Source organism: Bacillus sp. FSL R5-0286, assembly GCF_038593245.1.
Taxonomy (GTDB): Bacteria; Bacillota; Bacilli; order Bacillales; family Bacillaceae; genus Bacillus; species Bacillus altitudinis.
In genome coordinates, this window is sequence record NZ_CP151977.1 from 2,870,815 (window position 1) to 3,332,187 (window position 461,373).

Here is a 461,373-nt window from a genome sequence, read left to right on the forward strand (position 1 = left end):
GATGTTTCTTTGTCATCCGCATAATCCTTCAGGGAGAGCTTGGTCAAAAGAGGAATTAAAGCGTGTAGGAGATCTATGTGTACAGTACGGTGTCACCGTCGTGTCAGATGAAATTCATTCCGATCTGATGCTTTACGGGCAGCCGCATGTGCCTTTTGCCAGCCTTTCTGATGAGATAGCTAACATCACGGTAACGTGTATTGCACCGAGTAAAACATTTAATTTAGCTGGTCTTCAGGCATCTGCCATTATCATTTCTGATGAAGAAAAAAGAACCCTTTTCACCAATGAATTGCAAAGAAATGGATTGTCTAAACTGAATGCCTTTGCGATTCCTGCCATGGAGGCGGCCTATCGCCACGGAGATGAGTGGCTTGATTCACTTGTTCTTTATCTCGAAAATAACATGAAGATCGCAATGGATTATATTGATGAATATCTGCCGAGCATGCGTTATATGAAACCAGATGCTTCTTATCTATTATGGCTGGATATTCGTGATTATGAGCTCACTCAAGCAGAATTAAAACGTAATCTGCTGAAAAAGGGCAAGGTCATACTAGAGCTCGGAAACGTATATGGGCACGAAGGAGACGGCTTTATTCGAATGAATCTAGGCTGTCCTGCCGGAACAGTGAAAGAAGGTCTGAAGCGCCTTCATCAAGCATTCACTCTATCATCCGAATAAAACCATTTCTATCAAAAGAACATCCTAGCGGGTGTTCTTTTTAAAGAAAAAAACCCTCCTATTATCATATCTACTTTGTACATGAAATGATATAATGAGAGGAATTACAATTATTTACGAGGAGAGCATTTAAATGGAAATGTTCAAGGATTTTCTGCTCCATGTATCTTTTATTCTATTTCCAATCTTTTTATATCATGCACTATGGCTAAGCCGGACCCCTGCTCATTTCCCTAAAACGAATAAACTACTCATCACCATATTTGCATCCATTTCATCAGCACTATGTATTATGTATCCAGTTGGTTCGATTTTAGATTTGCAGACTGGGCTTCAATCGATTCCCCTTGTACTGGCTATTTTATACGGGGGATATACCGCCGGAATCGTCGCTATCTTGGTTAGTTCAACCGTAAAGTTCGTGATGTATGGCTCTTTTTTATGGGTTGGATTGATTGTTGTACCGATTTACTTTTTCATTCCTTTCCTGCTTTACCGGAAATGGCGCCAATATTCTAAGCAGAGAAAACTGTTATACGGAGTCATGATTGCGTTATCAAAAGGGATGTTTATTTACATTGGACTGCTTGTGGTCAGCTTAATAGAGTACAGCCCTGCATTCATTATGCAACAAAAGTTGCTCGAATTATTTTTCTCAACTCTTTACTACATATTCTTTCTTGTGCTGAGTATTTATTCCATTGAGTTTGTGAAAGAGAATGCGCAAATGAGAACACAGCTTGTCCAATCAGAGAAACTGACGATTGTGAGTGAACTTGCAGCAAGTGTCGCCCATGAAGTCCGCAATCCACTGACGGTGGTGAGAGGATTTATCCAACTGCTCTTTTCAAGTGACAATACGAAAGAGCCGTCAACCAATAAAGATTATAAAAATCTCGTTTTATCTGAACTTGACCGTGCGCAGGATATTATTACGAGCTATCTTGATATTGCGAAACAAAATTATTATCAAATTGAGTCTCTCAATTTATCTAAATTACTTGAAGAATGTGCATCGCTGATGACATCCTATGCGAATTTTAAGTCGGTCACGATTCATCAATCGATTGAACCAGACTTATACATCCAAGGTGATGAAACGAAAATCAAACAAGTCATGATTAATTTAATCAAAAATGCAATCGAAGCAGCGCCCGAACACGAAGGTAAAATCGAACTATTTGCTTCAAAAGAAAATCATCGAATCTGCCTTTATTTCGTTGATAACGGTGTAGGCATGTCAGAAAGTCAAATGAAAAAGCTTGGTGAACCCTATTACACATTGAAAAATAAAGGAACAGGGCTTGGATTGACAGTGACATTTTCCATCATTGAAAATCATCATGGAACCATTCGTTTCAAAAGCTCATTGCAGTCTGGTACAACAGTCACCGTGAAGTTTCCTGAAGATACAAGAAGAAAATGATCAATCCATTTTTTTTGTCCTTTTTTCATCGATCTGCTCCTGCTTCTTAGAAGCACGAACGATCAGACGAAAGCAAATAAATGCAGCAGCAAAGAAAAGCACCGTCGTGATTGCCGCAGGGATATACTCCCTTTTATCTTCAGGAAAATACAGTAGAAAGAATATGATGAACGACATGTTCCGCTCTTCCCCCTTTTGCTCGTTTACTTCACTATATTGGCTAAAAGAAAGGAAATACCTTCTTATGCGAAGGAAATGGAGGAATTTCATATGACAGACATTCAGATTGGACAATTCGTGAAAGGTTTTTACAAAACAGGTGTTTACATTGGGGAAGTGACAGCCGTTAAACCATCTACTTATCTCGTTCAAGTAAAAGCGGTTTTAACACACCCCACTCAAGGTGACCTGCATCATCCAAAAGAAGCGGACGTACCTTTTTTTCAGGAAAGACGGGCTTTGGCCTTTAGGGAACAGACGAACATCCCTCATCATATGGTCAAGCCTTATGATGGCGACATCCCTGATTATCAAGTATCACTGAAAGACGCCGTAGACAAATTGAAAAAAGGGCTCAGTTCGGATGATTCCAAGTGGGCTGAAAAATCAAGAGCGTGCCTCTCTTCTCTTGAAAAAGATTATTTTCCAGAAGACGCCCGCTAATCTGCCGAATCAAAAAAGTGAGAGAAGTCAATGAGTTCACCAATTTTGGTTGTTTGCGGATTTTCCACATAGGATCGATCTTTTTCAAAAAGGGTGAACAGCTGATAAGTGGTCATGGCATCATCAAGTGCTTTATGATGCTTACCAGCTCCTTCACTGCCGTACTCCTTAGCTGCTTTCCGAAGTCCTGTGAGTGTTCTATCCCCAAAAAAGGTTTTATATTCAAAAGCCAGATCCCTTTGATTCCCCTTAAAAGGAAAACCAATATGATTGAGCATACAGTTTTGCTTCAGTACCTTCATGTCCATATTTCCCCATGTGATAATCTCACAGTCTTCTCCCCCATCGAGTGACACGAGCTTCTCGATAAACGCCTCAAAAGAAATCCCGCTTTCTACATCCTGCTGCGTAATGCCAAGGAACGATTTACAGCGCTTTGTCAGCTTCGGGAACTTTTTCGGTTTGACATAGCTTGAGAATGTGTCTATGATCGTTTCATTTGATGCTTTGACGACACCGGCTTCAATGATTTCCGGGAAAAAATTTTGCGGATGATATTTCCCATCAGGCATCGTAAATTCAAAATCGACCACAAGCAGCGTCTTCTGTTCCATCAGTCTCACCCCACTTTCTCGTCTGTTTTCCATCCTGCTACTATTATATTAAGACGGACTTTGAAATCACTTCATTTTCGTGAAAATAATGCAGATTCACTATGCCCAACCTATTCATCAGATGAAAGATCGTTTATTTTCCTTTATAATTATTAAGGAACACGAAATAAATAAAGAAGGTGGTCTTTATCACAAACAGGAAGAAAAACTTGTACATCATGTGGTTTGTGAACTTTTTTGTATCTGCCAGCATTACAATGATCGTCCCTTTTTTATCACTTTACATAGAGTCTCTTGATAGCAGTTATTCGAATGAATTTGTTCAAAGATGGAGCGGCTATGTCTTTGGGGTTACGTTTTTAACAGCCTTTCTCATTTCTCCAATTTGGGGACGGATTGGTGACCGGCATGGCTATAAAAAGATTTTGCTCATTAACGGCATTGGGATTGCAACAAGCATTTTATTAATGGGGCTTGTTCAAACCGTTTATCAACTATTTGCGTTAAGGCTTTTCATGGGGCTTGTGACAGGCTTTATTTCGACTTCGATGGCACTGATTTCTGCACAGACCGAAAAGGCAACAGCCGGTAAGACCCTTGGTACAATGCAGATGAGTAATGTCGCCGGAGGGTTATTCGGTCCATTAATGGGTGGATTTATGGCAGACAGTGTCGGATTCATTTATACATTTTTCTTAACAGCTGCTGTCATATATGTATCAGCGATTGTCATTATCTTCGGTGTGAAAGAACAGCCGATCCGTTCAAAAGAAGCAAAACGAGTTTCTTACTCACGGAAGGACGTCCTTGTCCATATTTTCAAACAGCCTTTGCTTGTGGTCACCATGCTGCTCACATTTATTACGCAAGTCGGGAACTTTAGTATTCAGCCGCTTTTAGCCTTGTACATTCATGATTTACACGGCCCAGTCAACCTTGCCTTTTATGCAGGACTGGCGTTTTCTGCAACGGGGCTTGGCAATTTGCTGTTTACACGGAAATGGGGAGACCTTGGAGATCGAATTGGTCACGATAAGGTGCTGCTAGCCCTTCTCATCCTCTCCTCCATTTTATTTATCCCGCAAGCGATGGCGGATTCCTACGGGATGTTAGTGATCTTCCGTTTCTTATACGGGATGGCACTAGGCGGCATCATTCCTTGTACGACGGCCTATATTCGCATCAAAGCGCCTGCCTCTATGCAAGGGGAAGTGCTTGGTTACAATGTCAGCTTCCGCTTTCTTGGAAATGTCGTCGGACCCGTTATAGGCGGCATTGTGGCGAGTCATTACGGAATTCCAGCTGTCTTTTATGTCACCGCCGGCATTTTCCTTTTCGGGGCATTATTTTTATGGGCGGTCCGCTCACAATCAAAGACAAAAGAGAGGAGTGTCTGATCCATCATCAGATACTCTTTTCTTCTGTCTAAATGCCTTGTTTACTAGACTTCACGTCTATTCTTTTCTAAAAATAACCTTCTCGTAATCGCAAAAGAATGGTACGATATGGCTAGAAATCCGAAGAAAGTGAGTGACCTCATGTTTCGTGCAATCATTGGTTGGTTATTACTTGCTGCCCTCATCCCATTATTTGTTCTGACTTTTTATCTATCAAAGGAAGAAGCCGCAAGTGTAAAACCTGTTAACGAAGTGCTTGATCAAAAAATCAAGCTGGAAAAGGTAGACTTTTCCCAAAACAGTTATATGTATGATCGAGATGGTTCTCTTATCTCTGAGATCGTATCAAACGATGAGAACCGTGTTTTCGTGAAGTACGATAAAATTCCTGATTCCGTCAAGGAGCTGTTCCTCCGATCAGAGGACCGCAACTTTTATGACCATAAAGGCATTGACTTTATGGGCGTGATTCGTGCCCTTGCCGCAAATGTGAAAAACCATGGCATTAGCCAAGGCGCTAGCACCATCACACAACAGTTATCCCGTAATTTATATTTAAGTCATGAACGTTCATTCAGCCGAAAGTTTACAGAACTGCTCTATTCCTATGAGCTCGAGCGAAAATTTACAAAAGAGGAAATTCTCGAAAGCTATTTAAATACGATTTATTTCAGTAACGGGGTTTACGGTGTCGGTTCTGCGGCTAATTACTATTTTGATAAGCCGCTTAGTTCTTTGACGCTTGCACAGATGGCATTTATTTCTGCGATTCCTAACAACCCTACGCTGTATGACCCATTGAAACAATTCAAACATACAAAGAAACGCCAGGAACGGCTGCTTGGTATTTTAGAAAAAGATGGTGTCATTACTAAGAAGCAATACAAAAAAGCAGTGAAAGAAAAAATCAGCTTGTCCTTAAGTGAAAAGAAAAATCTTTACCCTGACTATGTGACATACGCCAATGAAGAATTTACCGATCTGGTGTCTGATCAGGAAGGCTTTACAAAACGATTGAAAAAAGCCAAAACAGCTGGCGCAAAAAAGGCAATTCAAAAAGAATTATCAGAAAAGGTCAGTGCATTGCTTCAAGATGGTGTGAAGATTTATACAGCACTAGACCCTTCCTTACAACAAAGAGCGGTCTATCAGCTCAATGCACAATTACCTTATCAAGGTGTGGAAGGCGGTTCAGCAGTCATTAACCACCAAACCCATCAAATCGTCGCACTTGCTGGCGGGAAGAATTATAAAAAATTTGATTTCAACTACGCCTATCAAGCGCAAAGACAACCAGGTTCCGCCATTAAGCCGCTGTTAGATTATGGCCCTTATATTGATCAAACCGGTGCCACGGCATCAAGCAAAATCAGTGCCGGCAAGTTTTGCAGTAGCGGATATTGCCCGCAAAACTATAATCATAAAACGTATGGAACTGTAACACTTGAAACAGCCTTTAAGAACTCTTACAATACACCAGCGATTCGTATGCTTGATACAGTCGGTGTCAAAAAAGGCTTCAGCTATTTAGAAAAGTTTTCATTCGAACATATTGTCGCAGATGATTACCGCCTCCCTTCTGCACTTGGAGGATTTACAAAAGGCTTCTCGCCGCTAGAAATAACCGATGCATATACCGTGTTTGGCAATCAAGGTGCCTATACGCGAAACCACTCCATTACAAAGGTCACAGACTTAAACGGCAAAACCCTTTACAAGTGGAAAGAGTCGCCGAAGCAAATCTATTCTCAGCGTACAAATGAAACAATGCGCAAGCTACTTGCCTCTGTTGTGAAAAGTGGAACAGGGAAAAAGGCGAATTTCAATTCTCCTTACATTGGGGGAAAAACAGGGACATCCAATGACTACAAAGACATTTGGTTTGTTGGCCTGACAGATCAATACACAATGGGTGTATGGGTAGGAAGAGATAGAGGAACCGTTGAATCTATTTATAGTTCAAGCCCGCACTTACGTATTTGGAAACAAACCATGCAATACGCTAGATAAACAGGAGGTTTGATTGCGATGCATTCAACACAACCCTCTCACTTCATTTTATTTGACGGTGTCTGCAACGTGTGCAGTGGTGCTGTTCAGTTTATCATCAAGCGCGACCCGAATGAGCGGATGATGTTTGCTTCTTTACAATCAGATACAGGGCAGCGTATTTTAAAAGAAAACGGCTTGCCTTTAGATGAGTTCAATTCATTCATTTATATTGAAAATGGGACCCTTTATATGAAGTCAACAGGCATCTTAAAAGCGGCGCGGCATTTAAAAGGGATATACAGATGGAGCTATTTACTCCTCGCGATCCCTCGACCAATCCGTGACTGGTTTTATCAACTCATTGCAAAGAATCGCTACAAATGGTTTGGTCAAAAAACATCCTGTATGATGCCTACACCTGATATTCAGAAGCGGTTTCTTCCATAAAAAAAGCATCCTCCATCATCGGAGGATGCTTTCTTTCGTCTGATTAAGCTGGCAGACTCGCCATCACACTGTTATAAAGCTTAATAAATAAGTACAAAATGCCGATCAAAAACGTGGCCCAAAACAGCAGATTAAACATCATAAACCCAATTAAATTCAGCATGGAAAGTGATTGATAAATGCGTACCACAACCCAGATAAAATAGACGAGACTTGCTAAAACAAAAAGCCCAACAAGCAAAATGAGCTGCTGCGTCAATAGAAATGCAAGTAAGCTGGCAAACAAATAGACAACCGATGCAATCCGAATTTTCTTTAAGTTCTCCCCTTCAGGGTCCTTTGCAAAAAAGAGCAGCGCCAACTCTAACACCGTATCTGCAATGAGTTTTAAAGCAGATAAAATCATAAAATAAACAAGTGCAAATGCGGCAAATAAAGCAAGACGAATGCCCTGTTCAGAGAAAAATTCCAGCATTCCTTTTAAAATCCCTGCTTGGGTCAAGAAGTCAGTCGTGATACCTACTGTAAAAATAGAAAAGGCAGAGCTGAATAGCAAAATTGAAATCAGCGGAAAATATCCAGTCAAATATGTATTTTTCATAAATAGATCCTTTCTCATAAGCTCATTTTTATTATGGCTCACTTAAAACGGATTGACAAGATGCTTTCCAAGTAAACTGGAATCTAAATCAAATTTGTGATTTTGCACGTACATTCCTTCACAAACTTACATTTTCCCGTTAAAGTATTACTATTACGAAAAAATTGCGCGTTAGGGGTATACTCGTGAAAAAAACTTTAAGACTGCAAACACGACTGACGATCTTTGTCTGTATTGTTGTCCTGATCTCCCTCTGTATCACATTCTTTACGATCTGGTCAGAAACAGCCAAAAATATTCATCAGCAGGAACGTGATATCGCCCTCTCCACTGCCAAAATGGTGGCAGAGGCTCCGATCACAGCAAAATCATTGGAAAAAGATCAATCATATACAGCACTGCGAAAATATACAACAAGTGTTCAGCGTATTACCAAAACCGAATTCGTTGTCGTCATGGATATGAACGGTATCCGCAAAACACATCCGAATCCGCAAAAGATTGGGAAGCGGTTTGCTGGCGGTGATGAAAAACCGGCATTACAGGGTAAAGAACATATTAGTACCGCATCTGGAACACTTGGCAAGTCCATGCGTGCCTTTGTTCCTGTTTACAACCAAGATGGCAAGCAGCTCGGGGCTGTGGCAGTTGGGATTACATTAAAGGAAATTGATTTAATTATTCATCAAAGCCTGCTCCCGCTCTACTTTGTCACATCGCTTAGCCTTTTATCTGGCATTATCGGCGCACTCATTGTGGCACGTAAAGTAAAGAAGATTATGTTTGGACTAGAGCCAGATGAAATTGCCACATTATTAAAAGAACGAAGCGCTATGCTAGAATCAACAAAAGAAGGCATTCTTGCCGTTGATCAGCACGGTAAAATCAAGCTGGCAAATGCAGAAGCTAAACGTCTTTTTCATAATATGGGCATTATGGTTGACCCTAGAGAACAAGATGTACAGGCTCTTCTTCCTTCAAGCGGCTTAAAGCAAGTAATCGAAACACGGAAACCGCTGCTTGATCGCGATGTCAGAATGAACGGACTGGAGCTTGTCTTTAATGAGGTGCCGATTACGGTAAAAGGGGAAATTGTCGGAGCGATCGCAACCTTCCGTGACAAAACAGAAGTCAAACACCTGGCTGAACAGCTGAGCGGGGTGAAGATGTATGCCAATGCACTTCGTGCCCAGTCACACGAATTTATGAACAAGCTCCATGTCATTTTAGGATTGGTCCAGCTAAAGAACTATGATGACCTTGGCACCTATATTAAAGATATTGCAATTTATCAGCAGACAGAAACAAATGAAATCATCAACCATGTGAAAAACTCAGTCTTAGCCGGGTTTTTACTAGGAAAACAAAGCTACATCAGAGAACAAGGCGCAGCTTTAGAAGTCAATTGCAGTACACAGGTACCAAACTCGGAGGACCCAGCAGTCACACATGACCTTATTACGGTCATCGGTAATCTGTTAAATAACGCACTCGATGCCGTTTCCCATACAGAGAACAAAAATATCTCCATCTCATTCAGATATGTCCAAGAGCAGCTTCATATTGAAATTACAGACACAGGGGTCGGTCTGACAAAAGAAGAACAGGACATTATGTTTGATCAAGGCTTTTCAACAAAAGGAGAAGACAGAGGATTTGGCCTTTACTTTGTTGACCAAAGCATCAAAAAACTGAACGGACATATGATCGTCACAAGCGAAAAAGGAGAAGGAACGACCTTTAGTCTCCGTATTCCATATAAACAAAAGGAGGATTCACATGATTAATGTGTTGATCGTAGAAGATGACCCAATGGTCGGGGAGCTGAATAAACGCTACTTGACCCAAATAGAAGGGTTTGAATTAAAAGGGATTGCCACCTCATTTCAGAAGGCACTAGACATCTTAAAATCAGAAATCATTCACCTTGTATTGCTTGATATTTATATGCCTGGACAAAATGGGCTCGCCCTATTATCAGAAATTCGTGAGAAAAATCATTCCGTTGACGTCATCGTCATTTCAGCTGCAAATGAAGTGGATGTCGTACAGCAAACGATGCGAAACGGAGCTGTCGACTATTTAATCAAACCTTTTGAGTTTGAACGCTTCCAATCAGCACTGGCAGAATATAAAAGAAAACATGCCCTATACCAAACGATGAACAGCATCTCTCAAAATGATTTAGACGCGAAGCTTTTTCATAAAAAAGCAGAGGCGGAAAAAGTCCTGCTGCCAAAAGGCCTGACGAAGAGCACACTCAAACTCATCTGGACAAGCATTCAATCATTCGGTCAGCAGGCTTTCACGACCGAAGACCTAGCCAATCATACTGAAATCTCCCAAGTTTCGATTAGAAAATATTTGAAATTTCTTGAGGATATCGAAGTGGTTGATGTGGAGATGGCATACGGGACAATCGGCCGCCCTGTTTTCCAATATAAACTGAATACAAGCAACATGAATTTGATTCAGCAATATCTTTAATTTGACACATCTGACCTTTCACAAAGGCCAGATGTTTTTTTATGGCATACGATGTCACAAACCCCTTGATATCAGTGGTTCCACTGTAGTAGAGCACATCATAAAAGCGGCATTATATCATATTTGAGCACATAAAAAGACATCGAATTTAGCCTTTTAACATTTTTTTAAAAATAAAACAAATTTCTATTTATTTATTCGATGGGAAATGATAAATTATGATTGATTAGTTCAACGAGATATAAGTCTGATGTCTTACATCTTCTCTCCTGTTTCCATCAATTTTAAAAGAATGCAGGATAAAATACCCTTTTCACAAGGATAGGAGAAGGCAAGAGCCGGTCTTTTTTCGCGAGACTTTTCTGAAACTTTTAAATTTTATAGGGGGTTATGTTTTGAAGAAGCGCAAAATTGGACTTGCATTGTCCTTAGTCGTAGCAGCAGGAACCATCCTTGGAGCATGCGGCAACTCTGGCTCAAACAGCGGTGAAAACAAAAAAGATAAAGATCAATTCACTGTTGCAATGGTAACTGATGTCGGTGGTGTCGATGACAAATCGTTTAACCAATCAGCTTGGGAAGGTTTACAAGCATTTGGGAAAGACAACAATTTAACAAAAGGTAAAAACGGCTTTGATTACTTACAATCCAAAACGGATGCAGATTATCCAACAAATTTAAATACACTTGTTAGACAAAAATTTAACCTGATTTATGGTATCGGCTATAAAATGGAGAGTGCCATTTCTAAAATAGCTGATCAGCGAAAAGATTCCAAATTTGCAATTGTGGATGCAGTTGTTGATAAGAAGAACGTAGCTAGTATTACATTTAACGAAAACGAAGGGTCATTCCTTGTAGGTGTTGCAGCGGCTCTTTCTACAAAATCAAACAAAATTGGTTTTGTTGGCGGCGTTGATTCTGAATTAATCAGAAAATTCGAAGTTGGTTTCCGTGCAGGCGTTGAAGCAGCTAATCCAAAAGCAAAAGTTGAAGTGAAATATGCTGGTGCATTTGATAAAGCAGACATCGGTAAAGCAACAGCTGAAAGTATGTACAAATCTGGCGTTGACATTATTTATCATGCAGCTGGAGGTACTGGAACGGGTGTCTTTACAGAAGCAACCAATTTAAAAAAGGCAGATCCAAATCGAAATGTTTGGGTCATTGGTGTTGATAAAGACCAGTATGACGAAGGTAAAGTACCTGGAACAAAACAAAGTGTCACTCTTACTTCTATGATTAAGAAAGTAGACACAGCGGTACAAGACTTAACAACAAAAGCAAAAGAAGGTAAATTCCCTGGTGGCGAAGTCATCACGTACGGTCTGAAAGAAGGCGGCGTTGACATCTCTCCATCTCAAGAGAATCTTGATAAAGATGTATTGAAGAAAATCGAAGAATGGAAACAAAAAATCATCAAGGGTGAAGTGAAAATCCCTGCAACACGTGATGAACTAAAAGATTTTAAAGCTTAATTTGTGCATCGGGATAAGCGCGTCTTATCCCCTTGCCTCTCCTTTACCTCCTCTTTATCCGTAAAAGGTGGTAAAAGAAAAGCTGCAGCCTTGTTTTGCAGCTTTTCTTTTGCTAGTTTTTATCTTCATCAGCACCCTAAAAAAGGAGCGGTTAAACCTGTGGATTATGTCATTGAAATGTTGAATATACGCAAAGAATTCCCTGGCATTGTAGCAAATGATAACATTACGCTACAGCTAAAAAAGGGCGAAATTCATGCGCTGCTTGGTGAAAACGGCGCTGGAAAATCAACGCTTATGAACGTGCTTTTCGGACTGTATCAGCCTGAAAAAGGTGAAATCAAGGTACACGGAAAAACGGTTACAATCTCAAGTCCAAATGATGCAAGTGATTTAGGCATTGGAATGGTCCATCAGCATTTTATGCTAGTTGATACATTTACTGTGGCTGAAAACATCATTTTAGGAAAAGAGCCAAAGAAATTTGGAAAGATTGACAAAGAACAAGCCATTCAGCAAGTGCAGGAACTTTCTGACCGTTATGGACTGAAAATAGATCCTGCCGCTAAAGTATCTGACATCTCAGTCGGTATGCAGCAGCGAGCAGAAATCTTAAAAACACTATACCGCGGCGCTGACATCTTGATCTTCGACGAACCAACAGCCGTCTTAACACCTCAAGAAATAAAAGAACTCATACAAATTATGAAAAACTTAATCAATGAAGGCAAATCCATTATTTTAATTACCCACAAGCTAAAAGAAATTATGGATGCCTGTCATCGCGTGACCATTATCCGAAAAGGGCAAGGTATTCGTACACTTGATGTGGAACACACAAACAAAGACGAGCTTGCCAGCTTAATGGTCGGCCGCGAAGTCTCATTTAAAACAGACAAAAAAGCAGCCTCCCCTGCTGAAGAAGTCTTGCAAATTCAAGATCTCACTGTCAAAGATACGCGAGGAATTGAAGCCGTGAAACAACTCAATTTATCAGTGAAAGCCGGTGAGATTGTCGGAATTGCGGGTGTAGACGGAAATGGTCAATCTGAATTAATTGAAGCCATTACAGGTCTGAAAAAATCCGAATCTGGCACGATCATGCTAAACGGGAAAGCCATTCAAAATCTCCCGCCTCGTAAGGTCACAGAATCTGGTATCGGACACATTCCTCAAGACCGTCATAAGCACGGACTTGTCCTTGATTTTTCAATTGGAGAAAATATTTCCTTACAAACGTATTATCAGCGTCCATATTCGAAGTTTGGCTTGATGAATATGAAAAATATTTATCAAAAAGCAAAACAAATCATTGCTGAATACGACGTACGGACACCTAGTGAATATACAGAAGCACGTGCGCTATCAGGGGGTAACCAGCAAAAAGCCATTATTGGCCGTGAAGTGGACCGAAATCCTGATTTATTAATTGCCGCACAGCCGACACGCGGACTTGACGTCGGAGCCATTGAGTTTGTTCATAAACGTCTGATTGAACAAAGGGATGCAGGCAAAGCCGTTCTGCTCATCTCCTTTGAGCTTGATGAAATTATCAATGTCAGTGATAAGATTGCCGTTATTTTCGAGGGCAGCATTATTGCCATTGTTGATCCAAAAGAAACAACAGAGCAAGAACTCGGTCTGTTAATGGCTGGAAGTACGCAACAGGAAGTGGGGAAAGAAGCAAATGTCTAATCGCTTAACAAATCTGCTGATTCCGCTTATAGCCATTGTACTTGGTCTTTTCGTTGGGGCCATCATTATGCTGGCAAGCGGTTATAGTGTCATCGAAGGTTATAGCGCCCTTTGGAATGGCGTCTTCGGTGAAACCTATTATATGGGAGAAACCATCCGACAAGTCACGCCTTATATTTTATCAGGACTTGCTGTTGCCTTTGCATTTCGGACAGGCCTCTTTAATATCGGGGTAGAAGGTCAACTTCTCATTGGCTGGATTGCATCTGTATGGATAGGAACAACCGTCCATGCACCTGCGTATATCCACCTGCCTCTTGCACTGATCACTGCAGCTGCTGCTGGTGCATTATGGGGCTTTATTCCTGGGTTTTTAAAAGCACGTTTTTATGTTCATGAAGTGATTGTCACTATTATGATGAACTACATTGCACTTCATGTGACTAATTTTATTATTACAAATGTTCTTACAGATCATAAAGATAAAACAGATAATATTAATTCGACTGCCTCATTACACTCTGATTTTTTTGAAAAAATCACTGATTTTTCAAGCATGCATAACGGAATCATTGTAGCTGTCCTATCTGCCGTTATTATGTGGATCATTATCCAAAAAACCTCTAAAGGGTTTGAATTGCGTGCTGTTGGTATGAATCAACACGCATCCCAATATGCTGGAATGAATGTGAGAAAAAACATTATATATTCCATGCTCATTTCTGGTGCCTTTGCAGGGCTTGCAGGTGCGATGGAAGGGCTCGGAACATTTGAATATGCATCAATAAAAGATGCCTTCACTGGCGTTGGTTTTGATGGAATCGCTGTTGCCTTATTAGGCGGAAATACAGCTATTGGTGTCGTCTTAGCGGCATTATTGCTTGGTGGATTGAAAGTCGGTGCTTTAAACATGCCGCTTGAATCTGGCGTACCGACTGAGGTCGTTGATATTGTGATTGCGATCATTATTCTTTTCGTTGCCTCAAGCTATATCATCCGTCTTGTCATTCAACAATTGAAGAAAAAGGGGGGAAAATAAGTGGGATTTCTGCAAATTCTTGAAATCATCGTCCCGGCTACACTTGTATATGCTGCACCACTTATTTTAACCGCTCTTGGAGGCGTCTTTTCAGAAAGATCAGGTGTCGTCAATATCGGTCTTGAAGGTTTGATGGTCGTCGGAGCATTTTCTAGTATTATCTTTAACTTAATGTTTGCTGATACGTTTGGTGCCTTGACCCCGTGGCTCGGTCTACTTGTTGGTATGGCCATTGGCGGCGTGTTCTCACTCATTCACGCTGTTGCCACTATTACGTTCAGAGCAGATCAAACGGTCAGTGGTGTTGCGATTAACATGCTTGCCCTTGGTGCTACGCTGTTTGTTGTCAAACTGATTTATGGAAAAGCACAAACGGATAAAATTACAGAACCTTTCTATAAAGGAGATATTCCCCTTTTAAGTGACATTCCGATCATTGGTGATATTTTCTTTAAAGATGTGTATTATACGTCCATTCTCGCATTAGTTCTTGCGGTTGTCGCTTGGTTTGTTTTATTTAAAATGCCGTTTGGCTTGCGACTTCGTGCAGTCGGAGAGCATCCAATGGCAGCTGATACAATGGGAATCAAGGTATACCGAATGCGCTATATCGGCGTCTTCATTAGTGGTCTATTTGGCGGTCTTGGCGGAGCTGTGTATGCATCGACCATCGCTCTTGATTTCTCACACGCCACCATTACAGGACAAGGCTTCATTGCGCTAGCCGCCCTTGTTTTCGGGAAATGGCACCCATTTGGCGCTATGGGCGCTGCTCTATTCTTTGGATTTGCACAAAGCTTAAGCATCATTGGCTCTCTGCTTCCGCTGTTTCAAGATATCCCGAATGTGTACATGCTCATTGCACCATATGTGCTGACGATCCTAGCTCTTACTGGCTTCATTGGACGAGCAGACGCACCAAAAGCACTTGGTACCCCTTATTTAAAAGGAAAACGATAAATAAATACCATGTATGATCAATCCCCTGAAGGACAAACTATCTTCAGGGGATTTTTGTATGATAAAAACGACAAAACCCCCGTTTATTTTACTTTTATTACACTTAATTTAGTTTAATAAATAGATGAGTGTCACAGAATCTTCTACAATTGAGACAAATAGCATTTGGGGGTGTTTATGTGGCTAATACACAACAATTGAAATCGATTACAAACGATTCTGACAATAATAAAAGCGTTTTCCGAAAAATTCTTTCTTGGAAAATTGGTGTTATTGATCTACCTGTGTATATAGTACTTGCAGCGATTATTTTAACTGCCGCTTATTTTAATAAAATTCCAGCAAATATGCTTGGTGGTTTCGCTGTTATTATGATTTTGGGGATTTTCCTAGGAGATGTAGGACAACGTATTCCAATCTTAAAAGATATTGGTGGACCGGCGATTCTTTCTTTATTCGTACCATCGTTCCTGGTCTTTTTTCATGTTCTGAATCCAAACTCGTTGGAAGCGGTTACGTCTCTGATGAAAACGTCGAACTTCCTATACTTCTATATATCTGCTCTTGTAGTAGGTAGTATTCTTGGGATGCAACGAACTGTTTTAGTACAAGGCCTTATTCGTATGTTTGTTCCTCTTGTTGCAGGTACAATTACAGCTGTAGCTGCTGGAATTCTAGTGGGTCTTCTAGTTGGTTACACACCGCATCATTCGTTCTTCTTTATCATTGTACCGATTATTGCCGGTGGTGTCGGTGAAGGAATATTGCCATTATCAATTGCTTATTCACAAATTCTTGGTGTATCAGCAGAGTCATTAATTTCTCAATTGATTCCGGCTGCTGTCATTGGGAACGTCATTGCCATCATTTGTGCTGGCGCAATGAAAAAGCTTGGTGAAAAACGTCCTGAACTAAACGGGAATGGACGACTTGTTAAATCAAAAGAAGCAAATGAAATCTTTGAACAGCCTGACATGGATACTAAAGTTGACTTCAGCTTAATGGGTGCAGGTGTACTTGTTGCTTGTACAACCTTTATCTTTGGCGGCTTATTAGAAAGTTTTGTTCATATTCCAGGTCCAATCTTAATGATTGTTCTTGCTGCATTAATCAAATACTTAAACGTGATGCCTCAGCATTTGCAAAACGGCTCACAGCAGTTCTACAAGTTTGTATCGAAAAGCTTTACATGGCCTCTAATGGTTGGTTTAGGAATTCTATACATTCCACTTGATGATGTGGCCACTGTTATTTCGATTCCTTTCGTATGTGTATGTATTGCTGTTGTTCTAGGCATGGTTGGTTCTGGTTACTTTGTTGGTAAATTCATGAACATGTATCCAGTTGAATCTGCCATTGTGACTGGCTGTCACAGTGGATTAGGCGGTACTGGTGATGTTGCGATTCTTTCAGCTTCTGGAAGAATGGGCCTTATGCCTTTCGCTCAAGTCTCTACACGTCTTGGCGGAGCAGCAACCGTTATTTGCGCAACAATCTTACTCAGAATGTTTACTTAAAAAAGAAACAAAAAGCATGTCCTTTTCATAAGGGTCATGCTCAGATAATTGACAAAGGGCTAAAATGTACTTTATTTTAGCCCTTTGTCTTCTTTTCAGCGTGATAGAAAACCTTTGCAGTCTAGGAAGGACGAGCACCGGAGCAGAGCGAATTTGACATTCGTGAGCACCGGAGCGCAGGACTGACAAAGAATGCGAGGGTTTGTCTACACGCTGAGCATGTCCTTTTCGTAAGGGACATGCTTTTTTTTATATTTCTTTTCTCCCATACATCCTCATTCATCAGCTAATACAATTCGAATATACTCCCGAGGCTGAAAAGGATACTGTTTCGCCTGCGGATAGGTCATATGGAGGAGTTGCTCAGAAAATAGCGGCCATTCACTCCCGCCCTGCCACCTTTTTTGATCATTTCGTTCAATCAAGAATGCTCCTCCTAAAATCGTGCAGAATATGCTTAAGCTGATGGCGATCTTTCGTTTCATTTGATCAGCTCCTTTAAGAAAAGCATGTACGAAATACAAAACAATATACAACGAGTTTCATTTTTGATAAAATATTTTTTGTGGTCAAAAGAACTCAAAACAAATTCAATTTGTCGTAAATCAGTTCAAACCAATGCACTATGTCTGTATTTACGCTATAATTTTAATTACCAGTTCTTTAGAACGTGAATTTATATTGATCAAAGGAGGTTCATTTTCTTGCAGCTTATTCACTTCGCCATCCTATCACCTTTTTTACTTGCCTTTGTCGTCCCTTTTCTCTTTAAATACGTAAGGCGTATACATACAGGATGGTTTGTTCTCATCTTGCCTATTCTTTTATTTACCTATTTCATCCAAATGCTCCAGATCACCTCGAATGGACGAACGTTGTTCTCACAAGCTGAATGGATTCCCTCTCTAGGGATGAATTTCACTGTGTATGTAGATGGTCTCAGCCTGTTATTTGCTTTACTCATCACAGGTATTGGTGCACTTGTGGTACTGTACAGTATTTTCTACTTATCAAAGGAAAAAGAACAGCTTGGCTCTTTCTATACGTATTTATTAATGTTTATGACCGCTATGCTCGGTGTTGTCCTCTCTGATAACATGGTCGTACTTTATTTGTTCTGGGAGCTAACAAGTATCTCTTCCTTCCTCTTAATTGGGTATTGGTATAAGCGTGAGCGTTCTCGTTACGGAGCAACCAAATCACTGCTTATTACTGTGTTTGGCGGATTAGCTATGCTTGGCGGCTTCATCCTCATTTACCTGATCACTGATTCATTCAGTATTCGCGAAGCAGTCAATCAGCTTCAGCTCATCATGGCATCACCTTATTTCATCCCTGCGATGGTTCTCATTTTACTAGGGGCCTTCACGAAATCAGCGCAGTTCCCATTTTATATTTGGCTGCCTGATGCCATGGAAGCACCAACCCCTGTAAGCAGTTATCTGCATTCTGCAACTATGGTCAAAGCCGGTATTTATCTGGTTGCCCGCTTTAGTCCGATTTTTGCTATATCAGAAGTTTGGTTTTGGACCATTTCGATTGTCGGACTTATCACATTATTCTGGGGATCTTTTCACGCCGTTCGGCAAAATGATTTGAAAGCCATTCTGGCCTTCTCGACAGTAAGTCAACTCGGTATGATTATGCTCATGCTAGGAGTAGGCGCAGCTGCCATTCATGAAAACAACCCTGCCTTTTTTGGCGCAGCCGTTCTTGCTGCTATTTTTCATCTCATTAACCACGCGACCTTTAAAGGAAGTCTCTTTATGGCTGCAGGGATTATCGATCACGAAACAGGTACACGTGATATTCGCAAATTAGGTGGATTAATGACCATCATGCCAATTACCTTTACGATTACGTTAATTGGTACATTCTCGATGGCTGGACTCCCGCCTTTTAATGGATTTTTAAGTAAAGAGCTATTTTTCACAAGTATGATCCGGATTTCTGACATCAGCTTTACGGATGTGTCAACATGGGGGGCTATCTTCCCTGCTATCGCTTGGCTCGCTAGTGTGTTTACGTTCATCTACAGTATGATGATCGTCTTCAAAACATTTAGAGGCCGTCTGAATGTCGATCAATTGGAGAAAAAACCGCATGAAGCACCGATTGGTATGCTGATCCCGCCAATTATTTTAGCTGCACTTGTGGTCACATTCTTCTTTTTCCCTAATATTCTCGCCTATTCAGTCATTGAACCTGCCATGCAAGCGATCATTCCTGAAGCCATTCAAACAGGAAGCCGCTTTGCCGTAAAAATTGAAGCGTGGCATGGATTCCAGCCAGAGCTTTACATGACAATTGGTGTAGTTGCGCTCGGTACCATTGGCTATTTAACGCTGTCAAAATGGCGCCCAATGTACAACATATTTAAGGAAAAATGGTCATTTAACGCTTTGTATGATCGTTCACTTATAGGTGTAGAAAAAGGGTCATACCGCCTAACAAACAGCTATATGACAGGATTCCTTCGTGACTATCTTGTCTATGTATTTGGTTTTATGATTATCGTGCTGGGCAGCGTGATGTTCTACAAGCAAGCCTTCTCATTTCAAACTGAGCACGCTGCATCAATCGGCACGTACGAAGCCATCCTTTCACTTGTGATGGTCGCAGCGACAGTCACGACTGTATTTGCTCGTTCACGCTTAACAGCTATTATTGCGCTAGGTGTTATGGGCTACACGCTGTCATTGTTCTTCGTGATTTTCAGAGCACCTGACCTTGCGCTGACACAGCTCATTATTGAAACCATTTCTGTCGCGCTGTTTTTACTTTGCTTCTATCATTTGCCAAAGCTGAGTCTGAAGCAAAAAACACGAAGATTTAAATTAACAAATTTGATCATCTCATTAGGTGTTGGAGTCGTTGTCACCTGTCTTGCTTTCGCTTCAACAAGCCAGCAGTCTCTTGACACGATTTCAACGTACTTCATTGAAAACAGCTACAAACTGGCTGGCGGAGACAATATTGTCAATGTCATTCTTGTCGATTTCAGAGGCTTTGATACACTCTTTGAGATTACAGTGCTGGCCATTGCGGCACTTGGTATTTATGGATTATTGAAGGTAAAAGCACAAGGAAAACGGAAGAGAGGCGTACGGCGATGAGAAAGATTGATACGAATGATATGCTCTTACAAGTCACTACTAAAATTACAGCATTCATCATCTTGCTTTTCTCACTTCACCTATTTCTTGCAGGACATAACAATCCTGGCGGAGGATTCATTGGCGGTTTGATGAGTGCTGGTGCTGTCGTCCTTCTGCTTTTAGCCTATGACCTTAAAACAGTGAGACGCATTTTACCATTTGACTTTATTTATGTGGCTGGTGTCGGTTTGCTCGTTGCCATCCTAACAGGTATGGGATCTTTTCTGTTCGGAGCACCTTTCCTATCCCATGCATTTGATTATTTCCAACTGCCGTTTCTAGGGAAAACAGAACTGGCGACAGCGGTCCTGTTTGATATCGGTGTGTATTTAGTTGTTGTTGGTGTCACCATGACCATTATTCAAACGATTGGAGAGAAGGAATAATGGAATTTCTAATGTCTATTATCGTCGGAATCATTTTTATGGCAGCGACCTATTTAATGCTTTCAAAAAGCCTTCTGCGGGTCATCGTCGGTACTGCCGTTTTAAGTCACGGCGTCCATTTGCTTCTATTAACAATGGGCGGCTTAAAAAAGGGAGCACCTCCTATTTTGAAAGAGGGGCTCACATCCTATGTAGATCCATTGCCACAAGCATTAATTTTAACAGCCATTGTCATTGCTTTTGGTGTAACATCCTTTTTGCTCGTGATGGCCTTCCGTGCCTTCCAAGAGCTGAGAACAGATGACATGGATCAAATGAGAGGAAATGATCAGCATGAATAATCTCGTGATCCTGCCTATATTAATACCATTACTAGCTGCTACATTATTGATTTTTATGAATAAAAACACCATGCTGTCGAGAGGCTTTAGTGTGTTTGCATCTCTTTTAGCCATTATCTGTAATGTCTATTTGGTCCAAACGATTTTCACAAACGGCATACAAACCCTTTACCTAGGCGGCTGGAAAGCACCGTTTGGCATTGCCCTTGTGGCCGATCAGTTTGCTGCACTTCTTGTTTTGACCGCTTCCATTGTTGGACTTGTCACGGTTCTTTTTTCCTTTCAAACGATTGGGAAAGAAAGAGAGCGGCTGTTCTATTATTCTGGTGTCCAATTCTTGTTAGCTGGCGTCAGTGGTGCCTTTTTAACGGGAGATATTTTCAACCTGTTTGTCTTCTTTGAATTGTTGCTGATGGCATCTTATATGCTCATTGTTCTGGGTGGTTCAAAGCCTCAGCTTCGTGAATCACTGAAATACATTGTGTTTAATATTATCTCATCGGCATTATTTATTGTTGGCGTAGCGTGTTTATATGCAGTCACAGGCACACTGAACATGGCTGATTTAAGTGTGAAAATAGCTGAATCTGGGCAAACAGGGTTAATCACCGTGATTGCCATTCTGTTCCTGATTGTATTTGGCTTAAAAGCTGGGGTCTTCCCGCTTTATTTCTGGCTGCCAGGTTCTTATCATGCACCGCCGGCAGCGATTTCAGCTTTGTTTGGCGCACTGCTGACAAAGGTCGGGCTATATGCGATTGCCAGAGTCTTTACGCTCATCTTTATACATGATACAGGTTTTACACATACAATTATGGCTTGGCTAGCCGCTCTAACGGTTATATTCGGTGTCATTGGCTCTATCGCCTATTCTGATGTGCAAAAAATTGTGATTTATAACATTGTCACAGCTGTTGGTGTCATTTTGTTTGGGATTGCGGCCAATACACCGGCATCACTTCAAGGCGCCATTTATTACCTCATTCACGATATGGTGATCAAAGGAGCTCTATTTATGCTCGCAGGGGCACTGTTTGTGTATGCTGGAACCAATCATCTGAAAAAAATGGGTGGGCTGATTCAATCCCAGCCTCTACTCGGCTGGATGTTCTTCATATCGGCTTTATCACTTGCGGGTATTCCTCCGCTTAGTGGATTTGTTGGCAAGCTGAAAATTGTTGAAGGTGGGTTTTCTGCTGGGTACATGACGTTCTCTATCCTTATTTTACTGTCCAGTCTTCTTGTCCTTTATTCTGTTATGAGGATTTTCATGCTCGCGTTTTGGGGAGAGGATCAGGATATGCGAAGAAGAAAGCCATCCATTAGAGGAATGGTGTATCCTGGGGTACTGCTTGTTATCTTATCGCTTGCGATTGGATTAGGCACAGAATTCATTGCACCTTATATCAATCAAGCTGCGGAAATGCTTTCAACACCAGAAAAATATATTCAAGCTGTGCTGAAGGAGTAGATGAACATGGCCTTTCAAATATTATTAAACGCTCTCCTCGCCTTTACATGGATGTTTATGAATGATACATACAGAGCTGCAGACTTTGTATCAGGCTTTGCACTAGGGATGATCGCCATTTTTATGCTACGGCGATTCTTCCCGCAACGTTTTTACGGTTATGCCCTTTATGCGATTTTCAAGCTCGTCATCATTTTTATCAGAGAGCTGCTTCTTGCCAATTTGAGTGTACTCAAGACGGTGTTATCTCCAAAGCTGAAAATCAAGCCTGGTATTTTCGCCTTTCGTACAGATTTAAAAACAGATTGGGAAATCACCATACTGGCCAATATGATTACATTAACACCTGGTACACTGGTCATCGATATTTCGGATGATCGTTCGATTTTATATATTCATGCGATGGATATTGAAGATGCTGAAAAAGCCATCCACGATATTCGGGTATCATTTGAAAAAGCGATTCAGGAGGTGAGCGGTAAGTAATGGAACTGATCTTGCAAATGTCACTTGGAATTCTTGCGCTGTCTACTTTGCTTTTTGTCATACGGGTCATCAAAGGACCTTCTATCCCTGATCGCGTTAGTGCGCTTGATGCGATAGGAATCAATTTAATTGGGATGACAGCCATCGTGTCTATCTTACTGAAAACCACTACGTTCTTTGAAATTATTTTACTGCTCGGTATTCTTGCCTTTATCGGCACTGTCGCTTTTTCCAAATTCCTTGAGAAAGGGGAAGTGATTGAAAATGATCGTCATCGCTAAAGCGATCGTGATTTTCTTTATTCTGCTTGGCGCCATCCTCTGTTTGATTTCAGCCATTGGTGTCCTTCGCCTGCCGGATGTTTACACACGTATGCATGCTGCATCAAAAGCATCGACACTTGGTGTTGTTCTCATTTTAGTTGGTGTATTCTTTCATGAATGGTTTCTTGCAGGGATCATCTCTGCGAAAATCCTGCTTGGGATTGTCTTTATCTTTCTGACCGCACCAGTCGGCGCTCATTTGATCGGAAGAGCCGCTTATAACACTGGTGTGAAAATGGACAAACGAAGTGTCCAAGATGATTATGGCGGTTTCCGTAACTTCGTCATTAAACGAAAAGAAGACTCTTATTTATAAATGAAGAACCTGATATTCAGGTCCTATTCACTTTACCTGCATGTTCATAAAAGGGTATTAAAAAAAGCTTCCGCTGCACCGGGAGCTTTTTTATATGCGATCAATGACAGCGAGTGTACATCTTGACGTACAGATATGACGGTCTCGATCATCTTTTATATCGATTTGGAATACCATTGTACGCCGTCCAACATGTACAGGAACAGCTGTAGCTGTCACCACTCCATCACGTACAGATTTTAAATGATTGGCATTGATTTCAATACCTGAACAAACCTGCTTCGTTAAATCCAAATGAGCAGCGGCACCCATGCTTGCCACTGTTTCTGCTAGAGCAGCTGATGCTCCTCCGTGCAGTAATCCAAATGGCTGTTTTGTTCGGTGATCGACTGGCATTGTCGCCACGCATCGTGACGTATTGCATTCCACAATCTCAATCCCCAGTGCCTCAAGCAGTGTATTTGAACCACTCACATCCATCAAGGCCCTCTCCCTTCACACGTTTACAGCACACTTTCCGATTTTGCAATTAACACCGCTTCTGTTCGAGATCCAACATTCAGCTTATTAAAGATGGAGGTCAAACTGTATTCAATCGAGCGTTTGCTCAAATGAAGCACATCGGCGATCTCTTGGTTTGTGTACCCTTTTTCCACTTCTCTTAAGATTAAACATTCACGCTCTGTTAACAGCTCATGATCCGTCTGCTGCGCCTGTTCTGGCTTCTCTTGCTGCTGTGAAATTAATTTCTTTAAATAGGATAGCTGAATGACAACTTCTCCTTGCAATGTGCGGTGTATGTATTCAATGATTTTGTCTTTTGTCTCTGTTTTACTTATTGCACCATGCAATCCAGCTCGAATGGCCTCTTCGAAATAATCATCTACTTCATATCCTGTATAAATGATAATTTTCACTTGTTGATTCGTTTCTAGAATTTGTTTGGCAATGTCCATTCCATTGATATCCCCGAGATTTAAATCCATCAAGATCACATCATAGATGGAAAAGTCATGCGTCTTTAAAAAGGCGCCTTCTGCATCAGGACTTAAACAATCGACTGATAGCTGCTGATCTGATTCTAATATGCTTTTTGTCCCTTCCATGACAGCCGGATGATCATCAATGACCAATATCTTCTTCATGTCTTCCTCCCTTTAAATCACTCACTTCCATTTTATATAAAAGACTTGGCAGATGCCAAGTCTTATTCCTTAAGAAATCGTTACAATTCCATTTCAATTTTCACCTTGAGCCCTTTTTCAGGTGCTGTGTGAATTTGAAGCTTTCCATTTAGAGCTTTGACTCGTTCCCTTATGCCAGAAAGACCCATGCTCATCGTGTGCTGATCAAGCTGGCTTGCATCAAATCCGACTCCATCGTCCTCATAATGGAGAACAACTTGATCTTTAATACAAATGAGCATCACTAAGACTTGGCTGGCCTTAGAATGCTTCAACGCATTGGATAACAGCTCCTGCACAATCCGGTAAATATTCAGCTGTGAGTCAATATCAATGTCCAGTTCTTTATCAAAGCGGGTTGTATTCAGCCTAATATGAAATGGCGCTTCCTCTTGAATTTGCGAAGTCAGCTTCGAAATTGCCTTCACTAACCCCAAATCATAGAGGAGCTGCGGCCGAAGTTCATGACATGTTTCTCTCGTGGTTTGAATCACCTTAGACATTTGTTCATTCCATGAGATCAATGAATTTTCAATAGATGTTGGGCATTGGTTGTTTTGGAAATTGGTTAAGAACATCTCGGACTGTCTCTTCAGTGAAATCAAATCCTGCAGCACAGAATCATGAAGATCCCTCGCTAAATCTGAGCGCTGCTTCTCTTCCATGGCGAACATGACTTTCTTCAGCCAGGCGGGATTGGCTTCCCGCTGTTTCAAATCCTCAAGATGCTCCATCAGTTCTTCGATCTTGACGACATTTTCTAAACTGACACTTGTGTAAAATGCCAATGTTTTCAGCCATGAAATTTCATCGCGGGTTAGCTTAGGTGTCCGTAAATTAGATAAACAGCAAATCACAAACGAGTGACCGCCCCGCTCACCAATTTTCATCATGAATCCTTTATCCAACCCGATGATTTTACCAACTTCACCTAAAATATCTTGAAATTGATCCACATACTCTTTCCATAGCTGGCTTTCTTCTATTGATTCATCAATTTCAACAATTTGTCCATCTGCCTTCACTTCAAGCACAAAGGCTTTGTTCACAACAAGTACTTCTAAGATGGTGTATTTTAAATGATACAACACTTGATGAAGTGATGACGCCTCACGAATAAGCTGTGTAAATTTAAAAACGCTGTCCTGGTAATTATGCTTTTCCGAAAAACGCTTCAGGCGAAAACGGAAATCGATGATTTCTTTGAAGTAGAAGACGGTGAGCATAAGAATGTACGTGATAATCGTAAATTTCACTGTATAGAAATTTGCATTTGGCTTTTGAATAAAATCAAAAATAACAACCACTAGTATTGTTGGTGTAATCGCTAAAAAACCGTAGTATTTAATCCTCCCCATAAAGAAATCAACATTATACAGTTTATTTGACATAAATTGGTATACTAAGAAAAAAGGAATTAACAGAACAAACGATGCAACAACATAAGGTGAAATAAAATATATACCAAAAAAATAAGGAATGATAAAAAATAGCATGAATGGACTGAATGCTGAGATTAAAATGAGTGCAAATGCTCGAAGTACATTGCTGACTTCATTGTCTTTCAATTTTTTAGCAGCCCTTATAGTGATAATAATCGAAAGGAAAGCCAGAACAAAAAATGAAAGTAAATTGACATATGCTAATAGATCTACTGGTCCTGCTTTATTTTTATAGAATAAAACTAATAAAACGTTAGTAACTGGAACTAGATACAAATAAAAAAGAACTCGACGACGAATAATCTCTGTTCCTAATTCTTTTAAATATTGATACATAAAGTGCATATATAGTGGCGGTACAATATTCATTGTAACGATTACAAGAATACGACTGATAGCCTCTCCTTTTCCAGAACCACCAGAACTTACATAACCTATAGACACCGCCAAAAGAAATAAAGCTAAAATATAAGCTGACTCTTTTTGGTTTGCTTTATTCATTTTTAAAATCATAAATATACAAAATAGACAGATGGAATAAAGAATGACTGGTATTAGATAAATAAACAGATTCGCTTGACTCAATAACCTTACATTCTCTAAATCAATTTTATCACCATGTCTATCAACGACTAAACTTTTAACATTAGCTAAAAAACCTCTTTTAACTTCTTCAACTGGTTTTTTATTCCCATTCACTTCAAGTATGATATCGCCTTTCCTAACTCCAGCTAGATAGCTATCTGTAAAATTATCGACATCCACTACCTCAAGTTGACCGTGACTATTTTCCTTAACAGCTGCTCCAACAAAAATATTAAATACGTTGATATAAGAGATGTAAATCACATAGATGAAGCTAAGGATAACTAATATAACTGTTAACTTAGAGTAAAACTTTCTCATAATATTTATCTACTCAAGCAGTTGCCCATATGATTGCTTTAATAACGTCTTCTTTCTGGAATCCGTCAACAATAATACTTGCAGTTTCTTGATCAACGTGAAGCAATGATGCGTTCCCATTAGCGATTTGATTTAATGTTGAAGGATTCTCCACTAAATAACTAACCAATTCCTGAATTTTCATCTTCTCCATCTCCATTTAAAAAAAGTATCAGTTTTTTCTTTTTTGAAGCCTCTAAATGTAGTTTCTTGAATGCTTCTTTAAACTTATTTCTGAGAAGGTTTCTCATAATAAATACATATTGTTGAGCACCAGATTTTTTTAATTTATCCTTTAATTCTTCAGAGCCGGCACTCTTATCCTTTGATTGAAAATAACTGAGCAAGTCTGAACTAGATGGATTAAACTCATTTTTCAAGTAAACTAGCGGTAATGTTTGCATTCTTTTAAAGTCAATATTATCTTTATTAAAAAGACCTAGATAGTCATTTTCAAGCTGTTCCGCCATTCCTAGGTAATAAGCATATTCTTCTACCTTCTTTTCAAAAGAACCTGTTGCCAAAACAACACCTAACACACAAGGTAATACAAACAGTGACCCTGCTTTTAACTTCATGATATTTAAACAATCCTGCTCATTCTCTGGCTCCAGTGTCATATCTATATGCTGCCCTTGCATTGACTGAATGGAATAAGAATATACATTGTTTAAAAGCTTCGCTCCATGATCAAGCTTTGAAAACACATCAAAACTCAATGCAAAGAGAACATTCGCCGCATTAATCGCAATTCCGCTCTGACATTTCATCCAAGGATACGAATCATTATCCTGATCTTCAATATCATCTAATATATCGGCAGATAAGATGAGAAGTTCAATCCCTGCTGCCAGTTTTGTAATCGCTTGCTTGTCTTGTCCGCCAAATGCCTCATAATGTTGGTAAGCCAATTGCCCAAAAGGAAATTCATTCTTTATATCTGTAAATTCGAGAAGCAGCTTTTGTAAATCATTTTGCCTGACTGCATGTTGAATAAAATCAGACATTTTCTGCTTGATTTTTGTATTCTCTAGATAGTTTAGCATACTCGATCTTGATCCTCACCCTCTCGCCTCTTATTTTACTAAAAAGAAATAAGCAAATGTCCACTGACATCACTATTTAACAATTATATAATAATATATCCTTTTTTTGTATGTATTTGGATAAAAAAAAGACTTGATGGTTATCAAGTCTTTAAGAAATTTTCACATATTCATATTTGTCGTATTGATCAATGCTTTTGTTAATGTTATGAAGAGAAGCCGTTGTTTCTCTAATTTCGTTTTCAAGTTTCCATAATAGTTGTTTAAGTTCTTCGATTTCATACTTTTCCATCGATTCCACTCTCCTTTTTTGGAAGATCAATGTATTTGTGTATGTTGATTGGGTCATAAGTATTTGATCTGTTACTAACAGTGTAAATGCTATTGAGTATTTTTTCACCGAAAAGTATGCACAAAATGTGTGCGTGATACCGCAAAATTCAATAGGTCTTTTTTCATCATTTTCAGACTTTTCAAATGATACTTTTATCTCAATTTCAAAGGAAATACGTCATTTTTGCGACATGAACAGGCATCATTCGTCACAATTCTCACGAGACAGAACGTACGATCCCCTCTGTTTCCTCGGTTTTTCATGTTATAGGTCAGACGACAGGCTCTACTGTAGACACCGCAATTTTTTGGCGACATTCACCGAAATTGACCGCAAAAGTACCTATTTTTATGATGAATATGCAAAGATAGAAAGATCATTTTGATTCTTTATTCGGATTTTCTTCATACATTTAGAACAGATATCCGTCCAAATTCACTTCAATGAGAGAAGAGGTGACCATGTGTTTTACTATGTTCCTTATCCGCCTTTGCAGGTTCCCGCAATAGGGAACGCATACCCGCGAACACCCATGACTTTTCCTCCAGTAGATGCTCATGCGTTTCAAAAGGCTGCAAAGGAATCAATCCGTCTCGTGGCTGATGCATCCCTCATTACACAGCAGATTTCCGGTTCGCTTTCGTTTGGACAGCGAATCATGGAAGCTGCTGAACGTGCTGACACCGCAAGTGTGATTCGAATGCTGAAGCAGATTGGGGTGAAAAGCAATATCGATATCCGCTTTAGTCCAGAAGGCATCCGCATCTACTTATCCCTCTCTTCCAGCAGGCTTTTTCTACTTTTACAGTGGGGATAACAAAGAAAGAAGCCGCTCTAGTGTGAGCGGCTTTTCTTAAGATTCAAACATTTTATGACACCATTCAATGGCTTCTATATAACAGCCGTAGGCTTCCTGCTTAGGGAGACTTCCACCTAACATCTCATCATCCCATTCATTTCGTTCAATACGTTTGGCAACGTCTAACACAAGGAAATAGTCATTTTCATAGCCAAGCAGTGCCTCACCTACTTCATCCGAAAGAGGCAGTTCTTTCACAAGTTCAGTAATGTCCGCCCTGACAAGCGTATCAATGAGTGAAAACATACCTGTTAGCATATAAGAAGCGGGATGCTCTCGTTCAGTCCGACTAGCAATGAGTTCACACGTTTTGGCACGAATGAACGACATTTTGATGATTTCCTTTTGGCTTGAGTTGGCTTGGACATTCAGTTCTTTAAATGAAAGGATAAAGATCCATCGCCGTATTTCATTAAACCCAAGCAGAATAATCGCCTGACGAATGCTCTTGATTTGATAAAGACGTCTCATGCCGCCAGAATTCAGCATTTTTAATAATTGATATGAAAGGGAAAGATCACTTTCTATAAAGTGCGTCACGGTCTGAATATTCGGCTGCTCCTTGCTCAGCTCATTCAATAGCTGATGGTATGCGTGGAAGCTAGTCGATAAGGCTCGTCCCGAAATGACGTGCGGCTCACTAAAGAAATATCCTTGAAACAAATGGAAGCCAGCTTCTAACGCTTCTTCATATTCTTTTCGCGTTTCTACCTTTTCAGCAAGGAATCGAAGTCGATACTTTTTATATGTATGTAAAATGTCTCTTCGTTCTTCACATGTTGTTTTCAGAAAATCAATTTTTAAAATATCAATGCAATAGAGGAGTTCATCGAGTAACTTGTCATGAAAATGTGTTCCGCTCAGAAAGAAATCATCGAGCGCAATCGTGTATCCCCACTTTTTTAATTGCTTACATCTCATAATAAGTGCCGGGGTAATCGGTACATTTTCTAATATTTCGATCACAAGCTGATGTGGATCAAAATAAGTGAGCAGATCAGACGAAAGCAAGCTTTCGGTGAAATTGATGTAGCATCGTTTTCCTTCTGTCAGTGTTTCGATGCCAATGTTTAAAAAACTATTGATAATGAGGTCCGTTGTCGCTTGATCACCATCTTCAGCGCTATATGTATTGGTTTCACTATCTCTATAAAGCAGCTCGTATGATACGACTTGTTCTTTTCTGTTAAAAATAGGCTGCCTTGCAACAAACACCCTCAACTGCTCCATTCCTCCTTTATGCAATGACAAACAAGATGTGCTTTCAGTATACCAAATGATTGCCCATAAGGTTCATTTTGAATCGTCCAACATGAAAAAAAAGAGACCATCTGGCTTGATGATCTCCTTTCCCGGGGTAATCAGCTTTCATAAAGCTCTTTTTTGATTTTATTTTTCACATCATGGATAAACTGCATCTTATTATCCCAGCATTTTTGACTCAAATCGACTGGGTATTCTTCTGGTTTGCTGATTCGTTTGTATTCCTCCCAGAAGAGTCCGAGACTGTCCTGCACATATGCTTGAATCGTTTGGATATCTGGATTATCATACACCAGCTTCCCTTGTTCAAAAATTGGGACATGAAGGTCCTTTGCCACAAAATTTGTCACAAATTTGCTGATAAATGTATGAACTGGATGGAACATTTTCAGCTTATCTTCACTTTGAACATCTTCTTCTTCAAGGGCAATGTAGTCTCCCTCAGAGTGATGATTCAATTGATTGATAATGCGATACACTCGTTTACGGCCTGGTGTTGTCACTTTCTCTGGGTTAGAAGAAATTTTGATCGTGTCATTCATCTGACCGTTTTCTTCAATCGATACAAGCTTATATACAGCACCAAGAGCTGGCTGATCGAATGCGGTAATCAGTTTCGTTCCAACACCCCATACATCAATTTTTGCACCTTGTGCTTTTAAGTTCATAATGGTGTGTTCATCAAGATCGCTTGATGCAATGACTTTGGCGTCATGGAATCCAGCTTCATCCAGCATCGTTCTCGCCTTTTTAGACAAGTAGGCAAGGTCTCCGCTATCAAGTCTGACCCCAATAAAGTTGATTTTATCACCGAATTCTTTCGCTACCTTAATCGCATTTGGAATGCCTGATCTGACCGTATCATATGTATCCACTAAAAAGACACAGTCTGTATGTGTTTCGGCATATTTTCTAAATGCAGTATATTCGTCGCGATATGCTTGTACAAGTGCATGGGCATGTGTGCCTGATACGGGAATATTGAAGCGTTTACCTGCACGGACATTACTTGTTGCCTGAAATCCGCCGATCAGTGCTGCTCTTGCTCCCCACATGGCTGCATCCATTTCATGCGCACGTCTTGTTCCGAATTCTAATGCTGTCTCATCTTCAATGATTCCTTTAATACGAGCCGCCTTTGTTGCAATTAGCGTCTGGAAGTTCACGATGTTGAGCAGTGCCGTTTCAATTAGCTGCGCTTCAACAAGTGTTGCCTCGATGCGCATAATAGGTTCATTCGCAAAGACAATTTCTCCTTCTCGCATTGAATGAAGTGTCCCTGTAAAAGACAATCCGCTTAAGTATTCAATGAAATCGCTTTTATAACCGAGTTCATCTTTTAAATATGCAAGGTCGCTCTCGGTGAAGGAGAAGTCCGATAAATATTCAATCGCTTTCTCTAAACCAGCAAATACAGCGAAGCCGTTGTCAAATGGAAGCTTTCTAAAGAAGAGTTCGAAGACTGCCTTCTTCTCATGAATGCCGTCTCTCCAATACGTTTCTGCCATGTTAATTTGATAAAGATCTGTATGTAGTGATAAACTGTCGTCAATAAACCGATGCTCCAACTTCCATTCTCCTTCCCTTACTTAACCACTTTCGCACCAAGCGTATGCTCAAAGTGAGAAAGTGCCCACTCGTGCCCCGCTTCATTAAAACTCGCTACGGCATTCTCATGAATCACAAGTTCAAAGCCTTTATTGTACGCATCAACAGCTGTATGAAGTACACAAATATCGGTACACACGCCGGCTAGGTGAAGTTCAGTGATGCCACGCTCGCGCAGTTTCATTTCTAATTGAGTGCCTGCAAAAGCAGAGTATCTTGTTTTTTCCATATAATAGACATGATTTAAATGTGTTGACGTGTGAAATAGTGAACTTAGTTTTCCGTAAAGTTCAATTCCTTCTGTCCCGCGAATATTATGGGGCGGAAATAACTTTGTCTCTGGATGATATGGATCTTGCTCTTCATGATGATCGACGGCAAAAACAACAAAGTGTCCTTCATCAATAAATGAAGAAGTGATCTCTGTGATCTTCGACTCAATCGCCTGTCCAGGCTTTCCGCACGTCAGTTTTCCATCGTCTGCCACAAAATCAACTGTATAATCAATACAAATCAATGCTTTGCCCATCCGCATCTCTCCCATATGCTCTTTTGAATCATTATAGCTTATTCATTTCACTAGGGAAACCTATTCAACAGATTCACGAGAAAAAGCTTTTTGAAAAAGCTCATCTTCTATATAGATATGCTCTTGATTGATCGCATGCGGCACCTCTATCACAAGCCCAAAAGGTGAATGTGACTCGTGATGGTTGACCACTTTAAAAGAACAACCAGCGGCATTTGCCATTTTGACATATGGAGAATAAGAAGCATATGACAATTCACCATTTAAAAGAACAGTGGCCTCTCGGTTTGCCTTCAATACTTGCTCTACCTCTTGATACGATTTATGTCTCGATACTTGCCCTTTTGTCAGAGCGAGAAGAGCACGTTCTCTTAATGAGCCGAGAAACATTCTTCGTTCATCTGGTTTTGTTTCAGCATGTCCAAATATCCCTTGCTGCAAATAAAAGTCTACGGATTCTTCTTTCATTGCTGTGTTCACTCCTGGTTTCTGAATTTACATTTCTGTGACCCAGTGCACAATTTTTTGTGCAAGTTCACGGGCTTCGTCTATTTCTACTCTTTTGTTTAAAGATTGTTCTAGTGCTTGCTCAAGCTGCGTTTTTTCGTCTTCATACGCGATAGAAATACTCCATTCCATATCAGGTACAGCGACAAGCGTTTTATATTCTTTTTTATTTTCATGTAAATATACATTGTAGGTTGTTGGTTGCCCGCTTGTCAGATGCGCTTTTCTTATTTTCATTTGATGTGTTTTACCCCCCTTTTTCTTCTTCCTTCTTCTATCCATTGTACCATAAAAAAAGACAGCTTCTGAAAAGGAGACCCTTTCAAAGCTGGCTATGCGTTAAAGCTCTTTTGCTGGCTGATCAGGTTTGAATCCCAAACAAATGTGACGTTCGGATTGTTGAAGAATTGAACAAAGTCTCCTGCATTATAGGTGCCTGAACCACCAGCGGAATGATCCACACTTTTTGGCGAAATGGCAAACACATCGCCGAAATGTGCAGAACCGTTTCCTATGACACGGTCAATATGAATGGGTCCAACAATTGCTGGCATCTTTCCACCACCTTTACTACCCTCATCATATGCCTAGCGGAACAATACGTGTCTATCCAACATAAAAAAGACAGCTGATATGTCCTATGATCAGCTGTCTTTTATGCATTAAATGATTGAGGCTGGCCAAACAGTGTAAAGTCCCAAAGCATGGTGGCATTCGGATCGCTTGTCAGGGACATATAATCACCTGAATTAAAAGCTCCCGCTCCACCGGTCGAGTGATCTACAGCCAAAGGGGCAATGGCGAGAACGTCACCAAAAGTAGCCGAGCCGTTTCCGCCTAAAGACTCAATATGGATGGGTCCAACAATCGCAGGCATCTTCCTTCTCCTCCCTATTCGCTTATGTGAGTTATGTTATGCAAAAAGGGAAAAGTTGTGCATCTGCCCTAAACGTTTAAATGCTGTTCTTTTCGAGAGCGCTGACGCAGCTGAACCAATCTGACAATATTGAGTGTGATGGCTTTCAGCAGCGCATAGACAGGGACGGCAAAAATCATGCCAAGGATTCCGCCAAAACTCCCTGCCCCAATTAATAGCAAGATAATTGTTAACGGATGTGTGTTGAGACGTTTTCCAATGATCAATGGAGAAATGACGTTTCCATCGATCTGCTGAACAACAAGAATGACAATAACAGTCACAACCGCTTTTCCAGGCGAATCAAGAAAAGCAATGAGCACAGCTGGTGCCGCACCAAGATATGGCCCAAGATATGGAATGACGTTTGTCACCGCAATAATGATGCCGAGAATGAGCGCATATTTCACACCAATTAATAAGTATCCGATAAAACAAGCAACTCCGACAAATAAACAAACAACGATTTGCCCTTGTATGTAAGCAGCAAGCGTATCGTTTAATTCTTTAAAAATCTTCAATCCTTCCTTACGGTAAGGCATTGGCAAAAATTGAACGAGCTTGTCCGGAAACTTATGCCCGTCTTTTAGCATGTAAAATAAAATGAATGGAACGGTAATGACAGCAAGGGCAATATTCGCAATCACGCCAAACACCGCCGACATACTTGAAGCAATATTTTCCGGTAAATCTTTTAATGTCGAAACGATCGACTGTTCAAACTTCGAAACAGACACATAATCTTGGTTCATCATCCACGTAAATGTTTTAGAATGCGAGAAGTCGTTGATAAATTTCTGCATGTCCGTGACATACCCCGGGAAGCTTTTGACAAGTCCACCCACCTGCGTGACAATGACAGGTCCAGCAGCATTGACAACAAACGTGATAAGCCCGATGAATAGAAGATAAATAATCAGAATGGCGAGCGTCCTAGGTATCTTCTTCGACAAAAATCGAACAATCGGATTAAAGATGAAAAAGAGAATACCAGCCAGTAAAATAGGAACAAACAACGTTGAAGCAAATAAAATGATCGGCTGAAATAAAAACGAAACTTTTGTTGATACGTACACAATCAGTAAAACCAGTAATATTTGGAATGTCCAAAAATGAACTTTAGATTTTAACAAAGATGCTCCTCCTGTTACGTATTGACCTTATTAAAAAACTACTATTCAACCCACCTTCTGTCAACTGCTTCTTGTTTTAGAACCATATTTTTTGAAAAAAAAAGAACAATTGGTATATCATGCACTTTTTCCAGATATACATTCTGTAAGCATTGAAAAAAGCAGACACCTGTGCGTCTGCTTGTTACACTCTTTCACTGTGATCAGGCATCACCGACACGATTTGCTGGATCCGCACATAAAACACTGATTTTGCCCCCGCCTCAATCACAATATGATCCGGCATCACTTCCTTCAACTTTCCACGTACTGTATCTTTCACTGTTTGAACAATCAATCTCATACCGACTACTTTCTGCAATGTTTGATAAACATATGGATCAACTAATGAAACAAGCTGTGGACTTCCTTGTTGTGCCATGCTACCTGCCCCTTTACTTGTGTATTTACCCACAGCGTATGCAATGACCCATGTGAGTGTCACTCAGCAAACCCACAACATTATTACCGTATTTTTACATTCTGTATTTTTTTACAATTTTTAGAAGTATAATAGATTGGTGCTGCCAACATCTTAAATTATTTGAAGAGGTGAATGATCTTGAAAAAATTAATCTGTATCGTTGCTGTCATGCTCTTACTATCCTCTGCAAGTTATGCGCACGCAGGCACAATTGGAGATGCACCTGGTACACCAGGGAAGTGGTTTAAAGGAGAAGAACCGGTACAAAAAGACCTGTCAAAACCCCCACTTGTTTTTGTACATGGCATAAACAGTTCTTCCTCCACATGGTCTGATCGAAACGATATGGCAAAACAAGCTGTTCTGAACGGATACGAAAGCGCGTTCATAGATTTATATCCAGATCAGGACATGAAAAAGAATGGGAAACTATTAGCAGAAAAGTTAAAAGAAATCTATGAATTTTTCGGCAGAAAACTGATCATAATCGGTCATAGTAAAGGCGGAGTGGATACGCAGGCTGCACTCGTGTATTACAACGCTCATCCATATGTAGAGAAAGTCATCACACTTGGCTCTCCACATTATGGGACGCCGCTTGCGGATTTAGCCTATAGCAAAGGCGGAAGCTGGCTTGCGCAAATCCTTGGACAAAAGAGCGATGCGCTATATTCTCTGCAAACCGGGATGATGGCAGCTTTTCGAAGTGAAACCGACCGGTTGGAGACGTTTCCTCATAAATATGTGACCTATTCTGGTTCAGAATGGGGAACCTTTGGCGGAGTGCTTTATTTAGGCGGCATGTATTTAAAAAGCTTTGGTGCAAACGATGGCGCTGTGACGGTCAGCAGCACAAAGCTAGCATATGCAAACAATATTTTAACAGGAAAGTGGGATCACTTTTCGATCAAAAACGGCACAAGCATGTTCCCCGTATTTCAGGCACAGCTGCGTGCAAATACCGCAAGCGCTGAAAGCGATGACGAACAAGAGCAAGAACCAGTCTCTTCGGAGCTAAATACAAACGTTTATGTGAAAGGTGGAGAAAGTGAAAAGGATAAAACAGAAGCGTTCTATGTAGAGGAAGGAACGAATGGCCTATCGATTCAGTGGTTAAATGAAAGACAGGAAGCCAATCCGGAAATCGTTGCGCCAAATGGAGATGTCTTAACCAATTTGACGACATCCGAAGCATCATTCCCATATGAAGGCGCCTATTCACACCATGTGCAAATCAATAAACCCGTTCCAGGAAAATGGACGATTCGATCAAATTCAGGAAAAAAGGATCCTTATTTGCTACTTGTATCCTTTGATTCACCATTGAATGAAGAAATCAAAATCGCTGCAGCGAAATCAGGAGATGCATCGACACATTCAAGCAAGCTGATTAAACGATTAAGCAAAACTGTAGAGACCATTTATTTTAAAGATGCCGAGAAGGATCATCCACTGAAAACGAGCTCTTCATCAGCCGTTCAATTGAAAAAAGAAGGTGCTTATTCCGTCACGGTTCATTACACAGGTCTCACTGCGTCAGGGACATCGGCATTTAACCGTACTGTGATTCGCACATTGTATGTGGATCAGCACGGAACGATTCATGGAGATATTCCATATTAAACTGAGCGTTTCATGGGCTGAAGCGCCTGCTGCACCTTCTCATCCAAATCAGCAATTTTTTTGAGCGCAAGTGATTCATCTATTTGTCTGTAATGATGGTGTCCACCAGGCTCTTCGTCCATTTCATCTGCTTTCTTCACAATTTGCTGGAGTGTGTCCTTATCCAGGTCGCCCTCTGGCAAATATGAATCTGTGTGAAGCAAAATCGCAAGGGCAATCTCTTTGGCTGCTTTTGGTTCCTCGCCGAGCCGTATGAGCAGTTTATGTGCCCGCTCTGCCCCTTTAATGGCATGAATATCATTCCGTCTATATGTCTCGTAATCCCATTCTCCGCCTGCTGTATACCATTCATAGTGGCCGATGTCATGCAAGAGTGCTGCTTTCACAGCAAGATCCGGGTTAATCCCCGCCTGCATCGCCAGTTTGAATGCGTGATAAGCACAAGCAATGGCGTGGGCTTTTCCTGAACGATTTAAATATTTTTGAGCGACTGGATGGGTGTAAACATCCATTAATGTAACCTTTCTCATGGAAACCCCTCCTTATCTATATTTTTAGCATCCTAACATATTCTGAAAAGAAACTCAAATGTTCTGTCATATTTCCGATGAGTCTCAAGATTAGCTTATGCTCAATAAGCTGTCTTTGCTTGTACAATACGAAAAAAGCAGCCGTTATGACTGCTTTTTTCCATACTCACGGGCATCGTATACACAACCGCCAGCTGGGTCATCTGCTAGAAGGTCGAGTAAAATACCGGCCACTTCATCTGGGCTCTTTAGCGTACCTGTTTCATGTAATTGCTGAAACCGCTCAATTTGTTCAAAGTCCTGTTTGGAGGATTTCCGAATCTCTCCCTGCATATCCGTATCAATCGTACCGGGTGAAAAGGAAAACGTGGTGACAGGATATGCTTCGTCCTGCTGTTCCTCATTTAAAGTCCTCATAAACATATCAAGCCCTGCTTTTGAACTGCAATAGGCACTCCATCCTTTGTACGGATTTTTAGCTGCTCCAGAAGAAAGATGCACGATGGTTTTCTTCCCTTCAAGAGATTGTGTCTCCCTCACAAACACATGACTGAGCAAAACAGGGATGACAAGGTTCAGCGTATAATGCTGATGAAGCGTATCCTCTTCGCCTTGCCCTGCACGTTTGATAGGAGTGACCATTCCTGCATTATTGACAAGCAAGACGTCATCAGCGTCTGCGAGAGTTTGCGAGGACAAGATGCCCTGAAGCCACTTTGCAGCCGATTCCTCATCAGTGAGATCGACCTGTGAATGCATGAGGTGTGGATGGGATAGTGGCGACTCACTTCTTGCAGCGGTATACACGTTATCCCCGCGTGAAAGTAGCTGTTTGACAAGTGCTAAACCAAATCCTTTTGATCCGCCTGTGACGATTGAAATTCGAATGACAATCTCCTCCCTTGATAACACTATTTTAAATAGTGAATCGGTCTCACATCAAGCAATCTGCATCTGCATAAAGAAAAGCCTGCCCTTTTCAAAAGGCAGGCTATTTCTTTTCCGTCTTCACATTCACCTTTGGAATGAGAATGATCATGACCATGATGCCAAAGGCAATCAAGATGCCAAAAATGATTGGTAGAAGCGCCGATCTCTGCTTTTCATGATCATCGCCAGAAGGCGTTGATACAGCCGAATCGCTGAAAGAGATATCCATCTCTTTCATCATACGAGCTGGCGTTTTAGGCGGATTTTCTTTCAGATCACTAAAAAGCTGCGGCGAAAGTTGACCACCAGAGGTCTTAGGCGGGTCAGCAAAGTGAATGTCCGTTTTGACTTTAGATGTTGTTTTGCTTTGTTCGTATTTCGTTTGATCCCTCAATATACTCGAATTAATATTGAGGTTCTTTTCTTGATATTCATTCGGCTTGACATTCGTATCCGTATCTTCACCTGTAGCAGCAAAAGCAGCAGGACTGAGGAGAAAAAGGGATATGACACCAAGTGCCATCCCTTTGACGAATAGATTAAGCCTCATGAGTGACATCACGTTCCTCTGTTTTGTCTTTCCATAGCTTCTTCACTAGTGGAATGACCATGAACAATATCGTTAAAATCAGTAGCCCTGTGATGCCCATACCGAAGTTGTCTCCATTTCCATATTGGATGGACAGATACACGTCTGTCACTGGATTTGTAAAATGGAAGTTTGGCATGACCAAATCAATTAACGGTGCAACAAAGAAGAAAATAAGCGCCGTTGCTGCCATCCATCCGGCAATTGAACCGAAAAGGAAAGCTGTGCGAATAAAGGCAGAGCACGCCACTAGCAGCAAAATCGTAAAGATCGACCATTGAATGGCTTGGTCATCAGCTAGTTTGTAAATGTTGAGTCCAAACAGGCTGATCATGAGCCCGACTAGCAGATTTAAAATACCAAAGAGTGCACCTTTGACCAGCATTGGCGCTGACGCATAGTACGAGCTAAAAAAGCCAATCAACAAACTGCTGATCATCACAATAACCAAAATGACTACTGGCGGTACAGTCTGCGTTTTTTCTTCTGGCACATCGCCGCTAATTTTCAGCGGATTGGCTAAATGGTTATACACATAGTTGCTGTTGCCTTGATCGTCTAAAGTGTTGCCTAAAATACCCTTTAAATCTTGTTGAACAAGCTTCGTAGAATTGACATTCTTGCTCCAGTTTTCGTTCAGCGTATCTGCTTTTTCTTGGACGGTTGTGACACTTTCTTCAATATTATTCGTATAATCGGCCACCCCTTTTTGGCGGTCGGTTAACGAGCTCATATTTTCAGAAAGACGAAGCACTTCCTGACCAATTGAATCCTGTGCACTCACAACAATCGAACTGCCCGCAAGGTCTGCTGTATACACCGCATCTCCTTGATCAGCCATTTGTTCAGCTACTGTGTCCGCACTTTCAGAAATGGCATTTAACTCCTGTTCCATACTTGCCTGCTGAGTCGAAATGTATTCTGCGTAGCCATCTGAGAATTTTTGCATCTCATCAATAAAGGTAGACACATCATCATTTGACGTCAGCATCTGATTTTTGAGTGTATCCCAGTTTTCCGTTTCTTCTTTTTTGATGGAAAGGATGGACTGGATTTCATCTCCTTTTGTGTCGACCAAAGAAGAAGGATCCTTCTTTGGATAGAAGCTGTTAAGTAATGCTTCATACTGTGCTAATTCATTTGAATACTTTAATAATTCTGATGCATTTTCTGAATTTGTATCAAAACCCCCAATTTTATCCATTTTTGATGTATATTGATTTAATGGAGATTGAGTTGTTTCTATTCGTTCTAATTTTCTTGTAATAGAAGATTCTTGTTTGATAATGGATTTCTTTATATCACTTATGTTTTTATTGTTACTAGTTTCTATTCTTATTATTTTTTCTTCTAGTTTGTCTATTTTATCTGTTAAAGATTTTAATTCTTTACTCAAAAGATCGACTTTTCCTTGTAATTGATCATTATGAGCTTTGGTTTTCTCCTCGATATTCTTTTTCACTTCTTCTAATTTTAGAGACAGTGCTTTTAGTTGCTCTTTTGATTGAACTGACGTTGATTTGGTTTCCCCAGTTTGGTCTGGATTTTCTCCACCATTTTCTGGAGTAGGTGTCGTTTCTTCATTTCCTGACAACTCATCTGCCACTTGATTTATTTCTGTTGAGATTTCAGTTAATTTCTTCGTCTCTTCTTCAAGATCGATTTTCAAATCGTCTGACGAATCTTTTTGGTCTTCATCTTGATTATTCGAATCCTCATTCGGATCCTCTTTCGGTTTCTCTGCTTCAAGCAATGCCTTTCTTGAAGCTTTCAATTGCTCTTGCAACAGAGTTATTTTATCCCCTATATATGCAAGATATTGAGCTTCATAATTACTAATCAGTTCTTCCTGAGACGTCTTCACAAGTTCCTTTAATCCCGTCGATTGCTTAGGAATAGCTTCTTCCCTCGACTTTTGAACAGATTGAATTGCGCTGTCCGTTGTTTTAAGCTGACTTTGGACCCCATTGATATCGGTTTTGAGTCCTCCCATTTGATCGCTAAAGCTGCGGGCATTTTGGTTTTGAATCTCCGCAAGCTGTTTGAGTCCTTGCTGGATTTGTTTTTTACTTGTCGATTGCGCTTTGATCAAGAGATCCTTTTGTTTGTCTTGATACTGCTGATATTGATCGACTACTTTTACGAAATCCTTCAGCTGACTTTTCGCTTCTTCTGTTGTACTTAAACCGTCTTTATACTGTTTTTGAGAATCGGCCATCGCATTTTTTAGTTCTTCTATTTGTTTCTTCTGCTGCTGGACGGCATCAGATAGTTTGTTTGAATTTGGCTTATAGAAGTTGTACATCGTGTTTTGGAATTCGACCTCTTTGCCAACAATATGCTCAAACTCTTCTCTCACATTGCCGATTTCCTGTGATACAAAACTCCAATATAAAGTCGACATTTGTTCATTCATTTTCTTTTGAGCATTTTCTAGCTCTCTTTGTACTTTTTCTTTATTCACTGCATTGAGCTGATCTTGGATTGAGAATTGGATAGATGCCTTCTCAGGATGATCCTTATCATAGCTCAGCACATTTTTAGAGAAGTCAGATGGAATATAGAGAACTGCATCGTACTTTCTATTTTTCAGTCCATTTTCTGCCGCACTTCGATTGACGACTGTCCATGTGTAATCTGGACGCTCTGATAATGCCGCCACCACATCCTGTCCGAAACGAGCGGTATTTTCACTTTCGCTCGCCCCCATATCCTCATTGACCACTGCAATGTTACGTGTGGCATTCTTTTTCTGTTTTGCCGGATCATCCCCAATGAGATGGAAAAATAGAACCGGCAAGACGAGAATCAGTATCATGGTCGACACGATTTTGATGGAGCTTTTTTGCTGCTCTGTCATTGAACACTCTTCCTTTCTACCGCACATAAAGGAACTTGGATTTTCTTCTCTTTCCCGTTTTCAACCAAATATCCGAAACCTGGCTGAATATCTGGTTCTTGTCTTGCATACGGAAGCGGTATGATGTTTTGTTCTGATTTTTTCATGAGTAACATGGCATGACGAACTTGTTTGATTTCGTTTGTGAGTGCATCATAGCCTTTGCTAAATTCGGTATGATTCCCTGATGCGATCAGGCTGAAGCCTAAGTGTGCATATGACTTCATGAAATCAGCCAATTGATCTTGAAGACGCGGGTCGATTGTCTGCTGAAAACGCGTAATGCCATCAATCACAAGCACAATTTGAGAGAACGACAACTGATCAGTCTCTCCACGGCGCACAGCTTCGACGTACACCTCTTCACGTCCCTTGAATAAGCGGTCTATTTCCTCTGCCCATTCGGTGATATCATCCTTTGTTTCAAGGTAATCAATGTTCTCTTCTTTTGCGTAATGAGAGAGACCCCGATCTATCGAATCAAAGACGGCTAGCTTCTCAGGTTTTGCTACTAATAGCTGATCAAGCATTAGTTTGGTCACATTTGTTTTCCCTCGCTGCGTTTGACCAATGATGAGGCAATGTTTATTCTTCTTCAAGTCAAAGTAAACAGGTGCAACAGATTCCTCATCTAGTCCGACTGGAATGTCATACGGCTGTTTTTGTTCTTCTAAGCGACTCTCTAGCTCCCAAATGGTCAGTTTTTCAGGAAGCATTGGTACAGGTTTTGGTTTTTCAGCTGATTCAAAGCGAGCATCTAGAAGCTGGATCTCTTGTTTTAAATGCTCAAACAATTCGAGATCGTTCTCTCCTTCAACTGGCAGGAACATTTGGGCAAAGTAAAGCTCTTCTTTGTTGATAATGACTCGTCCTGGAATCGGCTCTAAGCTGAATTTCGGTCTGCCAATAATGGAGTATGCCTCTCCTTGATCCATTAAGTAATGGACAATCTTTGTTTTCAAGTTGTTCATAAGAGATTGACGGACTGCGTTGACACGAGTCGCTGTGATTAAGAAATAAATGCCTAACGATTGTCCATCACGGCTTAACTGAATAAATTCAGATTCGAGTTCATGCATTTCGTCTTTCACAATGTCAAAGTTGTCAATCACGATAAATATGAATGGAAGCTTTTTCTCATTCAGCGCATTGTACATTTTGATATGACTCATTTCCTGCTGTCTAAATAAACGCTTGCGATATTCAACCTCTTCACGAAGACGCTTCATCGACTTTTGAATCTTTCTCATTTGATCCATTAAGAAATAATCAGCCGTATGCGGAAGTTTGGCAAGCGGTAGCAAGGTGCCGTTACCGAAGTCATAAATATATGCATGCCATTCTTCAGGTGAATATCTTTCTGCGAAGCTCATAAGCAGTGTGGTTGCAGCAAGTGATTTGCCGTAGCCGGATGAACCGAAGATGCCAATATTTCCATCCTCCATCATTTGATAAGAAAGTGGATGCTGGCTTTGCTGATCTGGCTCATCGACAAGAGCGAAATGGAAGACGTGCTCTTCACTTGATGCATAACGTGTTTTTGGAATCCGTTCTTCAAGCGGTGGAAGCCATGGACTCGGAAGCTTTTCAATTCCAAGCTCCTGCTGCATACGTTCAATTTCATCCACAACAGCGGAAATTTCCGTCACTGTCTCTTTTTTCACAGCCGGCTCTGTACTTACCCCTGATAATGGGATCAGTCCAGTGTCCGTTACAATGGCGATGTCATCTTCTGATCCGTAGCCATCTTCCATATACGGTGCACCGCTCCAAGCCGACTGGAATAATTCATAGATTTCATTGTTCCCCACTTGTAAATATCCACGACCTGTCACGGTAATCGACGCTGCATCACTATTTTTCAAAATTTCCTTACTGTCTGATGCATCTTGTACCTTTAATGCGACTTTAAAGCGGGAGTTACTCCAAATTTGATCATCAATGACCCCGCCGGGCTTTTGTGTCGCCAAAATGAGATGGACACCGAGACTTCGTCCAATCCGCGCGGCACTGACAAGCTCTCTAATAAAATCTGGCTCTTCACTTTTTAATTCAGCAAACTCATCAGAGATTAAGAACAAATGAGGCATCGCCTGTTCCGCCTTTTTCTCTTTATAGAGTTTCGTATAGTCATTGATATGATTCACATGATACTGATCAAACAAGCGCTGTCTTTTCTTCAGTTCACTTTTAATAGAGGCAAGCGCTCTTTCACTAAAGTTTTTGCTGCCTTCAATGTTTGTGATCGTACCAAGTAAGTGCGGAATATTTCGGAACGGCTGCGCCATTCCGCCTCCTTTGTAATCAATGAGCAAGAACGCCACTTCATGCGGGTGAAAGTGTACAGCCAAGGATAAAATATACGTCTGTAAAAACTCACTTTTTCCTGATCCCGTTGTTCCCGCTAATAGACCATGTGGGCCATGTGCTTTTTCATGCAGATTCAGATCGACAATATCGTTTTTTCCTTTATAACCGATAGGCACAGATAATGACTTTGCTGTTTCAGATGTCAGCCATTTTTCACGAATGCCAATGTCATCTACCTGTTTGGCATGAAACAGATCAAGGAAGGAAACCGTTTCTGGAATCGAGTTGGTCATCCCGACTTGATGATCTAATGTTCTTAAGGTTCTGGCAAACAACTCATTGTCCGCTCGCTCATGTGCATCCAGCTGAAATGGAATTCGTACGGCCTTCTTATGCTGAATGAGAATATCTCCTTCTTCTTCGTTAATGTAACGAACAAGCGTTGAAATATTTTCAGCCAAGCTTTCCTTTGTTTCTGCCGCAAAGATAATTGAGATGCCTAAATCCGTCCGGCTGCCTTCTAGGTATTCTAAAATCACATGTTCCGCAATGAGTTCATGGTTTGTCACGATAAACACAAAGTGAGGCGTAAAGATTTTTTTCTCTTTTTCCTCTTCCAGATCACGCTCTCGTAAAATTTCATAAATAGAAGACAAGAGCTGATCACGTGTTTGTTCGTTATATATAAACCCTTTCCCGTATGTATGAGGAAGTTGGAAGTGCGGCAGCCATTTCATCCATTCCCAGTTCTCATACTCCTGTTCATTAAAGATAAAAACAAATCTCAAATCATGATAGCTGTGCGAGAAAGCAAGCTGGCCGACAAGCTGGTGAAGCTCATTTTTGACAATTGCCGGTTTTCCTATTAATCCGGTTGGACCGTCCGCAAGACCGAACGTAATCGGTACATCTTTTACCTCGCGATAGACGTTTTGCATATGCTGGGTTTGTTCCATTAAGTCATCGATGTCACGATTGGCCATATCGCCGCCGCTCGTCGATAATTCATAACTTGAAGGAACTGCACCTGTCCCTAGACGCAGCTGTAAAAAATCATCACTGACAAGCGTCTTTTCCCAAATACGCCCGCTGATTTCTGACGTCAAATATTTCATTTGTTCAAAGGACGGATAATGATACGTTAAAATAAATTGTTGACGGTCATACAGCTCTTGCAGCTCTTTCCGCTTATTTTCTAAGTAAAGCGAGTAAACGCGTTGCCGCTTCTCTTCTCGTCTTTTGCGCTGTGATTTCTCTTTAAAATATTGAACGGACGAAGTAATTAACGTCATAATAAACATCGCCATTGACACGACAATAAAGATGCCTCGCGGCTGTACAAGGGCCACGATCCCCATGACAATCAGCATGACAAGCGGCGGAAGAACTACGAGCCAAAGTCCTCTGCCATTATTTTCACTCTCCTGTGAAGGAAAGCTGAAAGACACCCGGTCATCTGGCAGATCGTAAATCAAACGTGGTGTTCGTCTATATAAAGGATATTTTTGTTTCGTTTCGGTACTCGGCGGCCTTGTTTTTTCTAAACGTGTTTGAAATGGTTCAAATGCTGTTACTTGCAATAAATCATCATCTTTCAATGACAGCGTCAAAAAGTTCCAAAACAGCTCATCTCCAGCAAGAAGCTGCTGTGGACCATGCAACTGTTTCCCGTTCACATAGATCGTTTCATCTTGGGGAATGACATACCAAGTGCCTTCTATTTTTTCCAACGTGAAGGATTTGGCATCTTGAAACATTGAATGGGCTTGTTCTTTCCACACATCCGCTTCATCTATTTCTTCACTTGAAATAGTCACTTCGACTCTATTTCCTAGGTAATAAATGGATTGATCATGATGTGAATCCATCAACATGAGTGTGAGTGAACCAACCTGATATGGTTCATGTGGAAGTAAGTGACCTTTCTTTTTTTCGCCCTGATAAAGAGAAAAGCCGTCATTCGTTTCATCTGGAGATAAACGAATCAACCCTTCATCAAACGAAAGGGAAGGAATCGTTACTGTATGCTCTATTTCAGATCCAATCACAGCTTCTCGGTTGAACTGCTCATCTAAACGGACGGTTTGATAATCTTCCTCATAAAAAACCCATAGAAGACTCAAACGCTCCACCTCCTCATCGGACAGCACCAACTGTCAGTTGTATCGAAAGAATTATTTTTTCTCATCTTTTTTCGTCTGAGAGGTTTTCTTTTTTGCATCAGATTCTTTCTCTTTTTTCTCCTGATCGGCTTTTGACTGCTCTTTTTGTTCAGCTGTTTCATCTGTTTGGCTTGCATCTGAGGAGTCATTGGTGCTCGTCTCCGTTGTTTCTTTTTCTTCATACTTCGCCATTTCCTTAATGATTGGATCTAGCTGTTTTTGTTTTTCTTCAGCAGATAGGCTGTCGTCATTTTGAATTTCATTGCGGTAGGCGACGAGTGCTGTGAATATGTATCGGTCGTCCCCTAGCACCCTTGCAATATCCAGAGCTTCCTTGCTATTGCCTTGTCCAATATGAATCCAGAACAGGAAGTATTGCGGGTCTGTCTGCAATGTGTACGTATCCGTGATTTCTTTTTTGTGCTGGTCAAGCAATAGATTCCCTTGATTCGTTTGCACATACGAAATGGCCAGTTCATATTGAAGAGAGACTGGCATTTGATCGGCTTTGTATTTTTCGAGCGTATCCACCACTTGGCTGTACTGTTTGTTGAGATAATACTTGTTCGCTTCCACATACGCTTCTTGTTTCGGCATGGCGAAAAAGAACGTGTAAATGGTATACACCAATGCAGGAATCAAAAGAACAAGGAGACCAAGTCCAATGTATCGTTCGATCTTCCATTTCTTTTTTGGAATGGTTAAGAGCGTCTTTTCTTTTGCTTCGATGGCTTCTATTTTTTGTTGAATCAAAGCAGACAATTCTTCCAGTGACTGTGTATCACTTATTTCCTTTGCCAGCTCAGATAATTTCAACGTATCATGATAAGCCAAATATTCTTGAAACTGATATTCATGGTCCACCACTCGAAGAATGACGGCTTTGACCTCTTTTAACAGACGATGTTGGTCGGTTTCATATGGCGGGATGCTTTCTTTAACCCCGTAATGCAAAAATGCAGGCGCTAAGCCTTGATGAAAAACAATGTTTTCAGGAGAAACAATAGGATGCAGCCGCTTCACGTCGTGTTTGCACACTGCATCGACAAGCTGGTATGAAAAAATCCATTTGCTTTTTTCATCCTTTGCATGGATGAAACGAAATTCCTGATAGGCAGGAGGCGGTTGAATCGAAATGATGACCTCACCTTCGGTTAATTGGATCTCTTTTTTAAATGAAGGATTGATGTCTTTAATCGGTGCCGCTTCTAAACCGTCTAAGAGTTTAATTGTCTCTCTTTGAAAAATGAAGGTGTAAGTGCCTTCCTCTTTTTTCATGACTGCTTCTAATTGTTCTTCTAAATAGGAACTCTTTTTATCTGCCATTTACAAAAGTCCTTTCATAGTATTTCCAGCCTGTCTCCTGTGGTGATTCCACAGTCTGACAGCTTATATTCGCCTGAAAACACAGCTTTCTTATTGACTACACGCACCCATCCGCCATCTCGTTTAGGTAGTGAGATTTGTTTTGCCTGCCAGGCGATATGGATGACTTGTTTAATATGTAAATAATTTGATAGTCTCAAATCAAACACACTGCCATCATAGTTTTTTAAGTCGATGGTAATATCGATATACACAAATTTCCACCTCACAAAATAGAAAGAGCGCCGGCATCAACTGACAGACTCGGCGCTTTTTCTGCTTTTCACACTTAGAAAGGAAATCCCTTTGATTAGCCGCGGATTTGGCTAGCGATGTCTTGGTCAGTGCTTTCAAGTGTATTTGCAGTTTGATCAAGCTGATTGCTGACATCTGTTAATAGATCAGACATTTTGATGAATGAAGGTTTAAGCTGTTCGTATTGATCAGCGAATGCTTCACTAGAAGCACCTTCCCACATTCCTTTTAGGTCAGAGATCATTCTATTTAGACGATCAACTTGGTTTAACACTTCTTGACTTTCAACACCATATTGCTTAGCGGTCGCTCTTAGTTCTTCTGGGGTTACGCGAATAATTCCTGACATATTCCTCATTACCTCCCGTGCATAGCCGCCATATAATGGGCTAATCCACTTATTTTTTGACGTTATTATTATAAAAACAGAAATGATACACAGTCAAACAAATCTGTTTTTATTTTACAAAATGAGTCTATGGAATTACTGTTTTTTCGCTCTTTATCTAGTATTTAACAGTTTTTTGGTCATATATTCTTAATAAAAGGGCGTGCACTTCCATGAATCTTTCCGCCTATTGATTTTTTACTACATTATTATTGTACTATTTCTTTTTGTGATCAACGCATGACCAATGTGCTCATTTCTCAAGCTTTTTGTTTTTTTAATGATTATGGCATTTTTTTGTTGATTTACGTACCTGATTCTCTTCATAATGTAAGTACGTGAAATATTCGAAAAAGCAGGGGTTTTTTATGACAAAAAAGACAGATCCATTTAAGTATAGCCTTGATCGTTTAGAGGATGTGGCAGACCAAATTAGTGATGTGCTCAATTGCCCTATTACTATAGAAGATACTCATCATCGATTATTAGCCTATAGCACACATAATGATTTCACTGATCCCGCCAGAACTTCAACCATTATCTCCCGCCGTGTACCGGAAAAAGTCATTAATCGGCTTTGGAAAGACGGTATCATTCCTACACTCCTTAAAACAGATGAACCGCTTCGCGTACCTCAAATTGCAGAAGTCGGTCTATCCAGCAGGGTTGCCATTTCCATATGGAAAGACAAAGAGGTGCTCGGCTTTATCTGGGCAATTGAATCCACGCAGCCTTTTTCAGATGAAGAAATGGACCTTCTCAAGATGGCAGCACATGCCGTGAAAAACAAATTACTCAATTTACAAATTCGAAAAACGAAAACAGAAGAACGCAATCAGGAGCTATTTTGGAAGATGCTCACAGGACATATTCATGAAAAGGATGAGATGCTTGATCTCTTCTTGAGACTTGGAATGAGGTGTCCAGACACGTATGCGATTATTATTTTTCGCCTTCGTGATGAACTCACTGAAGATACGGAAAAGAAGCTCTCCTATCTGCTTGAAACAACGCAGCAAGTGCAGGTGCTGTTAACGACTGTTGATTTTAACGAATTCATTATTCTTGTCTCACCAAAAACAGAACATCCGCTTCAAGATATTAAACAATTCACAAGCGGCATGCTAAAGCAGTTGTCTGATCGGTATCAGCTCCATGACGTTCAAGCGGCCATTGGTGGAATTTACGATCACATTACTCATATTCAGCCATCCTATAAAGAAGCACTGGCCGTCTTAAAAACAAAAGAACGCTTTCCTGTGGAAACAGAACAATTAAACAGCTTTTCTGAACTGGGTATTTATCAATACTTAGATGTGCTTGCTGAAAAACGAAAGGGATCGTCTTATTCCAGTTACTCTTTATCAAAGCTTGAGGATTACGATCTCAGGCATCATTCCAACCTCGTCGAGACCCTTGAACGGTTTATTGATTGTGACAGCAACGCCAATATCGCCGCAAAGCAGTTAAATATTCATATCAACACATTGAATTACAGACTGAAGCGGATTACGGACATTGCAGAAATTGATTTAAAAAACATGAATGAGAAAATGACCATTTATCTTGATATGAAGCTAAAAAACGTCCCTTTGTGAAATTTCACAAAGAGGCGTTTTTTAATTTTTTCATTCAACCGAAGAATTTTCTAAACTTTCAGGATACACTAGACATACAATATCAATAGATAAGCATAGGAGGAATTGATATGATCATCGGCATTCCGAAAGAGATTAAGAACAATGAAAACCGGGTCGCATTAACACCAGGAGCAGCATCTCAATTGCTTTCAGCTGGACACCAGATTTTAATTGAAACGAACGCTGGTTTTGGAAGCGGTTTCACTGATGACGATTATGTATCTGTTGGTGCAGAGATTCTTGATCAAGCGAAAGATGTGTGGGCATCTTCTGATATGATTATGAAGGTAAAAGAACCATTACCTGAAGAATATGCTTATTTCAGAGAAGGTCTGATCTTATTTACGTACTTGCACCTTGCAGCAGAGCCCTCCTTGGCTGAAGCATTAAAACAAAAAGGTGTAACAGCCATTGCTTATGAAACGGTAACGGACGGAAAATCACTCCCTCTATTAACGCCAATGTCTGAAGTAGCAGGTAGAATGGCTGCTCAGATTGGTGCTCAATTTTTAGAAAAGCCAAAAGGCGGAAAAGGCATTTTGCTCGCCGGCGTGCCAGGAGTATCGAGAGGGAAAGTCACCATTATTGGCGGCGGCGTCGTTGGAACAAATGCAGCGAAAATGGCGATCGGACTTGGCGCAGATGTCACCCTTATTGATGTAAATGCGGAACGATTACGTCAGCTGGACGATCAGTTTGGTCATCAAATGAAAACGTTAATGTCTAATCCTGTTAACATTGCAGATTCAGTGAGCGAGGCAGACCTGCTCATTTGTGCGGTTCTCATCCCAGGTGCTAAAGCTCCAACCCTTGTCACAGAAGAAATGGTGAAACAAATGAAGCCTGGTTCTGTCATTGTCGATGTAGCCATTGACCAAGGCGGGATTGTGGAAACAATCGATCATATCACAACACATGATCAGCCTACTTATGAAAAGCACGGCATTTTACATTATGCTGTTGCCAATATGCCAGGAGCGGTTCCGAGAACATCGACAGTTGCTTTAACAAATGTCACGGTCCCATACGCACTGCAGATTGCAAATAAAGGCGCTGCAAAAGCGATCAAAGAAAACAAGGCGATTGCTGAAGGCGTCAATGTGATGAACGGATATATCACCTATGAAGCTGTCGCTCGTGATCTCGGCTATGATTATGTGCCTGTTAGTAAAGCCCTTGAAACCTCTTCCATGACCGAAGCTTAATATTTAGCCCGCCCTTTTCAGGGGCGGGTTTTATTGTTAACCTAAAATAAAAATGAGTTGACAAAAGAATCTCTTCCCCTTAATCTATTTGTACAGATAAGACAGGGGGAAATATCATGCAAAAGAAGACAAGAACAGCTGACTTTGTGCTCGTCGGGATGTTTGCTGCACTCATGGCTATCGGAGCCAATATCACATCCATTGTGCCATTTTTACAGGTCGGCGGAATCCCACTTACGATGCAGCCGTTTTTTTGTGTGCTTGCTGGTCTTTTGCTGGGCAGACGACTTGGCGCATTGGCCATGATTGTCTATGCTCTTGTTGGGATCGCTGGTGCACCTGTATTCGCACAGTTCTCGGCGGGTCTAGGCGTTATTTTAGGAAAAAGCGGTGGCTTTGTGTTATCATACATTCCTGCTGCATGGCTTGCCGGATTCATTCTTGAAAAAAGACAAAACCCTGGTTTTAGCCGCTTTTTATTTGCAGCCATTGCAGGAACGACCGTGATGTATGTGATCGGGACAACTTATACGTACATCGCATTAAATGTATGGCTGAACGCACCAATCTCTTATCAAACCACATGGTTCTTCATGATGTGGTTTATGGTAAAAGACTACGCGCTGACCATCCTCCTTGCGATGCTGGCACCTAAAATTTATCGATCGGTTTCAAAAGCCACATCCTTTCGAAAAGAACAAACAGCTTCCTAATATCAGAAAAGGTTCCTTTACTCTATGAGTAAGGAACCTTTTTTCATTTATAGCATAATTGCCGCAAGCCAGCCGAACAAGACGAGCGGGATATTATAAAAGGCGAATGTTGGGACACATGTACCCCAAATGTGGTGATGCTGTCCATCCATATTCAGTCCAGATGTTGGTCCGAGTGTACTGTCGCTTGCAGGTGAACCTGCATCTCCTACCGCCGCAGCTGAACCAATAATCGCAATAGTCGCCATCGGGCTGAATCCTAAGTGTAAACAAAGCGGGACAAAGATCGTCGTAATAATCGGAATCGTTGCAAATGATGAGCCAATGCCCATTGTCACTAGCAGACCCACCAATAGCATTAAAATAGCCGCTAAGCTTTGGCTGTTTCCGATAAATTGAGAAGACGCCTTGACGAGAGATTCAATATCTCCTGTTTTCGTTAAAACATTGGCAAATCCAGCTGCAACAAGCATGACAAATCCGATAAATGCCATCATGTTCATGCCAGATGTAATCAGCGCATCTGCTTCATCACGTTTCATCATTCCAGTTACAAACAAGACAAGCAAGCCTGCAAGCGCACCGAAGATCATCCCTTCGACTCCAAGGCTTTGAGAGAGATATAACTGAACAATAAGTGATACAAGGATCGCAAGTCCAGCAAAGAATAAGCTCTTTTTTGTATATGCTGATTTTTCTACATCCGTAATGTCACGATTCTCATATGTTTTTGGCTTACGATAGACAAAAAGTGAAACGATCAAGCCAACAACCATGCCGCCTACAGGAATCAGCATCGCATACGGAATGTCTGCTAAATTCACTGTTAAACCTGCATCTTTCATGTTGTCACGAAGCATTCCGTGAAAAATCTGTCCAAAACCGACCGGAAGTAAAATATATGGTGCAGTAAGTCCGAAAGTCATCACACATGCTAGCAGTCTGCGGTCAATTTGAAGCTCGTTAAACACCTTTAATAATGGCGGGATTAAGACCGGAATAAAGGCAATATGAACAGGAACAACGTTTTGAGAAAAACAAGATACAATCAAAATGACCAGAATAATGAGCACTTTTGATAATGTTTTTCTTCTTGAATCGCCTTCTTTTCCAAGAAGCTTCACAGCTCCTTCGACCATGGCATCAGGAAGACCCGTTTTCGTCAGGGCGGCTGCGAATGCACCTAATAGTGCGTAACTAATCGCCACTGTCGCATTTCCGCCAAGACCGTCAGTGAACGCTTGAACTGTTCCCCCTAGACCTAATCCACCTGCAAGTCCGCCCGCTAAAGCGCCAAGTGCCAGCGCAATCACGACATTGACCCGCAGCAAGCTTAATATCAACATTAAAACAACCGCTAAAACAACTGCATTCATGGTGAAACCTCCGAAATCCTTTAGTTTACTAATGTAGTAGATAATTAAAGTACCAACGTATGTTACCATAGAAAATTTACTTCGTCAAATGGCGTATGTCCTACATAAAAAGCTCTGCCAACTGGCAGAGCTTCTGTCTTTATTTCTTCGGTTCAAATCGTTCCACAAATGTTGCTAATGATCTGACCATCACACCTGTTGCTCCTGTTGGCCCGAAGCATGAAGGTTTTTCTGTCGTGGCTGTTCCTGCAATATCTAAGTGCACCCAAGGGGTGTCTTCAGCGAATTCCCCAATGAATGCACCTGCCATGATCGCATGACCATCACGGCCTGGTGAGTTATTCAGATCAGCCATTTTGCTGTTTCTTACTCGTTTTTTATCTTTTTCGGTGATTGGCAGCTGCCAAATCATTTCCCCACATTCTTCTGATGCCTCTTTAAACTGGGCATACAGTTCATCGTTATTTGTCATCACGCCTGTTGTCTCATTCCCAAGTGCCACAATGACACCGCCTGTTAATGTCGCAACATCCACAAGCACAGAGGCACCATGCTGCTTCGCATAGGTCACACCATCTGCTAAAACAAGCCGACCTTCTGCATCCGTGTTAAGCACTTCAATTGTTTTGCCGCTTAGTGAGACAATGACGTCATCTGGCTTCATCGCATCTGCTGAGACCATATTATCTGTTGAGGCGATGACCGCAATTACATTCTGCTCTGGACGAAGTTCACCGATGATTTCCATTGCGCCTAAAACAGAGGCTGAGCCACCCATATCAGTTTTCATCCCTACCATACTTGCTCTTGGCTTTAAGGAATACCCACCTGTATCATACGTAATGCCTTTACCGACAAGGCCGATGACGTCTGTCCATTCTTCCTTGCCTTGATATTTCAATACAATCAGCTTCGGTGGTTCTGTTGAGCCTCTATTAACGGCTAGAATACCGCCCATTCCGAGCTCTTCCATTTGTTCTTTATCTAAAATTTCAATCTCGAATTCATATTTATAAGCAAGCTCTGCCGCATAGGATGCAAGATCAGAGGACGTAAGCATGTTCGGCGGCATATTCACAAGTGTACGAGCCGAATTGACCGATTGTCCGTAGACTTCGCCCACTTTCAAACTTGCCTGAATTTCGGCAGCATCATGATCCGTTGTTGCATAAACAAATTCGATAAAGCGATCCGGTTCATTCGTTTTATGTTTAAAATCTTGTAATTCATATGTAGCTAAAAGGCAGCTTTCAGAAAGGGCATGGGCTGCATCTTGAACAGGCAGATCCTTTCCTGTGAATGTATCAAGCAAAACCGAAACTGCTTGCTTTTTATCTTGATGAAGCTTTTTAAATAAATGCGCAAACACTTCCTTTGCCTCTTCAAACGTGTAATCTGACTCCTTCCCAAGCCCGACAAAATAAATACGTTTAATGCCGGTTTCAGGAGATGGGAAAAATTTCGAAAGCTGATTTCGCTTGGACGAAATATCGCCTTCTTTTAATAATTCAGTGATTCTTCCTCCATGTAACTCATCCATTTCTTTTGCTTTTCCTGATAATTGGCTCTTTTGAAAAAGTCCGATGGCCAGTGTATCTTTATGTTGCAACTCATTTGTCGAGAAAAACATATTTATCACACGCTCCTTCAATGAACTCCATATTTCACATTGGAACTTCTATTATATCAAAATTTATGTGCTGATACGATCATTGCCAGCCTGTCTTCCCTTGAAGAACATTTATATTTTGGCACGCGGAAGGGCATCATGAAAAAGCGGCAGCGATCAATAGCAACCTGTCCATGGTCTCCTCGTTCCACATCTACTTTCTTTAATGTTATAATGAACATGGACTTGGCAACAGTTCTTACTGCCATCATTTTTTTATCTTACTAGGGTAAATACTTTATCATTTCGCACGTTATTTTTTCTTAAAGAGAGGATGTTTCTTGTTCATGAGCGTACTGACGAATTTTCCGCTGCTTGCCAGCCTTGCAGCCATCTTTTTTGCACAATTTGTAAAAGTACCGATTCAATTTATCATTTCTAGACGACTAGATTGGTCGCTCATTACAAGCACAGGCGGAATGCCAAGTTCACACTCCGCAGCAGTAACAGCACTCTCAACAGCAGTTGCTTTAGAGCACGGGCTAGGAACATCTATTTTTGCCATTTCCGCCATCTTTGCCATTATTACAATGTTTGATGCGACAGGTGTTCGCAGACAGGCAGGAGAACAGGCAACTGTCCTGAACAAACTGGTCACAGATTTTAACCGGTTTGTTGCCGAGGCAAAGAACTTCCCAAGTGCGGAAGAAAAAGAGAAGCAAAAGAAATTGAAAGAGCTTCTTGGGCATAAGCCGATTGAAGTCTTCTTCGGCGGCTTAACAGGAATTTTGCTCACACTCATCTTAGATTATTACTTCATGTAGAAACGAAAAAGCTTTGGACCTTTCGAGATCCAAAGCTTTTTTATTCTTTATTGGCTTGAAACTGCTGCCGGAACACTTGCATCGATTCCGCTTCATTCAACTGATTTAAGTCTTTTTCTGTCAGCGTTCCTTCACCCTTTTTAATCACATAAACGTCCAGCACTTTTTTACCCCATTCTCTATACACATCATCAACCGTTTCATAATATAAATCAAGCTTATGACCTTTAATCGCTTTCCCAGTATCTGCGACTACACCATAGCCATAATTGGGGATAAACAGGACAGTTCCTATCGGAAAGACAGATGGGTCCGCTGCCACGGTTGAATATAAATCACGTTTTACTTTGACGCCTGAATATGTAATGCCATATGCATGATGTTCTTTCGTCTTACCTGTTGATTCTACACCTGCTGTATAACCTGTGGCGACAACCTTTTGCTTCGGATAATCGTTCCAATTAAATGCTTCTTCGAGAGAAACAGCTCGCAAATCGTCACTTTTCACCGCCATCGTCTGCCTTTTTGGATGCTTTAAAAAAGAAGATACGTGCTTACCGGCATCGGTCTCTTTCACCCATGCAGCTAAATCACTTGGTTCTACGCCAGATATGCCCGTAAAGCTTGTCATCAAGGCAAGCATAAACAGAACTGTCATGAACAATCGTTTCATCCATGTTTTCATTTCTATTTGTCACTCCTCTACCCATCTATTTGTTTCCAAACAAAATGGAAACTATGCAAAGGAGAAACAAAAAAACCCACTTGCGTGTAGACAAGTGAGTTAAAACATTTGATAGCCTCTTTTACGAAGGGCATTGATGACAAAACCTGAGGCAATGGCACCAATTAGACCACTTAATAAAATAATGATATCTGCCGCAGCAAGAGAAACGATGCGGTCTCCTATCCCGGAAAAAGCAATGCCTGGTTCTCTTACATAAGCAATCATCTTTTGATTATTGATAATGAAAAGGCATACAATTGGATATAAAATTGCCATAATCCATGACATTCTCAGCAGCATATTCAGCAAAAAGCCAATGCCGAAGAATAACACGAAAAATAAAATAACTGAAATGATAACGACTGGTAAACTGATCACTTCATCTCCACCCCCAAATATCCCATCATTAGTTTAACTTGGAAATAGAGATGAAGTCAATCAATGGAAAAAGCCGTAAGATTAATGCTTCTTTCCTGTCCCTTTACATTCCTCACATGTTTCTGATCCGCCGAGCAATAACTGAAAATATCCTTTTCCTGAACAATACTGACAAGTTGACTTTTTTTCTTTCGTTTGTGCATTCATATTGCTCACTCCTTAATCTAAATTTTCTGATAATTCATCATAACATATTTTTCTGTCCAGTACCAAGTGAGAAAATATTCCATAAAACATTAAAAAACGTGTACCACAAGGATACACGTTTTTGTCTATATCGGTTTAGAAGAACTTGAATTTTCCTTTTTTCAGAACAAGTCCTGGTCCGCCAACCATGAATAATGAACGGTTGTCGATGATTTTTTTCATTGCAGAAGCTTTTGTTCCTTGAAGTTTTTTACCAAACGCAACACCTACAGCGTCGTGTTCACCAAGAGAAGCAACTGTTCCTTTGATGTCTGGCTTAAAGCTTTCAAGCGTGCCACCTTTTACTAGTGCTGCAAGGTTTTTCGCTACTGTTTCACCTTGCTGCATCGCAATTTGTGCAGTAGGTGGGTATGGACGATTAATTTCTTCATTGATGATTAATGAGCAGTCACCGATGATGAATACATCTTCATTTTCTGGTACACGAAGATCTGGAGACACTTTTACGCGGCCGCGCATGTTTTCAAATCCAGCTTCTTCAACGATTGGGTTACCACGTACACCAGCAGCCCAAACAACAGTTTCAGCTTTGATTTCTTCTGTATCATCGTCTTTTCCAACAATGATGCCTTCAGGCGTACATTCTTTGATCGCTGTACCGATTTTGAACTCAACACCTTTACCTTGAAGGTAGTTCATCGCATAGTCGATCAATTCAGGATCAAATCCTGGAAGAGCTGTTGGTGCAGCTTCTACACAGATAATACGCACGTCTTTTTGATCAATATCATACTCTTTGCAAAGCTCAGGTACACGGTTTCCAAGCTCACCAAGGAACTCAATACCTGTGAAGCCTGCACCGCCGACAACGATTGTCAGACGCTCTGGACGCTTTTCAGCTTCCGTATTATATGTCGCAAATTGAAGTTCAATGTGCTCACGAAGCTGACGAGCAGAGTTGATGTTAGAGATTGAGAATGCATATTCTTTCAGTCCTGCAATACCAAATGTTTCAGGAACAGCACCAAGCGCAACAACAAGGTAGTCATAAGAAAGTTCGCCATCTGATGTCACAACTTTCTTCTCTTCCTTATTAATGCTTTCAACTGTTGCTTGTACAAAGTTGACACGGGAACTGTTAATCACATCTTTGATTTGATAACGACAACGGTCATGATGAAGAGTACCTGCACTTGCTTCATGTAACCATGTTGTTTCGTAATGATAATTATGCTTGTTCACAAGAGTAATGTCCGCATCATTTGTGCCAAGCTGTTTTGTTAATCTTGTTACAGTCATTAATCCGCCATAACCTGCACCTAATACAACGATTTTCGGTTTATTCACTGGAATCACATCCACCTTTTTAAAATTTGCTGTAAAACGGATAAAGAATTACATATCGTTATTCTCAACCGCTTTGCGGCATTTTATGAAATTTAAACAAAAAAATAAGTATGTGAAAATCTGAACTTTCACCTACAAAAAACGAAAGCATTTGACCGTATCCGACAAAAATTCATAAAAAATTAATATTTAGTTCCCTTAACAATAATAGCGAGTTCTGCTCCTTTTTTCAAGGCTTTAAACTGAAAATCCTTAGGATAAACGGTCTTTCTCTCTTTTTTCCCCTTTTCACAGCATCGGCATCAAAAAACGACAAGTTTTTCAAAACAAGTCAAACGACGATATGTGGTATGATATGATATAGTGATAACAATTTTCATTTGGGAGGATTAAGGAATGCAAGAAGATTCTAAGGTATATGACATTACCGTTATCGGGGGCGGCCCAGTCGGATTGTTTACTGCGTTTTACGGAGGCATGAGACAGGCAAGTGTGAAAATCATTGAAAGCCTTCCTCAGCTCGGCGGTCAACTATCCGCTCTTTACCCTGAAAAATACATTTATGATGTGGCTGGTTTCCCAAAAATCCGCGCACAAGAATTAATTGATAATTTAAAGGAACAAATGGATAAATTTGATCAAACCATTTGCTTAGAGCAAGCTGTGGAAACGGTTGAAAAACAAGCAGACGGTATCTTCAAACTCGTTACGAATCAAGAGGTTCATTATTCAAAAACGATCATCATTACAGCTGGTAACGGTGCATTCCAACCGAGAAAGCTTGAGCTAGATACAGCAGAATCATTTGAAGGAAGCAACCTGCATTACTTCATCAATGACTTGAACCAATTCGCTGGCAGACGTGTTGCTGTTCTTGGCGGTGGAGACTCTGCGGTTGACTGGGCACTGATGCTTGAGCCAATCGCAAAAGAAGTATCGATTATTCACCGTCGTGATAAATTCCGTGCACATGAGCACAGTGTAGAAAACTTGCACAACTCGAAAGTCAATGTGCTGACACCATTTGTGCCAACTGAGCTCATTGGGGAAGACCGCATTGAACAAATTGTGCTTGAAGAAGTCAAAGGCGATAAAAAACAAGTACTAGATGTGGACGACGTGATCGTCAACTTCGGTTTTGTTTCCTCCCTTGGCCCAATCAAACAATGGGGCCTTGAAATCGAAAAGAACTCTATCGTGGTCAAATCCACGATGGAAACAAACATCGAAGGCTTCTATGCGGCGGGAGACATCTGTACGTATGAAGGAAAAGTCAAATTAATCGCAAGCGGATTTGGTGAAGCACCAACTGCTGTGAACAACGCCAAAGCTTACATGGACCCGAAAGCTCGTGTACAGCCGCTTCATTCCACAAGCTTATTTGAAAATAAATAAGAACGGATCAAAAAAAGGAGTTCCATCTGCGGAACTCCTTTTTTGTTTATTTAAAAATCCCAATATAGGCATTCGCCATTCCAAGTACCATTGCAGCAAGCAGCACCACAACAATTCCTGCCACAACCAAAATCACCCGATCCTTCACACGTTCCTTTTTCGGAAGCGGCTTGTCTATCCCGCAAGATGGACATGTTTTTGAACGATACGGAATCAGTTCATGACAGTTCCTGCAATTGATTTGTTCACTCAAACCTCAGCAACCTCTTTTCTGATGACAGTTTATGTTTGGTTCTCATGATACTCTTTTCGAGTGGAAATAGCCAGTTGTGAGGACAAGCTGTAACAAAATTGAGCGATTTACAAATTGTTTAAGAAGGAATGGAATCAATGAAAGTTTGATTGGTTCAACCGATATAAGAAGGAGAAGATCGTCATGAAGGATAGGTGGAAAGATGATAAAGCGTTTCATGATTAGTTTGAGTTTGTTACTGATAATTGGCGGCTCAGTAGAAGTGTTTGCAAAAGACTATAACAAACACTATGCTCAATTCGCTGCCGGATTGAATATGGATGTTGATCAGCTAGAACCTTTTTTAACACATGTGTCTACTTCGATTTTAGATGCTGGTTTGAGTGATCAAGAAATCAAACAGATACTCACCAACGTTCAAAAAATGAATAAAAACAATGAAACAAAAAGAATGGGCATCTTTGAAGTGGTGTACCATGAAAAACCAGCAAAGATTAAAATTGAAATTGAAGTCCACGTGGAAGATGGCAATAAAGAAGTCGTGATCTATATGTTTAGCACCCAAGAGTTGGTGGATGTCTTGGATAAAGAACTTTTGAAAATAGAAGAAGCAATATAAAAAGAGATGCGGAATGAGTGTCTTTTTTGGTCACCTTTCCTCTTCAAACAAAAAGCCTCCTCATTCGTGTTGTTTACAAGAACAAACGAACAAGGAGGCTTATTATTATCCATGATAAGTTGTTAACACTCTTCCGGCGTACCGGTATTCGTGGCTGTTCTGAACGAAGAACCGCATCCGCATGAAGCAATCGCGTTCGGATTGTCAATCGTGAAACCGCCGCCCATTAGTGATTGTTTAGGAATGTTGATATATTAAGGTTTATAAGTGTTTTGAGTGATTATGAATTGCAAGCATGGTTGTTAATTGCAAGCCTTCACGATTGTTAATGTCGTTAACTGAATTATACCCAAAAATTTATATTCAAACAAGCAAAACCCCATCTTCCATAAAGAGATGGGATGGACTAATGTTATAAAATTTACAAGTTACCAATTCATTCATTACTTACAACTGCTCAGTTGTTAGCAACATAGCTGCAGCACTTCATGAGTTTTGAAGATCTGAACAAGTTACTTTTGAAGCTAAGTTTGACTATCGTCATCTCTGACCTTTATCTTTTATAATCCAGAAAACATCACCGATCTAAAATAAATATCAATTCAGCATTAAATTGCTTAAAGTTTTAAATGCCTTCAAATGGGTTTGACTTAAACCGTTAAATTGCTTTAAATTCTTTTCAACATCTTCATCATAGTGTGCGGGTGGAAGTAAGTCTTTTCGTTTTGAGACATATCCATTACTTATGTAAAAATTGCTTGTCATAAAGATACATTCTTTTCTTAAAACATACTCTATTACCTTAAGCAATTTATCGATATTCCTAGTCAGCATTTTAAAGCAATCAGTGTAGAATACTGGTTGTAATTCAAGCGATATTCGCATCAAAATCTCTAACAGTCCTTTGTCTAACTTTTCATCGATTCCGCTTTGTATTTCTACAACTCTCATTTTCTCTTTTTGGTTAATTGGAGTCAGTGTCTGTTGTAATTCTGCTATTTCTAATGGTGTGTATTTAAGGCTATCAAAAACTTGTGCTTTATTAGACCATTTACCTAATTCTGATATGGCTTTCCATGCTACGGGATATCTCTCTTTTAGATCACGGTATAGATCTTTACTGTCATCAATTGTTAAATCATTACATTCCTTTTCAAAATCTATGCACTTGAAATGTTTTATTGCTTCCTGTGTAAAAGTCTTAACATCAGTTTCAGGTATAGGCGATTTTTTCAATCCTAATGCCAATGCAGCCTTTCGATTACTAACAAGATTTTCGAATAAGCTATTTCTAATAGCAACCACAACAAAACACCTTAATTCTAAATTCTCATTTGGTTCATAAAAAGTTGCTTCTTCTAGTCCAGTCGTCAACAAGACTCTTCTAAATTCAATATCAGTCCAACGAATCAAAAGAGAATAAATACGAGTTTCTATATCTTTATTAACAACTTCAATAACATTATTTGGTATATTGTATCTCTTAAAAAATGAAGGCAGTACATCTTTAACATAGTCATTTATAAGGTTACTCATCTTTCCTCTTTCCTCCTATTAGATATTGATGGGCAAGTGATCTAACTTTAGAATGCTTCCTTAGTATCCCCACTCTACGCCCAAAATGTAACTACGAACCCCTAATAAAATCGATATTTCATTAATAAATCTACATCATAAATTTCCGTACTGTATGTACTCACGCTAAAGTAACGCACTATTACACCGACTTCAAAAAAATCCAAAGCAGTTTGATCTAAATGTGCCGCTTTTTGTTTTGTAGGTTTGAATATTACAGAGGAGTATTCCCTTTCCTCATCCTCTCCACCATTTGTTTCGCTTGTTCTCTAAAGTGTTTGAAGTTTATTGGGCTTACACACTAGTTTAATCTTCAAGTGTCTTTACCTATAAAAGCATTTAGTTTTTCAAGCAACCAAATAGACCTCCCACATGTTGAGTGAGAGGCCATTTTTTATTTGAATCGTTTATTTTCGTCTTTAGGTTTAATATCACTATACCCATTTCCCAAATCAATAATAACCATATTGTCTCTAAGATCAATTGATTTATTAGATTTAAGACGCTCTATAAAGGATTTACCTTGATGTGGATTCGCTAAATATTTCCTAGATAACTCATTAGCTTCCCGAAACATCATAACTAACCTCCTTTATGAGTATTGTGATAAAACTGTTTCTAAATGAGCCAACGCTTCTAACAAGGTATCATTTCCCTTATTATGTCTAGGCTGATTTTGAGTGTTTCCACTATTCTTAACATATTTTTTAACAGAAGTCAAGTATTTTCCTTCATTTTCTTCAACCCTTACGGTAACAATTGAACTAGCGTTATCCAGCGACCACACAAACTCACGTTCCTCTTCTATGATAACATATCTCCAATCCATTTTCTCATCTATTTTACTTAAATCATTAATAATGGATAGGACATCTTTATATCGTTTATCTATATCTGTATGTAACATCTTGTTAATTATTCTACGAAGTTTAACTGGAATTTGAGGAAGATAAGACTTCCTATTTGGAAATTCGCCTCTTTGTATCTTTTTTATGAATTCCTCATCACTATTGCAACTTGTTTTTAGTAAATCAAATTGTGTTTTGAAATCAGAATTCCCGTTACACATTCGATATAAAGTTAGCCCTGCTTGATATATATCATCTTGAACTGTTTTATCTGTAGTAACATACGCTTCAGGTGATCTATGTGCTACATACTGTCTCCTTTGATTTGCAAATCCATTTTCATTTAAATGTTTTGATAACCCAAAGTCCGTTAATAAAGCCTTGTTAGTATCATCTATTATTACATTAGTAGGCTTAATATCTAGATGAATAAGTCCCTTTATGTGTATGAACAATAACCCAGAAAGAAAATCCAGTGAGTATCTTATAATTTCTCTAGTGGTCAAAAAACGTTCATTTAACACTGAGTTTAAAGATCCGTTTGCATAGTAAGGCATTGTAATATATACATTTTCATCATTTTCTGCAGAGTAGTAAATGGGCATTACATGCGGATGTTTTGATGTATTCAATATTTTTGCTTCAGCAAAATAGTCCTCAACAGATTGTTGATCAAGAGACTCCTTAGTTATCTTCTTTAGTATAAGTACTTGTTCTAATTGTGTATCCCTTGCAATCCAAACCTCTGAATTTTTCCCCTCAACATCACCAATTCTTTTCCATTTATCAAGAGAGAGGTGAGGTTTAACATGATTGATTTTTATCATTACTCCCCGCCTCCAATCTGATAATTGGTAGCTGCTAATGCAGAGAAGATACATTCTCTTTGCTTTTGATTTAAATTGCCCCAATTATCAATACCTAAGATGTTGTTTTCACCCTTACAGCTTTCTTTAATGGTTGTGCTACTATTGTTTACTCTTGCTGCAATGGAAGTGTATGTACCCGCAAAATAAGTTTTAATTGTACTATCTGCAAATAACTCTTGAATAACCCCTTCAATATTCATTCTAAAAACACTCGGGGTTTGAGCTAAACCTTCAGTCGTTTTTAAGCCAGCATACTGAATATCGTATTCACAAATTATCGAGAATAATGTATTACGAATAAATGAAAGCTGTTTCGGAATATCATCATTTAAAGCTTTCGGTAGAACTAATTTTTGTGTTAAAAAACGAAAGTTTCCTCCATCTTCAAGTTCTAAAATTACATAATATATTTCAGATGGTTCAACCCTTATACCAATAGATTTCATATTTGAATTCCCCTCCTGGTTTCCCTACATTTTACCATATTACAAGAATGATAGGAGGAAAGTAATGCATTTTTTATTTTATGTATCTTTTGACAAAGACAAGCATTCTCCCTACCTCTCAAATGTCCATTGATAATTTAATAGATTGTCGAGCCTTATCGATTTAATACTGTTCAAGCGTTTCGTGAATGAAAAGCGTAAACAACAAATGTATGATATGTTACAAAACGTATCGGTTCAAGATCGTTTCATGGTGTGTGGATGAACCGACTGTTGGTATATCCCACCAATACCCCTAATGAAAATGTGGAAATATACCCCTATACCCTCGATACTAGAAAGAGACTCCACGAGGAGTCCCTTATTAACTTACTTTTTGATTCTCTTTGATTAACTTATCTAATGTTGGTCTTGATATGCCCAATTCTTTAGCAAGCTGAGACTTAGATACTTCTCGATTCATATACCGTTTATAATGCTGATGGAAGTCTAGGATTGATACCTTTTTTCTCCCTTTATACTTTCCTTCTGCTTTAGCTATTGCGATGCCTTCACGCTGTCTTTCAAGCATATTCTCACGTTCAAAATCGTTAATAGCACTAATCATCTTTAACATTAGTCTGCCTGTTGCCGTTGAAGTGTCAATTTTTTCTATAATTGACACAAGTTATACTCCTTTTAATTCTAATAGTTCAACTAATTCCAACAAGTCTTTTGTTGATCGTGCTAATCTTGAGAAGTCTGCAACATAGATTGTATCTCCTTCTCTTGCAAACTCCAACATCTCTTGTAATTTTGGTCTTTCTGTATTCTTTGCGGATACCTTCTCTTGATACACTTTATCTATTTTGTACTGTTTCATTGCTTTGACTTGTCTTGCTTCGTTCTGTTCAACTGATGATACTCTGATATATGCTTAAGTAATTAATGTAATCCCTAAAAACCTGAGGCGATAGTTCATCAATTGTTTCAATTTCATAATTCTTTTGTAGCCAATTAACAAAGTACCCTCAATCTTTTTTATAATCCCTCAAAGTTCTTTCTCTTAGTCCTTCTGCACTCTTACCAGAGATAACAAGATCTATTGCTTGCTCCATGGTTATCTTCGGATATTCCTTTTGATTTGACAATTTACCAACTGGTTTCTTCCTAATTCTCTTGTTTAAAGACATAAAAAAGCCTCCTCAAATAGTAATGTAATTCAACATTAACTTTCGAGAAGGCATGTAATTTACAACCCTAAACTGACATATTTGGGATTGTTAATACACATTTTCTGGCTTGTGTACACTCATAAATATAGTGTAATTCATAATCCCTGCCAATAAACTTTTAACCCTTAAATCATTAACAATCTTCAGGCGTTCCCGTATTCGTAGCTGTTCTAAACGAAGAACCGCATCCGCATGACGCAATCGCGTTCGGATTGTCAATCGTGAAACCGCCGCCCATTAGTGATTGTTTGAAATCAATGATGGTTCCGTTCATGATGTCAAGGCTTTCGGAGTCGACAAGAACCTTGATGCCCTGCTGTTCAAACTGCGTGTCTTTTTCTGAAACTTCATGGTCAAAGCCCATCCCGTATGAAAGACCGCTGCAGCCGCCGCCTTTTACGCCCACTCGTAGGAACGCATTTTCTTCTTCATGTTCTTTCATCATATCTTTAATCTGCAATGCAGCAGCTTCTGTAATCGTTACTGGTGTACTCACGATCATCCCTCCTTTTGACTGGATGTTTCTTTTCAATTATAAACGTGATGTTGCCTTTTCTCAAATAAATGGTTTAGAGATAGAATGTGCCGTCACAAATTGTTTCAGCAGGTCCTGTCATCAGCACATGGTCATTGTCTTTCCAGCGAATGATGAGGTCTCCGCCAGCTAGATGAACGGTCATATCCGTTTCTTTTTTCGCATGTCCATTCACAATCGTTGATACAGCCGCAGCACATGCTCCTGTTCCGCACGCTTGCGTAATCCCTGATCCTCTTTCCCACACGCGGAAATGCAGTTCCGTTTCACTGACGCGTTCAACAAATTCTACATTGACGCCTTCTGGAAACATGTCATGCTTTTCAATGATTGGCCCAAGCGAATCGAGCGGCGCCTGTTCAATGTCTTCTAAATAGAAAACGATATGGGGATTCCCCATTGAAACAGCTGTTCCATTTAAGGTCGTCGTGCCAAAATCAAGCGGTTCATTAATCGTTGTACTGGCCGGTTCACCAAGCATTGGCATCGCTTCTTTTTCAAAACGAGGTTTACCCATATCTACTGTCACTAACTGAACGTGACCATCCTGCACATGAACGGTCGCCTCAACGAGTCCTGACAATGTCTCAATCTGGAACGTTGTGTCTGTTACGATTTGATGCTCATATACATATTTAGCAACGCAACGCAGACCGTTACCGCAGTTTTTCCCCTCTGATCCATCATTGTTGAAAATGCGCATCTTCACAGGCGCAACATCTGATGGGCAAATGAGGATCATTCCGTCTGAACCGATACCTGTATAAACAGAAGAAACGCGGATCGCTATCTCTGACAGCTGCTCTTCTGGAAGCTGTTCCTTCATCTGATTGACGTATATATAATTGTTTCCTAGTCCGTGCATTTTCGTGAATTGAAATGATGTCATGAGCGTCCTCCAAAAATGTTGTTTCTTTATAGTATAAAAGGAGTCGATTCAGGAGACAATCTTATCATCCCCCGTTTTTCATACATAGAAGCTCTTTGCTGCCATGGCAAAGGGCTTTTATTATGCATATGCCTCTTTTTCTCTCGTGTGATGCTTCATTTTGATGATATTTTATTAGCATAACATATTGGATGCGCTTTCTACATTTTCTCCTGAAAAATGGAAACTGAATATATGAAAAAAATGCACCTCATGACCCATGTGGTGCATTTAAAACATGTCGTTTTCCTCTATAAAAGCATAAATACGCTCAACTAGCTGCTCTGCATTTTCTCCAGAAACAAATTCTCCATTCACAAGGGCAAATGGGGAGTCCATACATTTGCCGCAGTAGCTTAAACAACCGTATTCCATTACATCTAAGTTTGGGTCTTTTTCAAGTTTCTCTTTTGCTTCTTGAGACCCTTGTGCAAGATTACTTACACAAAATTCGATCAGTGGAAACACTGTGCTTCACCTCACATTTGCCTTACTATCCTACCGAAATTCCTTCTATTAGTCAAAACATGAGCTTCAATAAATCGTTACGCCTATTCCCCGTAAAATGTTTTACTATTTAGGACTAAGTAATGAATATGTAGGTTATTTTGAAACAATTATTGTGGTTTCACAGTAAATTCGATATAATTTTATTTGGTATTTTAACTTAAAGTTTTTTAGTATAAGTGTTTTTCAATGTCTAGGGGGAAAAGGAGAATCGTCATGAAAAATTTAGTCTTGATCGGCGGAGGTTACGGGAATATGCGGGTTCTCCACCGCTTATTGCCAAATCAATTACCTGATGATGTTACTATCACATTAATTGATCGAAATCCTTACCACTGTTTAAAAACAGAATATTATGCACTTGCTGCTGGAACGATCTCTGATCATCACATTCGAGTATCTTTTCCAGAGCATCCGAAGCTGGATATTCAATACGGGGAAGTAGAAAAAATTGATATTGAAAACAAACAGATCTTATTTAGCGACCGTGAACCGCTTCCATATGATGATACGGTAATCGGACTCGGCTGTGAGGACAAGTATCACAATGTCCCTGGTGCGAAAGAACATACATACAGCATTCAAACCATTGATCAGTCAAGACATACGTATAACAAATTAAACAATTTGAGTGCAGGTGCAACGGTTGGTATCGTCGGTGCTGGACTTAGCGGGGTAGAGCTGGCCAGTGAACTGCGTGAAAGCCGTTCTGATTTAAACATCATTCTTTTTGACCGCGGAGAACTGATTCTTTCCAGTTTCCCAAAAAGATTAAGTTTATATGTACAAAAATGGTTTGAAGAAAATGATGTGAAGATCATTAACTGCGCCAATATTACGAAGGTTGAAGAAGGAGTTGTGTACAACCATGACGATGCCATTGAAGCAGATGTCATCGTGTGGACAGCAGGAATTCAGCCAAGTAAAGTCGTGCGAGATATGGATGTTGAAAAAGACGCCCAAGGCCGTGTCGTCTTAACTCCTCATCACAATCTCCCTGGAGATGAGCATGTCTATGTCGTAGGTGACTGCGCAAGCTTGCCGCACGCACCAAGTGCACAGCTTGCCGAGGCACAGGCAGAGCAAATTGTGCAATCTCTACAGAAACGCTGGAAGAACGAGCCGCTTCCTGAGACTTACCCGCAGTTTAAGTTAAAAGGCGTACTTGGCTCTTTAGGGAAAAAAGCCGGCTTTGGTTTAGTGGCGGATCGTCCGCTTGTTGGTCGTGTTCCAAGACTCTTAAAATCTGGACTTCTTTGGATGTACAAGCACCACAATGGATAAAATGATGTGAATTTCTTCTCAAAGCTCCTTCTAATGAAGGAGCTTTTATTATGAAACGGCATGTGCCGATGGATGGTTCACTTTGATAGGAGCAAGCGCAAGGATGCAGTCTTTACGAAACGTTCTGATCGTCTTCTTCGATAAACAATACGCTTGTATGAACTGTTCAGTTTGACGATGTACAATGATTTTTCGTTTCGAGCACTCTCCATTTTTCTTCATATAAATCATATCAATCGGTATTTGTTGATGAAGAGATTGTTTTAGTAAATAATTCATGATGCTCACGCTCCTTTCATCTCATTATATACGAACAAACGTTCTAAATCAACCTAAAAGGAACGTTTGTTCGATTTATTTTTCTAAAAAAAGAACAGCTCATTCACTGCTCTCTTCGTACCCGTATTTCTCCATTTCTTGATAAATATCTTTTAATTTCGGATTGCCCTCTCCTACAATTTGATCCTCAACAAGGACAAGCGGATAAAAGAATTCATCATCAAGAATTCGTTCAGATAATTCTTTTTGGCGTTCGTTTTCAGGCGGGTGCTCAATATCGATATATGTGATGCGAAACGGCTGATTTGGATATTTTCGTTTTAATGCTGCATCTAGCCACTCAAATGTATCTTTTGAAGAAGGCAGATTCACGCAACTAGCGCACAGGACATCTCTTCCATATACATAAAGGTCAACGGTTTTGTTCATTTGACAAGCCCCCCATTCTTTCTTTATTTTAGCTGAATTTTCTGTATGAAAAAAGTCAAAATCACTTTTTGTTTCAAGATGAGATTGTGCTATAATGAGAAGGAAACTTTGAAACCAATCAATAGATTTTTATCGTCCAGATGAATATAATGGTGATATGTTGTGAAAGGAGCGATTATATCTAATGACTGAAGTCGAAATGAAAGACCAAGTACAGGAAGTACTGGACAAACTTCGTCCATTTCTATTACGTGATGGTGGAGACTGTGAGCTTGTAGACATTGAAGATGGCATTGTGAAATTACGCCTTCTTGGCGCATGCGGCAGCTGCCCAAGTTCAACCATTACATTGAAAGCCGGTATTGAGCGCGCATTATTAGAAGAAGTACCTGGCGTTGTAGAAGTTGAACAGGTTTTCTAATTCATATATGACATGAAAACGACCCTTACTGGGTCGTTTCAGACCGTAGACAAACCCCACCTTTATTTCAAGTAAAAGTGGGGTTTTCACTTATTTTGATAAAATTGATAAGTTACTTTACGCTGGGCACGGCTCTTTCCATGTCCAGTTTGCTAATTTCTTAAGATTCATGGCAGCGAAAGTAAGCATCGCCTGCATCGAAACTTTTTTCAGTCCTCGAAGTTTCGTCCATCGCATTCCATGCTTTTCTTTTGCATCCGCAAAAACGCGTTCGATCGTTTCTTTCCGTTTTGCATAGATGTTCTTATTCATTTTAGTGAGTCTCAGATGGTCTGCTTCGTCTAGGTAGTCCTGCCAAATATGTCGGTGAATCTGTTTGATGTGATTTTGACTTTGTGTACAGTTATCTAAAAACGAGCAGGATTTACATACCTCTGAATCAGACGCATATTGCTTATATCCCTCTCTAGTTGTTGTACGATAAGAGAGAATTTGCCCGTTGGGGCAAATGTAACAATCAAAATGTGCGTCATATACGTATTCATTCTTTTTCAAGTAACCAACTTTTGTTTTCGGGCGAGTGTAAGGCATGACAGGTCTTATCTTTTGATCCATTAAAAACTTGGCGATATAAGGTGTTTTATATCCAGCATCTACTGCGACTACATTGGGTTTTCCGACTTTCTTTGTCACCTTTGATACGAGTGAATCTAACATACGACTATCATGAACATTTCCACCAGTGACCAGTGTTCCTAAAATAAATCCTTTTGAATCACAAGCCGTATGAAATGAATAAGCAAATAACTTTTCACGTTCATCCTTTACATAGTAGCCACTCTCTGGGTCAGTTGTACTGACCTTGATTTCTTTTTTCTCTTCTTTATTCTGTAGGGGTAACGGCTTTTTTCCATGTTCCTCACGATCAACATTGATCTCCTCATGAAGCAGATTTTGATAACTTCTCGTTTCTACTCGAACAATTTTCTTTTCAAGTTTTTTCTTATTGGCGTTCGCTTTTACATGAGTTGAATCAATGAAAGCAATAGAGGGATCAACAAGGCCTTTTTTCATCGCTTCTCTTAAGATTCGATAAAAAATTTGTTCGAATAAATCTGTATCATGAAAGCGTCTCACGTAGTTCTTACCGAAGGTAGAAAAGTGCGGAATTTTCTCAGAAAATCCATACCCAATAAACCAACGATAAGCAACATTGGTTTCAATTTCTTTAATGGTTTGACGCATAGAGCGGATGCCGAATAGGTATTGGATCAAAACCATTTTAATAAGAACAACGGGATCCACACTTGGTCTGCCGTTATCAGAACTATAATGATCTTTGACAAGATCATAAACGAAATCAAAATCGATCGCTTGATCAATTTTTCGTACGAGATGATCTTCAGGCACTAATTCATCTAAGGCCACGACTTCTAATTGATTTCTTCTTTCTTCTTCACGATTCGATAACATATTTATCCCCCACAGAAATGTGTTATTACCCTTATTATACAAAAAAGCTTGTAGACTTTGTCTACAAGCTGAAACGACCCTTACTGGGTCGTTTTTTAATTAGGATAACTTCTCTCTAAACCATTCTTGAATAAAGGTCAGTCTTTGAATACGCTGCCCAGGGTGGCCGCTTCTCGATAAATCATGAGAAGCCTTCGGGAATTTGACTAATCTCGTGTCTTTTCCAAGCTCCTTTAATGCCACAAAAAGCTGTTCTCCTTGATCGACTGGGCAGCGGTAGTCTTCATCACTGTGCAGGATGAGAAGCGGTGTATTCACCTGTTTTACATACTTTAGCGGCGAACGATCCCATAGCTTATCAACAGAGTCATAAATATCCCCATCAATCTGCCATTTTGTAAAGAAATAACCGATATCACTGATGCCATAAAAGCTAATCCAGTTCGAGATGGAACGCTGTGTAACAGCTGCACGGAAACGGTCTGTCTGTCCGACAATCCAGTTGGTCATAAAACCGCCATAGCTGCCGCCTGTTACGCCAAGCCTTGTTTCATCAAGAAAGTCATAGGCTTCGAGCACATGATCAACAGCCAGCATGACATCCTCATAATCAACGTCACCATAGCTGCCTCTTACCCGGTCTGTAAACATCTGTCCGTATCCATGACTGCCATGAGGATTGATGTACACAATCGCATACCCTTCAGCGGCGAGCATTTGAAATTCATGAAAATATGTATGACCGTACATCGCATGCGGCCCGCCATGAATTTCTAAGATTAGTGGATATGTCTTCCCCTCTTCCATCTGAGCAGGCTTCATAAACCAGCCATGTACAACGTCTCCTTCTTTTGACTGGAAAGAAATTGGTTCAGGTTCGGATATGACATGTTCCTTTAGAAAGTCATCATGCTCAAACGTGATTTGCTTGAGTGAGGATTCCCCTAAAGTCAGCTCATACAGCTCACTAGGCGAGACAGGTGAAAGACGGCTGATCAGCATTTTTGATTCGTCTGGATGAAGACTGAAATTCGTCACATGTTCTGCCTCTAAACGAACGGGATAGGCTAAGCCTTCAATAGAGAAATAATAAATTCCGGTACTCCCTTGATCAGAAACAAGCGCATAAAACCCCTGACTATCCTTTGTCCATTGTGGAAGCTGATTGGCCTCACCCATAACACTATCCCCTGCCATACAGTTTCCTACATACATATCGAGCATTTCTGACAATTGAACGGTCCTTTTTTCCTTCAGGTCATGCAGCCACAATGACAGGATGGTCGCATTTTCAAATTCACGTTCGTGTCCAATGTACAAAAGGCTTTCTCCATTTGGAGAAAATGATACAGTCGTGTAAGCGCCTGTTGATTGGGTGATTTTCTTGGATGTACCGTCCTCTAAGGAAAGGAGACAGATATCACTTATGTAAAACGTCTGAGGATTTGATTGAATATACGCAAGCCACTTCCCGCAAGGAGAGATGACATGATTCACATGATGATGCGGCTCACTCGTAACCATCTCTACCTCGCCGGAACGGACATCGATTTTTACAATTTGCGTCAGACGTCCATCTAAAAAGCCTCTGCCGTCTGCTTTATAAGTCAAATCATCATATACGGCCGGAGCAAAGTCATCGCACTCTTCCTTTTTTTCATCATGAACAGATTCTTCTTGTTTTAATGAGACCGCTGCATAAATGAACGCTCCATCCGGTGAAAATACAGGATGAGAGACGCCGTAAGGAATATTCGTTAAGGTACGTATGCCACCACCATCGCTTTGAATGAGTGCGAGCTGGGGGACTTCCTTTGGCTGCTGCAAAATAAACGCAAGCTGCTTTCCGTCTTTTGACCATGCTGGCTGATGATGCTTCCCATCATCAAATGTCCATTGAGACAGCTCCCCTGTCTCTTCATCTCGAACCCATAAATGAATATTGTAATCATCCTTTTTTTCATTCACCGTTACTTTTGTAAAAACAGCCTTTTTTCCATCTGGTGAATAAATTGGATGAGAAACAGACACGATTTGCGTTAAATCCTCTGCTGTTATCAATTTCTTCATCAATAGATCTCCCCCTTTTATGTATCAAAATAGTTCGCTTCTCTAAATAATAATCCCTGCTTTTGTTATGAAAAACAAGGATAAAAAAAGAACGTGCGTCTTCACAGCACGTTCTTTACTTGATTCACAGAATGATGCTCGACGACGACACCTTCTACCGGCACCGTCAGCACATCCACTTCACAATGCGGGAAATTTTGAGCAAGCTGCTTTTTCAGCGCTTCTCCCTTCCCTTTTTCCACTAAGGTCAAAATAGTCGGCCCAGCACCGCTTAATGCCGTTCCATACGCGCCTTTTAATGAAGCAACGTGCTCCACCTTGGACAGCTCTGGGACAAGCATCGTGCGGTATGGCTGATGAAATAAATCTTTATTCATCATTTCCCCTACAAGCGGCCAGTTCTGCGTCATTAAGGCGGCGACAAGGACGTTACTCACTGCACTCGCACTCACGGCCTGTTTATAGGAAAAATCCTCTGGCAGGACATCACGGGCATCCTTTGTGAGCACTTCATAAAAAGGAATCACGACGACGACATCTACATCCACATGCTGTACTTTAACGGCATGTGTCTTGTCTTCTTCATGAAGACCGATGAGTAAACCACCGAATAAAGAGGCACCCGCATTATCTGGATGACCTTCTACCTCACTTGCAAAAAAGAGCTTCTGATCATCGGTCATCTTTAATTTAAGCAACTGATTGGCGAGCTCAATAGCGGCGACAATAGCAGCAGCGCTGCTGCCCAGCCCCCTTGCTAATGGAATATCACTCCACACTTTGACATGAACAGGCGGGAGTGTTTTTCCAAAGTCATCTGCGACCTTTTTAGCTGTTTGGTAGATCAGGTTATCGGTGCCTGATGGAATACCAGACACGACATCTGTTTCTGCTTCAAACAGCCAGCTATCATGGTCATAGACCGATAGCTTTAAATAGCGGCTGAGCGCCATTCCGACTGAGTCAAAGCCTGGTCCTAAGTTGGCAGTGCTTCCCGGTACTGTGATTGAAAAAAGCATGGAGGCGTTACTCATACGCGTGCGGCCTTTTCTAAATGTTCCAGAATTTGATCTTCATCTGCATCCAGCGTGACCGGTTTGATGTGTGAAATATCAATCGCCGTATTCGGATCTTTTAATCCGTTTCCTGTCAGTACAGCGACGACTTTACTGCCTGGCTTAATTTCTCCAGATTTCACTTGTTTGAGTACACCTGCAATTGATGCACAAGAGCCTGGCTCTGCAAACACACCTTCTTCACGTGCGATCAATTGATAGGCATGAAGAATTTCTTCATCTGTCACTTCATCAATTTTCCCGTTTGACTCATCTGCCGCTGCTACAGCTTGCTTCCAGCTTGCAGGGTTTCCGATGCGAATGGCTGTTGCGACTGTTTCTGGCTGCTCAATGACTTCATTTCTAACGATGGCTGCAGCTCCTTCTGCTTCAAAACCACGCATGACTGGCAGTCCCGTGCCTTTTTTCTCATGATATTCTTTGAAGCCTTTCCAGTACGCTGTAATATTCCCCGCATTTCCAACAGGAATCGCCAGTACGTCCGGCGCAGCGCCGCCTAGCTGCTCACAGATTTCAAATGCCGCTGTTTTTTGTCCTTCAATTCGGTATGGATTGACGGAGTTAACAAGTGCAATCGGTGCTTTTTCACAGATGCTGCGGACAATTTTCAGCGCATCATCAAAGTTGCCGTCAATGGCAATGATCTCTGCTCCGTACATGACAGCCTGTGCCAGCTTACCGAAGGCAATTTTTCCATCTGGAATGATGACAATACATTTCATATCAGCGCGCGCCGCATAAGCTGCTGCTGCTGCAGACGTATTCCCTGTCGATGCACACATGATCGTATCATTGCCTTCTTCTTTTGCCTTTGCGACGGCCATGACCATCCCGCGATCCTTAAAAGAACCTGTAGGGTTGACGCCTTCTGTTTTCACATGAAGTTCAATCCCAAGCTTTTCAGATAGCTTTGCGAGATGAATCAGCGGTGTGTTTCCTTCATTTAATGTTAGTTTAGGTGTTTGTTCGTTTACTGGTAAGAATTCTTGAAATTCTTCAATGAGTCCATTCCACTTCATCAGCTTAAACCGTTCCCTTCTACTCGATACGTGCTCTTCACTTGAACCACCACGTCGAGATCGTTTAATGTTTGCAGGATATTTGAGAAATCTTCTTCTGATGTCTGATGTGTAATAATCACAATTTCAGCCAGCTCATCATGCCCTTTGACAGGAAGCTGAAGGATCTTTTCAAAACTGATGCCTCTTTCAGAAAAAATCGATGTAATGCGGGAGAAAGCCCCGACTTGATCTCTCACATGTATTCTTAAAAATTGCTGAGCAAATACTTCGGATGATGATTTAATTTTCTTCTCAAATTGCGGTGCAATAAATCCACTGCCATTCACACCAAGACGCATGTTTTTCATAACAGCGACTAAATCAGAGACTACAGCTGTTGCTGTTGGCAGGCTGCCTGCTCCAGGTCCGTAAAACATCGTTTCTCCGACAGCACTTCCGTAAACATAGACAGCATTAAATTCATTGTTGACGGAAGATAACGGGTGATGATCAGGAAGTAAAGTTGGCTGTACGCTGACCTCTACTTTCTCTCCGTCCCGCTGGGCAATTCCAATCAACTTCATTGTATAGCCAAAACGTTTACTGAAATTAATGTCCTCGTCCGAGATGTCAGAGATGCCTTTCACTTTCACATCCTCTAAGTCTACATTCATGGAAAAGCCGAGTCTTGCCAGGATGGCCATCTTTCTTGCCGCATCCAGTCCTTCTACATCCGCCGTCGGATCTGCTTCTGCAAAGCCAAGATCCTGCGCTTCTTTTAATACATCTTCATACGCGCTTTTATCGACATTCATTTTTGTTAAAATAAAGTTCGTTGTCCCGTTCACGATTCCCATCATTTTTGTGATGCGGTCAGAGGCTAAACCTTCCTCTAGTGTACGCAAAATTGGAATCCCACCTGCGACACTTGCTTCATAGTAAAGGTCACAGCCGTTTTCTTTTGCTACATGTAAAAGCTCTGTGCCATATAGCGCCATTAAATCCTTATTGGCTGTAATGACATGCTTCTTCTCATTTAGTGCATCTATTAAATATTGTTTTGTCTCTTCAATGCCGCCCATCACTTCAATAATGACGTCGATCTCTGGATCTCGAATCACATCGTATACTTCAGTTGTGAAGACCTCTCTTGCCACATCCACATCTCTTTTTTTATCGGGATTGCTCACAAGCACTTTTTGTATTAATACCGGACAGCCGATCTGGTGCATTAATTTATCCTGATGATCTTGAATAATCTTAACGACACCGCTCCCCACTGTTCCTAATCCTAGTAGTCCAACTCGAATTGCCTTCACCTGAAATTCCACCTTTCTCCGTAAATGTCCTCTCTAAAAAGACATTTGTTAACCTAACACAGACATTCAATGTACACACATTATAAAGGGGTATCCTCATTTTGACAAGGTAATAAAATAAGAGAATATGAGAATGAAACCGCTTAACAGCTATTTATATCAAGATTCTATATTTTCAAAATATTTTTGTGAGAAAAGCTCCCGAAGCCGGGAAGCTTGAGATTACGCCTGAACTGGCGTTTTGGCTTGCTGATTTTGCAGGACAAGCGCAATATTTTCAGCACATAAATGCATCATGTTTTTTCTCGTTTCAACACTTGCACTTCCGATATGAGGAAGCACTGTCACATTTGGTAATGTCGTTAACGGGTGATCTGGGCTGACTGGCTCCTTGCTAAATACATCCAGACCTGCTCCTGCAATTTTTCCTGTCGTGACAGCATCATATAAAGCATCTTCGTCTACCGTCTGCCCTCTGGAAACGTTGATGAAGTAAGCCGTATTCTTCATCTGCTCAAATGCTTTCTTATTAAACATTTCTTTCGTTTCAGGCGTTAAAGGCGTCAAACAAACGATGAAATCAGACTGCGTAAGCAGCTCATCAAATGCGGCATAGGTCACACCTAGTTGCGCTTCTGCTTCTGGCTTTCTTGAACGATTATGATACAGAACATTCATCTCAAAACCTTTTGCCCGCTTGGCCAGTGCGGTTCCAATACTGCCCATTCCGACAATCCCTAACGTTTTATGATGCACATCAGCACCAGCTAGAAGAAGCGGTCCCCAGCCTGTCCAGTTCCCATCCTTAATCCAATCACTCGCTTCGACAATTCGTCTTGCTGACGCCATCAAAAGCGCAAAGGCTAAATCAGCCGTCGATTCTGTTAAGACGTCCGGTGTATGACATACCGTGATCCCGTGCTTTTTAGCTGCCTTTAGATCAATATTGTCATAGCCGACCGCGAGATTCGCGACCACTTTTAGATTTGGAGCATTTGATAAAAGTGCCTCATCTACTTGATCTGACAGCATCGTGAGCAGCCCATCTGCTTGAGCCGCTTTTTTTTCTAACTCTTCTCTTGGACACGGCTCATCCTCGCTCGTCCACATATCAATATGAGCGACTTCTTTTAATGGTGTAAGTGTTGTTTCATCAAGCTTTCTTGTGATATAAACATAAGGTTTCGTCAAGAAGAACACTCCTTTGGTTGATTTCTTTAAGCATAACGAAAAACGCCTCAAGAGAAAAGAGACGTTTCGTCTGTTCACTGAAACTTCAAATCAGCGGATTGATGAATCCATCCAACAGGAGGAATGAGATGCCCACCGCTGCGCATGGCACTCAATTCTTGAAACACCTTGAGAAAATATTCGTAGCGGTTCGCATCATTTAAAACGTAATCTAATCGTTCTTCATAATAAGATTTTTCATTTTCTCCTGACATATAATAACCTTCGACAATTTCAAAATAATGAAGCGGAAACAGAAGACGGCTGTACAGCAGACGCTTTGAAAATGATGAAAGAGGCGTAACCTGCTCATATTGCTGCAAAAAGGAAAATCCCTCTTCAATTAAATCCTCCTTATGCTGGACAAAGGTTTCTCTTAAATATTCTGCGATATCTCTTGTTGGATGGTCAAATACCCAGTCAACAGGTAAACGAAGCGGCTGCTCATGTGGCCAGGTCATACGTGAAAAGCGCTGATGACAAACAGTACCTGAATCACATTCTTTCGGTTCATCATCAAGCTCTGTATCCACTAAATATTGAATGGCATTTTCCGTTAATCCGAGATAATACGGAAAGGATTCAATGAATTTCTTTTCAAATCGTTCAAGTGGTTTTTGATGCATTTGCTGCATCCAAAAGCCTTCCAGCTGGTCTAACCGTTTTGCCCATAATTCCTTCCAAGCTCCGACACGTTTTGTTTCAGACACCTCATAAGGAAACCCTCTCCCCTTGACATGAAAGGCCGCCAGCTCTGATGCGTGCTGAAATGAGCGGCTTGTAACCCGCGGTGCTGCCTTTAATAGAGCGTACAGTTCTTTTCCATGGGTAAAAGTCGGTTTCTCTTCGTTTGTTAATTCAAACACGGCAACGTATGGGTCACCGTCATTCAGTAAATACTGACTGATATGATAAAGCTCTGTGAGTTCTTCTTCTCGCAAATGAGACACGGGAACAATGATGAAGAGAGCTTTCGCCGTTTGAAAGCTCTGATAACTGCCATATGGCATAAATTGACGCACATCAATACCAAATGTGTGATAAATGGTTTCTTTCATGATTTCACCTGCGTTCATAAAATCAGTCTCTTATCATATCGTAGTCGCAGGTTGAGGGATTTATGAATACTATTTACTATCCGAAGCTTTTTCACACGTTGTGGACAAATTACGAGGATTGGGTGAGGAACATGCCGCATCATCATGAGATGAACGAAGTAGAAAAAACAGCAAGACGCCGTTTACAAGAACGAGGCGTAACCATTCAAGATATAGCAGACCTTGTCTTCTTTTTACAGGAAAAATATCATCCTGGCTTAGACATGACAGAGTGCATCCACAATGTGGAACGTGTCATCGCAAAACGTGAAGTCCAAAATGCCATCTTAACAGGCGTTGAACTAGATGTTCTCGCTGAGCAAAAAAAGCTGACAGAACCGCTGCAATCCATTCTTGAAACAGATGAAAGTCTATATGGTGTGGATGAAATTTTATCCTTTGCCATCGTTAATATTTATGGCTCCATCGGCTTTACGAATTACGGATATATCGATAAAGAAAAACCAGGGATTCTTGGGAAACTCAACGATAAATCCTCAGGCGAATGCCACACCTTTTTAGATGACATTGTCGGTGCTATTGCTGCGGCAGCATCAAGTAGACTGGCACATAGTGCGAGAAATGCAGAATAAAACACAAAAGAGGACGTGCGTCTGACGCTTGTCCTCTTTTCATTAAGATAATCGTTCAATCCACTCAGATAATGAATCAATGACATAGGTTGGCTGTTTGTCATATTTCTGAAGCAGCTCTTTTGTCGTGACGCCTGTATGGACAAGCAGTGTATCCATCCCTGCATTCATCCCTGCCATAATATCGGTATCATAGTTATCGCCCACCATGAGCGTCTCTGACACATCTGTCCCGAGCACCCGCATGGCCTGTTCCATAATGATAGACTCTGGCTTCCCGATAAATGTTGGCTGCACTGTTGTCGTAACCGTCAGCACAAATGTTAACGATCCATTTCCAGGTAACAGCCCTCTTTCTGTCGGAATGGCAATATCTCCATTTGTTGAAACAAATTGTGCGCCTTGACGGATCGCAATGGCTCCTACCGCTAGTTTTTCATATGTAATACCGCGGTCTATTCCAACGACAACGAAATCAGCGTCTTCTTGACCAAACGACAGTCCTTTTTCTTCGATGGCCTGCTGAATGCCTTCTTCTCCGATCACATACACCGAGGCATCTTTCTTTTGTTCTGCGATATAGTTTGCCGTCGCCATACTGGTTGTAAAGACTTGTTCTTCCGTTGCTGGAATATCGAATGAAACCAGTTTTTCTGCTACTTGCTTCGGCGTGCGTGAAGAGTTATTCGTGACAAACAAATAAGGGATGTTCAACTCATTTAACTTGTGAACAAATTGCCCCGCCTCTTCGATCTTTTCTGTTCCTTTATACATCGTCCCGTCTAAATCAATTAAATAGCCTTTGTATTTCATGCTGCTTACAACTCCAATGGTTTATTTAAACGCTGATACTGGTCCAAGCTCCTGCTCCAAGTAAGTGCGAATTCGATTCGGGAAGACTTGCAGCGCCTGTTCTACCTCACTGATGACCTGCAACAAATCGTGATGAACCACTTCTTGGTATTGCTGAACAAGTGTTTTACGGCACGAGACCAGTTTTTTCAGGTGAGTGCCTTCTTCTGTTGGTACAACCTTTTCGTCCACAAGAATATCCATGATGTCGTCATAGCTTCCTGGGTCCCGCATGATAAAGCCGTCAATCATATCATTTCCTGTATCAAGAATACATTCGACGAGCAAATGAACAATTCGTTCCAGCGCTTTTTTTTCTAAAGGGCTTGACCATGTTTGATGACTGCGCATCAAATTATATTGCTCCTCAAAAAAACGTAATGTCTCTTCAATCTTCTTTCTGTCTACGAAATACATCATGACGCTCCCCTTTGCGTTATTTTCTAATCCGCTTTAAGACAAAATAGGCACAGCCAAAATTACAGTATTCATAAATGTATTCATCGAGTGTACTTATTTTTGTATCGAATGTGGCCTTTTGGTTTTGGTCATCAAAAAACCCCTTCAGCCTAAGCTGGTTATAGCCCCAATCCCCCACAATATAATCATACTTATTTAAAATATCTGAGTACCTTGCTTTAAACGCTTCCTCATCAAAGCCGTCTTTGATTTCTCTGACAAGATCAAAGGTAGCATTCTGAATGACGATCATCTTCTCACCTCTTTTTAAACGATCCACCTTTAATGATAATTCATTGGAACAACTCCATCAATTGCTAAAGCATGTTTTTTCCGATTTAGCCGAAGCTAAAGAAAAAAGGAGGTCACATTTATGATGAAACAACTGACAGCCACTATTCTCCTATGCATGCTTTTAGGCGGGTGCGGCTTTCAATCCGGCATGAACCGGCAAGTGGATGAAGATTCTTCCAGTAAGACAATTCGCCTGTCTGATCGTCATGAAGGAAATAATTCCAACATGCCAGAAGCAGATACGAATCGAGCAGGCTATGTTCGTTATCAGCGCCAGCAAGTAACCGATCAGAAGGAAAAAACCCCTGCTTTAAATCGTGAGCACCTTGCCCACGTGATTACAAGTTTAGCCATTCAGCTGCCAAATATAAAGGATGCAGCAACACTTGTCACAGACGAGGATGCCCTCATTGTGTATCGAACAGGCAACAAAAACCGAGATGAATCAGCCGATCAAGTGAAAAAAACAGCGGTTTCTGTTCTCCCTCGTTATTATCATGTGTACGTCTCTGATAACCCAGAGCACTTTCAATCCATTGCCAATTTTTCACGTCTTCAAACCAATTCACGTGATTTTGATCAAATTTTAACGAAAACGATTCAACAAATGAAATACTCTCCTCAAGGCGGAGATATTTCAACGAAAGAAGATGCCAATGGCATGACGAATTCCGATCGGACCATGAGACGAAACGCACCTTACGGCCAAAATTAATACGAGAAAAAACGCCAGAGAGCTCTGGCGTTTTCTTTGTTATGCTTGCGCCTGACGCTTCTTAGACGCTTCGTTTACTTGTTCGTCTGCATGATAAGAAGAACGGACAAGCGGTCCAGCTTCACAGTGGCTAAAGCCTTTTGACATGGCAATTTCCTTCAGCTCTGCAAACTCATCTGGATGGTAGTATTTTTGCACTTTCAAATGCTTTTTCGAAGGTTGTAAATACTGACCAATTGCCATGATGTCGACGTTATTGGCAAGAAGATCATCCATGACTTCAATGATTTCTTCCTTCGTTTCACCGAGTCCAATCATAATGCTTGATTTCGTTGGAATGTCAGGCTGCATTTCTTTTGCACGACGCAAGAATTCCAATGAACGATCGTATGTAGCTCGTGCACGAACTCTTGGTGTTAATCTGCGTACTGTTTCAATATTGTGATTTAAAATATCAGGGCGTGTATCCATTAACGTTTTCAAATTATCATAATTGCCACCCATGTCTGAAGGGAGAACTTCAATTGTTGTGAATGGACTTTTTCTTCTAATGGCACGAACAGTTTCAGCAAATACGCCTGCTCCGCCATCTTTTTGGTCATCCCTTGCAACCGCTGTTATAACAGCGTGCTTTAAATTCATCAAAGCCACTGAATCTGCCACGCGTTCTGGCTCTTGCAAGTCTAACTCAGTAGGAAGTCCGGTTTTCACCGCACAGAAACGGCATGCGCGCGTACAAACAGATCCGAGGATCATAAATGTAGCAGTTCTTCTCACTGCCCAGCATTCGTGAATATTCGGACATTTCGCTTCCTCACAAACGGTATGCAGGTTGTTTTCCCGCATCATTTTTTTCAAACCGGTATAGTTTTCATTCGTATTCAGCTTAATTTTAAGCCAGTCCGGTTTTCTTACGTGCTCTTCCTTCTTTGCCAATTCCATCATCTCCATATGAATTCGTTAAAGGTGCATATACAATCATCTTCCTGCTATATACGATGGATGCAGCTGTTGCCGCAAAAAATTGAATCTTCGGCCTAAGGCCTTTTCTTTAGACACTTTAACATAGTACAGATTGAACAACAAGGGAATGAGCTGCAAAAATACCCAAAAGACTCCTAAAATAACAGAAGAAAATTACTAACATTTTCTTCTTATGAAATAACGTGATCAAACCACACTAAACGGTAGAAGGTATGTTCGAAGAAAGGAGATGGACGTTTGTGAAAGTGGTTTTAGCGATCATCATCGCTCTTTCAATGATTCCCGCATCAGTCCATGCACAAGGGGCAAACAAACAGCCCGATGAATTAAAACAGCGAATGGCACTGTATGAAAAGATCGCCATCACCACACAGGTCCCGTGGTATGTACTTGCTGCGGTTGACCAGTATGAACACAATATACGCAAAAGCAGAAGAGATTTACCAAAACAAACGGGTGTGATTGGCATCTACATTCCCCGGGAAATGTGGATGGGACCAGAAAATCCCAATAAGCAGGATACCTCTCCATTAAGCATTAAAGTGTTCGACGGTATTGGACTTGATGGCAATGGGGATGGAAAAGCGGAAATCGATAACGATGAAGATGTCCTGTTCACGTTTGCTCAATACTTGCTCCATTACGGCAGCAGCATCGATCAATTAAAAATCGCGCTGTGGGATTATTACGGACGTGATCAAACCGTTGGAATCATTTCATCTTTTATGAAGCTCTATAAGCATTACGGCCATCTTGACCTCGGAAAGCATGCATTTCCTCTTCCGGTTGGCGCTGACTACAGCTACAGGAGTACATGGGGTGATGCGAGAGGCTTTGGAGGCAGAAGAATTCATGAGGGCACTGATCTTTTTGCTCATTACGGTCTTCCTGTTCGTGCGACATCGTACGGCGTAATTGAAATGAAAGGCTGGAACCGCTTTGGCGGCTGGCGGATCGGCATTCGAGATATTCATAATCATTATCATTATTTTGCCCACTTAAATGGCTTTGCAAAAGGACTCAAAGCTGGGCAGATTGTAGAACCTGGTCAAGTCATCGGATCAGTCGGAAGCTCCGGTTACGGTCCACCTGGCACAGCAGGAAAATTCCCGCCACACCTTCATTATGGCATGTATAAAGACAATGGACGAACTGAATGGTCGTTTGATCCTTACCCTCATTTAAGGGCATGGGAAAGAGCCGAGCGGAAACGTCGATAAATAAAAGGAGAAGTTTAGCGATACCGCTTGCTTCTCCTTTTGATATGTATCAACATTTCCCCGGTCATCACTTGTCTACTGTTACTGCTTATGCTTTTCTTTCAATCCTAAAACTAAAAAAAGAATACCCATGATGAAAAAAAGGAGATACACAACTGTTACTTCGAGTGGAATCATGTCAAACATCCCTCTAAATAAGTCGACACTCAAACTGTCACTCCCAGCTAATAATATCGATGCTGACATATATTTAGCACTAAATACAATGGCAAATACCAAAAAACAAAACCCGCTTACATGAATTTTCCTCATATCAATCAAATCCCCCTCTCACTTTCATAACAGACGATCGTGAAAATCAGTCTTCAGGATAGCTTCCACTATTCAGAAAAGGAAAACAATGAACATTTATCATGGCACGTGATCCGTATGGAATCAAGTGGTTAATTAGGATAAGATGAACAGATCACATGAAAAAAAGTCTAAGCATGGCAGCCAATGAAAGATTACTTCACAAAGAGTTAGGGGGTTGTTTTTTGAAAAGAGGAATGACCTTTACCATTCCAAATGAATACGGAGTCTTCCTTGGAGAAGTGCTAAAACCGATCGACATCACCAAATTCAGTTGGCGAATCGATACCGAAGACTCGAATATACTAGTGGATGGCGAAAAAGATGAAGAACTTTTTCCTGAAGGGAAAACAAAAATGGACGGTATAGAACTCAAACACCTCATTGAAAACAAGACGTATTATATGATTTTCGCCGATTTACAAGCATATCCAAAAGGGACATTGTCTCATATTAAGACCTATGAAGAATTTATTGAAAGCCAATGCGAGCTTGTTCTTTTAGTGGCCGATTGCTCCTATGTCACGATCTATTGCAAAAATAAGGGAACACTCGAATGGCTATACAAGAATGCAGTTGAATGTGGATTTGAAGACGTGACCTATATCACCGATGAAAATGATGCAAGGACAAGACTGTCTGTTTCGTAACAACAAAACGTTCATCACAAAAACACTATATGCAATCACAGTGTATGAAAAAAACAGCCCAATCCGTCCATTGGGCTGTTATTCTTTCTTCTCCTTTTTTTCTGGCAGAACAATCGATGGAGCGCCTGAATTTGTTCCGCTGCCATTATAATAATCTGGGACATCTCCTTGAACGGCTTGAATGGAGACAGGCACGGAGTTTTTGACGACGATGGTTTCTGAGGCGAATGGGATGATGACTCTCACCTTCACCTCAATGAGCACACTAATATCAATCAAGGCATTGTTGATGCCATATGGCTTAATGTTTTTTTCAACGTCCGTATGCGGGTCACCAATGACACTGAATCGTACAGGCACTTTTGGTCCTAGGTTGGCGATAAGTGCATTTCCGGACGCTTGCCCAAGCGGAATGTTATATATAATGCCGTCATGTCCATCTGTTTGATCCTTTAATGCTTCTTTTGCCTCTTTTTGAAAATTCCCCTTTTCAATGTCCTCTAGATTTTTTTGAAGGTGACGTGACAGGTCAGCCATTGCTTTCGATGTTGCTTGCGCATTGAAGTCGATAGTTGTCACTTTTCCGTTCTCACTTGTATTCATCACAACCATATCCTTCATATTCTCCTGATCATCTGCAAAATCCTGAACAGAATATTGGATGAGATGATTGGCGATTCGTTCTGTTTCTAGTTCAGCAATGTGAATCAACGTTGGTTTAATGGAACGATTGATGAAGAATAGGCTAATGACAGTTGAGAGCACAAAAAATAATATGGCAAGCAGCATGACATAACGAAATGGCAGAGGGCCCTTTTTATAGGGGCGATAACGGCGGTTCAATCTCAATAAAAAATCCCCCCTTCTCCATTACAAGTGTATGCAGACAGGCGGGGGGATAGGAATCATCTGTTCATTTTATTTCACCATTTTTAATAATGCATCTCTTCCAATTGTGCCAGCATGAATGCCGAGCGACTCAGCGGCATATGTCACAGATTCTAAAGGTGCATCCAGCAATTGCTCGATGGTTCTTACACCGACTGCTCTTCCTGCGATGATTCCTCTATCTGCAAGCTTTTCATTTAGGAGCCCGACATCAAGTGCACCGCACATAATATAACCATGCTCATTTGTCACTGCCATGAAATTGGTCTTTGGCAGTTTGACGGTGACGGCTGTAAAGGAATGGCCATCAATTGTAATAGGTGTTAAATTCACCATATCCCTTCACTCCCTTCAACACAATCTATGTGAAGGGAGGGCAAGTGTTGTTAGGCTGGAGCGGATTTCACTTTGCGTCCTTCAATCGCCAGCTCAGGACATCACGTAAAAATTCCGGCATGAAATATTCAATGTGTTCATGGTCACGTATATGAGGAAAAAGAGAACCAAGTGTATACATATCTACTGTGCCAACTGTATAGGACACGTCCTCTTGGATCAGCTCGCCGTTTACATAAACCTCTTTTACTCGTTTGGCTTCGCCCTCTTCTAATGAATAAGTCAAACCGCTGTATAGCATTTTCCCCATTAATTCTCCTCTGAACCCAAAGCCTTTGATGCGTAGCTGTTCCATTTTTTCTTCACAGCCACGAGACACTGTTTCGACCAATTGCTTCCCAGTAAGTGTCACCCTGATTGGATTAATGGGATGCGGGCATATCCGGTGAATGTCTTCTCTTGTGACGATGCCAGCCTCTAATGAATCAAGCACCATCCCAGCATTCATCATGCCGATATCTGCCTCGCACCATTCTTTAATGGCATCTGTTAAAAGTTGCGGAAGCTGGGAATCATCAAACCACTTTGTTTCGAGCTTTGATTTAATGGATGTCACTTTTTCCTGCATGAGTGACTTCGCTCGTCTTTCTGCTTTCTGTAAAGTCGTGATCGCTTCATCGGATTCACTGATCAGCTGGTCCACTGATTGCACCGTCGCTTTTTTCTCGATGAGCTCGCTACTCGCTGTGTCAATGGTCAGCTCGACACAGCCAATATAATGCCCATACTTTTCAGCACATGCAAGAAGAACGCCATTATCCATCTCGCCCTGTTCTAAAAGATGATGCGTATGTGAGCCTAAGATGATGTCGATTTCCGGGAAGTCATGGGCTACCTCTCGATCATGGATGATGCCTAGATGGGAAAGAAGAACAATGACATCGGCTTGTCCTTTCACTTCTTGTAGCATCTCCCGTATGCTCTCAAATGGGTCTGTAATGTCCCAGCCCAGCTTTTCATAGACAGGTGTATACGCAATGGTCACCCCTAAGACGGCGATCTTCAGTCCATTGTTCAACGTGATCACTTCATAAGGCTTTGCCCACGATGGTCTTTTGCCTTTTTCAAATAAATTAGATAAAATCACCGGGAATTGCGCGTCTTTGTACAATTGGTCGAGCTGCTCATGAGGCAACGTAATGCCTTCATTATTACCAATTGTGACTCCATCATAGCCAAGCTGATTGAGAAGTTTGACATTCACTTTTCCATAATCCGCTTCTGATACAAGGTTTACTCGATCCATATGATCGCCAATATCAAATAAGAGCATCTGATCGTGAACTTGACGCTTTTCTTCAATATAAGCTGCGATTTTTGGCCAGTTTTCAAAGTGGCTGTGCAAGTCGTTTGTATGATATAACCATAGCTTCTGCAGCATGTTGATCTCTCCCTCAAGTTGTCACTGAACCGTATCGTTCAAATTGAAAGCCACAGCTCTCGTTTAACTAAATAAATCTAACTGCTTCGGGGATAAGCTTGAATACGTCAAATCCAGCAAATCAATCATTTGCTGGCCATTCGCTGCCGCATCTCCGCCTGAGTTATTATTAAATACGACATATACATCTTTCGATTGTTGATGCAGGATGTCGATGTTCTTTTTCCATTCCTTTAGTTCAGCTTCATTATATAAATATAAGTAACGAACTTCACGCCAGTTCTCATGATCTGCCGGGTGAAGCCAGCCTTGTTTATTTCTTCCGTGGAAACGGACCAATGTTTTGTCACGGTGTGTGGCTTTTATGACTGGCGGTATAGACCCTTCTCCGACTTGCGGTTCATCACAGACGGAATGAATCCACCCTTCTTTCTCCATAAAGGATAAGGTTTGTTCATAAAACTCGTCTGAAAACCAAGTTCGATTTCGGAATTCGAGTGCACAAGGAATGTTCCCCATCTTCTCCTTACACCATCTTAAATAGTGGACGTGCTCCTTTTTGCAATCAAACCATGGTGGAAATTGAAACAGAACCATCGCCAGTTTCCCTGCTCGAATGAGAGGAGTCAGTGAAAGAATAAAGGCGTCAAACATTTCTTCCTTTGAAGCAAACGGGATCTCGCCTCTTTGATGCCCGGTCATTCCTTGATATGCTTTCACAACAAATTGAAAGGCGTCTGGCGTATCTTTTATCCATTTTTCATGGTTCCGCTCAGGCTGAACAGCATAAAAGCTTGCATCCAGTTCCACAATGGGAAACGTTGATGCGTAGTGAAACAGCTTTTGAGAGCTGCCGATTCTCGGCGGGTACAGACTGTCATGATCGCCCCAGCCAGTTAATCCGATATAAATCATCTATCTCACCTCTTGCCACTTGCTTGTCTAAACGGATTTTCCCATTGAAAGTCTTTGTTTCTTGGGATACCCATCTTTCTGAAAGAAATTCTTCTGTCTACAACATATCATATTTACCCATTTTTCTGAATGAAGATGACTGATGTGACGTGATTTTGCCCTGCCATCTTTTTTGTGATATTACATCACAACTTTCTATCTAAATTGAATGGAGCTGATAACATAAAATTGATATCAGAGACTTTGACAGCGATTGTCCATTTTTTTATTCATCTTCACCAAAGGCTTCAGCTCTAAAAAAAGGAGAATGAGTGGATATGAACATTGTCGATCATTATGTTGAAGCATTGCAAAAAGTGGCCCAAAGAATTCATCAGCCTGTCTATTTGATCAATCAGTATGGACGTATTCTTTTCACCTCACCCCAAGGTATGACAAATCCAGATTGGATACAAATGCTCCGCTTGTTTCACAGTACGCAGCAGCATTATTTTTCTATGGTTCATTCAAAAGAAAGCGTTTCTGTTTTTCCTATCTATATAAACGAACAAGCTTATGATTATTTAGTCGTTCCAGCCTTCATTCACCCTCAAGACGACATGGGGCTACATTTGACAATTGTACAAGCTGTAAATGCCATGTCCATTTTGCGCATCAAACAACATGCCATCAAGCAATCCACAGAGCGAGCCAAAAATGAATGGTTTCGCAAATGGATGGAGGGGACGATTTCCTCAGAGCAAGATGTTGCCTGTCTGGCACGCATGTTTGGATTAAACACAATGATTCCCTATCTATGTATCGTCTGTCAGCTTGATCAGAGCAGTCATTTCTCTTGTTTCCTTAAGCAGCAAACCCTTGTAGATGATGTGTTTGCTTTACTTGAAAGCACCCTTTCGCACTGTCCATATCCCGCCTTTCTTTTTGTCAAAGGAGATATCGGCATCTTCCTTATAGAAGAGACTGGCGGCTGGCTGGCAATGAACAAATCGATCTGCTCTTTTTTAAAACAAATGCAGATCCTTATTAAACAGCATGTGAATACCACCATTTCCTTTGGTGTAAGCTTAAGCGGTTATCTCATCACCGATCTGCCAAAAGGATTCAGTGAAGCTGCCCATGCTCTGCAATCAGGCCAGCTCTCATTACGAGCTGAATATATTCAGTTCTATCAAGCAAAAGATGTGTCAGATTTACTGAAGCTCATCCCACCAAAAGATTTAACAACATTCTATGAGCGGTACCTCCACCCATTATATGAACAATCACAAGTCGATCCAAACCTTCTCCACACCTTATCTGTTTATGTCGAAACACATTGCCATATTTCAGAAACAGCCAAACGTTTATCTGTTCATCGCAACACCGTGATATATCGACTGGAGAAATGTGAAGAACTGCTCCAGATCAGCCTAAAAGATCCTGATGCAACATTGCGCTTGCGATTAGCTTTGCGGATTCAAAAGCACCTTTCATCCGATTCCAATTGAATCTTTTTTTCTTACGCCTCATATATTTTGGAGGAGAAATGTGAATGACAAGGAGTGGTGTCAAATGGATGAGGAGATTCGTCACATCCCGCAACCGATTCGAGACGATGGGGCCGGCGCAACCGATTTAGGCCCGCGAGACGTTCTGCGCGATATGGAGAACCCAGATATGTTCGTTCCCCCTAAAACGGATGCGGGGACGATTCCTAATTTAAAATTTTCATATTCTGATACACATATGCACTTGAATCATGGCGGCTGGTCGAGGGAAATTACCGAGCGAGAGCTGCCTGTTTCAACAACGATTGCTGGTGTAAACATGCGGCTTACGCGCGGAGGTGTTCGTGAGCTTCATTGGCATAAGCAGGCGGAATGGGCATATATGATTTTAGGCAAAGCCCGGATCACATCTGTAGATGCAGAAGGACGGAATATGATCGCTGATGTAGAAGAAGGAGACTTGTGGTATTTCCCGCCCGGTATTCCGCACTCCATTCAAGGTCTTGAGAATGGCTGTGAGTTTCTCCTTGTGTTTGATGATGGTGCTTTTTCTGAATTTGATACGTTCACCATCACAGACTGGTTTGCTCATACACCAAAAGACATTCTTTCTGCTAATTTCGGCGTGTCAATCAAGCTGTTTGATCACATTCCACATAAACAGCGCTATATGTTTCAAGGCTCTTCACCGGCATCCATTGAAAGCCAAACCGTCTCTGATCCATACGGCGGCATCAAACCGCCATTTACCCACCAGCTCCTTCGTCAAAAACCAATCGTGACCTCTGGGGGAACAGTGCGAATCGTCGACTCACGCAATTTTCCAGTATCTAAAACCATTGCTGCTGCACTTGTGGAGGTAAAACCTGGCGGGATGAGAGAAATGCACTGGCACCCGAATAATGATGAGTGGCAATACTATTTAACCGGTACAGCCAAAATGACGGTTTTTGGAGCAGGCGGGACAGCTCGCACCTTTAATTACAGAGCAGGTGATGTTGGTTATGTTCCTTTCGGGATGGGGCATTACATACAAAATATCGGGCAAACGAGCCTTTGGTTTCTAGAAATGTTTAAAAGCGATCGATTTGCTGATATTTCATTGAACCAATGGATGGCCTTAACCCCTCCTCAATTAGTGAAGGAGCATTTGCATGTAGACGATGCATTGATTCATGCGCTGCATAAAGAAAAATCACCAGTCGTGAAGTATGAGCGATGACGAAAAAAACCGATCCATTTGTGCTGATCGGTTTTTTCTATGCTGTCTTTACGATACGGCATGGGAATGTTGCTGCGCTTTTTTCGCCCATAAAATAGAAGCAATGAAACTCATACAAAGCACCAGCGTTCCAAACATAAATGGCAGCTCAATATTCACATCAAATAAAATACCCGCAAGACTTGGCCCGACGATATTCGCAAGGCTCATAAAGGAGGTATTGAGGCCGCCTGCTACCCCCTGCTGATTCCCTGCCATTTTAGAAAGTAATGTATTGAGAGCTGGACGAACAAACGAGGTGGCCGATAAAAATAAAATGGAGCCCGTAAAAATTAGCCAAAAGGAAGGGGCAAAGCGGCAGGCGATCAGCATAAACGCCGCAGCTAAAAGGGCATACCGGACGACACGCATTTCGCCAAATCGTTTCACAAAGGTATTCACTAAAGCACCTTGAACGATGACACCCGCAAGTCCAGCTACCGTAATGACAAATGCAATATCCTTCGGTGTAAAGCCATGTTTTTGGTCCACATATAAGCCAAAGATCGATTCAAAATGAATGATTCCGAAATTCAAAACAAAGGCCAAGATAAACAAAAAACCGTATGGTGTTTTTAAAGCCTGAATCATCTGCGTAAAAGGATTGAAATGAAGCTCTTTATTCAATCGTGCTTCTTCCTGCTTTTCCTTTGTTAAAGTTTCAGGTAAGAACAAGAAAGACAACAGCGTCGACAGGGCTGCAAAGGAACCAGCGATGAGGAAAGGAAAAGCAATCCCAAACTCAACCAAATAGCCGCCTACGCCTGGTCCAATGACAAAGCCTAACGTCATTGCTGCACTAAATAGCCCCATTCCTTTCCCTCGATCCTTCTCACTTGTGATATCAGCGATGTATGCAAACATGGCGGGCATGAGTAAAGCTCCGGCAGCACCACCAAAAAACCGAGACACAAACAGCATCCAAAGCTGATCAGCAAATGCAAAAATAAACTGGGCAATCGTAAAGCCGGCAATCCCGGCAATAATCAATTTTCTGCGTCCAAATCGATCAGTCAGCGCTCCAGCGACGGGTGATAAAGCAAATTGTGTGAGGCCAGTTGCAGCAACGAGGAAACCAAGTGTTTTCCCAGTTGCGCCAAAGGCTTCAATATAACTTGGCATGACAGGAACGATCAGACCAAATCCAAGCATGGCAATAAAAATATTGAGCATCAAAATGTACAATCTGCCCATTTTTTTCATATTAAAACCTCTTTCTTCAAAATAAATGAAAATGATGACAAAAATGATAAGAACTTCTTCAGTATAGCGATATCGCTCTCTATAAGTCTAGTTTTTCAAAAAACAGCGTTTTTTCCCAAATAAAAAATACCCGCTGGTGGCGAGTATTTTGAGAATCCCTTTTTTATTCAGCTTGTTCATAGATGGAAAGAGCCGCCTGTAACCCAGCGCCACAATTGATGGCTGCTCCGTACTTCATCAAGATGGCTTCAAGGCCTGCTAAAACAAATAGAATATTTTCCTTTCGGCAGCTATAGCCCATTGAGCCAATTCTCCATATCCGTCCTGCAAGAGGCCCAAATGAACTCGCAATTTCAATTCCAAAATGATGAAGAAGATCAGCCCGGACCGTTTCTCCGTCGATATCACTTGGAATGACGATACACGTCACGACCGGCATTTTGCAGTCTGGATCACCAAATAATTCAAGCCCCATCGCTTCAAGTCCTGCCATTAAAGCCTTTTCATGAAACAAGTGGCGCTGAAAACGTTCCTCCAGACCTTCCTCTAGCACAAGTCGAACCCCTTCTCTCAGTGCATAAAGCATCGTTGTCGCTTCTGTATGATGATTTAACCGCCTCGGGCTCCAATAATCTTGCAGCTGGCTTAGATCAAAGTAATTGCTTTTGATTGGAGAAATGTCTACCTGTTTTTGCAGTTCGTCCTGTGTTGCAATCCCTTTTTCTACTTTCTTTCTCGATTGTACGACGTCAGCCACTCGTTCATTATATGTGATCGGTGACATCCCTGATGGAACAGACAAGCATTTCTGCGAGCCCCCAATTGCCGCATCGATTTTCCATTCGTCTACCTTGACCTCGACACCACCAATTGTCGCCACAGCGTCTACAATAAAAAGCGCATCAAGCGCTCGGCATGCTTCACCAATTTTCTCAAGCGGCTGTAATCTTCCGGTAGATGTTTCACCATGAACCATCGCAACAATTTTCGGCTTGACTTGATGCATCTCTGCGATGATGTCGTCTTGCTTAAAAACCGTTCCCCATTCACATTCCATTGTATGTACCTCAGCACCATAGCGCTGTCCAATTTCAATCAGCAAATGACCGAAGCGTCCAAAGACCGGAACGAGCATCACATCTCCGGGCTCGATCACACTGGCAAGCACAGCTTCAAGTCCTGAGCGGGACGTCCCATCAATTGGATAAGCCCATTCATTTTCTGTTTGAAAAAGTGATCGTAATAAGGTCATCGTTTCATTCATGATCTCTGTAAATGCAGGATCAAATTGACCAAGAATTGGTGTACTCATCACTCGAAGGACTCTCGGATCTACTTCGACAGGTCCTGGTGTCATAATGGTTCTAGTAGGTGTGTGTAGTTCTTTCACGTTATCCATCCTCTCCCTTGCTGTGTCCATCCTTATATGCCCACTTATACAGCAATGCTGATAAAATAGCAATCTCTTTTCTTACGAATTGGTTACATAAAATTTACGATACATCCATTTATTTCTTTATGGCAATATGATAGAACTAAAGAGTATACATTCCCTATGAAGGAGGAAATAGAATGAAAAGATCTTTATTTGGAACTGTGGCTGCCGGAATCATGATTTTCGGTACATTTGCCGCTCCGCTGCCTCCCGCTGCAAATGCTCAAGGCTTTACTCTGAATGAACCGAGTCAAACCATCACCTTTTCCCCGTTACAGCTACAAACCGAAACATCTGCTCAACATGCGAAAACAACTGCTTCAAGTCAAATTGATTCCTATTACCAATCTGCTGCTGGCAAATCTGGGCCTGCTCTTAAGAAAGCATTACACGATATTATTGATGATCATGCGCAGCTATCCTACAGCCAGGTTTGGGATGCATTAAAGAAAACGGATGAAGATCCAAAAAATCCAAGCAATGTGCTCTTGCTCTATAGCGGTATCTCCAGGTCAAAGCAAGCAAATGGAGGAAACGTGGGACAGTGGAACCGGGAGCATGTGTGGGCTAAATCTCACGGCAATTTTGGGACGAGCCAGGGACCTGGTACAGATCTCCATCACCTTCGGGCAACAGACGTACAAACGAATAGCACACGAGGAAATTTAGATTTTGATATAGGCGGAAATGAATACAAGGGAGCGCCGGGCAACTTCTATGACAGCGACTCATTTGAACCTCATAGCCGGGTGAAAGGAGATGTAGCAAGAATGCTCTTTTATATGGCTGTCCGATATGAAGGTGATGACCGTTTCCCAGATTTAGAATTGAACAACAAAGTGAATAATGGAAGCGCCCCTCTTCACGGCAAAATGTCTGTCCTATTGAAATGGCACAAGCAAGATCCAGTCGATCAAATCGAACGGAATCGTAACGAAATCATCTATCAAACGTACCAGCACAATCGCAATCCTTTTATTGATCACCCTGAATGGGTAAGCGATATTTGGGAATAAAAAAGAGAGGCACTGCTATGAACAAGCAGTGCCTTTCTTTTTTTCAAGCGGACAGACGAGACAATAATCAAGGCTCTCTGATTTTTTCTCAAGCTTATAATACATACAGCAAGTCTTTCGATTTGATGTGTCTAGCAAACTTTCATCTAAATTTAAGCTGTGCTGAAAAGGATTTTGCTTCACTCCGAAAAGATCACCCGATGCCTTCTTCAGAAACAAATAATCCTCCCGTACGCGCTCTTTCATTTTAGGCTCTTCCGTTTCTCGCATCATGCTACGGTAAAGAGAATTGATACGTACCGCTACATTTTCCCATAAAATCGAATACGGAAGTCTTGAAGTACGTTTCAATACATCTAAAAGAGGTGTGACACACTGCGTAAATAGCATGCGGACGACCTGTTCTCTCCACTCATGACGATCTCCTTCTAACTGAACAAATGAACAGAGCGTTTCATCTAGCTCAATTTTACGATCTTCTCTAAAGACACACGCCTCTGGTGAAAACCGGTAGACAGCATCATACATTGTCATCAAGTACAAAGTAGAACTAACAGCTAAATAGGCATAGCGTTTTGAAAACATGGACGCCGCCACTGCTATATTCGGTGCATGCATCGCTTCCTTTTCAGCTTCTAATAAACGTCTGATAGATGCTTCTGAAAAAAGCGCAGCCAGTGTGCGATCAGATGTCATTGGTCCATTTGTGATGTGTACCCCGAAATCAAGTAATTCTCTCTCAACCCACTCTGGCTTCATATCAAAACCCCCATCTTTCGTTTAACGATTTCGCTGTTGATATAACAAATAAATAAAGAACGGTGCACCAATTGCCGCCGTAAAAACACCTGCCGGGACATCTAACGGGAGAAAAGCCGTTCTCGCAACTAAGTCTGCCAGCATCACGAGAATACTTCCAACAAGCGCAGATGCTGGAACAAGCGCAATAAAGGAACGACCGATGATCATCCTTGCCACATGTGGCGCCATCAGTCCGACAAATTCAATACCACCTGCGAATGCAACGGCAATACCGGCTAATGTCACACTCATCAGTAGAAAGAATAACCGCTTCGCCTGAACCTTGACCCCGAGACCTGTTGCAAGATCATCTCCAAGCTCCTTCACATTCATCGTTCTTGCCAGCACCATGACAATCGGTAAAATAATCAATACCCAAGGAAGCATTGCGATGACGTCCTTCATTGTAGAACCATATAAACTGCCCGTCAGCCAGATGTATGACTTGGTCGTGGTCATCGTATCGCTGAGCACAAGAGTAAACGTCACACACGCCTTCATAATGGCGGAAATCCCAATCCCCATCAAGACGAGCGTGATCGGCTTGACGCCTTTTTTCCATGAAAGCAAATAAATGAGGCATGATACCGCAAAAGCGCCTGCAATGGCCCACAACGACTGATAAGCAATAGGCACAGTGCCCATCCAAAAGACGATGAACATAATGGCGCCAAACGACGCACCGCTCGTAATTCCTATGATGTCAGGCGATGCAAGCGGATTTCGAATGAGACCTTGTAAAATAAGCCCCGATACCGCAAGTGCCGCTCCCACTAAAACCGCAAGCAGGGTCCTTGGAATCCTCAACGTATTTAATACAAACGTATTTCCCTCGCCTTGTCCGAAGATATGCAGCAGCACATCAGTAGGCGGAATAAAGCGGCTGCCCATACAAAGGCTCAGAATAAATAAACCAAAGGCAACGCCTGTCAATAATAGTAAAATCAAAAACGTCCGCTTTGAAAATTGAAATGAAATGCGCCCGCCCTTTGAACGCACTGTATATGTTTTAGCCACCTGTCTTCAACCCCTTGCGCACGAGATAAACAAATAGAGGCGCTCCTGCAATTGCCGTCATGACACCAATCGGTACTTCCTGCGGCATGATCAGAAAACGAGCGGCAAGATCTGCGACAAGTAAAAGCGACGCCCCTACAACGGCACAATACGGCAGTACCCAGCGGTGGTCAGGTCCAACAAGCTTTTTCACAATATGCGGCACAAGAAAACCAACAAATCCAATGGATCCTGCGACAGCGACGGAACCTCCTGCTAAAAAGACGACAAGTACCCCCATCGTCATCTTCAAAAGCAACGTACGCTGGCCAAGCCCTTTCGCAATATCATCACCCGATAAAAGGACATTGATCGAGCGGCCAAGAAGCAGCGCCACCACAGTCGCCCCAAGAATATAAGGCAGCACAGGCAGCAGCATATCTATACTTCTTCCTGACACTGAACCAGCCATCCAGAACAGGATGCTTTGAATGGACTGTTCATTCACGATTAAAAGTCCTTGAGTAAAGGACGCAAACAGAGCAGATATCGCAGCACCTGCGAGTACAATTTTGACCGGTGTCAGTCCGTCTCTTCCAATGGAGCCTAGAAGAAAGACAAGCATACCTGCAATGGCAGCGCCTAAAAAGGCCGTCCACATATAACCTGTTAACGACTCGGTAGAAAAGAAAACAATCGAAATCACAATAAAAAAGAGTCCACCTGCATTAATACCTAAAAGATCTGGTGCAGCCAGCGGATTTCTCGTCAATGCCTGCATGAGTGCACCTGAAATCGCTAGACTTGATCCAACAACCGTCGCAATTAAAGCTCTTGATAATCTGGATGTCATGACAATCACACTGTTTGGATCTGACTCATCAAACTGAAGAAACGCATGGATGGTGGCTTTGAGGGAAATTGAGGTTTGCCCAAGAGAAATACTGAGCATAAAAAAGACCAACATCAACACGATGAATCCAGCAAATAGCAGTGCCTTGCTCGAATCCTTTTTTAATAAACTTCTCATCTGATTCCCGCTTTCAATCTGTTATGGAAAAAGGAGAAAATGGTTTTTCACATTTTCTCCTCTGCTACACTTATTTATCAAGCCCTAGACGATCATAAATATCATCAAGCATCATGTTTGCAGCGGTGATACCGCCAGCCATGTTCCAAGTGATTTCATCAACTTTATGCACTTGTTTCGCTTTCACTGCATCAAGCTGCTTCCATAAAGGATGACTTGTCCACTCTTTATATGCTTTTTCAACTGCTTTATCCTGATCATCCATGAAGTAATAGATCACATCTGCATCCATTTGTGGAATGCTCTCTTTGTCTGTAAGTGTAATGATATCTTGCTTTTTATCTTTGACATTTTTAGGACCTTCAAAGCCTAGCTCTGTTAAAATTGAACCTGCAAACCCAGTTTGATAGATTCTTGCATGATCTGCACGGAAGTTCACCACAGACACACTCATTGGCCAGTTTTTAATGTCTTTCTTTGCTTTTTCTTTGAAGTCAGCGACGCGGTCATCCCACTTCGTCAGCAATTCTTTTGATTTGTCTTGCTTGTTTAACGCTTCACCCATTAAATTCACTGTGTCTTTAAAAGTGAACACTGTTTCTGTTGCAACAGTTGGAGCGATTTCTTTCAGCTGATCAAAAATTTGCTCGTGACGGATTTTTGATGCAATGATCAAATCTGGCTTCAGCTTTTCAATTTCTTCTAAGTTTGGTTGTGTTTCCTGCCCAACAATTTTGACACCCTTTAAATCATCTCTTAAATATTTATACGTAGGTGCTTCAAGCCAAGATTCTACAACACCCACTGGTTTAATGCCCATAGCGACGGCTGCATCAGTTGCTCCTTGATACAACGTCACTACACGTTTAGGCGATCCTTTAATTTCAGTTGAACCGATAGCGCTTTCAACGGTTCTTGTTTTCTCATTACTATCTGACTTGCCTTCGCTGCTATTACTGCCACAAGCCGCAAGTAATACGATGGAGAGCACAACTAGTAGCGACCAAAAAGATTTTTTGAACATGTACCTCACCTATCCATTCTATATGTAGTCATATCATTTGATAACGATTCTCATTATCACACTATGATTTTATCATAGAAAAGGATGGTGTCAATGTAAATTTTTAAGAAAAAGGTAGAGTGTTGACTAGTTGTTCAGGTTAAATGGAACTTTTCCACATTTGGATGGTACGCCCAATCTTTTTTCCCGATTCTAGTAAAATGGACAAATGAGTATGGTTTTCTATCACTTGGTAAACAGATTGATTTTTCACCTGCTGATTTGGAAGCGCCAGATATGGATGAAATTTGTCTACGTCGTATAACTCATCCTCGCTTCCAACAAACATGCCATAAGGCTGGTCCAGCCTTGCAAATTGTTTTTGAGGTGCAGATGGCGTTAAGGCAAGAGACATATTGATGGTAATGCCTGTTAAAAGAAGTGGATCTTGTGCAATCACCCATGCTGGGTAGTGAAATCGTACAGCTTCTGAATGCCCCATCAGCCTTCCTTTTGTCATCGCAGATAGCACGAATTTCCAAACTTGAACTGTGGCAAAAGGGACTTGATTAGACTTCGCTGTGTCAGATTTGTAGCCAAATTCAGGAGCAATAAAAAAGTAACCGTCTACTTTTCTTTTTTCATCCCAAGATAGATATTGAAGCAGCAATCCAGCTCCAGAGGAATGACCACAAAGATAAAGTGCTCCTTCGTGCTGCTGTTTGATGACATCCACAACTTGCGAAATATCTTGCCACACGTCAGTGACTTTGGGTGTATCCCCCTTCTTTCCTTCAGAATATCCGTGGCCTCTCAAATCCAGCAAAAACACATTCACGTGAAAATCATGTTGCAATGTATAGGCGATATGCTCATAACCAGCCAAGCTGTGAGCGCCTCCGCCATGAATGATGATCACATTGGTCTGCGTGTTTGTTTCTGATAAAAACGGATAATAAGCAAGACGTATGCCGTCATGTGATTGAATGAACTGTCTTTCTGGAATAGCTACAGGAGCTACTTCCTGCATACTTGTAAATGAAAACGGTTCTGTTTCGTTCATAATTAACTTTTGATCCTCCAATTAGAAACGAGAATGGCTAGAGCATTGCTGGCCATCCTCATGTTCGCATCCTATTTTGTCATATCCCTCAAAGGGAACGTCTTACTCTCAATAATAGCGACAATTTGTTTTAACGCTTGGTTCGCTTCGGGAATAGGGAAGACAGGAAAGACGTGATTCATTTTTGGGTATTCGATATAGTTGATGGGAACACCCTGCTTGTCCGCCATCTCTTTGAATTTCCGGGCATCTGGGAGAAAGAATTCATGAGTGCCAATAAAAACAGAAATTCGTCCTAACGATTTGATTTCTCCATAGATTGGACTGATCAAATGATGTGTTTCATCTGTATTACCTGCATAGGCTTTGCCCGATTCGATTAGTAAATCTAGGTTGAGCATTGGCTCTTTTGGAACCATTTTAGCGATATCAGGATTACTTAATGTCACATCAAGCCATGGTGATAATAGAATCAAGTTTCCAGGCTGCGGAAGACCTTTTTTTGCTAAGTATTGAGCAAAGGCCAACGATAAACCGCCGCCAGCAGAATCACCCATGATGACGATTTTTTCTGGTGTTCCTTTTTCTAAAAGAGCTTGGTAAACTGGGAGAACACTCTCGATTGCATCCATATATTGATGATTCGGTGCTTTTGGATAAACTGGCACATACACCGTACTATTTAATTGCTTCGTCAATCGATCCAAGAAACGCCAATGCCATACGAGCGGCTGCTCAATATAGCCTCCTCCATGTAAAAATAGCACCTGATGATCATCTGGCTGCACATCTGATTTCAACATGTACGTATCGACTGAAAACGCGCTGCTTTTGGTGATGTGATATTTCTTTTTCAACTTCTCAGGCAGCACATAAGGTAATTGATTCGCCATTCTTCGTTCTTCTAAATACCCCTCAACATTCAGTTTCTTCTTTGTAAGTACAAGTAACCATTCAACAAACAAACTTTGAATACTTCGCATACGATCGACCCCTATAGATAGAATGATGACAATCAATGTCTAGGAAAAGAATGGTTTCTCTTTTTCTAAAGCATAACATAAGAACTTGTGAATCCGTTAACTGCTTTGGACAGAATACTTTTTCTATACATCTATTCATTTATGAACACCTGTCTATTTATATTATATTTTCTAGATCCATCATCATCAATTGTCAATCTTTCAATCATTGTTCATTAATCAACACATATTCAAAAACTGTTCATTTAAACACAAAAAAGACGAGTGTTGACCACTCGTCCTTCTTCTTCCTCACTTCACTTCCTCATGCTCATGAGCAGTATCTCTTTTGCTCGCGATAAAGAGTGCACAGGTCATCGCAAGAATGGCCAGTGCCCACCAGAATGTCGATACGGCCTGTTCATGATCAATGATAATCAAACGGATGACAGCTGTGATGCCAATATAAATAAAATAACGTAGCGGAAAATGAAAGTTGGATTTAAAGTATTTAATAATTAAGGCAATAAACTCAAAATACATAAAGAAGATCAGCAGCTCGCCAAGCATTCCATAATAGCTTTCTCCTTTGTTAAACAATGTTTTATAGACGAATTGCACGATGTACCATGTTTCACTAATTAAGAGTACGCTTAGCGCAATCGCTAGAAAGAACAGGCAGATATTCAGAAGGGCTTGCAGAAGATCAGGTACCTTTTGGAAATTGTTGAATCGTTTCATCAGATTGTTTCCCCATTCCATGATGTTGTTTTTGCTCTCTACATTTTGGTATTCCAAAATCGCAGCACGATGTAGTAGGTATCGTTCTTTTCTACACTTTCAAACTGTCCATGCATTCGGGACATCATCCGCTTGATGCTTCGTTCCCCGAGTCCATTGCTTTCCGGTATGATGTCTGTCTTTTTTATCGCATTGCTCACATGGATTTCAAAGACATTTTGGTCGGATAAAAAAGTGATCTGAATGTCCTTTTCAGGATCTGCGTATTTACGTAAATTTGACATCACATTATCAAACACTCTGCCAAGTTCCTCGACGTTTACGTTAAAATAGCTATCCGGCATTTCGCCTACAATAAGGACCGTGAAATTCTCCTGATGCAGCAGGGCGACCTGATCTGATAGAAGATCATAAATCACTTCTTTCACTGCAACGGTTTCAAGCTCTGACTCGTGCTCTTTATCCAGCAGGAAATAGGCAAATAGATTGTCAGACAGATTCTTTAATTGCAGGGCTTTTCCATACGCACTCGCTATATATTGCTCCTTGCGGGTATCCGCTAGAGCCTCCTCTTTTTTCGCAAATTCCAGATTCATGATGAGTGATGTCAGCGGGGTCCTCATATCATGCGACATTTCGGTCACTAAACTGCGGCTCTCTTCCTGCAGATCATCAATGGCCTGAAGCTTGTCCAAAAAGGCTGTTCTTAAATCCTCAATGCTCTTTGCAATCATGGCCAACTCATCATGCCCCTTCACTGTCATCTCATAATCGAGCTCACCGCCTTCAAGAATATGAATCTCTTCACGGATCGTTTGCAAGTAACGTAGGCTTCGGCGAATGCCAACAAGCACAATCAGGAGAAAAATGAGTGTTGCACCAAGCAGTTCTAGTGTAAAGGCGAGATCGTGATATCGAGAGGAGTAAAACCCGTCTACCATAACCCTACCTTCTCCATCGCTAAATTGAACCGGGTAAGAATGACGCTTTGCGTAGTCGGTCACCTTTTCTTTCCCATAGGCCGATTCGTCAGCGGCAGAGTAAATCGAGTCATATTGAAGCACTTCATCCTTGTAAACAGTGAGATTAATATAATCTTCTTTTTTCACCCACTCACCGAATGCTTTTCGATCCGTTGAAGTCAGCTCATGTTCTGAAACGTAGCGGCTGAATGTTTGAATGTATCTGGCTGACTCTGCCTGATCATACTCATCTGAACTCAAATATCCTTCGATCAGGTGATCGGTGATCTTTTGCAGTGTCAAAAAGACAACACCACTTACGATAGCAGCGACCAAAATGAGCAGTGACAGCTTTTTGGTCAGCGTATATTTACGATGTGCCAAACCGGTATCCTCTCCCCCATTCTGTTTTGATATACACGGGACGAGCCGGGTCATCTTCAATTTTGGCACGCAGCTTTCGGATATGCACCATGACCGTATTGTTTGAACAATAAAAATAAGGCTGGCCCCACACGCTTTCATAAATATTTTGAGCAGAGAATATTTTGTTTCGTTTGTTCATGAGCAGTTTTAATATCCGATATTCTAAATCAGATAACTTGATTTGCTGCCCATTTTTCCACACTTCATTAAATTCTTCACTCACCTTCAGGCTACCGCCAACTAAATAGGTTTCTTCCTGTTCCTTTTTTTCCTGATAGATGGTATATCTGCGCAATTGCGCCATGACCCTAGCGTGAAGCTCCTCTTCTGAAAAAGGTTTTGTCATATAATCATCTCCGCCAGCGAGTAGTCCTTCGGTTTTATCCCATGTACTAGATCTGGCGGTCAAAAATAAAATTGGCACATTTGAGGTGGCTCTTATTTGCTGGCACGTTTCGATCCCAGAGATACCCGGCATCATAACATCCAAAATCACCAAATCAAGCGAATCATCTACAACATACAATGCCTGCTTGCCATTCATGGCTCTCAGCACCTCATACCCTGCACGTGTCAGAGATTCCTGCAAAAGATCACCGATCTCCTGATCATCCTCTACAACTAATATTCGATGGGTCATGTCTCAATCACCTCATCCTTCATGATGTTCATTTTTATATGTTATTACTATATATCATCTAGCTATGTGAAAAGATACACCATAAATCTTAAGTGTTTATGAATATGATCAATTGCCATCAAGTTGTCACATTTATTTTCAAAAAATTGGATCTTCATAAATGATTAAGAATTGACCTGTATATTGATTCATTGAAGGATTTATCTTTAGATCCAATACACGAAAAGGAGCATTGATATGAATGTAAGCAAGGTAGAACACGGACAACCAATGAGTCTCAAAGAACGGGTGCATTTTTTGGACATTGTACGAGGATTCGCCTTAATGGGGATTATTTTGGTCAACTATTTTTTGATTGTAGATTCGGTCAAGGGATTTGAGATGGAGTCTAATGATGGTTTTCACCACATTGTGAATTGGTTTGCCTCGGGGAAATTCATTACGTTATTTTCTTTTCTATTCGGGGTTGGTTTTATGATATTTATGGATCGAGCCGCTCAAAAGGTGGACAGCCCGAACAAGTTGTTTGCTCGCAGATTAACCATTCTCTTAGGGATCGGTCTTCTGCATGTCACGTTTGTATGGATTGGAGATATTTTAACCTATTATGCTGTCGCGGGCTTTTTACTGCTTTTCTTTTACAAACGCACAGCCAAAACCATCCAGTACTGGCTCATCACACTCTTTGTGATTCAATTGCTCACGCCTCTTTTCACCATGCTGCTCAATACCATCAGTACAGGATCATCAGGCAAGCCTGATTTTGCCGATTTTGAATTGACCAGTCACAACAGTCTGACTTATTTAGCATCGATAGGTGACCGGTGGACGGATATGTTCACGATGGCTTCGAGCTCATTTTCCACCGTCTATTCCATGTTCTTCATGTTTTTACTTGGTGTGTATTTTGTGAAAATGTCGTTTTTCAAAAACATGGAGACGAAAAAAGCGATTTGGAATCGTATTTGGATGATTTGTACAATTGCTTTTCTTATCACACTAGCCAGTACGATTATGACGGCGGTCAACTCTTTTGGACATACGCCATGGATGAACATTGTCTCTGCACTTGAGCAAAACGGCGGATTGACTGGCAGTATGTTTTATATGAGTTCACTTGCGATGCTGTTTCTGCACATTCCTCAGCTGCGAGGTGCTTTAATGGTGTTCACCAAAGTCGGCCGAATGTCCCTGACCTGTTATTTGCTACACTCCATTATTGGAACAATGCTATTTCTCAAGTACGGAGCTGGACTTGCCGATCATCTTTCACCGGCTGGCACGTTCTTCATGGCTATTGGCGTGTATGCCTTCCTTGTCCTTTTCAGTACGTTATGGTTAAAGCGGTTTAAGTCTGGACCGATGGAATTTATCTGGCGTCAGCTGACGTATGGAAAGGTCAATGACCAATCGAAAACAAATACATTTCAGGCGGCGAAGTAGAAGTAATAGAAAAAGGGCGAATTACGACAGTTCGCCTTTTTTCATGAGTTGAGTTTTTGTGATTCAGATACAATCCGTTCATTTTATATATTGATCCATCATTTCTTGCAATTGATTCAAATAATTTTCTTTCAATTCATCTGGGTATTCAATTTTCACATGTTTCCCAAATGAGATCAAATAGTGAGTCATATACGATAATTCTTCTTGGTTGTACCCACCCACTATATAAGGCGTATCATCAATGGTCTCCAATCTCATATTCGGATAATGATTCTTCAAAAACTTCTCTTTCCCTTGTTCCGTTAATCGACATTTAAAAGAGATATCATGATAAGTTTTTTCGTACTCGAGCTGCAGTGCTTTTAATGCTTCTTTCGTAAAAGTGTCTTTCGTTTCTTCTTCGATCATCATGTCCGTCATACAATCACATCTGTAGATGCCCCACTTTTTATTCTGAACATCATATGCTTCGGTAAACCAAATCCCATTTCGATAAAACAACTCAAGAAATTGTAGCCTGATCCTTTTATGTTCATATTGAGTGTATGTCATCTTCACGATTTGATCTTCCATCATTGCCTGCAATATCAAATCCAAATGATTTTGTTCACTTACTGGCGCGACATGATAGTAATGAATCACATCCAAAATCTCCGTGATCCGATGTTTTCTCTCATCAGACATTGTAGCAAACAGTTTTTGGCGAATCTGTGAGTAAGACTTTTTAAATGGTGTTGCTGACAACAGATCTAAGGCTTTAAGAGCGAAAAAAATGGCTTGAACTTCATCTATTTGAAAATAGATCGGAACCAATGGAGATTGATTCACGATCCGATATCCTCCATGTCTGCCATTTTCAACATAAAAAGCTAAGCCCATTGACTCTAGCTCTTCTATATCTCTTAAAGCCGTACGTTTAGAAATGCCAAATTCAGTTTCTAAATCTTTTAATTGAAATGAATATTTATCACTTGAAAAAATAAGCTCTTGGTTTAAGCGTTCTGATTTTTTCATTTGATTTTCCTTCTGAAAAAGGTGACATGTATTGTCACCTTTATATTTTATACTCAGTTTATCAAAAGAAAAGGAGCATGCATATGAAAACATTCATTATTAACGCGCACCCTGATTTCACTGATCGAGAAAGTTATTCAAGCAAACTGCAAACACTATTTTTAGAACAGTTTAAAGAAAGATTCCCTCATGAGGAGCCTACCATTTTACATTTATATGGAACTGAAATTCCTCGTATCGAAAAAGACCAGCTGCTACGTATTTGGGATAAGCAAACATCTGAACAAACATTAACAGCTGCGGAGGAAAAAATCGCCGCTTCTTCTGCTGCTTTATTGGCTCAATTCAAAGCACATCATCGAATCGTGATTGTATCACCTGTTCATAATTTCAATGTGACGTCACGTATGAAAGATTATATAGATAATATCTTCATTGCTAGAGAAACGTTCAAATATACAGAAAATGGTTCAGTTGGTCTGATGACTGACGATTATCGTGTACTTTTGCTTCAAGCAAGTGGCTCAATTTTCACAAATAACGATCGGTACACACCACTGGAATTTTCATATTATTATCTAAAGGAAATATTCCAAAACTTGATGGGGTTTCAACAATTTCATATTGTCCGGGCACAAGGAACAGCGATTTTAGATCAAAAAACTATCTTACAATCTGCATCTGATGATATGACGAAAACCTTAGATGCGTTTTATGCACCTCGTTAACTTCTATTTTTTCAAGACCCAGAACGAAAAATTTTGCTCACTTGTCATCAATCTTATTTTTTCGTTTTGGGGTGACTCCTATCTGCTAGTACAAATATTATTGATGACTAATGCTGCCGTTTCACTCGGATGGCTAAGAGGGAAATGGTGGCCATACGGAACAAAATCAACCTTCCCAAGATGCGATGGCGCAGAATAGCCTCTATCATACTCCCCCCAAATCATGTGTAGGTTATCCTTTGTGACTTCTTTAAAGTCACCTTGATCGGTTTTCAGTAGTAAATGGTTAAGCTGAACCGTCGTATTTAAAATTCTAGGAGAAGTAAAGCTGTTTCTGATTTTTTCAATATAATGTTTAGGGATGCTCTCCGTGCTTTCAAACAAACCATTTCTTAATACATAACGCTCTATCATTTTAGGAGTTGCTAATTTTAATGACCATTTGTTCATCCATTGTGGAACATTTAGCGATTTAGCATTTTTTTTAGAAACAGGCGGCTGAAGTAAAGTGGATGAATACTTCTTATCTATGTAGCCTTGTCCCAATGCTTTCAATAGAATAAACGCACCGAATGAATGGCCAATGAGATGTGCACCATTAGCCGCTTTCTCCAATAACTTTTTCACTACATTCAAATAGATATCTAGAAGATGTTTCTCTCGTTTAAATGGAGAACGCCCCAAACCAGGAAGGTCCAAAATCCATACAGGTTGACCTGTTTTCTCATGAAGCTCTTGTGCTAAAGGAAATAAATCTTCTCCATCACTCAATAAACCATGTAATAAAATAAACGGCTTCCCTTCTCCTTGTAATTGGTAAAGGGTGTTATTATCGCATAATGTTCGTTTAAATAAATGTTGGTGCTCACCATTTTGAGCCATCATTCGATAATCTAGATCAGCTACTACAGCAGGGAAAATGTCATGACACTCGTCTTCTTAAACCAATCTTCTCCCATTATTTTTTTCACTGAAACATTTAAGAACGTTCGTTTTGTCATAAAATTCAATCCGTCAGAAGGAATGTTTGTGAGTTTACTTACACCACTATTCATGATAGCTTTCATCAGTGGCATTGGGACAGAGATGTTTGGCGTCCTCATATTCATACTTTCTGACATCATACTTAATAGTCCAGCAACGTTCTGATCGTGCTCTTTGTCTTCAACAAGTGTATATGTTTGAATAGCCGGCTGCTCCAACTTGAAAACCTGTACAATAAACTTCGCAAACTCATCGTTTGAAATAAGTGGTAACCGATAGTCCTTACCTCCAGGAATCACCGGCATGAGCCCTCTTCGCATACTCTTTACAAGCAAACCCAATCCTGCAATTTGCTCTGTACTCCCTGTTTGACTACTACCAACGACAGTTGGCGGATTAATGACAGAAAGAGGATAACCTACTGAAGATGCCTGTTGACGAATATAAAGATCTGCTAAAAACTTTGTTCTCTCATAAGGATTTTTTATTTTCAAGTAATCGTTTCCTTCTTCAAACACGTCGATGGCAATCTTGCTATTTTGATCATCAAAGGGACTCATATAACCGACAACATGGATAAATTGCTGTAAACCCTTCAATTGATGAATACTTTTAGCTAATTCACCAATATATTTGGCGCCATTTAAAAAGACGGAAGCTGCCTCTTTACTTGTCGCTTGAATATCCATAGGGCCTCCTGCGTGAATGATCACATCCGTTTTCAATACCCTCTCCTGATCTTCAGGACTTAGACCCAAATCGACTTTCGTCAAATCACCTTCAACAAAGTGCATCACTGCCTCTTTTAAAATGCCTCTTTCTTGAAAAATGCGTGTCGCTTTACTTTTCGACCTCACTAAAAGAAGAATGTTCACATCTTCTTTGACTAATTCTTTCACTAATTGCTTTCCGATAAAGCCTGTTCCACCCGTTAAAAATACTGTTTTCATGTGAAATCTCCTTTTTAGTACTATATAGTACTAATTTGATGTAAAAAAAATGCTTCTTTTATCGAAGCAAGTTAAATAAATGATCTGCTGTTTTTGTGATGACAGTGGCATCCTTCAATGTTTCTGAAACAAATAACGCGCCTTCAAGATTTGTAATAAAAAGTGATGCCACCTCATCAATCTGAATCGAATCTCTGAATTCCCCGTTCTCTACCCCTTGTTTCAGTAACAGAGAAACTTTCTCTTGTAATCCTGTGAAAAAAAGACCTATTTTTTCTTTTATTTGTGTGGCCTGTGCAGGACTTTGAATATAAAGAGTAATAAATGGACAGCCGCCCTTATACTCTCTCGACTGAACGCCTTGTGATAATTGCTTTAAAAACATTTGGGTACGATCTTCAACTGAAAATTGGGTCTGAGAAATTACGTCGTCTATTGCAGCTTGATACATATCAATCCAATAATCAACGACCCCTTCTAATAATTCCTCCTTATTAGAAAAGTGATAATACACATTAGACTTTGATACTTTGCTAACACGAACTAATTCGTCCATACTCGTATAAGCAAACCCTTTTTCCAAAAATAATGTTGCAGCTACTTCAAGTACACGTTTTTGATTCATTAATTTTACCTTTGTCATATTTAGAACTATACAGTACTAATTTGAATGTGGCAAGTATTTATTTTGAATAAAGTTGATCTGAACCTCGAAGTTGTTAGCGGCCTTAAAGGTAAAATCATTTCTCCTTTAAAAGGTTCAAAACAAATGTTGTGAGAAAGTATTTCAGAGAAGTTTATAAAAGACATGCATTGAGCATAGCCATGCTGTAAACGTTTTGAATAAGAACTATGTATGGGAAAGGTTAAGACATTCTAGTATAAAAAACAACCGCAGACACGTATCTCCATGTCACCCAAAAATTGAGGACCAAAGGAATTGTATCTGCGGTATGTTCAATAATTAAATTTTGTGGGCGCTTTGTGGGTGCTTAATATAAATATAACGTCTAAACACCTTTAATCCCCTCTATATCAACGGTTAACCAATCGAACCTTCCATCTCGACCATATTGAAACGAAAGAAATACCTAATGGCGCAAGAAACGCAGTAATATGAAGGGTTATGCAAACCCTTCTTTTTTTTATTTTTTATATTATTTTGAGTTTTTGGTATCACATTCGGTATCACGAAAACAGGAAGCACATCATCTCACCTTCACGGTATTTACAAAGATTAATTACTTCCTTTAACCTGAACATTTTCAACAATCCATCCACCTTTTTGTTTTTTCAATTCTGTTTGAATAATTAAGGTCTGCTGAGTGGTAACAGCATTCACCGTAAGCGCGATTTTTGCTTCATTAAGGTATAATTCGTGCTTTTCATCAACTTTCTTTGAATAGCTTTCTAAAGAAAGTAAATCCCCCTGCATGGTTACACTATGTTTCTTTGGAGCCTTAGAGGGGAACGCATAACTCATTGCTTTATCGGTCGCCAACTTTCGAACAGCCTTCTCACGACCGTCAGCATCTTCATACTGAAAGAACGCTTCAAAAAATTTCTGATTCACTTTAGTAGCTTCTGATTCTTTCAACTGGCTCATTTGATTCTCTACTCTTTGGCGGTCTTTAATAGCTTGATTTTTTTCAGCACTTAACTTGCTGTATGTCATGTAATAACTCGAAATCCCTAAAATCAAGACCACACCACCCAATATCCAAAATACTTTCTTCATGAAATACCCCCTATTTTTTTATACGACCAAATGAAACCAAGTGGTCTCGCCAATATCCCTTTTTAAGATCAGAGTATTGGACGCCACTATCGTTACTATTATACATTCTTCCATCTCCTACATAAATTCCCACATGTGTGATGAATTTTCCTTGATACGTTCCAGTAAAAAAGACTAAATCCCCCGCAACTGCTTCACTTTCAGCAATCTTTTTTGTTGCGCCATACTGTTCTTGTGCCGTCCTAGGCAATGAAATACCCGCTTTTCTGTAAGCCCATTGCACAAGGCCCGAACAATCAAAACCTGTTTTAGGAGTTGAACCAGCCCATTGATATGGATTACCTTCATATTTAAGAGCTTCATTCATTACAATTTCATATCCTTCCATTGCACCGTTGACTGGCTTTACAGTGCCACCACCTTTTAGATAACGAAAGACGTTATCAACATAATTGGGATCACCATAGCTTCGCCAGCCTAATTTCAAGGCTTGAAATTTGCTAAATTCTAGTGCAAGAGCTTTAGTATACTTCCCTCCACGTTTTTTCACGAAGTCAATAAATCCACCACCATAATTGTAAGACTGTAATGTAAGACGCACGTCTCCACCTGCTTTTTTATAGACCGCCGCAAAATGCTTTATACCAACTTGTATCGAATATTCTGGATTTGTTATCGTATTAGGCGGTAAACCTATTGACTCACTAGACTGCATAATATCAAGATAGCGTCCTCCACTCTCCTGCATTGTTAGTGCCATAATGATATTCAATTGATCGTAAACCCCTTCTTTCCTTGCGTACTTCTCGAAAATATGACGGAGTCTTTCAATCTCCGGCGCAATGCCATTCGTTATATACTCATCATCCCCAACGTCAATTTCTTCTTGTTGATTACTCCCACCAAAAATTAATACAACAACAAGCAGCATTCCCCCAAAAAAGATAATTGGGAGTGAAATAAAAAAAGCCGTCAATAGCTTTTTCATGTTCGATTACCTCGATCACTTTTGCTTTGACGACTTTCTATCTGATCCAATTCTATTTTCACGTGTTTTGGTTGTTGTTGAATAACTCTTTTAGTTTTTGGTTGTGCATCAGATTCCTTAACTGTTTCATTTCCACTTTTTTGAACAGGTGTATTTACTTTTTCTTCTGATTGTATATGTTCATTTAAGACTTGATCATTTCTTGCTACGTTAGCATAAGGAACTGTATTCAAAGGCTTTTGATTACTCACCTTTTCCTCTGTTAACGTTTTTTCATTAATGCCTTGATCACTTCTTTCAACATCAATCTCATGAATTGATGTTGAACCCTTCGGACTATTGGTCTTTTCTTCTTCGGCAATATGTTGATCACTTCTCTCTACATCAACTTTAGGAATAACGTTAGAAGCACTTGTATTACTGTCACCTTCTTCTTTCAGTTGATCTTTAGCAAGCTGTTCACTTCTTTCAACATCCACTTTCGGCATGACATTCGAAGCACTTGTATTACTGTCGCCTTCCTCTTTCAGTTGATCTTTAGCAAGCTGTTCACTTCTTTCAACATCCACTTTCGGCATGACATTCGAAGCACTTGTATTACTGTCGCCTTCCTCTTTCAGTTGATCTTTAGCAAGCTGTTCACTTCTCTCTACATCAACTTTAGACATAGCATTTGAAGTATCTGTATTATCCTTGTTCTCCTCCGCCAATTGATTAGAGGCTGCTAATTGACGCTTTCTTTCAACTTCTTTTTTCGCAGCTAAATCCCCCTTATTAAAATTATCCTGTGAAGTTCTATCAAATTTAGAATTGCCAGTAGTTGATTGATTTTGTGGCGCACTTCGTCTTTCCGCTGAATACTGTTGTTCCTCTTCTGCCTTTTTCCTTTCTTCAGCAGCTTTTTTGGCGTCATGTCTCTTTTTCCATTCGCCAATACTGCTACCAACTTTATTTACACCTTCCCATGAAGGTTGAACGACAGACTTTCTAGTATTCTCTAATAAATTTGCATCCACAGATTGAACTTTCCCAGCCGTAACAAACTTGATGATCTTGTCACGTTTCAAGAAAGAAACAATAAGGATTGCTGATATAGCTGCCACATTTAAAAAGTACATCCCTAAATTTGTTGGAGGAATGGTTTTATTTGTAATGACACAAATTGCATAAACAAATATCAAAACAAATGTGAGCATAGCTTTCATCACAAATAAAGCAAGCATTCTTCCTAGCGACACGAACCCGCTATAAGCAAACTGGGGAACGTAAGAAAGAATGAACGCCATTGGAAGAAACAAAGCAATCGCAAGTACAATAATTTGAATCAAGAAATTAAGAAAAGGAATTAGAAAGAATGGTACGCCTAGTGAAATAGCAGCAAGCAAACCTATAAATGAATAGCCTAACTGTGCGTAAATACTTCCCTCTGCTATACTCTGATTTTTATACTCTTTGACTTCCTTATCGTTGATAAATTTCTTTTTCGCACTTTGACCCTCACTAGTAAGTTTAAAAGAAAGCAGCGTATCTATTCGATCAAGACCACCTTCTCCATCACCTTTTTTCAAGATTGTTTTTTCATTTGGTGTACCGTAATTAGTAACCAAATATGGACTTTTCAAAGCTGCGTCAAAATAAAAGTTTCTCAATACGGCGGTTGTTCCTTTTAACTCCTGTCCTTTTTTCACATCTTCCATACTCAAGGAAGAATCGGTTTTCCCTGAAAAGGAATCAACCAATTTATTTCCAACATTTATAAGTTTGCCTTGCCCCTCAATTGACAAGGCATTAAGAGATTCGACCCAATATCCAGCTTTGTTTACCCATAAGCCTGCCACAATCATGACAAGAAAAAACAAAGCGAAACGTCTCATACCCTCCTTAAAATTTCCTCTTATAAAGAATAGATAGACTAGGAAGGCTATCAGAAACACAAAGATTATTTCTCCAAAACTTTTCTTCAAAACATTGTACATATCCTTGGAGACGCTCGTAATAGCGTCGCTAAAGTTATTTATCGGTTCAGCACTCATAAACAAATCCATTGCCTTATCAACGACAAGAACAATTATTTGTGTCGTACCTAGCATTACATTGGACAGAGAAACAATAGTTCCTTTTATCATTCCATCTTCCGCTTGATTGTGAGCTTGATAATGCTCCAACGGAAAACGACTTATTTCAAGATCAACCCCTCCAACCTTTTCAATCTTGGGTTTAACCGTCTTGTCTCCCTCCTTATCATCTGCAAAAACCAAAGTTACAGAAGAAACCAACATCACAAGAGCTAGGAAAGTTATTATTAATTTTCTCTTCTTCATTTCAACCTCCTAATTTCCCCCAATAAAAAAAGCCGCTCATTTATGAACGACTACATTTTTAAAACTATTATTTTATACAATCAAATTCATTTTTGTGGCTATTAATTTCCCTTTCCCCTTAACCAAACTCGCATTTTGTTAAACAAAATTGTAATTATAACTCGATGGCAAAGTCTCATCGTACGTCAAATGATAAAGAACTTATCCGATGGGACCAGGACTATGCTAAAATAAAAGGTAGAGACAGAAAAAAACGGTCCACTCCCCATGCAGCTCGTGATCTCAAAAAAGGGGAAAAGAGCACGTTTTTTTGGTTTCAACAAAAGCAGAAACAAGGTAGAATAGAAAAAGGAATACACGCTATTGCAGTAGCATGTATTCCCACGTCCCAAAAGAGGGAGGTGAACTTTAATGCTGGAACTGGTTAATGCGTATTTGAGTATGATTAATTCCGTAGCATCAATTGCATATATTGCATTGTCTACATACATCATACTAAAACGCGAGAAGCATAAAGTTCAGTAATTTTCACGAGACCCGATTATCGGGTCTTTCTTTATTTCCTCCGTCTACTTCAAGTAGACATCATCAGAAGTGTAAGAGAGATTAAATTATTTATTGCTCTTAATATCTCAATGTAACAGTTATTGAATTATTTGTTGCGGTTCAATTTTTTAAAAAAAGAGTCACTCATCAGATGCACCTTAATTGCAATACTTTTGTTTAATGAGTTGCAAAGGTGTGCTTCGTTGTCGTTGTGCTCTTGCGCTTCAATTGCAATTGTTTTGTTTAATAAAGTTCAAAAGTGTACCTTAGTGTACTTCCGTGTACTTCCGTGTACTTCCGTGTACTTCTGTGTACGATTATAACACATCTCCATAGACATGCCCACATGGATATGCAAACATGAATTCTTAATAGTAGACTTTATAAATAATTTTCTTCCGCATATGCCACTTCACTTTTATGGATGGTCTCGAAAGCCCCCATCCACTCTTCAAACAGGCATTCAATCGAAATCTTTGCCGTACGTCCGTAGATGTCTTTAAACAGGCATTGACCTTGAAACATTGATCCAAGCATCTTTTGATTTTCTTCACTTGGCTCAAGATTCATCCATTTCAAAACATCTTCCCTTTCACTCGGTTCGTCAAATGCAAAAGCGACACCAAAGTTTCCTTTGCCATCGTCATGTAAAGCATCCTTTGTTGATTGCGAGATGAAGAATTCAGCATTATTATAAGAACGTCCAATTCTTCGCATTTGACGCTCAACTTTTCGACCTTGAGGACTAGCTGTAAATATCCATGCTTCGTCTATGAACTCAGCTGTTTTTTCATCTGCATTCATCCCGAACAATTCGCAAAACTTACCGACTGCAAACATGACCGCACTAGACTTCATTTGTGACTTCGTGAAATTCTCAATTCTTTCACCGAATTCCGGCAAGTCCATGTTCTCAATTTCTAAAATCGTCATTCTCTCTGTTAATGATAAGGAAGGATTCGAACCGTCGTGAATAAGTAATTTCATGATTGAGTCTTTAACAGATTCAAAAAGATTGTCTCCTGCTTCTCTCACAATCTCATTTTTGTGCTGCTGCATTTCATAAATGATGTGGAGTGACCCAACTTGCTCACCACGTTCTTTTCTCTCAAGAACATTTGAGATCGCTCTTAAAAAAGCCGTACTTATAGTATCCTTGTCTTTAAAATTATAAATTTGTTCAAAAATGACTTCTATTAAATCTTTGGCTTTACTTGCTGGCATAAATGATACAGGGTCTAATGCACCCCAGTTTTCTTTTTTCTCGTGATCAAGCGTTATAAAGTGGTACTTCTCCAGATGATTGATATAGAGTGGAAAGTCTTTACGTGTCTGTGGATCGTTAATAATTTTTGTGATCCACTTCCTCATTTCTTTTTTAGGATCAATATATAACGCTTTAACATCCATAAACGAGATATATTGATACAGTAGCTTCGCAAGGAAAGACTTTCCGTTCCCCGTATCACCTGTGATTAAACAATGCGGCGATCGGGTTTTAGAGCCTTTAATTTGTTGGTTCGCTAAGAACGGATGATAAAGAACAAAATCACGACTTGATCGGATAGCGCTTTCTAAGTCAGTATGTTTATCAAATCTGTCTCCCCATCCTAAAAAGAAGCCAATCTTTGAACCAACAAAAGAATCAACACCTAATAAACATTCAGCTAACCCATTTTGTGTCGTTTTTTGAATCCAGTTTTTGTCCATAAGATCAAGCTTTTGAGCAGGAAGCATTTTATAAAATAGAGACAGTTGATCAGCAATAGGAATCCTGCATTTAATTCCTGCTCCTTTTAGGTGTCTGACAACCACCCGTGCCTTTTCGGTACATTCCTTTTTGCTTTTTCCATCAACAACCACAACCGCAAGCCAGTTGATCAAAGACACTTCCTCTTTTTTGATTTTGTTTTGTAAGTCCTTTACGAGAAATGCACTTGTCATTGTTGACTGATCACTTTCGTCACCGAGACTATGCTTTTCATTTTGCTCTTCCTTTAGTTGTTGATGTTTGATATTTAAAGCAGCCTTTGTCATTCCTTTGCCTTCAACTTTTGCTTTTATATCAACTTCTACAGGAAAAGGTAGAGACTGAACTTCAAAAAACAAGTCACTGTTGACCATATTATCAAAATACTCATCAACAACAACAAAAGATATATATCCTTCATCTTGATCACTCATGAGTTTTAACGCACCTGGAATTGTTGGATCAATGACTGTATTCGTTATAGATTGTATGTCTCCACTTTCACTTTCCTCGGCAGCATCATGATAGAGACCCCTAACAAAATGATAGCGATTAATATATTTCAGTTCACTTTCCTTCAATCTCTCACCAAATACTGATGTAACTGTACTTGCCAAGTCATCTTCAATTTCTAAATATTTCTTAAAAAACTCAGAGGAAATATCTTGTTCCCACCCCAACATATTGACTACTGTATCAGTAGCAGTATTAAACATTGACATTAGATTGTCTTTCATATCTGCATCCATACTAAGAAGTGTTTTGTTTAACTTAATACCAATTATGAAATCTGGTTTGGTCAATCTCCCTAAACGCTGATCCATTACACTGACTGTTTCTTGCATATAATATGAAGCCACGTCAAAAGCATCTTCATGTATATCCTTTTTCAGTACATTCAGACGCCCTTCAAGATCGAATTCATTCGGGTACATCATCAGGTGAAAATCTTCATACTCTGTAATATCTTCATAAAACGAAGTCCATTTATCCTTGTATTCTTCTATTTTACTTTGATTTTGTGAGGGAATGGAACTGCTCTTGATCCGGTAATATGCCCAAACATCACCGGATCTCGTCAAGATCAAATTGTTGAATATACTCTTCATTGGTGTTTCCAGATTCAAAATTCTGCACCTCCCTTAATGGTTTAAATCGTATTTCTTTTTGGTTAATAAATGGAACTTCACGATCATTACAAAATTTCTTTTTTGGGAACTTAATCATAATCAAATATTTAAAAACCCCCCAGAAGTACAAATAAATATTTTTCCCCTCTGGTTTAACCTTGCTAACAAAAATAGTTAAAGCTAAAGGTATTCCAAAAATTACGATTAAAAATGTATTTTCAAAGGCGCTAGGAAATATCTTCCTAACACCTAAGAAAAAACCGAAACTAATTGCGACAAAAATAAAGTAGTTGATCATAGGAATCAACTCTATTGCGAAAGGCAAACTGAAATTATCAGTAATCTTTTGTATTTTCTTTGGTTCGCGCATTGCCTTTCTGTAATTAAAGACCATTCTAGTCATTCTTTCACCTCTTATAAGAGTTTAAGTAATGCTCCACCCCATCCAGTAACCATAGACCAGTTTCGAACGGCAAAAACTAAGGCACTTGCAAGCGCAATAATGCCAACGATTTTCCCAATACTCATCTTGATTAGAAATTTACAAACAACAAAGATGGTAACAATATAAATAGCCTGTTCCACAACCTGCTTTGCCCAGCTTTTTAAGTCACCTAATGTCGGTAAATCTGACCCTGCTTTTGCACCTAACACAAGAAAGTCTAAAAATTCCATAAATACCACTCCTATTGATGTTTTAGTTGATTCACATAATATTGACCGCTGTTTTTCACTACGGATAATGTAAAACGTTCTTTTACTGGCAAATTCGTTTCTTTCTCTTTAAAAACAGCAACGGACGACACCTCAAATCCATCACCTTTTTTATAAATTTGGATATTTTCAACATCACCAAATACCAGATGACCGTTTAAAGTCTCTGGTGTTTTCATGACATACGACATGTCATCTTTTGATTCTTCCGCATATTTTCGGAAGAATGTATTTAGAAATTCTTTTATGGCTGCTGTTTGATCTCCGTCATATTCTTCATGTTCCTCTGAAGAACTAGGAATATCACCTTTAAGATCATATATTTCTGAAAGATATGGCGTACCACTCACAGCAAATTCGTCACCTTTATGTTTCACAGGGATATTTAATAATGCTGATTTATCAACCTTGTGTTCTTTCTTTTTAATCTTTACTACATTCGCATAATTCACCTTATATTGAAAAAGTGAATCTCCATCCCCTCTTTTGACATTGTAGAGGACATAATCATTTAATACTCGATCCCCCTGTGCACCAGATGTATCAAACCATGTTTCTTGGTCTATCTCATCATCAGCAACAAGATATTTCATCAAGGTATTTTGACGCTGTTCAGCAGCAGCCCTTTCATTTTTCACATTGATGTACTGCTCAATGAATCCAGATAAGAAGCGTTCTCCTGCCACAATTGAAACTTCCTCTTTCTGCTTACTGTTTTGTTCTTGTTGTCTCGCAAGATCGTTCAAAGCTGACCTATTGCTAATAGACAGTAAGACAGACAAGAAAGCAAAAAAGACAAGCGTTCCAATCATCGTCCATACTCCGACAGCAATCATTTTTGAACGATCTTTTGGAATTGATTTAGGTTTCTTTTCTGGCTTTTTAACAGCTTTCAACTTCTTCTTAAAAGCTGAAAGCATTGGATTGTTTTCAGTAGCCATCTTACTGTCATTCTTTTTCTTTTTCATTTTCCCCCTCCTTTGCATTGATTGACCACTTTAGCAAACGGATGCAGCAGTAAAGAGCTAGTAATATCAAGGCAAACCCCAAAGAATTAACAGAAATGTGACGTATAACAATAGATTCATGAGTAAACAATCTATATAGAGAACCACCAGATGCAATAAGTATTATGAAAAACAATAAAGCAATTAAAAAATACCTAGCAATGCTGGCGATCCGCTTCGGAAAAGACATAATAACCCACCTTTCTTTTAAGAAATCTCTTTCCTTTCAATAAATAAGAGCAAGCCCCGAAAGACTCGCCCTAGAAAATTACTTCTTAAAAATTCCGAGAAGTTGTGATTTCATTCCGTTTAAAATCTCTGGAATCAAATCTGGAAAGAATGCATTTACTGCCACTCCCATAAGTGCAATTACACCAGCTCCAATAATTCCCCAACCAACTTCGGTAATATTTTGTCCTGTCATTTTTTCATTCTCCTTTAGTTATCTTTTTTTAATACATGCCTTCTGTAATGCTTTCAACAAATAATTGAACCCCTGTTATAAAATCAGGGTAATGACTTTTAAATATATAAACACACGTTCCTAAAACAACAGCCCAACAGGATAACATTCCTATCCTAATGATATGACCGCTCATTCACCTCCCTCCTCACCTAATTAGAGACAGCGCCCCTCCCTTTACTTCGATCACTTCTTTATGACCACCAAGCTGAAAGTTATAAGTTGTGGTAATTTTATAAGAGACCTCGCTACCATATGGTAAAGTCTTGTTTAAAGAGGCGCTGTGAACTTGAAAACTGCCCCCATACGCTTCTTTGTTCTTCTTCTCAATTTCCGCAAGTGCATTTTTATTCAACCCTCCATTTCTTTCTATCTGATAATTCACTTGTTGCTTAAAATCGTTGGTCTGATTCAATCGAATACAATATCCTGTCACATCAACAATTAAAGAGATTGACAGAAGAACAATATAGATTTTTAAAAACGTCATTTGAATGCCGTCTAACATTTAACCGCCCCCAAATTGGATAGCTTTTAGGCTATCCACTAGAAGAGAAATGAAAAAGACAAGCACCACAGCAACTACAGGCATTGTTATTTTCATTGGAAAATTCAAAAACTTTCCATGTTTGTATTCAATAATGTCATCCACCACTAAGAATAATTGTTCGCTAGTCATCTTCCCAAGCTGATAGATAATCGAATCATCCTTTGAATTTTGATAATGCTCAAAGAGCGTTATCATAAAGAGCTTTGACCTATCGCTGCCACTCGTTCTATTGGCAAAATCTATAAACGGCTTAACATCATCGGGACGTTCATGTAAGTCTATTAGCAAATCCTGCAAAGCATCTTTTAGAACACCATCTTTCTCCCTTTCTTTCATTTTTTGAAATGCAGAATAGATTGTTGTCTTGTTTTCCAATAAATAAATATAAATTTCTTTGGAAAACTCCAAGAATACTAGCTCCTTTTGAAAGCGAGCTGCATTGAATTTTGACTTAACTCGCAGATACTCATAGAAATAAAAAGCAACAGCAAGTCCTAAAAACACTAATGAAATCATGGGTTTCAGAAAGAATATGGGAATACCCATCAGTAAAAACAAACCAGCCTTAAAGAAACGCTGCTTTTGAAAACTGTTCACATTAGTTTCATTTAAGTAATGGATCATGTTTTCCAAGTCACTTTCGGCGATCTTCTCCAAAAAAGAAAAGACCGTCATAGATTGACCGTCTAAATCTGTTTTCTTTTTATTTTTCACGACTTAAATCTTCACCTCCGTTATGGTGTCATCGAAGAACTTTTTATTAAAAGAGTGGTACAGCCCAAATATAGTAAGCAGGTACAAGGAACTCGTAATCATTCCCACCATAGTATGCGCATAGATGTTGATGAATTTTGGAATGGTGAAGGAAAACATCAAAGCCCCAATAAATGCTACTGAATAAAAAATCATCGTATTAAAATCACGTCTTCGAGCTTTTTTCATTTGAATAAATTTTTCCTGCTTCACTAGAATTTGATTGTGAAAATTTTTAGTGTCTCGTAATGAATCAATAGATGTGTGCCCTTCGATTAACATAATCGCCAGTTGCTCCATGAACTGATCAAATTGCACATCACTTTTATAAAAATCTCTCAACACACGAAACGCTTCAATTACTTCTTTTTCAGTTCCATCAACCAAGACAGCTCTTAAATCAATGAGTTTTTCTTTTAACTCCCCTTCTGCATAACCAGTACAGGTAGAGAAGGTTTCCAATAAAGTCATATTCTCATTGGTCAGCATCTGCGTCATATTGTTCAAGAACCTGTGTCTTTCTTCAAGGGCTGCTCTTTCATAGTCGTTCTTGACCTGTCTTTGCATGAGAAAGAACCACCCGTATAAGCTCCCTATAAATCCACCAGCCAAAGCCATCCACCAATAATGAAAAAGGAGATATGAAAACCCACCAAAGCAAAGAAAAGGGACTACAGCGAATTTAACATATGCCTTCTTTTTTAATGGTTGCCCAAATGCTTGAGCCATCGCATGAATTTCATTTAACCTATAGAGTTTCCTCTTACGTATTAACTTCATGCATAGTCAACCTTTCAGCAAGTTTTTCTTGCAATTCAATCGGGACAAGTTTTTCCATCATTCTTTTGACAAAGTTGCTGCTTATCTTTCCACCATCATATTTGAAACCATCATTTGTTAGATCACACCTAAAAACCGTCAAGACTTCACCATCTGGTAAAAACTCCACGATCTCTTTTAGATACCTAATTACTTTTCCATCTTCCCCTGTAATCTTTTCAAGATGTACTCCAAAATCTAAATAACTGTGAAGGTCTTCTTTCATTGATTCCTCATCAATTACATACCCCATCTTCATCATATTGATAAGTCTCGATACGATAAATCGGGGACCTGGTGTATGAATTCCAGCAATTAATCTATGACCAGACAAGGCAGCCTGTATCATTTCATAGGCTTCTTTACTTCTAACTTCCGCAGGAATTATCCAAACTGGATTATTTCTTAGTCCAGCTTTCACTAAATCTTCAATGCCTGTAGAGGCATTCGTAATCCATGATTTAATATCCTTATCAGGAAATAGAGTTTTTACATGGCTCTCTGGTGTATCTTCGATCATGATAATATGATCTTTGTAGTCAATCATGGAAATCAATAATTTTTGTAATTCTGTTTTACCAGTGCCAGTTTCTCCACTGATAATGACATTTGATTTTGACGCAATAATTGCTTCAAAGATTGCATAGACATATTCTGGCGCAAAAGCAGCAAAATTTTCTTTAGTAAGCGCCAATCTGGGTCGTACAATGCGCAAGGCCATTGTAGTTCCATATTGAGCAATATTTTTGTGAACTGCATTTAAGCGCAAATTTCCATAGGTTGCATCTATAATTGGAGAATTGGGTGTAAACTCTTTTTTGCATGCATTTCCAAATTTTTTAATGATCTTCACAATATATTCTTCATCAATTTTCCCATATCGAATTTTTCCTGTGTTTGTTACAACATCAAGGTGCGTACCATTGAAGGAAATATCAGTAACGTCTTTATATTGCTCCATAATTTCTTCAATTACTCCGAAGCCTATGATCTCCCTCATGGAAAATTCCAATTCTTCATCACTCAAATGGGGGAAATCTTTTTTAAGTGTTTCTTTCATCTTCTGTCTCTTTTGTGAATCAACGTAAGCATTCAACAAGTCAGAAGGATAGTGTCGTTTTAAATGCGCCCGAACCTTCTCTATCAATTGCTTTCGTTCATTAAGCGTAGCATTCGCAGCATTATTCATTTACGTTCCCCTTTCGGCTTATCGACGACTAATGTCGTCCGATAGGTTTTCTTTTTTTCGTCAGTCAAAGCAATTTTGACAGCTTTCATTTTCCCATCTGTGTCTTTTAAATAATGATATTTGAAAGATGCTTTCCCAAGATTTACGTTGGATTTTTCCTTAAAAGAGCTTTCGAAATTCAATTCAAAAGCCCTTTCGGATAATTCAACCTTTCCTTCTTCTGTGCGGATGCTGTTGTCCACGTTTCTCATACTGGCTATACGAGCCGATTCATTCATAGTGTTGATAATGCTATGTTGCTTGTAATCAGTCGTATAGTAATAGACAAGTATACTGACAACAAATATCACAAACGCCAGTAAGATCATTTTTAAGGGTAATTCCTTCAAATCCCCTCCCTCCCTTCAAGGAAATTTTTTCACCAATCAACTTCCGAGACATTGACACGTTCAAAAGACATTTGACATACCCCATCGTCATTCATATGAGCATTGAAAGAAACAGTCACAAGGCTTAATTTGTAATTACCTTCATTGTCCTTATCACCTAAAGTGATGTTTCCTGTAAGATCAATAGCTCCAGTTTCTCCACCTTTTATACGTTCGACAAATTGAATATACAAATCATCTGCTAAGGAAGAACAGCCGATTTCAGACATTTGTTTTTGATAAGCACCGTAATTGATAAAGTTATGCTGCATAATCGTTAATCTCCTTTCTAGCTCCCTCACTCTCTTTTTTCTAACCAAAGACAATCAAATCGGCAAACTGGCAAAGCAGCTATAGGTGTTTGACCATCTTCGTTCGGGCCATCAATTGTAAAGAAGACTCGCAAAATATAAGAGTCTTCTCCTTCCTCCAAATTGCCCTCAACCTCAAATGATTCAGCCCCACTTGCAACATTCTCACGTAAAGCTCTCAAAAAAGAGCCACTAGGCGATTGAGAACCAACCCTTTGCAGCTCTTTTTGAAAAGTAGATATGTTTTCAAAAACAAATGACATTATTTATAATCTCCTTTCATTAGATCACTATTGGACTTCATACCCTGTATATATAACAGGTCGAATTATTTCACCATCGTCAGTCTTTTGCGGAAAATGCGCTTCAAAAGCAACTTTTAATATACATTCTTTTTCATCCATCACAATTTTCTTATGAACAGCAACTTTTTCCATTGATGCAGTTCTTAACTGGTCAGCAACTTCCAACCAAATGTTTTCCCAAGCAATTTTAGCCTTTCTTTCAATTTCTTCTAACTCCTCTGCCAAATCCATACCGTTAATTAAATGTAATTTCATTGTTATTCCTCCTTTTTTTTAGAGACAAAAAGGACAGTCTTTTGACTATCCTTAAAAAACTCTTTATCAAATTAAATGCCCTCACCTCGGAGGTGCATCATGAGACCTTAAAATTTCTAATTCTACATTAACTGTATCTGTTTCATCGTCTTCCCTTTCAAGAACGATAAACACAGCAGACAAATAACGTTTAATTTCATTTGTTATAAAGGTGCTAATTTCAATTAAAATTCTTTCACCCTGTCCATAGTAATGAACAGTTCCCTTTAACATTTCTATAAAATCCTCAGCCAACTGTAATAAACTGACATCTTTTAAATCACTTTCTAAATACTTTCTATTCAATAAACTCGCCTCTTCCAATTCACTATCCAAAAATGCCTTATTCACCAGATTTACATTTAACATGAGAACAAACCTCTTTCGTATATTCTAGGGCTTTGCCCAATCCCACCAACGGAAGCCCGTTGGATCGCAAATATCCATCCCCCTATTCCCCCAATCATGGGGGACTCCCTCGCCGGTAGGCAGCTCAAAAGGTGTGGTAACCTTTTGAGACATTAAAAGGGTTTGGGGGCGCTGATTGTTTCAACTCCTTAATGCTCCCTACGGTGCGCTTACCGTTGACACAAACGATATACGCATCACCTGTGTTTAATAGTGGTTAGAGTTTAACGAGACATAACCCAATCTAAATCCTTTTTAGTCCATCCTTCTGGCAGACCATTAGGAAATGGATTGTCAGCATATACAGGTTTCAGCAGCACTTCATCCTGATCTATCGTCTTTGAATCCATGTGAGCATACATGGACGCATACAGCTCCAATTGTTCGGTGACTTCTGCTTTTATTAAATTGACACCCATTGGCTTCGACTTGATTTTCGTTTCATAATTCCCCAATTCTGCCCAAATAGGAGAATAGAATTTACGTCCACCATCTAAAAGATCATACGAAATTCTTTTGTCTTTACTTTCTACTTGTTCATCACTAAACAGGCTGCCTGTGTGTCGTTCCACATTGATATGAGGAAGCTCATACACAAGGTCATGGACTGACGTTTCACCCTGTTTATTGTTAGACACTTTCGTTTGATCCATAGTAATCATGGAGTTATCGCCGCTTTTTTTATACGACAAATAACTATCGACTAAGCGAGTAGGAACTTCAAAATCAAATGATGGCTTAATACTCCCGCCAATTTCATTTTCATAATGAAGATTCACCTTTCGCTCAAATCCATAGCCCGTTTTCTTCTTTTCAATTTTCACTAACGGGAAAGTAAGTGTTTCATAATAAACCTTTCCCGTTGATGGCGTTTTTTCAGTCATCACAACGCCTTTGTATGACAATTCTTTTTGCTTTTCAGAAGTTGCCTTGATCGTTTTTTCGCTTGCTGCATATCCATCCGTACTTAATTCGGATGCAGCAGCATCAATTTTGAAATCACTTTTGTCGAAGTCTGTGAATTTCACAGTGTAAAGAGCCTTGTCATTCACTTTTAAATACTTCGCAGGAACCGTCATTTCAATCTTCTTAGGCAAATCTTTTGTGGTATACGTTTTTGACGTGACCTTTGTCGTGCCACGATATAGCCCCACTGTGATTTTTTTGTCAGCCATATCTTTCAAACTAGACTTGTAATTCAATTCCTTTGATAAATACACTTTGACAGGAAGACCCTTTTCCCATTGCGCTGTATATATTTGCAGTTTTTCAAAGCCTAATTTTGCAAGTGGCTTATCATAATAATAATTAATCGTGATGTTTTTTGCCCCCACTGTTCCACTTTCTTTATCTCCAGCAGTCTTTACATAACGATACGTGTATTCACCATCCTTAATTGTAGGATGCTTTTCTGAATACTTTTCCCCACGCACTTTTGTATATTTCTTAGATGCTTTGATCTTATCGCCTGTACGGTTGTCATAATAATTGACCGTTACATTACGCTCCAAATTATAGTAAAACTTGATCGTCACATCTTCGTTGCCTAATGTGCCTGTTTTCTTCTTCTGATCAACAGGAATGAATTTTTCCACACCTTTTGAAATGGACGGTTTAGGCTCAAATGAATAAGAGGAACCTATGTTTCTTGTATAGCTTTCTTCCTCAAGAAGCTTACCCGAATACTTATCAATGTGCTGCACATTAATTTTCTTCTGGCGCACTTTAAATACAGCACTAAAAGATGTTGTATTATTAGGATCAGTAAACCAATCCCCATAACCCAATACCTGTGTATTTCCTCCACTTGGCTTCGTTATTAGAGGTTGAAATATCTTCATATTGCTGCCTAATTCACCAGTAGTAAAATTATAGTTTTTATCAAGATCAGCTTCTAGATGTACTTTCTGTTCCCCATAAATATTCATCTTACCCGAAACTACTTTCTTACCACTCGTTTCATTAACTAATGTTATACCGTTAGGAACTGAAACTGTAACATAATTTTCTTTATCGGCATTGAGTTTCGTTGACTCCGAAACTTGCTTATTACCTTTTACATTTACAGACAGTTCAGTATCTGTAAATCTAACTTTTCTGTTTAAATCTTTACCATTCAAGACTAAATCCCATAACTTTTCGTAGCCTGGAAGGCTCTTGCCCGAATCGCCATTAGAATACAACCTATCGAGAATCAAAGAAGTAATTACAATGCCTTGTTTTCTATCAGTAAAGATATTCCCTTGACCACCCCAACCATAGTACAAAGCTCTTTGTACCCTTTCATTTTCGTAAGGAACTGATTCTTTATACTTTGATCCTGTAGGGGGAGACGCTTTGGAATGCTGAAAACAAAATGCTTGTTTACCATCTACTCTAAAATCTCCTACTACTGAACCACGATAATTGATAGCACCTTTATATTCAATTTTGGGCGCTGCTGCCTTTGCTTCACCAGAAGCAAAAAAAGAGAAGATAAAAGATAAAAGTCCTTTATCATTCTCTTCAATATCGCTTTTTAATAATAGTACTTGATTTCTGTCACCCTTCTTAATTAAACCATCTAACGTCGCTTTTTCACGTTTTCCATCCACCGACATATATAGAACTTCACCATTCATTTCTAAATAGCCATCATAATTTATACCAAAGGTTTTCAGCCCACCTTTAGTCGCTTCCATTTTCGGAAAAACAGAAAACATAATCACAATCATGAGTAAGACTATTCTTCCAAAAAACTTTCTACTAATCATTAAAGATTTTTCACCCCCTAAAAATTAAAAAGGTGTTCAATTTTTGAACACCTTCAAACTAATTACTTATTTAATTCATCCCACGGAACACCATTTAAATCATTGGCATCAAACGTACCTGTTTCATAAGTTGAATCAGAATTTTTTATTTTCCCTCCACCAGTTTTTTCACCTGTAGTAGATGTTCCACCAGAAGAACTAGGGGACTTTTTAGGAACAGAAGTAGATTTTTTAGGCGTACTGGATTTACTTTGGTTTGAGCCGCCATTACTCACGTATTTCTTTTTTGGCTGAACATGTTTTTTTGAAGGACTGGAAGAACCAGTTGTATTTCTATAAACCTTCGATTGTTCTTTCTTTACTACTGGTGCTTTACTAACTCTGCTATTGTCAGCCTTTTTCGTTTCACCAGAAGCAACAATTCTTTCTTTTTGTTGCGGCTGCTCACTAACGACCTGTTTTTGCTGTTTTACGACTTCCTTTACCTTTTTAGGTTTCGCTTTCTTAACTTCTTTTACTTCTTTTACTTCTTTTACTTCCTTCTTCTTTACCTTTTCTTTTGTTTCAGCCTTTGTTTCTTTTACAATAGCTGTTTTTGGTTGCTCTTTATCTTGTGTCTCCTGCTTTGCGTTAGCAGCAGATAACCCCCAAATAGAAACACCGATCAATGCGCCCGCCAACCCTAGACTAATTACAACTTTTTTCGCTTTCATAGTCTCCCCAACCTTTCTCTTTTCGTTTTATTCTTAATACAATTATACCATTTTTTGTTCTTTTTTTACATCGAAATTTTGTGTTTTTTCCAAATAATTGATGTAATTTACTACCTTGCTATATACTTGCCGAACACTGCTTTTATCAAGAAATATCTTGGTACTGGTCATTCGTCCGTCATCCATAAATTTCGTTTTATAAAATGAATAACGATATTCTGAATAGCCTTTTATTCGCTCTCCCTCAACCACTAAAAACCATTCTCTACTTATCTGCCTTACATAAACCTTAGAAGGAACACCTATCATAAAACCCAAATTAAATAGTCTATGATCTAACCCTTTCCATTGGCTCATGATGACTCACCTATTCCACCAATCAACAACAAAAGCAATTCCATTATGCAGGAGTAAAAAAACTAATAGAAACATGCCAACGATATAGAAGAAAGACATGTCTAAATCGCACATTTTCCTAATTAATCTTTTAAGCAAACTATCTTTTTTCACATAGTGATATATATGCGTAAAGATCACACATAAAGGACCAAACACAAAAATAGTTATTCCTAATGCATTCATCAAATCACTTTGTTGAACATAAAGAAAAGACGCTAAAACAGCCATTAAAAGATAAAAATTCAACAACAAAGAAAGTATCGGAACTAATACTGAAAAGCAAATAAAAGCGAATTTTTGATAACCTTCATACTTCATACGGCTTCATCCTTATCAACAGGAGGTAGTATTTTTAATTCATGAAATCCTTCCTTCAAGAAAACCTCCCCTTTCTTATCCAAAGAAAAAAGGACAGTCATTTGACTATCCTTTTAAATCTTTTTTCAAATACCTCTCTTCGATTGAAACAACAAAAGTAAAATTGCTGTAATTCCGCCAAGCATGAACATCAGCACTTCCAAAAACAGCACCCCGTCAAGATTAAAAACTCACCCCCCTATTCCCCCAATCATGGGGGACTCCCTCGCCGGTAGGCAGCTCAAAAGGTGTGATGACCTTTTGAGACATTAAAAGGGTTTGGGGGCGCTGATTGTTTCAACTCCTTATCCTCACTTCGTTCCGGTACCGTTGACACAAGCCACATACGCACCACCTGTGTTTAATAGCATTAGCAATATGTTTTAAACCACCATGTCAGCAATATCAGCCAAGTAAACATCAAGCATATTTTCATGTTTTTTTGCCATTTCAGCATTAATAACCATATCCGAAAGATCGTTTGACCCTATGGCTTTATCAACTTCTAACACCATCCTCATTGTAGGGGCGCATGAATTTTTTAACCAATTTCGAGATTTTTCATAAAAGTCTGTTTCGGGCTTTGTATACAGTTGAAGTTTTTCAACATCACCTATAAATTTCTCCCAAAACTTACTTGTCTTCCAACTTTCCCTGTTGTTTTCTTCATGAGCATCTACAAAACGAATGTAATTGGCAATTACCCTCAATGCAATATACGTCATGTTTCTTTCATGAATTAGTGCATCCACAGCACTTTTTGCCCTATCGTTCTTCAAACGAATTTCATATCTATTCCAATTCTCTATTTCATCATCTGGAATATTGAATCTTGCTGCTTGTTCATACCCTTTTTGATAGAAACACAGATAAGCATCTGACTTCTTCGACCCAAAATACATGGTCGTTCCTCCTATCCGCCCATCTATCAAATCAAAAGAACCGTTGTAATCTGATTTACGAAACCTTGATACACAAAGACCTTTTTGCGCCTTACGCAACAGATGAGGGATAGAGAAGTATGTTTTTTTATCGTCTATTGCAATATCTAGTCTCGTGAAATTGCCATTTCGATCAAGGCATTCTTGAAAGAAGTCAAACCATGTCTTTTTTCGACATTCTAAGAAGGACTCGAACTGTCTGCATCCTTTACCAGACAGTTCTATTAAAGTCCCTCTATCATCACCTTCGGCGCTGTAAAAGACTTTAATCATGTCCATTTCCCAAGTACCAACGTAACCATAGAAGCCGGTTTGTTTCTCCGTCATAAAATCCCTGTTAATGTGCAGGATATTCTCGATTATGTCATCAACATCATGTGTTTTAAAACTAACCCTTATGTAGTCAACCATTGACACTAAAGGGTTTTCAACGTTGTTTGTTTTCATTTTAGTCGATTACTACCCCCCTGTTAGCGTGGGGGGGTTTCACTTTCCCCGTCATTCGCTTCGCTCATTCCTTCCTCCCAGTTCACTTGGGCGCTATCGCTGCCGCTTGCGGCTGTCGCCGCCTGCGCGCCCTGCGTTCCTTTGGCAGCCAGTCGGATTTCCTCTATAAAATCGTAACCGTTGGGTATTAAAGGGCTATAAAATTCCATTATGTTTCCTGTACCTGCATAGGCATACCCTCTGCCTTTAATACCTTTATCTACAAATGACTTCTCAGTATCACCAAACAACATACCGTAGCCTGTTTCACTCATTTGACCCAACGAGACCCTAAAATTAAACTGATCCCGTATTCCGTCCGCAAAATACTTCGCATCTGGACGTTGAGCACCTGCAATGAGAAAAAAGCCCATCTGTCTGCCAAGCATGATAATTTGTTTAATATCCTGTATTGCAGTTTCTCGCTCCTGAAAAGTAAGCATATCCATAAACGCCACATACTCATCAAATATGATAAAAACAGGCTCATATCCCAAATAGGAATAGTTTTCACCAGTTCTATAATTCGGATGATTTTTCATATCATCCATTCTTTGCATCATGTCCTCAACAGACTTCCGTAAAGTCATCATGATGCCATTTTTTCTTGAATACACTTTTCCCTTCAAAACTTCTTCAAGATCAGCTAAATCAGCATTTTTGGGGTCTAATATACGCACATCTGCCCCAGATGCAACCAGAGACTTTACAAGAGTAAGAATGAAGTATGTTTTTCCTCCACCTGTACCACCACTAATGAGCATATGTGGCAGTTTATCAAACCCCCATTTAATATGTTTCATTAAAGTCATAGACCCTTTTTCAACTAATGCTTCATTGATCCCTATTCGGTTTCGCCCTGCATCATAAAGCAGTTTGTAGGTAAAAAAACCATCTTCCATATCAGTTGATACCAAATCACAAAATAAGCCGTTTTCAAACTCCCTACCTAATTCCATAAATCTTTGTTGAAAACGACTCATATCCATAGCAATTTTGATGATGATATGATTGTCTTTTACTCGATAATAGAATTTTGGGAAATACGATATTTTTTGAACATTTTTTTCTGTAATCTTACTCCTAACACTTTTTGATTCGTAAAATTTATTGGAAAATATCATACGTGCTATTTTCTGTCTGTGATAAATCTTTTTGTAACTTTGATGAAAAATGAAATACCAAACTAATATCAAAGCAATAGGCACTATGATTGAAACCAATAAACTTGTAACGATTAAAAGAACATTAAAAGTGAAGTGTTGAAATGTATTTTCTATCCCTTTTTCATACAAGCTCCAAAGGTGATCTTTCCAAAACAGTATCATGAGCAACAAAAAAACAGGCACACTTATTAATGCACCTGTCTTCAAAACGTTTCTTTTATGTCTTGGTTTTATCCTAATCCCTTTATATTTCCACAACATTTTAGGTTACCCACTTAAAAATCATTTCTAAAACCCCTCCAATTAAAAAACAGGCACACTATTAATGTACCTGTTCTATTGGCTTAATAAAATCCCACAACAAGGACACTCGAACGACTCAATAAAGGATTTATTACCTTCTTCATCAACATAATAATCAAGAGTTGTTTCAATTTCCTTAAAAATAATCGGATTATTACAATGAGGACATTTATACTTCTCATGTAATTCCATCATAGTATTACTTCTTCTCGTTATTTGCTGTTACAGCAGCTTTTGATGATGAACCTTTCAATACAATATCAGCAGCTTCCACTTTCCAAGTAACACTAGCAAAGTTGCCTGAACTCATCGCCATTGCTGTGATCTTAGGTTCAACAAGATCAACTTCAACAAAATCAGTAAAATCTTTAGGCTCAATGTGACCAGGTAACGTTACCTCAACTTGACCACCCTGCACGCTAGAAGCAATATTGTACACTCTTGATTCAATGGTATCAGTTCTTTTTCCATCAACGTAAGTATAGCGCTCACGGTTTAATCCCATGAATCTTAATTTTCCAAAAGTCATTTCTTCATTAGGTACGATAAAATTAAATTTCATTATATAAGTCTCCTCATTTTACGTGTTCATCACGATTTTTTATTTTTAAAAAAAGAATCGCTCCGACCTCGTCATCATGGCGCTTATTAGTCGCTCACAGCATAGCCAGTCATGGCAACCTAGTAGACCATTTATGATCATCAAGCTGCATACAGCTATTTCGCACGCTTCTTCTAGCCTGCTACAGTATTTGAAACATGATTACTGTTAATCGTCAAATACTCACGCATGACATTTCATTCAAGAAGCCTTATAATAAAATTGTCTAGGTTTTATTATCGGCGTTCTTGATTCAGTCAAGGGCGCTTTTTTTGTCTATATGTATTTTTCAAAGATCGTCATTCCCTTCTAGCAGCCCCCACCTATGTAAGGACCATTAAGCAACAGAACTCTAGGCGTCTCCCCATAAATTAAAGGCGATTCATCAACCATCGGCATTCTAAAATAGAACAATGGATTTCCTTTTACATCGTAATATTTTTTTCTAAACCATTCGTGAAATTCCTCAAATTCTTCGTTCAATCCGTCATCAATTTTCTTTTGAATGACAACGGCTAAAGAAAGTGTAATAGGTTCTTTTTCATCTTCAAATCTCTTTAGAGATTGATTGAAAAGTTCCAAAAGACTCATTCCACTTCACTACCTTTCATTTCTCTACCTCTCATATAGTGGTGTAAACTCACACTATTCATTTTGCGAGAAGAGAAGAAATTTCATCCATGCCAACTTTAAAATGCTTTTTAATCCTGCGGAATGAAATTCCTTTTAATAGAAGCTTTTCAATAACCTCTTTTGTTAACGGCTGCGATAAATAATGGTCTATGTACACTTCATTTAGTGCCATCTTCATTCTTACAGACCAGTTACCTTCAAGGTTTTTGGCTAATGATACAGCCTTTTTCATCACAAAATTTGTGTCTTTTAAAACCATTTCATCAAACCCTTTCACCCTGTCTTATTAATGAAGGGATATTTTTCATGGAAATATTTTATAGGGATTTTCCCCTTCTCCACCCAATAACCCAATGAACTTAGTTCTTCATTCATCTTTTGAACTCTTAACTGTGCCGTTCTTAAAGATTTTAAACTCAATAATTCTTTTACATCATTAGAATTATAAAAATGTTTCATATTCCCACCACCAAAACTTGATATATATGACGATTTTTATTTAAAAAAATTTTGAAGTGGTACGCTAAACTCCTTAGATAATATTTTCAAGAATTTTAAACTAGGGTTAACCTTATTTCTTTCAATTTTGCTAATATAGGAGTTAGAAACGCCCAGCCTTATTGAAAATTGTTCTTGAGTTAGAAAATATTCTTTTCTGACTTTCTTAACAAAAGCCCCAACGTTCAATCATTTCCCCCCTTCCACAAACTTGACATATATGACGATAAATAAAGTATATCACCTTTAGTTTTATCTTACAAGGCTTTTTGACACTTTTTTTAAACTATATGTCAAGTCTTCATGATATAATACATTGTGTGATGCTAACCCTTTAGCGAGTAGGTGAAATGTAAGTGGATAACTTAGTCGGACAAAAAATAAAGAAACTAAGAAAACAAAAAAAGTATACTCAAAAATATGTTGCCGAGAATTTAGGTATTACAGACAGTTATTTATCTAAACTTGAAAAAGGACAACCACCTTCAATTACATTACTCAAAAAAATGGCTGACTTTTTTGATGTAGATCAATCTTATTTCTTTATCAAAGATGATGAATTAAAAAATTTCAATGAGACCGAAAAAGAATTGATATTTGAAAAAGATTTATCATTAGAAAACATAAAAAATAAATTCAATATCTTAAAAGTAGATGATCAAGAAATTTCTGATGATGAATTGAAACTCATGCTCGAAGTCTTAAAAGCCTATCGGGTTTCGAAAAATGATATTGATTCTTAGAATTGTTACTTTCACCTGAAAGTAACTTTTTTAATTCTTCTATAAAATTTTCATAAATAATATTCTCCTTCTTCATTTGACACCCTCCCAGACATTCAGTGTTTCCTATTTCTTTGTTTATAGGATTTGGGAAACACCTGTAAAAATAACGAAAGACGCTGCCTAAAAAGGCGACGTCTCTTTTTTTAATAATACTTTGGATTTTTTATACTCATACCAATTGCCGGATCAGCAGCTTGATTTGTATTGTTTAGCTGCCATATATGATTCAATGCTGATACTAAAACCGCAGCTGATAAAAATAATGTAATTTTTAATTTCACACATATTCACCTCCTTCATTATTATTAAATTGGATTCCCAGTCTCTCAAGCAAATACCTTGGAATACTGGCTCTAAAATTATCTTTTTGAGTATAGAAATAGTGCATTGCTAACAACAGTTTTTCTTTATTTTGCTTTCTTTTTCCTTCAAACAAAAGAATTAAAGGGACATATTTACTTTCACTACTGAACTGGTCAATATTTTTTAGACTAGCTAAAGCTCTTACAAAACGGCTACTTTTTTCGGTGTTTAGAGGTTTCTCCCAAAAAATTTGCAATAAGCCTAATTGTTCACATGTTTCCTCGAATGTAGAATTACGTCCTATTTTCTTGCTAATCTCTATGACCTTTTCAAAACAATGGCTCGCCATTTCATAGGATTCTAGAAAAAAAGAAAGACCTTTGACAAAGTATCCAGTTATTAAATAATTAGGCCCAAGATTTTCTTCAATCAATTCATCGGCTATTTTTCTTGCATTTAGAATATCGTTATCCTTTTTCAAGAAAATGTATGCACTTGCTTCATTCAGTCTACATTTAAATGATTTTGTAATAAAGGGATCTTGAATATTTAATATTAAATCATTTATATTTCTGACATAGTAAGCAGCCAATTCATATCTCTTTTTAAAAAAGTGACAATACATTTCTAAAATCATGAGTAGTGTTTTCATTTCTAAAGTTTTTGGCGTTAATGCTTTCAAATTTTTCAAATAACTTTCTTCATCATAGTAAACCATTCTTTTAGATTGAAGCTGCCACTTATAAATAAATCCCCACTCTTCATTCTCTTGATTGCTATCTAAAGAACATCTTTGAATTAATATATCGGTCAGTTCTCTATAATTTTTACTATGTGAATATTCTAGAGAAGCACGTATATTTTCATTTCTTTTTATTATATCTATGAAGCCTTTCATCAATTCTTGTTCATTTTCAGAGTCTAAAAAACAGACCAACTCATAAACCATCCAAAAAGCAATTTCTTGTTTTTTATTAATAAATTTACTTATGTAACCTGAACTAACCCCCAATTTCTTTGCAATTTCATTTTGACTTAAAGGATTAATGTCGATTAGTTTCTTTAGCTGATCTCTTACATCAACTGATTTCAATTCAAATCACCATTTTCCTTAAAATTTAACATACCTATTTTAAAGATATTGTCGATTTATGACGAAATTATTCAATAAATTCAAGAAATTCTAATTCTTCTTTATTATACCATGTGAATTGAATTATATGACGTTTTTGGTCATTTGTCTAGTTTAAATCATAAAAAACGTACTATTAGTCAAGTTTTGTGGTATAGTGAAGTTAAATTTTAGCATTAGAGGTGACTGCTTTGCCACAATATAAAGATGAAGCTAGAGGAACTTGGTACTTTAAAACTTGGTACAAGGATTCCTTCGGAAGGAGCAAACAAAAATTAATACGTGGATTCAAAACTAAAAGAGAAGCGAAAGAAGCAGAAGCAAATTTTATAAGTCAGAAAAAAGATAAATTTAGCACTGAGGCTACATTTGATACTGTTTTTACTCATTACATTCGTTATAAAGCACTTGCTAAAAAAACAATAAGAAGAAAAACCAACGAATATAGAAATCATATAGAGCCTTTCTTCGGTAAATTAAAAATAAAAGATATAAAACCACAACAGGTTTTAGAGTTTAAAGAATATTTAGAAGATCACTTTGATTCTTTAAACAGCGCAAGAACTGCATACTCAAATTTCAAAGCAACCATTAATCATGCAATTGCATATTTTAAACTTACTGACGACCCAACAACCTTAGTACCAGCAATCAAAAGGGAAAAACCTAAAACAAATTTTATTAAGAAAGACTTTTTTGAGAAAAAAGTTAAGAATATAAACCATCTATACTACAAAGAATTAGCAATCCTCATGTTCTATACAGGATTGCGTGTGGGAGAAGCTATGGCATTACAATGGAGAAATATTCACTTAGAAGAAGCTCAATTATACGTTGAATTCTCACTCGATATAGTCAATCGCACATTAGGAAACACAAAAACATTAGGAAGCCAAGCCTATGTTCCTTTTCATGTTTCCATTAAGGAAATGCTCTCTCAAATGAAACATGAATCCCAAGAAAAATATTATGGTTTTAATGAGAATTATTATGTTTTTGGAGGGATGGAACCATATCATTATTCACACTTTTACAAAAAGTTCAAAGAAGTTTTCCCAGAACTTAGAATACACGATCTAAGACATAGTTACGCTTCTTTCTTAATTAATAAAGGCGTCGACATATATTTAGTTAAAGAATTGATGAGACATGATAGCATCCAACAGACTGCTAACACATATGGTCACCTTTATAACGAAAGAAAACACAACGCAATGAAGGCATTTGATTAACAAGTGGTATCATAACGGTATCACTCGAAATCAAATGCCTTCAAAAAGCGTTGTGTATCAATGTTTTTTATTAACCAATAGAACCTTCCATCTCAAACTTAATCAAACGGTTCATTTCAACGGCGTATTCCATTGGTAGTTCTTTTGTGAATGGCTCGATGAAGCCCATGACGATCATTTCTGTTGCTTCTTCTTCCGAAATTCCGCGGCTCATCAAGTAGAATAGCTGTTCTTCTGATACTTTTGATACCTTCGCTTCGTGCTCTAATGAAATGTTGTCGTTTAAGATTTCATTGTAAGGAATCGTATCAGATGTTGATTTGTTATCCATGATGAGTGTGTCACACTCGATGTTTGAGCGTGCACCCTCTGCTTTGCGTCCGAAGTGTACGATTCCACGGTATGTGACTTTACCGCCTTGTTTGGAAATCGATTTCGATACGATCGTTGAAGATGTGTTTGGTGCAAGGTGAATCATTTTCGCACCTGCATCTTGGTGCTGACCTTTACCTGCTAGGGCAATACTTAATGTCATACCACGAGCGCCTTCACCTTTTAGGATAACCGCTGGGTATTTCATTGTCAGCTTAGAACCGATGTTTCCATCAATCCATTCCATTGTTGCATTTTCTTCACATACTGTACGTTTCGTCACAAGGTTGAAGACGTTGTTTGCCCAGTTTTGAATCGTTGTATAACGGCAGTAGCCGCCTTTTTTCACGATAATTTCAACAACCGCACTATGAAGTGAGTTTGTTGTGTAAACTGGAGCTGTACAACCTTCTACGTAATGCACGTGTGCGCCTTCATCAACGATGATCAGTGTACGTTCGAACTGACCCATGTTCTCAGAGTTGATTCGGAAGTATGCTTGAAGTGGTGTATCTACTTTTACGCCTTTTGGTACGTAGATGAATGAACCACCAGACCATACAGCCGAGTTAAGCGCAGCAAATTTGTTGTCAGTCGGAGGAATGACTTTTGCCCAGTGCTCACGGAAGATGTCTTCGTTCTCTTTTAATGCACTGTCTGTATCTTTAAACACAATGCCTAAATCTTCAAGATCTTGCTTCATGTTGTGATACACAACTTCAGATTCATACTGAGCAGATACACCTGCTAAGTACTTTTGCTCTGCTTCAGGGATTCCAAGCTTATCAAAGGTTTGTTTGATTTCTTCTGGTACTTCATCCCAAGAACGCTCAGAGCGTTCTGATGGTTTTACGTAGTACGTAATTTCATCAAAGTTTAATGCATTTAAATCTCCGCCCCATTGTGGCATCGGCATGTTGTAAAAGTGCTCAAGAGATTTCAAACGGAAGTCGAGCATCCACTGAGGCTCTTCTTTCATACGAGAAATTTCTTCAACGATCTCTTTTGTCAGTCCGCGCTCTGAACGGAAAATGGAAACGTCTTTATCAGAAAAGCCGTATTTATATTCACCAACATCTGGCATTTTTTTAGCCATCCATTTTCACTCCAATCTTATGATTTGCCGTTATCTTCGGCAGATGCGCCTTTTTCAAGCGCCTTCCAGGATAATGTTGCACATTTGATGCGCGCTGGGAATTTTGCGACTCCCTGCAGCGCCTCAATGTCACCAAGATCAATGGAATCGTCGTATTCTTTTCCTAGCATCATATCGGAGAAAATCTGAGACATTTTCAAAGCTGTTTCAATATCTTTCCCTTTAATAGCCTGCGTCATCATAGAGGCAGATGCCATCGAAATCGAGCATCCTTCTCCTTCAAATTTCGCATCGATGACTTTTTCGTCTTCGATTTTCATCGTGAGACGAATGCGGTCACCACACGTAGGGTTGTTCATATCGACGACAATGCTGTCGTTTAACACACCTTTGTTTCTCGGATTTTTATAATGATCCATAATCACTTGTCTGTACAGTGTGTCTAAGTTTACATTAAAAGACATTCGTAAAATACTCCTTTGTCTTACGGAGCGCTGCCATGAGCTCGTCAATCTCCTCTTCTGTATTGTACAGATAGAAGCTTGCTCTTGCAGTCGCTGATACACCAAGCCATTTCATGAGCGGCTGTGCACAGTGATGTCCAGCACGAATGGCGACACCTTCCGTATCTAGAACAGTTGAGGCATCATGAGGATGGACGTCGTCTAAGTTAAACGTCACAAGTCCAGCTCGGTGCTGCGGTCCGTAAACCGTGGCACCTTCAAGCTCCTTAAAGCGCTCAAGTGCATAAGTCGCAAGCTGATGCTCGTAACGGCTGACTTCCTCCATTCCGATGTCATTTAAGAAATCAATCGCTTTTCCGAGCCCAATTGCTCCTGCAATAATCGGTGTTCCCGCTTCAAATTTCCACGGCAGCTCTTTCCATGTAGAATCATATAGATCCACAAAGTCGATCATTTCACCGCCAAACTCAGCAGGCTCCATATTATTCAAAAGGTCCTTCTTCCCGTAAAGAACACCAATGCCAGTCGGTCCACACATTTTATGCCCAGAGAAGGCGAAAAAGTCGCAATCCAAGTCCTGAACATCAATTTGCATGTGAGGGGTGCTCTGGGCACCATCGACGACGATAATTGCACCGTGATCGTGAGCAATCTTTGCGATGTCTTTAATTGGGTTGATGGTTCCTAATACGTTTGAGACATGTGTGACAGCAACGATTTTCGTTTGATGTGTGATGGTTTGCTTCACATCTTCAAGCGACAGCGTGCCGTCTTCCTGTAACGGAATATATTTCAATGTGGCGCCAGTTGCTTTTGCTGCCTGCTGCCAAGGGATGATATTCGCATGGTGCTCCATATGCGTAATGACGATCTCATCGCCTTCTTTGAGGTTTGCTCTTGCATAGCTGATTGCCACTGTGTTCAGTGCTGTTGTTGTACCTCTAGTAAAAATAATCTCCTGGACAGAAGAAGCGCCAATGAATGCTCGAACTTTTTCTCTTGCACCCTCGTATGCGTCCGTTGCTCTTGTGCCAAGGGTATGAACACCCCGGTGGACGTTCGAGTTGTAAGACCGGTAATACTCATTCATTGCATCAATGACAACTCGTGGTTTTTGAGATGTCGCTGCACTGTCCAAATACACCAAATCATGTCCGTTCACTTGCTGATGAAGGATTGGAAACTGCTCACGAACGTCTTTGATATTCATTATTTTACTTTCCTTTCAATCACAGAAACGAGCTGCTTTTTAACTCCTTCAATCGGCAGTTCTTTGACGACTGGATTTAAGAAGCCATAAATGACAAGTCTTTCTGCATCTTCTTTGGAAATCCCACGGCTCATGAGGTAATAAAGTTGAATTGGATCAACACGCCCAACAGAAGCAGCGTGCCCTGCTGTTACATCATCTTCATCGATTAAAAGAATTGGGTTAGCGTCACCGCGTGCTTTCTCACTCAGCATGAGAACACGAGATTCTTGCTCTGCATTTGACTTCGTTGCGCCATGCTCGATTTTACCAATCCCGTTAAAGATAGAAGATGCTTGATCCTTCATGACACCATGCTTCAAGATATACCCTTCAGAGTTTTTACCAAAGTGGATGATGCTTGTTGTGAAGTTTTCCGTTTGATTCCCGCGGCCAACAACAACTGATTTTGTATCACCGAATGTACCGTCGCCCATAAGCTTCGTGATGTTTTCAGACACGACATCTCCATCATTCATCAGACCAAGCGCCCATTCGATTTTACTGTCACGGCCATTTGCCATACCACGTCTATTCACATAGACTGTCACACCTTCTGCAAGGTTATCCACTGCACCGTAAGTGACGCGGGCATTTGCACCCGTGAAGACTTCAGACACGATATTGAAGATCGCTTCTTCTGGTGTTGCCGTACTGATGTAGTTTTCGACATATGTCACAGCACTATGATCGTCTGCTACAACGATGACATGGTTGAACAACGTTGTTTCGTCATTTTCATGAAGATAAACGGCTTGAATTGGTGCTTCAAGCTCTACGTTTTTCGGTACATAGAGGAAAGCTCCGCCATTCACTAAAGCAGCATGTAGAGCTGTTAGTTTGTGCTCATCCACTTTCACTGCATCTGTCATGAAATATTTCTTCACTAGGTCTCCATGTTCGCGAATCGCTGTATGGATATCAGTGAAGATCACGCCTTTGTCTTTTGCTTCCGTAGAAAGAGACAAGTATGCTGGCGTTTGATCACGCTGAATGTAGACTGTCTTATCTGTGTCCTCTAAATCAATAAGAGACTTCACTTCTTCAGGAAGCTCTTCTAAAGATCCAAATGGCGCACTTTCGACTGTATGCTGTTTGAAATTGGTTAAATTCCATTTAGAAATATTCGTTTTGTCAGGCTTTGGCATTGGAAGGTCTTCTGCTTTTTCAAGAGCCTGTAAGCGAAGGGAACTCATCCATGCCGGTTCCTGATGCTTCTCGGAGAAGCTTTTGACATAATCTTGATCTACTGATAATTTCGTTTCTAATGTCATCAATAATCCTCCTAACGCTTACGCTTCTTGACCAACAGTTTCGTCTTCAATTCCTAACTCTTTTTTAATCCAGTCATAACCTTCTGCTTCTAGACGCTGCGCGAGTTCTGGTCCGCCAGATTTCACAATACGTCCTTGCATCATGACATGAACGTGATCTGGTGTGATGTAGTTCAATAAACGCTGATAGTGAGTGATCATTAAGCAGCCGAAGCTTTCGCCGCGCATTTTATTAATTCCTTTAGAAACAACTTTCAGCGCATCGATATCAAGACCAGAATCGATTTCGTCAAGAATGGCGATTTTTGGTTCAATCATCATTAATTGAAGAATTTCGTTGCGTTTTTTCTCCCCGCCTGAGAAACCTTCGTTTAGGTAGCGCTGTGCCATATCTGGGTCCATTTCAAGGAATTCCATGTTTTCGTCCATTTTGCGGATGAATTTCATGAGAGAGATTTCATCGCCTTCTTCTCTGCGTGCGTTAATAGCCGAACGAAGGAAGTCTGCATTTGTCACACCACTAATTTCAGATGGATATTGCATTGCAAGGAAAAGACCCGCTTGAGCGCGCTCATCTACTTCCATTTCAAGAACATCTTCGCCATCAAGCAAGATGCTGCCTTTTGTCACTTCATACTTAGGGTGGCCCATGATAGCAGCAGATAAAGTAGATTTACCTGTTCCGTTTGGTCCCATTACTGCGTGGAATTCTCCACCTTTTATTTCTAGGTTTACACCTTTTAAGATTTCTTTCCCTTCAATCTCAACGTGCAAGTCCTTAATTGTTAATGTCGAAGCAGTCATATATCGATACCTCCAAAATAATCATTATTCTCAATTTATTCTCATTCTAATTTTATAACAAATTAAAAGTGAATACAACACATTCACGACAAGCGTGAGAGGATGCTCTCAAAATTCTAACAAAAAATACAGGTAGATAAAAGGATTTATGTCGAAAAGACAGTTTTCATAAAGAAAGGACGGGAAACTATTCTCCCCGTCCCTTAGCTATTTAATAGCCTTGTATATTCATTTTTGCGAGCTGCCTTTTCTCATCTCGATAGGACTGCTCTCGTTTATATTCCACTTTCATCCTTAAGTCATGGTCTCTTTCGTACTCTGCATAGCTCATGCCATGAGCTTTATGCATGGCCTTTTCCATCTCGGCGGTATAATCCAATCCCAGTGTACTATGGTCCGAACAAATAATAAACCATTCCCTTCTTTGAGTGTAGCTTCATTGTATCAAAGGCACGCTGCTTCACTCAAAAGGGATATAACACGCTATGCTGGCATATTTTCTCACACAACCGGCTGAGAACGACTCAACTCCCTGAGATGGATAAATACCATCTTATCCTTCCCTTAATGCGTCTGTCCTCCAAATTCATCAATACATTGCTGAACAACTGTGATGCCTTGACTTAGCGCAGCACCGCCGCCAAACGCTGCCGCCACACTGACGACCTCTAGCAAATTCTCTTCTGTTGCGCCTTGATCGAGCGCTCCCTTTGTATGATAGATCATGCAATATTCATCCTGTGCATGAATGCTGATGCCGAGGGCAATCATTTGTTTTTCTTTTTGTGTTAAGGAATCACTCTGAAAGCACTGCTCCGTAAATTCATTGAATTTCTTGCCAAACACCGGCATTTTCTTCTGAAATTCACCCATTGCCGTTTTATAATCCGTCAGTGATTGCTGCATCGATCCGCTCATATGTTGTTCATTCATCTTCATTCCATCCCTTCAGGTCATTTGTTCGTTTTTATTATGAGCGAGATTTGAAAAAATACACAAAAAAACCTCGCTTTCATGAAAGCGAGGTTGCAGATGATTGACAAAGGGCTAAAATGATCTTTATTTTAGCCCTTTGTCTTCTTTTTTCAGCGTGATAGAAAACCTTTGCAGTCTAGGAAGGGCGAGTACCGGAGCAGAGCGAATTTGACATTCGTGAGCACCGGAGCGCAGACCTGACAACGAATGCGAGGGTTTGTCTACACGTTGAAACCTCGCTTTGATGAAAGCGAGGTTTACAAGTTGTTATTCAGATACAGGCAATACTGCACCATCATACTTTTTGTCGATGAATTCTTTGATTTTATCAGAGTGAAGAACTTCCATTAATACCTTGATCTTCTCTGATTTTTCGTCACCTTTGCGAACAGCGACGATGTTTGCATACGGGTTATTTTTCGTTTGCTCAAGTTCAATTGAATCTTTTTTCGGATTCAATTTATTTTGGATCGCATAGTTAACGTTAATAAATACTGCATCGCCTTCACTGTTTTCATAAGCTTTCGCTGTTAGTTCAGGAGCGATTTTTTTGAATTTTAGGTTCTTCGGGTTTTCTTTGATGTTTTTGACTGTTGCGTTGATTGTATCTACTTTTGGATCAAGCTTGATCACACCAGCATTTTGTAATAGGGCAAGCATACGTCCTTGCTCAGCTACGTTGTTTGTCATGATGATCGTGCCGCCGTTTGGAATATCTTTTACTGATTTGTATTTCTTAGAGTAGATACCGAAAGGCTCAAGGTGAACGGCACCAGCACTCACTAAGTTGTAATCTTTGTTTGATTTATTTTCTTCGTTCAAGTAAGGGATATGTTGGAAAAAGTTCGCATCCACTTCTTTTTCAGCTAATGCTTTGTTGTACATTTTATAATCGCTCAGTACTTTCACTTTTAGATCGTACCCTTTTTCTTTTAGAAGTGGTTTTGCTTCTTCAAGAATCTCGGCATGTGGTGTTTTTGAAGCGGCAACCGTGATGGTTTTGTTATCGCTTGCGTTATTTGATGAACCGCACGCAGCTAAAATACCTGCAAATGCTAGAAATAGTGCACTTAAAATCAATTTCTTCATGAATAATTCCTCCCTTAACGTTTATCAATTTTATTTGTAATCAAATCACCGATTATTTGAATGATAAAGACGATGATCAGAATAAACACAGTGGCTACAAGTGTGACATCTGTATTACCAGATTGGTATCCTTCCACATAAGCAAGGTCACCAAGTCCGCCTGCTCCAATTGCTCCTGCAATTGCAGTAGAGCCAATCAGAGCAATCGCTGTTACAGTAATTCCTGAAATAAGGGCTGGCAGTGATTCTGGCAGCAATACTTTGAAAATAATAGTCGACGTTTTTGCTCCCATAGATCGTGCTGCTTCAATGACTCCTTTGTCTACTTCACGCAGTGCAATTTCAACAAGACGTGCGTAGAAAGGAGCTGAGCCAATGACAAGAGCTGGTAATGCTGCATTTGGGCCTAATATCGTGCCCATAATTAGTTTAGTAAATCCTAATAATAGAATGATTAATATGATAAAGGGAATCGATCTGAAAATGTTGACGACTGCGCCGATGACAGCATTAATTGGTTTGTTTTCCCACAAACCGCCTTTACTTGTCAAAAAGAGCAACAGCCCAAGAATGATGCCGATAGCAAAAGCAAACGCTAATGCAATGAGTGTCATATAGACCGTTTCACCCGTCGCGTTCCAAATAACCTCTAGATCAACGTTCGGAAACCATTTCTCAAACATGTGTCATCACCTCGATTTCAACCTGTTTGCTTTGGATATAGGCGATGGCTTTTTCAACTTCGTTCTCGTCTCCATTTATATGGATAAAGAGTGTTCCAAACGCGCCTTCCTGCGTTTGAGAAATCTTTCCTTGCAGGATGTTCACATCGACCTTGAAGGATCGAATGATTTCCGTGATCAGCGGCTGTTCGGCAGAATCTCCGATAAAGGACAACCGGACGACCTGACCTTCTTTTACTCTCTCTAGGACGTGCTCGATCGTTTCTTTTGCTTCTTCTGGTTCAGCAAGCTGTTTCACGAATCGCTTCGTCATTTCTTCTTTCGGCTGTCTGAAGACACGTAATACTTCGCCTTCTTCGACAATACGGCCATTCTCCATCACCGCCACACGATGACAAATTTTGCGAATGACGTGCATTTCATGTGTGATCAATACAATGGTGAGTCCTAGTCGTTTATTAATATCGGCTAAAAGCTCAAGGATGGAATCCGTTGTTTGTGGATCAAGCGCAGATGTCGCTTCGTCACATAGCAGAACTTTTGGGTCATTCGCTAATGCTCTCGCAATCCCTACACGCTGCTTTTGCCCGCCGCTGAGCTGAGAAGGATATGCATTTTCTTTTCCTTCTAAACCGACCAATTTAATCAGTTCGTTTGCACGAGCTCTCCGTTTTGATGTTGGTACACCTGCGATCTCGAGCGGGAACATAATATTTTGTCTCACTGTTCTTGACCAGAGCAAGTTAAAGTGCTGGAAAATCATGCTGATTTCTTGTCTTGCTTTCCGAAGTTTCGCATTCGATACTTCATTGATTCGGTTGCCTGCCACTTCAACGATTCCTTCTGTTGGCAGCTCCAGACCGTTTAATAGGCGAATCAGGGAGCTTTTCCCTGCGCCGCTATACCCGATAATTCCGAATATTTCACCTTTATCGATATCCAAGTTGACGTCTTTCACGGCATCAACATTTCCGCTTTTTGAATGATACGTTTTTGATACATTCTGTAAATGGATCACAGTCTGTTCACCTGCTTTCTTGCTGAATCTATAGGTTGCCATCACATACGTTCAATTATTCTTCCGACTGTTATGACGCTAGCCTGACGCCAGGTCAGTAAAAAAGACCTAACTGCAACGCAAGCAGAAAGGCCTTTTATATCAAATACGCCTTTCTCTCATCTTTCAAAGCATTGCGGCTTTGAGTGAATTGGCACCAATTTCAGCTATGCTGACGGTTGCCGGGTTTCATAGGGCACGTCCCTCCACCTCTCTTAATAAGAGAAAATATGTTGTTTTATGTGATGTTCATGTTTTTACTAACGTAGAATATCATGCTATCTGAGATATGTCAACGCTGTAAATCGCTAATTTCCAAGTAAACGACTACGTTATCATTTTTCGAAAAAAACCGTTCGTCAGCCAAAGTACTGCTTCTAGTCGAAGAAGTGCTCGAAATGAGCCTTTCACTTTCACTTGTCCTCTGCTGATCAGCTGCTGTAAGGACATGTCTCCATCTAATAATTGCAAAATCTCTTTTCGCTCACCATAAAAGATGAGATCCGATAACTCAATTGCAGGTAGTTTCTTCACTTCACCACGTTCATCCACAATCAATGTACAAGAGTCCGTTTCCGCCTCAAATGTAATCTTCAAGGATGATGATGAGAGCAACGGCTTTAACAATAATCGCTGCCCTGCACTTCCATGGGCTTTCACATTTTCCACATGTATAACCTCCCTGTCATTTGGTTATACATAACATTTCTCTACAAACATCGGCTTGTCCTTTATAAATAGCTCGACAAATTTTCAAATGAATTGCTTGAAATATGACAAAAAACCGCTTTATTTAGCGGTTTCAATCATTTCATGAAGATATGGAACGGAGTGAAAGGCATAGCCTTTTTGCACGATTTCACCCTTTTTAAACAGGAGAAAGCAAGGGACACTTTCGATCTCAAATGCTTTCGCAAAACTTGGCGAGTAATTTAAGTTATTCTCATAAAAAGGAACTTCCGGCTGCATGGCATCAACCACTGCCAGCATCTTCTTTGCCAGCTGGCATGTTCCGCAAAATGGTGTATATAAGTACAAAAGAAATAAATCGTCCTCTATCTCCTTGAATTCATGCTCTTCAATCTCTTTCATATACGTCACCCTTATAAATATTTCGAATGAACATCAATGTTTGCAGCTAATAGAATAGATGCAATATGGGCTGACGGTGAAGCGGCCACTTCGCGGTACGTTCTGTCGACAAAAAGATGCAGTGCTTCAGGGAATTCTTTTCGAAATTGCTTCCGCAGTTTGTCGCCAGCATCGTCACTGTCTGCTAATATGTAAACGTCTTTCCCGAATAAATCGTCCACAAGCTGATCCAACTTCGATGTACTGATCGTGCCATTGGTGCAAATGATGGTAACAGGTTCACTTATGACTTCTTTTAGCTTCTGTTTATCTGATTTACCTTCTACAATGATGACCTTTTCTATCTCGACATTCATCACGATCACCCGGCCCTTTTGACGTTGATTCACTTCTTCCTTAGATTACAATCTTTCATTCAGGTTGTAAAGATTGGGCAATTGATCAACAAAAAGACTGCAGCACTCACTGCAGCCTTATCTGTGATCAGCACCAGCCATTTTCATCGTCACAGTCTACATATTTTTCAGTCCCATGGGTCAATGTATCTGACAGACGATAAAAACGGTTTTGATCATAGGAATAACCTGATTTTAATTCATATTGATTTTCACTAATCATCGTACCAATCTCTTCGTTTTGATGGTAAAGCACCATGCCACTCTCTTTGAATCGTCCAGTGACATGCTCTGTTATATCCACCTGTTCTTTTTGAAAAGACAAATTGGACACCCCCCATAAAGGTAGAGTGTCCAATTTCACATGAATTAGTCTTCTTTTGTCATTTCTTCATATTGCTCAGCAGTCATTAAGTTCTCGATTTCAGATGCATCCGCTGGCTCTACTACGATCATCCAAGCTTTTTCGTATGGAGAGTCGTTGACGAACTCTGGGCTGTCATCAAGCTCATCGTTTACTTCAACGATTGTGCCGTTAATCGGTGCGTATAGTTCAGAAACTGTTTTGACTGATTCTACACTTCCGAAAGGCTCGTCCGCTGTAATTTTGTCTCCTACTTCAGGAAGCTCAACGAACACGATATCGCCTAGCTCAGATTGAGCAAAATGCGTAATACCGATACGCACCTTATCTCCTTCTACTTTGACCCATTCGTGTTCTTCTGAATAACGTAAATCTTTTGGTGTGCTCATTTCATACCCCTCCAGTCTTTTCTTACAATCTATATTGAAGATACCACAATCTGAATGAAAGTTACATCATTTCCAGACGCTTTTGAATGTATCTTCATTAAATCCAACTGTCACTCGTTTGCCGTCTGTTGTAATTGGACGCTTGATTAGCATTCCGTTAGACGCAAGTAATTCAAGCTGCTCGTCCTCTGACATTGCAGGAAGTTTATCTTTCAGCTGCAGCTCTCTGTATTTCTGACCGCTCGTATTAAAAAATTTCTTCAGCTCTAAACCGCTTTTTTCGTAAAGGGCTTTTAATGTTTCTTTATCAGGCGTCTCTTCGACGATATGTATGCTGTTGATGTCTTTATTGTGTTCTTCCAGCCATTTCTTTGCTTTTCGGCATGTACCGCAAGATGGGTATTCGTAAAAATCTAAAGCCACCATTTTCACCTCCTGCAAATAGTGACAACATTTTATCACAAAACATATGAAAAACCTAAATGTATGCTTACAAAAAGGTGCGACATGATATCCGCACCTTTTAAGCCGTCTTATACGATATATTTCTCTGCCTCAAAGATTCGTTTCGCCACTTCGCGCTTTTTGGCGATGACATTCATTGGCGTGAACCTTGTCAGCTTGCGAAGGGCTGACAGACTCATACGGAGTGAATCTCCTTCTTCCATGGCAATCAATGATTCTTTCGCATGAGCTTCAATTTTTAAAAAGGCTTCCTGCGTGAAAATTTGTGTATACGCAAGCTTTTGTGCATTTTTTTCTGCGCCCGATGCTGCGATTGCTTTTTCAGTACGCAAGACCGCCGACTCAGCCGCAAAGAGTTCATTGATGATATCTGCTATATTCACAAGGATTTCTTGCTCTTTGTCTAATGCTTTCCCATATTTCATCGCGGCCATACCTGCCACCATCAAGGCGATCTTTTTTGCATGGGCAAGTAAGTATTTCTCTTGATCAAGCGGCTGATCACCCGGCTCTTCCGGCATCATCATCATTAGCTCTTCCTGAAGGGTTTGCGCTTTTTGAAGAAGCGGAAGCTCTCCTTTCATCGCTTTCTTCAAGAAGGTGCCTGGCACAAGCAATCGGTTAATTTCGTTCGTTCCTTCAAAAATACGGTTAATTCGTGAGTCGCGATAGGCTCTTTCGACTTCGTATTCTTGCATGAAACCATATCCGCCGTGAATCTGCACACCTTCATCCACAATGTAATCGAGCGTTTCAGAGCCAAGCACTTTACAAAGAGAGCATTCAATCGCATATTCGGCAATGGATTGCGCAATTTGTTTCCCATCCTTTTGCTCCTCGTCACTTAACAGACCCATTCTTTGTTCAAATAACCCGACTGTGCGGTATACAGCACTTTCCATGGCATAAAGTTTTGCCGACATGTTGGCTGCTTTTTCGCCAATTAAGCTAAATTGAGAAATTGGTGTTTTAAACTGCTTACGCTGATTGGCATACTCTGCCGATAATTGAATGACTCGTTTTGATGCTCCGATTGTCCCTACAGCCAGCTTATAGCGTCCAATGTTCAAAATGTTAAAGGCAATGACATGACCTCTGCCTGCTTCACCAAGCAAATTCTCCTTTGGCACTTCGGCATCTTCAAGGATTAACGTTCTCGTCGATGACCCTTTAATGCCCATCTTTTTCTCTTCAGGTCCTGTTTTGACTCCAGGAAAATCCTTTTCTACGATGAAAGCAGAGAAGTGTTCACCATCAATCTTCGCATACACGACAAACACATCGGCAAATGCGGAGTTTGTGATCCATTGTTTTTCCCCATTGAGGACATAATGTGTTCCAGCTTCATTCAGGACTGCCGTTGTTTTCGCACCTAGCGCATCAGAACCTGACCCTGGCTCTGTTAGGGCATATGCCGCAATTGTTTCTCCAGAGGCGAGTCCTGGCAGGTACTTTTCCTTTTGCGCTTGATTGCCGAATAGCACGATCGGCAAAGAACCGATCCCGACATGGGCGCCGTAAGAAAGAGAGAAGCTGCCTGCTCTTGCAAATTTTTCAGTAATGATGGCTGAGCTGATTTTATCTAGCCCAAGCCCGCCAAATTCCTCAGGAACATCCGCACCAAGCAGGCCAAGCTCTCCAGCCTTTTTCAAGAGACGAACAGAATGCTCGAATTCATGATTTTCAATTTGATCGATGTGCGGAACGACATCTTGTAAAATGTAATCTTCTGTTGTTTTCCCGATCATTTGATGTTCATCAGAGAAATCCTCTGGTGTAAAGATATGCTCATAATTCGTCTCATCAATTAAGAAACTGCCACCCTTTTTTACTTCTTCCATTGCTTTCATCCTGTTTTCCCCCTTTAGATCAATTCAAAAATGCCTGCTGCTCCCATGCCCCCGCCGATACACATCGTCACAATACCAAATTGTTCATTTCGCCGTTTCATTTCATGAATGAGGGACAGCGTGAGTTTCGTTCCTGTACAGCCTAGCGGATGTCCTAATGCAATGGCGCCGCCGTTGACATTTACCTTCTCTTCATCGATCCCTAAATGACGAATGACTTGAATCGCCTGAGAAGCAAATGCTTCATTTAATTCAAACAGCCCGATGTCCTTCAGCTCTAGACCAGCGATTTTCAGCGCACGCGGAATGGCTTCAACCGGCCCAATTCCCATGACTTCAGGTGGTACACCACCAACAGCAAACGCTCTGAACTTGGCGAGCGGCTGAAGAGAAAGAGAAGATGCTTTTTCGCGATCCATCATCATGACACATGCCGCTCCATCACTCGTCTGCGAAGAGTTTCCTGCAGTCACTGTGCCTTTTGTTGAGAAGGCAGGTCGTAACGTTGAGAGAACCTCCTCTGTTGTGCCCGCTCTGACACCTTCATCTTGTGAGAACGTAAATTGGCGTTCTTCTAGTTGATTCTGCTCTCCTACCCGTCTTTCTGTCACATCAACGGGAACAATTTCATCTGAAAATTTCCCTTCTTGAAGTGCCTTTGCTGCCTTTTGATGGCTCCTCACCGCAAAAGCATCTTGATCTTGCCTTGTGACCTGATACTTTTGCGCCACTTGCTCCGCTGTGTGGCCCATGCTCATATAGTATTCAGGCGCTTGCTCTGCCAAAAGAGCGTTTGGACGAATGGAGTGACCCATCATTGGGACTTGCGACATCGATTCGACGCCTCCGGCCAAAATGGTTTCTGCCTGCCCAAGCATAATTCGTTCACCTGCATAAGCAATTGACTGCAGACCAGAAGAGCAATAGCGGTTAATGGTGATAGCAGGTACTGTATATGGCAAACCTGCTAACGCCCCAATATTCCGGGCCACATTCAGCCCTTGCTCTGCTTCTGGTGTCGCACATCCGATGATTAAATCATCGATTGTTCCATCATAATCACCGGCACGCTTTAGCGTTTCTTTTACACACAATGCGCCCATATCATCAGGTCTGACATATTTTAATGATCCCTTTTTGGCTTTCCCTACTGGTGTTCTTGCGCCAGCTACAATCACTGCTTCTCTCATTTTGACTCCCCCCTAGTTACGTAAAGGTTTTCCTTTAACGAGCATGTGCTGCATGCGTGCCTGAGATTTGACTTCCCCTACAAGACTTAAAAAGGCTTCTCTTTCAAGCTCTAATAAGTATTGTTCATCCACCTCTGTACCAAATGGCAATTTGCCGCCAGAAATGACATGCGCTAGTTTTTTCGCAATGGTCATGTCATGGTCTGAAATGTATCCAGACAATCTCATGTTTTCAGCAGCCAGCACCATTGCTGCGTAGCCTGTTTCCCCCATCACGGGCACCTTTCGCTTCAGAGGTGCACGATAATCCGCTTCATCAAGAGAAAGAACGAGTTGTTTCGCATCATGGATTAAATGATCACCATTCATGCTGATCCGGTCATTCACTCGGAGCATCTTCATATCACGCGCTTCCTCTGCTGATGTAGATACCTTTGCCATCGCAATGGCTTCAAAGGTTTGTAGCGTAGCATCTTGGATTGCAGTTGCTGATGGCTTTTCCGCTCCTTGCAGATGGCGAATATAGAGTTCTTTGTTTCCGCCTCCGCCCGGTATGAGTCCGACCCCCGCTTCGACAAGCCCCATATACGTTTCACTGGACGCTTGGATAGCGGCTGCTGGTAGACAAAGCTCCGTCCCTCCGCCAAGTGTCATACCAAATGGTGCAGCCACAACTGGACGGTCACTATACTTCACCTTCATCATCGCCTGCTGGAACCTGCGAATGACAAAATCAATTTCAAAGAAGTTGTCGTCCTGTGCTTCCATTAAAATTAAGGCGAGATTCGCACCAACACAGAAGTTCTTTCCTTGGTTACCGATGACCAGTCCTTTATAATTCTTTTCCGTTTCATCTACAGCACGATTGATCATATCAATGACATCAAGCCCAATGGCATTACTTTTCGAATGAAATTCAAGCAAAGCAACATCATCCCCGATATCGATCAAGCTTGCACCCGTATTTTTAAAAATGACATCGTGTTTCTTTTTCAATCTAGCTAACGAAATATTCTTGTCGTTTCCCTTTTCCTGTTCATAAGCACCATTCTGATAAAATGCACGGTCTCCTTCGGCATTTTCTTGATAGAACGTGTCATGTCCTTCTGAAAGCATATCTTGCACCCACAACGGGATGCTGTGCCCTTCCGCTTCCATTCGACTGACGGCTTTTTTCACGCCAATCGCATCCCACAGCTCGAACGGACCATGCTGCCAGCCAAATCCCCATTTCATGGCGTTATCGATGGACTGAATATCATCCGCAATGTCGCCTTTTAGATGAGCTGAATAAAGAAGAACAGGTGCGGTCATATTCCAAAGCAATTGCCCAGCACGGCCGTCTTGATAAATAAGCGCTTTCAATTTCGCTTTTGTCCCCTTTTGCTGCTTGGCAATGTCAATGCCCGGATCCTTCAGCTTTGTCCGTTCTCCGTATGTGAGTGTGACAGGATCAAGCTCTAAAATGGTCTTTCCGTTTTTTTGATAAAATCCTTGCCCTGCTTTGCTGCCGATCCATCCTTTTTCGAGCATTCTTTCCATAAACTCAGGCAGCTGAAAAATATCTTTTTCCTTTCCTTCTACCTGTTCATACACATTGCGGGCTACATGAGAAAATGTGTCGAGTCCCACCACATCAAGTGTGCGGAAGGTCGCACTTTTCGGTCTGCCAATGAGTGGACCTGTGACAGAATCGACCTCTCCGATCGTGTATTTGTTCTCCAGCATTTCACGCACTGTGACAAGAAGCCCATAAGTGCCAATTCGGTTGGCAATAAAGTTCGGTGTATCTTTTGCTTCGACCACACCCTTGCCAAGTACATCTTCACCAAATGTTTTCATATATGAGAGTACTTCTGGATCTGTTTCTTGAATAGGAATTACTTCTAACAGCTTTAAATAACGAGCTGGGTTAAAAAAGTGAGTGCCTAAAAAGTGGCGTTTAAAATCAGCTGATCGGCCTTCTGCCATTTTTTCAACAGAAATACCGGATGTATTGCTGGATACGATGCTTCCTTCTTTGCGGTGTTCGTCGATGAGAGAGAATACGTGTTGTTTAATGCTGAGCTTTTCAGTGACGACTTCAATGATCCAGTCAGCATCGTGTAATAAGGAAAGGTGATCTGTGAGATTTCCGGGTGTGATGTATGATAGGTTTTTGGCTGAAGTAAGAGGTGCTGGCTTTTGCTTTAACAATTTTTTCATTGCGTCTTGGCTTAATCTATTCCGAACACTAGGGTGATCAAGCGTTAGCTTTTTTGCCGTTTCTTCCTTTGTCAGTTCATGTGGCACAATATCTAGCAATGTTACTGGTAACCCGATATTGGCTAGATGTGCAGCAATGCCTGAGCCCATGACACCTGAACCAATGACAGCCGCCTTGCGAATATGTTTGCCCATAAATATCCCCCTAAACATTTTGAATGAACAGTCATTCATTTTTTGTCCAAAAAAAAGCAATGCCTCTTTCTTTATCTTAAAAGATTTTCCGAAACAGTTCAATAGCAGATTTCAAAAATTTACACATTCTCATGCGTCTTTCTTTACAGCGTATGAATTAAAGACGAGGGGGAATTGTAAGAATGGAGGTGATGTCCACATGTCTCGTTTGCAAAAGAACCCATCAAAAGCAGGCGTAAGTGCTGCAAGTGTGAAAGGAAACGCAGGTCCATCACAAGAAGCAGACCTAGGTGGTAAAAAGACCAGTCAAAATCAGCAATATAAAAAGAAATCGTAAGGAGGAACACATCTTGAACAACCAGCAAATGAATATGCCCCCACAGGTAATTTCAGTAAAGGATTCCTTGTACCTAGAGGATATGCTGAACTGGAATTTGATCGCGATGAAAAAGGCCCACTTTATGGCCGAGCATTGTCAGGATCAAACATTGAAACAAGAACTCAATCAAGTTGGTCAAATGCACCATCAGCATTACACACAAATACTTCAACATTTAGGCAGCTCAGGGCAAGGCCAGTCTTCTGGCTTTATGCAATAGGAGGTAACAGACATGGAACAGCAAAACCAACAAAAAATCGGGAATCCACAAACACCGGTTCCAACAACGACAAACATGAACGATCGCGACTTTGTCACAGACCTTTTGTCGACTGAAAAATATATGACAAACGGATATAACACAGCGCTCAATGAATTCAGCCATGAATCTCTTTACCAAGATATTCAGCGAATTGCGCTAGAAACACAAAAAACGCAAAGACATTTATATGATGTCATGTTCAAATATGGCTGGTACTCTGTCGAAGCCGCTGACCAGCAGAAGCTCCAGCAGACACATCAGAAGTTCCAGCAAACACTGACAGATCAATCACCGTACGGATCATCACCCATGTCATAAAGAAAAACTGCCAGCTCATACTGGCAGTTTTTTAACGGTCTTTATTGGCACGATGAGCTTCATTTAATTGCTTGATCCGCTGAATCGTTTCTTTGATGTCTTCTTTTGCCTCTGGATACGTGTCATTAAAATGCTTGGCTAAAGGCGGCATGCTTTTGGCAATATGAGAATAGATGATCCACTGCGAGACATCTCTTTTCAATTCCTCATTCGTTTCACCAAGCAGCAGCTCTGTATATTTATCAAGCAGGCCTTCGAGCTTTTCATCTAATTCATTTCCCATTTGTATTCCGCTCCTTTTTTCAGAAAAAAACCTGACTCTGCGTGTAACAGATGTCAGGCTTTTCACATACGATTATCTTGCAGCAAGAAATGTCTCAGCTTGTGCCTGTTGGACAATACAGCGTCCTCTGCCGTGCGGAATACATAACGGTGTTCCGAATAAAGGATCTGTTGTTACTTGGCAGTTCATATCAAAGACATTTTTCACAAGATCACAGTTAATGACAGTTTCCGGTCTTCCTTCTGCATAAATTGACTTGTCTTTAATGGCCACAAGGTGATGCGCATATCTGCAAGCGAGATTGAGGTCATGCAGAACCATGACAATCGTGCGCTGCTCTTTTTCATTTAAATCAAAAAGAAGATCCAGGATTTCAATTTGGTGCGTCATGTCTAAATACGTTGTTGGCTCATCTAATAGAATAATATCCGTCTCCTGTGCCAATGTCATCGCAATCCATGCACGCTGCCTTTGTCCACCTGATAATGAATCAACCGTTCGATCAGCAAGGTCTTCCATCTTCGTTGACTTCAGTGCGCGATTTACCGCTTCTTCATCTTGCTTTGACCATTGCTTCAGCCAATTTTGATAAGGATATCGCCCTTGCTTGACGAGTTGATGTACCGTTAATCCTTCTGGCGCTTCTGGCCCTTGCGGAAGAATGGCGAGCTGTTTCGCCACTTCCTTTGTTGGTAATTTGGCAATGGAATGACCTTCAAGCAGGACAGAACCACCCATTGGCTTCATGAGACGGGCCAAAGAGCGAAGTAGCGTGGATTTACCGCATCCATTGCTGCCAATAAATACTGTGATTTCACCCTTAGGGATTGACACATTTAGTTCGTCTATGATCATTGTTTCTCCGTAACCTAAGCTTAAACCTTCAGTAGAAATGGCACTCATTCCGCTCAAACGCTCCTTTTCTCATCCAAATTTTTTATATTGAATATCGTCTATGTAGACGTCAAAGATCACTTATCTCAATTTAGTGTATCAGATTTAAGTGATCTTGAAAATCATTTTCAATTAAAAAATGAGAAAGTCTCGTTTACTTTTTCTTTTCGAATGCACGTTTTGTCCCATCTTCGAGCTTGATATCGACTCGTATCCGCTGATAATCATCATCTAAATTAAAAGCAGATAATAATTCATTGACATATGTTTCATTCAGCTTTGCACTAGGAATCGACATATCATTGAGCTTCATCTTCATTTCACGTAAAGCTTCTTCTCCTTCATAGCGGACACCATTCATATGATCTCGAATTAGTGCTTCTTCTCTTCCACCAGCTTGACGATAGGTAGCTTCATATAATTCGCTTTTTTGTCCATATTGTACGTGCAATTGCAAATGCTGAAATGGCAGTTCCTTCATTTGAACAGCTGACAGACTTTCAGCTTCTGCTTCATGCGGATGTTGTATTGGTTCGATTGAACGACAGCCAGACAGCATAAAGAACAGCACTCCTAGCAGTCCCGCCTTCTTCCAGCACATCATGTATTTCCTCCTATTTCATAGCATCGTTTTTTATTCTTCTCCAAGCCCCTTTTCGTTATTCAATAAAACAGCAGACTATGGTAGATTAAAACAAAAAGGAGAACCGGATGATGAATAAAACAGCCATTGTGACTGGTGCCAACAGCGGATTTGGAAAGCTCATCACATTGCGTCTTGCTCAGCAAGGGTACACTGTGATTGCTGGCGTAAGACAGGAAACCAATGCGAAAAAGCTTGCCGAAGAAGTAAAGAACGCCGCTTTATCCGAATCGATACATATTGAAGCATTAGATGTGACAGATACACAGTCCATTCAAGCATTTCAGAAAAGGCTTAATGCCTATGCTCCCATTCACCTGCTTGTGAACAATGCGGGAACGGCCTATGCTGGTTTTGCTGAAGAGGTGCCTGTTGATCAGTACCGTGAGCAATTTGAAGTGAATGTCTTTGGTGTGATGGAAATGACACAAGCAGTCCTTCCGTTGATGACGAGCGGTGCAAAAATATTGAATATGAGCAGTATCAGCGGACTCATGGGAATGCCCGCACTCTCTCCATATGTATCGTCAAAGTTTGCGCTAGAGGGCTATACAGAGAGTTTGCGAATTGAGCTGGCTGCGTTTGGCATTCAGGCCGCTTTGATTGAGCCGGGTTCTTTCCAAACGAACATTTGGAACACCTCCATGAATGAGCAAATGACACCACCCGCAGCAGGTTCTAAATACACAACTATTTATGAAAACATGATGTCCTATATAGAGGCGCAAAAAAACAACTATGGAGATCCCGGCGAAGTTGCAGAGCTTGTGGTTTCGCTTGCAGAGAAGAAGCGGCTAAAGAAGCTAAGGTATCTTGTCGGGAAAGGTGTTCGGCTTTCATTCATAGCAAAGCAGCTCCTGCCTTGGAATGTATGGGAAAACATTATTTTACGGACACTATCTTCAAAAAAATAGGCACAAAAAAACAGGTGGATCGATTATCCACCTGTTTTCTTTTATTCGTTATCAGACTGCCCAAGGGTAATATCAAGATTTTTATTCTTTCCATCACGGATGACAGTCATTGTCGTTTTATCGCCAATTTTTGTTTCTTTATAAAGGATTTCTTTCAGTTGTGAGCTGTTCGCTACATCTTTTCCTTTGAACTTGATGATGACATCTCCAGACTTCAAGCCTGCTTTTTGTGCAGGAGATCCTTTTGAAACATCTTTTACATAAATGCCTTTACCGATTTGTTTATCAAATAGGCCAAGTGTATTTTCCTGATACGTTTCAGGCACTTGCTCAAGGTCAATCATTTGTACGCCAAGGTAAGGACGTTCGACTTTTCCATTTTTCAACAGCTGATCTACGATCGGTTTTACATCGTTACTTGGGATCGCAAATCCGAGTGATTCTACTCCGCTTTCGCTAATTTTCAAACTGTTGATGCCGATGACTTGACCGTCTGTATTGATCAGCGGACCGCCACTGTTTCCAGGGTTAATGGCTGCATCTGTTTGAAGCACATTCATCTCAACAGTTCCAGATGATGTATTGGCTTCAACGGTACGATCGAGACCACTAATAATCCCTTCTGTTACTGTACCAGAGAACTGCGCACCGAGCGGGTTCCCGATTGCGATGACTTTGTCTCCAGCACGAAGCTTAGAAGAATCTCCAAAACTTGCAACTTTATCAATGCCGTCAGCATTTATTTCCACGACAGCTAAATCTGTCATTACGTCACTGCCGACAAGCTTCGCATCTTTTGTTTTTCCATCGTATAGTGTGACCTTTAATTTATTGGCACCCTCGACTACATGGTTATTTGTGATAATGTATGCTTTTTTGCCATCTTTTTTGAAGATGACACCAGAACCCGTTCCAGCTTCCGCTTCAGTTGAATCACCGCTAAGACCGAACGAGTTTTGTGTAGATTGATAGTTTGAGACCCCTACAATCGTCGGCTCTAAATCTTCTACCATATCAGCAACATTCGTCGCATTGGTGATTTGTTTTGTTGAGAAATTTTCAGATGAAGCCGGTTCGCTTGATGCTGTTTGGGTTTGAGTGTTTGCCGCTGTATCTTGTGACTGCGGTAAAAGCGGTGTAATGCCAAGCACAAGACCGCCTCCAATAATCCCTCCAAGAATCGGACTTAGCCATGCAGCCTTTCGTTTTTTCTCCTTTTTAGACGAACGGTCATCAATCACTTGAGGAGATCCGTTTGTCACCCTCTCCTGAGAGGCAGATGCTTCGTTTTCATGGTGGTGAAAAACGAGTTCTTTCTCTTTTTCTGGTTCTTCTATTTGTTTCTCATTCTCTTGATGTGTGTGTTCTTGATCATTCATCTTTTTCTCTTCATCTTCTCTTCGGAAATCCATCGCTTGCACTCCTTTGCATCATTTTCATGAAATGATTCATTCATATGTCTAGACAGGACTCATGTCCTCTTAATGGCAATATCATTGAAAAATTCTTTATGACAATATGTCAAATTATATAATACTTATTCATAGAAAAAAAGCAAGGTGTGCACATTGGTGAAAAGCACCTATTCATTAGCCTTTTGTCTATGCCCTTTTTTCCCTTGAGCTTATCATAAACAAACATTATGGGATAATGATGAGAAGAATATGTGAAATTGTGAAAAAAGCTTGTGATTGTTGACATGCCGCCTTTGTATCCCGTTATAATGACGTTGAGAGGATGTGGAAGACTTTGTCGTACACCATTTATTTAGTTGAAGATGAGCAGAATTTAAATGAACTGTTAACCAAATATTTAGAGAGTGAAAATTGGAATGTGTCCTCTTTTTTAACCGGAGAAGCGGCACGCGAAGCAATGAACAAGCCCCCGCATCTATGGATTTTAGATATTATGCTGCCTGATACAGACGGCTACACACTCATTAAAGAAATCAAAGCAGCCTCGCCTGACGTACCGGTCATTTTTATTTCGGCACGTGATGCAGATATTGATCGTGTGCTTGGCTTAGAACTCGGGAGCAGTGATTATATTGCGAAACCCTTTCTTCCGCGCGAGCTGATCATCCGCGTGCAAAAGCTGCTGGAGCTTGTATATAAAAACAGTGACACACCGCAGCAAAGCGTCACACCCGTTTCTTCCTATATCATTCATGAGGACGTAAGAGAGGTGTATGAAGGAGATCAGCTGATTAACTTAACGTCTAAGGAATTTGATTTGCTGCTCTTATTTACCCATCATCAAGGACATGCCTTTTCCCGGGAAGATATCCTCGTCAAGATCTGGGGGCACGATTACTTCGGGACAGATCGTGTGGTCGATGATCTTGTCAGACGGCTGCGCAAAAAAATGCCTGACTTAAAAGTCGAGACCATTTATGGATTTGGCTATAGGATGCTAAAAGGATGAAGAATAAACCACTCGCTTTTCAAATTTGGGTTGTCATCTCTGGCATTTTACTCACCATCTCGATTGTCCTGATCATTTTATTTTCAAATACATTACGCAGCTTCTTTACGAATGAAATTTATAAAAACATCGAAAACGAGCAGCAAGTGTTAACAGAATACCCTCTGAATCGAGACGGCTCACCAAAGTCGACACCAGAAAACCGCTCGGTTCAGCACATTCTGATTCCGTCAGATGAATTAAATCAAATGGCTCAGTTTTTCCCGCATGCCTTTATTGAAAAAGTGCAGTCCTTTGTTAAAAAACAAAAAAGCGCAACAAAACGCTATTCTGAAGAAGTGAATGGCCAGCATATCTTTTTTGTGATCAAAAAAGTCTCAACAGGCAATACACAATATATTCTCTTGTCATATGCACCCGATTCTTATCGAGATGACTTGTCCTTTACACTGTTTAAACAGCTTATTTTCATCTTAGGAACGGTTATTTTACTAAGCTGGATTCCATCGATTTGGCTCGCCCGCTACTTATCACGTCCAATCGTCGCGTTTGAAAAGCACGTCAAGCGCATTGCACAAGAAGACTGGGACGATCCTGTGATTGTTGACCGGCAAGATGAAATTGGCAAGCTGGGGCATACGATTGAAGAAATGAGACAAAAGCTCATTCAAAAGGATGAAACAGAACGAACGCTTTTGCAAAATATATCACACGACTTAAAAACACCTGTGATGGTCATCCGCGGTTATACGCAGTCTATTAAAGATGGAATTTTCCCTAAAGGAGATCTTGAACAAACGGTGGAAGTGATTGAAGGCGAAGCGGAAAAGCTTGAGAAGAAAATCAAAGATTTGCTGTATTTAACAAAGCTTGATTATTTATCAAAACAACATCCGGCGCATTCTCCCTTCCTTGTGAGTAATACAATGCTGGAAGTGGTTGACCGTTTACGCTGGTCGAAAAATGAATTGCAGTGGAACGTGGACTTAGATGATGAGGCTGCACTTGAAGGCGATCCAGAACAATGGAGCAAATTATTTGAAAATGTATTAGAAAATCAACTGCGTTACGCAAAAAGTAAAATTGATATTCATATGAAGCAGGAAGAGGATCAAATTCGCATCGTCATTCGTAATGATGGCCCTCCAATTGAAGAACACATGCTATCCAGCCTATACGAACCTTTTAGTAAGGGAAAAAAGGGCGAATTCGGCATTGGATTAAGCATTGTCAAACGAATTCTTTCAATGCATCAAGCGTCCATATCAATTGAAAATGATGAACTAGGTGTACGCTATACGATCACTGTTCCAAAGAAGAGGCTGTAGGTTTTACACCGCAGTCTTTTTTAGATGAATGAATACCCATTGAAATCACGGTATGTGGCTTTGATTTTCTTGCCAGCTTGATACATCCATTTCTTTTCAATGGTTGTCTCTTTCGGCATTTTGACTTTTTCTACTTGAATTCCTTTTGTTTTCAAGCGTCTAATCATATCATCAATTTCTCTCATGGAACATCATCCTTTCACATTTTTTGACCGGTTGGTCACCTTACTTTATAATATAAAGAATTACACTGTAAAAAACAAGTTACAATCTGATTAATTTTTGAAAAGTTTTGTCGTTTATGACCGATAAGTCACATCTCTTTGCGCACGTTTCCTAAGACATTTGTCTCTCGGTAAGAAAGGATGACATTCATATTGAAAAAGAAAGAAAAAATGATTATTGAGGCTGGTATGAAGTTATTTGCCAGCAAAGGCTATAATACAACGTCTGTTCAGGAAATTGCAGATGAATGCCACATGTCAAAGGGTGCGTTTTACCTTTATTTCAAATCGAAGGAAGCACTGCTTATTTCGATCTTGCATTACTATTACGATAAGGTATTTACCCGGATTCACGAGGTTCAAACAGAGGGCGGCACACCAAAAGAGGCCTACCGGAAACAGCTCACTGTCTATTACGATAATATTTTGCAGCAAAAAGATTTTATTAAAATGCAGCTAAGCGACAGGGCGCTCCCATTGAACGAAGAAACGCAGCAGCTCGCAAAGCAAATTCGACTTGCGACGATTCAGTTGCATATTGATAACATTAAGCAAGTGTATGGAGATGCAGCCATTCCTTATATGGCTGATCTATGTTTAACGATTGAGGGCATGAGTCACGTTTACTTTGAGCTTGCCATTTTATATGATTTTCAGCTCGAAGCAGAGGAGCTTGCCGCAACAATGATTCACCGTATCGATGATCTAATGGGCGGTATGATGAAGCGAAATGACCATCCACTCATTTCTGTGGACCAAGCAAGCGACTGGTTCGGCCCGATTTATGAACGATCATTTGACCCGCTCACAGAATCTCTATTAAAAGAATTAAGAGAACTGGCAGAAGCACATTATGAAGTAAAAGACGAGCCAGATTTATTTGAAGCGCTTGGCATTTTAGAAAATGAGTTAAACAAACAAAAACCAAGACAAGTCATCGTCAAAGGCATGCTTTACCAATTGAAATTATACACACCACTTCAGCCGGTCTCAGGCTCCTTATTACGCATTCTAAAAGAAGATCATTTATAAAACCCAGGGCTTGGTTGCCCTGGGTTTATGATTGTGACAAACAATCAAACTTCTTTTCTGTGATTTCAGGGAGTTTCCATAAAAAAACCAGAGGCACAGAGGCCTCTGGTGTCTTATTTTGCTTTCGGTGTCACCATTTCTTCTGGTTTCACAAACTCTTCAAACTGCTCTTCTGTTAATAGTTCTAATTGAAGGGCAGCTTCTTTTAGTGTTAATCCTTCTTTGTGCGCAAGCTTCGCAATTTTCGCTGCATTTTCATATCCGATGTGCGGGTTGAGTGCCGTCACAAGCATCAATGAATTGTTTAGGTTTTTCTCGATCGTTTCTAGGTTTGGTTCAATTCCAACGGCACACTTGTCATGGAATGAGTTCATACCGTCAGCAAGCAATTCAACTGACTGCAAGAAGTTATAGATGATGACCGGCTTAAATACGTTCAGCTCGAAGTTTCCTTGGCTTGCGGCAAAACCGATTGTTGCATCATTCCCCATGATTTGTGCGGCAATCATTGTTAAAGCTTCACTTTGAGTTGGGTTGACTTTTCCTGGCATAATGGAGCTGCCTGGCTCATTTTCAGGAATGATCAATTCACCAATTCCGCAGCGAGGACCACTTGCAAGCCATCTCACATCATTGGCAATTTTCATTAAGTCAGCTGCAAGAGCTTTAAGCGCACCGTGTGCATATGTGATTTCATCATGACTTGTCAGCGCATGGAATTTGTTTGGTGAAGAATTGAACGTTTGACCTGTTAACTGGCTGATTTCTTCTGCCACGTATTTACCAAACTCAGGATGTGCGTTAATTCCTGTACCAACAGCTGTGCCGCCAATGGCAAGTTCTCTCATTTTTTCAGTAGATTCTAAAATCATTTCTTTTGAACGATCAAGCATGTACACCCAGCCGCTAATCTCTTGGCCCACTGTAAGAGGTGTTGCATCTTGCAAATGCGTACGGCCAATTTTCACGATCTCTTGGTATGCTTTTGCTTTCTCATCAAGAGTCGCTCTTAACTGGTCAATCGCAGGCAATAGCTTTTTGTACACAGCTAAAACAGCTGCCACGTGCATAGCCGTTGGGAATGTATCATTTGAGCTTTGGCTGCGGTTGACATCGTCATTCGGGTGAATGCTGAATTCACTATTTTTATCTTTCAAGTAAGCAGTTGCTCTATTTGCAACGACTTCGTTCATGTTCATGTTACTTTGTGTTCCACTTCCTGTTTGCCATACAACAAGCGGGAAATGCTCGTCATATTTTCCACTGATGATGTCATCACATACAGCAGCAATCGCTTCTGCTTTTTCACTTTCTAAGTTGCCTAGACGTTCGTTCGCAATCGCTGTGCTACGTTTCAAAATTGCAAACGCATTCACAACTTCCTTTGGCATTTTCTCAGAACCGATTTTGAAATTTTCTTTGCTTCGTTGTGTTTGTGCACCCCAGAACTTGTCCTGTGGCACCTTGATTTCGCCCATTGTATCTTTTTCGATTCTAAATTCTGTCATTATGTATCCCTCCATAGCTTCATCACTCAACTCTATTCTATACAAAAAACGAAAATCCTTTAAGCGTTTTCAATTAAAATTTTATCTTTATTTTAATTTTAGTTCAATATAAACACGAACATCTTTGGAATATTTGTATTTTGGATTTGTTTTTCCGTAATCTTTTGACGTATAAGTCACCTCATAATGCTTGTCAAACGACTGTAGAATAAGGTCGATCTCCTCTTTTGTTCCTGCTAAACGAATTTGCGCCATCTTTTTTCCTCCAACACCGTGATTCTTTCATATACCACAAAATAATGTAACACAGAATATTGTTTTTTCAAGCAGGTAATGCTAAGAAAAAGAAATTGAGGCGGGTGATCCATTTGAATCAAACTCCATTGAAAGAGCACTTATACGATAATCTCTCTGTCATTCTCCCTCAGTTAAAGGACATGGATGATTTGATCCATGAGAAAAAAACATTGCCTCATGGACAGGTTGTCTACTATTTATACATTAAAGAAATGAACGAAGCGATGCAGATTCAAACTTTCTTAAAGCTGCTATTGCAAGATCATGCCTCTCTAACAAAAGAGAAGCTAGAATCCAATTTATCGATGATGACTACCCGTACGGTAAAAACCTCTGAAGAACTAGTAGATGCTATTTTTCAAGGACATTGTGTCGTACTGATTAATGGATTTCAGCACGCTTATATTTTAGAAACACATGGAACGAAGAAACGCAATTTAGGAGATGCTACATCTGAAACCGTCGTAAGAGGACCAAAGATTGGTTTCATTGAAGATATCAACACGAACTTAGCTCTCGTCAGACAGCGTTTGAAAAATCCTGATCTCAAAACAGTAGACATGAAAATCGGCGAAAAGAAATACACCCAAGTATCGATCATGTACATTGACGGTATCGTTGAGCCCTCTGTTTTAAAAGAGGTAAAAAAGCGTCTCAAACAAGTCACCATTGATGATATACAAGACTCTGGCGTCCTTGAAGAGCTCATTGAAGACAATGTGTATTCTCCTTTTCCACAAATTCAAAACACAGAACGGCCTGATAAAGTGGCATCTGCTTTAAACAATGGGCGCGTCGCCATCTTTGTCGATCATTCGCCTTTTATCTTAATTGTGCCTGCTTCCCTTGCGATAATTATGCAGTCACCTGATGATTATTATGAAAGATGGATCGCCGCCTCTCTTATTCGTTTGCTCCGTTTTACGTCCATCTTTCTCACTTTGTTTTTATCAGCCATTTATATTGCGCTGGTGTCCTTCCATCAAGGACTTTTGCCCACAACTTTAGCTATTTCCATCTCAAGCACACGAGAGAATGTCCCCTTTCCTCCTATTGTGGAAGCACTCATCATGGAAATGACCATTGAGCTGCTGCGAGAGGCTGGGTTAAGGCTTCCTAATCCACTTGGACAAACAATCGGACTTGTGGGCGGTGTTGTCATTGGGCAGGCAGCCGTACAAGCCCATATCGTCAGCTCCATTATGGTCATTATTGTCAGCGTCATTGCACTTGCATCCTTTACCTTTCCTCAATATGGAATGGGGATATCATTTCGTGTCCTTCGCTTTGTATCCATGTTTACTGCAGCTGCATTCGGTTTATATGGACTTGTCCTGTTTATGCTCGTCTTACTCACTCATTTGACAAGACAAAAAAGCTTTGGCACCCCATATTTTTCACCAGATTTTGTGTTCAGTTATAAAAATGAGGACAATTCCATCATCAGATTGCCTTTGAAAAATCAAAAGAAAGGGGAACGACATGGTCAATCATAAAGAGTCGATCACAAGCTATCAGGCAAGTGCCATTATCGCCAATACCACACTAGGTGCAAGTATGATGATTCTGCCAAGATCAATGGCTCAAGCTGCGCCTACACCTGACGGCTGGATTGCACTCTTACTCATGAGTGTGATATACATTGTGTTCATTTTTGTCAATGTGCTCATGATGAAAAAGGTCTCCTTTTCTTCCTACTATGACTATACAAAAGAAGGACTTGGGAAATGGATTGGCTCACTTGCCAACCTGTTGATTATTATTTACTTTCTCGGCGTTGCCAGCTATGAAGTACGAGCCATGTCTGAGATGGTGAAATTCTTTCTACTTCAAAACACACCTGTAGCCGTGACGATGATCAGCTTTATTTTGGTTGGTTTTTACCTTGTGATTGGGGGGATTGGTGATTTTGCCCGGCTGTGCCCTTTTTTTCTGATTGTCACACTCATCATCTTATTTGTAGCCTACGGACTTAGTGTACAAGAGTTTAAGCTCGATAACCTACGGCCAGTTTTAGGAGAGGGCTTTTCCCCTGTTTTCAATTCCTTGAATGCTTCGGCCATTTCGTTTGTCGGCATTGAAATGATGCTTTTCATGCCTGCCTATATGAATACGCAAAAACACACTTTTGCATATGGCTCCATCGGCTTTTTGATTCCTGCGATCATCTATATTTTCACCTATATTCTTGTGGTTGGTGCGCTCACGGTGAAAGAAACGGCGACTCTGACGTGGCCGACCATTGCCTTATTTCAATCATTTGATATTCAGGGGATTTTTATTGAACGGATTGAATCCTTTTTGCTGATTGTTTGGCTTGTCCAGCTTTATACGAGCTTTGTAGGATATACGTTTTTTGCTACGATAGGAGTCATCAAATTGACTAAATTCCCTAAAAAAATCGCGCTCGCCTTGATGGGCATTGTGATCTTCTTTGCCGCTCTTTTCCCAAAAGATGTTGATACGGTCCGAGACTATTTAACCTACGTAAACAACTTGTTCTTTCTTCTATTTGGTATACTCCCGTTTCTTTTATTTATCATCGTATTTTTCAAAAGGAGGCGGAAAACAGCATGAAAAAGAAAGCGGTTCTTGCGCTCTTCTCACTGATTCTATTATGCGGGTGCTGGGATAGTACAAATATCGAGGAGCTCAACATGGCAATTGGATTTGCTGTAGATAAAGGAGATGACGGACATAAATTGAAGCTGTCTATGCAGGTGCTCGTTCCGCAAAAAATTGAGCAAGAATCAAGCGTGAAAGATCCGACGAAGATTATTGAAACAAGCGGTGATTCCATACACCAAATTTTTCGTACGACGGCCCTAAAAACACACCGCATTTTTGCTCAGCAGCTGAGGGTTTATTTGTTTTCTCAAGACCTTATCAATGAAAATAATTTCGATTTGGTCATCAATCAATTCATTCGGGACAATGAAACACGAAGAGGAAGCCTTGTCTTTATGGCTTCTGAGAAACCTGGAGATATGCTGAAAATCAATGACGACGGCCAGCCTGCCGCTTCCACTTTATACGATATTTCTTCGAATACAAAAACGACCATTCGTATGTTCAAGCCCGTTTCCTTAGGAGATATTTCTTCTGCCATGCAAAACAACGTATCTTTTGCCATTCCTAAAGTCAGTGTCAGTCAGGGCAAATTAATGCTGGATGGTGCCTCGATTATTCAGAACAAACGATTTCTCACCAACATCTCTCCTTTAGCGGTGCAGTCCTACAACCTGCTGACTGGAGATGCAACAGGCGGAGTGATTGAATTCCAATATGAACATAGCATTTATTCTTTTGAGATCTTTAAAATTAAACACAACATTGACACCCATAAAACAGCCAGTGGCAAATATGAATTTGATGTGTCAGTTGAACTCGATGGAAGATTGTCTGAGGATTGGAATGAACGAGAAAACGCATTTAATGAAAAATACCTCCAAGAAATTGAGAAAGTCGTGGCACATCGACTGGAGGAAAATGTGAAAGATTTTATCGGGGAATTACAGCATGAGATCAAAGCAGATATTTGTGGATTTTATCAAAAAGCGAGTATTGCCTATCCGAAGGAATTCCGAAAAGAAGCAAAACATTGGGATGACATTTTTAGTGAATCCGATATTCGTTACAAGGTAAATGTGAAAATCCGTGACTTCGGGACTAAGGGCGCAACACAATCCTTATAGAGTATGTTAAAATGGTAAGAAAAAAAGGGTGTCAATCATGAAACGAGCTTTACTTTCGGCCGGCATTCTATTTTTGATTCTAGGAATACTTCTGTTAGTCGTGGTATTCATGCAATCAAAAGAAGATTTCTTCATTGAAGCCGACAGCTTTTCAAGCACATTTTTGATCGTGATTTATTATGGACAAACCCCTGCGCTCCTTCTGATTGGAGGCGGTTTATTTGTTGGACTTTCACAGATCATTGATTTGCAAGAGAAAAAAGCGGCAGTGGCAAAGGAAAGCGTCAAACTGCTTTCCGAGATGAAGAAAACCCTGGAAGACAAATCGGCCGAGGAGCAGGAGGCTTTTCCAGTTCCTGAGCTCCATCAACTATCCGAACGTCCAATCACAGGACAGAAGGACTAATTTTGCGCATGTTCCAGCAGCTTTCATTTGAAAGCTGTTTTTTTATTGAATCAGCTTATGGCGATGTGCATACACGGCTGCTTGTGTGCGGTCTTCTACATCAAGCTTGGAAAGAATGTTGGTAATATGCGTCTTGACTGTTTTGATGGTAATAAACAATTCCTCAGCAATGACCTTATTCGATTTTCCATCGGCAATCAGCTTTAATATTTCCATCTCTCTTGCGGTTAACGAATCGTGCAGAATGGACCCATTTGATGAATGGCGGAGTTTGTTCATGACCTTTCCAGCTACTTTTGATTCAAGTCTTGGTTCGCCGATACTCGCAGACCTGATGGCATCAGCAATTTCTCCTGCTTTCGATGTTTTTAAAAGATAGCTTAAGGCACCAGCCTCAATAACTGGATACACTTTATCATCATCAATAAAGCTCGTCAGTACAATAATCCGGGCATCCTCTATTTCTTGACAAATTCTTTTCGTTGCTTCGATGCCATCCATGCCTTCCATAACAAGGTCCATTAAAATCACGTCTGGCTTTAATTCAACCGCTAGTTCTACACCTTTTTGTCCATCTGACGCTTCACCGATGACTTCAATATCCGCCTGTGCCTCTAAAAAAGCAGCAAGACCCATTCTCACCATTTCGTGATCGTCAATTAAAAGCACTCGAATCATCGAACGTTCTCTCCTTTTCCTTCATCAAAAATGGGAACCTTCACATCAATTTGTGTGCCTTTTCCCTCAAATGACATAATCTCTGCGACACCGCCTACTTCACTTGTTCTTTCTCGTATCGATTCAAGTCCGTAGGAAGCAGTCTTCACATGATCTGTTTGAAAACCAATCCCGTTGTCGATAATTTTCAACTGAACTTGACGGTTCCGAATAAGCAGACGTACTGTCACCTTTGTCGCCTTTGCATGCCTAAACACATTGGAAAGGGCTTCTTGCACAATTCGGAACAGATGGTCCTCCACCCCTTTAGACAGCGGAGCATCATCTTCTATTTCCCAATCAATATCAATTGGCTGCTTTGCCTGAAATTCATTGAGTAGCTCAATCAAGCCTTTTTTCAAGTCTTTTCCTTCAAGGGTGATCGGTCTTAAATGCAGAAGGAGTGCACGCATCTCATTTTGTGCATCGCCAGCCATTCGTTCCACAAGACGCATTTGCTTTAAAATCTTTTCATCCTTTTCCTTCATCCCTTCAAGAATCGCAGACGTCATCATCGAAATGGCGAATAGCTGCTGGCTGACTGCATCATGCAGCTCACGCGCTAGACGCTGACGCTCTTCTGAGACAACCGATTTTTTCATTTGAACCTGCCATTCAGCTCGCTCATTTGAGAGCTTTTGTAAGGAGGCTACTTGCCCTTCCACTCGTTTCGCCATTTCATTTAATTGATCTGCCGCCAAACCAATTTCATCATCACCTAGAGAAGGCAGTCTATAGGCAAAATTCCCATTTTCAAACTTCAAAATCGACTCTACAAGCTGATCCAGCCGCTTCTTATGCTGATAGCCAAACACATGCCCCGCTGATACACCAATGGCGAGACTAATAATGAGTAAAATACAAAAAAACGGGATGCCGAACCACCGCGTAGACAGCAAAATCATAGGATCAAGCTGGTAATAAAAAAACATCGGGAGTGTCGTCATGATGACAACACCAAGCGAGATACCGACTGCAAGACGAACAGATTGCCACTGGATGCCTAAATGCAGTTTCCTCATAAGTACCTCACATCCACATCCCCAATCAGGAGAGAAATGGAGATTTTCACTTTTCGCTTGCTCTCATCATAATCATTTGTCATGACATACACTTTACTGCCGAACCCGCTTCTTTTTTCATCAATGATTTTCATATCACCAATCGCAGCCGAAGCACTCACACATACTTCAATATCCTGAGGTACATAAATATCGACATCTCCGATGAGCCCACTAATGACGATCGTGCTCTCTTCCTCAGCAATAATCGCCTTTGATAAGTCGATTTTGACATCGCCAATAAAACCTGAAATGGTCAAATCGCTTAATTGAAATGGTTTTTTCATCAGCCTGACTTCACCGATGAAGAAATCATGTTCTTTGCGCGGCTTTGTCTGGCTTTTTGTTTTCTTCTGATCGCCCTCTTTTTCAAGATTGACTTTCAGTGAAGGCTTTCCATCGTCTGATGATTCCTTTTTATCGACATCAAAAACAGGTTTGTTTTTCAATAAACGATAGCCCGCATAGATCAAAAAGGCAGCAAATAAATACCCAGTCAAACTAAACGTGATATTTAGTAGAAACTTCAAGAAGAGAAAGCCTGCAAAAATATAGGAAACCGAACCGAGCCAACGTTTAGATCGAGAGTGCAGCCAATAACCAGCTAGAGCAAAAAACACTGGCCAAAATAAGTCTGCCCCAATCCCAATAATTTTGAGAAAAAGATTTATACCGAAAATCACCACAATGATGCCTAAAATTTGATTTCTAGAAAAACGCAGTTGACTCGCCTCCTTCCTTTTTACGTTTGTTTACCGCAATTTTAAGCTTCCGCTTGTCATCTCAATATCGACTAAGTGTGTCCCTTTCCCATGCGTGCCTGTAAAACCTCGGCCTTCACTGTCCGCTTGGTCAAAATCATACGAATGATCAATACGTCCACTCGTTTTTTTCACTTGGACTTTGAAATCTCCCTCATCTGGCAAGTTAAATTTCGCACTGCCTGATGTCATGTGAAAGTCGACTGGTGAATCAATTGTATCAAAGCTTGCTGTCAGCCTGCCGCTTGTCATGCCTAATTGCAGCTTTCCTTTTACATCTTGAATATCAGCACGACCAGAAGTGGCACCAATATCACTTTCCTTCGCATCAATATGAGACACTGAAAGTCTGCCAGAAGTCGCTTTGATTTCCACACGATTTGCTGAGAAGTTCTCAGCTGTGAGGTTTCCGCTCGTTGATTTGAGCGTCACATCTTGAAGAGACAGCTTTCCTTCGCCATTTACTTCGCTCACGCCGATTCCACCTGTTATTTTCACATCTTTATGATAATCTGTTGGAATTTTGACTAAGAGTTCTCCTTTTTCAAATGCAGAGAAAAACAAAAATCCTTTATTTTCAGCACGGACTTTGAATGTTCCGCCTGTTTGTTCCGCATACATTTTCCCTTTTCCATTCACAACCATCACAGAAATATCCGAACGATCTTCCGGCTTCACCTTGATGCGAAATCCAGAAAGAGAGATATCTAATTGTTCAACCTCATCCTTTTTCGCTGAAGCTGTTGTGACAGCTTTATCACGAGAAAAGCTCAAATGAAAGAGATCTCCATTTTTGAAAAGCATCCCAATCATCAAAAAAACACCAACAAGTATACAAATTAGACCAATGAACCGTTTCATTTATATCATCCCTTTATCCTTTGACCTTTTTATTATAAGGAAAAGCGAAACAGAAAGAAATCAAATAACGGAAGAAAAATCCTGTTTTTCTTCCGTTTTGACACATTTCCATTAGTTTGCCGGCTGTTTCTCAAGCTGCTTTGATCGCTTAAGCTTTTGCCATTCCTTTTCAACCTCATCAGCGTAATCAAGATGAGCATAAGCACCCTGATCGGCAAATTGTGCATAACTACCCGCTTTTGTCTCCATTTCCTCTATACGGTTCTCCATGCGTAGAAATTCTTTATAAGCACTTTCACTATCAACCTTATTCATAGATTCATTCATATGCTGCTTTGCCTGTGCGGCATTGGCTCTTGCAATCAGCGCTTGCTTCTTGTCTTTAACATCACGCAGCTTTGTTTCTAGATGCTGCAACTGTTCTTTCAGCTCTTTCAGCTGTTTAACAGATTGCTGATAGGCTTCTTGATATTCGTTGTGCTTTTCTTCAAAATACTTCATTTCAGTCAGTGCTTTCCGTGCAAGTTCTTCTTCTCCTGCATGAAACGCCAGCTCCGCCTGTTTCTTTCGCTTATCAGCAAATTCTTCTGTTTCTTCTGCTTTTCTCAAGAAACCTTGCTGAATGGTTTGCTGTTTAATGATCGCATGCTTCGCTTTGGCAATATCGTCCTCCATATCACGAACATATTGATTCAGCATGACACGCGGATTCTCCAATTTATCTAAGCCTTCATTGACTGTTGCAACAAACATATCACGTACTCTTCTTAATACCATTTCATATTCCTCCCTTTATTTTTTCTTTAAAAAGTCTTCCCATTCTTGATCAAATGACGTGTGCATAGATTCTTCCATGTTCGGTGCCGTGTTTGGCTCCATATATGTTGTTCTGCCGGATGATTCCTTTGCAGATTCACCATTGATCATCTTCCAACCAAAGTAGAGAAGTACTCCAGCAAATGCGATTCCGAGTAAAAATGGCAGTGACTGTGCGACGAGCAATACACCGATAATAGAGAGTATGACCCCTGTTGTTTTACTGCCTTTATCATATTTTTTGACACCTACATAAATGAGCCACGCCCCAATCAAAGTCGGGATCAGCCCGCCCAATGAACCACCAAAGAAGATGGATAAACCGATAAACATCAGGATTGAACCGATGATGGTTTTACTTGTGATTTTCATCTTCATGCCTCCTTTCTTGCTCCTTGCTTTAACTATAGTCAAAAAAGGAAGCCGACAAAACGTGTCGTAGATTGATCTTTGATTGCGACCAGAGTCGTAACATGGCTCAGACTGAACGGTTGAATCCATAGAAAAAGCACTCTTCGACCAGAAGAGTGCTCAGATTATTGACAAAGGGCTAAAATGAACTTGATTTTAGCCCTTTGTCTTCTTTTCAGCGTGATAGAAAACCTTTGCAGTCTAGGAAGAACGAGTACTGGCGCGGAGCAAATTGGACATTCGTAAGCACCGGCACGCAGGACTGACAAAGAATGCGAGGGTTTGCCTACACGCTGAACACTCTTCGACTAGAAGAGTGCTTTTCCTCATTTAGAACGAAACACATCTGCACTTCGTTCATATTCAACATCCGCTTCACCAAGCCGATGATTCACAATACGGGCGGCAGCAAATAAATAGTCGGATAGACGGTTCACATATGTGAGCGTAACTGCTGGAATCTCATCCTGCTTTGCGAGTGTCACAATATGCCGCTCGGCTCTCCTGACGACTGTTCGCGCTACATGTAAGAGGGCAGCACCTTCCTGGCCCCCAGGTAAAATAAATTTAGTCAGCGGTGCGGCTTCTTCTACATACACGTCCATTCGCTTTTCAAGGACTGTGACAGATTCTTCTTTTAACTTGCCTTCTTTCGGTGGTTTCACCGCTGCTAAATCACCGCCGCAGTCAAACAGTTCATGCTGAATGACCATCAGCTCAGATAGAATATCTTGAAACAATTCGCCATGCTGCCTTAAGTTTGCATGGGCTAGTCCAATCAAACTATTCGCCTCATCTAATGTACCGTACGCTTCTACTCTTGCGTCATCTTTATCAGCCCGCCCGCCAATCAAGCCTGTTTGACCTTGATCTCCGGTTTTTGTATAAAGTTTCATTGAGGTTCCCCCTTATCCATTGCTTGTTCCTTTTAGTATACCCTGAAGTGAACAGGATGTATTTGTTTTACTAAAGTCACTGATTTAAACATAAAATCATGAATCCCTAAGCAAAAAAGTGAACCAGCCGGTTCACTTTTTCATGGCGTTCAATGTATGAAGAAGATGCTTCACTTTCTGTCTGACTCTTTCATGTAAATGAGCAGTATGCTCCTTTTCTTCTGCATTGGCAGCAGCGATACAAAGATGATGTACCTGGACACTTGTCTCTTGTTTAATGAAGTGCATCAGTTCGCCCATTAGCTGGACAGACGCACCATCTGATATCGTTCCTTTCAGCACAAGCCAAACGGACAGCTCTCCTTCTTGATGCATCCCATAAAGAAGGACATCTTCATCATCATCTTCAGCGGCGTATTGCTTTGGCCCATCAGATTGACCAAGAAATAAGTACCCTTCCTCAGCATCCAGCATGTCATGGAGTGCTTCAGTTCCCGTGCCAAGGGACCGCGTCCAAAAGAAACCCCCGCTTTTCTCATGTGATGAAAGGATGCGCAATGGCTGATGAGTAGAAAATGTCATTCCGTTTGCGCCATATGTTTTCCACCCATCCGCTAAGTTCAGCCTTGAATGTTCAGAGATGGACGCAGGTTCAATTACCAGCTGAGGGTTTGCCCGCAGTGGATGTTGGAGAGGTGTTACATCTGTTTCATACACCCGGTTCACCCGTTCGGTGGTCAACACATGATGCGGTTCTCCCAGCATGTCCAACTTTCCTTCATTCAGCAAAAGCAGACGGTCACAATACAAACTGGCAATGTTCACATCATGAAACACACCGATCACCGTTAAGTTAGAGGAAACCGTCTCTTGTTTAATCAAATCGAGTAACTCTTTTTGATAGGCTAAATCAAGAAAACTGGTTGGTTCATCCAGCAATAAATAGTCAGGGCACTGAGCCAGCGCTTGGGCTAAGTAAACCCGCTGCTGTTCTCCACCGCTTAACTCGTGGATGGATTGATCCTTAAATTGAGCAATATCTGTTTGGTCCATCACCTTGCTGACAATCTCGATATCTTCTTTTGTAACAGATTGTAGCCATCCTTTCTGATAAGGATAACGCCCAAACTGGACCGTTTCTTCCACTGTAAATGAAAAGGCTTGATCGGTCTTCTGGGGAAGAACCGCCAATTTTTGCGCAAGTGCCTTGGGCCGGTAGGATTGAACTGGATGGCCATCTAGTGTTACTTGGCCGCTCTCAGGTGCTAAAATACCTGCGATCATTTTAAGTAGCGTCGTCTTACCGCTCCCATTCGGACCAAGGATGCCGAGGAATTCCCCTCGCTCCACTTCAAAACTCACGCCGTGAATGACCTCTTTTTCACCATATCCTCCTCTAACTTCCTTCACTTGAATCATAGATGCGTCCCTCCTCTATATCTGCGGATGAGGATGATGCCAAAGACAGGAGCACCAATTAACGCCGTAATGATGCCAATAGGCAATTCAGTCGGTTCAATGATCGTACGGGAGAGCACATCTGCTAAAACGAGAAAGGAAGCACCATTCAGCATCGACAAAGGCAGCAAATGACGATGATCCGTAATGGATAAAAGACGGATAAAATGCGGAATCACCAGTCCTACAAATCCGATCGTTCCTGACACAGCCACCGCACTTCCAGTCAGAATGGAACCAGCAAGCAACACCACATATTTGCTCCGTTTCACATGCACCCCTAACAGTTTTGCCTTTTCTTCGCCATATGTCATCACATTCAAATCTCTTCCCATCAAGATCAGTGCAAATGTACCAATGAGGAAAAAAGGAAGGAAAAGAGCAATGTATCGCCAGCCTCTCATAGACACACTGCCTAGAAGCCAATGAATAATCTCTTTTAAATCATCACCTGTTAACGCAATCATTAATGAAATGAGGGCTCCTAAAAAAGAGCTAAAGATGACCCCCGTCAAAATTAAAGAAGAAATGCTCATTCCTCGGTGAACCATACGGGCAAAAAAGAGGACGAGACATAGTGTGACAAGCGCTGTTGTCATACTCAAAAAAGGCAGTGTAAAACTGCCAAGCAAAGGAAACTGCAAACTGAAAAACAATGTGGCTACAGCTCCCACAGATGCCCCTTGAGATACCCCAAGTGTATAAGGGTCAGCGAGAGGATTTTTTAATAAACCTTGAAAGGCTGCACCAGATAACGCCAGAGCTGCTCCGACTAACGCCGCTAATATCACTCTCGGCAGCCGGATATTCATCATAATATTGCGGTCAATTGTATCAATGGTTCCTGCCTCGATTCCAAATACTTCATGAACAAAGATCCGAAGTATAGAAGGAATGGGAATCCCTAAACTGCCAAATGAGATTCCCATTCCAATGCTCACGACAAGAAGTAAAGCACTTGCTGTGTATGCGATGATGATTTTATTTGAACGTGTCAGGATAGATGCTTTTCGCAAGAGCCTCCACTCCTTCAACCAATCGCGGTCCCGGTCTTGATGCCAGATCCGTATTCAATTGAAAGACTTGTTTTTCTTTGACTGCTTTGATCGCCTTCCAGCCGTCTCTTTTTTTCAGATCAGCTAAACTTGCGCCATCAATCGTAACTATGGCATCAGGATTTCGTTTAATAATTGATTCTTCCGTCATTTGCACCCAGCCTGTTTGGTCGCCAGCAGCATTTTTTGCATGAATGACAGACAACATTTCGTCCATAAACGTTTGTTTACCTGTTGTATAAATTTCAGGCGCACCTGATACTTCGACAAAAACTGTTTTTTGTTTGTCTTTGGAGATGGATTCTGCTTGTTTTTTGATGTCATTCAGTTTTGATTTCATCTCATCTACAAGCTTCGTTGATGCCTCTTTTACGCCAGCTGCTTCACCAATCATATGGATAGACTTATACACATCTTTGAAAGAGGCTGCATCATTAACAGTCAGCACTTGAATACCTGCATCTTCAAGCTGTTTAAATCCGTCTTTTGAACTCATTTGTGATGCATGTGCTAAGACAAGATCAGGTTTTAAGGAAATAACCTTCTCTACATTGAAATCAAGACCGCCAATCTTCTCCACCTTTTCTACTTCCTTTGGATAGTTGTCAAAGTCTGATCTACCAACGATTTTATCTCCAAGGCCAAGGGCATAGGCAACCTCTGTATTACTTGGAATTAACGAAACAATTCGTTTAGGCTGTTCTTTGATTTCAACGGTTTTACCAGCTGCATCTTTGATGGATACAGGAAATGCCGCAGCCGCTGTCTCTTTAGGCTTTGAACTGTTTGTTTTTTGGTCCGTTTCCGCACCTGCACACCCTGCTAAAACACCGATCACAAGTAACAATGATAGCCAAATACCAGTTAACTTCTTCATCAATAAACCCCCTGCTTTATGTACTGCTTGACGTCATCTCTTTCGTCAATTCTTTTCTAATTTCGGGAATATTATACTACAGTGCAGATAGGTTGTATATGTGATTCCGAATACGTCTTGTCTGTCCTTATAAAAGAAAAACAGCCTTTGACGTGGCTGTTTTCACTTCCGCTATTGGTTGATATGTTCACCATTAATGACAACTTTCTGAAATGAAGGAGATACTGCATGTTCCAATGAAAGAGGGTACGTGACATCGTCAATGACACAGTCTTTCATTTTAAAGTGTGTGACCGGGGAATGTGAGTATGCGGCGATCTTCACGCCATATCGTCCTCCGCTGCTTTTTAACCCTTCTACTTCAATATGACGGACTACAGGCCTATGCGGACCGGCATCCCCTTCCTCATACATCATGTCGATACAGACCACCTCATGCTTTAAGCTTTTCACTAGATTGTTTTTAAAATAGATGTGTTCAATGGTACCGCCCCTGACAGAGTTGGTCTTAATGCGCAATGCCCTGTCTAGGTTCGGACTGTCCATGACATTATCCTCTGCATATACATACTTGACGCCTCCAGAGATTTCACTCCCGATCGTTACTCCGCCATGACCATCACGCATCGTATTTCTACGAATGACGATGTTTTCAGATGGAACACCGATTCTCCGGCCGTCCTCATTTCTGCCCGATTTAATGGCAATACAATCATCGCCATTATCAAAATAACAATCTTCAATGAGCACATGTCGGCACGACTCTGGATTCACACCATCTGTATTTGGGCCATGACCGATGATATTCACCCCACGGACGATGACGTTTTCACTTAACACCGGATGGACTTGCCACATCGGTGAATCCTTTACTGTTACTCCTTCAATGAGAATGTTTTGGCAATTGTATGGCTGGATAAAGCTTGATCTTAAATAATGGCCTTCGCCAAACACTCTTTCTTCCACTGGTATTCTTTTTTCAGCCATTTCAAAAAGAAGCTGACGATCCCGATCTTGAGAGGGTTGACCATTTGTTCCATACTTCCAAGGCCACCAGTGGTGTTCATCCCCCCTCCCGTCCAGCGTGCCTGCTCCTGTAATCGCGATGTTTTCTGCATGATGGGCATAAATAAGTGGTGAATAATTATAAAGCTCAATTCCTTCATATCTTGTTAGAACAAGCGGGAGATAATCACGTGTATCTTGGCTGAAGGTCACATAGGCGTTTTCATGAAGATGAAGCTCTACATTGCTTTTCAATTCTAGAGCGCCTGTCAAAAATGTCCCTTCAGGAATCAGCACACGCCCTCCTTTCAAACGATGTGCATCATCGATGGCAGACTGAATAGCATTTGTCGAAAGCTCTATCCCTTTGTTATCTGCACCATAATGAATGACATTGAATTCACGATCTGGGAACTTTGGCGCTTTTATCTGCTTTAACACATGATCTATGCCATTTGTTTCCTTGTCTTTTTTCCCTTGCTTTGCTAAACGTGCGAGTCCAATTCCTGTTAGTACTGTTCCTGCTGTCACATACATCAAATTCCGTTTTTTAGACATTTCCTCATCCCCCAGACGTCTTAAAGTGTCACACCTGTTTTAAAAATGGCCAGCTCTCTAAAATTGTTTTTTTCATGATTTAACAGCTTTCCACTCGCCACATCAATCACCGTGGCAATGAATTTCTCTAGCACCACATCTTCTGGTACATCTTCAAGCAATTCCCCCGCATTAAAGTCGATCCAATGTTTTTTTGTTTCATATAAAGCGGTATTGGTCGATACCTTCATCGTTGGAACAAATGTGCCAAACGGTGTGCCTCTGCCTGTTGTAAAGAGGACGAGCTGACAGCCAGACGCTGCGAGAGCAGATGAAGCAACCAAATCATTCCCGGGCGCACTTAATAAATTCAATCCTTTTCGTTTTAGCAGCTCCCCGTATGTTAAAACATCCTTTATAACGGAAGTACCCGCTTTTTGTGTGCAGCCGAGAGATTTATCTTCTAATGTCGAAATTCCTCCTGCTTTATTTCCCGGGGAAGGATTTTCATATACTGGCTGTCGATGATCCATAAAGTATTGTTTAAAATCATTGATCATCTGCATAATATTGTCGAATGTCGCTTTTGATTCCGCTCTCTCCATTAAGATCGTTTCAGCCCCGAACATTTCCGGTACTTCTGTTAAGACGGTGGTCCCTCCTTGAGCCACAATGAAATCGGACAGTCTACCTAAAAGTGGATTTGCGGTAATGCCTGAAAACCCATCTGATCCTCCGCATTTCAAGCCAATTTTCAGCTCAGATAACGGAATGTCTTCACGCTGATCTTCTTTCGCTGCGTCATAAATTTCCTTGAGTAAAGCGACACCTGTCTCAATCTCATCCCCTACTTCTTGGCTTCTTAAAAATTTCACCCTCGTCTGGTCATAATCCCCTAATGTAGCTTTAAAATCCTCAATGTCATTGTTTTCACAGCCAAGCCCTAGAACGAGAACACCTCCAGCATTTGGGTGCTTTACCGCATTTTGAAGTATTGTTTTTGTGTTTTCATGATCATCCCCAAGTTGTGAGCATCCATAATTGTGCTTTAATACTAACGCCGTTTCAAAAGGATGGATGCTCCCCCCCATTTCAGCGGTAAATATTTGAATGATTTGATCGGCAATGCCATTGACACACCCAACTGTTGGGACAATCCAAAGCTCATTTCGTATACCACTTGCGCCATTTTTTCGTTTATACCCTTTGAATGTCAGATTCGTTTTTTCATAGGGGTTTTCTGTTAAAGAAGGGCGGTATTCGTAATCGAGCTTACCTGATAGATTCGTTTTGATATTGTGCGTATGCACCCATTCTCCAGTCGAAATCGCAGTGGATGCATGACCAATGGGGTAGCCATATTTGATGATATTCTCTTTTTCTTTGATCTCAGCCAATGCAAATTTATGACCTTTAGCAACGGTTTCTTTTAAAATGATTGTATGACCTTGGTGCTGAAGCTCTTCGCCTTGCTCAAGCACTTTTAAAGCGATGCCAACATTATCTGAAGGATGAATCACAACAAAGTCCCTCATGCCTTCTCCCCCTGACTTTCATATTGAAGTATTTGGTGAACAGCAGCTCTCATGCCATTTTCATGTATGCAGGTGAGCTGCTCGGCTACTGCATCCTTCAGCCCTGCGATCCTCGTCAAATCCATCCCCCATAAAACTTCGTTTGAAAGAAGTCGATCGACCATTAATTCATAGGAATGGTCCACTTCCTCCCATGCTTCCTTCATGAATGCCATCACAGACTCATCATCCTTTATTTGATCTGCATGGACTTGATAAAAATAAATCAAACTGCTCAGTGAGAACATAAGCTTCGTAGGCAACTGTTTTTTTAGCTCTATATAATCTAGAAGAGACGGGAGAATACGTGCCCGAAATTTAGATACACCATTTAAGGCAATATCTAGTAATTGATGTTTGACAAAAGGGTTGCAGAATCGATCCCAAACGGATTGTGTATAAAGAAGCAGCTCTTCTTCAGGAAGTGGCAAACTTGGCAGCACCTCCTCCTCAAGCATGCGGCGAATGAACACACCAACATGCTCATCACCCACCGCTTTTTTGACAGTATCCAAGCCACATGCATATGCAATCGGCACCATCGCTGTATGCGCACCGTTTAAAATGCGAACCTTGCTCATACGATAGGGAGCGATATCTTCCACAAAAAGTACGTTTAACCCTGCTTCTTGAAAAGGAAGCTCTTTTTGAACAAACGAAGGTGCTTCAATGACAAACAGGTGATAATATTCTGCCGTGACAAGCAATTCATCGATATACCCCTCTTCTTTTTGAACAGTCTCCGCTGCTTCCTGAGAAAAGCCTGGGACAATCCGATCAACTAACGTATTACAGAATGTGTTGGCTTCCTTCACCCAAGCCACAAAATCAGGCGGAAGATTCCACTCAGCTGCCATTGTGATCACATATTCTCTTAATCGATCACCGTTTTGTTCAATCAATTCACAAGGTAAAATGATCAAGCCCTTTTTCTCATCTCCAGAAAAAGCTTTGAAGCGGTGATACAAGAAGGCTGTCAGCTTTCCTGGAAAACTTGCTTGCGGCCGATCTTCTAATCGGTCCTCTTTTCTTAACACAAGTCCTGCCTCTGTTGTATTAGAAAAGACAAAGCGCACATCAGGACTTTCCGCTACATGTAAAAAGGCTTCATAATCTGTATATGTGCTGATTCCCCTGCTGATGGATTGAATGACGATCCGTTCGTTCATTTCTTTTTGGTCATGAAATCCTTGAATACATAAAGTGTACAAACCATCTTGTTCATTTAGAGCAGTCACTGATCCTTTTCGAGGAGGAACAACCACTGCTCTTCCTTTAAAATCTGTACAGTCGTTTAGCTTCTGAATCTGCCAATTCATAAATCCCCGCATAAAGTTCCCTTCGCCAATTTGTAGAATGGTTTCAGGATATTCAGCCACTGGGTACACATCTTTGGATAATCGTCTCAAACGCTTTTCCTCCCCGTATTTTTTGCACACGTGAACATTTTTATTTAAAAGATGCTGATTACTGCACCTTTTTTACTGAATCTCTAATCATCAGCTCTGTGTGGACATACAATTTTTCCAGATGATCGTCTTCTTGCTTTTCACCGTTGATGACTGAAAGGATCGCTTCTGCTCCAAGCGCACACATTTTTTCAATTGGCTTTTTGACTGTTGTGAGGGCAGGCGTTGTATAAGATGAAAATGAAATATCATCAAAACCGATAATAGAGAGATCATCAGGACACCTTTTACCTTTTGCAAACAATGCATTCATCGCACCAATCGCCATGTCATCGTTTGAGCAAAAAAGGGCAGTTGGTGGATCATCAAGAGTGAGTAAGGCTTCCATTGATTCATAGCCGCTCTTCATATGATAGTCGCCTGTGATCATGTATTCTTTCTTCATGGGTACATGATGGTCAATGAGTGCTTGCAGAAAACCAGCTTTTCTTTCCTGTGTGGATTTAAACCCTTCTTTCCCTTCAATAATGGCAATTTGTTTATGCCCCTGCTGAATGAAATAGTGTGCAGCTTGGTATGCACCTTCACCATCATCTGCTAATATATTCATCACTTGATTACTTTCTACACGGCGATTCAGTACAATAATGGGAATGCCCTGCTTTTTCACATGATGGATAAACGCTTCATCATGCTCGCTTTGGCTCATGAGCAAAATACCATCATACCGCTGTTTATGAATGGTTGTGTAATCGTGAAAATCGTCAATTCCTCTTACAACCAAATGATAGTTTTCTGTTATCACACTGTTGACGCCTTTTAATGCATCAACAAAGAAACTTGAGGATGTGCCTTCTGTTAAACTCGTAAAAAACAGACCAATTGTAAATGATTTTTGCGAGACAAGGCCTCTGGCATGGACATTCGGTGAGTAATTCAGCTGTTTTGCAATCGACAAGATGTTTTGTTTTGTTTTCTCTTTAATAAAAGGACTATTATTCAAAGCCCTTGATACTGTGGTATGAGAAACGTTTGCCAATTTTGCTATATCTTTGATTGTGACTGTCATGCTATTCCGCCTTTTATGATTTTTTATCATCTTATCATAAAAACGCTTTCATATTCTTGCTTTTTGTTCATATCATCTTGCTTTTATGCGGAAGCTCATTTGCCCGTTCAAATTGAAAATACTGCTTTGCATTTTCATAGCTGATTCCTTTTACCATTCCCCCTAGCAAATTGAGATCATTAGGCGCTTCACCTTTTTCCACCCAATCTCCAATGATGTCACATAACAGTCTACGAAAATATTCATGTCTTGTGTAAGACAGGAAGCTTCGTGAATCTGTCAGCATCCCAATAAATCGGCTGATCAGTCCGATACTGGAAAGTGCCATCATCTGCTCTGTCATTCCCTGCTTTGTATCATTAAACCACCAAGCTGTTCCATGCTGCATTTTCCCAGGGGTCTTTCCATCTTGAAAACTTCCAGCTATCGTTGAAATCACCACATTGTCCCTTGGATTCAAGGAATAGAGGATGGTTTTTGGCAATGCATGTGCTTGTTCTAACCGATCTAATACGCGGCAAAGAGGTTTTGCAATGTCTTCATCATTCATTGCATCATATCCGGTATCTGGTCCAAGCCGCTCAAACATTTTTGAATTGTTGTTTCTGAGCGCATTGATATGAAGCTGCATCGCCCATCCCCGCTGAGCATATACCTGACCTAGTTCAATGAATGTGTGCGTTTTAAATTGAACCTTCTCCTTTTCCGTCAATGGATGTCCAGACATTCTTTTATGAAAAATGATCGTAGCTTCTTCTTCCGTCGTGTCTTCGTACGTCATTTCATTGATGGCATGATCTGAAATCAAACAGCCCTGTTCATGAAAGAAATCGATTCGCAGATGAAGTGCTTTTATGAAGTCTTGATAGGATTCGATCTGGATAGATGAAACCTCCGCCAGCTGCTGAACATACTCGATAAACAAGTCATTTGTGATATCTAATGCCTTATCTGGCCGAAACCCTGGCAGCACTTGCACAGAAAAGCCTTCTTCCCGCAGTTGTTGGTGATAAATCAACGAATCAACCGGATCGTCTGTCGTCACAACCGTTTCAACATTTGATTTCACAATGAAATCTCTCGCACCAAATCCGTCTCCTTTCAACTTTTTATTTACTTTTTTCCAGATGATGTCTGCGCTTTCTTCATTCAAAAGTTCTTCAACATCAAAATACCGTCTTAGCTCTAGGTGGGTCCAGTGATAGAGAGGATTTCCAATCGTCATCGGAACGGTTTTCGCCCATGCTAAAAATTTCTCATAATCTGATGCATCTCCTGTGATATGTGTTTCAGGTATCCCATTTGCTCTCATGGCGCGCCATTTGTAATGATCTCCGTAAAGCCATGCTTCGGTTATATTTTGGAACGTTTTATTTTCATAGATTTCTTTTGGACTTAAATGACAATGGTAATCAATAATCGGAAGGTTCTTTGCAAACTCATGGTATAGCTTTTCCGCCGTTTGACTGTTTAATAAAAACTGCTCATCTAAAAAGGCTTTCATCAAACTCCCCCATCTCTTATAATGATGAAAATCAATTTGTTCACGTTAACAATTTTATTGTAATCGTTTACAAAATCGATTTCAATCCTAAAACAAGAAAAAACGATCTCCTTTAGAAAAGAAAATCGTTTTTTGGCTATTTTACAGATGGTGTTTTCTTTAGGATAATCGCAATAGTTGTTCCTTGACCTAATTCACTTTCTACTTGAATATCGCCATCGTGTAGCAAGACAAGCTCTTTTGCAATCGCTAGTCCCAATCCTGTTCCATTTGTTGGATCATTCGTATTTGTCCCTCTATAGTAACGATTAAATAAATGATCCACCGTTTCTTGCGCCATTCCGCGTCCGTTATCTTTCATTTCGATCCGAACTTCATCATTTGTTTCAGATAGAACAGCTTGAATAAGAGTACCTTTCTGGTTATGCTTCACTGCGTTCGCCAGCAGGTTCTCAATGACTCGTCTAAACCATGCTTTATCGATCTCAAACATGACACCCTCTGTTTGATCTTCAAAGGATGACATATAATCTTCAGAAAGCGTGCTTCTTGAAAACTCGTCCATAATGGAGGCTAAAAATTCACCAAGCTCAACAGGTTTTCGATTAATAGGCAATGCACCATTTTTCAATCGATACGTGAGGTTTAAATCCTCAATCAAGGTCGACATGTATTCTGATTTCTCACGAATGACTTGTCCCATTTCCATGACTTCTTCCTTGGACCATTGGTATTGATCTGATTCTAGCATTAATCCATAGCCGTAAATCGTGCTAAGAGGCGTTTTTAGATCATGAGACAGCCCTGCGATCCATTCTTCCCTTGTGGTTTGAATTTTTCTTCGGTTTGCTTCATTCTCTTTTAACGTATTGGTGAGCTGATCCATTGTTTTAAGGATATCCTCAAACAGCCGATACTCTCGCTTAATACGACCCTTTTTATTTTTACTTACTGGAATACCTTTTCTATTTGTTGGCTCCTGCAATTTATTTCTTGATAAGAAAATCAGCCAGCGGATAATGTGATAGATCGGTAGCCCATAGCGATACGAGTACCATAATGTCATAACGATAATAATCGTAAGCGCAAGACCTGCAATCAAGAGCGTTGTATATTGGTTTAAAGCCTCTGTCTCTTTATCATAAAGCTCGTCTGGGCTGTATACTTTGTTTGGCACCGAAACAATCATATACAGATCTTTATTCACTCTGATATAAGACAGGTCACTTCTAAACTCCCAAGGCTTTGATTGATACTTGAGCAGTTCAACATCCGTTACGTTATTTTTCAAATTATTTTTGGCTCGGATACCTTTTAAGTATTTTCCTTCTTCATTAAACAGATGCACCGATCCATTCATTCTTTTCAAAAATTCTTTTGTTTCAACTGAATATTGAGACAATGCAGCCAGTTTTTTTTCATGCTGCTTGAGATAATTGGCTACCTTTGTGCTGTTCGTTTTAAATCCATATAAGACAATAAAGCTTTCTTGATCAATCTCAATTGGCCAGAAGTACATCTTGTAATCTTTAAATTGTCTTTTTTCAAAGATCTTGATCATTTCATCCTTTTGATAGGATGTTGGAATGTTTTTAGGGAGTTGATAGCTATAGACATTGCGTTTTTTGGAATCAATCACTTGTAGCCAGCCATCACGTTTTTCCACTGCTTGTTTGAGCTGATCATCGGCTTCCATTTTTCCATCCTCGTTAAAATAAAGCCAGCTCATGAGTGTATCTCCATCTGCCTTCGTTAAACCAGTTTCAGTCATATTCTCATAGCGTTTTTGAAAATAAAGATTTTCAGAGAATGTTTGCCCGATCGTTAGAATGACGATGACAATAAACATTTGTCCGACAAAGTGAAAGAAAAGTTTTGTTCGTAAATTCATAAACTATTGAAGAACCTTCACAGGTTGCGGAATGAACTTATAGCCCATACCACGGATCGTCACAATATATTCAGGCTGACTTGGATCTAACTCTATCTTTTCTCTCAGCTTTCGGATATGAACCATGACGGTGTTGTTGTCACCATATGACGGAACACCCCATACTTTCTCATAGATTTGATCTTTTGAAAGTACCACATTCGGATGGTCACAAAAATACTTCAGCAAGGACAAAAGCTGAGCTGAGCAAGCTGTCACCTTTCCCCTTACTTTCAACTCGGCTGCATGAGGATGGTACGAGAAATGAGCATATTCATATTGACTGTGCGCTTCTTCCTGCTCCTCCTGTAAGGAGATATAAGTTCGGTTTAAGTGCGCCTTAATTCTAGCTACTAGCTCTAACGGATTAAATGGCTTTGTGATGTAATCGTCTGCACCTTGTGCAAATCCAGTCAATTTGTCTACATCGGACGTTCTTGCTGTTAAATAGAAAATCGGTGCCTTCGTCATTTTCCTGATTTCAGGCAGAACATCAAAGCCTGACTTACCGGGCATCATCACATCTAGAAGTAAGAGGTGGATGTCCTCGTTTTTGACAATATCTAATGCTTCATCTGCATGATAGGCTTTATAAATATGTTGAAACCCTTCTTTTTTTAATACGCGTTCAACCATTTTTACAATTGCTTCTTCGTCATCTGCAATCAATATTTTTGCTGTTTCCACGCATCTCTTTCCTTTCTAGCTATGATCTCTAACCGTATATTACCATTGTCCAAAGTAAAAAAGTACCTCTTTTCTGCATAAAAGCGAAAAAAGATCAACTGGAGAAAATGGCATAACAAGGTAATATCAAAAAATGCAAAAAAACCCGGTCATACATACCGAGTTTTTTGTCCATCTATTATCCGTTCACAGCTTCAAGCTTTCTTTCATGATTCATTAAGTCATATGTTAAACAGATCGGCTTATTCGTTCTCGGATCAAGAACAATTTCTGCATCGATATGGAACACCTGACTGAGCACCTCTTTTGTCATGACCTCATGAGGCGTACCATCTTTAATGACTTTCCCTTGATTGAGGGCAATCATGTAATGTGAAAAGCGTGCAGCATGATTCAGATCATGAATCACCATCAGCACCGTTCTGCCCTGCTCTCTGTTTAAGCGTTCTAATAGCTGAAGGATCTCCAGCTGATGAGCAAGATCTAAATACGTCGTTGGTTCGTCTAATAAAAGCAGCTCTGTTTCCTGAGCGAGTGCCATCGCAATCCATACCCGCTGACGCTGTCCACCGGAGAGTGCTTCAATTGGCCGGTCATGAAATGCAATCATTCCCGTCTCCTCAAGTGCCCATCTGATGATTCGTTTGTCCTCATTTGATAAACGGCCAAATCCATTTTGATGCGGGAAACGTCCATATGACACAAGCTCATAAACGGTCAGACCACTTGGTGCTTCAGGCGTCTGCGGTAAGATGGCCATTTGTTTTGAAATTTCTTTTGTTGGTGTTTGATGGATAGCCTGGCCATTTAAATAAACAGCACCTTGATGGGACTTCATAATACGAGACATTGTTTTTAAAATCGTTGACTTCCCGCACCCATTCGGCCCAATTAATGTCGTCACCTTGCCTTTTGGGATGCTGATATTTAAATCGTCTACAATCAAACGGTCATGATAGCCAATACAAAGCTTTTCTGTTTCAAGTGATTTCATCTGTTGTACTCTCCTTCCTCATTAGTTCGTTTTCATCAATAAGTAAATGAAGTAAGGTGCGCCTAAGGCAGAAACGACGAGTCCAACGGGCACCTCTGATGGAGCAAGTATGACACGCCCAAGTGTATCTGCAAGTAATAACAGCAGTGCACCAATCATAGCGGACGCCGGTATCATTCCTTGATGTTTCGGTCCAACTAGCTTTCTTGCGAGGTGTGGTGCCGCTAACCCTAGGAACGATATACTCCCTGCAACAGCGACACTTGCACCGGCTAATGCAACTGCAATCAGCATGAGAAAACTTCTTTCTTTATGAACTGAAATCCCTAAGCCATAAGATATCTGATCACCCAAATTCATGATATTTAAGTAGCGTGCCCTCACCATCGCTAATACAAGAAAAATCAGCATCCACGGCACGACTGATAAGACATATGTCCAACTTGAGCCCCAAATACTTCCTGACAGCCACACAATGGCTTGGTTAAAATCATTTGGGCTCATCTTTAATTGAATGACCACAATTGCTGCCGAAAATGCAGCATTGATCCCAATACCAGTTAAAATCAATCGAACAGGCGTAATGCCCTTTTTCCACGCTAGCACATAAATGAGAAATGCAGCAAAGGCTGCCCCTGCGAAAGCGAAAAGCGGCAGTACAAATATCGTAAAATCACCTAAGTTCGACATCGAGCCCTGAAAGGCAAAGATAAACAAAACAACCGCAAAACCTGCACCCGCATTTACACCTAGAATGCCGGGATCAGCTAAACCATTTTGAGAAACACCTTGCCAAATGGCTCCTGATACAGCGATAGAAGCGCCAACAAGTAAAGCGATGACCATCCTTGGAAGTCTGAACTCGAATAATACAAGCTCATCCATTTCACTTCCGAGTCCAAAAAATGTTTTGAATGTATCCATCGGAGAAATCCGTATCTCTCCGGTATTTAAACTTATTAGGAACACAGCCACGATCGCTAAAAAGATCATGACCATCGTTCGTTTGTATTTCTTTTTCTTTGCCTGCTGCACCATTTCCATTTAAATTCCGCTCCTTTCACGTCTCGCTAAATATAAGAAGAAAGGAACGCCTATAATGGCTGTAATGGCACCCACTGGCGTTTCAAACGGCGCATTGACAAGCCTTGCCGCAATGTCTGCATAAATGAGCAAAATAGCCCCTAAAATAGCTGAGCAAGGGATAATCCAGCGATAGTCAACGCCGACCAAGAAACGCGTAACATGAGGAATCACAAGCCCGATAAAGCCAATAGAACCTGCAACTGACACGGCTGCACCTGTTAAAAGGATCACGACCAATATGCCAAGTACCTTGACTGTTCGTGTATATTGTCCAAGCCCTTTTGCTAATTCATCACCTAAGCTTAAAACCGTGATGGAGCGGGCAAGAATCATTGCGATGATCAGTCCTACAGCCGCAACTGGAATGATGATCTTAATATTGCTCCAATTCACACCAGCCACACCGCCTGCGTACCAAAAACTCATATCTTGCGCGACGTCAAATCGAATGGCAATCGCTGAGGAAATTGAGCTTAAAAGTGCGCCAACAGCCGTACCGGCTAATGCGAGCTTCACAGGAGTAAGTCCCCCTTTTGAAAGGGTTCCAACCCCAAATACAATAGAGGCGCCAAGTGCTGCACCCAAAAATGACCAAAGAATTAATGTAAAAGAAGATTGGCCTGGGAAAAAAGCAAACGCAATGGCAATCGCAAATGCAGAGCCATTTGTCACACCCATGATTTCAGGAGATGCAAGCGCATTTCTTGTCATGCCTTGCATGATGGCACCCGATACTGCTAAAAAGGCACCGACAAGTGCGGCACCAACTGTACGCGGCAGCCTTAGTTCCCTAATGATTTGATGTGAGGTTTGTTGTGAGTCAAAATGAAAGACGGCTTCCCATACCGTGTGTAAATGAATGTTTGCCGCTCCTAGCGATACTGATAAAAAAAGACCAAATGCTAAAGCAATGATTCCTATGATGACAACAGCTGCTGTACCAAAAGGCTTTGTCACAATATCTATCGCATCATCTTTAGCTGACAGCTGTTTATTCGATTGTGAGCCCAAAACCAGTCTCTTCCTTTCCGTTCATATCTATTCGTTATTAATGATAATGATTATCAATCTCGGAGTCTAGTATATCACTTTCTTCACGTTTTGAAATCCTTGTTCTGATAAATTTCTTTATTTTCATCAAAAAACCGGGAGAATTTCACCATTTTCATTTTGGTCATAAAATAGCCGATGCATTTTTTCTTCTATCATGTTAAGATATAATCGCGAATGAGAATCATTATCATAAACAATTGAATAGGAGCGAACTTTAGTGAAAAAACGAACTGGACTTCTTTTGATTTCCTTCATGACCCTTATGATTTTTACTGCTGCTTGCGGCAGCACTTCCAATAAAGAATCGGGAGCCAAAAAAAATGACACGATCACCTATCAAGATGTAAAGGGTGAAGTGAAACTGCCTCAAAACCCAAAACGTATTGTGCTTCTGGCGGAAAGCTATTACGGGGATCTCGTCACACTCGGCAAAACCCCAATTGCTGCCACTGCGCCCATCTTTAAAAACCCTTTCTATAAAGGAAAAACAGATGGAGTGAAAAATATTGGAAAATCTCCCTCTGTTGAGAAAGTAGCCTCATTGAAGCCGGATATGATCATTGCTTGGGGAGAAGATGAGAAATTTGATCAATACAAAAAAATTGCACCTACAGTTGCCATTCAATACAATCAATATTCGTTTAAAGATCAGCTAAAAGAATTCGGTAAAATGACAGGCACATCAAAAAAAGCAACGGATTGGATCACAAAATGGGATGCCAAAATTGCTGAAGTGAAACCAAAAGTAACAAAAGCTGTAGGAAACAAAACCGTTTCGATCGTATCACCATTCGATAAGGGCATTTACATTTTCGGTAACACTTTTGCACGCGGTGGTGAAATCATTTATGACGAGCTAAAATTAAAAGCTCCGAAGGCTGTCCAAAAAGAAGCCATCGACAGTGGTGTCGGTTATGCAAACATTTCTCTTGAAAAGCTTCCAGAATTTGCAGGTGATTATATTTTCACAAGCCCATGGAGCGGTTCAAAAAGTAATGGCGATCAAGTGTATAAAAGCAGCATCTGGGCATCACTTCCTGCTGTCCAAAACAAACGTGTATTTGAAACAGATACAGTCGGTTACTTCTTTAATGACCCTGTGTCACTAGAAGGTCAGCTCGAATTTATTGTGGATCGATTAACATCTGCCTCATAAAAAAATACGTTTCTCCAATGCTGGAGAAACGTATTTTTTAAACTGTACCTTTGGCAAATTTTTTGGACATGAATGGGTAGAGTAAAATGCCAACTAAGAACAATCCAATACCAAGACCAAATGTTTTTAAATCAGCTGTGCCTGAAATAATGACCCAAGCGGAATACCCCATGGCCACAAGCGCAATGATCCCGTCTCTTGTCCGGTTTCCTTTTTGGAGCTCATATGTGTCACCTTGCATGATGACCTTAAAGCTGTAGATCGACGACACGATATACGGAATGAGATACGCAAGTGTCGCTGATGTTGTTAAGAAAGTAAAGGCTTCATTAATCGTACGTGACATGACTGAGAAAATAAACAGCTGTGACATGATATTTGTGACAGTCAAAGCAAAAACAGGACTCCCTTTTTTGTTTGTTTTTGCAAACACTGCTGGGAAATCGCCAGCTTTTGCTGCTTGATAAGGGACTTCAGAACCAAGCAAAATCCAGCCAAGCATCGAACCAAATAAACAAATGATCGCAAGAAGTGCCATGACAATGCCGCCAGCCGGCCCGATAATGAGCTGAAGCACGTCTACGAATGGTTTATCAGAACCTTGCAATTGATCATGCGGCAGAACGCCCATTGTAATCAAGGTAATAATCATATAAATAGACAGTGCAATTAAAAGTCCTGTAATCGTCGCACGTTTGACATCACGCTGCGAGGAGGCTCTTCCTGATAAAATGACAGCAGATTCGATGCCGATAAATGCCCATAGTGTGGAAATGGCCGCATGATGAATTTGGCCTCCAAGTCCGAGCACTCCTTCACCACTTGCTGCTTCAACAGGGAAGTAATAATGTTCAAATAATGCGGTTTGGAATGCAAATAAGCCTGCGACAATAAAAAGGACGAATCCAAGCACCTTTGAAAAGGTCGTAATAAAGTTCAGCTTACTTGCTGCGCTTAAGCTTGTAATTAAAATCGTATGAGTCCCCCATAGAAGGATTGTACATACGATAAACGTTGTGAGCTGACCAAGTGTGATCGCTTCTTTTCCAAAAGTAAAGACCTCCGTTTTCACGGTTAAAATTGGGAAAAAGGTTGTTAAATAACCAGCTAGGCTTGTGATAATGGCGACATTACTAATCCAGCTTGCCACCCAATATCCCCAAACCATTGTAAAACCGGCTGCTTTTCCTTTTTTCGGATCTTTAAAAAGCGCTCTTGCATAGCTTTGTGGTCCAGCTGTCAGCTGCGGTTTATGAATGGACAAATGTCCAAACACAAAGGCAATCATCAGTACGCCGCCACCTGTGACAAGCCATGCCATCGTCACACCTAAAGGACTTGCATGCTGGGCAAGTGTACTAGGCAGCATAAAGATGCCTGAACCTACCATATTTCCGACGACAAAAGCCGTCAATAACCAAAAACCCCATTTTTTTGTCTGTTCCATTTTCGTACCTCCGTTATATTCACTTTGGACCAGACCCGGCAGTATCTTCATTGATATATTTGTGAAGCAATGACTTGCATTCTTTATGTTCATGTTGGGTCACTTTCTTACCAGCATACCCTTTTCTTAGGCAATCAGAACATAAAAAAAAGCCTGAACAAAAGTCCATGCTTTTCAAAACATACACCTTGATCTCCGGATAGCCCTCCACGCTTCAAAGACGTGGCAGTCCTGCATTTGTTCAATGCAGACCCAGCATAAAGAAAGTTGGAGCTCTCTCTACACTTCGGCGCTGATGCCTTTTTTCTCATGATCAACGATTCCATCTCTCCCATGAGTGACTCATCATCCGCGCAACCTCTACCTCACTGAGACATAGCGTGAGGATTTCTATTCATTTTTACTACACGAAGGTTATCAAACATTCTCATATCTGTCAAAGGGAAAAACATAGAAAAAAGGCAGAGAAATGATTCTCCGCCTTTTTGTCAGCTTATTGATGGTTGTTTTTCTTCTTTTGGACAGCTTCTTGAAGCGGATCGCCTGCTAGTTCTTTACTTGCTTCTTCTAACAGCTGATCTACCTGCTGATGGTCTTTCTCGCTTTTCGCCTTTTTATCCTTTTGGAAAAATGACATCGCTATTTCCCCCCTTTTCATAAAATGCCTTTGCCTGTTTAATTTGTGCTACAGCGCTCAGCATTATACAAAGAGTAGCAGTTCATTCATCGTGAAAGGTCTGTCTCATTTTTTGCAAATACGTTAGAAAGGTCTTTAAGTCTTCCTCTGTGAAGTCTGACATCATATGCTGAATCACCTTTCCAAAAAGACGTGTATGCTTTTCGTAAATAGCCAGCCCTTTTTCCGTGGCTTCTAGCCGGACAAGGGAATGATCGTCCTTGTCCCGCTCTCTCTGAATGTAGCCTTGCTCACATAATTTATTGAGGGCTATGGAAGCGGCACCTGGGTTGAGAGAGAGTCTTTGTTTGAGCTCTTCAGCATGTGATACTTTTCCTTGTATCAATATAGAAAGAGCATATATCTGTGGAGGCGTGATGTCTTTTTCTAACTCAAGTAACTTGCGGTTTAATTTACGGCTGACTTCATAATGTACAAGAACAATTTCTTTTAAAATGTCTGCATTACTCATCCGAATCGCATCCTTATCGTTAGTGTCAACATGACTTCCTTCTTATTATAGAATGTTTTTCCAAACAGCCAACTATTTTATCCCATTTTCTTTAGAAATAAGCCTTGCTGAATGGATTCACCCTTGATATAGTGAGTACTTGAACAAAAAACAGAACAGGAGTACGCATCATGACAGGAAAAACACATATTATGGGCGGAATTGCCGCCTCCACAGCCGTCGCCTATTATTACGGATTCGAACCAGTGACGATGGCTACTGCTGGATCAGTAGGTGCCCTCATCCCAGATCTATGTCATACGAAAAGCAAAATCGGCAGGAAATTCCCGCTCCTTTCCACACTGATCAGTAGTGTGTTCGGTCACCGCACCTTTACACATAGTTTATTATTTCTGCTGATCATTTATTTTATTGCGACAACATACATTCCAAATGACAGCCTCAGTACCGGGTTACTAGTTGGGATGGCAAGCCACCTCATCCTTGATGCAGGCACAGTGAACGGTATTAAATTTTTGTTCCCTGCAACCATGAAAGTACGTCTCCCCTTTTATGTCAAAACAGGCAGCACAGGAGAACAAGTCGTACTAGCTGCTCTGACCATTGTCACCTGCTATTACATGGCTGTCATTTGCGGAATATCCATCCCATTGCCGTTTTAGAAAAAGAAAAAAGAGTTTTGCAAAAAAGCAGGATATGAATTGATCATTCCTCATTTTTTTAGTAGTTTTAAGATAAGTGTTTTTGCCTTGCAGCTGAATACAGAATGGTGAGGAGTTACATAAATGAAAGCGTTTTTCAAAAATCACTGGTTTTTAGTGTACTCCATCCTCTTTATGTGGATGAAAACATACATCATTTATCAATTCGGATTTCATATACGAACGGCCAATCTGTTTCACGAATGGCTGCTTTTGATCAATCCACTTAGCTTTTTGCTCCCTTTGTTTGGGATTGCTCTTTTCTTAAATGAAACGAAACAAAAGGTCTTTTTATTGACCACAAATTTTATTTTGACAGCCATTTTGATATCGAATACGATCTTTTACGGTTTTTATATTGATTTCATTACCATTCCTGTCTTATTTCAAGCAAAGAACATGGGAGATATGGGCAGCAGTATGACTGAATTGTTTCATCCGCTATTTATACTCATGCTGATTGATTTTGTGGTGCTGGCATGGCTCTTAAAACGGAAACCGCTATCACCAAAAGCGTCTTTTAAGACGATCAAAACATACTATGTGGTTTGCTGCAGCTTGCTATTGTTCCATGTCAGCTCAGCTTTGATGGACCACCCTCGATTTTTGACAAGCTCATATGATCGAGAAGTCATTGTACGAAACCTTGGGCTGTTTCAATTCCATTTGTATGACGGTGCCGCTCAAACAGCACGAATTGGACAAAAAGCCTTTGCAGACGAAGATACACTTTCAACAGTGGCAAACTACACAAAAGCTGATTACAGTGCTCCGAATGAAGACTACTTTGGACTTGCTAAAGGCAAAAATGTCGTGTTCATTTCTCTTGAATCAACGCAGCAATTTGTCATGAATCAAAAGGTGAATGGACAATACATCACACCATTTTTAAATGAACTTGCCAAAAAAAGCTTCTATTTTGATGAATTTTATCAGCAGACAGAACAAGGCAAAACGTCGGACTCAGAGTTTATCGTCGCAAACTCCCTCTATCCATCTAGCAGTGGCGCTGTCTTTTTCACAGCGAGTGACAACGAATATGACACACTGTACAAGCAATTGAAAAAAGAGAATTATCAATCCGTCCAATTTCATGCGAATAATAAAACGTTCTGGAATCGTGATGTGATGTATGAATCTCTTGGGATTGATCGCTTTTATGATGTCGATTCATTTGATGTCAATGAACAGAATTCGACTGGCTGGGGCTTAAAGGATATCGACTTTTTTGATCAATCCATCGATTATTTAAAAAAGCTGAAGACGCCTTATTACAGCACATTTATTACCTTAACCAATCACTTCCCATTTGAAATTGATCCAAAGGATCAGTTCATTGATGAATACGATTCAACTAGCACCATTTTAAACCGCTATGTGACCACCGTCCGCTATCAAGATGAAGCCATCAAAAGGTTCTTTGAACGAATGAAAGAAGAAGGACTATATGAAAATACAATGTTTGTCCTGATGGGAGACCACTATGGCATTTCAGAAGCACATCATGAGGCAATGGCAGAGCTGCTGAAGCAGGATGAAATCACACCGTTTGATGCGGTTAAACTGCAGCGGGTCCCTTTTTTGATTTACATTCCTGGGGTGACAGACGAGGCCCCTCAAACCATTTCTGAAACAGCCGGTCAAATGGATGTCAAACCGACACTTCTTCATTTACTCGGCATTGAATCAAAAGATTCTATTCAATTTGGGAATGATCTTTTCTCAAATGAACGGACACCGTTCGCTGTGCTGAGAAATGGAAACTTTATTACGGATGATTATCTTTATACAAAGAACACGTGCTATGATCAAAAAACAAAACAACCTGTTGAAGAAGATGAAGTATGCCAGCCTTATATAGAAAAAGCCAATAAAGAGCTGTCTCTATCAGATAAAGTGATCAACGGGAACTTACTACGTTTTTATCAGCATTAAAAGCTGCCCTCTGGCGGCTTTTTCTTTTCTCTTTTCCTGAAAGCCTATGAATGGTCAAATAAGTTTGATTATAATAAAGGATACACATGATGTTGAATGATAAAGAGGTGTGATCATGAAATATTTATTCTTAACCTACGTCACCATCTGTTTGCTCCTGACTGGGTGTCAAACGGAGTCGACGTCATCAGATCAAAGCAAAAAAACAGAACTTGTGATTTCAGCGGCGGCAAGCCTGCAGGATGCTTTGAAAGAGATTGAATCTGCCTATGAAGATGATCATCCAAACGTGACACTCACGAATAATTTCGGATCATCCGGCGCATTGAAACAGCAAATCGCTCAAGGAGCAAAAGCGGATCTCTTCTTCTCAGCAGCTGAAGAGCCTTTTGATGACCTTGTTCAATCTGGCGACATCGATCAGGATCATACAAAGGATGTCATACAAAATGAGCTAGTCCTCATCGTGCCAAAAGAAGGTTCCTCTTCTATCAAAACCTTTCGCGATGTTGAGCACATAAAAGGAAAGATAGCGCTTGGCTCACCTGAATCTGTTCCTGCTGGTACATATGCAAAAGAGATTTTCACAAAACTGAATATATGGGACCAAGTGAAACAGAACGCTGTCTATGGCAAGGATGTTCGTCAAGTATTAAACTATGTCGAAACAGGAAATGTGGAAGCTGGTGTTGTGTATAAGACGGACGCGCTCGTTTCTCGCAAAGTAAAGATAGTAGATGAGGCAAATCAAGACATGCATTCCCCCATCATTTATCCTGTTGGCATTGTAAAACAGACCGATCACATGAAAGAGGCGAAAGCTTTTTTTCAATATCTCCAATCAGATCCAGCCGCAGCGATTTTTAAAAAGTACGGCTTTCAAGTGAAATAATGCCGATGCTGACCGAAGATTTTCTTTCACCTATCTGGCTGTCCGTACAAGTGGCTGCTTTCAGCGGATTATTGGCTGTCGTTTTAGGAACGTCCATTGGTTTTTGGATGGCCCGTACATCTTTCAAAGGAAAAATGATCGTGGAAACGCTCCTCATGATGCCGCTTGTCCTTCCGCCAACGGTCGTAGGATTTCTGCTGCTCGTTGCGTTCGGGAAGAACAGTGTGATTGGACAAGCGATTGAATGGATCTTCCATCAGCCTGTCATCTTCACTTATTGGGCAGCAGTCATTGCATCGACAGTTGTCGCATTCCCGCTCATGTATCAATCAGCGAAAGCTGGTTTTTCTACGATTGAGTCAGACATTGAAGGTGCTGCAGAAGTTGATGGTGCGCATTCTTTCCAGGTCTTTGCCTATATTACCGTCCCACTCGCACTGCCATCTCTTCTCTCTGGTGCAGTTTTAAGTTTTGCAAGAGCCTTAGGAGAATTTGGAGCGACTTTAATGTTCGCTGGCAACATTCCTGGGAAAACGCAAACCCTCCCAACAGCCATCTATGTGGCGATTGATTCTGGACGAATGGAACTTGCATGGGCTTGGACCATTTGTATTGTGATCCTGTCTTTCCTCATGCTGTTGGCTGTTCGCCGAAGCAGGAATTAAAAAATCCCCTTCTCAAAAAGAGAAAGGGATTCAGATTGTTGACAAAGGGCTAAAATGAACTTGATTTTAGCCCTTTGTCTTCTTTTCAGCGTGATAGAAAACCTTTGCTGTACTGGTGTGACATTCGTGAGCACCTGCACGCAGGACTGACAAAGAATGCGAGGGTTTGTCTACACGCTGAGGGAATAATTTTATTTATTCAAACCCAACCGTCATCGTTTCTGGATTAGACCCGACACGTTCGTTATTATTAAGTGCATTGATTTTTTCCATGTCTTCTTGTGAAAGCTCGAAGTCAAAAATGTCGGCATTTTGTTTAATGCGATCTTCATTGATTGATTTTGGAATGGTGACAACGCCGCTTTGCAGATCCCAACGCAAGATCACTTGAGCCACAGATTTGTTGTATTGTGCTGCAATTTCCTTTAATACGTCATGATCCAAAAGCTTTCCTTGCATCAGCGGAGACCATGCTTCAATTTGAATGCCTTTTTCTTTCGCATATTGTCGTAATTCTACAAGTGTCAGTTTTGGATGAAACTCCACTTGGTTCACCGCTGGAACAACCTCCGCATCTTTTAACAGCTCTTCTAAATGCTGCACGTAGAAGTTGCTGACACCAATCGCTCTTACTTTTCCATCTTTATAAAGCTTCTCAAGCGCACGCCATGTCTCTTTAAACGTGTCTGCATTTGGTCCAGGCCAATGAATCAAATAGAGGTCTAAGTAATCAAGACCGAGCCGGTTTAAGCTTGCATCGAATGCAGCGAGTGCTTTGTCATATCCTTGATCTGTGTTCCATACTTTTGACGTAATAAACAATTCTTCTCTTTTGACGCCAGATTCTTTAATGGCTTTCCCTACGCCTGTCTCGTTTTTATAAACGGCAGCCGTATCAATGCTGCGATAACCGTTTCGTATGGCTGCTTTGACGGCATCAACCACTTGGTTGCCGTCCTCCACTTTGAATACACCTAAACCAAACCATGGCATTTCTACTCCGTTATTTAGTGTTACGGTATCATTCAAGCTTTTGACCATGTTAACAACCACCTTTTCATAGATTCCATCTTTTTCATTATCTCATGTTGCGTTTGAAAACTCTATTATCAGGCGTTTCTCTTCGCTTCAATCGCTAGTAGCAAAGCACCTGTCATACCTGCCTTGTCCTCAAGTCCAGGAGAGACAATGTATGTATCAAGCGGCGGCATGTCGACATAATCATTGACATACGCAGCCAGCTTCTCTCGAATGAGCGGAAATAGCTGTTTTTGCTTCATGACGCCTCCACCCATGATGATGCGTTCTGGGCTTAATATCAGCGTGTATTGCATTAATGCCTGTGCTAAATAATCTGCTTCAAGAGACCAAACTTCATCTTCTTCGGTAAGCTCTTTAGCCGGCTTTCCCCACCTTGCCTCAATAGATGGTCCTGCCGCCAGTCCTTCTAAGCAAGTACCATGCGCCGGGCAGACACCTGCAAACTGATCTGATTCATGCTGCCTGACCAGGATGTGTCCCATTTCTGGATGTGAGTGACCGTGGAGAAGCTCATTTTTCACAACAGCCCCGGCACCAATCCCCGTACCGACCGTGATATACAGACAGCTGCTTAGCCCTTTGGCGGCCCCTTTTGTCAGTTCACCTAATGCTGCGGCATTGACATCTGTCGTAAAGGACACCGGTACGCCTAATTGTTTCTCCAGCTCAGGTATCAACGGATAATGCTTCCATTCAACTTTCGGCGTATTCATGATGTAACCGTAAGAAGGATCGTCTTTCTGGACACAAATCGGTCCAAAGGAACCAACCCCTAATGCTGCAATTTCATGTTGCTGAAAAAATGGAATAAGTGATTGGATGGTTTTTTCCGGGTGCTCTGTTGGAATGGTTAATTCCTCTATGATATCCCCATGCTCATTGCCAATGGCACAACAGAATTTTGTTCCCCCAGCTTCAATCGCTCCGTAATATGTCATCCTGCCTCTCCCCCTGCTCGTCTCTTTTTTTCATCATAAAACAAAGGGGAGAAGTTGACAACATCATGTATTGGTCAGTAAGACTGCTTCCATGTCATTGATATACTCCCTTAAATGATGGGCAATATCACGATTGATTTCGCCATTTTCATATAAGGTTTGGATTTCATTACGAATCGTCTGTACGGCTTGGAAGTTAAGCTCTTTCTTCTTCCGGTCAAACGTACGATCCTTTTGCTGGAAGAACGAAGGACCATGTTCACAGCGGAAAATCACTTGATTGTAAAACCCAATGACTTGATGACACGTTTGTTGATTGTCTTCGGTCATATGGTGCTTAATAGAATCCACCGCAGCTTCAGCCGTTTTCTTGCGGATTTGTTTATACGATTCCTCGTTTTCTAATATGCCGCTCGAAATACGCTGATGCGGACGCCACAATTGAAGCCATTGTAGTAAGCGCAGAAACTTCACTTTTGAGAAACGAATTTTAAAGGAGTTGGAATAGAGCATTTCCAGCTCATGAAATCTCTCTTGCAGCTCATATGCTTCTTCTTTGTCGATTTTCTCTTCCTCAATCAACTGCTGAAGTTTCATCTGTTCTGCTTTAATACCATGCAGTCTTATTTTTCTCTCTTGTTTTCTCATACCAAACTGGTACGGTTCCCGCTGAATATTTCGTAGCTTCATTCGGAAATCATTGATGAGTGCAAGGGATACTTCTCGATTGTCCTCATTCATTCCTTCTTTTAACGTTTTAATGGCACTTCTCAGCAGCTTCCGTTTTGCGTGCTGAATCTTTGTATCTAAGTCCACATCCACTTGCTTATCTTTTTTCTCCGATAAAATAGGCAGTAGCACACTCGCTAAAATGAGTGTACATAAAATGACGCCTGCTGCGAGGAAAATAATTAAATGACGCTCAGGAAATGGTGATCCGTCTGCAAGCGTAAACGGGATGGAGAAAGCACCCGCTAATGTAACAGCACCACGAACACCAGAGAATGTCATCAGCATGGAAGCACGCAGTTTCGGTTTTTTCGTGTTCTTCTTTTTCGATACACTCCAGTTTCCTGCCCAGAACAACCAAACCCATAGGAATCTGAGAATCATTAGACAGAATGTAATGATTAAAATGTAACTGATGACTTGCATATTATTAAAGGCTTCATCTTGGAAAATGACGGTTGATACATCAGGAATTTGTAATCCAAGTAAAACGAAAACAAGGCCATTTAAAATAAATAAAATAATATTCCACGTGTTTGAAGAAGCAATTTGCAGTTTTGCTAAATTCGCTTCCATTCGGTCTTGCTCGATGGCATGTGTCACACCACCGGCAACAACGGCTAAAATGCCAGATACGCCAATTTCTTCCGCTGCTAAATAAATCACAAACGGCGTGAGGATTTGCAGGATGATGTGCATTGTGACATCGTCCATGCCTAAACGGCGGAGAAAATAGCGGAAACGAATGATAAAAAACGACAGAATAAATCCGGTCAATAATCCGCCAGCAGCAATCAGAACAAAGCTAAAGGATGCCTCTGCAATGGAAAATGCCCCTGTAACCGTTGCTGCAATAGCAAATTTAAAAGCAACAAGTCCTGACGCATCGTTCATCAGCCCTTCGCCTTCCAGCAGTCTCATGATCCCCTTCGGCATATTCACACGGCTGGAAAGGGCACTTACAGCCACTACATCTGTCGGAGATAAAATCGCTGCAAGCGCAAATGCAGCTGGAAGTGGTATGCTTGGAATCATCCAATGGATGGTATATCCTGCGACAATGACCGTCGCAAATACGAGCCCTAAAGCTAATAGAAGAATGGGCGCTCTTAATTTCCACAGCTCGTCCCTTGGGGTACGCTTCCCATCATTAAATAACAGCGGTGCAATGAATAAAACGAAGAATAGCTCAGGATTTAAAGAAATATGTAAACCTGAAGGAAAAGCTGCGACCAATATCCCTAAACCCACTTGGATTAATGGTACTGGAATAAAGGGCAGAAAACGATTGATAATATTAGATGATGCAATGAGTGCTAGTAGTACGAGCACTGCCAAAAAAATCTCCACTAGTACATGTCCCTCCCATTTCATTTTTTCCGTCATGTTTTGCTTACATGCAAAGATGTGTTCATTTCTTTCTGATCCATCCGTTCGGTCATGAGCGTTTCTTTAGTATCCCGCAAAAAGCGAAACCAACACATAACAATCCATCTAGGCAAAAAAAGACTGAATCTACATATTCAGTCAAATGACAATATTTTCATCTCGTGTATTGTTCCAATGATGAATAAAGAACCTACTTTTATTTTACACGAAAACAGCTTGACCTGCTGACATCAAGCTCGAATAACACATAAAAAAAAGAGCGACATCGCCCTTTTCTTTACCCTTTATTTAAAAAATAAGACCTAGCGGGAAGCCGCCATTTGAATAAGTAGGAACAAACCCTGCATATGACGAGGATGACAAACAGCAGATATAAAGCAAGCTCTCCTTGCGCTAAGCCGAGTCCGACGAGTAAGCCGCCAAGAGCTGCCCATACCGCGTAAATCTCTGCTTTTAGCACAAGTGGTTTTCGTCCTGCTAATAAATCACGCACAATGCCGCCGCCGCTTCCAGTCAAAATGGCTGCCACAATGACCGCACTGAGCGGGAGCTCTCTTTGTACAGCAAATAATGCACCTTGAATCGCAAAGGCTGCTAAACCGATCGCATCCGAGAAATTCCCCCACGTGCTCCAGTGTTTGAGCAAAAGCTTTGGAAATAGGAACACGATCGTAATGGATACAAGGGCAATGGTAAACATTTTGCCCTGTGACCATAAAGCAGACACCGGAAGACCAATTAATAGATTCCGAATCGCTCCCCCGCCAAATGCTGTGACAATCCCTAAAATGTACACACCAAGAATATCGTACTCTTCTTCCATTGCGACAATCGCACCACTAATGGCGAATGCCACAATGCCAATAATACTTAACACTTCCCATGCCATTTTCCGCTTATCTCCTTACCATTGTCTGATCATCTAACACTCTCCCCTTAATGTATATCTGACACAAATGAAAAGCAATACAAATTTTCTTTAAATTTTATCTTTTTGCAAAAATAAAAAATAGCCTGCTTTTAAGCAGGCTCAGATTGTTGACAAAGGGATAAAATGATCTTGATTTTAGCCCTTTGTCTACTTTCAGCGTGATAGAAAACCTTTGCAGTCTAGGAAGAACAGCTACTTTCGCGGAGCGAATTTGACATTCGTGAGCACCAGCGCACAGGAATGACACCGAATGCGAGGGTTTGTCTACACGCTGATAGCCTGCTTTTAAGCAGGCTATCTCCTCAATCTTCTTTTGCATTTAAAAGCAGCATACTAATGATGATCAGAATAAATGCAATGAGAGCTAAGAGTGGAATGGTGATAAAACCAAACCAGTTCAGATAATCAACGGAACAAGGAATACCGCTTAGACAAGGACGAATCGATGCAAAGCCTGGAATCTTTTGTTCCATATAATGATAGATGGAAAAGCAAGCACCAATCCCGGCCAAAGGGAGAACGTAGTACTTCACTTTGACATCGCCACGGAATGTAGCAATTCCAAGTAAAAGCACAAGCGGATACATGAAAATGCGCTGAAACCAGCACATATCACATGGAATAAACTTCTTTACTTCGCTTAAATACAGGCTGCTCATCGTCGCCACAATTGAGACGATCCAAGCGCTGTATAAGTAAATCAGTTTATTTTTCATGATTTTTTCCCTTTCAGCTCTTGATCAATTAATTCTTTGATTTCATCATAGTCATAAAAGTTTTGGACTTGTTTATTGTTAATGAAAATAGTTGGTGTTGCATTTACTTTGTATTGATTCACCAACTGATCATCTGTGTTCAGCTGTGGCTGATATGTTTTCTTTGATAGGTTATCTTTCAGCTTGTCCGTATCAATTTTCGTTGTCTTCTTCGCCAATTCGGTGAGCTTTGCTGGCGTTACCCATTCTGCTTCACTATCTGGTTGTGCGTTGTAGACCGCTTCATGAAATGCCCAGAAGTTTTTCGGATCTTCTTTCCACACTTCTTCAGAAGCCAGTGCTGCTAATACCGCACCGTCCCCATGAACAGGCAGTGGTAAGTTAATAAATGAGAAGGATACATCGCCATTATCTATGTAGTCTGCTTTCAATTTTGGGAAAATGTCTGTCTCAAATGATTTACATGATGGACATTTGTAGTCCCCAAACTCGACAACTTGCACTTTTGCCTTTTGATCTCCCATGACAGGCTGTCCTTTAATAGACGGCTTACTGTCGACTGTTTGTGCTTCTTGGCTGTTGTTGTTACCGATCACAACGAAAATACCGATGAGAAGAGCTGCAATGATGGTTAATATAACTGCAAACTTGATGGATGAAGATTGATTATTTTTTTTACTCACAAAAGCACCTACCTTATCTTTTTCATTCATTCCTTCACAAAGAAAAAGGATAACAGCTCAGGAAAATGCCATTATCCAACTTCTTCTATTTTAACAAGAGGGGGTCTATTATGAAAGACGCTATTCATGAATTTTTCCTTACAATTTTATTTCATGACCCTCATCGCATTTAAAACAGCCAGTACAGTGACACCAACATCCGAGAAGACGGCTTCCCACATCGTTGCAATACCGAATGCACCAAGTATGAGAAAGACGGCTTTCACCCCAAGAGCAAACGCAATATTCTGCCATACGATGGCTCTCGTTCTTTTAGCGACAGCAATAGCTTCCGCTACCTTCGATGGCTGATCTGTCATAATCACAATATCAGCCGCTTCAACTGCTGCATCTGAACCAAGTCCACCCATGGCAATACCTATATCCGCTCTTGCCAAAACCGGCGTATCGTTTATGCCATCACCAACAAACAATAATTTGTCTTGAGATGCTTTTTTCTCATACATGTCTTCGATTTTGGCGACTTTATCCTGTGGCAATAATTCAGTGTGAACTTCGTCAATGCCGATCTGCTGCGCGACTGCATTTCCTACTTGCGCAGCATCCCCTGTAAGCATCACGGTTTGAATGCCCGCAGCTTTTAGAGAAGATATCGCTTCAACTGCATCGTCTTTTACTTCATCTGCAATCAAGATAGATCCCGCAAACTCACCGTCTATTGCTAAATACACAACCGTTCCGCTTCGTTTTTCTTTTTCAAAAGCAATGCCCTCTCGTTCCATAAGGCGATGGTTACCTGCCAATACATGAGATCCGCGAATTGTCGCTTTGATCCCATGACCCGCAATATCCTCGTAAGATTCGATCTGGCTCTCATCAAGAGACGCTCCGTAAGCCGCCTTAATCGATTCTGCAATCGGATGAGAAGAATGCGCTTCTGCCAGCGCTGCAAAAGAAAGCAATTCCTCTTCTGACCATTTCTCATTCGCTGCTTCGATATGAGTGACTGTAAAGTTCCCTTTTGTCAAAGTACCTGTTTTATCAAACACCGCATAGCGGACAGAGTTCAAGGCTTCTAAGTAATTACTGCCTTTCACTAAAATGCCTCGTTTTGATGCGGCACCAATCCCGCCAAAGAAACCTAATGGAATGGATACAACGAGAGCACATGGACACGAAATGACAAGAAAGACAAGTGCCCGGTACACCCAATCAGACAATTGAGCTGATGGGATGAGAAGCGGTGGTACAAAGGCAAGCAATAAAGCTAGCACGACCACAGCAGGTGTATAATATTTAGCGAACTTTGTGATAAAGTTTTCTGTCTGCGCTTTACGGCTGCTTGCATTTTCGACTAAATCCAAAATCTTCGTAACCGCTGACTCACTGAGCTCTTTTTGCACTTCAATTTCAAGAATACCGTTTTGGTTCACAAATCCAGCAAGCACTTCTTTTCCTGCTTCCACATCTCTTGGAACAGACTCCCCAGTTAGTGCAGAGGTATCCACAAGAGAATAACCGTCTATCACACGTCCATCCAAAGGAATTTTTTCACCTGGTTTAACGACAATACGGTCACCAGCTTTGACTTCTTCCGGCTTTACCTTTTTTGTTTCTTGCCCCACTTTGAGGTTTGCGTATTCTGGACGGATATTCATTAATTCGCTAATTGATTTTCTAGAGCGATTCACAGCTGCCCCTTGGAACAGTTCTCCAATTTGGTAAAACAGCATGACTGCCAGTGCCTCAGGATACTGCTGAATCACAAAAGCACCAACTGTAGCTATGGTCATTAAGAAGTTCTCATCAAATACTTGACCGCGCACAATATTTTTCAGTGCTTTCAAGACAACATCTCCGCCAACTAGTAAATACGCGGCGAAAAACATGATGAACTTCAGTAAGCCATTGTCAGGTATAAAATAAGCCGCCGTTCCAATGACTGCACCACCAATTAATTTCAGTACAATCGTTTTTAAATTCTTTGTTCCATGATCGTGATCGTGGTGATGTCCTTCTTCTTTTGGTGATACACTCACATGAGGTTCAATGGACTGAACTGTTTTTTCAATACGCTTTGACATCGTTTCTTGTGCATCAGCATGTGTCACAGTTAATGTACCCGTCGCAAAATTAATTGAGCAAGCTTCCACTCCTTCGAGTTTGCTGACACCTGTTTCAATTTTACGTGCACAGTTTCCACAATCGAGACCGCTTAATACGTATTCATCCTTCATCTTTTTCATGTTCTCACCTTTTTCTATATAAGTAGCCTTCCCTGATTCAATCAAACCTATCAGCTGCTGTAGATATTATATATGAGCACATATTCATATATTGAATTACCCTTATTATATGAGGAGTTCTTACAAACTGTCAATCATTTATAAGCAAATGTTTGAGATTTTTCGTATTCAAGGATGTCACGTGAATTTTCAATAATCCATGCTCATGTCCCCTCTTCGTTGCATAACATAAAAACGATCGCTTGATGGGAATATTCAGCATTTCTCTTTACAAAAGAAGGACATACGATTAGAATAAGATAAAAGTTTCCTTAAGGAAACAAATTAGCGTTAGAGAATCATTTCATCCTTTAGTCAAAATTATTAAATGTATGCATATATTTTTAGGAAACGCAATTGATGATCGAAAGGGGCCTTAAGAGATGTCATATGCTTTAACAATCGACCGCCTGTATGTCTCATACCACGGACAGGATGCACTAGAAAACGTCTCTCTTTCCATACAGGAAGGAACAATGACTGGAATCATTGGTCCAAATGGTGCTGGTAAATCGACTTTATTGAAAGCATGTTTGGATTTAATTGAAAAGGATCAAGGCGGCATTCGTTTTTTTGAACAACCCTTTAAACAAGTGAGAAAACAGATCGCCTATGTACCGCAAAGAAATGATCTAGACTGGACGTTTCCTATCCATGTACTGGATACCGTACTGCTTGGCACATACCCAAAGCTCGGATTGATCAAACGACCGAAAAAAGAAGACCGTGCCTATGCGTACCATTGCTTAGAAAAGGTCGGGATGCAGGACTTTGCCAAAAGACAGATTGGGGAATTATCCGGCGGTCAGCAGCAGCGTGTCTTCCTTGCGCGAGCACTCGCTCAAAACGCACAGCTCTTTTGTTTAGATGAACCATTTGTCGGAATTGATATGGCAAGTGAAGAAACGATGATCGGCATTTTGAAGGAATTACGAGATGAAGGAAAAACCATTCTGGTCGTCCACCATGACTTAAGTAAAGCCGATGATTACTTCAGCCATCTCGTTCTTCTAAATAAGAAGCTGGTCAAAGCAGGGCCTGTCCATGATATTCTTCGTCCTGAGGTCATGCTCCAAGCATATGAAACACAGCTGCCATTTTTAAAATCAGCAGGAGGAGACGCGTAATGGAATTCTTAACCGGACTTTTTGAATATGCGTTTTTACAAAAAGCGTTATTTACATCCGTGATGGTAGGGATCATCTGCGGCGTCATTGGCTGCTTTATCATTTTACGGGGAATGGCTTTGATGGGAGATGCGATTTCCCACGCTGTACTTCCAGGTGTCGCCATCTCTTATATGCTCGGCATTAACTTTTTCTTTGGTGCGGTTCTAACTGGTGTACTGACAGCCATCGGCATCGGATATGTCAGTCAAAACAGCCGCATTAAAAATGATTCTGCCATCGGGATCGTATTCACTGCTTTTTTTTCCATTGGGATCATTTTGATTACATTTTTAAAAAGTTCCAGCGATTTATATCATATCTTGTTTGGAAACGTACTAGCCGTTCGTTCATCTGATATGTGGATCACGCTTGGCATCGGCATTTTCATTTTGCTGGCTGTCATTGTTTTCTACAAAGAACTGCTCATTAGTTCATTTGATCCAGTGATTTCTTCCGTTTACGGTTTACCAAATCGCATGATCCATTATTTCCTCATGACCTTATTAACCTTAGTGACCGTGGCATCCCTGCAAACTGTAGGTATTATTCTTGTTGTTGCAATGCTTATTACACCAGCTGCCACCGCTTATTTATTGACAGACCGGTTATGGATCATGATTTATTTATCTGCTTTTTTTGGAGCAGTTTCAGCCGTCGTAGGACTTGGGCTCAGCTTTACGTATAACTTGTCGTCTGGTGCTTCCATTGTGCTGGTCGCGACCATATTATTCGGCAGTGCCTTTATCTTTTCACCGAAACAAGGGATATTGTGGAGATCCTTAAAATCGAAGCGAAAACGAACACAGTTAAAAAAGGAAGCGTCTATGTAAAAGGAGGACATATATGAAGAAGGTATTAGCAATCCGTTTGACCGCAGTATGTATTGCCCTTTTGGTCATCGCAGGCTGTTCTACTCAGCAAAAAAGTTCCGGAAAAGATGACGGTAAATTAAAAGTTGTCACGACCTACTCCATTCTTTATGACATTGTGAAGGAAGTAGGAGGACAGCATGTCTCTATTCACAGCATTGTTCCCATTGGTACAGACCCACATGAATTTGACCCACTGCCAAAGGATGTTCAGTATACGACGGATGCAGACCTTGTTCTATCTAATGGCTTGAACCTTGAAACAGGGAATGGCTGGTTTCAAAAACTGCTTGAATCGAGCGGCAAGGACGGGGATGATGCACCTGTAGCCGAGCTGAGTAAAGGCGTCAAAGTGAAGCATTTGTCTTCAAAAGGGCTTGAAAGCCAGCAGGACCCACACGCATGGCTGAATGTCGAGAATGGGATTCTTTATGCGCAAAATGCCAGAGATGCGCTCATTCAAGCAGATCCTGAGCATAAAGAGGATTACGAGAAAAATGCTGAAACCTATATCAAAAAGCTTCAAACGCTTCACGATGAAGCAAAAGACAAGTTTGATCAACTCCCAAAAGATAAAAAACTCCTTGTCACAAGCGAAGGGGCATTCAAATATTTTGCGGATGCGTATGGACTGAAAGCCGGCTACATTTGGGAGATCAACACAGAAAGTGAAGGAACACCTGGACAAATGAAGCGCATCATTCATTTTGTCAAAGACCATCAAGTTCCTGCCCTTTTTCTTGAAACAAGTGTAGATAAGCGCAGCCTTGAAAGCCTATCTGAGGAAACCGGAGTTCCGATTAAGGGGAAAGTATTTACGGATTCTATTGGCAAAGAAGGTGAAGATGGGGACAGCTACTATAAGATGATGAAATGGAATATTGACACCATTTATAAAGGACTGTCATCATAAGAAAAGACAGGTGGAGTAAATCCGCCTGTCTTTTTTGTCATCCTGCTATATTTTCCGGGTGTTTTTTCGGCCAAATGACGTAGCTGATGCTAATGATGAAATCAATGGTTAAGACCATCCCCCACACACTGACAAGCTGCATCAGAGATTCCGTTCGTTCTGGTGCTTGGATGAGATAGGTCAATCCATATAACAGCCCCGCTCCGATGACATAAGAGATGAAATGACGCGTCCAGCCCACCATTTCATACAAAGACCGCTCCTTCCCGTACTTTGGTTTTCCCTTCGGCTTAGGGCCTCCTGCAAAACGATAAGCAAACTTAGCATCCGCCCATTTCACCATTTGATGTCCAAAGGCTAGACTCACACCAATATAAACAGCCGCAAGCCCGTGAATGACGCTCGCCACAGCCCCTTGCTTTAAATCTATATAAGTAGCCGCAAGAAGGATGAGATCTAAAACCGGCGTACAGACAAGAAAGAAAGCACCCCATTTCTTCTGTTTAAACACATAACGCAGTGTTAAGCCCATAAGAATAAACAGCCAAAAACCAATTTCACATGCCACAATCAATAAACCGACCAATTTCCCCACATCCTTTTTAACACGATTGTATTAAATAAAAAATAACACAACTGTGTTAAAAAAACAATAGCTGTGCTAAAATCAAGGTATGCCAAAAATCGTCGATCACCATAAACAAAAACAAAAGGTCGCTCAAGCTGCTATGAGAGTGATTAAACAAGAGGGATTGGAAAGCGCTTCTGTACGAAAAATAGCCGTAGAAGCTGGCATTTCAGCCGGCTCTATGCGTCATTATTTTTCCACACAGCAAGAATTGTTTCTATTCTCCATGAATTTAATTCAGGAAAGAGTGAAGGAGCGAATTGCTAGGCTTCCATTAAACGGTTCAACCGAGGAAAATGTATTCACTTTATTGGAGCAGGTTCTTCCACTAGACGAAGAACGAATATTTGAAATGGAGGTGTGGCAGGCTTTTACAGTCAAGGCACTGACTGAACCAGATTTACAGCCGCTCAATGCAAAGATGTATGACGAGCTTTTTCAAACCGTTCAATTTTGCTTAATGAAATTGAAAGAGGATGAGCTACTGCTAGATCATATCGATCTTTTATTAGAAACTGAGCGGCTTTATGCGGTCATCAATGGGCTTGCATTGAATGGAATCATACAGCCCCATCGTTTACCGCCTCAGCTTATGCGCTCCGTGCTGCAGATGCATCTTCAATCCATCACAAAAAAAGACATGCCCTCCTTATAGAGAGCATGTCTTTTTAATCTTCCATAAAAATACGTTTCGCCTCGTAATAGAGCACCTGTACAAATTTCTTCACATTGATACGTGTGTGCTCTTCTCTTCCACTTGTCTCTTTTGTGAGTTCACTCATTTTCTTACGCACAATGGTAAAATCGAAAAATTTTGATGCATAGTTTTCAAAGGTTGGGTGTGAAAAATCGGTTAACCCGAGCGAGGCGATGTGTTTCAATGATTGATTGATCGCACGTCTTACCCGCTGTTCCGCTGCTTTTGCTTCTCTTGCGATGTCGGCTGATGTAAAAGGTTCGTTTAATTTATCCTCTGTGATGCCAGTGAAAATCACTTTTAATGAAGGAAAAGAGTCGTGCTGATCGGCATGTAACGCTAAATACTGATCTGTGAAAAGAATCATATCTAGTAAATCCTTAGACCCCTTTTCACCGACAATCCCAAGCTCCGCGAGCAAAAACTGACCTGCCTCTGCAAGACTTTTCCCGCGCTGCTTTGTTTTCGTCTGTCCGCGCTGCTGGAACTGCATGACCGATTTGAGCGAATGCTGAATATTTTCAATTGAGTGCTCTAAATGCAGTCGTTCAATCATGAGATGGAGCACACTTAAGACCTCTACTCGATTGATCGGCTTTGTCACATAATACTCGACACCGAGTGTATATGCCTGGCCGATGAGTTCCTTTGTTTCTACCTGTGACAGCATTAAATATTTCCCATGAAATTCATCTTTGATCGCTCGAATCGTCTCAAGACCGTCCCTTTCCGGCATCAGAAGATCAATACACAAGATATCAATATGCAAATCATTTAAGTAGCTCGCTGTTACTTCAGCACCATCCTCTGCTTCCCCTGCCACAATGCCAAGCTCTTCATCTTCAATGAGCTGTGCCAGTGAAGAACGAACAGCTTCATCATCATCAACAATAAAAAATCTCATCTCCCATTCCCCTCTTTTCTGCTGACTTGATCAATTGGTATCGTTAAAGTGAACATCGTTTGTTGATTTGGGATACTCTTCATTTCAACACTTCCGCCAAGCTTCTCGGCTGTGTCTTTCACATAGGAAAGACCGATGCCGCTTGATGGGTTCCCGGCTTGGTCGTATTTTAAAGTGAAGCCCGGTTTAAAGATCACATGATGGTTACGCTCTTTAATGCCTGGCCCGTTGTCACTGATTTGAAAGATCACATCATTCTCTTTCCGTGAAATGGATAGTGATACCTCTCCATTCACCGGAATGGCTTCAACGGCATTGGATACAATGTTATTTAATAAAGATAGAATGGTATACACGTGATAAGCGGGATGCTGCCCATCTTCATCATAATGAAAAACGATTTGTTTTTTAAGAGATTCCGCGTAATTTTCATGGATACGAATTACAAGTCCAGCGATATGAGCAGGACTTGCATACTCCTGAAAGTTTTCCTCATGAATCAATTTTGATAAGGCAGAAAAAATCCGCTGATTATCCTTTTTGATTTCGTGTACCTCACCTGCAATTTGCAGGGCTGTTTTTCCGAGTTTTTTCAAATCTAATGATTCCGTATCCTTTGCATGATGCAGAGATTGATACAATTGATATGAAGTAGCTGTAATGTGCTCAGCATGTGCAAGGGTTTTATAAAAATATGTAGATTCCGTATAAAGATTTGACAGCAGCATCAACAGGTGTTCCTTTTCCTTCTTCATTTGGCGCTCTCTCGCCTGTTCTTCGTATAATCGAATCATCGTATAACAAGCCAATACGAAAAAGCTTCTGAAAATCGCCAATACAAATAGTTGAAACAGCGTTCTCACTGTTAAAATTTCATCAATGGCTCCCCTGAGTGCAATCATTTCGACTACACTTGCACATAGTTCCATGATAATCCCTGTCGCTCCAATGAGCCAAGGCTTATCACGGAAACGTCTGACCTGTAATACATAAAAAAGCGTACCATAGACGACGTAATACAGCAGGGAAGGAAATCTTAAAGAAACGGCCTCTTCCAGCGCTAAGTGGCCTGACACAGCGGTATCAAGAAGCACCCGGAATGCAAACACTGATCCCCCCGCAATGATGCCGCTTGCCCATGCCGGGAATTTTTTCATTTGAAGCAGGATAAAGAAAAAGACAACGGTTCCAAAGCTCACCCGAAAGCTATCCTCAAATGGATAAAATTTCAGCTCTCCCCCAATCGGAGTCAGAACAATGAGCATGATAATTAAATAAGGCTCTGTATTCAACCATTTTTTCAGTAGATTCAAACGCAGTCACATCCCTAATAATTGACGATAGTATACTATGTGAGCTTCAGAAAAACAAACAGTCCATGAAAAAACGCACACCGGACATTTGTCGGTGTGCGCTTCTCATGATGCCGCTTAATCTTCTAAACGATCCTTTTCTAAAAGTGATGCACCAGCAATACCTGGTTTCGTCATTTCAAAAGGATTTAAGATGATATCAAGCTCTTCCTCTGATAACACATCATTTTGCAGACAAAGCTCACGTACAGATACGCCTGTAAGTATCGCTTCTCTCGCAATTCGTGCAGCAGCTTCATAACCAATATGCGGATTGACCGCCGTCATGACACCAGCACTCTTTTCTACATATTCTTTTAATCTAGATTCATCTGCTTTTAGGTCACGCAAGCAGTTATCGACAAAGGATTCAAATACATTTTTCATCATACTGAGAGACTGTAGTAAGTTGAATATTAAAACTGGCTCCATGACGTTCAGTTCAAGCTGACCAGCCTCTGATGCAAGGCAGATCGTGTGGTCATTTCCAATGACTTGGAATGCCACTTGGTTCATGACCTCAGGCATCACTGGGTTGACTTTCCCTGGCATGATAGATGAACCTGGCTGTCTTGGCGGCAAGTGCAGCTCACCAAAGCCTGCTCTAGGACCTGAAGCCATCAAACGAATATCGTTTGCCATTTTGGACATATTCATCATACATACTTTCAGTGCAGCTGATACTTCTGTATAAGCATCTGTATTTTGCGTAGCATCGACCAAATCTTCTGCTCCAACTAACGGCAATCCGCTAATGTCAGCTAGATAACCAACTACCTGGCGAATATATTTAGGATCAGCATTCAGTCCTGTTCCAACTGCTGTTGCGCCCATATTGACTTCATATAAATGCTGTCTAGACTGCTTGATTCGTTTAATATCACGAGCAAGAACCTTTGCATATGCACTAAACTCTTGACCAAGTCTGATTGGAACAGCGTCCTGAAGATGCGTACGTCCCATTTTGATGACATGATCGAATTCTTGCGCTTTTTCTGTCATGACTTGATGCATGTTTTCCATCGTATAAAGTAGTTTTTCAATCATATTCAATGTTGAAATATGAATCGCTGTTGGGAAAACGTCGTTTGTTGACTGCGACATGTTCACATGCGTGTTTGGACTTAGCTCAGTATAAGCGCCTTTTTCCTTTCCTAGTAGTTCAAGCGCTCTGTTTGCAATGACTTCATTGGCATTCATATTCATTGAAGTGCCAGCCCCGCCTTGAATTGGATCGACAATAAATTGATTGTTCCATTTTCCTTCAATAACCTCATCTGCGGCTTGAACAATTTTTTCTCCAAGACCAGCATATAGTCGCTTTGTATCCATATTTGCAAGTGCGGCTGCCTTTTTGACAATCCCTAATGCTTTGATGAGTTCCTCATGAACATGGTAGCCAGTAATTGGAAAGTTCTCTACTGCACGTAATGTTTGAATTCCATAATACGCTTGAGTGTCTACTTCCTTTTCACCTAGAAAGTCTCGTTCGATACGAACTTGCTTGTCCTGTAGCTTCGTCATTTGAAAAGATCTCCTTTTACGCTGCTTTTGTTTGTTGTTTTAATTCCTCAATATACTTCTTCGATTTCTCTTGATCAAACACTTTTTCCCACTTAGACATGACAATGGCTGCAAGTGAGTTACCAAATACGTTAACAGTTGTACGAACCATGTCAAGGATACGGTCGATCCCAACGATGAAGGCAAGTCCTTCAAGTGGAAGTCCCATTGCTCCAAGTGTTGTGATCACAACAACGATCGATGCACCTGGTACACCAGCCATTCCTTTTGATGTGAGCATTAAGATTAATAGTAACGTAATTTGCTCATAGATGGAAAGAGGCATGCCGTACATTTGTGCAACAAATATGGCGGCAATGGATTGATAGATGGCACTTCCATCTAAGTTAAAGGTATAGCCTGTTGGGATAACGAACGACGTGATCGCTTTCGGGCAGCCGAACTTCTCCATTTTATCCATAAGTCTAGGCAGTACAGCTTCTGAACTTGCTGTTGAGAATGCAAGAATGATTTCTTCTTTTAACACTCTAAATAGTGTAAAGACGCTTGTTCCAGCTAATTTTGCGATAATGCCAAGTACGACAATAACGAAGAATGCCATTGTGCCGTAAACGACAAGTACCAGTTTACCTAGCGGGAGAAGCGCTCCGACCCCGAATTTGATCACCGTCACACTGATGAGCGCGAATACACCAAATGGTGCAAACTTCATCACTTTATTGGTCACCCAGAACATCGCTTCGAGGATGCCCTCAAAAAATCCTAACACTGGTTTTCCTTTGTCTCCAACTGCTGCAATTCCTAATCCGAATAACACTGTAAAGAAGATTGTTGGTAATAGATCACCTTCTGCAATGGATTGGAACACGTTTGTTGGCACAAGATGCACAATCGTTTCAGAGAAACTAGCTTTTTCGGCAGAAGACTTAGATGTCTCTTCATATTTAGAGATATCGCCTTTCTCCATGTTGCTCATATCAATTCCTGTACCAGGATGGAAAACGTTTGCTGCAAGCAGTCCAACTGCTAATGCAATCGTTGTCACAATTTCGAAGTAAAGAATCGTTTTCCCACCGAGTCTTCCGATGGTTTTCATATCGCCTACACCTGCAACGGCTACAATCAATGCAGCAATAACAATTGGAAGAACGATCATTTTAATTAAGTGGATGAATATATCGCCAATCGGCGTTAACACATTAATAACGGTTTCATTTTGATAAAATAGTGCTCCTACGACAACACCCAAAACAAGTGCGATGAGTATTTGAGAAGCTAACCCTAACTTTTTCATACGTGGACCCCCTTTTTTTGATAACGCTTTCTTTGTTGCCTAATCGCATCTTAACGATGAACCTACAAAAAACGACAAAAAGGAACAAAAAGAAGTGAATTTTTTATGAAAAATCTTTTAAAAGGTGGGTTTTTCCACAAAATTGTAAAAAAAAGACTTCGCTTTTGGCGAAGTCTCAGCTTGTTGAGAAGAGCTAAAATGAACATTATTTTAGCTCTTTGTGATAGAAATCCATTGAAGTCTAGAAAGGACGAGCACCGAAGCGCAGGACTTACACCGAATGCGAGGACTTCGCTTCTGACGAAGTCTCATGCTGCATATGATCAGCTGGCGGCTCTTGAAGAGGAGAAAGTTCGACATAAACCGCATAGCCTATCAGTACAATGGCTACATAAATCACAGCACTCAACGTCCACACCCATTTGACATTCAGCTTCATTTTGCCACACCCTCTCTGACAGGTTTCAATCGCTGTAATCTTAGTGCGTTCAGCACAACCGATACAGAACTAAAGGCCATTGCCGCTCCTGCAAGCCATGGTGCCAGGAACCCAAATGCGGCGACTGGTATGCCAATACAATTGTAAGCAAGTGCCCAAAATAGATTCTGTTTAATGTTTCTCATCGTTTTTCTGCTAAATTCAAGTGCATCTGCAATGGCATGGAGATCTCCAGTCATGAGCGTAATATCTGCCGCTTCCATGGCAACATCTGTACCTGTTCCGACAGCCATTCCGATATTTGCTGTTGCAAGGGCAGGGGCATCATTGATGCCGTCTCCAACCATCGCCACTTTTTTCCCTTGTTTCTGAAGCGCTGCAATATGAGCCGCTTTTTCCTCTGGAAGAACTTCAGCGATGACATGATCTATGCCTGCCTCACTCGCAATCGCTTCTGCTGTGCGTTTGTTATCTCCTGTCATCATCACGACGTGAATCCCTTGCTCTTTGAGACGAGCGACCGCTTGAGAAGAAGACGATTTGATTGTATCAGCAACGGCGACAATACCTGCTGGCTCGCCATCAATGGCAATGAGCATCGCCGTTTTTCCTTGTTCTTCGAGCTCAGTCACAACTGCTTCTAGTGCTTCGCAGCTGATATGATGTTTCTTTAGGAGTTTCCGTGTGCCAATCAAAAGCTCATGTCCTGCAGCTCTTGCTTCAATTCCATGACCAGGATCTGCTTGAAAAGCTTCTACCTCAACCGCTTGGAGACCCCGGTTCTTCATGCCTTCTGTGATCGCTCTGGCAAGTGGATGCTCTGACTGCTGTTCTGCCGATCCTGCTAACTGAAGCAGCGTATCTTCTGTCCAATTGGCAGACGCGATCACATCTGTAAGACTCGGCTCCCCTTTTGTCACAGTCCCTGTTTTATCTAGTACTACTGTATCTAGTGATTGGGTTACCTCTAAGTGTTCTCCGCCTTTAAACAGAATACCTGATTCAGCTGCCCGGCCGCTGCCTGCCATAATAGAGGTCGGTGTAGCAAGGCCAAGCGCACAAGGACATGCGATGACGATGACTGCTATAAAGGTTTCAAGGGCTGCTGTCACATTTCCTGGATCAACAAAGATATACCAAATCAGAAAAGTGAGCACAGCCAATCCTACAACAATGGGGACAAATATCCCTGAAATTTGATCTGCCATTCTTTGAATTGGTGCTTTTGAGCCTTGCGCTTGTTCGACGACTCGAATGATTTGTGAAAGAGCCGTTTCTTTTCCTACTTTTGTTGCTTTCACTTTCACAAATCCATTTTTATTGATGGTTGCCCCAATGACTGTATCTCCTTTGATTTTATCAACTGGCAGACTTTCTCCTGTAATCATCGATTCGTCGATCGCTGTTGTTCCTTCGATGATTTCTCCGTCTACCGGGACTTTTTCACCCGGCTTGACGAACACAAGATCATTCACTTTCACTTCAGAAATAGGAACGGTCATTTCTTTCCCATCTCGCTCTATCACAGCTTCTTTCGCTTGTAAGCCCATCAGTTTTTGAATCGCTTCTGATGATCTCCCTTTCGCTCTTGCTTCCATTAACTTTCCGAGCACAATCAACGTAATCAGCACAGCACTCGTTTCATAATAGAGGGCCGCCTCATGTGTGCCATGCACCGCTGACTGAATACTTTCATATAAACTATAGAAAAAAGCAGCCGATGTCCCTAGTGCCACAAGGACATCCATATTGGCACTTTTATTTTTCAACGCTTTATAAGCACCTACATAAAAAGGCCAGCCGACAATGAACTGGACGGGCGCTGCTAATGCGAGCTGAACCCATGGATTCATAAACGCTTCTGGCAGCCAAATAAACGATGTGAAAGAAAAATGACTGACCATTGCCCAAAGAAGAGGCAATGACAAAATCATCGAGAACAAAAAGCGTGCCGTTTGTTTCTCAATCGCTGCTTGGCGATGGTCTTTTTTCCCTTCCTCTGCATGCTCTTCGGCTGGTTCGGTTAATGAATATCCAATGGATTTCACAGCCTCTTTTATGTCACTTGGAGATATTTTCCCTGGATGATATGTCACCTGAAGTGACTCAAGCGCAAAGTTCACTGATCCTTGATCAATACCATCCATCCGGTTGACTTTTTTCTCAATTCGGTTTGCACAAGCCGCACATGTCATTCCCTCTATATCAAATTCGGCTTGCTCCATCACCACATCATAGCCAAGAGATTGAATTTTTTGTTTTAGATCCTCTGTTGTGAGTTGTTCTGTTTCATACACAATGTGGGATGTTTCAAGCGCAAAATTCACACTGGCGTCGTCCACACCTTCCAACCTGTTCAAGCCCTTTTCAATGCGGCCTGCACAGGCGGCGCAAGTCATTCCCGTAATTTGAAAATCAATTTCTTTTTTCATTTATCTCACCTCTCCACATACTCCATGGGGGTATTGTTATTTTTAAAAAAATACGTGCTGTCTTATGCAGCACGTATGCTCATTTTATACGACATCATATCCCTGTTCTTCAATGACATCAGAGATCTGGTGTAACGTGATTTGATCTTGGTGAAAGGAAACCTCCACCTGACCCTTATCTAAATGGACTTTCACAGATTCAACACCTGCTAATTCTCCTACATTTCCTTCGACTGCTTTTACACAATGTCCGCAAGACATGCCTTGCACTTGTAGTGTTGCTTGTTCCACTTCTCATCGCCTCCATCAATCATTTTCTAATTTTACTATACCCTAGTAGGGTATCATTGTAAACATAAATGATCCGCTTTTTGCTACGATTTTGTCAGCTTCGTGAAGACATTCATTAACTCCTCAATGGCTTCATCCCCATTACCGCTCTTAATGGCATCCGCTACGCAGTGATGTGTATGCTTTTCCATTAATTGAAGACTCACTTTTTTTAAAGCTGCATTGACAGCAGAAATTTGATTCACGACATCTATGCAGTAACGATCGTTTTCAATCATTTGCTGAATCCCTCGCACTTGACCTTCCACTCGTTTTAAGCGATTGATTAATTGATCTTTTTCCTTCTCAGCTCTAGGCGAAGCGATATGTCTTTCTTCATGTTCTGTCATCTGATCACCTTTTTTCTATCATACTTGTGTTACATTCAATTAAAGCATATCTTCACCTGAAAAGGCAAAGATATGCTGTGATCACCGTTTACTTACCCTAGTTTGTTAGTTGTTCAATATCTTGCAAAAGGCTGACCGATTGCTGAAGCTGCTTCATGAGCCCTTGTTGATCCTCTAAAATAGCTGCAGCATCGAAGTTGTCCATTTTCAATTGCTGTAAATAGGTTTGAATCTCCTCTGACAGCACTTTATTTTTCTCTATGATTTGTGCATGCAGGTCTTCTGCTATTGATGGGGCTGTGAGTTCATTAAATTCTTGAATGTCTGCTTTCAATGATTCCAGTTGCTGCGTCAAATCTGTTCTTTTGGCAGCATCTTGTACAGCTTCTTCCGCAAGCTGTGGAAAATCCTCTGTGAATTGCTGAATATCCGTCACATACTCATTTGCCTCTGTGACATATGTCGTTGTATCGTTCACTTGGTCTAGCAGCCCTGAACATCCACTTAACAAAAACGTACCGGTAAATAGAAACGCCATCACATATTGTTTCAAGATCCATCATCCTTTCATCTGTATGTTGAAACCCCTCATTTGTCCAGCTTCCAACCACACAGATGCAAAAAGATCTTAAAAAAAGCCAGACCTTTGCCTCATGTGTGATAGGCAAAGGTCTGGCTAACATGTTCATGCCGGAATGGCCGAGAAACAACGGATGTTTCTGTAATGACGACCAAACCGTAAAAGCTACTCCCCTTTAGGAAACCGTTCAAATGTTATGTTTATCATATCTAAATGAAGGACAACAGTCAATGAGAAGCAGGCGGAAGATCCTGCTTTTGGTATAGCATATAGTCCGAACCAGTTGATGCATAAATCCGATTACGTCCTTGGCGTTTTGACATATACAAGGCTTGATCTGCCTCAAATAGAAGCGTTTCTAATATAGAGGGATCATTCGCTGTATGGGCGACGCCAAAGCTTGCTGTCACTCTTACTTTTTTCTCATCTGTCTGAAAGAAACTCACTTCAAATGAATGTCTCATCTGTTCCGCAATATGACATGCCTCTTCAAATGAATGATGCGGCAGACAAATGGCGAACTCTTCTCCACCATATCGGCCAAATAAATCAGCCATCTTCAAATGCTGCTGACAAATGGACACAACATGACGCAACGCCTCGTCTCCAATATGATGTCCATGCGTATCATTGATTTGTTTAAAGAAATCAATATCAAATAGCAATATCGCAGTATCCTGCGCATCCTCTTCCAATAACATCTGCGTTCGTTCAATAAAGGAAGACCGATTGAAGATATTCGTCAAACCATCAATATATGCTCGACGCTCCAGCTCTTCCTGCAATAGTCGCTGCTCCGTAACATCGCTGATCACAATTTGCCTGCCCTCGACTTCGCCTCTTCTATTAAAAAGAGAAGAAGCAGTGAGATGATAATAGAAGGGCTGCTCTTTTTCCCACATTAAATCATACTGTGAATGATCCTTCGGAGAACGCAGCCACTGTATAAACGCTGGCTCTTTGATGATCCCTGAGAATATATCATCGATTTTATAGCCGATTCCCTTTTTAGCGAGCACAGGAATGATCAATGCAGCCGCAGGGTTATAATCAATCAGTGTTCGGTATCGATCCAATAGAAGAACACCTTCTGACATATGTTCAAACACACGCTCCATCGCAATGGGAGAGAGCTTAAAGAGATGAAAAGACATAATCGCCCATAAGTAGAGTGCGTTGGTTAAAAACATCACCACTGGTACTGGGTCAATGTGAAAAGGCGTGACACCTAATAAATAGATAAAAGAGGTCGTGATCGGCAATAATATTCCAACGAGCAAGATCAGAACCTGTTTCAAATATTCTTTCTTCACACGTAAAAACCAAAGCAGCATAAAAATAGCGAGCATAGAACAGCCAAATGTATAGACCCCATGAATGATATACCAATAACCAATGGTAAAATCAGCTAATAAAAACCCGTCTACTGTATTCATCGTGATGCTTCGGTAAAAGAGTGAATGAAAAGAGTTGGTGAACACCAGAATGGTGGTTAAAATTGGAATCAACAAGAAGAGAAGCACGCGGCTCTTTGTTACATATTGATGGAAACCAGTAAACTGCAGCACAATCATCAGGCTGAACGGTGCAATAAACGGAAGACCTATGTATTGAAAACTAACCCAAAATGTAATTTCTTGAGGGGTGCGCGCCAATAATTCAAATGTATGTCCAAAAATATAAATCGCAGTTGCTCCAGACATATACATAAACAATTGACAGCCAATATACCGATGGCGATTTGCATGAGCAATGATTGATAATATTACGGACAGAATGCCAGAAACACTCATGATCACAATAAAATGTAAAACAATCGAATCCATGTAAACGCCCCAATTTCAGTTATTTAGAACTAGTCTAATCTTACTATATATGAGGACGTCTCAAATGGGAAGATGTGATTTTGAATTGGTTGGCGGTTTTTTGGAAAGCGTTCGTCATTTTACTAGTCGTGGCGCCCCATCTATTCATTACTTCTTACTTAATTTAAAGATAAAGCATATTGTTGCAAGTGAAATATCTGTACAATGTGGAGATGAATGAAAAGGAGGCTTGAAAGGAAATGACTTTTTTGATCATCATGGCAGGTTTGTTTATGCTGATTCTTTTAGAGAAGCCATTTCAGAAGAAACGATCTGAGCTGTTATTTTTAATGAGTTATTTACTGCTGCTTGCGGTTTATGTGATTCAGACAACATTTGTGGAGATCATGTCGGATGGACTTTTGATGATGATAGCGGTGATTGTGGTTTGTCCTTTGTTTGTTCGAATGATCCAGTCTTTTCAGAGGAACGCTTGACTTAGTAATAGAAAAAACCTCTACTTGCCCCATCGCAAGTAGAGGTTTAACTTTAATGATTACGAGTAAATACTTCCTTCACCACTCGTTCACTTGCTTTTCCATCTTCTAGTGAACAGAATCTTTCATGGAATACATCGTATTTTTCCTTGTAAGCATCTTTTACGCTTTCAATGTTCTGAATGCTATGAAGCACTTCTTCAGACGTATACAATAACGGACCTGGCAGATCTTTTTCGACATCAATATAAAAACCTCTCAGCACATCTTTGTATTTATCAATATCATACGTAAAGAAAAGAATCGGCTGCCTTAGGTTTGCAAAATCAAAGAATACAGACGAGTAATCCGTGATAAGGATATCACTTGAAATATATAAATCATTGATATCATTATATTTAGAATAGTCAAAGGCAAACCCTTCAAATCCTGTTAAATCAATATTATCCGAAATGAAATAATGCATTCGTAAAATGATGACATATTCTTCGCCTAACTTTTCTTTTAACAAATTTAAATCTAAAGTGAGATTAAATTTGTATTGCCCTGCTTTATGAAATTCATCATCTCTCCATGTTGGAGCATATAAAATGACTTTTTTATCAGCAGGTATACCAAGCTTCGATTTAATCTTCACTTTATCTGCTTCTGTAAAGTTTTTCAGAATATCATTTCTTGGATAGCCATATGTTAATATTTTTTCTTTCGGATACATAAATGCACTTTCGAAGATTTTTTCAGAATATGGGTTTGCTGCAATTAGGTAATCCCATTTTCGAGATTGTAAATAAAATTCTTTTTTATAATCTGGATTTGCAGATACTACATTATCCATATCAAATACTAATTTCTTAAGTGGTGTACCATGCCATGTAGATAAGATAATTTGTTCATCTTTTTTATAAAGCGACTTTGGCTGTCTCATGTTTAAAACAAAATATTTTGCCACTGTGACATAGTAAAAATAGCTCCAGCTAAATCGCTTAATTACTTTAACGTTCTTGTGCTGAAATTCTTCTTCATTTGCCACCATTTCTTTATCATTCAGAATCCAAACATGCTTCCATTGATTTGGCTCATGCTCAAGAAGATATTTAAATATAGCCTTAGGGCTATCCGAATAGTTTCTTCCTAAAAAGCTTTCATAGACAATGGTGTTAGGTTTAATAGGTAATCTTGAGAAGAATAATTGTTGAACGATTCTTTGTCTCGCTCTCTTCTTTTTCGGTTTTATGCCCTGATACAGATTATAATAGAGAACTCTCTTTTTACTCAGACGATATGCCTTATGATAATTCCCGACCTTAATTGCATTAATTTCTTTTGAATGTCTTCTCTTCAGTTTGATTGGATTTGACTCTGCATTCAAAATGGTCTGACAGGACTGATAAATAGGCGTTAAACGTTGAATGCCCTCTTTAAACAATGGGCTTTTTACAACCTTATATAAATATTGGCTAATCGCTTCAAGCTTCACTTGTTTCACTAAAGCCAAATCGTCACATTGTTCGATTGATTTGCTTAATGTTCGGAACATTTCTTCAAATCGATGATCCTGTTCTTCCTGGGAAAGTGAAGGGAAATTGATAGGATCGTTATGGATCAGCTTATAGTATAGACAAATTGATGTTTCCAAAATAGAGAATGCATCTTGATAAATTTTCATTAAGAACGGAATATCACTATACAATGGTGCGCTTTCATCAAACTGTATTTGATTGTTCAACAAATATTTCTTTTGAACAACGAACCCATGTGATTTTAATTGATAAGAAATCTTCTTAAAGAACTTTTCTTTTGCAATTTCATGATAATGAGCTGATACAACGTTCTCCTCAAAAAGCATCTGCATGACTTCGTTTTCATTTGCATCAACATTTAATTTTTTCAAAACATGACTTAAGTTATCCAACGTATCATGCTGATACAAAGCCTGCTTCTTTTCCTTTAATGTTGTGTTTCTGTCTACAATTGTCTTTTTCACTTTCAGCTTAAAAACATTCAATTGTTCTTGATCAATGATTTGCTTTGCATATATCAGCGCATTGGGATGTAAGAAATCATCAGCATCTAAAAATAAGATGTACTCTCCTTGAGCTTCTTCTATGCCTTTATTTCTACTAATGCCTGCATTTGTATGAGGTCCCATATTGATTGTTCTATAATTAAAAGTATAAGGCGCTAATATTTCTTCTAGGTGTTGACTATCTTGATGAACCAAAAGTACTTCGAAATCTTTAAAAATTTGATCATCTAAACTTTTCATGCAGTTATCAGTATACTTTTTATTGGTATCCTTATAAGGAATAACAATAGTAAATAACATAAGATCCCTCTTCCAAATTTTATATAAACAACAATGTTTGATCTTTTCATCACTTAATATGATTTAAAAAACAATAAATATTATAACAAAAACGTGTTTTTATTCAAAAAAAAGATTCGTCTAAAAAGACGACTCACTAGAAATTCGTTTATCCAAAATGTTTTCATCTATACTTCTATGATACAACAATTTATCATACTTAACATAAAAAAACCACTGTTCTAGCCGACTTGAAATAAAAATAATAAGAACGTATTTTGTCTGTATGATAACATCCAGTTTTGTTTAAAATTCAGATTGTTTAAGTTTCTAATAGCAAAGAAAAATGACGCTTTGACGGTGGGAGTCTATTATATGCACTTGCTATGGTTTTAAAAATTGTACAATGCTTTATCTAATAGGCCTTTTGTGTATGTGACATGTGTACAATTAAAACGATAATTTTATGTTTTCGTTGCCAAAATACTGTTTAAAATCAAGTTATTTACAATTAAAAAAAGGGATGATTAATATGAAAGATATTCATCCGGGTGGAAACCGTGAAAGACCATTAAAGTTGGTGGATAACTTCAAAAGAATTCTGTAATAGTCCTTCTGCTTGAAGAGCTATTTATTCCTTTTATAATCAAACGTAAGTTCTGTCTGAGGGGTAATTTATGACTGACCTTGAACGGAGGCTATACAGGATCATATATAATATGAGCAGGTTCAGAAAGAATCCCTTGATGGATGACCTTAAAAGGAAAATAGGTAAAGATGAGCCGGCGATTCGTAAGGCGATTAAAAATCTTGTGTCGAGAAATGAACTTAAATGGGATAAAAAAAGAAGGAATGACAGTTTAAATAAAAGAGAAAAGCCGCCCAAGTGGACGACCAATTTGACATGATATTCTTATTGAGCAGGAGCAACTTTGGCTACTTTTGCACCACAAGTTAGCATGAATATAAACACAACGGTAGGATGAATTGCTACGCCCATAAGACTAATAGCACCTGCTACCGCAACCCAATCTCCCTTGTCTATTGATTTTTGTAGATGCTTTAAAGAACCTTTAGCGATCCCAGCTGCATCTTCAATACATCGCGTAACAGTGTTGCTTTTAGTGGTAACATCTTTATTCATGTTTTTTGCAAAAGCGACCATTCCATCTTTCACTGCATCTGAATAAGATGAATTTGCAAGCTCTTTCTCATTAATGACGAAGCCCTTTTCATCAGAAACTATAATCTTTGTGAAGATGTATTCAACTTCTTTTAAAGACTTCTCAATTTGCTCTTCTGTCAAACCTTCTAATCCTGAACTTTGTGTCTTTGCAGATGCAGCTGGAGCAAAGGCAGTCACAGCTAGAACTAATGCTAACATTAAAAAAACCAATCTTTTCATATTAACTCCCCCTTTTAAATTCACTTTTACTTTATCATGTATTTTTAGAAAATAAAGGGTTTTAAGGGAGAGTTAAAGGCTTTTTGCAAAAGTCGACATTTTGCGACAAATTAACCCCACATAAATAGAAAAAAGAATGATAGCGCCCAAGTAATTAAACCAAGCATTACAAAAAATTTAAGGAAACTCTCGTACTTTGTAAGCGGACGTTCCTTCTTTAATTTCGACAAGCGCCAATGAAGAGCATAACCAGAGAACACCAGAATTAATTGACCAATTCTTGATACTTCTTCTAATATATCTATACCATTCATTATAGTTCACCTCCACATCAGAGAAAAATCAAACAGTCCACACGTTAGGCTTTTAATGATGTTCTAACATGTCTTCAATTTATTATCGCAAATATCCCTTCACTTTCCAATATTTATGTAAAAATAAGCAATAAGAAGCATGATACTTGCTAGATGGAACATTACTTTTGTTACTTGATTTGCGATATACCTAGAAAATATGGCAACCATCCATTAAAAGCTCTGCGGTGGGAAAAACTAGGCGGCGTGATGGTTTATGTTGTTGTGATCTTTGGAAGAAAGTCTTCCGGCGTTTGCAACCTAAGCATTTTATATTTTTCCATCATCTTTTCCATTTTGAATCTTGTTTTTTCCTCATCGAACTGCGGAATGTCTAAACTTGTTTGGTTCGTGATAATCCCCCTTAAATTTTGCGCATAGCCACTTTGGCTCTTTTTAACCGCTGCATGTTTTTTGCCCTATCAACTCTCTTAAATCTCTGTCAGTGAGCTTCTGCGGCTGTTTTTTAGTTTCTCCTTCTTCATGTTCATCCTCCTCCGTTCAGACAAATAAAAAACGGACACCAACCAGTACCCTTAAGGGGTGTAGATCAGTGTCCGCGGGCTATCCGTCTTGGACTATTTCAATCAATCATGTCGCTCAATCTAAATACATTGAAACCATACAAACATTCACAAATTATGAGGATTTGTTATTTTCTTCTTCAAGATCTTTTATGCATACCTCAACCATTTCCTCTATAAAAGAAAATCTGCCCTTATTGCCTGAAAAGAAAAAAATAATGCTAATTAAAACAAAAACAATTGATAACAATATTAATATATAAACCATAATGCTAATCAAAGATTGATTAGCTTCAGGTATATTAAAGTAGTTAATAACAGCTTCCTCCCTAATAACAAAAACAAATAAAGATCCTGAGATTAATGTAGTTAATGTCCGCTTGATTGTTGAAGAATTCCCCTCACTATTTTTAGTCCTTACGTATGCCTTAAGCATCCTCAGTTTAGTTAAATCATGCTTAGTATATGCTAATATTTAACTACGGAAGTAATCTAAATTTCCAATAAAATTTTCTTTATCAATTTCTTTATTTCTAGTTTCACTTAGAATTGGATTATTTAACCATTCATAAATATTTTTAGGTTGTTTCAGATGTTCTGTGTTAATTTTAAATAATGAGTGTTTAATAAATGCATACATTATCAGCCGTATTCAACTTTTCAGCGAAGTATTATGGTACTGAGAATAACCCGCGAAAGTAGTTAGTAATTTTGAAGTAACTGTTAATAAAAGGTTGAATTGTTGGGCGTTTGAAGAGTTTAAAACATTTATAAGTATGGTGGACGATCCATTGTATAAAACATTCTTTTCCACGCTTTATTTTAGCGGAGCAAGAAAAGGAGAGTTGCTTGCCTTAACATGGGCTGATGTCAATTTTGAAGAAAATTATATAGACATTAATAAAACGGAGTACAATAGAGAAATTACCCCTCCAAAAACATCCGCATCGATAAGAATTATTTTGATGCCAAATCAAGTGATGGATCTATTAAAAGGCATAAAAAAAGACGCTGAAAAAATAGCGCCAGTTAAAAATAATTATAGAGTTTTTGGAACGTTTTACGATAGTATAGCTACCAGCACTATCGACAGACGTTATGCAAAATATTTAAAAGAATCGAATGTCAGAAAAATTGTTATTCACGAATTCAGACATTCTCATGCATCATATTTAATAAATAAGAATTGTAATCCTTTGGTGCTAGCCAATCGTTTAGGGCACTCAGATGTTGCAGAAACTTTAAACACTTATAGCCATCTGTACCCTTCCAAACAAAAGGAAGTTGTGGCTTTCATGGAAGAAGAAATTTTCTAAAATTGCCAAAATGATGCCAGAACCATATCAAGGGCTTTCAAACCCTTGATACGACTGCATTCTAAAAGTTTTGATGGAGACGGTGGGAGTCGAACCCACGTCCAGAGACATCGATTACTTAAGCGTCTACGAGCGTAGTCAACATATTTCGTGTTCACTCATCCTCATGCCTGCTGACGGGCGCTTGGAGAGCTAGTCTGATGGATCTCTTCTTACGTCCTCAGACGAAAACGTAAGCGTAGCCTACTTCATTGGGCTCCTCACAGACACATAGGCGATGTCAGGAAGAGCTCGCTGCGCTTATTAGGCAGCTAGTGCTAAGTTTTGGTTAAAACTTTTAGTTTTGCCAGTTACATTTAGGTGCGTGTTAACGAGATCGCCTCTCGGCTCGCAGCCTAAGCTCGAACCATCCCTGTCGAATCCGTAACGTCCCCTTGTAAAAGGGATATACGGGATGGAAACGTTCTTTCGCTTAACTGCTTCCGTATATGACTATTATAACAATCTCATCGCTCGAAACAACTGGTGGTTTCTGTAAAAAACGACGATGATTGTTTACTGCATAACATATTGTAGCATAATGCTTCCGCTCTCAGCAAGCCATCTGCATGCGTCTAGAATTGCTTTTGCCGGTCACGGAAAGCACGCTCGATTTCACGTTTCGCATCTTTTTTCTTCAGATCTTCACGTTTATCATATTTTTTCTTCCCTTTACCGACTCCAATTAGCACTTTGGCAAAGCCATTTTTCAAATAGAGTTTAATGGGAACAAGTGAGTAGCCCTCTTCCTTTGTCGCACCAAACAATTTACTGATTTGTTTGCGGTGAAGTAGCAGCTTTCTCGTTCTGAGCGGATCATGGTTATAACGGTTCCCCTGCTCGTATGGGCTTACGTGCATATTGTGAAGAAACACTTCTCCCCGTTCGATTTTGGCAAAGGAATCTTTTAAATTCACTTTTCCTGCTCGAATGGATTTGATTTCAGTTCCTTGTAATACAAGGCCGGCTTCGTATGTTTCTTCTATAAAATAATCATGATTAGCTTTTTTGTTTTGGGAAACAACCTTTCCCTCTCCCTTTGGCATTGGCGTACACCCTCCTTTTGACACAGACACGGTCCAAATCGTACGGATTATTTTATCAAACAATCCAGCTTTCGACAATGCTGATGCCACGTGGTCAAAAAGCAAATAGAGCATGGTGCCCTATTTGCTTTTTGTCACGTTACTTTTTCTTTTTGCGCTTTTGTTTCGGTGCGTTATCAAATACGCGTTTTTTCTTTTTCTTCTTTTTACGACCTGTAAACCAGTCGCCGCCTTTATCCTCTTTGCCTTTTTCCCCAGAGGCCTTTTGACCTCCGCGTCCTTTTTTGGCTGGTGGATCTGTCCGTTTTTTGAACTTGAAGTCTTTTGGTGATTTACGGCGAGTGCCTTTCATCCCGACGATTTCAAAATCAATGGAATGCTCATCTTTATTCACACTCACCACTTTGACAGTAATTTCGTCACCGATGCGATATACATTCCCTGTCCGCTCACCGATCATGGCAAAGTGCTGTTCATCAAAACGATAGTAATCGTCAGTCATGTAGCTCACATGGACAAGACCTTCTATCGTATTCGGCAGTTCAACGAATAGTCCGAAATTCGTGACGGAACTAATCATACCATCAAACTCTTCACCGATTTTATCAAGCATATACTCTGCCTTTTTCAGGTCATCTGTTTCGCGCTCAGCATCAACAGAGCGGCGCTCCATTGTAGATGCATGATCTGCGATTTCTGGCAGCAGTTGGCCCCACTTTTCAAGGGTCGCTTCGTCTGTCTTTTTCTCTATTAAATAGGTTCTGATCAGCCTATGCACGATTAAATCCGGGTAACGGCGGATCGGTGATGTGAAGTGTGTATAGAATTCCGTTGATAATCCAAAATGTCCAATGCTTTCTGGATCATACTTCGCCTGTTTCATCGAGCGAAGCATCACAGTTTGAATGACGACTTCTTCCGGCTGATCACGGACGGCATCAAGTACACTTTGAAGTGCACGCGGGTGAATGTTCGTTGACGTTCCTTTCACAATGTAACCAAACGTCGTCACGAACTCTAAAAAGCGCTGAAGCTTCTCAGGATTTGGTTCTTCGTGAATTCGGTAAATGAACGGAACATTCATCCAGTGGAAATGCTCGGCAACTGTTTCGTTTGCCACCAGCATGAATTCTTCAATTAGTTTTTCGGCAACAGAACGCTCACGAATGACTACGTCTTTTGCTGCGCCTTCATCATCTACAAGCACTTTTGCTTCCTTGAAGTCAAAATCGACTGCTCCACGCTCCATTCGCTTGTCACGCAGAATTTCTGCAAGCTTCTCCATCTCTTGGAACATTGGTACTAACGGCTCGTATTTGTCTAAAAGCTCTTCATCTTGGTCAACTAAAATCTTATTCACATCGGAATAGGTCATTCTTTCCGTCGTTTTGATCACACTTTGGAAAATTTCGTGTTTGACGACTTTCCCACTTCGATCAATGATCATTTCACAAGAGAGTGTGAGACGATCAACCTTCGGATTCAATGAGCATATGCCATTTGACAGGCGATGAGGAATCATTGGAATAACGCGGTCGACAAGATACACACTCGTTCCGCGCTCATAGGCTTCCTGATCAATCGGCGAATTCTCTGTAACATAATGAGAAACGTCTGCAATGTGCACGCCGAGCTTATATTTGCCATCATCGAGCTTTTGCACGGTTACCGCATCATCTAAGTCCTTTGCATCTGCACCGTCAATCGTCACGATCGTTTCATTGCGCAGATCACGCCTGCCCTCTAAGTCTTTTTCATCGATCGTTTCAGGTGTGTCTACTGCCTGCTGGAGCGCTTCTTCCGGAAACTCACCTGGTAGACCGTGTTTATGAATAATCGACAAAATATCGATGCCAGGGTCATTTTTGTGACCGAGAATTTCCGTCACTTCACCCTCTGCGCTCATTCTTCCTTCTGGATAGCTTGTCAGCGTGACAACGACTTTATGACCTTCAACCGCTCCGTTTTTAGCGGATTTCGGAATGAAGATATCGTTTGTGATTTTTTTATCATCAGGAATGACAAAACCAAAGCTTTTCGTTTCTGTATAGGTACCGACAACCGTCTGAGTATTACGCTCCAGAATACGGATGACCGTTCCTTCTTTTTTGGTGCCATTTGATTTGTGGCTGACACGAACCATGACGGTGTCGCCATTCATTGCTGTGCCTAGCTCATTTGGCGGAATGAAAATATCATCCTGTCCAAACTCTTCTGGGGTCACAAATGCAAATCCTTTTGCATGCGCAGACAGCTTCCCTTTGACCAAGTTCATTTTTTCCGGTACACCATAGCGGTCGCTGCGGGTACGGACGATCAGTCCCTGATCCTCTAATATCACAAGTGCTTTGACGAGCTCTTTATAATCATCTGGATTGGTAATTTCCATCATGACTTCTAATTCCTGTACCGTTAATGGTTTGTACGCCTCTTCTTGCATAAACGCAAGTAATTCATCCATAAATTCTTCTTTTTGCACACTCTAACCCCCTATATATTTAAATTGACCAATCGAGTGATTCTAAGAATGCATATACATCCTGATGAACCTTCTCCCGCTCTTTATCAAGCGTGATAACATGGCCCGATTCTTCATACCACTTTAAATGTTTTTCATCAGTCTCTACTTCGTTATAAATAATGTTTGCACTGTCTGTATTAATCATATGATCATGACGTGCCTGAACAACAAAAGTAGGTGAATAAATCATGTCAACATTGTTTCTGACATCTGCAATGAGTTCTTGAAGAGCCTTGAGTGTACCCATTGGTGTTTTCTTGAACTCTTCCATCTCTTGCTCAATTTGATCCTCTGACTTACCCTCGAATTTTTTATAGTTACGGGCATAATCTAGTACACCCTGGTACATGACTTCTTCACTTTTTATGTACATAGGTGCACACATAGGTACAATTCCCTTTACAGGTACAGTGTAACCTAATTTCAATGAAAAAACTCCTCCGAGGGATAGTCCGCAGACCGCAATTTCCTCATAACCTTCGTCTTTTAAAAATTGATAGCCTTCTTCTACATCTTTCCACCAATCTGTAGGACCTGTATGAACAAGCTCCTCTGGTGGTACACCGTGTCCTTTGTATTGAGGTGCATGGCATGTATAGCCTCTTTCATTCAAATAACGCCCAAGCATACGAACATCGGCTGTATTCCCAGTAAAACCGTGAAGAAGAAGCACCGCTTTTTCTCCACCTTTAAACGTAAATGGTTTTGGTGTAACAACTTTCATGATGTGACTTCCTTTCCTTCTGATATGGTTTATATTTTCCACTTGTATGTATGAAACAAACACAAAAGAGTGCTGATAATAAAAAAAGGTCTGAAAAAAGATCAGACCTTCTGTTACTCGCGCCTACACGCCTAAATATGCCAATGCAAGTGTTAAGATGAAGAAAAGCACTGACAAAATGACAGTTAATCGGTGAAGAATCAAGTCAAGACCTCTCGCTTTTTGCTTACCGAAAAGCTGCTCGGCTCCACCTGAAATAGCGCCTGACAGTCCTGCACTTTTACTTGATTGTAATAATACAACGATGATAAGTGCGATACTGACAATTACGAGTAATGTGATAACAAATGCGTGCATGAAAACACCTCCAGACAAACTGGTACACATAACTTTATTTTACATGAAAACAAGGTGCATGTCACGAAACATCAAAATAAAGATTTCCTATATATTGTCGACTTTATTTGTCATTTTGATACAATTTCGCTCCAATGGATTGTATGCAGCATTTTTATATGCAATTTTTGAGGTTAAAAAGCGTTTTTAGCGAGTTGCTTCTTCTTTTAAGAGCTGTTTTAATTCTACTAACAACCGTTCAGCTCCTTCAGGACTCAGCACGACGTTACCATTTCCATAGCTTTTGTTGTATTTCGTTATTTGGCCAGTTAATAAGCAGCTCTTATCTGCATCATATTTTTTCAGCATAATGGTTTGATCTTCGATGAAAATTTCTAACAGCTGCTCTTCTTTTATATTGAGTACCTTTCGCATTTCTGAAGGCAGAACAATTCTGCCAAGCGAATCGATGTGTCTTACCATTCCAGTTCTTTTCAATGAAGCCCGCCTCCTTAATGATCATACAATGATTTCATTCATTGACTTTTGTCAACATCTTCATAGTAAAATAAATCTTCAAATTTTTTATCAAAGTAATGAATCATTTTGCCAATGACAAGCTGTCCTGGCTTCCGGTGACCATTCAATACCCTGCTGAGTGTGGCAGGAGAGATGCCAATTTCATCTGCGAGCTGATTTAAAGACATATCGTTTTCGATCATATACTGCATCACAAAAGCCCGCCTGATCTGAATCTTTTCGACCATCATTACAACCTCCTATAGGATCAATATGTACAACATGTAGGATTCTCACATCTCTCGTATTCATTAACTTATGTCAACACTTTTACGCCCTTTCTATTTCCTTTGGTCAATGATCATACTAAAATAAGTCATATACTGAAATGTGAGGTTCGATGACATGAATCACTTTGGTGAACAATTACGCATTTTAAGAGAGAATAGAAAGATGTCTGTCAATCAACTCGCCATGTATTCAGGCGTAAGCGCTGCCGGTATTTCTCGGATTGAGAATGGAAAGCGTGGTGTGCCAAAGCCTTTAACCATAAAAAAATTAGCACGCGCTTTGAAGGTGCCTTATGAGGATTTAATGCTGCTTGCCGGTTATATTGAACAGGAAAAAGTGCATGAAATGAAACCGAAATATGACTCCATATTAAAAATCTATCAAACGGCGCTTCAAAAGGATGTAGAACATCTCCCTATTTTCGATGGAGACCAATGGGAAACACTCACCGCACAAGACATCAGCCAGCTGAATCAATACTTTCTCACGCTCATTAACCAAAAAAAGGCGAACAAATAGCGGGGCATAAACATAAGATACATCCACCATTAACTAATGTCAATATTTTCATGGTACACTTATTGCCAATAGTCAACAAATCGAGTACACTAGAGATAACTAATCTTTAACCATGTGAGGTTTTGAGTTGATGAACTTCGGTGCATATTTAAGAGCATTACGTGAGAAAAGGAAACTATCGGTGAACCAATTAGCGATGTATTCAGAGGTCAGCGCTGCTGGTATTTCTCGGATTGAAAACGGGAAACGTGGCATTCCGAAACCTCCTACAATTAAAAAACTAGCAGGTGCATTAAAAGTACCTTATGAGGACATGATGCAGGCTGCAGGGTATATTGAAGAAGCATCTTCTGCCTATGTCATAAAGGAAGAAGAAACGGCTTTTACCCAAATAAAAGAAGCAGCAGAGCAATATGAACTTGATGATCTTGAAATATTTAATGGGGACATATGGTCCACCCTTTCTAAACATGAAATAGAGGATTTAAACCGCTATTTGTTATTTCTACTAAACAGCCGTTCGTCATCGTAAAATGTTTTGATCATTGACAAGCTTTTTGCGCCGATTTTTGACAGAATTACGGTATAATGGGTTCAGATTGGAGTGAAGAAAGATGAATCAATCTGATATGTGCCCGCGGTTTGAAAAAGCAGTTGAGTTATTAAGTAAACGCTGGGTGGCACTGATTGTTTTTCAGCTTCTCTCAGGTTCACAGCGCTTTAGTGAAATCGAAGCAGCTCTGACCAATTTAAGCGGAAGGGTTTTATCTGAGAGATTAAAAGAGCTGGAAGCAGCAGGCATTGTAAAACGGGAGGTTTTTGCTGAAACACCCGTGCGTATTGAGTATTCATTAACTGATATGGGGCGCTCACTTGCACCCGTTTTTGAGGAAATTGCGAAGTGGTCCTCTGAATGGATCACACTTGAATCATAAATGTCTCCTGATGTGAGCCGCCTAATCATGATAAAAAAACCTCCCCTACAGATGTAGAGGAGGTTTTGTCTTTTCAAGCATTTATGCGGACGTCATGTTTTTTTCAGCTAACGCCTTGCTTTCTTTTTTCTTGTTGGTTGGGCTTAAATAGCGTTCAAGCCAACCCATGACAAGGTCGGCAATAATGGCCATGAGCGCAGTTGGAATAGCACCTGCTAAAATAATGGCTGTTCCGTTTGTCGCGTTTGATCCTCTGATGATAATATCACCAAGTCCTCCAGCACCAACAAATGTCCCAATCGCTGTAATACCGATTGCGATCACAAGTGCGGTTCTTAAACCAGCCATAATGACAGATAAAGCAAGCGGTAATTCAACCATTCTCAGCACTTGCCATTTCGTCATGCCCATCGCTTTCCCCGATTCTAAATAGGCATGCTCAATGCTGACAATACCTGTGTATGTGTTACGGATAATCGGCAGAAGCGAATATAAAAAGAGTGATAAGATGACTGTATTTGCACCAAGTCCTAATACAAGCATCAGCACAGAAAGCATCGCTAACGCTGGAATGGTTTGAATGACATTGGTTATCGCGAACACCCAATTGCTCAGTTTGCGGTAATGCGCCACAAAGATGCCGACTGGTATTCCGACAATTGCCGCAAACAATACCCCATACGCTGACATGAGGAAATGCCGGTAAAATTCTTCTAACACATATGAACCGTTCTGTTGATAATACGCCCATAATTGCTGCAGTGTGTCCATCAGCTCTGACACCTCCCAATCTTACTCAAAGTAATTGTGTTTCTTTAGAAAATCTCTCGCAACAGTCGCTGGTTCTTTTAGTTCTCCATCGACTTGATAATTGAGCTCTTGCATTTGTTCGGTATCGATTTTTCCAATCAACCTGTTGATCACCTTGTCCAGTCCTGGATTTTCTTTTAATACTTTCTCAGGGACAACTGGTGATGCATCGTATGGTGGGAAGAATCGTTTATCATCTTTTAAGATTTTGAGATTATACGCTTTGATCCGGCCATCTGTTGAATAGGCAAGCACAATATCCATTTTTTCATTTTTCAATGCGTCATAGACTAGACCGATCTGCATCGGAAAAGTGCTTCCAAATTCAATTCCGTATGTTTTCACAAACCCTTCGTAACCGTCACCTTTCTTTTTCAGCCAAATATTATCCACACCGAAGCGATAATTTTTGGCATTCTTTTTTAAATCAGAGACTGTTTCTAGGTTGTTTTCCTTCGCCATCTTCTGCGTCACAGCAAAGGCATACGTATTATCAAACCCATAGGAATCAAACCATTTGTAATCATAGCGTTTTTTGAATTCTTTCTGGACGATTTCCATTGCACGCTTTGGATCTTTTTCTGCATCCATTCCTAGCGTACTTGTTAAATCCGTGCCTGTATATCGTGTTGCTGAAATGTCGACATCCCCGTTTTCCATTGCTTTTTGCTGCACCGTATTTGAGCCTAAATTCTTCACAATGGTTGTCTTTTTATCTGTGTAATGCTCAATGATGTCTCCCACCATATAGGCCATAATTTCTGATTCTGTAAAGTTTTGTGCACCGATTCGCAGCGTGCTCCCTGAAGAGCCGGCTAGTCCAGGAAGTGAACAGCCACTTATGAATAGCAAGCATCCGGCAAGCAGTGCACTGATCCATTTTGTTTTTCGATTCTTCACATGAGCCAACTCCTTATGAAACTTCCTTCAATCCTTTTAAGCCTTCTGGTGTTACTTTTTTCTCAAGCTTCATCAATGTAAGGTCAATGATGACCGCTAAAATAGTGACAGGGATTGCACCCGCAATGATGTATTCCGGCTGGTAAAGCTGAAGCCCAATTAAAATGTAGTCACCAAGACCGCCTCCACCGATAAAAGCAGCAAGTGTTGTCCACCCAATTAAATAAATCGTTGAGGTTCTGACACCTGCCATAATGACCGGAACAGCAAGCGGCAGTTCCACAAGACGAATTTGTTCCCATGTCGTCATGCCAATTCCTTTTCCAGATTCAAGCAAGTTTTTGTTCACACCTTGAACACCGGCATACGTATTTCTTAAAATAGGCAAAACGGAATAGAAAAATAGCGCAACGATCGCAGGTATTTTTCCAACTCCCAAAATAGGAATAAAAAATGCAAGAATCGCTAAACTAGGGAGTGTTTGAAAGATATTCACGATGCCGATGACAAAACCGGCGCCTCTTTTCATTCGTGTAAGAATGACGCCTAAAGGAACGGCCACGATAATGCCTAACACAACGGCAATTAAAGAAATGTATAAATGCTCCCACATTTTTGTGAGGAGTTCCCCACCATTTTTCTCAAGAAAATCGATGATTTGATCCATGTGTACACCTCCCTTAGTTCATTTCAGTGACAGCCTCCGGGGTATCTTCTCCCCAAATAGAGTCATATACGACATCTACAAGACTTGCACGTGTGACGATGCCTTTTAAGTGCCCTGTTGCATCGACTACCGGTACATATTTAATGCCGCGTATTAAGATCTTTCGGACAGTATCTCTAAGAAGTGCACCTTCTTGTACTGTATAAAATTCTGTATTTAAAATATCGCCAACGAAGGCTGCTTTTCTGCGGTTTGCATCGATGGTTTCAATGTCGATATAGCCTTTCAGCACATGATTTTCATCAACGACAAGCAGGGAATCAACCCGCTTTTCTCTCATAATATAAATGGCATCTGTCAATGTTTTTTCGACGGTAATTGTGACTGGGGACGTGTTCATCATTTGTTCCACACGTTCCATATTCGGGTTTGACTGAAGCAGACGTTCTTTCCCGATGAATTCTTCTACGAATTCGTTCACAGGGTTACGTAAAATATCATCTGGCGTGCCCACTTGGACAATCTCTCCATCTTTTAAAATGACAATGCGGTCTGCAAGTTTAATCGCTTCATCCATGTCATGTGTGACAAATACGATTGTTTTATTTAACGTTTTTTGCAGTTTTTTAAATTCTTCCTGCAATGAATCTCTTGTAATTGGGTCAAGTGCTCCAAATGGTTCATCCATCAGGATTAAAGGGGGTTCTGCTGCGAGTGCGCGAAGAACGCCGATACGCTGCTGCTGTCCTCCACTGAGTTCATGAGGATAACGCTCTAAGTATTCCGGCCCCATGTCGACGAGTTTGAGCAATTCACGCGCTCGTTCTTTTCGTTTTTCTTCCGGCCACTTCAGCAGCTTCGGCACAAGGGAAATGTTTTGTGCGATGGTCATATGAGGGAAAAGTCCAATTTGCTGAATCACATAACCAATTTCTCTTCTTAATTGGACTGGATCTTTTTTCATAATGTTTTCTCCCTCGATGAATATGTTTCCTGAGGAAGGTTCAATCAGTCGGTTAATCATCTTCATGGTTGTCGTTTTACCACAGCCACTCGGTCCAATAAAACAAATAAATTCTCCTTTTGCTATTTCTAAATCAATATTTTTGACAGCTTTTTTTCCGCCTTTATACGTCTTAGATACATTCTCTAGTTTCAGCAAATGAGACACCTCCAATTAGTCGGATATATATTTTCAGAAAATTTACACCTTATTTATTATAGTGCAAACTTTATAAAATAAAAAGTTTACAATGTGTTTGTATTGCATAAGATTTATTTAAAATTTTCAGTTAACGGCCTGATATGTACCGATCCCTCCTTTTTCCTCCAACTTACGAGCAAATACTCAATATTTATTGTTTTCATCAACAAACAGGTATATGATATATTGTGTTACAAATTGTCAGTCGTGAAGGGATGAAGCGGGGAATGGACAAGCAAGCGTTAGGCGCCATTCAAAAAGCACAGGATCATTATATTGAAAAAGCTGCCGAGAACATGAATGCCTTTGGTCTTTCTGCCACAGTGGGTAGAGTGCTTGGTATCATTCATATGAACCGTAAACCAATGACGCTCGGTGAGCTCTCAGAGGCGACCGGCATGAGCAAAACAAGAATGAGTCAAGTCGTTCGAGAAATGCTTGATTTGAATATTGCTGAAAAGGTTTATGAAAAAGGAATACGCAAAGATTTATATGACGTTGAGCAAGATCAATATCAAACATTTATTTCATTGTTTGCAGCCAATTGGTCACGTGTTGTCAGCAAAAATCGCAAGGCACATAAGAAGACATGCAAGGAATTGCTGGAGCTGCTTGAACAAGATGACCTGCCAGAAGAAACAGTAGATAAAATCAATCTTCTTCTTTCAGAAATCAAGGAAAGTCTCGATTATTATGACTGGATTAGCCGTTTAATTGAGTTCTTTGAAAGTGAAGAAGTATTTCAACATGTGCCAAAACCTTAAAAAAAGCTGTTTTATTTTACAATTTTGTAGAAAAAAACAGCTTTTTTATATACACTTATGACATCAGCATTGGGAACATCCCTTTGATCCCTGCGCCAATCATCTCTACTGCCACAACAGCTAGAATCAATCCCATTAATCGTGTCACGACATTCATCTCTGTTTTCCCCATTTTTCGCATAATGAAACTCGAATAATGAAATGCATAATAGGTCATGGCAAGTACGACCACAATGCCAAGAAGAATCGCAAGCAGATGAAGCGTTACTTGGTGGCTTCCTGGGGTTAAGCTCATGACGGTCGCAATTGTACCAGGTCCGGCAATGATCGGAATGGCGAGCGGGGTCACCGAAACATCAGCCTTCTCTTTGCTCTCTGCCTTTTCATCCGAATGAGGGTTTTGAACATGTGATTCTTTTGCATTTAGCAAATTGTAAGCGATACCAAAAATAAAAATACCTCCGGCGATACGGAGTGCATGGATATCAATGCCAAACAATTTGAAAATGAGCCTGCCTGCCAAAAGAAAGGCAATCAAAATTATAAAAGACACAACAATCGCTTTTTTGGCCGTCTGGGATCGTTCTTTTTCTGAGTAGCCTTCTGTTAAAGTGATGAAAAGAGGCACGTTTCCAATGGGGTTTGAGACAGCAAATAGTGACACAATGACATGAATCATAAAGGAAATCAACAGACACCCTCCTTTTTTCATAGTGTCTGCTAATCTGATGCGAATATTCCCTTGTTCTGTTAAAACCTGGTTTGTTTTAACCGATGATAATAGAGGTTTAACGAAAGGGGAATAGAACATGAAAAAAAACATCACGATCATTGTCTTGTCTGTGATCATCCTAGGTGCAACTGGCTGGATTGTGTGGCAGCAGCAGTCGCTCACCGCATCAGAGAATAAACACCAGCAAGAAATGAGAAAGAATGATGAGCAGCTGACACAATTAAAGTCAGAAGGAACGGATATGAAAGATGAAATGGATGGTCAAAAAAAGGAATTGTCCACCGTCACAAACAAGCTGAAGAAAGAAAAGAAGGCGCATCAAAAAGAAATCAAACAACGTAAAGCGCTTGAATTGAAAATAGACCAGCTTCAAAAAGAACTGGCAGCAGCGAAAGCAACGGCTCAAGCGAATAAGCAGGCAGCACAAACGACTAGGAAAGCAACTGTCAAAAAAGACCCAAATGTCACCCATCATCCTCCTTCTCAATGGGTGCAGGATCAATATGATTGGGGTGTTAAACAAGGGTATATCAAAGAATAGAGAGGATGAAATGATTTGATACAGATTCGGCCATTGTCTCATGATCAATCTGTTCCTATGGATCTTTTACTATTAGCTGACCCTTCAACTGAAAAAGTCCTTGCCTATGTACAATCTGGTTCTTGTTATGTTGCTTTTCATAAACAGGACATGATTGGTGTGTATGTTCTGACGCCTCTGTCTCAGCAGACAGTGGAAATCATGAATGTCGCCGTGAAGGAGTCATGGCAAGGTAGAGGAATTGGGAAGCAGCTGATCCGCCATGCTATTTCAGAAGCCCAGGCAGCTGGCTTTCATACAATTGAAATTGGCACAGGCAACTCTAGTATTCAGCAGCTCGCCCTTTATCAAAAATGCGGTTTTCGCATGGCGTCTATCGATCACGATTTCTTTCTGAAGCACTATGATGAACCGATTTATGAGAACGGTATCCAGTGTATGGATATGGTGCGGTTGTCACTCGTTCTTCAAGCAGACTGACTTCATTCAGCCTGCTTTTTTTATGTCCTGCTCTTTTTCACTGCATGAATCATATATTGAATCAAGAAGTAGAGAGCGGCACCCGCTAAAAAACAGACCACGCACCCAAAGAGCGTTGCCTCTGAGCTGAATTGATACTGTTCTATTTTCATGATATAAAATGGCATACCAAAGAGAGTTGGACTTGATTCAACATGATGAACCTCTAGCAGCATTAAAAATACTGGCGTCATAAACACAGCAAACACATAAAGCATCGCAAGCGTTAAGCCGCTAGAAAACGAATGAAATACTTTAACCATTTAGTTCTCTCCTTTCATCTCTTTTAAACTGGTGATGATATTTTTCCCGTCTGGGCAAGCTGGATGCAGCATCACTGTATTTAATAAAGAAAAAAGCAGCAATGGATGCGTCAATGGATGCCTCCACATGAAGAAAAGCACACCCGAGCAGATCACTGGAAACACAGGACCTGCAAGTGCCACCATCACATTAAAACCCGGCCGTGAAAATTTCTCATGGACAATCGACACGTGCTTCCAATCGATCATCACCACATAATCAAAGATGGGTTTTTTTTCGATTTTGTTGCACACCATCACCATCAGGATATGACCGAGTTCATGAATGAGCACAACTGCTATTAAGCAAAATAAAAGCGTCATCATCGCACAATCGGCCTCTTTAGCATGGCAGCATATATGAAGAAGAAGAATGCGGCTGAACAAGCCATATAGGCAGTTGAGAGCAGCTGGATATTTGCTGAAAGCCACTGGACTAAAAGCATATCCAACATACTGAACACAGCAATCATCATCACGATCACAAACAGTTTATTAAAATCACTAATCTTCACGACAAACCCGACACATGCCGCCATGACAGTGATCAATAAAATGGACAAACTCGCCAAACCGTGCCCTTCACTTTCGACCCCTATCATGAAATAAGCAAGCCCGATATAGACAAAATAAATCAATATATTCATTGTGTAATAAAATAAAATTCTTGATAATAAATAGGCACCCTTTGATGTATTTAACATAAAAATGGCTCGCTGATGGAGATGATATTCCCTGCCAATCATCAGAGGAAGCATAATAAGGATCTCCTTTAAGGCAAACTGCACAATAAAAGCAAACAGCCAGCCAGTCTCTGCCGGAGTAAAGATCCATGGGAGACCTATCGTGAAACAGACAAGAAACAGGAACAAAATACCTTGTTCTTTAAACACAGCTGATCGGCTAAAATAAACAAGCTCCTGCCGCAGATGTGTGAAAAATGAAGAATTCGATCTGATTTTTTGGTAAGAAAACGACTTCACCTCTACCTTTAGCTGCAAAAACATCCGATTGACATAACAAGCCGCCAAGCCCTTCAGCCAAAACCACCCTGCACATAGAAAGATCATCAGAAATACAAGATAGATAGACGGCCATACGTGAATCATCTCAACCGCTTTTTGAAAAAGGAGAAACACGAAAGCACCAAGCGTCACAAATCCGAGCGTTTGCAGCAGTAAATGTTCTTTTGTTTTTGATATAAAATGGCTCACACCAATGCGTATCAGCATCCAAGAAGCAAGCGTATAGAGCGCCAATCCACAGCAAGTGACCCCTACCACAATGATCCAATAAAAAGATAGTGTAACGCCGCTAATAATAAGTCCTAGTAGGATGGGTAAAAAAAGCAGACCAAGCATGATGAAACAAAACAGCACCGGAAAGAAATACACACAAAGGACAAATGAGACACTTTGCATCGCACTATTCAAAAAGAAGAACTGATACTCTTGACGCTTCATTTTATGACGGGAAAAGACAATACCTGCTCCAAAAAGTAGCAGGGTCATTTTTACAAATTGAAGGTATAAAGCAACTGGTTCGCTCTCCCCTACTTGCATAAAAAAACGCAGGCTCATGACAACGTATATGGAGTAAATCAGCAACATAAAAACGGCTGCGGCGAGAAGCTGTAAAGGATATTTTTTGCCGATCTGCTTGATTTTCGTTGTGAGCATGCCCCATTCTATTTTATGAAGAACGTGTCGTGTCCAAGTCATTGAGCAACCTCTCCACCTGCATATAGTAATCTTGATTCACTTCTTTATAAATATCCTCAAGTGCTTGATGAGGGAATGTCTTGTTTGTTTCTTGACGTGACATATCCAGCTTGATATCACCGTTTCTTAAGATCATGAGGTGATCATACAATGTCTCACCAAAGCCCAAATGATGGGTAGAAATGAGAATGCCTGCACCTTGATCTCTCAGCTTCATGAGCACCTTTTTTAAGATGATCATCATATCTGGATCAAGTCCATTTGTAGGCTCGTCGAATACATAATAATCACAAGGCCTGAGGAGCTGTGAAATGATTTGTGTTTTCTTTTGATTGCCATGAGACAACTGGGCAATTGGCTGATCCATATAAGGTTTCAGCTCAAAAAGATCGACGAAGGCCTCTTCTCGAGGTCCATTTCGTTTGTCTGGAAGCTGGAGTAAATGGAAATATTCTCTCGGCGTTAAATAATCAAACAAAGCATGATCATCAGGAATATAGGAAACATGTTCTTTCAAAAAGGAGATATGTGCTGAGGATTGAAAATTCAGCTGTTTACCATGCAAAGAGACAAAACCCGTAAATGGTGTCAGGCCAAACATAGACTGAATCATCGTGGTCTTTCCTGCACCATTATGCCCCAAAAGCAGAAGCATACGTCCTTTCTCTACATTTAACTGAATATCGCGGAGAGAAAAAGTGCGGCTATACGTTTTTTCTGTTAAGTGTAATGTCAGCATCATGTCCCTCCATTTATTTCAGATAGAACAGATGACCTCGCATCTGTTCTCACCATTTGTTAGAAGCCGCATTTGATTTTAATATACAGGCCTAAAAACTTGAACTCTCCTAAAAATTTCGAGCCTTTTCCAAATGTTTTGCATGCCCAAATCAAAGCGGCAACTGTCACAATGCCTAAGATAGCGGCAAGGACATAAATCCAAAATGCATTTTTCTGTACGTTCTTAGAAGTTAGAATTCGTTGCTTCCTTTCATCATATGCCGCCAGTAGGTGAAGGACATACATGTACACGCCTACTGGAAAACGAAGGCTAAAAGGATTCAGCATCTCATCACCCCCTAATATATGTAAAATGATACCACCCCCATGCAAATAGCATAAGTTCAATTCAGATCATATTTTTAGTAGAGTTTTCATGATTTATTGCTTATAAATCGTCAAGCTCATCGTTTCTCCTCTGACTGAAGGATGATTTTTTACAAAAATAGGATATGACAAAGGAAGCAGAGCTAATTCTCTTGAGCCAGCTTTGCGTCTTTATTTCAACATAAAAAAAGCGCTGCGATACGCTCTTTTCAAAAGAGCGCACGCAGCGCGTTGCTTTACATTACTTATTCAAGTTGTAGAATGTAGCAATGCCGTGGTATTGAGCTGTTTCAGCCAATTGATCTTCGATGCGAAGTAATTGGTTGTATTTCGCCACACGGTCCGTACGAGACGGAGCACCTGTTTTGATTTGTCCAGCGTTTGTTGCAACTGCAATGTCTGCAATTGTGCTGTCTTCTGTTTCACCAGAACGGTGAGAGATAACAGCTGTATAGCCTGCACGTTTCGCCATTTCGATTGCATCAAATGTTTCAGTTAATGTACCGATTTGGTTTACTTTGATGAGGATTGAGTTACCAACGCCGTTTTTGATTCCTTCAGAAAGCTTCTTCGTATTTGTTACGAACAAGTCGTCTCCTACTAGCTGAACCTTGCTGCCAAGGCGCTCAGTTAATAGTTTGTGACCTTCCCAGTCGTTTTCATCAAGGCCGTCTTCAATCGAGATGATTGGGTATTTCGATACCATATCTTCATACCAGTCAACCATTTCAGCAGATGTTTTCACAACACCTTCGCCTGATAAATGATATTTACCGTCTTCTTTGTTGTAGAACTCAGAAGATGCAGCATCCATTGCAAGTTTCACTTCTTCACCTGGTTTGAAGCCAGCTTTTTCGATCGCTTCAACGATTGTTTGAAGTGCTTCTTCGTTAGAACCAAGGTTTGGAGCGAATCCACCTTCGTCACCTACAGCTGTGTTTAAGCCTTTTGCGCTTAATACAGATTTCAGGCTATGGAAGATTTGAGCGCCCATGCGAAGTGCTTCACGGAAGTTCGGTGCACCTACAGGCATAATCATGAATTCTTGAATGTCTACGTTGTTATCCGCATGCTCTCCGCCGTTGACGATGTTCATCATCGGTACTGGAAGCGTTTTGGAGTTGAATCCACCAAGGTATTGGTAAAGTGGAATTTGTAAGAAATCAGCAGCCGCACGTGCTACAGCGATAGATACGCCAAGGATTGCGTTTGCGCCTAATTTCCCTTTGTTTTCAGTTCCGTCAAGCTCGATTAACATTTTGTCAATTGCTACTTGTTCAGTGACATCAAAGCCTAAAAGCTCTGGTGCAATGATTTCGTTTACGTTGTTTACAGCTGTCAGAACACCTTTTCCAAGGTAACGGTCTTTGTCTCCGTCACGTAGTTCTACTGCTTCATATTCACCAGTAGACGCACCACTTGGTACTAGTGCACGGCCAAAGCCGCCAGATTCTGTGTAAACTTCTACTTCAACTGTTGGGTTACCGCGAGAGTCTAATACTTCGCGTGCATATACGTCAACAATGTATGGCATGTTTAATTTCTCTCCTTTTGAATCAATTTGTTATTTTTGAATCAATGATGTTCCTGTCATCTCTTTTGGTTTTTCAAGACCAAGTAAGTCTAAAAGCGTTGGAGATAGATCGGCTAAAATGCCGCCTTCTCTAAGCGTCGCCCCTTTTTTCGTTACGATGACTGGAACAGGGTTTGTCGTATGTGCAGTATGCGGCTTTCCTTCTTCGGTAATGAGCACGTCTGCGTTACCGTGGTCTGCCGTGATGATGGCATGTCCGCCTTTTGCTAGGATTGCGTCGACTACAGCTCCTAAGCACTCATCTACTGCTTCAATGGCTTTGATTGTTGGCTCAAGCATACCTGAATGACCCACCATATCCGGGTTAGCAAAGTTCAGAATGATCGCATCATGCTTGTCCGCATTGATGTCTTCAACAAGCGCATCCTTTACCTCATAAGCGCTCATTTCTGGCTTGAGGTCATAGGTTGCGACATCTGGTGAATTGATTAAGATGCGGTCTTCTCCAGGAAATTCTTCTTCACGCCCACCGCTCATAAAGAACGTCACGTGAGGATATTTCTCTGTTTCAGCAATCCGCAGCTGCTTCAATCCATTTTGAGAAAGTACTTCTCCTACTGTGTTATCCAAATTCACTGGTTTGAAAGCCACATAGCCATCTACCGTTTCACTGAAGTGTGTGAAGCAGACGAAGTGTAAATCCTTCGGATGTGCTTCCCCGCGGTCAAACGAGCGGAAATCTTCATTTGTGAATGTGTTTGAAATTTGAATCGCACGGTCTGGACGGAAGTTATAGAAAATCACAGAGTCACCGTCGTTTACTTTTGCTACCGGCTCACCATTTTCTCTCGTAATGACAGATGGAATAACGAACTCATCGTAGATTCCATTTTCATAGGAGTCATCAACGACATCATAGATGTTTTGATAACTTGGGCCTTCACCATACGCCATCGCGCGATATGCTTTCTCCACACGATCCCAGCGCTTGTCACGGTCCATTGAGTAATAGCGTCCAGAAAGTGTTGCGACTTCTCCGACACCGATTTCTTTGATTTGTTCTTCAAGCTGTTTTAAGTACACTTTCGCTGTCTTCTGACCAACATCACGTCCGTCTAAGAAGCCGTGAATGTATACTTTTGTTAAGCCTTCTTTTTTCGCTAGTTTCAGCAAGGCAAAAAGATGCTGGATGTGGCTATGCACACCGCCGTCTGACAAGAGACCGAATAGATGAAGGGCCTTGTCATTTTCTTTTGCATAAGTCATTGCATCTAGGAACGTTTCGTTTTTCTCAAATTCCCCATCACGAATGGCCACATTCACTCTTGTTAAGCTTTGGTACACGATGCGTCCTGCACCGATGTTCAAATGCCCAACTTCAGAGTTCCCCATTTGACCTTCTGGGAGACCCACTGCCTCACCTGAAGCCGTTAAGGTTTGATGCGGGAATTCGTTCCAGTAGCGGTCGAAGTTCGGTTTCTTTGCTTGGGCAACAGCGTTACCGACTGTTTCGCCTCTTAAACCGAATCCATCTAAGATGATTAATGCAGCTGGTTTCTTACTCATATTGACCTTCCTCCAATAATTGAACGAAAGACTGAGGTTCTAAGCTTGCGCCGCCTACCAAAGCACCGTCAATATCGGATTCTGCCATATATTCTTTAATATTCGCAGGTTTCACGCTTCCGCCATATTGAATGCGAAGGCTGTCTGCCGCTTCTTGACCAAATTCGCTTGCAACCGTTTGGCGAATGTGCGCACAAACATCGTTTGCATCTTTTGCTGTAGAAGATTTACCTGTACCGATCGCCCAGATTGGCTCATAAGCAATCACAGATTCAGCGACTTGCTGCTTCGTTAAATCAGCTAGTGCTTTCTTCACTTGATCAGCGACAAGTTCGTTTGTTTTGCCTGCTTCACGCTCTTCAAGCGTTTCACCTACACAGATGATTGGAACGATGCCATGCTTGAATGCAGCATGTGCTTTTTTGTTCACTGTTTCATCTGTTTCAGCGAAGAATTCGCGGCGCTCTGAATGACCGATCACTGAGTAGCCGATGCCAAGATCTTTAAGCGCAGCAGGGCTGATTTCACCAGTGAAAGCACCGTTTTCTTCAAAGTGCATGTTTTGCGCACCAATTTTAAGGTCTGTTCCGTTAGAAAGGCTGTTCAGCTTTTCAAGGAAAAGGGCTGGTGCACAGACAATAGATTCCACTTTGTCAGGAGATGGAATAGATGACTTGACTTCTTCAACGAAGCTTACAGCTTCACCAAGTGTTTTGTTCATCTTCCAGTTCCCAGCTATAATTGGTTTTCTCATGATTGACACTTCCTTATAGCAGTTTTGGTCTTATTTATCGTTTAATGCAGTCACACCTGGAAGTTCTTTGCCTTCCATAAATTCAAGTGAGGCGCCGCCGCCTGTAGAAATATGGCTCATCTGATCGGCAAGACCAAATTTCTCAACAGCAGCTGCTGAATCTCCACCACCAATGACAGAATATGTATCTTTTGCTTCTGCCAGTGCTTCTGCGATTGCTTTTGTTCCTTTAGCGAATGCATCGATTTCAAATACACCCATTGGTCCGTTCCAGACAACAAGTTTGCTGTTTTTAATAACATCAGCATACTTCTCTCTTGTCTCTATTCCAATATCAAGTGCTTCTAGATCACTTGGAATTTCAGAGATTGGCACAATGCTTGTATTCGCATCATTTGAAAAGTCGTCGGCTACCAGAACATCTGTTGGAATCAGGAAGTTCACGCCTTTTTCTTTTGCACGGTCCATAAAGGATTTCGCTAAATCTACTTTGTCTTCTTCTAATAGAGATTTCCCTACTTCGTGGCCAAGTGCTTTGACAAATGTATAAGCAAGCCCGCCGCCGATGATCAGGTTGTCCACTTTATCAAGAAGACTTTCAATCACACCGATTTTATCCTTTACTTTTGCGCCACCGATAATCGCTGTAAATGGGCGATCAGGGTTTGAAATGGCTTTTCCTAGAACCTCAAGCTCTTTTTGCATGAGGAAGCCTGAAACAGCCGGAAGATACGCTGCAATACCAGCTGTGGATGCATGTGCACGGTGTGCAGCACCGAACGCATCATTGACATACACATTGGCTAAATCAGCAAACGCTTTTGATAATTCAGGATCGTTCTTTTCTTCACCAGGATAGAAACGAACGTTTTCAAGCACTAGCACATCTCCTTCTTTTAAGTCAGAGATTTGCTTTTTCACGTTGTCGCCGTAAGCTTCATCTGCTTTTTTCACTTCTTGTCCAAGAAGCTCTTGCAGACGTTTTGCTACAGGTGTCAGACGCAGTTCTTCAGTAACTTGACCTTTCGGACGACCCAAATGACTAGCTAGTAGTACCTTTGCGCCTTGTCCTGTTAAATACTCAATCGTTGGTAATGCTGCGCGAATACGAGTATCATCCGTCACTTTTCCGTCCTTCATTGGAACGTTAAAATCTACGCGGCAGAACACAACTTTACCTTTTACGTCAATGTCTTTTACTGATTTCTTATTCATGCTCGTCAGGAGATCCTCCTTTATTCTGGTTTCCTTACGCATTAGACAAGTCTCTCTTTATCCTTTTCCCATTTTGCCCTCATCAAAACGAGAAATCGTGCAGAACGGATAAATACAGAGAAAAAGGGAAAGGGATGCTTCCCCTTCCCTTGTCCGTCTTCATTATATCGTGTCTCTAGGAAAGAACCAAGTGAGTTCCTTCAGTGTGAGAAATTAAAGACCTTGTTTTGCAATGTAAGCTGCAAGGTCAACAACGCGGTGAGAATATCCACTCTCGTTATCGTACCAAGAAATGACTTTCACCATGCTGCCTTCCATTACCATTGTAGAAAGAGCATCGATTGTTGAAGAGTTTGCATTACCATTGTAGTCACCAGATACTAATGGCTCTTCGCTGTAGCCAAGGATTCCATTAAGTTCTCCTTCAGCTGCTTCTTTAAGTGCTGCATTTACATCTTCAGCCGTTACATCTTGATTTAATTCAGCAACAAGATCAACTAAAGAAACGTTAGGTGTTGGAACACGCATAGCGCCACCGTTTAATTTACCTTTAAGTTCAGGCAATACAAGTGAAACAGCTTTCGCAGCACCTGTAGAAGTTGGGATGATATTTTCCGCAGCTGCACGAGCACGACGGTAGTCTTTGTGCGGAAGATCAAGAATTTGTTGGTCATTTGTGTATGAGTGAACAGTTGTCATCATACCGCGTTTGATACCAAATTTATCGTTAAGTACTTTTGCAAATGGAGCTAAGCAGTTTGTTGTACAAGATGCATTAGAGATGACATCGTGGCTAGCTGCATCGTATTTGTCTTCGTTTACACCCATAACGATTGTGATATCTTCTTCGTTAGCAGGAGCAGAGATGATGACTTTTTTAGCGCCAGCTTCTAAGTGTTTAGCAGCGTCTGCACGTTTTGTGAAGAATCCAGTAGATTCAACAACGATTTCTACGCCTTGTTTACCCCAGCTTAATTTCGCAGGGTCACGCTCAGCTGATACTTCGATTGTTTTACCGTTCACTACTAAGTTCGTACCGTCTACAGAAACCTCTGCATCTAGTTTTCCGTGAACAGAGTCATATTGTAAAAGGTGTGCAAGCATGTTAGCGTCTGTTAGATCGTTAACCGCTACTACCTCAACTTCAGGATTGTTTAATGCTGCACGAAATACGTTACGTCCAATACGTCCAAATCCGTTAATACCGACTTTTACTGCCATGATGTTTCCTCCTTTTATAGGTCACAATGTTTTATATTGAGGGATCTATTGACTCCCTTAATAACTCTTTTGCGGCTCCTTCGTCTGTGACGAGAACCGTTCGGCGGGGTTTTTTGAAATAAGCTTCAATGGCCCCAGCCTTTGATGATCCACCTGCAACAGCAATGATGTGTGGAATGCTTTCTAAATCATCTAGCTGCATGCCGACGGAGTGCACTTTGTGGACGACCTCGCCATCACGATTAAAGTAATAGCCAAAAGCCTCTGTCACTGCGTCATGCTCATCAATCTTTTTTAAATCTTCAGCGGGTGTGTTTCGTCTCATCGCCATTGTTTTTGCTTCACCGATTCCATGAATAAGCATCGTGGATGATTTAATTGTTTGAAGCACTTCTTTGACGGACGGCTCTTCAATAATGGAAGAGTAAGCACCTTCTGACAGCTGTCCTGGAACAAACAGCAGTTTGTAAGTACCGGAAGCTTTTTCAGCCATGTGGGCACAAATGGTGTTTGCCTGATTTTTTACATTCTCCCCAAGACCGCCTCTCGCAGGGACAAACATCATGTCGCGATTTTTGGCATCAGGGGTCATCATTTCGGCAACAGCTTCCATCGTCGTTCCGCCAGTGACGGCGACGATATTATTTCCAGTAAACCTTTTTTTCATACATTGGACAGCAGCTCTTCCCATTTCTTGCTTCACCCACGGGGATTCATCGCTGTCACCAGAAACAATGATGACTTCTTCCAGGCCTAATTTCCTCTTTAATGTATTTTCCAAAAAGGTTAAACCTAAAACGTCCTTCATCATTCCTTCAAGCATTTCAAGCAAAGCATGACCTTCAGTCGTCAGCATCATACCGCTCGTTTTGACATCCAGCAGATTTTGTTCCTTTAAGAACTGAACTTCAGCTCTTAAGATACGTTCACTGAGACCAAGACTTGTCGCAAGACTTCTGCGACCAATTGGTTCAGCTAATCTGATGTACTGCAAAATGTCGTAGCGCTTTTGCATAACTGTGAGAAGATCTGGTAATAATTTTTTTTGAGCTTCCAATAAACGATTCATGGCTAACGACCCTTTCTTTTCACGTTGGACTAAAAACGTCCCACTGTGACAAAAAACGTCCCGCCACAGCCAAAAAAAATCAATCCCTGCTTTCTTTAATTATTTTAACAGGATAATCTTGCATTTTCAACTCTTACAAACACATTTAGACAAAAAATAGACACATTTTGACCGATAACCTGCTTGTCATCTAGCTTTCCGCTATTTTATTTTTTTCAAACTATTTATTTTCTTCTATATTGAATGCATTTGTCTTTGAAAAGGTGCAGGCGGTCAAAAGCCGCCTGCTTATGTTTTCGGTATCGTTTCTTTCTCTTCATTAAATCGTTTCGCATCTTCCTTCGGTTTAATCTTGAGGTAGTAAATGATATAGCAGGCGGCCATAAATGGAACTCCGCAATAAAGACCAATCCGCTGATCCTCAATAAAGAATAAACTGATAAGAACAATGCCAAATGCGATAAAGCCTGCTAATGGCACAAATGGATAAAAAGGCGTTCGGAAGACAAGATCCTTTACATCTCCGCCCTCTTTTATGAATTGTCTCCTAAAGAAGTATTGGGATAAACAAATCGACATCCAAACCACGACAAGCACCATACCCGAAATGGATATGAGCCAGACATATACCGTTTTTGGTGCTACAACACTCGTGAGCAGTGATAGAGCGGATACACCCATTGTCACCAATAAGGCATTGATCGGGATTTTACGTTTGGATAATTTTTTCGTGAAAACAGGTCCTTTCCCGTCTTTTGAAAGCGCCCAAAGCATACGTGATGATGCATATAATCCAGAGTTCGCTACAGATAAGACGGCTGTAATGATAATAAAATTCATGATATCTGCAGCGTATGGTATGCCGACCTTGTCCAACACCACAACAAACGGACTGTCCACCGCGCCGGCGGTCTGCCATGGCAGAAGCGCTGCAAGAACCGCAATCGATAAAACAAAAAAGACCATCGTCCGCCAAATAATATTCCGAATAGAGCGTGGGAGTGTTTTTTCTGGACTTTCACTCTCCCCTGCTGCAATCCCTACAAGCTCTGTTCCTTGAAAGGAGAAATTGACTGTAACCATGGTTAATAAAATCGCAAAAACACCATTAGGAAAAAGTCCGCCATGATCCGTCAAATGGCGAAATAGGGGGGCAGGTTCCCCGCCTTTCAAATGAATCATTCCGAAAATTGCGCCAATTCCAATGATAATAAACAATAAGATCGCAGCAACCTTGATGGCTGAAAACCAAAACTCGGTTTCAGCAAAGCTGCGAGCTGAGATGGCATTGATGGCAAATAAGATGACGCTAAAGGCAAGACACCAAAGCCAAACTGGGATATCAGGAAACCACCTTTGGAGTAGAATCCCTGCTGATGTAAATTCAAGTCCGATCGTACATGCCCAGCTAAACCAATAGAGCCAGCCGATCATAAAGCCTGTGGACGGACCAATATATTTGGTTGCATACTCCTGAAAGGAACCAGCTGTCGGCATCGCCACTGCTAATTCACCGAGACAGAGCATGACCAAATACATGAGTAACCCGCCAATGATAAACGAAAGAATGGCTCCCCCTGGGCCTGCTTGATGAATAATGAGTCCTGACCCAAGGAAAAGGCCTGTTCCGATAACCCCGCCTAAGGCAATCATAAAAAGATGTCTGCTTTTCATGGAACGCTCTAGTTCATTATGCTGTTCTGGCTTCAAATCCGCTTCCCCACTTTCACTCTTCTATTCATCAACCTTTGACAAAATTCGCCGTTCATTGAAAGAGAAAGGGAGAATTTGAAGGCTTCTCCCTTGATCATTTATGCTTGAAATAACGCTTGGATATGAGCAATTGCCCAATCCAAGTCTTCTTTTGAAATGGTAAGCGGCGGTGCAAATCGAATCACTGTCTCATGGGTTTCTTTGCATAACAGCCCTGCTTGCTTGAGCTTCTCACAATAAGGTCTAGCTGCCTCAGTCAGTTCCATCCCAATAAATAGTCCACGCCCGCGTACTTCCTTAATCACAGGACTTTGAATGCGTGATAGTTTGTCTTTGAAATATTGCCCAAGCTCCAGTGAGCGCTCGGCAAGCTTCTCGTCGATTAAAACATCTAGTGCAGCAAGTGATACTGCGCACGCAAGAGGATTCCCGCCGAAGGTAGACCCGTGAGACCCTGGATTAAATACACCTAAAATATCACGGTTTGCGACAACACACGAGATCGGGAATACGCCGCCGCCAAGTGCTTTACCAAGAATCAGCATATCCGGCTCAATGTCTTCCCAGTCGCATGCAAACATCTTGCCGGTCCGCGCTAATCCCACTTGAATTTCATCTGCGATCAATAACACATGTTCCTTCTCACAGATCGCTTTTGCCTCTTTTATAAAGCCCTCAGGCGGCATGACAATGCCCGCTTCCCCTTGAATCGGTTCAAAGAGAAAAGCCGCTGTTTGCGGAGTGATCGCTTCGCGTAACGCCTCAATATCTCCATAAGGGATGAGCTTTATGCCTGGAAGCATCGGACCGAAACCTCTTTGATATTCTGCTTCCGAAGAAAGTGACACAGCCGTCATTGTACGACCATGAAAATTCCCGGTACATGCAATAATTTCTGCCCGATTCTCTTCGATTCCCTTGACATCATAGCCCCATCGTCTCGCTGCCTTTACAGCCGTTTCCACAGCCTCAGCACCCGTATTCATTGGCAATGCCATCTCTTTATTCGTTAATTTGCAAATCTTCTCATACCATGGGCCAAGCTGATCATTATGGAAGGCCCTTGATGTAAGTGTCACGCGGTCAGCTTGTGTTTTAAGCGCTTCAATAATGCGGGGATGGCGATGTCCTTGGTTCACTGCAGAATATGCACTGAGCATATCCATGTAGCGGTTGCCCTCAGGATCAGTCACCCACACTCCCTCAGCCTCTGAAATCACAATTGGCAACGGATGATAGTTCGCCGCACCGTATTGTTCTGTTTGATGAATCAATGCTTTTGTCTGTGTCATCGTGTATTCCTCCTTCTATATGCTTGCCTCTTTTGATTGGGTTCATCTTCACTCTTATATTATGCAAGGATCATGCCAACTTAGTGATCGCTCTGTATCTAGGATTGTGCTCATCTTTAACGCAAAATAATTTTGCGTATGCAAATTTTTTTAGAGGAAACCGCAAAATTTTTCATGTAAAATAGAGGTAATGTCTGGAGGTGGCGCAAGTGAAAAAAGATCAGCATACCGCAAAGCTCGAAAATGAGATTGATCTATATAAACAAATGCTCGATTTAATTGATGTTGGGGTTCACGCCATTGATGAAAATGGTAATACCATTGTTTATAACAAAAAAATGATGGAGATCGAATCTTTAAAACGTTCTGATGTCCTTTATAAAAATGTCTTAGACCTCTTTGTGTTTCAGGATGAGATGCACAGTACACTTGTCCAAGCGCTGCGAACCGGGAAACAGACGGTTCATGCAAAGCAGACGTATCACAACTACAATGGAAAAGAAATCACAACGATTAACCATACATACCCGCTCGTTCGAGACGGTTTGATTCAAGGAGCGGTTGAAATTTCGAATGATGTCACGAAACTGGAACGGCTCATTCATCACAATATGAAGAAAAAAGGAAACACACGCTTTACATTTGATTCAATCATTGGGGAGAGTCCTGCCTTTTTAGAAGTGATTGAAAATGCGAAACGAGCCACACGTACCTCTTCTTATGTGCTGATTGTTGGTGAGACAGGGACGGGGAAAGAGCTATTTGCACAAAGCATTCATAATGGCAGCAGCCGTTCATCTGGACCATTTATTACGCAGAATTGCGCAGCACTGCCTGATAACCTCATTGAAAGTCTGCTTTTTGGAACACAAAAAGGGGCTTTTACAGGGGCAACAGATCAGCCCGGTCTATTCGAACAAGCGCAAGGAGGTACACTGCTTTTAGATGAGATCAACTCATTACACCCAGCTCTTCAAGCAAAACTATTGCGCGTCTTGCAAGAGAAACGTGTAAGAAGGTTAGGCAGTACAAAGGAAATCGCCATTGATGTGAGAGTGATTGCTAATATGAATGAGGACCCTGTGGATGCGATCGCAGGTGGACGGATGCGAAAGGATTTATTTTACCGGCTTGGCATTGTCACCTTGTTTATCCCGCCACTCTCTGAGCGAAAAGAAGACATCCCCACATTTGTCATGCATTTTATTCAAAAATATAATGAACTGTTTCAAATGAATGTGAAGGCGGCTGATGAAGAGGTACTTGCCCTGTTCCAAGCGTATCATTGGCCGGGCAATGTAAGAGAACTGGAGCATGTGATTGAGGCTGGAATGAATATGATGATGGACGAAACATACTTAAGCATGCATCACCTTCCTTACCATTTCCGTTTCAAGCAAGGAGAAGGACGTCCTAGTGAACACATGCAGAAGAGTCCGCTTAATCTAGCAGCTGCAGCTGATACGTTTGTCTACACGAGCTCAGATCATACAACTGACTTCCAAACCCAAATGGAACGATTTGAAAAACAATACATCGTCCATTACTTAAATAAAATGGACGACAATATTTCACAGACTGCAAAGATATTGGGCATGAGCAGGCAAAGTCTGCAATATCGAATGAAAAAGCTGCATATTTCTCTTCAATAATAGAGCTGTGCCCTTATGTGGCACAGCTTATTGAATATCTGGCTTTCCTTCCTGTTCTTGCAGCACATCACCAAGAAGTTGTTCTACTGTTTCCAAATGTGTAAGCATCGCCCTCTCCGCTTCTTCTGGCTGCTTGTCCATGACAGCTTGATAAATACGTTCATGGTCTTTGTAAAGCTGACGTATGGACGCTTTTCTTGAAAATAACACGATTTTTCTCGTTTCCCGCATCGTTTCAATTAATAAGGATGAGACCTGATTCATTAACGCCGCCAGTAAATGATTCTTTGAGGCTTTAGCGATGGCAAGATGAAATGTAAGGTCTGCCTCTTCACCAATTTCTTTATGCGCTTCTGCACGCTTCATTTGTTCTAGTGCCTCATGCAGTCGATGGAGGTCCTCGTCTGTCCGCAGCAATGCTGCCTTTTTGACAGCACCTGATTCAATGATTGATCTCACTTCAAGAAGCTGCACGATATCCTGCTGCTTCATCAAAAAAGCAGGAGATAAACAAAATGTGAGCTGCTCAGGATCGAACTGCTTCACATATGTGCCTTCTCCTTGCTTCATCTCTATTAATCCGATCGCTTTCAAAGCGGACAGCGCCTCTCTCACAGCGGAACGGCTGACTTGAAAGTTTTCAGAAAGTGCTTGAACCGAGTCTAATTTTTCGCCCGGAAGAAGCTCCCCCGTTCGAATGGATTCGACTAATGCGTCCGCAATTTCTTCATATATTTTTTTCGTTTTGATTTGTTTATATTTCAATTGGTCTCACCTCATCACTGTTGTCTACCCTATCGGCTCATGCCCTATCTTATACTTTACCCCAAAATTCAGATCACACGTCTTCCCTTTTTTCAATTCTCAAGAAATCTTCTCTCACTCTTCCACTCATCAAAAAAGAAGCACGTGCCATTGTTTCTGGCATGTGCTTCTTTTTAATCATATCGCTTCCGCAGCGTGGAAGACGGAAGGTTCATTTGTTCACGATATTTGGCAATGGTTCTGCGAGAGACGCGGATACCAAAGGTTTGCTGAAGCTGCGTCATGATTTGCTGATCCGAATACGGTTTTTTCTTATTTTCTGATTGAATCAGCTCTGCAATGTGGGTCTTCACTGTGTAGCTGGATGCTTCTTCAAGCGAATGCCCTTCTAGTTTCGCTTGGAAAAACTGTTTCATTTCCATTAACCCATAAGGAGTCTGCACCATTTTCCCTTTGACTGTTCGACTCACTGTCGACTCATGCACTTGTAATATATCTGCAACCCGCTTCATCGTAAGCGGTTTCATTTTATGCTTCCCGGTCAGGAAAAAATCAGTCTGTTGTAAGATAATCTCACGAACGACATTTGTCATCGTTTGTTTTCTCTGCTTCAGCGCTTGAACAAGCCAATTGTACTGCTGATGCTTTTCCTTTAAATATGCATATGCTTCATGCCGCTGTTGATCTTGAATCATGGCGAAATACCCTTCATTCATTTCAATGTCCGGAAAAGCACGCTGGTTCAGCTCGAATGTGATGTGACCTCCCGCAGCTGTAATCAACACATCTGGTTCTATATACACATCCTGGTCTTCATAAGAGAAATGAAGGCCTGGTCTTGGTTCGAGAAGCGACACCTCATCTTGTATGGCTTGCAGGGTTTTCAACGGCATACCTGTTTTAGCTGCGATTTCCTTCCAAGCCTTCCTTGCGAAAAGAAAGAAATGCCCTTCGATGATCAGCTCTGCTTCATACCAGCGATCCTTTTTTCGTCTAAGCTGGAGCAGGATGCATTCTTGCAATGATCTAGCGCCAATACCGGCAGGCTCTAATGATTGAAGCTGATGAAGAACGGCCTCTACTTCTTCTGCCGAAGCCTGTAACACAGCGGCCATTTGGTCAACCGGTTCATTTAAATAGCCATTGGAATCAATGGACTCAATCATGAATTGAAAAATCCTTTGATTCTTTTCACTTAAATTCAAATCAATGGCCTGTCTCTTTAAATACATTTGCAGGCTTTCTTTTTGATGCGTACGATACGGCTCTGTCATTCGATCTTGCGTTCTTTTATGATAAACTGGTTGATAGCTGTCCGTGTCTTTCCGCTCAATCAGAGGGTTCTCAAGCGCTAACTGATCAAGATACTCACCCAGCTCTGCACAATTCAATTGCAGCAGCGTAATCGCCTGCCTGAGTTCTTGCGTGAGTACCTGCTTTAATACTAGTTCTTGTTGCAGTTTAAGGCTCATTGTCTCCCCTCCCTCTCATCATTTTACATGAAGATTGACGGACCGTATATACGAAATAGGAGTGATTCCCATGTCTGAACTTTTTTCCGTTCCATACTTTATCGACAATTTAAAACAGCACATTGCCATGAATCAACATGAAGACAAGATTCATGCCATGAACGCTTATTATCGGTCGGTGGTTTCTACACTTGTGCAGGACCAATTGACGAAAAATGCTGTTGTCTTGAAGCGAATTCAGCATCTCGATGAAGCGTACCAAAAGGTGAAAAAAGAAAGCGAATAAATGGACGAAAAACAACACCCTTTCTCATGATTGCAAAGGGTGTTTTTCATGCAGGAAAAGCTTTTGATCCAGCTTCGATTTGTACATCATCAAAAAGCCGGACCGCCCTACAGTATAAATGATAAAGGCAAACCATAGTCCGTGATTGTGCCATATCGGAATGACTGCCGCCTGAACAGCCACAAACAAAATCATCGCAAACAGCATTGAATTCCTAACAGGAGCAATTTCTGTCGCACCTGTGAATACACCGTAAATCACCAAGCCAAAGCAAGCAGCAAACGGATAAAGAACGAGCCAATCGGCATATTGCAGTGTCACATCAAGAAGCTGAGGCAAATTTGTAAACAGGCTCAAAATCGGTACTTTAAAGAAAAAGTAACCTGCCGCAATGACACATGCCATCACAACTGCCCATTGTCTCGAAAGGGTTAAAGTTTTATCATAAAGCGCTCGGTCGTTCGCACCTACTGATCTACCGACAAGGATGCTGGACGCATTGGCAAATCCATCGAACAAATAGGCCATGATGTAGTGAATTTGAAATAAAATGGCATTCGCCGCCAATTGCTCCGTTCCGAAAGAAGCTCCCTTTGCTGTAAACATGTTGATCACAACAAGCAGACAGATCGTTCGGATAAATAAGTCTTTATTCACATGAAACATTTTCTTTACTGCACGTGTGTCCATCACCTGCTGGATAGACGGCATCCGAAAACCGTTTGACGTATGCTTCAAGATGATCCAGGCCCCTAACACAAAAGCAGTGAGTTCAGAGATCAATGTCGCCGCTGCCACACCTTTGACGGCAAAAGAAAACGCATGAACTAAGATCAATGCCAAGATCATATTCATGACATTGATCAAAATTTGTAAAGAAAGGGCTTCTTTCATTTTTGCCATCCCCATCAGCCAGCCGAGTATGACGTAATTCATCAAGGTAAATGGCGCTCCCCAGATCCGAATATGAAAATAGTCCGCTGCATATTCGCGCACATCAGCAGCAGGAGAGATGATCCATAATGCGGATTGAATAATGGGCCATTGAAGAGCAATAAAACAAAGCCCGACGATAATAGCCAGCAAAAAAGGCCTTAGAAAAGCAAGAACACCCTGCTCCTCGTTCTGCGCTCCGTTTGCTTGGGCGGCAAAAGCAGATGTACTTACCCGTAAAAAGCCAAACAGCCAGTACAATGTACTAAAAATGAGACTGCCGACTGCGACGCCTCCTATATAAGCGGGGTTGGCAAGCTGGCCAACAACTGCTGTATCGACAGCTCCAAGTAATGGCGTGGTCATCGTTGAAATGGTTAAAGGGATCGCCAAAGCTAAATATGCTCGATGGTTCACGATGCCACCTGCCTTTCATGAAAAATAGCCTCTCTTAAAAGAGGCATTGAGGGAATGAAAAAGTTAACGAACCGGCCTGCCAATCGTTCGAGACAAAGGGTGGCTGGCGAGCGTTGCCTCCTTCATTTTCAGCACAGCTTCGTGCTCTGATAGAAAGAAATCATCCTTCGATTGAAACTGAGCCACAAGTTCACCCTGATCAAGAATCGCTAATTGATCACTTAAATGATAGGCCGCTGTCAAATCATGTGTGATAAATACGTATGCAAGCTTCAGCTCTTTCTTTAATTCGACTAACAAATCTAAAATGACTGCCTGCGTAACCATATCTAAGCTACTGACTGATTCATCCAGCACAATGAGCTTTGGCTGAAGCACCAGTGCTCTGGCGATGTTGATCCGCTGTAGCTGACCACCGCTAAATTGGTATGGGTACTTGTACAAATCCTGCTCACTGAGCCCTACTCTTTCTAACCAGTGAATCAGTATATGCTGACGTTTTTTACGGGTCATTGGTTCATAGTTTTCAAGCGGCTCAGATAGAATTTGTTCCACTGTCCACCTTGGATTCACCGCTGAATATGAATCTTGAAATACCGCTTGTACATGTCGGCGGAAATGCTGATGTGTCCGCTGATCTGCACGAATGATATCCTGACCTTCAAACAGAACTTGTCCGGCCCTCGGCTTCTCTAGTCCAAGGATGATTCGGCCGAGTGTACTTTTCCCTGCGCCACTTTGACCTAATAACCCTAGACAAGTGCCTTCTTCAATGGTCAAATGAACGTTTTTCAGGACAGGGGCTCTCCCTTTTGTCCTCATCAGAAACGATCGGCTGCCATATGAATGACTCACTGCTTTCACTTCTATTAAATGCAACGGTCTTCTCACCTCAAATCGTGCAAACAGCTGGCATGGATGGACGAGCTGCTAAAAGTTTCTTTGTATAATCATGCTTCGGGTGTTCAAAAAGCTCAAGAACTTCAGCCTTTTCAACGATTTTTCCTTGTTTCATCACCACGACCTCGTCTGCCATTTCTGCAATCACACTAAGATCGTGGGTAATGAGCAAAATCGCCGTTCCGTATTCATGACGAATTTGATTCAAGTGCTCAAGCACCAGCTTTTGATTGTGTACATCTAATGCGGTTGTCGGTTCATCTGCGATGATCAGAGGCGGATGCATACAGGCAGCCATAGCAATCATGACCCGCTGGAGCATCCCCCCGCTTAATTCAAAAGGGTATTTACTCAGTAATTGATCTGGATGCGGCAGGTTCATTTTCTCTAAGGCTTTCATTGCCTGGACCCGTGCCTGCCTTTTACTGACAGCTGTATGCCGGCGGATTGTTTCAATCAATTGATGTCCAATCGTCCATACAGGCGTAAAGCTATTCATTGGATTTTGCATGATATATGAGAGATCTTTGCCACGAATAGACCGCATATGCTGTTCACTCAAACCGATCAATTCTCGACCTTGTAGAGTGATACTGCCTGTCACTTCCGTTGTTTTTCGATCAAGCATGTTTAAGATCGACATACTTGTCACCGTTTTTCCGCATCCGCTCTCACCAATTAATCCAACAATTTGACCGCGCTTTACCTCAAATGCTATTTCCTGAACGAGAGAAATGGTTCCTTGCGGCGTTTTCGTATGCACATGCAGGTTCTCTATGTTTAAAATAGACTCTTCCAACTGACTCATTCCTTTACACACGACGTTTGATGCCATATTTCTCTGAAAGGGCTTCTCCCAGTAAGTTGAATAGAATGACCACAGCCATAATCACAAGGCCCGGATAAAGCATCAGCTGAGGATTTGTTTGAATATAAGATTTTCCTTCATGGATCATCGCTCCCCATTCAGGCGTAGGTGGCTGAACCCCTAAGCCTAGAAAAGACATGGCGGAAATGTCCATAATCGCCCAGCCCATTTCAAGTGTGCCCACAACTGCGAGTGGCGGCAGTACATTCGGAATCATATGCTTTCTCATGATATTCCAATGGGAAGTACCACTAATCTTCGCAGCTGCAATAAAGTTTTGTTCTTTTAAACTAAGGACCATCCCTCGAAAGACGCGAGCGTAATACACCCACTGCACAAGCATCAAAGCCAGCACCACTTGAGAAAGCCCCGGTCCAAAAATACCGACTAATCCAAGGATCAGTACCAAATTCGGAAATGCCATGACCCCGTCGCACAATCTCATCAATACGTGATCGATCCAGCCCCCTTTATATCCAGATATCAGCCCTACGATTAAACCGATAGATAGAGAGGAAACAAAGATTAACAACGCACAGCCTAGTGAAATACGAGCACCATATAGAATACGAGATAAATTGCATCTTCCCAATTGGTCGGTGCCTAGAGGATACTCCCATGAAGAACCCTTTAGTTTCATTGCAAGATTAACAGCAGAAGGGTCATGCGGAGCGATCCATGGTGCACATACCGTCACAATGAGCAGGAGACCGAGCAGCACCACACAGATCGAGATCATCTTTTGATGATAGAAGAGGTGTTTTACTTTTGTCATCATGGCTGGCGGCCTTCCTTTCTAGAAATACGGGGGTCAATGAGCAGCTGAAGGAGATCAACCATCAAACTACTTAAGATAAAGATACACGCCGCCATCAACACATAAAATTGAATGACCGGCAGATCCCGGTTAAAGATCGCTTCTATAAAAAATCGTCCAAATCCAGGCCATGAAAAAACAGCCTCTACAATAATAGTCCCTGTGAGCAGCTTGCCAAGATTCACGCCAAGTCCTGTCAGCATTGGTGATATTGCCATTCTGAAGACATGTTTGAACATAATCGATTGTTCCTTTAACCCTCTCATTCTCGCATATTGAACAAAAGGCTCGTGAAGCGTCTCACTCACACTCGCTCGCAATAATCTCGTATACATCGCAATTAACGGCACAGCCAGGGTAATGGATGGCAGTACAAGATGTTCCCATGTACCAACACCTTCAACAGGTAAAAGATCGAGTTTCACTGAAAAAAAGAAGATGAGCAAATACCCCAAAACAAAGGTCGGGATAGATGCTCCTAGGAAGGAAATCATCCTGCTCACATGATCTACAACGCCATTTTTTCTCACCCCGCTGAAAAAGCCCAGTGGAATACTGACACAAATTGCGATCAGCAGACTAGTGAACGCCAATTGAATCGTCGCAGGTATTCGATAGATCACCTCATCAAGCACAGGCTGATTGGTCATATACGACCGCCCAAAATCAAGACGGACGACTTTTCCAATCGTATGAAGGTACTGCATGTAAAAAGGTTCATCTAAACCAAATTCACTTCGTTTTTGGGCTAATACCTCATCAGTAGGCTGAATATGAGCCGCTGCTAAATATGCCTCCGCTGGATCAACTGGTGACAGATGAATCATGCCAGTTGTGAACAGTGTGGCTAGTAGAAAAACAGGAATGATGGATAACATTCGTTTGATGATATAGCGGCTCATTTGCTTACCTTCCTTCTGTTACTTCAGCTTGATGCCTGTGAAAGGATGTTCATCTCGATTCGCAGGGAAATCAAAGTCCTTCACATCTTTTTGATAAACAGCTGTCTTTTTAAAATAAGAGATTGGCACAATCGCCCCTTGATCTTGCAAGGATGATAAGACGGACGAATAAAGTGCTTTACGTTTGTTTTCATTAGTTGTTGATGGAATCTCCGTCATTTCTTTGATCAGCTTATCTTTATTCGGATACGCTGAGATCGCCTCTTTGAATCCAAAACCATCTGATGAGACAACGTTCATAAATGTATGCGGATCATACGGCGCTCCATAATTGCTAAAGAAGTTCATATCAAATTTGTTCGCTTTAAACCGCTGAACCTGCGTCGCCAGCTCGACACCTTCTAGTTTGACGCCGACCCCAATGGCTGCCCATTCTGCCTGCAGTGTTTCAGCCATTGTTTTTTGAATCGATTCTGCTGAGTCATACATCATACTAAACTCAAGCGTTTTTCCGTCTTTTTCGCGTATGGTTTTTCCTTTTGGAAGCGTCCAGCCTGCTTCATCCAGTAAAGCCTTCGCTTTGTCCACATCATATTGGAAAGATTTCACCCGGATACCTGACGTATATGGCATGTTTGTCGGCAAGATGTGATCCGCTACATCCTCTAAGCCAGAGGTCACACCTTCCACCAATGATGTTTTATTGATCGCATACTGAAGGGCGTGACGCACTTTCTCATCTGACAGCTGATCGACTTTTGTGTTCATGACAAGCTGTCTTGTGGCTACAGGCTCTGACATCTTCGTTTCATACTTGCCGCTCGCCTCTAGTTGTTTAAAAGCATCAAGGCTAATCGTTCCTTCTCCGTAAAGTAGATCTACATCGCCTTTTTCAAATGCCATCACTCTTGTTTCGGCATCTGGAATGACCTTCACTTTGATTTCTTTGACCTTTGGTTTCTCTCCCCAGTAGTGGTCATTTCGTTCAAAAATCGCATAATCATCTTTTTTGTACGTCTTTAATACCCAAGGGCCTGTCCCCACTGGTTTTTCGATTCCTTTTGATGTATCTCCGTTTTTCGGAAAACCTGCTTCGCCTAGGAAACGAACGGGGCGCACAACAGCTAGCTCTTGAACAGTTGGATAATAAGGCTCAGTTAATGTGAGTTTAAACGTTTGCTTGTCCACTGCTTCTGTCTTTTTGATTTTCTTTATGACACCTAACCAGCTATGTACTTCTTTGTTTTTTAAAATCGTATCAAAATTCTTTTTCACAATGTTCGCATTAAATTTAGATCCATCTGAGAACGTGACATTGTCTCTAAGATGGAACGTATACACCTTGCCATCCTTGGAAACATCCCATGATTTTGCTAATTCGGGTTTAAGCTTTCCATTTTTTTGATAGCTCACCAATGGTTCGTAAATCATGGATTGGGCAAACAATTGTGATGGATTGTATATGTGCGGATTCATTTCGCCAATATCTCTTGGCCATGCCATGGTGATCATATCGGGATGATCCTTGTCTCCACCTGCTCCATTATTTGCTTGAGAACAGCCTACTAGTAAGAAGATCAGTAGGATAGGTAATATTGTATTTATTTTAATTTTCAGAAATTTATTCCAAATAAACATAAGTTGCTCCCCCTAATTGATGCTGATAATCATTTTCATTTTAAGGAGGAAGGACTCTGTTGTCAATATCATATTTGATACGAAATGACAATATATATTCCTTATTATTCCACAAATTAAGGGATTTGTTAAAAAGAGAGGCAGGCTGCTGATGAACGAGCAGCCTATGTGGAGGATAATGCTTTCTTTTGCAGGGCGTTGTACAGTGTATCAATGACAAGCTCCTGTTCCGCGTCTGTCATGCTTGTACCAGATGGCAGGCAAAGACCTGTCTCAAATAACAACTCAGATGCAGGAACTTCATCGGCTGTTGTATAAAAAGGACAACCATGAAAGAGCGGCTGCTGATGCAGTGGCTTCCATACACGCCTTGCTTCGATCTGCTTTTGTTCTAAAGCATCTATCATCTCTACTGGAGACATCTGTACATGATGATCAATGGTGAATGTGGTCAGCCAGCGGTTTGATGTGGTTTCTTGATATTCTGGCATAAATTGAAGGCCTTCAATATCGGCTAAAGCATCTTGATAACGCTCGAAAATGCGGCGTTTTTGCTGAACACGCTCCTCTAACACTTCCATTTGTGCGATTCCTACACCTGCGAGCAGGTTGCTCATCCGATAGTTATATCCCTCCTCTTGATGTTCATAGTGTAGGGCATGTTCTCTTGCCTGTGACGCGAGAAATCGGCAGCGGTCGATGGCTGCTTCATCATCACTGACAAGCATTCCGCCTCCTGATGTTGTAATGATTTTATTTCCGTTAAAAGAGTACACACCGAACCTGCCCATTGAACCGCTTTTTCTTCCTTTATATATACTGCCTAACGATTCAGCCGCATCTTCAATGATTGGCACATCATATGCCTCACACACCGCTATGATTTCATCCATTTTCGCACTTTGTCCGTATAAATGAACGACAATAACCGCACGGGGTCTTTTCCCAAGTCGTTTTGTTTCAGCGAAGGCTTTCTCTAACGCCAGCGGACACATATTCCATGTCTCTTTTTCTGAATCAATAAAAACAGGCGTCGCTTGTTCATATAAAATAGGATTTGCACTGGCAACAAATGTGAGAGTGGAACAAAAGACCATATCTCCCTTTTGAACGCCAATGAGTTTTAAGGCAAGGTGAATGGCTGCTGTCCCAGAAGATAATGCCGCTCCACTCTTCACGCCTGCATAATCCGCGACCACTTGCTCAAATTCATTTACAAGCGGTCCTAATGGTGCAATCCAATTGCTTTTAAATGCTTCCTCTATTTTCATCTGTTCTTTTCCACTCATATGAGGAGGAGATAAGTAGATTCGTTTCCTGTCTCTCATGATTTCCCACCTTCTCTTCGATTTTTGATCTCAATTGCAGGAACGCCTACGGCGACTTTCTGATCATGTATATCTCTGGTCACTGCCGCTCCTGCGCCGATCACTGCCCAGCTTCCAATGGTTCTGCCAGGTATGACAGCAGCCCCAGCTCCAATATGAGCACCCTCTTGCACAGAGACATAGCCGGTGAGCACAGCTCCTGGGGATAGGTGCGTAAAGGATTCGAGAAAGCAGTCATGCTCCACGATAGAACCGGTGTTGATAATGGCATGCTCACCAATCACTGCATCTGCTTGCACAACAGCCCTTGCCATCACAACCGTTCCTCGGCCAATCTTCGTTGACGAGCTCACAACTGCCTCTGGATGAATCAGTGTGGCAAATGCCCTCTCTTCAAATGCGAGACGTTCTTTGATCCTCTGTCTGATTTCGTTTTGCCCAATGGCAATCAGCCATTGCATATCAGGTATTTCACACCTTACCTTTTGACTCATAGAAATCGGACCATACAGAATGCCGGTTTGAGAGTCAGCTTCCTCAAATCGATCGTCTAATACAGCACACAATGAGTAATCAGGATGCAAAAAAATCAACTCTTGAATGACCTTACTGTGTCCGCCAGCCCCTATTAAGCCAATGGGCTGCTCTTTACGTATCGGTTCCTTTGAATTTTTCAGCTGTTGCATGATTTGGCTGCTGCACCCCTTCTGTTTTGATGACTTTTAGCAAGGTCATCCATAAGATTTTCATATCGAGCCAAAACGATTGGTGCTCTACATACCAGAGGTCATAGGTGAATTTCTCCTCCCAAGAGAGAGTATTCCTCCCATTCACCTGGGCCCATCCAGTGATACCAGGCTTCACAAGATGACGCTTCGCTTGCTCCTCTGTGTACATTTGTAAATACTCCATTAAAAGCGGTCTTGGTCCAACGAGACTGATTTCCCCTTTGAGTACATTGACAAGCTGCGGCAATTCATCAAGACTGAGCTTACGAATAAAGGCGCCGGTTTTTGTTAATCGAAGATGGTCTGGAAGCAGTACGCCATGTTCATCGCGTTCCTCGGTCATCGTCCGAAATTTATAAAGCATAAACGGCTGTCCGTACAGACCAGGCCGTTCTTGTCGAAACACCACAGGAGCTCCGATTTTCCACCGAATGAGTCCATAGATGAGAAGGAAAAGGGGGCTGCCTGCGATGAGCAGGGTCAAAGCCACGACCACATCTATTATTCTTTTCATCATTGCTTCTCCTTTCCACACTAGCGAGAGACAGATCGTTCAATAGCAGCTTGTTTCACCTTACGCATGAGCTGTATCCGCTCTTGTTTTGTTCCTGCAAATTGATACAAATAGCCTAAGTAGAGAACGAAACATATTCCGCCAATACAAAATAGCTCCCACCATCTCGTCACATCATACACAGCCTGAATACCGGCACAGATCCCCCATATGAACAGAGCCCCAAACAGCGGAACGACTGTATGTTTGTAAAAGATGGTGCTTTTCTGTTTCGTGATCTTGGCTGTATACAATGGGAGAAAGACGATATTTTTCATCAATAAAACAACGGCCCCTGCTGATGCAATGCCATATAACCCAAGCTGAAGTAGGTGAGTCAGTCCATAGGCTAACAGGACATTGGAACCGCCTAATATGAGTGTCACAACCGCCGGCACTTTAAATCGGTTAAAGGCAGTCGGTACATAGGTCAGCGGTAAAAACATCAACGTGAAACACAAATAAGCCGCATGAATCATCAGCAGCCATTTTAGCTCCTCAAAGGCTGGTCCAAGCCATAACAGCATGAGCGGACCGGCAAGACCTCCTAACAGAGCCGCGGGGAATGCCACAAATAAACCACTCCATTTCATGGCATTGGCGGCGTATTGAATGAGCCCCTGCTCGTCTTGATTTGAATATAATTTTGTGATCGTTGGCGCAAACACAACCGCAAGTGTCCCTGCAAGGGTGCGCAATAATAATGGAAATTGTAAAATGGCGGCATACTGTCCAGTCGCTTCTGCCCCAATCAGTAAGTTGGTCATCAATAAATCGATTTGTAAAAACAACAAAATGCCCATTTGTTCAAATGAATGCCACACCCCTGATCGAACCAGCGTGAGACTTGAAGATAAAGAAGCGTACCGCCACTTAAACGAAAACCAAGGAATGAGTTTCTTAAAATAATAGAGACCCATTCCCAAAGCGGCGAAACTCCCCATAACGGCTGCAAGCGGAATATGCCAAATGGCTGGTGTCGTCACGGTAAATAACAGCACAATCACAAGCGCCCTGCCAAACATCTGAATGGCCTGTCCAACACTCGATACATATAATTTGTTCGCATAAAACGGTGCCGCCCCAATACCAGACATGACGAAATTGAGCATAAATAAAAGACCCCCTAACACAAAGGCGATCTGTGTATCTTTTGCAAGATGAGCAGGCACATGGAGCCAGTCAACCAACTGCTGAGACATGAATAGACAAAGTAAAAAAAGACAGATGGATAAAAAAAGAGAACTGACAAAATAGGAAGCGAGATAGCGCTGCGCTTGTTCCATCTCTCCTTTATGAGCCGCAACAGAAAAAAAACGCACCACCACAGCACTTAATGAAGCCGTAATGACCGATAAATAATTGATCATATTTTGAGTCAGATGAATCAGACCAAACGCTTCCACTCCAAGTGTATGAACAATGTAAGGCGTTAAACAAACAGACATCAGCATCATCAAGAAAAACGTCATCACATTTGCACTGACATTGTAAAGAAACGCACGGTTCATGGTGATTTCACGCAGTGTTTAAGGGCCTTCATCCAACTTCCTCTCCCTTTTGTCCGCTTGTTTTCATATGCTGATGAATGGCCTTTTTCACCGCTTCCTCCGTTGGTTCCTTCAAAAGGGTCATAAACGGCAAGTGCGCTACCCATTCATATCCTTCCATGACTTTATGATCAAACGACCTGATGACAACACACGGTGTATGTGTGATCGCACAAAAGATCATGCCATGCAGTCGATCTGTCACGACGACTTGTGCCTGTCTCAACTGCGTCCATAGCGTGGATAATTCCTCTAAACGAGTCGTTCGATTCACTCGCTTACCAATGGTCGTTGTGATAAAACCAACTTGATCATACGTTTCTTTGATATGCTCCTGCAGTTGTTCTCGTTTCTCTTTCGTGAGATACGCCTCCTTATCCTCACGCAGACAAAGCAGCACTCCTTTACGGGTTTGACTCTTTGATGTTTCGTCTAATGTCAGGACCATATCAGGCTGTTTCCACACCTCTTTATTAGGAAAATGCTTCTTCATCCATTGATAGGTGGTTTGATCTCTTGCCATCAAGAGAAGCCTCGGGTGTTGCTGATATGCTTGAATAGCGCGGCGTTCTTCTCTTTTCCCTCTCTTTGTTTCTGTAAAATGAGCAGTAGCGGGCAGCTGAATAACAGGATAGGACTTAAAGGCGTTCATGATAAATTGTCTTGTCCATTCTTCATATCGATATAAATCGCCCATGTTGCCCCCGCCGATGATACAGACAATGTCCTCTGGGTGCCGCGCGTGCTTCAGCGGACGTGCTAGACGATACATCTCCTGCATGTCTACTTCTATGATTTGATAGTCTGGAAAGTGCTTTTGTAGAAAACAGCAGCTGGCATAGGCAATTGCGTGATCACCTAAGTTGTCATGTGCCGGCAGCAGCGTGAGAATGATTTTCTTCTGATGACGCAGCTCTGGAAATCTTTGGCGGCTCAACCTATATTGAAGTGGATACTTGACCTTTAAGAGCAGCCACTCTGCGGCATGTGCTTTTAATTGCTGCAATGTCACACTCATCACCCCGATTTTCTCGTTTGATATTCAATCCATTTTTGATAGCTTGAAGCTGCGGCAGAGAGCGGATACACCCACTGCATCCTAGCAAGGAATAAGATCATTCGCTTTCGCACAGTCAGCTTCGATGGTTCCACTTGTTTCACAGCCTTCTGAAAAGCTTCATGTGTCACCATTTCACGCATATGACCAAGCTTTTTTTGAAAGGAAAGGGAATTTTGGCTCTTCCATTCATTGAGCATACAATGCAGCGTATGATTCACGATAAAAAAATAAAAAGCCTTCTCATATGGTGTCAGCTCATCATGCTCTTTTAAAAACAAACGCTGCGCGTCATAAAACGCCAGTCCATGCTGAAAATACTGCTTTTGATATCGCTGGACAATGGATGACAAATGAACCCGGTAATAATAAAGTGGCTCATGAACAAAGGCAATGACACGTGATAAAGAAAAACAGCGCAGCGTGACATATTGATCTTCAATATTCTCAAGCTCACCTCTCAACGGAAAACGGATATGATGCTTTTCGATAAACGCCCGCCGATACAGCTTATTCCATGAGAATCCCGTGATCTCACCATGTAATAACGATTCTATTAAACTTGTCTTATCGGCTTCCTGCTGAGCTAACAGCGTCGTCGGTATGATCCGTTTTGACTGTTCAAACTGAATCCAATATTCACTGACAACAAGATCGGCACCGGTGTTTTCGGCTTCTTGATATAAAGCCTCACAGTATTGAGGTGCGAGAACATCGTCTGAATCAACAAAGGCAAGATACGTTCCTGTTGCTTCTTCTATGCCCCTGTTCCTCACCGCTCCCAGCCCTTGATTGGTTTGGTGAATCACCCGAAATCGCTCATCACGCGCAGCAAACGCTTCAAGGATGTCTCCACTGTGATCGGTAGATCCATCGTTAATGAGGATGACCTCTATATCTGAAAAGCTTTGGTCTGCAATCGATTGAAGACACTGCTCCACATATTGACTAGTGTTATAGACTGCGACCAATAGACTGATAGCTGGCATGACAGCAAGCCCCACCTTTCTTCAAATCTACTTTGTAAAAATCGTTCGGTACGGTAAAACAGAAGAATCAAACGGCATCAGCATGATGCTGTACAAAATATAGCAAACCGCAATTCCGATATACATAAAGAAATTGGTTCGCTGGTCAAAAATCCGTGTGAAATAAGGTAGTAAAATGAGCTGATACAGACCAAAGTAAATATGAAATCTTGCATAAATGACATCCTTCGTTGCAAGGATGCCAAACAAAAATCCAAGCAAGCAAAAATTCACAATATAATCACTCTCTGGCGTCAGCTCACGAAGTCGTTTTCGACAAAAGAACGCAAGCAATAACGGTAAAATCAAGACACCAATTTTCGTCACATTCATTCCATTCGTATTCGTTGTCAGCCACTCCTCGTAATGACCATAAGAACTCCCTTGCAGCATCACCACAAACACGGAGACAAAGCGGTCATACAGAGCGGTTAAACCTAGAAAAATCATGCATAACACAAGCATCATCCAAGACCATGCCTTTGTTCTGACGATGAAATAGACTGGAATCATAATGAGTGCCGAGGAATGAAATAGCGCGCATACAAGCACGAGCGGAAAATACCATTTCCACTGACCTTTGATGACAAACTGGATGGCATAAAAAAGAATCGCTGCCACCATATACTGCCGCATGCCATTAAACGAAGCGTAATAATGAAATGTACCGAGAAATAGCAGCATACTAAGCTCAAATGGCCGTCCATATCGCACAAGTGTTTTGATAATAAAAAAATAGGTGATGATCCCAACTGTGATATACATGATTTGCGGCTCATGTGATAGTTGATTGAGCATCCATAAGATCAATGTAAAGCCCGGATCAGTGGCGGCCTTGTCTACACCGAATCCGAAAATATGCCAAGGCTTGTCATAGTTGACGGAGAACTCATACATTTGTCCATAGGTTACAAAATCAGTTCCTACTTTGTAGCGTATGCCCGCCACAATACAAAGAAATAAAAATGGAAAAAACACCAGAAGCTTGTTCGGCCGCCAGCCGCTTTGTATGGTATCATCACGTCTGCCATAAAATGCAGCAAAGCTCGACCATAAATAGACCATGATCATGTTCACCAAATAAACCGCCATCTGCCAATCCTTCCTTACAATCCATACACATTCATCACACGGGTGATGTTCTGTTTTACATCAAATCCTCTAAGGCCAAGCTGAGAAATAATCGTCTCCTGAAGAGGAGGGTCTGCATGGTAGGCTTCTAGTATGGCTTTCATCCACTCATGTGCTGAATCTTGCAAGGATTTCCGTTTCACAAGCCCACAACCTAAATCGACTTCCTTTGTGATATGATCTGAAATCACACATGGGAGTCCAGATGCCTGCGCTTCCACTAATACGAGAGGAAGACCTTCAAACAAAGAAGGCATCACAAACACATCAAATGCTTTCATATACTGCGGAACCTCTGAGACAACGCCCGTAAACACAATGTCTTCCATTAATCCTGCTTTCACTGCATACGATTCAACCACTGGCCGGAGCGGCCCATCTCCGATGAGAACTAGCTGAAAGGAGACCCCTTGTTTTTTCAGTGTCTGCGCTAATTCGATGAAAAAAACATGGTTTTTCTGCTCATGAAATCGGCCAATATGTCCAATGATCAGTTTTCTCTCGTGAAGATGGAGGTCTTTTTTCATCTTCACCTTCGCTTCTGGCTCCAACTGAAAAAAAAGGTCCAAATCAATCCCATTTGGTAAAATGTCCACTCGTCCATCGTGCATTCTTTTTTGTCCAAATAAAAAGACACCGGCATCTTCACCGCATGCAACAAGCTGCGTAGAAAAGGCAAAGATCAGCTGACGAAATCCTTTGAGCATCAAATGATCAACCCGGCTAGGAGTCTGTTTCCAAGCCGTATTATGTGAATGGCAAATGCGTATCTTCACACCTGCCAGTTTCGCAGCAAGGGCAGAAAAGCCCGTTTGAAAATCTGTATGTGCATGCACCGCCTGATAAGGTCCCGTTTGCTTGATCGTCTTCGTCAACGTTTTGACAAACGTCCATGGAGAGGACGCTCCAATACTTGGGACATAAAAAATCCGCCCGCCAAGCTGAAGAATTTCCTCATCGTAATCACAGACATCCTCCCGGTGGGTAATGAAATCAAATTGAAGAACATTCCGGTCGATTGCACGATAGATATTCATGATCATCGTTTCTGCTCCGCCTCTGTTCATTCCGCCCACAACATGAAGTACACGCTTTGGCTCACTCATCCCGAATCGTCCTCCTTTTCACCATAGATCTTCCAAGTTTCCGCTGATGATAAAACCTCATGATCTTTGGTGACATACAGGCACGGATGACCGGCTTAAGCGCAAAGAGATAATCAAATGGCGACAATTTTAATTGCTTGCATGCTTTTAACACAAGCCAGGCATTGTCCATTGAATATCGGAATTTCCGGCGCTGAAAGGCCGCTTCATCCTCCCTTACAAGGTATAAGGGCTCTTGCAAATTAAAGCCTTTTCTCCCCGTAGCAAAAAAACGAATCCAAAGATCGATATCTTCCATCCGTCTGGTTGTTTTTACAGAACGATAGCCATTTAAAGCCTTGTAGGCAGACGCTCTCATCATAATCGTCCCATGACAAAAAGGCGTTCCCCTTGCTAGCACCCTTCGATCAGGCTCTGAGACAAGGGCTCGAACGCCCTTCGCCCCTGACTCATCAAACACCGTCATCGCCGTACCAACCACATCATATTCTGGATGCGCTTCGAGGAAATGAACCTGTTTTTCTAATCGTGTAGACACTGATATATCGTCGCCATCCTGTCTTGCAATCAGTTCTCCATTCGCTTCAGTGAGACAACGATTTAAACTGGCGGCAAGTCTTTGATTGTGTTCGTTTTGAATGAGGCGAATTCTATCTGGATCACGCATGGTATAGTGCAGCACTTTTTCATAGGTGCCATCTGTTGATGCGTCATCACATATGATGAGCTCCCAGTTTTCATAGGTTTGACGAAGAATCGATTCAATGCTTTCTTCTACTGTCTCTTGGCAATTGTAAACACCCATGATAATCGATACTTTCGGCTGACGCATGCTCACATCACCTTCTCTTTTTGGTCCATATACGTTGTGTAAATTTCCTCCATTGCACTTACCGTCTGCTCCTGTGCAAATGCGTGAGCCATAGAACGTCCCGCTTTCCCCATTAGGTGAAGCTGGTCCTTTTTATGGTAGAGCTGTTGTAAATAAACGGCTAAACCATTCACATCATTCGGTTTGATTAAAAAGCCGTTCACTCCATGTTTGACGAGCTCACAATGCCCTCTATTTTCTGTTGCAATCACCGGCTTTTCAGCAGACATCGCTTCAAGAAGATTCATCCCAAGTCCTTCTCTCAAGCTGGTTGATACACATACATCGCTCATATGCATCCAATCTTCGATGTGTTTGCAAAATCCCGCAAACTGTACATGTTCCTCAAGATTCAGCTGACAGACCAACTTTTCATAGGACGACCGACTTGTCCCTTCTCCAGCAAATACAATTTTCACATGTGGTATATTCCGATACACCTGCGCGCAAGCTTTGATGAGCATTCCTTGATTTTTATTGTCATTTAATTCACCAGCACACAGCACGATAAAATCTTGCGTGGTAAAACCATATGCTTTACGAAGGCGGTCTTTTTCTTTGTCATCAACTGGTGCAAATCGCTTCATATCGACACCCATACCGGGAACATAATGCACAGCCGCCTTCTCTTTTGACAGACGATCGGCTCTTTCATAGTCTTCTCCATTAATGGTGATGAGTGCATCTGTATATTGAACGAGCCATCTCTCAACTGGATAATAAAGCAGCCAATTTTGAAGCGGTGCCCCCTTCCAAAAGTGAAACCCATGCGCTGTGTAAAGAACTTTCGTCCCTTTTTTGCGCGTCCCTTTGGCCGCTAGCCTGCCAATGACACTCCCCATCGGTGTGTGACAATGGATGAACTGATAATGCTCTTTTTCTAACAGCTTTTTCAGCTCCACATAAGCAAGCCGGTTGTGCAAATGAAAAGGGGAACGCTGAATCGGAATGGAATGCGCTTGATCCACATACGGTAGCTCCAGCTGGCCATTTGCCGCTGTATGCACTTCCCATCCTTGTTCCTGAAACCATCTGAAATACGGGAGATGGAACGCCTTAAAATGATAATCAACCGTTGCGCAAAACAAGACTTTTTTCTTCATTAGCAAGTGGCTCCTCCTCTCGTTGCATCGGTTCAGGCAATACATCATGCGACTCAATGGCGGCAAACAAGGCCTGTCTTAATTGATCGTCACTCATCATGTTAAATTCGTGAATAAAGCGGTTCAGCACATACGGATCTCCATCCAAGGCATGCCCGATATGGATTTTCGGGAAAATTTGCTCCTGTGCTTTTTCATGCTGGTTGAGTAACTCCTCGTACATTTTCTCTCCGGGACGAATCCCCGTAAATGTGATTGGAATCTGGTCTGTGGTGTAGCCTGAGAGGTGAATGAGGTTTTCTGCGAGGTCGACAATTTTGACTGGCTCCCCCATGTCTAAAACAAAAATCTGCCTTCCTTCTGCTAGTGCACCAGCTTGAATAACAAGCCTTGATGCTTCTGGTATCGTCATAAAATATCTTGTCATGGCTGGGTGCGTGACAGTCACTGGCCCGCCTTTTTCAATTTGTTTTTTAAAGATCGGAATGACGCTTCCCCTGCTTCCGAGTACATTCCCAAACCGGACGGCGACAAATTTCGTTTCACTGCTTGCCCCCATTTGCATAATCACCATTTCAGCAAATCGCTTTGTCGCTCCCATCACATTGGCAGGGTTGACCGCTTTGTCAGATGAGATGAGGACAAATGTTTCAACTCTGTGCTCATGTGCAGCTTCTGCCACATTTTTTGTCCCGATGATATTGTTTTTCACCGCTTCTTTCGGGCTGATTTCCATGAGCGGGACATGTTTATGTGCGGCGGCATGATAAATCATATCCGGCTGAAAATGACCAACGATTTCACTCATTTTTTGTTTATCTTGAATATCCGCAATTTGTGGATATAGGCTAATGCTGTCTCCATACAATTCTTTCAGCTCTAGTAAAATAGAATGAATGCTAAATTCTCCATGTCCCACAAGCACAATCGCCCGAGGGGAAAATACACAAATTTGACGACAGATTTCTGACCCGATAGACCCGCCAGCTCCTGTCACCATAATCGTTTTTCCTTTTAGGTGAACGGATAGACGGCTTGTATCTAATTGAATCGGCTCTCTTCCAAGCAAATCCTCTGGCTGTACATCCCGCAATTGATTCAGCGCATGGGTTCCTTTTAAAATCTGTTCCATTTCCGGCATAATCTGTGTTTTGATTCCAGTCGCTACACATTCCTTATATAGTCCTTTTAATGTGTGACTGCTTTTGGATGGAATAGCGATAATGATCTTTTGAATATCCATCATCGCAACAGCCGTTTGAATATGTTCTTTTCCCCCAAGAACAGGCAGCCCCATAATTTCAAGCTTATGCTTTGTTTTGTCATCATCAATGAAAGCGACCGGCTCAATATGTACATCACTCGACTGCTGAAGCTGACGAACAATAATGGTCCCGGCTGATCCAGCGCCAATGATTAGTGCCCGCTCCTTTTCAACTTGAAACCGCTTGGCACCATCATGAAACAGCCTGGATGCCATTCGTGATGCACCGATGAATAACACATGGAAAAGCCAGACAATAAATAAAAAACGAAATGGCCATGTCTGCACAAAAATGTACAGCATCGTCATAGAAAATAAAAATGAACACGCAAAGGTCTTCATTAAAGAAAATAGCTCTCTAACCCCTGTATAAGCCCATACTTGCTTGTACACGTGAAAAATATACGAAAACAAATGGTGCCCGATCAGTAGACTGAGCGAAGAAATGACGAGCATTTCAAATGTATATACGGTTAACGCTGCCTCTTGGACAAATTGAAAGCCAAAAAAGACGGCAACTAAGATGAGATATGAATCTAGTGCCACGATGATTGATAATCTTTGGGCGTAAGTCAACGCTCCTCCCCCTTTTTAAAACATCACTATTCTTACGTAAAATGGGCATCAAACCCGTCCTCACATCCCACTACCGATGACGAGCATCTAAGGCATATGTCATGCCCACAGCAGGATCGAGTGCCTCCGTTGTTAAAGATTAGGAGACATCACCTATCAATCTCTTTAATACATATAGTGCCTTCCCTTTTTCACTTTCTTGCCATTTAGCATCGCCCCAAGCAGTTTCCCTGTCGTACCCTCTAATACTTCTTTTGATTTCTTCACAGCGGCAATCTTCGTTTTACCGCTTAAAACCACAAGAATGCTTCCATCCGTCCGGTTCGCTAATATTTTGGCATCGGCTACAGGCAGAAGCGGTGTGGAATCAACAATCACCATGTCATACTGCTGTTCAATCTCGTAAAATAGCTGCTTCATCACAGAGGAGGAAAGCAGCTCAGCGGGATTTGGCGGAATGGTCCCACTCGGAAGCAGCTCTAAATGCTCAATCGATGTAGGCAAAATGGCTTCTTCCAAACTGCAATTATTTAATAGCACATTGGTCAATCCGGTGTGTGGACTCAGATCAAAATATTCATGAATGGCTGGTTTACGTAAATCAGCATCCATGAGCAAGACCCGTTTTTTCTGCTGTGCAAAAACAGCTGCCAAGTTTGCAGCCGTAAATGATTTTCCTTCCTTCGGCAAGGAGGATGTGACCAATATCGACTTCAGCCTCGTTTGAATCGACGTGAATTCGATGTTTGTTCGGATCGTTCGGAATTGTTCCGCAATGACAGAGTGAGGATTTAATACAGAAATACAGGATAAATCTCTTTTTTCTCGTTTTTTCCTCTTAAAAATCAATGTTCTGTCCTCCCGTTATGACGGACTGCTTGTCTTTTTTTGCCCTCCTGTCTGCCTGCATCTGATAGACACTGCCGAGCGACGGCAATCCGATCTCTTCTCTTATTTGATGTGTTCGTTTCACCGTATCATCGAGTAAATTCATTAAGAAAATGAGTGTCATTCCCCCTAATACAGAGGCGCCTAGTGCCAGAACGATGTGAACGAATTTACGTGAGTTCATCAGTATCGTGTTGGACAGCTTGGCTTCAGACAAAACATTAATGCGATCCATATTCATGGTTTTTTTGATTTCTTCTTGCAGCACCTCTGTGGCTGTATTCGCAATGGCTACTGCCTTCGCGCGGTCCTCATCTTGTACAGAAATATTTATGACCTCTGACTCATTTTCTGTACTTGTGGCAATTTTGTGTTTTAATCCTTCCGCCGATTCTGTAAGATTGAGTGTTTCTTTTACTTTTTCAATAACGATTGGACTTTTTAATAGGACTTGAAAGGTACGTGTATATTGAAGGTTCATCTGAATATCGTTTAAATTCGCTTGTGCATCACTGCTTCGTTTATGAACAAGAATTTGAGTGGTTGCCTGATATACAGGAGTCGAGACATAGAACTGATAGTAGGCTGAAATGCCCGTTACGATCAGGACAATCAGGATCAGAAGGGCCATTTTCTCTTTTATGACAGAAAACAGCTGCTTAAAACCTATATTCTCATTCATAGATACCTCCCGATTTCATCATAAAAAGGTTATATATGGTTTCTTTTTGTTAATGATTGGATTATAAAAGATAATACCCGCAAAGAAAAATGTCATAATAGGTCTTATAGTTCTTTTTAAAGAACGAAATCGTTCGTTTTCTTTTGTTTACTTCCTGTTTCTTACGTTTTTGAATTTTATAAAGAACAATTTATTTCTTATAATGAACGAAAAGGTCGCAGAACGATTCGCCGGGGAGAAGGGAGATCATATATCGAATGATAGGAAAGGTGATACGCATTTACCGAAAGAGGAAAGGATACTCAATCCAGCAGCTGGCTGAAGATGCCCATGTCTCTAAATCGTATTTGAGTAAAATTGAGCGTGGTGTCCATCGTAATCCATCTGTCCAGTTTTTAAAAAAGGTATCCTCATCACTAGACATTGATTTACAAGAGCTGTTTGATGCAGAAACGATGATGTTTCATTACGCTGAGGGCGGTGAACAGGAGTGGCGGGATCATATCGTTCATGCCGTCCAATCCGGCATGCCTAAAGAAGAACTGTATCAGCTGCTCCAAACCTACAGAAAGGAGCAGGAAGGAAAGACGTTACATGTCCATCAGAGAAAGCTGACCGACTCAAATATGTCAGAATGGAATCGTCTCATGAGTGAAGCAAAGGCCATTGGCTTAACCATCGAGGAAGTGAAAGCGTTTCTTACCAATATGGGAGAACACCGGGCGTAAGCCACTGAGATCAAACCAATTTGCGGGGAGAGGCGCTTGTCGCTTCGATGAAATAGAGCCTTTTTATATGAAAAGGCTCTTTTCAGTTTATGGACAAAGGGCTAAAATGAACTTATTTTAGCCCTTTGTCTTCTTTTCAGCGTGATAGAAAACCTTTGCAGCCTAGTAAGGACGAGCACCAGCGCACAGGACTGACACCGAATGCGAGGGTTTGTCTACATGCTGAGAGCCTTTTTGCATAAAAAGGCTCTGTTTTCTATTATTCATCTTTTTTGGTTCGTGCTTTTTTCGTAATATCATTGTTCTTCCAATAGGCCCATAGTGATGTGATGCCAAGAAAGGCTAACGTAATGAATTGCTGCACACCTTCTTCATCAATTGGAATTGGGCTTTTTCCTGCAGCAGTGAGAGCGCTGTTCACAAGTGCCAATAAAAGCAGCACAAGCCTCGCAATAGTGCCTGCACTAATTTTTTGAACCTTCAACTGTAACCCCTCCCCTTATCCTTTCATACGGGCGATACTGCTCGTTCCCTCTCATATGTATGCAAAAAGCGAATGAATAGAAGAATGAATCAAAAAAAGAGACATCATTCCTATATGCGGAATGATGCCTTGATTTATGTGCTGATTATTTAGAGAACATCTTTTTTGCTTCATCCATTGCCATTTTGTTGCCTAGAGCTGAATAATCTAGCCATGGCTGATCGGCAATCGGATACACTTGGTTTTTCTTCACGGCTTTTAGGCCTTTCCAAATCGGCGTCTGCTCTAACTGTTTGAATGCCTGCTGCGCCTTGTCATCACGGTTCACGACGACAAAAATAGCATCTGCATCAAAGTCAGGAAGCACTTCTTGAGAAATGACTTCAAATGGACGTTTGCTGTCCAATTTTTTCACACCATCTACAGGTGTCAGTCCTAAATCATCGTATAAAATTGGACCCATCGGACGTTTCATACTAAATACTCGAAGCTCTTTTGCTGATACACGAATCGCCATCACTTTTCCATTTCCAATCTTTTTCTGGATGAGTGATTTGACTTCTTTTGCTTCTTGATTGTAGTCCTTAATATATTGATCGGCTTCTTTTTCTTTATTGACGAGCTTGCCGATTTTTTTCAAATGATCACGCCATGTGCCATCATTTAAATTAAACACTTCGGTTTTGGCGATTTTCTTGTATTTTGATAAGTCTTGTCCAGCCAGTTCTTCATCGACGTAAATGACATCTGGTTTTAAAGCAAGCAATGACTCCATATCAGGATCTGCTGCGATGCCCAGCTTTTTCGTTTGGCTAAGCTGCTTTTTCGCATGTGGAAGGAAATCTTTTAAGTCTCCCCCTACAACAGAGCCAGCAGGTTTTATCCCGAGTGCTAATAAGTCATTTGTTAAATGAATCGACAAGGACGCAATCTTAGGTGTTCCGTTTTCATCTTGATTTGTTGTCTTCTTTGTTTCCTGTTGACCACAAGCGGCCAGAATCAAAAAACAGAGCGTTAAACCAAACACAAGTACTTTTTTCATGATGAGTTCCTCTTTCTTATTTTGTTTTTGTTAATAAATAGAGAAAATAAGGTGCTCCGATAAAAGCCACAACCACACCTGCTGGGATGGCATTTGGGGCAAATATGGAACGTCCGAGTGTATCAGCACTGACCAAAATCAACAATCCAAGCAAGGCGCTCACTGGTAAAAAATATTGGTGCAGTGAGCCGACAAGACGCCTCGCCAAATGAGGTGCAACAAGGCCAATAAAACCAATTCCGCCTGTCATCGATACACTTGCACTCGCTAGACCAACAGCTAAGGTGAGAAGAAAAAGTCGTTTGCGCTCTACACGTACTCCGACACTTGAAGCGACGGCATCACCTAACGTTAACGCATTGAGTGTGCTGGACTGCATGAGCGTAAGCGGGACAAGACATACGATCCAAGGTAGGAGCGCAAGCACATGAATCCAGTCTCTTCCCCATACATTTCCCACAAGCCACCTTGAAGCGAAGGTGTATGTATCTTCATCCAGTTTCAATGACAAATATAACGTCAATGCACTAAACCCCGCAGCTACGGCAATTCCAACAAGGATCAGCCGGATAGGCACAAGCCCTTCATGCCTGTCGTACGCAAGAAGAACGATGACTGCCGCCGCAAGTAGGCCTCCACCAAATGTAAAGAGCGGAATGAGTAAAGATGGATTTCCTTCTAGTACGTGAAAATACGTCACAAAGATGATTAAGCCGAATGCGGCTCCTGCATTCAGACCAATAATCCCAGGGTCAGCCAGTGGATTGCGGGATAAACTCTGCAAAATGCCACCTGCGATGCCTAGACCTATTCCAGCTAGTATCGTCACGACGATTCGAGGCAGACGATAATCAAACAGCACCGTCTCACTTTGGAAATCTCCAAAGCCAAATAACGTTTTGACGACAACGAGAGGACTGAGTTTCAGCGTGCCGGTATTTAAACTATACAGCACGACAGCCGCACTCAGACAAAGCAAAACGGCTGTCACGACAAGAGCACGCTGTTTCTCTTTCATGACAGGTTCCTCCCTTCTTTTCTGGCAATATATAAGAAGAAAGGAACACCAACAAGTGCCACCATGACGCCAATGGCAAGCTCTCTTGGCGGATTTACTGTCCGGCTGGCAAGATCAGCGAAGACGAGAAGCATTGCGCCTAAAATCGCTGACATCGGAATGACGAAACGATAATTGACCCCAACCAGCTTTCGTGCAATATGCGGAATGACAAGCCCGACAAACCCAATAGACCCAACCGCCGATACAGAAACGCCTGCCAGCAGAACCGCAGCTGCCATACCTAGTATTCGCACTTGCCGGGTTTTCACCCCTAAATTCGCAGCTACATCTTCACCAAGTGATAATAACGAGAGGGATCGTCCTAATAACATCGCCCAAACGATGACAATGAGAATGACTGGAGCAAGGATCATCAGCTGCGGCCATTTGACACCTGCCACACCCCCTGCATACCAAAAAGCCAGATCCTGACTGAGATCAAAGTAAATGGCGATACCTGAGCTTAGCGCATGCAGCAATGCGGCAACAACAGCTCCAGCTACAGTGAGCCGAAGTGGGGTTAGCACGCCGCCAGCCGCCCCAATGGCAAAAATCGTCAGTGTACTGAGAACGGCACCAAAAAAAGAAAATAACATCAATGCCGAATAAGGCATTCCTGGAAAAAAAGCAAAACAGAGAGCGACTACAAACATCGCACCGCCGTTAATGCCTAATATCCCCGCATCTGCCAGCGGATTTCTTGTAATGCCTTGCATGAGCGCACCTGCCACAGCAAACGCCGCTCCAACAAGCGCAGCTCCTAGCACACGAGGAAGCCTTAATTCATGAATGATCTGCTGCTCTGTCACATGAGACTGATAGTCAAACACAGCTGTCCAGACCGTTTGCAAAGACAATGACTTTGCACCGTATGAAACAGCCAAAAACATAGCTGCCAATAAACCAATGACAGCGAGAAAAAACAATAAAAAGAACAAAATAGGTGATGATCGTTTTTGTTGAGATGTTCGCTTATCCGGCAAAATCGGTGTCATCCTTTTCTTCATTAAAAGTCAGTTTGAAAATGAGAATCATAATCATCAAAATTATAGCCGTCAGCCTCTGAAAAATCAATGTACGGCTCATTTTTTTAATTATTGAAGGTATGTGTAGACGGCAAATAAGAGAATTCTTTTCTTCTGCTTTTTCTCGTTCTGAAAGACCTATCAATTTTTACAGTATTTTAATAGGAAAATAGTTGACATTCCGCATGAAAATCCCCTAAAATTACAAAAGTAAGTCAAATGTTATAAAAATATTACAAACAGATGTCAAAGAAATAAAGAATGACCCGTCATGAGAGGAGAATTGAAAGTTGTGTCAGTAAAGGGAAAATGGAGTATCATCCTATTTGCGCTTGCCATCGTCATTGGAGCAGTTGCATTCTTTCAAAATCAGCAAGCAAGCGGTACAGAGAAGAAAAATGTGAAGCAGGATACGAATTATAAAAATGTTGAAATTGTCACTCTTGTAAATGACGGGAAGTTTATGAGATATGCGGTGAACTATCCACTTTTTCATCAAAAAAAGCTAGATGACAAGATTCAAAGCTATGCGAATTCAGCATTAGAGCATTTCAAAAAGACATTTAGTGAAGCAAAGGACATTGATGAAAACAAACGGTTTGAACTGAATATTGACTATGACATGGTGCACTATGCAAAACAATCTGCGGCCATTTATTTTACGACCTACACGTATACAGGTCAGCAAAATGGGACCACTCATCACGTCACAATCAATTTCGATTTTCAGAAAAAAGACTTTCTTGACACAAAAGATTTATTTCAACCAAAAAAGGACTATTTGAAAAAATTATCCTATATTACATACACGGAGCTTAAAAAAGATAAAACCTTATCTAAGGATCTATCACTCCTTCAAAAAGGAACAGCCCCTACTGATCAAAACTTCAGTCAATTCGCCTTAAAAGAGAAATATATAGAGTTCTATTTCCCAGCTTCTCAAGTAGCCGCAAAGGACTTAGGTCCGCAAACGCTGGCGATCAAAAAGACGTTGCTAAAAGATATCTTGAAGCCGGAATATATGAATAAGACCAAAAATCAGAATGAAATCAAAGAACCGAATCCAAAAAGAAAAGCCGTCAAGCTGCCGCAAAAGCCAAAGCTTGATCCGAATAAAAAAGCCATCGCACTCACATTTGATGATGGTCCAAACCCAGCCACAACTTCAACCATTTTAGCAGCGCTGAAGGAAAATAAAGGACACGCCACCTTTTTCGTATTAGGAAGCAGGGTTCAGTATTATCCTGGAATGCTTGCCGACATTTTAAAGGGCGGAAATGAGATCGGAAACCATTCATATAACCATCCTTTATTAACGAGACTCCCTCTAAAAGAAGCGGTCAAACAAGTAAAAGACACGCAGAAGCTGATTGAAAAGGCCAGCGGTTATACTCCTACGCACTTTAGACCGCCATATGGAGGAACAAATCCCGACATCAATCAAGCGGTGGGCATGAACGTTTCATTGTGGGATGTCGATCCTGAGGACTGGAAAATTCGCAACAGCCAGCAGATCACAAACCATGTTCTCTCACATGCAGCAGATGGCAAAACCGTACTCATGCACGATATTTATGACAGCTCTGCTCGAGCAGCAGTGAAGATCATACATGAACTCACCAAACAAGGCTACCAGCTTGTCACAGTCAGCGAACTTGAACAATTGAAAAAAGAACGAAACGAACAGACCCCTGTGCAGTAAACACAGGGGCTTTTTTTATGACTCTAACAACTTCTTTCTTTTTAACAATGCTTGAAACGTCTCTTCAAGCTCATGAGAAGGCTCGATGCTTAAACGACTGAGCACTTCAGACAGCTGCATATCAATCAGCAAGAGCTCTTCTTCTTTCTTTGTAGCAGCTGGCTTTTCTTCCTTTTGTTTATATTCTTCATAGGTACCATCAAAGCGTTCAATGGTACCCTCGTGCACATGAAGAATACGAGTAGCCACCTGCTCAATGAGCCTCCTGTCGTGGGAGACAAACACAACTGTGCCCGGGTAATCTTTTAAAAGTCCTTCAAGCGCTTCTACTGCCGCAAGGTCTAAAAAGTTCGTCGGTTCATCAAGCATCAGAACATTGGCATCACTGACGAGCAACTTTGCAAGCATCGTCTTCACCCGTTCCCCGCCGCTTAATACGTTCGTCACCTTATACACATCGTCTCCCCGAAACCCAAGTCTCGCTAAAACGGTGCGAACGATCGTCTCATCTTGAATCGCCTGTTCCAGTGCATTTTGTAAGATCGATTCATCTAGATTCAGTCCTGAAAGATCTTGGCTGAAATAGCCAATCTTCACGGCTTCTGAAAGAAAAATCCCGGGATGTCCGTTTACAAGCATTCGGAGAAATGTCGTTTTACCGCTCCCATTCTTCCCAATGATCGCGACTTTGTCTCCGCCTCTCACTTCTACATTCGCTTTTTTCCAAAGGACTTTATCTCCTGCCATGCCATCTACATGTTCGATACGAAAAATGGAGCGGCTTGCCACTTCCTTCATGGTGTGCTGCGTCATTTGAAGAGGCTGGACTTCCTTTACCTTCTCCACCTTTTCTAATTTCTCCATTCTTGTTTCAATAGATTTGGCTGTTTTTTGAAGCTTTTTTTGCTTGTTTGCATAATAAGGCTTCGCAATTTTAGGCCCCGAGGATTTCAGCTTTGGAGATGGCTTTGTCGCTTTGTCGGCTTTTTTCATTTTCTTTTGCAGTGCATGTTCTAACTGTTTTTTCTTTTGGGTATACACCTCGTACGCCTCCACGTGCTGGCGATGTTCGAGTTCTTTTTGCCGGGCAAAATCGCTGTAGTTGCCTTTGTATGGTTTGAGCTTCCCATCTTTCAATTCCCAAATGTCTGTACATAACGCATCTAAAAAAGCACGGTCATGCGAGACGACAATCAGAGCACCTTGATGATAACGAAGCTTTTCTTCTAGCCACTCAATATGCTCCGTATCTAAATGAGTCGTCGGTTCATCGGCTAATAAAAGGGCAGAAGGCCGGCTTAAAGCTCTCTCAATATAAGCTTGAGTCATCTCTCCGCCACTTTGTCTGCCATCTCCTGTCTTTAGTTGAGGAAGCAGCGTACAAGTTGTAGTGTGTGCAAATGTGCCGCTGTCTGGTTTTTCCCTACCCGCTAGTACATGGAGCAATGTCGTTTTCCCACTGCCATTTGTCCCTACAAGGCCGATTCGGTCCCCTTGATGAATGGCCAGCTCCTCTATATCAAATAACAAACGATCCTTTCGAAATACTTTTAATTGGTGGGCTCTCAGTAACATCCAACCCTCTCCTTTCGTATCAGGAGACATGAAAAAGCCTCCCATTCTCAGAATAGGAGGCAAAATGGTGTACAAAAATAAGCGTATCGATACAGAATGACATGCGGTTCAACAAATGAGCACACATATCCCCCGTATCCATCACTTCAATCTTTGATTCCCAAGCTGTACCATCCTATTCCGAAGCTAAAAAATGAAAACGCAGCAAACATAGCAACACATATCGTTTGCTCACTGCCTTCGTTCTTTCATTTTGCTTACAGGTCATAGGATTAGTACTTCATTGCATTGGGTCACCCTTCCGTCGTTTGTTACGTATACGATAAAAGATTGGTTATTTTTTGTCAAGTGGGTTTCCTATTAAGACAGACTGGCCAACTTGGGTAAACACCTTACCTATTGCATCTGTTTCGCTTGCATAAACTGATCAATGACACGTAATGCTTTTTCTGTTCCACCTGCTGTTTGGAAACTTTCTTCAATCTTTTCAATCCCAGCACGGTATGTGTCACTTCCGAGTACACTCTCTACAGTATCTCTCAACTGCCTTGCTGTCAGCTCGTCTTTATCGAGTGCACGAGCAGCAGAGAGATCCGTCAGTCTTTTTGCCACCATCGGCTGATCTTTGTCAACCGGGATGACAACCATTGGAACATGATAATGAATACCTTCATTGACACTGTTCATCCCGCCGTGGGTCACAAACACATCTGTCAGTTCAAGGACTTCAAGCTGCGGCACATAAGGCTCGATGAGAAAATGAGATGGCGCTTCTTTTAGGAGAGACATGTCGATTTTTTCACCAGTTGCGAGAATCACTTTTCCATCAAAGTCGGCAAAGGCATCAATACACATATTAAAGAATGCTTCAGTATCTCCAAGAACCGTTCCCATTGAAATAAAGACAACCTTCTCCCGCTCAAGCGCTTCTAATGGGAAATCGTGCTGGTCAGCACGTTTTAGAAAACTCGGTCCAATGAAAACAAACGAATCATCCAATGCATCAACAGACGGCTGAAAATATTCACTTGTATACACCATATTCAGTTCGCCGCGGTTTTTCATGAATTGCATCAAATGCTTTGGCTGAACGCCAAAACGTTCATGTATTTCTTCTAACAAATGAGCCGCCTTCTCATCTTTTCTGTATAGCGGTGTATCAAAATGCGCCTCCTGCAGCACAAAAGAAGGATTCGAACCGATGCCTGGAATCTGTAAGTAATCCCGCACAAGCTCACCTGCTCCAAACATATCAAAATAAACCAAATCAAATGAATGCTGTTGAGAAAGAGTTTCCACCACTTCTAAAATGTCTAATGACGTTTGTAGCATGGCATGAAAAAATGGCTGCATGGACTCCAAATCGTCTTCCTCCACACTTAATGTCCGAATATAATCTGGATGTATATGTATGTGAGCGCCTAAGCGTTTGATCCGTTTTTGATAATGTTCAGTTGTGACCACATGCACTTCATCACCTCGATCAACAAATGCTCTTATCATCCCTAACATTGGATTCACATGTCCTTCAGCTGGGAACGTAATCATTAAAACCTTCGCCACAAGAATCCCCTCCTTATTGTCAATTCTCTTCCATGTTAATCTTATACAGTGATCAGGCTCAACAAATACGCCTGAAAAGGGCAGAAATGAGTCTTATGGCTAGTATTTTAAGAGGATAGCAGAAAAAAAGACAAAGCCTCCTAACAAGCACTTTGTCTTTTTCACATTTTGGTTTGAGCAGACTGTTTTTAGACAGAGACCAGATCTGCATAGATAAATTCCTTGATTGAGCAGTACATGACATGTCCTTGCTTCACCGCTTGATTTTTATTCCATACACTGCTGTTCGTAATATCAAGTTTTGGCTCTCTTCCATCCTTTGTTGGTACAAGTAAGTATTAGTGCACTTGCTTTAGCTTTATTCCCAATATATAGCGGTATTTCACACTGTTATTTTAATTATTCCTTTGTAACTGTGTTTCGATATTTATTCAAAGCATGCTGAATATACATTTCCTATATTGAAAAATTCAAGCAGCGCTCTTTTTGCTTCAGGACTAGCATTTTTCGCTGCTTTATTTACAGCTGCTTTTACAGCATTCCCCTTACTTTTTCCCGCCTGTCTGGCGGCCTTATACGCTGGAATTAATGTTTTAACAAATTTTGTAGCACCTCCTGCAGCTTTTATTGCGGACTTGACTTTTGCAATTTTTGCTATTGGTATAACATTGGTTATAATGGCAGTTCCAACCGCGGAAATACAACCAACTACACCCATAGTAACAACCTCACCTTGTCGTTGAAGAGGGATATTAGAGTTCTCTTCCAACCATTTAAATACGGCTTCATCCCCTTTGGCTATAACGCTGTCAGGTAAAGCTTCAATCGCCAATAAAACCTCTAGCAACTCTTGATACTCTTCATCCACTTCTGATTTAGGACTAATTGCTGTTGCATTCGCAGTAAAAATCGTTGACAATAGCATGAAAAGAGCTGTTATGAAGCATATTACACTCTTCTTATGAAAAATAGTTTTCATCCAATATACCCCTTCCTTGTTTATTTTTTGAATACGAGGTAAAAATATCATATTATAATAATTGTTTCAATTTTATAGATTCATATTGGAGGGATATTTTGTGAAAGTCTTGGAGAAATACAGTTATTTAATCATCATTCTTTGTCTGGCGGCAATGATATTCACAAACTTCACTGTGAATGACAACACAATAAAAAATACTGTATCTGTGATTGGATTTATCATTGTTCTTCTTACAATTATACCTGCGGCTATTTACAGGAAAGGCCAAAAAGGCAGGTAACCCCTTTATAGCAATCAACCCCATTCTTATGTTAAGAGTGGGGTTGATTTTATTATACTCGGATAGATGTTGCTGGCTTGCAGCCAAACCATTTTATCACTTGCTTATCCTAACTTTATTAGAAGAAAACGATCAATTCGATTAAACATAAAAAACCCCTCTTCATATGAAGAGGGATTCATGAAAGACCTTTATCATCGTAAGCAAGGTCAAGTACGCGCTCGGAGGGATTCGAACCCCCGGCAGACGTGGTACCGGAAACCACCGCTCTATCCAACTGAGCTACGAGCGCACGATATGTTTTTTGAACGTCAGCATATCAAATTATAAGGGAAATGCTGCAAGAAAGCAATGATTAATCGCTATCCCTGTCGATGCATTTTCTTCATTCCCATACATATACTCATATGATGGTTTGAAGTGGAAGAGTTTTGGGGAAAATGGATAGGGGTATTTGATTTTAGGTCAGCATTTTGTTTGACCTTTATTGACCAAAAATGTATCATTGAATTACATACTTACCTAAAAGGTGAAGGAGGAACATTATGAATTTAATACCTACAGTCATTGAGCAAACAAATCGTGGGGAAAGAGCTTACGACATTTATTCTCGTCTTTTAAAAGACCGTATTATCATGCTTGGTTCTGCGATCGATGACAATGTTGCCAACTCCATCGTATCACAGCTTCTCTTCTTAGAAGCCGAGGATCCAGAAAAAGATATCTCTATCTACATTAACAGCCCTGGCGGTTCGATCACAGCTGGTATGGCCATTTATGATACGATGCAATTTATTAAACCAAAGGTATCAACTATTTGTATTGGTATGGCTGCATCTATGGGTGCGTTCCTGCTTGCTGCTGGTGAAAAAGGTAAGCGTTATGCCCTTCCAAATAGTGAAGTGATGATTCACCAACCACTAGGTGGTGCGCAAGGTCAAGCAACAGAAATTGAAATTGCGGCAAAACGAATCCTTTCTTTACGCGATAAACTGAACCAAGTACTTGCTGAACGTACTGGTCAGCCAATTGAAGTCATTGAGCGCGATACAGATCGTGACAACTTCAAAACAGCGGAAGAAGCACTTCAATACGGACTCATTGACAAAGTCTTGACCCGTAATTCAGAAGAACAAAAATAATCACAAAACAAACCGTCTGCTCTTTGAACAGGCGGTTTTTTGTTATGCATCTGTTTTAAGACAGCTCCGTCCATTTCTGCTGAAGAGACGGTGTTTGATAAGAAGCCATCTGTGAAATCAATTCTTCCGGTTCTCCAGAGGCATGCAGCAATTGAAGGTGTGATTCATTCGAAAAACCTTCCTGTACACTGAACGTCACCATGTCGAGGAGCGGTTTGAAATACTGATTCACTTGATACAATCCGATTGGCTTTTGATGGATGCCAATTTGCGCCCAGCATAGCACCTCAAATAATTCTTCATATGTACCAAAACCACCTGGCATGGCAATAAACCCATCGGCCAGCTCGCTCATTTTCGCTTTTCGTTCATGCATTCCTTTGACTTCAATGAGTTCAGTGAGCTCTTGATGCACAACCTCTCCTCTAAAAAGCCCTTTTGGCATGACTCCGATCACTTGCCCGCCGTTTTTTAATACCTCATCCGCTATAGCGCCCATTAAGCCAATTCGTGAGCCACCGTATACAAGACGGATTCCTTGCTCTGCCATATAAGCCCCTAGCTCGACAGCTTTTTGTTTGTAGATGTCATTCACACCTGGATTCGAACCAGCAAACACACAAATCGTTTTCATCAAAACAGCTCCATCTCTCTCTATGATTTCTTCACCCACTCATTCTACTATAATTCATTGTAAAGAAACAGCCGCTCCATCTATATATAGTGTAAAATCAGAAGGTGAACACCATATAAGGAGCTGTATAAAGAGAATGCAAACAACTGAAATGGAAAAATGGATCAAAGATTTCTACAAAATGAGAAATTGGACAGAATACGGGCCGTTTATCAGGTTAGGTTTCCTGATGGAAGAAACAGGAGAACTCGCTCGTGCAGTCAGGGCGGTCGAAATTGGACGCGATCGACCTGATGAGAAAACACAGGAGGACGCCGCGTTAAGAAAGGACCTTATTGAAGAAATGGGAGATGTCTTAGGAAATCTACTTGTTCTAGCTGATCTCTATGATGTAACAGTAGAAGAGGTCTTCTCTTCCCATCAACAGAAACTCACACAACGGTTTTCTAGTGAAAAAGAGCAGGTAAAAAGCACGTGACCGACATGTCACGTGCTTTTTTTAGCCTTTTATAGCTGCTGTGGTGAAATATCATCCGTTCGTTCAAAGAAATGCTGCTTTCCAATGTGATGGAAAAGACCGGTACGATGCAAAAGCTCTTTTGGCTGTGATTGAAGCCCTACAATCATCAATTTTCCATTGTGATGCTTTAATCGATTGGAAATGTTCATCAGAACCGCTTCTGCTGAGGTGTCCATATAATTCACTTTGTTCATAAGCAAAATGAGTGTTTTCGGCTTTGTCTGAACATGATCCAAAATCGAATTTTCCAATGAATCGGTTGTACCGAAAAAGAGTGGCCCTTCAATCGAATACATACTAATCCCTTTCTGATCAGTCTCCCTTTCTAAGGCAGCCGCCGTTTCGATTTGAGGAACAGCAACATTTGTGTGGATATTCGTTGTCTGGCTCATTTTTTTGATAAAGGCGATAAACGCTAAAATGAGACCTGCAGTCACGCCAATAATCAAATCACCGATGACCGTCAGCAGGAAGGTCACGACAAGCACAAGGGAATCCGCATTTTTGACTTTGACAATATTGATAAACTCTTTTTTCTCACTCATATTCCACGCCACAAACATCAAAATCGGTGCCATGGCAGCAAGCGGAATCATCGATGCATATGGTGCAAATAACATTAAGATGAGCAAGACGACGACACCATGCACGACTCCTGAAATGGGGCTTGCTCCGCCATTTTTAATGTTTGTTGCCGTACGAGCAATCGCTCCAGTCGCTGGAATCCCTCCGAAAAGCGGTGCCGCCATATTGGCAATTCCTTGCCCGACGAGTTCTTTATTGCTGTCATGTTTAGAACCTTTCATATTATCAGCTACCATCGCGGACAAGATGGACTCCACGCCGCCCAAAAGAGCAATGACAATAGCCGGCGGTAGCAAATAAATCATTTTTTCAATCGTCAATTCAGGAAAAGCGAAAGTTGGCAGCTGACGAGGGATTTCGCCATATGCAGAGCCGATGGTTTCAACTTGTCCTTGAAAAAAGAGAACAGCTATAAATGTTGAAACGAGTAGACCTAATAGAGCACCAGGTATTTTGGGAATGTATTTTTGCGCCGCCAAAATCACGATGAGCCCAACAATCGCTGTGAGAATGGCGAGACTGTTTGCGGTACCGAGATGGACCACGATCTCTCTCATATTGAGGAAAAAGCTTTCATGCTTTTCAACACCCTTTAATCCGAGGAAGTTGGCAATCTGTCCTGAAAAAATAATGACAGCAATGCCAGCAGTAAAGCCGATGATAACCGGACGAGGAATAAATTTCATGAGCTTTCCTAGTTTGAATATTCCGAATAATACAAGCATGCAGCCTGCCATAAAACCAGCAATGAGTAAGTTTTCGATACCGTACTGGCTGACGATTCCGAATAAAATTGGAACAAATGCCCCGGTCGGTCCGCCGATCTGATACTTTGAACCACCAAACAATGAAATCAAAATGCCGGCAACGATGACTGTGTATAATCCATATTCTGGTCCGACACCAGATGCAATGGCAAAAGCCATGCCTAAAGGAATTGCCACAACGCCCACGACAAGCCCAGCGATTAAATCGCGTCTAAACTTTGATGAATCATAACCTTCAAATCTTCCATAAAAACGCATGGTATGTGTTGGCCTCCTTCAAGTATGTGTAGATGATTTAGGTATATTGCGGGTCGATCTGTTTATCTTTTATAACGACATCCAGCTTTCCTGTTGCCGGATGAATCACTAGTCCATGAACAGCTACATCACTTGGCATGAGCGGGTGCTCTTTGACTAATTTCACACTTTGGGATACGCTCTCTTCCACTGAATCAAAGCCTGTCAGCCAGCCCTTTAAATCGACACCTGCGCTTTTCACAATGCTCAAACACTTTTCCTCAATTCCCCTTGCTTTTGCCTTTTCAAGTAAAGGGTCTGCCGCAAGGCCTGCCATTCCGCATTCATGATGTCCGACAATGCATACTTCCTCTGCTTTCAGCTCATAAATGGCTAGTAAAATACTCCGCATGACACTGCCAAATGGATGTGTGACGATGGCTCCTGCATTTTTAATGATTTTCGCATCACCGTTACGAAGCCCCATGGATTGGGGTAATAATTCCAACAAGCGTGTATCCATACAAGTTAATATAACCAATTTCTTCTCAGGAAATTTTCCCGCCTTGAAAGGCTCATACTGTCTCTCTTTCACAAAATCTGCATTGTGCTGAAGAATCTGTTCTAATGTTGATCCCATCCTGTCATCTCCTATCTTTTTTAAGTGATTGTAACGCCTTACCTGGCCTCCTTTTCCCTTGTGTGTTCTCAAGCATAGAGAAGAAAAATGATAGAAAAAAAAGAAAAAAATGAGAAAACGATGAGAGAATATGTAAGCATTTTCTCTATTTTGCTCTTTGTTCCGCTTCAGCACAGGGGATATGCGGCTTTTGCTTTCAAACAATGGCTTTCATTTCACCAAAAGACGATGAAATGGTTTAGTAGAAAATGACCATCCCGTTTAATACACTGCAAATATAATAAATTTTCTATCAAAAAGTCTCGATCTATTTTCCAGTTTGTCAGATTATCTCTCGAAACATCTAACATTTTTCTATGACTCATCTACTAATCCCTCGTTTTTCTACATCATAAAAAGACATCAGCATTTACTCTTTCACTATAAAAATCTCTCCTTTTCCGTTATTTCAGTATATTAAATATTGAGCAGCTCATATTCAAACGTGTACTGCCAAAATGGTTGCTTTATAATAAAAAGAGAAAGATGACCATATGAAAGGAGCGAGTTGATGATGAAACCACATATTTTTGTCGCCAAACCCTTACCTACCGCTTTTGAAGACATGTTAAAAGAACATTGTACATATGAGGTATGGCAGTCAAAGGACCCGATCCCAAGAGATCTATTATTTGAGAAGCTGCAGAAGGCTGATGGCCTTTTAACATCTGGTACGAAAATTGATCAAGATTTATTAGATCATGCACCCCAACTCAAGGTGGTGAGCAATAATTCAGTCGGCTATGACAATTTTGATCTAGAAGCCATGAGACAAAGAGGCGTGATTGGTACGCACACGCCTTATACACTCGATCATACCGTTGCTGATCTTGCCTTTTCGCTCATTCTCTCTTCTGCGAGGAGAATTGCCGAGCTTGATCGTTTTATCCGCAAGGGAAAATGGACAAAATTTGTTCAAGAGGAAGATATATTCGGCATTGATGTCCATCATCAAACGCTTGGGATCATTGGGATGGGACGAATCGGTGAGCAAGTAGCCAAACGAGCCGCTCATGGTTTTGATATGAACGTCCTCTATCACAACCGGAGCCGGAACGAGAAAGCCGAATCGGCATATGGCGCTGTATATTGTGCACTGGATGACTTGCTGAAGCAAGCTGATATCATTGTGTTAATCACACCACTGACGGATGAGACGTACCATATGATAGGAGAGCGGGAATTGAAATTAATGAAGCCGACAGCCTTATTCGTGAACATCTCCCGCGGAAAAACCGTCGATGAGAAAAGCCTCATTCAAGCACTGCAGGAAGGGTGGATTAAAGGAGCTGGTCTGGATGTGTATGAGCAAGAACCGCTTCAGGAAGATCATCCTTTCAAAGAGATGGACAATGTCACGCTTGCCCCGCATATCGGTTCCGCTACTGAAACGACAAGAGATCTTATGCTGAAACGAGCCATTCATAATGTACTTCATGGAATTGATGGCAAAGCCCCTGTTGATATTGTGAAGGAGCTTGCCTCATCTTAATTGAAAAAAGGCGCAGGGAACTGCGTCTTTTTGTTTACGTCATCTAGAGAAAGTAGGTCAAAAAGCCTCATTTTTTCCAATCTCCTGATTCTTTACATTCTCTTCATATGCCGGTGCTATAATATGAGGTAGACAAGCATCAAGAGGACGGCATCCCATTTCCTTTTGAGGAGGATCAAGATGAAAAAAATAAGTTCGATTTTTACTCTGTTCGCTCTGATTGCTGCCATTCTGTTTTCTGGATTTATCCCGCAGCAAGTCCATGCAGAAACACCACTTACACCAACAGCCACAAATGAGACTGCTTCCGTACAGCTTGCACCAGACCTTCGTACCCTTGCCGTCATTAATACCTTTGATGGTGTAGCAGATTACTTAATCCGCTATAAACGACTACCTGATAATTACATCACCAAATCACAAGCGAGCGCCCTCGGATGGGTGGCATCAAAAGGAAATTTAGCTGAAGTCGCGCCAGGCAAAAGCATCGGTGGAGACGTATTCTCTAATCGGGAGGGACGCCTTCCATCCGCTAGTGGCCGTACATGGCGTGAAGCCGACATCAACTACGTCTCCGGTTTCCGTAATGCTGACCGCCTAGTATACTCAAGTGACTGGCTCATTTATAAAACAACCGATCACTATGCGACATTTACGAGGATTCGTTAATCAATGAAAAAGACAGCCCTAAGTCAAAAGGGCTGTCTTTTTTGATATTGTTTACGGAAGCAGTTTTTGTACGTACTCCTCAAACGGTTGTGAGAGTGGTTTCTTCGATACTTCTTCCTGTTCATGTATCGTGACATGATCCTCTGTCACGATCACACGACCTGTTGGTGTCAGTTTGGATGCAAGCAGCCTTTTGTTAAAAGGAGAGGCTTCATTTTCATAAATCTCATGCCGCAATTGCACAAGTGTATCTTCACCGACTTCTTTTAATGTGAAAGCATAACCTGTTTCAGCACCTGCTCCCCTATCCAATTGGAGTAGATGGGTTCCTTTTTCTGTTTCCTCTGCGTTCACGCGAAAACGAAGGGACGGTGCTTCCACCCATTCACCTGTAAAAGGGACGGGCTGAAGGGGTAAATTCACACCAAATCCTGCATCAATGAGGTAGCGCTCATGGTGATGTTGAAGGACGATGGCTACATGCGTCCCATCCAGTGCCCACTTCTCTGCTTCTTTGTTATATACGGTCCCTTGAACGAGCTTTACGGCGAGACCTGCCTCTTTTAAGACATAATATAAGAGCGGATTGAGGTCATAGCAAAGCCCACCTCTGCTGCCTTCCAGAAGATGATGCTTCAAACCTTCTTGATCCAAAGCATAGGCGTGTTTACCCACCACAGATCTATTTTCAAAAGGAAAGGTATAAGCCATCTTCCTTAGTAAATCTGGCAATTGATCAAACGTAATGGACGCGGCTTCATATCCAATTTTCTGTAAAAAGGCTGATTGAATCACAGCTTTCCCTCCTAAAAAAACTGAGCCCTTGAAAGAGACTCAGTTTTCTTGATTGATAAAATCCGTTAACGCATCGATGGCTTCTTGTTCATCTGCTCCATCAGCTATTAGTTTGACGGTGACCCCAGAGCTAATCGCAAGACTCATCAGTCCCATAATACTCTTCGCATTGACCTTTTTCCCATCTTTCTCTAGAAAAATATCAGCACCAAAACGATTGGCTTCTTGAACGAACAAAGCAGCCGGACGTGCCTGCAAACCCGTTTTCAGCTGAATTGTGACCGTTTTTTCCACCATATGATCTGCCTCCCTTTTTTATTTCCCTATTTGAGTGTAACAGCTTGTCCGTTTCTTAATTGTTCTGCAATTTGATCTAGCTTTCTTAAACGGTGATTAATGCCTGATTTGCTGATCTTGCCGCTTTCCACCATTTCGCCAAGTTCCTTTAGTGTGACTTCTTGGTAGTCAATACGCAGTTGCGCAATTTCACGCAGCTTATCTGGCAGGGCGTCTAGTCCAATCTTTTCGTCAATGAATTGAATATTTTCAACCTGGCGCAGTGAGGCACCGATCGTTTTATTCAAGTTTGCTGTTTCACAATTGACGAGCCGGTTCACAGAATTCCTCATATCTCGGACGATGCGCACGTCTTCAAAACGAAGCAATGAGTTATGAGCACCCACAACACTTAAGAATTCCGTAATTTTCTCCGCTTCCTTCATGTATGTGATAAAGCCTTTTTTGCGTTCAAGTGTTTTACTGTTAAGATGGAATTGATTCATGAGCTCACAAAGGGCATCATTATGTTCTTTGTATAGTGAAAAAATCTCAAGGTGATACGAAGAGGTTTCTGGATTATTCACAGAACCTCCTGCTAAAAAAGCACCTCTCATATAGGAACGCTTGCAGCATCTTTTCTTCACAAGTTCTTCTGAAATGTTGCGTTCAAATACAAATTGTTCACCTAATATCTTTAGGTCCTCTAAAATGGTTTTCGCTCGTTCTACCAGTCTGACAATATACACATTATTCTTTTTTAATCTCATTTTTTTACGAACGAGCAGCTCGACAGTCACATCGTATTTCTTTTTCAAAAGGGTATAAATACGTCTTGCAATGGCTGCGTTCTCTGTCTGTATATCTAAAATCAATTTTCGATTAGAAAAAGATAATGAACCGTTCATACGGATGAGGGCAGAAAGCTCTGCTTTTGTGCAGCAGTCCTTCACTTCCAGATTAGTCAGCTCTTTTTTTGTTTCGGATGCAAATGACATCCTTGCCACCCCCATTCCTATTTTTTCTGATGCAGCAAATCGACAAGCAGCGCAGCTACTTTCAACGTATCATGACGAATCACATGCTGGTCATATGTAATGATTTCCCCAGGGATGACTTCTAGTCCCATGGCTTTGAGTACATCTGTGTCGAATTGTACAGGCTGCGCCTGTTCTTCTGCATATTTTGCTTTGATTTCTTCTGGAATTTCTTTATTGTTCACAAATATCGTATCGATAAATGGTCGGTCCATATGATCGTTTAGTGCCTGCACATGATCAGCTGCACTGTAGGAAAGCGTTTCCCCCGGCTGTGTCATGACATTGCAAATATACACTTTTTTCGCCTTAGAACGAATCACTTCTTCGCCAATATGCGGTACAAGCAGATTGGGCAAAATACTGGTATACAAGCTGCCAGGTCCAAGGACGATCAAGTCGGCTTCACGAATGACTTGAATCGATTCTGGGAGCGGCTCAATCGTATCGGGTGTGAGGAACACTCGTTTAATTCGCTCACCATAGGTTGGGATTTTTGATTCTCCCGTTACCACTTGCCCGTTTTCTAATTCCGCATGAAGAACAACACTTGAATTCGCTGCTGGCAATACTTTTCCTCTCACATTTAAGACCTTGCTCATTTCTGTGACGGCATGAAAAAAATCACCGGTTATATTCGTCATAGCCGCAAGAATGAGATTGCCGAGAGAGTGGCCTGTTAAGTCATTCCCTTTATTAAAACGGTGCTGAAATAAATCTTCTACAAGCGGTTCGACATCAGAGAGTGCCGCAAGTACATTTCGAATATCGCCTGGAGGCGGAATATTCAAATCATGTCGCAGTCTGCCTGAGCTGCCTCCATCATCAGCTACCGTCACAATGGCAGTAATGTCCACTGGCTTTGTCTTTAATCCTCTAAGTAAAACAGATAAGCCAGTGCCTCCGCCAAGAATGACCACCTTTGGAAGTGTCGTCATCTATTTTCTGCTTCTCTTTTCAATGTCCCGGTGAGTGACATGAGTATAGTAGTCATTTTTAAAATACTCCGATAAGTAGTTCGCTAGCGTCACAGATCGGTGCTGTCCGCCTGTACAGCCAATGGCGATCACCAGCTGACTTTTCCCTTCTCGTTTATAGGACGGAAGCATAAAGCTGAGAAGGTCGATTAATTTCTCCGTGAACTTTTGCGTTTCACTCCACTTCATGACATAGGAACGTACTTCTTCATCGTTTCCAGTCTGTGGACGCATGCTCTCAATATAGTAAGGATTCGGCAGGAATCTCACATCAAATACAAGATCAGCATCAATCGGCAGACCGTATTTAAAACCGAAGGACATCACATTCACTGTAAACACCTGCCCTTGGCTCGTGGCAAAGTGTGCGACAATTTTTTCTCGAAGCTGTTTGGGTTTTAAATCCGATGTATCAAAAATCATTTGAGCCCGGCCTTTTAACTCTTCTAACAGATCGCGTTCCATCTCAATTCCTTCGAGCGGCAAACCTGTTGTCGCAAGGGGATGAGAACGTCTCGTTTCTTTATATCTTGAGACAAGCACCTTATCGTTTGCATCTAAAAATAGAATCCTTGGTGTGATCCAGCCGATATCACTCATCTCATCTAAGGCAGCAATTAAGCTATCAAAGAATTCGCGTCCGCGCAAATCCATCACAAGGGCCACCTTGCTCATCTTTGAATTGGATTCCTTCATGAGCTCTAGAAACTTCGGTAAAAGTGATGGCGGTAAGTTATCCACACAAAAGTAACCTAAGTCTTCAAAGCTTTGGATGGCAACGGTTTTCCCCGCACCTGACATCCCTGTAATAATCACAAGCTGAATATCATCTTGTTTGTGCGTATTCATGCCTGCTCCCTCTCCTTCTTTATGAAAACGGTTCATTTATTAGTCTCCTTGAGGATCTAATCGATAAGCAATCAGCTCAAAATCTGGTGTATACGTAAAAGTGCCGTGGAGAAGTCCTTTCCCTTTCAACATGAAGTCAAGAATATGGGAATCTCCTGGAGCCATCGGCAAGCTAGGCACATCTTTTACATCATGCCATTTTAAAATGCCTTCCTCCGACTCTGATACGTTTTTTCCTGTAAAGGAATCTGCCATAAAGGTGAACATCATCCACTCTTGAACGATTTGATCGCCTTCTTTTATGATAAAGGTAAACACGCCTTTTAGCTGCGGATTTAAAATATAAATGCCTGTTTCTTCTCTAAATTCTCGAACGACTGAATCCTTGACCGATTCTCCGCTCTCCATTTTGCCGCCAGGTGCTACCCACCAGCCTCGTCTTGGCTTTTGCAGCAAGAGAACTTGATCTTCGTGATGCAGCACACAATTGGTTACTCGTTGCATCAGCTGTCACCTACTCTTTTATGTCTTTTTCTTATTATACAGGTTCATCATGACTCCCACAATGAACATGCCCGTTCTTCACTGAAAACAGACAGGTTTTCGTATGAATATGGTGACGGGCAGTTTCTCTATTCTTTATTTTACAACATCTAACGGTTCTCCATGCGTCATTTGTGAACATCTCGTGAATTTCTGATTTTAAGCAAAAAAAAGGACACGGATTCACATCCGTGCCAAACATGTATTCCTTATAAAAGGGGGTCAATTACTAGTTTCATCATAACGGATAATTGTTTCACCCGTGTTACATTCCAGTTAAAAGCCCGTGACGCAATATTAAGGATTTACGACAGCTGTTTATTTCATTGCTTTTAGCTTTTCAGCAAGCTCTTCTACATAATGCTGTGCACTCTGTGCTGCAATACTTCCATCACCTGTTGCTGTGACGATTTGACGAAGTGTTTTCTCACGAATGTCACCAGCTGCGAAGATTCCTTCAACTTTTGTTTCCATTCTTTCGTTCGTCTCAATGTAGCCCTCTGCATTTGTAATCCCTAGATTTTCAAATGGTTTAGACAGCGGCAGCATACCGATGTAGATAAAGACGCCGTCTGTTTTGAAGTCTTCTTCCTCACCTGTCACGGTATCAATTAATGTCACACTGCCGACTTTCCCGTTTTCTTCATTGATTTCTTTAACGGTTTTGTTCCACATAAAGTCGATTTTTTCATTATCAAATGCACGTGCTTGTAAGATGCTTTGGGCACGAAGTTTGTCGCGTCTATGGACAATAGTGACTTTAGACGCAAAGCGAGTGAGGTAAACACCCTCTTCTACTGCTGAGTCTCCTCCGCCAATCACGACAAGCTCTTTGTTTTTAAAGAAGGCACCGTCACATACAGCGCAGTATGATACGCCGCGACCGCCAAGTTCTTTTTCGCCTGGTGCACCGATTTTTTTGTATTCAGCACCTGCCGCAATAATGACAGAGCGTCCTTTGTATTCTTTTGAACCAGCTTTGACGATTTTGTACTCTTCACCATCTACAATTTCTTTAATATCGCCATACGCATACTCGGCACCGAATTTCTTTGCATGCTCAAACATTTTATTTGAAAGTTCCGGCCCTAAGATGCTTTCAAAGCCCGGATAGTTCTCGACATCTTCCGTATTCGCCATTTGGCCGCCTGGAATTCCTCTTTCAATCATCAGTGTTGAAAGATTTCCCCGTGATGTATAAACAGCGGCTGTCATTCCGGCAGGACCCGCTCCAATGATGATCGTATCGTAGATTTTTTCTTCTGACACAACTGTCACTCCCTCTTCAATTGCTGCTAGCATTTCTTATTAGAATGCCCTTGGGTGATGCTTCCATTCATGACAGAGAGCATCATTTCAACTCTTAGCTTTTATTCCTTACCCATATCCTATTAAATCTGCGGATAATAAGCGAATCATTTGCTCATATCTTCAAAAAAAGAAAAAGCTTCCTTAAACTGCTGTTTAAGGAAGCCTGTTTACGGTTATATAGTAAGTAATGATTTATTCAACGACTCTTCTTACAACGCCATTGAATGCTTTTTTCCAGTAAACGTTGCTCATAGAGTCAACTGAAACACCGCGAGAGCTGTTATCGTTCAAGAATGTACCGTTTCCTAAGTAAATACCAACGTGTCCATTTACTTTATACGTATCAAAGAACACAAGGTCTCCGCGTTTCATGTCAGATGCACTTACAGCTCTTCCTTTACCTACAAGCGTATCTGTTGTTGTACCGCCAACTGGTCCAAGGTTGATGCCTGCTGATGCAAATGCCCAGCGAACGAATGAAGAACAGTCAAAACGACGTGCGTCAATATCGGCTTGTGATCTGCCGCCGCCCCATTTATATGGAGATTGTCCTACAATGGTAGAACCTGTGCTGATCGCACCTTCGATTCCGCCTACGTTATTGCTGACAGGTGATCCACCGCCAGAAGATGGCTTCTTGCTCGGTGAACTGCTGCTATTGTTATTTGAAGATCCACTGTTATTTGAAGAAGAACCGCTGTCGTTATTAGAGCTGTTGTCTTCAGCTTGAACAGCTGCTTGACGCTGCTGTTGTCTTTGTGCTTTTTCTTCTTTTGCTTTTTGAGCAGCTTCTCTTGCTTCTTTTTCAGCTTGTTTTTGAGCAGCGATTGTTGCGTCTTTTTCAGATGCAATGCTGTTTGCCTCAGTGTTTAACTCGCTGATTTGAGAAGAGGCACTTCCTTTTTGCTTTTTCACTTGCTTGAATAGCTTGTCTTTCTCATCAAGCTGTTTATTTAAGTCTGTTTGAAGTGTTTCAAGCTTTGCAAGCGTCTTTTGCACATCTTCAAGCTTTGTATTTAATTCGTTTTCAGACTTTTGTAATTCTGCTTTGTCTCTTTCTTGTTCTTTAATGATTTCGCTGTCTGCGTTGATTAATGTAGATACAGCACCTGCACGGCTGATGAAATCGCTAAAGCTTTTTGCTCCTAGTAATACATCTATGTATTTCGTAGAACCACCGCTTTCTTGAAGCGCACGTACACGCTTTTTCAAGAATTCGTTTCTTTCTTCGATACGTTTTTCTGTATCAGCAATTTCTTTTTTCAGTGCTTTGATTTCTTTTTTTGTTTTTTCGTTTTCTTTTTGTTTTTCTTCGATTTGATCACTTGTTTTTAAAGCTTTTTCGTCAATTTCTTTTAGCTTTAGCGCAAGTGCCTCTTGTTTTGCCTCAAGCTTTGAAAGCTCTTCTTTTTTCTTTTGAAGATTCTTGTTTACCTCTGACTGCTTGCTGTCTAGTTCTTGTTTCTTTTGTTCAAAGTTCTGTGCATTTGCTTCATGAGTAAATGGAATAAATAAACCGCTCGCTCCAATCACCGAAGCTAAACCGAAAGTAATAAACTTTTTCACGTATAGTTCCTCCTTTGACAATTTCCCAAGCGACATGAGAAAGCAGCAAATTCTCTGCGACCAATCTGTGCTTCCTGTGTCTTTCTTCCTGATGATTCAGTCAGATGTTGACCAGATTGTTTCTATCACTAGGTGTTGCGTTATGTATAGTAAAATATTTAAATATATGTCTTTGTTTTAATCCACGAGTTTCATTATACATGACACATCGACAAAATGAGCTAATATTTTTATTACATTTATGTTTCAAATAGATGTCGAGATTGTCATACTTCGCCAAATCCTAGCAAATCCCACCTTTTTATCAAGAAAAAAGCATGACCTTTTCGGCCATGCTGCTGTTATCTGAATCTATTTACCTATTCAAACCATGAACGCACAAATAATATTCTCATATTTTGACAGCGTTTGAACGCTGATCTGAAAAGAAGCTGCGATCTCTTTTTTGCTGACAGCTGATTCTTCTTGTTCATTCATCCATAGATAATAAGAAGCTGCTGCCCATGCAATGGCATTTTTCTTCTCTACGCCTGAAGCGCGTGCTTGCTGAATAATATGGAATAACCAAAAATATGGCATGTGGCTATCAGGCTGCACCGCTTCTTCCAAAGCAGATGCCGCCTGTTTTGCGAAGACCGCATCTTCTGAAAACGATCGTTCTTCCATTTGATCTTCAAATAAAAGTAACTCAATAAACTGCTGTTCAAAGGCCGTTTTCGCAGCGCGGGAATCAAGAACAGATTGCAAGACGTCACGTTCACCTTTTTGTTTGCTAACATAGTAGGCAGTGAGTCGTTCCTCAATTGAAACCATTGGCTCAGACTCCTCTGGTTTATCTTGCCACGGCTTGATTTCATCTGCATCAATATCTTCTTCCACCATCTTATCCCAGACGGTTTGCGCCAGCGTTTTGTGGCCCGTATAATAGGCTGCACTTGCCAGCCAGTATAAAAACGTACTATCACCTTGGAAACCTGTTTTATACAAAGAATAAAGCCATTTAAATGCCCATTCAAATTCTCCAACAAGGGCAAATGTTGCGCCAAGCTTATAACGCTGTTCACTTAATATTGGATACACGTGCGTTAATTGCTTCGCTAACAGATTGACCTTTTCTTCTTCTTTTTCATAATGATAGAAAACAAGCTGATTACAAAGGGCATGCAGATTACCGGGATTTTCATGAAGGACCCGGTTCAACATTTCTTTTGCCTGATCGATTTGGCCAGAATAAAAATAGGCCAAAGCGAGATTATTATACGCTGACCAAAACTCTGGATACTCAACAATCATCTGTTCCAGCATCTCGATTGCTTCATCCAGCCTGCCGCTTTCTAGCAAATGGTTGGCTTGATCCTGCTTTACAATCAGATCATCCTGATCATAAGGGAAATCTTCATCAACATCGTCACTCATATCAAGCAGATCGAGGAGATCGTCATTTTCATCTGCAAATTCCCCGTCTTCTTCCAGCGCAGCATAAGCAGTGGCGCATCTATATGCCTCTTGAAACAAACCGAGATTCGCATAATTATTGGCTTTAAAGTAGTGACACTCTGACATATTCTCATCCAAGTGTTCAAGGATAAAATCAAGCAGTTCATTTGATTGTTGGTAATGACCCATTTCAGTATAAATAATGGCAAGCTGCGACAGCATTTCTACATTTTCAGGCTCAAGTACGATGGCCCGCTGTATCAGCTTACTTGCCCTAGACAGATTTCTTTCTCTATATGCTTTTAGACCTTTATGAAAAAAGTAATGCCCATCTTGGAATAGCTGGACGACTTGTGTGTGATTATTTTGAGAAGTGTATTTACTCACCGATACCCTCCATTTCGAACAGTGTACCGTGTGTAGTATAACATACTTCATGAGTCGTCACATAGAACAAAAGGAAAGGAAGGATTTGTTTTTCATTTAAAAGCAAAAAGCCGGGGATACCCCCAGCTTTTCATTCCCCTTGATGGCGCTTTTTCAATACCTTTAATACATCATCAAGAGGCAGCTGCTGTTCACGTAATAACACAAGAAGGTGATACAGGAGATCTGCTGTTTCCCATTTCAATTCTTCTTGATCACGGTTCTTCGCCGCAATGATCACTTCAGAAGCTTCTTCCCCTACCTTTTTCAGGATTTTGTCGACTCCTTTTTCAAAAAGATAGGTCGTATAAGCTCCTTCTGGCATTTCCATCTGCCGTTTCGCAATGACCTGTTCCAGTTCATTTAAAATGGCAAAGCGGTCTTGTTCTCCCCTTGGCTGTTTCACGCCATCTTCTGAAAAACAGCTATAGCTGCCTGTATGGCAGGCTGGGCCGCTTGGTGTCACTAGAACAAGCAGGGCATCTTGATCACAGTCATAGCGAATAGATGTAACACGCTGGGTGTGTCCAGATGTAGCTCCTTTGTGCCAAAGCTCATTTCTCGATCTGCTAAAAAACCATGTTTCCCCTGTCTCTAATGTTTTTTCATAGGATTCTTGATTCATATACGCCAAAGTAAGAACTTCCTTGCTTTGAGCATCCTGTACAATGGCAGGAATGAGACCTGCATCATTAAAGGTTAATTCGTTTGCCTGTTTCATCTTACCTTCACCCCGTGTTCTCTCAAATATGTCTTCACTTCTTGAATGGAGGTTTCTTTATAATGGAAAATAGAGGCTGCGAGTGCGGCATCAGCTTCACCTTTTGTAAAAGCCTCCAGCATATGCTGCGCATTGCCAGCACCTCCTGAAGCAATAACTGGCACTGTGACTGCTTCTGATACAAGCCTCGTCAAACGATGCTCAAAGCCCGTTTTCTCACCATCGGCATCCATGCTAGTCAGCAAGATCTCGCCTGCTCCTCTTCGCACGGCTTCTTTCGCCCAGTCACTCACTTCTATATCCGTTTGACGGCGTCCTCCGTGCGTATAGACCATGTATGCTTGTTTCTCTTCATCGTATTTCGCGTCAATCGCAACAACTATGCACTGTGAACCAAAAAAGTCGGCTCCTTCTGTTATTAGCTCCGGTCTTAAAACAGCCGCTGTGTTCACAGATACCTTGTCTGCCCCCGCTCTTAATATACGCTTCATATCATCAAGGTGGTTAATCCCGCCGCCCACCGTGAATGGGATAGCGAGAGTGGATGCCACTTGTTTGACCACATCCACCATTGTTTTTCGGCCTTCATGAGAGGCAGATATATCAAGAAAGACGAGTTCATCCGCACCTTCCTCGTCATAGATCTGCGCTAATTCGACCGGATCACCAGCATCCTTCAACCCTAGAAATTGGATCCCTTTGACCACACGCCCTTCCTTTACATCAAGACATGGAATGATTCGTTTTGTCATCATATGCTGTCAAGCCCTTCAAACGCTTCTGCTAAAGTAAATTGCTTTGTGTACAGCGCCTTGCCAATGATTGCACCAGACACACCTGTCTGCTTTTGTGCTGACAGCTTTTGCAGATCACCTACTGCACTGACACCACCTGAGGCAATGACTTGTTTGCCAGTTGCTTCTGCTAATCGAACCGTACTTTCCACATTTGGACCAGACAGCATGCCATCCATTTGAATATCCGTGAAAATGAAGACCTCTGCGCCTTCCTTTGCCAGTTCCTTACCGAGTTCCTCCGCCTTCACTTCCGACGTTTCAAGCCAGCCTTCAGTCGATACAAAACCGTTTCGTGCATCAATGCCAATGGCAATTTTCTCTCCATATTGCGCCAGCATTTTTTTCACAAAAATCGGGTTTGACACCGCTGAACTGCCAAGAATGACTCTCGATACGCCATTGTTTAAATAAAATGCAACATCTTCTTCTGTCCGAATGCCGCCGCCAATTTGGACATTCACATCTAATGAGGAAGCAATCGCCAGCACATGCTCGTGATTCACGCGTTTTCCTGCTTTTGCGCCATCTAAATCAACGAGATGTATCCATTTCGCTCCTTCATTTGCAAACCGTCTCGCCATGTCTAACGGTGAATCTCCATAAATGGTTTCTTGGTCATAGTCTCCTTGCACAAGTCGTACACATTTGCCATTTCTCATATCAATTGCTGGATATAATATAAAATCACTCATTTGCTCACCCTCTGTTCGTTTGCTAATTGAATAAACTGTTTCAGCAGTGCCATTCCTGTTGTACTGCTTTTTTCAGGGTGAAACTGCGTTCCAAACACATTCCCCTTTCCAACAACGGCAGGTACTTGCACACCATAAGGTGCACTTGCCAATAGATCTTCTGGATTCATGCCGCTCACATAATAAGAGTGAACAAAGTATGCAAATCCTTCCGGCACACCGTCAAATAATGGTGACGGCTGATGAAATGTGAGCTCATTCCAGCCCATATGAGGTACCTTCAGCCTTTGTCCATCCTGATCACGATCCTTCAAAAGAACGACACGTCCTTTTAAAAGGCCTAACCCTTTTGTTTTACCTGCTTCTTCACTTTCTTCAAACAACAACTGCATGCCTAGGCAAATGCCAAATAACAGCTTTCCTTCCTGCACGACTTGGTGGATAAACGCCTCAAGTCCTGTCTGTCTTAACAGCTGCATCGCATCACGAAACGAACCGACGCCTGGCAAAATGTACGCATCTGCCTTTTTCAGCTCCTCTGCTTCAGAAGACACGATATAAGACGCTCCTGCTCGTTCCAGTGCTTTTGATACGCTAAACAAATTCCCCATTCCATAGTCAATGACGCCAATCATTAGAGCATCCCCTTTGTCGACGGAATCCCTTTCACACGCGGATCAATGGTTGTTGCTTCATCTAAGGCGCGTGCCATCGCTTTAAAAATGGCTTCAATCATATGATGGGTATTGGTTCCATAGTGAACGATCACATGAAGATTGATTCGTGCTTCAAGGGCAAATTTCCAAAGAAACTCATGAACCAGCTCCGTATCAAAGGTGCCGACCTTCTGACTCGGGAAATCAGCTCTCATTTCCAAATGAGGACGGTTGCTTAAATCAACGACGACTTGGGCAAGTGTTTCATCCATTGGAACAAAACTAGAGCCGTAGCGCTTAATTCCTTTTTTATCCCCGAGCGCTTCTTTAAACATCTGTCCAAGCACGATGCCAATATCTTCTGTTGTGTGGTGATCATCGACATCTGTATCTCCTTTTGCATCTACAGATAAGTTAAAGTGCCCATGCTTTGTGAATAAGTCGAGCATATGCGTCATAAAAGGGACATCTGTTTGAATATCTGCTTTTCCTTCACCATCAATCTCTAGCGCTAACGAAATGTTCGTTTCATTTGTCTGTCTCGCTGTTTCCGCCTGTCTCATTTTGATTCCTCCCGCTTTCTCGCTTCAATCGATCTTGCATGTGCTTCAAGCCCTTCTAATCTTGCAAAAGCTGCAATGCTTTCGCTATGTGTTTCAAAAGCTTCTTTGCTATATGAAATGATGCTCGTTTTCTTTTGGAAATCCGTGACGCCAAGCGGACTGGAGAATCTTGCCGTCCCGTTTGTTGGCAGCACATGGTTCGGTCCAGCGAAGTAATCCCCTACCGGCTCTGGGCTGTAACGCCCTAAGAAAATCGCTCCAGCATGCTTGATTTGACCAAGTAGTGATTCTGGATATGCCGTCAGCACTTCTAAATGCTCTGGGGCTAACTGGTTCACGATATCAACTGCACGATCCAGGGATTCTGTCACGTAAATATGGCCATGGTCTTGAATGGATTGTGCTGCGATTGATTTTCTTGGCAAAGTGTCCAGCTGCGCTTGCACCTCTGCTTGCACTGCTTCAGCCAATCCTTTAGATGGTGTCACCAAAATACTAGATGCCAATGCATCATGCTCTGCCTGTGAAAGCAAATCAGCTGCCACCTCATGTGCAGTTGCCATTTCATCTGCTAAGACAGCAATTTCACTTGGGCCAGCAATCATATCAATGTCTACTTGACCAAATACTTCCCGTTTGGCAAGTGCTACATAAATGTTTCCTGGACCGGTGATTTTATCAACAGGCTGGATACTGACCGTTCCATATGCAAGAGTGGCTATCGCCTGAGCACCACCCATTTTGTACATTTCTGAAATGCCCAGCTCCTTCGCTGCTACTAGTACAGCGTCAGACAGACGACCGTCTTTTCCTGGCGGTGTCACAAGGACAATTCGCTCAACGCCGGCAACAAGTGCCGGGATCACATTCATTAAAACAGATGATGGATAGGCGGCTGTTCCGCCTGGGACATATACACCGACCGCATCGAGCGGTGTTATTTTCTGACCTAGCATTGAGCCGTCCTTTTGGTGATAAAACCAAGAGGAGGTTAGCTGACGCTCGTGGTATGTTCGAATATTCCGGATCGCCGTTTGGATGATTTGGATCATCTCCGGGTCCAAACGTTCGTAGGCTTTTGTCTTTTCATCCTCCGTCACAAGTGGCTGTTCAATAGAGACACCGTCAAATTGCTTCGTGAAAGACCGTACGGCTTCGTCACCATTTTTTCTCACTTCTTCGATTATTCGCTGAACAGCCAATCGCTGCTCTTCCGTTCCTGTATCTAGAGAACGCTTGAGTGAGAGAGTGTCTGTCTCACCTTCTTGTATGTAGGTGATGTTCATGATGTTTCCTCCCCTTCTCCTTCGATGATTCTTGCCAGACGCTGCGCCATTTCATCGATTACCGCATCCTTCATTCGATAGCTCACAGGATTGACAATAAAACGTGACGTAATGTCACAAATATGTTCCGTTTCGACAAGCCCATTTTCCTTAAGTGTTTGACCGGTGGAGACAATGTCAACAATTCGATCGGCAAGTCCGATGAGCGGTGCTAATTCAATGGAACCATTTAGCTTAATGATCTCCACCTGCTCACCTTGTTCTCTAAAATAAGAAGAAGCGACATTTGGGTACTTTGTAGCCACACGCGGCGCGACACCGCCCCAGCTGGCTCCCGGCAACCCCGCTACAGCTAAATAACATTTGCTAATGTTTAAATCGAGCACTTCGTACACATCCCGTGCTTCTTCAAGCATGACGTCTTTGCCTGCAATGCCCACATCTGCTACACCGTGCTCTACATATGTCGTCACATCCATTGGCTTCGCTAAAATAAAGCGGAGATTTTCTTCCGGTACATCAATGATTAATTTTCTTGAATCTTCGAATTCCTCCGGCAGCTGATATCCAGCCTGTCTTAATAGCCCTGCTGCTTCTTCAAATATCCGCCCCTTTGGCATTGCCATTGTCAACACTTTACCCATTTTGCTCTTCCTTTCTAGCGCCGATAAAATAAGTCACTTGCTCAAATGCTTTGGTCATGGCATCGATATTTTCAATACCTGCTAAGTCTTGGAGAACAATCCTTTTGCCCTTTGTCCGCTCTTTTTCTGCAAAATCAAATGCTTCAAGCCGCTGTTCTTTACTAAAAATCACAGCCTCTTGGGGCTCATTTATTTCTTTTGCGTCGAGTGCCTCAAGAAGACGGTCTAATCGAAGTCCAAAGCCTGTAGCAGGTGCGGGTGCATCAAAGTGAGCAAGCAATTGATCATACCTTCCTCCACTTCCGATCACAGACCCAACATGATCTGCAAATACTTCAAACAAAATCCCCGTATAGTAGCTCATATGACTGACCATGCTTAAATCCAAACGGATATATTCTGTACAGCCGTAATCTTCAAGTGTCTCCCACAGCGCCTTTAACTCCGCCAGCACTTCTTTGCCCTCTTGTGACACCACAATTTCTTCAGCCTGCTGGGTCACTTCTTGACCGCCGCGCAGCTCTAAAAGCTGGAGCAGCCTTGTTTTATCGATGGATGAGAGCGGCAATTGTTTGACATGCTGCCTGTATCCCACATAATTCTTTTCATATAAAAATCGGCGTAATACGTTCGCCCGCTCTGTATTCCCTAGTACATCTAAAAACAAGGTCTCAGCCAAAGCCACATGCCCGATCGCAATTTTGAAGGATTGAAGTCCAGCATTTTTTAATGCAAACACGACAAGCGCTATGACTTCAGCATCTGCACTAATCGAACCATCACCGATCAATTCAATACCGACCTGCTCAAATTCAGAAGGTCTTCCGCCTTCTCTTTCCTGTGCTCGAAACACGTTGGCTGCATAACCGACTCGAAGCGGATACGCCTGTTCGTGAAGCTTTGAAGCCGCCACTCTCGCAATTGGTCCCGTCATATCAGGTCTAAGCACAAGGGTTTGACCATTTTGATCAAGAAGCTTAAACAGCTGCGTATCTGTAATCGCCGATTGAACACCGACTGTATCGTAAAATTCAAGCGTTGGCGTTTCCATTAAACGATAACCCCAACCATTCATGACCTCTGTTAAAGAATGCCTAACTCTTTTCTTCGTCTCATACAATCCTGGTAATGAATCTCGCATACCATATGGTTTTTCAAACATGAACATGTTCTTCCGCACCTCCAACACATTAAAACAAAAAATTCCGAATCCTTTAGTTCGCTAATATGATAATATGCTAACAAAATAAAGTAATTAAATCAATCATTTTTATTTTCCCCTTTTTTTCCTTAATCATTTGTTCATATATTACATTAAAATGACACCTAATCCTTTTTGATCTCTTTGCTTTAGGAACATGCTATAATACTTAAAAATATTGAATAACACAGGAGATTACAGTGAAATTCATCCAGACATTAATCTTAACTTTGTTGTGCGCATGTCTTGTTTATTTCGGCTTTATTTACGTTTCACAATTCGACCAAGTCAAGAAAACAACGTCACCACAAGAAGCCAAAGAAAAAGAAAATGATACCGCACTAGCAGCAGAAGAAACACGTTCTACGAAAAAAACAGAAACAACACATTCTAGTTTAAAAGGAAATAAAAAAGCCATGGACGTCATCCTCTTTAATCAAATGGATGCACCAAAGCTTTATAACGGATGCGAAGTCACGAGCTTAGCCATGCTTCTTCATTACAGCGGCTATGAGCATATAACGAAAAACGCATTGGCAAACGAGATTAAGCGTGTCCCGCTCAATTATGAGAATGGCTTAAAAGGAGACCCTCATGACGGGTTTGTAGGCGATATGGAGAATGGGCCAGGTCTTGGTGTGTACCACGAACCCATTTATCAGCTTGCGAAAAAATATGTAGGTAATCAAGCCGTTGACTTAACCGGCAAGCCAGTCAAAAAGGCTATCTATCAATCACTTGAAAAAGGTTATCCTGTCTGGGTCATTACCACTTCGACCTTTGCCAAAACAGATAACATTGAAACATGGAATACACCAAATGGGAAAATAGATATCAGCTTTAATATGCACAGCGTCGTCATCACTGGCTACGACAAAGATCACGTCTACTTAAATAACCCATACGGAGAGAAGAATCAAAAAGTCGATCGTGAACAGTTTGAGGATTCTTGGAAACAGATGGGCAGCCAGGCGATTATCATTAAAGCATAAACCACTTCTCCCATTGAAAGAATTTACACATGCATCAAAAACATCCTCCATACGAATGGAGGATGTTTTTGAATGATTTATTTTGTTAGTATTTCCTTCAGACGGTCTTCAAGCTTTTCAGCCGTCATCGCACCCCCACCAAGGCTGATGTATTCATCCCCTTTTTTTAGTAAAAGTGTAGGATAGCCATTCACGTTCAATTGCTGAACCTTTGCAAAATCGGCATACGCATCATTGATCGTTTCTGTCTCCTTCATTCGTTCAACTAATACATCAGGGTCAAGTTGGTGTTTCATAGCGATATCTCTATAAGTTTCTTCATCACTTAGGCTTTTTCCGTCTTGATAAAAGGCCTTTTGCATAGATGAAGCCAAATACAATGCACGCTCTGGTGCGATGGATCTTAATGCAGAAAATCCAATTGCAGCAGCCTCAGAGTCTAAAATGAATGTTCCGTTTTCTAGCAACTCTTCGTAACGGTCTCCAAATTCGACACCTGTCAGCTGACTGATACGCTCATTTGCTTCTGAAATGTGTGGATAATTCTTTATCGGTAGACGACGCTCTCCTACAAATAAACCGCCCGATACAAGTGTCAGTGGTATCTCAGGGTGATTTTCGTGTAAAGCACGGATGCTGTTGGAAAATCCATAACACCAGCCACAATACGCATCCCATACATAGATGAAAGATTTTTCTTGATCATTCATAAGACAGACTCCTCACTCATCGTTTTTTAGCGACAATGAAACGCATGTTATTCTACTTATTCTGCTTCAGAAACCACAGTAAAACGTTCTCCAACATGAGCAGCTTGTTCTATCTCATCGACAAGTGCAACGGCGTAGTCAGCATAACTCACATAGCTGTCACCCTTTGAATTGACGATAAGATGGTCTTTGCCTTTCACATAAGCACCTGTCCGTTTGCCTGCTGGATTAAAGAAGGCTGCTGGACTTAAAAATGTCCATTTTAATCCTTCGGTCTTTTGAAGATCTTTTAAGTTTTCTCCTTGGTGTGAAGCAGTAGCAAAGTATTCCTTTGGAAACTCCGGTGTGTCCATCAGTCTAGTTGTTTTGGCCTCATCTACAAATAAACTTCCAGCACCTCCCACAACGATTAAACGCGTTTCTGGTGTCTCTTTCAAGAGATGAATGAGTTTTTTCCCTGCTTCTACATGAAGGTGCTCTTGTCCTGCTGGCGCACCAAATGCGTTTACGATCACATCAAAACCTTTGACGTCTCCTGCCTCTAAGTGAAAAACATCCTTTTCTAAAACAGCTGCTGATGAATTGGTCACTTTTTGTGCATCTCGAACGATGGCCGTTACTTCGTGCCCTCTCGATTGAGCTTCTTTTAAAATGTGTTGTCCTGCTTTACCTGTTGCGCCAATGATTCCAATGTTCATGTAAATTCCTCCTACAATATATTGTTATTTTGATCATTTAAGATGTAACCACGATAGTTACAACAGAGGTAAAAAAAATTGAATAGATCATCCAATTTTTTTGATTAAAACCTGCGTTAGTTCACTTAATTTGATCTCAGCAAGCACTTGCTCCATCGCACTTTGAGCACGGCACAAAATTAATTCTAATACAGCTTGAATATTTGCACCGATCGGACAGTCAGGGTTTGGGCTTTCATGAATTTGAAACAACTCTCCCTCATCCACAACTTCAACCGCTTTATACACATCGAGCAGTGTCATGTCATCTTCACTGCGATTCAATTGAGAACCGCCTTTGCCAAGACTCGTTGAGATTAGGCCTGCTTTTTTGAGCTTACTCATGATACGGCGAATCACCACTGGATTTGTATTGACACTTCCTGCGATATCCTCCGATGTCTGTAAAGAACCTTTTTCAAGTGATAGCAAGGCCAGAATATGGACAGCGACAGTAAATCTGCTGCTGATTTTCATGTTTTCTCACCTCTGTTGTAATCATTATAGTTACACCATGTTAGAATGTCAACAAAAAAGTCTGCCGAGCTACTCAGCAGACGTAGATTGACGTGCTTCCATTTCCTCTTTCGTATAAATCATCCGCATTGGATTTCCTCCAACAAAGGAGCCTGCCGGAACATCTTTGTTCACAAGAGTTCCTGCCGATACAATCGCACCATCACCAATTGTCACTCCAGGTAGAATTGTTGAATTTGCCCCAATTAACACTTCATCACCAATATAGACTTCCCCAAGCCTATACTCTTTAATCAAATACTCATGGGACAGAATGGTTGTGTTATAACCAATCACACTATTTCGACCGACAGTGATTTTCTCAGGAAACATGAGATCGACCATCACCATTAAAGCAAACGCCGTATCCTCCCCAACTTTCATCCGAAGGAAGGTGCGATAAATCCAATTTTTCATTCCCATAAAAGGCGTATACCTTGCCATTTGAATAAAGATAAAGTTTTTCACAACCTTGAGAAAGGGGACCGTTCGATAGACTTGTCTAAGCGAATTGACCCCTTTGACAGGATAACGATCTGTTTTTCTCAACTTAATCAGCTCCAACAATCGCCAAGAGATCACTCATTTTCTGCAGCATATAATCTGGGCGATGCTTTAACAGGGCTTCTTCTCCCTTAATAGACCAAGCAACACCTGCTGTTTTCGTCCCTGCCGCTTGACCAGATAAAATGTCGTGATAATTATCACCAACCATGATCGCCTCATGCGGATCACTGCCGAGCTTGGATAATGCAAGTTGAACTGGTTCTGGATGCGGCTTTTCATTTTGTACATCATCAAGTGTGACAATGACCTCAAAAAATGGCTCCAATCCAGTCAGCTTTAATCCCATTAAGACCGTATCACGGATTTTTGTTGTCACAATACCAAGCTTAAACCCTCGATCCTGGAGGATTTTCAACGTGTCTAACACCGTCTCGTACTCCGTCACAAGCAGGTCATGCTGTTCATGATTAAACGTTCGATACATCTGGATCATGTCATCTGTCAGATTCGGATCCATTGCAGAGAATGTATCAAATAATGATGGACCAATGAAATGAAGGATATCCTCACGGCTGTATTGACCAGGGTAATAATGATCAAGCGTATGCTGAAATGAAGCAATAATTAATTCATTTGTATTGATTAATGTGCCATCTAAATCAAATAGCACTGTGTTAATAGTTGATTGGTTCATATAGCTTCCTTTCTAACAGCTGCATGTTCCCGCCTCCGCCAAATATAGCTGATGGCAGCTGTCAATAAAATAGCAGAAATAAGGCGAATAAGAAGAAGCGGCCAGACTGGAATACCTAAAGGAATGAAAATCAGTGTATCTTCGACCACCGCATGACACGCCACAAGGAAAATGAAAGCAAGCGTTAAATCCTTTTTGCTGACACCGTCCTCTTCCACTGCCTTCATCATGACGCCTGCCCCGTAGGCAAGACCAATGGTCAAACCAGCCACCATCGTCATAGACGTATTTTCTTTCATTCCAAGCATTCTCGTAAAAGGAGACAGCCACTTAGACAGCGTATGGAGCCACCCTAAGTCTCTCATGAATTGAATGATGATCATGAGAGGAATGACAATACAAGCCAGCTGCAGCACACCAAGAACAGCTTTCTGTAAAGCAAGAAGTACGATCATATGCCAGCTAGAAGGCACATCAGCCGACTGAGCAGCTGTCAGCAAACCATATTGCGCCGGCTCCTCGCCTCCCTGCCAAACGAGGTGAATGACAATTGCTGATACGATGGCAAGACTGATTCTGACTAGCAAAATGACAGACACCCGCAGCCCAACCTTCGCCGCCACTGTTGATTCGATGATCAAGTTGTGACAAAAGGAGAGCATGACCGCTAAAATGAACACTTCCTTCACAGGCAGCTCTAATGTCAAGATGGCTGCAATACCCGCATACAAGTTCAGCATATTTCCTAAAACAAGCGGAATGGCCGCTTCCCCTGAAAGACCAAACAGACCCATAAATGGACGGATGAATTGTATAATCCAATCCATCACAGGTGTATGCTGCAAGATACTAACGAGAATGGTAACCGGAAAAATGACTTTTCCAAGTGTCCAAGTTGTCGATAACCCTGCTTTCAAGCCGTTTTTCCATGTCTCCCCCATCTCTTATCCCCCTTGCTTAATTTGATGAGTTGTTCTCTTTATACGGTATAGATGCATATCCCTTGATTCTTCTAAACACAATCAGCAAAACAGCCACTGCAAATATGGCAATTGAAATCATCTGTGCAATTCGAAGGTGCTCAGTCAGCATTAAGCTGTCTGTTCTCATTCCTTCAATGAAGAAACGACCGATTGAATACCAGATTAAATAAGACAAGAACATTTCGCCTCGACGCAATGATGTTCTACGTAATAAGATTAATATCAAAACGCCTGCGATATTCCATAATGATTCATATAAGAACGTAGGGTGATAGTAGGTCCCGTCAATGTACATCTGATTAATAATAAACTCAGGCAGGTGCAAATTTTCTAAAAAGACTCTTGAAACAGCCTCACCATGCGCTTCCTGATTAATAAAGTTCCCCCAGCGCCCGATGGCTTGCCCTAGTAAAATACTAGGCGCTGCGACATCGGCGATTTTCCAAAAGGACACCTTTCTCACTTTAGTAAAGACAATCGCTGTCAGCACCGCCCCTATCAGTCCGCCATGTATGGCAATTCCGCCATTCCAAATCTTGATGATTTCATTTGGGTGCTGCTGATAATAATCCCATTCAAAGGATACATAATAAATTCGTGCACAGATAATGGCGATAGGAATGGCAAATAAGATGAGATCAATAAACATATCTTTATTGATGCCTCTTTTTTCACACTCCCTTAATGCGAGCCAGAGTCCAAGCAGCGCTCCGACCCCAATGATCACACCATACCAATGAACCGAAAGAGGTCCGAGCTGAAAAGCAATCGGATCAATTGGTTGAATTGCTTCATTCATATAGACAGCTCCTATTCATCCTGGCCATTGTCTTCAATGACATCGGCAAGTTTACTTGTAAATTGTTCCGCTGCATTATGTCCCATTCGTTTCAATCTGAAGTTCATTGCAGCTACCTCGATGATGACCGCTAAATTTCGTCCCGGACGTACAGGGATGGTCAGCTTGGGTACATCTGTATCGATGATCCGCATTTTTTCTTCCTCAAGTCCTAAACGGTCATACTGTTTGCCTTGTTCCCAAAGCTCAAGGTTCATAACAATCGTAATTCTCTTATAGCTTCTGACAGCGCCCGCTCCAAATAAGGTCATCACATTAATAATGCCTAATCCACGGATTTCTAGAAGGTGCTCAATCAGCTCTGGTGCGCTTCCAACTAACGTATCCTGATCCTCTTGCCTAATTTCCACGCAATCGTCTGCAACCAGCCTGTGTCCTCTCTTCACTAATTCTAAAGCCGTTTCACTTTTACCTACGCCACTTTTTCCAATTAACAGCACACCTACACCATATACATCTACGAGTACGCCATGAATCGCAGTCGTTGGTGCAAGCTTGCTTTCTAAGAAGTTCGTTAATCGACTCGAAAGTCTTGTCGTTTTTAAGCTTGAGCGTAAAACCGGCACTCCATTTTCGTTTGATGCTTCGATCAATTCCTTTGGTACTTCACGATCTCGTGACAAAATGATGGCAGGGGTAATATCTGTACAAAGAGATATCATTCTCTGCTTTCGTTCGCGTTCTGGGAGCTGTTCAAAAAAAGAAAGCTCTGTCTTCCCTAAAAGTTGAACTCTTTCTTTTGGGTAATATGTAAAATATCCAGCCATTTCAATACCTGGTCTGGAAAGATCACTGATTGTAATGGGACGATTAATTCCTTCTTCCCCACTTACCAGTTCAAGATGAAATTGTTCCATTATGTCCTTCGTACGAACTTTCGGCACGCTTCTTCCTCCTTTTATCGCAGGCGTTTCAGAAATACAGCTCTATTTTATCACTTTCAATGATGAACCCAAAATAGTATTTTATCCTGATCCTGTTTCATCACATTTACTGGTATAGACAACTATACTTAAAAAAGGTAAACTGAATCTAACGACGAGAATAAGGGGGCACAATCATGAGCAGTTCTTTATTGCTCTCCAATATTCATATTGTGACAAAGACAGAAATCATTGAAAACGGTTTTGTCGGTTTACGCGATGGCAAGATCGACTATATTTCAACATCACCGCCGACAGGAAATTATGAAAAAGTATATATTTCCCGGGAAAACTTTTATTTACTCCCCGGAATGATTGATATTCACATCCATGGGGGATATGGTGCAGATATGATGGATGCGACACCAGAAGCCATGAATACACTTGCTGATCACTTACCCACAGAAGGAACGACAAGCTTTTTAGCAACAACCATTACACAAAATCACCAAGAGATTGAACAAGCACTTAAAAATGTCGCACAGTGGAGACCCTATAATGAAAAGCAGGCAGGAAGTCAGGCACAATGTTTAGGCATTCATCTAGAAGGTCCTTTTATTTCTAAAGAGAAAGCTGGAGCGCAGCCTGCTCAATGGATTACACAGGCTAGCCTTCCTCTTTTTGAGAAATGGCTGAGTGCATCAGATCAGCTGATTCGAATTGTCACTTTTGCTCCTGAGGAAGATACTGATTTTGCATTTCTTTCCCTGCTAAAAGAAAAAAACATCATTCCTTCTATTGGACATACAAATGCCCCTCATGACATGATTGAACTAGCAGCAAAGCACGGTGCGCGTCATGTCACGCATCTTTATAATGCGATGAGTTCATTTCAGCATCGTGAGCCAAATGTTGCAGGGGCTGCGCTTACAAACGAAAAGCTTTTGACTGAGCTGATTACAGATGGCATTCATTCACATCCTCTTTCCGTAAAGCTTGCGTATTTGGCAAAGGGAAGTGAACGTTTGATCATGATTACAGACTCAATGCGTGCAAAAGGACTTGGAGAGGGAACCTACGAATTTGGCGGACAGACTGTGACAGTCAGCGGTGAAAAAGCATTGCTAGCAGATGGAACACTTGCAGGATCGATTTTACAAATGAAAGATGGGGTTAAACGTATGAGACAGATCACACAATGTGGATGGACAGAAATTGCTCAAATGACCTCAACAAATGCAGCCACTCAGCTCGGGATCGATCATCAGCTCGGTTCGATCGAAGTTGGAAAACTGGCAGACTTGGTCATTTGGGATGAAGCTGGCGAACTCATGATGACGATCTGCCATGGACAAATCGTTTATGAAAAAAAGGAGGCCACACACTGATGAACATCATCGAATTTGCAGATAAAGATCAATTAGGAAAAGCAGCAGCTGCTTTCATTGCACGTACCATTGAATCAAAAACAGATGCGGTTCTCGGTCTGGCAACTGGCGGTACACCAATTGACACTTATAAAGAGTTAATTCAGTTGCATGAAACAGAACAATTGTCTTTCAAACAAGCAAGAACAGTGAATCTGGATGAGTACGTGGGAATTGATCCAAATCATGAAAATAGTTATATGACTTACATGAAGCGTCATTTATTCGACCATATTGATCTCCCATCAGATCAATATTTCCTCCCCAATGGTGCTGCTTCTCACTTGGAAGAAGAGTGCTTAAGGTATGATCAGCTCATTGAAGATTTAGGGGGCATTGATCTTCAGCTACTTGGCATCGGACAAAATGGACATATCGGGTTTAATGAACCTGGTACTCCCTTTGATTCAAAGACGCATGTCGTCCAATTAGATGAACACACTCGCCAAGCCAATGCAAGATACTTTTCTTCTATAGATGAGGTACCTACACATGCCATTACAATGGGAATTGCAAGCATTCTTTCAAGTAAAAAAATTCTCCTTCTCGCATCAGGAAAATCAAAAGCGGACGTGATACAATATTTAGAACGAACAGAGATTCACCCAGACTTACCTGCATCTGCTCTGAAACTTCATGAAGATGTGACGATTTTTATTGATCGAGAAGCTGGTTCACTACGCTAAACACGAGAGGATTTTCACATGTTTATTGATAAGCAGTCACCTATCCCCATGTACCATCAGATTATGGAGAACTTGAAAAAGCAGATTGAGGATGGAACGTTAGCACCTGATACACTCATTCCTTCTGAAAGAGAATATGCCGAACGCTTTGGTATTAGCCGAATGACTGTCAGACAAGCCTTATCGAACCTTGTGAACGAAGGATATTTATACCGGCAAAAAGGAAAAGGAACATTTGTTAGCCGAAAGAAGTTTGAACAACCGCTTCAAGGCTTAACAAGCTTTACAGAAGATATGCGTCAACGTGGGCTCAAAGCTTCAAGTCAGTTGATTGATTTCAAAAAAGTCGCATGCCCAGAGCACTTGCTGCAATCATTACAGCTGTCGAACAGTGAAGATGTCTATGAATTAAAACGAATCCGCCTTGCAAACGATGAACCAATGGCTATTGAAACGAGTTATATTCCTGAAAAATTTGCTGGCGAGCTCACAAAGGACCATTTAACTGGATCTTTATATGAATATATAGAAGCGAACACAGGTCTAACCATTGCCCATGCCAAGCAGGAGCTTGAAGCCAATGTTGCTTCAAAGGAAGAAGCTAACGTGCTGTCTATTTCATTAGGGGACCCTGTTCTCTCCATTGCAAGAACAACTTATTTTCAAAATGACCTTCCATTCGAGTATGTCATGTCCGTTTATAGAGGGGATCGATACAAGCTCACTCACACAATGGAAAGATAAAACTGTGCTCCTGAAAGCACAGTTTTTTATTTCCTAAGAAATGTTGATTGATCATCATTTTTTGTATGGATTTTCCATATAGGCGAAATCGCTTTCCCTTCGAAACGGTCTTTTGCGACAGTGTACCAATAATATTCTTGATTTGGCTTTAACCCTTTCCATTCAAAGGTTGCTTTTTTACCACTTTTCACACCTTTGACTTCTCCAAGAAGAACGTTTGTGTAGACATTCAATTCAAAATAATTGGTTTTAACGGATTTCATTTTTGGTGTTAAATCGACATCAATTGAAAATTCATCTTGATCTCCATACGTTTTTGGATCATAAAAATGTTCTTGATTCAAGTAAGGTGAGTATGTGGTGAAATGAAGCTTATTTTTTTCTTGATCCGCAGTGATCAGCCGCATAAAACCTTGACCGCCTTCAGGACCTGACTGGTAATCTGCAAGGATTTGATATACTTTTCTGTCCACTTTTCCATCATGATCATCGTCAATCTCATCTACTTTTCGACTGGCTCCGTGGTAGTGGCCACTAAATACTGCGACAATATTCGGGTGACGCTTTACCACTTGATGGAAGATCAAGTCTCCAATTGGGCTTCGATTGCCGCTCACTAACAAATACTCATGGAAATTTAAAATGACAATGCGATCTGGATGTTCAGAAATGACTCGATTTAACCAGTCAATCTCATTTTGCTTGATCCCCCAGCCCATATACACCATCATATAATCATTGCCACCAGCAGAGATAAGATCATAATGACCTCGATTGTTTTGATAAGATTCACCGTAATATGGCTTGTCTTCAAAGCGTTTCGCTCCAAAGTATCTCCCATATTCCCTATAATGGCCGTCTTTGTGTCTGACATCATGATTACCAGCTAATACACCGTAAGGAATCTGATGCTGATCTAACACACGCATAAATGTATCGGCACGATTCCATTGCTTATCCTTTGAATCATCCACAATATCACCTGTATGGAACACATATTGAATATTTAATGGGTCCCTTTGATCTCTGATCCACTCGACCATTTTTTTGAAGATATGAGGATAACTTCTGGCATAATATTGAGTATCAGACATCCACACCATCTTATAAGGCTTTAACGTCTTACTGATCTCATCTTGTACAAGCAAATCAAACGTTTGATTTTTCATATACTGTCTGACTGACAGCAGCCCTTTTAGGTAAAATTCCTTTTCATCCTTGGCAAAGTGATGAGTGATTTTATCCCACTTTTCTTGCTGATGATTCCAAGCGTACATCGTTACCTTTCTCCCTGATAATGAGCTTCCTTTCCATACAGCCTCGACAACATCCTTTTCACGTACATCGTGATGAACCTTGATTTGAAAGCGATGATAAGGAAAATGCTGTAGGTCTTTCGTTTCCACTGATTTACCATCAGCAAATGCAATGCGATTTCTTTCTCGATTAGAAAAAATCATTTCACCTGTTTCATTTAAATGTTTTGGCGGCTCTGTTTCCGCTGCATATTTGAAAATCTTCATGGACGGATGCAGCGATGTATATTGATAGGCACGGTAAAAGGAGTAATCTAACTGATCATTAGTAGGATCATTGGTTAGCACTGTTTGCTTAGATGATTCCTTTTTTGTCCTATCTGACACTCTCTCTGGCGTTTCAGGGTGCTCATGTACCGTCTTAAAAACCTTTTTCAAAGTTGATTTGTTTCCAGCGGCATCTTTTGCTTTTATCTTCAATGTGTGCTCCCCAGGTTCTAATTCGCTAGAGGACGTTTGATAAGGCAAAGAGATCGGTTTTCCATCTAAATATGCCTTCATCTCCGCTATGTCACTCCAACGATCCGTCACCTTTGCCTTTAACGTAAAGACGCCTTTATATTGGTCATTTGCCTGTATATTACTCTTGATTTTCGGACCCGTGTTATCGACTTTCACACGTACAGATTGAGATTCGTCTGCGGTTTTAGCTTGAACAACATGTACTCCTTCTTTCAGCCTTCTTGTATCCCACTGAATATAGCTTGAAGCATATGCTTGCTTCGGGATTTGAAACTGAAATGCTCTTACTTTCTTAGCGCTGCCACCGTCGCCCATTTTCCATTCCTCATGCTGGCTCGCATTTAGAGGCAGAATTTGAGTTCCATTCGATAAAATCATCTGGACATTTTTCAATTCAAAATCATCGTGATTTTCTCCAGGAAATCGGTCAAACGGCGATGACTTCGTCCCAGCATGGAATGATATCGTTTGTGGACCTGCCTTTTCTAAGTGTTTTTCTGGTATTGGTATCGTATAGGTGCGATACACTTTTGTCGAATCATCAAAAATGGAAAGTAAGTGCTTACCTATAGACACACCATTCTTAAAATATAAATTTGTCCCTTTGACATCAAATGCAAGATATGGATCTGCTTCAAGTGCAGGGAATACTTGTCGAATTGGTTTTCCATCTATCATTAATTTTATGCTTTTTTTCTGATCTGCTGTTGCTTTTAAGTGAAATACGCCAGAAACCGTATCTCCTTCTTCTACATTCAATCGAAGGCCGTGAGCTTTGCTTACTTGTTCCACATCAATTGTTTTTTTCATTGTCATTACTTGATTTTCGCCGTCAGACGCTTCAATCTGATATTCCAATCGATCTTTACCGATGAGCTCAGGTGAATAAATAATATAGTGAAACAGCCGATCATTATGATCCTTTTGAAGCAACACCTCTTTAAAATCTTCATGACGATTGGTTCGATATCGCAATTTGACCGTTTTGACGGACTGATCATCCTGCACATCTGCCCTCATTTCAATGCCTTCAGTTGGTTTTATCGGTTGATTGTCTGTCATATCTTCGATCACAGGTTTATGAACATCTTGTGATATTTCTTTTTTTTCAGTTGGAATTTGTGCTTTTAACACTTTTCCGGGTGTTGGCTCTTCCTCCACTTTCGAGATCAGCTTCATTTGTGTCGTACCATCCATTGGATACTTGAACAGTAACGATCTGTGCTCGCTAAACAATGAAGGCTTTAAACGATAGGATGCCGACGATACCTCTTCTCCTATATTTGTTGTGATAGAAACAAGGCGGGATTTAGAATTGGACAATCCTTTACTCTCAATGATCGATAGATGCTTGCCCTCTTTTAAATGACTTTTGTACATCGCATTAAAGTCCGCTACCGTTAAATGCTCCTGCCCTTTTTTTCTAAGCCAAAATACGTATGGTTTTCCAGGAGAAATGGTGATAGGACTTGTGTGAAATGAATATATATCATCCATCTCTACGCCTTGCGCTGGATTGCGATAGCGAAGCTGGTAATGTCGAAGTGAAATGGGTGCATGAGTTGTGTTATACACCTCGATGAATTCAAAAGCATCCTTGCCTTTGCGGTTTTTTGAATTCACGACGATTTCTGTCATCAATAGCTCAGGAATCTGTGAGAGATCTTCTTCAAATCCGTTTAAGTGAACTGTTTGTTCGGTTGTTTTGATGACAGACTTCTGCGTCAGGAATTCTGTATAGTAATGAACTGTTGGATTCCACAATTGATCTGTCGGGATTTTCGCTGTGAATTCTGGTTTCATCCCCGGCAATCGTTCCATTGGGATCAATCGATATCCTAGTTCATCACTCTGTTTATAGTACAAGTTTGCAGACAAAATTTGCTCTGACTGACTAATAGATGCCCGAAATTGAAGATCACGTTTTTTTCCTTGAACCGGACGGACATCTACTTGAAATTGATCAAAGATAAAAGGTGAAAAGGGCTTATTTCGTATGTTCACTTGTGTTTGTGTTAAAGATCCTGCTGAAGCAGGCTGACTGAAACAAAAAAGAATGCTCAAAAAAAGCAAAAGAATGATTTGTCTGCTCACATTCACCATCGTGCACCGCCTCCCTTCGGATATTGTGTCTCCTGAAGACGGTTTTTATGACAGATGGAACGGGGAAACGATATAAATTCACACAAAAAAACCGTTAGCTTTTTTTCGCTAACGGTTCCACGATTCCTTTTTGTATGAGCAGATGGAAAATGGATAAAATGACAGCCATCCAAATGGCCGTTCCAAACCCATCAATGTTAAAACTATCTCCCATAAAGCTTGAGGTCATCATCAGTGTGATGGCATTAATGACAAAGAGGAACAATCCTAGTGAAAGTACTGTCACTGGCAGCGTTAAAATGATCAAAAACGGCTTCACTAAAATATTGAGCAAGGACAAAATAATACTTGCTACAATCGCTGCGCCAAAGCCTTCAATATACACACTACCAAGGCCTGGCAGAATGCCTGAATCAAAATATCCAGCAATGACGATTAAAAGTAATGCATTGACGAAAATACTAACGATCCATCTAAGCATTTAGTTAGTGCCTTCTTCCGGAACAACAAAATACCAGATGAAGTAGATCAAGAAGATCGGCATAAATGCTGTCATAAATCCGATGATCACCGTTAAAATACGAAGCAGGGATGCATCGACACTTAAGTATTCAGCAAGTCCACCGACAACACCCGCTATTTTTTTATCTGTCGCTGAACGATAAAGCTTCTTCATGTAGAATCACTCCTTGTCTGATTGGTGCTTTACTTGGATTGAGCCTGTTTTTGTTTCTGCAAAAATGGATATATTGTGCTCCGCCTGTTGATTGGCTTTGATCATTTTCTCTTTTTGCAGCGTTTCATTTTTCTCTTTAATCATATTTGCATCAAGCAGCTCATGAGAGATCGATCCGAGATTGCTTTTCAGCTCCGCAGTCACTGCACAAGCACGCGGAATCTGAACGTCCACACTGCCTGTTGTCGTTTTTGCATAGATCGAACGGCATTTCTCATCTGACAGCTGAACAGCAATGTTCCCATTGAAGCTCTGTGCATCAATTGATTCACTTTTCCCGCGCAGGTCAATGAGCCCATTAATGGTTTCTACTTCAATCATACCACACTCGTGATCAGCCAGTTTGATTTGTCCATTTGCTGTTTCAATTCCGACTTTTTCTGCTTGTAAAGAGGCAAAAGAGACGACGCCATTTGTTGTTTTTGCAGCCAGTTCTTTTGTCTTTAGCTTTTCCCCGCGAATCGGTCCATTAAACAGTTTGACTTTGATCTTATCATATTGGATACGTGGTACATACAGGGTGACATTGACCTTCATGGTCTTCTTTTCAGTTCGGATAAAAAATTTGTCCCCTTCAAGCCCGCAATCCAGATGTTGAAGAAATTGCTGTCTTGCCTGCTCTCCATCCTCTGCACGGTAAATTTTCGCATGACACTCTGCCCGAACATCCCCATCATCCCAAGGCATCAAATTGAGACTGCCGTTTGCCAATTGAATATCTAAATGGGACAGTGCCGCGTCTTTGAATTGAAAAATGTGTTCAACGTCGACGGACTGTCCAAAGTTCAAATCAAGATCTACATCTTTGACCTTTTTCACCGCCGAATCTAACCATCCAAACAGCTTTGCACCGAGGTTTTCAGTACCAGTTCCTTTATTCTCTGTGCCAGCTTTTTCTTCATGAAAGGTATGATCAGCCGTTGATTTTTCTAGTGAAATGGACTGATTTTCTTCTAGTTTTTCAAGCAGCGTAATCGCTTCTTTTGCAGATAATGTCCCGTCTTCTACTAATTTTAAAATGCGCTCTTTTTCATTCATACAAAGCCCTCCTACGATTTGATGGATTGAAGCACTTTAATACCTTGAATGATATTCCAAATGACAGAGATCAAAAAGCCAATGGCGACTAAAAAGGACAAGATAAGTACGGTGAACACTGGAACGAGTGAGTCGCTTGCCTGTGTCGTCAATAAAAAGGGGATAGATCCAAAAACCAGCAGCACACACGCTGCGACTGGCAAAACATGTGACCACAATGCACGCAGCGAATGCCGTTTCGTTTCCTTTTGATCCACTACAAAATATGCCACGATCGGTACAATAAACGGCATGAAAAATACACTAAAATAACAAATAGATGCAATGATCGACTGATCTCTGTTCATATATATTCGCTCCTTCATGATGAAAATTCCTTTCTAACTCATACGTTTATGGCGTATAAAAAGTTTCAAACTCATTCGATTTACATATGACCTTAGACACAAATTATTTCTTTTTGCACCTAAGTGTAGATTCTTCATGGATTACCCTTTAAAATATGTTGAAAAGATGGTGATTATCATTATAGGGGGTAATTATTTTGACAGATCATCATAATGCTAACCACACGGCACAAACGCTTTTAGACCTTATACAGAAACAGAAAAGCATGAACAGCGATATGATCAAGGAGCTAGAGGCCATTCATCCGTCTCATCCGAAGTATGGTGATATCCGTTATTTAAAAGTACTGCTCGATAGTAGCAGCACTCATATTTTAAAGGATTTAACGCACCTCAGTAACTTAATGCCAAAGGAAGATGTGCAATAAAAGGAAAACCCCTCTTTCGGAGGGGTTCAGATTGTTGACAAAGGGCTAAAATGAACTTGATTTTAGCCCTTTGTCTTCTTTTCAGCGTGATAGAAAACCTTTGCAGTCTAGGAAGGACGAGTACTGGCGCGGAGCGAATTTGACATTCGTGAGCACCGGCACGCAGGACTGACAAAGAATGCGAGAGTTTGTCTACACGCTGAAACCCCTCTTTCGGAGGGGTTTTTCTTTATGAGGATGTCACACTTTCTGTTTCTTTGACTAACTGTTTCATTCGCTCACGATCACGCTCTAAAATCGGTTTTAAGTATCGACCGGTGTAAGAAGCTTCTTCTTTAGCAATTTGTTCAGGTGTTCCTGAAGCAATAATCGTTCCTCCACCAGCACCGCCTTCTGGTCCTAGATCAACAAGGTAATCGGCTGCCTTAATAATATCAAGGTTGTGCTCAATGACCAATACCGTATCCCCGTTTTCGACCAAGCGCTGGAGCACTTTTAACAACCTAGCAATATCATCCACATGAAGACCCGTTGTCGGTTCGTCTAAAATATACAATGATCTTCCGTTTGAACGGCGGTGAAGCTCAGATGCCAATTTCACACGCTGCGCCTCTCCACCAGACAATGTCGTGGCAGGCTGCCCAAGTGTAATGTATCCTAATCCAACATCAAAGATCGTTTGCAGCTTCCGCTTAATTTTCGGGATATTCTCGAAAAATTGAAGTGCGTCCTCTACCGTCATTTCAAGCACATCGGAAATATTTTTCCCTTTATACGTGACCTCTAACGTCTCGCGGTTATAACGTTTCCCGTGACACACTTCACAAGGCACATATACATCAGGTAAAAAGTGCATTTCAATTTTAATAATGCCATCTCCACGACATGCTTCGCAGCGTCCACCTTTCACGTTAAAGCTGAATCGCCCTTTTTTATAGCCTCGTACCTTCGCTTCATTGGTTTGCGCAAACACATCCCGCACGTCATCAAATACACCTGTATACGTAGCAGGATTGGATCTTGGTGTACGGCCAATTGGAGATTGATCAATATCAATGACTTTGTCTAAGTGATCCATTCCTTTGATTTCTTTGTGCTGTCCTGGCTTCGCTTTTGCTCTGTGCAGTTTTTGGGCAAGGGATTTCAATAAAATTTCATTCACAAGTGTACTTTTCCCTGATCCTGACACACCCGTCACAGCGGTAAAGACACCTAAAGGAAACTTCGCATTCACGTTTTTAAGATTGTTTTCTTTTGCCCCTTTAATTTCAATGAATCGGCCGTCAGGCTTTCTTCTCTCAATCGGAAGCGGGATGAATTTCTCACCCGATAAATATTGTCCAGTCAACGATTTTGGGTCTTTCATGACTTCTTCTGGCGTTCCAGCTGAAATCACTTCTCCTCCATGAACCCCTGCACCTGGTCCAATATCAATGAGATAATCAGCGGCAAGCATCGTATCTTCATCATGTTCTACGACAATCAGTGTGTTTCCGATATCACGCATGTTTTTCAATGTCCCAATCAACCGGTCATTATCCCGTTGGTGCAGACCAATCGATGGTTCATCTAAAATATAAAGAACGCCTGTCAGTCTTGATCCGATTTGTGTCGCCAAACGAATACGCTGCGCCTCCCCGCCTGATAATGTGCCAGCAGACCGGCTTAATGTCAGATAATCTAATCCGACATTATTTAAGAAGGACAAGCGCTCTTTGATTTCACGTAAAATGAGCTGGGCAATCTGCAAATCTTTCTCAGACAACTCAATTTTCTCATAGAAATCAAGGGCATCAGATACAGACAAATCGGTCATTTCTCCGATATGTTTGCCATTGATGAGAACCGCAAGCGTTTCTTTTTTCAGGCGATATCCTTTACAGGTCGGACATGGCTGATTGGCCATATATTTTTCCATTTGCTCCCGGATATAATCGGAGCTCGTTTCCTTGTAGCGCCGTTCAATGTTACGAAGCACACCTTCAAATTCGATTTCATTTTCACGGACCTGGCCAAAATCATTTTCATATTTAAAATAAATCAGCTCAGAGCCGCTGCCATATAAAATTTTATCAAATAAATGCGCCGGAATATCTTTTACTGGAATATCCATGTCAATTCCATAGTGTGTACATACGGCCTCAAGAAGCTGCGGATAATATTGTGAGCTTTGAGGCTCCCATGGGGCAATGGCATGCTGACGTAAAGTCAAATCCTTATTCGGAATCACAAGCTCTGGATCTACTTCTAGTTTAGAACCAAGCCCATCACAGCTTGGACAGGCACCGAAAGGGCTATTAAACGAGAACATTCTTGGCTCAAGTTCCCCAATAGAGAATCCGCAGTGCGGACAAGCATGATGCTCACTAAACAACAGCTCCTCTTGTCCAATCACATCAATCATCACGCGGCCTTCCCCAAGTCGAAGTGCCGTTTCAAGAGAATCAGACAACCGTGCAGCCACGCCTTCTTTCACGACAATTCGATCAATCACCACTTCAATGGAATGCTTTTTATTCTTTTCAAGCTCGATCTCTTCTGACAGGTCCTCCATCTCGCCATCAACTCTGACTCGAACGTAGCCCTGCTTCCGAATTTGATCAAGTACTTTCATGTGTGTTCCCTTACGTCCAGATACGATCGGAGCAAGCACTTGTAGTTTCGTTCGTTCTGGATACTCTAAAATACGGTCTGTCATTTGCTCAATCGTCTGTGATGTAATTTCGATCCCATGAATAGGACAAATCGGTTTTCCGACTCGAGCATATAATAGACGCAAGTAATCATAAATTTCTGTAACAGTCCCAACGGTTGATCGAGGGTTCCTGCTTGTCGTTTTCTGGTCAATACTAATCGCTGGAGAAAGCCCTTCAATCGCATCTACATCTGGTTTGTCCATTTGACCGAGAAATTGACGTGCATAGGCTGACAGTGATTCAACATACCTGCGCTGACCTTCTGCATAAATGGTATCGAAGGCAAGCGACGATTTTCCCGAACCAGATAAACCCGTAATGACCACTAGCTGATCGCGCGGGATATTGACATCAATATTTTTAAGGTTGTGGGCTCTTGCCCCTTTCACCTCTATTCGTTCCATAGCCATCTGGCATTCATCCTTCCGCTTTTAGCTCTAGCAATAGATCTCTTAATTCTGCTGCTTTTTCAAAATCAAGCGCTTTTGCTGCATCTTTCATTTCCATCTCGATGTTTTCGATCACTTTTTCTCGTTCTTTTTTGCTCATTTTTGACAACTTTGGTGCTGCTTTTGTTTCGTATTCTTCCGAATCCTCATGTACTTTTGTTGCCTTGATCACATCTCGAATCTTCTTATGGATCGTTTGCGGAGTGATACCAAATTTCTCATTATACGCTTCTTGCTGCTCACGTCTCCGCTTTGTTTCTTGTATGGCAATGTCCATTGATTTCGTCATATTGTCTGCATACATAATAACCCGACCTTCTGCATTTCTTGCAGCACGGCCAATCGTCTGGATGAGGGATCTTTCTGAACGTAAAAAGCCTTCTTTATCCGCATCTAAAATCGCCACGAGCGACACCTCTGGAATATCCAAGCCTTCTCGAAGAAGGTTGATCCCTACAAGCACATCATATTTTCCGAGACGTAAATCACGAATAATCTCAATCCGCTCTAGTGTCTTAATTTCTGAGTGCAGATAATTGACCTTGATTCCGATTTCTTTCAGATAATCTGTCAGATCCTCAGACATTTTCTTCGTTAAAGTCGTCACAAGCACACGCTCATTTTTCTCAACCCTTGCATGAATTTCCCCAATTAAGTCATCGATTTGTCCTTCAATCGGACGGACTTCAATGATTGGATCAAGCAAACCAGTTGGACGAATAATTTGTTCCACAACCTCTGGCGTTTTCTCAAGCTCGTATGGGCCAGGTGTTGCGGATACATGCACAATATGGTTAATGTGCTTTTCAAACTCATCAAATGTGAGTGGTCTATTATCAAGTGCTGACGGCAGACGGAATCCGTGATCAACAAGCACTTGTTTTCTTGCCTGGTCCCCATTGTACATGGCGCGAATTTGCGGGATGGTCACGTGTGACTCATCGACAACAATCATAAAATCATCCGGAAAATAATCAAGCAATGTGTAAGGTGTTGAACCAGGCGGACGTAAGGTGAGATGTCTTGAGTAGTTCTCAATCCCTGAACAAAAGCCCATCTCTCTCATCATCTCAAGGTCATACCTTGTCCGCTGCTCAAGACGCTGTGCTTCAAGCAGTTTTCCGTTTTCACGAAGCTTTTCCAACTGTTCCTCAAGCTCTTTTTCAATATTAATAATCGCTTTTTCCATCTTTTCTTCTCTTGTGACGAAGTGAGATGCTGGGAAAATAGCAACATGGTCACGATCACCGAGAATTTCTCCAGTGAGAGCATCTACTTCACGAATACGTTCAATTTCATCACCGAAAAACTCCACTCTGATACAATGCTCATCTCGTGAAGCAGGAAAAATTTCAACGACGTCTCCTCGAACTCTGAAGGTTCCGCGCTGAAAATCTATATCATTACGAGAATACTGAATATCCACAAGCTTACGCAGCAGTTGATTGCGTTCAATTTCCATTTCAGTTCGTAAAGACAGCACAAGCTCTCTGTATTCTTCAGGAGAACCTAAGCCATAAATACAGGACACACTGGCAATGATGATGACATCTCTTCGCTCAAATAATGAGGATGTGGCGGAGTGCCTTAGCTTATCGATCTCATCATTAATGCTGGCATCCTTTTCAATAAATGTATCAGTTTGAGGCACGTACGCCTCAGGCTGGTAATAATCATAATAACTCACAAAATATTCAACAGCATTATTCGGAAAAAATTCCTTAAACTCGCTGTATAATTGTCCGGCAAGTGTCTTGTTATGCGCAATGACAAGTGTTGGTTTGTTCACTTCTTTGATCAGGTTGGATACAGTAAAGGTCTTTCCCGTACCTGTAGCACCTAACAGCGTTTGATGCTGTTTCCCCTGATGGATGCCCTCCACAAGCTTTTCAATGGCTTTTGGCTGATCCCCTTGGGGCTGATAGTTAGAAACTAATTCAAAGCGGTCACTCACATCAAAGCCTCCGTTTCGTTACGAAATCTATCTAATGAATATATTATCATAAAAGAACACAAAAATACGAACTAAAGTTCGTGTCTGACTTGATTTTTATTTCCAATACAACCATACCCTCTCTGCCGTGGCTCATAACCCTCTAAAGAAACCTTCCTTTCAGTATGGAACATTTTGGAGCGAGATATTCGATCAGCAGAAAAACCACAAAAAAGAAAGCTGCACTCACTAGAATCGTAAGCACAGCTCCTGCAATCAAAAACATTTTCTTTTCATCAAGAGGGATCACATCAATGATGTTTTTCAGCCTTCTCTCTTTTTTCGACTTCTTTCTTGGCCATAAACAATGCCCCGGCCACTAAAGAAATAATATCTAATCCTACGATAAAGTAGGTTTCTGTATAGCCTTTCATATACGAAGCAAATAAAAGCGCTGCTGTTAATGCAATGCCAACGTAATGATTATAAGTAACCTTTGAAAATAAAATAACGAGCAAGAAAGGAAAAACAAGTGCAAATATGGCTTTTGTAATCACAAAAACCCTCCCTCTACATGGTCTACTCCCTTGATTATAGTAAAGATTGGCATAATGAACAATTCACAGTTTTCAATTTCAGCTTTTTTCTTCTCGGTTGAAGACTTTTGATATAGATGAGGAGGAAAATTAGTGAAAACGTCCCCTTTCTAAAGATAGGTCTTTACGTCTTTGACAGTTACATCCAATAAATTCTATGATGAAAATGATAGTGCGCACTATCATTTTAAAAAACAAAAAGAGACAAATGAAACCATTGGCTATTTGGATAAGGGGGCATTCCCATGTATTCAGTATTATTTCATGCGGCTGAAGAATCCGCATCACTCGCAGGGGCAAAAGGCGTGAATTTAATTAAATTAAACAATCACGGACTGCCAGTTCCAGATGGATTTATTATTAAAACGAACAGCTTTGCAAGCTTTCTTTCATATCACAATTTCCATCCAACTGATCAAAACCTTGCCCGAAAAATCACAGAAGCTTCGTTTCCTTCACAAATGGAGACAGAATTACTTTCATCCTTTCAATCATTGTTGAAAACATATCCATCCGTTGCAGTGCGATCCTCTTCTGTTGCGGAAGATCTCGAAGGCGCCTCCTTTGCAGGTCAATACGAGACCTATTTAAATATCAAAACAAATGAAGAATTCTTGCAAGCCGTCAAAGAATGTTGGTCGTCTTACTTCGCAGCAAGAGTCGCAGAATATAAGGAAGAAATGATTGAGAACGAGGAAGAGATGCCGCTCATGGCTGTTGTTGTACAAGGATTGATCCATTCTGACATCTCTGGTGTCATCTTTAGTGAGAATCCTGTATCAGGAAAAACAAACGAAGTCATGATGACTGCAAGCTATGGACTAGGAGAAGCCATCGTCTCCGGCCTTGTGACGCCAGATACATTTATCGTAAACAAAGAAACGTACTCTATTGAAAAATCACTAGGAACAAAAGAAGTGCAAATTGTCCCCTGTCAAGAGGGCGCCGTTGAACAACCCGTAGGTGAGGAGATGACTGGCCAATTTTGTCTTCGAGATGATCAATTGATCCAAATCACGAAAATGACAAAACAAGTAGAAGAACTTTATGGACATGGAGTAGATATCGAATTCGGCATGTCAGATGGTACTTTTTATTTACTTCAAGCAAGACCGATTACTGCTTCTTTTTCCAATACAGCAAATGGCTCCTCAGGTGCAGCCTTTCAAATGAAACCTGAAGAGCTGCAAGACTTCTGGATCTCAATGGACGATCATATGCCTGGACCAACAAGTCCTCTTTTTTCAAGTTTGATCATACCTGCTTTAAAAAACGGGATGAAGAAAAACGGAGAGAAGTATCAAGTACCAGACCTTAATATTAAAGATATCAAGCTTTATAGAGGCCATTTGTATTCTTCACCGTCTATGCCAGAAGCGTCAGAGGAACCATTTTTTGACGAGAGCCTATTCGAAATGTTTCCTCGTTTAAGCGAAAGAATGTATCGCATTTTAAAGCAAAACTTGTTCCCATTATACGAAAAACTTGATCGGCAAATCACTCAACCGCTAACAATTGATGAAGCCATTAATGGTTTTCAAGAATTAAAAGAGATTTATCTAAGAGCGTATGACGACCATTTTGACATTGTCATACCTCAAGTCATTCTATCAGCGATCATTGAAGACATGCTTGTCTCATATACTGGCGATCAAACACAAGTCGTCCTGCTGCATGAAATGATGATAGGTGTGATGAACAAGTCTCTTGAAACAGATCAAAAGCTATCTCACTTGGCAAAAGACGTTCTTCAAGATTCCGAGCTTCTTCAGGCATTTAAAGATCATTCAACGAATGCTGAACTATTATATGCCCTCAATCACACAGATAAAGGAAAAAACTTCATTTCCAACGTAGAAGCTTTTCTCCAAGTCTATGGTTGGCGGTCTGTTAAAAGCCATGATTTTACAGAGGAAACATGGGTGGAAAATCCTGAATTTGTCTTGGACATCATTAGAAACAACATTCGGCACCAATCTGATTTTGATGAAGAATTTGCACAAGCCGTGATCAAAAGGCAAGAAACGTATGAACAGTTTATCAGTCAAGTGACAGATGAAGCGTTTAAAACAAAATTTGAGGAACTTTATCATTTTGCACTCCATGCAGCCAATATTCGAGATGATCATCACTTTTACATTGATGCCATGTTAGATGCAAAAGCGAGACTCTATCTCTTAAAAATTGGTGAACTTCTTGTTCAAAAAGGAGCGATCCCTCATCAAGAAGACCTTTGGTATCTTTACGATGATGAAGTACTCAATGCGCTCACAACTTCGACCACATACGATTCGATCATTCAGCAAAGAAAAATTGAAATGAAGGAAAATGAATCCATCCAACCACCAGCTTATACAGGAAAGCCTTCTGAAGCTGAATTGCAGCAAGTAGAAAGAATGCTCGGTTCGCTAAGGGAAAATGAAAACAACACTGACGATGCAATCTATGGAATTGGTGCATCTAGCGGCATTACTTCCGGAAGAGTCAGAGTTATTACATCTGCTGATGAATTTTCACAATTTGAGAAAGATGACATTTTAGTTTGTAAAACAACGACACCTTTATGGACCAGCTTATTTAGAGACGCAAAAGCAGTCATCACCGATTCTGGCGGCATTTTGTCCCATTCCGCTATTATCGCTAGAGAATATATGATACCTGCTGTCTTAGGTACACGGATCGCAACTGAAAAACTAAAATCTGGTGACCTCGTGACAGTAGATGGAGCCAATGGGCGTATCCAGTTATTAAATCAGCATTCACGGGCATAGTCGTCACTGTTGGATCATATTGGCGGTCACAGATTTTATCGGTATACTTACTTTGTTGCAAACACATTCATAACCTGAGGTGAGTATGCTTGTTAAAATCAACAAATCAGCGGATCATTCGCGCAACAATGGAATTATTGTCTGAAAAGGGCTATCAAAAAACAACGACAAAAGAAATTGCGACAAAAGCGAATGTAAGTGAAGCGACAATTTTTCGTAACTTTAAAAACAAACGCGGCGTGATTGCTGCCATTATGAAAATGAAATCAACACCGACCAAAACCCTTGAAGCTGAATTTAAAGACGATTTATACACCGATTTAAAATTTCTCGGTAGCTATTTCCTTGAAGATTTGACTTCAAAAAAAGAATTTATCTATATCAGCATGAGAGAACCCGCTATGTTTAAAGATTTAACAGACCATGAAAAAATTTATCCTCAAGAATTGAGAGACATGCTGATTCATTATTTCAAAAAAATGAGTGCTCAGCATCGTGTATTAGAAGGAAAAGAAGACATCTATGCTGATATATTTATTAGCACGTATTTTGGCTTTTTCATTCAACAGCTAGAGCAAGACATTCAGCTTGTTTTAACACAAAAAGAAGACTTTATTGAGACATGCACACACATTTTCATGAGAGGAATTTCCCCCACTTAATTGGGTGAAATTCTTCTTTTTTACAAAGGTGGTAAACACATTGAATCTTAAAAAAGAGAACTTGATCATTTATTCTTTGCTGCTTGGAGCTATTTTAGTTCCAGTCAATTCAACCATGATCGCAGTCGCTCTATCATCCATATCAACTTATTACGAGCAATCCATATCAAACATTACTTGGGTGGTCACAATTTATCTAATTGTCATGGCAGTCACTCAACCTATTGCGGGTAAGCTGGGAGATATATACGGCCACCGCAGCATGTATTTAGCTGGTGTGATACTCTTTTTGATTGGCTCCATTGGATGTGCTTTCGCACCTAATCTTGCTTTTCTTATTAGCTTCCGATCAATTCAAGCGGCAGGCGGAGCTATATTAACACCGAACAGCATTGCTTTAATTCGAGCAACAGTATCACATGAAAAGCTTTCTAAAACTATGGGTTTTTTCGGTTTTGGAGCGGGAATTGGTGCCGCACTTGGACCTTTTATCGGCTCTATTCTCATTCAGAGCTTTGACTGGCATTCCATTTTCCTAGTGAATATACCATTTTTGATTCTCACACTTGTGACAGGCGTTTTTATGATTCCGAAGATGAAACATACGCGTTTACAAGCCAATGTAGATATCATCGGTTCGTTATACTTAACAATCGGGATCGCCACACTCATTTTGTTTACTAAAAGCCAATTATTAAACGAATACATGATCTATGGCGTTCTAGCGGTCATTTCCATTCCTTTATTTTTCAAACACGTACGGAAAGTTACAAATCCCATCATTGATTTGACATTATTTAAAAACAGTACCTTTACGAACGCTAACCTTTCTATCATGCTTAGTAATTTTGTGATGTACGCGATTCTTCTCATTATGCCGCTGTTTATGGAGCAAAAACTCGCGCTTTCTCATACACAAAGCGGGATTTTCCTTTCGATCTTTTCACTCTGTATGTCTATTAGTGGATTACTCGGGGCAAAGCTCCATCCAATAAAAGGCGCCAAAAAAATGATTCGATTTTCATTTCTCTGTCTTACTTTATCAGGTGTTATGCTGATCACACTAAGCAGCTACCCAAATTTACCACTCCTTATCATCACATTAGTCGCTGGGGGGATCTCATCAGGTATTGGCATGACTAGCATGCAGATGGCTTCTTTAACATCTGTTGATCAGAGTTTATCCGGCTCTGCATCTGGGATTTTTTCTACCTTTAGATATTTCGGAAGTATCATTTCATCTACTTTAATTGGTATATTAAGTGGTTTTCAATCTTTATTTATCATATTAATGGGCGCAGGTATTCTTGGTTTCCTCCTCTCTCATCGTCTAAAAACGAAACCCACTTCTCATTCATCTGAACACTCTGCTTAATGACTCCCTTCGCTCTATTTAGGGCGGGGGAGCTATGATTATTTGTTACTGTAACCAATTATGAATACAATGATCAAACTGTGAAAATGATCTTTTACTCATGAAAAAATGTCATATGAATAAACGAAAAAGAAATTTCAGCTTTCATTTACCTCTACTTACCCACCTAAAAACTTCTTTTCATTTCTTCCAGCATTCATAACTTCGATTTTTTTTCACAATTTTTGTGTTATGCTTTTTGAAAATAGAGCACCAAAGGAGCAGAAGGATGAAACGAGTGAAATATTTTTTAATATGCTTGTCAGCTCTACTATTTTTCCTAGCAGGCTGCGGAAAAGACCAGCAATTTACGCCCCCTGGCACCTCTCAATCAATTGCTGTCATTTCTCAACTAAAAAAAGCCTCCTTTTCAATCGTTGATTTACAAAAAAATAAAATTGTCTCTTCCGTTGATTTAAAACATCCTCTCACTGATCTTGTTCACATCAACAAAGACGTGATCATTGCATCAAGTAAGGAAGGACAATCTCTTATAGAAATCAATTTAAAAAAAGGAACAGCAGCGGACTATATGGATGTGAATAAAGGTCTGACTTCACTTGCGTATGATGCGGATACCAACACTTTACTTGTGACCGATTCAGAGAAAAATGTCGTTTATTTTATCGATACAGTGCACAAGAAAATAAAAGCAACTGTGAAGACCGGGACATTACCCTCTTCTATGGCGTTGTCTTCTTCTGGAACGTTGTTTGTTTTAAATGCAAAAAGTCATTCTGTTTCAGTCATTGATATTGAAAAGAAAAAAAAGATACGAACGATTTCCGTCCTAGAACGGCCATCTGGCATTCATTTTGATGGGCATTCCATTTGGGTTGGAGGACACGGTAAACCGGGCACATTAAATAAGAGCATTTTTGCTTACGACCCTAAAACAGGTAAAAAACAGCGAGAAATCAAACTAGGTGTTATGCCAGTCGCATTTTTTTCAGAAAAAAACTCTTCTACTTTATATGTATTATGTCATGGAGACCACACACTATATAAAGTAAATACCGAGAAAAACAAACTGCTTTCCTCTGTTGAGACCGGTCAAAATCCGAATTATATCACTGCTGATTCCTCATCTATATATGTCAGTAACTTAGATGACAATTCAGTATCCGTCATCGACAAACATACATTTATGTTGAAAAACCGACTGAACATCCCAGCAGGACCTTATGCTATCATGTTGGAGGAAAAGAAATGAAAGAACAGATGAATATTTTAATAGTAGATGATGAATTAGATATGCTTGAGTTAATCGGATCCTTTTTGCAGAGACAAGGCTTTCACGTGATAACTGCAAATAATGGCACGGGCGCCTTACATCAGCTTGAAAAAGAGGCCATTGACCTTGTTGTATTGGATATTATGATGCCAGATATGGATGGATTCGAAGTCTGCCAGCGCATCAGGCAAACCTCTCAAATCCCCATTTTATTTTTAACAGCTAGAAGTTATGAAGAGGATCGCATTAAGGGGCTGGAAATTGGAGCAGACGACTACATTATGAAGCCTTTTAGTCTACGTGAGCTTGCAGCTAGAATTGAAACGACATTAAGACGAATTAGAGGTCTTTCTTTAAAGCGCAGTCGAATCATGATTGGTGACTTGGAGATCGATCAAGATGGCAGACAAGTCTATCTCAAGCAAGAGCCCATCAATTTAACAAGAAGAGAATTTGATTTACTTATGTTTCTTCTGCTCAATCAAGGCCAAGTCTTTTCCCGTGAACAGCTCTATCAAAAATTGTGGGAATCACACTCACCTAGTGGCTCTTTAAGAACAGTCGATACACATATTAAAACACTAAGACTGAAATTAAAGGAAGCGGAACGGTATATTAAGACCGTTTGGGGTGTCGGCTATAAGTTTGAGGAGGACAAATGAAGCCATTATCTATTAAAAGGAAAGTGCTTTTCTTAATCCTTTCCGTTATAGGCATCGTTGCTGCCTCAGCTCTTGCCCTGACTTATTACTTATACCAGCACTTATATATAGATAAACAGATTGACTCTTTAAGTTTACAAGGAAAGAAGCTGGCAGAAATCTATCACAAACACGGGAAAGACACATATTTTACTGACAGAATGAAGTGGGCAAATGACTCAAGTCAGGCAAGTGTTATTTTTACTGATGATCCTATGGAGCTTTCAAGCGGTATTCCTTTCGATACGAATACAAACAATAACCTCATTACGTTTAAAGAACGCCAAAAGCTTCTTCAGGGGAAAACAGTTGTGTTAATTAGAGAACACCCCCAGTTTCATCAAGATATTCTCGGGATTGCCATCCCTGTGTTCTCAAACAAAAATGATTTATCAGGAACCATTTTCCTCTCTATGCCTTTATCTGATGTGTATGAACCGTTTGTTCAAATTCGATTAACGCTTGGCATCTCTATTTTAATTATCCTGCTTTTGATTTTCTTTATTGGATATAAAAGTTCTAATAAAGTCGTAAGGACGATCAATCAAATGAAAGAAATTGCAATGGAAATGGAATCTGGTGATTTTTCAAAACGCATGGCTGTGACCAAAAAAGGGGATGAGTTAAATCAGCTGAGCCGTTCCTTTAATAAACTGTCCTCTACCTTAGAAAAAGTTGAACAACATCGCAGAGAGTTCCTTGCCAATGTCTCCCACGAACTGAGAACGCCTTTAAGTTATATGAAAGGCTATGCTGAAGGAATTGAAGAAGGCATTATTGATCAAAAGAAAGGCATGCAGATTATTCAAGACGAATCCACACGATTAAGCCGGCTCGTACATGACCTTCTTGATCTCGCACAGTTAGAGGGGGAATCTTACCCACTAACGATGGAGCCGATCGTCTTTGCGCAGCTTATTCATGATGTTCTTGATCAAATGACATTCATTGCTAGTCAAAAGAGAATCTCGTTCAACCGCGAACTCGAAGAGGATTGTATTATTTATGGTGATAGCGATCGACTTGAGCAAGTCGTTCGTAATTTATTGGACAATGCCATCCATTACACGCCTTCAGGAAAATCGATTTCGATTGAATTATTCGTTCACCAACAAACTGCTGAATTGAGAATTACAGATGAAGGCAGCGGAATTCCAAAAGGAGATCTCCCTCATGTTTCTGAGCGTTTTTATCGAGTGAATAAAGCCCGCACAAGAAAAGATGGCGGCTCTGGTCTTGGACTAGCCATTGTTTATCAAATTATAAAAAAACATCGTGGCACGTTCGTTCTTCAATCTGAACAAGGCCTAGGTACGACCGCTATTATACAATTACCAAGTGCAGAGACCACTGAAACTCCGCCTGTCTCCTCATAAAATAAGATGACATCTTAAACAAAACAGCTCTTTTATAGAGCTGTTTTTATTCAACAGAAAAATAAAGAATTGGCCTTTTTTTATTAACAATTTATTCATATTTGCTTGTTACACTTTTTTCAAGTTAAGAAAAAGGAGTGACAAGCTTTTGATTAGACGCTTTCAGAAATTTGATCTTTATTTATTTTTCATATTGATTTTATCTGCCATTTTAAACATTTATAACATTTGGAACGACGATACGGTGAACGCTTATTATACAGCGGCGGTCACAAGTATGATGCAAAGCTGGCATAATTTCTTCTTTGCTTCGTTCGATCCCTCAGGTTATGTCACGGTGGATAAACCACCGCTCGCCTTCTGGCTGCAAACGATCAGTGCCAAAATTTTCGGCCTGCATGGCTGGAGTGTGATCTTACCCCAAGCTTTAGCTGGCATTGGATCTGTTTATTTAATCTACCGCCTAGTCAAACCTACATTTGGCCAGGCTGCTGCAAGACTGTCAGCGCTTATTATGGCGTGTACACCAATCGCAGTTGCTGTATCTCGTACAAATAACATTGACAGCTTACTCGTCTTTATTCTTTTACTCGCAACAGCCATGATGTTCAAGGCTGTGAAACAGCAGAAAGTGCTTTGGGCGATTGCTTCTTTTGCAATGATCGGTGTCGGTTTTAATACAAAAATGCTACAAGCGTATATGATTGTACCGGCTCTCGTCCTGTTTTACATCATTGCCTATCGAACGACATGGAAGAAAAAGTTGTTATCACTGATGATTTCAATGATTGTTCTTTTAGGTGTATCTGCTTCATGGTCTATAGCGGTTGATCTCACTTCCAAAGACAATCGTCCTTATATGGGATCAAGTCAATCGAACTCAGCACTAGAATTAGCCTTTGGTTACAATGGTCTGCAGCGGTTGACTGGTCAACAGTCTGGCGGAGGAGGCGGCACAAATCAGGGTGAGGGACAGCCACCTTCACAGCAGGGTGATCAGCAAAATGACAATAATTCATCCACCATGCCTCAGCCGCCATCGAATGGAACTCAAAACAACTCAGACAATTCAAATCAATCATCCAGTCAGGAACAGCCTTCAATGCAAGGACCACCAAGCAATGCAAACGGCACAACACCACCTGATATGCCATCAGGCGGTAATGGTGATGGACCGCCAAATGGTGGGGGCGGAAAAATGGGAAGTGGTTCTGGCATGTTTGGAACAGGAACAAAAGGGCCATTACGTCTGTTCCAATCTGAACTGTCCGATCAAATCAGCTGGCTGCTTCCATTTGCGCTCTTTGGTGCGATTGGTATCTTCTTCTCGACAGCCTTTGAAAGAAGACGTCTCAATACAAAACAAAAAGAAACACTATTTTGGTTAGCTTGGCTTATACCTGTTGCTGCATTTTTCAGTGTAGCAGGATTTTTCCATCACTATTATTTAATCATGCTGGCACCGCCAATTGCTGTATTAGCAGGAGCCGGATGGGTGTCTATGACTCAATTGTTTCAAACGGGAACTGGCTTTAAAAAATGGCTACTGCCAATTGCGATATTCGTCACAACCGCATTTGAAATCTTTATCCTATCCACATTTACAAGCACAATCGGTCTTGGATTAAGCATTGCAGTCGGTATCATTGGTATTGGAACGATCCTTTCTCTTCTTTTGATAAAAGGGAAAGAAAAACTAAAACAATTCATGTCTCTCATTGCCATCCTTGGGATGCTGATCGCACCCCTATACTGGGCAAGCACACCTCTTCTTTACGGAGGAAACAGTATGCTGCCAGAGGCTGGTCCTCAGCTTGCAACTTCAAGTGGCAGCATGAGTTCACAAGTCAATGAAAAGCTGATCAGCTATCTTGAGAAAAACAATACGGGAGAAGAATTCCTATTCGGGACAACAGATGCAACCACTGCTTCGCCTTACATTATTAAAACAGGAAAAGCTGTTATGGCATTAGGTGGATTTAGTGGATCTGATAACATTCTCACGCTTAATGAATTCAAACAGCTCGTTAAAGATGGCAAAATCAAATACTTCTATCTTTCTGGTATGAGAGGCGGCAGCTCTGATATTCTCACTTGGATTCAAAAAAATGGCAAAGAAGTATCTGCTTCTAAATGGCAGAACAGCTCTACATCCAAAACGAATCAGCAAACAGACAGCTCAGACAGCCAACAATCAGAACAAAATGATCAGTCAAATGGACGAATGGGCGGAATGGAGAGCGGTACTCTTTATGAACTATCCGTTGATTAATTCATCTATTAAAAGGGAGGAACGATGACTGATGGAAAAGAACATACAATACTCTGTTGTAGTCCCAGTGTATAATGAAGAACTTGTGATCCATGAATCGTATCAGCGCCTCAAGACCGTCATGGATTCGACGGGAGAAGCATATGAGCTTCTCTTCGTCAATGACGGCAGTATAGATCGAACAGCTGAACTGATTAAAGGGTACTGCCAGACCGATCCGCATGTGAGACTTATTGATTTTTCTCGTAACTTTGGGCATCAAATTGCCATTACAGCTGGAATGGATTATGCAAAGGGAGAAGCTGTCGTAGTAATTGATGCGGATTTACAAGATCCACCTGAATTGATTTTAGACATGATTGAAAAATGGAAGGAAGGCTATGAGGTCGTATACGCGGTCCGCACGCAACGAAAAGGAGAAACAGCTTTCAAAAAGTACACGGCTTCCCTTTTCTACCGAGTGCTACGTCAAATCACCGAAGTAGATATTCCTATTGACACCGGCGACTTTAGATTGATGGATCGTAAAGTGTGTCATGAAATGAGAAAAATACGCGAGAAAAATCCATTTGTCCGCGGATTAGTGAGCTGGGTTGGCTTCAAACAGATTGCGGTAGAATATGTTCGGGATGAGCGGTTGGCAGGAGAAACAAAGTACCCTCTCAAAAAGATGCTCAAGCTCTCGATGGATGGGATCACATCTTTTTCTTACAAACCTTTAAAGCTAGCCAGCGTGGCAGGTATTGCCCTTTCAGCTATTGGCTTCATTTCGATGTTTCTAGTTTTATATTTAAAGCTTTTTACAAACAGCACCATCACCGGCTGGAGTTCATTAATTGTCATTCAACTATTCTTTAGCGGGATCATCCTCTTTATGTTAGGCATGATCGGGGAGTATATCGGCCGAATCTACGATGAAGCCAAGGACCGGCCGCTTTATATCGTCAGGGATAGCTATGGCCTTCAGGCAAAGCCACATCCCGTTCAATCCCCTGTCCACTTCAAGCAATATAAACAGCATTAAAAAAAGCGTGCGAGACCCTTCAGAAGGTCCTGCACGCTTTTTAATAAATTAGACGGCTGTTTCAAACCGTTTTCTGTTAATAAAGAAAGAAAGTGTAATGATTAAATAAATGCCCATTGTGACCAGCGTTTGAACAATTGGTGTATTGAATACAACGCCGACAAAAATGGCCATGATCGCAATAACGGAAAACCACGTTGTGAAAGGATACAGCTTCACGCGATATCCGCCTGGCTGTGCGACGCTTCGAGATTTCAAATGACCGACGGCAATGATAAACCAGATGAATAGAACTGTGTAACTTAAAGAGCCCATTAAGTAATTAAACGTTTGACTTCCTACAAAAAGAGAAATCAATACAGCTGCATACAAGGTAGATGTACATACAAGGATGGCTCGAACAGGCACCTGCTGTTTTGACAGCTTGGAGAATCCTTTCCATACACGGCCATCCATTGCCTGTGTATAAAGCACCCGTGATGAAGCATACAAGCCAGAGTTCATAGAAGACAAAATCGCTAGTAAGATAATACCATTCATGATGTCACTAGCATACGGTACTCCGATTGTTGCAAACACTGTCACAAATGGACTTACTTGCTCATTGTTTACTTGATTCCAAGGGATTAAGCTGACAATGATAAAGAACGGTAGTACATAAAAACCGATAATGCGTACAAACGTACTTTGTATGGCCTTTGGGATGACTTTTTCAGGGTTTTTTGTTTCTGCTAAAGTGACCCCAATCATCTCCGTCCCACCATATGAATACACGACAACCAGCATTGCTGCAATTAATCCGCCAGTACCATTTGGGAAAAATCCACCGTGATCCGTTAAGTTAGACAATCCAGGTGCTGCATGCTGTCCAAATGAGACAAATAGCATGGTACATCCAATGATAATAAATAAGATGATGACAGCAATTTTAATAGAAGCCAACCAATACTCTGTTTCAGCAAACATTTTGACTGAGCAAACATTAATGATTGTGACTACAAGTGAAATGATTAACACAAGCATCCAGATTGGCACTTGTGGGAACCAGTACTGAATAAAGATGGCCGACACAATCGCTTCTGCTGCAATGTTCAGAACCCACATCTTCCAATAGATCCAGTCTAAGAAATAGGCCGGATACTTTCCTAACACAGGTTCAATCAAGTCACGGAATGTTCTTGCTCCAGGTCGTGCAACGGTCATTTCGGCAAGTCCTTGCATAATAAATAATAAAATAAGACCACCAATCATGTATGCCAAAATGACAGCAGGACCCGCAATATCAATGGCAGAACTGCTTCCTTTAAACAGACCAGCACCGATGGCACCGCCAAGCGCAAGCATCATAATATGCCTTGATGTCATTGTTCGTTTTAACTGCACATGTTCCTTTTCCATTTTCTATAGCTCCTTTAAATTTGAATCTTCAGACAAATATGAGATAAAAGCATATAAAAAGGCCAGCCATCTCCTGGAAGAGACGACTGACCTTGCAACCGCGTTACCACTCTTATTGATTCAGCCATGGCTGAATCCAACTTAAAACCCGATAACGGAGGTCACACGTAAAGACTTACTATTCATTCAGTCTTACCGCTCTTTGAGCGAGTTCAATGATTCGTTTTACTGCGTTGCACCGACCCGCAGCTCTCTTAAAAAACGGATGTTCATTTACTATTCTCAAGTCAAAGCGTTTATAGTCAAATTTGTATATTCGTCAAAGATTTTATTTTTTAAATATACTGACTAACCACGCAATTGTCAACAGCCTTTTTCAGACAAACAGCGATTAACGAATCCAAACAGCTACTTCATCCATCGGGCGACGTGTTTTGCCGCGTTTTGGCTCAGTGACACGATAACCAAAGGCTGCCATGACAGAGATGTCGTATTGACCATCCTCCAGTAACCCTTCTTCTTCTAAGATACGATGGATGTGATCGTAGCTAAATCCTTCAACTGGGCATGAATCAATGCCGATCTGTGCCGCAGCTGTCATCATGTTACCTAAGGCAATATACGTTTGTTTTGAAGCCCAATCAAATAATGTACGGTCATTTTCTAGTAGATGAAGATCGTTCTCTTGGAATTCTCTGTAGCGCCCCTTGACCATTTCAAACGTTTCGTCTGTCATTCCTTTGATTTGCTTGTTGATGTATTCTGCATATGCTGAATCATAGCGGGCATCTGTTCTTGCCAAGATGATTACAAAATGGCTGGCAGTTGGAAGCTGCTTTTGCGCCCCCCATGTATACTCTTTTAATTTTTCTCTGAATGCTTCATTTTGAACAACGAGGAACTTCCAAGGCTCAAACCCTACAGAGCTTGGAGAAAGTCTTCCTGTTTCTAAAATAAATGCAAAATCATCCTCTGGAATCTTTTTCGCTGGGTCAAACTCTTTTGTCGCATGACGGAATTCATACGCCTCAATGATTTCTTTTTTTAATAGCTCTTTGTCTCGCATATTATTCATCCTTTCTAATGAACAGGTGTGTTCCCACAATCCAATTTCTTTCCATTCCCTAATAGAAATTGTTATGATAGGAAAACAAACAACCCGAATGTGTGATGTCCTATCTCTATGGTAAAAGAAAAGCTTCCATTGATTCAAGTACGCACATTTTTGTTCGTTAGGTACAAACATGTTCGTTTATGACCATTTTCGTTTAAGAAAGGAATGTTGAGATGAGTGCACCATCCAATCCAGTCAGTATTGTGAATCATGGCTGTCCCGTGTCTATCACTACAAATGTCATCGGAGGGAAATGGAAAGGCGTCATCCTTTATCATTTGACTTGCGGTCCAAAGCGTTACAACGAAATACGCCGGCTTCTGCCAAGAATTTCGCAGCGTGTCTTGACGTTGCAATTACGAGAACTTGAACAAGACGGGATTGTTCACCGTGAAGTCTATGAGGAAGTTCCTCCTCGTGTCGAGTATTCACTGACTTCTCTTGGAAATACGTTAAAGCCCATTATCTTTGCCATGCGTGAATGGGGCGAATCCTATGGGAAAGAAACGCGCCCAAAAGAAAAAAGCTGCCATCTCTAGCAGCTTTTTTAAGATGAAATCGCCGTTGGCTCTTGCTGTGGATCGTCCTTCACAAACAAGATACCAAGCTGGTGATGCTCCCCTTCGTAAGAGGCGCGTTTCTCAAACCTTGTCTGACCATTGAGACCAATGATCTCGAGCTTTGTCAGAGCACGGTTGGTTTGTAGTGCTTCATAAAATTCTGAAACGGTTTTGATCTCGATTCCATTGACCTTTGTAATAATTTCTCCGATCTCAAGCTTTAAATCAGCCGCAGGGGTATTCGGAATGATACCAAGCACCATAAGCCCTTGATTCCGCTTAGAGAAAAAGAATGGTGCAGCGTTGTCATTCGCCCTCTGCTTCCATGATAAAAAGGCTCTTCCTGCAATCGCTAGAACAACAGCTCCCCACGCAATCGGCTCAAACCAAATACTTGCCGCACCTACTGCAGCAACAACTAGACCGAGCATCATTATTCGGCGTGACGTAATTTGAATACTCACAATTGGCAGCGATCCTTGAATACGCTGGCCAAAGCCGATGATGTACGGGATCACAATAAATGAAAAGCTTTGATCGTGCACTTGAAGCACAGGCCACCATGGCAGAGAAGAAGTCCATTCACCTGCCGGCATCAGCAAAACAAGTGGTAGAAGCCACAGACGGTTTGCTCGCTGCTGGCCGATCAAAAGTCCTCTCGCACTCATCACCATTGCAGGCGATGTACGTAAATGCGCCGTTCGATAGGCTAAGATGCCTTCGGTCATTAACAGTAGCCCTAACAGGATCACAACGGCTGATGCATTCATCATTGAAAGCTGCGGCAGCCAAGAATGGCTCACTTGAACAGACATCAGTCCAAATGCCGCAATAAAACTGAAACCGAGTGTGTATGCAGACGAAAGCGCACTCGCCTTAAAGAATAAAGAGAAAACGATGGTCATCGCTGCAATCAGCACGATGAATCCAGGCGGAAGGGAAATCCCTAAGCCTACAGATATGATCGATAGACAAATTCCTGGAACCCATCCTTTTGAATATGTAAATTTCAGTTCATCGTAAACATCTTCTATTCTTGTTTGAAACGCTTTTCTCTCCCGCTTTACGCGGATGTAGCCATATAATAGGCTGATTAATATCATAAAATAAAAAAGAGGATGGATTAAAAACAGACCGACCGCTTTTAATCCGGCTCCCATCCACTCCGAGCTCATTATCGTTCACCGCCCAAGTCAAGCATTTTCTCTTATTCTATCAAATAAATCGATGCTTGACATCAGGTTTATTTCTCCTGATTCATCCAAAGTGTGACATTCGACAGTGAAAAATCTTTTAAATAGTGATTTACATCTACGTCTAATATGCCGCCGAGAAGCTGCATGGACCTCTTGATGTCGGTTAAGTTTATACCAAGTCTCTTATGATTATCCATTAAATAATTGAAGTATATCTCAGCACAGTCTTCATCGATCTCGTCGACTGATTCTACCGTTGTGTAATTGACCAAGTACCTGCTTAACAGCATGAGTAGACTTAATGCCTTTGTAGCCGAAAACGTCACATCTTTCGTACGACTCTTAAGCTCCTCTACCAACTCGTAATATTTTTTCTCTCTCACAATACTTGCCCTTTTCAATTGTGTACCCCCATTTACTAGTTCTTTTAAGAAAAGCGCAAACCTCGGTACAGCTCAATGCTTAAGCTGAATATCCGCAAAAAATAAAATATTTAAAATGAGTGCTACTTTTTATTGTAAGAATTATTTATGTAACATACAACTTTCAAAAGTTTCATTTTCATGACATGTTTAAATCAACAGAAAGTCTCTTATATAAATATGTTATCGGGTAAATTCGAAGGAATGTTATGTTTTTTGTAAAATAAATGAATATATTTCTCGATATAATATATTTTTAAGAATAAATTATTACATGTTCGTAACACTTATGAACCAAAAAAAAGAGGCATTTATTCGCCTCTTTATTTTTTGAGATATAGTGCTTTTAGTGCAGTTTGTAGCTGAAGATCATTCTTTTCATAAGATTTCACTTCATCTACCATCTTGTTCATCATTTTCGCTGTCTTTAAATCAATCACACCTGATTTTTCGAGATTGTATGTGCTTTGAAATGCGAGTACAGCCTTTTTCGTTTCTTCGTCAAAATATCCATCTACTCTGCCTGGGTCAAATGATAACCCTTTTAACAATGTCTGTGCTTGTCTGACTTCTTCATTGTTCATATCAAGCTGAAGCGGTTCTTTCAGCTGGAGCGGGCCAACGGTGAAGTAATCTGGTTGATGAATCGCAATGGTCGGCACAACGCCTTTTTTGTGAATCCAATTCCCTTTCGGTGTCAGCCACTTATACAGCGTTAATTTAATGTTACTCCCATCTCCCATTGGTACCGCCTGCTGCACAGTCCCTTTACCAAAGGAAACGTCACCTACCACTTCATACTTCCCTGCTTCTTTCATGGCACCAGCCAGAATTTCAGAAGCGGATGCACTTCCTTTATCAATTAAGACATTGACCGGGTATGGTTTTTGTTCTTTTCGTTTTGAAAAATATCGTTTTCGATCGCCATTCCGTTCTGCAATTTGAATATATGGCTGATCCTTTGTGATAAAATGTTTCAAAATGTCTTCCACACTTTGTAGATAGCCGCCAGGATTTCCTCTCACGTCCAGCACAAGGCCTTCCATGCCCTTTTTCTCGAGCTTATTCAAACTTGCCGTGAAATCCTTCGCCGTATCTTCAGAGAAGCTAGAGATCGCAATATAGCCTGTTTTATGACCATTGACCTCTTTCATTGAAGCCGTTACGGTTTCAAGCGGTATTTCTTCTCGTTTGATATGGAATGTTAGCTCTTTTTCAATTCCATTTCGTCTGATTTTCAAGGCGACAGACGTTCCTTTTTTTCCTCTTATTTTCAGTACAGCATCGTTTAGGCTTTTTTCTTTCATCGACTCACCGTCAATGCTGATGATTTCATCTTTCGGTTTCAGACCCGCCTTTGCCGCAGGGGATTTTTTAAAGGCAGAGACAATGATAATCTTTCCTTCATCCATTCCAACTTCTGCCCCAATTCCTTCAAATGAGGAATCAAGTGAATCCGAAAATTGCTTTGCGGTTTGCTTGTCCATGTATACTGAATACGGATCATTTAAGGTTGAAAGCATTCCTTGTATGGCACCTTCAAGCAGCTTTTGACGATCCACTTCCTCTACATATTCATTCGAAATGAGGTCATAGGCTTTCTCAATTTTCTCCATTCCGTTTTCCTTCGCTCGATCACTTGATTGAGCTTGTCCAGCCACTGCAGCCGCTTTCGGTGACTCCGCTTGAGTCGCCTCTTTATGCGTCATAACCCCTGCACTTATGATGAGAATGACACTTGCCATGATGGATGCGATTTGTTTTTTCATATTTGGCCTCCTTCTTCAACTCTTCCTGATGACCTGAGTTATTATATGCCAGAAGAAGGGATTTCATGTAAAGACATTCTCCTAAGGAGGCTTGACTAATCATTTCAATAGGTGTAATTTTTATTTTGTTACGATCGAGAAGGAGTCTTCGCTATGTATATTATATTGACGATGCTTTTATTAGGAATTTTACTAGGGTTTGTAGGAGCTGGCGGGGCTGGTTTTGTCATCGCATTGCTGACGTTAATCTTTGATGTACCAATCCATACTGCACTTGGGACATCTTTAGCTGCTATGGCATTTACGACTTTATCTGGTGCATACAGCCACTACCGGGAAGGAAATATCCAGCTCAAATCAGGTTTGATTGTCGGTGCACTAGCTTGTATTGCTTCATTTGCCGGAGCAAAAGTGGCTCCTTTTATTCCAGAGGATAGCCTGCACTATTTAACAGCTGGTATGCTCTTTTTATCTGCTGTTTTTATGATGATCAAATTGTTTGTCCTAAAAGAAGATGCTGAGCAGCAGCCGCTTTCTTCACGCCAATTGCTGATCAGGGGCATTATATTAGGCCTTGTATCAGGGATGCTTTCAGGGATGTTCGGTATCGGATCAGCACCATTTATTCAAGTGGGGCTTTTGATTTTGCTGAAGCTGTCTATTAGACAAGCTGTTGGCACAACGATGCTAGTGATTATTCCAATCTCTATTGGCGGTGGAATTGGTTATATTTCAGAAGGCTATGTTGACTTTATCCTGCTCGTTCAGATCTTAATCGGTACCGTATTAGGAGCTTTTATTGGGGCAAAATTTACACGCCTTGCGCCGAAACCTCTCTTAAAATCCGCTGTGCTTTTAACACCTATTATTGCCGGATTACTGCTGTTATTTTAACTTCATCTACTTGAAAAAAGCCGATAACATGCTGTTATCGGCTTTTTGTCAGCGGATATATTGCGCTGGATTGACTGCATTTGATTTCGCGCCATTCCATAATCCTTTATGAATTTCAAAATGAAGATGCTGGCCATAAGACTGACCTGTGTTGCCCATATATCCAAGGAATTGACCTTGCTCGACTCTTTGACCTGTTGACACACTTCTTGTTGAAAGGTGAGCGTATACCGTTTGATACGTTTGGCCATTGATGTTATGTGTAATGAACACCACGTTTCCATAACTCGACGAGTAGCTTGAGTTCGTGACTGTTCCAGATGCGGCTGCAACGACAGATACAGTGCCCTTTGCAGCGATATCTAATCCGTAGTGCTGTCCGCCAGAACGTCCGCCAAAGCCTGATGAGAAACGGCCTGCAGCTGGCTTAATGAAACCTGAGCTACTTGCTGGTGTATCTGACACTTGATCAGATCCTCCACTTGGTGCAGGTGCACTTTTTTCAGCAGCTGCTTGTTCTGCTTTCTTCGCTTCTTCTTTTTGACGGCGTGCTTCTTCAGACTTTACCGCCGCTTTCTGATTCGCTAGAATTTCTTGTTCATTTTCAAGCTTTCCTAGTTCATCATGTGCATGTTCTTTTTCTTCCGTTACATGACCAAGGACTTTTCCTTTTTCTTTTTGCTGTTTAGATAGGTCCTTTTTCAACGTTTCAAGCTCTTTCAAAGATGTTTCAAGTCCACTTAGCTGTTTATTTAGCTCTGCTTCTTTTTGCTCTACTAGCTCCAAATCATTTTCGTGTTCTGTAATCATGTCTTTATCTGCTTCGACGATGGTTGTAACAGCTCCCACACGACTGACAAAATCACTAAAGCTACGAGCACCTAGCAGCACATCTAAATAGTTGATTGTACCGCCACTTTTTTGCATAGAACGAATTCGATCTTTGAAAATCGCTTTTCTCTTTTCAATTCGCTCGTTGATGACTTCAATCTCTTTTTTTAGTTTTTTGATCTCTTGTTTCGTCTGTTTGACCTCTTTTTCTTTTTCAGCGACTTTTTCAGTTGCGGCACTTACTTTTTGGTCAATTTTTTCAATTTCTTGCTTGAGCTTTGATTCTTTCTTTTCAAGCTTTGCCAGTTCTGATTTCTTTTTCTTCAAGGTTGATTCAGTCTTCGATGTTTTCTCTTCAATTTGTTGACGTTTTTGATCTAGGTCTTCGTATGCGAATGCACGATTTTCGTTCCCTGGAATGTATAGCCACGTTGTTCCAATAAACGCTGCCATTCCAGCCATTATCAGCTTTCTTTTCAAAACGATATTCCCCTCCCATGACAACTGTCGACATGAAGAGTCGACCGGATGAATTGGATCAACCGGTCACATCTTCTATAGAATCTTCGAGTGCTGCCATCAATATAAATAGATTTATACTTTCAAGAATTTACGGATGGACGTTAAACTTCCCCACACACCGATAATGGCACCGATCAATAGAAGGATCAGTGATACTTGATAGACAAACGGATTGTATGGAAGCATTGAAATAAATGAACCTTGTACCCTTGGCGCCACCCAGCCGACAGCATATTGATACGTGCCAAGCAATACAGCGATTGGTATAATCGAGCCAAATACACCAAGTAGTAATCCTTCGATGAAGAACGGCCAGCGGATAAACCAGTTCGTTGCACCTACTAGTTTCATAATCTCAATTTCTTTACGTCTAGCAAAAATCGTAATTTTGATCGTATTGGAAATCAAGAACATCGCTGTAAATAAAAGCCCAATAATAAGTGCGATGCCGACATTACGCGCCACTCCGACAACATTAAAGAGTCGGCTGACCTCTTCTTTTCCATAAGTGACTTTATACGTCCCTTTTAGGTTTTCTAATTTCTTCGCTACTTTTGGTGTATCGTGGGGATCTGTTGTTTTCACAATAAACGCATCATTCAATGGATTTTCTTGATCAACCAGTCCCATAGATTGTCCATTTTCACCAAAGCTTTTAATCAGTGCTTTTAGTTCATCATCCTTGGATGAATATTTCACATCACTGATTTCAGGAATCTTCTCAATTTCTGCTTTTAATTCATCCTGCTGCTTTTGATTCGCCGTTAAATCGATGAGAACTTTTACTTCTACTTCTTTCTCAGCGTTCGATGCCATGTTATTCAAGTTGAGCATAATAACAAGAAAAACCCCAACTAAAATCAATGTGACAGTGACCGCACTAATTGATGCAAATGTCATCCACGTGTTTCTTCCAAGTGAACGGAAGCTCTCACGTAAATGCCGCGAGAGAGTTTTAATCATAAATTCCGTACTCCCCTCTTGCTTCGTCACGCACAATCATTCCATCTTCGATTGCGATGACGCGTTTCTTCATGCTGTTTACAATCTCTTTGTTGTGTGTCGCCATGACGACTGTTGTTCCGCGGTTATTAATCTCTTCGAGTGTCTTCATGATTTCCCATGAAGTATCTGGATCAAGGTTTCCTGTCGGTTCGTCTGCAATGACAACCTCAGGATGATTGACGATCGAACGAGCGATCGATACACGCTGCTGTTCACCGCCGGAAAGCTGATCTGGAAATTGACGAGCTTTGTGCTTTAATTGCACCAAATCAAGTACCTCAAGCACTTTTTTCTTAATAATACTTGGCTGTTCACCAATGACTTCAAGAGCAAATGCCACGTTCTCAAAGACCGTGAGACTTGGAAGCAGTTTGAAATCTTGGAATACTACGCCAATTTCTCTTCTCACATAAGGAATTTCTTTTTCCTTCATCGAGCCTAAATCTTTGTTATTAATTAAGATTTTCCCTTTTGTTGGCTTCTCTTCACGATACATCATTTTAATGAACGTGGATTTACCAGCGCCACTGGGACCAACAACATACACAAACTCTCCTGGATGGATAGAGACATTGATTCCATTGATCGCCTTTACACCATTAGGATAGATCTTATAGACTTCCTTCATTTCAATCATGTAATCACCTAATCTTTTCTTATTCGCTGTCAAACAGCTTATCATGATGTTCTGACACTTCTCGTCAAAAAACGTTATGTATGGTCACGCACATACCCTTCGATACGCACAAGCAATTTATGTCCTTTTCATCCAAAAAGATGAAAAAATTGAATCGTCTAAATTTCAACAACTCCAATTATACGTCATGAATCGACGCAATGGTATTACATTTATATTTCAAAACTTATAAATAAAAGGTAAATAGAGCAATCAAAACCGAAAAACGTGTCTTTTTACCCTTATTTTTTAAATAAAATTTAATATAATACGTTTTCATACTATCCAAAAGTCTTTTTCTACAAATAGAAAATAAAAAAACCTTGTCGATTAGACAAAGGTTTTATTTTTTCTCTGCAAGCCATTTGGCGACTTCTTTTGCTTGTTTTTCATCTACCATTCCGCTTGGCATAGATCCTTTACCGTTCTGGGCAATATCTGCAATTTGGCTTTCATTATATTTCTTCCCGACTTCTTTCAGGCTTGGGCCGCCTCCGCCAGATAAGTCTTTTCCATGACAGCCAATACAGTTTTGCTGATAAATCTCTTCACCACTGCTCACACTTGAAGCACTTTTACTGCCTTCTTTATCACTGCTGCTTGAATTTCCTCCACAGGCCGCAAGTACAAAAAGCATAGCGACAAAAAGAAGCGTTAATCCGCTCTTTTTCATGTATTTCCCTCCCTTACAATCATTTGGTCAACGTTATTATATCCTTGTTTACGCCCTTTTAAAACCCTCACCAAGCACCTCTTTTGCATCCATGACGATGACAAATGCTGATGCATCGATCGCTTTTACCACTTGTTTCAACTTTGTGAATTGTGACTGCCCTACCACACACATTAAAATAGGCCGGTCATGGTCGGTGTACCCACCTACTGCTGAAATCTTCGTTACACCACGATCAATTTGATCAAACACCGCCTGTCTGACCTCATCCTCATGGCCCGTAATAATCATGGCCATCTTCGAGTGACTAAAGCCAGCCTGTACCACATCAATCGTCTTACTAGAAATGAACACTCCGATCACAGCGTACAGTCCTTCTTCAATCCCAAAAACAGTCATGGCCGCCAAAACAATCAAACCGTCCATCATCGCTAAACAAGTACCTAACGTCAGCCCTGTATATTTATTGATGATTTTGGCCGCAAGTGCCGTTCCTCCCGTTGAACCATTGCCGAGGAAAACGAGCCCAATCCCGATCCCAATCACTACACCGCCAAATATTGCGGCGAGCAGTGCTTCATGGGTGACAGGAGCAATGTGTCTTGTTAAGAACACCATTAAAGGTAAAAAGACAGAACCAACGAGCGTTTTTACCCCAAATGTTCCACCTAATAAATAAAAGCCTGCGATAAAGAGCGGAATATTGAGACCCCATTGTACATATGCAGCTTCAAAACCGAATGACTGCATAATGGTACTGATTCCACTCACACCGCCAGCAGCAATCTGATTTGGTAATAATAACGTATTAAAGCCAACCGCCACGATGGCTGATCCTATTAAAATGAGTACATAATTTTTCACTTCAATCCAAAGTTGAGAATGTTCCTGCTTCATTTCTTTCTTCCTCCGTTACTTCTGAATGCACACCTATTTTAAGCCCTCTCATTCAGATTGTAAATAACAGCCAAATGCAGTGCTAATGGATTAATACTTTATCACACAACCGGATCAGCGTACTTGCCGTTTGGCAGAAGAGTAAATGATGGTATATTTAATATGTACATGAGAAAGAAGGGACATACGATGAAGAAAATACTGAAGATCACCGGTATTACATTACTTGCACTCATCATCTTAGCTTTTGGTGCTTTCTATACATGGAGCCGCTTTACATATGGACCATCGGAAGCGTTAAAAAAGCAGATGAAGATTGAGCAGGTCGATCATAAAAATGGGATATATTCATTTGAAGCATCAAAAAGCGATACTGGCATCATTCTATATCCTGGGGCAAAAGTTGAACCTCTTGCGTATGCCTATCTAGGGAATGCGCTGATGAAGAAAGGCTATTCGGTCTTTATCCCAGACATGCCATTTTCCTTCGCGATTTTTAATACGAAGAAGGCAGAGGATATCCTCAAAAGTCATCCAGCCATCAAGCATTGGTACATTGGCGGGCATTCGCTAGGCGGGACAGCTGCCGCTATGTATGCAGAGAAAAATCAAAGCAAGCTGGACGGCCTCTTTTTCCTTGCCTCCTATCCTGCATCAGATGATTTGAAACAGGCTTCCTTGCAAGTATTATCTATTTCAGGCGAAAAAGATGGGCTGGCGACACAAGAAAAAATCAAAAAATCGAAAAAGCAGCTACCTTCTCAAACGGTGTACCATGAGATAAAAGGCGGTAATCATGCTCAATTTGGCATGTATGACAAACAAAAAGGGGATCAGCCTGCAGACATTCCAGTCCTCACGCAACAAAAAGACATCGTTCAGACGATGCTGGGATGGTTAAAACCAGCAAAAAAGCTCCCGTAATGGGAGCTGCAAGATTGATGACAAAGGGCTAAAATGAACTTGATTTTAGCCCTTTGTCTTCTTTTCAGCGTGATAGAAAACCTTTGCAGTCTAGGAAGGACAGCTACTTTTACGGAGCGAATTTGACATTCGTGAGTACCAGCGCACAGGACTGACACAGAATGCGAGGGTTTGTCTACCGCTGAAGCTCCCGTAATGGGAGCTTTTCATTTTTTATGCCTTCGTCGCTTCTAAAAACTCTTCAGCATCTGCCACAGCCAGTGAAATGGCCTCTTCCCAAAATGCTTTTTGAGTCAGGTCGACACCTAGGTGCTTATATGCCAAATCTTCTACAGTCATTGACGCTGTATCTTTTAATAGCGCAATATATTTCTCTTCAAATGATGCCCCAGCCTGCAATGCTTTTGCATAAATACCTAGAGAGAACATGTATCCGAAGGTGTAAGGGAAGTTATAAAACGGGACACCTGTAATATGGAAATGCAGTTTAGACGCCCAGAAATGCGGATGGTATTCATCTAAAGAGTCGCCAAAGGCTTCCCTCTGTGCTTCTACCATCAACTCATTCAAGCGGTCAGCTGGCACTTCTCCTTGTTTGCGCTCTTCATAAAAGCGTTGTTCAAATAAGAAGCGTGATTGAATATTCATAAAGAATGCCACACTGCGCTGCAGCTTATCCTCTAACAAACTGAGACGCTCTTCTTCATTGGCCGCCTCTTTTAATGAAGCATCTGCCACAATCATTTCTGCGAATGTCGACGCAGTTTCAGCTACATTCATCGCATATTTACGATTCAACATCCGAACATCCTGCATGACTTCCTGATGGAACGAATGACCAAGCTCATGTGCTAGTGTCGCTACATTGGATGGAGTCCCTGAGAAGGTCATAAAAATACGTGATTCTCCGCTATCAGGGAAATTCGTACAGAAACCGCCCACTCGTTTGTTTGGGCGATTCTCAGCTTCTACCCAGCGTTCATTAAAAGCTTTTTCAGTAAAAGCAGCAAGCTCTTTTCCAAACCCTGCGAAATGCTTGATAATAAAAGCGGCTGCGTCTTGATAAGAATAGGTTTTTGTCTCACTTCCAATAGGCGCTCCCACATCAAACCAGCTTAGTTTATCAACCCCAAGCATGTCAGCTTTACGTTGTAAATAATCAATGAATGGCTGTTTATGTTCATCAATGACAGACCACATTGTATCGAGCGTCTCTTGTTTCATCCGGCAAATATCAAGGGGCTCTTTTAATATATGATCCCATCCCCTTGCTTCATATACTTGTAGACGAAAACCAGCGAGATGATTGAGTGTGCTTGCAAACAAATGTTCATCCTGTGTCCATGCATGTTCTAAATTATGATACACGGCTTTTCTCACTTCACGGTCTGAATCATCCATCGCATTTTCTGCTTGGCCTACAGAAATCATTTGTGTTTCACCATTTTGCTCAAATGGAATGGTAATTTTGTTCACCAAGCTAGAATAAAGTTCATCCCACGCATGATACCCATCTACTGCTAGTTTTTGAATGAGTGTTTCCTGTTCAACAGGCAGTTGATCTTTCACATGTTCTCTTCGTTCATTTAATATGTAACGAACATCTGAGAAAGCGGCTGAATCCATTAATTCTTCCCACTGGCTAGTAGGAATCTCAGCAAGTGATTGATCAAACCCTGCTAGAATGGTTCCTAATTCAGCTTCCAGCTTGGCAATAGACCCCCGGAGACTGCCCGCCTTCATATCCTTTGTATTTTGAGATTGTAGACAGGATACAAATGAACCTGCTTGCGCTAGTTTTTTATATGTGATTTCATACGTTTCAAGGACAGCTGTTAACTTTTTTTCAATTTGTGTATCTTCTTTTGAAAAGGCATCTACCTTTTGTCGTAACTCATCTAATAGCTGCTGTATATGCTCTAAGTATGTGATAAATTCTGATGAAGAACTGCCTCCTTTAAAAAAGGCATCTAAATCCCACGTCTCTTGTAATGGTTTTAATCCCAAATTATTTCCCCCTTTAATTGCTAATTTCATCATACAAAGGATATAGAGTCAGTATGGCATATGTATTCCTTTATATTCATTATATTTTCTCACAATTAAAAAAACCCGGCAAGAAGCCGAGTTTTTATGATAATTTTGAACGTAAATACGCATCGATAAAGGAATCTAAATCTCCATCCATCACCGCTTGAACATTTCCCATCTCCGTGTTGGTACGATGGTCTTTCACAAGGGAATATGGGTGGAAGACATACGAGCGAATTTGGCTTCCCCAGCCAATTTCTTTCTGTTCTCCTCTAATTTCATCCAATTCCGCCTGCTGTTCTTCGATCCGTTTTTGATAAAGCTTAGATTTCAGCATTTTCATTGCACGTTCTCTGTTTTTGATTTGGGATCTTTCCGTTTGGCACGTCACGACGACATTTGTTGGGATGTGTGTGATACGAACCGCAGAGTCCGTCGTATTGACGTGCTGACCCCCTGCACCACTTGCACGATACGTATCCACCTTAATATCCTCTGTACGAATATCGATATCAATTTCTTCATTAAATTCTGGCATGACATCACAGGAAACGAAAGAGGTGTGTCTACGGCCAGATGAATCAAATGGAGAAATACGGACTAAACGATGGACACCTTTTTCTGCTTTTAAGTAACCGTAAGCGTTATGTCCTTTAATCAGTAATGTCACAGACTTAATTCCTGCTTCATCACCAGGAAGGTAATCAAGTGTTTCGACCTTAAAGCCTCTGCGCTCTGCCCAGCGGGTATACATTCTGAGGAGCATCGATCCCCAGTCCTGTGATTCCGTTCCACCTGCACCCGGGTGAAGCTCAAGAATAGCATTGTTTTTATCATAAGGTTCGCTTAAAAGAAGCTGTAGCTCAAATTCATTAAACTGCTTCGTTAAGTTCTTCAGCTCTTTTTCAAGCTCTGCATGAAGATCCTCATCGTAATCTTCTTTTAATAGATCATGCGTCATTTGCAGCTCTTCATGAGATTCACTGAGCTCATGATATGTATTCACATAATCCTTCAGTGCATTGGCTTCATTAATGACACCTTGCGCTTTTTGCTGGTCATTCCAAAAGTCAGCCTCTGACATTGTGGCCTCAAGCTCTGCAATTTTCGCTTCTTTTGTATCGAGGTCAAAGAGACCCCCTAAAATCAGCTAGCCTGCTAGCCATATTTTCAAGCTCTTGTCTAATTTCTACTAATTCCATATCCTTCACCTCATAGATGTATGGGGGCTGACATGAATAGAAAGAGGTTTTCACCTCTTTCCATTACTTATTCTGTCTTCCCATGACAATTTTTATATTTCTTGCCGCTTCCGCAGTGACATGGCGAGTTTCTTCCGATATCCACCACTTTACGCACCGGCTTTTTCTTCACTGTTTTCTCCTCATCGCCTTCTTGAGGCTGATGAGCAGTTGTTTGTCCTTGAACGACTTCTTCACGTTCTAGGTTGTTTTGGATTTCTGATTTTAGCACATATTTAGCGACGTCATCTTCAATTGAAGCGACCATATGCTCAAACATCGCAAATCCTTCCATTTGATACTCACGAAGTGGATTGGTTTGTGCATATGCACGTAAATGGATTCCTTGACGCAGCTGATCCATTGCATCGATATGATCCATCCACTTCGAATCTACTGCACGAAGAACGATGACTTTTTCAAATTCACGCATTTGTTCATCGCCAAATGTCTCTTCTTTTGCATCGTATTTCTCTTTAATCCGCTCCATGATGAATTCGGTGATCTCATCTGCTTCTTTACCGAAGATATCTTTGACCGTAATGGCACCTTCATCTAAATAGTTCGTATTGATTAATTCAACAAGACCATCTAGTTTCCATTCTTCTGGAAGCTCATCTTTCGGCGTATAAGAGCCAACAGCCCGCTCAATAGACGATTGAATCATATTGATCACAATCGATTTCAAGTTATCAGAATCGATGACTTCAAAACGCTGTTTGTAAATGACTTCACGCTGTTGACGAAGAACATCATCATATTGCAGAAGCTGCTTACGGGAATCAAAGTTATTCCCCTCAACACGTTTTTGAGAAGATTCAACAGCTTTTGAGACCATTTTACTTTGAATTGGAGTAGAGTCATCCATACCGAAGCGATCAAGCATCGCCATTGTCCGCTCTGCACCAAATCGGCGCATCAATTCATCTTCCATTGAGAGATAGAATTGAGTAATCCCTGGGTCTCCTTGACGACCAGAACGACCACGGAGCTGGTTATCGATACGGCGTGATTCATGACGCTCTGTCCCAATAACAGCAAGACCGCCTAGTTCTTTCACACCTTCGCCAAGCTTGATGTCTGTTCCACGTCCCGCCATGTTTGTCGCAATTGTGACGGCACCTTTTTGTCCAGCTTCCTCAATAATTTGTGCTTCACGCTCATGGTTTTTCGCGTTTAACACTTGATGAGGGATGCCTTTATTTTTAAGCAGTTTTGAAATCAATTCAGATGTCTCAACCGCAACAGTTCCGACAAGAACCGGCTGTCCTGTCATATAACGCTGTGCGACGTCTTCAGCTACTGCTTTAAATTTGCCATCCATTGTACGGTAAATTAAATCAGGTCTGTCATCACGCACAACCGGTTTATTGGTTGGGATTGTGACAACCTGCATATTGTAAATGTTACGGAATTCCTCTTCTTCCGTTTTCGCTGTACCTGTCATACCAGATAGCTTTTCATACATACGGAAGTAGTTCTGGAACGTAATGGTTGCAAGTGTCATGCTTTCATTCTGCACTTCAAGACCTTCTTTTGCTTCAATGGCTTGGTGCAGACCTTCACTATAGCGACGTCCTTTCATTAAACGTCCTGTGAAGGAGTCAACGATGACGACTTGACCATCTTCCACAACATAATCAACGTCTTTTTGCATCGCAACATGCGCCTTAAGAGCCTGCGCGATATGGTGGTTAAGAGCGACATGTTTGACATCAAACAAGTTCTCGATACCAAATGCTTTTTCCGCCTTCGTCATTCCGCTTTCAGTCAGCTGTACACTTTTTGTTTTAATATCATAAGTGAAATCGTCTTCTATTTTTAACGTACGAACAAAGGCATTTGCTTGTACGTAAAGTTTCGTCGATTTTGCAGCTTGTCCAGAAATAATAAGAGGTGTTCTCGCTTCATCAATTAAGATGGAGTCAACTTCATCGATGACGGCATAATGAAGTGGTCTTTGAACCATTTGCTCTTTATACAGCACCATGTTATCTCGTAAATAATCAAAGCCAAGCTCATTGTTTGTTGAATACGTGATATCAGCAGCATACGCTTCTCTTTTTTCATCTTTGTCTAAACTGTTTAAGTTCAAGCCAACCGTTAATCCAAGAAATTCAAAAATCTTGCCCATTTCCTGTGCATCACGGCTTGCCAAATATTCGTTGACTGTTACAATGTGGACGCCTTTTCCAGAAAGAGCATTCAAATAAACAGGCATCGTTGATGTCAACGTTTTACCTTCACCTGTTTTCATCTCAGAGATATTCCCTTCATGTAGGGCAATCCCCCCCATGAGCTGCACCTTAAATGGGAACATTCCTGTCACGCGGCGTGATGCCTCGCGAACCGTTGCAAATGCTTCAACCAAAAGGTCGTCTACAGATTGTCCTTTTTCAAGTTTTTCTTTAAATTCGATCGTTTTATTTCGTAAAGCCTCGTCAGATAATTTCTCAAAATCTTGAGCGAGAGCTTCGATTTCATTTGCCTTTTTTTCATATCGGCTGATCGTACGTTTCGTAGGATCAAACACTTTGTTTAAGATTCCAAGCATATAATAACGCTCCTCTATTTCATGCAATTTTTCGGCATGTCCAAAAGTTTGACAGGTCCATATTTACCTGCATTTATCATACCATACCTTCCTTGATTTCCAAAGAATTTGCAATGATTTAGCACAAAAAACCCGCCCCTAATGAAGGGAGCGGGTTTACTTTTTTTAGGTCATTTTCGGATCAAAAGGAACGAATGATTAAGCGTTCGGCTCAATGAGTCCATATTTACCGTCATTTCGGCGGTATACCACATTGGTCAAATTTGTCTCAGCATTTGTGAAGACAAAGAAACTGTGACCTAACATGTTCATTTGGAGAATGGCCTCTTCGCTATCCATTGGTTTTAAATTGAAGCGTTTTTGTCTGACGATTTCTGTTTCATCAATCTCTTCGTCATCTTGAACTGCTACTTCGGACGCACCGTTTCCTCCAGCAAATAAATGCTTTTTCGCACCTTGCTCACGGAATTTACGGTTCACTTTCGTTTTATGTTTTCTAATTTGACGTTCTAATTTACTGGTTGCTAGGTCTACTGCATTGTACATATCCTCATTATGCACCTCTGCTCGAAGTGCAAGATCAGTCATTGGAATGGTAACCTCAACTTTAGATTCTTGATCGTTGTAAAATTTCAAGTTCACGTTGACTGAAGCATCAACATCTGACTCAAAATAACGCTCCAGCTTTCCAATTTTTTTCTCGACATGATCTCTTAGTGCAGGTGTTACTTCGATGTTTTCTCCTCGGACATTGTAATTCATGTAAAGAACGCCTCCTTTAAAATTAAGGATATGTAAACTTATTTCTACTTTTCCCTCCTTTTCTCCTGCTCAAACGTAAAAAAAATGTGAATTTTTATTGAAATTTGTCGAATCCTGCGGTGCTTCAGCTTTTACTTGATAGGTGATGAATATATATTCGCTTGATTCTTGAAAAAGACCATCGCACTGTTAAATCTTGAAAGATGAAATAGATGTTTTCAGTGATTGAGACAAAGATTTTAAATCTTCCGCAGCTGCTTTCATTTCCTCATTCGCCGCTAGTGATTCTTCAACAGCCGCCGACATGTACTCTGTCTCCTCAGAATTTCGCTTGGCTCCTTCTTCTATCACACCAACTGTTTGAGAAATTTCTTCTGTACTAGCTGAGATTTGCTCTGTCGTGGCAGAAAGCTCCTCTGCTTTCATCGAAATATCACGGATGGATTCCAGAATTTCTTGAAAGCTCTGTTCAGACAATTGCGATACTTTCACACCTTCTGCTACATCTCGTTCCACTTTCGTCATAGATTGAGACGACCTTTCAGTATCTTTGTTCACGTTGGCGAGTAGCTGACTAATTTGATCAGTCAGCTGACTTGATTCTTCTGCCAGCTTTCTGACTTCATCTGCAACAACCGCAAAACCTCGTCCATGTTCCCCAGCCCTTGCTGCTTCAATGGCTGCGTTTAAAGCAAGTAAATTTGTCTGATCTGCAATGGCATGAATATTCCCCAGCAGGTCTTGAATGCCGGTAAACTGTACTTGTACATTGGCCATTGTAGAATGATGTTCATTCACAGATTCCTTAATAGAACTCATTTGTTTCACAAATTGTTGAATGAGGGATGCGCCCTCTTCAGCCTTTTCAGTCACTGAAATTGAGTGACCCGAAACATCAGACGTATGTTCAGCGGCATTATGCATACCAGTCGAGACTTCTTGAATCGCCGAAGCTACTTTTCCTACTGCATCCGATTGTTCACGTGAAGCTTCACTGACCTGTTCAATCGAGCTAGACGTCTGTTCACTAGCCGAAATGGTTTGACTGATGGTTTCTTCAAATTGAGCAGCAGAATCAGCTAATTGCCTTGACCCGTTTTGCACCTGTAAGATGAGCTGACGCAAATGAGCTGTCATTTGGTTAAAAGCCGTACCGAGCTGGCCAATTTCATTTTTAGAGGTTACTTCAATCTCTTCAAGTGTGAGGTCACCATCTGCCATTCTTCTTGCTGCATGTGTGACAGAGACAATCGGTTTTGTCATACGATGAACAAACCTTGTGCCAATGACTAAAAAGCCGACTATAATCGCCGCGCTAACGAGAATAAGCGTCAGCAATAATTGGTTACTTTCTTCATTGAGCTGACTGATTTTTTGATCCCGCTGTTTCAATTGTGTTTGGGCAAATTCTTTTGTAAAGGTATGTATTTCTTGTTCGATAGGTTGTAATTCTTGACTGAGGCGGGTGTTGAATTCTTTTTGATTTTGCATATTCAATGAATTAAATAATCGATTTGTTGAGGTGTAGTAAAGATAATTTTTTTCGGAAATTTGATCTAACAGATTTTTTGCTTGTTTAACGGTGCTCATTTTTGATGCTTCAGCTGTTTTCTTATTGATTTCTTCATATGTTTGCTCAATCTTCTGTAAATTTTCAGCATCTTGAACAACCACATACGTTTTAATTTGTGCTTCTTGCTTTTGTAGCAGTGCCTCTAATTCCAGTGAGGTCTGGTACAGCTTTACTTCTTTGGTGAGAAGTGCTTTATACGATTGGTCTGTTTTGTAATAAATAAAACTAGAAAACCCCAAAATACTGACAAACAATACACATATGACAATAAGCCCAAATAAAAATTGATTTTTTAGTCTCATAAATTCCTCCGAATGGTCTGAATTGAACAAAAATTAATGAATGACATACGGCCTCATACAGGCATGTATTTCATCCATCCACTTTCTATATTCAGGTATAAAATATGATGTAAGGAATGACTGGAAGTGATTTGAAGGGAATGTATAGAAAGCTAGTATATCGAAACTTAAAAAAATTTGGTCAAACGATCGAATCGTCTTGGCAAAGTGCTCATTTTCAATAATCGAAAGCAGAAGCGGATGTGTTGTCTCTAAATGAAAGAAGGCATGGATCAGATCATTAAAGATCCGATCCCCTTCTGTTTTAGCGAAATCCTTCTCAATTTCATCTAAATATTTTAGACTCTCTTCTATCGTATATAGAAGGTCATAATATGTGGTTAATAAAATATAGTCATCTGAACGATACGCCACAGGTCTCACCTATTTATTTCCGTTTATCGTAGTATACGCCGTCACTTGTCATGGGCTGATACGGATTTTGATAATTCAGCTGTTTTGTTTTCTTACGTTGAATGGCTTGAATATCTGCCTTGATCCCATTTTGAATCTCTGTTAATTGCTTGGCCATCAGTTGATCTGTTTGAATGATTTCTTTGATTTTCTCTTTTTCTTGAACGGAAAGCTCATGTTGAATGTCTCTCATTAGTTCGTCTCTCTCAACTAAAAAAGCATCAAAGTCTTCAACGAGTGTCTCACTTTGCGGGTTGGCCTCTATTTCCGCTGCCATTTTTAACGTTTGGTCGTGCAGTTGGTCCACAATACTCATAGAGATCCTCCAATAGAGTGGTGACGCCCTTTTCGATCGGTTTGAATGACTTCCTTCCAAGCATCTCGGAAATCAGTCACATATTGCTCTACTTCATTCAGGATCTCTTCGTCATTTTGCAGATTGGCTTCAATCAGTCTTCGATAGATGTAGTCATACATACTTGCCATGCTCTTTGATACATCATACGTACGATTTAAGGTGACATTTAATTCTTGGATGATGTTTTGAGCCTTTTTCAGGTTCAAGTTTCTCATTTCAGCATCTTCTTTTTGAATGCCATGCTTTGCTAGTCTAATAAACTTTAAGCATCCTTCATAAAGCATAAGCGTTAACTCGGCCGGTGTTGCGGTCTCAATAGAATTTTTCTGATAGGCGGCATAAGGGTTCTGAATTGCCATATGTTATAAACCTCCAATTATTGTCCAAGCAGTTGAGAAAGATAGCCAGATTGGTTGTTTAGCTTTTGAATCGCACTATCCATGGCGTTAAACTTTTTGTAGTAACGAGCTTCCACCATTTTTAAACGATCTTGGAATGTGCTCATTCGTTGAGTCAAAGAATCAAGGTCCTTACCAAGTCCGTATTCCTTTGATGCCATCGTTGTGCTACCAGCCTTTGTTTGAATGCTCTTTGAGAAGGCTGATAAGGAATTTTTGATACGATGAATAATTCCTTGTTCTTTATATTGCTGCTGCGCTTTATCTTTATCTTTTGAATCTACATTTAGCGAACCTGACATAAATATTTGACTAATCTTCTGTGGGTCTTCTTGAATGGCTTTTCTTAGTTTCGGTTCATCAATGACAAGCTTTCCGCCATCTTTATATTTATCTGAAGTGGCAATTCCGATTTGTGTCATGTGAATTTTATTCCCATCACTTGTCGTAATATCAACATAAAAATCACTTCTTATTTTAGATGCACCAGATCGTAAAATTGAATCACTTCTCAGCAAGCCTGACTTCGCAGTCGTTTCCCATAGCTCGACTTCTTTGTCAGACATGGCTTTTTTCTCTTCTGCTGTTAATGGATAATAGTCTCTATTTCTTTTTTCATTGACTTTACCATTGATCTCTTCAACAAGTTCATTGTATTTATCAACGAATTGTTTGATTTTATCAAAGATGGCATCGACATCTGTTGAAACGTTCAAACTGACAGGCTTATCTGTTGTTCCTTTAAGTTCATATGTGATACCAGCCTGCGTGAAGGTATTATTGTTATTTTCCATTTTGAGACCATTAATTTCGTATTGCGCTTTCTGCCCTTGAGTAGTCGCAACTAATTTATTATCTCCATCCACTTGGAATCCTAATTGCGTTAAAAATGAAGCAGAATTACCATCCGCTGCCTTAATACTGACACCTTCTCCAGTCGTACGGGAAGTCAGAGCGATTGTATCCACGTAGTTGGTCCCATCAAAGATTTGGCCTTTATAAGCCGTGACACCTAGTTGAGCGTTGTTCAATTTTGACACGATTGAATCAAGGGTATCTTTATCAGTCGTATTAATGGTCACTGTTTTGGGTGTCGTAGAATCTGGTGTCGTCACCTCAAATGTGAACGTACCGTTTGCAGCAGTAAATCCAGATGTACCAGAAGATTTGAATACGGAAGCTGTCGCTAGTTGGGTCACATTAATCGAGCCAGAGGTAGCATTTGTTGATCCAGTTGCTGTAACAGCAGATTCATTGGAGCTTGTGACCTTTTTTGCGCCATAAGTACTCGGATATGTTAAATTTAGTTTGGCAATGAGATCATCTAATTCTTTGACCTTTGAATTGACCTCGCGGTAGCTGTCTCTTTGCCATTCAAGTGTTTGTTTCTGACGTGTCATTTTATCAAGTGGTGCTTGCTCAGTTTTCATTAGCTTTGAGACGATTTCGTCAATATCAAATACATTTGAAAATCCAGTAATTCGATTAACCATTGTTTATGTTCTCCCTTCAATTACGTTCTTTTATCGACAAATAAACCGACAATCTCTGTCATTGCCGCATAGAAATCAAGCCATTCTTTGGAAGGAATCTCTCTAATGACTTCTTCGGTTTGGTTATCTACGACTTTGACATAATATTCATTGAGTTTTTCATGTAATTCAAATTGAAGATGAAATTGAGTAGGTTCAATCAGCTTATTTGCTCCTTGAAGCGTTTTCTCAATTTCTTCTTTTGAAACGACTTTTCCATTTGCTTGTAAATCAGTGTTTGCATTGTCATTTTGATGATTCGTAACACGGGTTTGAAATGCATCAATCAGTGGCTCTAGCGAAGTCAACTTACCAACAGACATAGTTATTCAGCTCCTGTGCTTTAATCTATCTTTTATATCGGCTTTGAATTATTAAATTAAATATAGATGGACCGATTTGTTAAAGTTTCATATAGATGGTGTCATACCCCTACATAGAAATGATTTTACACGGAAGTTTAAAGACGAATTGGATAAAAAAATCCTCACTTTTTTTGTGAGGATAATTGAGAAAGTAAATCGAAGGACAAGCTAGCAGCACGGCTGTTTTCTTCTTGAATAGACAGGTATACTTCCTTCCTGTGAATATCAATATGCTTAGGAGCCTCAATTCCGACTTTTACTTGGTCGCCTTCAATCGCAATAATTTTAACTTCAATATCGTCGCCTATTTGAATCGATTGATTTAATTTACGAGATAGAACTAACATGAGGAAGCCACCTCTAACAAATGTTTTGTATGATAGGCTGAATCATGCAAAATGACCTGCTTGGCTTTCATGTTTTTCCGATTCACAATAATAGGCGCTCTTAAATTGGCTGTCGTTTTTTCAATAGAAGATCCCATTGTTAAAATAACCATGACTTCCACATCATTGGCATCTTCTACCCCAAGAATGTCTACAACCGATTCTTCTAAGTCAAATTCATATTGATTGAAGAACAAAAATGGGCTGCTGACAATAAAGCCTAGTTCTGCATTTTTCAAAGATTGAAGAACTAAAAATGGGGATTCTTCTGATAAAGGTAAAATGACAAATTGTTTTTGATCCAGAAATCCTGGTATCCCATTAGAGAAGTGAATGATTTGCTCCTCTTTAATCGTCACTTCGCCATGGTATTTTGTTTGAATGATCATAATTCACGACCTTTTTCATTTTTCTTAACTATACCTTATCACCATTTTGACCTGTTTCGTCAACTTCTATTTTTAAATCTGGGTATTGTAACATATCAATATGAACTTTACCTGGCTGGTAGTTAACAATTGGTTTATGAGGTGTTGCCTCTATAATAGCTTTTTGCGGCTCCACATCAATTTTAAGTTCAGATGGCTGATAGTGAATTTTTACACTAAAAAATGAAGGAATCACACCGATGTTGAATTGTTTTGCTGGAGGACTGCCGTTGATTTTCGCAAACTCAGCAATCGCATTCCCACCATTCTCGATCTTGATGAGTTCACTTCCTTCTTCCGCTCTACGTCCCATTCCTTCTCCAATCGCACGTTTCCCCTCAGCAGCCCATTCCTCTGAACGCCTAAAAATCGACTTAATATCCATATCGGCAAATGCCTCGGTTTGATCTATGGTTAATTTCGACGGTGTCCTTGTGATATTCATGACAGCTCTTGGCTGCTGAATCTCAAGCTCAGCTCTTGGCTGCTCTACTTCTTGCTTGGAAGGGGTTGTCGACATTTGCAGCTTTGCATAAGTTTGCTCCATTAACAATCTAGGGATTTGCATAGGTTCACCTCCATGATGCAAAAAAGCACCCAACGGATGCTTTTTTTATCTTAAGAAATCGACAAGGGATGGCTGAATCACTTTAGCTGTCGTCGCTAAAGCAGCTCTATTCACAGTCTCTTGTTGAAGAAGATCCAGAATGGCTTTTTCACTTTCTACATCTTCGGCATCTGATTTAGCCTTTTTCAGCACTTCAAATTGCGAAGTCAAACGGCTCCCGACTAAGTCGATACGATTGGATCTAGCCCCAAGATCTGAACGCTCAGCACTCATCACTTCTTTAAACTGATCGATATTTCCTAATGCATCATCTGAATTTGTAAACGTTCCATTTTTTAATGAGTTTTCTAAATCAGTCAGCATTTCAATGACATTTTGACCACTGGCAGATTGTCCACCAAAAGCTGAAAGAGGATTTGAATTCACATTTAATGTGATTCCATCAGAAATGTTCGACTGAACCACGTTTGCATCTGTATAGTTTTCAAAGTTAAATGTAAACGTACCATCTGCATTCTCTACAACTGGTTTAACATTGGTATTCGTCCCATTAAAAACAAATTTACCTAACATCTGCGTGTTCATTGCATCAATGATTTGATTCTTCATCTGACCAATTTCCACTCCGATAGCAGCTAAATCTTCTGGCTGTTTTGTTCCATTGGCCGCATCGAGTACTTTATCTCGTATATTTGACATGATATCAATTATTTCAGTGACACTTGTTTCAGATGTATCAATCCAGTTTCGTGCCTCATTTAAATTAGTTTGGTATTGCTCATTTCGAAACATGGCTGTACTATATTGAAGACTTTTCACTGCTGCAACAGGATCATCAGACGTTTTTGTGAAACGTTTTCCAGACTGTGCCTGCTCATTAATTTTAGAGAGTTTTTCATAACTTTTACTAATATTTCGAAGTGAATTTTGAGAAATCATACTTTGCGTGACTCGCATCAGTTACCCTACCTTCCTACGACTCCCATGCCGTTTATTATTTTATCTAATACTTCGTCTTGCATCGTCATAATTCTTGCTGCTGCATTATACGCATGCTGAAATTGAATCATGTTCGTCATTTCTTCATCTATAGATACAGCACTAGTTGACATCCTGCGTTCATTGGCTGAATTCACAAGAGCTGCTGAACTGCTTTCAAGGGTCATGTTCTTTTTAGCTTGTATCCCCATTTCGGCAATGACATTCTGATAGTAATCCTGAATCGTTGTGGTATTTCCGCCGATTGGCAGCTTTAAGTTTTGAATATTAGCTAATTTCGTAGCATTCGAACCATCACCTTGCGTTTGATTAAGAGATGCAGCAATGTTATCTGTCGATGCTAAAATCACGTCACTCACTTTGATACGGGCTGCCAAGCCTTTATTCAAATCATTGTTATTCTCAATATCGAAAAAGTCTTGTCCACTTGTGCCATTTAACGTGTACCCTTGCTTATGGACATCGTTAAAAGCATCCATAAATACTTTTGCTACTTCATCCAGCTCAGCCAGCATATCCGGGTACATGCCTTTTTCATCTCCATTAGACATGTAGCCATACGCCTCAACAAGTGCTTTTACTTTACCATTCACTTGTAATTGATCAGCTGCGATGGTTGTCGTTCCAAATTGGAGTGAGTTAACAAGTCCTGTCGTATTATCATAGGAAAGTTGCAATTCAGATTTTTCATTGGTAATGCCATTTAAAATTGTTCCAGCAGATTGTCCATTTGCACCGATAATATCGATGTTAACGGTTCCTTCAGCAATTTCCAGAGCATTTCCTCCAGAAGGGTTGTAGCTCACTTTAATATCAACAAGTGAGGAAAGCTGATCTATAAGAGCGTCGCGCGTATCATAAAGATCATTGGGAAGATAACCATTTGGCTCAACTGTTGCAATCTGTTTATTCACTTCATCAATTTGAGTTAATAGGGTGTTCACATTTTTTGCCGTTGAATCGAGTTCAGTTTTTAAATTCTTTTGTATCGTTGTTAAAGAAGAATTTAGCAGGCGGAATTGATCTACTAAAGCCTGAGCACTTGTCTTAACAACTGTACGGGCTGAAGCAGTATCAGCATTTTTCGATTCTGATAAGACTTGTAATGATTTCCAGAGATTATCAAAGGCTCTATTCAAGCCTTCATCTGTCAAATCATTCATCACTCCTTCCATTTGTGAAAGAGCATCAGACTTCGTCGCATAATAAGACAAGTTATTGTTATGATCTCTATACTGAAGATCTAAAAAGCTGTCTCGAATTCTTTCAACAGTTCCAACTTGGACACCTGTCCCCATTTGGCCGTATGTCTTGCCATCATAAACAGAAATCACTGGGTAAGGATTCTCTGCTTTAAAGGTAACTCTCTGTCTTGAGTAGCCATCAGTATTTGCATTGGATACGTTGTTTGATGTGACATAAAGCCCTGCACGCTGGGCTGTGATTCCTCTTTTTGCCGTTTCTAGTCCCATGAATGTAGAACCCATAGATATCCTCCTTGTTTACGCCTTTGAATCAAACAAAGCCCTATGCTGTTTAGGCTTTGAACTCTCAAGACCATTTTGTCCGTAATTCATATTTTCTTTGTTAGGATTCACAAGATCGAATGTCAGTGAAATAAATTGAAGTGACTGCTGAATAAGCTGTTTGTTCAGTTCGTTTACATCTTTCAGTTCCACCATGATGTCATTCAGCTTCTCATATAACGAAATAAGCTCTTCTTGATCCGTTCCTGTAGCTTTTTCGATGCATGCGGTGATTGTCGGCGATTGATCACTTTGTAAAAATTGAACTGCTGCTTCAATCCGCTTTTCTTCTAATTGTGAAATGGCCTGAATATATTTTTGCTCAAGGTTCAGAACCTCTGAAAGAGCATCGATCTCATTATTTTTCAGCATTTCTGTTTTATTCTTAGACAGCTTTAGAAGCTGTTCATGTAATCCGTAGAGACGGTGCAGTTCTTCAATCATTATTTTTACTGACATTCACGCTACTCCCTTTTGTTATTGTTGTTTATAAAAATTCAACATTTTATCTGCAATGCCTTTTGTATCTACTTGATATGTTCCGGCTTCAATGCTTTTTTTAATTTGGTCTATTTTATCTTGACGTTCTTTCATGATATTCGGCACCTTTTGCATTTCGATTGCCTTTTTAGAAATTTCGACTTTGTCAGTTGATTTTGCTTGATTCGATTGCAACGTTTGTTTCTCATATGTTTTCTTGTAAGGATTTACTGGTTGTGTTCCATATCGATTAATTTTCACGGGATTCCTCTCGCTTTCCGTTACAGTCTGTCTTGATTCTATCCATTTTATCGACCAAACTGCAACTTAGTTTAGGGAATCAGTCGTTTTTAGGATTAATGGCATAATAGGTGTCTTTTTTCCTAGATTCAATCTCCCTTTTACGCTCTTCTTCTTGGTCCATTTGGCTGATTTGCGTCTTTATATCCTTTTCACAATGGCTACACAGCTTGTTTTTTCTGATCGGTTGGCCGCATCTTTCACAAGGATAATTGATATTCGGGAATTGACTAATTTGAAGTCTTTTTAAACGGATAAATTTCAGGATTAATTCTTCATCAACTTCTGTTGCGTCTACTATTTCAGCAATGGTTGATTGTCTATTACTTTGCTTACGCAAGAATTTATAAACGATATCAAAAGAACGTTCTTCTTCTTCAAAGCATTTGTTACAAACCGTTTGGATGGTGGTTTTTAAAAATAACTGATTACATTGTGGACAGTTTGCCAATTGATTCATAACCAAAACCCCTTACGTTATTTTCTTTTCTTAATATCGGTTGATTGTCATGATTTTTAACTACGAATCAACGTAAAAGAGGAAACACTTTTGGCGCCTGCGTCTTTTAAAATTTTTGCTGCATGATAGACTGTCGCCCCAGTTGTATAAATATCATCGATTAATATGATATCCTTTAGAACGATCGGGTTTGACTGCCTTAATTGGAACAAATTCTGTTGATGTAAACGTTCATTTTTTCTTTTCTTAGACTGCTTACTTTGATGTACTTTTATAAGTGGCTCCAATATAGGTCCGCCAATCATGGAAGCAAGCATCATTGACTGATTGAATCCTCTTTCCTTTAATCTCTCTTTACTCAAAGGAATTGGGACAAGGACCGGTTCTTTGATTGAAAAAGAACGTTTAAACGCTGACTGTACATCTTTTTTAAATAGATCAGCTAAAGCCGTATCACCTCGAAATTTAAATCGAGCTAGAATATCTTTCATAAAGTCGTTGTAAGCATAAACAGACCGATTCATTACAAGAATCTCAGCAAAATCCCGTCGTTTATCCCACCTTGAACAATCCTGACACAATTGATCATTTGATTGCGCTCTTCCGCATTTGGGACAAGTAGGACCTTGAATCTTCATCAGGTGGTTCTTACATGCTACACATAAACGATCTTCATTTAATAGTAGGAATGATTTCCATGTAAAAGCAGCCACAAAATGGCTCTCACAAATTGGACAAATCAACGCTTTTCTTTGTTCAACGGCAAATGATTTTCGCACCTTGGATATGTAGTGACCGTTGAAGCAGCTTCTGTCAGAATGACGAGCATCGCCGTATTTTTCTGTTTATCCACCATCTCGGATTTACTGTAGGATATTTTATCGATATCTGTTATATATTGCGGTTTCACTTGATTTAGAGAAATGGCTAATACATCTTCTATACATTTTTCACAATGACAAATCATGTTTAATTGGTTGAGATATTGATAGAGAATTTCTTTAAGTAGTATTTCTTTTGCGTTGAGTAGCATATTTTGTCTCTCCTGCCATTTGTGTTTTGTGAATATAATGTACCATGATTTAGTTGAACCCACACTATTTTTCAGAAAACTCTTTTTCAGCTGTATTATTCATTTTTACGATATGTTTCTTTGCTTGTTTCATACTTCTCGTTAAACCAAAATGAAAAAAGTATACGTCTCCGTTAAAAAAATCTGGATGTCTCCCTGCTCTACCAGAAATTTGGACAAGTGCACTTTCTGAAAAAATAGGAGATTCCGCACCTAATACGCCCACCTGAACATCTTGAATGGTAACGCCTCTTTCTAGAATAGTTGTTGTAACCAATACATCGTATCTATGATCTCTGAAATGCTGGACTTTTTGCTTCCTTTCTTGATCATCCGCAGAAACACCCTGTACATTTACATCTTGACCTTGAAGAATATGAGTTACCTTCTTCATAGTAGAAATAGAAGGAACAAAGAGTAACACTCTTTTTTTCTTTGTGATATGTTCATGCAGCCAGTTCATTGTAGATGCTGGAAGCCGATTTCTTTTTAATTTCTTTTTCCAATCTCCAACCCATTGAAATGTTGGGACAGGCAACGGTTTTTGGTGGAAGCGCAGAGGAATTTTGATCGCTTCTAATTGTCTATGAGTAACATCTTTTTGCATTTTTTTAGATGGTGTGGCACTTAAGTAAATTCTAACTCCTGTTTTTTTCATTGACTTTAAAACAGCAAACTGAAGCCGTTCATCCATTGAATAAGGAAAAGCATCGACTTCGTCTACAATAAGGACATCAAAGGCGTTTTTATATCTCATCAGCTGATGGGTTGTAGCGATCATAAGCGGTGCCATTTGAAATCTTTGAGAACTCCCGCCATAAAGTGCAGCTATATTCAGTCCTTGAAATGCCTTTCTCATTCGAGGTTCGAGCTCAAGTACAACATCGGTTCTAGGCGTCGCAATACAAACACTCATTCCGTTATTTAGCGCATATTTTATTCCATGAAAAAGTACCTCCGTTTTCCCCGCACCACAAACAGCCCAAACTAGCAGATCAAATTTGTTTTGGATTGCTTCTACTAGCCTATCGGACGCTCTCTTTTGCCCTTTAGAAAGCTCTCCCTGCCATGTTAATTCAACTTGTCTTGTTTCTTTCTTTTGTGGACCCGTCCATTCATAGAGAAAGCCACATTCACTTACTTTTCCCAGCATGATGCAGGATCTACAGTATACACAGTCTTTTTTACATGTTTCACACGGAGAGAGGGCAAAGTAGCGCTTGTTTGATACACCGCACCGGCAGCAGATCAAACCACTCGACACCCTATCGACAGCAGGTGTTCTATGGATAAATCCTTGATTCTCCAGCCACTCCAATTCGGACTGTGTACATTGACATTCAATAGGAAGGAGGTGCCTTGATTGTAGCTTGTGACTGAGTTCCATTGCTTTTTCCAGATTCAATTTCACGCACTACCTTTCCATTCATGTTGACCCATTATGTACAAAGAGAAGGCCTTTCGTCTAATTGTAAAAATAGAAAAACAAATCCCCTTTTCCATGAGAAAAGGGGATTTTGATATCTATCTGATGATCCAGCCAAGTGCTAAAGAGCCTTCGCCTAGATGAGTGCCAATCACGGCACCAAAGTAGCTTTTATAAAATTCAACATGAGGATACTTTTCTAATAAGTGCGCAATTAATTCATCTGCTTCTTCTTCTCTATTACCATGTATCAGAGTTGCTCTCATTGGAACACCACGTGATGCATCTTCATCAAATAATTCAAAAATACGTGAAATGGCTTTTTTGCGTGTACGAATCTTCTCAAAAGGGACAATTAGCTTGTTGTCAAAATGCAAGATAGGCTTTACCTTTAAGAGGCTTCCAATAAAAGCCTGAGCACCATTTAATCTGCCGCCACGTTGTAAATGAGTTAAATCGTCTACCATAAAATAAGCTCTTTGATTTTCTTTTAGATAATTGAGATGGGAAATCACTTCTTCTGGAGAAGCACCACCTTGGATTTTTTCAGCAGCTTCTAACACATAAAAACCTTGCGCCATACAGCTAGTCTCTGTATCAAACGGATAAATGTCGATTCCGTCAACTAGTTCATTCGCTGAGGCCGCACTATTGTATGTTCCACTAATTCCGCTTGACAGATGTATACTAATCACAGCATCATATGTTTCACTAAGTTTTTCATATAATTCTATAAGTTCACCGAAAGCAGGCTGAGAGGTTGTTGGAAGATCTTTATGTTTCTTGACTTCTTCATAATATGTCTTCCAATCCATTTCTACTTCTTCACGGTATGATTCAGTACCAAAGATGACATTCAGAGGGATCATATGAATATGATGTTTATCACGTAGTTCTTGTGGTATATAAGCAGTACTGTCTGTTACAACGGCTATTTTCATTCTTAAATACCTTCCTTATCCGTTAAGTTGCTTTTTAAAAAAGAATGATCATTGTTTTTCACTAGATTTATAATACTAATCAAAAAAGCTTGCCTAATCAATAGGCAAGCCCGCTATATCCGAAAAAGACTCCTTACCTGCCTATCATTGCTCTCTAACTTGAATGTGAGAGAACTAAAAACAGGCGAAAAAGGAGTACTTGTCCGGAACATTATCTCATTTCTACCCAGCCGTTTTTAATTGCTACAACAACAGCTTGAGTACGGTCGTTTACATTCATTTTTTGCAAGATGTTACTCACGTGGTTTTTGACTGTTTTCTCACTAATAAAGAGCGACTCACCAATACCTCTGTTGCTCTTTCCGTCAGCTAACATTTGAAGAACTTCACATTCACGTCTTGTTAAGATATGAAGTGGTCTGCGAATTTCAGGATATACCTCGTGCTGTGGATGTGCTGAAACGCCGCTTGTTGCTAAGCGTCGGAATTCATTTACTAAGTTATGAGTGACTTTCGGATGTAAATAAGAGCCTCCGTCAGCTACTACTTTTACTGCTTCAATGAGGGTATCTGCATCCATTTCTTTTAACAAGTAGCCTCTTGCTCCTGTTTTTAATGCATGTGTCACATAGTTTTCATCGTCATGAATAGATAGGATAATGACTTTTGATTCGGGATAAAGCTCTACTAGCTGTTTTGTAGCCTCCACACCATTTACATTCGGCATATTAATGTCCATAATGACAACATCCGGATGATAGTGTTCTACGATACGTGCAGCTTCGTCACCGTCGTCTCCTTCTGCAACTACTTCAAAAGTAGGTTCAAAATCTAAAATCCGTTTGACACCTTCACGGAATAATTGGTGGTCATCGATAATTACAATATTTACTTTAGTCACAAGCTACGCCTCCCCATGTTTATTGTTCTACACCTGAACTTTATGGTCAATATGTCTTTTGTCTCTATTTTACAATTTTATTTTGCAATGTTAACGGTACTCTAATCATGATGAATGTCCCTAGACCTATTTTTGAGTCTATGGTCATTTTACCTTCTAGTAAGTCTACGCGCTCTTTCATACCAAGTAACCCAAAGGATTTGTTTTTATTTGTTTTCACATCTTTCATATCAAAGCCTTTTCCATCGTCTTTGATAATTAACGTGACAAAGTCTTTCGTCACTTCAACCTTCACAGAGATTTCTTCAGCTTCAGAATGCTTTAAAGAATTTGTGACAGCTTCTTGAGCTAGTCTAAACAGTGCCACTTCGAACTGAGAAGCAATTCTTTCATTTTCTGTATCCCCTAGGCATTGGAACGTAATTTTGGTTTTTCCATCATATTCTTCAATTGTGTTTAAGTATTTTCGCAGTGTCGGAATGAGACCCAAATCATCTAAAGCCATCGGTCTTAAATCATAAATGATTCTTCTCACTTCGTACAGTGCATTTCGCACATTCTGTCTTAGACTTCTAATTTCTTTAAAGCCTTCTTCTGTTCCACGGTCTCTAAAAATTCGTTCAATTAGTTCTGAACGCATCATCACGTTTGCCAGCATCTGAGCAGGTCCATCATGGATTTCTCGTGATACCCTTTTGCGCTCTTCTTCCTGGGCTTCAATAATTCTTAGTCCAAAATCTTGTTTTGCCTGAGCATCTTCAAGTAAAACACCGACCTGACGTAAATCTTGGTTCAAGTAGTTGAGAACGACCGTGATCTGGCTCACAAGCGTTTCTGAACGTTCAATGACATCTTGTAAGCTTAACAATCGTCTTTCGAGATCATCTCTTCTTTCCCTCAGCTGTTTTTCGCGCTGCTGGATCATGGTCAATTCTACTTGCAGGTTATGTGCTTTTTCATAGGCTTCTCGTATTTCTTCTTCGCTGAATTTGTTGAAGTTTCTGCTGACCTCAGATAATCGATTTCTAGCATGTCTCGTATGTACTTCTAGTTTATCCCCAAAATCAATTACTTCGTTGACTTGCTGTTTAATTTGCTTGAGCTCTTCTACTAGGCTTTCATATTGTTGACGGGACTGTTCGCCGATTCTAAATACTTCGTCCTTACTGCCATCAACTGTACTTAGCATTTTCATGATGATTGAATCCAATAACTTCGGATCCATTTTAGGTGTTGTCATGGCTTTCCCCTCCCGTAACAGTGATGTCATCTTTTTTTATTATAAATGTCATTGATCTGCATTTTATGTCGAATTATAATGAAAGAATGCGTATAAATCATGAAATTTTTATGACGACCCTTTTTCCGCTCCTATCATCATAACAAAATACGCTGTAAAATTCTAAAACCAATGCAAATTTTCTCTAGCCTTACAATTTGCTTGTCAGGAGGGTATGTCTTTTGCTGAACCGCTATCTCACAGTAAAAAGCCGTGGCGAGCATGAGATCGTCATTGAAAAATCACGTTTTATTTGTCATATACAACGTGCTGTCTCAGAAGAAGAAGCACAAGCCTTTATACAATCCATAAAAAAACAACATTGGAACGCCACTCATAATTGTTCCGCCTATTTGATCGGTGAACATGATCTGATTCAAAAAGCAAATGATGATGGTGAACCAAGCGGTACAGCAGGTGTACCCATGCTTGAAGTGCTAAAAAAACGCAAGCTGAAAGATACAGTAGTTGTCGTCACTCGTTATTTCGGCGGTATTAAGCTAGGTGCCGGTGGATTAATTCGCGCGTACGGAAAATCTGTGTCTGAAGCAATCAATCATGTTGGTATGGTAGAACGCTGTTTAATGCGTACGATGCACACAACAATAGATTATACATGGCTTGGAAAGGTAGAGAATGAGCTTAGAGCCTCATCTTTTCAGCTAAAAGACATCCATTATGCAGAAGATGTGATTTTTGAAACGTATGTAGAAGAAACACAAACAGAGCAGTTTATTGAATGGATGACTGAGTTGACTAATGGAAAGAGTGTTACTAAAGAAGGCGAATTGATTTATTTAGAAAAGGACGTTGGTCCGATAAAGGAGACAGATGAATGGCACAACGAGTAAAAGTGCGTGTACGAAAGAAAAAGAGTAAGAAGAAAAAGATTTTCAAACGGATTCTGGTCTTATTTTTGCTTCTCTTCATCTGCATGGGCGGATTTGCAGTTTATAAGATTGTGAATACACTCCAGGCTGCTGACAAAACTTATGATGAATTAGAGCGTGGGGAGAAATCGAAACTCCGTGATGCTGTCATTGATATAAAGAAAAAACCTTTCTCTGTCCTATTTGTTGGTATAGAGGATTACGCCACAAATGGTGATCACGGCCGTTCAGATTCACTCATCGTCGCAACGATTAATCCTCAGGATAAAACGATGAAAATGGTCAGTATCCCCCGTGACACACGAGTACAGCTTGCTAGTGACACAACGGGAAATAAAGTAAAGATCAATGCGGCATTTGCTAAAGGCGGTAAAGACGAAACGATTGAAACTGTCGAACAATTCTTGCATATCCCAATTGACAAATATGCAACAGTGGACTTTGACGGTTTTAAGGATGTCATTGATGAAGTTGGGGGAATCGATATAGACGTCCCATTTGACTTCAATGAAAAAAGTGACGTCAAAAAATCGAAAAAGATTTACTTTAAAAAAGGGAATATGCATTTAAACGGGGAAGAGGCTCTTGCTTACGCACGAATGAGAAAACAAGATCCACGTGGTGATTTCGGGCGTAACGATCGTCAGAAACAAATCTTACGTGCCATGATTGATCAAATGGCGAAACCTCATAACATTGCAAACGTGGATAATATTGCAAAAGAAGTAAGTGATCATATAACAACCAACTTCCGCATCACAGAAGGACTTGCTCTACAGCAAATTTACAGTGGTTTTAAAGGAGACGATACTGAAACACTATCTATTAAAGGATCAGACCTTTATCTAGGACCAAATCGAACATACTTCTTTGAGCCAGATCAAACCAACTTGGCTGAGGTGCAAAATGAGTTAAGGACACATTTAAAGCTTCCTGCTGAGTCATCGTCCTCAACTGAAACAAATACACAAACCGATTCATCTTCTGGTACAACAGGGTCAGCCGATACACAGGCCCCTTCGACCAGCACATCAGGACAATAATAGGAAAACAGCCCGCTTCCAAGGAACGGGCTGTTTTTTTATTGTCTTTTGACCATTCGTTTGTAGAATTTCGTAAATGGTTTAAACTCTTCGTTCACCAAACCAGTGACTTCAGCGATAACTTGCATAAACATGACCAGTAAAAAGATGATGATCAATGACAGCCAAATGGTGGCACTTGTCAGCAAAATCGCGCTTAAGCTGAAGACTAAGCCAATCATGTAAATCACAATCACTGCCATTCGATGTGATAAGCCAAAGGCCATCAGTCGATGATGGATGTGTGATTTGTCAGGTGATGAGATAGGCTGTTTATTCAATATTCGTCTTATGATCGCAAAGGTCGTATCAAAAATAGGCACACCTAAAATAATCACAGGGACAACAACACTAAACAAAGTAACACTTTTGTACAATCCTAAAAGTGACAGGACCGAGATCATATAGCCTAAAAATAACGAACCTGTATCACCCATAAATATTTTTGCTGGATGGAAGTTATAAAAAAGAAAACCGATGGTACTGCCAATGACGACAAGAGATAACGAAAGAATCAGGATCTTGTCCGCAGAAAATGCCATGACGGCAATCGTGGTTAAACCGATAACCGAAATTCCGGCAGCCAGTCCATCTAATCCGTCAATTAAATTGATCGCATTTGTAATCCCAACAATCCATAGTACAGTCAGGGGATACGCCATCCATCCTAACTCCAGTCGATCTGTTAAGAAAGGAACAGAGAAAAAGTCCATTTTTAAGCCCGTGCTCACGATTAAGCAAGCAACGAGAACTTGCACAAGAAATTTAAATTTTGCACTTAAATTATATTTATCATCAAATATACCTAAAATGACGATGAGTACAGCGCCAACTGATATAGCTGTAATTTTATTATGTAGAAACAGCCCGCCTGCTAGTGCTCCAGCCGCTACCCCAATAAAAATCGCCAAACCGCCCATTCGAGGCATTACTCTATCATGAACTTTTCGTTTATTCGGCTGGTCCACTGCACCAATCTTAATTGCAAACTTTTTGACGATTGGTGTCACAATTAAAACTGTAGCCAGAGAGACAAAAAACGCTAATAAGGCGCGTTCGTAATCCATAGGTCAGTCTCCTTCTAAATTGAAATCTGTATTTTGTATATTGGCCGCTCTTTCCATTATACAATTGAATATAGGATGATCACAAGCTCCCCCTAAGAAGAAGAAACAAATAAAAACGCACAATCCTGAATGAATTATGCGTTTTCTTTAATATTCGTTAATTCCACCATGTTTGTGAACAGTGCGTGCCAATCTTTTTTCTTTGCCCGGCTTTGTCTTAGATGTCTGCATGTCATGTCATCTTTTTTACTGATCACTTTCTGGCAGGCTTCTACGAAGAGAGCTGGATCTTCGCCCTCTACATATTCATACACATCATTCTCTTTTAGCCTTTCCGTTGATGGAAGATTTAAACCAACAACAGGGATTCCGGCAGCTAAAAATTCATACAGCTTGAGCGGAAAAACCGCTTGATTGTAAGGAGACTGTTTGTATGGCATCATCCCTACATCAATTAATTTCATATAAGCAGGCACTTCTTCCGGTGCGACTGCTCCAGTCCATAGGACATTGGGCAGTTTGAGTGCATGCTGAAAAGATGGATCTCCATTCGTTCCATCCGGACCGACAAATAAAAATGTCCAATCTGGCTGCATGCGAGCAGCTTGAGCGATCATGTCAAAATCGAGCTTCGGCTTGATCCCACCTATAAAGCCAAGAACCGTTCCCTCTCTTCCCTCTAGCACGTCTTCCCTGCTAGGGAGGTTGCTTTTTGCAAATACATCATACTCGACGCCATTTTCCACTGTAAAGACATCTTTCGGTTCACCCATGAGCCTTTTTTTGATTTGATCATGTAAGTATTGTGAAGAGCATGTAATGCTGTGCGCATATTTAATAATGCGGTTTTCTGCTTTTACAATGACTCGCTGTCTCATATAAGAGAGAATGTTGTTTTTTCCGCTGATGGGCTCTCCCCACAGGTCACTGCAATCATACACAATATGTTTCCATTCAAATAAAGAAGATAAGAGCGGAAATCCCGGAAACGTATACCATAAACAGACGGCTATGCCCTGCTTTTCTTCTTGACGCAAATGCTCAAGAAGAGGAGATAATTTATGAAAATAAAACATATCTTGATAACGGCCAAAGCGAAAAAACTTGCTCTTGAGCACATCAGGAATGGTCATTTGCTTCATTCGATCCGTTATAGGCTGAAAGGGAGCTGAATGACGAGTGGCAGATGGGCATACCCAGATGACCTCTTTCGTTTCTGGATCAGATGCAAGAAATTCCGCCAGTCGATGCCGTCTGTACCTTAGGCCATCGTGTCCCCATTCTCCCGTTGCGACAATCACATGTATGATCGACTCTGCTTTCACCTTTATCACCTTTTTTCCCTTCTGTTTATAAGCGCTTTTTGACAGCATTTGTGGCATAGTGCATAAAACACCAAGATGCTTTCACAAAATGAAGCTGCTCAATTTCTCTGTAGACAAACCATGTTTTTTTCGCTGCTTTCCACTTGTTACTAGAAATCGAGTTTCCCACGATGCGATATTCACTGAGCGGCTCACTCATTCCATAGGCAGTAAATCCTTTTTTTAAAATAGAGAGCCATGTGGCTAAGTCCTGCCTTGTTCGAATGTTTGGCATTTCCACGTGTCCTACTTGTTGAAGATCGAGCATCACCGTCAAACAGCCGATAATCGTATTTTTTAAAGCTTCATTGTAGTTCAACTGAGCCGGCGCTGTGACGGTTTTTTGTAACGGCTCTCCATTTTCTGAAATGATGTCATATGCCGTGAAAGTAAAGGCATGATCATTTTCTAACATAAACTTGACCTGCTTTTCGAGCTTTGTCTGTTTCCACATATCATCGCTATCTAAAAAAGCGATAAAGCGGCCTTTCGCCTGTTTGATGGCGGTGTTTCTAGCAATAGCGGCTCCCCCGTTTTCCTCTAAATAAATGACGTTGATTCTGTCGTCCGTCTGACTTAATTCCCCTAACAACTTCCTTGTGCCATCTGTTGAGCAATCATCTGCAATGATCAGCTCCCAGTTGGAATAGGTTTGGGCAAGGACGGAATGAACTGTATCCGTTAAATAACGTTCCGCATTATACGCCGGTGTAATAATTGATACTAACGGTTGATTGTTCACCTAAGACTCATCTCCAGTTCATCATTAAGATTCTTTGAACACTTCAGGTAACACCACAAACATAAGCGAGATGCTAAGGCCAATGACAAGTCCAAGCAGTGCTCGTTTTTTCGCTGACATGCCTTTGCCTGCTTCATCAAGCACTTGGGCAGGATCGACAATCTTTGCCTGCTTCATCCCGAGCTTTGTCGATTCCAATTCATATAAAAATCGTTCTTTATCGACCTTGGAGTCATTGCTGACAGATTCATCTTCAAGAGCGGATAGTCTCCTTTCAATGACTTGCTGTCTTTTCGTAAATAAGGCTTTGTCCTGCTTTAAAAATGTATCTGACACTTGTTTCACTACCGCCAAAGCTCGAGCTTGATCAGCATCTGTAAACGACAACTGCAATTGTGTATCGGACTGGTTCGTGAGAATCAAACGATTTTTCACATCCTGCCTTTCTTCTTCCTTTACATCACGGAGTGCTTGATTCAGAAATGCATCACTTTTTAATAGAGATGTCACTTCTTCCATATTGTTATACACACCGTCGTCATATTTCCCAAGCGTCAAGGTCACAGCAGCTGTGTAACTAGACTGTTCTACTGTCCCCTTGGCAAAAAAGAAACCAAAAGCAGCCAATACAACGGGCAGCAGCACAAGCCAGACGATATATTTTTTCATTCGCTTCCCTATTCTTAACATAAAACCAGACATGCTCATTCTCCCAACATTGACGTATTTGCTTTTTCACTAGTGTAGCCATACAAACTCAGCATCACACGTTTGCCCACGGCTTGAAGCGCTGTTTATTTTTCATGATATTGACCGCTGCGATCACCAGCCCTAGAAACACCCAGTGGAAATATAAATTCGATACGGAACTAGGACTGATACTTGAGACGAGAAAGCTCAGCATGGCAGCAAATAGACCTTCAATGATCATCTTGGCTGATCTCGTGTCAGCCAATTGGTATTGTTTGTACAGTGAGAACATGAGATAGGCGTACACTGAGATATAACCTAGCATGACGGCAAACCCAAAATTCGTCATCACCTCTAGCAGCCAATTGTGAACTTCCACGACCTGATCTGTATCAAAGATTGAAAAGTGAGCTAAGTAATAAGACACATTGCCCGCTCCGACTCCGAAACCGTATGAATTCGTAAAGAAATACCAAGCGTTTTTGATTAAATTCGCCCGGGCAATGTTGGACGGAAGTGGTTCGCTGAAAGAATGAGCGACCTGAGAAGCGAGAAACAAGTCATAAAAGACAGAATAGATTTTGGCTGAAAAAATGGCGATACAGATGATAACAAGCCCGCCTGCTGCCATGATAGACCACTTTTTTAAAAAGCGAGGCATCAACAGCCATACATAGATTGCCGCTCCGGCTAATATGCCAAGCAAGCTGGCGCGCGATTCTGTTAACAAAATGAGATACAGCGCTAAGATGGCTCCTAGTAATCCGAACGCTTTGATATAACCATTTTTCATTTGGCGCATGCACGCCACATATAAGAAAAAGCTAATAGATAAAAAAGTCGCAAAATCATTTTGGTTAAAGAAGACAGCTGTAGGATAGTGCTGTTTGTATGCTGGTCCAAGATACAATGAGGTATTCGGTAAATGGTTCAAGGTCAAGTGATTATAGAACCCGATTCCCATCACAAATACGGTCATGACTAGCCAAATACTATAAAAAGTCACGATCTGATCCATTCGCTGAATGTACATGACCACAAGAAAGACAAAACCCATTCCCATCGCAAGAAGAGACATATATTTCAGGCCGTCTGTGACCGAATGAGCCCAAAGCAGTGAGATGAGTCCGTAAAGAAACCATGCAGCGAAAAAGCCAAGAATGCCTTTAACGCGAATTTGCTGCCACTGGGATATGTACGTTCCTTTGTCCCTCATCCGCCATATGAATAAAGCAAAGACAGCCAAGAGCATGATGCGGTAGAGAAAGAGACTAAAGAATCCGGCACTGATAGAGAAAAAAGCGTTATTGAGAAATGTTAATGCAATCAAAAGGTAAATGGCTGACATGAATATGTGCTCACCATTCATGTAGAGCTTCATACATATAGCAGCCGCTATGAGCACCACAATCAAAACCGGAATGACCACCATCTTCTTTAACCCGATAGGCTGTGTGGATGCCATTTGTACAAGCCCGATACCTGCTGCTAATAAAATACATCCGATTATGATTTGCCATGCTGTTTGTTTCACACTCATACCCTTGTTCCTCCTAAGCAACCCATCCGATTTGAGGGATTAAGCCTTTACTTCCTGTTCATAGTAGGAAATGGTACGAGCCAAACCTTCTTGTAAACTCACAACAGGCTCCCATGCTAAGACTTGTTTCGTTTCCTCATTTTCCAATGTACTATGCACAATATCTCCTGCACGCTGAGGCTTATAAATCGGTTCAAGATCTGATCTCGTGACTCGCTTCATCGTTTGAAACAGCTCATTCACCGTGATGGAATGACCACTTGAGATATTTAAACAAACGTTTGATTGAGCTGTTAAAGCTGCAACATTCGCTGCGGCTAGATCACCTACATAGATGAAATCTCTTGTTTGTTCCCCGTTTCCAAAGATGAAAGGTGCCTCATGCTTTGCAAACTTATCAGAAAAAATTGAGACAACACCGCCTTCACCAAGTGCGTCTTGGCGCGGACCATATACATTGCTGTACCGCATAATACAATAGTCCACATCATAGAGTGATTTTGCCATCTGTAAGTATCGTTCAACTGTCAGTTTCGACAAGCCATAAGGTGAACCAGGCTGCAGTGGATGAGCTGTGTCGACCGGCAGATAGACTGGGTCTCCATAGACTGCTGCCGATGAGGCAAACACCACTTTCTCCACCCCGGCTTCAGCCGCTGCTTTGATCACATGCAGCGAACCTTTAATATTGACCTCTTCGTCGTAGACGAAATGTTGAACCGAAACGGCTACACTCACTTGCGCTGCAAGATGAATGATATAATCTGGTGCAATGTGTTTGATCAAATCGACCGTTTCTGATTTTGTGACATCTGCTTCAATGCATTGTACGGAAAGATGAGCGATATTTTCCTTCGATCCAGTTGAAAAGTTGTCAAGAACGATGGGCTCATAACCTTTCTCTAATAAAGCCTCTACCGTATGAGATCCTATAAATCCACTTCCCCCAGTTACCAATACTTTCTTCATCCAAGTTCCCCCTATTATTGTGCCTTCGATACCAATTCTGTTTCCCATACGCCTGGACGGCCGATGGACTGGTAAATAAATCCTCTCTCTTTCATTTCTGCTGGATCAAACAAATTCCTTCCATCAATTAAAATGGGAGAACGAAGCAACTGCTTGATCTGATCCTTATCCATCTTCTGTACGTCATCCCATTCCGTTAAGATGAGACAAGCATCTGTATCTTTCACTGTTTCATAGAGATCATTGCTGAAGACCGCCTGCGGGCCAAGCTCTCTTTCTGCTTCTACATAAGCAATTGGATCATAGGCTTTGACAAAAGCTCCGAGCTCTCTCAGCATTGGAATAATATCTAGTGCTGGGGCTGAACGCATATCGTTTGTATTTGGTTTAAATGCGAGCCCTAAAACGGAAATCGTTTTTCCTTTAATATCACCGAACACACTCATCAGTTTGCTTACAAGATGGGCTCTTTGGTGGTTGTTTGTTTCAATGACAGATTCGATCAGCTTGAACCGGTAGCCAGCTGTTTCGGCAATTTTGAGTAGAGCCATCGTATCTTTTGGGAAACAAGAACCACCAAATCCAATGCCTGCTTTTAAAAATTTATGCCCGATCCGGCTGTCTAATCCAACGCCTTCGCTGACTTTTTCCACATCAGCACCAACTCTCTCGCAAATGTTCGCAATGTCATTGATGAATGAGATTTTTGTGGCGAGCATGGCATTTGCCGCATACTTAATCATTTCTGCACTTTCTAGATTGGTCTCAACCACTTCTGTTTGAAACGGATCATGCAATTTTTTAATGATCGTGGATGCATGTGCGCTTGTAGAGCCAATGACCGCTCTCTCCATATTCATCGTATCTTGAATAGCTGAACCTTCCCGCAGAAACTCTGGATTGGAGACGACGTCAAATGGATATTTACTGCGTGAAGTCTTTTGAACAATGGCTTGAACAAGACGTCCTGTTCCAACCGGCACTGTGCTCTTATTCACGATGATTTTGTAGCCATTCAGGTGTTCCCCAACCGTTTGAGCCACAGCTTTCACAAATGTTAAATCCGCTTCCCCCTGAGGTGTCATTGGTGTTCCTACCGCAATATAAATAATCTCTGATTCTCGAATTGCAGCGGGAATATTGGTTGTAAAACACAATCTTCCCTCTTCTGTATTCTTCTCAATCAATTCCTTTAAGCCCGGTTCATAAATTGGAACGAGACCGCTTTTTAAGCTGTTGATTTTTGATTCGTCGATGTCACAACAAATGACGCGATTTCCGATATCAGCAAAACAAGTACCCGATACTAACCCGACATATCCTGTTCCAATCACAGCAATTTTCTTCAACATGTTTCATCCTCTCAGTAAAAGCATATTGGTCGTTCCAAACTGTTTATCTATCAGTCTTTGCACATTTCATCCTGTTTAAACGGTGGATGTTGATTGATTCAGCACCTTTTCATATTGCTGAATCAGGAGCGTAGCATTATGTGATGATGAATAATCTGTATGGACGATGTGGTGAAGATCGTTCTTCACTTGCTCGTTCCATCTGTTTTCATAAAGATAAGCGTGAATCGCTTCTTTTAGCTGACTCGTTGAACGCGGTTCAATGAGCAGATGTTGATAGGTAGAAAATAGTGATGGGAGACCACCAACCCGTGTTGCGATGACAGGCAGTTTTAAAGCGAGCGCCTCAAGGACGACAGTCGGCATTCCTTCACTGTAGGATGGAAGGGCAAACAGGTCAGCTGCCATTAAATAATGTTTGACTTGTTCATTCGGCACCTGCCCCGGGAGTATAATGGATTCTCCCGCCCGTTCGGCCAGCTCCTTTGCGAGGGGCCCTTTTCCGACAAAGACGGCTTTTACACCCTCCATCCCGCTGACAGCTTCCGCTAATTCAAGCAAACCTTTCTCTTTGACTAAACGGCCGACAAAAACGACGAGCTTGTCGTGAAGCGGTAAACCAATCTGCTTTCTGATGGCTGTTTGATCCCCCAGTGTTCTAGAAAATGACTTGAGCGGAATTCCAAGCGGGAGGCATTGCGCATCCACCTCTGTCATGTCATGTGTTTTCTTTGCCAGCTCTTCACTCACTGTGAGAACAGCAGACGCCTGTTTTACTGCTACTTTAAAGGCGGCAAGCGCCCCTTGGCTATAGGTTGGATAGACGTTCACATCACTGCCGTGTAAGGTCAGAAGATAAGGGATGTTTGCTTCCTTTTTGATCACAGCTGCTGCGCCGCCAGACGGCATGGCAAAGTGCGCATGGATGAAATCCGGTGACAGTTCATAACGCTCCATTGTGCGCAGGACAGAAGCTGCGATTCGTTTACTCGGCTGAGCCCATTTTAGCTGTCCAGGCAGCGCTGTATAGGGCGGTCTGTAAACCGGCACGCCGCACCTCACTTCCTGCTGGGGAAGATCTTTTCTCTGACGATAGGAAGCTTTAAGCATCCGTAAGATGGGCGGATTGACAGGAGTAGGACAAATCACGCTCACTTCTACGCCCTGTTTGACCAGCTCCTGCACTTGCGTTTCATGGAAGACGCCTTCACTTGGATGTTTTTCACTAGGATATACACTTGTCAGCCATAGCACCTTCATGACGAACGACCTCTTCTCCATAATTTTCCTGCCATTTGCGGATACATTTTGACAAGTAGCAAGCTATATAAAACCGCACTTAAACCAATCGTCAGTAGTAATTGAAGCAGTATATCCGCTGATGTCAGCTTCATCCCTTGATGAATAGTCACTGCGCAGGCGGCCATTAACAACGTCATGACAGTAGGCTTTACGAGAGATTTTACATATACCTTCATATCTAGCTGAATGACATAAGCCATCAGCCACCTGCCGACAATGAAGTTCAGCAGACTGACCCCTGAGTAGACCCAAGCTACAGTCAATAGACTGCCAGTATGGACTCCTGCATATAAGGCGCATCCATATACGATGAGCATGCCTGTATCCCAATAAAATGCTAAGTCAGCTCTCCCTTTTGCAAGAAGGATGGAACCATTTGGATTCATCAGCACACGGAGTAGACCGACAATGCACAAAATATTCAAAACCGGGACCGCCACTAGCCATTTCTCTCCAAACACCACTTCTATAAAGCTATCTGATACGGCAGCAAGACCAATGAGTAGTGGAAAACTAATGAGTGCAAGCATATTCGTCATGCTGAGGAAGCCCTCACGCAGCCTAGAGTGATCACGCTGACTTTTTGCGAAAACTGGGAAAGCCACTCTCGTCACAATCGGGTTAATTTTCAGCACCGGAATTGTGACGATTTGATAAGCCAGGCTGTAAATCCCTAAAGCTTCTGCTCCAAGAAACCGTCCTATTAAAATCATGTCGATGTTTGAGCCTGCCCGATTGACGAGTCTTGACGCAAGCTGGAAAGCCCCGAAGGAGAAAAACTCTTTCACTTCCCCTAATGCGAAAACGGATGCTGGGCGCCACTTCTTCCAATAAGCCGCTGCATACATGAGACCTTTTCCTGATTGAAGCAGCACTTGAGAGATCACATAGGCCACAATTGGATTGATAAAAAAGGCTAGGATAAGTAGAACTATCAGCGAAATGATCGTCGCTATCGTCTCAATCGTACTTAAGGTTTTAAAGGCTAAATCTTTCTGCATCATGTATTGGTATTGCTGACCAATTGGTGCAATGAGAAACATGATTGATAATAACTTGAGCAAGCCTTCCAGCTCAGGTCTGGCATAAAAGGCGGCAATCAAGGGACTTGCGAGGATCAATACACAAAACAAGAGAATTCCCGTCAGCAAGTTGATCCAATATAATGTAGATAATTGACGTTCCGTCGTTTGTTCCTTTTGAATGATCGCAGCACCGATGCCTAGATCAAGTAAAATCTGTGTAAATATTGTGACAGTTGTGATCATGCCAACGAGTCCAAATTCTTTCAGTGACATTACATTTCCTAAAAAGGCGAACTGTGCAATTTGGATGATGGTAATGATCAATGCGGACAAGCTTGTCCATTTTGCTCCGCCCAGCAGGCGATTTGTCATACTTGCCATTTCTCTTCCCTACTTTACTTATCTGGCTCCGTCACCAGTCACGATGACTTTTAACGTTTTTACCATAATCTTCGTGTCGAGAGAAAATGTCAAGTTTTGAATATACTGTAAGTCATGTGATAATTTTTCACTTGGACTCATTTCATATCCCCCATTTACTTGAGCAAGACCAGTCAGCCCCGGCTTCACTGTCAGTCTTTTTGTAAAGCCTGGAATCGTCCGATTAAATTCGGCAGTAAACATTGGTCTTTCAGGACGTGGACCTACAATACTCATTTCTCCTTTTAACACGTTGATAAATTGCGGCAGTTCATCAATTCTTGTTTTTCTGATGAACGCCCCCACTTTGGTGATACGAGGGTCATTTTTTTGCGCCCATTTCGCTCCTCCGCTTTCTGCGTTGGTTCTCATCGATCTGAGCTTCCATAATTTAAAGTAGACACCGTCTTTTCCGACCCTTTCCTGCATATAAAAGGCTGGCCCTGGTGTTTCTAGCTTAATTAAAAGGGCAAACAGTAAAATGATTGGCGTACTCAACATCAATCCGATGAACGAGAACACGACATCTATGAAACGTTTTGCAAATAAATATCGAACCATATGTTCTGTTAAAGCAAAAGAGTGGTTTCGTCTCACTTCATATTCTCTGTAAAGGTTCATCGCTTTCTCTGCGCTCACTGACCTGCACCTCACCATTCAAAGTAGTTGTTGTGTAAAGAGATGTTCTATGAAAGTCAGTTTAGCAGAGCAACATTAAGCAAATGTAAATGGGCTGTTAAGTCTTGTAAAAGTGTGTTAAGAATGTGCCCTTATATCAAGTTATGCCCTTTTAAACGTAAAAAAGACCCGCATTTCTGCGGGTCTACGTGTCTTTTTTTATTTTGCCTTTACGGATTCGATCGTCTTCAGTCTAAGCGTTCCGTTTGCATCTTTTGTATAAGTTACTTTCACTTTTGACTCTTCTTTTAGGCTGTTCACTTGTTTAGAAAATGTATTTCCGAATTGAATGGCTACTTCTTTTCCATCAATGTTGACAGCAATTGTATGTCCATCAGCCAAACCGACATATGTGCCTTCTTTGGTGACTTCATTTTTCTTCGTTGTAGATTCTTTTTTTGTTTTAGATTCAGCTTTTGACTGATCGTTTGTCGTTTCTTCTTTTGTGATTTCCTTACTTGAGCTTTCTTTTGCATCTTCATCAGATTGACCTGCTTGGTCTTCTGTTTGAGCAGCTGTTTCTTTGCTTTCATCATCTGCTTTTTCACTTGCAGACTTGTCTTCCGTCTTTTCATCTGTTGCATTTTCTTTCTTTTGATCTGCTGCTTCAGTTGTTTCTTTTTTGCTGTTATCCGTATTGTTATCGTTTGACTGATTTGATGTGCCGCATGCTGTGAGCATTACACCTAGAAGTAAGACTAAAAACGGCATTGTGATTAATTTTTTCAAGATCGTCACCTCTTCATGATTTGTCGATTTGCTGTCATTGGAAGGCAAATACGTGAAAAATCCACCCTCTATGTTTCGATTATAACAAAAATAACCTGAAATGAAATGTATTTTTAACTTGACATATCATTCATCCGATCTATTTTATTCAAAATATTGAGATACACCTGCTGCGATTCCTGAAGCCAGCCGCTCCTTGGCAGTCGTTGATTTTAATATACTGGCATCAATCGGACTGGTTACGAACCCTGTTTCAAGCAAGATGCTGGGCATTTTTGAATACTTGATCACGTAGAACCCTGCTGTCTTCACACTGCGATCTCTTGTGCCAAGGGCTTTCACCATCTGGGGCTGTACCTTTTGTGCCAGCTTTAAACTATTGGCCGAAGCATACGTCGCATCATAATACGTTTCTGTTCCATTTGCAGCGCTATTATCATTTGCATTGGCATGGATGCTGATGAACACATCCGCACCAGCCTGTGATCCTTTGCTTACACGTGTTTGCAAGGAATCAAATGTATCAGATGTTCTAGACATGACCGTCAGCGCACCCGCTTGTTTGAGCCTTGCTTGCAGTTTTAACGCGACATCCAGATTAACATTTTTTTCAAACAGCCCATTTCCTACCGCTCCAGCATCCTGCGCACCATGACCTGGATCAATAAAGATGGTTTCACCTAACACATGATTTTTCAGCTGTGTGATCACACTGGTTCGTATGGTTGATGTTCCGCCCAACACTGTAAATGTTGAAATCTTTTTAGTCCCAATGACACGACGAATCGCATCTGGCACTGATTGAGCGTCTGTAAGAAGAAGGGTTTGCCCTTGCTTGGCTGCCGTACTTGCCGCAGCTGCCGCATCGGCATATGCATAGCCGTTACTCATATACGTTTGGGTTGTCTTCATCGGGTATGTTTTCGCAATTCGGGCTGCCACTTCATACCGATTGGCTCCGCTGATTCTCACGGGTGATGGCAGCTTTTGATAGGCTGCTTGATTGACACTTGTTTCCCCGCCAATCACAATCGTCCGTTTCACCGCTTTGCTTTTTAATAGATTGGCTGTTTCCTGCCGCAGCCCTTTTGCATCGGTTAATAAAATAGGAAAACCCTGTTTTGCAGCAAACGGAGCAATCGCCACAGCATCTGCATAAGCAGAACCATTCACAATCACAGCTGTATCAACACTCTTCATTTGCTTAGCAACGTTTGCCGCCAATTCATATCGATTATTTCCTTGTATTCGCGATACGGATAGATTCATTGCTTTTAGCTGCGCCACGACTTTGTGAGAAATACTTGCGGTTCCGCCAAGAATGATAACACGCTTCGTTCTCAACTGCTGAAGACCTGACTTAGTTGCACCTGAAAGACTGCTAGTATTCGTTAACAGCACTGGCGCTCCTTGCTGAAAGGCATACGGCACAGCACTTAGCGCATCTGCATAAGCTTCACCGCCTACTAAAACAACTGTAGGTGCTGTCGACCAGCCTCGTTTTGCAGCGTTAACTGCCACCTCATATCGATTACTTCCCTCAATCTTCGATACATTGTGCTGCGCAAATGCTGATGGTGCATATAAACTTAGTGAAACCACAATTAAAACAAAACATTTGATATAAGAACGCATGAAGTCAACCTCCTTGGTTTTGAACCCTTCATCATGGAACCCAGGAAACACTTCATGTACTTTTGAAAAAAGGCTGCCGAGAGTCGTTTCTCGAGCAGCCTAAGAGGTGTATCTTCGGCACCCCTCATCTGTATGTTTTCTTATCTAAAATAGCCTGAAACACCGCTTGAAATACCTGACGCCAATCGATCTTTATAAGTAGCAGATTTCAAAATATTTGAATCAACTGGACTGGAAACAAAACCAGTTTCTAAGAGAACACTTGGCATCTTAGAATATTTAATGACGTAGAAGGCAGCTGTCTTCACGCCACGGTCTCTTGTGCCTAATGCACTGACCATTTTAGGCTGAATATTTTGCGCAAGCTTCAAGCTGTTTGTTGCCGCATATGTTTTGTCATAATACGTTTCAGTTCCATTTGCACTGCTGTTATCATTTGAGTTCGCATGGACACTGATGAAGATATCTGCATTTGCTGACGCACCTTTGCTCACCCGTGTTTGAAGACTATCGAATGTGTCTGATGTTCTTGACATGGTAGTGAGTGCACCAGCATTTTTCAGTTTAGTGTTCACTCTCTTCGCTACGTCTAAGTTTAAATTTTTCTCATAAAGACCATATCCTACAGCACCAGAATCTTGAGCACCATGGCCAGGGTCAAGGAATACTTTTTTACCTACAACCGGGTTCTTTAATTGAGATGCTACAGTATTCGTCACTGTCGTTGAATTTCCGACTACTGTGAATTTCGTTATGTTTTTACTGCCGATAATTGACCGAGTATGGACAGGCAAAGTTTTCTCATTTGTTAATAAAAGAGCTTTCTTTTCTTTCGCTGCAATGCCAGCAGCTGCTGGTGCAGAGGCATAACCAAATCCTCTCGCAACATACGTATTGCTCGTACTTAGTTTATACTTATTCACAATCTTTGCTGCAATATCATAGCGGTTAGCGCCCTTTATTCTCGTTGGCGACTTTAGCTTGTTGTATGCTGCTTTGGTAACATACGATTCGCCGCCAATCACAATTGTTTGCTTAATATTACTAGCTTTTGCGAAAGTTGAAATTTCAGAACGAAGTCCCTTTTTATCTGTATATAAAATTGGGAAACCTTTTTGTGCAGCATATGGCGCAATCGCAATCCCATGCGCATACGAATGACCTTCTACAACCACTACACCAGCTGGTTTTTTCATTTGCTTTGCAATATTCGTAGAGATTTCATATCTGTTCTTCCCCGTAATTCGTTTTGTTGAAATCCCTAGTTTTTTTACTTGATTGATGACATTATTTGAAACACTTGCCGTCGTTCCAATCGCAATCACATTTTTCGCTTTTAATGACGTTAATCCTTTCTTCGTTTCTGATGAAAGGTTTTTACTATTTGTAAAAAGAACTGGCGCATTATGTTGATACGCTAAAGGGACAGCTGCTGTTGCATCAGCGTAAGCTTTTTTCCCTACTAGCACAACGGTATTCGCTGTTCCCCAACCTTTTTTCGCCACATTGACAGATAAAGAGTAACGATTTCCCCCATCTATTCGTGATACAGAATTGTCCGCTGAAGCTGTTGGAACAATAATGAAAATGGCGATGAGGCTGAGGATGGCTGTTTTGATCATTGAGCGCATCTTCTGTGTCCTCCCTTAACTTTAATAATTTGTTAGTTTTGTACCTGGATAGTAGAACGAAAGTATAGAAGAATACGAGTTTCCAGATTCAGCTCTAGCTTTGGCGCCGTATTGACTCATCCCAATACCGTGACCATAACCTTTTCCTGAAATCGTGAAATCATTTGTATTATTCTTTACTGACGCAAACGTACTTTTCACCTTTGTTGCGCCCATGACTGTTCTAAACTCTGTCATTTTCATACTTGCCGTTGTACTTTTGTTCACTGTATACGTACCTGTTTTGTTTTTCAGATGGTAATTCAGCTTGATTGAAACGGTCTTCGCACGCTGACCTTTTGTTTTTCCTGAGAATGTCAGGCTTGAAATAGATGCAATTCTCATGTCAGATGCAGCTGTTTCTTTATTTTTCAACAGCCATGATTTTAGACCAGCAAGGTCGGCAGCATTGGCTTCTTTTGCCTTAGACCACTCAGAAGCTGCTTTACTTGCAGTCAACGTAGTGCCTAATTGCTTTTTAGACAACTTCAGTGTCCACGCATTGACAGGATCTTTTGTGTCCTGCTTGGCGACTAAGTATGGCAGTGCATTCCCCCATACTTCTTCACTCGCCTCAGTGTATCCACCATTACTAGAATAATAGGTGGCTGAAATAAGTTGATTGTTGTATTTTAGAACCTTGCCTTTTGTGGCATCAACAGCTTTTGTTGAATTTGTGTACCAGTTATATCCTCCATATACTTGGAAGGCTGTTGTATCAGGTACGACTTTTCCAATACTTTTCACTGAATACGTTCTAGCGGCAACTGCTTGTGCTTTTAATGCCTCAACATGCCAGCTTGCAGGCATTTCGTTTGGCACAACACCTTTTAGATAGTCTTCAAATGGAATATTTTCATTAGTCGGCCTGATATATCCTGATTCAATAGCAAAGTTGATGTTCCCTAAGTAAGGCTTCCCTGCGATTTGAAGGACATTTTTAGTTGAATATTTCTCAGGAACAACTCTTACTGTGTTATATGTCTTAATACCTTTTAATGAAATTTTTCCGTTAGAAATATTCAATTGGTAGTTTTGATTTTTTTTCAGATAGACTTGTTTGGCTAAAGCGTTTTTGAGCGTATCTGAAAGCACACTTGAACTGCCTGCTATATGATATGTATGTGTGCCGTTTTCTTTTAAAAGTTTCTTTAAAGAAGAAGAGAAAGAATCTTTTTTGACATAAATCATAGTACGATTGTTTTTCGCTGCTAAAAGTGACATAGGAATTGCATATTTTGAGCTAGAACCTTTAGCAAGATATACTTTATCTACATTTAACTTTAATTTCTTGATGATGTTAACAGAAAGTTCATAGCGATTTTCACCACTGATTCGTGTAACTTGTGATGTCTTTTTTAATTGTTTTTCTACTTTTTCGCTAATGCTTTTTGTACTTCCAACTACAATTACCTTACTAGGAATCTTATAAGTCGGAATTGAATTTTTCTTTGTTAATAAGATTGGATACCCATTTCTAGCTGCATAAGAGATCATGGATGTCCCATTCATAAAGGAAGCCCCGCCAGCAACAATTGCCTGCTTATAACTCCCCATCTCTTTGGCTACTTTTTGAGATATTTCAAATTTATCTTTTCCGCTTATTCTTCTAATCTTCCCGTACTTTTTTAAGGTTTTCTCAGTTGTAGACGAAATACTTTTTGTATCCCCAATGATTAAGATGTTATCGGGTTTCATTTTTTTAATTTGGTTCTCAGTTGCTTTTGTTAGCTTCGCAGCACCAGAATAAAGAATTGGTGCATCTAATTTGTAAGCCAATGGAGAAACGGTCATTGCATGATCGAAAGCATCCTTATTTACGACAACGATAGTTGATGGATTCTTCCAGCCAGAATCAGCAATACTATTGGCTACTTCGTATCTATTATTTCCCTCATATCTTTTCGTCACAGCAACATTGGATCCTGACAGCTTGTATTCCCCAGTTGTTGAAATATCCATGCTTGTTTTGTTTCCTATATAATTAGACAATTTCACTGAAATTGTCGAGCTGGCCATGGCAGACTGAAAAGGTGCAATTAGTAGTGTCATTGTCATGAGAACGATAAGTGTAATGCCTGTTTTCTTCAATTTTGTTCATCCCGCCCATCTTTTTTTACTTCTGTTTTTCAATCTTTTGAATTTCTTTTTGACCATTGTCATTGATAAAGTAAGAGATTTCTACTTTGTCACCTGGTTTAAATTCATTTAATACATCTTTAAAATTATCCGTAAATTCATAGCTTAAGGTCGTATTCACTTTTTTTACTTCGACTGTATGTGCATCAGCCATTCCAATAAATTCAGCTTTTTCTTCCAGCACCTGAGGAGTTGAACTGCTTGTCTTGTTTTCTCCTGAGGATTGCTCAGCCGTTCCACATGCTGTGAGCACGATACCTAGTAGTAGTATTAAGAACGGTAAAACGACGATTTTCTTCATTTTTTTCACCTCATGTCTTTGTATCGTCTTATAACTTAATATTTTAAGGTAAATTTAAGGTTTTTTGAAACCTTTTTTTTGTTACAACGTCTATATCTAGGTTCAGAGTAAAAAAATAACTTGTTTATCAAGATTCGTAAACCTATAATCATGGAAGAATGATAGAAAAGGTGAGGGACATTATGAGAGCTGAGAGAAAAAGAAAGAAAAAGAAGGTTCTTTGGATTGTTTTATCGATTATTGGCTTATTCGTATTAGCCACTGGCGGATACGCGTATCATCTTTGGAATACAGCCGCATCAACTGTCGCAGGCATTCAAGAGAACTTAAAGAAGTCAGATAAGCGTGACAAAGATGTCGATTTAAGTAAAAAAGACCCGATCTCCATTTTAGTCATGGGTGTCGATGAAAGAAAGAATGACCGAGGCCGTGCAGATACATTAATATACATGACTGTGAATCCGAAAACGAAAACAACTGAGATGGTGAGTATCCCCCGTGATACGTATACAAAAATTGTCGGAAAAGGCACAATGGATAAAATCAACCACTCCTACGCTTTCGGCGGTACACAAATGGCGGCAGATACAGTAGAGGAACTGCTTGATGTACCTGTGGATTACTTTGTAAAAGTAAATATGGAAAGTTTTAAAGACATTGTCGATACACTTGGCGGCATTACGGTGAACAGCACGTTTGCTTTCAGCTATGATGGCCATTCATTTGGTACAGGAGAGATTAACCTGAACGGTGATCAAGCCCTTGCCTATACAAGAATGAGAAAGCAAGATCCTAAAGGTGACTTTGGTCGTCAGCAAAGACAGCGACAAGTCATTGAAGGCATCATTGCAAAAGGGGCTAACATTTCATCTATTACGAAATTCGGTGATATGTTTAAAGTCGTTGAAAATAACATGAAAACGAATATGTCCTTTGACGACATGTGGACGATGATGAATGATTATCGTGATGCAAGACAAAATGTGAAACAGCACGAGCTGAAAGGTACAGGCGCACGAATCAATAATATTTATTACTATCAGCTTGATGACAGCAGTTTAGCGAAAGTGAAGAAGGAATTGAAGGATAGTTTGGAAGCTTCGTAAATAAAAAACACCTTTCTTAGAGAAAGGTGTTTTTTATTATGAAAGAATTATCCTTGCTACTCATCGCCTTCTTTTTGTTTTAATAAAATCGCATCCACTACTCTTTTACTCGATTGACCATCCAATTCATCAAAGAAATAATGCACAAATGAATCTAACTTTTCGAATTCATACTGATTGTTCTTAACAATTGAAACGAGTTCATGACAAGTTCTAGCTAGTGGGCCCGGGATAAATGAGAAATATTCATAATAAAAATCACGAGTTCGAATATACTCGTCCACATCATAACTAAAAAAGATCATTGGTTTTTGTAGCAAAGCAAATTCAAAACAAACAGATGAATAGTCAGTTATCAGAAGGTCTGCAATTAACAACAACTCATTGATCTCTCTAAAATCTGAAAAATCATAGAAAAATTCACTATATTGATATGGAATATTAATTTTATTTTTAACAAATGGATGAATTTTAAACAAGAAAATATATTCGTTATTCAGCTCTTGATAAAGCTGATCATAATTTAATACTTCGAACGGATAATAGGCGGATTGCTGGCCATTTCCTCTAAAAGTCGGGGCAAATAAAATCACCTTTTTCCCTTTTAGAAAAGGATATTCTTCATATAAACTTGATCTAACTTCAGCTTTTTTCGCTTCATCGAAAAAGAAGTCTGTTCTAGGAATTCCTGTGGCAATGACATTTTCAATATCTACACCAAATCCCTCTGCATAATGCTTACGGATATGATCAGAACTGACAATGACTTTCGTATAGTTCCTATGATTTTTAGATGTTGGCGATGGGCCTCCTGGTAAACCTATACGGCTATAACCAAATGTCTTAAATGCCCCCACTGCATGCCATAATTGAACAAGATCAGCATTTTTTCGGATCTTTAATGGATAGATGATTGGATAAAAATCATCTATTAAAATGTGTCGGCTTGTAGCAAAATGATAAGCCATTCGCACATATTCTGTGATACTTTTTTTCGTACTAATGCTTTCTTTCAAGAAAAACTGAAAATCAAAGGTTTCTTCTCTCTCTAAAAGCTCTCGATAGACAAATTCAAAGTTTCCTGATAAATCAGTACGACTATCTGATGCGAAAGTGATTTTATTCAGTTTTACTGGCAGGATACAAAATAGTTGATATAAGATTTGAAACATAACACGCTTCATTTTACGAATTATACGATTTTCATATTTCATAGTCGCCTATATTAACCTTGATCAATTTCTTGAAGTTTGTGTGATGATACATAAGCTTTTTTTTCTTCTCCATCATAACAATGAAATGATATTTCAATCTTTTCTCCCCTGATAAATGTACCACCTTAGTCGAATAGATATCCCGCTTTAGGAATTTGTTTATATTTCCTAAAACCCCTAGCTTAAATTTCAAAAACTCTCTCCCCTTCATTCAATAAGCTTAGTATAAGTGAAACAACACGCTCCGTAGAATGTCCATCACAACGATTCATGAACCGTTTTGAAAATGAACGAAAATCAGTTTGTGTTTTATCCAAACTTACATTTTTCAAATCCTCTATTAAAGGCTCCATTTTCGTTCTAATAGGTCCTGGTGCAAACTCATGAAACGGGTAATAAAAGTCTCTCTCTTGCAAATAGTTCTCTAGATCGGGACAATAGAAAAACATTGGCTTATTCAATAGACTATATTCAAATATAACTGATGAGTAGTCTGTCACCAATACATCAGAAAGAATCATTAACTCATATAAAGTAAACTTCTCAGATATATTTTCTTCTCCAAATGAAGTTTTTCGCATATAAGGGTGTACATTGATGAACAATTCATAATGCTGTGGATCTAAATGTCTAAAAAGAGTTTCGTGATTCAAAAAGAAATGTTCCCCATGCTGCTTATTAACTCCTCCCCTATAAGTTGGAGCATATAGCACTTTCACTTTATTCTTCAATTCTGGGTATTCCTCATGAAACCTCTTTTTCACTTCACAAATGTACTTTTCTGAATAAAAAAAGTCAGTTCTTGGAACTCCTGTCGCTAATATTTTTTGCTTAGGCATATTAAACGCTTCAGAAAACGGAACAATTGCTTCTTCTGAACTCACAATTACAAAATCATAATTGGAATGAACAGGAACTACTTTTAAATATTCAGATGAAGGTCCCCCCTGCTTATCTTTAATGCTGTGACCAAATTTTTTAAAAGCACCACATGCATGCCAAATTTGAACAACCTTTGTTTCCGACCGCTTTTTAATTAAATAAAGAGGATAATAGTAATCATCTAATAAGAGCACCTTGCAAGTAGCAATATGATACAACGTTCTCAATAAATAAATAATATAGAGAAACTTACCTATCAACCCACTCTCCGACTTTCTGAATAATAGAACAATTCTCAAATGGGGCTGTTTTACCAATTCATTATATACGTTCTTGAAATTTTCATTTATTTCATTATCTCTATAAGAAGCAATCACAATTTTTTGCGGACTTACCGGAATTAATTTAGAAAAGACTGTGTAGACTATTTGAAAAAAAACTTTCACAATTTTTGTCATATACATTGTGTTAGATTTCCCATTTCATGATTGTTTTACCCCATGAAGAAGTCAAATCTTCTTCAAATGCCTTTCCAATGTCCTCTATGCTTCTCACAGTATGGACTGCTCCAATTAATGTCTCCAAATAATCTACAATTTCAGGAAATTCATTTAGTAGATTAACAGTATTAACAAAGTCTTTACTGCCACTTCTACTGCTTCCAATGAAAATAATCCCTTTTTCGAGAATCATTCTTGTTGCTACCTTCACAGGGTATTCTGACACACCTAATAAAGCCACAGATGCCTCTGGCTGAGTATAATCAATGATTTGTTCTATTGCAGTTTCACTGCCACGTCCACCGACACATTCAAATGCATGATCGACTCGAAGGTCTTTTGGTATGTCATTAATTTGGTATACTTCATCAACAAAAGAGAAATGCTCTAATTTATATTGGTTTTTTCCAAAAACGTATACTTTACAAGAAGGATATCGTTTTTTTAGTATTAAGGATGTAATAAATCCAAGGTTCCCATCCCCCCAAACACCAAACAAATCTCGCTTTTGGTGAGCCACACTTTCAAACCTACTCATTGCATGGACAGCAATTGTAATTAATTCAATAAAAGCAGCTACATGAAGGTTCATTTGCTCTGGAAGGGCTACAAGGCGATCCGGATTCATGAACATATAATCTTGCATGAACCCATCATATCCACTTGACCTGAAATAGCTTGAGCGCAGGTAGTTCTCCGCAATAAATTGATTTTCTTCATTTGGAATATTTGGAACCATCACCACATGTGTTCCGACTTTAAAAGCTCCTGTAGGGTCATACATTACTTTTCCAACACCCTCATGAATAAGCGCCATTGGAAGCTTTTTATCCATTGCTTCCTTACCTCTTGTTCCTGTAAAATAGCGCTGATCCGCAGCACATATTGACAAGTGAGTTGGTCTAACAACAACCTGACCAGAAGTAAATTCCTTATCCTTATAAGTCACTTCAAATTGTCTAGCAGAAACCAATCGATATGTTTGATTAATCATTTTTTATGTTCTCCTGTAAAATAGCATTCGCGACTTTCAGATCGTATGGTGTCGTTACTTTTATATTAAATACCTCACCTCGGACTAAATTCACTTTTTGCCCTGCTAAAATACAAATTTTACAAGCATCTGACAGCACCTTTTTCTGTTCCTCTGTTAGTTCGCCATAAAGACGTTTTAAGAGAGAGATCTTAAAACTTTGAGGAGTTTGGCCTTGATACATGTTGTCACGTACAGGAATATTCGTGATATTTGCTCCATCTTCTGAAGTTACAATTGTATCTATAGCAGGGATAACAGTATCGACAGCATCGTGTTCTAGAACGGCATTTATATTTTCCTCAATAATCCTATGGGTTAAAAATGGTCTTACTGAATCATGTGTAACAATAACATCGTCATCATTTAGCCCATACTCTTTTTCAATAAAACGAACCCCGCTCATAATCGATTCGTTTCGATCTATTCCACCCTCAATTACTACTAATCTATCATCAGCATGTATGTATTTTTCTAGTATATTCTTCGTATGATTGATCCATTCTTTAGGAGTTACAATAATAATTTTTTCAAAACGATCATTTAATAGAAATTTTTCAACAGTGTGAATAATGATAGGGCGATTATTTAACGGCAAGAACTGTTTTGGCATATTTACATTACCCATTCTAGAACCTTTCCCGCCAGCTAATATTTCTGCATAAATCATACTTAATACCCCTCTCAATCATGTCAAATAAATAAAAATGGCAATATTTTAATATAAATAGATTGTAAATTACATTACAAAGAATCCATTCATATCTTAATATATGCCATTATAATACCACATTTTTATATTTTTTTAATTATTGATTTAGAATTTGTAACATATATCGACAAATTTTTCTAACATATAAATGGTCATTTTCAAAATGACTGCGGCTTGACATCCGTTAATCCATAGTGATAAAGAAGCATTTCAACAATTCGTTTCGATGCTTGTCCATCACCATATGGGTTAGAAGCCTTCGACATGTTATCATACTCTTGCTTGTCTTCTAACAGCTCTTTTGCCATCTGATAAATGGTTTCTTCATCGGTTCCTGCAAGCTTAAGCGTACCAGCTTTCACGCCTTCAGGACGTTCTGTTGTATCACGCAGCACTAATACTGGCTTTCCTAAAGAGGGAGCTTCCTCCTGCACACCGCCTGAATCCGTTAAAATAAAGTGTGAGGCAGCAGCAAAGTTATGGAAATCAACTACTTCAAGCGGCTCAATTAAGTGCACACGATCAAGATCACTGAATTCAGTCTGTGCCGCATCACGAACAGCCGGATTTAGATGGACAGGGTATACGACTTGAACATCTTTAAATTCTTCTACAACACGGCGAATCGCTCTAAACATGTTCTTCATCGGCTGACCAAGATTTTCTCTGCGATGAGCCGTTAATAAGATCATTTTATCTGTGCCTATTTTCTCTAAAATAGGGTGTTGATACTGCTCTGTAACCGTTGTTTGCAATGCATCAATTGCTGTATTTCCTGTTACAAAGATGGTCTCTTCTTTTTTATTTTCAACTAAAAGATTCTGCTTTGCCTCATGTGTCGGCGCAAAATGAATATCGGCTATATTTCCTGTCATTTGACGGTTCAATTCTTCTGGAAACGGTGAGTATTTATTATGTGTTCTTAACCCCGCTTCAACATGACCTACTGAAATTTGGTGATAAAACGCAGCCAAACTTCCTGCAAAGGTTGTCGTTGTGTCTCCATGAACAAGCACAATATCAGGTTTTTCCTCTTTGAATAATTGATCTAATTTCAACAGTGCATTCGATGTGATTTCAGATAATGTCTGGCGTTCTTTCATAATATTCAAATCGTGATCGGGCTTAATATCAAAAGCTTTCAGCACTTGATCAAGCATTTGTCGATGTTGAGCCGTCACAGTAACTGAAGATTTAATTTGTGGATGTTTTTTTAGCTCAAGGACAAGGGGTGCCATTTTAATCGCTTCAGGCCTCGTCCCGAATACAGTCATTACATGTAATGTTCTCAATAGTCGATGCCTCTTTTCTTCTCAATTATTGTATGTTGTTCATTATACAAAAGAATAAGAACGAATCCTAATCATTCTATTCTTAATCTTTACATCACCTTTACTCTTTTCAACATGAATATTTACACAAGTTCTTTACAATTGGTTTTAAATCTTTCTCGTAAATCATTTGTCATTTCTATCATTTGTAAGTTACACTTTATGAAAGATGAAAAATGAAGGTCATGTCACATCATTTTTTTCTATATGTAAGGAAGGTGCAAAGTTCATTGAAAAAAGTACGTAAAGCCATTATACCAGCTGCAGGTCTCGGGACACGTTTCCTCCCTGCCACAAAGGCTATGCCTAAAGAAATGCTACCAATCGTTGATAAACCCACCATTCAATATATTATTGAAGAAGCTGTTGAGTCAGGAATTGAAGACATTATTATTGTCACTGGAAAAGGGAAAAGAGCCATTGAGGATCATTTTGATTTTGCGCCAGAGCTTGAGCGCAACCTTGAAGAAAAAGGAAAAAATGAACTTTTAGAAAAAGTGAGAAAATCCTCTAATATTGCTGATATTCATTACATCCGCCAAAAGGAACCTAAAGGACTCGGACATGCCGTTTGGTGCGCACGCAACTTTATCGGTGATGAACCCTTTGCTGTTTTATTAGGTGATGATATTGTCCAAGCCGAAACACCTGGACTTCGCCAGCTGATGGATGAATATGAAAAAACCTTATCATCAGTGATCGGCGTTCAACAAGTAGCAGACAGCGATACGCATCGCTACGGGATCATTGATCCTCTTACCCAAGAAGGACGCCGCTACCAAGTGAAAAACTTTGTTGAAAAGCCGCCGCAAGGAACCGCACCATCCAATTTAGCCATTTTAGGGCGCTACATTTTCACGCCAGAGATCTTTATGTACCTTGATCAACAAGAAATTGGTGCAGGCGGAGAAATTCAGCTGACAGATGCCATCCAAAAGCTCAATGACATCCAGCGTGTATTTGCCTATGATTTTGAAGGAAAACGATATGATGTCGGAGAGAAGCAAGGTTTCATTGAAACGACGCTAGAGTTTGCCCTACAAGATGAAGAGCTAAAGAAAAAACTCATTCCATTTATGAAACAGCTACTTGAAAAAGAAGAAGTGAATTAAAAAAGCTGCCGGCATCGGCAGCTTTTTTATTTGGTCGCTGAAACAGTCAGCGTATGCTGTTCATTATCGATAACAAATAGATGATATTCGCCTTTTACTGCGAATTTCGTTTGTTTTTCATTCATCCAGACATTTTGTTCTGTCAGCCCAAGTGTTGAAGGAGAAATGGGCATGATCTCGTGGAACACCATCGTATTTGCCTGGCCATTTTCAATCACATAATCGGTTTTCTCAGTGGTCAGCCGCTCAATAGTATCGCCTTGTTCACTTTTGACCGAGCTAAGTGTCTGCATTCTTTGCTTCAGCACAGACTCTTCTTTTCCAAGAAAAGAAAGTAAGTACTCATACGAACCTGCAGATGCGGGTGATACGTAGGAATTGAACTGTGCTGGTCCGATGGATAACGACTTCAATTCGTCTGCGTTTTGTAGCGCATCAGGTTGCACATAATATGTCTCTGATGCTATTTTGATTTGAACGACTTGTTTATTTTTAGCCACAGCCTTTACTTCTTGTCCAAACGATAATGTGACATCTGCCTTTTTTTTCATGGCCCTGTCTGTATAAACCGTCATTGGATCTGCCTTAACTATGGCCTGTTGATCAATCTTTTTCATATCATCAGAGGCACCTTTCGTCTCATGGTTCGTTGACTGGGGCGCCTCTGTTTTACCTGAGGGAATTGCACCAAATGTCGCCAGTGTACGCAGCGGACGATCCGAAAACATAGAAAGGGCAAGTAAGATGGTTAAAACAGCTATTATGGTGACTTGAAACGCCGGTCCGAAAAAGGAACGTCGTTTTCCAGTGTCATTATACCTCGTGACCTTCTCTGTCGTTTGTAGGCCTTTTCGACCTTCCTTCTGTTCTGATTGATATTTTTGTTTATCTTTCTTGGAAAGCTTGTTAAACCAATCAACAAACTCCTTATACTCTTTCACAACCTTTTTCGTATCATCAAACATACGAAGTTCACCATAATGCATCCAAGCCACCCGATCACAGATTTTTTGGATTTGACTAATAGAGTGACTGACAAAAAAGATGGTCTTTCCTTGTTCTTTGAATTCGGTGATACGATCCACACATTTTTGATAGAAGGTTTGGTCTCCTACAGACAGTGCCTCATCAATAATGAGGATATCTGGATCGATATGTGCTGATATGGCAAAGCCAAGACGAGATTTCATTCCGCTTGAATAGCTCTTTACAGGCTGATCAATAAAGTCTCCAATATCCGCAAACTCTACGATTTTTTCATAAAGATCATCAATTTCCTTATTTGTCAGGCCCATCATTAAGCATTTTAAACGAATGTTGTCTTTACCGCTCAACTGATTGTTCAGCCCTGCCGCAATAGCAATTAACGAAGGCTGACCGTCCATATCAATCTCACCACTTGTCGGTGGAATGATTTTCGCTAAGAGGTTCGACATCGTGGATTTCCCAGACCCGTTGATCCCTACAAAACCAATCGTCTCTCCTTCATAGACATCAAAAGACACATCACGAACGGCAAAGAAACCTTTTTCATTTTTATTTGGTAAAAACAGCCCTTTGATCTTGTCCGACTGTTTTTTATATAGGACGTATTGCTTGGATACGTTTCGAAACGAAACCTTTAGTTTCATCGTATAATCTCCTTACTTTTTAAAGAAAATCGACAAATTTATCCCTAAATTTCATATGCAGTAATGAACCGACTGTTAAAAGAAGAAGCGTAATCAGCCAGAAATAAAGTGTATATTTGACATCATGGAAGAACCATTCTCCCTTTAACAAACTATTTCTGAAACCATCAATAATGTAGAAAAGAGGATTCAGTCTTAAAATATCTCCTATCCATGCTTTGTCTCCAGTGAGTTTCTCTGAGATATTCCAAAAAATAGGTAGTAAAAAGAAAAGTAAACGTGTCACTGATTGTAAAAGAAATTGATAGTCTCTTACGAGTACACTAATTGTTGAGTTAAACAAACTAAACGAAAACATAAATGCGATCATACATATAAGGTAGTAAATATATTGTAGCCAATGTGCGTCAGGATATATGCCATAAGAAATAAGCACAATGAGATAGACACCCATCATGACAAAATAGCTGAATAAGTTGGACATAATGACCACAGACGGCAGCGCACTAATCGGAAAATTCATTTTCGATACCATATTAATGCGTTTAAACACACTGTTTGATCCATCAAGGATCGTCGGACTAATGAAGAACCACGGTATTAATCCGGCAAGCATCCAGATGATAAATGGAATCTCCATGCCTCCAATGACAATTGGCTGTCCTCCGCGAATGCCTAAACCAAAAACAAACCAGTAAGCCAGCATTTGAATCAATGGATTTAAAAACTGCCATAAAACACCTAAATAATTCATCTGATATTTTGATTTTGTTTCATAAACAGCAAGTCGCATGATCAGCGGAAATGAACTGATTTGCTCCTTCAATATCGTCAACATTGCGTTCATTCTAATCTTCCTTAGATATAAGTTTTTGGAATTACTTTTTTTAAAAGCACCGCTCATAATTGTAACAGAAGTTGATGAAGATTTCACTTTATATCATGATAAAAGGCTTACAAGCCATTAGCTGTAAGCCTTTATCTTGTTGATTTGATCTTTTCAAATACCGAGTCGACAACACGCTTGGATGATTCTCCGTTCTCCAAGTAGCAGAATTTCTCATAAAATGATGTGAATGAAGCTGGTAATGTAAAGGTCGATTTCTCTGTCTCTTTGATCCAGTCAATCACACTTGCTGTTTCTTTCACAAGCGGACCAGGTGCTTCTTGTTCAAAGTCAAAATAGAACCCTCTTAGTTTGTCGCGATACGTTTCGATGTCTGGAACATAGAACAGCATTGGACGCCTAAGGTTTGCATAATCAAAGAATACGGAAGAGTAATCTGTCATGAGTAGGTCAGAAATCATATAAAGGTCTCGAATGTCTTCGTAATGGGAGAAGTCATAAGCAAAGCCTTCATATGGTCCGAGATCAAAGTTTTCCGCTACTAAATAGTGCATACGAAGGATGATGATATATTCTTCTCCGATAGATGACCTCAACTCATGCAGATCAAGATCCAATTCAAATTTGTAATTTCCAATTGTATAATATTGATCGTCTCTCCAAGTCGGTGCATAGAGGATGATTTTTTTATCAAGAGGCAGGTTCATCTTTTGCTTCAGCGCTCTTATCGTTTCTTCATTATTCTGATTGTACAGAAAATCATTTCTTGGATACCCTGATTCAATCATGGTCTGTTGAAATTGGAACGCACGTGTAAAGATCTCAGTCGAGTATGCATTAGGAGATATAAGACAATCCCATTTCGATGCTTCTTTTGTGAAATTCTTTTTATATTTCTTCGTGTTTGCTCCAGGAATATGAACTTCGTCCATATCCACAGCCAGTCGTTTTAAAGGCGTCCCGTGCCATGTTTGCAAGTAAGTTGTGTGGCCTGGTTTTGGAATCCATAGCGGCAAACGGCTGTTTACAACCCAATACTCGGCTCTTGCCATTGCAAGAATCCATTTAAACGACAGACGATGAATATAATAGATGCCCTTTTCTTGAAACGGTGCTTCGTACCCTTTTTTTACGCTCCAAATCAACGTATAGTCAGGGTGATTTTCTTTCATATACTCAAAAATAGCACGCGGGTTGCAGCTGAATTGTTTTCCATTAAAGCTTTCAAAAATAACCGTTTTCTTTTTTGGCTGCAGTTTACTGACACCCAAAAACAAGAGTTTAAAAACGATGATATATAAAATTGTAACGATTTTTTTCATTTTCATTCACATGCTTTCACAAAGATACAGTTCGTTCTTTAATTGATCTTCCAAGAGTAGTAACCATTTTTCGTTTGGTAAGACCACCCATCTATTGACGAAGGTTTGTTGGTGAGCAGTTCTTCTTCCACTTCTAAACGCTGTAATACCTCTTGATGATGTGTTTTTGACTTACTTCGGATGTAAAAATCGACATATTTCGTTTGATTGAGTTCGATCTGTTTCTTTGTTTGAAAATGACCAATCGGGAAAATCACTTGTTGATTTTCGTTGATGGTTTGAGAAATAATTTCAGCACCATTGACTCGATCAAATCCTGCAAAATCTATTTCTACCTGATCCGCAATGTTCATTTCACCTTCCATCTCAAGCTGCAGATGAAGGACATGATGCTCAGAGCTTACATCACGCAACATCCATCTTGCATGTTCCACAACACTTCTTAGTTCTTCTTTAAGTACTCGATTATCAAGCATATTCTGAAGAGCTGCTCCCCAAGAAGAACCATCATCCTGTGGCAATAGATAAAAGGAAGATTGTTCCCCTAAAACGTTTTCGACATCTTCCTTATGTTTCGGATGACAAAAGAAAATAGCATCTACTTGCTGCTTCCTGATTTGTTTAAATAGTTCTTCATAAAGAGTGTGCAATTGACGGGGATTTTCCTCATAGTGTGCGTCATGCACAAAAGCAGCATAAAATACTGAATCGGATTTTTCCATTTTAAACAGATCTTGATCTATCTCTCGATCTTCTGCAATCATCAATTTCATGCGTTCATTTTTTGTTTGAATATCAGATAGCCATTGCTGTACGATATCGGATTTTTTCACAAATGTGGTGATGCCTGTCTTCTTGTACCAATTAATATGCCTTACTGTATTCTTCTTGGCACTTCCAGAATATATGGTTTCCATGTAGATACTTCTATCATCTCTAATGAATTCTTCCAGAAAAGGGACACCCTTATGCGGAACATAGTGAAGTACTCTTCGTAAAGCGCCATGTATATCGTATTCTTCCCGTTTCATCAATTGCTGTTCTTCATTAAATTGATCTATATACAGAATGGGGGAAGAAGGTAGTTCGTATCTTGTCACTTGAACGGTTGAGTTGTCCTCAGATATAACGACTTCATTAATCGATTCCGATACGGTACCTGTAATAAACTCCGAATAAACCCTTTTACTCCCGCTCTCCGGTAAAATATAGTGTTCAAATACATTCAAGATGGAAATTTGAGGGTGAAAATTCTCCTCTAGGCTTCGAATATGCCCCTTTACATTTACATCAAAATTCAAAGTTAAGATGGTAGCTCGTTTATTCTTCTCAGCCAATGATTTTAATCTTAAGTTTAATGAATCCGTTAAGGTGTTGTCCTGTTTTGGCACATCCCCCATAATAAAGTAGTAGTCCATGTCAGGAATTTCAACCGATTTCATTGTTTCATTTCGTTCAGGTTGATCCAATGTGTGTTCACCTTTTTTCTTCATCCAATTTTGAAACACAGGAAGCTCTCCTTATAAAAATGATCACTTGCTATTGTATTTTACATGAAAAAGCACTTCTCACCAAAAGATAAGAAGTACTTTTTTTCAATCTATTATAGTCCAGCAATTTCTTCCTTAATTTGTGTTGTCGAAATACCTTCTGTTCTCTTCAAGTAAACGACTTCGCAATGCTCTTTCAAGAAATCAAATTTACCTTCCCAGTCATCCCCCATAACAAACACATCAATGTCATGTTCTTGTACGTCTCGGACTTTTTGATCCCAGCTGTTCTCTGGAATGACTTCATCTACATAACGAATGGTTTCTAAAATCAGCTTGCGATGCTCGTAGCTATGATAAGCCTTTTTTGATTTTTGTAAATTAAACTCATCTGTAGAGATGGCCACTACTAAGTAATCTCCAAGCTGTTTTGCACGCTCTAGCAGCTTGATATGCCCCCAGTGTAATAAATCAAATGTACCGTAAGTAATAACTTTCTTCATTGCAAACATAAACTCCTTTCTTCATCCTTATTCGACTGCTTCAAGCAGTAATGTTTATCCGTAATCCTATTCTCATCGGTCATGTTTTTTCGCTCTTCGGAACCTCATTATATCATAATGCCTAAAAAACGTTAAGAAAATGTAAAGACAAACTATTTCCAATTTAATGGATGAAATAGTGGAACTGCGCCAATACAGTATTTCAACGTTTTTAGAGACTAGTTGTTTATTAAAATGTCATGAAATTAAAAGGATTGTAAAGTTATTGTTAATATTTCATGGAGCAACTGTGATAAAATGATAAGTAGGCGAAGAATGAATTTACAATGAACGTTTCATAGATAACAAAATGAAAAAGGAGGTCTGAACAATGCAAACAGAAGTGGTCTCTAACCTTTCTTATGTAAATGGTGACTTAGATGAATTTATTAGCTATATCAACCAGCATCATATTTCCCAGAGAAGAGGCGCCATGATTGCGACAGTGAACCCAGAGATCGGCTATGCTGTCATGAAGGATGATGCATATCATCAAGTGGTTTCTTCTGCGGATTATGTACTGCCGGATGGTGTAGGCGTTGTGTTGATGTCACGCATGACGCAAAGTCCATTGAAATCAAGAATTGCAGGTTTTGATGTGTTCATGTCTATGCTTGATCTCGCAAACAAGCAATCTAAAAGTATCTTTTTATATGGTGCGAAAAAAGAAGTGCTTGAGGCTGTCAAACAGCGAATTGATACGGAATATCCGAATGTGGTGATTGCAGGCAGCTGTGATGGTTATCAAGCGGATAAACGGTTTGTGGCAAAACAAATTGCTCGTTCAAAAGCAGATATGGTGTTTGTTGCTTTAGGTTATCCAAACCAAGAGAACTTTATTTATGAATACCGTCATTTGTTCCCGCAAGCTGTTTGCATCGGTTTAGGCGGAAGCTTTGATGTATTTAGCGGAACGGTGAAGCGTGCACCACGCTGGATGATTAAAACAAATACGGAATGGCTGTACAGACTCATTGTCAATCCGTGGAGATGGAAACGAATGCTGAATATCCCAAAGTACGCTTTTGCCGTATTAAAAGAAAACAGAGGGAAAAAGCGCTACTATCCTGAGCAAGTAAAAGATCAGACGAAGCAGCTGTGAGAGACTGATACATGATGAATATACGCTCAATGATCATCTCATGCTATGCAGCCTTTGTTTCTTTTGCTGGATGGCTCATGAGCGGCGTGAAACCTCGTGACAATCAGGTGACGCTGCTTGTTTCATTCCAAGAGAATGCAGCTGCTCTCATCGATACTTATCAACAACAGGCGAATATGACAATGAAGCTCACTGTCCTCTATACGAAGCATGCTTCTGTGATAGAAAAGGACGTGCCTCATGTGTCATTTCGCTATTTTCATGAAAAAAATCCCATCCATCTCATTCAATGTATCTATACGATGCTGAAAAGCAAAGTCGTCGTCACAGATAATTATTTTCTGATGACAAGTGTGCTAAGAAATAGACCTTCTACCACTTGTATTCAAGTGTGGCACGCCAATGGTGCTTTGAAAAAGTTCGGTCTTGAAGATGCTTCAAATCATCACCGTAGTTCTCGTGATCTGCAGCGTTTCAAGCGGGTCTATGCGTCTTTCGATTATATCGTTACTGGCTCAGATCACATGCGCGAGATTTTCAAAACTTCATTTGGCGTCAACGACGAGCGTTTTTTGCCAACAGGTGTCCCCTTCACAGATGCGTACTATGATGAGCGCCCTATTTCCTTTCAGACGGATATTTTTCCAAAAGGCAAAAAAGTGCTGCTGTATGCGCCGACCTACCGGGACTTTGCAATGGACGGTCTTGTCTTACCTTTTTCTAAAGAACAATTGCAGAGTGAGCTGAATGGCGACTATATTCTGCTCGTCAAACTTCATCCTGCGGTGAAACATTTAGCCAAAGCAGAAACAGATGGCGAGTGGATCTTTGATGTGTCCGATCAGCCGCTCTTTCCATTGCTCTCTGTATGCGATGTCCTGATTACAGATTATTCATCCATTGTGTTTGAATATGCGCTGCTCCGAAAGCCTGTTTTGTTCTTCACTTACGATCTAGAGACTTATCGCACAAAACGCGGCTTAGTCGAACGTTATGAAGACATCATTCCAGGAAAGGCTTGCGTCACTCAAGATATGCTCTTAACGGAGCTTAAGCAGCTAAACGAATCAGCCAATCCAGACTTATTGAAAACCTTTGCTGAGGAATGGAATCAATATTCAAAAGGGAAATCAAGTCAGCAGCTTCTTTCCTTTATTGAACATCAGCTCTTACACAAAAAACGTCCGGCTTCTCATTAAGAAGCACGGACGTTTTTTTATTTGTTATACACGGGGATATCATAATACAGCGTATAGTTATCAAGTAAGTTATACAAACTATACATACGAGTGACCTGTTTAGAAGCCCAGCCAATATCTGTTGCATATTGGTGAGTGGCTGTCGCAGACCAGCGCATTTTGTAAATGGTATCTTGTTTGTATGTGGCATTATTGATGTAGCTGTTGCCAATGAATTTTGCCCCGCCAATAATGGCTGCCTCTGGTGTGAACCATTGCTGTTCATACGCATATTTTGCTCCGAGGTAATTCGGGTTACTGTCATATGCACCAATGCCATACATGTTGTACACGATTTTATCATTAAACTTCGTACCGTTCGCTAAAATGGAACTGCCGTTGCCTGTTTCAAGCAATGCATGTGAAATCAGATAGATTTCGTTAATATGATACGTTTTCGCTGCTGTGATAAAGGCTTGTCCTTTTCCGGCAAGAATGCCTTTCCCTGCTAAAATCTTCGTATTCACTTCAGTCGGATTGAGATTTGCAGCTTCAGAGAGTTTGAGAAATTGAAAATAAGATTGAGTGCCCTCCGCGATATTCGCTGGGTCTACATATTTTAATACTTCTGCTGAACTCGCATTTCTCCAGCCGAGGCTGATCTTGATCCAGTTGCCTTCTTTTCCAAGCTGCTTCACTTTTGTCCCTTTGTTCAGCTGTGCGACGATATTGCTAGCCGAACTTGAATCAGGCGTAGAACGTACATTTAGCCCGTCTGTATTCACTGTGGACGTCGCTGGGTCTACATATGTCGCATAGACGTAGGCTGCACCATCTGTCTGCGGCGACACCTTCATTTGTTTGTTTACCATCTCATTGACTGTGAGGTTATAATTCGTCTGCATCACCATTGGGCCATTTTTGATTTTTGTCGCTATGGCTGTCCAGCCGTATTGGCTTTTCACAAAAGCAATGGCCGCATTCGCATTTGGTAACCCTGTAAACTGCTGTGTGATGTTGATTTTATATGTCGGTTTTGTCGTTGTTGTATAAGCAGCTGGTTCATTTCTTTTTTTGAAGAATGTCATGCCTTGATCTCTTAAGGCAGCAGTCGAAATAACCCCTGTTTTGATCTGATATTGACCATAATCAGTTGCTCCCGTTTTTTGAGCGGCTGCTTTCATTTTTTGTTTGGTTAAATAACTTAAGGCTTGATTCAGCTTTGTCTGATTCACAGTTGCCTCTGTCGTAATACGGTATTGCTTAACAGCTTCTGTTAATGTTTTTGTACTGCTAGCAACTCCATTTTTTTTCATGATCTCTTGTGCCTGCTTTACTTTGCTTTGATCATATACAGGAGTTGTCATTAGGCTGTATGCTTTACTGACGGCTTGCCCCTTGCCTGTTGTGATGCTGCTTGTCACCTTTTGTGCTTTTAAGTATGCAGCACCTTTATTTACTTTTGTCTGATCTGTTGCTTGATTCACAACAAGTCGATACGTGCTGTCAGATGCTTTGCCTGTTTTTTTCGTTGTGGCGGATACTTTTTTCTTTTGGAAAAATGCCGTTGCTTTTTTCGCTTGATCATCGCCCAAAAGATTCCCAGTCACTACTTGATATGGCTGTGTAGAGGAGATCTTTTTAGACGTATAGCGCCATTTCTTTTTCTTGAAAAAAGCAACTGTTTTTGCGTAAGTTGTGTCATTTAATTGATTGAGCTTTACGATATAATTTTTCGTTTTCCCTACTCGCTGCACAGTCCCTGACGCACCAGCTTGTTTTTTGATCTGAGCCGCCGCTGAGGCTGCTTGCTTACTGTCTTTGAAATAACCTGATTCCATGCTATATACATTTTTAACAGCTCCAGCCTTCTGAATCTTTCCGCTGATTTTCGCTTCTTTTAGCAGCTGGGTCAGAAGGGTTTGCGCTTTAGACTGATTCGTTTGTGCAGCAGATGTGACGATGTAATACGGTTTGCCTGCTGCTACCGTTTGGAGTACTGCTTTTAAACCAGATTCCTTTTGAAAACCTTGCAGGATGGTATTTGCCTTACTCTGTCCGACAATATTGCCTGAGATCAGCTGATACACGGTGCCAGCTTTGTTTTCGGTTTGATATGTACTAGTGACTCCGGCCTGTTTTTGTAGTTCGGTTTGAATATTTTTGACTTTCGTTTCAGAATCAATGGCACCTGATATGACCTGATATGATGGTCTGCTTTGATTGATAGCTTCATATGTGCTATTGAGTCCTGATGTTTTCGTCAGCTCGAGCGTCAGTTTTTTCGCCTGACTTTCATCGTTGATTGGATCAGATACGATTTTCTGTAAAGGAAGGCGGTCACCTACTGGAGACACCGTACCGCTCATGCCTAACTCTTTTTTTAATGCAGCGGCACTTGCACTCGCTGCTGCTTGTGAGTCATATCCTGAGGCAGTCAGTTGATAAGTCGATGTATTTCCTGAGGTTTGATAAGTGGCTGTCCACTTCTTATCCTTTTTCAACGTGTCAACCGCTTTTTTCACTTCTGCTTCTGTTGTAAATACTTTTGAGGTGCTAATCGTATAAATGGATTGATCGACATAGGAGGCTGCTTGCGCTTCTTTGCCTGTGTGTAATGTCATACCAAAGGCAGCTGCGAGTAACATAATCTTGATGGTTTTTTTCACGGTCCCTGTCCCTCTCTTAACTTTGCATAATAGTCTACTAATCTCTTTATCGACAAAAACAAGTCTCTTTCAAGTCCTTTTATGCAATAGAAAAATAGAGGACTCCCTCGAAGTCCTCTTTACCTTTATATATGTGACACAATCAGTTCACAAGATCCTTCAATGGTGAAGTTCCCTGTTTCAGCCGGCAGGATAAAATGGGCTCCTTTTGGCAGCGGATATGTATGTCCATTATGCTCTAAGGACCCTTCCCCATTAATAACGCTGCACAGCAAAAACGGATAATCTTGCGATAGCTCTACTTTTTGATCAATTTCCCATTTATACACAGAAAAATATTCTGCTTCTACAAATGTTCTAATGGTCACCCCTGGACGAGTTTCTACTGATTCATCTGCATAACCGTCTACATGAGGAACCGTGGTAACATCAATGGCCTGCGTGAAGTGAAGTTCACGTTCATGGCCATTTTGGTCTTTTCGTTCATAATCATACACCCGATAGGTCGTATCTGAACTTTGCTGCGTTTCGAGAACCAGTGTGCCTTCACATAGTGCATGAATGGTACCGCTAGGCACATAATAAAAATCGCCCGGCTTAATTTTCACTCGCCGCAAAAGGCCTTCCCAATCTCCGCTGTTCATCATGGTCACAAGCTCAGTTCTCGTCCGTGCATTATGACCGTATATCATTTCTGCGCCTTCTTTGCAGTCAATGATATACCAGCACTCTGTTTTCCCAAGCTCGCCATTTTCATGTCTTTCCGCATAATCATCATCTGGATGAACTTGAACGGATAAGTCTTGGTTTGCATCTAAAATTTTTGTTAAGAGCGGGAAGCGATCGCCTTCTATTCCCCCAAACAATTCTCTGTGATTGTTCCATAGTTCGATCAGCGTTTTCCCTTTATATGGACCGTCTTGCACGACACTTGGTCCGTTTGGATGAGCAGAAATTGCCCAGCATTCTCCCGTTTGATCAGAAGGAATATCATAGCCAAATTGATCCCTTAAGGCTGTACCTCCCCATATTCTCTCCTTCAATTCAGGCAGTAAAAAAATTGGTGACTGCTTCATTCAGGATGACTCCTCCCTTTGCTACCCTTTGATAATCCTTGCCTAGCATGATGAAAACTAGCAAGTCTCAACTTTTATTATGACGCTATCTAAAGAGAAGTCAATCCTTTCAGTACACCGAATGAAAACGATAACAAGAAAATCAATTTACCCTTTGACAGAGCCTGCAAGAAGCCCTTTCACAAAGTATTTGCCGAGTAGAATATAGACCAAAAGTGTCGGCAGCGCAGCCAAGATGGCACCTGCCATTTGGACGTTCCATTGCACAATTTGACTGCCTGATAAATTTTGCAGTGCAACCATGACCGGCTGATTCTCTGCCGTGGTCATAGTAACCGCAAATAGAAACTCATTCCACACATTTGTGAACTGCCAAATGGCAACCACGACAAACCCTGTGATGGAAAGCGGCAGAATCATATGTCTGAAGATCCCGATAAATCCGGCACCATCCATCTTCGCTGATTCAATCATTTCATCAGGAATGCTCACATAAAAATTCCGAAACATGAGTGTTGTGATTGGCAGGCCATATACGACATGGACAAGCACAAGTCCCGGAATGGAGTTATACAAGCCGATTTCACGCAAAAATTGAATGAGTGGAATAAGGATACTTTGATATGGAATAAACATACCGAACAACATGAAGGTAAACACCACTTCTGATCCTTTAAAGCGCCATTTAGACAGCACATAGCCATTCATCGCACCTAATACAGCTGACAATAAGGTTGCAGGAATGACTAGATAAAGAGAATTCATTAAATTGGGTGATAACTTTTCAAAAGCGATTTTGTAGCTTGAGAAATCTAGTGTAGATGGAAGCGCCCACATTCGCTCAAGGGTAACTTCACCTAATGGCTTTAAACTTGTGACGAGCATGACATAAACAGGCATGAGAAAAAACAAACTGCACAGTATTAATAAAGCATAAAGAACTGGGCGGACAAATCCTCTTGCGGTCATGATGAAGCCCCCTTCCGGCTAGACAGGAGATACGGCACGATAAAGACCGCAACAGAAATCAACATAACGATCGCAATGGCGGCACCACCTGCATAATGGTTTCCTCTAAAGGTCATTTCAAACATATAAACACCTGGCACATCGGTGACAAAGTTTGCACCTGGTCCTGTCATTGAGTAAATCAAATCGAAGATCTTTAAAGAAATATGTGCCATGATAATGACGACGCTCGCTGTGATTGGTTTTAACAGCGGGAAAATGATTTTCCAGTAGATTTGCCACTCGGTTGCGCCATCCATTCTAGCAGCCTCTCTCACTTCCTCTGGAATGCCTCTAAGACCAGCCAAATACATCGCAAGTGAGAACCCTGTCATCTGCCACACAGCAGCGATGACAACTGCAATCATTGCTGCCGGTACACCAAACTCAATTTTCCCCCAAACAAATCCAGCTAAAATGTTCGTATCCGTGTACCACTTGGGCTGGATGCCGAGTGTTTTTAAAAACAGATTCACCCCAGTAGATGGATTTAGGATCCATTGCCACACAACACCTGTGACAACAAAGGAAAGGGCCATCGGAAAGAAAAAGAGATTCCGAAAAAGTGATTCCCCCTTGATCTTCTGGTCTAGTAAAATGGCCAGTACAAGCCCAGAAGCAATGACTGCTCCAATAAAGAATAATGTAAAAAAGACCGTGTTCCGAAGATCTGACTGAAAGCGAAAATCTTGAAACAGCATGACATAATTTTTCATACCTGCGAAAGAAAAATCAGGAACAAGCGAGGTCCAGTTCGATAATGAAACATATCCTGTCCAGCCAATAAATCCGTAAACAAAAATGAATAATAAAACAGCTGACGGTGCTAAAAATAGCAGGGCAAGCAGCTGGTCTCCATTCCATTTTTTCCGAACACGTTTCACTTTTGCTGCTGGTGTTTTTGTGATCGGCGATGTGTCCATGCGCATGAAGCTACACTCCTTTTTTAAAAAAGAGGCGGTGCCTAACGGCCGCCTCTTTCATCTTTATTTCATTGAATCTTTTAAAGAAGAAACGAACTGACTGCTGTCTTTTTGTGTCACGAAAATATTGACGGCTTGGTTCGCCTTCGTGACAAAACCTTCTTCAGCAGCTGAGCCATGCGCAAGAGACGGTGCCAGCTTTGACTCTTTAAACGCCTTCATTGCCGATTTTCCATATTCATCATATTTTGATACGTCTGCATCCACACGTGCCGGTATTGACCCTTTCAACGGATTAAACGCATCCTGTCCTTCCACAGATCCTAAGACAGATAAGAATTTTTTCACGTTTTCTGGCTGTTTGACACCCTTCGGCAGTCCGAATGTATCCGTGATGACCATAAAGCTGCCCTCCGTACCAGGAGTAGCCACGTATCCAAAGTCTTTATTCACCTTCAAATCTAGATCATTTACAAAGTATCCTTTTGCCCAATCACCCATGACATTCATTGCAGCTTCCCCTTTTGCCACGAGCTGTGAGGCATCCTGCCAGTTACGCGAGCTATGATCGTCGTTGACGTATTCGAGCATACGTCCAAAGATGTCTGCCGCTTCCTTCACTTTTGCATCATCCATTTTTAAGTCGCCCGCCCAAAGTTTTTGATAGTCATCTGCACCTAGTACACCTAGAAGAACGCTTTCAAACAAATGAGTCGCTGCCCAAGGTTCTTTATCCCCAAGCGCAAGTGGAGTAATCCCTTTTTTCTTTAAGGCATCGGCTGTTTTGAAAAATTCATCAAACGTCGTTGGTGGCTGTAAGCCCTGTTCTTCAAATACTTTTTTGTTATACCAAAGCACATTTCCTCTGTGAATATTCACTGGAACGGAATAGATTTTCCCGTCTTTGCTCACAAGGTCAATCAGTGATTCTGGAAATTTATCCTTCCAGCCTTCTTTCTCATAAAGGTCATCCAGCGGCTCCATTTTACCTGCGGCTACCCAGCTCTCATTCAGCTCTGCTCCCCCGTGTACTTGGAAAGTAGCTGGCGGATCATCTCCTTGCATCCGGCTTGTTAGAACAGCCTTTGCATTCGTACCAGCACCACCAGCGACAGCTGCATTTTCAATTGGAATGTCTTTATTTTTCTCCTCAAACAATTGAATGAGTGCCTTCAGCCCGTCTTCCTCACCTGCACCAGTCCACCAAGAGAAAATTTCTAGTTTCTCCGCTCCGCCCTCTTTTTTTGCATCTGAGTTCGTCGATGAACTGCAAGCAGAGACGACCAGCATACAGAGTGCCAATAAAGTAAAGCCTAATTTAAACTTCATCATGGATCCCCCATCCCTATTTTGTAAGCGTTATCAAAATAAGTATACTGGCAGATCCTTGCCTTTTTTCAGGCAAACTTCTTCACTTTTTTATGAAATTCTTCATTTTTTTACGACCTGTTTTCGATATTCCTTCGGTGAACAGCCAACCATTTTTTTAAACACACGACTGACGTAATTCGGATCAGTATATCCTGCTTGATAGGTGATTTCTTTTAAACTAAGCGAACTCTCTTTCAGTAGCTTCTTCATTTTATCCATCCTACAGGTCGTCACATATTCTTTAAATGTCAGACCTGTCTCATCCTTAAAGCGTTTGGTGAAATACGTCGGGCTTAAATCAACATAGGCGGCCGTTTGCTCCAGCGTGATATGTTCGCAAAAATGTGTTTGAATGTATCGTTTCGCCCGTTCTATATCATTCACCGTCTGGGTTCTTGCTTCATACAGATCAAATAAATGTTCACAGCATTGGCGGCATTCTGTTTCTGTGGTGATAGCTAGAATCGGCACATCTGCACGAAGTCGTGATTTGAGTAAAATGAGCAGCTCTTTCACATGAGAAATGGTTGCCCCTTCTAATTGGAAGGCATCATAGTAAGCAAGAGCATCATCTCTTCTCCCTTCTTCTAGTGCCAACATCATGTCATCGGCAAGCTCAGGCAAGTTGATCAATACGTAAGATTGTCTATCTGTATAGTAAAAGCCATAACGAACAGCACCGTCATCTTTTTTTCGCTGATAATAGGAAAGCTTCGCTTCTGCCGCACTTTTCTGAAGTTGAAGTGGATTTGAGACAGGATGACCCATGCCAACAATGACAGGGGAATGCTGCTCGCTTGTCATGGCAGCGCGAATGGCTTGCAGTACATTCGCCTTTAGATGACCAGGTGATTGACGGCTGTAAATCAAGCATGTAAACAGCTCACCGCTCACTTTGATAGGCACTGCTTGAAAAAGAGCAGACTCCTGCAAATGATTCAGGAGTTGATCCCCGCCTGTCCGCTGAACAGCGATCACTAGACCTGCTTGAAAATCCTGAAACAGCCGCTCAAACGCTGTGGAGGAATAGGATTGACCGTTCAACACATGAGCTTCCAGCCAATTTGACTGCTGATTGACTTTCTCCGCCTGCCGCAGGGAGACTTCCTGCTGAATTTCTGCCGCAACAGAACGAATCGCTGTAATGGTTTCGTCTTTATCAGCTGGTTTGACAAGGTATTGTTTGACCCCTTCCTGCATGGCTTGCTTGGCATAATCAAACGTATCGTAGGCTGTCAGCATAATAAATTTAGTATGAGGACAGCTTGCCTTGATCTGTTTGATCGCTGTGAGTCCATCCATGCCTGGCATCTGAATATCCATGAGCACAAGGTCAATTGGCTTAGACCGCGCCAATTCCACCGCCTTTTTTCCATTCGCAGCTTCCCCTGCAATATGACAGTCTGGCAGCCATTCGGTCATGAACTTACGCATCGCCATTCGTTCAATTTTTTCATCATCCACAATCAGCACGTTCAGCATGCTCGTTCCTCCTTGATTGGTATTGTCAATTGAATGGTGGTCCCTTCGTTTGGCTTTGAATCAATTTGAAGGGCATCCTGCACTCCGTAAAACAAACGCAGCCTCGACATCACATTTCGAAGACCAATTCCTGTCGAGTGACCTTTACTACGTGTGTCTGAATGATCTTCTTCCTCTTGCGATAGCAATCTCTTTTTCTCTTGATCACTGATGCCAAGTCCATTATCCCGAATCCGAATCATGACAAAGCCATCATCTCGATCAATAGAGAGCTCTACAAGCCCCCCTTCCTCTTTTGGTTCTACCCCATGAATAAAGGCATTTTCGACAAGCGGCTGCAATGTAAGGCTCGGAATGTGAACAGATAGACACGACTCATCTATGGTCGTTTTGCATGTAATACGATCGGAAAATCTTGTTTCTTGTATATGAAAATATTCTTTTACCACTTTCACTTCTTGTTCTAACGTAACAGATGTGCTGAGAGGAGATAGCGAATACCGCATCAGCGTAGAAACGGATTGTATCAATCTCGATGTCGCATCAGCTGATTCTAAGTACGCCATACGTGAAACGATGTTTAATGTATTAAATAAAAAATGTGGATTCATTTGGTTTTGTAGTGTTTTCAGCTTCATGTCTTTAATTTTCTGATCTAAAGCGGCCTTTTGTTTCATCTCTTCAATCATGACCTTCATCTCTCGCCGCATTCGCTCAAAGGCATGATTTAACACAGAGATTTCGTCCTTTGATGACACATGCAAATTCGGACCGTCAAAATTTCCTTCTGATACTTCTTTAGCACTTCGAGACAGATGAACGATCGGTCTTGAAATTCCACCCGCAATGATATAGGCCATCCATAAAGCGATGCCTATCGATAATGTAAACAGACATAGAGTAAAAAGCGCATACGTTTGATGTCTTTTTTGAAGGGATTGGTAGAGTACTTGATACTCAGATAATTCATCATCCAAAAGAGTCATTGTCTGCTCTTGGATATAAGAGGACACGGTTCTTACTTCTTTCACACTTGCAGCATATTCTTTGATTTTCCCTTCTTTGACATGATTCATTGTCGCATCACTTTCGTTTATGAGCGTCCGCATCATATATCGATATTTTTCAATGGAGGGGATGGCGGCATGAAGCCCTGCATCTTTGAGTAATGTTTGATCATATGATGTCATTTTCTGTTTTGATTCAGCATACCCCTTGGCAAACGCCTGATCCTTTTCGATGGCAAAGGCGTTGACCTTTTCATACATCGTTTTTGCTTCTGTCGAAATATCATTCAGCAGGAGAAAGGAACGAAAGCTCTTGCTATATTCTGATGTGATTTTTGAACTGCTCCAATACACAAAAAAAGCGGCCACATTACCAAGGAGCACAAGAATTAAAAATGCCAATAATAATTTACTTCGTATTTTTCTCATGGCTGAACCCCCTGTGGTCTTTCCGTTTGATGAAGGGGCAGGTCTCCTCGCCGAATCACACTCGTCCCTGTGTACTGCAGCGGTTCTTGTTTATCCCCTTGTTGCAAACGAACAAGAGATTCAACCGCTTGATAGCCCATTTCATAAGGATGCTGTACAACCACTGCATCAATTTTCCCATCATCCAGCGCTTGAATCGTATCAGGCAGAGTATCAAATGCGAGCACATAAACATCTTTAGACGAATGATATTGCTCTGTTGCTTGAATAATGCCGACTCCGTCTAATGCACTTGTTCCATAAAATGCGGTGAGCTGCGTATGATCATTTAACAATTTATACGCAGCACCGGAAGCACCTGATTTCGTAATCGCCGACTCTTCTATTCCAGCAATATGAATGCGTTTTTCACCAGAAACGGCATCTCGAAACCCCTTCACGCGAAGCTTCTGGTGAATCGCATCAAGCCGTCCCGTCACAATGCCCACATACTGCTCGCCTTTTGTATCAGCGATGAGTGCCTGTCCGGCGATAAAACCGGAATAATAGTTATCTGTTCCGACATACACTTGACGCTTGCTCCCCTCTGCATCGGTATCGACTGTGACGACATCTATACCTTTCTCTCTTGCTTTTTGAAAGAGCGGTTTGTATTTCTTTGCATCAAGCCCTTGTGTCATAATGCCGTCCACATGACCAGCAATCGCCATATCAATGGTTTTCAGGTGATCATCCAAATCAGCCTGCTTTGGACCTAGGTATTCTAGATACACCCGATGAACTTCCGCCGCATCAGCAGCTCCCTTTTGCACCAATTGCCAATATTCATTATCAAGTTCCTCCGGTACAAGAACAAAGTGATATTGGTAAGTTGATACCGCCTCATCGGAAGCGCTTTCAATTTTAACTAAATCTTGACCTAATACAGATAAAAAAAGAACAGATATAACACAAAATGTGAGAAATGCGCCCATTCCGAACAACTTCGACCATTTCATTCACATTCCCCTCCTTCCATTGTTGCCGCATAAAAAAAGAGCTGCTAATAAAAGCATACTCTCTCGACCTCTATAATTCCTTTGTCATAAATAAACTGCTTGGATCTTCTTGGTATGAACCAAAAGGCGGACAATATTGAAATCCAAAGCTTTCATATAATTTTCTTGCCGGTTCAAAGAAAGCAATCGCACCTGTTTCAAGGCTGACTCTTTTATACCCCCGCCGCTTCGCCTCTTGGAGAAGGTGGGTCAACAGATGCTTCGCCACGCCTTTTCGCATATGGGCTGCTGCCGTTCTCATCGATTTGAGTTCACCATGTTCACTTGATAGCTCCTTGATGGCTCCGCAGCCAAGAAGCACCTCTCCATCCCTTGCACTCCATACTGTGACATCATGTTTTTTCAGATGGTCTAACGGAAGGGCGTGAATGCTTTCTGGCGGTGAATGTTTTTTCATCTCTTCTAAATGAGCTTTAATCAATTGTTCAATTTGACCATCTTTTAGTTCATCTTCTTGAATGTACATATCGACCTCTCCTTTATGCTCATTTTACGTGAAAAGAAGTGCCTTCCCATCTTTTATGTCAGATAAACGAACAAACAACCGGCAGTCATCAGCCGGTTGTTTATGTGAACTACATGATGGTGGAAGAAAGAACAGCCTGTAATTCTTCTGCTGTACTGCTTTCAAGCTGGCTGCCGACACCTACTGCCACGGCTCCTGCTTCAAGCCACTTTGGCACATCGACTGGATGAATGCCTCCTGTTGGGATGAACTCAATCTCTGGAAACGGGCCTTGCAAATTTTTCATATAGGACAAACCGAAGGAGCCGCTCGGAAAAAGCTTTAACACGCTGTATCCATTTGCTTTTGCCTGCATAATTTCACTCGGGGTCAAAACACCTGGCACGTAGAGTATATCGTGAAAAGATAGGTGCTCTCCGATAGTAGGAAGATATCCAGGGCTAACGATGAATTGAGAGCCGGCTTCAATGGCTGATTGTGCCTGCTCAAGCGTTGTAATCGTTCCAGCTCCGACAATCAAGTCGTGGTCATGCTGGTAAGATGCAATGATCCGCTCTGCATTGGGCGTGGTATATGTCACTTCGATGGCCCGCACCCCTTTTTTCTTTAAACGACCAATCATCTCTATCCCGTCTGCTTCACTACCTGCTCTGACCACCGCAATGAGTTTACAAGCTGCGAGCTTCTCTTTAACGCTCATACTTGCTGACTTTCCCATACCTCTCATCTCCCTTCATATCGTGTCGCCTTTGATATCGTTTGGCTTCTTTTATAAATGCCTGAAGCTCTTCCCGAGTCGGCAGTCCCTCGTGATCTCCTGGGGACATGACTGCAAGTGCTCCAATGGCATTGCCTCTTGTCACCGATTTTTCATATGATAATCCGTCCAGCAGACCGCTCATCACTCCCACTGCAAATCCATCACCAGCTCCGACTGTATCCACGACATGAGACACATGGAAACCATCCACTACACCTTGGCCGGATGCACTTTTGAAATAGGCTCCTTCCGCTCCCAGTTTAATGACCACAAGCTTGACACCTTTTTGTAAATAAACATCCGCAATCGCTTCCGGCTCATGACATCCTGTGAGTCTTTGACCTTCTGCAAGCCCTGGGAAAAACCAATCTACTTGAGCAGCCATCTGGTTCACCGTATGAATCATGTCTTCTTCCTCTTCCCATAGTTGAAGTCTAAGGTTCGGGTCAAAGGAAATGGTTTTTCCTGCTTCTTTCATTTCTTTAAGGGCATGAAAAGAAAACGCTCTCATTTCACTAGACACAGCAGGCGGGATTCCGGTCATATGAAGATGTCCTGCCTGCTGAAAATAAGTGGACGGGAAATCGCTTGGGTTCAATGTGCTCGCAGCAGAGCCTTTTCGGTAGTACGTCACATCAGGGTCTCCATCGATGACTTTTGATTTAAGCAATATTCCTGTTTTGGCTCCATCATTTGAACGGAGTACTGCCTTCGTATCGACCCCTTCTTTTTGAAGCTCTTCTAAAATAAATGTACCAAGTGAGTCCGCCCCGACCTTACTCATCCAGCCTACGCTAAAGCCTAATCTTGCCAAGCCGACCGCAACATTACTCTCTGCACCAGCAAGTGCTTTTTGAAACGTATGCACTTGGTGAAGCTCGCCAATTTCTTTTGCATAAAACATCGCCATTGATTCCCCAAATGTGATCACATCCAATGCTTTCACTCATTTCTCCCCTTTCTTGGTACCGGTTTCAAAACAATTGAAAAAGAGAGAGCATGCACGTATGTATACTCTTCTCTGCCTAACGTTTATAAAGATTTTCTCACAATGATTTCTCCATCAAGTTGAATGGTCTGGGGTGCACTCTTATCCCCTTCAAGACGCGTCTTGATTTTTTGCATCGCCGCTTTCCCCATCTCATGAGATGGCTGCGCCACCGTAGTGATGCCTGGCCCGATCAGCTTATACCATTCTGTATCATCAAATCCGGCAATGCCTATCTCCTCAGGAATCTTCACCCCAAGATCGACGAGTTCACTGATGAGCTTCAGCATGAGTAATCCATTGCCTGCTAAAATCGCTTTTTTCTGATGGTTTGATTGTAAAAAACGACAAATCTCATCTCGCATTTGTTCCTTTTGCTTCAAATTGATTTCTGCAATCATAGGTTTCTTATGTTGACTCATGGCCGTCTGTTCATAGGCTTCTTTTCGTTCTTCACGTGGACTAATCCCATCGACCGGCTCAGTAAAGAAAGCGATATGTTCGTAGCCTTTTTCATACATTTGGTGAAGTAGACGAGCCGTGATGTCACGGTTATTCGTTGTGACGGTATCGACCTTGAGTTCAGGTAACTTACGGTCAACAAGAACAATCGGTACACCGTTTTGCTTAAAGTCTTGCAAAATGTCATTGTTTTGACCGGTCGTATTAATGATCAGCCCTTCAATATAATGCGCATTCAGCTTCAGAAGCATTTCTCGTTCTTTTTCTGGACGATTATCTGTGTTGCACACCATGATGCTGTATCCATATTCATCACAAATCTCTTCCACACCACGAAGTGTCGCAACAGAGAATGGATTCGTAATATCAGCCACAATAAAACCAATGACCTTGCTCTTTCTTACTTTCAATCCTTGAGCAAGCTGACTCGGGCGGTAATGGAGCTCCTCAATGGCTTTTTTAATCTTTTTTACCTTTTCAGGAGAAATTTCATTTGTTCTGCCATTGATGTATCTGGATACCGTTGATTTTGAGACACCTGCATATGCTGCAACTTCGTTAATGGTGACTTTCGTTTGCTTTTTCTCTTTCATACAAAAAACTCCCAAGATCGATCTTCTCATTTGTTTCGAAACCGATTTCAAATAAACTTAAAAAAAGCATACCACAAGTTGAACTGTATCAGAAGATTTTTTTCATGAACATGAAGAAAAAAAGCTTTTATATAATTAAAGAAAGCGATTTCAAATTAACGGTTGACGCCGCTCTCTTTTTCCTCTAGAATTTTCCTTGAAACCGATACCAAATAAAACAATCATATGTTTCAGATGGAAAGGGAGGCTTATCTCAAATGGAAAATCGTTATGCTGTACATCCTGAGCAGGTCAAGCGTTTTACAACAGAGGAACTTCGTCGTCATTTTCATATTCCGACACTCTTTGTCAGTGGTGAATTGAAGCTGTATTATTCGCATGAGGACCGTGTGGTGATTGGCGGTGTTATGCCGACATCAGAACCGATCAAGCTAGATGCCGGCGACTTTTTACGTACAGAATATTTCCTTGAAAGACGGGAAATTGGCATTGTGAATGTCGGCGGCCAAGGTACGGTTACAGTCGATGGTGAGTCATTTGTGCTGGAGCATAAAGATTTCTTATATATTGGACTTGGACACGAACATGTACAGTTTGCTAGTTCATCAGGTGAGCAGGCCAAATTTTATCTTGTGTCAGCCACAGCTCATAGAGCGTATCCGACACAAAAGGCTGCGATCGCTGAATTAACACCGAATCATTTAGGGGAAGCATCCGCCTCGAACGTACGGAATCTGTATCAGGTCATTCATGCAGACGGCATCCAAAGCTGCCAGCTTATGATGGGCATCACTCAGCTTGAAACCAATAACACATGGAACACGATGCCTGCTCATATACATGACCGGCGGATGGAAGTGTACTTATATCTTGATATAGAGGAAGACGCACGTGTCTTTCATTTTATGGGGGAGCCATCTGAAACGAGACATCTCGTTGTGGCAAATGAAGAAGCCGTCATCTCACCTGCCTGGTCCATTCATTCAGGCTCAGGTACCGCAAATTATTCATTTATTTGGGCAATGGCGGGAGAAAACTATACGTTTAAAGATATGGACTTTGTCCCGATGGACCAGCTGAGGTAATGAGATGACGACGACATCATATGTAGCGTCCCTCTTTTCCCTCGAAGGCAAAACAGCTCTTGTCACAGGTCCTGGAACTGGTATTGGGCAAGGTATTGCCGTAGCGCTTGCCCGTTCAGGTGCAGATATCATCGGCACCTACCACCATACGCCGCTTGATGAAACAAAAGAACTTGTCGAACAGACCGGCAGATCATTTCATGCGATTCAAGTAGACTTTGCAGATCCTAAGTCCGCAAAGCGGGATGTTGAAGCCCTTTTAAAACAGCATTCAATTGATATTTTGATCAATAATGCTGGGACCATTAAAAGAGAAGAGGCCGCTCAATATTCAGAGGAAAACTGGCATACTGTGATGGATGTGAATATCAACAGTCTCTTTTTCCTCACGCAAAAGGTCGGACAGCAGATGCTGAAAAAAGGGCAAGGGAAAATTGTCAATATCGCTTCCCTTCTATCATTTCAAGGCGGTGTCTTTGTTCCCGCTTATACAGCAAGTAAGCATGCTGTCGCAGGTTTGACGAAAGCTTTTGCAAATGAATGGGCAAGTCAGCATATTCAGGTCAATGCGATCGCGCCTGGTTATATTGCAACCAATAACACGCAAGCCATTCGTGACGATGCGAACCGGAATGAAGAGATTCTGAAACGAATCCCCGCTGGACGCTGGGGACGGCCTGAAGATCTAGCAGGTGCCGCCGTCTTTCTCAGCTCCCCTGCCTCTGATTATATGAACGGTCATATTTTAGCCGTAGATGGCGGCTGGCTGGCGAGATAAACATGTGAAGGGAATTCCTATTTTAGGGGATTCTCTTTTTTCTATTTGCATAATTCTTCTCCTTCCGAGTCACTCTATAAAAAAAGACATGAGGGTGAGGTATTATGAAAAGTCGTATTGAACAAGATATAGAGTCCGTCATTCAACGTGTCAAAAGCTTTGCCGGCAAAAGTGATGATATCGTGTTCCACTCTTTTTCATTTGGTCCTTCCGCTGTCTCTGCATGTCTCGTGTACGTTGAAGGACTCACAGAATTTGAGATGCTTTCCAAACAAATTATTTCACCTATGCAAAAGGAACTGACCATCACCGAGGTCGACCACACCACACTTTCTCTCCTTTCTAAAACGTTCTTTGGCATTCAAAATGATGTGCTGGAAGATATGAACCTTGCCATCGAGCAGTTATACAGCGGCAGGGCTATTTTATTTGTGGATAGGGCCACTCAAGCGCTTGCGCTCCATACGAATCTTTTTCAATTTAGAGAAGTAGAGGAGCCGCAATCAGAAGTCCTTGTAAGAGGACCCCGGATTGGATTTATTGAAAATCTTGAAAAAAACACGGCATTGCTTCGTGAACGGGCAAACGATCCGAATCTTGTCATTCAAAAGGTGAACATAGGTACTCGTAACAAGAAATCTGCTGCTCTTGTGTATGTTCGTGATATCGCAGACCCCAAACTAGTAGATGATGTATTCTCTCGTATGAAGCAAATCAAAATGGATGATATTCCTGAGAGCGGCTACATAGAACAGCTGATTGAAGACAGTCATATCTCTATTTTCCCGCAGATTCAAAATACAGAACGTCCTGATCGGGTGATTGCCTCTGTACTCGAAGGAAAGGTGTCTATTTTGCTCGATGGGACGCCGTTTGCCCTCATTATGCCGATGACTCTCACTGCCTTGATGCAATCACCGGAGGATTATTATCAAAGATGGACAAGTGCGACTCTTTTGCGTTTGCTCCGTTATATTGCCGTGCTTTTGACGATCTTTTTACCGGGACTCTATATCGCCCTTGTTTCCTATCATCCTGGTTTATTACCAACACGAATGGCACTTACCATCGCAGGCAGCCGGCAAAATGTGCCCTTTCCTCCTGTAGTGGAAGCCATTTTGATGTCGTTTACGATTGAACTGCTGCGGGAAGCTGGACTTCGTCTTCCTAGGGCGATCGGGCAGACGATTGGACTGATTGGCGGCGTCATTATTGGACAGGCGGCTGTCCAAGCCAATATCGTCAGTGCCTTAATGGTCATTATTGTGTCTCTGACGGCACTAGCCGATTTCACTGCTCCATCATATGATTTCAGCTTCCCCTTACGCATTCTGCGGTTTATGGCCATCTTCAGTTCAGCCATGTTTGGATTATACGGCCTCATCATGTGTTATTTATTTGTACTTTGTCACTTGATGCAACTAAAGACCTTTGGTTTTGACTATTTCACACCTGTTTTGTCTTCACCGTTTTCAGACTTAAAAGATACGTACGTTCGTTTACCAATAGGGCTATTTAAATCAAGACCGAAAACAGCCAAGACAAAAAATCTCAAAAGACAAGGAGAGTAAACGATGTACAGAGCTGAGAAGCTATCATTGTTACAAGTCACCATTCTGTGCAGTTCTACAATGATAGGCGCTGGAATTTTAACCATTCCTCGCAGTTCTGCCAATTCAGGATTCCCTGATGGCTGGATCATTGTATTAATACAGGGAGTCATCTTTGCTTTCGTTGCTTTTTTGCTAGGTTGGATTGCGGAGAAGAATGCACCGGATACCATTTTTGAATCGAATACAAAAGGAGCCGGTGCATTCTTTGGCACGATCTTTAACCTAATGCTGATCGGTTATTTACTAGCCATTGTGGGCTTTGAGGCGCGTGTACTGGGGGAAGTGGTTCAGTTTTTCCTGCTGCAATCGACCCCTATGACGGTGATTGTGATGATTTTTTTACTTGTGGCCACCTATCATTTAAAAAGCGGAATTTTTCCGGTAGTGAAAATGGTGACATATATTTATCCGATGACCATGATCATTTACATTGGGCTCATGCTGTTTAGTTTGAAAATATTTGATTTTGATTACCTACGCCCAGTGATGGCGCACGGGTTTAAAGATTTTAGTAATTTGTTCTCTCAAACATTTATTCAATTTACAGGCTTTGAAGTCATTTTGTTTGTCGTACCGCTTATCTATAAAGACAAATGGTCAAAAGCGAAATGGGCCGCAGCGATCGGTGTAGGGATCACCACACTTATTTACTCCCTCACGCTCTTTATTGTGATTGGTTCCATGACGGTTGGAGAAACGAAATCACTCACCTGGCCCACTGTCTCACTCATTCAAGCGCTAGAACTAGAAGGGGTCTTCATTGAACGCTTTGATATTTTCTTACTGACGATCTGGACGTGCCAGCAGTTTATTTGTATGCTTGGCTTTTTCCAATTTGCTATTAAAGGCTGTCAAACGGTTTTTAAGACAACCAATTTAACGAGACTGCTATGGTTGCTGTTTTTGCTGACCTCAGCTCTCTCTCTTTTTCCGAGAAATATCAATGAAGTCTTTTACTACTCGACTTTACTCGGCTATGCATTATTCGCTGTGTTAGCGATTCCTTTTTTAACAGCTGTTCTGCTCATGATACGTAAAAAATGGGGAGGTCGATCTGCATGAAAGGACGGCGTTTATGGCTCACCTTTCTGTCTTGCTGTCTTTTGCTTTTATCGACAGGCTGCTGGGACTTAAAGGATATTGAGAAATTATCGTTTGTGCGCGGTGTTGGCATTGACGAGGAAGATGATAACGGAGTCAAACTCACCTATCAAAACCTTGTCCCTAAAATGGGCGGTACACAAGAAGCAGATTCCCCTGGCTATGTGAATGTCGTCTCAAAGGGGAAAAATGTACTGGAAGCAGTCAGCAATGTCGCTTTGAAGGACCCGCCGATTTACAGTGATCACCTCAAAATCTTTTTGTTTGGCAAAAATCAAGCCGAGCATCATGATATTCAAGGGACACTCAACCACTTTATACGAGATGATGAGGTTCGAAGAAGCAGCTACCTCTTAGTGTCACGCCATGAGGCATCAAAAATCATCAATCAAAAATTAAAATCACAACAAAAGGTTCCAGTTGAGCATATTTTTGAAACATCAAAAAACCGGAGCTTTAACGGGAAGATTTTACTGCCAACACGTATTGGCCGAGCGTCGGATTACTTTCAGATGGGTACAAGCTTTCTTGTCCAAAGTGTGGATGTCGTAAACGGAGAACTCACCTATGATGGTGCAGGCATTATCCATGGAAAAACACGAAAGCTGATAGGGTTCATTCCAGCAAAAGATGTCCAATCTTTAAACTGGGTCATGAATCGCATCTCAGGCGGAGTCGTACCCGCCACCTACAAAGGCTTTCCGATTACGTATGAAATCAAGAAAGCAAAGTCCAAGATTGAACCCTATCTGAAGAACGGAAAGATTTCCTTTAACATTAGTGTACAAACAAACGGGAAACTATCAGAAGATCAATATCCCCCTGAAAACTCATACGATGAGCAATACATCAAGCGATTTGAGCGCATTTTTGAACGCAAAATCAAAGAACGCATTCAAAAAGCTGTCCACCACATGCAAAAAGAAGTTGGTGTTGACCCGATCCTTTTAAATCGGCAGGTGCGCATCAAGTATCCAGACTTTTGGGATCAGCACCGCAATGAATGGGATACACTATTTCAAGAAGTAGACATTGCATATGACGTCAAAGTGAGCATTTTGAACTTTGGTGCAGAAGGCGCAACGAAAAGCTTTAAATGGTAGCACAAAAGGCGGTCATCCGCCTTAGATGGTTGACAAAGGGCTAAAATGAACTTTGTTTTAGCCCTTTGTCTTCTTTTCAGCGTGATAGAAAACCTTTGCAGTCTAGGAAGGACGAGTACCGGAGCGGAGCGAATGAAGGATTCGCGAGCACCGGCGCGCAGGACTGACAAAGAATGCGAGGGTTTGCCTACACGCTGAGGCGGATTACCCGGAGGGGGAACCGCCTTTTTTACGTGCAACGATCAAAAGCTGATAGAGCGTCACTTGATCAGATAATGCTTTTGTTTGAAAGCCAAGTGACTCTCCTACTCTCGCCACTTCGTCAAAAAACAATTGAACGTTTTGATCAATTGGCACATTGATCGGCTGTTCAATCACGCGATGAAATAAATGGTCTGGAAAGAGCGCCCGCATTGTGTTTGGTGTGAAAAATCTCATATGTGTTCGATCTAAAATCCCCACATCTTGATACGTAAAATCACCTGCCATTAAAGGCAGCAGTACTTCCGCATGCATCATATTAGGTAAGCAGCAAATGATCACGCCACCTGGTTTTAAAGACGCATGCGCTTGAGCTATCAACTGCCATGGGTCTGACACATGCTCTAACACATCAGAAAAGATCACAGCATCAAAAAAAGCTTCTTTCTCTGACCAAGGATACGCCTCCGCTTTTGTCTCAATCACTTCTTTGTAATACGCCTTTGCCATCTCTGCTTTTAATGCATCCGCCTCTACTCCGTACATGTCAACGGACTGCCGGTTGATCAGTTCAAGTCCTGTCGCCCCAGCACCACAGCCAACATCCAGCACACATCCGGCATCCTCAGGGAGCAGTGTTGCAAAATATGGATGGGGCGTTATCAGGTTTAAATCAATGCCCCATTTATCTAAAAAACGAAGCCTGTTTTCCGCAAACAACGTAGAGATGTTCGTTTCTTCATTGGCATTGAAGGTAGCATGACCGTGATGATGCACAAAAGAATCATGGACGATTTGCAGCTGGTATCCCTTCAGCAACGAACGCAGACAAAGGTCATCATCCTCAAATGATCCATATACAAATCGCTCATCAAATAACCCTACATCCTCGATCAGCTCTCTTTTGACCAGCAGACAAAAACCAACAAGTCTATGCACATATGTTCTTTGACCTTTTTTCGAAGCCGTATATGCCTTCGCAAAGGCAGGAAGCTCCTTCACATCTGTGTAAGATGGCTGAACGAGCTGAGGACCACTCACATAATTGGAGACAGGGCCTACCATGCCAATACGATCTGATGCAAAAAGGGCTTCTCTTAAAGGCAAAAGCCAGTTTTCGGTCACAATCGTGTCGTTATTTAAAAAAAGAAGACTATCTCCTGTTGCCTTTTTCGCCCCTTGGTTACAGCCCTTGGCAAAACCTTGATTCTTCTCGTTGTCAATCAACACGACATCTTCCAGTTGTCTCACATATTCCTTTGTTCCGTCTGATGAAGCATTATCCACGATAATGAGTTCATATTCATCACGCCGAGTATGCTCCTTGATACTGTCGATACATTTTTTCGTTAGGTGCAGTTCATTGTACGTCAGCATCACAATGCTCGTTTTTCCTTTCATCTCATTTCCACCTTTCGCCCGCCTGTTCCATATGTATGTCATAGGCAGCACGTTCAGAAGATGAGTGATTGTCCTTTCTTGATTAAACGTTTGTTTAACAAAGGAAGACCAGCTACCTCATGCAGCTGGTCTTTTTTCATACCGTTTCCCCTTTATCATTGACGACGGCACGGTTTCTCTTTTTTAAATCTTCTTCAATCTCTTCAAGACTTTTCCCTTTCGTTTCTGTGACTAAATATTTCACAAATAAGAAGGCACCTATGCCGATGGCTGCATAAATAAGGAAAAGGTTACTGATGCCAATTGCACTTAACAAGGTTGGGAATGTGAGCGAGATGATCAAATTCCCTGTATGCAGTAGGAAGGTCGATACCCCCGTACCAATTCCCCGGACATGTACCGGGAACAGCTCCGGCAGCATCACCCATACGACCGGGCCCCAGCTGACAGCAAAAATGACGATGAAAAGTCCTAAACATATAATCGTTGTCCACCCTGCAGCTGTTGATCCCTCGAAAAAACGATTGACCACTGCTAGAACAATCAAACTAAGAACCATCCCTACATTTCCAAATAGGAGTAACGCTTTCCGCCCGACACGATCAATGATTTTAATCGCAACAAACGTCATGACAACATTGACTGCACCAATTCCTACAGTTCCTAAAATGGCTGCTGAATCGCCAAAGCCGACACTTGTGAATGTTTTTGGTGCATAATAAATGATTGTATTTGTCCCAATAAACTGCTGTAAAAAGGCTAAGCCGACACCAGCAATTAAAGCGGGGCGCACCCATGGCTCGAGTAATTCCTTAAGACCGCCTTTTTCTTCACTTTCTGCTTTTTGAATATCCGCAATTTCGTCTTCAACTTCCTGCTTATTTTGTCTAAGTTTTGACAATATTTCTTTCGCCCGATCCGCCTGTCCTTGGACAAACAGCCAGCGAGGACTTTCTGGCATAAACAAAATACCACATAACAAGAGCACAGAAGGAACAACGGCAATTCCAAGCATCAGACGCCATGCCTCTGCATCTGCTAAAACGTAGTTCACAATATAGGCAAGAAGAATACCAAATGTGATCATGAGTTGGTTTAATGAGGAAAGTGCCCCTCTTGATTCCTTTGGCGCAAGTTCAGATAAATATAATGGAACAATCGTCGTCGAGCATCCGACAGCAAGTCCTAGCACGATTCGGAATAAGACCATGACCTCCGTATTCGGTGCAAGGGCTGTTCCAAATCCGCCGATAATAAATAAAATGGCTGCGGCGATTATCGCTTTTTTCCGTCCGAATTGATCTGTCAGTTTTCCAGAAAGAGAAGACCCGAGCATCGCCCCAATTAAAATCGAGCTGACCACAAGTCCCTCTGTAAATGCATTTAAACCTAAATCCTCTTTCATAAATAAAATAGCGCCAGAAATGACACCTGTATCGTAACCATATAAGGCGCCGCCAAGTGCGCCGAAGAAATAAAGCCACCCATTCCGATTTTTCATGATCATAACCCCTCTTTTATCTATGTAATGACTGGATGTTTCTCTATGAAAAATCATTTTCCTCACTTCCTGTCATTTCAAACATTTCGATGTTTTATGACAAATATATTTCATTTGCGTATCATTGAAACTTTTTTAGATAAGGAAACGTCAATTAAGCGTTAGTGAAAAAAATGTCGCACTATATCCCGTTTTAAGGTATATTTGTTTTAGTTTGTAAGCAGGAAGAAGGACATCTTTACTATAAAATCATAGCGAGGGTTTAAATATATGGATCAAACAAGAAGTAAACGCAAAGGCAAAAAGCGTTTAAAACCATGGGTGAAAGTCACTCTTTTTATTTTTGGTATTCTTTTACTGACAACCGCTTCTGTCACCGGCTATGCCTACTATAAAGTGACATCGGCTGCCAAAAAAGCACAAGTCTCTCTAGACCGCGGTGCACAATCTGTCAAACGGATTGAAGCATTTAATCCTGGGAAAGACAGCTTTTCTGTCTTGCTGCTTGGCATTGACAGCAGACCAGGCGAAACCGTCAAACAAGCACGAAGCGATGCAATGGTATTAGCGACAGTAAATCGTACGAATAAAACCGTGAAATTATTAAGTATTCCAAGGGACTCATATGTTAATATTCCAGGTCATGGTTATGACAAAATCACACATGCACACGCATTTGGTGATGCAGACCTCACGGTGAGTACAGTTGAGAATTTACTAGATATCCCTGTCGACTTTGTGATTGAAAGTAATTTCAAAGCATTTAAAGAAATTGTGAATGAATTGAATGGTGTTTCCGTTAACATTAAAGATGAATATGTTGTGAAACAGATTCTTAAAGATACAAAGGGCAAAGTTCAGCTGCAAACGGGTACTCACACACTAGATGGTGATCAAGCTCTCGCTTATGTGAGAACAAGAAAAGCAGACAGTGATCTCATGCGTGGACAGCGTCAAATGGAAGTTTTAAAAGCCATTTTCGATAAATCAAAATCAGTAACGTCTATTCCGTCTTATGACAATATCATAGATACTCTAGGTGATAACGTCTCAACTAACCTGTCAATGAAAGAACTAGTCGGTCTTTTCCCACTACTCACTTCATTGAAATCTGTTGATACGATTCAACTAAAAGGATCTGATTACCAGCCAAATGGCGTTTATTATTACCAATTGGATCAAAACCAACTGAACGAAGTCAAAACGGAATTGAAGAAACAGCTTGAATTATCATAAAAACAGAAAGCGTCCTTTTGGGCGCTTTTTCTTATATCCTTGATCAATTGACCATTTTTGTTTAGCCTTAAAGAGAGGAATCCACGATCCGACTCTTTCATGAGAATGAAGGAAATCGTACATACTTTGAAGAGGCTATTGCATGAATGAAGGAGGATATAACAGCAATGAAAAAGATGATTGCGATTGATTTAGACGGTACACTCTTAAATACGAAAAGTGAAATATCCGCTCAAAACCGGCAAGCATTGATTCGTGCGAAGGAAGCTGGATATATTGTGACCATTTGTACAGGGCGCGCGACTTTTGATGTAAAAGAGCTTCTTGGGGATTTGGACATTCCCATTATTGCGGCAAATGGAGGAACTGTCCATACAGAAGGGTACAAGCTCTTCAGCAGAATCACCCTTGATCAAGAAGCTGGAAGACGTGCTGCAAAGGAATTAGTGGAACGGAACATTTATTTCGAGGTCTATACAGACGATGCCCTCCTTTCCCCATTTGATGGAAAAGAAAAGCTCAAAGCTGAATTTGATATGATCAAAAGCGCCAATCCTCATGAGGATGTAGCTGATTTATGGGAAGGGGCGATGACTCAATTTAAACAGTTTGGTATCAAACCTGTCGATGACATCCGTCAAATTTTTGAGTCGAATGAACCAACTTATAAATTACTATGCTTCTCCTTTGATATGAATAAGCTGCAAGAAGCACGAGATCTTCTTTCTAAGATGCCTGAGCTCTCCTTGACCTCATCTGGAGAACATATCATTGAGGTACTGCCAAAAGAGTCAGGTAAAGGACATGCCCTCAAGAAACTTGCAGCCCATTATGGCGTAGACCGATCCGATATTTATGCGATCGGTGACAGCCCTAATGATCTATCCATGTTCGATGAAGCAGGACACAGGATAGCGATGGGGAATGCGGTGGATGTCATTAAAGAAAAAAGCACCTATATCACAAAAGGCAACCATGAAGATGGCGTCGCCTATTTTATTGATCTGCTTTTGCAGAATCAATTTCAAGAAAAAAAGACGCTTGTCTGATCAGCGCCTAGTGAGAAGTTGAGAAGTCCGATCCGAGCATTGATCGGGCTTTTTCTTTATTTTTTGATTCTAACGGCCGTCTCATATTTATCCTTCCAATACGTACTTGTTTTCATATTGGTAATGACAACGCCATTTGAAACCGTCACATGAATGACTTGATTTGAACCAGCATAAATGGCTGGCATCAACGAAGTCCCTTTAAAAAAGACAAGATCTCCTGGCTTTAGTTCCGATCGTTTTACAGGTGTGCCTGCTTTAACTTGTCCCGGCGCATAGCGAGGCATCTCAATTCCAAGCACTTCTTGATAGATATACTGCGTGAATCCTGCTGTATCAAAGCCTTGCTTTGGGCTCGCACCACCTTTTACATAAGGTACTTCTCCAATATACGTAGCGGCTTTTGATACGACTGGGTCTTCTTTCGCTAGTTTCAGCTCAGTTAATCGTTTCGCACCTGTCCATTTCTCACGCCAATACGATTCAGACAAATAAGAAATCGTCACACTTTCCGAACGGCTCGCATGAATAAAGCGGTCCCCTCCGATGTACATTCCTACATGTGAAATTCCTTTTTTATACGTGTTGCTAAAAAAAACAAAGTCTCCAGGGCGAATATCGTCTCGTGCTACTTTCTCTCCAACCATCCATTGCTGCTCAGCACTTCTTGGTAAATAAATCCCAAGTGATTTTTCAAATAAATATTGTAAAAAACCTGAACAATCGAATCCTACTTTTGGATCTGATGCCCCGAATACATAAGGGATTCCTAAATATTTCATCGCATCTTTCACCAGTTGATCATCCGACATCTCTTGGGAGACAGGCAGCCGTTTGACCGCATAGAACCGATCGGTCCAATATTTACTTTTGCTGATATCTGTTTTCACCACCCCTTGACTGAGTGTGATGTGGATCACTTGATCATTTCCAGCGTACAAAGCAACGTGTGTCGGGATGTCTTTTGTTTCTTCAAGACTGCGAAAATAGACAAGGTCTCCGGGCTTCGCTTTTCCCCATGATACGTTTTCACCGATTTGGTATTGATCGATCACCTTTCGCGGCAAATCAAATGCACCTGTTGTTTTGTATACATATTGTATAAAGCCAGACGCATCAAAGCCCGTTTTCGGATCGATTCCTCCTTTATGATAAGGCGTACCTATCAGCGTTTCCGCTTGTTTTAAAGGAGATGTTGTTTGAGCAGACACCTCTGTTTGAGACATAAACATAAGTCCTACAATGGCACATCCTCCAAGCAGTATTCCTTTCCATTTCATCCTCTCTTCCTCCTTTCTTTTATAGTTTCGACATGACCCCTTTCATTTTACACCTTTTTCCGTCAAAAAAGAGCACGCCTCGCGTGCTCTTTTCATCATCATTTCTTTATTTACTCGCTTCCGCTTTTGACTGCTTTTGCTGTTCAATTTTCTGCATTTCAACCGAGATCTTTTGTTTCTCATGATCTGTGAGGCTGTCACTAAATTTAAAAGCAGACATAAAGACAAAGACTAAAATTAACGCAACAAACGGCCAGCTTGCTTTAAGGAATTTCATTTTTTATCCTTCCCCTCGTTTTCTTTTAATGTTTGAACTTTATCAGAATGATCGACTTCAAAGAAAATATGTCCGTCTTTTTCTTTCCAATCCGCATTCGTGCCATTTGTCAGCATACGGATAATCGATTTTGATTCAAGAGATCCTGCTTTAACTGGAGCAGGTGTCGCTTCTTTGATGTACATTGGAACCACTTCAAATGTCGCTTTTCCATCTTCATTCAGATGATACTGAACAATGGCAGAATCACGTGTTCTTGACCAGCCTTGGTCAAAAATAAAGTTACCCAAGCTATAGAAAATCGCTGTTCCGTTATAGACTTCCATCGGCTCAAGAACGTGCGGGTGTGCACCGATAATGATATCAGCACCAGCCTTTGACATCGCTCTTGCCAGCTCTCTTTGTCTGTCGTTTACTTCATTGTTATATTCCTGTCCCCAGTGCGCATGAACAACAACGATATCTGCCTTTTCAGCAGCTTGTGAAATCATCGGAATAAAGATAGATGGATCAGCTGGCAGAATACCTGCCTTGCGATTTGTTGCTTTAAAATCTTTTCCATATACATCTGTAAAACCAAGGGTAGCGATTTTAACGCCATTCACTTCTTTGTATGAAATGTTCTGCTTCGCATCTTTGACGTTGCGCCCTGCCCCTGTATAATCCATGTCAGCTTTTTCAAAGGCATCAATCGTGTTATTTAAGCCTTTTTCACCGTAGTCTGCTGCATGGTTATTCGCAAAGTTTAGTACAGAGAAATTCAAATCCTTTAACGCTTGTACAGAATCTTCATCTGTTTTCAAATGAATATTCTTTTGTGCTGCCTGTTCCTTATCTGAAGCCACTGGATGCTCAAAATTCCCAGTTACATAATCTGATACATCAAAATACGGCTTCGCATAGCGGAACAGGTGCTGCTTTCCATAGCGGTCTGTGACTTTCTCTACATTTCTTCCAAACATAATATCTCCGACAAACGAAGCGGTCAGGATGTTTTCTGGATTCTTTTCTACAGTTGGTACTTGTGCTTTCCCGATAAATGTAAATAGAAATGTACAAGCAATGACAATCGGTAAAGCAATCAGTACATGTTTATTCGTCTTTTTCTTTTGGTTCTTTGTGATTTTCAGCAGCTTTTCCTGAAAGCTCAATTTTTTATTCATCATTGGACACACCTTATCTTAAAATAGATAGTAAACATACATGATGGCAAATGTTGCACCACTTAGAAGTAATGTGCTTCCAAGGGTAATCGTAAGACCTTGCTTTTGAATCGTATTCGCAATCAATCCAGGCACGATGATTCCGATTCCACGGAATTCTGCTATTTCAAACGGAACCACTGGATAGAAGAAATCAAATATGAGCTTTAGGGCAATTCCTGTAATCAGCATCGCCGCAAACTTTCTGCGTCCGTACAAAATCATAAATTTCGATAGACCAAAACGAACGATCACATATGTCAGCAAGCTGACAGATAAAACAACTAAAATGAAGACTGGCTGGTTAAAGACGAGCGCCAGATAACCTGGAACAACCAACCCAGCTGGTACGATTCCTGTTTTTTCTGCAAAGATTAAACTGAGTAGAACACCTAAAATTAACGAGATATAAAGATCTGATCCGAACATTTTCTATATTTCCTCCTAGCTGACAAGCTGCTTAATTTTGTATTCTTGAATTTTTTCGATTAAAGGTTCAGCGGCGCCGTGAATATTGCCGACTCCATAAACCACTCGATTATGAAGCTTTTTCTCAAGCATGTTCATAATTTGTTCTGTAGATTGATATTCAAGGTTGTGTAAGTGGTCAGCCGGAATTTTTCCATCCTCAAATGCCTTCACAATTGGATCTGTCGTTTCACCAATTAAGACAAGATCACTTGCTTCAATATAAGGAAGTACATCCTCCGCAAACTGGATCGTTCTATCTACGCGATCCGCACGACAGTTCATGATAATAATCGGTTCATCTGTTGGATACCCAATTTCCTTCACACGCTTCCAAATGTTCAATGTAGATGCTGCGTCATTAGCCGCAAATCCATTTACAAAATGTCCAGGTGTTTTTGCGTCCATTAATGGAAGAATTCTCATCGCTCCTGGATCAGGCGGCGCATTTAACATGCCTCTGAATGCCGTATCTTCATCAATTCCCAATGCTTGTGCGACACCAAGTGCAAGTGAAGCATTATCCGGGAACACCATGTACTCGAATTTCCGTAAATACTCATCGGTAATCTTGGAATTATCTGCAACAATCACTTCAGTATTGCGTTTTTTCGCAATCTCTTTAAAGAAATCTGTATATTCACTATCCGTAATAACCAAGTGCCCATTGTAAGGAATTGTCGCTGTAAAGGCTTCAGCTATTTCATCAAGAGTTGGCCCCATCACATCCATATGATCTTCAAGAACGTTTACGATCACGCCAATATTCGCTTGAAGCAGCTCTTCCTGAAAGATAATTTGGTAATCTGGATTCACCGCCATACATTCACTGACGATGGCATTTGCTCCTCTTTCAACGGTTTCTCTCATAACTTCTTTCTGCTCTCCGATATTCGGTCCTTGCGGTTTCCTTTTAATCGGTTTTTCTTCTGGCGTATCCCAATAAATCATTCTTGCATCCGTTCCTGTTGTTTTGCCGACAGTTTTATAACCTGCCTCCATTAAGATACCGGTTGTCAATCTTGTAACGGTAGACTTTCCGCGTATACCATTAATATTGACGCGTACCGGCAGGGCATCGATATTTTTCTGATGACGCTTCTTTTCAATAAAGCCAATCCCTAACATGATGACACAGGCTATAACGATTAACCACATCGCTTATCTACATCTCCTTTTTTTATGAGTGTGATATGTAAATTCAATCAACAGTATATAGGTTCAGCATAAAATCACAATCGGTATTATGTAACATAATCTTTCACTTCCTCGTATGCCAAATTCCTCTAATCAGAAGGCGTATTTGCCTATCTCACGCTCAAATGAAAAGGCCAAAAGACGGACAAAATGACGACTGAATTTCTGCTTCAAACAAGAGAAAGCGTTACCATCAAACAGTGGAAAATCTTTTGTCCTTTTCTCCCTAAATTTTTCGACAATTATTAAGATGTATTTTGAATCAATGTTTTAAAGCCCTCTCATCTCTACGAAATCAGTCATATCAGTGCTTTAAATGAATAGTGCGTGTTTTAGAATATTTTATATTTTTAAATGAACAGGTTAGAAAGTCATCCTCATTGGTCAGAACGCTATGTGTTGACCTATGACAAAGGTCACCTCTCAAAAAATCAAGTCATCTGCTTATTTTCAGGTCACAAAAAATTGGGATAAGATGTCAAAAATTAATCATTTTGTTATAGACTCTTTTTACGATATTCACCCCTTATGACCTAAACAATGAAACATTATTCATTTCTTTTTATCAAGATTCATCATTTCTTAACATTTTTAATGTGATTTTAGTTGAAAGTTGTCGGTGCGTGTCATGCTTTCCCCAAAGATGACGCATAAAATCATCTTCTCGGCTTACACTATGGTTAAAAAATCTGTGAGAGGAGGCTAAAGATGCCAAACACGAATGAGCAAACACGCTTACACTTTTTATCAGGTGGTTTTGAGGAAAAGATTCGGATTCTGAAAAAAGCATTTCAGCAAAGCGCTGATTTTGAATACCGGGAATTAATGGTGAATGAAACGAAATCAGTGCTGTTTTATATTAAAACAAGAGTTGAAGAAAGCAAATTAAACGACTTCATTATCGGCAACTTGCTCGGTCCTCCTGGAGAGCAGAATTATACAAAATCACTTAGTACACTCGAAACAGGAGACTTGACGCTGATTGTCGACAGCATTATTGCAGGAAGCATTGCTTTCCTTGATGAAAAATCCTCACAGATCAAAATATTTGCCGTTGGGCAGCCGCCGCTGCGTTCCATTTCTGAACCTTCTTCTGAAAGTATTATTGCAGGCGCACATGATGGGTTTGTTGAGAGTTTAGATACCAATTTATATTTGCTGCGTTCACACTTAAATGATCGAAAACTTGCAATCCAGTATCATAAGGTCGGTACAAAATCTGAAACAAAGGTTGCGACGGTTTATATTTCTGATATTGCCAATCAAGAAAAGATAGATGAGGTTAACAAACGAATTTCTTCTATTAAAGTAGACACGCTGCTTAGCCCCGGTTCTATTGTAGAGGCGATTGAGGATGATTCGTATTCCATCTTCCCGCAGCTTATTGACACAGAACGACCTGATAAAGTGAGATCTGCCATTCTTGAAGGAAGAATTGTTGTGCTGATGGATGGCAGTCCAATGGCTATCATTCTGCCTATTACGTTCTTTAGCTTCTTTCAATCACCAGATGACTACAATAGTCGCTGGATTCCGGCTACGTTTATTCGTATTCTTCGTTATATTGCCTGTATCATCGCTGTGATTTTGCCTTCTTTTTATATTGCAGTCATCGGCTTTCATTATGAGGTAGTCCCGGATGAATTAGCGATTACGATGAAAAATTCCATTATCGGCATTCCTTTTCCGCCTTTAATAGAAGCAATGCTGATGGAGATTACGATTGAGCTCATACGAGAAGCAGGGGTGCGACTGCCAAAGCCAATTGGTCAGACGATTGGAATTGTAGGCGGTTTGGTTATTGGGGACGCTGTTGTAAAAGCTGGACTCATTTCGAATGTTCTTATCGTTGTGGTCGCCGTGACCGCTGTTGCTTCCTTTGTTCTTCCTTCGTTTGAAATGACGTCTACCATCAGGATGCTGCGTTTTCCCCTCATGTTCATGGCATCGATGTTTGGGTTTATTGGCATTTCATTCGGCCTGTCGATCGTCCTGATGAATTTATGCCGCCTCGAATCACTAGGTGTCCCGTATTTATCACCAGTGGCTCCATTTAACTGGCAGGACTTAAAAGATACTGTGATTCGATTACCGATGTGGATGTATAAAAAGCGCCCTGTTTACTTAAATCCAAAAAAGAAAGAGCAAATTGAAAATTTGAGAGGATGGAAAAATCAAGATGAAAAATAAAATATCTCCATCTCAGGCTGTCTTTTTTATCATTCAATCTCAAATTGGTGTCGGTATTTTAGCCCTGCCTCATTTGCTCATGAAAGATATGGGGCATGATGGCTGGATGGCTATCATTTTGGCCTGTTTTTTTATCCAAATCATCAATACCATTTTTATATATATCATTCACAAATATCCTGAGACATCATTTTTCGAGGCGTTAATTGAGGTTTTTGGAAAATGGGTTGGGCGAATCTTAGTGGCTCTTTATACAATTTATTTCGCCTCAGTCTGTATTGTCGTTCTATCTATTTTCACGAGAATTCTGGGTATATGGGTTTTACCACTTACACCCAATTGGGTCATCAACCTACTACTCATGATATCCATCCTTTACATCGCCAAGGAACAAATTACAGCGATTGTCAGATTCAACTTTATTCTGACTCCTTTTTTACTCTTGTTGTCTCTCATCATGCTGTATTCATTAAAAGGAACCAATATCGACTACCTTATGCCCTTTTTCCAAACGGACTTCTCTCAATTTCAGCTTGGATTGAAGGATGTTGTATTATCTATGAATGGATTTGAGATGATTCTGATCATCTCTCCACTGATGAAAGGCACCATTAAAGCGCGATACAAGGTCATGACCATTGCCAATATATGCACGACTCTTTACTACCTATTTATCACAGTGATTTGTTTTATGTTTTTCAGCCCGATTGAGCTTAAAATCATTCCAAACCCTGTTCTTTATCTGTTAAAAACCATTTCGTTCGGTGTGATTGAGCGGACAGATCTGATTTTTCTTAGTTTCTGGGTATTTATCATTCTTGCCACACTCAGTAATTATCTTTACTTTTGTGCAAATGGCGTAGCAAGTATTCTCAAGAAAAAAGACCACAAAAAATACGTCTTTTATTTTGCCATTTTGATCTATGCGGCTAGCTGTTACCTTGCAACCGATAATTTTAGAATTCAGCGTTTTAATGATTTTACCACCATCGCTCAATATTCATTTATTTACACACTCCCAATCTTTATGGCCATTATCATCTTTATCAAACATCGCAAAGGGAAGGTGAAATCACATGCGTCATAAGTACATACTGACTTTGCTCATGTGTGTTTCTCTCATATTCATGCCTGGCTGCTGGGATCAGAACCTATTAAAGAATATCTCTCTTGTTTTAACCTCTGCTGTTGATCAAGGAGAGGATGACAATGCGAAGTACTCGATTACTTATCGAAAGGTGCAGCAGTCTCAAAGTATGGAGCAAGGAAATACTGGCAGCTTTTTAACCACTCTTCTCACAACGGAAGCACCTACTTTAAGAAAAGCAAGAACCAACTTCAGCCGGATAGTGGATCAAAAAATAGACATGTCGAAAATGCGGGTGATGCTGATCGGTGATGAATTTGCCCAAAATCGTCTTCTTCCCTACTTAGATATGTTTTATCGTGATCCAAAAAGCCCCCTCCTCGCAAATCTTGCCGTTGTTCAAGGGGGGACCTGTGAAGAAGTGATTAACTCGCTGCTGAAGGAAAAACTCATTGTGAGTGACTATTTAAATAACTTGATCACAACCGCATCACGCTCCTCCCAAGTAGCACCTAAAAACATTCAAAGTATTCGATCTAAAATGCTTCAAACTGGAGAGGATTTCACACTGCCGTTAATCTATTTTGATCAATCGAAGAAATTAATCAGTGTAAAAGGGGTTGCTCTATTTGATAATGAGAAGAAGAAAGGCGAGTTGTACGGTCAAGATGCGATCTTACTCACCGTCATGGACGGAAAAATGGGCAAGTATGCCAACTTCACCAAAAAAGTGAGAAGCGACATGAAGTCAAAAGAAAACAATTACATTACGATTCAAGTCACTGATGTGAAGAGAGACATCGAGATTCTAAATCCTGATCATCGAAACTTAACATACTCACTCAAATATGAATTCGCAACCTCTGTCCTTGAGTACCCAAAAGATAATCTAGATACAGACAAAAAAATTGAAATGCTTAACAAAAGACTTTCAACCATCTTGACAAAAGAAGCAGAAAAAATTGTTGCTGCCCTGCAAGATGCGAATTCCGATGTGCTAAGCCTCGGCAGAAAATACAGAGTCAGACATTATGATGAGTATATGAAAATGAATTGGGTCACCGATTATCCAAAAGTGAAGATCATCCCAAAAATCAAAGTGAACATTACCCAAACGGGCATTATTAGTTAAGAAAAGGAAGACGTCCTCTTTCTTTTCTTTTTTTATTTTTTTAAGATTGTTTTTTCAATGCTTTCATGATAATCTATCTGTGTAAACGGTTACACATCAAAGAAGGGAGGCACTCCATTGGCTACAATTAAAGATGTTGCAAAAGCTGCTAAAGTGTCTGTTGCAACTGTTTCACGCGTGCTCAATGATACTGGATACGTCCATATTGATACGAAAACCCGTGTGACACAAGCGATGCAGGAGCTAAACTACTTCCCCAATGAAGTGGCACGATCCCTTTTTAAAAGAGAATCTAGATTAGTTGGTCTCATCTTACCTGATATCACAAACCCCTTCTTCCCTCAGCTGGCTAGAGGCGTTGAGGATGAGATTCATGCACACGGTTTTCGCTTATTATTCGGAAACAGTGATGAAGATCGGGAGAAGGAAATGGCCTATTTACAAACCTTTAAGCAAAACCAGGTGGTCGGTGTCATCGCTGTCACAAACGAACCTGAATCGGATTTGTACAATGATGATGAACTGCCTGTTGTCTTCTTAGATCGTACCGTTCCAAATGCACCTTCTGTGTTTGCAGATGCTACGGCAGGTGGGAAAATGGCTGCAATGGAATTAATCAAACGCGGCAGTCAGCAAATCACATTGCTAAAAGGGCCCGCTCATCTTCAAACGGCGCGGCAAAGATTCAAAGGCGCACTTGATGTTCTGACTGAAGAAGGTGCTAACTTTCATGTGATGTCTAACGCTTCTTTTTCTTTTCAGGAAGTCCGAAAAAGCGCCAAGGCTCTTTTCAAGCTGTACCCTGAAACAGATGGCATCATTGCCAGCAATGACATCGTCGCAGCAGCCGTCGTACACGAAGCGCTTCGTATTGGAAAAGCCATTCCAAAAGAAGTACAAATCATTGGATTTGATGATATTCCGCAAAGTGAACTGCTCTTCCCTTCTTTATCAACGATCCGGCAGCCTGCCTATGATATGGGGAAAGAAGCCGCAAAGCTGATCATTAAAGCCATTCAAAAACAGCCTATAGATCAAGCAGTTATTCAAATGCCCGTCTCTTTTATTGAACGAGAGACCACAAGAAAGGTGGATTCACAATGAGTCAAATAGTTGTCGTAGGAAGTTGTTCCATGGATCTAGTTGTCACATCGAATAAGCGTCCCAATGCAGGAGAAACCGTCCTAGGCGAATCATTTAAAACGGTTCCTGGGGGAAAAGGAGCCAATCAAGCAGTGGCAAGCGCAAGGCTCGGTGCAGATGTATATATGATCGGCCGAGTTGGTGATGACGCGTATGGTCAGGACATTATGAGCAATTTGCAAGCACAAGGTGTTCGTACCACCTATATGAAACCGGTTACCGAAATGGAAAGCGGAACAGCTCATATCATTTTAGCTGAAGGGGATAACAGCATTGTTGTCGTCAAAGGAGCAAACAATGAGGTAACACCTCATTATGTAAAAGATGCGCTTTCTTCTATTGAAAATATCGGAATCGTCCTCATCCAGCAGGAAATTCCTGAAGAAACAGTCGAAGCCGTCTGCGCCATTTGCAGCGAAAAAGGGATTCCAGTCATCTTAAATCCCGCACCAGCTCGCAAAGTCTCTCAGCAAATATTAGATCAAGCTGCCTATATCACGCCAAACGAACACGAAGCAGCTCTTATGTTTGATGGACTCACCATAGCAGAGGCTTTGCGCCAATATCCAAACAAATTACTCATTACAGAAGGAAAAAATGGGGTTCGATACTTTGACGGATCAAAAGAAGTGTTGGTACCGGGCTATCCTGTGAAAGCCGTCGACACTACAGGCGCTGGCGATACTTTTAACGGCGCTTTAGCTGTAGCACTAACAGAAGGAAAATCCCTATACGACGCACTTGCCTTTGCTAACTTAGCCGCATCTATCTCAGTCACAAAATTTGGTGCCCAAGGCGGCATGCCAGCAAGAGAAGAATTGGAGAATAAGAAATGAAGAAAAATGGTATTTTAAATAGTCATATCGCCAAGGTGCTTGCTGACCTTGGTCATACAGATACGATTGTCATCGCAGACTGCGGCCTGCCCATTCCAGAAGGCCCGGTCAAGATCGACCTTGCATTATCCATCGGCACACCATCCTTTCAGGAGGTTACTTCCCTCCTTCTTGAGGAAATGGCTGTTGAACACATCACGATCGCCAGTGAAATCAAAGAAGCCAATGAGAGAGATCATTTATTTCTAAAGAAAGCGTTCTCACATCCATTAGATGAAGTCGATCACGAGACATTTAAAGACATGACCAAACAGGCAAAAGCAGTGATTCGAACGGGTGAAGCCACCCCATACGCAAACTGCATTCTTCATGCCGGTGTCATCTTTTAAAAGGAGGAGCCACTTATGAACATTGAAATGCATAACATCCATAAGGCCTTTGGAAAAAACACCGTTCTCGCCGGGGTCTCCTTTGACCTCGTCACAGGTGAAGTCCATGCACTTATGGGTGAAAACGGGGCAGGAAAATCAACGTTAATGAATCTGCTGACAGGACTCTATTCCCTGGATCAAGGAACGATTCAAATCGACGGAAAAGAAACCGCTTTCAAAAATCCGAAAGAAGCCGAGCAGAACGGGATTGCCTTCATTCATCAGGAGCTGAATATATGGCCTGATATGACGGTACTCGAGAATTTATTTATCGGGAAAGAAATCTATACAAAACTTGGTCTCCTAGACACCAAGAAAATGAAAGCCCTCGCCCAAGCGCAGCTCGACCGATTATCTGTCAACCTCTCACTCGATCAAGAGGCAGGAAGCTGTTCTGTCGGCCAAAAGCAGATGATTGAGATTGCGAAAGCGTTAATGACCGATGCAAAGGTCATTATTATGGATGAACCAACAGCTGCTCTCACAGACCGTGAGATTGAAAAGCTATTTCAGGTCATCAAATCACTCAAAAAAGAAGGTGTGTCTATCGTCTACATTTCTCACCGTATGGAAGAAATCTTCGCCATCTGTGACCGAATTACCATCATGCGTGACGGGAAAACGGTCGATACGAAAGCGATACCGGACACGAATTTCCATGAAGTCGTCAAAAAAATGGTCGGCCGCGAATTAACCGATCGTTACCCTGAACGCACACCTTCTACTGGTGATACCGTCCTAGAAGTGAAGCAAGCAACGAGGAAAGGCCGCTTTCAAGATGTCAGTTTTTCCGTCAAAGCTGGAGAAATTGTCGGTGTTGCAGGCTTAATGGGCGCTGGCCGGACGGAAATGATGCGGTCGCTCTTTGGACTCGATCCCCTGGATCAAGGAGAAATTTGGGTTCATGGGAAAAAGGCTGTCATTAAAAAACCAAGTGATGCAGTCAAACTTGGCATCGGTTTTATCACGGAGGATCGGAAAGATGAAGGACTGATGCTAGATGCATCCATCCGGGAAAACATCGGGTTACCTAACTTAGATAGCTTCTCTCCAAAGGGGCTGATTGATAAGAAAAACGAACAGGATTTTGTTGACCTGCTTATCAAACGACTCACGATCAAAACCGCTTCATCTGAAATCTCTGCACGCAGCCTGTCCGGTGGAAATCAGCAAAAGGTCGTCATCGCCAAATGGATCGGCATTCAGCCGAAGGTGCTGATTTTAGATGAACCGACAAGAGGTGTCGACGTTGGGGCGAAACGAGAAATTTATCAGCTCATGAACGAGCTGACGGATCGAGGCGTTGCGATTTTGATGGTCTCCTCTGAGCTCCCAGAAGTTCTTGGGATGAGCGATCGAGTGCTTGTCATTCATGAAGGAACTATCAGCGGCGAATTAAGTAAAACAGAAGCTACACAAGAACGAATTATGACACTAGCTACAGGAGGGAAGTAACATGAAACCACTTACTTCAAATGGACGATTTGACAACATCATGCAAAAGCTTGGGCCATTCTTAGGACTCATCATCCTTGTTGCCATTGTTTCTATTTTAAATCCGGCCTTTTTAGAACCATTAAACATTTTAAACTTACTCAGACAAATCTCCATTAACGCCCTCATTGCCTTTGGCATGACGTTTGTTATTTTAACCGGAGGAATTGATTTGTCTGTCGGTGCCATTCTAGCGCTGTCTAGTGCTCTGACTGCCGGCTTTATTGTATCTGGTTTGGACCCGATTCTTGCCATCATCGTTGGATGTATCATCGGTGCCATCCTTGGAATGATCAACGGCCTTTTAATCACAAAAGGAAAAATGGCTCCTTTTATCGCAACACTTGCGACGATGACGATTTTCAGAGGATTGACGCTTGTTTATACAGACGGAAACCCAATTACAGGGCTTGGCTCTAACTATGCATTTCAGCTATTTGGCCGTGGATATTTCTTAGGCATTCCTGTTCCAGCGATCACCATGCTTCTCACCTTTATCGTTCTTTGGGTCTTGCTTCATAAAACACCTTTTGGCAGAAGAACGTATGCCATTGGCGGAAATGAAAAAGCAGCCCTCATCTCAGGTATTAAAGTACCACGCGTCAAAATCATGATTTACTCATTAGCCGGCTTTATGTCTGCTTTAGCAGGTGCGATCTTAACATCTCGTCTCAACTCAGCCCAACCAACAGCTGGTACGTCGTATGAACTTGATGCAATTGCTGCCGTTGTACTTGGCGGGACAAGCCTATCCGGCGGAAGAGGGCGAATTGTCGGTACACTCATTGGGGTACTCATTATCGGGGTCTTGAACAATGGTATGAACTTACTTGGTGTTTCATCATTCTATCAGTCTGTTGTGAAAGGGATTGTCATCTTGATTGCAGTCCTACTCGACAGAAAGAAATCTGCTTAAGGAGGCAGCTGCTATGAAAAAATATGTAATCCTGATCGTGACTCTCTCATTATTCATGCTTTCTGCCTGCTCGCTTGAACCGCCAGAGTGGGCCAAATCAACAAAGGATGGCAAGAAAAAAGACATTAAAATCGGACTGTCGATCTCGACTTTAAATAACCCATTCTTCGTTTCTCTTAAAAACGGCGTGACAAAAGAAGCGAAAAAGCTTGGCATTGAAGTTGTCATTGCCGATGCACAAAATGATTCAGCCAAACAAACAAGTGATGTAGAAGATTTAATTCAACAAGGGGTCGATGCATTACTCATTAACCCAGCCGATTCCTCTGCCATATCAACGGCTGTCGAATCTGCGAATGCTTCAGATATACCGGTCATCACATTAGACCGCTCGGCAGAAAGCGGAAAGGTTGAAGCGCTTGTTGCTTCTGATAACATCAAAGGCGGCGAAATGGCAGCTAACTTTATTATCGACAAAGTCGGTAAAGGAGCAAAAGTGGCTGAACTAGAAGGTGTACCAGGTGCTTCTGCGACACGCGAACGAGGAAAAGGTTTTCATCAAATTGCAGACAAAAAGTTAGATGTCACAGCAAAACAAGCCGCTGACTTTGACCGGACAAAAGGGCTCAACGTGATGGAAAACCTTCTTCAAGGAAACCCTGACATCAAAGCCGTTTTTGCCCACAATGATGAAATGGCACTTGGCGCACTAGAGGCCATCCAAAGCTCTGGAAAAGACATTCTTGTCGTCGGTTTCGACGGTAATGAAGATGCACTCAACTCGATCAAAGCAGGAAAACTATCTGCAACAGTCGCGCAGCAGCCAGAGCTGATCGGTCAACTGGCAGTCGGCGCTGCTGACGATGTATTAAAAGGAAAAAAGGTAGAAAAAAATATCGCCGCTCCATTGAAACTAGAACAAAAGAAATAAACACTAAACCCCCGATAGCCTCGGGGGTTTTAGATTATAGACAAAGGCTGAAATGAACTTTATTTTAGCCTTTGTCTTCTTTTCAGCGTGATAGAAAACCTTTGCAGTCTAGGAAGGACGAGCACCGGAGCAGAGCGAATTGACATTCGTGAGCACCGAAGCGCAGGACTGACAAAGAATGCGAGGGTTTGTCTACACGCTGGACCACCGATAGCCTCGGGGGTTTTAGATGTTATTCCGGTCTCTTCAGTACAAATGGCGTGCCTAAATGGGCATAATCATTACCTGCTAGGCGCGCGACTGGCTTTAATTCATTCGTAAAAATATATCCTTTTTCCGCATCATAGACGGATTCATCTAAATGCGCACACACCACCCGGCCAATGATATGATCGACTGTGATCTCCCCTTCATCATTTTGAAAGGTCAGATGTTTTTCCAGCTGACATTCAAAGCGAATGCGTGCTTCCTTGATTCCTGGCACTGACACCACGCTGCTCTTCACTTGATGAAGACCGGTACGAGTCAGCTCACTCTCTTCCTCTGGCAAAGTAGCAGCTGTTTCATTAATATCTTCAATCATCGCTTCATCACTCACATGGACAACAAATTCTTCCCTGTCGATGATATGTTTTGCTGTATCTTTCATCTCTCCTTGACGACGTCCAATAGAAACAGCGATCAGCGGAGGATGGCCGCTGATGACATTAAAGAAACTAAATGGTGCAGCATTGACGACTTCTTCTTTAGAAAGGCTTGTAATAAATGCAATGGGTCTTGGAACGACGGAACCAGATAATACTTTATATGCTTCTTTTCGTGACAGCTGATCCATTTGTAATGTAATCACTTCAGACATGCCTCCTCTTGTATGTAACGACATCATACCATACCCCGTTCTCTCTTCCCTTATTCCGGCTCAGCGCGATGGAGAATATGATGGACAAGATGAAACAATGCCGGATTATGATTTTCTCGTCTATAAGAAATGGTCCATTCCGCGAGTAGCTGCTCACCTTCAATTGACCGATACACCACATCTAAATTAAATAAACGCCGGGCCGATGTTGGAATGACAGCAATTCCGATTCCCGCTGTGACAAGCCCAATGACCATTTGATATTCTGCTGCTTCCTGCACAATATTAGGTGAAAATCCATACTTTTCACAAAGTAGGACAAAATGCTGATAAAGGGACGGCCATGATTCCTTTGATAAAGAAATAATCGGCTCATCACGAATATCTTCAATCGTGACCGCTTCTTTTTCCGCCAGCGGATGGTTTTTCGGAATCGCAAAAATACATTCACTTTGCTTCATTAAACGACTGACCAATTCTTCTTGCGGTGATGTAGGATGCAAAAAACCAATATCAATCTCACCATTCAAAAGCGCCTCAAGCTGCTGCGGAACAGAGAGCTGTTGCAGCTCAATACTGACAGAGGGGTACAGCTCTCTGAATTCACGGACAACTGGCGGCAGAATATCATATGTCGCTGTACCAACGAAACCGATGATAATCTTCCCAAGCTCCCCTCTTGCCGTATGCCGGGCATGATCAACGGCTTTATCAAGCTGATGCAGCACCCCCCGGACCTCATGTAAAAAAACCTTTCCAGCAGCTGTTAACTCCACCACCCTTTTAGACCGGTGAAACAAAGGAAATCCCAATTCTTCCTCAAACTGCTTAATTTGCTGACTAAGTGGAGGCTGTGTCATGTTCAATCGTGCGGCCGCTCTGCCGAAATGCAGCTCCTCCGCGACTGTGACAAAATACTGCAAATGTCTCAGTTCCATCCTTTCACTCCTCAAACACTTATTCGTGAAACATATTAAAACTACGTTAAACATATATTGGAAAATTTATTTTGTGAAATGTATAGTAAATCATATCATGAAAATATATTTTCATAAAAAATTTTACTTGCCGAAAGGAGTGCGGGGTAAATGAATTCTCAAACACAACCCCTAACAAAACGAGGAGCAGAGTTGATTGTCGATACGCTCATTGCCCAAGGTGTGACCCATGTTTTTGCGATTCCAGGTGCAAAAATTGATGCAGTATTTGATGTATTAAAAGACAGAGGTCCAGAGCTTGTGCTATGCAGGCACGAACAAAATGCGGCATTCATGGCAGCAGCTGTCGGTCGTTTAACTGGCAAACCAGGCGTTTGTCTAGTTACTTCAGGTCCAGGCGCATCCAATTTAGCGACAGGTCTATTAACAGCCAATACAGAAGGTGACCCTGTTGTTGCAATCGCTGGAAATGTCATCCGTGCGGATCGGCTCAAACGAACACATCAATCACTCGACAATGCGGCATTATTCAAACCAGTGACAAAATATAGCGTTGAAGTACAAGACGTAAACAATATACCAGAAGCCTTAACAAATGCTTTTCGCGCGGCACAAAGAGGTCAAGCTGGGGCAGCATTTATCAGCTTTCCACAAGATGTCGTGACCGAACACACCACACAAACACCAGTGTCTGCTCACCCTTCTCCAGAACTAGGTCCTGCACCGGATGCTCTCATCAGTTCGGCCATCGCCAAAATTCAAAATGCGCACTTACCTGTTGCAATTGTGGGAATGAAAGCTAGCCGTCCAGCTGCGGCAAATGCGACAAGAACATTATTAAAAACACTTGGTATCCCATTTGTCGAAACGTACCAAGGAGCCGGTGTTCTCTCAAGAGAGCTTGAGGCTCAATATGTGGGCAGAATCGGCTTATTCCGTAATCAGCCAGGCGACCTTCTCATTGAGAAAGCGGATGTGATTTTAACTATTGGCTTTGATCCAATCGAATACGATCCGAAGCATTGGAATTTGAAACCGCAGCAGCGTCAAATCATCCATGTGGATGACATGCAGGCAGATATTGACCATTTCTATGAACCGACGCTTGAGCTTGTGGGCAATATATCTGAAACGGTGCAACATCTAGCTCATGACAGCGTTCCACTTTCATTATGCAAAAAGAACGTAGATCTCGTCACAGAATTACAAGAGCTGTTAAGTGATATCGAAAAAACACCAGAAAGAGAAAGTCATTTATCACACCCGCTGGATGTCATTCATACGTTGAGACGTATCATCCCAGATGACACGAAAGTGACATGTGATATCGGATCGCACGCTATTTGGATGTCTCGCCACTTCCGTGTTTATGAACCGAACACGTTCCTAGTGAGTAACGGAATGCAAACACTTGGCGTGGCATTACCGTGGGCGATTGCAGCCTCCATATTAAATCCAGATGAAAAGATCATTTCAGTCTCAGGTGATGGCGGTTTTCTCTTCTCCGCCATGGAATTAGAAACAGCCGTGCGCATGAAAACAAATCTCGTTCATCTCGTGTGGAACGACAGCACATACGATATGGTGGCATTCCAGCAGGAAATGAAGTATGACCGTACGTCTTGTGTTGAGTTCGGTCAGATCGACTTAGTGAAATATGCAGAAAGCTTTGGAGCAACTGGATTACGTGTCAACTCACCTGAAGAGCTTTCAACTGTCCTTCAAAAGGGTATAAACATAGAAGGACCCGTTATTATTGATATTCCGATAGACTATCAAGACAACCCAGACCTCGCCAGTCAAAAATGGCCAGAAGTCTTTCGTGAAAAACACACAACGAACGTCAGATAAGACTTCGATACATTACGTTAAAGGAGTGAGCGGATATGGGTATGATGCACCCAATGAATCAACAAAACAACACAATACCGCAGGACAAAAAGCAAGAGGTCTATCAAGTATCAACCATGACCTCCTTGCTGGAAGCCGTATACGATGGAGATTTCTCCCTATCACATATTCCCGAGCATGGTGATTTTGGCATTGGTACATTCAATCAATTAGATGGGGAACTAATCGGC

General features: G+C 40.9%; 455 protein-coding genes, 1 tRNA gene, 1 other RNA gene, 8 pseudogenes, 2 riboswitches and 1 other annotated feature (2 of these 468 cut by a window edge). Of the genes and pseudogenes, 119 read left to right on the forward strand and 346 right to left on the reverse strand.

The window, feature by feature from the left end; all coding sequences use genetic code 11:
* Positions 1-688 carry the 3' portion of a MalY/PatB family protein gene (locus tag NST24_RS14885; RefSeq protein ID WP_178929933.1) on the forward strand. 488 nt of this gene lie to the left of the window's left edge, so 688 of the gene's 1,176 nt are visible here — the last part of the coding sequence; its start codon lies off the left edge, out of view; the stop codon is at positions 686-688.
* Positions 689-821: 133 nt separating this feature from the next.
* Complete coding sequence (locus NST24_RS14890; protein WP_024719721.1) at positions 822-2,114, forward strand: HAMP domain-containing sensor histidine kinase; 1,293 nt, start codon at positions 822-824, stop codon at positions 2,112-2,114.
* Here NST24_RS14890 and NST24_RS14895 read toward each other — a convergent pair whose 3' ends face one another.
* A complete protein-coding gene (locus NST24_RS14895; RefSeq protein WP_008345810.1) occupies positions 2,115-2,291 on the reverse strand; it encodes a hypothetical protein in 177 nt (58 codons plus the stop codon). It abuts the gene before it with no gap.
* Between the two features lie 93 nt (positions 2,292-2,384).
* Here NST24_RS14895 and NST24_RS14900 point away from each other — a divergent pair, with 93 nt between their 5' ends.
* On the forward strand, positions 2,385-2,777 hold the full coding sequence (locus tag NST24_RS14900) for a kinase-associated lipoprotein B (protein ID WP_342461931.1): 393 nt from the start codon (positions 2,385-2,387) through the stop codon (positions 2,775-2,777).
* Here the strand turns inward: NST24_RS14900 and kapD are convergent.
* A complete protein-coding gene (gene kapD / locus NST24_RS14905; protein ID WP_008345814.1) occupies positions 2,774-3,391 on the reverse strand; it encodes a 3'-5' exonuclease KapD in 618 nt (205 codons plus the stop codon). The genes NST24_RS14900 and kapD overlap by 4 nt on opposite strands.
* A 218-nt stretch (positions 3,392-3,609) precedes the next feature.
* Here kapD and NST24_RS14910 point away from each other — a divergent pair, with 218 nt between their 5' ends.
* From NST24_RS14910 to NST24_RS14920, 3 genes are all read left to right on the forward strand, one after another.
* Positions 3,610-4,788, forward strand: a complete 1,179-nt coding sequence (locus NST24_RS14910) for an MFS transporter (RefSeq protein WP_220482436.1) — start codon at positions 3,610-3,612, stop codon at positions 4,786-4,788.
* 108 nt (positions 4,789-4,896) lie between these two features.
* Complete coding sequence (locus NST24_RS14915; protein WP_017358954.1) at positions 4,897-6,798, forward strand: transglycosylase domain-containing protein; 1,902 nt, start codon at positions 4,897-4,899, stop codon at positions 6,796-6,798.
* An 18-nt stretch (positions 6,799-6,816) separates the two neighbouring features.
* Positions 6,817-7,227: a thiol-disulfide oxidoreductase DCC family protein gene (locus NST24_RS14920; RefSeq protein WP_017358953.1), complete on the forward strand. Its 411-nt coding sequence runs from the start codon at positions 6,817-6,819 to the stop codon at positions 7,225-7,227.
* 43 nt (positions 7,228-7,270) lie between these two features.
* Here NST24_RS14920 and NST24_RS14925 read toward each other — a convergent pair whose 3' ends face one another.
* Positions 7,271-7,828, reverse strand: coding sequence for a YufK family protein (locus NST24_RS14925; protein ID WP_017367952.1), 558 nt, complete (start codon positions 7,826-7,828; stop codon positions 7,271-7,273).
* A gap of 185 nt (positions 7,829-8,013) precedes the next feature.
* Here NST24_RS14925 and malK point away from each other — a divergent pair, with 185 nt between their 5' ends.
* From malK to NST24_RS14960, 7 genes are all read left to right on the forward strand, one after another.
* Entirely contained in the window at positions 8,014-9,615 is a 1,602-nt protein-coding gene (gene malK / locus NST24_RS14930) for a malate sensor histidine kinase MalK (RefSeq protein WP_017367953.1), read from the forward strand.
* The gene (locus NST24_RS14935; RefSeq protein ID WP_024719723.1) at positions 9,608-10,315 is read left to right on the forward strand and encodes a response regulator; all 708 of its coding nucleotides are present in this window, start codon (positions 9,608-9,610) and stop codon (positions 10,313-10,315) included. Before malK ends, NST24_RS14935 begins: the two co-directional genes overlap by 8 nt.
* Before the next feature lie 395 nt (positions 10,316-10,710).
* Complete coding sequence (locus tag NST24_RS14940) at positions 10,711-11,793, forward strand: BMP family protein (protein WP_017358951.1); 1,083 nt, start codon at positions 10,711-10,713, stop codon at positions 11,791-11,793.
* Between the two features lie 159 nt (positions 11,794-11,952).
* Positions 11,953-13,488, forward strand: coding sequence for an ABC transporter ATP-binding protein (locus NST24_RS14945; protein WP_058336865.1), 1,536 nt, complete (start codon positions 11,953-11,955; stop codon positions 13,486-13,488).
* On the forward strand, positions 13,481-14,527 hold the full coding sequence (locus tag NST24_RS14950) for an ABC transporter permease (protein ID WP_025207902.1): 1,047 nt from the start codon (positions 13,481-13,483) through the stop codon (positions 14,525-14,527). The genes NST24_RS14945 and NST24_RS14950 overlap by 8 nt, the downstream gene beginning before the upstream one ends.
* Positions 14,528-15,487: an ABC transporter permease gene (locus NST24_RS14955; RefSeq protein WP_008345835.1), complete on the forward strand. Its 960-nt coding sequence runs from the start codon at positions 14,528-14,530 to the stop codon at positions 15,485-15,487.
* Positions 15,488-15,666: 179 nt separating this feature from the next.
* Positions 15,667-17,004 (forward strand): 2-hydroxycarboxylate transporter family protein, encoded by a 1,338-nt coding sequence (locus tag NST24_RS14960; protein WP_017367956.1) that lies wholly within the window; start codon positions 15,667-15,669, stop codon positions 17,002-17,004.
* Positions 17,005-17,279: 275 nt separating this feature from the next.
* Here the strand turns inward: NST24_RS14960 and NST24_RS14965 are convergent, their stop codons facing one another.
* The gene (locus tag NST24_RS14965; protein WP_342461932.1) at positions 17,280-17,489 is read right to left on the reverse strand and encodes a hypothetical protein; all 210 of its coding nucleotides are present in this window, start codon (positions 17,487-17,489) and stop codon (positions 17,280-17,282) included.
* A gap of 219 nt (positions 17,490-17,708) precedes the next feature.
* Between NST24_RS14965 and NST24_RS14970 the strand changes: the two genes are divergently transcribed.
* Genes NST24_RS14970 through mnhG form a run of 7 tightly spaced genes read left to right on the forward strand, consistent with a single transcriptional unit; the run spans position 17,709 to position 23,485 of the window.
* Positions 17,709-20,120, forward strand: coding sequence for a Na+/H+ antiporter subunit A (locus tag NST24_RS14970; RefSeq protein WP_342461933.1), 2,412 nt, complete (start codon positions 17,709-17,711; stop codon positions 20,118-20,120).
* The gene (locus tag NST24_RS14975) at positions 20,117-20,548 is read left to right on the forward strand and encodes a Na(+)/H(+) antiporter subunit B (protein ID WP_008345843.1); all 432 of its coding nucleotides are present in this window, start codon (positions 20,117-20,119) and stop codon (positions 20,546-20,548) included. Before NST24_RS14970 ends, NST24_RS14975 begins: the two co-directional genes overlap by 4 nt.
* Positions 20,548-20,889: a Na(+)/H(+) antiporter subunit C gene (locus tag NST24_RS14980; RefSeq protein WP_003213576.1), complete on the forward strand. Its 342-nt coding sequence runs from the start codon at positions 20,548-20,550 to the stop codon at positions 20,887-20,889. Before NST24_RS14975 ends, NST24_RS14980 begins: the two co-directional genes overlap by 1 nt.
* Complete coding sequence (locus NST24_RS14985; protein WP_342461934.1) at positions 20,882-22,360, forward strand: Na+/H+ antiporter subunit D; 1,479 nt, start codon at positions 20,882-20,884, stop codon at positions 22,358-22,360. Before NST24_RS14980 ends, NST24_RS14985 begins: the two co-directional genes overlap by 8 nt.
* 6 nt (positions 22,361-22,366) lie before the next feature.
* A complete protein-coding gene (locus tag NST24_RS14990; RefSeq protein ID WP_008345848.1) occupies positions 22,367-22,846 on the forward strand; it encodes a Na+/H+ antiporter subunit E in 480 nt (159 codons plus the stop codon).
* The gene (locus NST24_RS14995; RefSeq protein WP_008345849.1) at positions 22,846-23,127 is read left to right on the forward strand and encodes a Na(+)/H(+) antiporter subunit F1; all 282 of its coding nucleotides are present in this window, start codon (positions 22,846-22,848) and stop codon (positions 23,125-23,127) included. The genes NST24_RS14990 and NST24_RS14995 overlap by 1 nt, the downstream gene beginning before the upstream one ends.
* On the forward strand, positions 23,111-23,485 hold the full coding sequence (mnhG, locus tag NST24_RS15000) for a monovalent cation/H(+) antiporter subunit G (RefSeq protein WP_003213369.1): 375 nt from the start codon (positions 23,111-23,113) through the stop codon (positions 23,483-23,485). The genes NST24_RS14995 and mnhG overlap by 17 nt, the downstream gene beginning before the upstream one ends.
* Before the next feature lie 90 nt (positions 23,486-23,575).
* On the opposite strand, the gene NST24_RS15005 is transcribed toward mnhG, so the two are convergent.
* The 6 genes from NST24_RS15005 to degQ form a co-directional block, all read right to left on the reverse strand.
* Complete coding sequence (locus NST24_RS15005; protein ID WP_017358943.1) at positions 23,576-23,965, reverse strand: hotdog fold thioesterase; 390 nt, start codon at positions 23,963-23,965, stop codon at positions 23,576-23,578.
* 23 nt (positions 23,966-23,988) lie between these two features.
* Positions 23,989-24,630 carry a response regulator transcription factor gene (locus tag NST24_RS15010; protein WP_007500477.1) on the reverse strand — a complete coding sequence of 214 codons (642 nt, stop codon included), beginning with the start codon at positions 24,628-24,630 and terminating at the stop codon, positions 23,989-23,991.
* A gap of 80 nt (positions 24,631-24,710) precedes the next feature.
* Positions 24,711-27,017 (reverse strand): ATP-binding protein, encoded by a 2,307-nt coding sequence (locus tag NST24_RS15015; RefSeq protein WP_073412603.1) that lies wholly within the window; start codon positions 27,015-27,017, stop codon positions 24,711-24,713.
* 13 nt (positions 27,018-27,030) lie between these two features.
* The gene (gene comX / locus NST24_RS15020) at positions 27,031-27,201 is read right to left on the reverse strand and encodes a competence pheromone ComX (protein ID WP_017358941.1); all 171 of its coding nucleotides are present in this window, start codon (positions 27,199-27,201) and stop codon (positions 27,031-27,033) included.
* Positions 27,179-28,102, reverse strand: coding sequence for a polyprenyl synthetase family protein (locus tag NST24_RS15025; RefSeq protein ID WP_008345863.1), 924 nt, complete (start codon positions 28,100-28,102; stop codon positions 27,179-27,181). The genes comX and NST24_RS15025 overlap by 23 nt, the downstream gene beginning before the upstream one ends.
* 151 nt (positions 28,103-28,253) lie before the next feature.
* Positions 28,254-28,394 (reverse strand): degradation enzyme regulation protein DegQ, encoded by a 141-nt coding sequence (gene degQ / locus NST24_RS15030; RefSeq protein ID WP_003213123.1) that lies wholly within the window; start codon positions 28,392-28,394, stop codon positions 28,254-28,256.
* A gap of 505 nt (positions 28,395-28,899) precedes the next feature.
* On the opposite strand from degQ, the gene NST24_RS15035 reads away from it, so the two are divergent.
* Positions 28,900-29,253, forward strand: coding sequence for an inner spore coat protein (locus NST24_RS15035; RefSeq protein WP_251185038.1), 354 nt, complete (start codon positions 28,900-28,902; stop codon positions 29,251-29,253).
* Between the two features lie 36 nt (positions 29,254-29,289).
* Here NST24_RS15035 and NST24_RS15040 read toward each other — a convergent pair whose 3' ends face one another.
* The 9 genes from NST24_RS15040 to NST24_RS15080 form a co-directional block, all read right to left on the reverse strand.
* Positions 29,290-30,516: an HDOD domain-containing protein gene (locus tag NST24_RS15040; RefSeq protein WP_035701209.1), complete on the reverse strand. Its 1,227-nt coding sequence runs from the start codon at positions 30,514-30,516 to the stop codon at positions 29,290-29,292.
* A 140-nt stretch (positions 30,517-30,656) separates the two neighbouring features.
* Complete coding sequence (locus NST24_RS15045) at positions 30,657-32,126, reverse strand: nicotinate phosphoribosyltransferase (RefSeq protein ID WP_007500472.1); 1,470 nt, start codon at positions 32,124-32,126, stop codon at positions 30,657-30,659.
* 17 nt (positions 32,127-32,143) lie between these two features.
* Positions 32,144-32,695 carry an isochorismatase family cysteine hydrolase gene (locus NST24_RS15050; RefSeq protein ID WP_008345872.1) on the reverse strand — a complete coding sequence of 184 codons (552 nt, stop codon included), beginning with the start codon at positions 32,693-32,695 and terminating at the stop codon, positions 32,144-32,146.
* A 60-nt stretch (positions 32,696-32,755) separates the two neighbouring features.
* Positions 32,756-33,163, reverse strand: coding sequence for a YueI family protein (locus NST24_RS15055; protein ID WP_007500468.1), 408 nt, complete (start codon positions 33,161-33,163; stop codon positions 32,756-32,758).
* Positions 33,164-33,190: 27 nt separating this feature from the next.
* Entirely contained in the window at positions 33,191-33,439 is a 249-nt protein-coding gene (locus tag NST24_RS15060) for a YueH family protein (RefSeq protein WP_008345876.1), read from the reverse strand.
* Between the two features lie 95 nt (positions 33,440-33,534).
* Positions 33,535-33,756 (reverse strand): spore germination protein, encoded by a 222-nt coding sequence (locus tag NST24_RS15065; protein ID WP_008345878.1) that lies wholly within the window; start codon positions 33,754-33,756, stop codon positions 33,535-33,537.
* A gap of 101 nt (positions 33,757-33,857) precedes the next feature.
* Positions 33,858-34,079, reverse strand: coding sequence for a spore germination protein (locus NST24_RS15070; protein WP_008345880.1), 222 nt, complete (start codon positions 34,077-34,079; stop codon positions 33,858-33,860).
* 68 nt (positions 34,080-34,147) lie between these two features.
* Positions 34,148-35,251 (reverse strand): AI-2E family transporter, encoded by a 1,104-nt coding sequence (locus tag NST24_RS15075; protein WP_008345881.1) that lies wholly within the window; start codon positions 35,249-35,251, stop codon positions 34,148-34,150.
* A 184-nt stretch (positions 35,252-35,435) separates the two neighbouring features.
* The gene (locus NST24_RS15080; protein WP_003213721.1) at positions 35,436-35,672 is read right to left on the reverse strand and encodes a YuzF family protein; all 237 of its coding nucleotides are present in this window, start codon (positions 35,670-35,672) and stop codon (positions 35,436-35,438) included.
* Positions 35,673-35,852: 180 nt separating this feature from the next.
* On the opposite strand from NST24_RS15080, the gene NST24_RS15085 reads away from it, so the two are divergent.
* Positions 35,853-37,337 (forward strand): alpha/beta hydrolase, encoded by a 1,485-nt coding sequence (locus NST24_RS15085; protein ID WP_326849326.1) that lies wholly within the window; start codon positions 35,853-35,855, stop codon positions 37,335-37,337.
* Here the strand turns inward: NST24_RS15085 and NST24_RS15090 are convergent.
* From NST24_RS15090 to NST24_RS15125, 8 genes are all read right to left on the reverse strand, one after another.
* Positions 37,334-37,867, reverse strand: coding sequence for an HD domain-containing protein (locus NST24_RS15090; RefSeq protein WP_024719736.1), 534 nt, complete (start codon positions 37,865-37,867; stop codon positions 37,334-37,336). The genes NST24_RS15085 and NST24_RS15090 overlap by 4 nt on opposite strands.
* Positions 37,868-38,011: 144 nt before the next feature.
* The gene (locus NST24_RS15095; RefSeq protein ID WP_342462636.1) at positions 38,012-38,755 is read right to left on the reverse strand and encodes a (S)-benzoin forming benzil reductase; all 744 of its coding nucleotides are present in this window, start codon (positions 38,753-38,755) and stop codon (positions 38,012-38,014) included.
* Between the two features lie 103 nt (positions 38,756-38,858).
* Positions 38,859-39,356, reverse strand: a complete 498-nt coding sequence (gene essA, locus NST24_RS15100; RefSeq protein WP_024719738.1) for a type VII secretion protein EssA — start codon at positions 39,354-39,356, stop codon at positions 38,859-38,861.
* Positions 39,337-42,246, reverse strand: a complete 2,910-nt coding sequence (gene esaA / locus NST24_RS15105; protein WP_342461935.1) for a type VII secretion protein EsaA — start codon at positions 42,244-42,246, stop codon at positions 39,337-39,339. The genes essA and esaA overlap by 20 nt, the downstream gene beginning before the upstream one ends.
* Positions 42,243-46,718 (reverse strand): type VII secretion protein EssC, encoded by a 4,476-nt coding sequence (gene essC / locus NST24_RS15110; protein ID WP_342461936.1) that lies wholly within the window; start codon positions 46,716-46,718, stop codon positions 42,243-42,245. Before essC ends, esaA begins: the two co-directional genes overlap by 4 nt.
* A gap of 51 nt (positions 46,719-46,769) precedes the next feature.
* Positions 46,770-48,083, reverse strand: coding sequence for a type VII secretion protein EssB (essB, locus tag NST24_RS15115; RefSeq protein ID WP_008345895.1), 1,314 nt, complete (start codon positions 48,081-48,083; stop codon positions 46,770-46,772).
* A 14-nt stretch (positions 48,084-48,097) separates the two neighbouring features.
* Positions 48,098-48,337: an EsaB/YukD family protein gene (locus tag NST24_RS15120; RefSeq protein ID WP_008345897.1), complete on the reverse strand. Its 240-nt coding sequence runs from the start codon at positions 48,335-48,337 to the stop codon at positions 48,098-48,100.
* 95 nt (positions 48,338-48,432) lie between these two features.
* Positions 48,433-48,726, reverse strand: coding sequence for a WXG100 family type VII secretion target (locus tag NST24_RS15125; protein WP_003213769.1), 294 nt, complete (start codon positions 48,724-48,726; stop codon positions 48,433-48,435).
* Positions 48,727-49,133: 407 nt separating this feature from the next.
* Between NST24_RS15125 and NST24_RS15130 the strand changes: the two genes are divergently transcribed.
* The 3 genes from NST24_RS15130 (at position 49,134) to NST24_RS15140 (ending at position 52,323) form a co-directional block, all read left to right on the forward strand.
* Positions 49,134-50,363, forward strand: coding sequence for a PucR family transcriptional regulator (locus tag NST24_RS15130; protein WP_008345900.1), 1,230 nt, complete (start codon positions 49,134-49,136; stop codon positions 50,361-50,363).
* Between the two features lie 110 nt (positions 50,364-50,473).
* Positions 50,474-51,610 (forward strand): alanine dehydrogenase, encoded by a 1,137-nt coding sequence (ald, locus tag NST24_RS15135; protein ID WP_342461937.1) that lies wholly within the window; start codon positions 50,474-50,476, stop codon positions 51,608-51,610.
* Between the two features lie 116 nt (positions 51,611-51,726).
* On the forward strand, positions 51,727-52,323 hold the full coding sequence (locus NST24_RS15140; protein ID WP_304717711.1) for a biotin transporter BioY: 597 nt from the start codon (positions 51,727-51,729) through the stop codon (positions 52,321-52,323).
* A 47-nt stretch (positions 52,324-52,370) separates the two neighbouring features.
* Here the strand turns inward: NST24_RS15140 and NST24_RS15145 are convergent, their stop codons facing one another.
* Positions 52,371-53,699: a Na+/H+ antiporter family protein gene (locus NST24_RS15145; protein WP_024719743.1), complete on the reverse strand. Its 1,329-nt coding sequence runs from the start codon at positions 53,697-53,699 to the stop codon at positions 52,371-52,373.
* A 139-nt stretch (positions 53,700-53,838) separates the two neighbouring features.
* On the reverse strand, positions 53,839-55,329 hold the full coding sequence (locus NST24_RS15150) for a leucyl aminopeptidase (RefSeq protein ID WP_008346787.1): 1,491 nt from the start codon (positions 55,327-55,329) through the stop codon (positions 53,839-53,841).
* Positions 55,330-55,655: 326 nt separating this feature from the next.
* Here NST24_RS15150 and NST24_RS15155 point away from each other — a divergent pair, with 326 nt between their 5' ends.
* Positions 55,656-56,132: a divergent PAP2 family protein gene (locus NST24_RS15155; protein WP_024719744.1), complete on the forward strand. Its 477-nt coding sequence runs from the start codon at positions 55,656-55,658 to the stop codon at positions 56,130-56,132.
* A gap of 40 nt (positions 56,133-56,172) precedes the next feature.
* On the opposite strand, the gene NST24_RS15160 is transcribed toward NST24_RS15155, so the two are convergent.
* The 4 genes from NST24_RS15160 to NST24_RS15175 all read right to left on the reverse strand — a co-directional run bounded on the left by NST24_RS15160 (position 56,173) and on the right by NST24_RS15175 (position 58,797).
* Positions 56,173-56,817 (reverse strand): 3D domain-containing protein, encoded by a 645-nt coding sequence (locus tag NST24_RS15160; protein ID WP_024719745.1) that lies wholly within the window; start codon positions 56,815-56,817, stop codon positions 56,173-56,175.
* A 99-nt stretch (positions 56,818-56,916) separates the two neighbouring features.
* A complete protein-coding gene (locus tag NST24_RS15165) occupies positions 56,917-57,237 on the reverse strand; it encodes a YuiB family protein (RefSeq protein ID WP_003212933.1) in 321 nt (106 codons plus the stop codon).
* An 81-nt stretch (positions 57,238-57,318) separates the two neighbouring features.
* On the reverse strand, positions 57,319-57,444 hold the full coding sequence (locus NST24_RS15170) for a YuiA family protein (protein ID WP_008346797.1): 126 nt from the start codon (positions 57,442-57,444) through the stop codon (positions 57,319-57,321).
* A gap of 135 nt (positions 57,445-57,579) precedes the next feature.
* A complete protein-coding gene (locus NST24_RS15175) occupies positions 57,580-58,797 on the reverse strand; it encodes an NAD(P)/FAD-dependent oxidoreductase (RefSeq protein ID WP_160758061.1) in 1,218 nt (405 codons plus the stop codon).
* A gap of 390 nt (positions 58,798-59,187) precedes the next feature.
* On the opposite strand from NST24_RS15175, the gene yumC reads away from it, so the two are divergent.
* The gene (gene yumC, locus NST24_RS15180) at positions 59,188-60,186 is read left to right on the forward strand and encodes a ferredoxin--NADP reductase 2 (RefSeq protein ID WP_035389290.1); all 999 of its coding nucleotides are present in this window, start codon (positions 59,188-59,190) and stop codon (positions 60,184-60,186) included.
* Between the two features lie 46 nt (positions 60,187-60,232).
* Here the strand turns inward: yumC and NST24_RS15185 are convergent, their stop codons facing one another.
* Complete coding sequence (locus NST24_RS15185) at positions 60,233-60,439, reverse strand: hypothetical protein (protein WP_008346803.1); 207 nt, start codon at positions 60,437-60,439, stop codon at positions 60,233-60,235.
* A 202-nt stretch (positions 60,440-60,641) separates the two neighbouring features.
* Here NST24_RS15185 and NST24_RS15190 point away from each other — a divergent pair, with 202 nt between their 5' ends.
* Entirely contained in the window at positions 60,642-61,058 is a 417-nt protein-coding gene (locus NST24_RS15190; protein WP_096881806.1) for a hypothetical protein, read from the forward strand.
* Between the two features lie 122 nt (positions 61,059-61,180).
* On the opposite strand, the pseudogene NST24_RS15195 reads toward NST24_RS15190, so the two are convergent.
* The 10 genes and pseudogenes from NST24_RS15195 to NST24_RS15240 form a co-directional block, all read right to left on the reverse strand.
* A pseudogene (locus NST24_RS15195) lies at positions 61,181-61,297 on the reverse strand (iron-sulfur cluster assembly accessory protein); the annotation flags it as partial.
* Positions 61,298-61,655: 358 nt separating this feature from the next.
* The gene (locus NST24_RS15200) at positions 61,656-62,594 is read right to left on the reverse strand and encodes a hypothetical protein (protein ID WP_342461938.1); all 939 of its coding nucleotides are present in this window, start codon (positions 62,592-62,594) and stop codon (positions 61,656-61,658) included.
* A gap of 433 nt (positions 62,595-63,027) precedes the next feature.
* Positions 63,028-63,210: a hypothetical protein gene (locus tag NST24_RS15205; RefSeq protein WP_252056634.1), complete on the reverse strand. Its 183-nt coding sequence runs from the start codon at positions 63,208-63,210 to the stop codon at positions 63,028-63,030.
* Between the two features lie 15 nt (positions 63,211-63,225).
* Complete coding sequence (locus NST24_RS15210; RefSeq protein WP_342461939.1) at positions 63,226-64,308, reverse strand: serine/threonine-protein kinase; 1,083 nt, start codon at positions 64,306-64,308, stop codon at positions 63,226-63,228.
* Positions 64,308-64,796: a hypothetical protein gene (locus NST24_RS15215; RefSeq protein WP_342461940.1), complete on the reverse strand. Its 489-nt coding sequence runs from the start codon at positions 64,794-64,796 to the stop codon at positions 64,308-64,310. The genes NST24_RS15210 and NST24_RS15215 overlap by 1 nt, the downstream gene beginning before the upstream one ends.
* Positions 64,797-65,160: 364 nt before the next feature.
* Positions 65,161-65,706 (reverse strand): annotated as a pseudogene (locus tag NST24_RS15220) (recombinase family protein).
* Between the two features lie 100 nt (positions 65,707-65,806).
* The gene (locus NST24_RS15225; RefSeq protein ID WP_342461941.1) at positions 65,807-65,968 is read right to left on the reverse strand and encodes a hypothetical protein; all 162 of its coding nucleotides are present in this window, start codon (positions 65,966-65,968) and stop codon (positions 65,807-65,809) included.
* Positions 65,969-66,143: 175 nt separating this feature from the next.
* Positions 66,144-66,506, reverse strand: coding sequence for an iron-sulfur cluster insertion protein ErpA (gene erpA, locus NST24_RS15230; RefSeq protein ID WP_268417350.1), 363 nt, complete (start codon positions 66,504-66,506; stop codon positions 66,144-66,146).
* A 73-nt stretch (positions 66,507-66,579) separates the two neighbouring features.
* Positions 66,580-67,434, reverse strand: coding sequence for a diaminopimelate epimerase (gene dapF, locus NST24_RS15235; RefSeq protein WP_007500427.1), 855 nt, complete (start codon positions 67,432-67,434; stop codon positions 66,580-66,582).
* Positions 67,435-67,704: 270 nt separating this feature from the next.
* The gene (locus NST24_RS15240) at positions 67,705-67,941 is read right to left on the reverse strand and encodes a YuzB family protein (RefSeq protein ID WP_008346813.1); all 237 of its coding nucleotides are present in this window, start codon (positions 67,939-67,941) and stop codon (positions 67,705-67,707) included.
* Between the two features lie 255 nt (positions 67,942-68,196).
* On the opposite strand from NST24_RS15240, the gene NST24_RS15245 reads away from it, so the two are divergent.
* On the forward strand, positions 68,197-69,264 hold the full coding sequence (locus NST24_RS15245) for an NAD(P)/FAD-dependent oxidoreductase (protein ID WP_058213651.1): 1,068 nt from the start codon (positions 68,197-68,199) through the stop codon (positions 69,262-69,264).
* A gap of 48 nt (positions 69,265-69,312) precedes the next feature.
* Here NST24_RS15245 and NST24_RS15250 read toward each other — a convergent pair whose 3' ends face one another.
* Together NST24_RS15250 and NST24_RS15255 are read right to left on the reverse strand one after the other, a co-directional pair.
* Positions 69,313-69,543, reverse strand: a complete 231-nt coding sequence (locus NST24_RS15250; RefSeq protein WP_008346816.1) for a hypothetical protein — start codon at positions 69,541-69,543, stop codon at positions 69,313-69,315.
* 99 nt (positions 69,544-69,642) lie between these two features.
* A complete protein-coding gene (locus NST24_RS15255) occupies positions 69,643-69,972 on the reverse strand; it encodes a YuzD family protein (protein ID WP_008346819.1) in 330 nt (109 codons plus the stop codon).
* 121 nt (positions 69,973-70,093) lie between these two features.
* On the opposite strand from NST24_RS15255, the pseudogene NST24_RS15260 reads away from it, so the two are divergent.
* Positions 70,094-70,393 (forward strand): annotated as a pseudogene (locus tag NST24_RS15260) (NifU family protein).
* Between the two features lie 117 nt (positions 70,394-70,510).
* Here the strand turns inward: NST24_RS15260 and NST24_RS15265 are convergent.
* The 7 genes from NST24_RS15265 to yutH all read right to left on the reverse strand — a co-directional run bounded on the left by NST24_RS15265 (position 70,511) and on the right by yutH (position 79,638).
* A complete protein-coding gene (locus tag NST24_RS15265; RefSeq protein ID WP_342461942.1) occupies positions 70,511-71,866 on the reverse strand; it encodes an IS1182 family transposase in 1,356 nt (451 codons plus the stop codon).
* A 99-nt stretch (positions 71,867-71,965) separates the two neighbouring features.
* Entirely contained in the window at positions 71,966-73,936 is a 1,971-nt protein-coding gene (locus NST24_RS15270; protein WP_342461943.1) for a S9 family peptidase, read from the reverse strand.
* A gap of 101 nt (positions 73,937-74,037) precedes the next feature.
* The gene (gene thrB, locus NST24_RS15275; protein ID WP_342461944.1) at positions 74,038-74,970 is read right to left on the reverse strand and encodes a homoserine kinase; all 933 of its coding nucleotides are present in this window, start codon (positions 74,968-74,970) and stop codon (positions 74,038-74,040) included.
* Positions 74,967-76,031, reverse strand: coding sequence for a threonine synthase (gene thrC, locus NST24_RS15280; RefSeq protein ID WP_041507721.1), 1,065 nt, complete (start codon positions 76,029-76,031; stop codon positions 74,967-74,969). Before thrC ends, thrB begins: the two co-directional genes overlap by 4 nt.
* Positions 76,031-77,332, reverse strand: coding sequence for a homoserine dehydrogenase (locus NST24_RS15285; RefSeq protein WP_024719752.1), 1,302 nt, complete (start codon positions 77,330-77,332; stop codon positions 76,031-76,033). The genes thrC and NST24_RS15285 overlap by 1 nt, the downstream gene beginning before the upstream one ends.
* A 222-nt stretch (positions 77,333-77,554) precedes the next feature.
* Entirely contained in the window at positions 77,555-78,523 is a 969-nt protein-coding gene (locus tag NST24_RS15290) for a D-glycerate dehydrogenase (RefSeq protein ID WP_342461945.1), read from the reverse strand.
* Between the two features lie 74 nt (positions 78,524-78,597).
* Complete coding sequence (gene yutH / locus NST24_RS15295) at positions 78,598-79,638, reverse strand: spore coat putative kinase YutH (protein ID WP_342461946.1); 1,041 nt, start codon at positions 79,636-79,638, stop codon at positions 78,598-78,600.
* A gap of 113 nt (positions 79,639-79,751) precedes the next feature.
* Here yutH and NST24_RS15300 point away from each other — a divergent pair, with 113 nt between their 5' ends.
* Complete coding sequence (locus NST24_RS15300; protein WP_024719755.1) at positions 79,752-80,252, forward strand: phosphatidylglycerophosphatase A; 501 nt, start codon at positions 79,752-79,754, stop codon at positions 80,250-80,252.
* A gap of 42 nt (positions 80,253-80,294) precedes the next feature.
* On the opposite strand, the gene NST24_RS15305 is transcribed toward NST24_RS15300, so the two are convergent.
* The 3 genes from NST24_RS15305 to NST24_RS15315 are packed head-to-tail and all read right to left on the reverse strand — an operon-like array spanning position 80,295 to position 81,816.
* A complete protein-coding gene (locus NST24_RS15305; protein WP_342461947.1) occupies positions 80,295-81,065 on the reverse strand; it encodes a TIGR01457 family HAD-type hydrolase in 771 nt (256 codons plus the stop codon).
* Positions 81,066-81,086: 21 nt separating this feature from the next.
* A complete protein-coding gene (locus NST24_RS15310; RefSeq protein WP_017367989.1) occupies positions 81,087-81,521 on the reverse strand; it encodes a DUF86 domain-containing protein in 435 nt (144 codons plus the stop codon).
* A gap of 19 nt (positions 81,522-81,540) precedes the next feature.
* Entirely contained in the window at positions 81,541-81,816 is a 276-nt protein-coding gene (locus NST24_RS15315; protein ID WP_008346837.1) for a YutD-like domain-containing protein, read from the reverse strand.
* Between the two features lie 120 nt (positions 81,817-81,936).
* On the opposite strand from NST24_RS15315, the gene NST24_RS15320 reads away from it, so the two are divergent.
* Positions 81,937-82,572, forward strand: a complete 636-nt coding sequence (locus NST24_RS15320; protein WP_039168956.1) for a YhcN/YlaJ family sporulation lipoprotein — start codon at positions 81,937-81,939, stop codon at positions 82,570-82,572.
* A 39-nt stretch (positions 82,573-82,611) separates the two neighbouring features.
* Here NST24_RS15320 and lipA read toward each other — a convergent pair whose 3' ends face one another.
* The gene (gene lipA, locus NST24_RS15325; RefSeq protein ID WP_008360456.1) at positions 82,612-83,508 is read right to left on the reverse strand and encodes a lipoyl synthase; all 897 of its coding nucleotides are present in this window, start codon (positions 83,506-83,508) and stop codon (positions 82,612-82,614) included.
* 323 nt (positions 83,509-83,831) lie between these two features.
* Between lipA and NST24_RS15330 the strand changes: the two genes are divergently transcribed.
* Positions 83,832-84,776 carry a M23 family metallopeptidase gene (locus NST24_RS15330; protein ID WP_226650614.1) on the forward strand — a complete coding sequence of 315 codons (945 nt, stop codon included), beginning with the start codon at positions 83,832-83,834 and terminating at the stop codon, positions 84,774-84,776.
* Between the two features lie 81 nt (positions 84,777-84,857).
* Here NST24_RS15330 and NST24_RS15335 read toward each other — a convergent pair whose 3' ends face one another.
* Positions 84,858-85,088, reverse strand: coding sequence for a hypothetical protein (locus NST24_RS15335; RefSeq protein WP_096881812.1), 231 nt, complete (start codon positions 85,086-85,088; stop codon positions 84,858-84,860).
* A gap of 224 nt (positions 85,089-85,312) precedes the next feature.
* Between NST24_RS15335 and NST24_RS15340 the strand changes: the two genes are divergently transcribed.
* Positions 85,313-85,777 (forward strand): DUF2691 family protein, encoded by a 465-nt coding sequence (locus tag NST24_RS15340; protein ID WP_342461948.1) that lies wholly within the window; start codon positions 85,313-85,315, stop codon positions 85,775-85,777.
* 78 nt (positions 85,778-85,855) lie between these two features.
* On the opposite strand, the gene yunB is transcribed toward NST24_RS15340, so the two are convergent.
* From yunB to NST24_RS15360, 4 genes are all read right to left on the reverse strand, one after another.
* The gene (yunB, locus tag NST24_RS15345) at positions 85,856-86,626 is read right to left on the reverse strand and encodes a sporulation protein YunB (RefSeq protein WP_007500406.1); all 771 of its coding nucleotides are present in this window, start codon (positions 86,624-86,626) and stop codon (positions 85,856-85,858) included.
* Positions 86,627-86,695: 69 nt separating this feature from the next.
* Positions 86,696-87,001, reverse strand: coding sequence for a DUF1805 domain-containing protein (locus NST24_RS15350; RefSeq protein ID WP_007500404.1), 306 nt, complete (start codon positions 86,999-87,001; stop codon positions 86,696-86,698).
* Between the two features lie 67 nt (positions 87,002-87,068).
* Positions 87,069-88,442: a bifunctional UDP-sugar hydrolase/5'-nucleotidase gene (locus NST24_RS15355; protein ID WP_249855604.1), complete on the reverse strand. Its 1,374-nt coding sequence runs from the start codon at positions 88,440-88,442 to the stop codon at positions 87,069-87,071.
* A gap of 63 nt (positions 88,443-88,505) precedes the next feature.
* Positions 88,506-89,357, reverse strand: a complete 852-nt coding sequence (locus NST24_RS15360) for a DUF72 domain-containing protein (RefSeq protein ID WP_173408250.1) — start codon at positions 89,355-89,357, stop codon at positions 88,506-88,508.
* A gap of 317 nt (positions 89,358-89,674) precedes the next feature.
* Here NST24_RS15360 and NST24_RS15365 point away from each other — a divergent pair, with 317 nt between their 5' ends.
* Both NST24_RS15365 and NST24_RS15370 read left to right on the forward strand, forming a co-directional pair.
* Complete coding sequence (locus NST24_RS15365) at positions 89,675-90,847, forward strand: helix-turn-helix domain-containing protein (RefSeq protein WP_342461949.1); 1,173 nt, start codon at positions 89,675-89,677, stop codon at positions 90,845-90,847.
* 64 nt (positions 90,848-90,911) lie between these two features.
* On the forward strand, positions 90,912-92,069 hold the full coding sequence (locus NST24_RS15370) for an oxalate decarboxylase family bicupin (RefSeq protein WP_342461950.1): 1,158 nt from the start codon (positions 90,912-90,914) through the stop codon (positions 92,067-92,069).
* 48 nt (positions 92,070-92,117) lie between these two features.
* On the opposite strand, the gene NST24_RS15375 is transcribed toward NST24_RS15370, so the two are convergent.
* Entirely contained in the window at positions 92,118-93,311 is a 1,194-nt protein-coding gene (locus NST24_RS15375; RefSeq protein ID WP_008346860.1) for a tetracycline resistance MFS efflux pump, read from the reverse strand.
* A 163-nt stretch (positions 93,312-93,474) separates the two neighbouring features.
* A complete protein-coding gene (locus NST24_RS15380; protein ID WP_259253416.1) occupies positions 93,475-94,710 on the reverse strand; it encodes an alanine--glyoxylate aminotransferase family protein in 1,236 nt (411 codons plus the stop codon).
* 173 nt (positions 94,711-94,883) lie between these two features.
* On the opposite strand from NST24_RS15380, the gene NST24_RS15385 reads away from it, so the two are divergent.
* Complete coding sequence (locus tag NST24_RS15385) at positions 94,884-95,762, forward strand: endonuclease (RefSeq protein ID WP_342461951.1); 879 nt, start codon at positions 94,884-94,886, stop codon at positions 95,760-95,762.
* A gap of 15 nt (positions 95,763-95,777) precedes the next feature.
* Here the strand turns inward: NST24_RS15385 and NST24_RS15390 are convergent, their stop codons facing one another.
* The 9 genes from NST24_RS15390 to NST24_RS15430 form a co-directional block, all read right to left on the reverse strand.
* Positions 95,778-96,521, reverse strand: a complete 744-nt coding sequence (locus NST24_RS15390) for an IucA/IucC family C-terminal-domain containing protein (protein WP_058336889.1) — start codon at positions 96,519-96,521, stop codon at positions 95,778-95,780.
* A 21-nt stretch (positions 96,522-96,542) separates the two neighbouring features.
* The gene (locus NST24_RS15395) at positions 96,543-97,580 is read right to left on the reverse strand and encodes an iron ABC transporter permease (RefSeq protein ID WP_039168968.1); all 1,038 of its coding nucleotides are present in this window, start codon (positions 97,578-97,580) and stop codon (positions 96,543-96,545) included.
* Positions 97,573-98,589, reverse strand: a complete 1,017-nt coding sequence (locus tag NST24_RS15400) for an iron ABC transporter permease (RefSeq protein WP_008346988.1) — start codon at positions 98,587-98,589, stop codon at positions 97,573-97,575. The genes NST24_RS15395 and NST24_RS15400 overlap by 8 nt, the downstream gene beginning before the upstream one ends.
* 70 nt (positions 98,590-98,659) lie before the next feature.
* A complete protein-coding gene (locus NST24_RS15405; protein ID WP_007500381.1) occupies positions 98,660-99,613 on the reverse strand; it encodes an iron-siderophore ABC transporter substrate-binding protein in 954 nt (317 codons plus the stop codon).
* A gap of 139 nt (positions 99,614-99,752) precedes the next feature.
* Positions 99,753-100,655 (reverse strand): alpha/beta fold hydrolase, encoded by a 903-nt coding sequence (locus NST24_RS15410; protein WP_045034560.1) that lies wholly within the window; start codon positions 100,653-100,655, stop codon positions 99,753-99,755.
* Between the two features lie 71 nt (positions 100,656-100,726).
* On the reverse strand, positions 100,727-101,638 hold the full coding sequence (locus NST24_RS15415; protein ID WP_342461952.1) for an alpha/beta hydrolase: 912 nt from the start codon (positions 101,636-101,638) through the stop codon (positions 100,727-100,729).
* A 291-nt stretch (positions 101,639-101,929) separates the two neighbouring features.
* Positions 101,930-102,358, reverse strand: coding sequence for a phosphate-starvation-inducible protein PsiE (psiE, locus tag NST24_RS15420; RefSeq protein WP_008346998.1), 429 nt, complete (start codon positions 102,356-102,358; stop codon positions 101,930-101,932).
* 38 nt (positions 102,359-102,396) lie between these two features.
* Positions 102,397-103,704 (reverse strand): HAMP domain-containing sensor histidine kinase, encoded by a 1,308-nt coding sequence (locus NST24_RS15425; protein WP_342461953.1) that lies wholly within the window; start codon positions 103,702-103,704, stop codon positions 102,397-102,399.
* Positions 103,691-104,386: a response regulator transcription factor gene (locus NST24_RS15430; protein ID WP_024719771.1), complete on the reverse strand. Its 696-nt coding sequence runs from the start codon at positions 104,384-104,386 to the stop codon at positions 103,691-103,693. Before NST24_RS15430 ends, NST24_RS15425 begins: the two co-directional genes overlap by 14 nt.
* 237 nt (positions 104,387-104,623) lie before the next feature.
* Here NST24_RS15430 and NST24_RS15435 point away from each other — a divergent pair, with 237 nt between their 5' ends.
* Positions 104,624-105,829: a DUF418 domain-containing protein gene (locus tag NST24_RS15435; protein ID WP_249855599.1), complete on the forward strand. Its 1,206-nt coding sequence runs from the start codon at positions 104,624-104,626 to the stop codon at positions 105,827-105,829.
* Positions 105,830-105,907: 78 nt separating this feature from the next.
* On the opposite strand, the gene NST24_RS15440 is transcribed toward NST24_RS15435, so the two are convergent.
* Positions 105,908-106,846 carry a WYL domain-containing protein gene (locus NST24_RS15440; RefSeq protein WP_342461954.1) on the reverse strand — a complete coding sequence of 313 codons (939 nt, stop codon included), beginning with the start codon at positions 106,844-106,846 and terminating at the stop codon, positions 105,908-105,910.
* Positions 106,847-106,929: 83 nt separating this feature from the next.
* On the opposite strand from NST24_RS15440, the gene NST24_RS15445 reads away from it, so the two are divergent.
* Positions 106,930-107,574 (forward strand): NAD(P)H-dependent oxidoreductase, encoded by a 645-nt coding sequence (locus NST24_RS15445; RefSeq protein ID WP_342461955.1) that lies wholly within the window; start codon positions 106,930-106,932, stop codon positions 107,572-107,574.
* Positions 107,575-107,652: 78 nt separating this feature from the next.
* On the opposite strand, the pseudogene NST24_RS15450 reads toward NST24_RS15445, so the two are convergent.
* From NST24_RS15450 to NST24_RS15470, 5 genes and pseudogenes are all read right to left on the reverse strand, one after another.
* Positions 107,653-109,508 (reverse strand): annotated as a pseudogene (locus tag NST24_RS15450) (alpha/beta fold hydrolase).
* 58 nt (positions 109,509-109,566) lie between these two features.
* Positions 109,567-110,133, reverse strand: coding sequence for a TetR/AcrR family transcriptional regulator (locus tag NST24_RS15455; RefSeq protein ID WP_342461956.1), 567 nt, complete (start codon positions 110,131-110,133; stop codon positions 109,567-109,569).
* Between the two features lie 612 nt (positions 110,134-110,745).
* Complete coding sequence (locus tag NST24_RS15460) at positions 110,746-111,246, reverse strand: hypothetical protein (RefSeq protein ID WP_342461957.1); 501 nt, start codon at positions 111,244-111,246, stop codon at positions 110,746-110,748.
* Positions 111,247-111,256: 10 nt separating this feature from the next.
* Complete coding sequence (locus tag NST24_RS15465; RefSeq protein WP_342461958.1) at positions 111,257-112,234, reverse strand: bifunctional lytic transglycosylase/C40 family peptidase; 978 nt, start codon at positions 112,232-112,234, stop codon at positions 111,257-111,259.
* Positions 112,231-114,555: a hypothetical protein gene (locus tag NST24_RS15470; protein WP_342461959.1), complete on the reverse strand. Its 2,325-nt coding sequence runs from the start codon at positions 114,553-114,555 to the stop codon at positions 112,231-112,233. The genes NST24_RS15465 and NST24_RS15470 overlap by 4 nt, the downstream gene beginning before the upstream one ends.
* A 161-nt stretch (positions 114,556-114,716) precedes the next feature.
* On the opposite strand from NST24_RS15470, the pseudogene NST24_RS15475 reads away from it, so the two are divergent.
* Positions 114,717-114,861: pseudogene (locus NST24_RS15475) on the forward strand (DNA replication and repair protein RecF); the annotation flags it as partial.
* Positions 114,862-115,482: 621 nt separating this feature from the next.
* Here the strand turns inward: NST24_RS15475 and NST24_RS15480 are convergent.
* From NST24_RS15480 to NST24_RS15600, 25 genes are all read right to left on the reverse strand, one after another.
* Entirely contained in the window at positions 115,483-117,939 is a 2,457-nt protein-coding gene (locus NST24_RS15480) for an ATP-binding protein (RefSeq protein ID WP_342462637.1), read from the reverse strand.
* Positions 117,917-118,384: a conjugal transfer protein gene (locus tag NST24_RS15485; protein WP_045035163.1), complete on the reverse strand. Its 468-nt coding sequence runs from the start codon at positions 118,382-118,384 to the stop codon at positions 117,917-117,919. Before NST24_RS15485 ends, NST24_RS15480 begins: the two co-directional genes overlap by 23 nt.
* 11 nt (positions 118,385-118,395) lie before the next feature.
* Positions 118,396-118,656 carry a hypothetical protein gene (locus NST24_RS15490; RefSeq protein WP_012009116.1) on the reverse strand — a complete coding sequence of 87 codons (261 nt, stop codon included), beginning with the start codon at positions 118,654-118,656 and terminating at the stop codon, positions 118,396-118,398.
* Between the two features lie 11 nt (positions 118,657-118,667).
* Entirely contained in the window at positions 118,668-119,663 is a 996-nt protein-coding gene (locus NST24_RS15495) for a conjugal transfer protein (protein WP_342461960.1), read from the reverse strand.
* Positions 119,664-119,970: 307 nt separating this feature from the next.
* Complete coding sequence (locus NST24_RS15500) at positions 119,971-120,126, reverse strand: hypothetical protein (RefSeq protein ID WP_268418831.1); 156 nt, start codon at positions 120,124-120,126, stop codon at positions 119,971-119,973.
* 187 nt (positions 120,127-120,313) lie between these two features.
* Complete coding sequence (locus NST24_RS15505) at positions 120,314-120,673, reverse strand: hypothetical protein (RefSeq protein ID WP_342461961.1); 360 nt, start codon at positions 120,671-120,673, stop codon at positions 120,314-120,316.
* Positions 120,674-121,429 (reverse strand): hypothetical protein, encoded by a 756-nt coding sequence (locus NST24_RS15510; protein ID WP_342461962.1) that lies wholly within the window; start codon positions 121,427-121,429, stop codon positions 120,674-120,676.
* A 3-nt stretch (positions 121,430-121,432) separates the two neighbouring features.
* Positions 121,433-122,248, reverse strand: a complete 816-nt coding sequence (locus NST24_RS15515) for a hypothetical protein (RefSeq protein WP_342461963.1) — start codon at positions 122,246-122,248, stop codon at positions 121,433-121,435.
* Positions 122,232-123,476, reverse strand: a complete 1,245-nt coding sequence (locus NST24_RS15520) for a CpaF/VirB11 family protein (protein WP_342461964.1) — start codon at positions 123,474-123,476, stop codon at positions 122,232-122,234. The genes NST24_RS15515 and NST24_RS15520 overlap by 17 nt, the downstream gene beginning before the upstream one ends.
* On the reverse strand, positions 123,473-123,865 hold the full coding sequence (locus NST24_RS15525) for a hypothetical protein (protein WP_342461965.1): 393 nt from the start codon (positions 123,863-123,865) through the stop codon (positions 123,473-123,475). Before NST24_RS15525 ends, NST24_RS15520 begins: the two co-directional genes overlap by 4 nt.
* Before the next feature lie 29 nt (positions 123,866-123,894).
* Entirely contained in the window at positions 123,895-124,176 is a 282-nt protein-coding gene (locus tag NST24_RS15530) for a hypothetical protein (protein WP_342461966.1), read from the reverse strand.
* Between the two features lie 26 nt (positions 124,177-124,202).
* On the reverse strand, positions 124,203-124,478 hold the full coding sequence (locus NST24_RS15535) for a hypothetical protein (protein ID WP_342461967.1): 276 nt from the start codon (positions 124,476-124,478) through the stop codon (positions 124,203-124,205).
* Between the two features lie 27 nt (positions 124,479-124,505).
* On the reverse strand, positions 124,506-124,775 hold the full coding sequence (locus tag NST24_RS15540) for a hypothetical protein (RefSeq protein WP_144487130.1): 270 nt from the start codon (positions 124,773-124,775) through the stop codon (positions 124,506-124,508).
* An 81-nt stretch (positions 124,776-124,856) separates the two neighbouring features.
* On the reverse strand, positions 124,857-125,183 hold the full coding sequence (locus NST24_RS15545; RefSeq protein WP_342461968.1) for a hypothetical protein: 327 nt from the start codon (positions 125,181-125,183) through the stop codon (positions 124,857-124,859).
* A gap of 263 nt (positions 125,184-125,446) precedes the next feature.
* Positions 125,447-127,975: a MucBP domain-containing protein gene (locus NST24_RS15550; RefSeq protein WP_342461969.1), complete on the reverse strand. Its 2,529-nt coding sequence runs from the start codon at positions 127,973-127,975 to the stop codon at positions 125,447-125,449.
* 62 nt (positions 127,976-128,037) lie between these two features.
* Positions 128,038-128,688 carry a hypothetical protein gene (locus tag NST24_RS15555; RefSeq protein WP_342461970.1) on the reverse strand — a complete coding sequence of 217 codons (651 nt, stop codon included), beginning with the start codon at positions 128,686-128,688 and terminating at the stop codon, positions 128,038-128,040.
* Positions 128,689-128,730: 42 nt separating this feature from the next.
* Positions 128,731-129,045 (reverse strand): hypothetical protein, encoded by a 315-nt coding sequence (locus NST24_RS15560; protein ID WP_041115308.1) that lies wholly within the window; start codon positions 129,043-129,045, stop codon positions 128,731-128,733.
* 6 nt (positions 129,046-129,051) lie between these two features.
* Positions 129,052-129,405 carry a hypothetical protein gene (locus NST24_RS15565; protein ID WP_144487126.1) on the reverse strand — a complete coding sequence of 118 codons (354 nt, stop codon included), beginning with the start codon at positions 129,403-129,405 and terminating at the stop codon, positions 129,052-129,054.
* A 422-nt stretch (positions 129,406-129,827) separates the two neighbouring features.
* Entirely contained in the window at positions 129,828-130,832 is a 1,005-nt protein-coding gene (locus tag NST24_RS15570; RefSeq protein WP_342461971.1) for a replication initiation factor domain-containing protein, read from the reverse strand.
* Positions 130,833-130,855: 23 nt separating this feature from the next.
* Positions 130,856-132,298: an FtsK/SpoIIIE domain-containing protein gene (locus NST24_RS15575; RefSeq protein WP_342461972.1), complete on the reverse strand. Its 1,443-nt coding sequence runs from the start codon at positions 132,296-132,298 to the stop codon at positions 130,856-130,858.
* A gap of 241 nt (positions 132,299-132,539) precedes the next feature.
* Entirely contained in the window at positions 132,540-132,902 is a 363-nt protein-coding gene (locus tag NST24_RS15580; RefSeq protein WP_073415211.1) for a DUF961 family protein, read from the reverse strand.
* A 348-nt stretch (positions 132,903-133,250) separates the two neighbouring features.
* On the reverse strand, positions 133,251-133,532 hold the full coding sequence (locus tag NST24_RS15585; RefSeq protein WP_342461973.1) for a hypothetical protein: 282 nt from the start codon (positions 133,530-133,532) through the stop codon (positions 133,251-133,253).
* 58 nt (positions 133,533-133,590) lie between these two features.
* Complete coding sequence (locus NST24_RS15590) at positions 133,591-133,833, reverse strand: hypothetical protein (protein WP_342461974.1); 243 nt, start codon at positions 133,831-133,833, stop codon at positions 133,591-133,593.
* Between the two features lie 14 nt (positions 133,834-133,847).
* The gene (locus NST24_RS15595; protein ID WP_268412664.1) at positions 133,848-134,033 is read right to left on the reverse strand and encodes a hypothetical protein; all 186 of its coding nucleotides are present in this window, start codon (positions 134,031-134,033) and stop codon (positions 133,848-133,850) included.
* Positions 134,034-134,069: 36 nt separating this feature from the next.
* Positions 134,070-134,261, reverse strand: coding sequence for a helix-turn-helix transcriptional regulator (locus NST24_RS15600; RefSeq protein ID WP_342461975.1), 192 nt, complete (start codon positions 134,259-134,261; stop codon positions 134,070-134,072).
* 167 nt (positions 134,262-134,428) lie between these two features.
* Here NST24_RS15600 and NST24_RS15605 point away from each other — a divergent pair, with 167 nt between their 5' ends.
* The gene (locus NST24_RS15605; protein WP_012009095.1) at positions 134,429-134,815 is read left to right on the forward strand and encodes a helix-turn-helix transcriptional regulator; all 387 of its coding nucleotides are present in this window, start codon (positions 134,429-134,431) and stop codon (positions 134,813-134,815) included.
* A 185-nt stretch (positions 134,816-135,000) separates the two neighbouring features.
* Here NST24_RS15605 and NST24_RS15610 read toward each other — a convergent pair whose 3' ends face one another.
* Together NST24_RS15610 and NST24_RS15615 are read right to left on the reverse strand one after the other, a co-directional pair.
* On the reverse strand, positions 135,001-135,138 hold the full coding sequence (locus tag NST24_RS15610; protein ID WP_268412662.1) for a hypothetical protein: 138 nt from the start codon (positions 135,136-135,138) through the stop codon (positions 135,001-135,003).
* Positions 135,135-136,253 (reverse strand): AimR family lysis-lysogeny pheromone receptor, encoded by a 1,119-nt coding sequence (locus tag NST24_RS15615; RefSeq protein WP_342461976.1) that lies wholly within the window; start codon positions 136,251-136,253, stop codon positions 135,135-135,137. The genes NST24_RS15610 and NST24_RS15615 overlap by 4 nt, the downstream gene beginning before the upstream one ends.
* Positions 136,254-136,474: 221 nt before the next feature.
* Here NST24_RS15615 and NST24_RS15620 point away from each other — a divergent pair, with 221 nt between their 5' ends.
* Positions 136,475-137,524, forward strand: coding sequence for a tyrosine-type recombinase/integrase (locus tag NST24_RS15620; protein WP_327821659.1), 1,050 nt, complete (start codon positions 136,475-136,477; stop codon positions 137,522-137,524).
* Positions 137,525-137,594: 70 nt separating this feature from the next.
* Here the strand turns inward: NST24_RS15620 and sufB are convergent, their stop codons facing one another.
* From sufB to NST24_RS15715, 19 genes are all read right to left on the reverse strand, one after another.
* Entirely contained in the window at positions 137,595-138,992 is a 1,398-nt protein-coding gene (gene sufB, locus NST24_RS15625) for a Fe-S cluster assembly protein SufB (RefSeq protein WP_007500362.1), read from the reverse strand.
* 17 nt (positions 138,993-139,009) lie between these two features.
* Positions 139,010-139,456: a Fe-S cluster assembly sulfur transfer protein SufU gene (sufU, locus tag NST24_RS15630; protein WP_008347017.1), complete on the reverse strand. Its 447-nt coding sequence runs from the start codon at positions 139,454-139,456 to the stop codon at positions 139,010-139,012.
* The gene (locus NST24_RS15635) at positions 139,446-140,666 is read right to left on the reverse strand and encodes a cysteine desulfurase (RefSeq protein WP_035389339.1); all 1,221 of its coding nucleotides are present in this window, start codon (positions 140,664-140,666) and stop codon (positions 139,446-139,448) included. Before NST24_RS15635 ends, sufU begins: the two co-directional genes overlap by 11 nt.
* Positions 140,666-141,979: a Fe-S cluster assembly protein SufD gene (gene sufD, locus NST24_RS15640; protein ID WP_008347022.1), complete on the reverse strand. Its 1,314-nt coding sequence runs from the start codon at positions 141,977-141,979 to the stop codon at positions 140,666-140,668. Before sufD ends, NST24_RS15635 begins: the two co-directional genes overlap by 1 nt.
* Positions 141,980-141,997: 18 nt before the next feature.
* Positions 141,998-142,783, reverse strand: a complete 786-nt coding sequence (sufC, locus tag NST24_RS15645) for a Fe-S cluster assembly ATPase SufC (RefSeq protein ID WP_007500355.1) — start codon at positions 142,781-142,783, stop codon at positions 141,998-142,000.
* 211 nt (positions 142,784-142,994) lie between these two features.
* Entirely contained in the window at positions 142,995-143,132 is a 138-nt protein-coding gene (locus tag NST24_RS15650; RefSeq protein WP_162835676.1) for a hypothetical protein, read from the reverse strand.
* 215 nt (positions 143,133-143,347) lie between these two features.
* Positions 143,348-143,716 (reverse strand): carboxymuconolactone decarboxylase family protein, encoded by a 369-nt coding sequence (locus tag NST24_RS15655; protein ID WP_003212803.1) that lies wholly within the window; start codon positions 143,714-143,716, stop codon positions 143,348-143,350.
* 309 nt (positions 143,717-144,025) lie between these two features.
* Entirely contained in the window at positions 144,026-144,847 is an 822-nt protein-coding gene (gene metQ / locus NST24_RS15660) for a methionine ABC transporter substrate-binding lipoprotein MetQ (protein WP_007500351.1), read from the reverse strand.
* Positions 144,848-144,861: 14 nt separating this feature from the next.
* The gene (locus NST24_RS15665; RefSeq protein ID WP_025207943.1) at positions 144,862-145,530 is read right to left on the reverse strand and encodes a methionine ABC transporter permease; all 669 of its coding nucleotides are present in this window, start codon (positions 145,528-145,530) and stop codon (positions 144,862-144,864) included.
* Positions 145,523-146,548 (reverse strand): methionine ABC transporter ATP-binding protein, encoded by a 1,026-nt coding sequence (locus tag NST24_RS15670; protein WP_024719778.1) that lies wholly within the window; start codon positions 146,546-146,548, stop codon positions 145,523-145,525. The genes NST24_RS15665 and NST24_RS15670 overlap by 8 nt, the downstream gene beginning before the upstream one ends.
* A 155-nt stretch (positions 146,549-146,703) precedes the next feature.
* Positions 146,704-146,812, reverse strand: a riboswitch (SAM riboswitch).
* Positions 146,813-146,914: 102 nt separating this feature from the next.
* Positions 146,915-147,256 carry an SCP2 sterol-binding domain-containing protein gene (locus tag NST24_RS15675; protein WP_008347033.1) on the reverse strand — a complete coding sequence of 114 codons (342 nt, stop codon included), beginning with the start codon at positions 147,254-147,256 and terminating at the stop codon, positions 146,915-146,917.
* Between the two features lie 120 nt (positions 147,257-147,376).
* Positions 147,377-147,679, reverse strand: a complete 303-nt coding sequence (locus NST24_RS15680) for a thioredoxin family protein (RefSeq protein WP_007500346.1) — start codon at positions 147,677-147,679, stop codon at positions 147,377-147,379.
* An 11-nt stretch (positions 147,680-147,690) separates the two neighbouring features.
* Positions 147,691-148,035, reverse strand: coding sequence for a toprim domain-containing protein (locus NST24_RS15685; protein ID WP_008347035.1), 345 nt, complete (start codon positions 148,033-148,035; stop codon positions 147,691-147,693).
* Positions 148,036-148,162: 127 nt separating this feature from the next.
* Entirely contained in the window at positions 148,163-148,399 is a 237-nt protein-coding gene (locus NST24_RS15690; RefSeq protein WP_008347037.1) for a YusG family protein, read from the reverse strand.
* Positions 148,400-148,443: 44 nt separating this feature from the next.
* Positions 148,444-148,827 (reverse strand): glycine cleavage system protein GcvH, encoded by a 384-nt coding sequence (gene gcvH / locus NST24_RS15695; RefSeq protein WP_008347039.1) that lies wholly within the window; start codon positions 148,825-148,827, stop codon positions 148,444-148,446.
* 66 nt (positions 148,828-148,893) lie between these two features.
* Positions 148,894-149,250, reverse strand: a complete 357-nt coding sequence (locus NST24_RS15700; RefSeq protein WP_008356673.1) for an arsenate reductase family protein — start codon at positions 149,248-149,250, stop codon at positions 148,894-148,896.
* A 110-nt stretch (positions 149,251-149,360) separates the two neighbouring features.
* A complete protein-coding gene (locus NST24_RS15705) occupies positions 149,361-151,142 on the reverse strand; it encodes an acyl-CoA dehydrogenase family protein (protein ID WP_342461977.1) in 1,782 nt (593 codons plus the stop codon).
* A gap of 14 nt (positions 151,143-151,156) precedes the next feature.
* Positions 151,157-152,332: an acetyl-CoA C-acetyltransferase gene (locus NST24_RS15710; protein WP_058336902.1), complete on the reverse strand. Its 1,176-nt coding sequence runs from the start codon at positions 152,330-152,332 to the stop codon at positions 151,157-151,159.
* 12 nt (positions 152,333-152,344) lie between these two features.
* Positions 152,345-154,732 carry a 3-hydroxyacyl-CoA dehydrogenase NAD-binding domain-containing protein gene (locus NST24_RS15715; RefSeq protein ID WP_342461978.1) on the reverse strand — a complete coding sequence of 796 codons (2,388 nt, stop codon included), beginning with the start codon at positions 154,730-154,732 and terminating at the stop codon, positions 152,345-152,347.
* Between the two features lie 199 nt (positions 154,733-154,931).
* On the opposite strand from NST24_RS15715, the gene NST24_RS15720 reads away from it, so the two are divergent.
* Genes NST24_RS15720 through NST24_RS15730 form a run of 3 tightly spaced genes read left to right on the forward strand, consistent with a single transcriptional unit; the run spans position 154,932 to position 155,691 of the window.
* Positions 154,932-155,069, forward strand: a complete 138-nt coding sequence (locus NST24_RS15720) for a YuzL family protein (protein WP_008347049.1) — start codon at positions 154,932-154,934, stop codon at positions 155,067-155,069.
* Positions 155,070-155,079: 10 nt separating this feature from the next.
* Positions 155,080-155,331 carry a hypothetical protein gene (locus tag NST24_RS15725; RefSeq protein ID WP_060698253.1) on the forward strand — a complete coding sequence of 84 codons (252 nt, stop codon included), beginning with the start codon at positions 155,080-155,082 and terminating at the stop codon, positions 155,329-155,331.
* Between the two features lie 12 nt (positions 155,332-155,343).
* Entirely contained in the window at positions 155,344-155,691 is a 348-nt protein-coding gene (locus NST24_RS15730; RefSeq protein WP_342461979.1) for a spore coat protein, read from the forward strand.
* Positions 155,692-155,722: 31 nt separating this feature from the next.
* Here NST24_RS15730 and NST24_RS15735 read toward each other — a convergent pair whose 3' ends face one another.
* From NST24_RS15735 to NST24_RS15745, 3 genes are all read right to left on the reverse strand, one after another.
* Positions 155,723-155,974, reverse strand: coding sequence for a YusU family protein (locus tag NST24_RS15735; protein ID WP_017359282.1), 252 nt, complete (start codon positions 155,972-155,974; stop codon positions 155,723-155,725).
* Between the two features lie 72 nt (positions 155,975-156,046).
* The gene (locus tag NST24_RS15740; protein ID WP_008347057.1) at positions 156,047-156,877 is read right to left on the reverse strand and encodes an ABC transporter ATP-binding protein; all 831 of its coding nucleotides are present in this window, start codon (positions 156,875-156,877) and stop codon (positions 156,047-156,049) included.
* 145 nt (positions 156,878-157,022) lie between these two features.
* Positions 157,023-157,469: a YusW family protein gene (locus NST24_RS15745; RefSeq protein WP_171465740.1), complete on the reverse strand. Its 447-nt coding sequence runs from the start codon at positions 157,467-157,469 to the stop codon at positions 157,023-157,025.
* A gap of 113 nt (positions 157,470-157,582) precedes the next feature.
* On the opposite strand from NST24_RS15745, the gene NST24_RS15750 reads away from it, so the two are divergent.
* Complete coding sequence (locus NST24_RS15750; protein WP_144665985.1) at positions 157,583-158,425, forward strand: oxidoreductase; 843 nt, start codon at positions 157,583-157,585, stop codon at positions 158,423-158,425.
* A gap of 41 nt (positions 158,426-158,466) precedes the next feature.
* Here NST24_RS15750 and NST24_RS15755 read toward each other — a convergent pair whose 3' ends face one another.
* Positions 158,467-159,837 carry a trypsin-like peptidase domain-containing protein gene (locus NST24_RS15755; RefSeq protein ID WP_008347064.1) on the reverse strand — a complete coding sequence of 457 codons (1,371 nt, stop codon included), beginning with the start codon at positions 159,835-159,837 and terminating at the stop codon, positions 158,467-158,469.
* 337 nt (positions 159,838-160,174) lie between these two features.
* Here NST24_RS15755 and NST24_RS15760 point away from each other — a divergent pair, with 337 nt between their 5' ends.
* Together NST24_RS15760 and NST24_RS15765 are read left to right on the forward strand one after the other, a co-directional pair.
* Entirely contained in the window at positions 160,175-160,849 is a 675-nt protein-coding gene (locus NST24_RS15760; RefSeq protein ID WP_017359278.1) for a response regulator transcription factor, read from the forward strand.
* A complete protein-coding gene (locus NST24_RS15765) occupies positions 160,846-162,177 on the forward strand; it encodes a HAMP domain-containing sensor histidine kinase (protein ID WP_017359277.1) in 1,332 nt (443 codons plus the stop codon). Before NST24_RS15760 ends, NST24_RS15765 begins: the two co-directional genes overlap by 4 nt.
* Before the next feature lie 20 nt (positions 162,178-162,197).
* Here NST24_RS15765 and spxO read toward each other — a convergent pair whose 3' ends face one another.
* The gene (gene spxO / locus NST24_RS15770) at positions 162,198-162,362 is read right to left on the reverse strand and encodes an anti-adapter protein SpxO (protein ID WP_096881830.1); all 165 of its coding nucleotides are present in this window, start codon (positions 162,360-162,362) and stop codon (positions 162,198-162,200) included.
* Positions 162,363-162,554: 192 nt separating this feature from the next.
* Here spxO and NST24_RS15775 point away from each other — a divergent pair, with 192 nt between their 5' ends.
* Positions 162,555-163,433: a TetR/AcrR family transcriptional regulator gene (locus tag NST24_RS15775; protein ID WP_017359276.1), complete on the forward strand. Its 879-nt coding sequence runs from the start codon at positions 162,555-162,557 to the stop codon at positions 163,431-163,433.
* A 113-nt stretch (positions 163,434-163,546) separates the two neighbouring features.
* Here the strand turns inward: NST24_RS15775 and fumC are convergent, their stop codons facing one another.
* Together fumC and NST24_RS15785 are read right to left on the reverse strand one after the other, a co-directional pair.
* On the reverse strand, positions 163,547-164,941 hold the full coding sequence (gene fumC / locus NST24_RS15780; RefSeq protein WP_017359275.1) for a class II fumarate hydratase: 1,395 nt from the start codon (positions 164,939-164,941) through the stop codon (positions 163,547-163,549).
* An 87-nt stretch (positions 164,942-165,028) separates the two neighbouring features.
* Entirely contained in the window at positions 165,029-165,196 is a 168-nt protein-coding gene (locus tag NST24_RS15785) for a YvzF family protein (RefSeq protein ID WP_017359274.1), read from the reverse strand.
* Between the two features lie 113 nt (positions 165,197-165,309).
* Between NST24_RS15785 and NST24_RS15790 the strand changes: the two genes are divergently transcribed.
* The 4 genes from NST24_RS15790 to NST24_RS15805 are packed head-to-tail and all read left to right on the forward strand — an operon-like array spanning position 165,310 to position 169,339.
* On the forward strand, positions 165,310-166,734 hold the full coding sequence (locus tag NST24_RS15790) for a spore germination protein (RefSeq protein WP_342461980.1): 1,425 nt from the start codon (positions 165,310-165,312) through the stop codon (positions 166,732-166,734).
* Positions 166,721-167,815, forward strand: coding sequence for an endospore germination permease (locus NST24_RS15795; protein ID WP_073412688.1), 1,095 nt, complete (start codon positions 166,721-166,723; stop codon positions 167,813-167,815). Before NST24_RS15790 ends, NST24_RS15795 begins: the two co-directional genes overlap by 14 nt.
* Entirely contained in the window at positions 167,812-168,933 is a 1,122-nt protein-coding gene (locus NST24_RS15800; protein WP_268430636.1) for a Ger(x)C family spore germination protein, read from the forward strand. Before NST24_RS15795 ends, NST24_RS15800 begins: the two co-directional genes overlap by 4 nt.
* Positions 168,934-168,970: 37 nt before the next feature.
* Complete coding sequence (locus NST24_RS15805; protein WP_007500307.1) at positions 168,971-169,339, forward strand: hypothetical protein; 369 nt, start codon at positions 168,971-168,973, stop codon at positions 169,337-169,339.
* A 42-nt stretch (positions 169,340-169,381) separates the two neighbouring features.
* Here NST24_RS15805 and NST24_RS15810 read toward each other — a convergent pair whose 3' ends face one another.
* From NST24_RS15810 to NST24_RS15905, 20 genes are all read right to left on the reverse strand, one after another.
* Positions 169,382-170,017 carry a response regulator transcription factor gene (locus NST24_RS15810; RefSeq protein WP_007500305.1) on the reverse strand — a complete coding sequence of 212 codons (636 nt, stop codon included), beginning with the start codon at positions 170,015-170,017 and terminating at the stop codon, positions 169,382-169,384.
* The gene (liaS, locus tag NST24_RS15815) at positions 170,014-171,078 is read right to left on the reverse strand and encodes a two-component system sensor histidine kinase LiaS (RefSeq protein WP_007500303.1); all 1,065 of its coding nucleotides are present in this window, start codon (positions 171,076-171,078) and stop codon (positions 170,014-170,016) included. The genes NST24_RS15810 and liaS overlap by 4 nt, the downstream gene beginning before the upstream one ends.
* The gene (gene liaF / locus NST24_RS15820; RefSeq protein ID WP_007500301.1) at positions 171,075-171,839 is read right to left on the reverse strand and encodes a cell wall-active antibiotics response protein LiaF; all 765 of its coding nucleotides are present in this window, start codon (positions 171,837-171,839) and stop codon (positions 171,075-171,077) included. Before liaF ends, liaS begins: the two co-directional genes overlap by 4 nt.
* 30 nt (positions 171,840-171,869) lie before the next feature.
* Positions 171,870-172,739 (reverse strand): DUF4097 domain-containing protein, encoded by an 870-nt coding sequence (locus tag NST24_RS15825; protein WP_039168176.1) that lies wholly within the window; start codon positions 172,737-172,739, stop codon positions 171,870-171,872.
* Positions 172,740-172,850: 111 nt separating this feature from the next.
* On the reverse strand, positions 172,851-173,516 hold the full coding sequence (locus tag NST24_RS15830; protein ID WP_039168185.1) for a PspA/IM30 family protein: 666 nt from the start codon (positions 173,514-173,516) through the stop codon (positions 172,851-172,853).
* Between the two features lie 15 nt (positions 173,517-173,531).
* Positions 173,532-173,927: a hypothetical protein gene (locus tag NST24_RS15835; RefSeq protein ID WP_024719792.1), complete on the reverse strand. Its 396-nt coding sequence runs from the start codon at positions 173,925-173,927 to the stop codon at positions 173,532-173,534.
* A gap of 365 nt (positions 173,928-174,292) precedes the next feature.
* Positions 174,293-174,862 (reverse strand): cob(I)yrinic acid a,c-diamide adenosyltransferase, encoded by a 570-nt coding sequence (locus NST24_RS15840; RefSeq protein WP_041507752.1) that lies wholly within the window; start codon positions 174,860-174,862, stop codon positions 174,293-174,295.
* Positions 174,863-174,994: 132 nt separating this feature from the next.
* Positions 174,995-176,281, reverse strand: a complete 1,287-nt coding sequence (locus tag NST24_RS15845; RefSeq protein WP_342461981.1) for a heme ABC transporter ATP-binding protein — start codon at positions 176,279-176,281, stop codon at positions 174,995-174,997.
* Positions 176,278-177,336 carry an iron ABC transporter permease gene (locus NST24_RS15850; protein ID WP_193803837.1) on the reverse strand — a complete coding sequence of 353 codons (1,059 nt, stop codon included), beginning with the start codon at positions 177,334-177,336 and terminating at the stop codon, positions 176,278-176,280. Before NST24_RS15850 ends, NST24_RS15845 begins: the two co-directional genes overlap by 4 nt.
* Positions 177,302-178,252, reverse strand: a complete 951-nt coding sequence (locus tag NST24_RS15855) for an ABC transporter substrate-binding protein (protein WP_039963790.1) — start codon at positions 178,250-178,252, stop codon at positions 177,302-177,304. Before NST24_RS15855 ends, NST24_RS15850 begins: the two co-directional genes overlap by 35 nt.
* A gap of 171 nt (positions 178,253-178,423) precedes the next feature.
* On the reverse strand, positions 178,424-179,815 hold the full coding sequence (locus NST24_RS15860) for a glycoside hydrolase family 28 protein (protein ID WP_096881846.1): 1,392 nt from the start codon (positions 179,813-179,815) through the stop codon (positions 178,424-178,426).
* Between the two features lie 20 nt (positions 179,816-179,835).
* Complete coding sequence (locus NST24_RS15865) at positions 179,836-181,329, reverse strand: altronate dehydratase family protein (protein ID WP_342461982.1); 1,494 nt, start codon at positions 181,327-181,329, stop codon at positions 179,836-179,838.
* Positions 181,326-182,777, reverse strand: coding sequence for a tagaturonate reductase (locus tag NST24_RS15870; protein ID WP_342461983.1), 1,452 nt, complete (start codon positions 182,775-182,777; stop codon positions 181,326-181,328). The genes NST24_RS15865 and NST24_RS15870 overlap by 4 nt, the downstream gene beginning before the upstream one ends.
* Before the next feature lie 58 nt (positions 182,778-182,835).
* Positions 182,836-183,846: a LacI family DNA-binding transcriptional regulator gene (locus tag NST24_RS15875; RefSeq protein WP_163116689.1), complete on the reverse strand. Its 1,011-nt coding sequence runs from the start codon at positions 183,844-183,846 to the stop codon at positions 182,836-182,838.
* A gap of 67 nt (positions 183,847-183,913) precedes the next feature.
* Positions 183,914-185,350, reverse strand: coding sequence for a glucuronate isomerase (gene uxaC / locus NST24_RS15880; protein ID WP_342461984.1), 1,437 nt, complete (start codon positions 185,348-185,350; stop codon positions 183,914-183,916).
* Positions 185,351-185,486: 136 nt separating this feature from the next.
* A complete protein-coding gene (locus tag NST24_RS15885) occupies positions 185,487-187,241 on the reverse strand; it encodes a HAMP domain-containing sensor histidine kinase (protein ID WP_212338631.1) in 1,755 nt (584 codons plus the stop codon).
* 3 nt (positions 187,242-187,244) lie between these two features.
* Positions 187,245-187,967 (reverse strand): response regulator transcription factor, encoded by a 723-nt coding sequence (locus NST24_RS15890; RefSeq protein ID WP_024719803.1) that lies wholly within the window; start codon positions 187,965-187,967, stop codon positions 187,245-187,247.
* A gap of 178 nt (positions 187,968-188,145) precedes the next feature.
* A complete protein-coding gene (locus tag NST24_RS15895) occupies positions 188,146-188,961 on the reverse strand; it encodes an ABC transporter ATP-binding protein (RefSeq protein WP_017368048.1) in 816 nt (271 codons plus the stop codon).
* Positions 188,962-188,982: 21 nt separating this feature from the next.
* Complete coding sequence (locus NST24_RS15900; RefSeq protein WP_007500263.1) at positions 188,983-190,005, reverse strand: iron ABC transporter permease; 1,023 nt, start codon at positions 190,003-190,005, stop codon at positions 188,983-188,985.
* Positions 190,006-191,058, reverse strand: a complete 1,053-nt coding sequence (locus NST24_RS15905) for an iron ABC transporter permease (protein ID WP_008347113.1) — start codon at positions 191,056-191,058, stop codon at positions 190,006-190,008. It abuts the gene before it with no gap.
* Between the two features lie 259 nt (positions 191,059-191,317).
* Here NST24_RS15905 and NST24_RS15910 point away from each other — a divergent pair, with 259 nt between their 5' ends.
* A complete protein-coding gene (locus tag NST24_RS15910; RefSeq protein ID WP_047945408.1) occupies positions 191,318-192,256 on the forward strand; it encodes an iron-hydroxamate ABC transporter substrate-binding protein in 939 nt (312 codons plus the stop codon).
* 37 nt (positions 192,257-192,293) lie between these two features.
* Here NST24_RS15910 and NST24_RS15915 read toward each other — a convergent pair whose 3' ends face one another.
* From NST24_RS15915 to NST24_RS15925, 3 genes are all read right to left on the reverse strand, one after another.
* On the reverse strand, positions 192,294-193,703 hold the full coding sequence (locus tag NST24_RS15915; protein ID WP_025207968.1) for an amino acid permease: 1,410 nt from the start codon (positions 193,701-193,703) through the stop codon (positions 192,294-192,296).
* A gap of 192 nt (positions 193,704-193,895) precedes the next feature.
* Positions 193,896-194,074, reverse strand: a riboswitch (Lysine riboswitch).
* 122 nt (positions 194,075-194,196) lie between these two features.
* Entirely contained in the window at positions 194,197-194,340 is a 144-nt protein-coding gene (sspJ, locus tag NST24_RS15920; protein WP_008347117.1) for a small acid-soluble spore protein SspJ, read from the reverse strand.
* Between the two features lie 82 nt (positions 194,341-194,422).
* Positions 194,423-194,851, reverse strand: coding sequence for a MarR family transcriptional regulator (locus NST24_RS15925; RefSeq protein WP_007500254.1), 429 nt, complete (start codon positions 194,849-194,851; stop codon positions 194,423-194,425).
* Between the two features lie 170 nt (positions 194,852-195,021).
* Between NST24_RS15925 and NST24_RS15930 the strand changes: the two genes are divergently transcribed.
* The 4 genes from NST24_RS15930 to modB all read left to right on the forward strand — a co-directional run bounded on the left by NST24_RS15930 (position 195,022) and on the right by modB (position 199,044).
* On the forward strand, positions 195,022-195,513 hold the full coding sequence (locus tag NST24_RS15930) for a metal-dependent hydrolase (RefSeq protein ID WP_282900225.1): 492 nt from the start codon (positions 195,022-195,024) through the stop codon (positions 195,511-195,513).
* Positions 195,514-195,636: 123 nt separating this feature from the next.
* A complete protein-coding gene (locus NST24_RS15935; RefSeq protein WP_058336922.1) occupies positions 195,637-197,487 on the forward strand; it encodes an LTA synthase family protein in 1,851 nt (616 codons plus the stop codon).
* 115 nt (positions 197,488-197,602) lie between these two features.
* Positions 197,603-198,379 carry a molybdate ABC transporter substrate-binding protein gene (gene modA, locus NST24_RS15940; protein WP_135009686.1) on the forward strand — a complete coding sequence of 259 codons (777 nt, stop codon included), beginning with the start codon at positions 197,603-197,605 and terminating at the stop codon, positions 198,377-198,379.
* Complete coding sequence (gene modB, locus NST24_RS15945) at positions 198,379-199,044, forward strand: molybdate ABC transporter permease subunit (RefSeq protein WP_285528344.1); 666 nt, start codon at positions 198,379-198,381, stop codon at positions 199,042-199,044. The genes modA and modB overlap by 1 nt, the downstream gene beginning before the upstream one ends.
* 195 nt (positions 199,045-199,239) lie before the next feature.
* On the opposite strand, the gene NST24_RS15950 is transcribed toward modB, so the two are convergent.
* The 7 genes from NST24_RS15950 to NST24_RS15980 form a co-directional block, all read right to left on the reverse strand.
* On the reverse strand, positions 199,240-200,085 hold the full coding sequence (locus NST24_RS15950) for an aldo/keto reductase (protein ID WP_008347122.1): 846 nt from the start codon (positions 200,083-200,085) through the stop codon (positions 199,240-199,242).
* 68 nt (positions 200,086-200,153) lie between these two features.
* Positions 200,154-201,023, reverse strand: coding sequence for an ROK family protein (locus tag NST24_RS15955; RefSeq protein ID WP_045034590.1), 870 nt, complete (start codon positions 201,021-201,023; stop codon positions 200,154-200,156).
* Positions 201,024-201,086: 63 nt separating this feature from the next.
* Positions 201,087-203,102, reverse strand: coding sequence for a Na+/H+ antiporter (locus NST24_RS15960; RefSeq protein WP_047945413.1), 2,016 nt, complete (start codon positions 203,100-203,102; stop codon positions 201,087-201,089).
* Positions 203,103-203,418: 316 nt separating this feature from the next.
* Positions 203,419-204,030: a trimeric intracellular cation channel family protein gene (locus NST24_RS15965; RefSeq protein WP_007500242.1), complete on the reverse strand. Its 612-nt coding sequence runs from the start codon at positions 204,028-204,030 to the stop codon at positions 203,419-203,421.
* Between the two features lie 344 nt (positions 204,031-204,374).
* A complete protein-coding gene (locus tag NST24_RS15970; protein WP_007500241.1) occupies positions 204,375-204,788 on the reverse strand; it encodes a disulfide oxidoreductase in 414 nt (137 codons plus the stop codon).
* Positions 204,785-205,501 carry a DsbA family protein gene (locus tag NST24_RS15975; protein ID WP_008347618.1) on the reverse strand — a complete coding sequence of 239 codons (717 nt, stop codon included), beginning with the start codon at positions 205,499-205,501 and terminating at the stop codon, positions 204,785-204,787. The genes NST24_RS15970 and NST24_RS15975 overlap by 4 nt, the downstream gene beginning before the upstream one ends.
* A 116-nt stretch (positions 205,502-205,617) precedes the next feature.
* The gene (locus NST24_RS15980; protein WP_178929890.1) at positions 205,618-207,717 is read right to left on the reverse strand and encodes a heavy metal translocating P-type ATPase; all 2,100 of its coding nucleotides are present in this window, start codon (positions 207,715-207,717) and stop codon (positions 205,618-205,620) included.
* 422 nt (positions 207,718-208,139) lie between these two features.
* Here NST24_RS15980 and NST24_RS15985 point away from each other — a divergent pair, with 422 nt between their 5' ends.
* The 3 genes from NST24_RS15985 to NST24_RS15995 are packed head-to-tail and all read left to right on the forward strand — an operon-like array spanning position 208,140 to position 210,707.
* The gene (locus NST24_RS15985; protein ID WP_178929889.1) at positions 208,140-208,883 is read left to right on the forward strand and encodes a metal ABC transporter ATP-binding protein; all 744 of its coding nucleotides are present in this window, start codon (positions 208,140-208,142) and stop codon (positions 208,881-208,883) included.
* Complete coding sequence (locus tag NST24_RS15990) at positions 208,883-209,755, forward strand: metal ABC transporter permease (RefSeq protein ID WP_007500236.1); 873 nt, start codon at positions 208,883-208,885, stop codon at positions 209,753-209,755. Before NST24_RS15985 ends, NST24_RS15990 begins: the two co-directional genes overlap by 1 nt.
* Positions 209,756-209,768: 13 nt before the next feature.
* Complete coding sequence (locus NST24_RS15995) at positions 209,769-210,707, forward strand: metal ABC transporter substrate-binding protein (RefSeq protein WP_024719816.1); 939 nt, start codon at positions 209,769-209,771, stop codon at positions 210,705-210,707.
* A 37-nt stretch (positions 210,708-210,744) separates the two neighbouring features.
* Here NST24_RS15995 and NST24_RS16000 read toward each other — a convergent pair whose 3' ends face one another.
* Positions 210,745-211,293, reverse strand: a complete 549-nt coding sequence (locus tag NST24_RS16000) for a hypothetical protein (RefSeq protein WP_047945414.1) — start codon at positions 211,291-211,293, stop codon at positions 210,745-210,747.
* A gap of 88 nt (positions 211,294-211,381) precedes the next feature.
* Here NST24_RS16000 and NST24_RS16005 point away from each other — a divergent pair, with 88 nt between their 5' ends.
* On the forward strand, positions 211,382-211,990 hold the full coding sequence (locus tag NST24_RS16005) for a TetR/AcrR family transcriptional regulator (RefSeq protein ID WP_178929888.1): 609 nt from the start codon (positions 211,382-211,384) through the stop codon (positions 211,988-211,990).
* A gap of 13 nt (positions 211,991-212,003) precedes the next feature.
* Here NST24_RS16005 and NST24_RS16010 read toward each other — a convergent pair whose 3' ends face one another.
* From NST24_RS16010 to NST24_RS16055, 10 genes are all read right to left on the reverse strand, one after another.
* Positions 212,004-212,936, reverse strand: coding sequence for a response regulator (locus NST24_RS16010; protein WP_039168273.1), 933 nt, complete (start codon positions 212,934-212,936; stop codon positions 212,004-212,006).
* A complete protein-coding gene (locus NST24_RS16015) occupies positions 212,933-214,249 on the reverse strand; it encodes a sensor histidine kinase (protein WP_178929887.1) in 1,317 nt (438 codons plus the stop codon). Before NST24_RS16015 ends, NST24_RS16010 begins: the two co-directional genes overlap by 4 nt.
* Positions 214,250-214,366: 117 nt before the next feature.
* Positions 214,367-215,812, reverse strand: a complete 1,446-nt coding sequence (gene aspA, locus NST24_RS16020) for an aspartate ammonia-lyase (protein ID WP_007500224.1) — start codon at positions 215,810-215,812, stop codon at positions 214,367-214,369.
* Between the two features lie 16 nt (positions 215,813-215,828).
* Positions 215,829-217,106, reverse strand: a complete 1,278-nt coding sequence (locus NST24_RS16025) for a cation:dicarboxylase symporter family transporter (protein ID WP_007500222.1) — start codon at positions 217,104-217,106, stop codon at positions 215,829-215,831.
* Between the two features lie 271 nt (positions 217,107-217,377).
* Positions 217,378-217,545 (reverse strand): hypothetical protein, encoded by a 168-nt coding sequence (locus tag NST24_RS16030; RefSeq protein ID WP_164071253.1) that lies wholly within the window; start codon positions 217,543-217,545, stop codon positions 217,378-217,380.
* Positions 217,542-219,977, reverse strand: a complete 2,436-nt coding sequence (locus tag NST24_RS16035; RefSeq protein ID WP_178929886.1) for a heavy metal translocating P-type ATPase — start codon at positions 219,975-219,977, stop codon at positions 217,542-217,544. Before NST24_RS16035 ends, NST24_RS16030 begins: the two co-directional genes overlap by 4 nt.
* An 84-nt stretch (positions 219,978-220,061) precedes the next feature.
* Positions 220,062-220,268 carry a copper chaperone CopZ gene (gene copZ / locus NST24_RS16040; protein WP_096881859.1) on the reverse strand — a complete coding sequence of 69 codons (207 nt, stop codon included), beginning with the start codon at positions 220,266-220,268 and terminating at the stop codon, positions 220,062-220,064.
* 83 nt (positions 220,269-220,351) lie between these two features.
* Positions 220,352-220,657 (reverse strand): metal-sensing transcriptional repressor, encoded by a 306-nt coding sequence (locus NST24_RS16045; protein WP_008358331.1) that lies wholly within the window; start codon positions 220,655-220,657, stop codon positions 220,352-220,354.
* Between the two features lie 97 nt (positions 220,658-220,754).
* Entirely contained in the window at positions 220,755-221,210 is a 456-nt protein-coding gene (locus NST24_RS16050; protein ID WP_138279010.1) for a DUF6376 family protein, read from the reverse strand.
* Positions 221,211-221,464: 254 nt separating this feature from the next.
* On the reverse strand, positions 221,465-223,063 hold the full coding sequence (locus NST24_RS16055; RefSeq protein ID WP_178929885.1) for a histidine kinase N-terminal 7TM domain-containing protein: 1,599 nt from the start codon (positions 223,061-223,063) through the stop codon (positions 221,465-221,467).
* Positions 223,064-223,302: 239 nt separating this feature from the next.
* On the opposite strand from NST24_RS16055, the gene NST24_RS16060 reads away from it, so the two are divergent.
* Positions 223,303-223,539, forward strand: a complete 237-nt coding sequence (locus NST24_RS16060; protein ID WP_058336930.1) for a hypothetical protein — start codon at positions 223,303-223,305, stop codon at positions 223,537-223,539.
* Between the two features lie 52 nt (positions 223,540-223,591).
* Here the strand turns inward: NST24_RS16060 and NST24_RS16065 are convergent, their stop codons facing one another.
* Positions 223,592-225,865: a CDP-glycerol:glycerophosphate glycerophosphotransferase gene (locus NST24_RS16065; protein WP_045034044.1), complete on the reverse strand. Its 2,274-nt coding sequence runs from the start codon at positions 225,863-225,865 to the stop codon at positions 223,592-223,594.
* Positions 225,866-226,521: 656 nt separating this feature from the next.
* On the opposite strand from NST24_RS16065, the gene NST24_RS16070 reads away from it, so the two are divergent.
* Complete coding sequence (locus tag NST24_RS16070) at positions 226,522-226,752, forward strand: hypothetical protein (protein ID WP_249116285.1); 231 nt, start codon at positions 226,522-226,524, stop codon at positions 226,750-226,752.
* A gap of 5 nt (positions 226,753-226,757) precedes the next feature.
* On the opposite strand, the gene NST24_RS16075 is transcribed toward NST24_RS16070, so the two are convergent.
* Together NST24_RS16075 and NST24_RS16080 are read right to left on the reverse strand one after the other, a co-directional pair.
* Positions 226,758-227,249 (reverse strand): hypothetical protein, encoded by a 492-nt coding sequence (locus NST24_RS16075; protein ID WP_249116286.1) that lies wholly within the window; start codon positions 227,247-227,249, stop codon positions 226,758-226,760.
* 110 nt (positions 227,250-227,359) lie between these two features.
* Positions 227,360-227,563, reverse strand: coding sequence for a hypothetical protein (locus tag NST24_RS16080; RefSeq protein ID WP_072367934.1), 204 nt, complete (start codon positions 227,561-227,563; stop codon positions 227,360-227,362).
* A gap of 1,199 nt (positions 227,564-228,762) precedes the next feature.
* On the opposite strand from NST24_RS16080, the pseudogene NST24_RS16085 reads away from it, so the two are divergent.
* Positions 228,763-229,442 (forward strand): annotated as a pseudogene (locus NST24_RS16085) (site-specific integrase); the annotation flags it as partial.
* Positions 229,443-229,513: 71 nt separating this feature from the next.
* Here NST24_RS16085 and ssrA read toward each other — a convergent pair.
* From ssrA to NST24_RS16120, 7 genes are all read right to left on the reverse strand, one after another.
* Positions 229,514-229,876, reverse strand: a transfer-messenger RNA (tmRNA) gene (ssrA, locus tag NST24_RS16090).
* Between the two features lie 180 nt (positions 229,877-230,056).
* Positions 230,057-230,527 (reverse strand): SsrA-binding protein SmpB, encoded by a 471-nt coding sequence (gene smpB, locus NST24_RS16095; RefSeq protein WP_342461985.1) that lies wholly within the window; start codon positions 230,525-230,527, stop codon positions 230,057-230,059.
* Between the two features lie 139 nt (positions 230,528-230,666).
* The gene (gene rnr, locus NST24_RS16100; RefSeq protein WP_024719828.1) at positions 230,667-233,006 is read right to left on the reverse strand and encodes a ribonuclease R; all 2,340 of its coding nucleotides are present in this window, start codon (positions 233,004-233,006) and stop codon (positions 230,667-230,669) included.
* Positions 233,007-233,025: 19 nt separating this feature from the next.
* The gene (locus NST24_RS16105; protein ID WP_008347663.1) at positions 233,026-233,772 is read right to left on the reverse strand and encodes a carboxylesterase; all 747 of its coding nucleotides are present in this window, start codon (positions 233,770-233,772) and stop codon (positions 233,026-233,028) included.
* Positions 233,773-233,895: 123 nt separating this feature from the next.
* Entirely contained in the window at positions 233,896-234,129 is a 234-nt protein-coding gene (gene secG, locus NST24_RS16110; RefSeq protein WP_003212746.1) for a preprotein translocase subunit SecG, read from the reverse strand.
* 186 nt (positions 234,130-234,315) lie between these two features.
* Positions 234,316-234,606, reverse strand: a complete 291-nt coding sequence (locus tag NST24_RS16115; protein WP_008347666.1) for an AbrB/MazE/SpoVT family DNA-binding domain-containing protein — start codon at positions 234,604-234,606, stop codon at positions 234,316-234,318.
* A gap of 38 nt (positions 234,607-234,644) precedes the next feature.
* Positions 234,645-234,878: a helix-turn-helix transcriptional regulator gene (locus NST24_RS16120; RefSeq protein ID WP_008347669.1), complete on the reverse strand. Its 234-nt coding sequence runs from the start codon at positions 234,876-234,878 to the stop codon at positions 234,645-234,647.
* 154 nt (positions 234,879-235,032) lie between these two features.
* Here NST24_RS16120 and NST24_RS16125 point away from each other — a divergent pair, with 154 nt between their 5' ends.
* The 3 genes from NST24_RS16125 to NST24_RS16135 all read left to right on the forward strand — a co-directional run bounded on the left by NST24_RS16125 (position 235,033) and on the right by NST24_RS16135 (position 236,372).
* Entirely contained in the window at positions 235,033-235,437 is a 405-nt protein-coding gene (locus NST24_RS16125; protein ID WP_340968021.1) for a helix-turn-helix transcriptional regulator, read from the forward strand.
* 130 nt (positions 235,438-235,567) lie between these two features.
* On the forward strand, positions 235,568-235,969 hold the full coding sequence (locus tag NST24_RS16130; protein ID WP_008347673.1) for a transcriptional regulator: 402 nt from the start codon (positions 235,568-235,570) through the stop codon (positions 235,967-235,969).
* 82 nt (positions 235,970-236,051) lie between these two features.
* On the forward strand, positions 236,052-236,372 hold the full coding sequence (locus tag NST24_RS16135) for a helix-turn-helix domain-containing protein (RefSeq protein WP_007500199.1): 321 nt from the start codon (positions 236,052-236,054) through the stop codon (positions 236,370-236,372).
* Positions 236,373-236,453: 81 nt separating this feature from the next.
* On the opposite strand, the gene NST24_RS16140 is transcribed toward NST24_RS16135, so the two are convergent.
* Genes NST24_RS16140 through NST24_RS16155 form a run of 4 tightly spaced genes read right to left on the reverse strand, consistent with a single transcriptional unit; the run spans position 236,454 to position 239,911 of the window.
* The gene (locus NST24_RS16140) at positions 236,454-237,143 is read right to left on the reverse strand and encodes an ABC transporter permease (protein WP_008347676.1); all 690 of its coding nucleotides are present in this window, start codon (positions 237,141-237,143) and stop codon (positions 236,454-236,456) included.
* Positions 237,144-237,164: 21 nt separating this feature from the next.
* Entirely contained in the window at positions 237,165-238,082 is a 918-nt protein-coding gene (locus NST24_RS16145) for an osmoprotectant ABC transporter substrate-binding protein (protein ID WP_008347678.1), read from the reverse strand.
* Between the two features lie 13 nt (positions 238,083-238,095).
* A complete protein-coding gene (locus NST24_RS16150; protein WP_024719832.1) occupies positions 238,096-238,749 on the reverse strand; it encodes an ABC transporter permease in 654 nt (217 codons plus the stop codon).
* Positions 238,750-238,762: 13 nt separating this feature from the next.
* Positions 238,763-239,911, reverse strand: a complete 1,149-nt coding sequence (locus tag NST24_RS16155; protein WP_024719833.1) for a betaine/proline/choline family ABC transporter ATP-binding protein — start codon at positions 239,909-239,911, stop codon at positions 238,763-238,765.
* A 269-nt stretch (positions 239,912-240,180) separates the two neighbouring features.
* On the opposite strand from NST24_RS16155, the gene NST24_RS16160 reads away from it, so the two are divergent.
* Positions 240,181-240,717 carry a GbsR/MarR family transcriptional regulator gene (locus NST24_RS16160; RefSeq protein ID WP_017359221.1) on the forward strand — a complete coding sequence of 179 codons (537 nt, stop codon included), beginning with the start codon at positions 240,181-240,183 and terminating at the stop codon, positions 240,715-240,717.
* 55 nt (positions 240,718-240,772) lie between these two features.
* Here NST24_RS16160 and NST24_RS16165 read toward each other — a convergent pair whose 3' ends face one another.
* Positions 240,773-241,408 carry an NAAT family transporter gene (locus tag NST24_RS16165; protein WP_025207986.1) on the reverse strand — a complete coding sequence of 212 codons (636 nt, stop codon included), beginning with the start codon at positions 241,406-241,408 and terminating at the stop codon, positions 240,773-240,775.
* Positions 241,409-241,526: 118 nt separating this feature from the next.
* Between NST24_RS16165 and NST24_RS16170 the strand changes: the two genes are divergently transcribed.
* Together NST24_RS16170 and NST24_RS16175 are read left to right on the forward strand one after the other, a co-directional pair.
* The gene (locus NST24_RS16170) at positions 241,527-241,991 is read left to right on the forward strand and encodes a hypothetical protein (protein WP_025207987.1); all 465 of its coding nucleotides are present in this window, start codon (positions 241,527-241,529) and stop codon (positions 241,989-241,991) included.
* A 15-nt stretch (positions 241,992-242,006) separates the two neighbouring features.
* On the forward strand, positions 242,007-242,471 hold the full coding sequence (locus NST24_RS16175) for a GNAT family N-acetyltransferase (protein ID WP_024719836.1): 465 nt from the start codon (positions 242,007-242,009) through the stop codon (positions 242,469-242,471).
* 20 nt (positions 242,472-242,491) lie between these two features.
* Here the strand turns inward: NST24_RS16175 and NST24_RS16180 are convergent, their stop codons facing one another.
* From NST24_RS16180 to NST24_RS16240, 13 genes are all read right to left on the reverse strand, one after another.
* A complete protein-coding gene (locus NST24_RS16180) occupies positions 242,492-242,773 on the reverse strand; it encodes a hypothetical protein (protein ID WP_065461090.1) in 282 nt (93 codons plus the stop codon).
* On the reverse strand, positions 242,774-243,139 hold the full coding sequence (locus tag NST24_RS16185) for a hypothetical protein (RefSeq protein WP_268412899.1): 366 nt from the start codon (positions 243,137-243,139) through the stop codon (positions 242,774-242,776).
* Positions 243,136-244,533: a hypothetical protein gene (locus NST24_RS16190; protein ID WP_342461986.1), complete on the reverse strand. Its 1,398-nt coding sequence runs from the start codon at positions 244,531-244,533 to the stop codon at positions 243,136-243,138. The genes NST24_RS16185 and NST24_RS16190 overlap by 4 nt, the downstream gene beginning before the upstream one ends.
* On the reverse strand, positions 244,505-245,272 hold the full coding sequence (locus tag NST24_RS16195; RefSeq protein WP_024719839.1) for an ABC transporter ATP-binding protein: 768 nt from the start codon (positions 245,270-245,272) through the stop codon (positions 244,505-244,507). The genes NST24_RS16190 and NST24_RS16195 overlap by 29 nt, the downstream gene beginning before the upstream one ends.
* A 59-nt stretch (positions 245,273-245,331) precedes the next feature.
* Positions 245,332-245,601 (reverse strand): hypothetical protein, encoded by a 270-nt coding sequence (locus NST24_RS16200; RefSeq protein WP_039169204.1) that lies wholly within the window; start codon positions 245,599-245,601, stop codon positions 245,332-245,334.
* 280 nt (positions 245,602-245,881) lie between these two features.
* Positions 245,882-247,174 (reverse strand): phosphopyruvate hydratase, encoded by a 1,293-nt coding sequence (eno, locus tag NST24_RS16205; RefSeq protein WP_003212752.1) that lies wholly within the window; start codon positions 247,172-247,174, stop codon positions 245,882-245,884.
* Between the two features lie 30 nt (positions 247,175-247,204).
* Positions 247,205-248,740 (reverse strand): 2,3-bisphosphoglycerate-independent phosphoglycerate mutase, encoded by a 1,536-nt coding sequence (gpmI, locus tag NST24_RS16210; protein ID WP_057079072.1) that lies wholly within the window; start codon positions 248,738-248,740, stop codon positions 247,205-247,207.
* Complete coding sequence (gene tpiA, locus NST24_RS16215; RefSeq protein WP_342461987.1) at positions 248,733-249,494, reverse strand: triose-phosphate isomerase; 762 nt, start codon at positions 249,492-249,494, stop codon at positions 248,733-248,735. The genes gpmI and tpiA overlap by 8 nt, the downstream gene beginning before the upstream one ends.
* 30 nt (positions 249,495-249,524) lie before the next feature.
* The gene (locus tag NST24_RS16220) at positions 249,525-250,709 is read right to left on the reverse strand and encodes a phosphoglycerate kinase (protein WP_342461988.1); all 1,185 of its coding nucleotides are present in this window, start codon (positions 250,707-250,709) and stop codon (positions 249,525-249,527) included.
* A gap of 213 nt (positions 250,710-250,922) precedes the next feature.
* The gene (gene gap, locus NST24_RS16225) at positions 250,923-251,930 is read right to left on the reverse strand and encodes a type I glyceraldehyde-3-phosphate dehydrogenase (protein ID WP_012011304.1); all 1,008 of its coding nucleotides are present in this window, start codon (positions 251,928-251,930) and stop codon (positions 250,923-250,925) included.
* A 31-nt stretch (positions 251,931-251,961) separates the two neighbouring features.
* Positions 251,962-252,999 carry a sugar-binding transcriptional regulator gene (locus NST24_RS16230; RefSeq protein ID WP_008347711.1) on the reverse strand — a complete coding sequence of 346 codons (1,038 nt, stop codon included), beginning with the start codon at positions 252,997-252,999 and terminating at the stop codon, positions 251,962-251,964.
* A 288-nt stretch (positions 253,000-253,287) separates the two neighbouring features.
* Positions 253,288-254,709 (reverse strand): amino acid permease, encoded by a 1,422-nt coding sequence (locus NST24_RS16235; protein ID WP_326110519.1) that lies wholly within the window; start codon positions 254,707-254,709, stop codon positions 253,288-253,290.
* A gap of 101 nt (positions 254,710-254,810) precedes the next feature.
* Positions 254,811-256,004 (reverse strand): ornithine--oxo-acid transaminase, encoded by a 1,194-nt coding sequence (locus NST24_RS16240; protein WP_024719842.1) that lies wholly within the window; start codon positions 256,002-256,004, stop codon positions 254,811-254,813.
* 209 nt (positions 256,005-256,213) lie between these two features.
* Between NST24_RS16240 and NST24_RS16245 the strand changes: the two genes are divergently transcribed.
* Positions 256,214-257,656 carry a sigma 54-interacting transcriptional regulator gene (locus NST24_RS16245; RefSeq protein ID WP_342461989.1) on the forward strand — a complete coding sequence of 481 codons (1,443 nt, stop codon included), beginning with the start codon at positions 256,214-256,216 and terminating at the stop codon, positions 257,654-257,656.
* Positions 257,657-257,683: 27 nt separating this feature from the next.
* Here NST24_RS16245 and NST24_RS16250 read toward each other — a convergent pair whose 3' ends face one another.
* Positions 257,684-258,421 (reverse strand): FadR/GntR family transcriptional regulator, encoded by a 738-nt coding sequence (locus tag NST24_RS16250; RefSeq protein WP_041507789.1) that lies wholly within the window; start codon positions 258,419-258,421, stop codon positions 257,684-257,686.
* Between the two features lie 173 nt (positions 258,422-258,594).
* Positions 258,595-259,893, reverse strand: coding sequence for an RNA polymerase factor sigma-54 (gene rpoN, locus NST24_RS16255; RefSeq protein ID WP_342461990.1), 1,299 nt, complete (start codon positions 259,891-259,893; stop codon positions 258,595-258,597).
* Between the two features lie 70 nt (positions 259,894-259,963).
* Between rpoN and yvfG the strand changes: the two genes are divergently transcribed.
* Positions 259,964-260,179, forward strand: a complete 216-nt coding sequence (gene yvfG / locus NST24_RS16260; protein WP_017359206.1) for a protein YvfG — start codon at positions 259,964-259,966, stop codon at positions 260,177-260,179.
* Positions 260,180-260,203: 24 nt separating this feature from the next.
* On the opposite strand, the gene NST24_RS16265 is transcribed toward yvfG, so the two are convergent.
* From NST24_RS16265 to NST24_RS16355, 19 genes are all read right to left on the reverse strand, one after another.
* Positions 260,204-261,529, reverse strand: a complete 1,326-nt coding sequence (locus NST24_RS16265; protein ID WP_045034032.1) for an MATE family efflux transporter — start codon at positions 261,527-261,529, stop codon at positions 260,204-260,206.
* Positions 261,530-261,592: 63 nt separating this feature from the next.
* Positions 261,593-262,408 carry an ATP-binding cassette domain-containing protein gene (locus NST24_RS16270; RefSeq protein WP_342461991.1) on the reverse strand — a complete coding sequence of 272 codons (816 nt, stop codon included), beginning with the start codon at positions 262,406-262,408 and terminating at the stop codon, positions 261,593-261,595.
* Positions 262,409-262,421: 13 nt separating this feature from the next.
* Complete coding sequence (nikD, locus tag NST24_RS16275; protein ID WP_025207999.1) at positions 262,422-263,237, reverse strand: nickel import ATP-binding protein NikD; 816 nt, start codon at positions 263,235-263,237, stop codon at positions 262,422-262,424.
* Between the two features lie 4 nt (positions 263,238-263,241).
* The gene (nikC, locus tag NST24_RS16280) at positions 263,242-264,075 is read right to left on the reverse strand and encodes a nickel ABC transporter permease subunit NikC (RefSeq protein ID WP_045034030.1); all 834 of its coding nucleotides are present in this window, start codon (positions 264,073-264,075) and stop codon (positions 263,242-263,244) included.
* Positions 264,072-265,016: a nickel ABC transporter permease subunit NikB gene (gene nikB / locus NST24_RS16285; RefSeq protein WP_268356578.1), complete on the reverse strand. Its 945-nt coding sequence runs from the start codon at positions 265,014-265,016 to the stop codon at positions 264,072-264,074. Before nikB ends, nikC begins: the two co-directional genes overlap by 4 nt.
* An 18-nt stretch (positions 265,017-265,034) precedes the next feature.
* Positions 265,035-266,654: a nickel ABC transporter substrate-binding protein gene (nikA, locus tag NST24_RS16290; protein ID WP_342461992.1), complete on the reverse strand. Its 1,620-nt coding sequence runs from the start codon at positions 266,652-266,654 to the stop codon at positions 265,035-265,037.
* Positions 266,655-266,818: 164 nt separating this feature from the next.
* On the reverse strand, positions 266,819-267,982 hold the full coding sequence (locus tag NST24_RS16295) for a DegT/DnrJ/EryC1/StrS family aminotransferase (RefSeq protein WP_096881874.1): 1,164 nt from the start codon (positions 267,980-267,982) through the stop codon (positions 266,819-266,821).
* Positions 267,979-268,668: an acetyltransferase gene (locus NST24_RS16300; RefSeq protein WP_342461993.1), complete on the reverse strand. Its 690-nt coding sequence runs from the start codon at positions 268,666-268,668 to the stop codon at positions 267,979-267,981. The genes NST24_RS16295 and NST24_RS16300 overlap by 4 nt, the downstream gene beginning before the upstream one ends.
* Complete coding sequence (locus NST24_RS16305) at positions 268,631-269,224, reverse strand: sugar transferase (RefSeq protein WP_017359198.1); 594 nt, start codon at positions 269,222-269,224, stop codon at positions 268,631-268,633. The genes NST24_RS16300 and NST24_RS16305 overlap by 38 nt, the downstream gene beginning before the upstream one ends.
* Positions 269,225-269,244: 20 nt before the next feature.
* Complete coding sequence (locus NST24_RS16310; RefSeq protein ID WP_342461994.1) at positions 269,245-270,774, reverse strand: MATE family efflux transporter; 1,530 nt, start codon at positions 270,772-270,774, stop codon at positions 269,245-269,247.
* 28 nt (positions 270,775-270,802) lie between these two features.
* Positions 270,803-271,831, reverse strand: a complete 1,029-nt coding sequence (locus tag NST24_RS16315; protein ID WP_052472204.1) for a polysaccharide pyruvyl transferase family protein — start codon at positions 271,829-271,831, stop codon at positions 270,803-270,805.
* Positions 271,831-272,859, reverse strand: a complete 1,029-nt coding sequence (locus NST24_RS16320; protein WP_025208004.1) for a glycosyltransferase — start codon at positions 272,857-272,859, stop codon at positions 271,831-271,833. Before NST24_RS16320 ends, NST24_RS16315 begins: the two co-directional genes overlap by 1 nt.
* A gap of 27 nt (positions 272,860-272,886) precedes the next feature.
* The gene (locus NST24_RS16325) at positions 272,887-273,990 is read right to left on the reverse strand and encodes an EpsG family protein (RefSeq protein ID WP_024719852.1); all 1,104 of its coding nucleotides are present in this window, start codon (positions 273,988-273,990) and stop codon (positions 272,887-272,889) included.
* Positions 273,991-274,004: 14 nt separating this feature from the next.
* Positions 274,005-275,135, reverse strand: coding sequence for a glycosyltransferase family 1 protein (locus NST24_RS16330; RefSeq protein ID WP_342461995.1), 1,131 nt, complete (start codon positions 275,133-275,135; stop codon positions 274,005-274,007).
* Positions 275,128-275,967, reverse strand: coding sequence for a glycosyltransferase (locus NST24_RS16335; RefSeq protein WP_342461996.1), 840 nt, complete (start codon positions 275,965-275,967; stop codon positions 275,128-275,130). The genes NST24_RS16330 and NST24_RS16335 overlap by 8 nt, the downstream gene beginning before the upstream one ends.
* Positions 275,968-275,969: 2 nt before the next feature.
* Positions 275,970-277,109, reverse strand: coding sequence for a glycosyltransferase family 4 protein (locus tag NST24_RS16340; protein ID WP_144666109.1), 1,140 nt, complete (start codon positions 277,107-277,109; stop codon positions 275,970-275,972).
* Positions 277,075-278,949: a nucleoside-diphosphate sugar epimerase/dehydratase gene (locus NST24_RS16345; protein WP_116306249.1), complete on the reverse strand. Its 1,875-nt coding sequence runs from the start codon at positions 278,947-278,949 to the stop codon at positions 277,075-277,077. Before NST24_RS16345 ends, NST24_RS16340 begins: the two co-directional genes overlap by 35 nt.
* Before the next feature lie 165 nt (positions 278,950-279,114).
* Complete coding sequence (locus tag NST24_RS16350) at positions 279,115-279,798, reverse strand: CpsD/CapB family tyrosine-protein kinase (RefSeq protein ID WP_342461997.1); 684 nt, start codon at positions 279,796-279,798, stop codon at positions 279,115-279,117.
* Entirely contained in the window at positions 279,788-280,519 is a 732-nt protein-coding gene (locus NST24_RS16355) for a Wzz/FepE/Etk N-terminal domain-containing protein (protein ID WP_024719858.1), read from the reverse strand. The genes NST24_RS16350 and NST24_RS16355 overlap by 11 nt, the downstream gene beginning before the upstream one ends.
* Before the next feature lie 257 nt (positions 280,520-280,776).
* On the opposite strand from NST24_RS16355, the gene NST24_RS16360 reads away from it, so the two are divergent.
* Positions 280,777-281,247 carry a helix-turn-helix domain-containing protein gene (locus NST24_RS16360; protein WP_342461998.1) on the forward strand — a complete coding sequence of 157 codons (471 nt, stop codon included), beginning with the start codon at positions 280,777-280,779 and terminating at the stop codon, positions 281,245-281,247.
* Positions 281,248-281,506: 259 nt separating this feature from the next.
* Here NST24_RS16360 and NST24_RS16365 read toward each other — a convergent pair whose 3' ends face one another.
* From NST24_RS16365 to NST24_RS16380, 4 genes are all read right to left on the reverse strand, one after another.
* On the reverse strand, positions 281,507-281,731 hold the full coding sequence (locus NST24_RS16365) for a phage holin (RefSeq protein ID WP_251210475.1): 225 nt from the start codon (positions 281,729-281,731) through the stop codon (positions 281,507-281,509).
* Positions 281,732-281,876: 145 nt separating this feature from the next.
* A complete protein-coding gene (locus NST24_RS16370) occupies positions 281,877-282,773 on the reverse strand; it encodes an iron-hydroxamate ABC transporter substrate-binding protein (protein ID WP_342461999.1) in 897 nt (298 codons plus the stop codon).
* Between the two features lie 16 nt (positions 282,774-282,789).
* The gene (locus NST24_RS16375) at positions 282,790-283,791 is read right to left on the reverse strand and encodes an iron ABC transporter permease (protein ID WP_342462000.1); all 1,002 of its coding nucleotides are present in this window, start codon (positions 283,789-283,791) and stop codon (positions 282,790-282,792) included.
* On the reverse strand, positions 283,788-284,816 hold the full coding sequence (locus NST24_RS16380; protein ID WP_342462001.1) for an iron ABC transporter permease: 1,029 nt from the start codon (positions 284,814-284,816) through the stop codon (positions 283,788-283,790). Before NST24_RS16380 ends, NST24_RS16375 begins: the two co-directional genes overlap by 4 nt.
* Before the next feature lie 334 nt (positions 284,817-285,150).
* On the opposite strand from NST24_RS16380, the gene NST24_RS16385 reads away from it, so the two are divergent.
* Positions 285,151-286,560 (forward strand): polysaccharide deacetylase family protein, encoded by a 1,410-nt coding sequence (locus tag NST24_RS16385; protein WP_017359186.1) that lies wholly within the window; start codon positions 285,151-285,153, stop codon positions 286,558-286,560.
* A gap of 15 nt (positions 286,561-286,575) precedes the next feature.
* Here the strand turns inward: NST24_RS16385 and abc-f are convergent, their stop codons facing one another.
* From abc-f to NST24_RS16405, 4 genes are all read right to left on the reverse strand, one after another.
* Positions 286,576-288,135, reverse strand: coding sequence for an ABC-F type ribosomal protection protein (abc-f, locus tag NST24_RS16390; protein WP_342462002.1), 1,560 nt, complete (start codon positions 288,133-288,135; stop codon positions 286,576-286,578).
* A 396-nt stretch (positions 288,136-288,531) separates the two neighbouring features.
* The gene (locus tag NST24_RS16395; RefSeq protein WP_249670042.1) at positions 288,532-289,698 is read right to left on the reverse strand and encodes a macrolide family glycosyltransferase; all 1,167 of its coding nucleotides are present in this window, start codon (positions 289,696-289,698) and stop codon (positions 288,532-288,534) included.
* 427 nt (positions 289,699-290,125) lie between these two features.
* Positions 290,126-290,677: a hypothetical protein gene (locus NST24_RS16400; protein ID WP_342462003.1), complete on the reverse strand. Its 552-nt coding sequence runs from the start codon at positions 290,675-290,677 to the stop codon at positions 290,126-290,128.
* A 499-nt stretch (positions 290,678-291,176) separates the two neighbouring features.
* Positions 291,177-291,252: transfer RNA gene (locus tag NST24_RS16405), tRNA-Arg, on the reverse strand.
* A 253-nt stretch (positions 291,253-291,505) separates the two neighbouring features.
* Between NST24_RS16405 and clpP the strand changes: the two genes are divergently transcribed.
* A complete protein-coding gene (gene clpP, locus NST24_RS16410) occupies positions 291,506-292,102 on the forward strand; it encodes an ATP-dependent Clp endopeptidase proteolytic subunit ClpP (RefSeq protein WP_024719872.1) in 597 nt (198 codons plus the stop codon).
* A 55-nt stretch (positions 292,103-292,157) separates the two neighbouring features.
* Here the strand turns inward: clpP and NST24_RS16415 are convergent, their stop codons facing one another.
* A complete protein-coding gene (locus NST24_RS16415; protein ID WP_024719873.1) occupies positions 292,158-292,736 on the reverse strand; it encodes a TIGR00730 family Rossman fold protein in 579 nt (192 codons plus the stop codon).
* A gap of 136 nt (positions 292,737-292,872) precedes the next feature.
* On the opposite strand from NST24_RS16415, the gene NST24_RS16420 reads away from it, so the two are divergent.
* A complete protein-coding gene (locus NST24_RS16420; RefSeq protein WP_017368102.1) occupies positions 292,873-293,214 on the forward strand; it encodes a MazG-like family protein in 342 nt (113 codons plus the stop codon).
* Positions 293,215-293,243: 29 nt separating this feature from the next.
* On the opposite strand, the gene NST24_RS16425 is transcribed toward NST24_RS16420, so the two are convergent.
* The gene (locus NST24_RS16425; protein WP_025208022.1) at positions 293,244-294,866 is read right to left on the reverse strand and encodes a SulP family inorganic anion transporter; all 1,623 of its coding nucleotides are present in this window, start codon (positions 294,864-294,866) and stop codon (positions 293,244-293,246) included.
* Positions 294,867-294,903: 37 nt separating this feature from the next.
* Entirely contained in the window at positions 294,904-295,485 is a 582-nt protein-coding gene (locus NST24_RS16430; RefSeq protein ID WP_025208023.1) for a carbonic anhydrase, read from the reverse strand.
* A gap of 553 nt (positions 295,486-296,038) precedes the next feature.
* On the opposite strand from NST24_RS16430, the gene NST24_RS16435 reads away from it, so the two are divergent.
* Positions 296,039-297,016, forward strand: a complete 978-nt coding sequence (locus NST24_RS16435; RefSeq protein ID WP_061420932.1) for a D-glycerate dehydrogenase — start codon at positions 296,039-296,041, stop codon at positions 297,014-297,016.
* 342 nt (positions 297,017-297,358) lie between these two features.
* Positions 297,359-297,685: pseudogene (locus NST24_RS16440) on the forward strand (ribonuclease); the annotation flags it as partial.
* Positions 297,686-297,736: 51 nt separating this feature from the next.
* Here the strand turns inward: NST24_RS16440 and NST24_RS16445 are convergent.
* From NST24_RS16445 to NST24_RS16525, 17 genes are all read right to left on the reverse strand, one after another.
* The gene (locus NST24_RS16445) at positions 297,737-298,480 is read right to left on the reverse strand and encodes an arylamine N-acetyltransferase (RefSeq protein ID WP_047945649.1); all 744 of its coding nucleotides are present in this window, start codon (positions 298,478-298,480) and stop codon (positions 297,737-297,739) included.
* Positions 298,481-298,519: 39 nt separating this feature from the next.
* The gene (locus NST24_RS16450; protein ID WP_008348124.1) at positions 298,520-298,777 is read right to left on the reverse strand and encodes an HPr family phosphocarrier protein; all 258 of its coding nucleotides are present in this window, start codon (positions 298,775-298,777) and stop codon (positions 298,520-298,522) included.
* 26 nt (positions 298,778-298,803) lie between these two features.
* Positions 298,804-299,754: a DNA-binding protein WhiA gene (gene whiA, locus NST24_RS16455; RefSeq protein WP_008348125.1), complete on the reverse strand. Its 951-nt coding sequence runs from the start codon at positions 299,752-299,754 to the stop codon at positions 298,804-298,806.
* Positions 299,755-299,771: 17 nt separating this feature from the next.
* Positions 299,772-300,731: a YvcK family protein gene (locus NST24_RS16460; protein WP_008348128.1), complete on the reverse strand. Its 960-nt coding sequence runs from the start codon at positions 300,729-300,731 to the stop codon at positions 299,772-299,774.
* Entirely contained in the window at positions 300,732-301,619 is an 888-nt protein-coding gene (gene rapZ, locus NST24_RS16465; RefSeq protein ID WP_024719879.1) for an RNase adapter RapZ, read from the reverse strand.
* A 39-nt stretch (positions 301,620-301,658) separates the two neighbouring features.
* Positions 301,659-302,123, reverse strand: a complete 465-nt coding sequence (locus NST24_RS16470) for an 8-oxo-dGTP diphosphatase (protein ID WP_008348133.1) — start codon at positions 302,121-302,123, stop codon at positions 301,659-301,661.
* Between the two features lie 357 nt (positions 302,124-302,480).
* A complete protein-coding gene (trxB, locus tag NST24_RS16475; protein ID WP_024719880.1) occupies positions 302,481-303,431 on the reverse strand; it encodes a thioredoxin-disulfide reductase in 951 nt (316 codons plus the stop codon).
* 234 nt (positions 303,432-303,665) lie between these two features.
* The gene (locus NST24_RS16480) at positions 303,666-305,039 is read right to left on the reverse strand and encodes an NlpC/P60 family protein (protein WP_167403837.1); all 1,374 of its coding nucleotides are present in this window, start codon (positions 305,037-305,039) and stop codon (positions 303,666-303,668) included.
* A gap of 363 nt (positions 305,040-305,402) precedes the next feature.
* Positions 305,403-306,863 (reverse strand): tetratricopeptide repeat protein, encoded by a 1,461-nt coding sequence (locus NST24_RS16485; protein WP_024719882.1) that lies wholly within the window; start codon positions 306,861-306,863, stop codon positions 305,403-305,405.
* Positions 306,864-306,993: 130 nt separating this feature from the next.
* Positions 306,994-307,623, reverse strand: coding sequence for a bifunctional phosphoribosyl-AMP cyclohydrolase/phosphoribosyl-ATP diphosphatase HisIE (gene hisIE / locus NST24_RS16490; RefSeq protein WP_079919149.1), 630 nt, complete (start codon positions 307,621-307,623; stop codon positions 306,994-306,996).
* On the reverse strand, positions 307,620-308,378 hold the full coding sequence (hisF, locus tag NST24_RS16495) for an imidazole glycerol phosphate synthase subunit HisF (RefSeq protein WP_041507812.1): 759 nt from the start codon (positions 308,376-308,378) through the stop codon (positions 307,620-307,622). The genes hisIE and hisF overlap by 4 nt, the downstream gene beginning before the upstream one ends.
* Positions 308,375-309,112, reverse strand: coding sequence for a 1-(5-phosphoribosyl)-5-[(5-phosphoribosylamino)methylideneamino]imidazole-4-carboxamide isomerase (gene hisA / locus NST24_RS16500; RefSeq protein ID WP_335352318.1), 738 nt, complete (start codon positions 309,110-309,112; stop codon positions 308,375-308,377). Before hisA ends, hisF begins: the two co-directional genes overlap by 4 nt.
* Positions 309,109-309,747 (reverse strand): imidazole glycerol phosphate synthase subunit HisH, encoded by a 639-nt coding sequence (gene hisH / locus NST24_RS16505; RefSeq protein ID WP_007500077.1) that lies wholly within the window; start codon positions 309,745-309,747, stop codon positions 309,109-309,111. Before hisH ends, hisA begins: the two co-directional genes overlap by 4 nt.
* Positions 309,747-310,331 carry an imidazoleglycerol-phosphate dehydratase HisB gene (hisB, locus tag NST24_RS16510; RefSeq protein WP_007500075.1) on the reverse strand — a complete coding sequence of 195 codons (585 nt, stop codon included), beginning with the start codon at positions 310,329-310,331 and terminating at the stop codon, positions 309,747-309,749. The genes hisH and hisB overlap by 1 nt, the downstream gene beginning before the upstream one ends.
* A complete protein-coding gene (gene hisD / locus NST24_RS16515) occupies positions 310,328-311,617 on the reverse strand; it encodes a histidinol dehydrogenase (protein ID WP_342462004.1) in 1,290 nt (429 codons plus the stop codon). Before hisD ends, hisB begins: the two co-directional genes overlap by 4 nt.
* Positions 311,614-312,261: an ATP phosphoribosyltransferase gene (gene hisG, locus NST24_RS16520; RefSeq protein WP_342462005.1), complete on the reverse strand. Its 648-nt coding sequence runs from the start codon at positions 312,259-312,261 to the stop codon at positions 311,614-311,616. Before hisG ends, hisD begins: the two co-directional genes overlap by 4 nt.
* A complete protein-coding gene (locus tag NST24_RS16525; RefSeq protein ID WP_017368113.1) occupies positions 312,254-313,429 on the reverse strand; it encodes an ATP phosphoribosyltransferase regulatory subunit in 1,176 nt (391 codons plus the stop codon). The genes hisG and NST24_RS16525 overlap by 8 nt, the downstream gene beginning before the upstream one ends.
* 233 nt (positions 313,430-313,662) lie before the next feature.
* On the opposite strand from NST24_RS16525, the gene NST24_RS16530 reads away from it, so the two are divergent.
* Entirely contained in the window at positions 313,663-314,454 is a 792-nt protein-coding gene (locus tag NST24_RS16530) for a C39 family peptidase (RefSeq protein WP_046344544.1), read from the forward strand.
* A 77-nt stretch (positions 314,455-314,531) separates the two neighbouring features.
* On the opposite strand, the gene NST24_RS16535 is transcribed toward NST24_RS16530, so the two are convergent.
* The 8 genes from NST24_RS16535 to hprK all read right to left on the reverse strand — a co-directional run bounded on the left by NST24_RS16535 (position 314,532) and on the right by hprK (position 320,344).
* Positions 314,532-315,164 carry a DsbA family protein gene (locus tag NST24_RS16535; RefSeq protein WP_058336960.1) on the reverse strand — a complete coding sequence of 211 codons (633 nt, stop codon included), beginning with the start codon at positions 315,162-315,164 and terminating at the stop codon, positions 314,532-314,534.
* A gap of 56 nt (positions 315,165-315,220) precedes the next feature.
* Positions 315,221-315,862: an NAD(P)-dependent oxidoreductase gene (locus NST24_RS16540; protein WP_035389623.1), complete on the reverse strand. Its 642-nt coding sequence runs from the start codon at positions 315,860-315,862 to the stop codon at positions 315,221-315,223.
* Between the two features lie 87 nt (positions 315,863-315,949).
* Positions 315,950-316,378 (reverse strand): Rrf2 family transcriptional regulator, encoded by a 429-nt coding sequence (locus NST24_RS16545; protein ID WP_024719891.1) that lies wholly within the window; start codon positions 316,376-316,378, stop codon positions 315,950-315,952.
* A gap of 69 nt (positions 316,379-316,447) precedes the next feature.
* Positions 316,448-316,966 (reverse strand): acyltransferase, encoded by a 519-nt coding sequence (locus NST24_RS16550; protein WP_017368116.1) that lies wholly within the window; start codon positions 316,964-316,966, stop codon positions 316,448-316,450.
* A gap of 1 nt (position 316,967) precedes the next feature.
* Positions 316,968-317,618 (reverse strand): pyrophosphatase PpaX, encoded by a 651-nt coding sequence (gene ppaX, locus NST24_RS16555; protein WP_017357895.1) that lies wholly within the window; start codon positions 317,616-317,618, stop codon positions 316,968-316,970.
* Positions 317,615-318,559: a nucleoside recognition domain-containing protein gene (locus NST24_RS16560; RefSeq protein ID WP_277519039.1), complete on the reverse strand. Its 945-nt coding sequence runs from the start codon at positions 318,557-318,559 to the stop codon at positions 317,615-317,617. Before NST24_RS16560 ends, ppaX begins: the two co-directional genes overlap by 4 nt.
* A 16-nt stretch (positions 318,560-318,575) precedes the next feature.
* Positions 318,576-319,400, reverse strand: coding sequence for a prolipoprotein diacylglyceryl transferase (gene lgt, locus NST24_RS16565; protein ID WP_342462006.1), 825 nt, complete (start codon positions 319,398-319,400; stop codon positions 318,576-318,578).
* An 11-nt stretch (positions 319,401-319,411) separates the two neighbouring features.
* On the reverse strand, positions 319,412-320,344 hold the full coding sequence (gene hprK / locus NST24_RS16570) for an HPr(Ser) kinase/phosphatase (RefSeq protein WP_342462007.1): 933 nt from the start codon (positions 320,342-320,344) through the stop codon (positions 319,412-319,414).
* Between the two features lie 176 nt (positions 320,345-320,520).
* Here hprK and nagA point away from each other — a divergent pair, with 176 nt between their 5' ends.
* The 3 genes from nagA to NST24_RS16585 are packed head-to-tail and all read left to right on the forward strand — an operon-like array spanning position 320,521 to position 323,180.
* On the forward strand, positions 320,521-321,711 hold the full coding sequence (nagA, locus tag NST24_RS16575) for an N-acetylglucosamine-6-phosphate deacetylase (RefSeq protein ID WP_342462008.1): 1,191 nt from the start codon (positions 320,521-320,523) through the stop codon (positions 321,709-321,711).
* Positions 321,711-322,436 carry a glucosamine-6-phosphate deaminase gene (gene nagB, locus NST24_RS16580; RefSeq protein WP_251185079.1) on the forward strand — a complete coding sequence of 242 codons (726 nt, stop codon included), beginning with the start codon at positions 321,711-321,713 and terminating at the stop codon, positions 322,434-322,436. Before nagA ends, nagB begins: the two co-directional genes overlap by 1 nt.
* Positions 322,437-322,454: 18 nt before the next feature.
* Entirely contained in the window at positions 322,455-323,180 is a 726-nt protein-coding gene (locus tag NST24_RS16585; RefSeq protein ID WP_041507821.1) for a GntR family transcriptional regulator, read from the forward strand.
* Between the two features lie 26 nt (positions 323,181-323,206).
* On the opposite strand, the gene NST24_RS16590 is transcribed toward NST24_RS16585, so the two are convergent.
* The 5 genes from NST24_RS16590 to NST24_RS16610 all read right to left on the reverse strand — a co-directional run bounded on the left by NST24_RS16590 (position 323,207) and on the right by NST24_RS16610 (position 329,182).
* Positions 323,207-327,061, reverse strand: a complete 3,855-nt coding sequence (locus NST24_RS16590; protein ID WP_342462009.1) for a metallophosphoesterase — start codon at positions 327,059-327,061, stop codon at positions 323,207-323,209.
* Between the two features lie 94 nt (positions 327,062-327,155).
* Complete coding sequence (locus NST24_RS16595) at positions 327,156-327,542, reverse strand: phage holin family protein (protein ID WP_007500042.1); 387 nt, start codon at positions 327,540-327,542, stop codon at positions 327,156-327,158.
* Positions 327,543-327,737, reverse strand: a complete 195-nt coding sequence (locus NST24_RS16600; RefSeq protein WP_008348183.1) for a PspC domain-containing protein — start codon at positions 327,735-327,737, stop codon at positions 327,543-327,545.
* A gap of 6 nt (positions 327,738-327,743) precedes the next feature.
* On the reverse strand, positions 327,744-328,835 hold the full coding sequence (locus tag NST24_RS16605; RefSeq protein WP_007500040.1) for a DUF4097 domain-containing protein: 1,092 nt from the start codon (positions 328,833-328,835) through the stop codon (positions 327,744-327,746).
* Positions 328,836-328,846: 11 nt separating this feature from the next.
* Positions 328,847-329,182 carry a hypothetical protein gene (locus NST24_RS16610; RefSeq protein WP_024719900.1) on the reverse strand — a complete coding sequence of 112 codons (336 nt, stop codon included), beginning with the start codon at positions 329,180-329,182 and terminating at the stop codon, positions 328,847-328,849.
* Positions 329,183-329,379: 197 nt separating this feature from the next.
* Between NST24_RS16610 and NST24_RS16615 the strand changes: the two genes are divergently transcribed.
* Positions 329,380-329,610, forward strand: coding sequence for a hypothetical protein (locus tag NST24_RS16615; protein WP_008348188.1), 231 nt, complete (start codon positions 329,380-329,382; stop codon positions 329,608-329,610).
* Positions 329,611-329,839: 229 nt separating this feature from the next.
* On the opposite strand, the gene uvrA is transcribed toward NST24_RS16615, so the two are convergent.
* From uvrA to NST24_RS16630, 3 genes are all read right to left on the reverse strand, one after another.
* Positions 329,840-332,716, reverse strand: coding sequence for an excinuclease ABC subunit UvrA (uvrA, locus tag NST24_RS16620; protein WP_342462010.1), 2,877 nt, complete (start codon positions 332,714-332,716; stop codon positions 329,840-329,842).
* Positions 332,717-332,723: 7 nt separating this feature from the next.
* Positions 332,724-334,709: an excinuclease ABC subunit UvrB gene (uvrB, locus tag NST24_RS16625; protein WP_025208044.1), complete on the reverse strand. Its 1,986-nt coding sequence runs from the start codon at positions 334,707-334,709 to the stop codon at positions 332,724-332,726.
* Between the two features lie 290 nt (positions 334,710-334,999).
* Positions 335,000-335,245, reverse strand: coding sequence for a CsbA family protein (locus NST24_RS16630; protein WP_008348197.1), 246 nt, complete (start codon positions 335,243-335,245; stop codon positions 335,000-335,002).
* Between the two features lie 284 nt (positions 335,246-335,529).
* Here NST24_RS16630 and NST24_RS16635 point away from each other — a divergent pair, with 284 nt between their 5' ends.
* The 8 genes from NST24_RS16635 to NST24_RS16670 all read left to right on the forward strand — a co-directional run bounded on the left by NST24_RS16635 (position 335,530) and on the right by NST24_RS16670 (position 346,738).
* A complete protein-coding gene (locus tag NST24_RS16635; RefSeq protein WP_342462011.1) occupies positions 335,530-338,055 on the forward strand; it encodes a PEP/pyruvate-binding domain-containing protein in 2,526 nt (841 codons plus the stop codon).
* An 89-nt stretch (positions 338,056-338,144) separates the two neighbouring features.
* Positions 338,145-338,717, forward strand: a complete 573-nt coding sequence (locus tag NST24_RS16640) for a TetR/AcrR family transcriptional regulator (RefSeq protein ID WP_008348201.1) — start codon at positions 338,145-338,147, stop codon at positions 338,715-338,717.
* A 40-nt stretch (positions 338,718-338,757) separates the two neighbouring features.
* Positions 338,758-340,092 carry an MFS transporter gene (locus NST24_RS16645; RefSeq protein ID WP_041507827.1) on the forward strand — a complete coding sequence of 445 codons (1,335 nt, stop codon included), beginning with the start codon at positions 338,758-338,760 and terminating at the stop codon, positions 340,090-340,092.
* A gap of 268 nt (positions 340,093-340,360) precedes the next feature.
* Positions 340,361-341,344, forward strand: coding sequence for a YncE family protein (locus tag NST24_RS16650; RefSeq protein ID WP_342462012.1), 984 nt, complete (start codon positions 340,361-340,363; stop codon positions 341,342-341,344).
* Positions 341,341-342,027, forward strand: coding sequence for a response regulator transcription factor (locus tag NST24_RS16655; RefSeq protein ID WP_025208049.1), 687 nt, complete (start codon positions 341,341-341,343; stop codon positions 342,025-342,027). Before NST24_RS16650 ends, NST24_RS16655 begins: the two co-directional genes overlap by 4 nt.
* Entirely contained in the window at positions 342,024-343,442 is a 1,419-nt protein-coding gene (locus NST24_RS16660) for an ATP-binding protein (RefSeq protein ID WP_342462013.1), read from the forward strand. Before NST24_RS16655 ends, NST24_RS16660 begins: the two co-directional genes overlap by 4 nt.
* 148 nt (positions 343,443-343,590) lie before the next feature.
* Positions 343,591-345,714 (forward strand): glycosyltransferase family 39 protein, encoded by a 2,124-nt coding sequence (locus tag NST24_RS16665; protein ID WP_342462014.1) that lies wholly within the window; start codon positions 343,591-343,593, stop codon positions 345,712-345,714.
* A gap of 31 nt (positions 345,715-345,745) precedes the next feature.
* Entirely contained in the window at positions 345,746-346,738 is a 993-nt protein-coding gene (locus tag NST24_RS16670; RefSeq protein WP_135009637.1) for a glycosyltransferase family 2 protein, read from the forward strand.
* Positions 346,739-346,786: 48 nt separating this feature from the next.
* Here NST24_RS16670 and NST24_RS16675 read toward each other — a convergent pair whose 3' ends face one another.
* Positions 346,787-348,136, reverse strand: coding sequence for an amino acid permease (locus NST24_RS16675; RefSeq protein WP_326112383.1), 1,350 nt, complete (start codon positions 348,134-348,136; stop codon positions 346,787-346,789).
* A gap of 75 nt (positions 348,137-348,211) precedes the next feature.
* Positions 348,212-348,436 (reverse strand) — a binding site (T-box leader).
* 91 nt (positions 348,437-348,527) lie between these two features.
* Positions 348,528-349,202 (reverse strand): NAD(P)H-dependent oxidoreductase, encoded by a 675-nt coding sequence (locus tag NST24_RS16680; RefSeq protein ID WP_045033987.1) that lies wholly within the window; start codon positions 349,200-349,202, stop codon positions 348,528-348,530.
* Positions 349,203-349,423: 221 nt separating this feature from the next.
* Here NST24_RS16680 and NST24_RS16685 point away from each other — a divergent pair, with 221 nt between their 5' ends.
* Entirely contained in the window at positions 349,424-349,789 is a 366-nt protein-coding gene (locus tag NST24_RS16685; protein ID WP_045033986.1) for a winged helix-turn-helix transcriptional regulator, read from the forward strand.
* Between the two features lie 8 nt (positions 349,790-349,797).
* On the opposite strand, the gene NST24_RS16690 is transcribed toward NST24_RS16685, so the two are convergent.
* From NST24_RS16690 to NST24_RS16700, 3 genes are all read right to left on the reverse strand, one after another.
* Entirely contained in the window at positions 349,798-350,970 is a 1,173-nt protein-coding gene (locus NST24_RS16690; RefSeq protein ID WP_082515448.1) for a PDZ domain-containing protein, read from the reverse strand.
* An 83-nt stretch (positions 350,971-351,053) separates the two neighbouring features.
* Positions 351,054-351,407 carry a swarming motility protein SwrAA gene (locus NST24_RS16695; protein WP_007500014.1) on the reverse strand — a complete coding sequence of 118 codons (354 nt, stop codon included), beginning with the start codon at positions 351,405-351,407 and terminating at the stop codon, positions 351,054-351,056.
* 344 nt (positions 351,408-351,751) lie between these two features.
* On the reverse strand, positions 351,752-353,197 hold the full coding sequence (locus tag NST24_RS16700) for a S41 family peptidase (RefSeq protein ID WP_041091482.1): 1,446 nt from the start codon (positions 353,195-353,197) through the stop codon (positions 351,752-351,754).
* A gap of 153 nt (positions 353,198-353,350) precedes the next feature.
* Here NST24_RS16700 and NST24_RS16705 point away from each other — a divergent pair, with 153 nt between their 5' ends.
* A complete protein-coding gene (locus NST24_RS16705) occupies positions 353,351-354,091 on the forward strand; it encodes a sulfite exporter TauE/SafE family protein (protein ID WP_017368130.1) in 741 nt (246 codons plus the stop codon).
* A 48-nt stretch (positions 354,092-354,139) separates the two neighbouring features.
* Here the strand turns inward: NST24_RS16705 and NST24_RS16710 are convergent, their stop codons facing one another.
* The 5 genes from NST24_RS16710 to NST24_RS16730 form a co-directional block, all read right to left on the reverse strand.
* Complete coding sequence (locus tag NST24_RS16710) at positions 354,140-355,402, reverse strand: M23 family metallopeptidase (protein WP_039169766.1); 1,263 nt, start codon at positions 355,400-355,402, stop codon at positions 354,140-354,142.
* 114 nt (positions 355,403-355,516) lie between these two features.
* Complete coding sequence (gene ftsX, locus NST24_RS16715; protein ID WP_024719915.1) at positions 355,517-356,407, reverse strand: permease-like cell division protein FtsX; 891 nt, start codon at positions 356,405-356,407, stop codon at positions 355,517-355,519.
* Positions 356,400-357,086, reverse strand: a complete 687-nt coding sequence (gene ftsE / locus NST24_RS16720; protein WP_008348229.1) for a cell division ATP-binding protein FtsE — start codon at positions 357,084-357,086, stop codon at positions 356,400-356,402. Before ftsE ends, ftsX begins: the two co-directional genes overlap by 8 nt.
* 382 nt (positions 357,087-357,468) lie before the next feature.
* Positions 357,469-357,798 (reverse strand): cytochrome c551, encoded by a 330-nt coding sequence (gene cccB, locus NST24_RS16725; protein ID WP_008348231.1) that lies wholly within the window; start codon positions 357,796-357,798, stop codon positions 357,469-357,471.
* Between the two features lie 48 nt (positions 357,799-357,846).
* Entirely contained in the window at positions 357,847-358,695 is an 849-nt protein-coding gene (locus NST24_RS16730; RefSeq protein WP_035389657.1) for a YitT family protein, read from the reverse strand.
* A 189-nt stretch (positions 358,696-358,884) separates the two neighbouring features.
* On the opposite strand from NST24_RS16730, the gene NST24_RS16735 reads away from it, so the two are divergent.
* The gene (locus NST24_RS16735) at positions 358,885-359,619 is read left to right on the forward strand and encodes an alpha/beta family hydrolase (protein WP_342462015.1); all 735 of its coding nucleotides are present in this window, start codon (positions 358,885-358,887) and stop codon (positions 359,617-359,619) included.
* A gap of 213 nt (positions 359,620-359,832) precedes the next feature.
* Here the strand turns inward: NST24_RS16735 and NST24_RS16740 are convergent, their stop codons facing one another.
* The 24 genes from NST24_RS16740 to NST24_RS16855 all read right to left on the reverse strand — a co-directional run bounded on the left by NST24_RS16740 (position 359,833) and on the right by NST24_RS16855 (position 381,915).
* Positions 359,833-361,626: a M3 family oligoendopeptidase gene (locus NST24_RS16740; protein ID WP_342462016.1), complete on the reverse strand. Its 1,794-nt coding sequence runs from the start codon at positions 361,624-361,626 to the stop codon at positions 359,833-359,835.
* A 124-nt stretch (positions 361,627-361,750) separates the two neighbouring features.
* Positions 361,751-362,852, reverse strand: a protein-coding gene (gene prfB, locus NST24_RS16745; protein WP_309174560.1) for a peptide chain release factor 2 whose coding sequence is annotated in 2 segments (ribosomal slippage) — positions 361,751-362,779 and positions 362,781-362,852 — 1,101 coding nt in all. Because the reading frame shifts where the segments join, the coding sequence is not laid out codon by codon here.
* Between the two features lie 67 nt (positions 362,853-362,919).
* Positions 362,920-365,445 carry a preprotein translocase subunit SecA gene (secA, locus tag NST24_RS16750; RefSeq protein WP_342462017.1) on the reverse strand — a complete coding sequence of 842 codons (2,526 nt, stop codon included), beginning with the start codon at positions 365,443-365,445 and terminating at the stop codon, positions 362,920-362,922.
* A gap of 198 nt (positions 365,446-365,643) precedes the next feature.
* Positions 365,644-366,207: a ribosome-associated translation inhibitor RaiA gene (gene raiA / locus NST24_RS16755; RefSeq protein ID WP_007499992.1), complete on the reverse strand. Its 564-nt coding sequence runs from the start codon at positions 366,205-366,207 to the stop codon at positions 365,644-365,646.
* A gap of 189 nt (positions 366,208-366,396) precedes the next feature.
* Positions 366,397-368,082 (reverse strand): methyl-accepting chemotaxis protein, encoded by a 1,686-nt coding sequence (locus NST24_RS16760; RefSeq protein ID WP_138279059.1) that lies wholly within the window; start codon positions 368,080-368,082, stop codon positions 366,397-366,399.
* A gap of 33 nt (positions 368,083-368,115) precedes the next feature.
* Complete coding sequence (locus tag NST24_RS16765) at positions 368,116-368,496, reverse strand: hypothetical protein (protein WP_008348244.1); 381 nt, start codon at positions 368,494-368,496, stop codon at positions 368,116-368,118.
* A gap of 13 nt (positions 368,497-368,509) precedes the next feature.
* Positions 368,510-368,851, reverse strand: a complete 342-nt coding sequence (locus NST24_RS16770) for a flagellar protein FliT (protein ID WP_008348246.1) — start codon at positions 368,849-368,851, stop codon at positions 368,510-368,512.
* Complete coding sequence (gene fliS, locus NST24_RS16775; protein WP_008348247.1) at positions 368,848-369,252, reverse strand: flagellar export chaperone FliS; 405 nt, start codon at positions 369,250-369,252, stop codon at positions 368,848-368,850. The genes NST24_RS16770 and fliS overlap by 4 nt, the downstream gene beginning before the upstream one ends.
* A 17-nt stretch (positions 369,253-369,269) precedes the next feature.
* Positions 369,270-370,784, reverse strand: coding sequence for a flagellar hook-associated protein 2 (locus NST24_RS16780; RefSeq protein WP_284725762.1), 1,515 nt, complete (start codon positions 370,782-370,784; stop codon positions 369,270-369,272).
* Positions 370,785-370,804: 20 nt separating this feature from the next.
* Complete coding sequence (gene flaG / locus NST24_RS16785) at positions 370,805-371,146, reverse strand: flagellar protein FlaG (protein WP_047945623.1); 342 nt, start codon at positions 371,144-371,146, stop codon at positions 370,805-370,807.
* Positions 371,147-371,310: 164 nt separating this feature from the next.
* The gene (gene csrA / locus NST24_RS16790; RefSeq protein ID WP_008348252.1) at positions 371,311-371,535 is read right to left on the reverse strand and encodes a carbon storage regulator CsrA; all 225 of its coding nucleotides are present in this window, start codon (positions 371,533-371,535) and stop codon (positions 371,311-371,313) included.
* Positions 371,529-371,963, reverse strand: coding sequence for a flagellar assembly protein FliW (fliW, locus tag NST24_RS16795; RefSeq protein ID WP_025208061.1), 435 nt, complete (start codon positions 371,961-371,963; stop codon positions 371,529-371,531). The genes csrA and fliW overlap by 7 nt, the downstream gene beginning before the upstream one ends.
* Positions 371,964-371,991: 28 nt before the next feature.
* The gene (locus NST24_RS16800; protein ID WP_342462018.1) at positions 371,992-372,570 is read right to left on the reverse strand and encodes a DUF6470 family protein; all 579 of its coding nucleotides are present in this window, start codon (positions 372,568-372,570) and stop codon (positions 371,992-371,994) included.
* A 45-nt stretch (positions 372,571-372,615) separates the two neighbouring features.
* A complete protein-coding gene (gene flgL / locus NST24_RS16805) occupies positions 372,616-373,527 on the reverse strand; it encodes a flagellar hook-associated protein FlgL (protein ID WP_008348257.1) in 912 nt (303 codons plus the stop codon).
* 8 nt (positions 373,528-373,535) lie between these two features.
* Positions 373,536-375,056 carry a flagellar hook-associated protein FlgK gene (flgK, locus tag NST24_RS16810; protein WP_058336981.1) on the reverse strand — a complete coding sequence of 507 codons (1,521 nt, stop codon included), beginning with the start codon at positions 375,054-375,056 and terminating at the stop codon, positions 373,536-373,538.
* A 15-nt stretch (positions 375,057-375,071) separates the two neighbouring features.
* Positions 375,072-375,554: a flagellar protein FlgN gene (locus tag NST24_RS16815; RefSeq protein ID WP_007499977.1), complete on the reverse strand. Its 483-nt coding sequence runs from the start codon at positions 375,552-375,554 to the stop codon at positions 375,072-375,074.
* 18 nt (positions 375,555-375,572) lie between these two features.
* Positions 375,573-375,836, reverse strand: a complete 264-nt coding sequence (gene flgM / locus NST24_RS16820; protein ID WP_003213252.1) for a flagellar biosynthesis anti-sigma factor FlgM — start codon at positions 375,834-375,836, stop codon at positions 375,573-375,575.
* A 79-nt stretch (positions 375,837-375,915) separates the two neighbouring features.
* Complete coding sequence (locus tag NST24_RS16825; RefSeq protein WP_017357864.1) at positions 375,916-376,335, reverse strand: TIGR03826 family flagellar region protein; 420 nt, start codon at positions 376,333-376,335, stop codon at positions 375,916-375,918.
* Positions 376,336-376,391: 56 nt separating this feature from the next.
* Positions 376,392-377,078 carry a ComF family protein gene (locus tag NST24_RS16830; RefSeq protein ID WP_172793290.1) on the reverse strand — a complete coding sequence of 229 codons (687 nt, stop codon included), beginning with the start codon at positions 377,076-377,078 and terminating at the stop codon, positions 376,392-376,394.
* A complete protein-coding gene (locus tag NST24_RS16835) occupies positions 377,075-377,368 on the reverse strand; it encodes a competence protein ComFB (RefSeq protein WP_008348267.1) in 294 nt (97 codons plus the stop codon). The genes NST24_RS16830 and NST24_RS16835 overlap by 4 nt, the downstream gene beginning before the upstream one ends.
* Before the next feature lie 64 nt (positions 377,369-377,432).
* Complete coding sequence (locus NST24_RS16840) at positions 377,433-378,560, reverse strand: DEAD/DEAH box helicase (RefSeq protein WP_342462019.1); 1,128 nt, start codon at positions 378,558-378,560, stop codon at positions 377,433-377,435.
* A 371-nt stretch (positions 378,561-378,931) separates the two neighbouring features.
* Positions 378,932-379,774, reverse strand: coding sequence for a DegV family protein (locus NST24_RS16845; protein ID WP_024719242.1), 843 nt, complete (start codon positions 379,772-379,774; stop codon positions 378,932-378,934).
* A 211-nt stretch (positions 379,775-379,985) separates the two neighbouring features.
* Complete coding sequence (gene degU / locus NST24_RS16850; protein WP_008348273.1) at positions 379,986-380,675, reverse strand: two-component system response regulator DegU; 690 nt, start codon at positions 380,673-380,675, stop codon at positions 379,986-379,988.
* A 64-nt stretch (positions 380,676-380,739) separates the two neighbouring features.
* Complete coding sequence (locus NST24_RS16855; RefSeq protein WP_024719243.1) at positions 380,740-381,915, reverse strand: sensor histidine kinase; 1,176 nt, start codon at positions 381,913-381,915, stop codon at positions 380,740-380,742.
* A gap of 221 nt (positions 381,916-382,136) precedes the next feature.
* On the opposite strand from NST24_RS16855, the gene NST24_RS16860 reads away from it, so the two are divergent.
* Both NST24_RS16860 and NST24_RS16865 read left to right on the forward strand, forming a co-directional pair.
* Positions 382,137-382,805, forward strand: coding sequence for a YigZ family protein (locus NST24_RS16860; protein ID WP_017357860.1), 669 nt, complete (start codon positions 382,137-382,139; stop codon positions 382,803-382,805).
* Entirely contained in the window at positions 382,790-383,887 is a 1,098-nt protein-coding gene (locus tag NST24_RS16865; protein ID WP_024719244.1) for an LCP family protein, read from the forward strand. The genes NST24_RS16860 and NST24_RS16865 overlap by 16 nt, the downstream gene beginning before the upstream one ends.
* A 38-nt stretch (positions 383,888-383,925) precedes the next feature.
* On the opposite strand, the gene NST24_RS16870 is transcribed toward NST24_RS16865, so the two are convergent.
* The 15 genes from NST24_RS16870 to NST24_RS16940 form a co-directional block, all read right to left on the reverse strand.
* Positions 383,926-384,993, reverse strand: coding sequence for an MraY family glycosyltransferase (locus NST24_RS16870; protein WP_024719245.1), 1,068 nt, complete (start codon positions 384,991-384,993; stop codon positions 383,926-383,928).
* A 134-nt stretch (positions 384,994-385,127) separates the two neighbouring features.
* Complete coding sequence (locus NST24_RS16875; protein ID WP_052472205.1) at positions 385,128-386,375, reverse strand: glycosyltransferase; 1,248 nt, start codon at positions 386,373-386,375, stop codon at positions 385,128-385,130.
* Positions 386,344-387,099, reverse strand: coding sequence for a glycosyltransferase family 2 protein (locus NST24_RS16880; protein WP_008348281.1), 756 nt, complete (start codon positions 387,097-387,099; stop codon positions 386,344-386,346). Before NST24_RS16880 ends, NST24_RS16875 begins: the two co-directional genes overlap by 32 nt.
* Before the next feature lie 24 nt (positions 387,100-387,123).
* The gene (locus NST24_RS16885) at positions 387,124-387,801 is read right to left on the reverse strand and encodes a hypothetical protein (protein WP_024719248.1); all 678 of its coding nucleotides are present in this window, start codon (positions 387,799-387,801) and stop codon (positions 387,124-387,126) included.
* Between the two features lie 61 nt (positions 387,802-387,862).
* The gene (locus NST24_RS16890; protein WP_041507842.1) at positions 387,863-389,329 is read right to left on the reverse strand and encodes an O-antigen ligase family protein; all 1,467 of its coding nucleotides are present in this window, start codon (positions 389,327-389,329) and stop codon (positions 387,863-387,865) included.
* A gap of 39 nt (positions 389,330-389,368) precedes the next feature.
* Entirely contained in the window at positions 389,369-390,298 is a 930-nt protein-coding gene (locus tag NST24_RS16895; RefSeq protein ID WP_110487136.1) for an NAD-dependent epimerase/dehydratase family protein, read from the reverse strand.
* A 14-nt stretch (positions 390,299-390,312) separates the two neighbouring features.
* Positions 390,313-391,650, reverse strand: coding sequence for a UDP-glucose/GDP-mannose dehydrogenase family protein (locus NST24_RS16900; RefSeq protein WP_342462020.1), 1,338 nt, complete (start codon positions 391,648-391,650; stop codon positions 390,313-390,315).
* 75 nt (positions 391,651-391,725) lie between these two features.
* Positions 391,726-392,910, reverse strand: a complete 1,185-nt coding sequence (locus tag NST24_RS16905) for a glycosyltransferase (RefSeq protein WP_342462021.1) — start codon at positions 392,908-392,910, stop codon at positions 391,726-391,728.
* Positions 392,907-394,358, reverse strand: coding sequence for an MOP flippase family protein (locus NST24_RS16910; RefSeq protein WP_342462022.1), 1,452 nt, complete (start codon positions 394,356-394,358; stop codon positions 392,907-392,909). Before NST24_RS16910 ends, NST24_RS16905 begins: the two co-directional genes overlap by 4 nt.
* Positions 394,359-394,376: 18 nt before the next feature.
* Complete coding sequence (locus tag NST24_RS16915; RefSeq protein WP_008348294.1) at positions 394,377-395,036, reverse strand: exopolysaccharide biosynthesis polyprenyl glycosylphosphotransferase; 660 nt, start codon at positions 395,034-395,036, stop codon at positions 394,377-394,379.
* A 198-nt stretch (positions 395,037-395,234) separates the two neighbouring features.
* Entirely contained in the window at positions 395,235-395,813 is a 579-nt protein-coding gene (locus tag NST24_RS16920; protein WP_223255607.1) for a hypothetical protein, read from the reverse strand.
* A 135-nt stretch (positions 395,814-395,948) separates the two neighbouring features.
* Entirely contained in the window at positions 395,949-397,439 is a 1,491-nt protein-coding gene (locus NST24_RS16925; RefSeq protein WP_342462023.1) for an N-acetylmuramoyl-L-alanine amidase, read from the reverse strand.
* A gap of 140 nt (positions 397,440-397,579) precedes the next feature.
* A complete protein-coding gene (locus NST24_RS16930) occupies positions 397,580-399,070 on the reverse strand; it encodes an N-acetylmuramoyl-L-alanine amidase (protein WP_025208076.1) in 1,491 nt (496 codons plus the stop codon).
* Positions 399,071-399,091: 21 nt separating this feature from the next.
* Positions 399,092-401,200 (reverse strand): SpoIID/LytB domain-containing protein, encoded by a 2,109-nt coding sequence (locus NST24_RS16935; RefSeq protein WP_144679128.1) that lies wholly within the window; start codon positions 401,198-401,200, stop codon positions 399,092-399,094.
* Between the two features lie 25 nt (positions 401,201-401,225).
* Positions 401,226-401,549, reverse strand: coding sequence for a hypothetical protein (locus NST24_RS16940; RefSeq protein WP_024719258.1), 324 nt, complete (start codon positions 401,547-401,549; stop codon positions 401,226-401,228).
* Positions 401,550-401,731: 182 nt separating this feature from the next.
* On the opposite strand from NST24_RS16940, the gene NST24_RS16945 reads away from it, so the two are divergent.
* Positions 401,732-402,655: a LytR family transcriptional regulator gene (locus tag NST24_RS16945; RefSeq protein ID WP_116306309.1), complete on the forward strand. Its 924-nt coding sequence runs from the start codon at positions 401,732-401,734 to the stop codon at positions 402,653-402,655.
* A 56-nt stretch (positions 402,656-402,711) separates the two neighbouring features.
* Here the strand turns inward: NST24_RS16945 and NST24_RS16950 are convergent, their stop codons facing one another.
* The 5 genes from NST24_RS16950 to wecB form a co-directional block, all read right to left on the reverse strand.
* Positions 402,712-403,827: a CDP-glycerol glycerophosphotransferase family protein gene (locus NST24_RS16950; protein WP_342462024.1), complete on the reverse strand. Its 1,116-nt coding sequence runs from the start codon at positions 403,825-403,827 to the stop codon at positions 402,712-402,714.
* Between the two features lie 224 nt (positions 403,828-404,051).
* Positions 404,052-405,215: a CDP-glycerol glycerophosphotransferase family protein gene (locus NST24_RS16955; RefSeq protein WP_342462025.1), complete on the reverse strand. Its 1,164-nt coding sequence runs from the start codon at positions 405,213-405,215 to the stop codon at positions 404,052-404,054.
* Between the two features lie 4 nt (positions 405,216-405,219).
* On the reverse strand, positions 405,220-406,245 hold the full coding sequence (locus NST24_RS16960; protein WP_058336995.1) for a ribitol-5-phosphate dehydrogenase: 1,026 nt from the start codon (positions 406,243-406,245) through the stop codon (positions 405,220-405,222).
* Complete coding sequence (locus NST24_RS16965; protein WP_058336996.1) at positions 406,238-406,954, reverse strand: 2-C-methyl-D-erythritol 4-phosphate cytidylyltransferase; 717 nt, start codon at positions 406,952-406,954, stop codon at positions 406,238-406,240. The genes NST24_RS16960 and NST24_RS16965 overlap by 8 nt, the downstream gene beginning before the upstream one ends.
* Positions 406,955-407,154: 200 nt before the next feature.
* On the reverse strand, positions 407,155-408,288 hold the full coding sequence (gene wecB / locus NST24_RS16970; protein ID WP_058336997.1) for a UDP-N-acetylglucosamine 2-epimerase (non-hydrolyzing): 1,134 nt from the start codon (positions 408,286-408,288) through the stop codon (positions 407,155-407,157).
* 269 nt (positions 408,289-408,557) lie between these two features.
* On the opposite strand from wecB, the gene galU reads away from it, so the two are divergent.
* Positions 408,558-409,439, forward strand: coding sequence for a UTP--glucose-1-phosphate uridylyltransferase GalU (gene galU / locus NST24_RS16975; protein ID WP_250026660.1), 882 nt, complete (start codon positions 408,558-408,560; stop codon positions 409,437-409,439).
* 26 nt (positions 409,440-409,465) lie between these two features.
* Here the strand turns inward: galU and tagH are convergent, their stop codons facing one another.
* The 5 genes and pseudogenes from tagH to tagD form a co-directional block, all read right to left on the reverse strand.
* Positions 409,466-411,070, reverse strand: coding sequence for a teichoic acids export ABC transporter ATP-binding subunit TagH (tagH, locus tag NST24_RS16980; RefSeq protein ID WP_342462026.1), 1,605 nt, complete (start codon positions 411,068-411,070; stop codon positions 409,466-409,468).
* A gap of 19 nt (positions 411,071-411,089) precedes the next feature.
* Complete coding sequence (locus tag NST24_RS16985) at positions 411,090-411,917, reverse strand: ABC transporter permease (RefSeq protein ID WP_058336999.1); 828 nt, start codon at positions 411,915-411,917, stop codon at positions 411,090-411,092.
* 131 nt (positions 411,918-412,048) lie between these two features.
* Positions 412,049-413,203, reverse strand: a pseudogene (locus tag NST24_RS16990) (CDP-glycerol glycerophosphotransferase family protein); the annotation flags it as partial.
* Between the two features lie 74 nt (positions 413,204-413,277).
* Positions 413,278-414,747: an alpha-glucosyltransferase N-terminal domain-containing protein gene (locus tag NST24_RS16995; protein ID WP_342462027.1), complete on the reverse strand. Its 1,470-nt coding sequence runs from the start codon at positions 414,745-414,747 to the stop codon at positions 413,278-413,280.
* A gap of 95 nt (positions 414,748-414,842) precedes the next feature.
* Positions 414,843-415,232, reverse strand: a complete 390-nt coding sequence (gene tagD, locus NST24_RS17000; RefSeq protein ID WP_008343212.1) for a glycerol-3-phosphate cytidylyltransferase — start codon at positions 415,230-415,232, stop codon at positions 414,843-414,845.
* A gap of 370 nt (positions 415,233-415,602) precedes the next feature.
* On the opposite strand from tagD, the gene NST24_RS17005 reads away from it, so the two are divergent.
* Together NST24_RS17005 and NST24_RS17010 are read left to right on the forward strand one after the other, a co-directional pair.
* Complete coding sequence (locus tag NST24_RS17005) at positions 415,603-416,373, forward strand: WecB/TagA/CpsF family glycosyltransferase (RefSeq protein ID WP_342462029.1); 771 nt, start codon at positions 415,603-415,605, stop codon at positions 416,371-416,373.
* An 11-nt stretch (positions 416,374-416,384) separates the two neighbouring features.
* Positions 416,385-417,572, forward strand: coding sequence for a CDP-glycerol glycerophosphotransferase family protein (locus NST24_RS17010; RefSeq protein ID WP_342462031.1), 1,188 nt, complete (start codon positions 416,385-416,387; stop codon positions 417,570-417,572).
* Between the two features lie 17 nt (positions 417,573-417,589).
* Here the strand turns inward: NST24_RS17010 and NST24_RS17015 are convergent, their stop codons facing one another.
* From NST24_RS17015 to NST24_RS17070, 12 genes are all read right to left on the reverse strand, one after another.
* Positions 417,590-420,220 carry an N-acetylglucosaminidase gene (locus NST24_RS17015; RefSeq protein ID WP_342462032.1) on the reverse strand — a complete coding sequence of 877 codons (2,631 nt, stop codon included), beginning with the start codon at positions 420,218-420,220 and terminating at the stop codon, positions 417,590-417,592.
* Positions 420,221-420,345: 125 nt separating this feature from the next.
* Positions 420,346-421,296, reverse strand: coding sequence for a mannose-6-phosphate isomerase, class I (manA, locus tag NST24_RS17020; RefSeq protein WP_041507862.1), 951 nt, complete (start codon positions 421,294-421,296; stop codon positions 420,346-420,348).
* Between the two features lie 147 nt (positions 421,297-421,443).
* A complete protein-coding gene (locus tag NST24_RS17025; protein WP_277519071.1) occupies positions 421,444-422,265 on the reverse strand; it encodes a carbohydrate ABC transporter permease in 822 nt (273 codons plus the stop codon).
* The gene (locus NST24_RS17030) at positions 422,262-423,233 is read right to left on the reverse strand and encodes a sugar ABC transporter permease (RefSeq protein WP_024719268.1); all 972 of its coding nucleotides are present in this window, start codon (positions 423,231-423,233) and stop codon (positions 422,262-422,264) included. Before NST24_RS17030 ends, NST24_RS17025 begins: the two co-directional genes overlap by 4 nt.
* Before the next feature lie 57 nt (positions 423,234-423,290).
* Positions 423,291-424,559 (reverse strand): ABC transporter substrate-binding protein, encoded by a 1,269-nt coding sequence (locus tag NST24_RS17035; protein WP_035702233.1) that lies wholly within the window; start codon positions 424,557-424,559, stop codon positions 423,291-423,293.
* 99 nt (positions 424,560-424,658) lie between these two features.
* Positions 424,659-426,080, reverse strand: coding sequence for a response regulator (locus tag NST24_RS17040; RefSeq protein WP_342462033.1), 1,422 nt, complete (start codon positions 426,078-426,080; stop codon positions 424,659-424,661).
* Entirely contained in the window at positions 426,074-427,516 is a 1,443-nt protein-coding gene (locus NST24_RS17045) for a sensor histidine kinase (RefSeq protein ID WP_342462034.1), read from the reverse strand. Before NST24_RS17045 ends, NST24_RS17040 begins: the two co-directional genes overlap by 7 nt.
* Positions 427,513-428,514: a sugar-binding protein gene (locus NST24_RS17050; RefSeq protein ID WP_250026665.1), complete on the reverse strand. Its 1,002-nt coding sequence runs from the start codon at positions 428,512-428,514 to the stop codon at positions 427,513-427,515. The genes NST24_RS17045 and NST24_RS17050 overlap by 4 nt, the downstream gene beginning before the upstream one ends.
* Before the next feature lie 70 nt (positions 428,515-428,584).
* Positions 428,585-429,040 (reverse strand): GNAT family N-acetyltransferase, encoded by a 456-nt coding sequence (locus NST24_RS17055; RefSeq protein ID WP_342462035.1) that lies wholly within the window; start codon positions 429,038-429,040, stop codon positions 428,585-428,587.
* A gap of 109 nt (positions 429,041-429,149) precedes the next feature.
* Positions 429,150-429,758, reverse strand: a complete 609-nt coding sequence (locus tag NST24_RS17060; RefSeq protein ID WP_342462036.1) for a bifunctional 4-hydroxy-2-oxoglutarate aldolase/2-dehydro-3-deoxy-phosphogluconate aldolase — start codon at positions 429,756-429,758, stop codon at positions 429,150-429,152.
* The gene (locus NST24_RS17065; protein WP_073412908.1) at positions 429,730-430,746 is read right to left on the reverse strand and encodes a sugar kinase; all 1,017 of its coding nucleotides are present in this window, start codon (positions 430,744-430,746) and stop codon (positions 429,730-429,732) included. The genes NST24_RS17060 and NST24_RS17065 overlap by 29 nt, the downstream gene beginning before the upstream one ends.
* 86 nt (positions 430,747-430,832) lie before the next feature.
* Positions 430,833-431,843 carry a LacI family DNA-binding transcriptional regulator gene (locus tag NST24_RS17070; RefSeq protein WP_045033960.1) on the reverse strand — a complete coding sequence of 337 codons (1,011 nt, stop codon included), beginning with the start codon at positions 431,841-431,843 and terminating at the stop codon, positions 430,833-430,835.
* A 257-nt stretch (positions 431,844-432,100) separates the two neighbouring features.
* Between NST24_RS17070 and kduI the strand changes: the two genes are divergently transcribed.
* The 5 genes from kduI to NST24_RS17095 all read left to right on the forward strand — a co-directional run bounded on the left by kduI (position 432,101) and on the right by NST24_RS17095 (position 437,523).
* Positions 432,101-432,928 carry a 5-dehydro-4-deoxy-D-glucuronate isomerase gene (gene kduI / locus NST24_RS17075; RefSeq protein ID WP_017368169.1) on the forward strand — a complete coding sequence of 276 codons (828 nt, stop codon included), beginning with the start codon at positions 432,101-432,103 and terminating at the stop codon, positions 432,926-432,928.
* Between the two features lie 4 nt (positions 432,929-432,932).
* On the forward strand, positions 432,933-433,706 hold the full coding sequence (gene kduD / locus NST24_RS17080; RefSeq protein WP_178929824.1) for a 2-dehydro-3-deoxy-D-gluconate 5-dehydrogenase KduD: 774 nt from the start codon (positions 432,933-432,935) through the stop codon (positions 433,704-433,706).
* Between the two features lie 104 nt (positions 433,707-433,810).
* Positions 433,811-435,277: a spore germination protein gene (locus NST24_RS17085; RefSeq protein WP_024719277.1), complete on the forward strand. Its 1,467-nt coding sequence runs from the start codon at positions 433,811-433,813 to the stop codon at positions 435,275-435,277.
* Between the two features lie 3 nt (positions 435,278-435,280).
* Positions 435,281-436,381 carry a GerAB/ArcD/ProY family transporter gene (locus NST24_RS17090; protein WP_024719278.1) on the forward strand — a complete coding sequence of 367 codons (1,101 nt, stop codon included), beginning with the start codon at positions 435,281-435,283 and terminating at the stop codon, positions 436,379-436,381.
* Complete coding sequence (locus NST24_RS17095) at positions 436,378-437,523, forward strand: Ger(x)C family spore germination protein (RefSeq protein ID WP_024719279.1); 1,146 nt, start codon at positions 436,378-436,380, stop codon at positions 437,521-437,523. The genes NST24_RS17090 and NST24_RS17095 overlap by 4 nt, the downstream gene beginning before the upstream one ends.
* Positions 437,524-437,727: 204 nt before the next feature.
* On the opposite strand, the gene NST24_RS17100 is transcribed toward NST24_RS17095, so the two are convergent.
* Positions 437,728-439,125 (reverse strand): bifunctional glycosyltransferase family 2 protein/class I SAM-dependent methyltransferase, encoded by a 1,398-nt coding sequence (locus NST24_RS17100; protein ID WP_342462039.1) that lies wholly within the window; start codon positions 439,123-439,125, stop codon positions 437,728-437,730.
* 136 nt (positions 439,126-439,261) lie between these two features.
* Positions 439,262-440,626, reverse strand: coding sequence for a sugar porter family MFS transporter (locus NST24_RS17105; RefSeq protein WP_342462040.1), 1,365 nt, complete (start codon positions 440,624-440,626; stop codon positions 439,262-439,264).
* A 270-nt stretch (positions 440,627-440,896) separates the two neighbouring features.
* Between NST24_RS17105 and NST24_RS17110 the strand changes: the two genes are divergently transcribed.
* Both NST24_RS17110 and NST24_RS17115 read left to right on the forward strand, forming a co-directional pair.
* Positions 440,897-441,862 (forward strand): LCP family protein, encoded by a 966-nt coding sequence (locus NST24_RS17110; protein WP_342462041.1) that lies wholly within the window; start codon positions 440,897-440,899, stop codon positions 441,860-441,862.
* A 167-nt stretch (positions 441,863-442,029) separates the two neighbouring features.
* Positions 442,030-442,911 carry a Cof-type HAD-IIB family hydrolase gene (locus NST24_RS17115; RefSeq protein ID WP_173408353.1) on the forward strand — a complete coding sequence of 294 codons (882 nt, stop codon included), beginning with the start codon at positions 442,030-442,032 and terminating at the stop codon, positions 442,909-442,911.
* 56 nt (positions 442,912-442,967) lie between these two features.
* Here the strand turns inward: NST24_RS17115 and NST24_RS17120 are convergent, their stop codons facing one another.
* From NST24_RS17120 to pgsB, 5 genes are all read right to left on the reverse strand, one after another.
* Positions 442,968-444,191, reverse strand: a complete 1,224-nt coding sequence (locus NST24_RS17120; protein WP_342462042.1) for a C40 family peptidase — start codon at positions 444,189-444,191, stop codon at positions 442,968-442,970.
* 106 nt (positions 444,192-444,297) lie between these two features.
* Positions 444,298-444,468: a hypothetical protein gene (locus NST24_RS17125; protein WP_008343253.1), complete on the reverse strand. Its 171-nt coding sequence runs from the start codon at positions 444,466-444,468 to the stop codon at positions 444,298-444,300.
* Positions 444,465-445,631 (reverse strand): CapA family protein, encoded by a 1,167-nt coding sequence (locus NST24_RS17130; RefSeq protein WP_024718710.1) that lies wholly within the window; start codon positions 445,629-445,631, stop codon positions 444,465-444,467. The genes NST24_RS17125 and NST24_RS17130 overlap by 4 nt, the downstream gene beginning before the upstream one ends.
* An 18-nt stretch (positions 445,632-445,649) precedes the next feature.
* A complete protein-coding gene (pgsC, locus tag NST24_RS17135; protein ID WP_007497520.1) occupies positions 445,650-446,099 on the reverse strand; it encodes a poly-gamma-glutamate biosynthesis protein PgsC in 450 nt (149 codons plus the stop codon).
* Positions 446,100-446,114: 15 nt separating this feature from the next.
* Positions 446,115-447,296 (reverse strand): poly-gamma-glutamate synthase PgsB, encoded by a 1,182-nt coding sequence (gene pgsB, locus NST24_RS17140; RefSeq protein WP_007497522.1) that lies wholly within the window; start codon positions 447,294-447,296, stop codon positions 446,115-446,117.
* 747 nt (positions 447,297-448,043) lie between these two features.
* Here pgsB and NST24_RS17145 point away from each other — a divergent pair.
* From NST24_RS17145 to rbsB, 9 genes are all read left to right on the forward strand, one after another.
* Entirely contained in the window at positions 448,044-449,525 is a 1,482-nt protein-coding gene (locus NST24_RS17145) for a spore germination protein (RefSeq protein ID WP_341017705.1), read from the forward strand.
* A complete protein-coding gene (locus tag NST24_RS17150; protein ID WP_216895262.1) occupies positions 449,515-450,612 on the forward strand; it encodes an endospore germination permease in 1,098 nt (365 codons plus the stop codon). The genes NST24_RS17145 and NST24_RS17150 overlap by 11 nt, the downstream gene beginning before the upstream one ends.
* Positions 450,602-451,744 (forward strand): Ger(x)C family spore germination protein, encoded by a 1,143-nt coding sequence (locus NST24_RS17155; protein WP_342462043.1) that lies wholly within the window; start codon positions 450,602-450,604, stop codon positions 451,742-451,744. Before NST24_RS17150 ends, NST24_RS17155 begins: the two co-directional genes overlap by 11 nt.
* 117 nt (positions 451,745-451,861) lie before the next feature.
* Complete coding sequence (locus NST24_RS17160) at positions 451,862-452,848, forward strand: LacI family DNA-binding transcriptional regulator (RefSeq protein ID WP_342462044.1); 987 nt, start codon at positions 451,862-451,864, stop codon at positions 452,846-452,848.
* Positions 452,845-453,723, forward strand: coding sequence for a ribokinase (rbsK, locus tag NST24_RS17165; protein WP_135009608.1), 879 nt, complete (start codon positions 452,845-452,847; stop codon positions 453,721-453,723). The genes NST24_RS17160 and rbsK overlap by 4 nt, the downstream gene beginning before the upstream one ends.
* Complete coding sequence (gene rbsD / locus NST24_RS17170; RefSeq protein WP_017360008.1) at positions 453,720-454,112, forward strand: D-ribose pyranase; 393 nt, start codon at positions 453,720-453,722, stop codon at positions 454,110-454,112. The genes rbsK and rbsD overlap by 4 nt, the downstream gene beginning before the upstream one ends.
* Before the next feature lie 15 nt (positions 454,113-454,127).
* The gene (locus tag NST24_RS17175; protein WP_342462045.1) at positions 454,128-455,609 is read left to right on the forward strand and encodes a sugar ABC transporter ATP-binding protein; all 1,482 of its coding nucleotides are present in this window, start codon (positions 454,128-454,130) and stop codon (positions 455,607-455,609) included.
* A gap of 1 nt (position 455,610) precedes the next feature.
* Positions 455,611-456,564, forward strand: coding sequence for a ribose ABC transporter permease RbsC (gene rbsC / locus NST24_RS17180; RefSeq protein WP_007497532.1), 954 nt, complete (start codon positions 455,611-455,613; stop codon positions 456,562-456,564).
* 13 nt (positions 456,565-456,577) lie between these two features.
* A complete protein-coding gene (gene rbsB / locus NST24_RS17185) occupies positions 456,578-457,495 on the forward strand; it encodes a ribose ABC transporter substrate-binding protein RbsB (RefSeq protein ID WP_017368181.1) in 918 nt (305 codons plus the stop codon).
* Between the two features lie 232 nt (positions 457,496-457,727).
* On the opposite strand, the gene NST24_RS17190 is transcribed toward rbsB, so the two are convergent.
* Positions 457,728-458,345, reverse strand: a complete 618-nt coding sequence (locus NST24_RS17190; RefSeq protein WP_024718717.1) for a flavin reductase family protein — start codon at positions 458,343-458,345, stop codon at positions 457,728-457,730.
* A gap of 59 nt (positions 458,346-458,404) precedes the next feature.
* Positions 458,405-459,292: an acetoin biosynthesis transcriptional regulator AlsR gene (alsR, locus tag NST24_RS17195; RefSeq protein WP_342462046.1), complete on the reverse strand. Its 888-nt coding sequence runs from the start codon at positions 459,290-459,292 to the stop codon at positions 458,405-458,407.
* Positions 459,293-459,442: 150 nt separating this feature from the next.
* On the opposite strand from alsR, the gene alsS reads away from it, so the two are divergent.
* Positions 459,443-461,143: an acetolactate synthase AlsS gene (gene alsS, locus NST24_RS17200; protein WP_039165330.1), complete on the forward strand. Its 1,701-nt coding sequence runs from the start codon at positions 459,443-459,445 to the stop codon at positions 461,141-461,143.
* 53 nt (positions 461,144-461,196) lie between these two features.
* Positions 461,197-461,373 carry the 5' end (the start) of an acetolactate decarboxylase gene (budA, locus tag NST24_RS17205; protein ID WP_024718720.1) on the forward strand. The gene runs 576 nt beyond the window's last position, so only the first 177 of its 753 coding nucleotides appear in the window; the start codon lies at positions 461,197-461,199; its stop codon lies beyond the right edge, outside the window.

What these genes read in the sequence shown, in the direction of transcription:
- NST24_RS16325 (WP_024719852.1), bottom strand. Translation starts at nt 273,990, where the DNA reads ATGGCGGTTTATTTGGTGAACATGATCATGGTCTATTTATGGTCGAGC.
- NST24_RS17105 (WP_342462040.1), bottom strand. Translation starts at nt 440,626, where the DNA reads ATGAAAAATCGGAATGGGTGGCTTTATTTCTTCGGCGCACTTGGCGGC.
- kduI (WP_017368169.1), top strand. Translation starts at nt 432,101, where the DNA reads ATGGAAAATCGTTATGCTGTACATCCTGAGCAGGTCAAGCGTTTTACA.
- NST24_RS15265 (WP_342461942.1), bottom strand. Translation starts at nt 71,866, where the DNA reads ATGTTATCGAATCGTGAAGAAGAAAGAAGAAATCAATTAGAAGTCGTG.
- nikD (WP_025207999.1), bottom strand. Translation starts at nt 263,237, where the DNA reads ATGAGTCAGTTGGAAGAGTCTATTTTAAACATAGAGAACCTGCATGTG.
- NST24_RS15495 (WP_342461960.1), bottom strand. Translation starts at nt 119,663, where the DNA reads ATGAAAAAGAAAAAGAATGACAGTAAGATGGCTACTGAAAACAATCCA.
- NST24_RS15915 (WP_025207968.1), bottom strand. Translation starts at nt 193,703, where the DNA reads ATGGAACAGACAAAAAAATGGGGTTTTTGGTTATTGACGGCTTTTGTC.
- NST24_RS15990 (WP_007500236.1), top strand. Translation starts at nt 208,883, where the DNA reads ATGGAATTCTTAACCGGACTTTTTGAATATGCGTTTTTACAAAAAGCG.
- NST24_RS16600 (WP_008348183.1), bottom strand. Translation starts at nt 327,737, where the DNA reads ATGAAGAAGCTTTATCGTTCAGCGACAGATAAAAAAATAGCGGGTGTT.
- NST24_RS16540 (WP_035389623.1), bottom strand. Translation starts at nt 315,862, where the DNA reads ATGAACATTGGAATCATTGGCGCAACAGGTAAAGCAGGACAACACATT.
- NST24_RS15430 (WP_024719771.1), bottom strand. Translation starts at nt 104,386, where the DNA reads ATGACCCATCGAATATTAGTTGTAGAGGATGATCAGGAGATCGGTGAT.
- nagB (WP_251185079.1), top strand. Translation starts at nt 321,711, where the DNA reads ATGAACATCATCGAATTTGCAGATAAAGATCAATTAGGAAAAGCAGCA.
- NST24_RS16835 (WP_008348267.1), bottom strand. Translation starts at nt 377,368, where the DNA reads ATGCTACTCAACGCAAAAGAAATACTACTTAAAGAAATTCTCTATCAA.
- aspA (WP_007500224.1), bottom strand. Translation starts at nt 215,812, where the DNA reads ATGACGAAGCTACAGGACAAGCAAGTTCGTATCGAACGAGACTTTCTA.
- whiA (WP_008348125.1), bottom strand. Translation starts at nt 299,754, where the DNA reads ATGTCATTTGCATCCGAAACAAAAAAAGAGCTGACTAATCTGGAAGTG.
- pgsB (WP_007497522.1), bottom strand. Translation starts at nt 447,296, where the DNA reads ATGTGGTTAATCGTTATAGCCTGTGTCATCATGTTAGGGATTGGCTTT.
- nagA (WP_342462008.1), top strand. Translation starts at nt 320,521, where the DNA reads ATGAGCAGTTCTTTATTGCTCTCCAATATTCATATTGTGACAAAGACA.
- NST24_RS15555 (WP_342461970.1), bottom strand. Translation starts at nt 128,688, where the DNA reads ATGAAAGCGAAAAAAGTTGTAATTAGTCTAGGGTTGGCGGGCGCATTG.
- NST24_RS15565 (WP_144487126.1), bottom strand. Translation starts at nt 129,405, where the DNA reads ATGAAGTATGAAGGTTATCAAAAATTCGCTTTTATTTGCTTTTCAGTA.
- NST24_RS17035 (WP_035702233.1), bottom strand. Translation starts at nt 424,559, where the DNA reads ATGATGAAGTTTAAATTAGGCTTTACTTTATTGGCACTCTGTATGCTG.
- liaS (WP_007500303.1), bottom strand. Translation starts at nt 171,078, where the DNA reads ATGAGGAAACTGCATTTAGGCATCCAGTGGCAATCTGTTCGTCTTGCA.
- flgL (WP_008348257.1), bottom strand. Translation starts at nt 373,527, where the DNA reads ATGCGAGTCACGCAAAGTATGATTTCTCAAAATTCACTTCGAAATATT.
- NST24_RS15200 (WP_342461938.1), bottom strand. Translation starts at nt 62,594, where the DNA reads ATGAGTAACCTTATAAATGACTATGTTAAAGATGTACTGCCTTCATTT.
- kapD (WP_008345814.1), bottom strand. Translation starts at nt 3,391, where the DNA reads ATGGAACAGAAGACGCTGCTTGTGGTCGATTTTGAATTTACGATGCCT.
- NST24_RS16430 (WP_025208023.1), bottom strand. Translation starts at nt 295,485, where the DNA reads ATGGGATCAACATTAGAACAGATTCTTCAGCACAATGCAGATTTTGTG.
- NST24_RS16730 (WP_035389657.1), bottom strand. Translation starts at nt 358,695, where the DNA reads ATGAAGCAGGAACATTCTCAACTTTGGATTGAAGTGAAAAATTATGTA.
- NST24_RS15745 (WP_171465740.1), bottom strand. Translation starts at nt 157,469, where the DNA reads ATGTGCTGGAAGAAGGCGGGACTGCTAGGAGTGCTGTTCTTTATGCTG.
- tagD (WP_008343212.1), bottom strand. Translation starts at nt 415,232, where the DNA reads ATGAAGAAAGTTATTACTTACGGTACATTTGATTTATTACACTGGGGG.
- NST24_RS16305 (WP_017359198.1), bottom strand. Translation starts at nt 269,224, where the DNA reads ATGAAAAGAATAATAGATGTGGTCGTGGCTTTGACCCTGCTCATCGCA.
- NST24_RS15140 (WP_304717711.1), top strand. Translation starts at nt 51,727, where the DNA reads ATGCAAAAGAAGACAAGAACAGCTGACTTTGTGCTCGTCGGGATGTTT.
- NST24_RS15785 (WP_017359274.1), bottom strand. Translation starts at nt 165,196, where the DNA reads ATGGCGCAAATTCGTTTAGCAGGAACAAAAGAGGAGATCGACCTTATT.
- ftsE (WP_008348229.1), bottom strand. Translation starts at nt 357,086, where the DNA reads ATGATTGAAATGAAGGAAGTCTATAAGATCTATCCTAATGGTGTAAAG.
- NST24_RS16070 (WP_249116285.1), top strand. Translation starts at nt 226,522, where the DNA reads ATGACTGACCTTGAACGGAGGCTATACAGGATCATATATAATATGAGC.
- NST24_RS16930 (WP_025208076.1), bottom strand. Translation starts at nt 399,070, where the DNA reads ATGCGCTCAATGATCAAAACAGCCATCCTCAGCCTCATCGCCATTTTC.
- NST24_RS15995 (WP_024719816.1), top strand. Translation starts at nt 209,769, where the DNA reads ATGAAGAAGGTATTAGCAATCCGTTTGACCGCAGTATGTATTGCCCTT.
- NST24_RS15925 (WP_007500254.1), bottom strand. Translation starts at nt 194,851, where the DNA reads ATGAGTAATGCAGACATTTTAAAAGAAATTGTTCTTGTACATTATGAA.
- NST24_RS15950 (WP_008347122.1), bottom strand. Translation starts at nt 200,085, where the DNA reads ATGGTCAAAAGCTTGAATGATACCGTAACACTAAATAACGGAGTAGAA.
- NST24_RS15245 (WP_058213651.1), top strand. Translation starts at nt 68,197, where the DNA reads ATGAAAAATTTAGTCTTGATCGGCGGAGGTTACGGGAATATGCGGGTT.
- NST24_RS15650 (WP_162835676.1), bottom strand. Translation starts at nt 143,132, where the DNA reads ATGCATAAAGCTCATGGCATGAGCTATGCAGAGTACGAAAGAGACCAT.
- NST24_RS15550 (WP_342461969.1), bottom strand. Translation starts at nt 127,975, where the DNA reads ATGATTAGTAGAAAGTTTTTTGGAAGAATAGTCTTACTCATGATTGTG.
- NST24_RS16885 (WP_024719248.1), bottom strand. Translation starts at nt 387,801, where the DNA reads ATGTCTGGTTTTATGTTAAGAATAGGGAAGCGAATGAAAAAATATATC.
- NST24_RS16355 (WP_024719858.1), bottom strand. Translation starts at nt 280,519, where the DNA reads ATGAATGAGAATATAGGTTTTAAGCAGCTGTTTTCTGTCATAAAAGAG.
- NST24_RS17025 (WP_277519071.1), bottom strand. Translation starts at nt 422,265, where the DNA reads ATGACCGCAAGAGGATTTGTCCGCCCAGTTCTTTATGCTTTATTAATA.
- NST24_RS15335 (WP_096881812.1), bottom strand. Translation starts at nt 85,088, where the DNA reads ATGAGGAAAATTCATGTAAGCGGGTTTTGTTTTTTGGTATTTGCCATT.
- NST24_RS16450 (WP_008348124.1), bottom strand. Translation starts at nt 298,777, where the DNA reads ATGGTGGAAAAAACGGTCACAATTCAGCTGAAAACGGGTTTGCAGGCA.
- esaA (WP_342461935.1), bottom strand. Translation starts at nt 42,246, where the DNA reads ATGACAGAGCAGCAAAAAAGCTCCATCAAAATCGTGTCGACCATGATA.
- NST24_RS16055 (WP_178929885.1), bottom strand. Translation starts at nt 223,063, where the DNA reads ATGGATTCGATTGTTTTACATTTTATTGTGATCATGAGTGTTTCTGGC.
- sufB (WP_007500362.1), bottom strand. Translation starts at nt 138,992, where the DNA reads ATGGCTAAAAAAATGCCAGATGTTGGTGAATATAAATACGGCTTTTCT.
- eno (WP_003212752.1), bottom strand. Translation starts at nt 247,174, where the DNA reads ATGCCATACATTGTTGACGTATATGCACGCGAAGTATTAGACTCTCGC.
- mnhG (WP_003213369.1), top strand. Translation starts at nt 23,111, where the DNA reads ATGATCGTCATCGCTAAAGCGATCGTGATTTTCTTTATTCTGCTTGGC.
- nikB (WP_268356578.1), bottom strand. Translation starts at nt 265,016, where the DNA reads ATGAGCCGCTATATCATCAAACGAATGTTATCCATCATTCCTGTTTTT.
- fliW (WP_025208061.1), bottom strand. Translation starts at nt 371,963, where the DNA reads ATGATCATTCAAACAAAATACCATGGCGAAGTGACGATTAAAGAGGAG.
- NST24_RS15360 (WP_173408250.1), bottom strand. Translation starts at nt 89,357, where the DNA reads ATGATTTATATCGGATTAACTGGCTGGGGCGATCATGACAGTCTGTAC.
- NST24_RS17055 (WP_342462035.1), bottom strand. Translation starts at nt 429,040, where the DNA reads ATGTACATTCAAGAAGATGAACTAAAAGATGGTCAAATTGAACAATTG.
- NST24_RS16060 (WP_058336930.1), top strand. Translation starts at nt 223,303, where the DNA reads ATGACTTTTTTGATCATCATGGCAGGTTTGTTTATGCTGATTCTTTTA.
- NST24_RS17100 (WP_342462039.1), bottom strand. Translation starts at nt 439,125, where the DNA reads ATGAAAGGAAAAACGAGCATTGTGATGCTGACGTACAATGAACTGCAC.
- NST24_RS15935 (WP_058336922.1), top strand. Translation starts at nt 195,637, where the DNA reads ATGAAAGCGTTTTTCAAAAATCACTGGTTTTTAGTGTACTCCATCCTC.
- NST24_RS16075 (WP_249116286.1), bottom strand. Translation starts at nt 227,249, where the DNA reads ATGAAAAGATTGGTTTTTTTAATGTTAGCATTAGTTCTAGCTGTGACT.
- NST24_RS15530 (WP_342461966.1), bottom strand. Translation starts at nt 124,176, where the DNA reads ATGCAGCATAACTTTATCAATTACGGTGCTTATCAAAAACAAATGTCT.
- kduD (WP_178929824.1), top strand. Translation starts at nt 432,933, where the DNA reads ATGACGACGACATCATATGTAGCGTCCCTCTTTTCCCTCGAAGGCAAA.
- sspJ (WP_008347117.1), bottom strand. Translation starts at nt 194,340, where the DNA reads ATGTCATTTTTCCAAAAGGATAAAAAGGCGAAAAGCGAGAAAGACCAT.
- NST24_RS15155 (WP_024719744.1), top strand. Translation starts at nt 55,656, where the DNA reads ATGAGCGTACTGACGAATTTTCCGCTGCTTGCCAGCCTTGCAGCCATC.
- hisA (WP_335352318.1), bottom strand. Translation starts at nt 309,112, where the DNA reads ATGAGTGATTTTATATTATATCCAGCAATTGATATGAGAAATGGCAAA.
- hisB (WP_007500075.1), bottom strand. Translation starts at nt 310,331, where the DNA reads ATGAGACAGGCGGAAACAGCGAGACAGACAAATGAAACGAACATTTCG.
- NST24_RS16905 (WP_342462021.1), bottom strand. Translation starts at nt 392,910, where the DNA reads ATGAAGGTGCTATGGCTGACAAGTGTATATCCTAGTGAAAAACATCCA.
- NST24_RS15840 (WP_041507752.1), bottom strand. Translation starts at nt 174,862, where the DNA reads ATGAAACTTTATACAAAAACCGGAGATCAAGGTCAAACAGGCTTGATT.
- fumC (WP_017359275.1), bottom strand. Translation starts at nt 164,941, where the DNA reads ATGACAGAATTTAGAATCGAAAAAGATACAATGGGCGAAATCAAGGTG.
- NST24_RS15930 (WP_282900225.1), top strand. Translation starts at nt 195,022, where the DNA reads ATGACAGGAAAAACACATATTATGGGCGGAATTGCCGCCTCCACAGCC.
- NST24_RS16295 (WP_096881874.1), bottom strand. Translation starts at nt 267,982, where the DNA reads ATGAGAGACAGGAAACGAATCTACTTATCTCCTCCTCATATGAGTGGA.
- tagH (WP_342462026.1), bottom strand. Translation starts at nt 411,070, where the DNA reads ATGAAACTAAAGGTTTCGTTTCGAAACGTATCCAAGCAATACGTCCTA.
- NST24_RS16150 (WP_024719832.1), bottom strand. Translation starts at nt 238,749, where the DNA reads ATGGATCAAATCATCGATTTTCTTGAGAAAAATGGTGGGGAACTCCTC.
- NST24_RS16895 (WP_110487136.1), bottom strand. Translation starts at nt 390,298, where the DNA reads ATGAAGAAAGTATTGGTAACTGGGGGAAGTGGATTTATAGGATCTCAT.
- NST24_RS17010 (WP_342462031.1), top strand. Translation starts at nt 416,385, where the DNA reads ATGATGAATATACGCTCAATGATCATCTCATGCTATGCAGCCTTTGTT.
- NST24_RS16650 (WP_342462012.1), top strand. Translation starts at nt 340,361, where the DNA reads ATGAAACGAGTGAAATATTTTTTAATATGCTTGTCAGCTCTACTATTT.
- NST24_RS17040 (WP_342462033.1), bottom strand. Translation starts at nt 426,080, where the DNA reads ATGCTGAACGTGCTGATTGTGGATGATGAAAAAATTGAACGAATGGCG.
- NST24_RS15835 (WP_024719792.1), bottom strand. Translation starts at nt 173,927, where the DNA reads ATGAAAATCACAAGTAAAACCATCATCGGTTCAATCCTGATGTTTATC.
- NST24_RS16135 (WP_007500199.1), top strand. Translation starts at nt 236,052, where the DNA reads ATGAATCAATCTGATATGTGCCCGCGGTTTGAAAAAGCAGTTGAGTTA.
- NST24_RS15255 (WP_008346819.1), bottom strand. Translation starts at nt 69,972, where the DNA reads ATGAACAAAACCGTTGACCTTTATGTATATGGAAGAGATGTCCTGTGC.
- NST24_RS15130 (WP_008345900.1), top strand. Translation starts at nt 49,134, where the DNA reads ATGACAAAAAAGACAGATCCATTTAAGTATAGCCTTGATCGTTTAGAG.
- NST24_RS16735 (WP_342462015.1), top strand. Translation starts at nt 358,885, where the DNA reads ATGAAGAAAATACTGAAGATCACCGGTATTACATTACTTGCACTCATC.
- NST24_RS16420 (WP_017368102.1), top strand. Translation starts at nt 292,873, where the DNA reads ATGCAAACAACTGAAATGGAAAAATGGATCAAAGATTTCTACAAAATG.
- NST24_RS16105 (WP_008347663.1), bottom strand. Translation starts at nt 233,772, where the DNA reads ATGAAAGTTGTTACACCAAAACCATTTACGTTTAAAGGTGGAGAAAAA.
- sufC (WP_007500355.1), bottom strand. Translation starts at nt 142,783, where the DNA reads ATGACTGCTTCGACATTAACAATTAAGGACTTGCACGTTGAGATTGAA.
- NST24_RS16675 (WP_326112383.1), bottom strand. Translation starts at nt 348,136, where the DNA reads ATGGAAAAGGAACATGTGCAGTTAAAACGAACAATGACATCAAGGCAT.
- NST24_RS16595 (WP_007500042.1), bottom strand. Translation starts at nt 327,542, where the DNA reads ATGCTTAGATGGATCGTTAGTATTTTCGTCAATGCATTACTTTTAATC.
- rbsD (WP_017360008.1), top strand. Translation starts at nt 453,720, where the DNA reads ATGAAGAAAAATGGTATTTTAAATAGTCATATCGCCAAGGTGCTTGCT.
- ald (WP_342461937.1), top strand. Translation starts at nt 50,474, where the DNA reads ATGATCATCGGCATTCCGAAAGAGATTAAGAACAATGAAAACCGGGTC.
- NST24_RS17155 (WP_342462043.1), top strand. Translation starts at nt 450,602, where the DNA reads ATGCGTCATAAGTACATACTGACTTTGCTCATGTGTGTTTCTCTCATA.
- clpP (WP_024719872.1), top strand. Translation starts at nt 291,506, where the DNA reads ATGAATTTAATACCTACAGTCATTGAGCAAACAAATCGTGGGGAAAGA.
- NST24_RS16985 (WP_058336999.1), bottom strand. Translation starts at nt 411,917, where the DNA reads ATGAACGCAATGTTGACGATATTGAAGGAGCAAATCAGTTCATTTCCG.
- NST24_RS14895 (WP_008345810.1), bottom strand. Translation starts at nt 2,291, where the DNA reads ATGTCGTTCATCATATTCTTTCTACTGTATTTTCCTGAAGATAAAAGG.
- NST24_RS16845 (WP_024719242.1), bottom strand. Translation starts at nt 379,774, where the DNA reads ATGAAAATAGCCGTTGTAACAGACAGTACTGCTTATATACCACAAGAA.
- NST24_RS15955 (WP_045034590.1), bottom strand. Translation starts at nt 201,023, where the DNA reads ATGACATATTACGGAGCGATTGAAGCTGGGGGAACAAAATTCTGTTGT.
- NST24_RS16330 (WP_342461995.1), bottom strand. Translation starts at nt 275,135, where the DNA reads ATGAGTGAGCCAAAGCGTGTACTTCATGTTGTGGGCGGAATGAACAGA.
- NST24_RS16025 (WP_007500222.1), bottom strand. Translation starts at nt 217,106, where the DNA reads ATGAAAAAGTTAGGGTTAGCTTCTCAAATACTCATCGCACTTGTTTTG.
- NST24_RS17085 (WP_024719277.1), top strand. Translation starts at nt 433,811, where the DNA reads ATGAAAAGTCGTATTGAACAAGATATAGAGTCCGTCATTCAACGTGTC.
- NST24_RS14980 (WP_003213576.1), top strand. Translation starts at nt 20,548, where the DNA reads ATGGAATTTCTAATGTCTATTATCGTCGGAATCATTTTTATGGCAGCG.
- ppaX (WP_017357895.1), bottom strand. Translation starts at nt 317,618, where the DNA reads ATGAACCAATCAACTATTAACACAGTGCTATTTGATTTAGATGGCACA.
- NST24_RS14900 (WP_342461931.1), top strand. Translation starts at nt 2,385, where the DNA reads ATGACAGACATTCAGATTGGACAATTCGTGAAAGGTTTTTACAAAACA.
- manA (WP_041507862.1), bottom strand. Translation starts at nt 421,296, where the DNA reads ATGAAGCAGTCACCAATTTTTTTACTGCCTGAATTGAAGGAGAGAATA.
- NST24_RS16685 (WP_045033986.1), top strand. Translation starts at nt 349,424, where the DNA reads ATGAGTGCACCATCCAATCCAGTCAGTATTGTGAATCATGGCTGTCCC.
- NST24_RS15970 (WP_007500241.1), bottom strand. Translation starts at nt 204,788, where the DNA reads ATGAAAAATAAACTGATTTACTTATACAGCGCTTGGATCGTCTCAATT.
- fliS (WP_008348247.1), bottom strand. Translation starts at nt 369,252, where the DNA reads ATGGCAATTCAGAACCCTTATGCCGCCTATCAGAAAAATTCTATTGAG.
- NST24_RS15380 (WP_259253416.1), bottom strand. Translation starts at nt 94,710, where the DNA reads ATGGATAACGTGAAAGAACTACACACACCTACTAGAACCATTATGACA.
- NST24_RS16945 (WP_116306309.1), top strand. Translation starts at nt 401,732, where the DNA reads ATGAGAGCTGAGAGAAAAAGAAAGAAAAAGAAGGTTCTTTGGATTGTT.
- NST24_RS16375 (WP_342462000.1), bottom strand. Translation starts at nt 283,791, where the DNA reads ATGAAAGAGAAACAGCGTGCTCTTGTCGTGACAGCCGTTTTGCTTTGT.
- NST24_RS16655 (WP_025208049.1), top strand. Translation starts at nt 341,341, where the DNA reads ATGAAAGAACAGATGAATATTTTAATAGTAGATGATGAATTAGATATG.
- NST24_RS15680 (WP_007500346.1), bottom strand. Translation starts at nt 147,679, where the DNA reads ATGAAAGAGATTGAAGAGCATGAATTCAAGGAGATAGAGGACGATTTA.
- NST24_RS16855 (WP_024719243.1), bottom strand. Translation starts at nt 381,915, where the DNA reads ATGACAACACCTAAAATGGATCCGAAGTTATTGGATTCAATCATCATG.
- metQ (WP_007500351.1), bottom strand. Translation starts at nt 144,847, where the DNA reads ATGAAGAAATTGATTTTAAGTGCACTATTTCTAGCATTTGCAGGTATT.
- NST24_RS15015 (WP_073412603.1), bottom strand. Translation starts at nt 27,017, where the DNA reads ATGAGAAAGTTTTACTCTAAGTTAACAGTTATATTAGTTATCCTTAGC.
- nikA (WP_342461992.1), bottom strand. Translation starts at nt 266,654, where the DNA reads ATGTTTATTTGGAATAAATTTCTGAAAATTAAAATAAATACAATATTA.
- flgK (WP_058336981.1), bottom strand. Translation starts at nt 375,056, where the DNA reads ATGGGTTCTACATTCATGGGACTAGAAACGGCAAAAAGAGGAATCACA.
- NST24_RS16840 (WP_342462019.1), bottom strand. Translation starts at nt 378,560, where the DNA reads ATGCTGGGAAAAGTAAGTGAATGTGGCTTTCTCTATGAATGGACGGGT.
- NST24_RS16870 (WP_024719245.1), bottom strand. Translation starts at nt 384,993, where the DNA reads ATGGATTACGAACGCGCCTTATTAGCGTTTTTTGTCTCTCTGGCTACA.
- NST24_RS15865 (WP_342461982.1), bottom strand. Translation starts at nt 181,329, where the DNA reads ATGAGGGACTTTGTTGTGATTCATCCTTCAGATAATGTTGGCATCGCT.
- NST24_RS15750 (WP_144665985.1), top strand. Translation starts at nt 157,583, where the DNA reads ATGAATAAAACAGCCATTGTGACTGGTGCCAACAGCGGATTTGGAAAG.
- sufD (WP_008347022.1), bottom strand. Translation starts at nt 141,979, where the DNA reads ATGACATTAGAAACGAAATTATCAGTAGATCAAGATTATGTCAAAAGC.
- NST24_RS16300 (WP_342461993.1), bottom strand. Translation starts at nt 268,668, where the DNA reads ATGCAACAGCTGAAAAATTCAAAGGAACCGATACGTAAAGAGCAGCCC.
- NST24_RS16865 (WP_024719244.1), top strand. Translation starts at nt 382,790, where the DNA reads ATGGCACAACGAGTAAAAGTGCGTGTACGAAAGAAAAAGAGTAAGAAG.
- NST24_RS15800 (WP_268430636.1), top strand. Translation starts at nt 167,812, where the DNA reads ATGAAAAAGAAAGCGGTTCTTGCGCTCTTCTCACTGATTCTATTATGC.
- rbsC (WP_007497532.1), top strand. Translation starts at nt 455,611, where the DNA reads ATGAAACCACTTACTTCAAATGGACGATTTGACAACATCATGCAAAAG.
- NST24_RS15005 (WP_017358943.1), bottom strand. Translation starts at nt 23,965, where the DNA reads ATGGATGTGAGTGGTTCAAATACACTGCTTGAGGCACTGGGGATTGAG.
- NST24_RS17145 (WP_341017705.1), top strand. Translation starts at nt 448,044, where the DNA reads ATGCCAAACACGAATGAGCAAACACGCTTACACTTTTTATCAGGTGGT.
- NST24_RS15070 (WP_008345880.1), bottom strand. Translation starts at nt 34,079, where the DNA reads ATGCCTGCGATTGTTGGACCCATCCATATTGAGTCTTTAGGCGGAAAC.
- NST24_RS16460 (WP_008348128.1), bottom strand. Translation starts at nt 300,731, where the DNA reads ATGACGACACTTCCAAAGGTGGTCATTCTTGGCGGAGGCACTGGCTTA.
- NST24_RS15365 (WP_342461949.1), top strand. Translation starts at nt 89,675, where the DNA reads ATGAACATTGTCGATCATTATGTTGAAGCATTGCAAAAAGTGGCCCAA.
- uxaC (WP_342461984.1), bottom strand. Translation starts at nt 185,350, where the DNA reads ATGAAAGCCTTTTTAGATGAGCAGTTTTTATTAAACAGTCAAACGGCG.
- NST24_RS16680 (WP_045033987.1), bottom strand. Translation starts at nt 349,202, where the DNA reads ATGCGAGACAAAGAGCTATTAAAAAAAGAAATCATTGAGGCGTATGAA.
- csrA (WP_008348252.1), bottom strand. Translation starts at nt 371,535, where the DNA reads ATGTTAGTTCTATCTCGTAAATTAAATCAATCGATTCAAATAGGCGAC.
- NST24_RS15350 (WP_007500404.1), bottom strand. Translation starts at nt 87,001, where the DNA reads ATGGTGAATTTAACACCTATTACAATTGATGGCCATTCCTTTACAGCC.
- NST24_RS16940 (WP_024719258.1), bottom strand. Translation starts at nt 401,549, where the DNA reads ATGAAGAAAATCGTCGTTTTACCGTTCTTAATACTACTACTAGGTATC.
- hisD (WP_342462004.1), bottom strand. Translation starts at nt 311,617, where the DNA reads ATGAACATCACCTACATACAAGAAGGTGAGACAGACACTCTCTCACTC.
- NST24_RS15355 (WP_249855604.1), bottom strand. Translation starts at nt 88,442, where the DNA reads ATGCTGCAGAAGCTATGGTTATATCATACAAACGACTTGCACAGCCAC.
- NST24_RS15965 (WP_007500242.1), bottom strand. Translation starts at nt 204,030, where the DNA reads ATGGCATGGGAAGTGTTAAGTATTATTGGCATTGTGGCATTCGCCATT.
- NST24_RS16660 (WP_342462013.1), top strand. Translation starts at nt 342,024, where the DNA reads ATGAAGCCATTATCTATTAAAAGGAAAGTGCTTTTCTTAATCCTTTCC.
- NST24_RS15320 (WP_039168956.1), top strand. Translation starts at nt 81,937, where the DNA reads ATGATGAAACAACTGACAGCCACTATTCTCCTATGCATGCTTTTAGGC.
- NST24_RS17095 (WP_024719279.1), top strand. Translation starts at nt 436,378, where the DNA reads ATGAAAGGACGGCGTTTATGGCTCACCTTTCTGTCTTGCTGTCTTTTG.
- NST24_RS16875 (WP_052472205.1), bottom strand. Translation starts at nt 386,375, where the DNA reads ATGCCACAAATGCTGTCAAAAAGCGCTTATAAACAGAAGGGAAAAAAG.
- NST24_RS16700 (WP_041091482.1), bottom strand. Translation starts at nt 353,197, where the DNA reads ATGAAAAAACAAATCGCATCCATCATGGCAAGTGTCATTCTCATCATA.
- NST24_RS16045 (WP_008358331.1), bottom strand. Translation starts at nt 220,657, where the DNA reads ATGACAGAACATGAAGAAAGACATATCGCTTCGCCTAGAGCTGAGAAG.
- NST24_RS16890 (WP_041507842.1), bottom strand. Translation starts at nt 389,329, where the DNA reads ATGAGTGTGAAACAAACAGCATGGCAAATCATAATCGGATGTATTTTA.
- NST24_RS16900 (WP_342462020.1), bottom strand. Translation starts at nt 391,650, where the DNA reads ATGTTGAAGAAAATTGCTGTGATTGGAACAGGATATGTCGGGTTAGTA.
- NST24_RS17150 (WP_216895262.1), top strand. Translation starts at nt 449,515, where the DNA reads ATGAAAAATAAAATATCTCCATCTCAGGCTGTCTTTTTTATCATTCAA.
- NST24_RS15805 (WP_007500307.1), top strand. Translation starts at nt 168,971, where the DNA reads ATGAAACGAGCTTTACTTTCGGCCGGCATTCTATTTTTGATTCTAGGA.
- NST24_RS16690 (WP_082515448.1), bottom strand. Translation starts at nt 350,970, where the DNA reads ATGGGAGCCGGATTAAAAGCGGTCGGTCTGTTTTTAATCCATCCTCTT.
- NST24_RS15440 (WP_342461954.1), bottom strand. Translation starts at nt 106,846, where the DNA reads ATGAAAAAATCAGAACGCTTAAACCAAGAGCTTATTTTTTCAAGTGAT.
- NST24_RS15215 (WP_342461940.1), bottom strand. Translation starts at nt 64,796, where the DNA reads ATGAAATCTATTGGTATAAGGGTTGAACCATCTGAAATATATTATGTA.
- NST24_RS15710 (WP_058336902.1), bottom strand. Translation starts at nt 152,332, where the DNA reads ATGAGAGAAGCAGTGATTGTAGCTGGCGCAAGAACACCAGTAGGGAAA.
- NST24_RS15460 (WP_342461957.1), bottom strand. Translation starts at nt 111,246, where the DNA reads ATGAAGAAAGTATTTTGGATATTGGGTGGTGTGGTCTTGATTTTAGGG.
- NST24_RS15010 (WP_007500477.1), bottom strand. Translation starts at nt 24,630, where the DNA reads ATGAAGAAGATATTGGTCATTGATGATCATCCGGCTGTCATGGAAGGG.
- sufU (WP_008347017.1), bottom strand. Translation starts at nt 139,456, where the DNA reads ATGTCTTTTAATGTAAACTTAGACACACTGTACAGACAAGTGATTATG.
- NST24_RS15900 (WP_007500263.1), bottom strand. Translation starts at nt 190,005, where the DNA reads ATGGAAATGGTGCAGCAGGCAAAGAAAAAGAAATACAAACGAACGATG.
- abc-f (WP_342462002.1), bottom strand. Translation starts at nt 288,135, where the DNA reads ATGTTACTGAGAGCCCACCAATTAAAAGTATTTCGAAAGGATCGTTTG.
- NST24_RS15730 (WP_342461979.1), top strand. Translation starts at nt 155,344, where the DNA reads ATGGAACAGCAAAACCAACAAAAAATCGGGAATCCACAAACACCGGTT.
- NST24_RS15505 (WP_342461961.1), bottom strand. Translation starts at nt 120,673, where the DNA reads ATGTTAGACGGCATTCAAATGACGTTTTTAAAAATCTATATTGTTCTT.
- NST24_RS16670 (WP_135009637.1), top strand. Translation starts at nt 345,746, where the DNA reads ATGGAAAAGAACATACAATACTCTGTTGTAGTCCCAGTGTATAATGAA.
- NST24_RS14915 (WP_017358954.1), top strand. Translation starts at nt 4,897, where the DNA reads ATGGCTAGAAATCCGAAGAAAGTGAGTGACCTCATGTTTCGTGCAATC.
- NST24_RS15545 (WP_342461968.1), bottom strand. Translation starts at nt 125,183, where the DNA reads ATGTTAAATGTAAATCTGGTGAATAAGGCATTTTTGGATAGTGAATTG.
- NST24_RS15590 (WP_342461974.1), bottom strand. Translation starts at nt 133,833, where the DNA reads ATGGTTTTAAAAGACACAAATTTTGTGATGAAAAAGGCTGTATCATTA.
- NST24_RS16545 (WP_024719891.1), bottom strand. Translation starts at nt 316,378, where the DNA reads ATGAAAATCAGCAGCAGATTTACTGTCGCTGTCCATATTCTGGCCTTG.
- NST24_RS16415 (WP_024719873.1), bottom strand. Translation starts at nt 292,736, where the DNA reads ATGAAAACGATTTGTGTGTTTGCTGGTTCGAATCCAGGTGTGAATGAC.
- NST24_RS15810 (WP_007500305.1), bottom strand. Translation starts at nt 170,017, where the DNA reads ATGATTCGAGTGCTTTTAATTGACGATCACGAAATGGTGAGAATGGGT.
- NST24_RS15535 (WP_342461967.1), bottom strand. Translation starts at nt 124,478, where the DNA reads ATGTCATTTGTTTTTGAAAACATATCTACTTTTCAAAAAGAGCTGCAA.
- hisF (WP_041507812.1), bottom strand. Translation starts at nt 308,378, where the DNA reads ATGATGACAAAACGAATCATTCCATGTCTTGATGTAAAGGAAGGGCGT.
- NST24_RS16400 (WP_342462003.1), bottom strand. Translation starts at nt 290,677, where the DNA reads ATGAAAACTATTTTTCATAAGAAGAGTGTAATATGCTTCATAACAGCT.
- NST24_RS15685 (WP_008347035.1), bottom strand. Translation starts at nt 148,035, where the DNA reads ATGAATGTCGAGATAGAAAAGGTCATCATTGTAGAAGGTAAATCAGAT.
- NST24_RS16230 (WP_008347711.1), bottom strand. Translation starts at nt 252,999, where the DNA reads ATGAATCGTTTATTGGAAGCTCAAAAAAAATTATTACCAGATCTTCTC.
- NST24_RS15065 (WP_008345878.1), bottom strand. Translation starts at nt 33,756, where the DNA reads ATGCCAGCAATTGTTGGACCCATTCATATTGACCGTGTCATAGGAAAC.
- NST24_RS15825 (WP_039168176.1), bottom strand. Translation starts at nt 172,739, where the DNA reads ATGAAACGGTTCATTGGTCTAATTTGTATACTTGTTGGTGTTTTTTTG.
- NST24_RS15830 (WP_039168185.1), bottom strand. Translation starts at nt 173,516, where the DNA reads ATGGTATTAAGAAGAGTACGTGATATGTTTGTTGCAACAGTCAATGAA.
- pgsC (WP_007497520.1), bottom strand. Translation starts at nt 446,099, where the DNA reads ATGTTCGGATCAGATCTTTATATCTCGTTAATTTTAGGTGTTCTACTC.
- NST24_RS15125 (WP_003213769.1), bottom strand. Translation starts at nt 48,726, where the DNA reads ATGTCAGGAATTATTCGCGTAACCCCAGAAGAACTAAGAGCGACCGCT.
- gap (WP_012011304.1), bottom strand. Translation starts at nt 251,930, where the DNA reads ATGGCAGTAAAAGTCGGTATTAACGGATTTGGACGTATTGGACGTAAC.
- NST24_RS15540 (WP_144487130.1), bottom strand. Translation starts at nt 124,775, where the DNA reads ATGAAATTACATTTAATTAACGGTATGGATTTGGCAGAGGAGTTAGAA.
- NST24_RS16585 (WP_041507821.1), top strand. Translation starts at nt 322,455, where the DNA reads ATGTTTATTGATAAGCAGTCACCTATCCCCATGTACCATCAGATTATG.
- NST24_RS15150 (WP_008346787.1), bottom strand. Translation starts at nt 55,329, where the DNA reads ATGTTTTTCTCGACAAATGAGTTGCAACATAAAGATACACTGGCCATC.
- NST24_RS16220 (WP_342461988.1), bottom strand. Translation starts at nt 250,709, where the DNA reads ATGAATAAGAAATCAGTAAAAGACATTGACGTAAAAGGTAAAGTTGTG.
- NST24_RS16950 (WP_342462024.1), bottom strand. Translation starts at nt 403,827, where the DNA reads ATGTTTCAAATCTTATATCAACTATTTTGTATCCTGCCAGTAAAACTG.
- NST24_RS16335 (WP_342461996.1), bottom strand. Translation starts at nt 275,967, where the DNA reads ATGCGTCAGCCGAAAGTATCGATTATCATGGGTGTTTACAATTGCCAA.
- NST24_RS14935 (WP_024719723.1), top strand. Translation starts at nt 9,608, where the DNA reads ATGATTAATGTGTTGATCGTAGAAGATGACCCAATGGTCGGGGAGCTG.
- NST24_RS15715 (WP_342461978.1), bottom strand. Translation starts at nt 154,732, where the DNA reads ATGGGCAAACATATTCGCAAGGCGGCTGTCATTGGTTCAGGTGTCATG.
- NST24_RS15575 (WP_342461972.1), bottom strand. Translation starts at nt 132,298, where the DNA reads ATGTTGTGGAAATATAAAGGGATTAGGATAAAACCAAGACATAAAAGA.
- flaG (WP_047945623.1), bottom strand. Translation starts at nt 371,146, where the DNA reads ATGTCTGTTGGTAAGTTGACTTCGCTAGAGCCACTGATTGATGCATTT.
- psiE (WP_008346998.1), bottom strand. Translation starts at nt 102,358, where the DNA reads ATGAAACGATTCAACAATTTCCAAAAGGTACCTGATCTTCTGCAAGCC.
- NST24_RS16125 (WP_340968021.1), top strand. Translation starts at nt 235,033, where the DNA reads ATGAATCACTTTGGTGAACAATTACGCATTTTAAGAGAGAATAGAAAG.
- degQ (WP_003213123.1), bottom strand. Translation starts at nt 28,394, where the DNA reads ATGGAAAAGTATGAAATCGAAGAACTTAAACAACTATTATGGAAACTT.
- NST24_RS14990 (WP_008345848.1), top strand. Translation starts at nt 22,367, where the DNA reads ATGGCCTTTCAAATATTATTAAACGCTCTCCTCGCCTTTACATGGATG.
- alsR (WP_342462046.1), bottom strand. Translation starts at nt 459,292, where the DNA reads ATGGAACTGAGACATTTGCAGTATTTTGTCACAGTCGCGGAGGAGCTG.
- secG (WP_003212746.1), bottom strand. Translation starts at nt 234,129, where the DNA reads ATGCACGCATTTGTTATCACATTACTCGTAATTGTCAGTATCGCACTT.
- NST24_RS16965 (WP_058336996.1), bottom strand. Translation starts at nt 406,954, where the DNA reads ATGATTTATGCAGAAATATTAGCTGGCGGGAAAGGTTCTAGAATGGGT.
- NST24_RS15055 (WP_007500468.1), bottom strand. Translation starts at nt 33,163, where the DNA reads ATGAAAGAAGAATCCGTAGACTTTTATTTGCAGCAAGGGATATTTGGA.
- thrC (WP_041507721.1), bottom strand. Translation starts at nt 76,031, where the DNA reads ATGAAGTGGAATGGACTCATTGAAGAATTTCAAGAATTCTTACCAGTA.
- NST24_RS15655 (WP_003212803.1), bottom strand. Translation starts at nt 143,716, where the DNA reads ATGAATGAACAACATATGAGCGGATCGATGCAGCAATCACTGACGGAT.
- essA (WP_024719738.1), bottom strand. Translation starts at nt 39,356, where the DNA reads ATGTCACTCATGAGGCTTAATCTATTCGTCAAAGGGATGGCACTTGGT.
- NST24_RS15080 (WP_003213721.1), bottom strand. Translation starts at nt 35,672, where the DNA reads ATGGCACAACAAGGAAGTCCACAGCTTGTTTCATTAGTTGATCCATAT.
- modA (WP_135009686.1), top strand. Translation starts at nt 197,603, where the DNA reads ATGAAATATTTATTCTTAACCTACGTCACCATCTGTTTGCTCCTGACT.
- NST24_RS14985 (WP_342461934.1), top strand. Translation starts at nt 20,882, where the DNA reads ATGAATAATCTCGTGATCCTGCCTATATTAATACCATTACTAGCTGCT.
- NST24_RS15060 (WP_008345876.1), bottom strand. Translation starts at nt 33,439, where the DNA reads ATGAAAATAAGAAAAGCGCATCTGACAAGCGGGCAACCAACAACCTAC.
- NST24_RS15315 (WP_008346837.1), bottom strand. Translation starts at nt 81,816, where the DNA reads ATGATCGTCATTCAGAATGCTACCTTTGATCTTGTCAGAGAAATCAAA.
- NST24_RS15560 (WP_041115308.1), bottom strand. Translation starts at nt 129,045, where the DNA reads ATGAGCCAATGGAAAGGGTTAGATCATAGACTATTTAATTTGGGTTTT.
- NST24_RS15025 (WP_008345863.1), bottom strand. Translation starts at nt 28,102, where the DNA reads ATGCTAAACTATCTAGAGAATACAAAAATCAAGCAGAAAATGTCTGAT.
- NST24_RS16825 (WP_017357864.1), bottom strand. Translation starts at nt 376,335, where the DNA reads ATGAATCAATTGGCAAACTGTCCACAATGTAATCAGTTATTTTTAAAA.
- spxO (WP_096881830.1), bottom strand. Translation starts at nt 162,362, where the DNA reads ATGAGAGAAATTGATGATATGATTAGACGCTTGAAAACAAAAGGAATT.
- gcvH (WP_008347039.1), bottom strand. Translation starts at nt 148,827, where the DNA reads ATGAGCACACCAAAAGATTTACGTTATTCAGAAGAACACGAATGGGTC.
- NST24_RS15570 (WP_342461971.1), bottom strand. Translation starts at nt 130,832, where the DNA reads ATGAAAACAAACAACGTTGAAAACCCTTTAGTGTCAATGGTTGACTAC.
- NST24_RS15330 (WP_226650614.1), top strand. Translation starts at nt 83,832, where the DNA reads ATGATTCCCGCATCAGTCCATGCACAAGGGGCAAACAAACAGCCCGAT.
- NST24_RS17030 (WP_024719268.1), bottom strand. Translation starts at nt 423,233, where the DNA reads ATGCGCATGGACACATCGCCGATCACAAAAACACCAGCAGCAAAAGTG.
- NST24_RS15400 (WP_008346988.1), bottom strand. Translation starts at nt 98,589, where the DNA reads ATGAGAAGTTTATTAAAAAAGGATTCGAGCAAGGCACTGCTATTTGCT.
- NST24_RS15885 (WP_212338631.1), bottom strand. Translation starts at nt 187,241, where the DNA reads ATGAATTTACGAACAAAACTTTTCTTTCACTTTGTCGGACAAATGTTT.
- raiA (WP_007499992.1), bottom strand. Translation starts at nt 366,207, where the DNA reads ATGAATTACAATGTCCGAGGAGAAAACATCGAAGTAACACCTGCACTA.
- NST24_RS15490 (WP_012009116.1), bottom strand. Translation starts at nt 118,656, where the DNA reads ATGGAATTTTTAGACTTTCTTGTGTTAGGTGCAAAAGCAGGGTCAGAT.
- NST24_RS16360 (WP_342461998.1), top strand. Translation starts at nt 280,777, where the DNA reads ATGATAGGAAAGGTGATACGCATTTACCGAAAGAGGAAAGGATACTCA.
- NST24_RS16200 (WP_039169204.1), bottom strand. Translation starts at nt 245,601, where the DNA reads ATGCTGAATCCTTTTAGCCTTCGTTTTCCAGTAGGCGTGTACATGTAT.
- NST24_RS17005 (WP_342462029.1), top strand. Translation starts at nt 415,603, where the DNA reads ATGCAAACAGAAGTGGTCTCTAACCTTTCTTATGTAAATGGTGACTTA.
- NST24_RS16195 (WP_024719839.1), bottom strand. Translation starts at nt 245,272, where the DNA reads ATGCTGACATTACACTTAACAGAAAAAACGTATAGCCGCACTTTTTCT.
- NST24_RS16240 (WP_024719842.1), bottom strand. Translation starts at nt 256,004, where the DNA reads ATGACACAGACAAAAGCATTGATTCATCAAACAGAACAATACGGTGCG.
- NST24_RS15375 (WP_008346860.1), bottom strand. Translation starts at nt 93,311, where the DNA reads ATGAAAAAAATGGGCAGATTGTACATTTTGATGCTCAATATTTTTATT.
- NST24_RS15305 (WP_342461947.1), bottom strand. Translation starts at nt 81,065, where the DNA reads ATGAAATACAAAGGCTATTTAATTGATTTAGACGGGACGATGTATAAA.
- NST24_RS15270 (WP_342461943.1), bottom strand. Translation starts at nt 73,936, where the DNA reads ATGAAGAAATTGATAACAGCAGAGGATTTAACGCAAATCGTGTCTGTT.
- NST24_RS16425 (WP_025208022.1), bottom strand. Translation starts at nt 294,866, where the DNA reads ATGCGTTTTTATGGAAGATTTGAAGGTTATGATTCATCAAAGTTTAGA.
- NST24_RS14965 (WP_342461932.1), bottom strand. Translation starts at nt 17,489, where the DNA reads ATGAAACGAAAGATCGCCATCAGCTTAAGCATATTCTGCACGATTTTA.
- NST24_RS15405 (WP_007500381.1), bottom strand. Translation starts at nt 99,613, where the DNA reads ATGTTCAAAAAATCTTTTTGGTCGCTACTAGTTGTGCTCTCCATCGTA.
- NST24_RS15370 (WP_342461950.1), top strand. Translation starts at nt 90,912, where the DNA reads ATGGATGAGGAGATTCGTCACATCCCGCAACCGATTCGAGACGATGGG.
- NST24_RS16310 (WP_342461994.1), bottom strand. Translation starts at nt 270,774, where the DNA reads ATGAACCGTGCGTTTCTTTACAATGTCAGTGCAAATGTGATGACGTTT.
- NST24_RS15225 (WP_342461941.1), bottom strand. Translation starts at nt 65,968, where the DNA reads ATGTCTTTAAACAAGAGAATTAGGAAGAAACCAGTTGGTAAATTGTCA.
- NST24_RS16605 (WP_007500040.1), bottom strand. Translation starts at nt 328,835, where the DNA reads ATGAATGAAAAAGAGCGCATTTTAAAATTAGTAGAAGACGGGACATTA.
- NST24_RS15795 (WP_073412688.1), top strand. Translation starts at nt 166,721, where the DNA reads ATGGTCAATCATAAAGAGTCGATCACAAGCTATCAGGCAAGTGCCATT.
- NST24_RS15455 (WP_342461956.1), bottom strand. Translation starts at nt 110,133, where the DNA reads ATGAATCAAAAACGTGTACTTGAAGTAGCTGCAACATTATTTTTGGAA.
- NST24_RS16030 (WP_164071253.1), bottom strand. Translation starts at nt 217,545, where the DNA reads ATGAAGCTGAATGTCAAATGGGTGTGGACGTTGAGTGCTGTGATTTAT.
- secA (WP_342462017.1), bottom strand. Translation starts at nt 365,445, where the DNA reads ATGCTTGGAATCTTAAACAAAGTGTTTGATCCTACGAAACGTACGATC.
- smpB (WP_342461985.1), bottom strand. Translation starts at nt 230,527, where the DNA reads ATGCCAAAGGGAGAGGGAAAGGTTGTTTCCCAAAACAAAAAAGCTAAT.
- thrB (WP_342461944.1), bottom strand. Translation starts at nt 74,970, where the DNA reads ATGAGTAACGCCTCCATGCTTTTTTCAATCACAGTACCGGGAAGCACT.
- NST24_RS16705 (WP_017368130.1), top strand. Translation starts at nt 353,351, where the DNA reads ATGTATATTATATTGACGATGCTTTTATTAGGAATTTTACTAGGGTTT.
- NST24_RS15415 (WP_342461952.1), bottom strand. Translation starts at nt 101,638, where the DNA reads ATGCGAAGTATTCAAAGTTTGTTTGTTGAATGGTTACTTGTACTTACA.
- NST24_RS16525 (WP_017368113.1), bottom strand. Translation starts at nt 313,429, where the DNA reads ATGTTCATGTTTGAAAAACCATATGGTATGCGAGATTCATTACCAGGA.
- NST24_RS14995 (WP_008345849.1), top strand. Translation starts at nt 22,846, where the DNA reads ATGGAACTGATCTTGCAAATGTCACTTGGAATTCTTGCGCTGTCTACT.
- dapF (WP_007500427.1), bottom strand. Translation starts at nt 67,434, where the DNA reads ATGACATCATTTCAATTCACGAAAATGCACGGACTAGGAAACAATTAT.
- NST24_RS16190 (WP_342461986.1), bottom strand. Translation starts at nt 244,533, where the DNA reads ATGACTTGGACACGACACGTTCTTCATAAAATAGAATGGGGCATGCTC.
- NST24_RS16780 (WP_284725762.1), bottom strand. Translation starts at nt 370,784, where the DNA reads ATGGTTAATCGAATTACTGGATTTTCAAATGTATTTGATATTGACGAA.
- NST24_RS17050 (WP_250026665.1), bottom strand. Translation starts at nt 428,514, where the DNA reads ATGAAATGGTCGAAGTTGTTCGGAATGGGCGCATTTCTCACATTTTGT.
- NST24_RS17115 (WP_173408353.1), top strand. Translation starts at nt 442,030, where the DNA reads ATGAAAAAGATGATTGCGATTGATTTAGACGGTACACTCTTAAATACG.
- NST24_RS16760 (WP_138279059.1), bottom strand. Translation starts at nt 368,082, where the DNA reads ATGAGACTAAAAAATCAATTTTTATTTGGGCTTATTGTCATATGTGTA.
- NST24_RS16160 (WP_017359221.1), top strand. Translation starts at nt 240,181, where the DNA reads ATGGACAAGCAAGCGTTAGGCGCCATTCAAAAAGCACAGGATCATTAT.
- hisG (WP_342462005.1), bottom strand. Translation starts at nt 312,261, where the DNA reads ATGGGTAAAGTGTTGACAATGGCAATGCCAAAGGGGCGGATATTTGAA.
- uvrA (WP_342462010.1), bottom strand. Translation starts at nt 332,716, where the DNA reads ATGGCTATGGAACGAATAGAGGTGAAAGGGGCAAGAGCCCACAACCTT.
- gpmI (WP_057079072.1), bottom strand. Translation starts at nt 248,740, where the DNA reads ATGAGTAAGAAACCAGCTGCATTAATCATCTTAGATGGATTCGGTTTA.
- NST24_RS16315 (WP_052472204.1), bottom strand. Translation starts at nt 271,831, where the DNA reads ATGAGTGTGACATTGCAGCAATTAAAAGCACATGCCGCAGAGTGGCTG.
- NST24_RS16560 (WP_277519039.1), bottom strand. Translation starts at nt 318,559, where the DNA reads ATGGGGGAGACATGGAAAAACGGCTTGAAAGCAGGGTTATCGACAACT.
- NST24_RS15205 (WP_252056634.1), bottom strand. Translation starts at nt 63,210, where the DNA reads ATGTTTCGGGAAGCTAATGAGTTATCTAGGAAATATTTAGCGAATCCA.
- NST24_RS16010 (WP_039168273.1), bottom strand. Translation starts at nt 212,936, where the DNA reads ATGAGATTTTTTATTGTTGATGATGATGAAGCTGTTCGTTCTTCACTG.
- NST24_RS17130 (WP_024718710.1), bottom strand. Translation starts at nt 445,631, where the DNA reads ATGAATAAAAAATTGAGCTTTCAGGAAAAGCTGCTGAAAATCACAAAG.
- NST24_RS14890 (WP_024719721.1), top strand. Translation starts at nt 822, where the DNA reads ATGGAAATGTTCAAGGATTTTCTGCTCCATGTATCTTTTATTCTATTT.
- nikC (WP_045034030.1), bottom strand. Translation starts at nt 264,075, where the DNA reads ATGATGACAAAAGTAAAACACCTCTTCTATCATCAAAAGATGATCTCG.
- rpoN (WP_342461990.1), bottom strand. Translation starts at nt 259,893, where the DNA reads ATGAGCCTTAAACTGCAACAAGAACTAGTATTAAAGCAGGTACTCACG.
- NST24_RS16815 (WP_007499977.1), bottom strand. Translation starts at nt 375,554, where the DNA reads ATGTCAGTAAAAATAATGATTGAAGAACTGCACCGTCTCTACGGATTA.
- NST24_RS15145 (WP_024719743.1), bottom strand. Translation starts at nt 53,699, where the DNA reads ATGAATGCAGTTGTTTTAGCGGTTGTTTTAATGTTGATATTAAGCTTG.
- NST24_RS17175 (WP_342462045.1), top strand. Translation starts at nt 454,128, where the DNA reads ATGAACATTGAAATGCATAACATCCATAAGGCCTTTGGAAAAAACACC.
- rbsB (WP_017368181.1), top strand. Translation starts at nt 456,578, where the DNA reads ATGAAAAAATATGTAATCCTGATCGTGACTCTCTCATTATTCATGCTT.
- NST24_RS15580 (WP_073415211.1), bottom strand. Translation starts at nt 132,902, where the DNA reads ATGAAATTTAATTTTATCGTACCTAATGAAGAAATGACTTTTGGAAAA.
- NST24_RS17120 (WP_342462042.1), bottom strand. Translation starts at nt 444,191, where the DNA reads ATGAAATGGAAAGGAATACTGCTTGGAGGATGTGCCATTGTAGGACTT.
- NST24_RS15585 (WP_342461973.1), bottom strand. Translation starts at nt 133,532, where the DNA reads ATGAGTCTTTTGGAACTTTTCAATCAATCTCTAAAGAGATTTGAAGAT.
- NST24_RS15755 (WP_008347064.1), bottom strand. Translation starts at nt 159,837, where the DNA reads ATGGATTTCCGAAGAGAAGATGAAGAGAAAAAGATGAATGATCAAGAA.
- yvfG (WP_017359206.1), top strand. Translation starts at nt 259,964, where the DNA reads ATGTCTGAACTTTTTTCCGTTCCATACTTTATCGACAATTTAAAACAG.
- NST24_RS16120 (WP_008347669.1), bottom strand. Translation starts at nt 234,878, where the DNA reads ATGATGGTCGAAAAGATTCAGATCAGGCGGGCTTTTGTGATGCAGTAT.
- NST24_RS15735 (WP_017359282.1), bottom strand. Translation starts at nt 155,974, where the DNA reads ATGGGAAATGAATTAGATGAAAAGCTCGAAGGCCTGCTTGATAAATAT.
- NST24_RS17045 (WP_342462034.1), bottom strand. Translation starts at nt 427,516, where the DNA reads ATGAGAAAAATACGAAGTAAATTATTATTGGCATTTTTAATTCTTGTG.
- NST24_RS15665 (WP_025207943.1), bottom strand. Translation starts at nt 145,530, where the DNA reads ATGTTTGAGAAATGGTTTCCGAACGTTGATCTAGAGGTTATTTGGAAC.
- NST24_RS16140 (WP_008347676.1), bottom strand. Translation starts at nt 237,143, where the DNA reads ATGGACACACTGCAGCAATTATGGGCGTATTATCAACAGAACGGTTCA.
- tpiA (WP_342461987.1), bottom strand. Translation starts at nt 249,494, where the DNA reads ATGAGAAAACCAATTATAGCTGGGAACTGGAAGATGAACAAAACACTT.
- ftsX (WP_024719915.1), bottom strand. Translation starts at nt 356,407, where the DNA reads ATGATTAAAACTCTCTCGCGGCATTTACGTGAGAGCTTCCGTTCACTT.
- NST24_RS15980 (WP_178929890.1), bottom strand. Translation starts at nt 207,717, where the DNA reads ATGAAAAAGATGAAGGATGAATACGTATTAAGCGGTCTCGATTGTGGA.
- NST24_RS16960 (WP_058336995.1), bottom strand. Translation starts at nt 406,245, where the DNA reads ATGATTAATCAAACATATCGATTGGTTTCTGCTAGACAATTTGAAGTG.
- NST24_RS16080 (WP_072367934.1), bottom strand. Translation starts at nt 227,563, where the DNA reads ATGAATGGTATAGATATATTAGAAGAAGTATCAAGAATTGGTCAATTA.
- NST24_RS16340 (WP_144666109.1), bottom strand. Translation starts at nt 277,109, where the DNA reads ATGAAGAAAAAAGTCTTGTTTTGCGCAACGGTTGATTATCATTTTAAG.
- NST24_RS16590 (WP_342462009.1), bottom strand. Translation starts at nt 327,061, where the DNA reads ATGGTGAATGTGAGCAGACAAATCATTCTTTTGCTTTTTTTGAGCATT.
- NST24_RS17090 (WP_024719278.1), top strand. Translation starts at nt 435,281, where the DNA reads ATGTACAGAGCTGAGAAGCTATCATTGTTACAAGTCACCATTCTGTGC.
- NST24_RS16925 (WP_342462023.1), bottom strand. Translation starts at nt 397,439, where the DNA reads ATGCGTTCTTATATCAAATGTTTTGTTTTAATTGTGGTTTCACTAAGT.
- NST24_RS14920 (WP_017358953.1), top strand. Translation starts at nt 6,817, where the DNA reads ATGCATTCAACACAACCCTCTCACTTCATTTTATTTGACGGTGTCTGC.
- NST24_RS16470 (WP_008348133.1), bottom strand. Translation starts at nt 302,123, where the DNA reads ATGCAACGAGTAACCAATTGTGTGCTGCATCACGAAGATCAAGTTCTC.
- NST24_RS15445 (WP_342461955.1), top strand. Translation starts at nt 106,930, where the DNA reads ATGAAAACATTCATTATTAACGCGCACCCTGATTTCACTGATCGAGAA.
- NST24_RS15855 (WP_039963790.1), bottom strand. Translation starts at nt 178,252, where the DNA reads ATGAAGAAGTTAACTGGTATTTGGCTATCATTGTTACTTGTGATCGGT.
- NST24_RS16800 (WP_342462018.1), bottom strand. Translation starts at nt 372,570, where the DNA reads ATGCAAATCCCTAGATTGTTAATGGAGCAAACTTATGCAAAGCTGCAA.
- NST24_RS15635 (WP_035389339.1), bottom strand. Translation starts at nt 140,666, where the DNA reads ATGAATATCAAAGACGTTCGTGAGCAGTTTCCAATCCTTCATCAGCAA.
- hisH (WP_007500077.1), bottom strand. Translation starts at nt 309,747, where the DNA reads ATGATTGGCGTCATTGACTATGGAATGGGGAATTTGTTTAGCGTATCA.
- NST24_RS15500 (WP_268418831.1), bottom strand. Translation starts at nt 120,126, where the DNA reads ATGACAGGACAAAATATTACCGAAGTTGGTTGGGGAATTATTGGAGCT.
- NST24_RS15595 (WP_268412664.1), bottom strand. Translation starts at nt 134,033, where the DNA reads ATGAAACATTTTTATAATTCTAATGATGTAAAAGAATTATTGAGTTTA.
- NST24_RS16035 (WP_178929886.1), bottom strand. Translation starts at nt 219,977, where the DNA reads ATGAAAAAAGAAATTGATTTTCAAATTACGGGAATGACTTGCGCCGCC.
- NST24_RS16435 (WP_061420932.1), top strand. Translation starts at nt 296,039, where the DNA reads ATGAAACCACATATTTTTGTCGCCAAACCCTTACCTACCGCTTTTGAA.
- NST24_RS15975 (WP_008347618.1), bottom strand. Translation starts at nt 205,501, where the DNA reads ATGAATGAAAAAGATAAGGTAGGTGCTTTTGTGAGTAAAAAAAATAAT.
- NST24_RS16005 (WP_178929888.1), top strand. Translation starts at nt 211,382, where the DNA reads ATGCCAAAAATCGTCGATCACCATAAACAAAAACAAAAGGTCGCTCAA.
- NST24_RS16185 (WP_268412899.1), bottom strand. Translation starts at nt 243,139, where the DNA reads ATGATGACGCTTTTATTTTGCTTAATAGCAGTTGTGCTCATTCATGAA.
- NST24_RS14910 (WP_220482436.1), top strand. Translation starts at nt 3,610, where the DNA reads ATGTGGTTTGTGAACTTTTTTGTATCTGCCAGCATTACAATGATCGTC.
- NST24_RS15875 (WP_163116689.1), bottom strand. Translation starts at nt 183,846, where the DNA reads ATGACAGTCACAATCAAAGATATAGCAAAATTGGCAAACGTTTCTCAT.
- NST24_RS15765 (WP_017359277.1), top strand. Translation starts at nt 160,846, where the DNA reads ATGAAGAATAAACCACTCGCTTTTCAAATTTGGGTTGTCATCTCTGGC.
- NST24_RS16955 (WP_342462025.1), bottom strand. Translation starts at nt 405,215, where the DNA reads ATGTATATGACAAAAATTGTGAAAGTTTTTTTTCAAATAGTCTACACA.
- rapZ (WP_024719879.1), bottom strand. Translation starts at nt 301,619, where the DNA reads ATGAATACGCACAAACAAGATGATATTCAGCTTGTGATTATTACAGGG.
- NST24_RS15845 (WP_342461981.1), bottom strand. Translation starts at nt 176,281, where the DNA reads ATGATTCAAGTGAAGGAAGTTAGAGGAGGATATGGTGAAAAAGAGGTC.
- NST24_RS15250 (WP_008346816.1), bottom strand. Translation starts at nt 69,543, where the DNA reads ATGAATTATTTACTAAAACAATCTCTTCATCAACAAATACCGATTGAT.
- NST24_RS16170 (WP_025207987.1), top strand. Translation starts at nt 241,527, where the DNA reads ATGAAAAAAAACATCACGATCATTGTCTTGTCTGTGATCATCCTAGGT.
- comX (WP_017358941.1), bottom strand. Translation starts at nt 27,201, where the DNA reads ATGAAAATTCAGGAATTGGTTAGTTATTTAGTGGAGAATCCTTCAACA.
- NST24_RS15390 (WP_058336889.1), bottom strand. Translation starts at nt 96,521, where the DNA reads ATGAAGCCAGAGTGGGTTGAGAGAGAATTACTTGATTTCGGGGTACAC.
- NST24_RS17110 (WP_342462041.1), top strand. Translation starts at nt 440,897, where the DNA reads ATGGATCAAACAAGAAGTAAACGCAAAGGCAAAAAGCGTTTAAAACCA.
- NST24_RS14975 (WP_008345843.1), top strand. Translation starts at nt 20,117, where the DNA reads ATGAGAAAGATTGATACGAATGATATGCTCTTACAAGTCACTACTAAA.
- NST24_RS15170 (WP_008346797.1), bottom strand. Translation starts at nt 57,444, where the DNA reads ATGAATGCACAAACGAAAGAAAAAAAGTCAACTTGTCAGTATTGTTCA.
- NST24_RS15050 (WP_008345872.1), bottom strand. Translation starts at nt 32,695, where the DNA reads ATGGGCAAAGCATTGATTTGTATTGATTATACAGTTGATTTTGTGGCA.
- NST24_RS15515 (WP_342461963.1), bottom strand. Translation starts at nt 122,248, where the DNA reads ATGAAGTTAATACGTAAGAGGAAACTCTATAGGTTAAATGAAATTCAT.
- rbsK (WP_135009608.1), top strand. Translation starts at nt 452,845, where the DNA reads ATGAGTCAAATAGTTGTCGTAGGAAGTTGTTCCATGGATCTAGTTGTC.
- NST24_RS14925 (WP_017367952.1), bottom strand. Translation starts at nt 7,828, where the DNA reads ATGAAAAATACATATTTGACTGGATATTTTCCGCTGATTTCAATTTTG.
- NST24_RS15435 (WP_249855599.1), top strand. Translation starts at nt 104,624, where the DNA reads ATGAATGTAAGCAAGGTAGAACACGGACAACCAATGAGTCTCAAAGAA.
- NST24_RS17060 (WP_342462036.1), bottom strand. Translation starts at nt 429,758, where the DNA reads ATGGGAAAGTCAGCAAGTATGAGCGTTAAAGAGAAGCTCGCAGCTTGT.
- NST24_RS15860 (WP_096881846.1), bottom strand. Translation starts at nt 179,815, where the DNA reads ATGTCTAAAAAACGGAATTTGATGTATGTGACAGCAGGAACAGTACTA.
- NST24_RS15310 (WP_017367989.1), bottom strand. Translation starts at nt 81,521, where the DNA reads ATGTATTTCGTAGACAGAAAGAAGATTGAAGAGACATTACGTTTTTTT.
- NST24_RS15090 (WP_024719736.1), bottom strand. Translation starts at nt 37,867, where the DNA reads ATGAGAAAGGTTACATTAATGGATGTTTACACCCATCCAGTCGCTCAA.
- lgt (WP_342462006.1), bottom strand. Translation starts at nt 319,400, where the DNA reads ATGAATGAAGCAATTCAACCAATTGATCCGATTGCTTTTCAGCTCGGA.
- hisIE (WP_079919149.1), bottom strand. Translation starts at nt 307,623, where the DNA reads ATGAAACAGGCAAACGAATTAACCTTTAATGATGCAGGTCTCATTCCT.
- NST24_RS15720 (WP_008347049.1), top strand. Translation starts at nt 154,932, where the DNA reads ATGTCTCGTTTGCAAAAGAACCCATCAAAAGCAGGCGTAAGTGCTGCA.
- NST24_RS15985 (WP_178929889.1), top strand. Translation starts at nt 208,140, where the DNA reads ATGTCATATGCTTTAACAATCGACCGCCTGTATGTCTCATACCACGGA.
- NST24_RS16910 (WP_342462022.1), bottom strand. Translation starts at nt 394,358, where the DNA reads ATGGCAAGTATGACAAATCGCCTGCTGGGCGGAGCAAAATGGACAAGC.
- NST24_RS16770 (WP_008348246.1), bottom strand. Translation starts at nt 368,851, where the DNA reads ATGAGTATTGTGGACCAACTGCACGACCAAACGTTAAAAATGGCAGCG.
- NST24_RS15300 (WP_024719755.1), top strand. Translation starts at nt 79,752, where the DNA reads ATGCCGCATCATCATGAGATGAACGAAGTAGAAAAAACAGCAAGACGC.
- yutH (WP_342461946.1), bottom strand. Translation starts at nt 79,638, where the DNA reads ATGAACGCAGGTGAAATCATGAAAGAAACCATTTATCACACATTTGGT.
- NST24_RS15485 (WP_045035163.1), bottom strand. Translation starts at nt 118,384, where the DNA reads ATGACTAGAATGGTCTTTAATTACAGAAAGGCAATGCGCGAACCAAAG.
- alsS (WP_039165330.1), top strand. Translation starts at nt 459,443, where the DNA reads ATGAATTCTCAAACACAACCCCTAACAAAACGAGGAGCAGAGTTGATT.
- NST24_RS15410 (WP_045034560.1), bottom strand. Translation starts at nt 100,655, where the DNA reads ATGAACGAAACAGAACCGTTTTCATTTACAAGTATGCAGGAAGTAGCT.
- NST24_RS15520 (WP_342461964.1), bottom strand. Translation starts at nt 123,476, where the DNA reads ATGAATAATGCTGCGAATGCTACGCTTAATGAACGAAAGCAATTGATA.
- NST24_RS16180 (WP_065461090.1), bottom strand. Translation starts at nt 242,773, where the DNA reads ATGGTTAAAGTATTTCATTCGTTTTCTAGCGGCTTAACGCTTGCGATG.
- NST24_RS16535 (WP_058336960.1), bottom strand. Translation starts at nt 315,164, where the DNA reads ATGAATGATCAAGAAAAATCTTTCATCTATGTATGGGATGCGTATTGT.
- essB (WP_008345895.1), bottom strand. Translation starts at nt 48,083, where the DNA reads ATGGCAGATAAAAAGAGTTCCTATTTAGAAGAACAATTAGAAGCAGTC.
- NST24_RS15160 (WP_024719745.1), bottom strand. Translation starts at nt 56,817, where the DNA reads ATGAAAACATGGATGAAACGATTGTTCATGACAGTTCTGTTTATGCTT.
- NST24_RS15895 (WP_017368048.1), bottom strand. Translation starts at nt 188,961, where the DNA reads ATGAAATCACTTGAAACAGAAAAGCTTTGTATTGGCTATCATGACCGT.
- NST24_RS15385 (WP_342461951.1), top strand. Translation starts at nt 94,884, where the DNA reads ATGAAAAGATCTTTATTTGGAACTGTGGCTGCCGGAATCATGATTTTC.
- NST24_RS16635 (WP_342462011.1), top strand. Translation starts at nt 335,530, where the DNA reads ATGTATTCAGTATTATTTCATGCGGCTGAAGAATCCGCATCACTCGCA.
- cccB (WP_008348231.1), bottom strand. Translation starts at nt 357,798, where the DNA reads ATGAAAAAGAGCGGATTAACGCTTCTTTTTGTCGCTATGCTTTTTGTA.
- NST24_RS16610 (WP_024719900.1), bottom strand. Translation starts at nt 329,182, where the DNA reads ATGAACAGAGATCAGTCGATCATTGCATCTATTTGTTATTTTAGTGTA.
- NST24_RS17125 (WP_008343253.1), bottom strand. Translation starts at nt 444,468, where the DNA reads ATGAAATTCCTTAAAGCAAGCTGGCCGTTTGTTGCGTTAATTTTAGTC.
- NST24_RS16130 (WP_008347673.1), top strand. Translation starts at nt 235,568, where the DNA reads ATGAACTTCGGTGCATATTTAAGAGCATTACGTGAGAAAAGGAAACTA.
- NST24_RS17070 (WP_045033960.1), bottom strand. Translation starts at nt 431,843, where the DNA reads ATGAAAGAGAAAAAGCAAACGAAAGTCACCATTAACGAAGTTGCAGCA.
- NST24_RS15470 (WP_342461959.1), bottom strand. Translation starts at nt 114,555, where the DNA reads ATGAAGAAGAGAAAATTAATAATAACTTTCCTAGCTCTTGTGATGTTG.
- NST24_RS14950 (WP_025207902.1), top strand. Translation starts at nt 13,481, where the DNA reads ATGTCTAATCGCTTAACAAATCTGCTGATTCCGCTTATAGCCATTGTA.
- NST24_RS16320 (WP_025208004.1), bottom strand. Translation starts at nt 272,859, where the DNA reads ATGCCAGCTATCAGTCTATTGGTCGCAGTCTATAACACTAGTCAATAT.
- NST24_RS15465 (WP_342461958.1), bottom strand. Translation starts at nt 112,234, where the DNA reads ATGAAAAAGCTATTGACGGCTTTTTTTATTTCACTCCCAATTATCTTT.
- NST24_RS15740 (WP_008347057.1), bottom strand. Translation starts at nt 156,877, where the DNA reads ATGAGTGCCATTTCTACTGAAGGTTTAAGCTTAGGTTACGGAGAAACA.
- NST24_RS15190 (WP_096881806.1), top strand. Translation starts at nt 60,642, where the DNA reads ATGATAAAGCGTTTCATGATTAGTTTGAGTTTGTTACTGATAATTGGC.
- NST24_RS15210 (WP_342461939.1), bottom strand. Translation starts at nt 64,308, where the DNA reads ATGATAAAAATCAATCATGTTAAACCTCACCTCTCTCTTGATAAATGG.
- yumC (WP_035389290.1), top strand. Translation starts at nt 59,188, where the DNA reads ATGCAAGAAGATTCTAAGGTATATGACATTACCGTTATCGGGGGCGGC.
- NST24_RS16065 (WP_045034044.1), bottom strand. Translation starts at nt 225,865, where the DNA reads ATGTTATTTACTATTGTTATTCCTTATAAGGATACCAATAAAAAGTAT.
- modB (WP_285528344.1), top strand. Translation starts at nt 198,379, where the DNA reads ATGCCGATGCTGACCGAAGATTTTCTTTCACCTATCTGGCTGTCCGTA.
- NST24_RS16370 (WP_342461999.1), bottom strand. Translation starts at nt 282,773, where the DNA reads ATGAAAAAAGTACTTGTGTTTGGTTTAACGCTCTGTTTTTTGATTCTG.
- NST24_RS15705 (WP_342461977.1), bottom strand. Translation starts at nt 151,142, where the DNA reads ATGAAAGCAATGGAAGAAGTAAAAAAGGGTGGCAGTTTCTTAATTGAT.